General features: G+C 67.5%; 372 protein-coding genes, 7 tRNA genes, 2 other RNA genes, 1 pseudogene and 1 riboswitch. Of the genes and pseudogenes, 146 read left to right on the top strand and 236 right to left on the bottom strand.

What is annotated here, in order from left to right:
- Positions 1-268 precede the first annotated feature (268 nt).
- The 8 genes from PX554_RS15835 to PX554_RS15800 all read right to left on the bottom strand — a co-directional run bounded on the left by PX554_RS15835 (position 269) and on the right by PX554_RS15800 (position 13,444).
- Complete coding sequence (locus PX554_RS15835) at positions 269-2,653, bottom strand: hypothetical protein (protein ID WP_420833454.1); 2,385 nt, start codon at positions 2,651-2,653, stop codon at positions 269-271.
- Positions 2,654-2,769: 116 nt separating this feature from the next.
- Complete coding sequence (locus PX554_RS15830; protein WP_275503296.1) at positions 2,770-3,261, bottom strand: hypothetical protein; 492 nt, start codon at positions 3,259-3,261, stop codon at positions 2,770-2,772.
- A 23-nt stretch (positions 3,262-3,284) separates the two neighbouring features.
- Positions 3,285-4,298, bottom strand: a complete 1,014-nt coding sequence (locus PX554_RS15825) for a family 8 glycosyl hydrolase (protein ID WP_275503295.1) — start codon at positions 4,296-4,298, stop codon at positions 3,285-3,287.
- A complete protein-coding gene (gene bcsD, locus PX554_RS15820; protein ID WP_093223802.1) occupies positions 4,295-4,735 on the bottom strand; it encodes a cellulose biosynthesis protein BcsD in 441 nt (146 codons plus the stop codon). The genes PX554_RS15825 and bcsD overlap by 4 nt, the downstream gene beginning before the upstream one ends.
- A gap of 4 nt (positions 4,736-4,739) precedes the next feature.
- Positions 4,740-7,991, bottom strand: coding sequence for a cellulose biosynthesis protein BcsC (locus tag PX554_RS15815; protein WP_275503293.1), 3,252 nt, complete (start codon positions 7,989-7,991; stop codon positions 4,740-4,742).
- A 5-nt stretch (positions 7,992-7,996) separates the two neighbouring features.
- Positions 7,997-12,334: a UDP-forming cellulose synthase catalytic subunit gene (gene bcsA, locus PX554_RS15810; protein WP_275503324.1), complete on the bottom strand. Its 4,338-nt coding sequence runs from the start codon at positions 12,332-12,334 to the stop codon at positions 7,997-7,999.
- Between the two features lie 68 nt (positions 12,335-12,402).
- Complete coding sequence (locus PX554_RS15805) at positions 12,403-13,113, bottom strand: cellulose synthase operon protein YhjQ/BcsQ (protein WP_275503291.1); 711 nt, start codon at positions 13,111-13,113, stop codon at positions 12,403-12,405.
- Between the two features lie 7 nt (positions 13,114-13,120).
- Positions 13,121-13,444 carry a hypothetical protein gene (locus PX554_RS15800; RefSeq protein WP_143023351.1) on the bottom strand — a complete coding sequence of 108 codons (324 nt, stop codon included), beginning with the start codon at positions 13,442-13,444 and terminating at the stop codon, positions 13,121-13,123.
- Positions 13,445-13,934: 490 nt separating this feature from the next.
- Between PX554_RS15800 and PX554_RS15795 the strand changes: the two genes are divergently transcribed.
- Both PX554_RS15795 and PX554_RS15790 read left to right on the top strand, forming a co-directional pair.
- Positions 13,935-16,910: a TonB-dependent receptor gene (locus PX554_RS15795; protein ID WP_275503289.1), complete on the top strand. Its 2,976-nt coding sequence runs from the start codon at positions 13,935-13,937 to the stop codon at positions 16,908-16,910.
- Positions 16,911-17,371: 461 nt separating this feature from the next.
- Positions 17,372-21,214 carry a LamG-like jellyroll fold domain-containing protein gene (locus PX554_RS15790; RefSeq protein ID WP_275503287.1) on the top strand — a complete coding sequence of 1,281 codons (3,843 nt, stop codon included), beginning with the start codon at positions 17,372-17,374 and terminating at the stop codon, positions 21,212-21,214.
- Positions 21,215-21,289: 75 nt separating this feature from the next.
- Here the strand turns inward: PX554_RS15790 and PX554_RS15785 are convergent, their stop codons facing one another.
- The 6 genes from PX554_RS15785 to PX554_RS15760 form a co-directional block, all read right to left on the bottom strand.
- Entirely contained in the window at positions 21,290-21,580 is a 291-nt protein-coding gene (locus PX554_RS15785) for a hypothetical protein (RefSeq protein ID WP_093223811.1), read from the bottom strand.
- Positions 21,581-21,866: 286 nt separating this feature from the next.
- Positions 21,867-22,298, bottom strand: coding sequence for a PaaI family thioesterase (locus tag PX554_RS15780; RefSeq protein WP_093223812.1), 432 nt, complete (start codon positions 22,296-22,298; stop codon positions 21,867-21,869).
- Positions 22,295-23,206, bottom strand: a complete 912-nt coding sequence (locus PX554_RS15775) for an NAD(P)H-dependent flavin oxidoreductase (RefSeq protein ID WP_093223814.1) — start codon at positions 23,204-23,206, stop codon at positions 22,295-22,297. The genes PX554_RS15780 and PX554_RS15775 overlap by 4 nt, the downstream gene beginning before the upstream one ends.
- On the bottom strand, positions 23,203-24,993 hold the full coding sequence (locus PX554_RS15770) for an acyl-CoA dehydrogenase C-terminal domain-containing protein (RefSeq protein ID WP_093223815.1): 1,791 nt from the start codon (positions 24,991-24,993) through the stop codon (positions 23,203-23,205). Before PX554_RS15770 ends, PX554_RS15775 begins: the two co-directional genes overlap by 4 nt.
- 12 nt (positions 24,994-25,005) lie before the next feature.
- Positions 25,006-27,327 carry a 3-hydroxyacyl-CoA dehydrogenase/enoyl-CoA hydratase family protein gene (locus PX554_RS15765; RefSeq protein WP_275503283.1) on the bottom strand — a complete coding sequence of 774 codons (2,322 nt, stop codon included), beginning with the start codon at positions 27,325-27,327 and terminating at the stop codon, positions 25,006-25,008.
- The gene (locus PX554_RS15760; RefSeq protein WP_275503281.1) at positions 27,324-28,460 is read right to left on the bottom strand and encodes a thiolase family protein; all 1,137 of its coding nucleotides are present in this window, start codon (positions 28,458-28,460) and stop codon (positions 27,324-27,326) included. Before PX554_RS15760 ends, PX554_RS15765 begins: the two co-directional genes overlap by 4 nt.
- A gap of 179 nt (positions 28,461-28,639) precedes the next feature.
- Here PX554_RS15760 and PX554_RS15755 point away from each other — a divergent pair, with 179 nt between their 5' ends.
- The 5 genes from PX554_RS15755 (at position 28,640) to PX554_RS15735 (ending at position 33,741) form a co-directional block, all read left to right on the top strand.
- Positions 28,640-29,041, top strand: a complete 402-nt coding sequence (locus PX554_RS15755; protein WP_275503279.1) for a DUF2147 domain-containing protein — start codon at positions 28,640-28,642, stop codon at positions 29,039-29,041.
- Positions 29,042-29,089: 48 nt separating this feature from the next.
- Positions 29,090-30,388, top strand: a complete 1,299-nt coding sequence (locus PX554_RS15750; RefSeq protein ID WP_093223821.1) for an OmpP1/FadL family transporter — start codon at positions 29,090-29,092, stop codon at positions 30,386-30,388.
- Between the two features lie 13 nt (positions 30,389-30,401).
- Positions 30,402-32,084 (top strand): long-chain-fatty-acid--CoA ligase, encoded by a 1,683-nt coding sequence (locus PX554_RS15745; protein WP_275503275.1) that lies wholly within the window; start codon positions 30,402-30,404, stop codon positions 32,082-32,084.
- Between the two features lie 91 nt (positions 32,085-32,175).
- Positions 32,176-32,619, top strand: a complete 444-nt coding sequence (locus PX554_RS15740) for a MerR family transcriptional regulator (RefSeq protein WP_176787152.1) — start codon at positions 32,176-32,178, stop codon at positions 32,617-32,619.
- Positions 32,620-32,709: 90 nt separating this feature from the next.
- On the top strand, positions 32,710-33,741 hold the full coding sequence (locus tag PX554_RS15735; protein WP_275503273.1) for a LacI family DNA-binding transcriptional regulator: 1,032 nt from the start codon (positions 32,710-32,712) through the stop codon (positions 33,739-33,741).
- Here PX554_RS15735 and PX554_RS15730 read toward each other — a convergent pair.
- Both PX554_RS15730 and PX554_RS15725 read right to left on the bottom strand, forming a co-directional pair.
- Positions 33,738-35,360, bottom strand: a complete 1,623-nt coding sequence (locus PX554_RS15730; protein ID WP_275503272.1) for a glycoside hydrolase family 43 protein — start codon at positions 35,358-35,360, stop codon at positions 33,738-33,740. The two genes, PX554_RS15735 and PX554_RS15730, sit on opposite strands and share 4 nt — an antisense overlap.
- Complete coding sequence (locus tag PX554_RS15725) at positions 35,357-36,604, bottom strand: MFS transporter (RefSeq protein WP_256326189.1); 1,248 nt, start codon at positions 36,602-36,604, stop codon at positions 35,357-35,359. Before PX554_RS15725 ends, PX554_RS15730 begins: the two co-directional genes overlap by 4 nt.
- A 494-nt stretch (positions 36,605-37,098) precedes the next feature.
- Between PX554_RS15725 and PX554_RS15720 the strand changes: the two genes are divergently transcribed.
- A complete protein-coding gene (locus PX554_RS15720) occupies positions 37,099-40,074 on the top strand; it encodes a TonB-dependent receptor plug domain-containing protein (protein WP_275503267.1) in 2,976 nt (991 codons plus the stop codon).
- Between the two features lie 67 nt (positions 40,075-40,141).
- Complete coding sequence (locus tag PX554_RS15715) at positions 40,142-42,217, top strand: alpha-L-arabinofuranosidase C-terminal domain-containing protein (RefSeq protein WP_275503265.1); 2,076 nt, start codon at positions 40,142-40,144, stop codon at positions 42,215-42,217.
- A 38-nt stretch (positions 42,218-42,255) separates the two neighbouring features.
- Here PX554_RS15715 and PX554_RS15710 read toward each other — a convergent pair whose 3' ends face one another.
- A complete protein-coding gene (locus PX554_RS15710; RefSeq protein ID WP_420833453.1) occupies positions 42,256-45,252 on the bottom strand; it encodes a glycosyl hydrolase family 28-related protein in 2,997 nt (998 codons plus the stop codon).
- A 242-nt stretch (positions 45,253-45,494) separates the two neighbouring features.
- Here PX554_RS15710 and PX554_RS15705 point away from each other — a divergent pair, with 242 nt between their 5' ends.
- From PX554_RS15705 to PX554_RS15675, 7 genes are all read left to right on the top strand, one after another.
- A complete protein-coding gene (locus tag PX554_RS15705; protein ID WP_275503261.1) occupies positions 45,495-46,835 on the top strand; it encodes a GntT/GntP/DsdX family permease in 1,341 nt (446 codons plus the stop codon).
- A 389-nt stretch (positions 46,836-47,224) separates the two neighbouring features.
- Positions 47,225-48,886, top strand: coding sequence for a carboxylesterase/lipase family protein (locus PX554_RS15700; protein WP_275503259.1), 1,662 nt, complete (start codon positions 47,225-47,227; stop codon positions 48,884-48,886).
- A 21-nt stretch (positions 48,887-48,907) separates the two neighbouring features.
- Positions 48,908-49,828 (top strand): alpha/beta hydrolase, encoded by a 921-nt coding sequence (locus tag PX554_RS15695; protein WP_275503257.1) that lies wholly within the window; start codon positions 48,908-48,910, stop codon positions 49,826-49,828.
- A gap of 20 nt (positions 49,829-49,848) precedes the next feature.
- Positions 49,849-50,535, top strand: coding sequence for an acetylxylan esterase (locus PX554_RS15690; protein WP_275503255.1), 687 nt, complete (start codon positions 49,849-49,851; stop codon positions 50,533-50,535).
- The gene (locus PX554_RS15685) at positions 50,535-51,998 is read left to right on the top strand and encodes a family 43 glycosylhydrolase (protein WP_275503253.1); all 1,464 of its coding nucleotides are present in this window, start codon (positions 50,535-50,537) and stop codon (positions 51,996-51,998) included. Before PX554_RS15690 ends, PX554_RS15685 begins: the two co-directional genes overlap by 1 nt.
- A gap of 40 nt (positions 51,999-52,038) precedes the next feature.
- On the top strand, positions 52,039-53,115 hold the full coding sequence (locus tag PX554_RS15680; RefSeq protein ID WP_275503251.1) for an alpha/beta hydrolase: 1,077 nt from the start codon (positions 52,039-52,041) through the stop codon (positions 53,113-53,115).
- 108 nt (positions 53,116-53,223) lie between these two features.
- Positions 53,224-55,317: an O-linked N-acetylglucosamine transferase, SPINDLY family protein gene (locus PX554_RS15675; RefSeq protein ID WP_275503249.1), complete on the top strand. Its 2,094-nt coding sequence runs from the start codon at positions 53,224-53,226 to the stop codon at positions 55,315-55,317.
- Here PX554_RS15675 and PX554_RS15670 read toward each other — a convergent pair.
- Complete coding sequence (locus PX554_RS15670) at positions 55,314-57,212, bottom strand: NPCBM/NEW2 domain-containing protein (protein WP_275503248.1); 1,899 nt, start codon at positions 57,210-57,212, stop codon at positions 55,314-55,316. The two genes, PX554_RS15675 and PX554_RS15670, sit on opposite strands and share 4 nt — an antisense overlap.
- A 474-nt stretch (positions 57,213-57,686) precedes the next feature.
- Here PX554_RS15670 and PX554_RS15665 point away from each other — a divergent pair, with 474 nt between their 5' ends.
- The 3 genes from PX554_RS15665 to PX554_RS15655 all read left to right on the top strand — a co-directional run bounded on the left by PX554_RS15665 (position 57,687) and on the right by PX554_RS15655 (position 59,558).
- Positions 57,687-58,211, top strand: coding sequence for a Ros/MucR family transcriptional regulator (locus PX554_RS15665; protein WP_093223842.1), 525 nt, complete (start codon positions 57,687-57,689; stop codon positions 58,209-58,211).
- Between the two features lie 454 nt (positions 58,212-58,665).
- A complete protein-coding gene (locus PX554_RS15660; RefSeq protein ID WP_176787130.1) occupies positions 58,666-58,830 on the top strand; it encodes a hypothetical protein in 165 nt (54 codons plus the stop codon).
- Positions 58,831-58,997: 167 nt separating this feature from the next.
- A complete protein-coding gene (locus tag PX554_RS15655) occupies positions 58,998-59,558 on the top strand; it encodes an NUDIX domain-containing protein (RefSeq protein ID WP_093223845.1) in 561 nt (186 codons plus the stop codon).
- A gap of 19 nt (positions 59,559-59,577) precedes the next feature.
- Here the strand turns inward: PX554_RS15655 and PX554_RS15650 are convergent, their stop codons facing one another.
- The 4 genes from PX554_RS15650 to PX554_RS15635 are packed head-to-tail and all read right to left on the bottom strand — an operon-like array spanning position 59,578 to position 63,396.
- Positions 59,578-60,561, bottom strand: coding sequence for a class I SAM-dependent methyltransferase (locus PX554_RS15650; protein WP_093223847.1), 984 nt, complete (start codon positions 60,559-60,561; stop codon positions 59,578-59,580).
- 55 nt (positions 60,562-60,616) lie between these two features.
- Positions 60,617-60,904, bottom strand: coding sequence for an acyl carrier protein (locus PX554_RS15645; protein WP_256326193.1), 288 nt, complete (start codon positions 60,902-60,904; stop codon positions 60,617-60,619).
- Entirely contained in the window at positions 60,897-61,487 is a 591-nt protein-coding gene (locus PX554_RS15640; RefSeq protein WP_093223848.1) for an LbetaH domain-containing protein, read from the bottom strand. Before PX554_RS15640 ends, PX554_RS15645 begins: the two co-directional genes overlap by 8 nt.
- Positions 61,488-61,506: 19 nt before the next feature.
- Positions 61,507-63,396 carry an HAD-IIIC family phosphatase gene (locus PX554_RS15635; protein ID WP_275503239.1) on the bottom strand — a complete coding sequence of 630 codons (1,890 nt, stop codon included), beginning with the start codon at positions 63,394-63,396 and terminating at the stop codon, positions 61,507-61,509.
- Between the two features lie 180 nt (positions 63,397-63,576).
- On the opposite strand from PX554_RS15635, the gene PX554_RS15630 reads away from it, so the two are divergent.
- Positions 63,577-64,407 carry a hypothetical protein gene (locus PX554_RS15630; RefSeq protein ID WP_275503237.1) on the top strand — a complete coding sequence of 277 codons (831 nt, stop codon included), beginning with the start codon at positions 63,577-63,579 and terminating at the stop codon, positions 64,405-64,407.
- A 4-nt stretch (positions 64,408-64,411) separates the two neighbouring features.
- On the opposite strand, the gene PX554_RS15625 is transcribed toward PX554_RS15630, so the two are convergent.
- From PX554_RS15625 to PX554_RS15585, 9 genes are all read right to left on the bottom strand, one after another.
- Positions 64,412-65,794: an SDR family NAD(P)-dependent oxidoreductase gene (locus tag PX554_RS15625; RefSeq protein ID WP_275503235.1), complete on the bottom strand. Its 1,383-nt coding sequence runs from the start codon at positions 65,792-65,794 to the stop codon at positions 64,412-64,414.
- 117 nt (positions 65,795-65,911) lie between these two features.
- On the bottom strand, positions 65,912-66,574 hold the full coding sequence (locus PX554_RS15620; RefSeq protein WP_256326194.1) for an HAD family hydrolase: 663 nt from the start codon (positions 66,572-66,574) through the stop codon (positions 65,912-65,914).
- On the bottom strand, positions 66,574-67,794 hold the full coding sequence (locus PX554_RS15615) for a YihY/virulence factor BrkB family protein (RefSeq protein ID WP_275503233.1): 1,221 nt from the start codon (positions 67,792-67,794) through the stop codon (positions 66,574-66,576). Before PX554_RS15615 ends, PX554_RS15620 begins: the two co-directional genes overlap by 1 nt.
- A gap of 81 nt (positions 67,795-67,875) precedes the next feature.
- The gene (locus tag PX554_RS15610; RefSeq protein WP_256326196.1) at positions 67,876-68,589 is read right to left on the bottom strand and encodes a 2OG-Fe dioxygenase family protein; all 714 of its coding nucleotides are present in this window, start codon (positions 68,587-68,589) and stop codon (positions 67,876-67,878) included.
- Between the two features lie 87 nt (positions 68,590-68,676).
- Positions 68,677-68,771, bottom strand: an RNA gene (ffs, locus tag PX554_RS15605) — signal recognition particle sRNA small type.
- Positions 68,772-68,863: 92 nt separating this feature from the next.
- Positions 68,864-69,091 carry a hypothetical protein gene (locus PX554_RS15600; protein WP_275503231.1) on the bottom strand — a complete coding sequence of 76 codons (228 nt, stop codon included), beginning with the start codon at positions 69,089-69,091 and terminating at the stop codon, positions 68,864-68,866.
- A 43-nt stretch (positions 69,092-69,134) separates the two neighbouring features.
- The gene (locus PX554_RS15595) at positions 69,135-69,458 is read right to left on the bottom strand and encodes a 2Fe-2S iron-sulfur cluster-binding protein (protein ID WP_275503230.1); all 324 of its coding nucleotides are present in this window, start codon (positions 69,456-69,458) and stop codon (positions 69,135-69,137) included.
- Positions 69,455-70,549 (bottom strand): cysteine desulfurase family protein, encoded by a 1,095-nt coding sequence (locus PX554_RS15590; protein ID WP_275503228.1) that lies wholly within the window; start codon positions 70,547-70,549, stop codon positions 69,455-69,457. Before PX554_RS15590 ends, PX554_RS15595 begins: the two co-directional genes overlap by 4 nt.
- On the bottom strand, positions 70,546-71,616 hold the full coding sequence (locus tag PX554_RS15585) for a cysteine desulfurase family protein (protein WP_275503225.1): 1,071 nt from the start codon (positions 71,614-71,616) through the stop codon (positions 70,546-70,548). The genes PX554_RS15590 and PX554_RS15585 overlap by 4 nt, the downstream gene beginning before the upstream one ends.
- Before the next feature lie 103 nt (positions 71,617-71,719).
- On the opposite strand from PX554_RS15585, the gene PX554_RS15580 reads away from it, so the two are divergent.
- On the top strand, positions 71,720-72,376 hold the full coding sequence (locus tag PX554_RS15580; RefSeq protein ID WP_069205844.1) for an alpha/beta hydrolase: 657 nt from the start codon (positions 71,720-71,722) through the stop codon (positions 72,374-72,376).
- A gap of 201 nt (positions 72,377-72,577) precedes the next feature.
- Here the strand turns inward: PX554_RS15580 and PX554_RS15575 are convergent, their stop codons facing one another.
- The gene (locus PX554_RS15575; protein ID WP_275503321.1) at positions 72,578-73,513 is read right to left on the bottom strand and encodes a threonine ammonia-lyase; all 936 of its coding nucleotides are present in this window, start codon (positions 73,511-73,513) and stop codon (positions 72,578-72,580) included.
- Between the two features lie 169 nt (positions 73,514-73,682).
- Here PX554_RS15575 and PX554_RS15570 point away from each other — a divergent pair, with 169 nt between their 5' ends.
- The 3 genes from PX554_RS15570 (at position 73,683) to PX554_RS15560 (ending at position 76,460) form a co-directional block, all read left to right on the top strand.
- Positions 73,683-74,903, top strand: coding sequence for a type III PLP-dependent enzyme (locus PX554_RS15570; RefSeq protein ID WP_093223862.1), 1,221 nt, complete (start codon positions 73,683-73,685; stop codon positions 74,901-74,903).
- A gap of 114 nt (positions 74,904-75,017) precedes the next feature.
- Complete coding sequence (locus PX554_RS15565; protein WP_275503219.1) at positions 75,018-76,067, top strand: 1,9-bis(guanidino)-5-aza-nonane synthase; 1,050 nt, start codon at positions 75,018-75,020, stop codon at positions 76,065-76,067.
- Positions 76,068-76,163: 96 nt separating this feature from the next.
- Complete coding sequence (locus PX554_RS15560) at positions 76,164-76,460, top strand: hypothetical protein (RefSeq protein WP_093223865.1); 297 nt, start codon at positions 76,164-76,166, stop codon at positions 76,458-76,460.
- Between the two features lie 44 nt (positions 76,461-76,504).
- Here the strand turns inward: PX554_RS15560 and recR are convergent, their stop codons facing one another.
- Positions 76,505-77,101, bottom strand: coding sequence for a recombination mediator RecR (gene recR / locus PX554_RS15555; RefSeq protein WP_093223866.1), 597 nt, complete (start codon positions 77,099-77,101; stop codon positions 76,505-76,507).
- A 55-nt stretch (positions 77,102-77,156) separates the two neighbouring features.
- On the opposite strand from recR, the gene fmt reads away from it, so the two are divergent.
- Both fmt and truA read left to right on the top strand, forming a co-directional pair.
- On the top strand, positions 77,157-78,119 hold the full coding sequence (gene fmt / locus PX554_RS15550) for a methionyl-tRNA formyltransferase (protein WP_275503216.1): 963 nt from the start codon (positions 77,157-77,159) through the stop codon (positions 78,117-78,119).
- Between the two features lie 91 nt (positions 78,120-78,210).
- Positions 78,211-78,948, top strand: coding sequence for a tRNA pseudouridine(38-40) synthase TruA (gene truA, locus PX554_RS15545; protein WP_275503214.1), 738 nt, complete (start codon positions 78,211-78,213; stop codon positions 78,946-78,948).
- Positions 78,949-78,976: 28 nt separating this feature from the next.
- On the opposite strand, the gene PX554_RS15540 is transcribed toward truA, so the two are convergent.
- The 6 genes from PX554_RS15540 to PX554_RS15515 form a co-directional block, all read right to left on the bottom strand.
- A complete protein-coding gene (locus PX554_RS15540) occupies positions 78,977-80,161 on the bottom strand; it encodes a class I SAM-dependent RNA methyltransferase (RefSeq protein ID WP_275503213.1) in 1,185 nt (394 codons plus the stop codon).
- Positions 80,158-81,558, bottom strand: a complete 1,401-nt coding sequence (locus tag PX554_RS15535; protein ID WP_275503211.1) for an NAD(P)H-hydrate dehydratase — start codon at positions 81,556-81,558, stop codon at positions 80,158-80,160. Before PX554_RS15535 ends, PX554_RS15540 begins: the two co-directional genes overlap by 4 nt.
- Positions 81,555-81,953, bottom strand: a complete 399-nt coding sequence (locus PX554_RS15530) for a hypothetical protein (protein WP_338061600.1) — start codon at positions 81,951-81,953, stop codon at positions 81,555-81,557. Before PX554_RS15530 ends, PX554_RS15535 begins: the two co-directional genes overlap by 4 nt.
- The gene (ilvD, locus tag PX554_RS15525) at positions 81,940-83,661 is read right to left on the bottom strand and encodes a dihydroxy-acid dehydratase (protein WP_275503208.1); all 1,722 of its coding nucleotides are present in this window, start codon (positions 83,659-83,661) and stop codon (positions 81,940-81,942) included. The genes PX554_RS15530 and ilvD overlap by 14 nt, the downstream gene beginning before the upstream one ends.
- Before the next feature lie 267 nt (positions 83,662-83,928).
- Complete coding sequence (locus PX554_RS15520) at positions 83,929-84,762, bottom strand: 4-(cytidine 5'-diphospho)-2-C-methyl-D-erythritol kinase (RefSeq protein ID WP_275503206.1); 834 nt, start codon at positions 84,760-84,762, stop codon at positions 83,929-83,931.
- A gap of 154 nt (positions 84,763-84,916) precedes the next feature.
- Complete coding sequence (locus PX554_RS15515; RefSeq protein ID WP_275503203.1) at positions 84,917-86,578, bottom strand: electron transfer flavoprotein-ubiquinone oxidoreductase; 1,662 nt, start codon at positions 86,576-86,578, stop codon at positions 84,917-84,919.
- Positions 86,579-86,694: 116 nt separating this feature from the next.
- Between PX554_RS15515 and PX554_RS15510 the strand changes: the two genes are divergently transcribed.
- The 3 genes from PX554_RS15510 to moaB are packed head-to-tail and all read left to right on the top strand — an operon-like array spanning position 86,695 to position 89,730.
- A complete protein-coding gene (locus PX554_RS15510) occupies positions 86,695-87,438 on the top strand; it encodes a uracil-DNA glycosylase family protein (RefSeq protein WP_275503202.1) in 744 nt (247 codons plus the stop codon).
- Positions 87,435-89,213 carry a lytic transglycosylase domain-containing protein gene (locus PX554_RS15505; RefSeq protein ID WP_275503199.1) on the top strand — a complete coding sequence of 593 codons (1,779 nt, stop codon included), beginning with the start codon at positions 87,435-87,437 and terminating at the stop codon, positions 89,211-89,213. The genes PX554_RS15510 and PX554_RS15505 overlap by 4 nt, the downstream gene beginning before the upstream one ends.
- The gene (gene moaB, locus PX554_RS15500; protein WP_275503196.1) at positions 89,203-89,730 is read left to right on the top strand and encodes a molybdenum cofactor biosynthesis protein B; all 528 of its coding nucleotides are present in this window, start codon (positions 89,203-89,205) and stop codon (positions 89,728-89,730) included. Before PX554_RS15505 ends, moaB begins: the two co-directional genes overlap by 11 nt.
- Before the next feature lie 27 nt (positions 89,731-89,757).
- Here the strand turns inward: moaB and PX554_RS15495 are convergent.
- From PX554_RS15495 to lon, 16 genes are all read right to left on the bottom strand, one after another.
- A tRNA-His gene (locus tag PX554_RS15495) sits at positions 89,758-89,834 on the bottom strand.
- 48 nt (positions 89,835-89,882) lie between these two features.
- Positions 89,883-90,608: a type II secretion system protein N gene (gspN, locus tag PX554_RS15490; RefSeq protein ID WP_275503194.1), complete on the bottom strand. Its 726-nt coding sequence runs from the start codon at positions 90,606-90,608 to the stop codon at positions 89,883-89,885.
- Complete coding sequence (gene gspM / locus PX554_RS15485) at positions 90,605-91,081, bottom strand: type II secretion system protein GspM (protein ID WP_275503191.1); 477 nt, start codon at positions 91,079-91,081, stop codon at positions 90,605-90,607. The genes gspN and gspM overlap by 4 nt, the downstream gene beginning before the upstream one ends.
- The gene (gspL, locus tag PX554_RS15480) at positions 91,078-92,169 is read right to left on the bottom strand and encodes a type II secretion system protein GspL (RefSeq protein ID WP_275503190.1); all 1,092 of its coding nucleotides are present in this window, start codon (positions 92,167-92,169) and stop codon (positions 91,078-91,080) included. The genes gspM and gspL overlap by 4 nt, the downstream gene beginning before the upstream one ends.
- Positions 92,166-93,167, bottom strand: a complete 1,002-nt coding sequence (gspK, locus tag PX554_RS15475) for a type II secretion system minor pseudopilin GspK (RefSeq protein WP_420833452.1) — start codon at positions 93,165-93,167, stop codon at positions 92,166-92,168. Before gspK ends, gspL begins: the two co-directional genes overlap by 4 nt.
- Positions 93,145-93,858: a type II secretion system minor pseudopilin GspJ gene (gspJ, locus tag PX554_RS15470; RefSeq protein ID WP_275503187.1), complete on the bottom strand. Its 714-nt coding sequence runs from the start codon at positions 93,856-93,858 to the stop codon at positions 93,145-93,147. Before gspJ ends, gspK begins: the two co-directional genes overlap by 23 nt.
- Positions 93,859-93,860: 2 nt before the next feature.
- Complete coding sequence (gspI, locus tag PX554_RS15465; RefSeq protein WP_256326199.1) at positions 93,861-94,250, bottom strand: type II secretion system minor pseudopilin GspI; 390 nt, start codon at positions 94,248-94,250, stop codon at positions 93,861-93,863.
- Positions 94,251-94,305: 55 nt separating this feature from the next.
- On the bottom strand, positions 94,306-94,782 hold the full coding sequence (locus PX554_RS15460; protein ID WP_093223893.1) for a GspH/FimT family pseudopilin: 477 nt from the start codon (positions 94,780-94,782) through the stop codon (positions 94,306-94,308).
- Entirely contained in the window at positions 94,757-95,203 is a 447-nt protein-coding gene (gspG, locus tag PX554_RS15455; protein WP_176787133.1) for a type II secretion system major pseudopilin GspG, read from the bottom strand. The genes PX554_RS15460 and gspG overlap by 26 nt, the downstream gene beginning before the upstream one ends.
- 17 nt (positions 95,204-95,220) lie before the next feature.
- Complete coding sequence (gene gspF / locus PX554_RS15450; RefSeq protein ID WP_275503182.1) at positions 95,221-96,447, bottom strand: type II secretion system inner membrane protein GspF; 1,227 nt, start codon at positions 96,445-96,447, stop codon at positions 95,221-95,223.
- A gap of 118 nt (positions 96,448-96,565) precedes the next feature.
- Positions 96,566-98,128, bottom strand: coding sequence for a GspE/PulE family protein (locus PX554_RS15445; protein WP_275503320.1), 1,563 nt, complete (start codon positions 98,126-98,128; stop codon positions 96,566-96,568).
- Between the two features lie 2 nt (positions 98,129-98,130).
- Positions 98,131-100,344 carry a type II secretion system secretin GspD gene (gspD, locus tag PX554_RS15440; RefSeq protein WP_275503181.1) on the bottom strand — a complete coding sequence of 738 codons (2,214 nt, stop codon included), beginning with the start codon at positions 100,342-100,344 and terminating at the stop codon, positions 98,131-98,133.
- Positions 100,341-101,171: a type II secretion system protein N gene (locus PX554_RS15435; protein ID WP_275503179.1), complete on the bottom strand. Its 831-nt coding sequence runs from the start codon at positions 101,169-101,171 to the stop codon at positions 100,341-100,343. The genes gspD and PX554_RS15435 overlap by 4 nt, the downstream gene beginning before the upstream one ends.
- Before the next feature lie 122 nt (positions 101,172-101,293).
- A tRNA-Val gene (locus tag PX554_RS15430) sits at positions 101,294-101,368 on the bottom strand.
- Between the two features lie 137 nt (positions 101,369-101,505).
- Complete coding sequence (locus PX554_RS15425; protein ID WP_093223901.1) at positions 101,506-101,778, bottom strand: HU family DNA-binding protein; 273 nt, start codon at positions 101,776-101,778, stop codon at positions 101,506-101,508.
- A gap of 150 nt (positions 101,779-101,928) precedes the next feature.
- A complete protein-coding gene (gene lon / locus PX554_RS15420; RefSeq protein WP_275503176.1) occupies positions 101,929-104,355 on the bottom strand; it encodes an endopeptidase La in 2,427 nt (808 codons plus the stop codon).
- Between the two features lie 93 nt (positions 104,356-104,448).
- Here lon and PX554_RS15415 point away from each other — a divergent pair, with 93 nt between their 5' ends.
- Positions 104,449-106,164 (top strand): M1 family metallopeptidase, encoded by a 1,716-nt coding sequence (locus PX554_RS15415; protein WP_275503174.1) that lies wholly within the window; start codon positions 104,449-104,451, stop codon positions 106,162-106,164.
- A 289-nt stretch (positions 106,165-106,453) separates the two neighbouring features.
- Here the strand turns inward: PX554_RS15415 and clpX are convergent, their stop codons facing one another.
- The 5 genes from clpX to PX554_RS15390 all read right to left on the bottom strand — a co-directional run bounded on the left by clpX (position 106,454) and on the right by PX554_RS15390 (position 111,760).
- Positions 106,454-107,722, bottom strand: coding sequence for an ATP-dependent Clp protease ATP-binding subunit ClpX (clpX, locus tag PX554_RS15410; RefSeq protein ID WP_093223904.1), 1,269 nt, complete (start codon positions 107,720-107,722; stop codon positions 106,454-106,456).
- A 244-nt stretch (positions 107,723-107,966) separates the two neighbouring features.
- Positions 107,967-108,674, bottom strand: coding sequence for an ATP-dependent Clp endopeptidase proteolytic subunit ClpP (gene clpP, locus PX554_RS15405; RefSeq protein ID WP_093223906.1), 708 nt, complete (start codon positions 108,672-108,674; stop codon positions 107,967-107,969).
- Between the two features lie 169 nt (positions 108,675-108,843).
- Positions 108,844-109,785: a glycosyltransferase family 2 protein gene (locus PX554_RS15400; RefSeq protein WP_176787135.1), complete on the bottom strand. Its 942-nt coding sequence runs from the start codon at positions 109,783-109,785 to the stop codon at positions 108,844-108,846.
- Between the two features lie 160 nt (positions 109,786-109,945).
- Entirely contained in the window at positions 109,946-111,613 is a 1,668-nt protein-coding gene (gene tig / locus PX554_RS15395) for a trigger factor (protein WP_275503166.1), read from the bottom strand.
- 62 nt (positions 111,614-111,675) lie between these two features.
- A tRNA-Leu gene (locus PX554_RS15390) sits at positions 111,676-111,760 on the bottom strand.
- 136 nt (positions 111,761-111,896) lie between these two features.
- Between PX554_RS15390 and PX554_RS15385 the strand changes: the two genes are divergently transcribed.
- Positions 111,897-112,073, top strand: coding sequence for a hypothetical protein (locus PX554_RS15385; RefSeq protein WP_176787136.1), 177 nt, complete (start codon positions 111,897-111,899; stop codon positions 112,071-112,073).
- Positions 112,070-112,276: a hypothetical protein gene (locus PX554_RS15380; protein WP_275503164.1), complete on the top strand. Its 207-nt coding sequence runs from the start codon at positions 112,070-112,072 to the stop codon at positions 112,274-112,276. Before PX554_RS15385 ends, PX554_RS15380 begins: the two co-directional genes overlap by 4 nt.
- A gap of 18 nt (positions 112,277-112,294) precedes the next feature.
- Here PX554_RS15380 and PX554_RS15375 read toward each other — a convergent pair whose 3' ends face one another.
- The 4 genes from PX554_RS15375 to PX554_RS15360 form a co-directional block, all read right to left on the bottom strand.
- On the bottom strand, positions 112,295-112,912 hold the full coding sequence (locus PX554_RS15375; RefSeq protein WP_275503162.1) for a hypothetical protein: 618 nt from the start codon (positions 112,910-112,912) through the stop codon (positions 112,295-112,297).
- An 11-nt stretch (positions 112,913-112,923) separates the two neighbouring features.
- A complete protein-coding gene (locus PX554_RS15370; protein ID WP_275503161.1) occupies positions 112,924-114,099 on the bottom strand; it encodes a M48 family metallopeptidase in 1,176 nt (391 codons plus the stop codon).
- Between the two features lie 10 nt (positions 114,100-114,109).
- Positions 114,110-114,847, bottom strand: a complete 738-nt coding sequence (locus PX554_RS15365) for a hypothetical protein (protein ID WP_275503158.1) — start codon at positions 114,845-114,847, stop codon at positions 114,110-114,112.
- A 96-nt stretch (positions 114,848-114,943) separates the two neighbouring features.
- Complete coding sequence (locus PX554_RS15360; protein ID WP_093223914.1) at positions 114,944-115,372, bottom strand: response regulator; 429 nt, start codon at positions 115,370-115,372, stop codon at positions 114,944-114,946.
- 141 nt (positions 115,373-115,513) lie between these two features.
- Between PX554_RS15360 and PX554_RS15355 the strand changes: the two genes are divergently transcribed.
- Positions 115,514-116,833, top strand: a complete 1,320-nt coding sequence (locus PX554_RS15355) for a pseudouridine synthase (protein WP_275503154.1) — start codon at positions 115,514-115,516, stop codon at positions 116,831-116,833.
- The gene (rsmD, locus tag PX554_RS15350; protein ID WP_275503152.1) at positions 116,833-117,369 is read left to right on the top strand and encodes a 16S rRNA (guanine(966)-N(2))-methyltransferase RsmD; all 537 of its coding nucleotides are present in this window, start codon (positions 116,833-116,835) and stop codon (positions 117,367-117,369) included. Before PX554_RS15355 ends, rsmD begins: the two co-directional genes overlap by 1 nt.
- A gap of 218 nt (positions 117,370-117,587) precedes the next feature.
- On the opposite strand, the gene PX554_RS15345 is transcribed toward rsmD, so the two are convergent.
- Positions 117,588-118,196, bottom strand: a complete 609-nt coding sequence (locus PX554_RS15345; protein ID WP_275503318.1) for an NAD(P)H-dependent oxidoreductase — start codon at positions 118,194-118,196, stop codon at positions 117,588-117,590.
- A complete protein-coding gene (locus tag PX554_RS15340) occupies positions 118,193-119,200 on the bottom strand; it encodes an NAD(P)-dependent oxidoreductase (RefSeq protein ID WP_275503149.1) in 1,008 nt (335 codons plus the stop codon). Before PX554_RS15340 ends, PX554_RS15345 begins: the two co-directional genes overlap by 4 nt.
- 84 nt (positions 119,201-119,284) lie before the next feature.
- On the opposite strand from PX554_RS15340, the gene PX554_RS15335 reads away from it, so the two are divergent.
- The gene (locus PX554_RS15335) at positions 119,285-119,887 is read left to right on the top strand and encodes a TetR/AcrR family transcriptional regulator (protein ID WP_275503148.1); all 603 of its coding nucleotides are present in this window, start codon (positions 119,285-119,287) and stop codon (positions 119,885-119,887) included.
- A 39-nt stretch (positions 119,888-119,926) separates the two neighbouring features.
- On the opposite strand, the gene PX554_RS15330 is transcribed toward PX554_RS15335, so the two are convergent.
- The gene (locus PX554_RS15330; protein WP_275503146.1) at positions 119,927-120,163 is read right to left on the bottom strand and encodes a hypothetical protein; all 237 of its coding nucleotides are present in this window, start codon (positions 120,161-120,163) and stop codon (positions 119,927-119,929) included.
- 136 nt (positions 120,164-120,299) lie between these two features.
- Between PX554_RS15330 and PX554_RS15325 the strand changes: the two genes are divergently transcribed.
- Positions 120,300-120,698, top strand: coding sequence for a cupredoxin domain-containing protein (locus tag PX554_RS15325; RefSeq protein WP_093223928.1), 399 nt, complete (start codon positions 120,300-120,302; stop codon positions 120,696-120,698).
- A 19-nt stretch (positions 120,699-120,717) separates the two neighbouring features.
- On the opposite strand, the gene PX554_RS15320 is transcribed toward PX554_RS15325, so the two are convergent.
- Together PX554_RS15320 and serB are read right to left on the bottom strand one after the other, a co-directional pair.
- Positions 120,718-121,980, bottom strand: coding sequence for an MFS transporter (locus tag PX554_RS15320; protein ID WP_093223930.1), 1,263 nt, complete (start codon positions 121,978-121,980; stop codon positions 120,718-120,720).
- 46 nt (positions 121,981-122,026) lie between these two features.
- Entirely contained in the window at positions 122,027-122,908 is an 882-nt protein-coding gene (gene serB, locus PX554_RS15315; protein WP_093223932.1) for a phosphoserine phosphatase SerB, read from the bottom strand.
- 105 nt (positions 122,909-123,013) lie between these two features.
- Here serB and miaA point away from each other — a divergent pair, with 105 nt between their 5' ends.
- The 7 genes from miaA (at position 123,014) to leuA (ending at position 130,951) form a co-directional block, all read left to right on the top strand.
- Complete coding sequence (gene miaA, locus PX554_RS15310) at positions 123,014-123,937, top strand: tRNA (adenosine(37)-N6)-dimethylallyltransferase MiaA (protein WP_093223934.1); 924 nt, start codon at positions 123,014-123,016, stop codon at positions 123,935-123,937.
- Between the two features lie 88 nt (positions 123,938-124,025).
- Positions 124,026-125,783: an acetolactate synthase 3 large subunit gene (locus tag PX554_RS15305; protein ID WP_275503137.1), complete on the top strand. Its 1,758-nt coding sequence runs from the start codon at positions 124,026-124,028 to the stop codon at positions 125,781-125,783.
- Positions 125,784-125,897: 114 nt separating this feature from the next.
- Positions 125,898-126,413, top strand: a complete 516-nt coding sequence (gene ilvN, locus PX554_RS15300; protein ID WP_093223938.1) for an acetolactate synthase small subunit — start codon at positions 125,898-125,900, stop codon at positions 126,411-126,413.
- A 169-nt stretch (positions 126,414-126,582) separates the two neighbouring features.
- Positions 126,583-127,602 (top strand): ketol-acid reductoisomerase, encoded by a 1,020-nt coding sequence (ilvC, locus tag PX554_RS15295; RefSeq protein WP_275503133.1) that lies wholly within the window; start codon positions 126,583-126,585, stop codon positions 127,600-127,602.
- A gap of 253 nt (positions 127,603-127,855) precedes the next feature.
- On the top strand, positions 127,856-128,461 hold the full coding sequence (locus tag PX554_RS15290; protein WP_093223942.1) for a YceI family protein: 606 nt from the start codon (positions 127,856-127,858) through the stop codon (positions 128,459-128,461).
- Positions 128,458-129,078 carry a TMEM175 family protein gene (locus PX554_RS15285; protein WP_275503130.1) on the top strand — a complete coding sequence of 207 codons (621 nt, stop codon included), beginning with the start codon at positions 128,458-128,460 and terminating at the stop codon, positions 129,076-129,078. The genes PX554_RS15290 and PX554_RS15285 overlap by 4 nt, the downstream gene beginning before the upstream one ends.
- Positions 129,079-129,289: 211 nt before the next feature.
- On the top strand, positions 129,290-130,951 hold the full coding sequence (leuA, locus tag PX554_RS15280) for a 2-isopropylmalate synthase (RefSeq protein ID WP_275503128.1): 1,662 nt from the start codon (positions 129,290-129,292) through the stop codon (positions 130,949-130,951).
- A gap of 89 nt (positions 130,952-131,040) precedes the next feature.
- Here leuA and PX554_RS15275 read toward each other — a convergent pair whose 3' ends face one another.
- Genes PX554_RS15275 through folE form a run of 3 tightly spaced genes read right to left on the bottom strand, consistent with a single transcriptional unit; the run spans position 131,041 to position 132,828 of the window.
- The gene (locus PX554_RS15275) at positions 131,041-131,439 is read right to left on the bottom strand and encodes a dihydroneopterin aldolase (protein WP_275503126.1); all 399 of its coding nucleotides are present in this window, start codon (positions 131,437-131,439) and stop codon (positions 131,041-131,043) included.
- A complete protein-coding gene (locus PX554_RS15270; RefSeq protein ID WP_275503125.1) occupies positions 131,432-132,196 on the bottom strand; it encodes an SDR family oxidoreductase in 765 nt (254 codons plus the stop codon). Before PX554_RS15270 ends, PX554_RS15275 begins: the two co-directional genes overlap by 8 nt.
- 5 nt (positions 132,197-132,201) lie before the next feature.
- A complete protein-coding gene (gene folE / locus PX554_RS15265; RefSeq protein WP_275503122.1) occupies positions 132,202-132,828 on the bottom strand; it encodes a GTP cyclohydrolase I FolE in 627 nt (208 codons plus the stop codon).
- A gap of 256 nt (positions 132,829-133,084) precedes the next feature.
- Here folE and PX554_RS15260 point away from each other — a divergent pair, with 256 nt between their 5' ends.
- The 3 genes from PX554_RS15260 (at position 133,085) to PX554_RS15250 (ending at position 136,786) form a co-directional block, all read left to right on the top strand.
- Positions 133,085-135,532 (top strand): TonB-dependent receptor, encoded by a 2,448-nt coding sequence (locus PX554_RS15260; protein WP_275503120.1) that lies wholly within the window; start codon positions 133,085-133,087, stop codon positions 135,530-135,532.
- Between the two features lie 213 nt (positions 135,533-135,745).
- Positions 135,746-136,024 carry an SWIB/MDM2 domain-containing protein gene (locus PX554_RS15255; protein ID WP_093223954.1) on the top strand — a complete coding sequence of 93 codons (279 nt, stop codon included), beginning with the start codon at positions 135,746-135,748 and terminating at the stop codon, positions 136,022-136,024.
- A 123-nt stretch (positions 136,025-136,147) separates the two neighbouring features.
- A complete protein-coding gene (locus PX554_RS15250) occupies positions 136,148-136,786 on the top strand; it encodes a hypothetical protein (RefSeq protein WP_275503118.1) in 639 nt (212 codons plus the stop codon).
- Positions 136,787-136,841: 55 nt separating this feature from the next.
- Here the strand turns inward: PX554_RS15250 and PX554_RS15245 are convergent.
- The 5 genes from PX554_RS15245 to PX554_RS15225 all read right to left on the bottom strand — a co-directional run bounded on the left by PX554_RS15245 (position 136,842) and on the right by PX554_RS15225 (position 139,239).
- Positions 136,842-136,918, bottom strand: a tRNA-Arg gene (locus PX554_RS15245).
- Between the two features lie 45 nt (positions 136,919-136,963).
- Positions 136,964-137,410, bottom strand: coding sequence for a DUF1178 family protein (locus PX554_RS15240; RefSeq protein ID WP_093223956.1), 447 nt, complete (start codon positions 137,408-137,410; stop codon positions 136,964-136,966).
- A complete protein-coding gene (locus PX554_RS15235; protein WP_275503114.1) occupies positions 137,407-138,228 on the bottom strand; it encodes a carbon-nitrogen hydrolase family protein in 822 nt (273 codons plus the stop codon). Before PX554_RS15235 ends, PX554_RS15240 begins: the two co-directional genes overlap by 4 nt.
- Complete coding sequence (gene grxC / locus PX554_RS15230; protein ID WP_093223960.1) at positions 138,225-138,482, bottom strand: glutaredoxin 3; 258 nt, start codon at positions 138,480-138,482, stop codon at positions 138,225-138,227. Before grxC ends, PX554_RS15235 begins: the two co-directional genes overlap by 4 nt.
- A gap of 31 nt (positions 138,483-138,513) precedes the next feature.
- Complete coding sequence (locus PX554_RS15225; protein ID WP_275503113.1) at positions 138,514-139,239, bottom strand: ComF family protein; 726 nt, start codon at positions 139,237-139,239, stop codon at positions 138,514-138,516.
- A gap of 42 nt (positions 139,240-139,281) precedes the next feature.
- Here PX554_RS15225 and PX554_RS15220 point away from each other — a divergent pair, with 42 nt between their 5' ends.
- The 3 genes from PX554_RS15220 to PX554_RS15210 all read left to right on the top strand — a co-directional run bounded on the left by PX554_RS15220 (position 139,282) and on the right by PX554_RS15210 (position 142,231).
- Positions 139,282-140,121 carry a methyltransferase domain-containing protein gene (locus PX554_RS15220; protein ID WP_275503111.1) on the top strand — a complete coding sequence of 280 codons (840 nt, stop codon included), beginning with the start codon at positions 139,282-139,284 and terminating at the stop codon, positions 140,119-140,121.
- 105 nt (positions 140,122-140,226) lie between these two features.
- The gene (locus PX554_RS15215; protein ID WP_093223966.1) at positions 140,227-140,784 is read left to right on the top strand and encodes a CHAP domain-containing protein; all 558 of its coding nucleotides are present in this window, start codon (positions 140,227-140,229) and stop codon (positions 140,782-140,784) included.
- Between the two features lie 61 nt (positions 140,785-140,845).
- Positions 140,846-142,231, top strand: coding sequence for a glycosyltransferase family 39 protein (locus tag PX554_RS15210; protein ID WP_275503109.1), 1,386 nt, complete (start codon positions 140,846-140,848; stop codon positions 142,229-142,231).
- A gap of 55 nt (positions 142,232-142,286) precedes the next feature.
- Here PX554_RS15210 and PX554_RS15205 read toward each other — a convergent pair whose 3' ends face one another.
- The 4 genes from PX554_RS15205 to recG all read right to left on the bottom strand — a co-directional run bounded on the left by PX554_RS15205 (position 142,287) and on the right by recG (position 146,436).
- A complete protein-coding gene (locus PX554_RS15205; protein WP_165388231.1) occupies positions 142,287-142,430 on the bottom strand; it encodes a hypothetical protein in 144 nt (47 codons plus the stop codon).
- A gap of 116 nt (positions 142,431-142,546) precedes the next feature.
- Entirely contained in the window at positions 142,547-143,749 is a 1,203-nt protein-coding gene (locus tag PX554_RS15200; protein ID WP_275503104.1) for an exo-beta-N-acetylmuramidase NamZ family protein, read from the bottom strand.
- 55 nt (positions 143,750-143,804) lie between these two features.
- Positions 143,805-144,365, bottom strand: coding sequence for a DOMON-like domain-containing protein (locus PX554_RS15195; RefSeq protein WP_093223972.1), 561 nt, complete (start codon positions 144,363-144,365; stop codon positions 143,805-143,807).
- A gap of 13 nt (positions 144,366-144,378) precedes the next feature.
- The gene (gene recG, locus PX554_RS15190; RefSeq protein WP_275503100.1) at positions 144,379-146,436 is read right to left on the bottom strand and encodes an ATP-dependent DNA helicase RecG; all 2,058 of its coding nucleotides are present in this window, start codon (positions 146,434-146,436) and stop codon (positions 144,379-144,381) included.
- 145 nt (positions 146,437-146,581) lie between these two features.
- Here recG and PX554_RS15185 point away from each other — a divergent pair, with 145 nt between their 5' ends.
- Positions 146,582-146,848, top strand: a complete 267-nt coding sequence (locus tag PX554_RS15185; RefSeq protein WP_093223975.1) for an FAD assembly factor SdhE — start codon at positions 146,582-146,584, stop codon at positions 146,846-146,848.
- Positions 146,849-147,050: 202 nt separating this feature from the next.
- On the top strand, positions 147,051-150,503 hold the full coding sequence (gene mfd / locus PX554_RS15180; protein ID WP_275503097.1) for a transcription-repair coupling factor: 3,453 nt from the start codon (positions 147,051-147,053) through the stop codon (positions 150,501-150,503).
- A 368-nt stretch (positions 150,504-150,871) separates the two neighbouring features.
- On the opposite strand, the gene PX554_RS15175 is transcribed toward mfd, so the two are convergent.
- The 14 genes from PX554_RS15175 to PX554_RS15110 form a co-directional block, all read right to left on the bottom strand.
- Positions 150,872-152,389 (bottom strand): DNA recombination protein RmuC, encoded by a 1,518-nt coding sequence (locus PX554_RS15175; RefSeq protein WP_093224258.1) that lies wholly within the window; start codon positions 152,387-152,389, stop codon positions 150,872-150,874.
- A gap of 200 nt (positions 152,390-152,589) precedes the next feature.
- On the bottom strand, positions 152,590-153,129 hold the full coding sequence (gene def, locus PX554_RS15170) for a peptide deformylase (protein ID WP_093223979.1): 540 nt from the start codon (positions 153,127-153,129) through the stop codon (positions 152,590-152,592).
- Between the two features lie 51 nt (positions 153,130-153,180).
- On the bottom strand, positions 153,181-155,076 hold the full coding sequence (locus tag PX554_RS15165) for an XrtA/PEP-CTERM system amidotransferase (RefSeq protein WP_275503095.1): 1,896 nt from the start codon (positions 155,074-155,076) through the stop codon (positions 153,181-153,183).
- Positions 155,077-156,615 carry an exosortase A gene (gene xrtA, locus PX554_RS15160; RefSeq protein ID WP_275503093.1) on the bottom strand — a complete coding sequence of 513 codons (1,539 nt, stop codon included), beginning with the start codon at positions 156,613-156,615 and terminating at the stop codon, positions 155,077-155,079.
- A complete protein-coding gene (locus PX554_RS15155; protein WP_275503090.1) occupies positions 156,612-157,814 on the bottom strand; it encodes a TIGR03087 family PEP-CTERM/XrtA system glycosyltransferase in 1,203 nt (400 codons plus the stop codon). Before PX554_RS15155 ends, xrtA begins: the two co-directional genes overlap by 4 nt.
- Positions 157,815-157,817: 3 nt before the next feature.
- Positions 157,818-158,891 carry a FemAB family XrtA/PEP-CTERM system-associated protein gene (locus PX554_RS15150; protein ID WP_275503088.1) on the bottom strand — a complete coding sequence of 358 codons (1,074 nt, stop codon included), beginning with the start codon at positions 158,889-158,891 and terminating at the stop codon, positions 157,818-157,820.
- The gene (locus tag PX554_RS15145; protein WP_275503086.1) at positions 158,888-159,727 is read right to left on the bottom strand and encodes an XrtA system polysaccharide deacetylase; all 840 of its coding nucleotides are present in this window, start codon (positions 159,725-159,727) and stop codon (positions 158,888-158,890) included. The genes PX554_RS15150 and PX554_RS15145 overlap by 4 nt, the downstream gene beginning before the upstream one ends.
- 8 nt (positions 159,728-159,735) lie before the next feature.
- A complete protein-coding gene (locus PX554_RS15140; RefSeq protein WP_275503085.1) occupies positions 159,736-161,388 on the bottom strand; it encodes an XrtA/PEP-CTERM system-associated ATPase in 1,653 nt (550 codons plus the stop codon).
- A 10-nt stretch (positions 161,389-161,398) separates the two neighbouring features.
- Positions 161,399-163,000 (bottom strand): hypothetical protein, encoded by a 1,602-nt coding sequence (locus PX554_RS15135; RefSeq protein WP_275503084.1) that lies wholly within the window; start codon positions 162,998-163,000, stop codon positions 161,399-161,401.
- Positions 162,997-163,917, bottom strand: coding sequence for a P-loop NTPase family protein (locus PX554_RS15130; protein ID WP_275503081.1), 921 nt, complete (start codon positions 163,915-163,917; stop codon positions 162,997-162,999). Before PX554_RS15130 ends, PX554_RS15135 begins: the two co-directional genes overlap by 4 nt.
- A complete protein-coding gene (locus tag PX554_RS15125; RefSeq protein WP_275503079.1) occupies positions 163,914-165,437 on the bottom strand; it encodes an XrtA system polysaccharide chain length determinant in 1,524 nt (507 codons plus the stop codon). The genes PX554_RS15130 and PX554_RS15125 overlap by 4 nt, the downstream gene beginning before the upstream one ends.
- Positions 165,438-165,450: 13 nt before the next feature.
- Complete coding sequence (locus PX554_RS15120; protein WP_093223999.1) at positions 165,451-166,092, bottom strand: XrtA/PEP-CTERM system exopolysaccharide export protein; 642 nt, start codon at positions 166,090-166,092, stop codon at positions 165,451-165,453.
- Positions 166,093-166,160: 68 nt separating this feature from the next.
- Positions 166,161-167,420 carry a pyridoxal-dependent decarboxylase, exosortase A system-associated gene (locus PX554_RS15115; protein WP_275503076.1) on the bottom strand — a complete coding sequence of 420 codons (1,260 nt, stop codon included), beginning with the start codon at positions 167,418-167,420 and terminating at the stop codon, positions 166,161-166,163.
- Positions 167,417-168,928, bottom strand: a complete 1,512-nt coding sequence (locus PX554_RS15110; protein ID WP_275503075.1) for an acyl-CoA ligase (AMP-forming), exosortase A system-associated — start codon at positions 168,926-168,928, stop codon at positions 167,417-167,419. The genes PX554_RS15115 and PX554_RS15110 overlap by 4 nt, the downstream gene beginning before the upstream one ends.
- Positions 168,929-169,042: 114 nt before the next feature.
- On the opposite strand from PX554_RS15110, the gene PX554_RS15105 reads away from it, so the two are divergent.
- The 3 genes from PX554_RS15105 to PX554_RS15095 are packed head-to-tail and all read left to right on the top strand — an operon-like array spanning position 169,043 to position 170,779.
- Positions 169,043-169,315 carry a phosphopantetheine-binding protein gene (locus PX554_RS15105; RefSeq protein WP_275503073.1) on the top strand — a complete coding sequence of 91 codons (273 nt, stop codon included), beginning with the start codon at positions 169,043-169,045 and terminating at the stop codon, positions 169,313-169,315.
- A 10-nt stretch (positions 169,316-169,325) separates the two neighbouring features.
- Complete coding sequence (locus PX554_RS15100; RefSeq protein ID WP_093224004.1) at positions 169,326-170,018, top strand: alpha/beta hydrolase family protein; 693 nt, start codon at positions 169,326-169,328, stop codon at positions 170,016-170,018.
- Positions 170,006-170,779, top strand: a complete 774-nt coding sequence (locus PX554_RS15095) for a hydrolase 1, exosortase A system-associated (RefSeq protein WP_275503071.1) — start codon at positions 170,006-170,008, stop codon at positions 170,777-170,779. The genes PX554_RS15100 and PX554_RS15095 overlap by 13 nt, the downstream gene beginning before the upstream one ends.
- Before the next feature lie 98 nt (positions 170,780-170,877).
- Here the strand turns inward: PX554_RS15095 and trxB are convergent, their stop codons facing one another.
- Positions 170,878-171,843, bottom strand: coding sequence for a thioredoxin-disulfide reductase (gene trxB / locus PX554_RS15090; RefSeq protein WP_275503069.1), 966 nt, complete (start codon positions 171,841-171,843; stop codon positions 170,878-170,880).
- A 257-nt stretch (positions 171,844-172,100) separates the two neighbouring features.
- Between trxB and PX554_RS15085 the strand changes: the two genes are divergently transcribed.
- Both PX554_RS15085 and fdhD read left to right on the top strand, forming a co-directional pair.
- Positions 172,101-172,652 (top strand): molybdenum cofactor guanylyltransferase, encoded by a 552-nt coding sequence (locus PX554_RS15085; RefSeq protein ID WP_275503067.1) that lies wholly within the window; start codon positions 172,101-172,103, stop codon positions 172,650-172,652.
- Positions 172,649-173,443: a formate dehydrogenase accessory sulfurtransferase FdhD gene (gene fdhD, locus PX554_RS15080; RefSeq protein WP_275503066.1), complete on the top strand. Its 795-nt coding sequence runs from the start codon at positions 172,649-172,651 to the stop codon at positions 173,441-173,443. The genes PX554_RS15085 and fdhD overlap by 4 nt, the downstream gene beginning before the upstream one ends.
- A 7-nt stretch (positions 173,444-173,450) precedes the next feature.
- On the opposite strand, the gene PX554_RS15075 is transcribed toward fdhD, so the two are convergent.
- The 4 genes from PX554_RS15075 to PX554_RS15060 form a co-directional block, all read right to left on the bottom strand.
- Positions 173,451-173,527, bottom strand: a tRNA-Met gene (locus PX554_RS15075).
- A 44-nt stretch (positions 173,528-173,571) separates the two neighbouring features.
- Positions 173,572-174,081 carry a 2'-5' RNA ligase family protein gene (locus PX554_RS15070; protein ID WP_275503064.1) on the bottom strand — a complete coding sequence of 170 codons (510 nt, stop codon included), beginning with the start codon at positions 174,079-174,081 and terminating at the stop codon, positions 173,572-173,574.
- A complete protein-coding gene (locus tag PX554_RS15065; RefSeq protein ID WP_256326217.1) occupies positions 174,078-176,006 on the bottom strand; it encodes a potassium transporter Kup in 1,929 nt (642 codons plus the stop codon). The genes PX554_RS15070 and PX554_RS15065 overlap by 4 nt, the downstream gene beginning before the upstream one ends.
- Positions 176,007-176,154: 148 nt before the next feature.
- Complete coding sequence (locus tag PX554_RS15060; protein WP_275503062.1) at positions 176,155-177,063, bottom strand: histone deacetylase family protein; 909 nt, start codon at positions 177,061-177,063, stop codon at positions 176,155-176,157.
- A gap of 65 nt (positions 177,064-177,128) precedes the next feature.
- Here PX554_RS15060 and PX554_RS15055 point away from each other — a divergent pair, with 65 nt between their 5' ends.
- From PX554_RS15055 to PX554_RS15025, 7 genes are all read left to right on the top strand, one after another.
- The gene (locus PX554_RS15055; RefSeq protein WP_275503314.1) at positions 177,129-178,106 is read left to right on the top strand and encodes an alpha/beta hydrolase; all 978 of its coding nucleotides are present in this window, start codon (positions 177,129-177,131) and stop codon (positions 178,104-178,106) included.
- 3 nt (positions 178,107-178,109) lie between these two features.
- On the top strand, positions 178,110-178,589 hold the full coding sequence (locus PX554_RS15050) for an RNA pyrophosphohydrolase (RefSeq protein WP_093224016.1): 480 nt from the start codon (positions 178,110-178,112) through the stop codon (positions 178,587-178,589).
- Between the two features lie 70 nt (positions 178,590-178,659).
- Positions 178,660-179,580 (top strand): DUF481 domain-containing protein, encoded by a 921-nt coding sequence (locus tag PX554_RS15045; protein WP_093224018.1) that lies wholly within the window; start codon positions 178,660-178,662, stop codon positions 179,578-179,580.
- A gap of 163 nt (positions 179,581-179,743) precedes the next feature.
- A complete protein-coding gene (locus PX554_RS15040; RefSeq protein ID WP_093224019.1) occupies positions 179,744-180,952 on the top strand; it encodes a hydrolase in 1,209 nt (402 codons plus the stop codon).
- Positions 180,949-181,965 carry an arginine N-succinyltransferase gene (locus PX554_RS15035; RefSeq protein WP_275503058.1) on the top strand — a complete coding sequence of 339 codons (1,017 nt, stop codon included), beginning with the start codon at positions 180,949-180,951 and terminating at the stop codon, positions 181,963-181,965. The genes PX554_RS15040 and PX554_RS15035 overlap by 4 nt, the downstream gene beginning before the upstream one ends.
- The gene (locus PX554_RS15030) at positions 181,965-183,218 is read left to right on the top strand and encodes an N-succinylarginine dihydrolase (protein ID WP_275503057.1); all 1,254 of its coding nucleotides are present in this window, start codon (positions 181,965-181,967) and stop codon (positions 183,216-183,218) included. The genes PX554_RS15035 and PX554_RS15030 overlap by 1 nt, the downstream gene beginning before the upstream one ends.
- A 65-nt stretch (positions 183,219-183,283) precedes the next feature.
- Positions 183,284-183,505: a hypothetical protein gene (locus tag PX554_RS15025; protein ID WP_275503055.1), complete on the top strand. Its 222-nt coding sequence runs from the start codon at positions 183,284-183,286 to the stop codon at positions 183,503-183,505.
- A 9-nt stretch (positions 183,506-183,514) separates the two neighbouring features.
- Here PX554_RS15025 and PX554_RS15020 read toward each other — a convergent pair whose 3' ends face one another.
- Positions 183,515-184,519 carry a bile acid:sodium symporter family protein gene (locus PX554_RS15020; RefSeq protein WP_275503053.1) on the bottom strand — a complete coding sequence of 335 codons (1,005 nt, stop codon included), beginning with the start codon at positions 184,517-184,519 and terminating at the stop codon, positions 183,515-183,517.
- A 177-nt stretch (positions 184,520-184,696) separates the two neighbouring features.
- On the opposite strand from PX554_RS15020, the gene PX554_RS15015 reads away from it, so the two are divergent.
- The 5 genes from PX554_RS15015 (at position 184,697) to PX554_RS14995 (ending at position 187,979) form a co-directional block, all read left to right on the top strand.
- A complete protein-coding gene (locus tag PX554_RS15015) occupies positions 184,697-185,563 on the top strand; it encodes a LysR substrate-binding domain-containing protein (protein ID WP_275503051.1) in 867 nt (288 codons plus the stop codon).
- Between the two features lie 116 nt (positions 185,564-185,679).
- Positions 185,680-186,375 (top strand): endonuclease/exonuclease/phosphatase family protein, encoded by a 696-nt coding sequence (locus PX554_RS15010; protein WP_275503049.1) that lies wholly within the window; start codon positions 185,680-185,682, stop codon positions 186,373-186,375.
- A gap of 49 nt (positions 186,376-186,424) precedes the next feature.
- Positions 186,425-186,754, top strand: a complete 330-nt coding sequence (locus PX554_RS15005) for a lipopolysaccharide assembly protein LapA domain-containing protein (RefSeq protein WP_275503046.1) — start codon at positions 186,425-186,427, stop codon at positions 186,752-186,754.
- Entirely contained in the window at positions 186,751-187,425 is a 675-nt protein-coding gene (pyrF, locus tag PX554_RS15000) for an orotidine-5'-phosphate decarboxylase (protein WP_275503044.1), read from the top strand. The genes PX554_RS15005 and pyrF overlap by 4 nt, the downstream gene beginning before the upstream one ends.
- 47 nt (positions 187,426-187,472) lie before the next feature.
- Positions 187,473-187,979, top strand: coding sequence for a GNAT family N-acetyltransferase (locus tag PX554_RS14995; protein WP_275503043.1), 507 nt, complete (start codon positions 187,473-187,475; stop codon positions 187,977-187,979).
- A gap of 8 nt (positions 187,980-187,987) precedes the next feature.
- Here PX554_RS14995 and PX554_RS14990 read toward each other — a convergent pair whose 3' ends face one another.
- Positions 187,988-188,701: a glutathione S-transferase N-terminal domain-containing protein gene (locus PX554_RS14990; RefSeq protein ID WP_275503041.1), complete on the bottom strand. Its 714-nt coding sequence runs from the start codon at positions 188,699-188,701 to the stop codon at positions 187,988-187,990.
- A 109-nt stretch (positions 188,702-188,810) separates the two neighbouring features.
- Here PX554_RS14990 and PX554_RS14985 point away from each other — a divergent pair, with 109 nt between their 5' ends.
- Positions 188,811-189,986, top strand: a complete 1,176-nt coding sequence (locus PX554_RS14985; RefSeq protein ID WP_275503039.1) for a glycosyltransferase family 4 protein — start codon at positions 188,811-188,813, stop codon at positions 189,984-189,986.
- 4 nt (positions 189,987-189,990) lie between these two features.
- Positions 189,991-190,593 carry a DUF938 domain-containing protein gene (locus PX554_RS14980; RefSeq protein WP_275503036.1) on the top strand — a complete coding sequence of 201 codons (603 nt, stop codon included), beginning with the start codon at positions 189,991-189,993 and terminating at the stop codon, positions 190,591-190,593.
- 139 nt (positions 190,594-190,732) lie between these two features.
- Here PX554_RS14980 and trxC read toward each other — a convergent pair whose 3' ends face one another.
- The gene (gene trxC, locus PX554_RS14975) at positions 190,733-191,167 is read right to left on the bottom strand and encodes a thioredoxin TrxC (RefSeq protein ID WP_275503034.1); all 435 of its coding nucleotides are present in this window, start codon (positions 191,165-191,167) and stop codon (positions 190,733-190,735) included.
- 59 nt (positions 191,168-191,226) lie between these two features.
- Positions 191,227-191,333: riboswitch (SAM-I-IV-variant riboswitch) on the top strand.
- A gap of 40 nt (positions 191,334-191,373) precedes the next feature.
- Here trxC and PX554_RS14970 point away from each other — a divergent pair.
- Positions 191,374-192,291 (top strand): homoserine O-succinyltransferase, encoded by a 918-nt coding sequence (locus tag PX554_RS14970; protein ID WP_275503031.1) that lies wholly within the window; start codon positions 191,374-191,376, stop codon positions 192,289-192,291.
- Positions 192,292-192,314: 23 nt separating this feature from the next.
- Here PX554_RS14970 and PX554_RS14965 read toward each other — a convergent pair whose 3' ends face one another.
- The 6 genes from PX554_RS14965 to PX554_RS14940 all read right to left on the bottom strand — a co-directional run bounded on the left by PX554_RS14965 (position 192,315) and on the right by PX554_RS14940 (position 197,970).
- Positions 192,315-193,748: an efflux transporter outer membrane subunit gene (locus PX554_RS14965; protein ID WP_275503029.1), complete on the bottom strand. Its 1,434-nt coding sequence runs from the start codon at positions 193,746-193,748 to the stop codon at positions 192,315-192,317.
- Complete coding sequence (locus tag PX554_RS14960; protein ID WP_420833459.1) at positions 193,745-194,617, bottom strand: efflux RND transporter periplasmic adaptor subunit; 873 nt, start codon at positions 194,615-194,617, stop codon at positions 193,745-193,747. Before PX554_RS14960 ends, PX554_RS14965 begins: the two co-directional genes overlap by 4 nt.
- Before the next feature lie 68 nt (positions 194,618-194,685).
- The gene (locus PX554_RS14955) at positions 194,686-194,901 is read right to left on the bottom strand and encodes a DUF1656 domain-containing protein (RefSeq protein ID WP_093224043.1); all 216 of its coding nucleotides are present in this window, start codon (positions 194,899-194,901) and stop codon (positions 194,686-194,688) included.
- Entirely contained in the window at positions 194,898-196,943 is a 2,046-nt protein-coding gene (locus tag PX554_RS14950) for an FUSC family protein (RefSeq protein ID WP_275503026.1), read from the bottom strand. Before PX554_RS14950 ends, PX554_RS14955 begins: the two co-directional genes overlap by 4 nt.
- The gene (locus PX554_RS14945) at positions 196,940-197,392 is read right to left on the bottom strand and encodes a MarR family transcriptional regulator (protein WP_275503024.1); all 453 of its coding nucleotides are present in this window, start codon (positions 197,390-197,392) and stop codon (positions 196,940-196,942) included. The genes PX554_RS14950 and PX554_RS14945 overlap by 4 nt, the downstream gene beginning before the upstream one ends.
- Before the next feature lie 95 nt (positions 197,393-197,487).
- A complete protein-coding gene (locus PX554_RS14940) occupies positions 197,488-197,970 on the bottom strand; it encodes a ribonuclease HI (RefSeq protein ID WP_338061599.1) in 483 nt (160 codons plus the stop codon).
- Between PX554_RS14940 and PX554_RS14935 the strand changes: the two genes are divergently transcribed.
- The 3 genes from PX554_RS14935 to tyrS are packed head-to-tail and all read left to right on the top strand — an operon-like array spanning position 197,969 to position 201,564.
- Entirely contained in the window at positions 197,969-198,808 is an 840-nt protein-coding gene (locus PX554_RS14935; protein ID WP_275503022.1) for an HpcH/HpaI aldolase/citrate lyase family protein, read from the top strand. The two genes, PX554_RS14940 and PX554_RS14935, sit on opposite strands and share 2 nt — an antisense overlap.
- 4 nt (positions 198,809-198,812) lie before the next feature.
- Positions 198,813-200,321 carry a class I adenylate-forming enzyme family protein gene (locus PX554_RS14930; RefSeq protein WP_275503021.1) on the top strand — a complete coding sequence of 503 codons (1,509 nt, stop codon included), beginning with the start codon at positions 198,813-198,815 and terminating at the stop codon, positions 200,319-200,321.
- Between the two features lie 13 nt (positions 200,322-200,334).
- A complete protein-coding gene (gene tyrS, locus PX554_RS14925; protein ID WP_275503019.1) occupies positions 200,335-201,564 on the top strand; it encodes a tyrosine--tRNA ligase in 1,230 nt (409 codons plus the stop codon).
- A gap of 3 nt (positions 201,565-201,567) precedes the next feature.
- On the opposite strand, the gene PX554_RS14920 is transcribed toward tyrS, so the two are convergent.
- The 5 genes from PX554_RS14920 to PX554_RS14900 all read right to left on the bottom strand — a co-directional run bounded on the left by PX554_RS14920 (position 201,568) and on the right by PX554_RS14900 (position 204,877).
- On the bottom strand, positions 201,568-201,828 hold the full coding sequence (locus PX554_RS14920; protein WP_093224051.1) for a hypothetical protein: 261 nt from the start codon (positions 201,826-201,828) through the stop codon (positions 201,568-201,570).
- Positions 201,825-202,352 carry a GNAT family N-acetyltransferase gene (locus PX554_RS14915; protein WP_275503014.1) on the bottom strand — a complete coding sequence of 176 codons (528 nt, stop codon included), beginning with the start codon at positions 202,350-202,352 and terminating at the stop codon, positions 201,825-201,827. The genes PX554_RS14920 and PX554_RS14915 overlap by 4 nt, the downstream gene beginning before the upstream one ends.
- Positions 202,349-203,140, bottom strand: coding sequence for a LysR family transcriptional regulator (locus tag PX554_RS14910; protein WP_275503013.1), 792 nt, complete (start codon positions 203,138-203,140; stop codon positions 202,349-202,351). Before PX554_RS14910 ends, PX554_RS14915 begins: the two co-directional genes overlap by 4 nt.
- A 118-nt stretch (positions 203,141-203,258) precedes the next feature.
- Positions 203,259-203,657 carry a Co2+/Mg2+ efflux protein ApaG gene (gene apaG / locus PX554_RS14905; protein WP_275503011.1) on the bottom strand — a complete coding sequence of 133 codons (399 nt, stop codon included), beginning with the start codon at positions 203,655-203,657 and terminating at the stop codon, positions 203,259-203,261.
- A gap of 11 nt (positions 203,658-203,668) precedes the next feature.
- Complete coding sequence (locus tag PX554_RS14900; protein ID WP_275503008.1) at positions 203,669-204,877, bottom strand: trans-sulfuration enzyme family protein; 1,209 nt, start codon at positions 204,875-204,877, stop codon at positions 203,669-203,671.
- A gap of 81 nt (positions 204,878-204,958) precedes the next feature.
- On the opposite strand from PX554_RS14900, the gene PX554_RS14895 reads away from it, so the two are divergent.
- Positions 204,959-206,341 carry a phospholipid carrier-dependent glycosyltransferase gene (locus PX554_RS14895; RefSeq protein WP_275503005.1) on the top strand — a complete coding sequence of 461 codons (1,383 nt, stop codon included), beginning with the start codon at positions 204,959-204,961 and terminating at the stop codon, positions 206,339-206,341.
- Positions 206,342-206,442: 101 nt separating this feature from the next.
- On the opposite strand, the gene PX554_RS14890 is transcribed toward PX554_RS14895, so the two are convergent.
- From PX554_RS14890 to PX554_RS14855, 8 genes are all read right to left on the bottom strand, one after another.
- Entirely contained in the window at positions 206,443-207,405 is a 963-nt protein-coding gene (locus tag PX554_RS14890; RefSeq protein ID WP_275503004.1) for a 2-hydroxyacid dehydrogenase, read from the bottom strand.
- Between the two features lie 15 nt (positions 207,406-207,420).
- Complete coding sequence (locus PX554_RS14885; protein ID WP_275503002.1) at positions 207,421-208,524, bottom strand: glycosyltransferase family 2 protein; 1,104 nt, start codon at positions 208,522-208,524, stop codon at positions 207,421-207,423.
- Positions 208,521-209,573 (bottom strand): 3-isopropylmalate dehydrogenase, encoded by a 1,053-nt coding sequence (leuB, locus tag PX554_RS14880; RefSeq protein ID WP_275503000.1) that lies wholly within the window; start codon positions 209,571-209,573, stop codon positions 208,521-208,523. The genes PX554_RS14885 and leuB overlap by 4 nt, the downstream gene beginning before the upstream one ends.
- Positions 209,574-209,650: 77 nt before the next feature.
- A complete protein-coding gene (gene recO / locus PX554_RS14875; RefSeq protein ID WP_275502999.1) occupies positions 209,651-210,382 on the bottom strand; it encodes a DNA repair protein RecO in 732 nt (243 codons plus the stop codon).
- Between the two features lie 58 nt (positions 210,383-210,440).
- Positions 210,441-211,400 (bottom strand): RcnB family protein, encoded by a 960-nt coding sequence (locus PX554_RS14870; RefSeq protein ID WP_275502997.1) that lies wholly within the window; start codon positions 211,398-211,400, stop codon positions 210,441-210,443.
- A gap of 123 nt (positions 211,401-211,523) precedes the next feature.
- Positions 211,524-212,009: a GAF domain-containing protein gene (locus PX554_RS14865; RefSeq protein WP_275502995.1), complete on the bottom strand. Its 486-nt coding sequence runs from the start codon at positions 212,007-212,009 to the stop codon at positions 211,524-211,526.
- Positions 212,010-212,058: 49 nt separating this feature from the next.
- A complete protein-coding gene (locus PX554_RS14860) occupies positions 212,059-212,649 on the bottom strand; it encodes an NADPH-dependent FMN reductase (protein ID WP_275502992.1) in 591 nt (196 codons plus the stop codon).
- Positions 212,646-213,302 carry an FABP family protein gene (locus tag PX554_RS14855; RefSeq protein ID WP_275502990.1) on the bottom strand — a complete coding sequence of 219 codons (657 nt, stop codon included), beginning with the start codon at positions 213,300-213,302 and terminating at the stop codon, positions 212,646-212,648. The genes PX554_RS14860 and PX554_RS14855 overlap by 4 nt, the downstream gene beginning before the upstream one ends.
- Before the next feature lie 86 nt (positions 213,303-213,388).
- Here PX554_RS14855 and PX554_RS14850 point away from each other — a divergent pair, with 86 nt between their 5' ends.
- The gene (locus tag PX554_RS14850) at positions 213,389-213,691 is read left to right on the top strand and encodes a UBP-type zinc finger domain-containing protein (protein WP_093224073.1); all 303 of its coding nucleotides are present in this window, start codon (positions 213,389-213,391) and stop codon (positions 213,689-213,691) included.
- A gap of 60 nt (positions 213,692-213,751) precedes the next feature.
- The gene (locus tag PX554_RS14845) at positions 213,752-214,861 is read left to right on the top strand and encodes an NADH:flavin oxidoreductase/NADH oxidase (RefSeq protein WP_275502988.1); all 1,110 of its coding nucleotides are present in this window, start codon (positions 213,752-213,754) and stop codon (positions 214,859-214,861) included.
- Between the two features lie 91 nt (positions 214,862-214,952).
- Here the strand turns inward: PX554_RS14845 and uvrC are convergent, their stop codons facing one another.
- From uvrC to ahcY, 11 genes are all read right to left on the bottom strand, one after another.
- Positions 214,953-216,869: an excinuclease ABC subunit UvrC gene (uvrC, locus tag PX554_RS14840; protein WP_275502986.1), complete on the bottom strand. Its 1,917-nt coding sequence runs from the start codon at positions 216,867-216,869 to the stop codon at positions 214,953-214,955.
- Positions 216,870-217,012: 143 nt separating this feature from the next.
- The gene (locus tag PX554_RS14835) at positions 217,013-217,309 is read right to left on the bottom strand and encodes a hypothetical protein (protein WP_275502984.1); all 297 of its coding nucleotides are present in this window, start codon (positions 217,307-217,309) and stop codon (positions 217,013-217,015) included.
- A 119-nt stretch (positions 217,310-217,428) separates the two neighbouring features.
- Positions 217,429-217,752: a thioredoxin TrxA gene (gene trxA / locus PX554_RS14830; protein WP_275502982.1), complete on the bottom strand. Its 324-nt coding sequence runs from the start codon at positions 217,750-217,752 to the stop codon at positions 217,429-217,431.
- 64 nt (positions 217,753-217,816) lie between these two features.
- On the bottom strand, positions 217,817-221,269 hold the full coding sequence (addA, locus tag PX554_RS14825; protein WP_275502980.1) for a double-strand break repair helicase AddA: 3,453 nt from the start codon (positions 221,267-221,269) through the stop codon (positions 217,817-217,819).
- Positions 221,253-224,231: a double-strand break repair protein AddB gene (gene addB, locus PX554_RS14820; protein ID WP_275502979.1), complete on the bottom strand. Its 2,979-nt coding sequence runs from the start codon at positions 224,229-224,231 to the stop codon at positions 221,253-221,255. The genes addA and addB overlap by 17 nt, the downstream gene beginning before the upstream one ends.
- Positions 224,232-224,321: 90 nt before the next feature.
- The gene (locus PX554_RS14815) at positions 224,322-225,083 is read right to left on the bottom strand and encodes a nucleotidyltransferase family protein (protein ID WP_093224087.1); all 762 of its coding nucleotides are present in this window, start codon (positions 225,081-225,083) and stop codon (positions 224,322-224,324) included.
- Positions 225,080-226,048 (bottom strand): aminoglycoside phosphotransferase family protein, encoded by a 969-nt coding sequence (locus PX554_RS14810; protein ID WP_275503312.1) that lies wholly within the window; start codon positions 226,046-226,048, stop codon positions 225,080-225,082. The genes PX554_RS14815 and PX554_RS14810 overlap by 4 nt, the downstream gene beginning before the upstream one ends.
- Positions 226,045-226,491 (bottom strand): tRNA (adenosine(37)-N6)-threonylcarbamoyltransferase complex ATPase subunit type 1 TsaE, encoded by a 447-nt coding sequence (gene tsaE, locus PX554_RS14805; RefSeq protein WP_093224091.1) that lies wholly within the window; start codon positions 226,489-226,491, stop codon positions 226,045-226,047. Before tsaE ends, PX554_RS14810 begins: the two co-directional genes overlap by 4 nt.
- A complete protein-coding gene (locus PX554_RS14800; protein WP_275502976.1) occupies positions 226,488-228,836 on the bottom strand; it encodes a sensor histidine kinase in 2,349 nt (782 codons plus the stop codon). Before PX554_RS14800 ends, tsaE begins: the two co-directional genes overlap by 4 nt.
- A gap of 181 nt (positions 228,837-229,017) precedes the next feature.
- Positions 229,018-231,960: a TonB-dependent receptor domain-containing protein gene (locus PX554_RS14795; RefSeq protein WP_275502972.1), complete on the bottom strand. Its 2,943-nt coding sequence runs from the start codon at positions 231,958-231,960 to the stop codon at positions 229,018-229,020.
- 307 nt (positions 231,961-232,267) lie between these two features.
- The gene (gene ahcY, locus PX554_RS14790) at positions 232,268-233,686 is read right to left on the bottom strand and encodes an adenosylhomocysteinase (protein ID WP_093224097.1); all 1,419 of its coding nucleotides are present in this window, start codon (positions 233,684-233,686) and stop codon (positions 232,268-232,270) included.
- Positions 233,687-233,935: 249 nt separating this feature from the next.
- Between ahcY and PX554_RS14785 the strand changes: the two genes are divergently transcribed.
- From PX554_RS14785 to PX554_RS14770, 4 genes are read left to right on the top strand one after another with little or no spacing between them, the layout of a single operon-like run.
- Complete coding sequence (locus tag PX554_RS14785; protein WP_275502968.1) at positions 233,936-234,391, top strand: carboxymuconolactone decarboxylase family protein; 456 nt, start codon at positions 233,936-233,938, stop codon at positions 234,389-234,391.
- Positions 234,388-235,242, top strand: a complete 855-nt coding sequence (locus PX554_RS14780; RefSeq protein ID WP_275502966.1) for a sigma-70 family RNA polymerase sigma factor — start codon at positions 234,388-234,390, stop codon at positions 235,240-235,242. Before PX554_RS14785 ends, PX554_RS14780 begins: the two co-directional genes overlap by 4 nt.
- A 48-nt stretch (positions 235,243-235,290) precedes the next feature.
- Positions 235,291-236,277, top strand: coding sequence for an aspartate carbamoyltransferase catalytic subunit (locus PX554_RS14775; protein ID WP_275502964.1), 987 nt, complete (start codon positions 235,291-235,293; stop codon positions 236,275-236,277).
- On the top strand, positions 236,274-237,500 hold the full coding sequence (locus tag PX554_RS14770; protein WP_275502963.1) for a dihydroorotase: 1,227 nt from the start codon (positions 236,274-236,276) through the stop codon (positions 237,498-237,500). The genes PX554_RS14775 and PX554_RS14770 overlap by 4 nt, the downstream gene beginning before the upstream one ends.
- Positions 237,501-237,649: 149 nt before the next feature.
- On the opposite strand, the gene PX554_RS14765 is transcribed toward PX554_RS14770, so the two are convergent.
- From PX554_RS14765 to PX554_RS14735, 7 genes are all read right to left on the bottom strand, one after another.
- Positions 237,650-238,432, bottom strand: a complete 783-nt coding sequence (locus tag PX554_RS14765) for a class II aldolase/adducin family protein (RefSeq protein ID WP_275502961.1) — start codon at positions 238,430-238,432, stop codon at positions 237,650-237,652.
- Positions 238,433-238,450: 18 nt separating this feature from the next.
- Positions 238,451-239,389, bottom strand: a complete 939-nt coding sequence (locus PX554_RS14760; RefSeq protein WP_275502958.1) for an ABC transporter substrate-binding protein — start codon at positions 239,387-239,389, stop codon at positions 238,451-238,453.
- 130 nt (positions 239,390-239,519) lie between these two features.
- Positions 239,520-240,608 (bottom strand): LLM class flavin-dependent oxidoreductase, encoded by a 1,089-nt coding sequence (locus PX554_RS14755; protein WP_275502957.1) that lies wholly within the window; start codon positions 240,606-240,608, stop codon positions 239,520-239,522.
- 23 nt (positions 240,609-240,631) lie between these two features.
- Positions 240,632-241,867: a rhodanese-like domain-containing protein gene (locus tag PX554_RS14750; RefSeq protein WP_275502955.1), complete on the bottom strand. Its 1,236-nt coding sequence runs from the start codon at positions 241,865-241,867 to the stop codon at positions 240,632-240,634.
- On the bottom strand, positions 241,864-242,472 hold the full coding sequence (locus PX554_RS14745) for a cysteine dioxygenase family protein (RefSeq protein ID WP_275502952.1): 609 nt from the start codon (positions 242,470-242,472) through the stop codon (positions 241,864-241,866). Before PX554_RS14745 ends, PX554_RS14750 begins: the two co-directional genes overlap by 4 nt.
- Positions 242,469-243,251 (bottom strand): ABC transporter ATP-binding protein, encoded by a 783-nt coding sequence (locus PX554_RS14740; protein ID WP_275502950.1) that lies wholly within the window; start codon positions 243,249-243,251, stop codon positions 242,469-242,471. Before PX554_RS14740 ends, PX554_RS14745 begins: the two co-directional genes overlap by 4 nt.
- A complete protein-coding gene (locus PX554_RS14735; protein ID WP_093224116.1) occupies positions 243,251-244,066 on the bottom strand; it encodes an ABC transporter permease in 816 nt (271 codons plus the stop codon). Before PX554_RS14735 ends, PX554_RS14740 begins: the two co-directional genes overlap by 1 nt.
- Before the next feature lie 259 nt (positions 244,067-244,325).
- Between PX554_RS14735 and PX554_RS14730 the strand changes: the two genes are divergently transcribed.
- Together PX554_RS14730 and PX554_RS14725 are read left to right on the top strand one after the other, a co-directional pair.
- Positions 244,326-245,165 (top strand): LysR substrate-binding domain-containing protein, encoded by an 840-nt coding sequence (locus PX554_RS14730; protein WP_093224118.1) that lies wholly within the window; start codon positions 244,326-244,328, stop codon positions 245,163-245,165.
- Between the two features lie 107 nt (positions 245,166-245,272).
- The gene (locus tag PX554_RS14725; RefSeq protein WP_275502944.1) at positions 245,273-245,935 is read left to right on the top strand and encodes a peroxiredoxin-like family protein; all 663 of its coding nucleotides are present in this window, start codon (positions 245,273-245,275) and stop codon (positions 245,933-245,935) included.
- 60 nt (positions 245,936-245,995) lie between these two features.
- On the opposite strand, the gene PX554_RS14720 is transcribed toward PX554_RS14725, so the two are convergent.
- The 3 genes from PX554_RS14720 to PX554_RS14710 are packed head-to-tail and all read right to left on the bottom strand — an operon-like array spanning position 245,996 to position 249,208.
- On the bottom strand, positions 245,996-246,949 hold the full coding sequence (locus tag PX554_RS14720; RefSeq protein ID WP_275502942.1) for an NAD(P)-dependent oxidoreductase: 954 nt from the start codon (positions 246,947-246,949) through the stop codon (positions 245,996-245,998).
- The gene (locus PX554_RS14715) at positions 246,946-248,115 is read right to left on the bottom strand and encodes an acyl-CoA dehydrogenase family protein (protein WP_275502940.1); all 1,170 of its coding nucleotides are present in this window, start codon (positions 248,113-248,115) and stop codon (positions 246,946-246,948) included. Before PX554_RS14715 ends, PX554_RS14720 begins: the two co-directional genes overlap by 4 nt.
- 1 nt (position 248,116) lies before the next feature.
- Entirely contained in the window at positions 248,117-249,208 is a 1,092-nt protein-coding gene (locus PX554_RS14710; protein ID WP_275502936.1) for an ABC transporter substrate-binding protein, read from the bottom strand.
- Between the two features lie 162 nt (positions 249,209-249,370).
- On the opposite strand from PX554_RS14710, the gene PX554_RS14705 reads away from it, so the two are divergent.
- From PX554_RS14705 to PX554_RS14685, 5 genes are all read left to right on the top strand, one after another.
- Positions 249,371-250,720 carry an FAD/NAD(P)-binding protein gene (locus PX554_RS14705; protein WP_275502934.1) on the top strand — a complete coding sequence of 450 codons (1,350 nt, stop codon included), beginning with the start codon at positions 249,371-249,373 and terminating at the stop codon, positions 250,718-250,720.
- Positions 250,721-250,932: 212 nt separating this feature from the next.
- Positions 250,933-251,895: a serine O-acetyltransferase EpsC gene (epsC, locus tag PX554_RS14700; protein ID WP_275502932.1), complete on the top strand. Its 963-nt coding sequence runs from the start codon at positions 250,933-250,935 to the stop codon at positions 251,893-251,895.
- A complete protein-coding gene (locus PX554_RS14695; RefSeq protein ID WP_275502930.1) occupies positions 251,892-252,674 on the top strand; it encodes a gamma-glutamyl-gamma-aminobutyrate hydrolase family protein in 783 nt (260 codons plus the stop codon). Before epsC ends, PX554_RS14695 begins: the two co-directional genes overlap by 4 nt.
- Complete coding sequence (locus PX554_RS14690; RefSeq protein WP_275502928.1) at positions 252,671-253,990, top strand: dicarboxylate/amino acid:cation symporter; 1,320 nt, start codon at positions 252,671-252,673, stop codon at positions 253,988-253,990. The genes PX554_RS14695 and PX554_RS14690 overlap by 4 nt, the downstream gene beginning before the upstream one ends.
- A gap of 110 nt (positions 253,991-254,100) precedes the next feature.
- Positions 254,101-254,319: a DUF4170 domain-containing protein gene (locus tag PX554_RS14685; protein WP_275502927.1), complete on the top strand. Its 219-nt coding sequence runs from the start codon at positions 254,101-254,103 to the stop codon at positions 254,317-254,319.
- A 428-nt stretch (positions 254,320-254,747) separates the two neighbouring features.
- Here the strand turns inward: PX554_RS14685 and greA are convergent, their stop codons facing one another.
- The 4 genes from greA to carA all read right to left on the bottom strand — a co-directional run bounded on the left by greA (position 254,748) and on the right by carA (position 260,158).
- Complete coding sequence (gene greA, locus PX554_RS14680; RefSeq protein WP_093224128.1) at positions 254,748-255,224, bottom strand: transcription elongation factor GreA; 477 nt, start codon at positions 255,222-255,224, stop codon at positions 254,748-254,750.
- 94 nt (positions 255,225-255,318) lie between these two features.
- On the bottom strand, positions 255,319-258,639 hold the full coding sequence (gene carB / locus PX554_RS14675; protein ID WP_275502925.1) for a carbamoyl-phosphate synthase large subunit: 3,321 nt from the start codon (positions 258,637-258,639) through the stop codon (positions 255,319-255,321).
- Positions 258,639-258,998: a ribonuclease E inhibitor RraB gene (locus tag PX554_RS14670; RefSeq protein WP_275502923.1), complete on the bottom strand. Its 360-nt coding sequence runs from the start codon at positions 258,996-258,998 to the stop codon at positions 258,639-258,641. Before PX554_RS14670 ends, carB begins: the two co-directional genes overlap by 1 nt.
- On the bottom strand, positions 258,995-260,158 hold the full coding sequence (gene carA / locus PX554_RS14665; RefSeq protein ID WP_275502921.1) for a glutamine-hydrolyzing carbamoyl-phosphate synthase small subunit: 1,164 nt from the start codon (positions 260,156-260,158) through the stop codon (positions 258,995-258,997). Before carA ends, PX554_RS14670 begins: the two co-directional genes overlap by 4 nt.
- 134 nt (positions 260,159-260,292) lie before the next feature.
- On the opposite strand from carA, the gene PX554_RS14660 reads away from it, so the two are divergent.
- The 7 genes from PX554_RS14660 (at position 260,293) to PX554_RS14630 (ending at position 267,452) form a co-directional block, all read left to right on the top strand.
- Entirely contained in the window at positions 260,293-260,745 is a 453-nt protein-coding gene (locus PX554_RS14660) for a GatB/YqeY domain-containing protein (RefSeq protein ID WP_275502919.1), read from the top strand.
- A 113-nt stretch (positions 260,746-260,858) separates the two neighbouring features.
- Entirely contained in the window at positions 260,859-261,203 is a 345-nt protein-coding gene (locus tag PX554_RS14655; protein WP_275502917.1) for a GIY-YIG nuclease family protein, read from the top strand.
- A 141-nt stretch (positions 261,204-261,344) separates the two neighbouring features.
- The gene (dnaG, locus tag PX554_RS14650) at positions 261,345-263,225 is read left to right on the top strand and encodes a DNA primase (RefSeq protein WP_275502915.1); all 1,881 of its coding nucleotides are present in this window, start codon (positions 261,345-261,347) and stop codon (positions 263,223-263,225) included.
- A complete protein-coding gene (gene rpoD, locus PX554_RS14645; RefSeq protein WP_093224137.1) occupies positions 263,225-265,255 on the top strand; it encodes an RNA polymerase sigma factor RpoD in 2,031 nt (676 codons plus the stop codon). Before dnaG ends, rpoD begins: the two co-directional genes overlap by 1 nt.
- A gap of 94 nt (positions 265,256-265,349) precedes the next feature.
- Positions 265,350-266,219 carry a PAS domain-containing protein gene (locus tag PX554_RS14640; protein ID WP_275502911.1) on the top strand — a complete coding sequence of 290 codons (870 nt, stop codon included), beginning with the start codon at positions 265,350-265,352 and terminating at the stop codon, positions 266,217-266,219.
- 125 nt (positions 266,220-266,344) lie between these two features.
- The gene (locus PX554_RS14635) at positions 266,345-266,983 is read left to right on the top strand and encodes a DUF6975 family protein (protein ID WP_275502910.1); all 639 of its coding nucleotides are present in this window, start codon (positions 266,345-266,347) and stop codon (positions 266,981-266,983) included.
- Between the two features lie 58 nt (positions 266,984-267,041).
- Positions 267,042-267,452 carry a GFA family protein gene (locus PX554_RS14630; protein ID WP_275502908.1) on the top strand — a complete coding sequence of 137 codons (411 nt, stop codon included), beginning with the start codon at positions 267,042-267,044 and terminating at the stop codon, positions 267,450-267,452.
- A 30-nt stretch (positions 267,453-267,482) separates the two neighbouring features.
- On the opposite strand, the gene PX554_RS14625 is transcribed toward PX554_RS14630, so the two are convergent.
- The 16 genes from PX554_RS14625 to ffh form a co-directional block, all read right to left on the bottom strand.
- The gene (locus tag PX554_RS14625) at positions 267,483-269,300 is read right to left on the bottom strand and encodes a M2 family metallopeptidase (protein ID WP_275502906.1); all 1,818 of its coding nucleotides are present in this window, start codon (positions 269,298-269,300) and stop codon (positions 267,483-267,485) included.
- Positions 269,301-269,358: 58 nt separating this feature from the next.
- Positions 269,359-270,120, bottom strand: coding sequence for an alpha/beta fold hydrolase (locus PX554_RS14620; RefSeq protein WP_275502905.1), 762 nt, complete (start codon positions 270,118-270,120; stop codon positions 269,359-269,361).
- Positions 270,101-270,550: a GFA family protein gene (locus tag PX554_RS14615; RefSeq protein WP_275502903.1), complete on the bottom strand. Its 450-nt coding sequence runs from the start codon at positions 270,548-270,550 to the stop codon at positions 270,101-270,103. Before PX554_RS14615 ends, PX554_RS14620 begins: the two co-directional genes overlap by 20 nt.
- Entirely contained in the window at positions 270,547-270,963 is a 417-nt protein-coding gene (locus tag PX554_RS14610; protein WP_093224144.1) for a type II toxin-antitoxin system VapC family toxin, read from the bottom strand. Before PX554_RS14610 ends, PX554_RS14615 begins: the two co-directional genes overlap by 4 nt.
- Complete coding sequence (locus PX554_RS14605) at positions 270,960-271,223, bottom strand: FitA-like ribbon-helix-helix domain-containing protein (protein WP_093224145.1); 264 nt, start codon at positions 271,221-271,223, stop codon at positions 270,960-270,962. The genes PX554_RS14610 and PX554_RS14605 overlap by 4 nt, the downstream gene beginning before the upstream one ends.
- A 38-nt stretch (positions 271,224-271,261) precedes the next feature.
- A complete protein-coding gene (locus PX554_RS14600) occupies positions 271,262-272,290 on the bottom strand; it encodes an aspartate-semialdehyde dehydrogenase (protein ID WP_275502898.1) in 1,029 nt (342 codons plus the stop codon).
- Positions 272,291-272,351: 61 nt separating this feature from the next.
- Positions 272,352-273,068 (bottom strand): MgtC/SapB family protein, encoded by a 717-nt coding sequence (locus PX554_RS14595; protein ID WP_275502896.1) that lies wholly within the window; start codon positions 273,066-273,068, stop codon positions 272,352-272,354.
- A gap of 4 nt (positions 273,069-273,072) precedes the next feature.
- On the bottom strand, positions 273,073-275,310 hold the full coding sequence (locus PX554_RS14590) for a S9 family peptidase (protein ID WP_275502894.1): 2,238 nt from the start codon (positions 275,308-275,310) through the stop codon (positions 273,073-273,075).
- A gap of 45 nt (positions 275,311-275,355) precedes the next feature.
- Positions 275,356-276,702, bottom strand: a complete 1,347-nt coding sequence (locus PX554_RS14585; protein WP_275502892.1) for a DUF418 domain-containing protein — start codon at positions 276,700-276,702, stop codon at positions 275,356-275,358.
- 212 nt (positions 276,703-276,914) lie between these two features.
- Entirely contained in the window at positions 276,915-277,307 is a 393-nt protein-coding gene (gene rplS, locus PX554_RS14580; protein WP_275502891.1) for a 50S ribosomal protein L19, read from the bottom strand.
- Position 277,308: 1 nt separating this feature from the next.
- Positions 277,309-278,040, bottom strand: a complete 732-nt coding sequence (gene trmD, locus PX554_RS14575; RefSeq protein WP_275502889.1) for a tRNA (guanosine(37)-N1)-methyltransferase TrmD — start codon at positions 278,038-278,040, stop codon at positions 277,309-277,311.
- A complete protein-coding gene (locus PX554_RS14570) occupies positions 278,037-278,414 on the bottom strand; it encodes a type II toxin-antitoxin system VapC family toxin (protein ID WP_338061598.1) in 378 nt (125 codons plus the stop codon). The genes trmD and PX554_RS14570 overlap by 4 nt, the downstream gene beginning before the upstream one ends.
- Positions 278,414-278,677 (bottom strand): AbrB/MazE/SpoVT family DNA-binding domain-containing protein, encoded by a 264-nt coding sequence (locus PX554_RS14565; RefSeq protein WP_093224157.1) that lies wholly within the window; start codon positions 278,675-278,677, stop codon positions 278,414-278,416. The genes PX554_RS14570 and PX554_RS14565 overlap by 1 nt, the downstream gene beginning before the upstream one ends.
- 32 nt (positions 278,678-278,709) lie before the next feature.
- Positions 278,710-279,186 carry a ribosome maturation factor RimM gene (gene rimM / locus PX554_RS14560; protein WP_093224159.1) on the bottom strand — a complete coding sequence of 159 codons (477 nt, stop codon included), beginning with the start codon at positions 279,184-279,186 and terminating at the stop codon, positions 278,710-278,712.
- Entirely contained in the window at positions 279,186-279,602 is a 417-nt protein-coding gene (gene rpsP / locus PX554_RS14555) for a 30S ribosomal protein S16 (RefSeq protein WP_093224160.1), read from the bottom strand. Before rpsP ends, rimM begins: the two co-directional genes overlap by 1 nt.
- Before the next feature lie 114 nt (positions 279,603-279,716).
- Positions 279,717-281,231, bottom strand: coding sequence for a signal recognition particle protein (gene ffh, locus PX554_RS14550; protein ID WP_275502880.1), 1,515 nt, complete (start codon positions 281,229-281,231; stop codon positions 279,717-279,719).
- A gap of 261 nt (positions 281,232-281,492) precedes the next feature.
- On the opposite strand from ffh, the gene mtaB reads away from it, so the two are divergent.
- The 3 genes from mtaB to PX554_RS14535 are packed head-to-tail and all read left to right on the top strand — an operon-like array spanning position 281,493 to position 284,480.
- A complete protein-coding gene (gene mtaB / locus PX554_RS14545) occupies positions 281,493-282,911 on the top strand; it encodes a tRNA (N(6)-L-threonylcarbamoyladenosine(37)-C(2))-methylthiotransferase MtaB (RefSeq protein WP_275502878.1) in 1,419 nt (472 codons plus the stop codon).
- Positions 282,908-283,849 (top strand): signal recognition particle-docking protein FtsY, encoded by a 942-nt coding sequence (gene ftsY, locus PX554_RS14540; RefSeq protein WP_275502876.1) that lies wholly within the window; start codon positions 282,908-282,910, stop codon positions 283,847-283,849. The genes mtaB and ftsY overlap by 4 nt, the downstream gene beginning before the upstream one ends.
- Entirely contained in the window at positions 283,842-284,480 is a 639-nt protein-coding gene (locus PX554_RS14535) for an inner membrane-spanning protein YciB (protein WP_338061597.1), read from the top strand. The genes ftsY and PX554_RS14535 overlap by 8 nt, the downstream gene beginning before the upstream one ends.
- 160 nt (positions 284,481-284,640) lie before the next feature.
- Here the strand turns inward: PX554_RS14535 and PX554_RS14530 are convergent, their stop codons facing one another.
- From PX554_RS14530 to pspF, 3 genes are all read right to left on the bottom strand, one after another.
- Positions 284,641-284,931 carry a GIY-YIG nuclease family protein gene (locus PX554_RS14530; RefSeq protein ID WP_093224166.1) on the bottom strand — a complete coding sequence of 97 codons (291 nt, stop codon included), beginning with the start codon at positions 284,929-284,931 and terminating at the stop codon, positions 284,641-284,643.
- A 140-nt stretch (positions 284,932-285,071) separates the two neighbouring features.
- On the bottom strand, positions 285,072-285,692 hold the full coding sequence (locus tag PX554_RS14525; RefSeq protein WP_093224168.1) for a superoxide dismutase: 621 nt from the start codon (positions 285,690-285,692) through the stop codon (positions 285,072-285,074).
- Between the two features lie 252 nt (positions 285,693-285,944).
- Complete coding sequence (pspF, locus tag PX554_RS14520; protein WP_275502870.1) at positions 285,945-286,964, bottom strand: phage shock protein operon transcriptional activator; 1,020 nt, start codon at positions 286,962-286,964, stop codon at positions 285,945-285,947.
- A gap of 169 nt (positions 286,965-287,133) precedes the next feature.
- Here pspF and pspA point away from each other — a divergent pair, with 169 nt between their 5' ends.
- From pspA to PX554_RS14480, 8 genes are all read left to right on the top strand, one after another.
- Positions 287,134-287,802, top strand: a complete 669-nt coding sequence (pspA, locus tag PX554_RS14515; RefSeq protein WP_275502869.1) for a phage shock protein PspA — start codon at positions 287,134-287,136, stop codon at positions 287,800-287,802.
- 1 nt (position 287,803) lies between these two features.
- Positions 287,804-288,073, top strand: coding sequence for an envelope stress response membrane protein PspB (pspB, locus tag PX554_RS14510; protein WP_093224172.1), 270 nt, complete (start codon positions 287,804-287,806; stop codon positions 288,071-288,073).
- Between the two features lie 3 nt (positions 288,074-288,076).
- Positions 288,077-288,457, top strand: coding sequence for an envelope stress response membrane protein PspC (gene pspC, locus PX554_RS14505; protein ID WP_093224174.1), 381 nt, complete (start codon positions 288,077-288,079; stop codon positions 288,455-288,457).
- Between the two features lie 44 nt (positions 288,458-288,501).
- Entirely contained in the window at positions 288,502-288,795 is a 294-nt protein-coding gene (locus tag PX554_RS14500; RefSeq protein ID WP_093224175.1) for a hypothetical protein, read from the top strand.
- An 85-nt stretch (positions 288,796-288,880) separates the two neighbouring features.
- Positions 288,881-289,003 (top strand): hypothetical protein, encoded by a 123-nt coding sequence (locus PX554_RS14495; RefSeq protein WP_256326212.1) that lies wholly within the window; start codon positions 288,881-288,883, stop codon positions 289,001-289,003.
- 30 nt (positions 289,004-289,033) lie between these two features.
- Positions 289,034-289,303 (top strand): hypothetical protein, encoded by a 270-nt coding sequence (locus PX554_RS14490; protein WP_093224177.1) that lies wholly within the window; start codon positions 289,034-289,036, stop codon positions 289,301-289,303.
- Between the two features lie 26 nt (positions 289,304-289,329).
- Positions 289,330-289,572, top strand: a complete 243-nt coding sequence (locus PX554_RS14485; RefSeq protein WP_093224178.1) for a hypothetical protein — start codon at positions 289,330-289,332, stop codon at positions 289,570-289,572.
- A 180-nt stretch (positions 289,573-289,752) separates the two neighbouring features.
- Positions 289,753-290,160: a SufE family protein gene (locus PX554_RS14480; RefSeq protein ID WP_093224180.1), complete on the top strand. Its 408-nt coding sequence runs from the start codon at positions 289,753-289,755 to the stop codon at positions 290,158-290,160.
- 250 nt (positions 290,161-290,410) lie between these two features.
- Here PX554_RS14480 and PX554_RS14475 read toward each other — a convergent pair whose 3' ends face one another.
- The 7 genes from PX554_RS14475 to PX554_RS14445 form a co-directional block, all read right to left on the bottom strand.
- Positions 290,411-290,824: a hypothetical protein gene (locus PX554_RS14475; RefSeq protein ID WP_093224181.1), complete on the bottom strand. Its 414-nt coding sequence runs from the start codon at positions 290,822-290,824 to the stop codon at positions 290,411-290,413.
- A gap of 10 nt (positions 290,825-290,834) precedes the next feature.
- Positions 290,835-291,188 (bottom strand): hypothetical protein, encoded by a 354-nt coding sequence (locus tag PX554_RS14470; protein WP_275502861.1) that lies wholly within the window; start codon positions 291,186-291,188, stop codon positions 290,835-290,837.
- 10 nt (positions 291,189-291,198) lie between these two features.
- A complete protein-coding gene (locus tag PX554_RS14465; RefSeq protein WP_275502860.1) occupies positions 291,199-291,741 on the bottom strand; it encodes a J domain-containing protein in 543 nt (180 codons plus the stop codon).
- Between the two features lie 290 nt (positions 291,742-292,031).
- Positions 292,032-292,417: RNase P RNA component class A (gene rnpB / locus PX554_RS14460), an RNA gene on the bottom strand.
- A 10-nt stretch (positions 292,418-292,427) separates the two neighbouring features.
- Complete coding sequence (locus PX554_RS14455; protein WP_275502858.1) at positions 292,428-293,117, bottom strand: N-acetylmuramoyl-L-alanine amidase; 690 nt, start codon at positions 293,115-293,117, stop codon at positions 292,428-292,430.
- A gap of 120 nt (positions 293,118-293,237) precedes the next feature.
- Positions 293,238-293,882, bottom strand: a complete 645-nt coding sequence (locus tag PX554_RS14450; protein WP_275502857.1) for a histidine phosphotransferase family protein — start codon at positions 293,880-293,882, stop codon at positions 293,238-293,240.
- 55 nt (positions 293,883-293,937) lie between these two features.
- Complete coding sequence (locus PX554_RS14445) at positions 293,938-294,345, bottom strand: M67 family metallopeptidase (protein ID WP_275502855.1); 408 nt, start codon at positions 294,343-294,345, stop codon at positions 293,938-293,940.
- A 20-nt stretch (positions 294,346-294,365) separates the two neighbouring features.
- On the opposite strand from PX554_RS14445, the gene PX554_RS14440 reads away from it, so the two are divergent.
- The 8 genes from PX554_RS14440 (at position 294,366) to PX554_RS14405 (ending at position 304,563) form a co-directional block, all read left to right on the top strand.
- Positions 294,366-295,313: an RluA family pseudouridine synthase gene (locus tag PX554_RS14440; protein WP_275502853.1), complete on the top strand. Its 948-nt coding sequence runs from the start codon at positions 294,366-294,368 to the stop codon at positions 295,311-295,313.
- 57 nt (positions 295,314-295,370) lie between these two features.
- Entirely contained in the window at positions 295,371-296,276 is a 906-nt protein-coding gene (rpoH, locus tag PX554_RS14435) for an RNA polymerase sigma factor RpoH (RefSeq protein ID WP_093224192.1), read from the top strand.
- A 108-nt stretch (positions 296,277-296,384) separates the two neighbouring features.
- Positions 296,385-297,062 (top strand): monofunctional biosynthetic peptidoglycan transglycosylase, encoded by a 678-nt coding sequence (gene mtgA, locus PX554_RS14430; protein ID WP_275502851.1) that lies wholly within the window; start codon positions 296,385-296,387, stop codon positions 297,060-297,062.
- 137 nt (positions 297,063-297,199) lie between these two features.
- On the top strand, positions 297,200-298,441 hold the full coding sequence (locus PX554_RS14425; RefSeq protein ID WP_275502849.1) for a putative DNA modification/repair radical SAM protein: 1,242 nt from the start codon (positions 297,200-297,202) through the stop codon (positions 298,439-298,441).
- Positions 298,442-298,461: 20 nt separating this feature from the next.
- Positions 298,462-299,835, top strand: a complete 1,374-nt coding sequence (locus PX554_RS14420) for a UdgX family uracil-DNA binding protein (RefSeq protein WP_275503307.1) — start codon at positions 298,462-298,464, stop codon at positions 299,833-299,835.
- Positions 299,836-299,939: 104 nt separating this feature from the next.
- Positions 299,940-302,417 (top strand): ATP-binding protein, encoded by a 2,478-nt coding sequence (locus PX554_RS14415; protein WP_275502846.1) that lies wholly within the window; start codon positions 299,940-299,942, stop codon positions 302,415-302,417.
- A gap of 21 nt (positions 302,418-302,438) precedes the next feature.
- Positions 302,439-303,689, top strand: a complete 1,251-nt coding sequence (locus PX554_RS14410; RefSeq protein ID WP_275502844.1) for a D-amino acid dehydrogenase — start codon at positions 302,439-302,441, stop codon at positions 303,687-303,689.
- Positions 303,690-303,702: 13 nt separating this feature from the next.
- Entirely contained in the window at positions 303,703-304,563 is an 861-nt protein-coding gene (locus tag PX554_RS14405) for an NAD(P)-dependent oxidoreductase (RefSeq protein ID WP_275502841.1), read from the top strand.
- 13 nt (positions 304,564-304,576) lie between these two features.
- Here the strand turns inward: PX554_RS14405 and PX554_RS14400 are convergent, their stop codons facing one another.
- From PX554_RS14400 to PX554_RS14380, 5 genes are all read right to left on the bottom strand, one after another.
- A complete protein-coding gene (locus PX554_RS14400) occupies positions 304,577-306,055 on the bottom strand; it encodes a lipopolysaccharide biosynthesis protein (protein ID WP_275502839.1) in 1,479 nt (492 codons plus the stop codon).
- Between the two features lie 83 nt (positions 306,056-306,138).
- Positions 306,139-306,423 (bottom strand): DUF3325 domain-containing protein, encoded by a 285-nt coding sequence (locus tag PX554_RS14395; RefSeq protein ID WP_275502838.1) that lies wholly within the window; start codon positions 306,421-306,423, stop codon positions 306,139-306,141.
- The gene (locus PX554_RS14390) at positions 306,420-307,973 is read right to left on the bottom strand and encodes a PepSY-associated TM helix domain-containing protein (RefSeq protein ID WP_275502837.1); all 1,554 of its coding nucleotides are present in this window, start codon (positions 307,971-307,973) and stop codon (positions 306,420-306,422) included. The genes PX554_RS14395 and PX554_RS14390 overlap by 4 nt, the downstream gene beginning before the upstream one ends.
- The gene (locus PX554_RS14385; protein ID WP_275502834.1) at positions 307,970-308,284 is read right to left on the bottom strand and encodes a hypothetical protein; all 315 of its coding nucleotides are present in this window, start codon (positions 308,282-308,284) and stop codon (positions 307,970-307,972) included. Before PX554_RS14385 ends, PX554_RS14390 begins: the two co-directional genes overlap by 4 nt.
- A 29-nt stretch (positions 308,285-308,313) precedes the next feature.
- Positions 308,314-310,512 (bottom strand): TonB-dependent siderophore receptor, encoded by a 2,199-nt coding sequence (locus PX554_RS14380; RefSeq protein ID WP_093224202.1) that lies wholly within the window; start codon positions 310,510-310,512, stop codon positions 308,314-308,316.
- Positions 310,513-310,681: 169 nt separating this feature from the next.
- On the opposite strand from PX554_RS14380, the gene PX554_RS14375 reads away from it, so the two are divergent.
- Positions 310,682-312,286 (top strand): carboxylesterase/lipase family protein, encoded by a 1,605-nt coding sequence (locus tag PX554_RS14375; RefSeq protein ID WP_275502830.1) that lies wholly within the window; start codon positions 310,682-310,684, stop codon positions 312,284-312,286.
- Between the two features lie 16 nt (positions 312,287-312,302).
- Here the strand turns inward: PX554_RS14375 and PX554_RS14370 are convergent, their stop codons facing one another.
- Positions 312,303-314,681 (bottom strand): glycoside hydrolase family 95 protein, encoded by a 2,379-nt coding sequence (locus PX554_RS14370; RefSeq protein ID WP_275502828.1) that lies wholly within the window; start codon positions 314,679-314,681, stop codon positions 312,303-312,305.
- 169 nt (positions 314,682-314,850) lie between these two features.
- Here PX554_RS14370 and PX554_RS14365 point away from each other — a divergent pair, with 169 nt between their 5' ends.
- From PX554_RS14365 to PX554_RS14355, 3 genes are read left to right on the top strand one after another with little or no spacing between them, the layout of a single operon-like run.
- Positions 314,851-316,140 carry an L-fuconate dehydratase gene (locus tag PX554_RS14365; RefSeq protein WP_275502825.1) on the top strand — a complete coding sequence of 430 codons (1,290 nt, stop codon included), beginning with the start codon at positions 314,851-314,853 and terminating at the stop codon, positions 316,138-316,140.
- A gap of 33 nt (positions 316,141-316,173) precedes the next feature.
- Positions 316,174-317,478 carry an L-fucose:H+ symporter permease gene (gene fucP, locus PX554_RS14360; RefSeq protein ID WP_338061596.1) on the top strand — a complete coding sequence of 435 codons (1,305 nt, stop codon included), beginning with the start codon at positions 316,174-316,176 and terminating at the stop codon, positions 317,476-317,478.
- Positions 317,479-317,481: 3 nt separating this feature from the next.
- Complete coding sequence (locus PX554_RS14355; RefSeq protein WP_275502823.1) at positions 317,482-318,492, top strand: zinc-binding alcohol dehydrogenase family protein; 1,011 nt, start codon at positions 317,482-317,484, stop codon at positions 318,490-318,492.
- Between the two features lies 1 nt (position 318,493).
- Here PX554_RS14355 and hemN read toward each other — a convergent pair whose 3' ends face one another.
- Positions 318,494-319,837, bottom strand: a complete 1,344-nt coding sequence (hemN, locus tag PX554_RS14350) for an oxygen-independent coproporphyrinogen III oxidase (protein WP_275503303.1) — start codon at positions 319,835-319,837, stop codon at positions 318,494-318,496.
- A 135-nt stretch (positions 319,838-319,972) separates the two neighbouring features.
- Between hemN and PX554_RS14345 the strand changes: the two genes are divergently transcribed.
- Together PX554_RS14345 and PX554_RS14340 are read left to right on the top strand one after the other, a co-directional pair.
- On the top strand, positions 319,973-320,629 hold the full coding sequence (locus tag PX554_RS14345; protein WP_275502820.1) for an OmpW/AlkL family protein: 657 nt from the start codon (positions 319,973-319,975) through the stop codon (positions 320,627-320,629).
- Between the two features lie 79 nt (positions 320,630-320,708).
- Complete coding sequence (locus PX554_RS14340) at positions 320,709-321,248, top strand: hemerythrin domain-containing protein (RefSeq protein ID WP_275502819.1); 540 nt, start codon at positions 320,709-320,711, stop codon at positions 321,246-321,248.
- 6 nt (positions 321,249-321,254) lie between these two features.
- On the opposite strand, the gene PX554_RS14335 is transcribed toward PX554_RS14340, so the two are convergent.
- From PX554_RS14335 to PX554_RS14320, 4 genes are all read right to left on the bottom strand, one after another.
- Positions 321,255-321,965, bottom strand: coding sequence for a Crp/Fnr family transcriptional regulator (locus PX554_RS14335; protein WP_093224212.1), 711 nt, complete (start codon positions 321,963-321,965; stop codon positions 321,255-321,257).
- A gap of 97 nt (positions 321,966-322,062) precedes the next feature.
- Complete coding sequence (cydX, locus tag PX554_RS14330) at positions 322,063-322,185, bottom strand: cytochrome bd-I oxidase subunit CydX (RefSeq protein ID WP_093224214.1); 123 nt, start codon at positions 322,183-322,185, stop codon at positions 322,063-322,065.
- 18 nt (positions 322,186-322,203) lie between these two features.
- A complete protein-coding gene (gene cydB / locus PX554_RS14325) occupies positions 322,204-323,343 on the bottom strand; it encodes a cytochrome d ubiquinol oxidase subunit II (protein ID WP_093224215.1) in 1,140 nt (379 codons plus the stop codon).
- A 14-nt stretch (positions 323,344-323,357) separates the two neighbouring features.
- Positions 323,358-324,929, bottom strand: a complete 1,572-nt coding sequence (locus tag PX554_RS14320) for a cytochrome ubiquinol oxidase subunit I (RefSeq protein ID WP_093224217.1) — start codon at positions 324,927-324,929, stop codon at positions 323,358-323,360.
- 123 nt (positions 324,930-325,052) lie between these two features.
- On the opposite strand from PX554_RS14320, the gene cydD reads away from it, so the two are divergent.
- From cydD to PX554_RS14305, 3 genes are all read left to right on the top strand, one after another.
- Positions 325,053-326,717 carry a thiol reductant ABC exporter subunit CydD gene (gene cydD, locus PX554_RS14315; protein ID WP_093224218.1) on the top strand — a complete coding sequence of 555 codons (1,665 nt, stop codon included), beginning with the start codon at positions 325,053-325,055 and terminating at the stop codon, positions 326,715-326,717.
- Positions 326,714-328,342, top strand: a complete 1,629-nt coding sequence (locus tag PX554_RS14310) for an amino acid ABC transporter ATP-binding/permease protein (protein WP_275502808.1) — start codon at positions 326,714-326,716, stop codon at positions 328,340-328,342. Before cydD ends, PX554_RS14310 begins: the two co-directional genes overlap by 4 nt.
- 212 nt (positions 328,343-328,554) lie before the next feature.
- Entirely contained in the window at positions 328,555-329,694 is a 1,140-nt protein-coding gene (locus PX554_RS14305) for a DUF2252 family protein (protein WP_338061601.1), read from the top strand.
- Between the two features lie 31 nt (positions 329,695-329,725).
- Here the strand turns inward: PX554_RS14305 and PX554_RS14300 are convergent, their stop codons facing one another.
- From PX554_RS14300 to PX554_RS14265, 8 genes are all read right to left on the bottom strand, one after another.
- Positions 329,726-330,514 carry an IclR family transcriptional regulator gene (locus tag PX554_RS14300; RefSeq protein WP_275502803.1) on the bottom strand — a complete coding sequence of 263 codons (789 nt, stop codon included), beginning with the start codon at positions 330,512-330,514 and terminating at the stop codon, positions 329,726-329,728.
- A gap of 241 nt (positions 330,515-330,755) precedes the next feature.
- Positions 330,756-331,313, bottom strand: a complete 558-nt coding sequence (locus PX554_RS14295) for a nitroreductase family protein (protein ID WP_275502802.1) — start codon at positions 331,311-331,313, stop codon at positions 330,756-330,758.
- 16 nt (positions 331,314-331,329) lie between these two features.
- On the bottom strand, positions 331,330-332,019 hold the full coding sequence (locus PX554_RS14290; protein ID WP_275502801.1) for a phosphoribosyltransferase: 690 nt from the start codon (positions 332,017-332,019) through the stop codon (positions 331,330-331,332).
- A gap of 1 nt (position 332,020) precedes the next feature.
- Positions 332,021-332,671, bottom strand: a complete 651-nt coding sequence (locus tag PX554_RS14285) for a dienelactone hydrolase family protein (RefSeq protein ID WP_093224225.1) — start codon at positions 332,669-332,671, stop codon at positions 332,021-332,023.
- A 5-nt stretch (positions 332,672-332,676) separates the two neighbouring features.
- Positions 332,677-334,023 (bottom strand): erythromycin esterase family protein, encoded by a 1,347-nt coding sequence (locus PX554_RS14280; protein WP_275502797.1) that lies wholly within the window; start codon positions 334,021-334,023, stop codon positions 332,677-332,679.
- 161 nt (positions 334,024-334,184) lie between these two features.
- Positions 334,185-336,983: an exo-rhamnogalacturonan lyase family protein gene (locus tag PX554_RS14275; protein WP_275502796.1), complete on the bottom strand. Its 2,799-nt coding sequence runs from the start codon at positions 336,981-336,983 to the stop codon at positions 334,185-334,187.
- Positions 336,984-336,996: 13 nt separating this feature from the next.
- On the bottom strand, positions 336,997-337,635 hold the full coding sequence (locus PX554_RS14270; RefSeq protein ID WP_275502795.1) for a DUF6250 domain-containing protein: 639 nt from the start codon (positions 337,633-337,635) through the stop codon (positions 336,997-336,999).
- A gap of 141 nt (positions 337,636-337,776) precedes the next feature.
- Positions 337,777-338,100, bottom strand: a complete 324-nt coding sequence (locus PX554_RS14265) for a rhamnogalacturonan lyase family protein (protein ID WP_476712851.1) — start codon at positions 338,098-338,100, stop codon at positions 337,777-337,779.
- Between the two features lie 986 nt (positions 338,101-339,086).
- On the opposite strand from PX554_RS14265, the gene PX554_RS14260 reads away from it, so the two are divergent.
- From PX554_RS14260 to PX554_RS14240, 6 genes are all read left to right on the top strand, one after another.
- Entirely contained in the window at positions 339,087-339,392 is a 306-nt protein-coding gene (locus PX554_RS14260) for a hypothetical protein (RefSeq protein WP_420833460.1), read from the top strand.
- The gene (locus PX554_RS26675) at positions 339,356-339,508 is read left to right on the top strand and encodes an integrase core domain-containing protein (RefSeq protein WP_093224234.1); all 153 of its coding nucleotides are present in this window, start codon (positions 339,356-339,358) and stop codon (positions 339,506-339,508) included. Before PX554_RS14260 ends, PX554_RS26675 begins: the two co-directional genes overlap by 37 nt.
- A gap of 297 nt (positions 339,509-339,805) precedes the next feature.
- Positions 339,806-341,098, top strand: a complete 1,293-nt coding sequence (locus PX554_RS14255; RefSeq protein ID WP_275502793.1) for a c-type cytochrome — start codon at positions 339,806-339,808, stop codon at positions 341,096-341,098.
- Positions 341,095-341,559: a (2Fe-2S)-binding protein gene (locus PX554_RS14250; RefSeq protein ID WP_093221889.1), complete on the top strand. Its 465-nt coding sequence runs from the start codon at positions 341,095-341,097 to the stop codon at positions 341,557-341,559. Before PX554_RS14255 ends, PX554_RS14250 begins: the two co-directional genes overlap by 4 nt.
- Positions 341,556-343,865, top strand: a complete 2,310-nt coding sequence (locus PX554_RS14245) for a xanthine dehydrogenase family protein molybdopterin-binding subunit (protein ID WP_275502790.1) — start codon at positions 341,556-341,558, stop codon at positions 343,863-343,865. Before PX554_RS14250 ends, PX554_RS14245 begins: the two co-directional genes overlap by 4 nt.
- Positions 343,866-343,963: 98 nt before the next feature.
- The gene (locus tag PX554_RS14240; protein WP_275502786.1) at positions 343,964-344,854 is read left to right on the top strand and encodes an MBL fold metallo-hydrolase; all 891 of its coding nucleotides are present in this window, start codon (positions 343,964-343,966) and stop codon (positions 344,852-344,854) included.
- A gap of 100 nt (positions 344,855-344,954) precedes the next feature.
- Here PX554_RS14240 and PX554_RS14235 read toward each other — a convergent pair whose 3' ends face one another.
- The 7 genes from PX554_RS14235 to PX554_RS14205 all read right to left on the bottom strand — a co-directional run bounded on the left by PX554_RS14235 (position 344,955) and on the right by PX554_RS14205 (position 355,690).
- Positions 344,955-348,101: an amidohydrolase family protein gene (locus PX554_RS14235; protein ID WP_275502784.1), complete on the bottom strand. Its 3,147-nt coding sequence runs from the start codon at positions 348,099-348,101 to the stop codon at positions 344,955-344,957.
- Positions 348,102-348,117: 16 nt separating this feature from the next.
- Positions 348,118-350,892: a TonB-dependent receptor plug domain-containing protein gene (locus tag PX554_RS14230; RefSeq protein WP_420833457.1), complete on the bottom strand. Its 2,775-nt coding sequence runs from the start codon at positions 350,890-350,892 to the stop codon at positions 348,118-348,120.
- A 144-nt stretch (positions 350,893-351,036) separates the two neighbouring features.
- On the bottom strand, positions 351,037-352,020 hold the full coding sequence (locus tag PX554_RS14225; protein ID WP_275502779.1) for a FecR family protein: 984 nt from the start codon (positions 352,018-352,020) through the stop codon (positions 351,037-351,039).
- Complete coding sequence (locus PX554_RS14220; protein WP_275502777.1) at positions 351,944-352,537, bottom strand: RNA polymerase sigma factor; 594 nt, start codon at positions 352,535-352,537, stop codon at positions 351,944-351,946. Before PX554_RS14220 ends, PX554_RS14225 begins: the two co-directional genes overlap by 77 nt.
- A gap of 255 nt (positions 352,538-352,792) precedes the next feature.
- Positions 352,793-352,868 (bottom strand) — tRNA-Ile (locus PX554_RS14215).
- Positions 352,859-353,929, bottom strand: coding sequence for a polysaccharide deacetylase family protein (locus tag PX554_RS14210; RefSeq protein ID WP_275502775.1), 1,071 nt, complete (start codon positions 353,927-353,929; stop codon positions 352,859-352,861). The genes PX554_RS14215 and PX554_RS14210 overlap by 10 nt, the downstream gene beginning before the upstream one ends.
- Before the next feature lie 3 nt (positions 353,930-353,932).
- Entirely contained in the window at positions 353,933-355,690 is a 1,758-nt protein-coding gene (locus PX554_RS14205; protein ID WP_338061595.1) for a sensor histidine kinase, read from the bottom strand.
- A 192-nt stretch (positions 355,691-355,882) separates the two neighbouring features.
- Between PX554_RS14205 and PX554_RS14200 the strand changes: the two genes are divergently transcribed.
- On the top strand, positions 355,883-356,350 hold the full coding sequence (locus PX554_RS14200; protein ID WP_069206059.1) for an Lrp/AsnC family transcriptional regulator: 468 nt from the start codon (positions 355,883-355,885) through the stop codon (positions 356,348-356,350).
- 190 nt (positions 356,351-356,540) lie between these two features.
- Here PX554_RS14200 and PX554_RS14195 read toward each other — a convergent pair whose 3' ends face one another.
- Genes PX554_RS14195 through PX554_RS14180 form a run of 4 tightly spaced genes read right to left on the bottom strand, consistent with a single transcriptional unit; the run spans position 356,541 to position 362,093 of the window.
- The gene (locus tag PX554_RS14195) at positions 356,541-358,034 is read right to left on the bottom strand and encodes a Ppx/GppA phosphatase family protein (protein ID WP_420833456.1); all 1,494 of its coding nucleotides are present in this window, start codon (positions 358,032-358,034) and stop codon (positions 356,541-356,543) included.
- Positions 358,031-360,205, bottom strand: coding sequence for an RNA degradosome polyphosphate kinase (locus PX554_RS14190; protein WP_275502767.1), 2,175 nt, complete (start codon positions 360,203-360,205; stop codon positions 358,031-358,033). Before PX554_RS14190 ends, PX554_RS14195 begins: the two co-directional genes overlap by 4 nt.
- The gene (locus tag PX554_RS14185) at positions 360,205-360,777 is read right to left on the bottom strand and encodes an HdaA/DnaA family protein (RefSeq protein ID WP_420833455.1); all 573 of its coding nucleotides are present in this window, start codon (positions 360,775-360,777) and stop codon (positions 360,205-360,207) included. Before PX554_RS14185 ends, PX554_RS14190 begins: the two co-directional genes overlap by 1 nt.
- Before the next feature lie 56 nt (positions 360,778-360,833).
- Positions 360,834-362,093, bottom strand: coding sequence for a hypothetical protein (locus PX554_RS14180; protein ID WP_093221914.1), 1,260 nt, complete (start codon positions 362,091-362,093; stop codon positions 360,834-360,836).
- A 63-nt stretch (positions 362,094-362,156) separates the two neighbouring features.
- Here PX554_RS14180 and purM point away from each other — a divergent pair, with 63 nt between their 5' ends.
- The 4 genes from purM (at position 362,157) to PX554_RS14160 (ending at position 364,979) form a co-directional block, all read left to right on the top strand.
- On the top strand, positions 362,157-363,251 hold the full coding sequence (gene purM / locus PX554_RS14175) for a phosphoribosylformylglycinamidine cyclo-ligase (RefSeq protein ID WP_093221916.1): 1,095 nt from the start codon (positions 362,157-362,159) through the stop codon (positions 363,249-363,251).
- Between the two features lie 171 nt (positions 363,252-363,422).
- Positions 363,423-363,986: a phosphoribosylglycinamide formyltransferase gene (gene purN, locus PX554_RS14170; protein WP_093221919.1), complete on the top strand. Its 564-nt coding sequence runs from the start codon at positions 363,423-363,425 to the stop codon at positions 363,984-363,986.
- Positions 363,987-364,002: 16 nt separating this feature from the next.
- The gene (locus tag PX554_RS14165) at positions 364,003-364,380 is read left to right on the top strand and encodes an MmcQ/YjbR family DNA-binding protein (protein WP_275502760.1); all 378 of its coding nucleotides are present in this window, start codon (positions 364,003-364,005) and stop codon (positions 364,378-364,380) included.
- Entirely contained in the window at positions 364,377-364,979 is a 603-nt protein-coding gene (locus tag PX554_RS14160) for a hypothetical protein (protein ID WP_275502758.1), read from the top strand. Before PX554_RS14165 ends, PX554_RS14160 begins: the two co-directional genes overlap by 4 nt.
- Before the next feature lie 29 nt (positions 364,980-365,008).
- Here PX554_RS14160 and PX554_RS14155 read toward each other — a convergent pair whose 3' ends face one another.
- Both PX554_RS14155 and PX554_RS14150 read right to left on the bottom strand, forming a co-directional pair.
- Positions 365,009-366,262, bottom strand: a complete 1,254-nt coding sequence (locus PX554_RS14155) for an SPOR domain-containing protein (protein ID WP_275502756.1) — start codon at positions 366,260-366,262, stop codon at positions 365,009-365,011.
- Positions 366,262-367,011: a ParA family protein gene (locus tag PX554_RS14150; RefSeq protein WP_275502754.1), complete on the bottom strand. Its 750-nt coding sequence runs from the start codon at positions 367,009-367,011 to the stop codon at positions 366,262-366,264. Before PX554_RS14150 ends, PX554_RS14155 begins: the two co-directional genes overlap by 1 nt.
- A 176-nt stretch (positions 367,012-367,187) precedes the next feature.
- Between PX554_RS14150 and PX554_RS14145 the strand changes: the two genes are divergently transcribed.
- Entirely contained in the window at positions 367,188-368,198 is a 1,011-nt protein-coding gene (locus tag PX554_RS14145; protein ID WP_275502752.1) for an SPOR domain-containing protein, read from the top strand.
- A 122-nt stretch (positions 368,199-368,320) separates the two neighbouring features.
- On the opposite strand, the gene PX554_RS14140 is transcribed toward PX554_RS14145, so the two are convergent.
- Positions 368,321-369,967, bottom strand: coding sequence for an inorganic phosphate transporter (locus PX554_RS14140; RefSeq protein WP_093222912.1), 1,647 nt, complete (start codon positions 369,965-369,967; stop codon positions 368,321-368,323).
- 229 nt (positions 369,968-370,196) lie between these two features.
- Between PX554_RS14140 and PX554_RS14135 the strand changes: the two genes are divergently transcribed.
- On the top strand, positions 370,197-372,494 hold the full coding sequence (locus PX554_RS14135; RefSeq protein WP_275502747.1) for an ATP-dependent helicase: 2,298 nt from the start codon (positions 370,197-370,199) through the stop codon (positions 372,492-372,494).
- A gap of 7 nt (positions 372,495-372,501) precedes the next feature.
- Here PX554_RS14135 and PX554_RS14130 read toward each other — a convergent pair whose 3' ends face one another.
- The 7 genes from PX554_RS14130 to PX554_RS14100 form a co-directional block, all read right to left on the bottom strand.
- Positions 372,502-373,182 carry a hypothetical protein gene (locus PX554_RS14130; RefSeq protein WP_275502745.1) on the bottom strand — a complete coding sequence of 227 codons (681 nt, stop codon included), beginning with the start codon at positions 373,180-373,182 and terminating at the stop codon, positions 372,502-372,504.
- Positions 373,183-373,200: 18 nt separating this feature from the next.
- The gene (locus PX554_RS14125; RefSeq protein ID WP_275502743.1) at positions 373,201-373,545 is read right to left on the bottom strand and encodes a restriction endonuclease; all 345 of its coding nucleotides are present in this window, start codon (positions 373,543-373,545) and stop codon (positions 373,201-373,203) included.
- Between the two features lie 13 nt (positions 373,546-373,558).
- Positions 373,559-373,855: a HigA family addiction module antitoxin gene (locus PX554_RS14120; protein WP_275502742.1), complete on the bottom strand. Its 297-nt coding sequence runs from the start codon at positions 373,853-373,855 to the stop codon at positions 373,559-373,561.
- Entirely contained in the window at positions 373,855-374,256 is a 402-nt protein-coding gene (gene vapC / locus PX554_RS14115) for a type II toxin-antitoxin system VapC family toxin (RefSeq protein WP_275502738.1), read from the bottom strand. Before vapC ends, PX554_RS14120 begins: the two co-directional genes overlap by 1 nt.
- Positions 374,253-374,447, bottom strand: a complete 195-nt coding sequence (locus PX554_RS14110; protein WP_093221942.1) for a type II toxin-antitoxin system VapB family antitoxin — start codon at positions 374,445-374,447, stop codon at positions 374,253-374,255. Before PX554_RS14110 ends, vapC begins: the two co-directional genes overlap by 4 nt.
- Positions 374,448-374,671: 224 nt before the next feature.
- The gene (locus PX554_RS14105; protein WP_275502735.1) at positions 374,672-375,361 is read right to left on the bottom strand and encodes a phosphatase PAP2 family protein; all 690 of its coding nucleotides are present in this window, start codon (positions 375,359-375,361) and stop codon (positions 374,672-374,674) included.
- A 5-nt stretch (positions 375,362-375,366) separates the two neighbouring features.
- Entirely contained in the window at positions 375,367-375,687 is a 321-nt protein-coding gene (locus PX554_RS14100) for a hypothetical protein (RefSeq protein ID WP_093221945.1), read from the bottom strand.
- Between the two features lie 130 nt (positions 375,688-375,817).
- On the opposite strand from PX554_RS14100, the gene PX554_RS14095 reads away from it, so the two are divergent.
- From PX554_RS14095 to PX554_RS14085, 3 genes are read left to right on the top strand one after another with little or no spacing between them, the layout of a single operon-like run.
- A complete protein-coding gene (locus PX554_RS14095) occupies positions 375,818-376,207 on the top strand; it encodes a cupin domain-containing protein (protein ID WP_093221947.1) in 390 nt (129 codons plus the stop codon).
- Positions 376,204-377,592 carry an MFS transporter gene (locus tag PX554_RS14090; RefSeq protein WP_275502725.1) on the top strand — a complete coding sequence of 463 codons (1,389 nt, stop codon included), beginning with the start codon at positions 376,204-376,206 and terminating at the stop codon, positions 377,590-377,592. The genes PX554_RS14095 and PX554_RS14090 overlap by 4 nt, the downstream gene beginning before the upstream one ends.
- Positions 377,589-378,056, top strand: a complete 468-nt coding sequence (locus tag PX554_RS14085; protein ID WP_093221951.1) for a c-type cytochrome — start codon at positions 377,589-377,591, stop codon at positions 378,054-378,056. Before PX554_RS14090 ends, PX554_RS14085 begins: the two co-directional genes overlap by 4 nt.
- On the opposite strand, the gene PX554_RS14080 is transcribed toward PX554_RS14085, so the two are convergent.
- From PX554_RS14080 to PX554_RS14060, 5 genes are read right to left on the bottom strand one after another with little or no spacing between them, the layout of a single operon-like run.
- The gene (locus PX554_RS14080) at positions 378,028-378,444 is read right to left on the bottom strand and encodes a hypothetical protein (RefSeq protein WP_275502723.1); all 417 of its coding nucleotides are present in this window, start codon (positions 378,442-378,444) and stop codon (positions 378,028-378,030) included. The genes PX554_RS14085 and PX554_RS14080 overlap by 29 nt on opposite strands.
- A complete protein-coding gene (locus tag PX554_RS14075) occupies positions 378,441-379,196 on the bottom strand; it encodes a prepilin peptidase (protein WP_275502722.1) in 756 nt (251 codons plus the stop codon). Before PX554_RS14075 ends, PX554_RS14080 begins: the two co-directional genes overlap by 4 nt.
- Positions 379,189-379,494, bottom strand: a complete 306-nt coding sequence (locus PX554_RS14070; RefSeq protein ID WP_275502721.1) for a hypothetical protein — start codon at positions 379,492-379,494, stop codon at positions 379,189-379,191. The genes PX554_RS14075 and PX554_RS14070 overlap by 8 nt, the downstream gene beginning before the upstream one ends.
- A 21-nt stretch (positions 379,495-379,515) precedes the next feature.
- On the bottom strand, positions 379,516-379,941 hold the full coding sequence (locus PX554_RS14065; protein WP_275502720.1) for a GNAT family N-acetyltransferase: 426 nt from the start codon (positions 379,939-379,941) through the stop codon (positions 379,516-379,518).
- A gap of 47 nt (positions 379,942-379,988) precedes the next feature.
- On the bottom strand, positions 379,989-380,453 hold the full coding sequence (locus PX554_RS14060; RefSeq protein ID WP_275502717.1) for an SH3 domain-containing protein: 465 nt from the start codon (positions 380,451-380,453) through the stop codon (positions 379,989-379,991).
- A 122-nt stretch (positions 380,454-380,575) separates the two neighbouring features.
- Between PX554_RS14060 and PX554_RS14055 the strand changes: the two genes are divergently transcribed.
- Entirely contained in the window at positions 380,576-381,574 is a 999-nt protein-coding gene (locus tag PX554_RS14055) for a 2-hydroxyacid dehydrogenase (RefSeq protein ID WP_275502715.1), read from the top strand.
- A 4-nt stretch (positions 381,575-381,578) separates the two neighbouring features.
- Here the strand turns inward: PX554_RS14055 and PX554_RS14050 are convergent, their stop codons facing one another.
- Together PX554_RS14050 and PX554_RS14045 are read right to left on the bottom strand one after the other, a co-directional pair.
- A complete protein-coding gene (locus PX554_RS14050; RefSeq protein ID WP_275502713.1) occupies positions 381,579-382,340 on the bottom strand; it encodes a trimeric intracellular cation channel family protein in 762 nt (253 codons plus the stop codon).
- 68 nt (positions 382,341-382,408) lie between these two features.
- Positions 382,409-384,418, bottom strand: coding sequence for a putative bifunctional diguanylate cyclase/phosphodiesterase (locus PX554_RS14045; protein ID WP_275502711.1), 2,010 nt, complete (start codon positions 384,416-384,418; stop codon positions 382,409-382,411).
- A 129-nt stretch (positions 384,419-384,547) separates the two neighbouring features.
- Between PX554_RS14045 and moaA the strand changes: the two genes are divergently transcribed.
- The 4 genes from moaA (at position 384,548) to PX554_RS14025 (ending at position 386,862) form a co-directional block, all read left to right on the top strand.
- Entirely contained in the window at positions 384,548-385,543 is a 996-nt protein-coding gene (gene moaA, locus PX554_RS14040) for a GTP 3',8-cyclase MoaA (protein WP_275502710.1), read from the top strand.
- Position 385,544: 1 nt separating this feature from the next.
- On the top strand, positions 385,545-386,333 hold the full coding sequence (locus PX554_RS14035) for an NAD kinase (protein WP_093221970.1): 789 nt from the start codon (positions 385,545-385,547) through the stop codon (positions 386,331-386,333).
- Positions 386,334-386,388: 55 nt separating this feature from the next.
- Positions 386,389-386,463 (top strand) — tRNA-Asn (locus PX554_RS14030).
- Positions 386,464-386,715: 252 nt separating this feature from the next.
- A complete protein-coding gene (locus PX554_RS14025) occupies positions 386,716-386,862 on the top strand; it encodes a hypothetical protein (RefSeq protein WP_275502709.1) in 147 nt (48 codons plus the stop codon).
- A 168-nt stretch (positions 386,863-387,030) separates the two neighbouring features.
- On the opposite strand, the pseudogene PX554_RS14020 reads toward PX554_RS14025, so the two are convergent.
- The 10 genes and pseudogenes from PX554_RS14020 to PX554_RS13975 form a co-directional block, all read right to left on the bottom strand.
- Positions 387,031-388,020: pseudogene (locus PX554_RS14020) on the bottom strand (recombinase family protein); the annotation flags it as partial.
- 453 nt (positions 388,021-388,473) lie between these two features.
- Positions 388,474-388,917 (bottom strand): lytic transglycosylase domain-containing protein, encoded by a 444-nt coding sequence (locus PX554_RS14015; protein ID WP_067734773.1) that lies wholly within the window; start codon positions 388,915-388,917, stop codon positions 388,474-388,476.
- A 119-nt stretch (positions 388,918-389,036) separates the two neighbouring features.
- Positions 389,037-389,678 carry a restriction endonuclease gene (locus PX554_RS14010; protein WP_084384945.1) on the bottom strand — a complete coding sequence of 214 codons (642 nt, stop codon included), beginning with the start codon at positions 389,676-389,678 and terminating at the stop codon, positions 389,037-389,039.
- On the bottom strand, positions 389,668-392,640 hold the full coding sequence (mobF, locus tag PX554_RS14005; RefSeq protein ID WP_067734774.1) for a MobF family relaxase: 2,973 nt from the start codon (positions 392,638-392,640) through the stop codon (positions 389,668-389,670). Before mobF ends, PX554_RS14010 begins: the two co-directional genes overlap by 11 nt.
- Positions 392,637-394,694, bottom strand: coding sequence for a type IV secretion system DNA-binding domain-containing protein (locus PX554_RS14000; RefSeq protein WP_067734775.1), 2,058 nt, complete (start codon positions 394,692-394,694; stop codon positions 392,637-392,639). Before PX554_RS14000 ends, mobF begins: the two co-directional genes overlap by 4 nt.
- A complete protein-coding gene (locus PX554_RS13995; RefSeq protein WP_067734776.1) occupies positions 394,691-394,993 on the bottom strand; it encodes a hypothetical protein in 303 nt (100 codons plus the stop codon). The genes PX554_RS14000 and PX554_RS13995 overlap by 4 nt, the downstream gene beginning before the upstream one ends.
- Before the next feature lie 420 nt (positions 394,994-395,413).
- Entirely contained in the window at positions 395,414-395,638 is a 225-nt protein-coding gene (locus tag PX554_RS13990) for a hypothetical protein (protein ID WP_067737343.1), read from the bottom strand.
- 367 nt (positions 395,639-396,005) lie between these two features.
- The gene (locus PX554_RS13985; protein ID WP_275502707.1) at positions 396,006-396,494 is read right to left on the bottom strand and encodes a hypothetical protein; all 489 of its coding nucleotides are present in this window, start codon (positions 396,492-396,494) and stop codon (positions 396,006-396,008) included.
- A gap of 352 nt (positions 396,495-396,846) precedes the next feature.
- The gene (locus PX554_RS13980) at positions 396,847-397,515 is read right to left on the bottom strand and encodes a hypothetical protein (protein WP_245656621.1); all 669 of its coding nucleotides are present in this window, start codon (positions 397,513-397,515) and stop codon (positions 396,847-396,849) included.
- Positions 397,516-397,868: 353 nt separating this feature from the next.
- A complete protein-coding gene (locus PX554_RS13975) occupies positions 397,869-398,123 on the bottom strand; it encodes a hypothetical protein (RefSeq protein WP_067737352.1) in 255 nt (84 codons plus the stop codon).
- A gap of 342 nt (positions 398,124-398,465) precedes the next feature.
- Here PX554_RS13975 and PX554_RS13970 point away from each other — a divergent pair, with 342 nt between their 5' ends.
- Positions 398,466-398,708: a hypothetical protein gene (locus PX554_RS13970; RefSeq protein WP_067737376.1), complete on the top strand. Its 243-nt coding sequence runs from the start codon at positions 398,466-398,468 to the stop codon at positions 398,706-398,708.
- A gap of 196 nt (positions 398,709-398,904) precedes the next feature.
- On the opposite strand, the gene PX554_RS13965 is transcribed toward PX554_RS13970, so the two are convergent.
- From PX554_RS13965 to PX554_RS13950, 4 genes are all read right to left on the bottom strand, one after another.
- On the bottom strand, positions 398,905-399,936 hold the full coding sequence (locus PX554_RS13965) for an SLOG family protein (protein ID WP_275502705.1): 1,032 nt from the start codon (positions 399,934-399,936) through the stop codon (positions 398,905-398,907).
- A 520-nt stretch (positions 399,937-400,456) separates the two neighbouring features.
- The gene (locus PX554_RS13960; RefSeq protein WP_067737358.1) at positions 400,457-400,687 is read right to left on the bottom strand and encodes a DUF6117 family protein; all 231 of its coding nucleotides are present in this window, start codon (positions 400,685-400,687) and stop codon (positions 400,457-400,459) included.
- A 17-nt stretch (positions 400,688-400,704) separates the two neighbouring features.
- Positions 400,705-401,760, bottom strand: coding sequence for a DUF2493 domain-containing protein (locus PX554_RS13955; RefSeq protein WP_084385057.1), 1,056 nt, complete (start codon positions 401,758-401,760; stop codon positions 400,705-400,707).
- Positions 401,761-401,846: 86 nt separating this feature from the next.
- Positions 401,847-402,362 carry a DUF736 family protein gene (locus PX554_RS13950; protein ID WP_157081224.1) on the bottom strand — a complete coding sequence of 172 codons (516 nt, stop codon included), beginning with the start codon at positions 402,360-402,362 and terminating at the stop codon, positions 401,847-401,849.
- 158 nt (positions 402,363-402,520) lie between these two features.
- Here PX554_RS13950 and PX554_RS13945 point away from each other — a divergent pair, with 158 nt between their 5' ends.
- Positions 402,521-402,712, top strand: coding sequence for a hypothetical protein (locus PX554_RS13945; protein ID WP_067737364.1), 192 nt, complete (start codon positions 402,521-402,523; stop codon positions 402,710-402,712).
- Between the two features lie 868 nt (positions 402,713-403,580).
- On the opposite strand, the gene PX554_RS13940 is transcribed toward PX554_RS13945, so the two are convergent.
- Entirely contained in the window at positions 403,581-403,760 is a 180-nt protein-coding gene (locus PX554_RS13940; protein WP_157081227.1) for a hypothetical protein, read from the bottom strand.
- Positions 403,761-403,851: 91 nt separating this feature from the next.
- Positions 403,852-404,136, bottom strand: coding sequence for a hypothetical protein (locus PX554_RS13935; protein ID WP_275502702.1), 285 nt, complete (start codon positions 404,134-404,136; stop codon positions 403,852-403,854).
- Positions 404,137-404,272 lie beyond the last annotated feature (136 nt).

Genomic DNA, 404,272 nt, shown 5'->3' with positions numbered 1-404,272 from the left:
AACCCGCAAGCCGCCGCCCACATGTCCCTTCATCTAAACCAACAATGTCAAAGAGCGCAAAATACCGACGCCCAACCTAACCCCCTTGCGAGGGAAGCCTAACGCTGGTCTTTTGCTGACCGTCAGAAGCATCCCGTGTGGGGTGCCGCTGTGTGGAGGCGGGCAAATAGGGCGGCTGCACCGAGTCGGCAAGCCCTTTTTTGCGCCCCCTCCACTTTTTTCGCTTCTGGGACGCTGGCCGGAAGGATCCTGTGCGCGGCGCGTGCGTTCAACTCGCCCCAACCGTCGCCACAGCTTGCGGCGCATCGCGCAATTGCAGCGAGATGCGCCCGTCCGCGCCCGCGGCGGCGGGGATCTCGGTGCCGACGAAGCCGTCGGGCACGTCGTGCCCCGGCTCGAAGGTCGCGCTCGCCCCGATTTTCGCGATGAGGAACAGCCGCTCGCCGGTGATCCGGCACGCCTTCCCCGAGCAGGCGACCGAGCGGATCTCGGGCAACCGCACGACCGTCCCGAGCGGAACCCAGGCCGAGGCGGTGCCGTCACGCACCGTGCGGAACCGCACCGCCCCGAATGCCGCGGGGCCGAGCGCGTCCGCCGGTACGAAGGAGACGATGCCGGTCTTCTCGTCCTGCAGATCATAGCCCTTCCCCGCCGTGATCGTCGTGCTCGCGCGGCCATCGGCGGTGGCGATCTCGATCGTCTCCCGGCCGGACAGTGTCGCCGCGCCATCGAGGTGGAAGGCGAAGGCGACGCGGGCGTCCTGCGCGAACACATCGGGTGTGGCGAGCGTGATCGGCCGGCCGCCCTCGCGCGCCGCCGGCTGCGCCGTCACCCGAACCAGTGTCGCCGCCGGGCGCGGCGGCGCGATCGTGACCGACACGGTCCTGTGCCGCCCGTTCGCGAAGACCACGTCGGCGGTCTCGGCCTTCCCCGCGACCAGCGTCGGCGCGGCGGCCGGGTCGGCGAGCCGCAGCGTCAGCCGGTCCTGCTTGCCGACCCGCGTCAGCGTGCCCGGCTGCAATGCCAGCTTGCCGAGCGTCGCACCGAGCACCTGATCGAGCCGCGTGCCCGTCAGCAAGGCTTCGCTGTCGCCCGCATACACGGTGAGATCGTCGAGGCTGCCCGTCTCCTGGAAGACGCGCAGCGTCACCACCGCCGGCTCCGCGGCCCCCTTGCTGTGGATGAGAATGGACATCGCCCCGGCGTCGATCTTCTCCAGCGGCAGCGTCGCCACGATGCCGTTCGGCCCGGATTGCTTCCACGTCACCGGCTGCGCCGCGCCGTCCCCGCGCCGCATCTCGACTTCGGTGACGCACCCCGCCCCGCCCCCGGTCAGATCGAGCTGATTGGTACGCCCCGCCACCAGCGCGCCGCGATCGGGCGCCTTCCATGCGGTCTCGCCGGGGCTGGAGAGCACGAAGCTCGGGCCGTCGAACGCCGCGAACCCCCATTCGCCATGCACCTGGCCCGAGGTGGACGCGCCGAGCGCGCCGGCCGGCACCGCGCCGTCCGCGACGAACCCGCCCGCGCTCGCATCGGCGCGCAGCGGGATGTCCACCGGCGTCCCGTCCGCGCGCTTCAGCCGCAATTTCATGTCGTGCGCGTAATCGGTCGCGTAGATCAGCGGCGCCCCCTCGACCGGCAGGACGAAACCCGACGCGGCGCACAACGCCGCCGGATCGGAACGCCGCAGCGGCGGCGGCTTGGGCGCTTCGATCGCCGGCAACGCCAGCACGATCACCGATGCCGGCTTGGCGAAGGACACCGGCGTGTTGAGCAGCACCGTCACCGCGCCATCATCCATCCGCGCCAGCGCGGGGATGAACTGCAACTGGGTCGATTGGAACGCACCGACCAGCCGGAACAGATCGCGGACCACGCCGATGTACGAGCTGTACGATCCATAGCCCGCCTGCGGCGTCGCGCTGAGTTGGAAGGCGAGGTCGGTCGGCGTCCCCGCCAGCGTGTCGGCAAGCGCCGAACTGTGCGTGTCGGCCAGCAGCAGCGTCTCGCGATCGACGGTGAGGCACGCCGCCTGAAGCTCGGCGGGTTGTTCGAGGCATTCGGATTTGAGCCGGATCGCGAGGCTGCGCGCGAGCACCGGCGAGATCGCCGCGACCGTCTGCGGGGCCGCGCGCTCGGTCTTGAGCATCGTGTGCAGGAACGTGTCGAGCCGCGCGCGGTCGAGCGAGGCCTGGTTGAGTTCCTGCACCGCGCGCACGAAGGCGCCCGGCTGCTTGCGCACCGCGCTGCTGATCGCACCCGCGCTGCCGCCGCGCTCGGGCACGATGAACAGCGCCATCTGCTGCGCGCCCTTGGGGACGGTCAGCGAAAGCTCCGCGTCCTTGGGTTTCCAGCTCAACGCCTCGTGGAACCATTTGCTATCGGGGCGCTCCACCGTCCCGCGCAGGAACGCCGCCACCAGCCGGTAATGTTCGGTCTGGCTCGGGAGCAGGTCGAGCTTGATCGACACCTGATCGCCTTCGGAAAGGTTCGGCACGCGTTGCAGCGGAAGCTGCGTGCCGTCATGCGTCACCATGATGTGAAGACGCGGGCCGATCAGATCGAACGAAGAGGTCGCCGCGCGCGCCGGTGGAGCCGAAGCCAGCGCGAACAGCCCGGCGAGACATAGCAAGGGAAAAGGACGCAACACGATCTCCGCACCTGTCAATCGCTCGCGGTCATGCCGCCGGCCTGTGTCCGCAATGCGGCGGGCAGCCGTGCGATACGCGAACAAGAACCATCGCCGCCGCCACGGGTTGCGTGCCCTCAGCAGCGCCGCTCGCGCTTGTTCCAGTTGGGGATCACGCGCACGCGGCGTTTGCCCCAATAGCTCAGATCCATGAAGACGCCGACACGCGCGCCTTTCTTCGAATAGATCATCTGGTCGCCGTGGTCGCCGGCGGCGGTATTGCAACTCTGCCAGCCGCGCTTTTCCAGCACGTCGGTGATCGCATAGACCGCATATTGATCCGTGTCGTGCCACACAGTCACCAGCCCGAAGCCGCCGCCGCCATCGCCGCCGGCGAGATCGACCGCGGCTTCGTACGGCCCGGTGCCCTCGAACATGACCTTGTGCTTGCGGCATCGCATGCTCACCGCGTCGCTTTGCACGCAATCAATGAAGCCGGCACGCTTCGCGTCGGCGAGGCTGCCGGCCACGGGCAAGCCGCCGAACATCAACCGGCCCGGCGGGGGGCGTTGCGGGCCGCCGCAGCCTGCCAGCAGGAGCAGCGCGGGCCACCAGGCGATGCGTGCCATCGAACACTCCCCTCGCAGGCGGATCAAGCCGCCGCGAGCGCCGCCAGCGCCCCCAGCGCGGTCGAGAAATAGTCGCCGCCCCGCGCGGCGCGCGGCTTCCGGCCCAGCGTGATATCGGCCACCGCCATTCCCCCGTCCGACAGCGCATAGGGCGCCTGCGCGCCGCTGGTGACGTCGACCCACGCCGGTATCATGACGTGCCGGGCGAGGCAGTCGCTCCAGAAATCCCGGAACGGCGCCAGCGCGCCGCGCCGCTCCCCCCAGGCGAGGTAGAGCGGAACGCGCACCGCGTCGAAGCCGAATTGCGGCGCCCGACCGCGCGCCGGGCGCACGCCGGCCGTATCGATCTCGATCCAGTCGGTGATGAGCTTGTGCGCGCCGAACCGCGCTTCGGCGAGGATCTGTTCGCCATCGCTCACCACCGCGCCCCATGCCGCGGTGCCGTCGGCGGCGAGGAACGCATCGAGCGCGGGCCAGATGTAATAGGACGGATTGAGCGTCAGCAATCCCGGCGTCTCAAACCCCTGTATCCCCGGCAGCAGCACCGTCCGCGTGCCGATCCGGCGGATCAGATGCTTGCGGATCGCGCCCCGGATCGCGGCGGACTGCCGCGCATATTCATCCACCCGCCAGCGCACGGAGGCACGCAGCAGCGCCCAGGCGATCAGGATATCGCCGTCGCTCGCGTCGTTCGGGTCGGCGACCGGGTTGGCCGCGGCGGGATCGAACCGCCAGGAGAACAACCGGGCATCGGTGCGGGAGAGGAAGTGGCTCGTCCACGTCCACAGCCGGTCGAACCCGGCCCGGTCGCCCGCCGCCTCCGCCAGCAGCATGCCATAGCCCTGCCCCTCGCTATGGCTGATGCCGCCGTTGCCGGTGTCGATGATCCGTCCCTCGGGCGAGAGGAACCGCGCCGAGAAGGCCGCCCACGGCCCGCCGATCTTGGGCGGCGGGCTCGCGACCGCGCATCCGCCGGGCAACATCCCCGCCAGCATCAATCCGCCGATGAAGCTACGACGATCCTGCGACATCGTCATGCCCCGTGCCGGAATTCGAAGGTGAAGCCGTCGCTCGACACGATGGTCGTGTGCAGCTTGGGGCCGCTGCCCAGCGAGCGCAGCCAGGCGTCATAGGCGCCTTGCAGAATGCGCGGCAACGCCCCCCGCCACGCCCCGTCCTGCTCGAGCCCATCCACCGGCAGCAGGCGATGGCGGATGTGGATGCCGTCCTTCGTCACCGACAGTCGCACCGTCCCCAGCCCGAGGTGCTGGAACAGGTCGTTCAACTCGGCCTCGACCGCTTCCAGACTGCCCGAGGACTGCAACGGATAGCGCGCCGCCAGTTGAAAGCCGACCGAGTGGAGGAACGCCAGTTCCTCGTCGGGCTGCGCGGTCTCGCGCACCTCGGTCAACAGCAATTCGAGCAGAAGGCTGGTCACGTTGGCGGGCGCGCGGGCGGTCGTAGGGTCGATCATGCGTTCATTTCCCGGAGCCGCTCAGCGATTGGCGAATGCTCAACAACGTCTGAAACTCGTTGTAGACGCCGAAGCTGTTATATTTCACCTCGCCGCCGATCTCGGTCGCGCCGCCGACCCGATACGAACCCGAGGCGGAGCCCGCGAAGGCGAAGCCGCTCTTGCTCAGGCTGTCGTAACTGGAGCGCACGTCGGTGTTCCTGCCCTTCAGCGTATCGAGTTGCGCCTGCGCGGCGGGCAGCGTCGGATATACCGGCACCGCATCCTGCTGATAGCTCTGGAAGCCCGGCGAGAAATCCGCGCCCGCCTTCCAATTGCCCTTCTCGGTACGATAATGCAGCGGGAACGCCACCGCAACGAAGCTCTGCGGGCTGAAATAGCCGCCGTGCCCGTATGAGAAGTAGTTCTGGTTGTTATCGAACGTCTGGTAATTGAGGTTCGCGCCCCCGGTCACGCTGGTCCCGCCTTCGCGGTAGATGTTGATATAGCCGCCGATATTGCCCTCGAACGCACGGTTGGCGCGCACGTTCACGCCGTCGTAGCGATGGTAGGCGCCGTCCGCGTAGATGCCGCTGCCGTTGGTGTCGAAGGAGAGCGATCCGCCGCCGCCGCTGCGCATCACCGATCCCCAGGGCAGCCCACTCACCGGATCGATCGTGCCGGCATAGGAGAGTAGGCTGTCGGTCACCGCGCGGCGCTCGCCGTGGATGCCGACGGTGACATGATCGCCGAGCTTGGGGGTGAAGCTCGCGCCGCCCTCCACATTGGTCTTGCGGAAGCCCATCGGCGTCGCGCCGACATCGGCCTTGAGCGCGCCCACCGTGATCGCGACCGAGGCGGCGACGCCGGCATCGTGCTGGGTGTCGGCCGGCGTCAACTGCGACACCGCCTGGTTGACGATTCCCGTCGCCTCGGCGGTGGGATTGGTGCCGAACCGCGCGAGGCCGGAGCGCGACATGCTGCCCGCGTCGAGCACGACCGGCGAGACCGAGGCGCTGATCTTGGCGTTGCCGATATGCGTGCTCGCGGTCACCGTCGCGCCGATCTGGTTCAGCTTGCTCAGCCCCGCCTCGCCCGAACGGTTGCGGTAGCTGGTGCTGGCCTCGATCGTCGATCCGGCCTCGCCGGCGAGCGCGGCGATCTCCCGGTCGATCCGCGCCAGCGTCGGGTCGGCGGCGCCACCCGCCCGCGCGGCCGGCAATTGCCCGAACGGATTGGCCGGGCCGAACCCGCCGCCTACCGGCGGAAGCGGCGCGCCGACCGGCGTGAAGCGTCCGCCCCCGCCGCCGCTCGGTCGCGCGGGCAGCGCGAACGGATTGAGTGGCGCCGCCGCCGCCCCGCCGGCGAACGGGTTGCCGCTCGCGTTGGCGAAGGGGTTGCCGCCTTCGAAGGGGGCGCCGTTCGCCAGCCCGGCGTCGCCGCCCGCCAGCGCCCGCGCCTGCTTGAGATATTTGAGCGCCGCGCCCTTGTGCCCGCGCGCCTGCTCGACCCGCGCCGCCGCCAGATAGACATCGGCGTTGCGCGGCGCGATCGTCAGCGCGCGCTCGATCGCCTGTCCGGCGTTATCATAGTCGCGCGCCGCCGCCGCCGCCTCGGCATAACCCGAAAGCGCGCCGACATCGTCCGCCTTCTGCGCGATCAGCATCGCATAGACCTGCTGCGCCTGCCCCGGCATGCCGCCGCCCTGATACAACCGCGCGAGCGCGCCGAGGATGTCGCGGTCCTGCGGCGCGTTCGCATAGGCGCTGCGCAACACGTCGAACGCCGCCGCGTTCTGCCCGGCCAGCCGCATCCGGTCGGCCTGATTGGCCGCCAGCACCGCGTTGAGCCGCGCGATCGCGCCACTGTCCGCCGAGCCGCCGAACCGGGCGATCAAGGTGCTCGCCTCGATGTCCTGCCCGCTCCGCGCCAGCACCCCCACCACTGATTGATAGTCGCCCGGCTCCGCCAGCGGCATCGCCGCCGCGCGCTGCGCCAGCGCCTGCGCGCCCGCCTCGTCGCCCATCGACATCAGCAGATCGGCGACCGCGCCCAGCGTCCGCACCGAGACCTGCGGCCCGGCGGCGAGCGCGCGCGCACCGGCCAGCGCGCCGCCGATATTCCCCTGCGCCTGCATCGCCTTGATGCGGTCGATCGCCTCGCCCGTCTTCATCGTGATCGCGAACTGACGCATCTCCGGCGTCATCTGCTCGGCCGGAATCTGCGCCATGCGCGCCGCCGCGGTCATCGGCGAACCGACATGATCGTAGAACAAGGCGCCCGCGTACAGCGCCTCGGGCGTGTTCATCGCCGCGAGCGGCGCGATGACCGCCGCGGCATCGCCCTGATGGCCCTGATCGGCGAGGAAGATCGCATATTGATAGCGGACCCACGGATCGGACGGATCGGCCGCGACCCCGGTCTGGAACGCCTTCACCGCGCCCGCCAGATCGCCCGTCGCGGCAAGCTGCTGCGCCTGCGCGCGCGCCGCCTGCGCCCGCAGCGCGCCGCTGCTCGCCGCCCCCGCCGCGCCCGCCTGCGCATAGACCGTCGCCGCCTCGCTGGTCCGCCCCTGGCGCGAGAGGATCTCGCCGAGCAGCAGGTTGGCGTTGTCGCGGTCCTTGAAGTCCGAGGTGGCGAGCCGCCGCGCGATCTGCTCGGCCTGGTCGAGCCGCCCGGCGTTCAGCGCGGTGCGCGCGTCGTCCATGTCGCCATAGAATTGCGCCGCCGCCAGCGCGGTCGCCCATTTGCCGGCGTTGCCGCCCGCCGACGCACGCGTAAGCAGATCGCGCGCTTCGGCGAATTTCTTGGCGCGCAGACGCACCAACCCCAGCCCGCCGAGCGCGTCGCGATCCCCCGGCTGCGCCTTGAGCGCCGCCTGGAACCGCGCCGCCGCCACATCGAGCTTGCCGCTGTTCAGCGCGGCGAAACCGGCCGCGCGCGCGTCGCCGACGCTGTCGCTCGGCTTCGCCCGCGCCGGCGCGCGCGCGGCCGGCGCGGGTGCCGTCGGCGCGGCGGCCGGCTTCGCGACGGGCTTGGGCGGCGCTTTCGGTGCGGTCGGCCGCGCGAGCGCCGCGCGCGCCTCGGCGTTGTTGGGGTCGATCGCCAGCACGCGGTTCAGCGCCGCGCGGGCGAGGTCGGCCCGCCCCTTGGCGTTCCAGTAGCGCGCCTGGCTGAGCAGGGTATCGATCGCGGACGGTGCGGCCTGGGCGGGCACCGCCGCGCCCGTGGCCATCGCCACGCACATCGCGATCTTCAGGACGGTACGCGAAGCCATCACGGTCACTCCTTCACGCCGGCGAGCCGGCGGCGCTTCTGCGCCTTCAGGAACAGGTAGAGCGGCAGCGACAGCAGCAGCGCCGCCAGCACGCCGGAGAACGCCAGCAGCATCGGGTGCTGGCTCAGCCAGAAGCCGCTGCGCAGCCACCAGGGCAGGGAGCCGCTCCAATATACCCCGCCGACACGGAAGCTCGTGATCCGGTCGCCGCTGAACAGCGCGAGATCGCCCTGCATCTGCGCGTTGATGTCGCGATCGGCGAGCCCGTTGATGAGGTCGGGCAACGCGTCGGGCTGGGTCGCGAGCACCGCCACCACGCTATGGTCGGGATCGAACGGCGAATGGAAGCTGGTGACGCCCTGGAAGCCGGCGGTCGCGAGCAGCGACTGGTCGACGTTCGACGGCATCGCCTCGGCATAGGGGCTGAAATAGTCCCACGCGCGGCTGATCGCCGAGCGTTGCGCCACTTCGATGCGGCCGCCGCTCCAATGCACCGGCGCGCCTTCGAACAGGTTGCCGACGTTGAGCCGCGCCGGGCTGCCGACGACGAGAATGTCGTAGCCGGTCAGATCGTTGCCGTCGATGCTGCGCACCACCGTCAGCCGCGTCGGCGCGACGCCGGTGGCATCGCCGAACCGGCCCATCAGCGCGAGGAAGGTCTCGACCTCGCTCGCCGTCGGGCTGGCCGGCATGACGACCACGGTCTCGCCAAGGTCGGGCGTGCGCGTGAACGGGAAGCCCGCGCCCGCGAACAGCGCGAGGTTCGGCATCAGCGCGGCGTGCTGCACGCCGGTCAGGTCGATCGTGCTGGTCGGGTCGATGCCAACCAGCACATTGGTCGGCAACGTGCCCGAGCAGCGCTTCTTGTCGGCGACCTGAAGGTCGTAATAGAGCGAGATCTGGTTCTGCCCGAACAGCGCATAGCCCGGCAGGATCGCATTGCCGGTGTCGTGGCGCGAGGTCGTGCCGCCCGCGCCCCACATCCGGCCCCACCAATTCGCCTCGGCGAGCCGGAAGGTCTTGAGATACTGGCCGTTGAGCGACAGATCGAGCCGCGAGCGCTGGCGGTCGAGCCACGGCGCCACCGGATAGGTATAGCCGATGTTGAGCCGGGCGCCGGTGCGCGGCCAGTAGAACAGATCGGGTGCGAGCCGGAAATCGGCGGTGAGCGGCCCCGGCGGCAGCCCCTGCCCTTGCAGGCTGTGCGGCCGCACGATCTCGCCGAGCTGCACCGCACGGTCGGTCCTCAGCCAGCGCGGCGCGCCGTACCGGTCGGTCACGGGCACGCGCGCACCGCTCACCGATGCCGAGGCGCCGCTCAGCGCGCCGCCGCTGGTCGCGGCGACATTGGCGGCGAGCCTCAGCTCACGGTCGTCGCGGCCCATCACCAGCAGCAGCGATCCGAATAGGTCGCGCGGGTTGGCGACGATGGCGAGCGTCGGCCCGTCGATCTGCGGCATGGCGATACCCGGAACGCTCCGGTTGGGCGTGAGGAACACCACGGCGTTGCCCACCGGCAGCACGCCCGCGACCGGCTTGAACTGGAAATTGCGATAGCTCGCCTCGGCCCCCAGCCAACCGGCGATGGCGGCGGCGGACTGAAGCTCGGCGTTGCTCGGCGAGCCGGCGAAGACGAAGGGCAGCTTGAGCGCCTGCGTCTGCGAACGGTCGAACAGCGGCGCGGGCAGCGCCGACAGGTCGCGCTGCATGGGCAGCTTCTGCACGGTCAGGTCGAGCGCCGATCGCGTGTTGCTGATGTTCGCCCATAGCGTGCTGTTGAGCGGGTCTTCGCAATCGCGCGCATAATGGCCGACGAGGCGAAGGTTGATCTGATTGTCCCCGGCGGTGAAAAGCGCCGGCTCGACCGGGATCGTCACCGCGACGCCGTTCGCCGTGTCGGACGACAGCGGGATGCTGCGCACCACCTCGCCGTTCACCAGCACGACGAGCTGGCTGAGATCGCCCAGCAGCGCCGGGGAATACGCGAAGTTGAGCGTCAGTTGCGCGGCCGAGACCACCTCGTCATGGCGCAGGCCGAACGGAATGCCGACTTCGCCCTGGGTGCCCTGCAACCGGATACGGCTCTGGACGCGCAAATCCTTCAGCGTGAAGTGCAGCGCATGGCTGCCCGGCGCCTCGACCGCCGCCGCCGTGACCGCGGCGGCTTGCGCTTGCGCGGGCATGCTCGCGGCGTTGGCGACGCCGCCCAGGATGCCGAGCGCCAGCGCGATCAGGAACATCGTGACCATCACCGAGCTGATCGCGCCGATGAGCTGGCGCGGATTGCGCACCGATCCGCCACCGGCGACCAGCGTGGAGGCGGAAATTTTGGCGATATCCCTCATCGATTGGAAGCTCGTTTCGGTTTTGTGATGGGTGGTGTGTTGCCAGGCGTCGGCGCGTCCCATCAGCGCTTCCGACAGACGGCGTTCCTCGTCGATCGCCAGCTTGGGGAAGCGCACGCGGGCGATGCCCGACGCGACCTTGATCGTCTCGACCGGCACCGTGAAGGCACGCTCGCCGATCCGAAAGCCGACATCGGTCACGGCCCGCCCGGTCACGTCGAAACGCTCCGGCGCGCGGATCGCCAGGCCGCTCATCGACACGTTCATGGTGGTCGCATCGACCACATAGCCATCGTCGAAATAGAGCGAGATCGGCAGCGCCGCCTCGAAGCGGACCGCGTCGCGCGTCTGCCGCGTCTCGCGCCCGACCGAGATCGCCGAGACGAGGATCAGCAGGTTGAACATCGTCCACGCCGTATTGAGCAACAGCGTGCTCAGTTGCACGTTGAAGGTCAGCGGGAACAGCAGCTTCACGAAGCCGATCGCGATGCCGAGGATCAGCAGCCCCGCGCAGATCAAGTGCGGGCGCAGCGTCTGGTAATCGAAGAAACCCTTCTCCAGCGTCGCGCCCTTGTCGGTGACGTTGAACTTGCCCTTGTGCGGGTTGAACAGCGTCAGCACCGTCGGCTTGGCGAGGTGGAAGGCAAGCAGCGTCTCGTAGATTTCACCCCAGAACGGCCGCCGCTCGGAGCCTTGCAGGCGCTCGCTCGACGTCGTCGAGGTGAACAGGTGCGGCACCGCATAGGCGAAGATCATCGCCGCCGAAGCATGGATCACGTTCTGCCCGGCGATCAGATAGGCGAGCGGCGAGGTCAGGAAGATGATGCGCGGCAGCGGAAACTGGAAGTGCAGCATCGCGTTCAGGTAGCAAAGCCGCTGTGGCAGGGTCAGCCCGGGCCCGAGCATCGGGTTGTCGATGCGGAAGATCTGCGTCATGCCGCGCGCCCAGCGGATGCGCTGGCCGATGTGCAGCACCAGCCGCTCGGTGGCGAGGCCCGCCGACAGGCGCGCGTTGATATAGGCGGTGTTCCAGCCCATCCGTTGCAGCTTGAGCGCGGTGTGCGCGTCCTCGGTCACGGTCTCGCCCGCGAAGCCGTTGGTCTGTTCGAGCGCCTTGCGGCGGATGATCGCGCACGAACCGCAGAAGAAGGTCGCGTTCCACAGGTCGTTGCCGCTCTGCACCGCGCCGTAGAACAATTCGCCCTCGCCCGGCATGTCGCCCACCGCGGTCACGTTGCGCTGGACCGGATCGGGTGAGTAGAAATGGTGCGGCGTCTGGAGGACGGCGAGCTTCGGGTCTTCCTGGAACCAGCCGACCGTCACCTGAAGGAACGCGCGCGTCGGCACGTGATCGCAGTCGAACACGCAGATCAGGTCGCCGTCGGTGCGCTTCATCGCGGCGTTCAAATTGCCCGCCTTGGCGTGCAGATTGTCCGATCGGGTCAGATATCCGCAGCCCGCCTCGCGCGCGAAGTCGCGAAATTCGGGGCGCCGCCCGTCATCGAGGATGAACACGCGGAACCGGTCGGGCGGATAATCCATCGCCATCGCCGCGAACACCGTGGTGCGAACGATGCTCAGGCTCTCGTTATAGGTCGGGATGTAGACATCGACGCTCGGGAACCGGCGCGGCTCGCCTTTCAGCGGCACCAGCGGACGGTCGAGCGGGAAGCCGGTCTGGACCAGCCCGAGGATCAGGATGAGCCAGGCGTAGAGTTCGGCGACATACAGCGGGATGCCGAGCGCGAACTCGACGGGCGTGCCGAACTCCAGCGTCGCGGTGGTTCGCCACCAGATGTAACGTGTCGAAACCAGCGCCGAGAGCAGGCAGATCGCCAGCGTCATGCGCCGCCCCTTCAGGCGGTTGATGACGAGCACCGCCGCGATCATCGCGAGCGCGAACATCCATTGCTCGCGCAGGTCGAGCGGCACCACGACGGCGCAGATCACGATCGGCGCGGCGACGATCGCGATCAGCCACAAGACGGCGCGCGGCATCGCGGGCGGAGTGGCGTCCTCCTGCGCGCCCGCGACGGTGGCGGTGGCGGTGGCGGTGGCGACGGCGGTCATGCGATGCCGCGCTCGGGCTGGGCGGTATCCGCGCGTTCGGGCACGAGCCGTCCGGCGATCGCGCGGAAGTCGGCGAGCGCGGCGCTCGCCGGCGCGAAGCTCGCCAGCGTCTCCAGCATCGCCAGCGCCTCGCCGACCGCCTCGTCGCGCCGGATCGTGCCGAGCAGCCGATCGCCGAGCAGACCGCGCAGCATCGTCGCGATGTCGCGGCCGAGCCGCAGTCGATCATCGACGCGGTTTAGCAGGAAGAACGTCCGGTCGTCGCGCGTCGCCTGCACGTCGCGATACACCAGCGGCAGCGCCGCGAGCGCCGCCGGGTCCGGCGTCAGCACGCACAGCCGCAGCGCCGCGAGCGGCAGCAACAGGTCGAGCGCGTGGCGGTCGCCCGATCCGATATCGACGATCACGACCCCGTCGCCATCCTCGTCCTCGTGCGACTGGATTGCCGCCACGATCTCGGCCGCCGTGCGGTCCGCGCCGGGCGCCATCACGCGGACCCCGGCGACGATCATCGCCGCGTCGCCCTCGGCCTGGCGGCTGCGGTCGATCACGCCGGAGCTGTCGCCCAGGCACAGCGCGAGCGCGCCCTGCCCGGTCAGGTCCACCGCCGTCACGAACACGCCGCGCTCGGCGAGCACCAGCGCGAGGTTGGCGGCGACCGCCGATGTGCCGACGCCGCCCTTGGGGGAATGGAAAAGCACGATCATAGCCGCTCTACTCCGAAAGGCGGCGAAGCAGGCCGCGAATGTCGTCCGACGGTGCTTCCGGCTCGGGCGCGGCCGGCGCCTGCGCCTCGCCATAGCGGCGGAACAGCTTGCCCGGCCCGCCAACGCGGCGATCGGCGCCGGACCAGCCCTCGCCCGACGGCGCGGCCCGCTCCGCGGGGTAGGAACGCCGCTGCGCACCCGGCAGCCGCGCGAGCGCGGGATGCGCGTGGATCAGCCGAAAGATCGGCCAATAGCCTGGCGTCTCGACCTTGTCCGCGAAAACGCGATACTCGAGATCTGGCTGCCCTAGCTGCTCAAGCAATCTGCTCACGTCATCCGTCATGTCATGCCCCGCTGGAAGATTTCCGGCGCATCACAGAAATCATATTTTGGTTAACAAAGTATGCACATAGCCACAACAATCAGAATTTTAATAGAAAATTAGTTCCGAAGCCGGTGCGGCAGCGCGCCCGCGGCGCTCGAAAAAAGTTGATGACACCGGTGCCAAAATATGAAATCAAGGTCCAACAACAGGAAAAACGACGCGCCGACGCGATCGTTCGGATGAGGATGCACCAGGATTCGAATCGCGCGGCGACGCTCGCGCGCCGCGGTTCCGCGCCTCCGCCGATGGTCACCGCGCGGAGAAAAGGGAAAATATCGTGACGACACCGCACGACAGCAGCCCGGCCAGAGTCGATGACACCGCTCGCCCAAAGCACCGGCGCCGGAGCAACTGACCGCGACACGACATCACCGCCACGCCGGACAGACGCCGCACCACCGGCCGACGGCGACATGACCACAGGAGGGGAAACGCGATGACATCTCACATCACCCGGCTGGCGCTCTGCGCGTCGGTCCTCGCACTCGCGGCCGGAACCGCCGCCGCGCAGACCACGCCGCCGCCCGCCGATCCCGGCCCCGGCACCACCCCGTCGGCGCCCGCGCCCGCCAGCGTCGAGGCCGGCAGCCAGACCGCCACCGCCCAGCCCGGCGACACCCAGACCGAAGACATCATCGTCACCGGCTTCCGCGCCAGCCTCGCCTCGGCGATCAACGCCAAGCGCGAGGCGATCGGCGCGATCGACGTCATCAAGGCCGAGGACATCGCCAAATTCCCCGACAACAACCTCGCCGAATCGATCCAGCGCGTCCCCGGCGTGTCGATCGGGCGCGATGCCGGCGAGGGCCGCAGCATCACCGTGCGCGGTCTCGGCGCGCAGTTCACGCGCATCCGCATCAACGGCATGGAGGCGCTCAGCACCACCACCTCGACCGACAGCTCGGGCGGCGCCAACCGCGGGCGCGGCTTCGATTTCAACGTCTTCGCCTCGGAGCTGTTCAGCGCGATCACCGTGCGCAAGACGCAATCGGCGGAGATCGACGAAGGCTCGCTCGGCGCCACCGTCGATCTGCAGACCGCGCACCCGCTCGATTACAAGAAGACCACGGTCGCCGCCTCGGTGCAGGGCAATTACAACGATCTGCGCAAGGCGGTGGACCCACGCCTCGCGGGGCTGTTCACCACCAAATTCTTCGACGACACGGTCGGCGTGCTCGTTTCGGCGGCCTATTCGCGCAGCCGGAAATATGAGGACGGCGCGGGCTCGGTCGGGTTCGATACCACCAACACCAACGGCGGCTATTGCGCGCCGGTCGGCTACGCACCCGCCAACCCGCCGCTCTCCGCCGCCAACGGCACCACCGCGACCGCCTGTTCGACCGGCGTGCCCCGCCCCGCCAACACGCCCGAGAATGTCGCCGCCTACAACACCGTCAACGCCGGGGGCGGCACGGCGGTCCACGCGCCCCGCCTCCCGCGATACGGCCGGCTCACGCACGATCAGAAGCGGCTCGGGCTGACCGGCTCGATCCAGTGGCAGCCGAGCAGCCACACCCTGCTCACCTTCGACGCGCTCTATTCGAACTATCACGCCACGCGCGAGGAGAACTTCATCGAAGCCTTCTCGTTCAGCCGCGCGCTTTCGAACAACGGCAAGCCGCAGACGGCGGTGCGTCAGGCGGAAGTCAATGGCGCGGGCGATCTCGTCTATGGCGTGTTCGACAATGTCGATATCCGCTCGGAGACGCGCTACACCGATTTTACCACCAAGTTCCAGCAATATACGCTCAACGGCCGGCAGGATCTGGCGAGCTGGTGGACGGTGACCGGCGGCATCGGATATTCCAAATCCGATCTCGAAGTCCCGATCGACACGACGTTGACGATCGATCGGCCCAACAGCCAGAACTATAGCTGGGATTATCGGCAGGACAGCCGTCACCCGATCCTCGATTACGGCTTCGATGTCACCAATCCCGCCAATTTCGGCTTCATCAACAACACGTCCGAAATCCGGCTGAGCACCAGCAGCTCGATCAACACCTTCAAGAACGCGAACATCCAGAGCAACATGAAGCTGCTCGATGGCCTCAATCTCAAGATCGGCGGCTCGTACAAGCGCTTCGAGTTCAAATCCTCCGCCACCGGCCGCGCGGTCAACTCGCTGCTCGTGCCCGCGCTGCCCGCCGGCACCACCGTCGCCGATCTCACCCGCGTGCTGACCGGCTTCGGCGAAGGCTTCAAAGTCCCCGCGCCGACGCCGACCTCCTGGGTTACGCCGGATCTCGACAAGTTCGTGAAGGTGTTCGACATCTTCTCGAACACCGGCACCTTCGCGCAGAACGGCGTCGAAAACACCAGCGCGCGCGGCAACATCCGCGGCGTCACCGAGGATGACAAGGCCGGCTACGGGCAGGTCGAATTCGACGGGGAACGCCTGTTCGGCTTCCCGCTGCGCGGCGACATCGGCGTGCGCTACGTCCAGACGTCGCAGGCTTCGAACGGCTATCAGCTCGTCGGCACCGCGCCCGTCCTCGTCACCGCCAAACGCACCTATGACAATTGGCTGCCCTCGCTCAACCTCGCCTATTCGCCGATCAACACGCTGATCTTCCGCCTCGGCGCCTCGCAGGTGATCGCCCGGCCCGATCTCGGCAATCTCACCCCCGGCGGCTCGATCACCGTCACCGGCGCGCGCAGCGTGACGGTCGGCAATCCCAATCTCGATCCGATCAAGGCCAAGACGCTCGATCTTGCCGCCGAATGGTATCCGACGCGCGATTCACTGCTCTCGGTCGCCTATTTCTACAAGAAGATCAGCACCTACATTCAGACGCTTCAGGAAGATCTGCCGTTCAACCAGCTCGGGCTCGATCCGGTGCTGCTCGCCAATTCGACCACCGCGCCGACCGACATCTTCACGTCGCGCCGCCCGTTCAACACGCCCGGCGGGCCGCTCAAAGGGTTCGAGATCAACGGCCAGACCGCCCTGCCGCTCAATTTCCTGCCCGAATGGCTCAACCACTTCGGCGTGCTGGCGAACTACACGCACGTCACGTCGAAGATCAATTACGTGCTGACCAGCGCGAACGGCGTGCCGATCCTCACCACCACCGCCGCATTGGTCGGCCTGTCGAAGAACGCCGCCAACGCCACCGCCTATTTCGACGACGGCAAATTCTCGATCCGCGGCTCGCTCGCCTATCGCGGTGGCTTCCTCGTCAGCGTGCCCGGCGGCAATACCGGCAACGACGTCAACGGCCAGAGCAAGATCACCACGATCGACGCCAACCTGTCCTATCAGGTCAACGATTACCTCAAGATCACGATGCAGGGGCTCAATCTCACCGACGCGGCGGTCGATCAATATCAGGGGTCGGATCGCAACAGCCCGTTCATCAACACCCACACCGGCCGCCAGATCTATTTCGGCGTGGGTGTTAAGTTCTAAATGAACGCCCCCCACCCGTTCGCACTGAGCGAAGTCGAAGTGCGTACCAAGCGCGGCGCGCCCTGGATCGTGCTTCGACTGCGCTCAGCACGAGCGGGTTTGGTGCGCGCGCGGCGCAAAGCGGCGGTAAAGAAGAGTTCGAATCGTCAGATCGATTCCGGCGCCGGTGTGAAGTTCTAGAATGAACACCTCCCACCCGTTCGCACTGAGCGCAGTCGAAGTGCGTGCCAAGCGCGGCGCGCTCTGGACCGTGCTTCGACTGCGCTCGGCACGAACGGGTTCAGTGTCCACGCGCCCCCGAGCGGCGCGATGGAGACGTTCGACTCTCATGGGTAATCGAAACCGATCGAAAGACGCGGTGAACCGCGCCCCGACATCCCCCGACATCATCTCCCCCCTGGAGGGCCCCCCCCCCCCACCCCCTCCCTCTTTCCATCAAACCGCAGGCGAGACATTCCGGCATGAAAGCACCCCGCTTCCGCGTTTTCCTGGCAGCCACGACCTGTCTCGCCGCGCCCGCTTTCGCGCAGGCGCCCGCGCGCGACGACGCGGGGCTGCTGTTCGCGCTATCGGGGGAGACGGGCGCGACCGCCGAGCGCGCCGTCGGTCTCGCCACCCCGATCTTCGCCGATGGCGTCAAGACCGTCGCCGACGGCCGCGTCGGGCAAGCGCTATCACTGGCGGACCAGCTCGCCCTCGCCTGGTCCGCCCCCGGCAACATCATCGCGCAGCGCGGCACCCTGTCGTTCTTCTTCCGCCCGCGCACCCCGCTCGGCACCACCCCCTTCCCGCTGTTCCGCATCGGCGACAGCGACGGCACGAGCTGGGACATGGCCTGGGGCCGGATCGACTGGAACGGCCACGGCTTCGACGCCTTCGTCACCGATACCGGCCTCGCCCGCACCCGCGTTTCGTTCAAGATCGATTCCGTGCCGTCGCCGACCACGTGGATTCACGTCGCCTTCGCGTGGGACGAGACGACCGGCGTGAAGCTGTGGATCGACGGCAAACCGGTCGCGCAGGCCAATCGCAAGGCGGTCTATGATGGCGGTCTGTTCGGCTTCGGTCCGTTCCAGCGCATCGTTTCGCCGTATCAGGTGCAGAGCCAGTATAATTACATCCGTTCCGGCGACATGGACGAGATTCGCATCTACGATCACCGGCTAGACGATGCGCAGGTCGCCGCGCTCGCCGCCGCGCAGGCGCCGGCGGTGCCCGCCGCCCCGCCCCGCTCGCTCGCCGATGCCACGACCCGCGACGAATGGTGGCTGCGCTACGGCTGGACCCGCACCGCGCCCGACTATCTCGCCAGCCCGGAAACGCGAATCCGCAAGGTCGAATTCGTCGACACGCGCGACCAGAAGGAGCGGATGTTCCGTGGCGCCGACGGCATCCGCGAGACGACATGGCCGGGTGTCTATAACCGCTCGCGCCTGCCGGGTCGGCACGACTATTTCGAACTGCCCGACTGGAACGTCTATTCGACCGGCGGCAAGACCTACACGCTCACCCTGCCCGACGAGCCGTGGAACCGGATCGAGATCAACGGCCCGGCCTATGGCACGCTCAGCGACTTGGGCGGCACGCTGCTCACGCGCCCAGCCGGGCTGGAGCGGACCTCGACCGCGCTCGCCAGGGAACGTCGCGGTGGCACGCTGCGCTTCGAAAACATCGCGCAGGAAACCCCGATTGAGGAGATCGGCGCCTATGACGTCACCGCCGGCAGCGTCCCCGACGATCCCGTGGTGATGAGCTACACGCTCAATGCCAAGGCCGATCCCGCCAGCTACCCCGCGCTCGATACACTGCGCCGGACGATCGCCGGACGCTACACCGCCGACGAACGCGCGACCATCGTCGCGCTCCCCGCCGGCGCGCCGCGCAAGCCCGCCGCCGCACCGGCGCCGCGCGGCTTGCCACTTGTCCACATCCTCATCCCCGGTGATTTCCGCGACAGCCGGCCCGGCGGCGCGATCTCGCGCTTCGCTTATGGCACCGAGAATATGGATGTCGGCCTCGACGGCCTCGCGATCGACCTGCCCGCGCTCGACGTGCAGCCGACTCACGGCGGGCTGCTGCCGCTCAACATCCGCGTCAAAGACCCGACCTGGCCCGACCGCGATCTGCTCGACATCAACGTCTCGGTGAAGCCGCACGAGGCGCGCACGCTCTGGCTCGACACGCGCGACCGCATCCTGCCGCCCGGCGCGAGCCTCTACGTCACGATCGCCGCCGCCGGTGGCGGCTTCGATGCCGCCAAGCTCGACGGCACGCGTGTCCGCCTGCTCTACAAGCCCACCGTTGCCGCCAAGCCCGAGCATGTCGCCGATCGCTTCGAGCAGGCGCGCGACAACCTCGCCTTTCTGGTCGAGGAACAGCCCAACACGCGCGCCTATCCGGTCTGGGATCGCTTCGAGCGCGACATATCGGACGTGCTGCGCGTCGATCCCGACAATGCGGTCGCGCGCGCCTATTGGGTCGAGAAGAACCCCAATCAGCCCTACGCGCCCTTCACCCAGGCGACGCCGCCCGCCGGCGTGCCGCTCTGGGCGTTCCGCCAGAGCGAGGATCTCAAGCTCTACCGCCGCTTCGTCGATTGGTGGATCGACAACCGCCAGATCGCCGACGGCGAGTTCGGCGGCGGCCTTTCCGACGACACCGATCTCGTCAACCAATGGGTGCCGCTCGCGCTGATGGGCGTCGAACCCGCCCGCCTCGCCGCCTCGCAGCGCCGCGTGCTCGACGCGACTTATGCCAACGGCATGTGGTCGGACGGGTTGAGCCGCATCCGCGCCGACGAACTGCACAGCTACGAAGAGGGGATCAATTCGGTCGCGCAGTCGCTCCAGCTCAGCCCCGGCGATCCCACCGCGATCGAACGCGCGATGGCGGTGGCGCGCAACTATCCGCGCCTGATCGCGGCCAACCCCGCCGGGCATCATCATATCGTGTCGAGCTATTACAGCGGCACCGATATCGTGCGCGAAGGCGTGTGGGGCTGGCAGCGTCCCTACAGCCTGCTCATCACCCACCCCGGCCTGCTGCTCGCCGATTACAACGGTGCGCCCGCGGTGAAGGCGGCGCTGCTGCCGCTGCTCGACGATTGGCTCGCCCACGGCAAGCAGGCGCCCGACGGAAGCTGGACCTATCCGTCCGAGATCGAATGGGCCACCGACGCGACCCGCGGCACCGGCGTGGTCAGCGCCGCCAACGTCTTCTGGGCCGCCTGGACCTGGACCCACGACGATCGCTACCTTCGCCCGATCACGGCGGACCTGACCCATCACAACCTCGCCGCCCTCTCCCGCCTCAACCCCGATCTCCTGACCCGCCTCCCCGGCGGACCGGCCCTCGTCCAACAGATCGCCGCGGGCACCGTCACCGCGGCCGGCGTGGACAACGATCGCAATCTTGGCGGCAGCACCGACGCCGACTTCGCCCGCTTCGTCCGCTGGCAAAGCACCGGCGACAAGACGATCCTCGCCGATCTGTTCGGCGCCGAAATCGAGTCGGACAGCCAGCGCATGCACCTGCTGACCGAGGGGCATTTCTGGTCGGATCGCGTCAGCGTGCCGATCGAGCTGCTTCAGCGCACCCGCCTCGGCGGCGTCGCCCACCGCCGCAACGCCTATGCGCCCGGCAATCTCGTCCGCTGGCAATTCGGCCTCGCCGCAACCGCCGAAGACGTCGCGCTCCTGATCCCGGCCGGCGACCCGCGCCACTTCAAGGTCATCGCCTATAATCTGACCGATCGCCCGATCACCGCGACCATGATCGGCGACGGTGTAGCCGCGGGCCGTTGGTCTATGACGGGCGGAATCGACGCCAATGACGACGACCACGCCGATGTGCCATCCGCGGCGACGCCGATCGGTCTGGAACAGGGCGCTTCCGTCGCGCTCGCGCTGCCGCCTCGGCAAACCAGCGTGTTCGAATTCACACTGGCGGCGGCGGGTGAGGAACCGCGCACCCGCACCGACATCGGCCTGTCCGCGGACGATCTCGCGGTGAGAGGCGCGGGCCTGATCGCGACCATCCATAGCCTTGGGGCGAAACCCACGCCGGCCGGCACCGCGACATTGACCGACCAAGCGGGCCGGGCGATCGCGACGGCACGGTTCCCGGCCTTGGACGCGCCTTCCGATCTGCTTCCGAAAACGACGAGTGTCCGCTTCGCCCTCCCGCGCGGCGCCACGCCGGAAACACTTTCCGTCACGCTCACGCTCGATGGGACGCCCGCCGAAATCTCGACTACGAACAATCGCGCGCGGTTCGGCGCAACCATCGCCGGAGGAAGCCGCTAATCCGCTCCGATGTGATCGGCACGCCCGAGAGCATGGCGGGAGCAAGCGGAGGCCGTTATCGGCTATACGGCTGAATCAATTGGCCAAATCGAAGGTGGTACCAACCATCCTTTGCAGCTTTGCCCAAGCGAGTTGCTCACCGATGTGGAGACCTTGCAGGTACAGGCGATACGCGATCTTCACCATTTCCGGCGAGCTGCTTTCAGGGACGAAACACAAAAAGCGCCCCTCCGGATCATGAAGTTCCAGAACCCGATCCGGGTTATCGCCAAGCGGAGTCGAGACACGCGCTGGACAGTCGAGTGCGGCAAGATCACGGTTGAAGCTCTCGACAAAGAGCGCCTCGATCGATGTGGCATCGTTCATGACACCCCCCCGAACATGCGATCATCGGGCTCCCGAGCCGACGACAAAAACGCCGGGCGTGAAGATTTCGCGTCTCGATCCATAGCAAGGGCCGCCGCCCTTTTCTCCGCATGTTTCCCCAAGAGCTTGCCCGCCTATAATGCCGCTCCCGAATCGAAAGCTGCATGACCATATACAGCTCAGCGCGAGACGTCGCTGCGATAGGGTATATAGATGCGGTTTTTGGAGGCCGTGGGCTGCCAAGGCCATCTGCGAGCCACGAGGACGCGCCCGGGCCTCGCCAGCTTCAGGAACTCCGGTGACGCTCGGAGACCAGCAAGGTTGACGTAGCCGTCGCGCAAAGGCGTTCGGCCTCATCGACCAGACGGGCTTCGGTGAAGGCGACACGCCGTCCCAGCGAGATCAATCGGCCCATCGCGCGAACGCGGCCCGTCCGCGCGCTCAACGCGGATTGATAGCTGATCTTTATCTCGAGCGTGACACAGGTCATCGGCACCTCGGTCGCGCTGCTCGCCGCGAGGCCGCACGCCGAATCGAGCATCGTCGCCGCGAAGCCACCGTGTACGATCCCGAGCGGATTGTAATGCAGCGCGCCCGGCGTTGCCTCGAATACGACATGGCCTTTGTCGATTTCCACGAGGTCGATGCCGAGCAACTCCATCATCGGCGGGCGTCTTCCCTCGCTGATCATCGCACGAATTTCATCAAGGCCGGTCACAGGACGATCCCTTTGGCCGCCTGATACTCCGACACCAGCGCCGCACAGATTTCGGCGGCGGGCCGCACGGCACACGCGGTGCCTACGCCCTGCCCCGCCGACCAGATCGATTTCCAAGCACGCGCCTCTTCGGCAATCGACAGGGCACCATGCATGTCGGGCAGCGTCGCGGCGGCGAGGCTGGGCGCGAGGAAATTGGCGTTCACACCGGTGACCCTGTCCGTATAGACGACGTCGGCGGCGCGCGCGTCCAGCATCATCGCCTTCTGCGCGTCGCTCGCGAGGCTTTCCTCGGCGACGATGAAGTGCGAGCCGATATAGCCGAGATCAGCCCCCATCACGCGCGCTGCCGCGATGTGACGCCCCTGGGTGATCGCGCCAGCAAGGGCCAGCGGTCCGTCGAAGAACGTCCGTATCTCGGAGACGAGCGCGAACGGGCTAAGCGTACCAGCATGGCCACCCGCGCCGGCGCACACCGCGATCAGCCCGTCGACCCCGGCCGAGACCGCCTTCTCGGCGTGGCGCGTGCTGATGACATCGTGCAACACCAGCCCGCCATAGCTCTGCACAGCGCGCACCACCTCCGATACGGCGCCTAGCGAGGTGATGACCAGCGGCACCTTGTGCGCAACGATGCGCGCAAGATCGGCGTCGAGCCGAGTGTTGCTTTTGTGGACGATCAGATTGACACCGAAGGGTGCCGCACGGGGCACGGCGGTCAGCCGTGCCGCGATTTCTTCAAGCCATTGCTCGAAACCCTCCGTCGTGCGTTGGTTGAGCGCGGGGAACGTCCCGAGAAGCCCGGCCGTGCAGCAGGCAACGACTAGGTCCGGCCCCGACACGAGGAACATCGGCGCGACGATCGCCGGGATCGCTAGTCGCGACGAAAGGGCCGCCGGGAGCGTCAAAACGCGTCCTGATCGAGCGCCATCATCGACTTCTTGCCCGCCTTGATCTGGAGGAACAACGATGCCGTCTGCGGCAGAATCCGCTCGTAGAAGAAGGTCGCGGTCTTGATCTTGGCATCGTAGAACGCCTTCTCCTCGGTGCCGAACAGCAGCTTCAACCCGGCGATTTTGGTGGCGCGCGCATAGCAATACGCCATCGCGACGAGGCCGAGTAGCCGCAGGTAATCGCTGGCCGCAGCACCGGCTTCCTCGGGATCGGCGAGACCACGCTGCGCGATCGTCGCGGTGGAAAGCTGGAGCGCGCCGAAGGCACGGGCGAGGCCGTCGATCATCGGCTTCATCGGCCCCTCGCCGCTATTTTCCTCGATAAAGGCGGAGACGGGGTGGAAGAAGCTGCGCAGGTAGCGCCCGGTGTGCGCGCCGATCTTGCGCCCGACCAGATCGAGCGCCTGGATGCCGTTGGTACCCTCATAGATCATCGCGATCCGGGCATCACGGGCATATTGCTCGACGCCGCTTTCGCGGATGTAGCCGTGACCGCCGTAGCATTGCACCGCGAGATGCGCGCTCTCGTGGCCGAGATCGGTGAACAGCGCCTTCACCACCGGCGTCATCAGCGCGGTGAAATCGGCGGCGCGCTGCCGGACCTCGGGATCGGACGAATGCTTCTCGGCATCGAGCGCCCGCGAGACCCACCCCGCGATCGCGCGGCACCCCTCATTATACGCACGCATCGTCATCAGCATGCGGCGCACGTCGGGATGCACGATGATCGGATCGGCGGGACCGTCAGCGTTCTTGACGCCCGACAAGGATCGACCCTGCAAGCGATCCTTAGCGTAGTACACCGCCGCCTGATAGGCGGCCTCGCCGACGCCGAGCCCCTGGATGCCGACCGAGACGCGCTCGGCGTTCATCATCGTGAACATCGCGGCCATGCCCTTGTTGGGCTCGCCGACCAACCAGCCGACTGAGTCGTCGAAGTTCATCTGGCAGGTGGCGGACGCCTTGAGCCCCATCTTGTGCTCGATCGCGCCGCACGCGACACCGTTGGACGGCCCGATGCTGCCATCATCCTTGGGCAGATATTTGGGCACGAGGAACAGGCTGATCCCCTTCACCCCCTTCGGCGCATCGGGCAGGCGCGCGAGCACGAGGTGGATGATATTCTCGGTCAGGTCGTGCTCGCCGGCCGAGATGAAGATCTTCGAGCCTGTGACGCGGTAGCTGCCGTCCTCCTGCGGCACCGCGCGGGTGCGCAGCAGGCCGAGATCGGTGCCGCAATGCGACTCAGTCAGGCACATCGTCCCCGACCATTCGCCGCTCACCAGTTTGGGGAGATAGGCCCGCTTGAGATCCTCGCTCGCATGGCCCTCGATCGCGACCGCCGCACCGTGGCTGAGGCCGGGATATAGGCCGAACGAGAGGTTGGCGGAGCAGCTCATCTCCTCGACGAGCTTGCTCACCGCTTCTGGCAGGCCCTGCCCGCCCCATTCGGGATCGGAGGCGAGTGACGTCCAGCCGCCTTCGGCGAACTGCTTGTAAGCTTCCTTGAACCCTTCCGGCGTGCGGACCACGCCATTTTCAAACTGGCAGCCTTCCTCGTCGCCCGAACGGTTGATCGGCGCGAGCACCTCGCGGGAGAAGCGCGCGGCTTCCTCCAATACCGCATCGGTGAGGTCGGGGGTGAACTCCTCGAGCGCCGGGATGCCGCCGAAGCCGTCATCCTGGTGCAACTCGTTGAGAACGAAGCGCATGTCGCGCAGCGGTGCGTCATAGACTTGCATGGGTTCAGTCTCTCAATTGCGCAGCGGTTTGCCGGTTTCGAGGATGGCTTCGATACGCGCCTGCGTGCGACCATCGCGCACCAGCTTGGCGAAGCCCTTGCGTTCGAGCGCGAGCAGGTCCGCCTCGGTGACGGTATCGACCAGATCGGCCTCGCCGCCGGTCAGCACATCGGCGAGGAAGCCCGACACCACGCCATCATAGTCGGTGGCGAGGCCGCGGGCCTGGAAGCCCTTCACCGCCATGTCGAGCGCGACGCGCCCGCTCGCACCGGGCAGGCGGAAGACGGGCGGCTCGGGCGGCTGATAGCCTTCGGCGAGCGCGAGCGCCTTGGCCTTGGCGTCGGCGAGCAGCCGGTCACGGTTCATGGTGATGCCGTCGCTTGGGCGCAGGAAACCGAGTTCCTTCGCTTCCGCCGCAGACTTGGAGACGGTCGCGGTCGAGACCGTCTCGAACACTTTGGCGACCACGGGCATCGGCCCCTTGGGCATCGCCGGGTTGCTGCGCCAACGGTCGAGCATTTCGCCGCACCCGCCCCAGCCGGGGATCAGCCCGACACCGCATTCGACGAGGCCGATATAGCTTTCCGCATGCGCCTGCACCGCATCGCTGTTGAGCAGGATTTCGCACCCGCCGCCGAGCGCCATGCCGAACGGCGCGCTCACCACCGGGAACGGCGCGTATTTGAGCGCCTTGTACGCCTCCTGCCCGCCTGCGACGAGTTTTTCGATCTCGCCCCATGCGGCGATGTTCAGCGCGAACAGGGCGAGACCAAGATTGGCGCCGGCCGAGAAGTTCTTGCCCTCGTTATAGACCACCAGCGCCTTGAACTTTCCGGTGACGATCGGGATCGCCTTGCCGATCAGCGCCATCACCTCGCCGTCGAGCGCGTTCATCTTGCCGGTGAATTCGAGCGCCGCGACGCCGTCGCCGATGTCCCACAGCGCCGCCGACGCGGTCTTGACGAGCGGCTTGGAGATCAGCTTGATGTCGGCGAGCAGCAGCACCCCCTCGGGTCGCACGACATCGTGATAGTCGCCGTCGAGGCCGAGATGCTGGCGCACGCCATTCTCGACCCGGTAGAAGCTGCGCTCACCCGCCAGCGTCAGGATCGCCGGCACGGGCTTGCCCTCGTCCGCCAGCCGTTTCGCCAGCGTCGCCGCACCGATCTTGTCGATCAGTTCAAACGGGCCGAAGTTCCAATTGTAGCCGAGCTTCATTGCGGTATCGATCGAGACGATGTCGTCGGCGGCCTCCGGCACCAGCCCGGCGGCATAGCTGAGCGTCTGGCCGAGGATCGCCCAAGCATAGGCGCCAGTCGTGCCCGGCACCGCGAGCAGCGCGCCGAGATCACCCTTCGCCGCCGCGCCGGGCAGCGATTGTGGCGTGATGACCGGGCGATATGCGCCGGTCGTGAGGTCGATCGCTTCCTTGCGTTTGCCCGCCTCGCGGTTGAGCCGGTAGAAACCGCCCTTCCCCTTGCGGCCGGTATAGCCGTCCGCGATCATCGTGCCGATCAGGGGCGGGATCTTCGAAATCGCCTGATAGGGGTCATCCTTGGGCAGCGTCTCGGTGAGGCTCTTCTGGAGATGCGGCATCAGATCGATGCCGACCAGATCGACCAATCCGAACACACCCGTCTTGGGCACACCCATCGGCTTGCCCGCGATCGCGTCGGCTTCTTCCACGGTCAGCCCGAGTTCGAAGGCGGCATTGAGCGCGGCCTGAATCCAGAACGTGCCGACGCGGTTGGCGATGAAGCCGGGCGTATCCTTAGCGACCACGATCGTCTTGCCGAGCGTGCGATCGGCAAAATCAGACACGCGCGCGACCAACTCCGCGTCGCTCGCCGGGCCGGACACGATTTCGAGCAGGCGCATGTAGCGCGGCGGATTGAAGAAGTGGGTGATGAGGAAGTCGCGGGCGAACGCCTCCGAGCGTCCTTCGGTGAGATGGCCGAGCGGGATCGTCGAGGTGTTCGATGATACTGCCGTTCCAGGCCGCCGCACCGCTTCGAGCTTGGTGTAAAGCTGCTGTTTGAGATCAAGCCGCTCGACGATCGCCTCGACGATCCAATCGCATTCCGCGACGCGGGCGAGATCGTCCTCGATATTGCCCACTTCGACCAGCTTCGCGGCGGCCTTCGACATGAACGGCGCGGGCTCGGTCTTGAGCATCTTGGCGACCGCGCCCGCCGCGACTGCGTTGCGGTCGGCGGGGTCGCGCACGATGTCGAGCAGCAGCACCGGAATGCCGGCATTGGCGACCTGCGCGGCGATGCCCGCGCCCATGGTGCCCGCGCCGATCACGCAAACTTTTTTGATGGCGTCGCTCATTCCACCGCCTCCAGCACGGTGGCGATGCCCTGTCCGCCGCCGATGCACTGCGTGGCGAGCGCATATTTGCCGCCCTCGCGCTGGAGCAAAGCTGCCGCCTTCCCGACGATGCGCGCACCGGTCGCGCCAAGCGGATGGCCGATCGCGATCGCGCCGCCATCGAGGTTCACCTTGGCCGTATCCAGACCAAGATCGCCGATGCAGGCGAGCGCCTGGCTGGCGAAGGCTTCGTTGAGTTCGACCACATCAATCTGGCCGGCATCAAGACCGGCGCGCTTGAGCGCCTTGTGCGACGCCTCGACCGGACCAATTCCCATGATCTCCGGCTGACACCCCGATACGGCGACCGACTTGATCCGCGCGAGGATCGTCAGGCCGTTGGCGCGCGCATACTCCTCGCTCGTCACCAGTACCGCGCTCGCACCGTCGGTCAGCGGCGACGACGTGCCCGCCGTCACCGTGCCCTCCTGGCTGAACGCCGGCTTCAGCCCAGCCAAAGCCTCGGCGGTGGTGCCGGGGCGCGGCGTGCCGTCCTTGGCGACAACGCCCGCCTTGGTGGGGATCGGTACGATTTCGGCGTCGAGCTTGCCCGACGCCATCGCCGCCGCCGCCTTGTCCTGACTCGCCACAGCGAACGCCTCCTGCTGGGCGCGGGTGATCTGATATTTGTTGGCGACGTTCTCGGCAGTGTCGCCCATGCCCATGTACGCAGCGCTCTTCTTCGCCAGTACCGGGTTAGGGAGCGGGTTGAAGCCCATCATCGGCACCCGGCTCATCGACTCGACGCCCGCGCAGATGAAAGCCTCACCTGCGCCCAGTTGAATCTGCCCCGCGGCGATGTGGATCGCGCTCATCGAAGAGCCGCAGAAGCGGTTCACCGTCATGCCGCCAACCGAGAGCGGCAAATCCGCCAGCAAACCTACCAGCCGCGCCATATTGAAACCCTGCTCGCCTTCCGGAAAGGCGCAGCCAAGCACGATGTCCTCGATATCCTCCGCCTTAACGCCTGTCCGCTCGATCAGCCCGCGAATCACCGTTGCCGCGAGATCATCGGGTCGAACGCGCGCCAAAGCGCCCTTGCCCGCGAGGTGAAAGGGCGAGCGGGCATATCCCGCAATAACCACGTCGCGCATCAAACATGCCTCTCCATCGTTGTAGGGACTCGGTGTTTCCGAGCGTCATTCCCTAATGGTGCGATAATTGACCTATACGTCAACTGATTTTTGCGGCAAAGAGTGATTCGCGTTGCAATCGTAGCGCCGAGACCAGCACGCCGGACAACCGGCAGGACGCAATGGTTGGGAGAGAGAGGATGATGTTACTGTTGGCAGCGGCCGCCGCTGCCGCGACCGCCCCGGACATCGTGGTCGGTCGTTGGCAAACCCCTACCCGGCACGGTGTGGTGGAAATCACGCGATGCGGCACGTCGATCTGCGGGTCCCTGATCGAATCGGACGGCCTGCGCGCCGACCCGCACCTGAAGGACATCCATAACAAAGACGCTAGCCTGCGCACCCGCGCGCTAAAAGGGCTGACGATCCTCAAGGGCTTCACCTGGAAGCCAAGCGCCTGGAGCGGCGGCACGATCTACAACGCCGAAGACGGCGGCACTTACAACGCCACGCTCACCCCCACCAGCGCCGACCAGATCAAGCTCAAGGGCTGTATCGTCTGGCCGCTGTGCAAGACACAGGTGTGGACGCGTATTCGGTGATCACCTGATCGCCGGTTCACTAAAAAAGACGAGAGGATGGAGAGGTACATGAACACATTCCGCAGGACTTCCGCGCTGGCGACGATGCCGGTGATGTTCCTGGCCTTCAGTGGCGTCGCGCATGCGAGCGCTTTTTACTTGCAGGAACAGTCGGTCAAGGGTGCCGGTCGCGCCTTTTCCGGCGAAGTCGCGGACCAGGGACCGGAATCGATCTGGTGGAACCCGGCGGCGATCGGCTGGCAGGATGGTTGCGCCGGCGCGCTCGGCGTCAGCGCCATCCTGCCGCGCGGCAATGTCGTCGATCGGGGCACGGTGATCGTTCGCCCCGGCCAGGCCCCCGCCGCCGTGGGTGGAGACGCCCGTACGCGCAACCCGATCCGCAATGGCGTGCTCCCGGCCGGATCGTTCGCGTGCGGCGTGGCGCCGCGCCTGTCGGTCGGCATCTCGATCAACGCGCCGTACAGCTTCACCACCGATTACCCCGCGACCAGTTGGGCGCGCTACAGCGCCGACCGGACCAAGCTGCGCACCTATGACATCGCGCCGACAGTCGCCTTTGCCGTCACCGACAATCTCGCGATCGGCGCATCGATGAACATCGAATATTCCGACGCCACGCTTTCGAACGCGCTGCCCAATCTGTCGCCGCTGCTCCCGGACGGCGAACAGCGTCTGTCGGGCAACGGGATCGACTTCGGCTACACCGTCGGCGCGCAATATCACGTCGGACCCTTCTCGATCGGCGGCAGCTACAAGTCGGCGATCAAGCACCGCCTCGATGGATCGGTGGCGATTACCGGACTTGTCGGCCCGCTCGCCCTGCAGAACCGCACGATCCGCACCACTGCCCGGTTCAGCACGCCCTGGCAGGCGATGGTCGGCGCACGCCTGGCAGTGACGCCGGCGATCACGCTCAACGCGCAGGCGGTCCGCACCGGCTGGTCCGAGTTCGACGCGATCCGGCTCGGCGGTCCGCTCAACACCGCGCTGCCGGAAAATTACCACGACACCTGGAGCTATGCAGGCGGCGTCGATCTCACCGTCTCGCCCAAGCTGACGCTGCGCGCCGGCGTGCAGCGCGACGAAAGTCCGACAAGCGACGGCAACCGCGATGCGCGCGTGCCCGACAGCGACCGCTGGAACTTCGCGGGCGGCGCGAGCTACGCGATGAGCAAGTCCTTCACGGTCGATGCGGCGGCGTCGTACATCACCTTCAAGGACGCGAAAATTGATCGTCTTACCGCAGCCTATGTCGGCACGCCCGCGCAAACGCCGGTCGTGGTCAACGGCGCGCTGACCAACGCGCATGCGGTCGTGCTGTCGCTCGGCGGCCGGCTGCGGTTCTGACGGAGACAATAGGATGCCCGCCCTCGCCTCGTCGCCCGCCGACACCGTGAACGAACCGTTCGCGATCCACCCGCGCCTCCTCACCGATCTGCTCGATCATGCGGTGGCGACCTGGCCGGAGCGGATCGCGATCGATTTCCTCGGTCGAACGTGGACGTACGGGGCGCTCGGCGCGCTCGTCGCGCATGCCGCGCGCGGGTTGCAGGATCAGGGGCTGAAGCCGGGCGACCGCTTCGGCCTCTGCTTGCCAAATTGCCCGTATTTCGTCGTGCTGTATTTCGCCGCGCTCCGGGTCGGGGCAATCGTGGTGCAGTTCAACCCGCTCTACACCGAGCAGGAACTCGATCATCAGATCCGCGATTCGGGCACGCGCATGATCGCGGTGCCCGATATCGGCGCGATCCACGACAAGGTGGAAACCGTCGCAAAGGGCACTACGATCGAGCGGATCGTGGTGTGCGGCATGGCGGACATGCTGCCGACAATACAGGCACTCGGCTTCACCTTCCTAAAGCGCAAGGATCACGCGCATATCGCCGACCGGCAGCTAAACCTGCCGCTGCGTGCCCTGCTCGCCAACAGAACCGCGCCCACGTCCGTCCCGGTGCGCCCGGACGACGTGGCGGTGCTCCAATATACCGGCGGCACCACGGGCGTACCGAAAGGCGCGATGCTCACTCACGCCAATCTCACGGCCAACAGCGCGCAGATGCTGGCGCACGTCGGCGGGCTCCGTCCGCTTCAGGAACGCACACTCGGCGTACTGCCGATGTTCCACGTCTTCGCACTCACCACCGTACTCAACTTCTCGATCGAGATCGGCGCGGAGATGGTGTTGTTGCCGCGCTTCAACATGACGCAGATGCTGCGCACGCTGAAGCGCAAGCCGCCGACGCAATTTTTCGGCGTCCCGACCATCTACGCGGCTGTCAACGCACTGCCGGAAGCGCAGATACCCGATCTTTCGAGGGTACGCGCGTGCATCTCAGGCGGCGCCCCGCTTCCCCACGAAGTCCGCGAGACCTTCGAGCGCCGCACCGGCGCCCGCGTGGTCGAAGGCTACGGCCTGTCCGAAGCCTCGCCCATCATCGCTTGCAATCCCCTCGAAGGGCTTCTCAAACCGGATAGCTGCGGCCCGCAGTTCCCGGCGACGATCCTCGAGATTCGCGACCCGGCGGCGCCCGAACGGCTCATGCCGACGGGTGAACGTGGCGAGGTCTGCGCACGCGGGCCACAGATCATGAAAGGCTATTGGGGAAAGCCGGCCGACACCGACGCAGTCTTTGTCGATGGCGCACTGCGCACCGGGGACATCGGTTATCTCGATGCGGACGGATATTTGTTCCTGGTCGATCGGATCAAGGATGTCATCCTGTGCGGCGGCTACAATGTCTATCCACGCACGATCGAGGATGCCACGTACCAGCATCCAGCCGTGAAGGAGGCGATCGCCATCGCCATCCCGGACGCGTATCGCGGCCAGTCGCCAAAGCTGTTCGTCGCGCTTCACGAGGGTCAGCATCTCGACGTCGCGGAACTCCGCCAGTTCCTTGAGGCGCGGATCAACAAGATCGAGATGCCCAAGGAGTATGAGTTCCGCGACAGCCTCCCCAAGACCCTGATCGGCAAACTTTCCAAGAAAGAGCTGATCGCGGAAGACAGGGCCAATCGTGCGTCGCACGAGAAAACATCTTGACCCAAATGCGCCTTCCTGTTCGTCAGCGCAGTATGCCGTGTGGGTGGAGCGACAGGTGAATACGTCGGAAAATCTGGAAAGTGTCAGGGCATTGGTCCGCAAAGCCCCTGCTGACGGTGTAAGAAAAGGCATCCAAGAAGTTGCCGAACAGCTCGGGGTCACGCAGCGGACACTGCGTTTCTACGAGGGGAAAGGCTTGATCGAGCCCGAACGCGTCGGCAGCACACGTGTCTACACGCGGCGAGACATCGGCCGGATGCAACTCATCCTGCGCGGCAAGCGCCTCGGCTTCTCGATCCGAGAGATCGTGGAATTTCTCGATCTGTACGACGCCGATCCCGCGCACGTCGAGCAGATGGCGCGGCTCGCCGAACGCGTCCGCGAGCGGCTGAGCGATCTCGAAAAGCAGCAGGTCGCGCTGGTCGATACGATCCGCGAGTTGCGCCAGATCGAACATGAGGCGATGGAGCGGTTGGAACAAGCCGGCGCGCTCGAACGCACGGCGGCGAAAAGATCCCGGCCTCCCGCACGCTGACGCCGGCGATCGCCCCGGGTCACAGGGCGCGCATCTTGCCAAATTTCCGCGATGTCGTACGAACATACAAGATCAACTCCGGGAGGCCGCGTGGAGAAACCCGATCGTCCGGTGCGCAGCGCCACGATCATCGACGTGGCGGCGCGCGCGGGCGTTTCCGCGATGACGGTGTCGCGCGTCATCAACGGCCGGGACGGAGTCCGTCCCGAAACGCGTGAAGCGGTCGAAAGCGCGATTGAGGCGCTGTCCTATACCCCCAACGCCGCCGCACGCAGCCTCGTCACCGCGGCCGAATTGCGCGTGGGCGTGGTCTATTCCAATCCAAGCGCCGCGTTCATGAGCGAGTTCCTCACCGGCATCTTCGAGGAAGCCTCCACGCGCGGCGCCCGCCTGATCCTGCTGAAAGGCGAAGGTGGCGCACCGCCGCCCCGGCCCGCGCTGGAGAAGCTCGCCGAGTCGGGGCTGTCCGGCATCATCCTCGCCCCGCCGCTCGGCGAGGCGCCGATCGTGTTGAACGTGCTGCGCGGCCTGGGGCGGCCGCTCGCCGCGGTGGGGGCGTATGATGTGCCCGACGCGACCTGCGTCCGCATCGACGACCGCCGTGCAGCATGCGAGATGACGCAATATCTGCTCGAACTGGGCCATCGACGGCTCGGCTTCGTGCTTGGCAACCCCGATCAAGCCGCGAGTGCCGAGCGCATGGCCGGCTTCTACGATGCCGTGCGCGACGCGACCAACGTCGAGGTGAAAGTGGCACAGGGGGACTTCAGCTACGGTTCCGGCCTGATCGCGGGCGAACAATTACTCGACGGTCCCTCGCCCCCAACCGCGATCTTCGCGAGCAACGACGATATGGCGGCGGCGATCGTATCGGTCGCGCATCGGCGGCAACTTGACGTGCCGCGCGAACTCACGGTCGTCGGGTTCGACGACACCACCGCCGCAGTTACGCTCTGGCCTCCGCTCACCACGATCCGCCAGCCACTCCACCAGCTCGCCGCCGAGGCGCTGGCCGTGGTCGCGTCCGAAGCAACCGGCAGCAACCGGAAAGCGCGCCGACGCCGCGAACGCGTGCTCGACCATAGCATCGTCAAGCGCGCGTCCACCGCTCGGCCCGCTTAAGCGGAGGTCGAATCCTTTCCCGCATAGCGGAACCATTCGAAGTCGGCGGGCATCGCCGTGCCGGACAGATCCTGGCACGCCATGCCGACGAAGGTGCCGGTGAAGTTCGGCATACCAGGCGCCGTTACCTCGTCGGAAAGGATGCTTGCGTCGAAGGCCGTCGGCACGACGTCCCATTCATCCGAACCATCCATCCGCCAGGCGAAGTGCAGCACATCCAGGGCGACCGTAACGCGCAACTCTATCGCGCCGTCGGGCAAGGCGGGCACGACGACACTGGTCTCGCATCCGATTTCAGGATGGGCCGACATCACCTGAAGCTGGCGCACACCAGCGTCCACCGTCACGTTCAGATAATGGAATTTGGTGGAGTTGTAATAGCAGATCAGGCCGGCGGCCTGCTGGAAGTGAGTCGGTGCGAACTCCATACGCGTCGTCACCGTATAGTCGAAATGCTCCTGCCGACGCGCGACCAGCGCTTGCCGAAAGTGGCTCCCGACCGTCTCGCGCCCGAACAGGCGGAGGCGGCCGGGACGGGCCGTAAGGCTGAACAGGTCGTCTGGATCGGGCGTGCGCAGCCACTGAAACTCTTCAGGCAGATCGGGCTGATCGAAGCGACCGTCCCATACGCGTTGCGGCCAGGGCACAGGCGCCAGATCCGGCGCTTGTGGCGCCAACTCGGGCTCGGCATCGCCGTTGATCGTGCGCAGCCAGCCGTCTTCGCCCCAGCGCACAGGCTGGATCGCCGTTTCCCGACCGAACACACAGCGCTCGCGCCCCGGTAGCGGACGCCCGCAGAGATAGGTCAGCCAGGTCGTGCCGTCGGCGAGGTCGACGAGATCGCCGTGCCCGGCGCGCGCGATCGGCGCATCGCGTCGTCCGCGCGCCGTCAACACCGCGCCATCGGGATGCACTTCGTACGGCCCGAAGATCGAACGCGATCGCGCCATCACGACCGCATGGTCCCAGCCCGTACCGCCCTCCGCCACCATCAGATGATACCAGCCGTCCCGCTTGTAGAGATGCGGCCCTTCGGTGAAGCCGCGTTCGGTGCCGGTGAAGATCAGCTTCGCCTCGCCGATGAGCCGCAGCGCGGCGCGATCGAACTCCTGGATCACGATGCCGGCGAAGCGGCCCCGGTTTGGCCGGTGATCCCACAACATGTTGAGCAGCCAGCTCCGGCCGTCGTCATCGTGGAACAGCGCCGGATCGAAGCCGCTGCTGTTGAGGTAGATCGGATCGGACCAGTCGCCGTCGATCCGGTCGCACGTCACCGCATAATTGTGAAAGTCGCGCAGAGACGCGCCGGACGCGCCGTTCACCGTGGTTTGACCATAGCGCTTTACATCGCTGTAAATGAGCCAGAATTTCCCGTCGGCGTAGCTGAGGTCGGGTGCCCAGACGCCGCAGGAATCGGGGTCGCCGCGCATATCGAGTTGGGCGGCGCGGCGCAGCGGGCGCGCGGCGAGGCGCCAGTGCACCAGATCGCGGCTGTGATGGATCTGCACGCCCGGATACCATTCGAACGTCGAGGTGGCGATGTAGATGTCGCCCCCCACGCGCACGATCGAAGGGTCGGGGTTGAAGCCGCGAAGGATGGGGTTCTGAAGGCGGGTCATGCGGGCTTACGCACCAAGGTCCACAACAATATCGCTCCTATAAGATCCATAAGGCCGAGCAGGATGAAGAACGGCTCGTAACCGACCAGATCGACCATCCCGCCGAGCACCAGCGAGAAGACCAGCACGCCGAGGTTGCCGGCCAGCCCGGCCAGCCCCGCGGCGGTCGCCACTTCGTTGCGGCGGAACAGATCGGAGGCCATCGTGATAACGGTAACAGAGAGGGTCTGGTGCGCGAAGCCGCCCAGGCACAGCAAGGCGATCGCCGCGTAGGGGCTGACGACGGTGCCGACCAGCGCCATTCCGGTCATCATCACCGCGCCGAGCGTGAATGCGCCGCGCCGCGCATTGATCAGGGACACGCCGCGCCGCTGAAGGAACGCGGCGACCGCCGGGCCGAAGAGGCAGCCGAGATCGGCCGCGAGAAACGGCAGCCACGCGAAGAGCGCAATCTGGGTGAGATCGAACCCACGCACCCGCACCAGATACAAGGGCATCCAGAACGACAGCATGCCCCAGACCGGATCGGCCAGCAGCCGCGGCAGCGCGATACCCCACAGATCGCGGCGACGCAGCAGCGACAGAATGGAAGGACGCGCCGAGTCGGCCGCGAGGCGCGTCTCCTGCCCGGCGGCGATATGCTCCCGCTCCGCCTCGCTCAAGTGGCGATGCCGCTGCGGCGTGTTGTACCAGGCGAGCCACGCCAGACACCAGACGACGCCGAGCCCGCCCGCGACGACGAAGGCGAGCCGCCAACTCTGCATCATCACCGCCCAGGCGACCAGCGGCGGCGCCAATACCGCGCCGAACGACGCGCCGATATTGTAGATGCCGCCGGCTGCACCGCGCTCGCGCGCCGGGAACCATTCCGCCACCAGCTTCTGCCCCGCCGGTTGCGCCGAGCCCTCGGCGAGGCCGAGCAACCCGCGCAGGCCGGCGAAACTCAGCCAGCCGGCCGCGAAGACATGCGCCATCGTGACCAGCGACCAAACCATCGCGCACAGGAAGAAGCCGATTCGCAGCCCGGCGCCATCGAGCAAATATCCCGCCAGCGGCTGAAGCATGACCCCGACCTGAAACGCGCCGGTGATCCAGCTATATTGCTGGGTGCTGATGTGCTGTTCCGCGAGGATCACCGGCGCGGCGACGCCGAGCACGGAGCGCGCGAGGTAATTGAGGATCATCGCGCCGACGAACAACGCGATGATCGTCCAGCGCAGCTTTGGAATGCGGGCGGAACGCAAAGGGGCAACTCCGTTAACGTAAACATCGCCGCGCCCTGATGGACATGCGGCACAAGGCGGCGGCGGCTCCGAAAACGATCCTGACGACCGTTTCTGGCGTAACGCCCTCCTGACGCTTGCACTAGCCGAGGTCACATCGCCTTGACAAGCATCGCTAGTAGGACTAATTCGAAGATGTTAACGTAAACATTGTGCGGCGCACAAAAGCAAAGCCGCCGTTGACGCCATGATGCTCGGTCCAACGGCACATGGGACTAGTAATGGCTACGAAAAGGGGAGAAAATACCTGAAACACATTCCTTCAGCATTGCAGCATCACGCTACGCTGTCACGCCCGATCAAGTGACCGCGATCGCCTCACGGCGAATCGGCGAAGATGCAAGCGCAGGCGCGCGGCTGACGTCCGCGCGGTGCAGAATCACCAACCGCTCCGGTCCTCGGTTTCGCGTCCGGAAGAAGCAAGAAACACGCCTTACAGGCCAGGGGAGATATACATGTCGTTGAAAGCTTTGGATTGCCGCTCATCCCTATTGCGTGGCGCATCGTTGGCGGCGGTCATCGCCTGTCTGCCCTTGCCGGCGTTCGCGCAAGCACCGGCGCAATCGGCCCCGGAACCCGCTGCGGAAGCGCCCGCGACGCTCGACGCGCAGACGCCCGCCCAGTCCGACTCCGCCGCACGCGACATCGTCGTAACCGGCTCGCGCATCGCGACGCGCGGCTTCACCGCGCCCACACCGACGACGGTGATCAGCGCGCAGGACATCGCGCAGAACGCGCAGCCGAACATCTTCAACACGATCGCGCAGTTGCCGTCGCTGCAAGGCTCGACCGGCACGCAGGTCAACACGTTCAGCACGTCGAGCGGCCAGCAGGGCCTCAGCTCGTTCTCGCTGCGCGGTGTGGGCGCGATCCGCACGCTGACGCTGCTTGACGGCCAGCGCGTCGTCGGCGCGAACGTGACCGGCGTGCCCGACGTCAGCCTGTTCCCGCAATTGCTGGTCCAGCGCGTCGATGTCGTCAACGGCGGCGCCTCGGCCTCCTACGGCTCGGACGCGGTCGGCGGCGTGGTCAACTTCATCACCGACACGCGCTTCACCGGCATCAAGGGCAATCTCCAGGGCGGTATCACCACCTATGGCGACAACAAGCAGATCCTGGCGCAGTTGGCGGTCGGCCACAGCTTCCTCGATGGCCGTCTGCATGTCGTCGCCAGCGGCGAATATGCCCATGACCAAGGCGTCGATGGCGGCGACTTCGGCCTGAAAATGGCGGGCGGTCGCAAGTGGTTCGACCAGACCTCGATGATCGATCGCGGCGTGCTCAACGACGGATCGCCGCAGTTCATCATCCGCAACAACGTTCAGTCGAACAGCTTCGCCAAATACGGCCTCATCACCGGCGGCCCGCTCCAGGGCATCGCGTTCGACCAGTCTGGCCGACCGTTCCAGTTCCAGTATGGCTCGAACGGCGTGCCGACGCGCTTGCCGGCGGGCGGCGTGAACGGTTGCTATGGCGGATTCTGCCTCGGCGGCGATCTGTCGGGCAACGTCGATGTGGGCCGTTCGCTTCAGTCGGCGCTCCAGCGCGTAGGCGGCTACACCCGCGTCGGGTTCGATATCGCGCCTGACAACGAACTGTACGCGACCGTCAACGTCGGCCAGGTCAAGACCAACAACCAGCCTGTCAACGGCATGAATAGGCCGGGTCTCACCATTCAGTGCGACAATGCGTTCCTGCCCACCGCGATTTCGGATGCGTGCCGGACCGCGAACATCACCAACTTCCAGTTCGGCACCAGCAATGCCGCCCTTGGTAACACGCGCGTCTATACCAATCGCCGTCAGTATCGCTTCGTCGGCGGCGCGAAAGGCCGCGTGGCGGTCGCGGGCAGCGAATGGTCGTACGACATCTACGGCGAGCACGGCACGAACTATACCAACGTTGACGTCAACAACATCCTGCTCACCCCGCGCTTCAACAAGGCGATCGATGCGATCTCGCTGGGCGGTGCGATCGTGTGCCGCGACCCCGTCGCGCGCGCGAACGGCTGCCAGCCGCTCAACGTCTTCGGCGGCAACCCGTCCGCCCAGTCCCTGAAGTACATCATGCCGGATAACGGCCCGTACCAGCGCACCCGCCAGACGCAGGACGTGCTGAGCCTCAACTTCTCGGGCTCGCCGTTCAGCACCTGGGCAGGGCCGCTCTCGATCGCGTTCGGCGGCGAGTTCCGGCATGAATTCTACAAGGTCACCGCCGATCCGTACGGCGCGGGCTTCGCCAACACGCCGGCCAACAGCGACTATCCGGCCGATCCCATCCTGAATGCCAGCGGCAATGGCAACTGGTATGCCGGCACGTACAAGAACGGCCACGGCGCTTACAGCGTCAAGGAAGGCTTCATCGAGACGAACGTGCCGCTCGCCGACTCGGAAGCGCTCGGCAAGGCGAACCTGAACGGTGCGGTGCGCATCACCGATTACAGCACCTCGGGTACGGTGTGGGCATGGAAGATCGGCGGCACCTGGGCACTGCCGATCGACGGATTGCGTATCCGTGCCGTCACCTCGCGCGACGTGCGTGCGCCCAACCTGTCCGAACTGTTCGCGGCACCCGTCACGCAGACGCTGCCGAACTTCTTCGATCCGTACACGAAGACCAACGTGCTGGTCGTTCAGAACCAGATCGGCAACACCGCGCTGAAGCCGGAAATCGCCCGCAACACGACCGCTGGCATCACCCTGGCCAATCCGAAATGGCTACCGGGCCTGAACCTGTCGTTCGACTGGTACAAGATCAAGATCGATGGCGTCATCTCGGGCCTGAGCGCGAACGACATCGTCAATTTCTGCTTCCAGAACATCCTCACCTCGACCTGCAGCGCGTTCAACCTGAACCCCGCCAACGGCCAGACCTTCATCAATGTGCAGTCGTTCAACCTCGCTTCGATCGACACCGAGGGCTTCGACATCGAAGCCAGCTATCGCTGGCAGCGTCCGCTCGGTCTGCCGGGCAATTTCACGGTGCGCGCGCTCGCCACGCACGTGATGAAGTTCGTCACCGACACCGGCTTGCCCGGCACCATTACGATCGACTCGGCCGGCGACAACACCGGCAACACGCCGAACTGGAAGTGGTTGGCGGTCCAGAGCTACGACACCGACTCGTTCTCGTTCCTGCTTCAGGAGCGCTGGTTCAGCAACGGCACCTACGGCAACAAGTACATCGTCTGCCAAGCCGGTTCCTGCCCGGTTTCAAACAACAACCACCCGACGATCGACAACAACTTCTATCCGGGCCGCTTCTACATGGACGTGGGCGGCAGCTACAATATCACCAAGGACTTCACCGCCTACTTCAAGATCGACAATATGTTCGATGTCGATCCGGCACCGTCGACGATCTTCAACAACCCGTCGCTGTACGATCAGCTCGGCCGCACCTTCCGTCTGGGCGTCCGCTTCAAGATGTAACCTCCCCCCTCTGATGGGGCGCGGCTTTCCGCCGCGCCCCTTTTTTTGTCTTGATGGGATGACGACCATGAAAGCAATGCTTGCGACCGCCTCGATCGCCGCTCTGATGACGGGCGCCCCCGTCGCCGCAGCGCCGGCGGCACCAAAGCCGGTGGTGGTTCGGATCGACACGGCGCGGCGCGCGACGCCGGTCAGCCCGCACGAATATGGCATGTTCATCGAGCCGATCGGCGGGCTGGTCAATCGCACGCTGTGGGCCGAACTGCTCGACGACCGCAAATTCTATTATCCCGTCGTTCCCGCCTCGCGCGACACGCCACCGCCGCTCAACGCCGAGGGCCGCCCCGGCGTGACCTATCGCAAATGGCGGCCGATCGGCGGCGATGATGCGGTGACGATGGACACGACCGCACCCTATGTCGGCACCCAGAGCGCGAGCGTGGCCGTCGGAGGCGCAACCCCGCGCGGGCTGAGCCAGGACGGCATCGGCGTGGCTCGGGGCAAGCGCTATACGGGGCATCTGTGGATCAGCGGCGATGGCGGCGCCGCGGTGACGGTGGCGCTCGTCTGGGGTTCGCGACCGGAGGATCGGCAGAGCATCGCCCTGCCCTCCGCCGCTGGCGACTGGCATCAGGCCGATTTCGCCTTCACCCCCACCGCCGACAGCAAGGACGCACGGCTGGAGATCACCGGTACCGGCACCGGGCGTTTCCGGATCGGCGCGGTCTCGCTGATGCCGGCGGACAATATCAACGGTTGGCGCGCCGACACCACCGCGATCGCCAAGTCGCTCAACTCGGGCTTTTGGCGGCTGCCGGGCGGCAATTTCCTGTCCGATTGGGATTGGCACGAGGCGCTCGGCCCGCGTGACAAGCGCGCGCCGATGTTCGACCATGCGTGGAGCGCGATGCAGACCAACGATCTCGGCATGGACGAGTGGATGGATTTGTGCCGCATCATCGGCGTCGAACCCTATGTCACCGTCAACGCCGGGCTGGGCGACGCCAATTCCGCCGCCGAGGAGGTCGAGTATCTCAACGGCGCGGCGACCACCGATTGGGGCGCCAAGCGCGCCGCCAACGGCCATGCCGAGCCATACGGCGTGAAATGGTGGAACATCGGGAACGAGCCGTTCGGCTGGTGGCAGATCGGCAAGACCTCGCTCGATTATTATACGATCAAGCACAATGACTTCGCCGCCAAGATGCGCGCGCGTGACCCGTCGATCGTGCTGATCGCCTCGGGCGCCATGCCCGACCAGCTTCACCCCAAGGGCGTGCAGCAGAATTCCTCGCTGGAGAGCATCCAGCCCAAGTTCGGCACGGAGGAAGACTGGACGGGCGGCCTGTTCGCGAAATCCTGGGGTACCTTCCAGGGCATCACCGAACATTGGTACGATCGCGCCGAAGCGCGCCCCAACGCGCCGCGCGACGACGAGTTGATGGAGTTCGTGCGCTCGCCGTCAAACCATGTCCGCATGGAGGCGCTCGAATGGGGCATCTACCAGCAACGCTTCCCCAAGCTGCGCGATTCGGGCGTGTTCCTGTCGATCGACGAATATGCCTATATGGCCGGGCCGCCGACCCTGAAGTCGTCGCTCGCCTATGCGACGGTGTTGCAGGAGATGCTGCGGCACACCGATTTCCTCAAGATGGCGGCGTTCACCACCGGCGTTTCGACGATGGATATCACCCCCACCGACGCGACGCTCAACGCGACCGGCATGGTGTTCAAACTGTTCGGCGAGCATTTCGGCGCGGGCACGATTCCGGTCGCGGTTGACGGATCATCACCGCAGCCCGAGCCGAAATACCCGGTCGGCTATGCCCATCCCAAGGTTGTGGCGGGCAGCCCGACCTACCCGCTCGACGTCATCGCGGGGCTCTCCCCCGACGGCAAGACGCTGCGCGTCGGCGTGGTCAACGCGACCTATCAGCCGCAGCGGCTGGCTCTGTCCCTCGCGGGCGCGACGCTGCGCGGTGGCGGGGCGCGCTGGCTGCTCGCCGGCAAAGCGCTCACCGCCGAGAACAAGGTGGGCGCGCCTGCGGGCGTGACGATCCGCGAAACCAGCGTTAGCGGTGCTGCGCACGGACTGGTCGTGCCCGCCACCTCTGCGGCGATTTACGAACTGCCGCTGCGGTGAGCGCGGGCGGCGGCGCTCCACCGCCGCCCGCTTCTCCGTCACACCTCGGTCGCGAACAGCGCGTGGTGGGTTAGAATGAACAGCGTGCGGCCGTCGCCGCCGCCCAGCACCAGTTGCAGCGGCCGCTCGGGCACATCGATACGGCGGAGCAGCGCGCCATCGGGCGCATAGACGAACACCTGCCCGTTCGCGACATACAGCGTTCCGTCCGCGCCCCGCGCGACACTCTCGCCGCCCCGATCCGCGACGATCTTGAGGTCAGTGACGCTGCCGCCCGCCCCGACCAGACCGCTGTAGGTGCGGTTCTCCGAGGCGTTGGTCAGCGTCACGCGCGCCCCCGGCGCTGCGCCGACGAGGCCGTAGGCATCGAGCGGATCGGACCAGCGCCAGCCTTGCTGGTCGTCCGGCCCCTGGTTCCACACGCGAAACGCCGGCAGCACCAGTGAGCCGTCGGGCGAGACATATTCCTGCGGCTTGGCCTCGCCCATCTTGGTGGTGAAGAAGTCGGCGAGCGTCGGATAGGTGTAGGTTTTCGGATCGATCCGATCGTCGAACTCGCCGTTCGCCCAGACGTTGCCCGGCAGCAGCGTGGTGGCCGACGGATGCGGCCGGACCGGCGTGGGCGCGATCACCCGCACCGCCGCCGGCTTGGCGGGATCGATGCTGTACACCGTCCCATCGCGTCCGGCGGAGGACAGCACCATCAGGTCGCCCGAGCGATCGACCGCGAGGCTGACCGGATCGAGCGGCAGATCGGCGATCGTCTCCAGCCCGCCCGCGCGCGACCAGCCGTGGATACGGTTGAAGAAGCGGTCGATGAAGTACAGCTTGCCCTTCGCATCGGTCGCTGCGCCGGCGATCGAGTAGAAGCCGTCAGCGAGCTTCTCGACACCTTGAGTGACCGGCACGGCGCTTGCCGTCGCAGCGGCACCGGGCGCGGCCGGCACGTCGAGCTTGGCGAAATCGCGTTCACGCACCTGCTGCTGGCGCGTCATGTCGGTGATCGCGTTGTCGAACGGATATTTGCTCGCCCGTGCGAACGTGCCGCAGCCCTTGGTGTCGCAGCTCGCGAAACCGCTTTCGGCGTTCACCTGCACGTTGCGAAAGCGGATGTCGCCTGAGTTGAACAGCCGGATCGCCGTGTCCATCGGCTTGGCGGTGCGCGTCACGCGGTAGGAATGGTAGTTGGCGAACAGGATGTTGCGCGTGTCGTGAAACTCGGTCGAGACCGCGTTGACGCCGTCGCGGACCTCCTGCTCGGTCTGCGGGCCGAGGAACTCCCAGTTCGCGACATTCTCGAGCACGATTTCATGCCGATAGTGGTGCTCGGCGGAGAGTTCGTAGACATGGCCCGGGGTGGTGGTGTCCGAGACGCGAAAACCCGCCGACGCGAGCGTGTTGGGCGACCAGATCGCCGCGAACGTGCCACCACCGCCGTCGGTCACCCAGATGCTCGCCGGTTGCCCGTCCTGGCGCACGCGCGGATCGCCGGGGCGCGCCTGCATCGTGCCGTCGCGAAGCACGGGGCCTTCGATCCGCACGTCGTTGACCATCGAGGCGGCACCCGCCTTCCACACCAATGCAGATGCGCGGGGATTGATGCTACCGGCCCACAACCCCAGCCCGGAGACGATCGCATCGCCGCCCTTCGCGCTTTCCAGCAGCGCTTTGGGACTGCCGACACCGGCGAAGGCGGGGGTATCGTCGCGCAGGAACAGCCGCGTGCGTGCCGGGTGGAGCGCGATCAGCACGCTATCCGGCCGCAGCTTGAGCGTGTCGGTGAGGCGGTAACGCCCGACCGGCAAATAGAGCACGCGGTGCGTGTCGATCGCGCGCTGGAGCGCTGCGGTATCGTCGGCCTCACCATCGCCCTTCGCGCCGAGATCATGCGCGTTCGCCCAGGCGGAAACCGGCGGCATCGCCCGGATCGCCGGCGCGGGCGCGGTGGGCATGCGCGTGAGCGGGACGATATCGGCGTCGGTGGCATATTCCCCCATCTGCCCGAGGCCGGCGAGCTTCAGCCCGTAGGAGAAATCGCGCACGCGGTAGCGGGCGCCCGCACCCGCCACCACAGTACCGCTCTCCCGCATCCGCGCGAACACCGGCACGTTCTGCGCGACGGCGTTGTCGAAGCCGATCTTGGTGTGGACGTCCTTCTCGTTCGAGATCAACACGCCCGCCTTGGCGATATTCTCGAAGCGGACGTCCTTGCCCCACAGGAAGTCCGAATAGCCCCGGTCGATCTCGATCCCGACCGGCGTGTCGCGGATCTCGACATTGACCAAGGTCAGCCCGACCTCATGCTCGCGGATCGCAGCGTCGCGCTGCCCTTCGAACGTCGAATCGAGCAGAGTGAACGGCCACATCGGCGCGGTCTTCTCGGTGACGATGCCGTAGCGCCCGCCGTAGAAATGCAGATCCTCGCAGGCGTTGCCAACCTGATAGACGCCCGCGAACCCAGATCCGAGATGAAAGTCGATGTGGCGCAGATAGGCGTGCTGCGCGACACGGAAGCGAACCGCGACCGCTCCGGCATTGCCGTCGCCGATCTCGAAATCGACGTTGGAGAGCGCGGAATAGAAGGTCGTCTGCGTCGCATCGAAGATCGTCGGATCGAACGGAACGGTCGTCCGCGGCGGCACCGCCGGCTTGCCCGAACGGAACTGGTCTTCACCGGTGAACGCGACCATCGCACCGATGCCGCTGGCGAAACCGGGCGTGTTGTCCCCGAGCACGATGACGGGCCGCGTCTTGCCCACACCGAATACGCGCACGCCCGAGCGCAGCAGAATGCTACGACTGATCCGGTAGCGTCCGGACGGGACGAAGACCAGGCCGCCGGCGTTCGGCGCGGCGGCGGCGTCGATCGCCTGTTGCAGCGCGGCGGTATCGTCCGCGCGCCCGTCGCCCACGCCCTTGACGATCACCGCGCGCGGATCGGCGGGAAGCGACTGGTACACCGAGGTGGAACGCGCCGCCGCAACCGCCGGCGTCATTGCGGCCAGCATCGTGCCGACCAGAAACGCTGCCTTCATCGTCATCCTCCCAAATCGCCGCGCCACGCGGATGCGCGGGCCGAACGGCACCAGCGATGCGCTGCGGATTTCACAGTCGATCGAACCACTTCCCCGTAGCAGCGAGGGATGTTAACGTAAACATAACATATGGTCGTAAATGCGCAATCATGGCGCGAAACATGGCCCGGGCGGCGATATAGCTCGCGCGACGGATGGAGGGGATGGATGGCGATTCGATGTGCCCGGCGGCGTAGCTTCGTATGAGCGGTGAAGACTGGCGGCTGGTGATCGCGGCGGTCGCGGGCATCGTTCTGTCCGTGATGTTGATCGTGCGGGTGCGGTTGCACCCTTTCATCGGCCTGTTGTGCGGCGCGTTCGCGGTGGGGCTGTTCGCGGGGCTGCCGCTCGCCGACACCGGCAAGGCCGTGCAGAAAGGCGTCGGCGATATCATCGGCGGCACCGGTCTGGTGGTCGCGCTCGGGCTGTCGCTGGGTGCGATGCTCCATCTGTCGGGCGCAGCGGCGTCGTTGGCGGCCAGTGCCCTCCGCATGACCGGCGTTCGCGCCGCACCGTGGGCGACGCTCGGCGTCGCGATCATCATCGGCTTGCCCTTGTTCTTCGAAACCGGGCTGGTGCTGCTGCTGCCGATCGTGGTCGCCGCCGCCGAGGCGATGCCGCACGAAAAGGACAATGACGCCGCCAAGCTGCGGCTCATCATGCCGGCACTGGCCGGGCTCGGCGTGGTTCACGCGCTCGTGCCGCCGCATCCGGGGCCGCTGCTGGCGGTCGAGGCGCTGCATGCGAGCCTAGGCCTGACGATGGTGTACGGCATCCTCCTCGCCGTTCCCGTGGCGGTGCTGGCCGGGCCGTTGCTAGCACGAATCGTCGCGCCCGGCGTCCGGCTCACGCCGAGCGTATTGAGCGATCACACCCTGGACCTGACGCCGCCGCCACGCGCGGTCTCGCTGCTGATCGTGCTGCTGCCGGTGTTGCTGATCGGGATCGGCGAGCTCGGGCAGCTCGTCCCCGCCGTGGCAGGCTCGGCCCTGCTGGGGGCGGCGCGCAATCCTGTGCTGGTACTGCTCGTCACCAACTTGCTTGCCCTGCCGCTGTTGTTTGGCCGCCGGCTGGCCGAAGCGGTCGTGCAGGACGCGGTGTGGCACGAGACGATGGGCGGCGCGGGTGCGATTCTGCTCGCGATCGGCGCGGGCGGTGCGCTCAAGCAGGTGTTGGTCTCGGCGGGGCTGTCCGATCTGCTCGCGCGTCTGGTGCTCGCGTATCCGGTGTCGCCGCTGCTGCTCGGCTGGCTGGTGGCGGTCGCGATACGGCTTGCGGCCGGATCGGCGACGGTCGCGACGATCACCGCCGTGGGCATCATGCCGGGCGTGGTCGCCGCCTCGGGCGTGTCGCCCGAACTGACGGTGCTGGCGATCGGCGCCGGATCGGTGTTCTTCAGCCATGTCAACGATCCGGGCTTCTGGCTGGTGAAGAGCTATGTCGGCACGTCGACTCCCGATACGTTCCGCACCTGGTCGATGGTCGAGACGGTGATCTCGGTCGCGGGCCTCGCCGGCGTGTTCGCGCTCAGCTACGTGGTCTGACGCACGGCCGGAGTTCTTTCGCGAGACCGCTATCATCGTTTCTGATCGCCGGAAAAAATCATCTTGAGAAAGCGCTTGCGGACGAAATTTGATAGCGATACCATCATCATCAACAGGGCGACGCAAGTCCTGTGTCACGCGCGTAACGAAGCCAGAATAGGTGCCGCGTTCGGGGAGGAGTATGAACACATTGCTTCGCCGTACCGGCATCCGAACCTTGCATCCTCGCGCCCGCGTCGCCTCGATCCGTTTTGCCGTTTCTGTTCTTCCCCCACCTAAGGGGTGCCACGTTGGCACCCCAACCTTTTGGGGCGGATGAGCGGCCACCAGTTCCAAACGACAACGACAAGCCGCCATCCACCGAGCGGCCGACATGGGGAGAGGGATGCATGATCCGGACAGACATGCTGTTGGGCCGCCGCGAGGCGCTGTTGGGCTCGGCGCTAGCGGGCGCCGGACTGGCCGCAGCGCCGATAGCGGCATCGGCGGGGCGCGCCGCGCCACCGGCGGCGGCGGCGGCGGGAAGCTGTTCCACGCCGCACAGTGCGATCGCCAAGACGCAATATGGCCCGGTGCGCGGCTATGTCTCGGGGGGCGTTTTCACCTTCAAGGGCATCCCGTACGGCGATGATACCTCGGGCGAGAACCGCTGGCTCCCGGCCAAACCACCCAAGCGCTGGACCGAGGACTATCCCGCGCTCGCGTATGGCGCGAACTGCCCGCAGACGCTGCACAGCTTCCGCGCGGTCGAGCACACGTTCCTACAACAATGGGACGACGGCTTCCTCGGCGAGGACATGCTCAAGCTCAACATCTGGACGCCGTCGCTGGGCGGAAACCGCCCGGTAATGGTGTATTTCCACGGCGGCGGATACAGTTTCGGCTCGTCCTACGAACTCGCCTCGCACGACGGCGCGCAGATGGCGCGGCACCATGATGTGGTGCAGGTGTCGATCAACCATCGGCTCAACGTGCTTGGCTTCCTCGATCTCACCGACGTCGGCGGCAGCGCCTATGAGGAGTCGGTCAACGTCAGCATGACCGACTGCGTCGCCGCTTTGCGTTGGGTTCAGGAGAATATCGCCGCGTTCGGCGGCGACCCCGATAAGGTGATGATCTACGGCCAGTCGGGCGGCGGGTCCAAGGTCACGACGTTGCTCGGCATGCGCAGCGGCAAGGGCCTGATCCACCGGGCGGCGGTCCAGTCGGGCGGGGGCGGCGCGATTCCAAGCGCCGAACAATCGCGCGAATTCTCACGTCGGCTGATCCGTGAACTTGGCGCCAGGGACATGAGCGCGTTGCAGAAAGCGGATTGGAAGACGCTCTACGATACGGGCAACAAGGTCGCCACCGACATCAACGGCCCGATGCGCGGCCCGCCCGGCCCCTCGGCGACGCCTAGGGTCGGTTGGGGGCCTACGCTCGACGGCAAGGTCATCGACGTGCGCTCCTTCTCCGAGGTCGCGCCGGAGGTTTCGCGCGACATCCCGGTCATCATCGGCAACGTCAGCGAGGAAGGGATGCGCTTCGGGTCGAACCCGAGCGAAGCCGAGTGGCGCGCTGACCTGACCAAGCAGATGGGCGCGGCCAAAGCCGATGCGCTGATCGCGGCGATGAAACAGGCGCATCCCGAAAAGGCCATTCGCACCTTGTCCTACGGCGTGCAGGGGCTGTCGGCCCGCAACCGGGTGCAGAGCATGGTCGCGCTCAAATATGCGCAGCGCGCCGCGCCGGTGTATCAATATCTGTTCCAGTGGCAGTCGCCGCAGCTCGATGGGGTTGCGGGCGCGTGGCACACCGCCGAGCTCGCATTCTGCTTCGACAATACGGCGCGCTGCGATCAGGGCACCGGCAACACGCCCGACGCGCAGGGGCTGGCGCGGACGATGGCGACCGCCTGGGCGAACTTCGCGCGGACCGGCAACCCCAGCCAACCCGGCCTCGCCTGGGCACCGACCGACCCGACGCGCTGCCAGACGATGGTGTTCGATAGCCAGTGCCGGATGGTCGATGATCCCGAAGGCACGCCGCGCCGTGTCCTGCTGGACTGAGACAGACGAAGGGGACGAAGGATGAGAGGTTTTCGCAATGGCGTGCTGGCGGCCGGGCTGTTTGCCGTTACGGTGCCGGCGGTCGCGCAAGACGCGCGGATGACGCCGATGGCCGCGCCCGCCGAGCCGGGCGCGATCGCGCTCAACACCGGCGGCGTCACCGGTTCGACCGCGCCCGAGGCATGGTTCAGCCAATATGGCGTGGCGATGACGCGCAACGTCAGCACCGCCACCCTCACTCCGTTCCTGCCCGATCCGGCCAAGGCGACGGGCGCCGCGGTGATCGTCGCGCCGGGCGGCGGCTTCCTGATGCTGTCGATGGAGAATGAAGGCTGGCGCGTCGCCAAGGCGTTCGCCGCGCGCGGGATCGCCGCGTTCGTGCTCAAATACCGGCTCAAGCCGACCCCGGCGGGGATGCCGCAGTTCGAACAGGCGGTGGGGGCGATGTTCGCGAGCGCGGGCCGGCCGGACTCGCGGCTCAAGCCCGAGGATGCCATCGCCGGTCTCACCGACCAGATCTCCGATGCGCGCGCCGCCTTCGCGCTGGTGCGGAGCCGCGCCGTCGCATGGCGAGTCGATCCGACGCGAGTCGGCATGATCGGCTTTTCGGCCGGCGCGATGACGACGATGGCGGTGGCGCTCGCCGCCCCCGACACCAAGCCGGCCTTCATCGCGCCGATCTATGGGTCGATGGAAGCCGTGCCGGTGCCCGCCGACGCCCCGCCGATGTTCGCCGCGCTGGCCAGCGACGATCCGCTGTTCGCGCACAAGGGCTTCGGCTTGATCGACGCGTGGCAGAAGGCCAACCGCCCGGTCGAGTTCCATCTCTACGAACATGGCGGCCACGGCTTCGGCCTCGGCAAACGCGGCACCACCAGCACCGGCTGGTTCGAGGCGATGATGCAGTGGCTCGACAGCAACGGACTGCTCGCGCGGCGGTGAACACCGGAAGGATGCGGAAGATGACCAAAGCAGTGCCGATCGCCGTGGCGTTGGCGTGGCTGGGCTTGGCGGGCGCGGCCGCCGCCGACTCCCCCGCCCCGCCCAGCCTCGCGCCGTATTTCCAACCGGTGGCAGGCGCAGCGAAGGCGCCCGACGCGGATGGCTTTCTACAACGCTGGTTGCTGCTCGAGCCGATCGTCAAGCCCAACCGCAGCAATTCGGGCTTCACCAACAGCTACGTCCGCACCGCGCTGACCACACAATATTTCCCCGGCCAGTTCACCGCGCTGCCGAAAGACGGCGAAACGGTGACGGCGGGGGCGCCGCTGCGCTGGCATGCGTTCGATGCGGTGCCGTTCGACGTGAAGCTGTTCACCTTCGCCGCCGCGCTCGGCAAGCCGACCTATGGCGTGATCTTCCAGGCGGTGACGGTGGTACACAGCCCGCGTGAGATCAAGAACGTGCGGCTCGCGGTCGGGTCGAACGCGGCCTCGATGTGGTGGCTCAACGGCAAGGAAGCGGTGACGCTGTACGGCGACCGCCGGATGGTGATGGACGACATGCTCTCGCCGCGGCTGACGCTGACCAAGGGGCGGAACGTGCTGCGCGGCGCGGTCATCAACGGGCCCGGACTCAGCGACTTCTGCGTGCGCTTCGTCGATGAAGCGGGCAAGCCGATCCGCGACATCAGCGTGGACGTGAAATGATGGCCGGAGAGACCATGCGGCATTTCGCCACCGCCGCGGCCGGCCTCGTCGCCGCGCTGACGCTGCCCGCCACCGCAAGCGCGCAACTCGCGGGCGAGCCGTTCATCCACGATCCCTCGACCATCACCGAATCCGACGGCAAATATTACACGTTCGGCACGCGCGGCGGCGGGCTCGTCTCCGAGGATGGCTGGACCTGGCACAGCGGCGGCGAGCGCCCCGGCGGCGGGCTCGCCCCCGATGTCATCAAGATCGGCGACCGCTATTATGTCGCCTATGCGGTCGGTGGCGGCGGGATGAACGGCGGCCACGCCAGCAATATCAAGATGATGTGGACCAAGTCGCTCGATCCGAAATCGCCCGATTTCGGCTTTCACGACGTCGGCGTCGTTGCCTCCACCGACGGCGTGGAAAACGCCGACGCGATCGACCCCGCGTTTCTTTACGTCGATGGTCGGCTCTGGCTGAGCTACGGCACCTATTACGGCTTCATCCGCCTCGTCGAACTCGATCCGAGGACGGGCGCGCGGCTGGCAGGCAACCAGCCCGTCGATATCGCGATCGACATGGAAGCGACCGCGCTGATGTACCGCGACGGCTGGTATTACCTGCTCGGCACGCACGGCACCTGCTGCGACGGGCCGAATTCCTCGTACAATATCCGCGTCGGTCGCGCGAAGAGCGTGACGGGGCCGTATCTCGACAATATGGGCGTGCCGCTGCTCAAGGGCGGCGGCAAGCTGGTGGTGGACGGACGCGGCCGGACCTTCGGGCCGGGCCATTTCGGACTGATCGACCTCGGCGGCGGCGTGCAGAAATTCTCGATGCACTATGAGGCGGATATGGACCGCAGCGGGCGCAGCGTGCTGGCGATCCAGCCGCTGCTCTGGCGTGACGGCTGGCCGGTCGCGGGCGAAAACCTCAAGCCGGGCACGTACGAGATCGCATCCGAGCGCAGCGGCAACGCGCTGCAAGTGAACGTGGACTTCGTCCGCATCGCGTTCGATCCGCGCAAATCATTCTTCGCGAAGCCCGACACGCCGATCGTCTCGCTGCCCGACCAAACGCTCGCCGAGGATCAGGCGACATGGCCCAAGGACAAGATCGCGGTCGATCTCGGCGAATATATGATCCGCCCGCATCAGCAGTGGACGATCACCCCGGCCCCGAATGCGGGCGGCTATTTCGGATCGCCCTATTACAAGATCGTCATCGCCGGCACCGAACGCGCGCTCGCGGCGACGCCCAACGACGAGGTGGTGACCACCCCGACCTTCACCGGCGCACCCGAACAATTGTGGCGGATCGACCAACTCACCGACGGATCGTACCGGATCACACCGAAGATCAAATCCGCGAGCCGTCCGGATGTCGCGCTGGTCGCGATCGGGGCAAGCACGCCGACGCTCACGACCTTCGACCCGGCGAGCGACGCCGGCCGCTGGACCTTCAAGGCGCCGTGATCTCCACCCTGCCCTTCCATCGCCGTTAGGAGCCAATCCGATGCACACGTCGACCCGTTTCCGGCCCAAAGCCTGGCATCTCGCACTGGCGCTCGCCACCTGTGCGCCTTCGATCGCGTTCGCGCAGGTCACGACCAATCCGCCCCCTGCCGTGCCGAACGCACCCCCGGTCACGATCGAACACATCAAAGTCCATGCCCCGACGATCGAAGGCAATCTGGAGGGGGAATCGGCGGATCGCGACGTGCTCGTGGTGCTGCCGCCAAGCTATGCCAAGGCGTCCAAGCGCCGCTATCCGGTGGTCTATGCGCTGCACGGCTATTCGATCGGGGCCGAGCAGTGGAGCAAGGAAATCCACCTCGTCGATGCGAGCGCCGGCGCGTTCGCCAAGGGTGCCAAGGAGATGATCCTCGTCCTGCCCGATTCGAAGACCGTGCATAACGGCTCGATGTATTCGCGGTCGGTCACCACCGGCGACTTTGAGACGTTCATATCGCGCGACCTGATCACCTATATCGACGGGCATTACCGGACGATCGCCGACCGGCAGAGCCGTGGCCTCGCCGGGCATTCGATGGGCGGCTATGGCACCGCGCGGATCGGCATGAAGCATCCCGATATGTTCGGCGCGATCTACATGATGAGCCCATGCTGCCTCTCGGCCCGCGCCGCCGGTCCGACCGACCCACAGGCGGCCGCCACCCTTGAAGCGCTCAAGTCGCCAGCGGAATCGGCAAACCTGCCGTTCATGCTGCGCGCCCAGCTTGCCGCTGCGGCCGCATGGTCGCCCAACCCCAAAGCGCCGCCGCTGTATCTCGATCTGCCCACCAAGAACGGTGTCGCGCAGCCTGACGTACTGGCGAAATGGGCCGCGAACGCGCCGCTTGCCTTCGTCGATCAATATATCGGCAATTTGAAGCGGTACAGCGCGATCGCGATCGATGTGGGCGATCAGGATGGACTCAAGGTCGATGCCGCCAAGCTCCACCAGATCCTCGACGATTACGGCGTGGCGAACAGCTTCACGATCTATTCGGGCACGCATACCAGCAATGTCGCCACGCGCGTGCAGGAGTTCGTGCTGCCGTTCTTCAGCCAGCATCTCAAGAGCAAGTGACCGCGTGCGGTCGGCGCGGTATCACGCCCGAATGGTAGGAACGAACCACGCGAGACGAGTGTGGGCAGGCCGCGCGCGCGCGCACCGCACGGCTGTCCGGGCGAGGCGATGACGCAAGCACGACACCTGCTCACGGCGGCGATGCGGCATCACCAAACTGGCCAGTTGGTGCAGGCCGAGCAAGGCTATCGCGCGGCGCTCGCGCTTGAGCCGCGCAACGCCGACGCGCTGCATCTGCTCGGCGTCGTCGCGTACCAGCGCGGTCATGATGACGCCGCGCGTGATCTGATCGGGCGTGCGATCGGTCAGAACGCGGGTGTCGCCGCGTTTCACAACAACCACGGCAACGTGCTTGGCCGGCTCGGCAGGCATGCCGATGCGATCGCCGCCTATCGTGAAGCGGTCCGGCTCCAACCCAATCACGTCGAGGCGCACGCGAGCCTGGCCGCGCTGCTGTCGCAGCAGGGGGAGGCGCACGCGGCGCTCACCGCGATCGACCGCGCGCTCGCGCTGCGGCCGGCCGACGCCGGCAAGCACGTCAATCGGGGCAACATCCTGCGCGCCCTCGACCAGGGCGAAGCTGCGATTGCCGCATATCAGCGGGCGATCGAACTCGACCCAACGCTGGCGGCCGCGCACAACAACCTCGGACTGGCGCTGGTGGCGCGCGAGGAGGTCGAGGCCGCGCTGGGACACTACCGGCGCGCCGTCGCGCTCAAGCCCGATTATACCGACGCCTATGTCAACCTCGGCAACGCGCTTCAGGATACCGGGCAATCCGAGGCCGCGGCGGAGGCATACCGGCAGGCGCTGGCGCTCCAGCCGGATCGCGGCGCCGCGCGACTGGCGCTGGCGATGAGCGCAATCCCGATCATGCCGGCCACGCTGGCGGCGGCAGCCGAGGCACCCAGCGCGTTCGCGGCGGCGCTGGAAGACCTGGCGGGCTGGGCGGCGGCGGATCCCCAAGGCGTGCGCGACGCGGCCGGGCGGAGCCAGCCGTTCTACCTCGCCTATCGTCCGGCGGATCTGACCGATACGCTGCGCCGCTACGGCGATCTCGTCGCCGCGCCGCAGCCCCCACGCGATCGACGGATGCCGCGCGAGCGGCTCCGCCTGTTGATCGTCAGCGCGCATGTGCGCGACCATCCGGTCTGGCGCGTCATCCTGCAAGGTTTGCTGATCCACCTCGACCGGGCGCGCTTCGATGTCGCGGTGTTCCACACCGGCGCGCGCACCGACGAACACACCGCGTGGGCGGCGGCCAATGTCGATACGTTCGTCGGCGGAGAGCGGAGCGTCGCGGCGTGGCGCGCGCGCATCGCGGCGCATCGCCCGGACATCATCCTGTACCCGGAAGTCGGCATGGACCCGGTAACCGGGGCGCTGGCGAGCCAGCGTCTGGCCGACGTGCAGGCCGCCGCCTGGGGGCATCCGATCACCACCGGGCTGCCGACGATCGACCTGTTCTTCAGCGGTGCGGCGCTGGAGGGGCCGGACGCCGATCGCCACTATCGCGAGCGGCTGGTGCGCTTGCCACGCACCGGGGTGAGCATCGCGTGGCGCGCCGACCAGAGCGCGCCTTGGCCGGGGCCTGAGCGCACGCCCGGCGTGGTCCGGTTCGCCGTGTGCCAGCAGCCGATCAAATTCGATCCCGCCGACGATTCGCTGCTGACCCGTATCGCCGCGGGCAGCGGCGCGTGCGAATTCTGGCTGGTCATGCCAAACCGGCAACGCTGGGCCGGCGAACACCTCGTCGCGCGTCTGCGAGGGGCGTTCGCGCGCGCCGGCCTCGATCCCGATCGCTACATCAAGGTCGCGCCCTGGATGACCGCGCGCGCGTTCAACGGCTATCTGGACGCGATGGACGTGTATCTGGATTGCCCGGCCTTCTCGGGCTTCACGACGGCGCTGCAGGCGGTGCAGCGCGGGCTACCGATCGTGACGCTCGAAGGCCGGTTCCTGCGGCAGCGGATGGCGGCGGGTCTGCTGCGCGATATCGGCGCCGAAGATGGCATCACCGACACGCCAGATGCCTATGTCGACCGTGCGATCGGCTGGGCGGCGGCGGTGCGCGACGAGGCGGCGTGGGCGCGTCAGCGCGCGTCGCTGCGCCGCGCCGCCGACCGTGCGCTCGGCGACCCCGCCCCGATGCTTCGCCTCCAGGACGAACTGGTCGCCTTCGCCAACAAGCGCAGCGCCTAGCGCGAGAGCAGCGCCGCCTCACCCCAGGTCACCGGCAGCGTGGCCGGATCGGCTACCGCCGATCGGGCGACGAGTTCGACGATCTTGACGCCGGACACGTCCGCGGTGAGCTGCTGCCCGGCATCGCCCCATGCCAGCGGCTTGCTGGTCGCGAGCGGCTTGCCGTCGCCATAGACGGTGAAGGTCACCGCCGCCCGGTTGCGCGCGGAATCATTGACCCCGACGGTTGCGACGAAGCGCCGATAGTTCTGGTTGCGGACCTCGAGCCGCGAGTTGGCGAGCACGCCCACGCCGGTGTCGAAGGTCTTGCCGGCGATGCGGAGCGCCTCGCCATAGGGTGCGCTGTCGGCCTGGGCGCCGCCCCAGCCGGCATAGATCGGACGCTCGCCGCTGCCTTTCGTGCCCTGCCAGCCGGTGGCGGAGCGGTGGATGGTCGGATCGGGGGCGGGCGCGACGACGCCGTCGACCGCCGGATTGACGTTGCCGGGCTGTTCGGAAAGGTACAGGCCATCGGCGAGGATCCGCGCGCCCTTCGCCTTGAACATCAGCGTCTGGTGCGGCTCGAGGTGCAGCTTGGCCATGCCGCGGAAAGTCTTGCGCGCACCGCTCCACAGATCGGTGAGCGCGATGTCGGCGTCGGCGCGGAACTTCATCTGCGCGGCGGTGAGATCGACGTCGATCGGTGCGGCGCTGCGGTTAAAGATCGCCACCGCCTTGTCACCGGTGCTGAGCGTCTTGACGAAGGTCTGTACCTCGTCGCTGTCGAACGCGACCACCGCCTGATGACCACCCACGTCCTGGTTGACCGCGATCACATCGGCGTTGCCGAACACGTCGAGCAGCGCCTTCGGCGCGCTGCGCAGATCCATCCCGATCATCAGCGGCGCGTCGATCATCGCCCACATCGACAGATGCGAGCGGGCTTCGGTTACATGGTTGGCGTCGAAATCGCCCTTGCCGATGTACAGCATGTCGGGATCGTTCCAGGAACCCGGATGCGCGTAAAACGCACGCTTGGCGGCGCTGTCGAAATTGGTGAGCATGCGGCCCCACGTCGGGTTGATGTCATCGCTGGTGCGCGAGAGGCTGCCGAAATCCTTGCCCCAGGCGCGCACGTTCCCCGCGCCCCAGATGCACAACGATAGCAGGAAGTCGCCATCGGGATTGTTGCGGACCAAGGCCGCGTTGATCTGGCGGAACAGCGCCTGGACGGCGGGAATGTCCGAGCGCGCGACCGAGTCCATGTCGAGCAGCGGCTTCAGCGCGCGATAGGCGCCGGACTTCACCTTCTCGCTATCGACACCATAGGCGCGCAGCCCGCAACCATCGACCTTGATGAAGTCGAAACCCCAGCTCGAGAAGAACAGCGCGATGTCCTGGTCGATATGCCCGTACAGCCCGACTTCGCGCTCCTGCACGGTGCCTTTGGGAAGATCGGTGTCGTCAGGCGAATAGGCTTGCGAACAGGTGTTGCGGCCGAGATCGGAATAGATGCCGACCTTGAGCCCCATCGCATGGACCCGGTCCGTGAAGGGCCGGAAGGTCGGAAGGTCGGTGCCCGCGACGGCGGAGGGGAAGCGCGCCGTGCGGATGACGAGATTGCCATCGGTGAGGCGGCGCTTCGCCCACCAGCCGTCGTCGATATTGACGTAGCGATACCCCTTGCCGGCGAGCCCGCTGTCGACCAGCGCCTGCGCGGAGCCGATGATCTTGGCCTCGTCGATGTCGGTGGCGAAGGCGTTCCAACTGCTCCAGCCCATCGGCGGGGTCTGCGCGTGGCCAGACGTATAGGCGGACCAGCGGCCGGTCGGCGCGAGCGGATCGCCCTGCGCTTGTGCCGCGAAGCCGGGGAGCACCGCAGCCAGTGCTAGCGCCGTACCCAAAACTCTCTTCATTCCGCTATCCTCCCGTTCGCACGCCGAATCCGTGGCCGTTTGCCGGCCCCTCCGCTTAGCAGCGGCTCAGCGAAACTGTTAGCGCTACCGAAAACAATATCCGCACGATCGTCTCATGGCGGCAGGCGAAAGGTCCAGCCTCCTCGCGCGCAGGGCATAATGCAAACCGCTGGAATATATGTTGATTTGGCAGAAGCGCTCCGACCGCTCGCCGACGGCGTGCTAAAGATGAAGTCGGTCACACCGATTTCCGCCTAGGCCTTTATGCTCCAAGGAACGCGATCAAACTCTTTCAGGACAAGTTCAGGTAGCGCTCATACGCCTACAAGACACTCGCGTGGCATACTCCTCCAAGATAAACCGCGAGCAACCATTTGCATTGTCGTGAGACGTTGGACATAAGAGACAGGTTACAAATCAACCCCTCGCCCGCAGCGCGCGTCCATCGCCGCTCGATCATATGGACACAGTGTCATGGCTGAAGAAACCTTGAACCCCATCGAACTCGCGACCGAACTGACGATCGCATGGCTTGGAAATCAGAACAACCGCGTGTCGGCGGAAGATGTGCCGGCGTTCCTGCGCACGATGCACGGCACCCTCCTCGAACTCGATTCGGGATCGAGCGCGACGGAGACCACAGGCGAAGAAACTCCGGCCGCCGATGCGTTCACGCCCGCCGTATCGGTTCGCAAATCGCTCGCCTCGAAAGATTACATCATCTCGATGATAGACGGCAAACCGTACAAGACACTGCGCCGCCATCTTTCGACCCACGGCCTTACGGATGTGCAGTATCGCGAACGCTACAACCTGCGGCCGGATTATCCGATGGTTTCCGAGAATTACTCGCTCGCGCGGCGGGCGATGGCGCAGCGGATCGGCCTCGGCCGCAAGGGCCGCGGCGCGGCACATGCTCCCGAGGAGGCATCGGCCACGGGCGAACCTGACGCGGCATCCGCCAAGCGCACCCGCCGCAAAGCCGACGAGACCGCGTGAGCGGAAAGCGTCGCCCGATAAGGATCGGGCGACGCAGCGACAGCGCCGCGCCTGAACGCGAGCCGTGACACCGCGACCTTGCCGCAGCTACTCTTAACTTAAGACAGTAAGAAAAATCGGAACGATCACACTGGCTTGCCGGTTCATGCCATCACACGGAAGAGGATTTCCCAAGATGCGCAATGTACTTCTCGCCACCGCTATCGCCGCGTTACTTCCCGCCGCCGCTCTGGCACAATCGACCACTGGCTCAACGGGTCAATCGACCAGCGGGTCGGGCACCATGGGCGGAACGCAATCATCGCCGGGGTCTACCTCGGGTCAATCGATGCAGTCGGGGACCGATCAGACGACGGGAAGCTCATCTTCAAAGAAAAGCGGCTCATCGCACCGCGGCCGTCACGGCTCGGGATCGACCGGTTCGTCGTCGACCGGTCAAAATGGAATGGGTGGCATGAGCGGCACGACGGGTTCCACCGGCGATACCACCGGTTCGATGGGCGGTACCACCGGTTCGACGAGCGGCACTGCCGGTTCGATGGGCGGCACGGCCGGTGGCACCACCACCAGCCCGATGGGCAGCACTGGCGGCACGGGCGGCGGCACCTCGCCGCAATAAGCTCACGATTGCGGACACACGGCGGGCCGAGCGACCCTCGGCCCGCCGTTGTCCCTGCCATCGATCGCGCGCGCGTACCCAAGGTGCGCCCGCTCCTCCGATAGCCTGACGATCTGCGGCCGAGCTTATTGTGGCGTAGCGCATGGCGCGATGGCATAGGCCGCGCCATGTTCGCGATCGACTCCGTCCGTTCCATCTATCAAGGTTGGCTCAACCTCGTGATGGTGAGATTGCGCACGCCCGATGGCGTGACGTTCGACCGGCACGTCATCGAACTTGGCAAGGCCGTCGTAGTACTCCCCTACAACCCCGCGACCGGCATGGCGTTAACCGTCTCGATGCCGCGCGCGCCGGTCACCCTCCTCGGTTTCCCCAACATGCTGGAGGCGATCGCCGGCAAGCTCGACAGCGACGATCCCGAGGAATGCGCGCGCCGCGAGGCGATGGAGGAAGCCGGCGTGCGCCTCGACGCGCTCGATCACGTCGGCTGCATCTGGCCGATGCCAAGCAACGCGACCGAACGGCTGGACTATTTCCTTGCCCCATATGCCGATACCGACCGGATCGCGTCAGGCGGCGGGCTTGCGGAAGAACACGAAAACATCACCGTTCACGAGATCCCGTTGGCCGAACTTTGGGCAAGGTACGAGGATAGTCGTCTTCCCGATGGCAAGCTGGTCACGTTGCTGCTTGCGCTGCGGGTGCGCAGGCCCGATCTGTTCGCCTGACCGGCGGCGCTTGCCAGGGTCACCCTTCCCTGACGCGCCGGCCCTCACGCTCCAGCGCGATCTGGTCATCGTAGAACCGCACCAACTCGGGGACGTCGATCGGCTGATCCGCCAGGCGCCCGTGAAAAAACAGCGCCGGTGCCGCGTCGAGCGCGACGCGGGTGCCGGTGAAGCGATCGAGGAAGCGCAGCCAGAAGAACGGCAAGGTCGCGACGTGCCCGGCTTTCTTGCTGCGTAGCAAGGACTGCGCGAGTGCCCGCAGCGCGAGCAGCACGCCGGTGCCCAGTCCCGATGCGCTGCCAAGCGCTAGTACGTCGAAATGCCGGAACATCCAGCGGAGGCCGCTCGGGGTCCAGCGAGAATAATCATAGGCGCCCTCGCACACCGACCACAGATAGGCCGTCGTCGCGAATACCTGTCCGCCCGGGCGCAGCACGCGGCGGATTTCGCTGACGACCTGGATCGGATCGACTGTCAGTTCGAGCACCGCCTGAATCCAGACCGCGTCGACGCTGGTGTCCTTGAGCGGAATGCGGTGTGCGTCGGCCAGAAAGGTGATGTTGGGCGAGGCATAGATGTCGAACGCCACCACCCCGACCTTGTCGGATTCGTAGAGCGGCTCGGCGCGGCTGCCGATCGCGCCGCCGCCGATGACGAGGACAAGCGGCCGTTCGCGCGGCGATCGTTCGAGCTCGGCGATGACGGTGCGCGCGAAATGGCGCGCGATCGGGTTGATCCCGTAGACGATCCGCCCGAACCACCAGCGCAACCGATCACGCTTCCAGACGCTTGCACCGCCGGTCGCCAGCATGGTTTCGCGGTCGAGCACGCTGCCGCTGAATTCGATCAGCACATCCTGACCGCCGACCTGATCGAACGATGCCGTGGGGCAATCGACCGCCGCACACGTCACGGGTCCGTCGTCGGCGGGCACGTCGAGCCGGGCGCCGCACGCCGGGCAGGCGAGAAGATCGGAGATCGTGGCCAGGTTCGTGATCAGCATGAGATGCCCCTATCCCGTCGTGACCGTGCCGAATACGACCACCCCATCGTGAACGTCAGCGCGCGGCCTTGCGCTCGATCAGTGTGAGCAGCGCCCTGACGTTGGTCAGCTTCTCGATATCGCCCGAACCGATCTTGATGTCGAAGGCGTCTTCGACGGCGAGGATCAGATTGATATGGCTGAGCGAGGTCCACCGCGCGACATCGGCGGCGGTCATGTCGTCGCGCAAGACCAGATCGTCGTCGTCGAAAATGTCCCGAAAGATGCCGGTGAGTTCCTCGACAATCTCGTCGTGCTGCATCGCTTCGTCCTTTTCGATACCGTTGGAAAGAGTGTCAGCCATCGGCACGGTTACGCCAGATGACGCGTCCGGGAACACCGAACACGGTGGCGCCAGCCGGCACGTTCCCGGTCACCACCGTGTTGAGGCCGATTGTGGCGCCGTCGCCGATCCTCACCTTGCCGACGATCTTCGCGCCAGGCCGCACGGTGACATCGTTTCCGATCGTCGGGCAATCGTCGTCATTGGAATAGCCGATGCTTACCTGCTGGTTGAGCCAGAAATTCGCACCGATCCGCTCCGCCGCGACCATCGTCGAGAAGCCGTGCTGAATGAAGCACCCAGGGCCGAGATCGGGGATGTCCAGATAGAGGCTGGCGAGCGGCGGCATCATCCAGCGATAGGCGCGCGAACCCGGCAACCGCAGATAGGCGAGGTTGCGATACTCCCTGAAGAACACCATCAAATACATGTGCCGATGGAGTAAGGCGAAACCCGTCGGCTCCTCGTGAAACAGGATAGTGCACCAGCGGCGGATGTCGGCGCGGATCGGCGCGCCGGCCCTGCTGAACGCGACGAGCAAAAGCGTGGGCCAGAGCCGGACGAGATTGAGCAGGAGTACGAACTGCTTTGCCGCCGCCTTCATCCGCGCGTCCGCCGATCGCTCACGTCGCGCTCCCCCGAATGTCGATCACGCTGATATTAAGCGCGTCGGGCAGCGGACGGTCAAGATCGAAGCGCCAACGCGTCTCGCCGTGATCCGCGCCGTCCGCCACGAAACCCAATCTCGGGTAATGCTCGCGGACCATGTCGTTACGCTCGGTCGGCACGTAACGCCCGAGCAGTGCCGTCGCACCCAGACGCTTCGCCTCGCCAGCGACGACTCCCAGGCACGCGGTCTCGACACCACGCCCGAGCACGCGGCAGCTCATCAGCCAGGTTTCGAGATCGAGCTCGCCGCCGGGCGTGAGATGCCCGATCACGATCGCGATGACACCATTGTCGCCAAAGGTGTCGCGGAGCCGGAACTGCAACGCCAGCGCGTTCGGATCGGCGATGAGCGCGGCAATCTCCGCGTCGGTGTAGCGGCGCGTGGTGAGGTTGAACTGGTTGGTCTTGTTGACCAGTTGCACGATCCGCTGCTGGCCGGCCGCGTCGAAGCGCTGCCATTCCAGCACCATGTCGAGGCTTTCCAAGTAGCTCGTGATGTCGAGACCGCTCGCACGGGTCTTCTCGCGGGCGGCATTGGCGGCGTACAAAGCGGTACGCTCGCGATCCTCCCGCGTGAGCGCCAGCGCCTCGAAATAGCCGGCGCGCGCCAGCGTTCCGGCGTAGAGCGCCGCATCCTCGGGCAGTTCAGGCACGCGCACCATCGGCAGCGCGCTGCGGACGAGATTGCGCTCGAACGGGTTGTCATCGACGAACACGAGCGAATCCAGGCCGATGCCGATCTCATCGGCGATGCGGCGCAGGTTCGTCGGCTTGTCCTCCCAATTGGCGACGAAGCTGGTGATATGGTCGAGACGCAGAAGCATCTCGGGGTGCTGTTCGAACGCCGCGCGCGCGACGGCGTCGTCGTTTTTCGAGCAGACCGCGAGCAGCACGCCGCGTTTCATCAGATCGAGCGCGTAGCGTTGCAACGACAGGTATGCCTCGCCTTCCGCGCTGCCCTGCCCGAGCACGATTCCGCCCAACCCGTCGTCGCCGATGACACCGCCCCACAGCGTATTGTCGAGATCTAACACCAGACATTTGGCGGAACGCCCGCGCCGCGCCAAGACCGGCCGCAACGCCAGGTCCGCATAATGCTGGGCCGCCGCCGGCGAGATTTCCTGCTTGCCCTTCAGCCACAACACCGGATCATGCCACGCGGCGAGGCCGTCATGCACGGCAGCATCGTCGATCGCCAGCAGGTCGATGCCTTCCTCGGTGGCGGCCGTGCGCAGACGCGCGTTCAGCGCAGCGGCCATCCGCGCCGGCGATCCGGGGAGCGCGTGCTCGTTCGAGCCCATCAGCGGCAACATCCGCGGCAGAACGGTTTGCTGGATCACCTGCGCCCCGAACCCCGCGATCACGCCACGCCACGCTGCGCGAAGACGCTCCATCGTCGCATCGAGCGCGGCGTCTGGCGCATCGCTGATCTGCTCGCCGACGAGGTGGGTGGCATCGAGCGCGAACAGCACGACCTCCGGCGCGAAGGCGTGCAGAGCCGAAGCCGGATCCGCGATCTCGCGAAGATATTGACCATATGGCGCGAGATAACAGTCGATCAGGAACCCGTGGCGCGCACCCACCGCGCGCAGCGCCGGCAGCAGATGATCGAGCGTCGAGGCGCCGAGCACCGCGAGCCGAAGCGGCGCCAAGACACCGGCATAGCGGGCGGGATCAGCGATCTTGCGCAACCGGCGGTCGAGTTTGAAGATCTGGGAGAAGCCGAGTTCATACTGGGCCAACTGCCGGACCTGCTCGGCGAGCGCGCTATCGGGCAGGGACTCGTCCGACGTCAGATAGGGAATGTCCGCGCTGGTCAGCAGCCAGTCGAGCCGTGTCCGCATTCTGGTTCAGCGCCTCGCGTTCGGTTCACATGCCGTATCCCCGGCGCTTTATCCGTCGCCGCCGGCAAAGCAAGCGCTCGCGGCTTCGGCGCCGGCTCATGACATTGATAAAGTGGGTGACCTACGGTTTCGCAGACGATACGGGTCGAACGGCTCGCCAGACTAGAACGGGGTCCACAGATGCGTAAGGTCAACATAGGGGCGCTGCTGCGGATCGCGCTGGGCGTCGTGGTGGTCCTCGTGGCGAGTGTCGCCGCGATCGTGTGGGCAACCGTTCCATCCGCGCCCGACGGGCATGTCCGGGTGCCGGCCAAGACGCCGTTCACGAGCGGGCCCTATTTCGCCTATTCGCAGCCGTGGGGCGGCGAAATGACCGCATTGACCAAGCTTTGGGCGCCGCGAGCCGATCATATCGTCGTCAACCTGAAGAAATTCCCCAGCGACACGCAATTCTATTGGCGCTGGCCCCCGTTCGGCCCGACCAACGGACCCGGCGTATGGGCGTATAGCGCGGTGATGCACGGCAATTACGACGGCGGCGAACCCGATGTGGCGGTGCCGCCCAAGCGCGTTCGCGACGTGCGCGAATTCCGTCAGACGTTCGCGTGGACGATCGCCAACGGCAATGGCGACGGCAACGTGCTGTCGGAAGTGTATCTGCGATCGAGCGACACGGACCCCGACGCGAAGGTGCTCGAGATCGGCTGGTTCCTGCATATGCCCCAGTCATCGCGCACCTGGTTCGAGAACGCGCGCCCGGTGGGGGTGTTCGTCGATCCCAACGGGATGCGTTGGGCGGTGCGGATCGAGGACAAATTCTGCATGTTCGGCCCCGAACGCGCGCAAGACATCCGCACCGGCACGCTCGACATGCTGGCGGCGCTCGCCTGGCTACGCGCCAACAAGACGATCACGGGCGACGAGTGGCTTTGGGGAATCTCGCTCGGCGTCGAACCCGTCAAGGGTGTCGGCCATCTCACCGTTGATCGCTGGAGCGTCGCGCGGCAGTGATGCGCTAACGGCTCATCTCGCGGACGACATCGAGTATCACGTCGACACCCGAGGGGGTCTCGATCCAGGGCGTGCCCGCGGTTTGATCGGTGAGGAGGCGAGGAAGACGCCGCACCATCGTATCGACGTGCGGGACGAACCGGCCGATGTCGGCACACAGGATTTCGCCGGCGGCTTTGGCCATCGCATATTCGGTCATCGCCTGTGGGCGATCGGTTACCGCGACCGATGATGGATAGAAGACGCGCACGCTCCGGCCCCGCTTGGACAAGTAGGCGCAGATGCGCGAAAAGCCCTCTACATAGACCTGGCAGAAGCGCTGGAAGATCTCGGCATCGAAGGCGTCTTCGGTACGAACGAAAATCTTGGTGGTCGCGAAATAATAGAGCTGCTCCACATCGCCGATCACACCTTCGAGCTGGAGCGACGGATCCTGCAGCGCGTCGTAGCGCAGGACTTCGCATCGGCCACCGCTCGCGACGATATCGGCCCGCACCGCCTCCGCCTCGGCTCGGCCGACGAGATAGCTAATCGTCACCGTGGCGCCGCCCGCCGCGAGGGCTTTGGCGGCCAACTCGCCAAGTCCGCGCGATCCGCCGATGACGAGCACGGTGCGGCCCGCGAAATCCTCGGCGCCGATCATCGCGCGCATGTCCCGCATCGTGGGTTGCGTGACCGGTGGCGACCGCACGAACGTTCTCACCGTGCCAGCAAGCCCGCGGCCCCGCACGGCGATGTCGAGTAGCCTGACTTCGGGTCTGGCGCGTTCCACCTGAAAGGCGATGCCCCCGGCGGACATCACGCGTTCATCGAACGTGATATCGAGGCCGGCGAGGATCGAGTGCAATCCGGGCGCTATCATCCCGACAAGCGTGGACAAGCCCGCTAAGCCATCGACGGCGGCACCGCCGATCGTGCGGCGCAAGGCGGCGAAATGCGGGGCGATGTGCCGCACCGGCATTACGCCCGCCGCCCGCGCGGCATCGTCGAAATCGAGTGGTCTCGGCTCCGCCGGAATGTCGATCACGTTCGGCGAGGAGAACGCACTCTCGTCCTCCCGGATTGAGCTCTCCGGCGCTTGGTGCCGGACGTTGAAGACGGCAAGCCGCGACCGGCCCGAATATATCTCCAGGCGCGTGCCGTTGCGAGTCGTGCTCGCGCGCGCTTCGATCCGAGCGCCGACTTCCACGAATTTGTCGAAGCGCGCGCCGATCGCGGCCACGGAGGCGGAGGGAACAGCTTCCAACCAGCAATCGAGCGCCCAGAGCATCGCGTGGACGCCATGCACCACCACGACACCGGCCTGCGTACGTCGCGCCGCGAGCGGATCGAGGTGGAGCGGATTGCGATCCCCCGAAAGCCACGCGAACGTTTCCTGGTCCGCCATTTCGAAACATTTGCGACCGATACACCGCGCGTCAGACACCCTGATCTCCCCGATTTCCCCACGGAGCCCCTAGCCGGCTCCGGATCGACAATCGAGTGGTCGATCGGCGGCCCGTCTTCACCGGTTCAGCGGTGACTCGTCGAAGCGCGCGAGCAATTCGGCGACATCGTCATACAGCGCGATCGCGCCCGCTTCCCGCAACGCAGCATCCGGGAAGCCACCCGATCGCACCGCGACCGTTCGAATCCCGCATTTGGCCGCCGCTTCGACATCATAGGGCGTATCGCCGACGACGATCACCTCGTCCGGCGTCAGCGGCTTCACCTTCTCCAATGCAGCCGCGAAGATGTCGCCAGCCGGCTTCGATGTTTCGGCGTCGTCGATCGTGGTCGTGGCGTGCAGCGCGCTCCCGATGCCGAGCTGTTCGACGTAATGCGCGACCTCCTTCGCGTCGGCGGAGGATGCGAGCACGACTTGCCGGCCACTTTCGTGGACGTGCCGGACCAACGCCGCGGCGGCCGGAAACGGCTTTACGTCATCGAGGTGCGCGCGTTTGAACAGTGCGCCGTGGCGCTCCGAGAGCGTCTGTCGCAACGCGTCGCTGGCGTCCGGCACTAGCGCGGGGACCAACAGATCGCCGCCTTTGCCGATCTGTCCACGGATCGCGTCGCGCGCGATCCGAAGCCCCTGTTCCGCGAACGCATCATGCCATGCGGTGACGTGCTGCTCGTTGCTATCGACGAGCGTACCGTCGACATCGAAGAAGATCGCCTTGATCATCACATGGTCCTTGGTCGGTGGCGGCGCAGCCAGACGAGCGCGGCGGTGCCGCCGAGCAGCGCCATACTCGGCCACGCCTTTCCTTTGCGCAGCAGGGACAGGCCGACGGTCGCAGCTACCGTCGTGGCAAGGCTGCCGTTCGGCAACCAGGAAAAGCCGCCCGCCCGCGCGGCGATCCGGCTGACGACGATAGCGCTCGGCACCGACGATGGGTTCCACGACGGCTCCCGCGTGACAATGCCCACCATGCGGGCCTCGGTCGTATCATCGCCCGTACACCCGTCGTCGGCGACGTGATCCGCCACCCACGCGCCGCGCTCGCCGATCGGCGCGCCGGCGCCGGTCGTATCGCGTGCGGTTTGATGTTCGAGTTCGGCGTTGAGTTCCGCTCCAAACAGCAGAATATAGCTCGACCCGTACAGCCAGGTCAGCGTGACCACGACCGCGCCGAGCGATCCGTAGGTCGCATTGTAGTTGCCGAAGTTGGCGACGTAGATGCCGAAGCCCATCGTGAGCGCCAACCACATCAAGGCGGCGAGAAGCGACCCCGGCGTAAGCCATATCCACCGCGCGCGACGCCGTGCCGGGCCGTAACGATACAAGCTCGCCGCGAGGGCTGCCCCGACCAGCATGAGGAGGCCATAGACGACGATCTTGCCGGCAACGACCAGAAGACCGGGCGCGTCGGGGATGAACGCCTCAAGGTAGCCGAGGGTCGCAATAGCTGCCAGCGCCAGGATCGCGATGATGACCGCCAACGTCGTCATCATCAGCGCCAGCAGGTTGACGTGGATGAAGTTGCGCGTCTCCTTCTCTTCATACACGATATTGAGCGCGGTGATGATCGCGCCCGCGCCATTGCGCGCACCGAACAACGCGAGCGCGAGTGCGATGAGCAGGCCGAGCCCCTTCTTGCCGTCGGAGGTCTCGACGACGTTCATCAACTGCTCGCCGATCAGCCTGGCGATGTCCGCCGGCATCACCGAGGCCAGCTTCGTAATGTCGTGCGTCACCGCCGGCGGATCGGCGGCGATGCCGTACACGAGCACGGTCGCGCCGAGCAGCGGGACCAGCGCGAGGAACCCGTAGAAGGCGACACCGGCGGCGATCAGGCCGATATTGTCCGATCCCGCTTCGCCCCAGGTCCGCTGCGCGACGGCGCGCCAGGCCGCGAACGGCATATGCCACGGATTGACGGCATCGCGCCCTTGTCTGTCCACCTTTGCCCCATTTGTGCGCCGCCCGTCGCGAGGGGCATCGTCACAACCGCCGGGCGCCGGCTCCGTTCCTGCCGCTTCGTGTCAGTCGGCGCGCCAGGTGACGACCAGCGCGTCGCGGTGGGCGGGCGTGCCGTCGCGCGCGACGATCGGGGTGACGCCGTGGCGGATGCGGCGATCGTCGAGCACGACCGACTCGCCGGGTGCGCCGAGTGTGAAGCGGCCGAGCGGATTGCCTTCATTATCGCCGATTTCGGTGACGCCCTCGGCGACGTTCTCGCGCGCGATCAGCATGACGAAGACCCAGTCGACGCCGTCGCGGTGCAGCCCCTCGGGCGTCGGCCGGCCGAGTTCGGCGGGCGAAGTTTCGATGCGGAACTGGTGGACTTCGCTGTGCCATGCCGCGCCCGCGCCACGCTCGTCGAGCGTGTCGAACACCGGCGTGAAGCGCTCGAAGATCGCGCGCAGGATCGCGCTGTCGGCGATGGCGGGCTCGATCGGATCGAACCAGCGCTGCACGTCGCCGTTGAGCGGGTTGTAATCGCGGCTTTGGAAGTGCGGCTGGTGCGGCTTGCGGCGGAGCGCGCCGGCGCGGACCTCGAACGTCGCGTGGCGGCGGCGGCGGTAGCGGCCGCCGTCGGCCATGTAGCGATCGGGGCCGAGACGATCCCAGGATGTCGCGAAAGCCGTCCATTCGGAGGACGGACGATCCAGCAGGGCGAGCGCGTCCGGAGCGGAGAGGTGTAGGAAAAAACGCTCCGCCAGGGCGCTGGTCAAAGTGGATGGGGTGATCGCCACGGCTGGTCCTTCGGGAAAGATGCTGGCCGGCCATAGGCCCGCCGCGCCGCACCCGGAAGAGCGCTGTTCAACCGTTTGGAGAGAGATGTGGTAGGAGCCGGACGACCCGTGGCGAAATCGTTGTGGCTGCTGCCTTCCGGCCCTGACCAAGTTGGCGACGACCACGTCCGCCCGACTCCCGCCGCGCATATGGCGGGGTAACGCGCCGGGATCAAGTGCGGATCGCCGGATCGGGCGCGCCGCCTCACGCGGCGCGCCCGTGGTGGCGGGGGGCTTACCAGCGCGCCGTGCGGCAGATGCGGACCTTGCGATGGTGGCGCCACTCCATCCGGCAGACGCGGCGGGTGTGGTGGCGCCAGCCGGGACGGCGATCGTTGTGACGCACGTTATGCCGGACGACGGTGCGCTCGCGGACGACGCGTTCATGGGTCTGCGCGGTGGCCGCGACCGGCGCGAGCGTGGCGACGGCGAGGCACGCCGACAGAATCAGCTTCAACTTCATGGCATTCGCTCCTTTATGCCTTGAGGGCACGGGAGCGAAATGATCAGCGGCCCTGCATGTTCCGCGATTCCCCCGGAATGGTGACCGTGATCGGCCGTTCGAGCGTGATCTGGCAGGCGAGCCGGCTGTGGCGCGTCGCCCCGCTCGCGAGATCGAGCAGGTCTTCCTCCTCCTCGCTGGCGGGCGGCAAGAGCGCGAAATCGGCGGCATCGACGATGACGTGGCAGGTCGAGCACGCCATTTGCCCCTCGCACGTGCCTTCGAGCGGCTGGCCGGCATTCTGCGCGACTTCGAGCAGCCGATCACCGGGCGCGGCTTGCGCGGTGACGCGCGCGCCATCGGCGCCGATGAAGGTGACCGCGATCATGCCGCGCCCCACTGCGCCCGCGCGGCGGCGATGATGCGATCCACGCCCAAGATCAGATCGTTCTCCCGCGTATACCGGCCGAAACCGAGGCGGATGCTCGAGCGCGCCTGCGCCTCGCTCAGCCCGATCGCGCGCAGAACATGGCTCGACCGCCCCGAACCGCTGGCGCACGCGGAGCCGGCGGAGAACGCGATGTCGCGCAACTCCGACATCAGCCGCGCGACATCCACCCCATCGCGCCGCATGTTGAGATTGCCCTTGTAACGCTGGTCGGCGCTGCCGTTGAGCGCCCACCCCGCCGCATCGAACCGCGCCAGCGCGGCGGCGGACAGCCGCGCCACGTGCGCGGCGTCTTCCGCTCCACCGGTACGCGCCAGCCGCGCCGCGACGCCGAAGCCCGCGCACAAGGCGGGGGACAGCGTGCCTGATCGTCCACCCGCCTCCTGCCCGCCACCGTGCAGCAGCGGCGCCAGCGCGATGCCGTCGCGCATCCACAGCGCGCCGATCCCCTTCGGCCCGTGAATCTTGTGCGCGGACACGGCGAGGAGATCGCAATGCGCGGGGATCGGCACCCGGCCATAGCCCTGCACCGCGTCGCACAGCATCACCGCGCCGGCCGCGTGAGCGAGATCGGCGAGCGCCGCGACCGGCTGGATCACGCCGATCTCGTTGTTGACGAGCATCGCCGCGACGAGGCCGGTGCCCGGCATGATCGCCTCGGCGGCGCGATCGAGATCGACCAGACCGTCGCCGCCGACCGGGAGCACGGTGACCTTGCGCCCCTGCGACCGCGCGTAGGCGACGGTATCGAGCACCGCCGCATGTTCGGTGGCGAGCGTGACGATGTCGCCGGCGGTGCCCTTGATCGCCCAATTGAGCGCCTCGGTCGCGCCGCTGGTGAAGCTGACGCCGCCGCCGGGCGGCAGCAGCGCGGCGACCTCGGCACGCGCGGCCTCCACCGCCGCCCGCGCCTTGCGGCCGGCGGCGTGCGCGGAATGCGGGTTGGCGAAATCCTCGCGCAGCCACGGCAGCATCGCGTCGAACGCCTCCGGCGCGAGCGGCGTGGTCGCCTGATAATCGAGGTAGATCACGCCGCGAACGCGCGTACGCCGCGCGCGATGTCGCGCCAGGCGGCGACGAACCGGTCGACGTCCTCCGCCGTGGTGGCGCGCCCGAAACTAACGCGGATCACCTCGCGCGTTGCCTCGCCGGTCCAGCCCATCGCGGTCAGCACATGGCTCGGCTTCATGCTGCCCGACGAACAGGCGCTGCCCGCCGAGACAGCGATGCCCGCCATGTCGAAGCGCACCAATTGGGTCGCCGCCGCGAGACCGCGCATCCGATATGATCCAATCGCGGGATGGCGCGGCGCGGCGCTCGCGACGACATCGCCGCCCGAGCGCGTGATCGCATCGTCCAGCCTCTCGCGCAGGGCCGCATAGTGCGAGACCGGCTCCGGCACGGCGAGCGCGGCGGCGTGACCGAGCGCGCCGGGCAGATTCTCGGTGCCGGCGCGATAGCCGCGCTCCTGCCCGCCGACCGGCGTCAGCGTCGCGAGATTGCGCACCAGCAGCGCGCCGGTGCCGGGCGGGCCGCCGCGCTTGTGCGCCGAGATCGCGATGAAATCGGCGTGCTCGGCAAGCTCGGGGTCGGCCCCGCCCGGCATCTGCGCGGCATCGACCAGCAGCAACCCGCCAGCCGCGTGGACGATCGCGGCGATCTCCGCGATCGGCTGGCGCACGCCGGTCTCGCTGTTCGCCCATTGCACCGCGACCAGCGCGGGCGACGTCAACAGCGCCGTCAGCGCGGCATGGTCGACCAGCCCGTCCGCCGTCACCGGGATCGTCGTCGCGCCGGGGGCGGCGCGGATCGCCGCGTCATGCTCGGTCGCGCCGATCAGCCGGCGCGCCGGCGCCGACCGCCCGAGCGCGATCGCCAGCGCTTCGCTCGCGCCGCTGGTCAGCAGCGTCTCGCCGCGCCAGCCATAGGCAGCCGCGATCTGGCCGCGCGCACGTTCCAGTGCGGCGCGCGCGGCACGGCCCTCGGCGTGCGGCGACGAGGGATTGGCCCAGCCTGCCATCCCCTCGACCACCGCCGCGCGCGCCGCCTCCGGCATCGGCGTCGTCGCGGCGTGATCGAGATAGAGGCGGTCGGCCAAGTCGAGCTCCGGTTCACAATGATTGCGCCTTGGCGCGTCGTGCCTATATAGCGCACAACTTCCGCGTGTCCGCACGCGCCCCGATTTTTTGTCAGCAGGTTCGATGCCCGAAGTCATTTTCCCCGGCCCCGACGGCCGCCTCGAAGGCCGTTTCTCCCCCGCTCCGCGCCCGCGCGCGCCGGTCGCGATGATCCTGCATCCGCACCCGACGGCGGGCGGCACGATGAACAACCGCATCGTGCAGGAACTCTACAAGACCTTCCAGCGACGCGGCTTCGCGACGTTGCGGTTCAACTTCCGAGGCGTCGGCAAGAGCCAGGGCACGTTCGACAATGGTGTCGGCGAGCTTTCGGACGCGGCGAGCGCGCTTGACTGGGTACAGAGCTTCCATCCCGAAGCCTCGACCACCTGGATCGCCGGCTTCAGCTTCGGCGCGTGGATCGGCATGCAGTTGCTGATGCGCCGCCCCGAGATCCGCGGCTTCATCTCGGTTGCGCCGCCGGCGAACATGTACGACTTCACCTTCCTCGCGCCCTGCCCGGCGAGCGGCATCATCATCCAGGGCGAGAATGACGAGGTCTCGCCGCCGGCCGCGACGCAGAAGCTGGTCGACAAGCTGCGCACGCAGAAGCACATCACCATCCACCACGACACCATCCCCAAGGCGAACCACTTCTTCGAGCATGAGATGCCGGAGTTGATGGGATCGGTGGACAAGTATCTGGACATGCGGCTCGACCCGAACTCGCCGATCCGGTGAGGCGCGGTAGTGGATCGGAACAGCCGATTTGCTACCTGTCGAAAAACCGGGACACCGCATGAGCCTTGTCCCGGCATACGATCAAACCCGTCGCCCCGGCGTAGGCCGGGCCCGCTACGTGACTGCCCGCACCCGCCATGACTCAGCGGCCCCGGCCTGCGCCGGGGCGACGTCGGGAGAAGACGACGCTGCGGCTCTTGCCTAATCCAACCCCGCGAGCACCCGCCCATAGGCGGCCAGATCGACGTTGCCACCCGACAGCACCACGAGCATCCCCGGCACCGGGGCGACCTTGCCACCGAGCAGCGCGGCCAGTCCGACTGCGCCGCCGGGCTCGACCACCAGCCGCAGCCGTTCCGCCGCCCAGCGTTGCGCGGTGCGGATCTCCGCCTCGCTGACCGCCACGCCTTCCACGCCGCGCCGTGACAGCACATCGAAGGTCAGCGGAGAGACACGCAACGTCTGGAGCGCATCGCACGCCGTCGGCGGTGCGCCCTCGCCCACCGGTTCGATCCAGCCCGCCTCCAGGCTGCGGCGCATATCGTCCCAGCCCTCGGGCTCGACCACGGTGATCTTCGCGCCGGGCAGCGCGAGCGTAATACCCGCCGCCAGTCCGCCACCGCCGCATGGCACCAGCGCTTGCGTCACCGGCCCCAGCCCACGCTCGGCCATCTGCTGCGCCGCCTCGATGCCGGCGCTGCCCTGCCCCTCGATGATCCACGGATCATCGAAGCTCGGCACCAGCGCGGCACCGCGCGCCTCGGCGAGTCGCGCGGCGATCGCCTCGCGGCTTTCGGTGGCGCGGTCATAGGAGACGATCTCCGCGCCGAGCGCGAGCGTGCCCTCGCGCTTGGAGCGCGGCGCATCCGCCGGCATCACGATCAGCGCCGGCATGCCCAGCCGCTTCGCCGCCCATGCGACCCCCTGCGCATGATTGCCCGACGAGAAGGCGACCACCCCGCGCGCGCGCGATTCGGCGTCGATCGCGGTCAGCCGGTGCCATGCGCCGCGCAGTTTGAACGCACCCATCGGCTGCAGCGATTCGGCCTTGAAAGCCACCGCAACTCCTTGAACTTCGGTCACAAACAACGGCGTTGGCGGTACCACCGTGGCCACTTTGGCGGCGGCGTCGCGCACCCCGGCGCGGGTCGGCTGTCGTAAAATCGTCACATATTATCTCCGAGCGTCTAAAACCGCTTTACATCCCAAAACGCCGACCCTATCTCGCGCTTCCGCTGCCCCATGGGACTTCCAACCGCAAGGCAGCTTTTTTCGTCTTGTCTCACGACATTGGAGGTCCCTTGAGTTGCACAAGCATCATCGCGCGCTGGGGTTAGCGACCACCAACTCGACCACCGTCACCGGAGTCGATATCGCTAAGCACGGGCCGGTCCAGCCGGTCACGCTCGTTCGTCCGCACGCCGCATCGCGTGCAGCCCGCTTCTTCGTCGAGAAGTTTCCGGGCCGCTCGATGTATGCCGTGAAGGCGAACCCTTCGCCCGAACTCCTGCAGATTCTGTGGGATAGCGGCATCACGCAGTACGACGTCGCCTCGATCGCCGAGGTGCGGCTCGTCGCGCGCACGCTGCCGGGCGCGACCCTGTGCTTCATGCACCCGGTCAAGGCCGAGGAAGCGATCGCCGAGGCGTATTTCACGCACGGCGTCCGCACCTTCTCGCTCGATTCGATCGAGGAACTGGACAAGATCGTCCGCGCGACACGAGGAGCGGAAGACCTCACGTTGTGCGTACGCATCCGCGTCTCGTCCGAACATTCGAAGCTGAGCCTCGCCTCGAAGTTCGGCGTCGGCCCGAGCGAGAGCAAGGAACTGCTGTTCCGCACCCGTCAGGTCGCCGATGCGCTGGGCATCTGCTTCCACGTCGGGTCTCAGGCGATGACCCCGGAAGCCTATGCGAACGCGATGGAGCGCGTTCGTGCGGCGATCGTGGAAGCGGCGGTCACCGTGGACGTGATCGACGTCGGCGGCGGGTTCCCCTCGTCTTATCCGGGCATGGAGCCACCGCCGCTCGAGCGCTATTTCGAGACGATCCACCGTGCGTTCGAATCGCTGCCGGTCAGCTATTCGGCCGAACTGTGGGCCGAACCGGGCCGGGCCTTGTGCGCGGAATACAGCTCGATCCTGGTGCGCGTCGAAAAGCGTCGTGGCGATGAGCTGTACATCAACGACGGTGCCTATGGCGCGCTGTTCGACGCGGCGCATATCGACTGGCGTTTCCCGACCCAGTTGCTGCGCGAGCCCGACAGCCATGCCAAGCTGATGCCGTTCAGCTTCTATGGCCCGACCTGCGACGACATGGATTACATGGCGGGACCGTTCTATCTTCCCGCCGACATCAAGGCCGGTGACTATTTCGAGATCGGCATGCTCGGCGCCTATGGTTCGGCGATGCGGACCGCCTTCAACGGGTTCGGATCGGACGAGACGGTGATCGTGGCGGACGAGCCGATGGTCTCGCTCTACGATCAGGCGCCCGCACAGGTCGCGTCGAACGTCGTCAAGCTGTAACAGGCTTTTCATAGATTTAACCGGTTAGGGGCGGCACGCTTCGGTGTGCCGCCTCCGCATGGGTTTCCGCGTCCCCTTCAACGACGGCGGTTCATGAGACGATTGGGAGTTCCCATGACCGAACCACTCAACACCAACCGCAAGGCGGAGCTGCTCTCCACCACCGTCGAGCATATCGACATCACCAAGTTCGACGCCCGCCCGATCGTCGACGCGATGAAGAAGATGAGCTTCACCAGCCGCGATCTCGGTCGCGCGACCGACATCTACAACCAGATGCTCGCCGATCCCGATTGCTCGATCTTCCTCGTCATCGCCGGGTCGACCTCGGCGGGCGGCTGCATGGACCTCTATGCAGAGCTGCTGCGCAACAACATGATCGACGGCGTGGTCGCGACCGGCGCGTCTATCGTCGACATGGATTTCTTCGAAGGGCTTGGCCACAAGCATTATCAGGCGCTCGAAGTGCCGGACGACGACACGCTGCGCTCGCTGCTGATCGACCGGATCTACGACACCTATATCGACGAGGAGCAGCTTCAGGACTGCGACCACACGATCTACGAGATCGCCAACAGCCTCGAGCCGCGCCCCTATTCGAGCCGCGAGTTCATCCGCGAGATGGGCAAGTATCTCGTCGAAAACGGCAAGAAGGAGAACAGCCTCGTCAAGCTCGCCTATGAGCATGACGTGCCGATCTTCTGCCCGGCGTTCGTCGATTCGTCGGCGGGGTTCGGTCTGGTCAAGCATCAGGTCGATCGCGCCAAGGAAGGCAAGCCGTACATGGTGCTCGACGCGATCGCCGACTTCCGCGAGCTGACCGACATCAAGATCAAGGCTGGCACCACCGGCCTGCTGATGATCGGCGGCGGCGTGCCGAAGAACTTCATCCAGGATACCGTGGTCTGCGCCGAAATCCTCGGTCACGACGACGTGCAGGTCCACAAATACGCGGTGCAGATCACCGTGGCGGACGTGCGCGACGGCGCCTGCTCGTCCTCGACGCTGCAGGAAGCGGCGAGCTGGGGCAAGGTCAACACGGGCATCGAACAGATGGTGTTCGCCGAAGCCGGCTCGGTGATGCCGCTGCTGGCGTCCGACGCCTATCATCGCGGCCTGTGGAAGACCCGCACCAAGCGCCGCTGGGGCGCGAGCTTCGATTAACGGACGCGCCAGCTCCGATTAATCTACGCTACTTCATGAAACCTTGGTCGGCTGCGGACGTTTCGTAGCCGTACCAAGGTCAGATGGGAGTGTTAAATGCGTAAAATCCTCATGTCGCTGAGCGCCGTGTCGCTGGTCGCCTCGGGCATCGCGATGCCGTCGGCCGCCGATGCGCGCCGGTACAAGCGGCATCACCGTACCTATTACCAGGACTGCCGCCGCTCGTCGGGTACGACCGGCGCGATCGCGGGCGGCGCGGGCGGCGCGGTGCTGGGCAACGTGCTCGGCGGCGGCGTGCTCGGCACGGTTGCCGGCGGCGTGGGCGGTGCGCTGCTCGGCCGCCACCTCGACAAGAAGCATGACGCGGCGCAGAACCGCCGCAACGGCTGCTGATGCGTTTCGGGGCGGGCGAAAGCTCGCCCCCTTTCGTTTTACCGCTATGCCACCGGCCGCCGCGCGCGCAGCGCCTGCGCCAAGGTTCCCTCATCGAGATAATCGAGCTCGCCGCCGACGGGCAGGCCGTGCGCCAATTGCGTGACGCGCACCGCGAACCGTTCGATCCGCTCGGCGATGTAATGCGCGGTCGTCTGCCCCTCCAACGTCGCGTTCATCGCGAGCACGACTTCGTCGATGCCGCCCGCCTCGATCCGGCGGACGAGGCTGTCGATCGCGAGATCCTCGGGGCGGACGCCTTCGAGCGCCGAGAGCCGACCGCCGAGCACATGATACCGCCCGGGGAAGAGCCGGGACCGATCGAGCGCCCACAGATCCGCCACCTCCTCCACCACGCATAACGCGCGCGCGTCACGACGCGGGTCGGCGCAGATGCCGCATGGATCGGTGGTATCGACATTGCCGCAGATGTGACAATCGGTGAGCCGCGCCTCGACCGCCGTCAAAGCGGCGAGCAGCGGGCCGAGCGCGCCCTCGCGCTTCTTGAGCAGATGCAGCACCGCGCGCCGCGCCGAGCGCGGGCCGAGCCCCGGCAGGCGGGAAAGCGCCTGGGTGAGCGCGTCGATTTCGGGAGAGGCCATCGCGGAACAGATAGGGGGTTGCAGTGCCCCCCGACAAGCGGCCACAGCGTCGCCCATGCGGATCATTTTCATGGGAACCCCGGATTTCTCGGTGCCGGTGCTACGCGCGATCGTGGATGCAGGGCATCAGGTGGTGGCGGTGTATAGCCAGCCGCCGCGCCGTGCCGGGCGCGGCAAGGCGCTGACGCCGACCCCGGTCGCGCGCGCGGCGGAAACGTTGGGGATCGCGGTGCGGACACCGGTGAGCCTGCGCGACGCCGAGGCGCAGACCGCGTTCGCCGCACTGGATGCCGATGTCGCGGTGGTCGCCGCCTATGGGCTGATCCTGCCGCGCGCGGTGCTGGATGCGCCGCGCGGCGGCTGCCTCAACGTCCATGCGTCGCTGCTGCCGCGCTGGCGCGGCGCCGCGCCGATCCAGCGCGCGATCCTCGCCGGCGACGCCGAGACCGGCGTGTGCATCATGCAGATGGAGGCCGGCCTCGACACTGGCCCGGTGCGGCTGGAAGATCGCACGCCGATCGCGGACAAGACGGCGGGCGTGCTGACCGATGAACTGAGCGCGATGGGCGCGCGGCTGATGGTGACGGTGCTGGCGGATATAAACGCCTATCCGGCGGTGCCCCAGCCCGAGCAGGGCGTCACCTATGCCGCCAAGATCGACAAGGCCGAGACGCGAATCGACTGGTCACAAAGCGCCGAACAGGTCGAGCGCCAGGTGCGTGCGTTCAATCCGGTGCCGGGGGCGTGGTTCGAGATGGCGGGCGAGCGGGTGAAGGTGTTGGCTTGCCAGGTTCTTCGCCCCGGCGAAGGCCGGGAACACCTCGAGAATAGCGCGCCGGCAGACGCGAGCGGCCCCGGCCTCCGCCGGGGCGACGGGGTTGTGCTGGATGCCGCGCTCACCATCGCCTGCGGGTCGGGTGCGATTCGCCCTACCCTGCTCCAGCGCGCGGGGCGGGGCGTGGTGACGGCGGACGAATTGCTGCGCGGCTTCCCGATTCCGGCGGGCACACACTTATGATCCATATCCGTCGCCCCGGCGCAGGCCGGGGCCGCTGCATGGTTTCACGAGCCGATCGCCTCCTATCCGGCCCACGTCGGGGCGACACGGCATGACGCGCTTCGCGATCACCGTCGAATATGACGGGCGCCCGTTCATGGGCTGGCAGCGCCAGGCGCATGGACCGAGCGTTCAGGAGGCGATCGAGACCGCCGCGCACGCCATCACCGGGGAGACGGTCGCGGTGCATGCCGCCGGACGGACCGACGCCGGCGTTCATGCGACGGGGATGCGCGCGCACCTCGATATCACGCGCGAGATCGCGCCATTCCGGCTGATGGAGGCGCTCAACGCCAAGCTGCGCCCGCATCCGGTCGCGATCCTGGCCTGTGAGGTGGTCTCGGATGACTGGCACGCGCGCTTCTCCTGCGTGGCGCGCCATTACGCTTATCGGATCGTCACCCGCCGCGCGCCGCTGACGTTCGAGACCGGGCTGGCCTGGCGCATCCCGCAGCCGCTCGACACCGCCGCGATGGCGGATGGCGCGCGCCGGCTGATCGGGCGGCATGATTTCACCACCTTCCGCTCGGCGCATTGCCAGGCGGACAGCCCGCTGCGGACGCTCGACCGGCTCGACGTGAGCGCGAGCGGCGACCGGATCATGGTCTCTGCATCGGCACGGTCGTTCCTGCACCATCAGGTACGCTCGATGGTCGGCTGTCTCGCGCTGGTCGGGCAAGGCAAATGGACCGCCGACGACATCACCGCCGCGTTGGAAGCCCGCGACCGCACCGCACTGGGATTCAACGCGCCATCGGACGGACTGTACTTCCTGCGCGCGGATTATTGACCATCGCCAGCCCCCCGCCGGGACGAAGTTATCGGCTCAGCCGGGCGGCCAGTTCGACATGCGGCGACCAGCGAAACTGGCCGACCGGCTGCACCCAATCGATCCGATATCCCGCCTGACACAAAATCTCGGCATCGCGCGCGAAGCTGCTGGGATTGCAGGAAACATAGACAATCACCGGCACGCGAGACGCGGCCAGTTGCGCCACCTGCTCGCGCGCGCCCGCGCGCGGCGGATCGAGCACGACGCTGTCGAACCGGTCGCACTCGGCGCTGGTGAGCGGACGGCGGAACAGGTCGCGATGATCGGCGAAGACGGTGCGCCCCGCCCGCGCCGCAGCGGCCTTCAACGCCAGGATCGCGTCGCGCGCGGCCTCACCCGCATAGACCTTGCCCGGCAGCGACAGAGCGAAGGTGCCGAGCCCCGCGAACAGATCGGCGATCGTGCGCGCTTCGCCGACACCCTCACGCACCGCCGCGACCAGCGCAGCCTCGCCCTCGCGCGTGGCTTGCAGGAAGGCGGCGGCCGGCATCGGCACCGGCGCGCCGCCGAGTGTGATGGTGAGCGGCTCGGGCTCCCACCGCGTCTCCGGCCCCAGCCCCGAATCGATCGAGAGCCGCGCGACGCCATTCGCCTGCGCGAAGGCGGTGATCGCCTCGGCGGCCGCCAGCCCCTCGGCCTCGACGCCCTCGATGAGCAGGTCGATACCCTGATCGGCCTCGGTGAGATGCAGGCGCGCGCGGCGCCCCTTCTTCAGCCAAGGTGCGAGCAGTTTTCGCAAAGGCGCGAGAATCGCGAACACTTCCGGCAACAGGATATGACATTCCTGGAGATCGACGATCGCGTGGCTGGCATTTTCGCTGAAGCCGATCCGCACCCGCCCCTCGCGCGCCTCCGCCTGCAGCGCGGCGCGGCGGCGGCTGCGCGGCGGCGATAGCGACGGCGCGCGGATCGGCGCTTCCAACCCCTGCGCGGCGAGCGCACCCGCGATGCGATCGACGATGAACCGCGCATAGGCGGTATCGTCGAGATGCTGGAGCTGGCAGCCGCCGCACGCGGGGAAGTGGCGGCACGGCGGGGTCTGATGGTGCGGGCCGGGAACGATCTCGCCCGTGTCGGTCAGCGTGTCGCCGGGTGCGGCGAAGGCGGCGTGGCGGCCGTCTGCCGTCACGCCCTCGCCGCGCGCCGCGACGCGCACGATCGGCTCGCTCATAGCGATGCCCTTACCGCCGAAAGTTCACGCGCGAGTTCGTCGGCGATGAACGCGGCGCCAAGCCGGCGCGCGGCCTCGCCGTGCATCCACACGCCCGCCTCGGCGGGCGCGGGCGTGTTCGCCGCCAGCATCGCCGCGATCGTGCCGGCGAGCACGTCCCCGGTGCCGGCGGTCGACAACCACGGACTCGCGCCGAGGCCGACGCTGGTGCGCCCATCGGGGTGTGCGACCACGGTGTCCGGCCCCTTGAACACGACGATCGCGCCCGAACGCGCGGCGGCGTCGCGCGCGGCGTCGATCTTGCTGCCGGCGAAAGCGCCGAACAGCGCCGCGAACTCGCCCGCGTGCGGCGTGAGCACGACCGGGCACGCGCGCGCCTTGATACGCGCGAACGCCGCATCGTCGAGCAGGTGCAGCGCGTCGCCGTCGATGACGAGCTTGTATGCGCTGGCGAGCGCGGCGGCGAGCCGCGCGGCGGCCGTGTCGCCCCTGCCCAGCCCCGGCCCGACGACGATCGCGGTCTTGTCCGCGCGCTTGCCCTCGAGCGCCTTGGCGAAGGCATCCGCCGACCATGCGCGCCGAACCAGCGCGTGCGGCGCCGATGCCGCGTGATCCCCGAACAGCATCGCATAGCCTGCGCCGGCGTGCATCGCCGCTTCGGCCGCAAGCGCGGCGGCACCGGGCATCTCGCCGCCGATCACGACGACAAGCCCGCGCGAATATTTGTGATCGGCGGCGGTCGGCGCGGCGATCACGGGCTTGGCCAGCACGCCGTCGCGGCTCGACGGGGCGAGCCCCAGGTCGACGATCCGCACCGCGCCGCACCGCGCGGCGGCGGGCTGCAACAGATGCGCGGGCTTGAGCGCACCGAGCGCGAGCGTCAGCGCGAAATCGGGGGACGGGCTGAGTTCGATCCCCGTGTCGGTGGCGACGCCGCTCGGCAGATCGACCGTGACCGCGAGGCGCGAGGCGCGCGCCGATCGGGCGAGCACACCCGCCACGGCATCGTCGAGCGGGCGGGTCAGCCCGGTTCCGAACAGCGCGTCGACGAGGATCGGCGCGTCGCCCGCCTCGGCGAGCGGCGCGACCGAGCCGCCCCAGGCGGCACGCGCGGCGCTCGCCGCCTCGGTTCTGGGATCGGTGAGGGCGGCGACCCGCACCTCCGCACCGCTCGCCTTGAGCACGCGCGCCGCGACATAGCCGTCGCCGCCATTGTTGCCCGGCCCGCACAGAACCAGCACCGGCGCACCGCCCGCGAGCCGGCGCACCGCCTCGGCGACGCCGGCGCCGGCGCGCTCCATCAGCGCGGTAACGCTGGAGCCGGCGGCGATCGCGCGCTCCTCCGCCGCGCGCATCGCGGCGGCGGTGAGGATCGGCTGGCCTTCGGGTCGGATCATGACGGCTTCGCCGCGCCCTTCACGGTCGCGGGCAGGCGGTAGCGGTCGCCGCTCAGCGCGACCTCGATCCGGCCGGGGCCGAGGATCGTCACCACCGCCGGCTCGGCGCCGTCGGCGGCGACCACGCCGCGCCCGTCCTTCGTGACGAGCAGACGGTGGAACGCGCCGCTCGCGTGGCGCACCGTCAGCACCAGCCCCTGATCGCTCTCGGTGCGATCGACCGTGCAAGCGCGCGTGAAGCTGCCGGCGCCCTTCGGCGCGCACTCGATCAAACCGTCGTCATCGGCGGCGGCGCGCTGCTGCGCCTCGACCGTGGCGAGCGTGTCCGTGTCGGCGGTGCGCTCACCGCAGGCGGCGAGCGCGAGCGGCAGCAATATCGCGCTAGATGTCCGCATAGACATGCGTTTCGGCCCTGGCCCCCGGATGCGTCACCGCGCCCTTATAGGCCGGGCCGACGTTGCGCGCATAGCGCCACAGCACGCCCGCCTGATAATCATTGGTGCGCGGCCGCCACGCCGCCTTGCGCGCCGCGAGCACATCCTCGGCGACGAGCAGGTCGATCGTGCCCGCCTCGGCGTCGATGCGGATCGCGTCGCCATCCTCGACCAGCGCGATCGGGCCACCCTCGGCGGCCTCGGGGCCGACATGGCCGATGCAGAAGCCGCGCGTGCCGCCCGAGAACCGCCCGTCGGTGATGAGCGCGACCTTCTCGCCCATGCCGAGTCCGTATAGTGCAGCGGTGGTCGAGAGCATCTCGCGCATGCCGGGGCCGCCCTTGGGGCCTTCGTAGCGGATGACGATCACCTCGCCCTCGTTGATCTCGCGTGCCTCGACGGCGGCGAAGGCATCCTCCTCACAATCGAAACAGCGCGCCGGGCCTTCGAACACGAGCCGGTGCATGCCCGCGACCTTCACGATCGCACCGTCGGGGGCGAGGCTGCCGCGCAGGCCGACCACGCCGCCGGTCGGGGTGATCGGCGTGGTGATGTCGTAGATGACCTTCTGGTCGGGGTTCCACGTCACCTCGTCGATGTTCTCGCCCAGTGTCTTGCCGGTGACGGTGATGCAATTGCCGTCGAGGAACCCGCCCGAAAGCATCGTCTTCATCAGCATGTACACGCCGCCTGCCTCGTACATATCCTTGGCGACGTACTTACCGCCCGGCTTGAGATCGGCGATGTAAGGTGTTGTTTTGAAAGCCTCGGCGACGTCGAACAGGTCGAAATCGATGCCCGCTTCATTGGCCATCGCCGGCAGGTGGAGCGCGGCGTTGGTCGAGCCGCCGGTCGCGGCGACGACGCGCGCGGCGTTGATGAACGCTTCCCGCGTGCAGATGTCGCGCGGGCGCAGGTTGCGGGCGATCAGCTCCATCACCTGCGCGCCGGCGGCGACCGCGATCTGTTCGCGCGTGCTGTAAGGTGCGGGCGTCATGTTGCTGTTCGGCAAGGACAAACCGATCGCCTCACCGACGCACGCCATGGTGTTGGCGGTGAACTGGCCACCGCAGGCGCCGTGGCCGGGGCACGCAACCTTTTCGAGCTCATGGACTTCGCTGAGCGGACACGCGCCGGCGGCATATTTGCCGACGACTTCGAACACGTCGACCACGGTCACGTCGCGATCATGGAAGCGGCCCGGCAGGATCGAGCCGCCATAGACGAAAATCGACGGGACGTTGAGCCGCAGCATCGACATCATCATGCCGGGCAGCGATTTGTCGCAACCCGCAAATCCCACGAGCGCGTCATAGCAATGGCCGCGCACCGAGAGTTCGACCGAATCGGCGATCACCTCGCGGCTGACCAGCGAAGACTTCATGCCCTGATGGCCCATCGCGATCCCGTCGGTGACGGTGATGGTGTTGAACCGGCGTGGCAGTCCGCCGCCCGCGATCACCCCGCGCTGGGCCGCGTCCGCTTGCGCATCGAGCGTGGTGTTGCAGGGCGCGCTGTTGTTGCCGGCGCTCGCCAGCGCGACGAACGGCTTGGCGATATCCTCCTCGGGGATGCCCATCGCATAATAATAGCTGCGGTGCGGCGCGCGTTCGGGACCGACCGAGACGTGGCGACTCGGCAGACGGGATTTGTCGAAAACATTGCTCATGATGCGCGCCCTATGTCGCGGGAAGGGCCTTCGACGCAAGTCTGTTGCGCGGTCCGCGTGAAAAGCGGGGCGCCAAGAGGCGGCGGAACCATGTCCGCCGCCTCCCAGCAATGGCGCGCGGACGGGCCGAGGACCATCGGCGGGCGCGCCGCGCGTAGGCGGCGGACCCGGTCGGCGTCAGCGTAGCAAGTCCGATGCCAGTGGCGGATTCGCGTTAATCCGCTCCGGTGTTGAACCGAGGGCGTACCGTCGCGGGACGGAAAAGTGTCACGACAGTCGCGATTCGAGACACCACCAGCCGGGCTGCGCCGCCCGGACAGTGGCGGCCGCCGCTGCGCGTGCCTGCTCAGCCTCGTAGAGCGCGAAGCAGGTCGCGCCCGACCCCGACATGCGCGCGAGCATCGGCCCGGTCGTGGCGAGCAGATCGATCACCTCGCCGATTCCGGGCGCGATCGCACGCGCGGGCGCTTCGAGATCGTTGCGCCCGGCGCGCGCGCGCGCCATCGTCCCGCCCGGCGGGATCGCGCCGCGATCCACGCCGTCCCACGCCTTGAAGACCGGCCCGGTCGAAACAGCGATGCCGGGATTGACCAGCAACACCGGAACCGCGCCGAGATCCTCCAGCGGCTCGAGCTTCTCGCCGCGCCCGGTACCAAGCGCCGGGCGCCCGAGCAGACACGCCGGCACGTCCGAGCCGAGCGAGTCGGCCACGGCGAACAGGCGGGGATCGTCGCGCGCGACGCCGTGGACGCGCGCGAGCAGCCGCAGCGCGGCGGCGGCATCCGCCGATCCGCCGCCGATGCCGGAGGCGACCGGCAGGTTCTTCTCCAATACCCACGCGCCTTCCGCCGGCACGCCGAACGCCCCGGCGAAACCGCGCGCGGCGCGCAGGACGAGATTGTCGCCTTCCCCGCTCAGCGCGGCGGCGAATGGTCCCTCGACTTCGAAGGTGCTCGGCCCGGGGGTGAAGCGGAGTTCATCGCCGTCCTGAAGGAAGGCGAACAGCGTTTCCAATTCATGATAGCCGTCCGCCCGGCGCGCGCGGACGTGGAGCGCGAGGTTGATCTTCGCGGGGGCCGTTTCGACGATCGTCTGGGTCATGCTGCGGCTTTTGCGGGACAGTGGTCTTTGGAGCAAGTCCGGCGGTGACGAAGCGCGCGGCGTGGCGAAGCCACGCCGTCGGTCGGCGCTGGAGCGCCGCCGGCCGGACGCACCTTACGGCGCGGCGCAGCGGCGCTGCGCCTCGCCCGGCGCGTCACATATTCGGATAGTTCGGGCCGCCGCCCCCCTCCGGCACCACCCAGTTGATGTTCTGTGTCGGATCCTTGATGTCGCACGTCTTGCAGTGGACGCAATTCTGGGCGTTGATGACGAATTTGGGGTCGCCCACCTCGACGCCGACGATCTCATACACGCCCGCCGGGCAGTAGCGCTGCGCCGGCTCGTCATACATCGGCAGATCGTACTCGACCGGCACGTTCGGATCCTTGAGCGTCAGATGGACCGGCTGATCCTCCTCATGATTGGTATTCGACAGGAACACCGAGGAAAGCCGGTCGAACGTCAGCACGCCGTCGGGCTTGGGATAGTCGATCGGCTTGACCTGATCCTTGCGCCACAGGCTCTTGTGGTTGGGATGATGCTTCATTGTGAAGGGCATCCTGATGCCCCAGCTTTCCAGCCACATCGTCACGTTGGCTAGGCCCGCGCCCAGCGTCTCGCCAAACTTCTCGACCAGCGGCACGACGTTGCGGACCATCGAAAGCTCGGCCTTGACCCAACTCGCATCAAACGCGGCCGGATAGGCGGTCAACTCGTCATGCTGTCGCTGCGACAGGATCGCATCGACCGCCGCCTCGGCGGCCATCATGCCCGATTTCATCGCGGTATGCGTGCCCTTGATGCGCGGCACATTGAGGAAGCCGGCGCTGTCGCCGACCAGCACACCGCCGGGGAAGGTCAGCTTGGGCAGCGACTGCAACCCGCCATCGCTGATCGCACGCGCGCCATAGGAGACGCGCTTGCCGCCCTTCAGGATCGCCGCGATCTCGGGATGCGTCTTCCACCGCTGCATTTCCTGGAAGGGCGAAAGATAGGGGTTGGTGTAGCTCAGCCACGTCACGAAGCCGAGCGCGACCTGTCCGCCCGCCTGATGGTACAGGAAACCGCCGCCGTTCGACCCCGGCGTTTCCTTGAGCGGCCAACCCTGCGTATGGATGACACGGCCGGGCACATGCTGCTCCGCCGGAATATCCCACAATTCCTTGATGCCGAGGCCGTACACCTGCGGCTGCGCGTCCTTCGCGAGATCGAAGATGCGGATGATCTCCTTGCTGAGATGCCCGCGCACGCCTTCGGAGAAGAAGGTGTATTTGGCGTGGAGTTCGAGGCCCGGCGTATAATCGGGCTTGTGCGTGCCGTCGCGCGCGACGCCCATGTCGCCGGTCGCGACGCCCTTCACCGCGCCGCTCTCGTCGAACAGGATTTCCGCCGCCGCGAAGCCGGGGAAGATCTCGACGCCGAGCTCCTCCGCCTGCGCTGCCAGCCAGCGGCACAGATTGCCGAGGCTGCCGGTATAGGTGCCCTTGTTGTGCATGAAGCCGGGGGTGATGACGTGCGGCACCGCGAACTTGCCGGTCTTCGACAGGATCCAGTGCTGATTGTCGGTGACGGGCACCTCGGCGAGCGGGCAGCCCTTCTCCTTCCAGTCGGGGATCAGCTCGTCGAGCGCGCGCGGATCGATCACCGCGCCCGAGAGGATGTGCGCGCCGACCTCCGAGCCTTTTTCGAGCACGCAGACCGACAGCTCGGCACCCTGTTCGGCGGCGCGTTGCTTCAGCCGGATCGCGGCCGACAGGCCGGACGGCCCCGCGCCGACGATCACCACGTCATATGGCATCGACTCCCGTTCGCTCATCATCATCTCCCTCACGTGGCGCCGTTCCGGCGTGCTCGTCGCGCCGCCGCAACGCCTTATCCATTTGCGCGTGCCAGCGAATTGACCTTTACGTCAACATGCTAGTCTAAGGCGGTATGGGGGCCGACCAAAATATCATGTGGCAGGACGCGGTCGCGAGCGCGCTGGAATGGTGGCAAGACGCCGGCATCGGGGCACTCGCCGACGAGAGCCCGCGCGACTGGTTCGCCGCGCCCGCGCCGCCGCCCGCCGTCAAACGCGTCGTCGCCGATCAACCCGTCGCGCCGGTCGTTGTTCCGCTCCCCACCACGCTCGACGCCTTCCTAGCGTGGCGAACCGGGCCGGATGCCCCGGAGGCGGGATGGACCGGTGGCACCCCGATCGCCGCGCAGGGATCGCCGGGCGCCGAATTGATGGTGTTGGTCGATACGCCCGAACGCGACGATGTCGATCGTCTTCTCGACGGCGCGGCCGGGCGCTTGTTCGACCGGATGCTCGCCGCGATCGGGCACAATCGCGACACGGTGTATCTCGCGACGCTCTGTACCGTGCGGCCGCTGGCGGGGCGGATCGCGCCCGAAGTCGAGGAACGGCTCGCCGAGATCGCACGCCATCATGTCGCTTTGGTTGCGCCTAAGCGGCTGCTAATCCTCGGCAATGCGACGAGCCGAGCGCTGCTTGCGATGGATGTCGCGCGCGCGCGGGGCAGTTTACGCCGTGTTAACCATTTTCCGGCCATAGACGAGCAGAGGACCGAGGCGGTGGCGAGCTTCCATCCCCGCCTCCTGCTCGAAAGGCCAGCGCAAAAAGCGGAAGCCTGGAGAGATTTACAGATGTTGATCGGGGGAACCGGATCGTGACCGCGAAGTTCATTCTCGCCTGTACGCTTAGCCTGCTGCCCGTCGCCGCCTTCGCCGAACCGGCGCTTCCCACCACGACGAGCGCGACCGCCGGCCCCCTCGCCGCCGTTCCCGCGCAGCTCGATGCCGAGCAGCGCGCCGGCTACAGCGCGGTCTTCGCCAGCATCCGCGCGCAGAAATGGCAGGACGCACGGCTCCAGCTCGACGCGATGAAGCCCGGCCCGCTCCACGCGATCGCCCGCGCCGAACTCGTCACCGCGAAGGGATCGCCCAAGGCCGATCTCGATCCGCTGATGAAATTGCTCGCCGATGCGCCGGAGCTGCCGCAGGCGCAGCAGATCTACACGCTCGCCTCCTCGCGCGGCGGCGTCGGGCTGCCCGCGCTGCCGCTGGCGCGCAAGCTCGCCTGGATCGACGGCGCGCCGCAGCGCCAGCGCGCCAAGGCGATCAAGAGCGACATGGTCGCCGGCGAACTCGCGATCCGCATGCAGCCGTTCGTGAAGGCCGATGACGGCGCCTCGGCGCAGGCCCTGCTTGAATCGATGCAGGGCCTGTCGAGCGACGCGACCACCGAATGGCAGCAGCGCGTAGCGTGGATGTATTACCTCGCCGGTGACGACGTGAACGCGCGCGCGATGGCCGCCAAGGCCGCCTCGGGCTATGGCGACTGGGCGGTGCAGGGCAATTGGGTCGGTGCGCTCGCGGCGTGGCGCCAGCATGACTGCACCGCCGCCGGCACCGGCTTCGAAACCGTCGCCGCGCGGGCGTCCGATGTCGAGCTGCGTGCCGCCGGGCTGTATTGGGCGGCGCGCGCCGACATGGTCTGCGCACGGCCCGACCGGATCGAGGCGCGGCTGAAGAGCGCCGCGCAATATGGCGAGACCTTCTACGGGCTGCTGTCGCGGCAGGCGCTGGGGATGCGCGATCCGCTGCCGCGCGCCGGCACGGCGACGCTGGCGCGCGATTGGGACGTGCTCTCGCGCCGTCCCAACATCCACGTCGCCGCCGCGCTCGCCGAGATCGGCGAAAACGACCTCGCCGACGAAGTGATCCGCCAGCAGGCGCGGATCGGCGATCCGTCCGAATTCCCCGCGCTGGTGCGCTTCACCGAGGCGCTCAACCTGCCCGCGACCTTGGTGTGGCTGTCGCATAACGGGCCGGTCGGCGCGACGCCGCCGGTCGAAGCACGCTTCCCCTCGCCCAACTGGACGCCCGATGGCGGCTGGCGCGTCGATAAGGCGCTGGTGTTCGCGCACACGCTCCAGGAATCGCGCTTTCGCACCACCGTCACCAGCCCGGCCGGCGCGTTCGGGCTGATGCAGGTGATGCCCGCCGCCGCGAGCGACATTGCGCGCAAGCACGGCCGCAGCTACGACCGCGCCGCGCTCTCGCGGCCAGGCGCGAACATGGAGGTGGGCCAATCCTATCTCGAGCAATTGCGCGACCAGTCCTGCACCGGCGGCCTGCTGCCCAAGGTGATCGCCGCCTATAATGCCGGCCCGTTGCCGGTCTCGCTCTGGAACGCACAGGCACGCGATGGCGGCGATCCGCTGCTCTACATCGAATCGATCCCGTATTGGGAGACGCGCGGGTACGTGACGACCGTGCTGCGCAACTATTGGGTCTACGAGGGGCAGACCGGCAAGAAGGCGTCTCCCAGCCGCGCCGCGCTCGCGCAGGGGCTATGGCCGCGCTTCCCCGGCCTGCCGGGCGCGACGGCGGTGCGTATGACCTCGTCGGGCGTGCGGCCGGTCTCGGTCGCCAGTGCCAATTGACTTGAACGCCGCGTTCCTGCCGGTCAGGATCGCGGTTCTCACCGTCTCCGACACGCGCACGCTCGCCGACGACCGATCGGGCGACACGTTGGTCGCGCGGCTGACCGAGGCTGGGCATGTCCTTGCCGACCGGCGGATCGTGAAGGATGATGCTGACACGATCGTCGCGCGCCTCCACGCGCTGATCGACGATCCGCAGGTGGATTGCATCATCACCACCGGCGGCACCGGCGTGACCGGACGCGACGTGACCCCCGAGGCGATCGAGCGCGTCGCCGACAAGATGATCCCCGGCTTCGGCGAGCTGTTCCGCTGGCTCAGCTACCAGACGATCGGCACGTCGACCGTGCAATCGCGCGCGTGCGCGTGCGTGACGCGCGGCACCTACATCTTCGCGCTGCCGGGCTCGACCGGCGCGGTGAAGGACGGATGGGACGGCATCCTCAAGGACCAGCTCGACAGCCGGCACAAGCCGTGCAACTTCGTGGAACTGATGCCGCGCCTGCTGGAGCGCTGATCCCGCGCTGAACCCGATGCGGGAAAATGGGGCGACCGACGGGACTTGAACCCGCAACATCCGGCATCACAAGCCGGCGCTCTAACCAATTGAACTACGGTCGCCGTGAGAGGCGCGCTCCTAGCGGGCGCAGGGGCCGGTCGTCAAGGCCATCAAAGCCTGCCTTCGATCGAAAGCACATATCCTTGCTCACCGCGCTGGAATCCGGCGCGCGCGAGCCGGTCCGCCGCGGCCGGATCATCGGAACGGATCGTCAGATCGGCGTGATAGCGCCCGTCCTGCCACAGCCGGAGCACGGCGCTCTCGGCCCCGGCTGGGCTGGCGAGCGGGAGCAGCAACGCCCCCGCGTCGCAGCGCGCTTCGCCCGCCATGCTCTGCCCCAGTGCCACACCGCCGACGTCACCGCTGAGCGACGCCTTCACGCGGCCGCTCGCGCGCACGCAATTGCCGCCCTCGAAGCGGACATCGACCGACTCGAGATCGAGCGCCGAGATCGGCGCGGGCGCGAAGATATTGCCGGTGGGGACGGTCGCCGTCATGCCGGAGAGGCCAAAACTGTGGCGACTGATCTCGATCGCGCCGTCGATGCTGCGGCCGAGATCGGTCGTCTTTCCGCTCAAGGCGACGCGCGCGCGCCCGACCAGCAGCGCGAGCGGCGACACCGCGACGTGCAGATCGCCGAGCGCCACGCGCCCGACCTGCGCCTCGCGCAGCGTGCCGCTCCAGACGCTGCCCTCGACCGCGCGCGCGGTCAGCCCCTGCTCGCCCACCCCGATCGCGCCGAGCGCGACGCGCATCGGCAGCAAGGCGAGCGCCGCCACCACGAACACCGCGCCGAAGAGCGTGACCGGGCCGGTCGTCAGACGGATTCGCTTCATTGGCCTTGCGCCTTGACCGTCATCTGCACCGCTACCGTCTTGTCGCCATTGTCGGTCGCCGACAGCGAATCGACGAGAATACCGCCGCCTTCGAGCGCAGCGATCCAGCCGAGCAGCGCGGCGGGCTTGGCCTTGGCGATCGCCACCTGCACCCCGCCGCCGGGGGCCGGGCCGACGCTGGCGAGATCGAATCCGGCCTCGCTGGCACGGTCGCGGATCACGGTGTCGAGCGGCCCGGCAAGCTGTGCGCCGCCGCTCCTGCGCAGTGCCTCGACCGATCGCACGCGCGTCTGCGTCTCCCCGAAGCGAATCACCGCGTCGGTATAGCGGGTCTTCGCCGACGACAGCGCATCGCCGATCGGCAGATACAATGCCCAGACGATCGTGATGACGAACAGTCCCGCCATCGCGATCAGGAGCCGCTTCTCGCGGAGCGTGCGCGCGTCGAACCAGAGCTTGAGGGCGGCGATCATCGCGGCTTCACCGTGAGCGTTCCGGTGACGCGCCCGCCCGAGGCGGTGAGCGCCGCACCGGGATCGACCGTGAGGCCGGCGGCGCGAAGCCGCTGCTGGAGGTCGGTCACCGCCCGCTCGCCCTCCGCCGCGATGCCGACGCGAAGCGTGCCATCGGACGCGAAGGCGAGGTTCGTCACCTCCGCGCCGCGCACCGCGCGCACCGCGCTGAACACGGTCGCGGCGGTGCGGCTGAAGCCCAGCCCCGGCCCGCGCAGCCGCACGAGACGCGCGTCGAGCTGGCGGTCGGCATCGTTGACGGTCTCCCCCTGCGGCAACCCGGCGCGCGCGGCGAGATCGGCGCGGCGTTCGAGGTCGGCGGCGGCGACATCATACTTCACGATCCGCACGACCGAGATCGCCAGGCTGGCGCCGAGAATCGCGAGACCGAGCCAGCCGAGCCGCCGCACCAAGGCCCAATCGATCGCGAACCGCGTGCGCCGCGCGAACACGCCCTGCCGCAGATCGAGCGCGGGCGCCGCCACCGCCGCGACGATCGCCGCGTCGAGCCCCGCCCCCTCCAGCCGCTCGGGCGCGACCCCACCGGTGAGAAGCTCGGTCAGCCCGGCCTCGTCGGCGAAGCCCGTGGTCGCACCGCGCACGATGGTCTCGCCGCCCAGATCGGCGGCGACGAAGCCGCTTTCGGGGCGTGGCAGCAGCAGCGGCGCGGGCAGGAGCGCGCCGGCATCGACACCGTTCGCCGCGAGCATGTCGAGCCAGCCGCGCATGCGCGACAGCGCGACGACGCCGATCGGCCGCTCGCTGCCGCTCCCCTCGCGACCGACCGCGACGTGGAGATCGTTGAGCGGCGCGGCGCTCGCCTCGGCGGCGAGGATGCGCGCCGCCGTCACCGCCTGCGCGGCCGAGCGATCGGGGAGTTCGGCCCAATGCAACGTCACCGCATCGGCGGGCGTCACCACCAGCGGCGTGGCTTCGGGCGTGAGCGCCGGCACCCCCTCGCCCCGCGCCGCGACCACGCCGCCGCTGACGCGAAGCCACCGCCACGGCGCGGTGCCGCTCGGCAGGAAGAGGATGAGGGTCTCGCTCATGACAGCTCACCCCATTGCCGGGAGACGAGCCGTGCGGGAAGCGTGGATGCGTCGATCAGGCTGTTTTGTTGAAGATCGGTGCCGTTGACGCGGACATCCGCGCGCAGCGCGAACCATCGGGTCGTGACCGCGCTCGTCGACGGCGCATCGCCGATATCGCCCGCCGCGCCGAACGCGGACGAATGCCAGAACTTGGCGGTATCGTCATAGCCGGCGGCGGGCCTGCCGAGCAGCGCGCGCCGCACCGCCGCGACATTGGGCGTGCCGGGCATCAACACCGCGAGCAAGGGCGCCTGTTCGGGCAGCACCGTGTTGACGTTGATCCGCGCCGGCTCCGCGACCGGCAGCGCGCAGACCCACGGGCGCAGCGCCGCATAGATTCCGGGCGTGACCCCCATCACCGCGCGAAGCTCGCTCGGGTCGGCCATCAGCGTGTTGGCGGTGCGGTACGGCGTTTCGAGCCCGCCATAGTCGCCGTCCTCGGCGCCGCCGCTCAGCGCCTGTGTGTCGCTGTCGATCCAGTCGGTCGCGGCCGCCGCGATCCCCTCGGGCGAGCGCGCGGGGGCGCCGACGAGGCGGATCAGATTAGCGAATCGCACCGCCGCCGCCGGATTGGCGACATAGCTGCCATCGGACTGTTTGATGACGAGGCCGTTGAGGTTGAAGCAATTGCCGCCGTCGGTGATGCGGAGCGTGGCGACGCCGCCCGTCACCGGCAGCGGGATCGGCGTGTCGCTCCAGTCGCCGGCCAGCGACACGCGGGTGCCCTCCCGCCCGAGCAGATCGCTGATCCGGTCGACCGCCAGCGCCTCGCCCGCCTCCGCGAAGGCACGCGCCTGATCGAGCGCGACGGCGTTGCCGCCGAGCCTGGTGGCGATGCGCAGCCGTTCCAGCGCGGTCGCCGCGAGCACGGCGATCACCGCGACCAGAAGCAGCACCGTCAGCAATGCCGCGCCCGTCTCGGAAGGCTTGCGCTCAGCCACCGGCGCGCTCGCCATAGCCGGTGCCGACGAGGAAAAGCTCGCGATATTCGGTGCCGTCACCGCGCGTCAGCCGCATTTCGAGCGCTTGCGGCAGCGGGGCGCGCGGCGATCCCTCCCAGCGATCGCTCCACGCGCCGTCGATGCGGTAGCGCAGCGCGACCCGCCGGACTCCCGAGAGCATCGCCGTCGCCGGATATGGCGCGGCGCCGTCCAGCATCGGATAGGCGACGCGGGTGAGCGTGTCGCCGTCGACCCGGTATTCGACCTTCTGCAAGCCGGCGCGGCGGGCGCCGTCGAGATTGCTCCAGCCGCCGCGCACCAGCCGCAGCATCGGGCTGGCGCCCCAATCGCGCTCGCCGGTGAAGGCGGGCACCGGATCGCCACGGTCATTGCGGGTCTGGCGGAGCGACGCCTGCGCGAGATCGGCCTGCAGCATCGCGGAGAGCCGATTGAGCGCCGACGTGTCATCGAGCTTGCCCACCATGACGCCCTGCGCGCGCACGCTGAACGACAGCAACGCGACCCCGGCAGCGGCGAGCATGCCGAAGATCAGCAGCGAGATCATCACTTCGACGAGGGTGAAGCCGGACTGGCCCCGGTTGTCATCCCAGACGGGTTGCGGGGTCCACGGCTCCGCACGATCGGACGCCACCGCGCCTACGGGTCGGCGGCTGCCGGAACCAGTCCGGCGTGACGAAACGCGCATCGTCACGCGCCTCGCCCCGATCGGATCATCGTCAGCCTGCCCGCCGAGCGGCCATCGCGGTCGGTGACGGTCACGTCGATGCGCAGGATTCGCGCATCCCCGGTCGCGGCGACGGTGCGGGTCCAGTTCCACGCCCTGCCGCCATTTTGCTCGACGCCGTTGGCGATGCCGAGCGCGGGCGGCTTGGCGTCCGTCACCGCCTCGATCGCGACGTTGCGGGCGACGATCTGCCCGGTCAGCGTGGTGTCGAGAATGCCGGCACCCCGGATCGTCGCGCCTTCGAGCCGGATCAGCGCGAGCGCGGCGAGGGCGAATACCGCGAGCGCGACCATCATCTCGATGAGGGTGAAGCCCCGCTCTCCAACCGTTCGTGTCGAGCGAAGTCGAGACACCTGCGCCCGACGCCTGTCCCTCGACTTCGCTCGGGACGAACGGGGGGCGACGCGCTTATCCACCGACCCGCACCGTCCCGTCCGCGCCGACATGCACGTCGCTCGCCTGCCCGTCGCGGAGCAGACGCACGTCGAACGGGCGGTCGGCGAGGCCGGTCGAATCGAACACGATTCGGTCGCGTCCGGCGATGCCGGTCGCCGCCTGCGTGCCCGCGCCCCATTGCGTCACCCGCAGCGGCTTGTCCGAGATCGCCTGCCATGTCCCGTCGCGCCGCACGTCGAAGCCATAGCCCGCCGCCGTCACCCAGATACTGACCGGACGCGCCTGGACGATGGCGAGATCGTGCGCCGCGCGCACGCGCAGCGCGAAACGCGCCGCCTCGTCGGCGAGCCGGCCGCGCGGATCGGGCAGGCTCAGCGCCACCGCCGCCGAGGCGAGGCCGATGACCGTGACGACGATCATCAGTTCGACCAGCGTGAAGCCGCGCTCGCGCGTGGCGTGCCGGTTACTCCCAGCTACCGATATCGGCATCGACGCCCTCGCCGCCATCCTTGCCGTCCGCGCCGAGCGTCCAGACATCCGCTTCGCCGTGCTGGCCGGGGGAGGCATAGAGATAGGGGCGGTTCCAAGGATCGAGCGGCAGCTTCTTGAGATAGCCGCCCTTCTGGTATTTGGACGCATCGACGCCCGCCGGCGCATTGACGAGCGCGTTCAGACCATCGGACGTCGACGGAAACGCGCCGTTCGACAGTTTGTAGAGTTCGAGCGCCTGTTCGATCGTGGCGATATCGGCCTTGGCGCGGGTGATGCGCGCCTTGTCGCCGCTCGGGAACACGTTGATGACGACGATCGCGGCGAGCAGGCCGATGATGACGATCACCACCATCAGTTCGACCAGCGTGAAGCCCTCCTGCATGGGGCGGCGCTTGCGGATCGGGGCCTTGCGATTCATGATGGTCCTCATTCGTGTCACTGGCCGGCCAGCGTGTTGAGCTGGAGGATCGGCAGCAGGATCGATAGCACGATCGTGGCGACGACACCCCCCATCACGACGATGATGAGCGGTTCGAGCAACGACAGCGCGGTCGCGGTGAAACGGTCGAACTCGCGCTCGAGATAATCGGCGGCGCGCGCGAGCATCTCGTCGAGCTGCCCAGCGGCCTCGCCCGAGGCGACCAGATAGGTCAGCAGCGGCGGGAACACGCCGGCGCGCAGCATCGCCGCCGACAGGCTGCCGCCGCCGCGAATCGACTCGACGATCTCGTCGGTGGCGCGCCGCAGCCGAGCGTTGTGGATCGTGCCCGAGGTCAGCACCAGCCCGTCGAGCAGCGGCAGCCGGCTCGACACCATCGTCGCGAGCGTGCGCGCCATCCGCGCCGCGTGGAGATCGCGCAGCAGCCGGCCGAGCAGAGGAAGGCGTAGCAGCCGGCTGTCGAACGCATATTTGATGCCCGGGCGCTTCATCCCCTGCCAGAAGCCGATGCCGCCCAGCACGATCATCAGCGCGATCAGCCACCACCAGCGCACCAGCGCGTGCGACACGCCGATCACGATCCGCGTCAGCAGCGGCAATTGCTGGCCGACGGTGTCGAACTGTTCGACCACTTGCGGCACGACGAACATCATCAGCGCGGTGACGACCGCGGTCGCCACCAGCGCGAGCACGCACGGATAGGCGAGCGCGGTCACGATCCGGCCGTTGATCTCGGCCTGCCGCTCCAGCAGCGCGGAGAGCCGTTCGAGGATCTCGGGAAGCGCGCCCGACCGCTCGCCCGCCGCGACCATCGCGCGGTAGAGCGGCGGGAAGCTCTTCGGCTCGCGCGCCATCGAATCGGCGAGGCGGCGGCCCTCCACCACGCCGGCGTGGACCGCATGGACGATGTCGCGGACATGGTCCTGCTCGGTCTGGCGCGTGATCGTGCGCAGCGCCTCTTCGAGCGGCGAGACGCGGTTGAGCGTTGCAAGCTGGCGCGTGAACAGCGTGAGCTGCTTGGTGCTCATCCGCCGGCGACCAATGCGGACGTTCGAGAAGAGCGCCTTGCCGCGCGGCGGCAGGGATGAGCCGGGTTCGAGCTTTAGGACGTACAGCCCCTTGCGATCGAGCATGGCGCGCGCGGAGTCGAGCGAGGACGCGGCGACGTGCCCGCGCACCTCGCGCCCCTTAGTGTCGACGACGAGATAGTCGAAGTCAGGCACTTATCTCCTCCCCTCCCTGGAAGGGAGGGGTCGGGGGTGGGTAGCTCTCGTTGGAACGCAGCGCCGGCCCCGAACCGACCCACCCCCTCCCTTCCAGGGAGGGGAGCAAGAAGGAAGGTTAGCCACGATCGACCGTTTCTGGCTCAACCACAAGCGGCGCCTCGACATCCGCCATGTCGCGCCGCGACACGCGTACCGCTTCCTCGGGCGTGGTCTTGCCCTCGCGCACCAGTTGCCGCGCCGCCGCACCGAGGTTCTGCGCGTGGAGGAAGGCGTGGCGCGCGATCAGCGATTCGTCGCCGCCGTCGTTGATGAGGCGGCGGAGCGTCTCGTCGATTCGCACCGCCTCGAACACGCCGATCCGGCCCTTGAAGCCGCTATGCCCGCACTCGTCGCAGCCGACCGCCTCATAAACGACCGTGCCGATATCGAAGCCGAGCAGCGCCGAGACCGATCCCGATGCCTGCACCGGCCGCCGGCATTGCTCGCACAAGCGCCGCACCAGCCGCTGCGCGATCACCGCGCGCAGCGTCGAGGCGAGCAGGAACGGCTCGATCTTCATGTCGCGCATCCGCGTGATCGCGCCGACCGCGTCGTTTGTGTGGACGGTCGAGAGCACGAGGTGACCGGTCAGCGACGCCTGCACGGCGATTTCGGCGGTCTCGCGATCGCGGATTTCGCCGACCATCACCACGTCCGGGTCTTGCCGCAGGATCGCGCGCAGCCCCGCCGCGAAGGTGAGCCCGACCTTGGGGTTGACCTGGGTCTGGCCGACACCGTCGATCGCATATTCGACCGGGTCTTCGACGGTCAGGATATTGCGGCTGCCGTCGTTGAGCAGGCGCAAGGCGGCGTAGAGCGTGGTCGTCTTGCCCGATCCGGTCGGCCCGGTGACGAGCACGATGCCGTTCGGCTCGGTCAGCGTCGCCTTGAGCATCGCGTTCATCGCATCGGTCATACCGAGCACGTCGAGCGTGATGCCGGCGTTCTCCTTGTCGAGAATGCGCAGCACCACACGCTCTCCCGCCCGGCTCGGCAGCGTCGAGACGCGCACGTCGAGCAGCTTCCCGCCGAGCGTCAGCCCGATGCGTCCGTCCTGCGGGATGCGCCGCTCGGCGATGTCGAGCCGCGCCATCACTTTCACGCGGCTAACCACCACCGGCGCGACGTGCGGCGGCATCCGCAGCGTCTCGCGCAGCACGCCGTCGATCCGCATCCGCACGACGAGGCCGGTCTCATACGGCTCGATGTGGATATCGGACACGCCGTTGCGCGCCGCGTCGGCGATGATGCCGTTGATGAGCCGGATCGCCGGCGCATCGTCGGCGGTGTCGAGCAGGTCGTCGGCGGTCGGCAGGTCGCCGGCGAGGATGTCGAGTTCGCCGGCCATGCCGATCCCGCCCGCCGCCATCGCGGCCGCCTGCCCGTCCATCGCGTAACGATCGGACAGGAGGCGATCGAACGCATCCGCCGGCACGATGCCGATGTCGAACGGCTGGGCGAGATGCCTGCGCAGTTCGAGCAGCACCCTGGGATCGCCGCCCTCGCGCATCGCGACGGAGAGATGCCCGTCGGCGGCATCGCCGAGCACCACCCCGAAGCGCCGCGCGAACGCATAAGGGATGGTGACGACGCCGGCGGGCAGGGCTGCGGGTTCGGCAAGGTCGAGCACCGAGGCCATCTTCATTTCTCCGGTCGGACGATCTGCGTCGAGTTTCTGACCACGGGCACGCCGATGCGCGGGTCTTCGATGTTGCCGGGCACGGGCGCGCTCGGGATCGGCGGCGCGGCGCCCATGTAATCGCGCACCAGCTCGTCGATCGAGGGCTCATCCACCGGGTTCTGCTGGCCCTGCTGGAGCCGCAGATAGCCGTAGCGCTGCGAGGTGAGCCGCTGCGTGTCCTCGGGCGTGCGCAGCACGGTCGGGCGGATGAAGATCATCAGATTGGTCTTGGTGCGCTGCTTCGCCTTGGAGCGGAACAACTGGCCGAGCGCGGGAATGTCGCCGAGCAGGGGCACCTTCTCGATCGTGCGGCGCTCATCGTCGCTGAGCAGGCCGCCGATGATCGCGATCTGGCCGTCATCGACCGTCATCGTCGTCTCGACCTCACGCTTGTTGAGGATCAAATCGCTATTGTCGCTGGAGACCGGACCGGCAACCGAACTGACCTGCTGGTGAAGGATCAGCTTGATCGACCCGCTCGAATTGACCTGCGGGCGGACCTGCAACTGGATGCCGACATTTTCGCGCTGGACGGTGCGGAAGGCGTTATCGAAATTCTGGCTGAGCGCCTGACCCGTCGTAATCGGTATCTCCTGCCCGACGAGGATGCGCGCTTCCTGATTGTCGAGCGTGGTAAGCGACGGGGCTTGCAGCAGGTTCGACGTGGTGTCGGACTTCACCGCGTTGATGATCGCGCCGAAGATCGCGTTCTTGCCGATGTTGGTGACGCCGCCGCCGAACCCGCCGGTCGCGCCGAGGATCGAGGTGAGCGCCGACTGGGCGAGCGCGTCGCTCACCGCATTGTTGGTGGTGGTGACGGTGGTGTTGCCGTTGACGGTGGTCGTGGTGGTGTTGAGCGACCGCGCGCCGACCGCGCCCGCGATCGTCAGCAGATTGGGCGCGGAGTTGCTGTAGCTAGTCGCGAAGGTGGGGATGCCGCTGCCGGGCAGGCCGGCGAGCAGGAACTGCACGCCGAGCTTGCTCGCGGTCGCATCCGACACTTCCGCGACGATCGCCTCGACGAGCACCTGCTCACGCCGCGTGTCGAGCTGGCGCACGACTTCGGACAATTGCCGCTGCACCTCGGCCGGCGCGGCGATGACGATCGCATTGGCGCCGGCGAAGCGCGTGACGACCGCGGCGGTCTTGCCGCCCTCGGCGGTGACGGCGGCCTGGGCCGGCGCGGTGCCGGTCTGCACCGGCTGGCTTTGCGGGGGTACGATGTTGGTGTTGGGCGATCCCGCGCCGAAGCCGTTCGACCCGCCGCCGCCGGTGCCGCCGAACGTCGATTGCGAGAGCTGCTGCGTCTGCACCGGCGTGGGCGCCTGGCCGACGAGTTGCTGGAGCACCGGCAGCAATTGCTCGGCATCGGCATTCTCGAGGAACACCACCTTGATCTCGGTGCCGTTCTTGGCGCGCGCATCGAGATCCTGCGCGACCGCCGCCAGCCGCGCGACGCTCGCCGTGTCGCCGCGCAGCGCGACGGCGTTCGAACTGGTGACCGCGACGACGCTCACCGCCGACGGGCTGCCGGGTTGCGCCGACCCGCCGGCGCCGCTCCCCTGCCCGGCGAGCGCCTGGAGCGCGCTCGCGATTTCGCGCGCGCCGGCATTCTTGAGCGCGATCACGCGCGTGGCCGCAGTGTCCGTGTCGATCCGGCGCAGCACCTCGCGCACGCGGCGCACGTTGTCGGCGAAATCGACGATGACGACCGAATTGCCGCCGCGATTCGCCGTGACCGAACCTTGCGTACTGACGAGGCCGCGCACCGTATCGACCGCCGAGGCGGCGTCGATCGAGCGCAGCCGGACGATTTCGGTGACGAGGCTGTTGCGCGCCGCGCCGCCGGTTCCGACCCGGCTCGGCTGCGACGCGGCATTGTCGACCGGCTGGATGCGGAACGCGCCGTTCGAGGTCGGCACCGCGACGAGGCCGTTGGCGCGCAACGTCGAGAGGAACACTTCGAAATATTCGGAGCGGGTGAGTGGCCGGTCTGTGACGACCGTCACCTTCCCCTGCACACGCGCGTCGATGATGAAGGTCCGGCCGGTCACGCGCGCGGCATCGGCGATGAAGGCGCGGACATCGGCGTCGCGCACGTTCATCGTCGTCTGCGCGGCAATCGGGCCGGCGCAGGCGAGCGCGAGCAAGGGAGCGAGAATCAGTTTCTTCATGGACCTGCTATCGTGATGGCGAGCGGCAGGGTCTGCTCGCCCCGTTCGACCGTGACCGAGAGTGTGCCGCCCCCGGCGAATTGACCGCCGAGACGTTCGAGATCGCCCGCTCCGCCGACCGGCCGCCCGTTGATCGCGGTGACGACGTCGCCGTCGCGGAGCCCCGCCTGGCGGAACGCGGTCGCGCCGCCCTGCGGGCGCACGACGAGGCCGCTGACCCGGCCGCCATCGACACGCGGGATGATGCCGGTCTCGGCGCGAAGCTGCGAGAGTGTCAGCCCCGCCGCCGGCGCACCGGGCGCGAGCAGCGATGCGGAGGGGGGCGGGGGCGCCGGCGGCGGCGCGGCGCCGGCATCGCCCTGGGCGAGGAACAGATCCTCGACCGCACCGCCCCGGTCGATGGTGACGTGATCGAACGCGACCGCCTTGAGCGTCGCGCCGGGCGCGAGCTCCTGCCCGACCGCGATGCTCTTCTGCACGCCGTCCGGCCCGGCGATGATCGCCGAGCCGCCGCCCATCGCGCCGTCGATCCGCGTGCCGAACAATGTCAATTGGAGCGACGTGACGGTCGCTGGCTGCGCGTCGCTGCCCGAGAGGCGGAAGAACGGATCGAAGCCGCGCAGCACGTCGCCCGGCGCACCGGGCACCGAGACTCCCGCCGGCCGCCAGTCACCGAGCGGGGCGACCGGGGTGACGACCGCCCACGCCAGCCGCGCGCATTGCACCGCCAGCACCGCGATCAGCGCCAGCTCGGCCGCCGAATAGACCGTGACCCGCGGTAGCCGGCGCAACAGCGCCCGGGCGCGCGGATCGAGAACCAATCGCATTCTGAACAGACCACCCCGGCAACCGTGCGCACCCGCTAGGAAAGATGTGTTACAGTCACAGGTCGGTCGTGTGAACCTTTTCCGCACGCGCTGCGGCGGCGGATCACCATGCCGTTCGGGCATGGTGGGCGCGACAGGGATTGAACCTGTGACCCCACCCGTGTGAAGGGTGTGCTCTACCGCTGAGCTACGCGCCCATCGCCTCTGCCCCGGTGGGGCCGCGATGCTTCATCGGCTTTCGCCAACGAAATAGGGCGGCTCGCCGCCGCCCTGTTCCGTGCCTCTTAAGACAGGCCATCGGGACTTGTCCAGCCCCTCCGGCACATTCCCGTCGTCAGTTCACCGAATCCTTGAGGCCCTTGCCGGCCTTGAACTTGGGCTGCGACGACGCCTTGATCGTCATCGGCTCGCCGGTGCGCGGGTTGCGGCCGGTCGATGCCTTGCGCTTGCTCACCGAAAACGTCCCGAAACCCACCAGACGCACCTCGTCGCCCTTCTTCAACGCCTCGGAGATCGCGTCGAACACAGCCTCGACCGCCTTGCTCGCATCACCCTTGCCGAGACCGGATGCGTCGGCAACCGTGCCGATCAACTCCTGCTTGTTCATGCCCGCGGAACCCCCGTTACAATGGAAACTGATTCTCGGCTCAAAAAGCCGGTATTCCAGTAACGACAGGCGGGCCGGGGCTGTCAAAGCAATTTGCGTTCAACCCCGACAAAACGCGGCGGAATTCCGTCTCTTCCGCCGCGTTAACGATCAATGTCGACGCTCGCCGCCGATCGGGGCGACGCTCACCGGCGGTTGCGCGGCGAGATCATCCTCCTCGGTCCACGAGATCGGCTCGATCGGCGCGGTGAGCGCCAGACGCAGCACCTCGTCGACATGGCTGACGGGTACGATCTTCAGCCCCGCGCGAATATTGGCCGGGATCTCGGCGAGATCCTTCTCATTCTCCTGCGGGATCAGCACCGTGGTGATGCCGCCGCGCAGCGCCGCGAGCAGCTTCTCCTTGAGGCCGCCGATCGGCAGCACGCGGCCGCGCAGCGTCACCTCGCCGGTCATCGCCACCTCGCGGCGCACCGCAACACCGGTGAGGGTCGAGACGATCGAGGTGACGATGCCCACGCCCGCCGACGGACCATCCTTGGGCACGGCACCCTCGGGCAGGTGGATGTGGATGTCCTTGCGCGCGAACAGGCTCGGCTTGATGCCGTAGCTGGGCGACCGCGCCTTGACGAAGCTGAACGCCGTCTCGATCGACTCCTTCATCACGTCGCCGAGCTTGCCGGTCACTTTGGCGGCGCCCTTGCCCGGCACGGTGACGCTCTCGATGGTCAGCAACTCGCCGCCCACCTCGGTCCAGGCGAGACCAGTGACGGCACCGATCTGATTCTCCTCTTCCCCGAGGCCGTGACGATATTTCTTCACGCCCGCGAAGTCGGCGATGTTGTCGGGCGTGATCGTGACGGTCTCGTCCTTGCCTTCGAGAATGCGGCGCAGGGCCTTGCGCGCGAGCTTGGCGATCTCGCGTTCCAGCGTGCGCACCCCCGCCTCTCGCGTGTAATATTGGATCAGCGCGCGCAGCCCTTCGGTGGTGAGCGTGAACTCACCGTCCTTGAGCCCGTGCGCCTCGATCTGCTTGCCGATCAGGTGACGCTCGGCGATCTCGACCTTCTCGTCCTCGGTATAGCCTTCGAGCCGGATGATCTCCATGCGGTCGAGCAGCGGCTGCGGCAGGTTGAGCGTGTTTGCGGTCGTCACGAACATCACGTCCGACAGATCGATGTCGATCTCCAGATAATGGTCGTTGAACTTGCTGTTCTGCTCGGGATCGAGCACCTCAAGCAGCGCCGAGGCCGGGTCGCCGCGGAAATCCTGGCCAAGCTTGTCGATTTCGTCGAGCAGGAACAGCGGGTTGCTGGTGCCGGCCTTCTTGAGATTGGTCACGATCTTGCCCGGCAGCGAGCCGATATACGTGCGGCGGTGGCCGCGAATTTCCGCTTCGTCGCGGACCCCGCCCAAAGACTGGCGAATGAATTCGCGCCCCGTGGCCTTCGCGATCGACTTGCCGAGGCTGGTCTTGCCGACGCCGGGCGGGCCGACGAGGCACAGGATCGGCCCCTTCAGCTTGTTGGTGCGCGCCTGTACCGCGAGATATTCGATGATCCGGTCCTTGACCTTCTCGAGCGCATAATGGTCCTCGTCGAGGACCGCCTGCGCGGCTGAAATGTCGCGCTTGATCTTGGACCTTTTGCCCCACGGCAGGCCGAGCAGCACGTCGAGATAGTTGCGCACGACGGTCGCCTCAGCGCTCATCGGCGCCATCGTCTTGAGCTTCTTGAGTTCGGCGGTCGCCTTGGCGCGCGCTTCCTTCGAGAGCTTGAGCGTCGCGATCTTCTGGGTCAGCTCGGCGATCTCGTCACCCTCGCCTTCCTCGCCCTCGTTGCCGAGTTCGCGCTGGATCGCCTTCAACTGCTCGTTGAGGTAATATTCGCGCTGGGTCTTCTCCATCTGGCGCTTGACCCGGCTCTTGATCTTCTTCTCGACCTGGAGGACGCCGAGCTCGCCTTCCATGAAGGCGAACACCATCTCCAGCCGCTTGGCCGGGTCGGTCTCGACCAGCAAAGCCTGCTTGTCCGAAACCTTGACCGAGATGTTGGCCGCGACCGAGTCGGCGAGCTGGCTCGGCTCCTCGATCTCGCTCAATTGTACCGCGGTTTCCGCCGGCAGCTTGCGGTTGAGCTTGGCGTAATTCTCGAACTGATCGATCACCGAGCGCATCAGCGCGGCGACCTCATGCGTCACCTGCTTCTCCGCCTCGGCGAGATCGTCGGCACCGGCATCACCCTCCAGCAGATCGACCGAGGCGGTCAGATGGCCCTCGGACGTTGCGAGATCGCTGAACTTCGCACGCTTCTTGCCCTCGACCAGCACGCGCACCGTGCCATCGGGCAGCTTCAGCAATTGCAGCACGGTGGCGGTGACACCGATGTCGTAGAGGTCGTCGCGATCGGGGTCGTCCTCGGCCGGATCGAGCTGCGCGACCAGGAAAATCTCCTTGTCGGCGGCCATCGCCGCTTCCAGCGCCGCGACCGACTTGTCGCGGCCGACGAACAGCGGCACGATCATGTGCGGGAAGACAACGATGTCACGTAGCGGCAGAACAGGGTAGATTTGGGTCATGGAAACTCCGGGGAACGCGAACGACGCGCCTTGTTCTTCCTTATATGGTGTGTGCGCGCTTTCCATCAATCGCCGTTCGCCGATGAACGGGGCATGAGGATACCCACCGCGGTCCTGCCGGCGGCGGCGCTGCTGCTCGGCGCGGCCGATCTGCCCGGTCCGGGCGAACCCGCACTGACACCGCAGACCGCGCGTTCGGGCGGCCCGATCGACCCGGAGCAGGCGAAACTGTCTTTCGACGCGGCCGATCTGCGGTTCGAAGTGTTCCCAGAAGCGGAGCGGATCGCCGGCGTGGCGGCGCTGAGCTTCACCGCGCGCGCGCCGCTCGATCGGTTGCTGATCGATCTCGACCGCAACTTGCCGGTCAGTGCGGTCGCGATCGACGGCGTGGCGCTACCGGCGCGCGCCTGGAGCAACCCGGAGGGCAAGCTCACGATCACGCTGCCGCATCGCGTGGCGGCGGGCGGGCGGGTGAGCGCGCGCATCACCTACGCAGGCACACCGCATGTCGCGGTGAAGGCGCCGTGGGACGACGGCTTCGTCTGGGCCAAGACCCCCGACGGCCACCCGTGGGTGGCGACCACCGCCGAAGGCAATGGCTGCGACCTGTTCTGGCCGTGCCTCGACTTCCCGACCGGGCGGCCCGGCGTCGCGACGCTGCACATCACCGTGCCTGCGGGCCTGAAGGCACCCTCCAACGGCAAATTGCTCGGCATCGACACGCTCGCCGATGGCCGCACCACCTGGACCTGGCGCGTCAAACACCCGACGACCTACGGCATCGCGCTCAACGTCGGCCCCTATGAGCAACTCTCGGGCAGCTACAAGAGCCGCTTCGGCAACACGATCCCGCTCTTCTACTGGTACCTGCCCGGCGAGGACACGCAGGCGCGCGCGCTGTTCGCCGAGTTCGCGCCGGCGCTCGACTTCTTCGAAAGCGAGATCGGCCCCTACCCCTTCGGCGACGAAAAGCTCGGCGTGGTCGAGACCCCGCACAAGGGCATGGAGCACCAGACGATCAACGCCTATGGCAACGGCTATGCCAAGGCGCCGGAGGGTTTCGACTGGCTGTTCCAGCACGAGCTCGCGCACGAATGGTTCGGCAACCAGCTTTCCGCGCGCGACTGGGACGATTTCTGGCTGCACGAGGGCTATGCGACCTACATGCAGCCGTTCTACGGCCTGTGGCGCGAGGGCGATGCCCGCTACGCGACGATGCTCGACGACCAGCGCGACAAGATCACCAATCTGCGGCCGATGGTTTCGGGCGCGTCCCGCACCGAAGAGGATGTCTACCGGATCGATCGCGGCGGCCCGGGGCAGGACATCTATTACAAGGGCGCGTGGATGCTCCACACCTTGCGCTGGCTGATCGGCGACCGCGCGTTTCGCGATGTGACCCGGCTGGCGGTCTATGGGCGGAGCGATCCCAAGCCGGGCAATTTCACCCCGCGTTTCGTGACGAGCGCCAACTATCAGGCGATCGTCACGCGCGTGACCGGCAAGGATTACGGTTGGTTCTTCGACGTCTATCTGCGCCAGGCCGCGCTGCCCGACCTGCTGAGCGAGCGGCGTGACGGTGCGCTGAACCTGCACTGGGCGGCACCGGGCGGGCGGCCCTTCCCGATGCCGGTGGCGGTGCGGGTCGCCGGGCGGACGGTCCGGTTGGCGATGGCGAACGGCACCGGCCGCATCGCGGTGGCCGCCGGCGCGCATGTCGTGATCGACCCCGACGCGCGGGTGTTGCGGCGCTCGGCGGCGGTGGAGGCGTATCAAGCGTGGCGGGACGCGCAGCGCAAGGCGCAGTGATGCCACTATGTCCCCACCGTTCGCACTGAGCGAAGTCGAAGTGCGTGCCTTTGAAAGCGGCGCGCTCGTGACACGTGCTTCGACTTCGCTCAGCACGAACGGTGAAGGAGGCTCACGTTTGACTGCCCGCGAACGGTGAAGAAAGGTGACGTTTCGCCACCCGCCGTTCGTGCTGAGCGAAGTCGAAGCACGGATTTCGCGACCCGCGTTGGAGCCGATACCAAGGAAACGAAAAGAGCGGCCTGCGCCGGCAGACCGCTCTTTCAACAGGCTTGGAAAGGCGGGTGGCTTACGCCGCGCCCGCCCCCGCCTTGTCCTTCTTCGCATAGACGCGGATCGGTTCCTTGCGGCCTTCGATCACGTCCTTGTCGATCATCACCTCGTCGACGCCGTCCATGCCGGGCAGATCGAACATCGTATCGAGCAGGATGCCTTCGAGGATCGAGCGCAGCCCGCGTGCGCCGGTCTTGCGCTCGATCGCCTTCTTGGCGACCTGCGTGAGCGCGTCCTCGGTGAAGCCGAGCTTGACCGTCTCCATGTCGAACAGCTTCTGATACTGTTTGACCAAAGCGTTCTTCGGCTCGGTGAGGATCGTCACCAGCGCGGGGACATCGAGATCCTCGAGCGTCGCGATCACCGGCAGGCGGCCGACGAATTCGGGGATCAGGCCGAACTTGAGCAGATCCTCGGGCTCGACCGACTTGAGCGTCTCGCCGGTGCGGCGCTCCTCGGGGCTGGCGACATAGGCGCCGAAGCCGATCGACTTGCCCTGCAGACGATCGCCGATGATCTTCTCAAGCCCCGAAAACGCGCCGCCGCAGATGAACAGGATGTTGGTCGTATCGACCTGGAGGAACTCCTGCTGCGGATGCTTGCGCCCGCCCTGCGGCGGCACGCTCGCGGTGGTGCCTTCCATCAGCTTGAGCAGCGCCTGCTGAACGCCCTCACCCGACACGTCGCGCGTGATCGAGGGGTTCTCGGCCTTGCGGCTGATCTTGTCGATCTCGTCGATATAGACGATGCCGCGCTGCGCGCGCTCGACATTATAGTCGGACGCCTGAAGCAGCTTGAGGATGATGTTCTCGACATCCTCGCCGACATAGCCGGCCTCGGTGAGCGTGGTCGCGTCGGCCATCGTGAACGGCACGTCGAGGATGCGCGCCAGCGTCTGCGCGAGCAGGGTCTTGCCGCATCCGGTCGGGCCGACGAGCAGGATGTTCGACTTGGCGAGCTCGACGTCGGCACCCTTCTGGCCGTGGTTGAGCCGCTTGTAATGGTTGTGGACCGCCACCGACAGCACGCGCTTGGCGCGCTTCTGGCCGATCACATAATCGTCGAGGACATCGCAGATCTCCTGCGGGGTCGGCACGCCGCCGTCCTTCTTCGACACCAGCGCCGACTTGGTCTCCTCGCGGATGATGTCGTTGCACAGCTCGACGCACTCATCGCAGATGAACACGGTCGGCCCGGCGATCAGCTTGCGCACCTCGTGCTGCGACTTGCCGCAGAAGGAGCAATACAGCGTGCTTTTCGAGTCGCCGCCACTCAGCTTGGTCATAAAATCTCGTGTCCCAATGCCCCTTGTGGGGACGAAAGCATAACAGACTAGGCGCGTTTCCGGCTATCGGGCAATGCCGAATATCGCTTTGCCCCGGCGGTTACGGCCTGATGAGAGGTGATATGGGCACAGTTTGCGGCGTAACAAGCGGCGCGGCACCGCCCATCCGGGCGGATCATATCCCGAACGGACGCGACGCCCCGCCGCCGCCAACCGGCGGCGGAGCGCCTAGCGACCCCGGTTCTCAGGCGGCGGGTAGCGCCGGCGGGGTGGCGCCGTCGTCGGCGATCGCCGGGCGCTTGTCGAACACCTGATCGATCAGCCCGAACGCCTTGGCCTCTTCCGCCGACATGAAGTTGTCGCGGTCCATCGCGCGTTCGATCTCCTCGAGCGTCTTGCCGGTGTATTTGGCGTAGAGCGAGTTGAGGAAATGGCGCATCCGCAGGATCTCACGCGCCTGGATCTCGATGTCGCTGGCCATGCCCTGCGCGCCGCCCGAAGGCTGGTGGATCATGATCCGCGAGTTGGTGAGCGCGACGCGCATCCCCGGCTCGCCGGCCGACAGCAGGAAGCTGCCCATCGACGCGGCCTGGCCGATGCAAACCGTGCCGACGCGCGGGCGGATGTATTGCATCGTGTCATGGATCGCCATGCCCGCCGTGACGACACCGCCCGGCGAGTTGATGTACATGAAGATGTCCTTCTTCGGGTTTTCCGATTCCAGGAACAGAAGCTGGGCGGTGATGATCGAGGCCATGTGATCCTCGACCCCGCCGGTCACGAAGATGATCCGCTCGCGCAGCAGCCGCGAATAGATGTCGAAGCTGCGCTCGCCGCGGTTGGATTGCTCGATGACGATGGGAACGAGGCCGGCCTGAGTCGGCTGCTGGGCGACGAGCCCCGCCGCGCTGAGGGGAGCCATGAAATCGCCGGTGTCGAACGGGTTGCGCATGATGTTCTGTACGTCCTTTATGCCCTTGCGGTCGCCTACATCGGCACTCCGCCGGGACTTGGCAAGTGTGCCCTGCCGTTCGTGCTGAGCGCAGTCGAAGCACGTGTCCCGCACGCCGCGCTGGTTGGCACGCCCTTCAACAAGCTCAGGGCGAACGGTATGTGAAGTTTCAGCCCTCGCGCCTCTCAACGCCCGGCGCGCGGTGCGAGAGGTAGGCGAGCCGGCGCATCTCGCGCCGGCCACGCACTACGGTGTCGAGGATCAGCCCCGCAAACAGGCACAGCGCAGCCAGGATCATCAGGCCGGTCACCATCACCGCGGTCGGCAGGCGGGGCACGAGATGCGTGTGCATGTAGGTGATGACGAGCGGTACCGCGAGCAGCAGCCCCAGCAGCGCCAGCACCGCGCCGATCGCGCCGAAGAACAGCACGGGGCGCTCGATCCGGTACAGCGTTAGGATGGTGCGCAGGATGCGGAAGCCGTCGCGGTAGGTGCTGAGCTTGGAGGCCGAGCCTTCGGGCCGCTCGTAATAGGGTGTCGCCACCTCGGCGACGGGCATGCGCAATTCGAGCGCGTGGACGCTGATCTCGGTCTCGATCTCGAACCCCGCCGAGAGCACGGGGAAGCTCTTGACGAAGCGGCGCGAGAAGACGCGGTAGCCCGACAGGATATCGGTGAAGCTGCGCCCGAACAGCCGCGCGAGCATGCCGGTCAGCACCGCATTGCCGAAGCGGTGGCCGCGCCGGTACGCCGCTTCGATCTGCGTGATGCGCGCGCCGACGATCATATCGAGCTGTTCGCCAAGCAGCCGGGCGACCATCGCCGGCGCCGAGGCGGCGTCATAGGTCGCGTCGCCATCCGCCATCACATAGACGTCGGCATCGACATCCGCGAACATCCGCCGCACCACCGCGCCCTTGCCCTGGATGCGCTCGGTACGGACGATCGCGCCCGCCGCGCGCGCGACCTCGACGGTGCGGTCGCGGCTGTTGTTGTCATAGACGTAGATGTCCGCGCCGGGCAGCGCGGCGCGGAACCCGGCCACCGTCGCCGCGATCGCGGCTTCCTCGTTATAGCAGGGGAGCAGGACGGCGATGCGGGGTTCTGGCAAGCGCGCCCTCCAGAGGCTGAAGCAAATCAAGCGTCAGGATAATCGAGACGCCGCCCCGACCACAACCGTCACCCCGGGAGCACGTCCGGGGCGACCAGAGTCCTGACGGTAAAGCGCCTACCCCGCCCGCACGTAAAGACGCAGGCGGGGCTGTCGGGGCTCACGCCTCGGTTTCGGTCTTCTTGGCGGCAGCCTTCTTGGCCGGCTTCTTGGGCCCGGCGGCGGTTTCGCCCGCTTCGCCTTCGGCCTTGGGCGCTGCCTTCTTGGCGGCCGGCTTCTTGGTCGCGGCCTTCTTGACCGGTTCCTCGGCGGTGGCTTCCGCCGGGGCGGGATCGGCCGAATCGTCGGCCTTCAGCTCGGTCGCGTCGGCGTGGTCATGGCCATGATCGTCGCCATGGGCGTGATCGTGGTCGTGATGGTCGTGGCCGTCATGGTCATGATCGCCGTGGTCATGGTCATGGTTATGGTCGTGGATGTGCGTGCCGCTCGCGAAGCCGTCCTCGCTCTCGATCGCTTCCTGAAGCTCCTCGCGGGTCACTTCGCGGTCGGTGATCTCGGCCTTTTCGAACAGGAAATCGACGACCTTGTCCTCGTACAGCGGCGCGCGGAGCTGGGCTGCGGCCATCGGCTCCTGCTGGATATACTGGAGGAAGCGCTGGCGATCCTCGGGGCCGTATTGCTGGGCGGCCTGCGCGATCAGGCGGTTCATTTCCTGCTGAGTCACCTCGACGCCATTGGCCTGGCCGATCTCCGACAGGAGCAGGCCGAGACGGACGCGACGCTCGGCGATCTTGCGGTAATCGTCGCGCTCCTTCTCCATCTCCTCAAGCGCGGCGGCCGGATCGGCCTCGTGGGTCGCTTCGTGCTGGAGCTGCTGCCAGATCTGGTCGAACTCGGCCTCGACCATCGTCGGCGGCACTTCGAAATCATGGCCCTCGGCGAGCTGGTCGAGCAGCTTGCGCTTCATGTGCGTGCGGGTGAGGCCATTGAGCTCCTGCTCGATCTGGCCCTTGAGCAAGCCCTTGAGCTGCTCGAGGCTTTCGAGGCCGAGCGAGGTGGCAAGCGTGTCGTCGATGACCGTCTCGCCCGGAGTCTGCACCTTGGTCGCGGTGATCTCGAAGGTGGCGGGCTGGCCGGCGAGGTTCTCGGCCGGGTAATCGGCGGGGAAGGTCACGTTGAGCACGCGCTCCTCGCCCTGCTTCACGCCGACGAGCTGGTCCTCGAAGCCGGGGATCAGGCGGCCCGAGCCGATCTCGACGCCCATGTCGGTGCCGGTGCCGCCCTCGAAGGCGACGCCGTCGGCGGTCTTGCCGACGAAATCCACGGTGACAAGATCGCCCTGCGCGGCCTCATGATCCTCGGGCGCGTCGTCCCACTTCTTCTGCTGCTCGGCGAACTTGGCGACCTGCGCATCGACTTCGGCTTCGCCAGCCGGCACCGTCAGGCGCTCGAGCTTGAGCCCGTCGATCGCCGGGGTCGGCACGTCGGGAAGCACTTCGAGCGAAACCTTGACCTCGGCATCGTTGCCGATCTCGAAACCCTCGTCGAGCGAGACCGACGGTTGGATCGCCGGACGCAGCCGCTGTTCGGCGATCAGCGTCTGGATACCGTCCTGGATCGCCGAGTTGAGCGCGTCCTGGGTGAGCGCGGGGCCATGCATCTTGCGCACGAGGTTGGCGGGAACCTTGCCGGGGCGGAAGCCGGGCATGCGGATCTGCGGTGCGACGCGCTTCAGCTCGGCATCGACCTTCGAATCGATCTCGGCGGCCGTGATGGTGAGGGTGTAGGCGCGCTTGAGCCCCTCGTTGAGCGTCTCGACAGTCTGCATGGGTCTTCTCAGGCCTCTTCACGAATCGGAATCGCGGTGGCCCTTGCACACGCGGCGGCGACTGGTGCGGGCGAAGGGACTCGAACCCCCACATCTTGCGATGGCAGGACCTAAACCTGCTGCGTCTACCAGTTCCGCCACGCCCGCATGGGACACCGCCGGTGTGGGGGGCGTCTATAGCAAGGATCGGCGGCGGAGCAAGCCACGCCGTCACGCCCGTGAAATCTTCGTGAAACTTCGCGGGCGGCCGGTTCGTTTGATACCGAACACGAGGAGAAACCCGATGGCCACCACGCCCCCGACCGAATTGCCCCCGCAGCCGACCCAGCCCGGCACACCCGAAACCCCGCCGCCCGAGGTGACACCGACCACGCCCGATATCGACGTGCCCGCGCCGATGCCGACCAGCGACCCCGCCGTCGCGCCCGGCCAGCCGACCGACCTCGGAGATTTCGCATGAGCGGCGGGTCTGAATCCCGCGATGCCTATCCGCCCCGCGAGGATGAGCGCAGCGACATCCAGCAAATCGTCGAGGCGCGCAAGGACGCGGTCGAGCGCGGCGAAGGCGGCCCCGAGCCGGACCCGCTGGCGCGCCAGGGTGAGGCCGACGGCGTCGGCGGCACCGGCGGCGTCGTGAAGAACCAGGATAGCGACGCGCAGTAACGCGCCCCGTCGTGACGTTTACGGGTTCGGTGCCGCCCCGATCCGCGCGCTGGCGGCGAGCGCGCGGAAGCCGGCGATGTCGCGGTCGTAATAATAGATGTCCGGCGCTTCGAAGGTCGCCATGTAGAGCTTGCCCGCGATGATCGCGGCATACCCCTCGCCCTTGCGGCGGACTTCCTCGTCGGGCCGGGTGAAGCGGTAGGTGAAAGTGACGCCTTTCGCGCCGGCGAAGGTGCAAGGCGCGACGCTCTCGATCGTCATCAGCGGTGTGGCGAGCGCGATGAGATAGCTGTTTTCGAGCAGCGCCGGAATATCGGTCAGCAGCATCGTCGCGCTGAACCGCGGCAGCGGCTTCACCCGTCTGTTGACCTCGCGGAACAGGGTGCGATCGGTCTCGATGCCGCCGTAGAAGGTGACGTCGTTGAGGCCGTCGCCGTCGAGCGTCCATGTCTCCGAATTGCGCCCCGGTCGCGCGCCCATCTTGTTCCACTCGCGATCGGGCGTGATCGTCAGCGCCGATTTGGCGACGGCGACGGCCTGCGCCTTCGCGATCAACGTGTTGCCGGCGTGCGCGGGCGCGCCGGACAGGAGCAGCGCGGTGAGCGCGAGGACCGGGGCGGCTTTTCTCAGGGTCATGACATGGACCTTCATGGCAGCAGGGTCTGGATCATCGCGCGGTCGGGCGCGTCGGGGCGCAGCGCGAGATAGCGTTTGAGCGCCTCGGCGCCCTGCGCGTCGCCGCCGCGGAGCCGCGCGAGACCGAGGCCGCGATACGCATCGGCATCGGCCGGATCGAGCGCGATCGCCTGCGCGTAGAAGCCAGCCGCCGAGACGAGATCGCGCGGATTGCCGCGCGCGCGGTACAGGTCGCCACGCGCGCGGAGCAACTCGGCGTCCCACGCGTCGCCGGCAAGCTGGCCGAACAGATATTCGGTGCCGCCGAAATCGTTGAGCTTGAGCTGATCGGCGATGAACGCGCCGCGCAGCGGCTTGATTGCGGTGCGCAGCACGTCGTGGCCGGTATCCCCCTGCCCCATTCCCGCTACGAGCCCGCGCAGATAGGTCGCGCGTTCGAGATTGGTGGGGTGGCTGGCGAAGAACGAAAGCCGATCGTAGCGGTGGCTCTTCTGCTTGCGCCCGAACGATGTCGCATCGGCCTCGTCCATCGCGCGGGTCCAGATATCGGGGAGCGCTTTGGGGTCATAGCCGGCGGCGAGCATGTATTTCGCGCCGAGCATGTCGGCCTCGCGTTCTTCGTCGCGGTTGAACGCGAAGATCGATCCGATCGTGGAATGGCTCACGTCAACCGCAGCGCTGCGGATTTGGTAGGAGGCGCCGCTGGCGGCGATCACACCCATCCATGCTGCGACATCGGTCATCGATCGGCTGTGCTGGAAGCGGTGCAAACCGTGGCGCTGCTCGAAATGTGCGAATTCGTGCCCGAGCACCGCTGCCAGTTCGGCTTCGTCGCGTACCCGCATGAACAATCCCGTGTTCACGACCAGCGTGCCGTTTGGCGTCATTGAGGCGTTGAACTCGGGATCGCGAATCACATAGACGCGAGTACCCATGCAGCGTTCGGCCCCAACCGTCCGACACAACACCGCTCGAACATAGCCGGTGAGCGTAGCGTCCTTCACGACGAACGCCGAATCGCGCAGCGTTCGCTCGGCCTCGTCGAGCTGCATCCACAGCCCGCGCTCGTCGACGCTCTGCGGCTCGTAAGCACCCGCATAGGGCGGCAGCGGCGGCCTGGGCACGCTCGCCGCGATACCGAGCACCGCCGCCGCGCCGAGCAGCGCGAACCGGCGCAACCGCGGCATCACCGCGGCATCACCGCGCGGCCGGCGCGGCGGTGGGCGTGCTACCCGGAAAATTCTCGAGCAATTGGCGCACACGCTTCTGGGCGCCTTCCGCCGTGCGCACGTCACCGCCCATCTGCTGATCGGCGTTGAGCCAGACGAGATCGCCGCTGCGCAGATCGACCAGCCCCGCATAGCCGCGATGCTCGCCCGATTTGACCGTGACATAGGCCATCGCCGCGAACACCTGGAGCAGCTTGCGGCCGGTCGAGCCGTATTGGTCCTCATCGAAGATGAAGAGCGCGTAATCGCAGCCGGTGCCCTTGGCGATCTCGGCGACCCCCGGCCCCATCGTCCACTTGAACGCGCCCTTGCGCTTCTTGGTGGGCAGGCGATTGCCGGGGAAGAACTGATATCGGATCACCGAATCGGCCAGCACCGAGAACAGCGCGCGGTATCCCGCCAAGGTGGTGGCGGCCGGGCCGATCGGCTCCTCGGCGACGATCACCGCATTGCCGAGCCCTTGCTGCGCGACCGCGAGCGCCGCGCCGAGATTGTCGCGCGCCTGCGCGGTCCAGTCCGCGTTCGGTTCGAACATGCCGCCGGTCGATTGCGCGCCGACGGTGATGCTGGGGCGGATCAGCAGAATTTTGGCCGAGCCGGGCGGCAGGGTGAAACCCGGCTTGCTGCCGGACTTTTCCTGCGCGCCCGCGGGCACGCCCGCCAGAAGACAGGCGGCGAGCGCCGCCGCGAATAGTCCGTGTCGCATGTATCCCCCCGGATCGCGATGTCCCCACATCGCGACCGAGACTTACGAGATCATGGTTCCAGCGGCAAGATGCTTAGATCGATACTTGCGGCGACTTCACACCGGCCGGAACAGCGTGAAACCGCTCGGCAGCCGTTTCGGCGCCTTGCCCGCAAGGGTCGCCTCGATCGCGTCGATCGCGGCGAGCAGATCGCGTTGCACATACGGCTTGGCGAGACACCCCACCGCAACGGCGCGGCCACCTTCGGGACATTCGCCGGTCACGAACATCGCGGGCAGACCGGCCGCGTGCGCGGCACGCGCGACGTCGATGCCGCTACCATCGGACAGTCGCACATCGACGAGCACCAGATCGACGTCCTGCGGACGGCGCAGCACGGCGAGCGCTTCGGCGACACGGTCGACCGTCGCGACGATCTCGAACTCGGCCTCGCGCAGGAAATGCTCGGTATCGAACGCGACGAGCGGCTCGTCCTCGACAATGAGCAACCGACTGATCCGCCGCTTTTTCCGTCCGAACAGCATGTCCGGTTGTCCCGCCTTCCCTTGCCGCACCGACGCGGCCTCGCCTGTCCTCGTTACGCTTGCGTCCCTTAACGCGCCGTGTTCGAATCGGTGACAAGAAATTTTGCGCGCGCGGACAGGGAAATTCGCTATAGGATCGCGGTGCAAAGACCTACTTCCAAAACGCCATCGGACTCGCCACCGCGTTCCGACCAGCGCATCGCCAAATTGCTCGCCCGCGCGGGCGTCGCCTCGCGGCGCGAGATCGAACGCATGATCGCGGACGGTCGCGTCGCGCGCAACGGCATCGTCATCGACACGCCGGCGACGGTCCTCGCCTCGCTCGACGGGGTGACGGTGGACGGCGCGCCGGTCGAGGCGCCCGCGCCGGCACGGCTGTTCCTGTACCACAAGCCGCCCGGGCTTCTCGTCACCGAACATGATCCCGCCGGGCGCCCGACGATCTACGACCGGCTGCCCAAGACGCTGCCGCGCGTGATGCCGGTCGGGCGGCTCGATCTCGCGACCGAAGGGCTGCTGCTGCTCACCACCGACGGCGAGTTGAAGCGTCAGCTCGAACTGCCCGCGACCGGCGTGCAGCGCGCGTACCGGGCGCGCGCCTACGGCCCGATCACGCAGGAGCAACTCGAGGAGCTGATCCACGGCATTGAGATCGAGGGTGTGCGCTACGGCTCGATCGACGCCAATCTGGAGCGGCGCACCGGCGCGAACGTCTGGATCGAGATGATCCTGACCGAAGGCAAGAACCGAGAGGTGCGGCGCGTGCTCGATTACCTCGGGCTCAAGGTCTCGCGGCTGATCCGCACGCGCTATGGCCCGTTCGTGCTCGGCGATCTCGCGCCCGGCGCGGTCGGCGAGGTGCGCGGGCATGACGTCGCCTCGTTCCGCAAGAACCCGACCCGGCTCGACCTGCCGCAACCGGCGCGATCGCGTTCGCCGGAGCCGGTGTATGACGCCGTCAAGCCCGCTCCCCGCGCGCGCGGAGAGGGTATGGGAGAGCGGCGCGGCGCGTCTGCGGCGCCGAAGACCCGCGGCGCAGTCGCACCGCGCATCACCCGCGAAGCCGCCGCCAAGGCCGATCGCGCTTCCTTCGCGGACGTGCGCGCGCCGCGCAAACCCGGCGCGCGCTCGGCCAGCGCAGCCAGCCAGCCACGCGACGCGTCGAAGCCTGCGCCGCGCCGCGCCGCCACGACCAGTCCGCGCGAGTCGACCTGGTCGCCGCGTGACAGCCGCCCCGCCGACGGCCCCGCCGCCAGCCCGGCGCCGGTCAAGCCCAAGCGCTTCTACGACGCCAAGCCCAAGGCCGGCACCACCCCGGCGCGTGGCGAGGGCACCTCGCGCGCGCGCCGCACCGCGACCGATCCGCGCCCCAAGCGCGACCGCGCGCCCGGTGAGCGCCCCACTCCGCCGCGCGGCCCCGCACGCCCGTCCAAACCCCGCCCACCCCGGACCCGTAAATAATGCGCATCATCGCTGGAGAATGGCGCGGTCGCGCGCTCGTCGCCCCCAAGGGCGACGCCACCCGCCCCACCGCCGACCGCGTGCGCGAGGCATTGTTCTCGATGCTGACCAGCCGGCTCGGCAGTTTCGAGGGGCTCGCGGGCGCCGATCTGTTCGCGGGCTCGGGCGCGCTCGGGCTGGAAGCACTGTCGCGCGGCGCCGCCTCGTGCCTGTTCGTCGAACAGGACAAGGCCGCGCTCGACGCGCTGCGCGCCAACATTGCCAAATTGGGTGCGAAGGCGGACGTGCGCGCGCAATCGGTGCTGGCGCTCGGCCCGGCACCCAAGCCGCTCGACCTGATCCTGATGGACCCGCCCTATGACAGCGGCGCGGGCGCGGTCGCGCTCGACAAGCTCGCGCGGCTCGGCTGGGTGGGCGACGCGACCTTGGTGAGCGTGGAAACCGCCAAGCGCGAGCCGCTGGAGGTGGCGGGCTTCGTCGAGGACACGACCCGCGTGTTCGGCAAGGGGCGGATCACGCTGCTGCGGCGGGGGTAACGGCGGCGGGCGCTGTGGCCGGTCGCCCGATGTGGCGCGGCGAGCAGCGAGTCTCCCGCCCCTTCCGTTCGCCCCGGGCGCAGCCGAAGGGTGTACGTCCGGCGAGTCGCTTGCGGCGCATGCTTCGACTGCGTTCAGCATGAACGGAAATGGGATCGGCGGCTGTCGCCCAACCCCTGTTATTCAGTTGGTCGAAGCACGATCCCAAGACCGCGCGTTCAACCCGCCGGTCCGATCAAGGTGCTTGCGATTTCTCTTTCCGCCGATGGAACCGCCAATCGATCAGGCGTGACCAACATCGACGCCACGACAGCCGCGCCACAGAAATCGAAGATACCATCCTCGATCTGCACCTTCATCGCCTCGCGATAGCCGCGTCTGACGTAAGTCGCCTCGCTGGCAGCGGCGATCGCGACGAGGCTGACCTTCAGCCGGCCAAGCCGCTTCGTGATGCGTCCCTCGGCGTCCTCATCAAAAGCCCAGCCAGCGACGAATACGCGGTCGATCCAGCCCTTCAGCAAGGCGGGCATCGCCCACCAATAGACCGGGTAGACCAGGATGAGGTGATCTGCTCGATCGATCCGTCGCTGTTCCTCCCGCACATCGTCGGGCAGGGAGGCTTTGCCCAAGAAGGCTGCATGATCTGCTGCCCCGAATACGGGATTGAACCTTTCCGCCGCCAAGTCGACCATCTCGGCATCGTGGCCACGGGCCTGCAGCGCGTCGACGATCGCACTTGTCACGGCGCGGGTCAGCGAAGACTCCGCGGGATGCGCCATGAGAACCAGCGCCTTCTGCGTGGTGGCTTCCGAAGACGGGCGGGTCATGCGCACGGAAGCGCCACGAGCCGGCCGCCCTCCTGCGTCAGACGCTCCAGATATTCGCCATGGTCAACGATTTGATAGGGAAAGAACAGTCCGGCCTCCGTCGCCGGCTTGCCATCCAGCCCGGCGAGGCGTTCAAGCACCATGCTGATGCCCAGTGCCGTGAGCGGAGCCGCCCCGCCTGGATGGAAAACAGCATGGCGGGTGCGTAGCGGTTTGCCCGCATCGTCAAGTCCGGACAGCTCGATGATGATTTCGGTCGATTTGGCGCCCCCTGCCCGTCTGCTGGAGCTGATCCCCGTTCCGATGCCGAATTCGACGTCGCTGGCACCCGTCACCGCCGCCAGACCCGCGATGTCGATCGACGAGAAACCCGAAGCCGTTAGTTCCGTGCCGTCGATCGCCCGGAATGCAAAGCCGGCATCCTCGCCCTTGCGCCAAACGAACGCGCCGTCCCGCCGTGCCAGGACGGAGGAAATGACGGAGGTAAATCGCTCGAAATCCTCCGTTACGGCCGGGCCGCCCCAGTCTTCCTCATCGACCAGGGCGCCGATCCTGATGCTGGCAACGCGCGAATAGGCCTTGGCCGCGGTGAGCGTCGCGATGGTTGTGGCACCGACCAACCATTCATATCCGAGAACCATGGCCGCTGTGTCGGGGCGTTGCATGTGGATCGCGATTTCGGGTGCGACCTCATAAAGTCCGGTCGAGATGCCGAGGTGCGCTATCCCCCGCGCATGGGCATAGCGCAGGCTGGCGAGCCGGTGATCGGTATAGAGCACGGCAACTGCTCCGATCGGTCGTTGGCCAAGACCAAGATCGTCCGCGTGCGGATCGATGACTACGCCTTCGGCAGTATCCAGTGCGCCCGCGACCTGCTCGGCCTTTTGCAGGTTCCTGCTGCCAATGAGCAAAGGGAGATCGGGGTACCGCTTACGCAAAGCCTGGATGGTGAAATGGCCGATCTGGCCAGTGCCGCCCAACAGGGGGATGGGTGAGATGGACATTGCTGCCTTTCCATGTAGATAGCTAAGCTACGAATCGTAGTATTCTTTAAGCTACCTTTAGTAGGTTTTACAAGTGGGTTCATCATGATGACAGGTTCGAGCGTGGCGACCCCGAAGCAGGGGCGCCGTCTTTCCAAGGCAGATCGGAGACGTCAGTTGCTCACTACTGCGCTGGACGTAATTCGTGAGAATGGCGCCGACAGTCTGACTCTCGGGCATCTGGCGGAGCGGGCAGGTGTGTCCAAGCCGGTGGTGTATGACCATTTCGGCACGCGTTCCGGCCTGCTGATCGAACTATATCGTTGGATCGACACCGAACGTGTCGAGGCATTTCGCCACGCAATGGCGGCTGCCGACAACGATCGCGACGAGACGATCGCTTCCCTTGCGCACGCCTACATCCGCTGCGCGGCAGACCTGACCGGGGAATTTTACGTCGTTGGTGCGGCACTCGCCGGAAGCACGGAAAAGGCAGAAGTCTATGCCGAGCTTCTCGATCAGTCCGTCGAAATGTTCGTTTCTGTTCTACGCCCGTTCAATCGACTGACCGGACCAGCGGCAACGCGGTTGTGCGTCGGCCTCGTTGGAGCGGGAGAAGCTCTGTCGGCAGCGATCGTCCGCGGCAAGCTCACCGAGGCTGATGCCATCGCGACATTCCATGAAATCATCAGCGCCTCTGTGCCCTGATAAGCTGGCACGCTGGCTAGCAAGGAGCCATGCAGTGCGTCAGATCGCGACACGTTTCGTCTCGTAGCCCGGTAGAGCATGGCATTCGGGAAAGCTCATGTTCTCCTGTTTATCGCTGCTGACCTGTCCTACACGCACCATTTCCGTCATGCTGCGGCCATGCTCGTCCACCGCACCAGCGCCAAACCACACCGCCGCCCGCTTCACCAAGGGCGAGATGGCCCGCCACCCCGCACCCCAAAAGTGACACCCGCGTACGGTGCTTCCGATGAACAACCTTTGCACTCTTTCGCAGGTCATCACCTCCGAAGCGCAGCGCGCGGCCGCCCCCGAGGCGCACTTCCGCACCGCCAGCGGAACGATCCCGCCGTCGCATCATTGGCACATGCGACAGTCAACCGGAGGTTCCTCGATGAAAACCCTTGTCCTCACGCTCGCCGTGCTCGCCGCCCCCGCCGCCGCGCAGGCGCCGAACTGGGCGAAGGCGCAGCCGATCGCGATCACCATGACCGATCACGGCTTCGTGCCGCGGCGGATCGCGCTGCGGCAGGGCGCACCCTATGTGCTGCGCGTCACCAACCGGTCGAACAAGGGGCACAATCTCACGCAGGAGGCGTTCTTCGCCGCCGCGCGCGTGCGGCCGGAGGATCGTGGGATGACGCGCGACGGGCAGATCGTGCTGCGCAGCGGGGAGCGCGCGACCGTGCGGTTCCTCGCGCCGAACACGCGGCGCGGCGGCACCTATCAGTTCAGCAGCACGACGCTCGCCGATGCCAGCGACGATTACAAGGGCGTGTTCGTGATCCGGTGACCGGTCGCTGCGGCGCGCCTCAGCGGGCGCGCCGGGCGACCGCAAGCCCGCCGAGGCTGAGCGCGCCCGCCGCGACCAGCAGCATGCCGACCGCCCACAGCCCATCGTTCTTGGCGAGCGCGGCGGCGCCCATCGGCGTCAACGCGCCGCCGATGATCCCGCCCAGGCTGAACGCGAGGCTGACGGCGGTGTAGCGCACGCCCGCCGGAAACAACTCGGGAATGAAGCCGCCGAGCGGACCGTAGGTGAAGCCCATCACGAACAGCGCCGCCGCGAGCCATAGCCACACGCCAAACAGCGATGCCGCGCCCAGACCCGGCGCGATCGTCAGCCCGGCGACGATGCAGCCGACGAAGCCGAACGCCATCACCCGCCGCACGCCGTGCCAATCGGCAAGCACGCTCGCGACGATCACGCCAAGCGCGAGGAACAGCACCGCCGCCATCTCGATCGCCAGATACGCCTGCCGGCCATGCCCCTGCACGCTCGTCCCGTAACCGAGCGCGAACGCGGTCGAGAGATAGAACAGCGCGTAGCAGGCGACCACGCAGAAGGTCGCCGCGAGCACCGGCTTGAGGTGATCGCGCAGCAGTTCGGCGAACGGCACGGGCGGGATGGCGTTGCGAGCCTCGGCCTCGATGAACGCGGGAGTTTCGGTGAGCTTGAGCCGCACCCACAGCCCGAGCAGCACCAGCACCGCGCTGGTCAGGAACGGCAGGCGCCAGCCCCAGGCGAGGAAATCCGCATCGCTCATCACGCTGCCGAGGATCAGGAAGAAGCCGTTGGCCGCCACGAACCCGACCGGCGCGCCGAGCGGCGGGAACATGCCGTAGCGCATCTCCCAGCCCTTGGGCGCATTCTCGACCGCGAGCAGCGACGCCCCGCCCCACTCACCGCCAAGGCCAAGCCCCTGCCCGAAGCGCAGCACGCACAGGATCGCTGGCGCGACCCAGCCGACTTGCGCATAGGTCGGCAGGAAGGCGATCAGCACGGTCGATCCGCCCATCAGCATCAAGCTGGCGACGAGCGTCGACTTGCGCCCGATCCGGTCGCCGAAATGGCCGAACAGCGCCGCGCCGACCGGCCGCGCGATGAACGCCACGCCGAAGACCGCATAGGAGGACAGCAACTGCACCGCTTTGTCGGCGGCCGGGAAGAACAACGGGCCGAACACCAGAGACGCGGCGGTCGCATAGATGTAGAAATCGTAGAACTCGACCGTGGTGCCGGTCAGGCTGGCGAGCAATACGCGGGTATGCGCGGTCATCGTATGGCGAGGCATCGCGCCTGATCGCCCGCGCGCGGCGGCGGGTCAAGCGGGTGCCGACTCAGGCGAGCACCCACTCCGCGCGCGGCACGCCCTGCGCATAGAGCAAGGCGGTGAGATCGCTGTGGTCGATCCGCGCCGCCGCTGCTGCCGCGACGATCGGCTTTGCGTGATAGGCGACGCCCAGCCCGGCCGCGCCGATCATCGCGAGATCGTTGGCGCCGTCGCCGACGGCGAGGGTCGCGTGTTCGGGCAAGCCGGAGCGGGCGGTGGCGGTGCGGAGCGTGTCGAGCTTGGCCTGCGCGCCGACGATCGGCTTGGTGACGGTTCCGCTCAGCACGCCCTCCGCGATCTCGAGCCGATTGGCGATCGCGCGGTCGAAGCCGATCCTGGCCGCGACCGGCTCGGCGAAGCGGGTGAAGCCACCCGAGACGAGGATCGCGGTCGCGCCCCAGCCGCGCATCGTCTTCACCAGCGCCTCCGCGCCGGACATGATCGTCACGCGCTCGTCGAGGCAACGCTGGATGACCGCCTCGTCAAGCCCCTTGAGCAAGGCGACACGCGCATCGAGCGCGGCTTCGAAATCGAGCTCGCCGCGCATCGCCGCCTCGGTTACGGCGGCGATCTGCGGCTTGATGCCGGCGTAATCGGCGAGTTCGTCGATGCACTCGACGGTGATCATCGTCGAATCCATGTCGGCGACGAGCAGGTGCTTGCGCCGCCCGGCGATCGGCTGGACGACGACATCGACCCCGGCGAACGCACCCTCCAGCGCCGGCCGCGCGGCATCGGGCGAGAGCGTGAAGGCGAGATCGGCGGCGTCGCCCTCGTCGAGCCAGTCGCCAGCGACGCTCGAACAACCAGCGGCGTCGAGCCGGTCGCGCGCTTCGGAAATATCGCCCGCCGTGAGGCGGCCCGGTGCTATCAACGTCGCGATGAACATTCGTTACCCTTCGCTTTCCCTCCTCGTTCGTGCTGAGCCTGTCGAAGCACGTGTTCCGCAACACGCCCTTCGACAGGCTCAGGGCGAACGGGGAGAGATGGTCGCATGACCGGACTTCCCAAGGTCGCGCTCATTACAGGGCCGACCGCGAGCGGCAAGTCCGCGCTCGCGCTGGCGCTCGCCGAAACGCGCCGCGGCGTTGTCATCAACGCGGATTCCGCGCAGGTGTACCGCGATCTGCGCGTCGTCTCGGCGCGACCCTCGCCCGAGGAAGAGGCGCGCGCGCCGCACCGGCTGTTCGGCCATGTCGACGGCGCGGATGCGGGCTATTCCGCCGCGCGCTGGGCCAGCGAGGCGCGCGACGAAATTGACGCGGCGCATGCGGCGGGCAAGCTGCCGATCCTGGTCGGAGGCACCGGGCTGTATCTGCGCACCTTGCTCGACGGAATCGCACCGGTGCCCGAGATCGACCCCGCGATCCGCGCCGAGGTGCGCGCGCTGCCGGTGGCGCAGGCGCATGCGCGGCTCGCCGCGTGCGACCCGGCGATGGCCGCGGCGCTCAACCCCGCCGACACCGCCCGCGTCGCGCGCGCGCTGGAGGTGGTGCGCTCGACCGGGCGATCGATCGCCGACTGGCGCGCGGCCAAGCACGGCGGCATCGGCCACCGGATCGACCTCGCCGCGCTGATTCTACTGCCCGAGCGCGGCTGGCTCAACGCGCGGATCGATGCGCGCTTCGCAGCGATGGTGCGCGACGGCGCGGACGAGGTCGCCGCGCTACTCGCCCGCGCCGACGTGCCCGCCGATGCGCCAGTATGCCGCGCGATCGGCGTGCCTGAAATCGCGGCGCTGCTCGGCGGCAAACTCGACGCCGCCACCGCCGCTGCGGCGGGTGCCACCGCGACCCGCCACTATGCCAAGCGGCAATATACGTGGTTCCGAAATCAGCCGCCGCCGAGCTGGATCCGCACCGATGAGACAGAAACATCCGAGCAGATCGTACAAATAGCAACTTTATTACGCTCGTAGCGGTTGACGTGCATGTTTCGTGCGGGTAGCAGCGCCGCTCCGTCGATGTTATGCGCGCAAGGCTAAAGGCGCGCCAAGGAGACCTGCCGTGACCGAGAAGAGTGGAGCCGATATCCTGATCGAGACGCTGTGCGATCTCGGTGTGGAGATCGTGTTCGGCTACCCCGGCGGCGCGGTGTTGCCGATCTATGACGCCATGTTTCGCTCAGGGCGGATCAAGCACATCCTCGTGCGCCACGAACAGGCGGCGACGCATGCGGCCGAAGGCTATGCGCGCTCGACCGGCAAGCCCGGCGTCGTGCTCGTCACGTCGGGTCCGGGCGCGACCAACGCGGTCACCGGCATCACCGACGCGCTGATGGATTCGATCCCGATGGTCGTGCTGACCGGACAGGTTCCGACCGGGCTGATCGGCACCGACGCGTTCCAGGAGGCCGACACCGTCGGCATCACGCGGCATTGTTCGAAGCACAATTATCTCGTCAAGGATCCCGCCAGGCTGGCCGAGACGGTCAAGGAGGCGTTCCATATCGCCACCTCGGGCCGCCCCGGGCCGGTCGTGGTCGATATCCCCAAGGACGTTCAGGTCGCGACCGCGCGCTACGTCAGGACGCCCGCCACCACGACCGCGACGGTCCACAAGACCTACCGCCCGCAGATCAAGGCCGATCAGGCGCTGATCGAACAGGCGGTCGACATGCTGGCGGCGGCGGAGCGGCCGATCCTCTACACGGGCGGCGGCATCATCAACGCCGGGCCGGGCGCGAGCCAGATGCTGCGGGAACTCGCCCGGATCACCGGCGCGCCGGTCACCTCGACGCTGATGGGGCTGGGCGCCCTCCCCGCCTCTTCGCCGCAGTGGCTCGGCATGCTCGGCATGCACGGCACCTACGAAGCCAATCACGCGATGAACCAGGCCGATCTCGTCCTGTGCATCGGCGCCCGCTTCGACGACCGCGTGACCGGGCGGCTCGACGCGTTCAGCCCGAACAGCCGCAAGGTCCACATCGATATCGATCGCTCGTCGATCAACAAGAACGTCCGGGTCGACCTCGCGATCGTCGCCGATGCCGGCCGCGCGCTGGAGGATCTGGTGCGCGTGTACAAGGCGCGCCGGCATCCCAAGCCCGACCTCACCGACTGGTGGCAGCGGATCGAGACGTGGCGCGCGGTCAAGAGCCTTGGCTTCCCGGCCTCGACCAGCGAGATCATGCCGCAGCACGCGATCCGCGCGCTGTGGGAAGCGACGCACCACCGCAACCCGATCATCACCACCGAGGTCGGCCAACATCAGATGTGGGCGGCGCAGCACTTCGATTTCGAGGCGCCGAACAAGTGGCTGACGAGCGGCGGCCTCGGCACGATGGGCTATGGCCTGCCCGCCGCGATCGGCGCGCAGCTCGGCAATCCGGGCGCGCTGGTCATCGACATCGCCGGCGAAGCCTCGATCCAGATGAACATCCAGGAACTCGGCACCGCCACGCAATACCGGCTGCCGGTCAAGATCTTCATCCTCAACAACCAATATATGGGGATGGTCCGCCAGTGGCAGGAACTGACCTATTCGAGCCGCTATTCGGAAAGCTATTCGGACGCGCTGCCCGATTTCGTCCGGCTCGGCGAGGCTTACGGGTGGAAGGGCATCCGCATCGAGGGGCCGGACCAGCTCGACGGTGGCATCGCCGAGATGCTCGCGTATGACGGGCCGGTGATCGTCGATTGCCGCGTGGCGCAGCTCACCAACTGCTTCCCGATGATCCCGAGCGGCGCCGCCCATACCGACATGCTGCTCTATTCGAGCGAAGTGTCGGGCGAGATGGACGACAGCGCGAAGGCGCTGGTGTGATGATCGCAGCGATCGTCGCCCCGGCGAAGGCCAGGGCCGCTATGGTGCTTCCGCGCAACCGCCGTCTCGAACACAACCCAACGGCCCCGGCCTGCGCCGGGACGACGAGGTAATATGCACATCCAGCAGCAGACCGCAGAACGGCACACGCTCGCCGTCATCGTCGATAACGAACCCGGCATCCTCGCGCGGATCGCCGGGCTGTTCACCGCGCGCGGCTACAATATCGAGAGCCTGACCGTCTCGGAAATCACCGACGACAAGGCGGTCAGCCGCATCACCATCGTCACCTCGGCGAGTCCCGCGGTGCTCGAACAGATCGTCGCGCAGCTCGACCGGCTGGTGCCGGTTCACAAGGTCCGCGATCTCACCGCCGAGGGCGACCATGTCGAGCGTGAACTCGCACTGGTGAAGGTGCGCGGTATCGGCGATCACCGTATCGAGGCGTTGCGGCTAGCCGAGGTGTACCGCGCGCGCGTGGTCGATGCGACGATCTCCAGCTTCGTGTTCGAGGTCACGGGCGGGATCGACAAGATCGACAAGTTCGTCACGCTGATGGGCGAGGTCGGGCTGATCGAGGTCGCCCGCACCGGCATCGTCGCGATCTCGCGCGGCAAGGAAGCGGCTTAGTTACAAACCCCTCTCCCAGCGGGAGAGGGAGGGGCCCGGCGCGCAAGCGCCGGGAGGGTGAGGGCGAAGGCCCGCCGGCCCGATCACCCTCACCAACTTCGACTAGGCAGCAAGCTGCCAAGTCTTCGTATCCTCTCCCAGAGGGAGAGGGAAAGAAAGGGAACGAACAATGCGTGTCTATTACGATCGCGACGCCGATCTGAACCTGATCTCCGACAAGAAGATCGCCATCGTCGGCTATGGCTCGCAGGGCCACGCGCATGCGCAGAACCTGCGCGATTCGGGCGTGAAGGACGTCGCGATCGCGCTGCGTGATGGCTCGCCGAGCGCCAAGAAGGCGACCGACGCCGGCTTCAAGGTGATGCCGACCGCCGAAGCCGCCGCCTGGGCGGACATCACCATGATCCTCGCGCCCGACGAGCATCAGGCCGCGATCTACGCCGCCGATCTCCACGCCAATCTCAAGCAGGGCGCGACGATCGCCTTCGCGCACGGCCTCAACATCCACTTCGGGCTGATCGAGCCGCGCGAAGACCTCGACGTCATCATGATCGCGCCCAAGGGCCCGGGCCACACCGTGCGCAGCGAATATGTGCGCGGCGGCGGCGTGCCGTGCCTGATCGCGGTGCATCAGGACAAGAGCGGCAACGCGCATGACATCGGCCTCGCCTATGCGAGCGGCGTCGGCGGCGGCCGGTCGGGCATCATCGAGACCAACTTCCGCGAGGAATGCGAGACCGATCTGTTCGGCGAGCAGGCGGTGCTGTGCGGCGGCACCACCGCGCTGGTCCAGGCCGGCTTCGAGACCTTGGTCGAGGCGGGCTATGCGCCCGAGATGGCCTATTTTGAGTGCCTGCACGAGCTCAAGCTGATCGTCGACCTGATGTATGAGGGCGGCATCGCCAACATGCGCTATTCGATCTCGAACACCGCCGAGTACGGCGACATCAAGACCGGCCCGCGCATCATCACCGAAGAAACCAAGAAGGAAATGAAGCGCGTGCTCGCCGACATCCAGTCGGGCCGCTTCGTCAAGGATTTCGTGCTCGACAACCGCGCCGGCCAGCCCGAGCTGAAGGCGGCGCGCGGCCTCGCCCAGCGTCATCCGATCGAAGAGACCGGCGCCAAGCTGCGCGCGATGATGCCGTGGATCGGCGCCAACGCGCTGGTGGACAAGGCGAAGAACTGAGCTGAGTTCCCCACCCGTTCGTGTCGAGCGAAGTCGAGACACCCTGCGCGGAGCGCGTGGGTGTCCCTCGACTGCGCCCGGGACGAACGGTGGGGCTCCGCTCCGGAAGCGGTGAGCTTTCCCTCGCGACCAAGTGGTTTGCTCCGCTCGCGACGGAACAACGCACGTTCGCGAAACGATCGGTTGCCAACTCTGGCTTTGTCCTGAGCGGCGGACATCGCCAGGTACGCGTCTCCCAACCGGAGACCCTTCAATGCGCCTTGCTTTTGTCACCTTGCTGGCCCTCGCCGCGACCCCTGCCCTTGCCCAGTCGGACGTCGGCCCCGGCACCGCCAATCCCGCCCAGGTCGCGGCGGGCACCTATGCGGTCGATCCGCTCCACACCCAGGTGCTCTTCACCGTCAAGCACATGGGCTTCAGCATCTATACCGGCCAGTTCACCCAGCCGACCGGCACGCTGGTGCTCGATCCCAAGCGGCCGGCGGCCGACAAGGTCGATATCAGCTTCCCGACCGACAAGGCGGTGACGACGGTCGCGCACCTCAACGAGCATCTCGCGTCCGACCAGTTCCTCGATTCCGCCAAGTTCCCGACCGCGCGGTTCGTCTCGACCAACGTGACGGTCAGCGGCACCAAGGCAACGATCGCGGGCACGCTGACGCTGCACGGGGTGACGCGGCCAGTGGTGCTCGACGCGCGCTTCATCGGCGGCGGCGTGAATCCGATGAGCAAGAAGCCGACGATCGGCTTCCAGGCGACCACCACGATCAAGCGCAGCGACTATGGCGTGACCTTCCTCACCGACCTCGTTTCGGATAGCGTGCCGCTCACCATCAACGCCGCATTCGAGGGACAATGACCGATACGCCGTCCGAAGACACCGAAGGCCGGCCCGGCGTCGGCCGCGTCGAAGCTTTTTCGGACGGCGTCATCGCCATCATCGTGACGATCATGGTGCTGGAGCTTCATCCGCCGATTTCCGAAGGCATGGCGAAGCTCTGGACCTTGTGGCCGGTGTTCCTCGCCTATGTGCTGAGCTACGCGTATGTCGCGATCTACTGGGTGAACCATCACCGGCTGTTCGGCCATGCCACGCACGTCACCAATGCGTTGGTGTGGTCGAATATGCTGCTGCTGTTCGCGCTGTCGCTGGTGCCCTTCTCGACCTCCTATCTCGGCGAGCATCATTTCAACCGCGAGGCGACGTGGCTGTACCTCGCGACGATGCTCTTCCCGGCGTTCTGCTACACATGGCTGCAGGCGACGATCCGTCGCACCGGCAAGCGCGGTCCGGGCGCGGAACGGTTCTACGCGGCGAGCACGCGCAAGGGCTGGTTCGCGTCGCTGGTGTACGCCCTCGGCATTCCGCTGACCTTCGTCTCGCCGTGGCTCGGCATTGGCTGCGCGGCGCTGGTCGCGGTCCTGTGGTTCCTGCCGCAAAGCCGGGTGGACGCGTTGTTCCTGCCGCACCGCTGAGGAAGCGCGCCGATTTCCGGCGAGAGCGCATGATCCGGCTGGACAGCGTCCCGTCCCCCGCGCTATCGCAACCGACAATGACGACCGGGATCGCCCTGCTGCTTCGACTTACGCGCCCTTAGGCGCGACCGTCACCGTGCGCTGGCATCGCCAACGCACACCGCGCCTGAGGGCCAAAGTCATCCCGTCCCTTCAGCCAGCGAGAACCAGCATGCTGCGCGATCCTTCGACCAAATACCGACCGTTTCCGCAAATCGATTTGCCCAACCGCGAATGGCCTTCGCGCACCATCACCAAGCCGCCGCGCTGGCTCTCGACCGATCTGCGCGACGGCAACCAGGCGCTCATCGACCCGATGGACGCCGAGAAGAAGACGCGGATGTTCGATCTGCTCGTCAAGGTCGGGCTCAAGGAGATCGAGGTCGGTTTCCCGAGCGCGGGTGCGACCGAATTCGACTTCATCTCCGGGCTGGTCAAGACCGGACGCATCCCCGACGACGTGACGGTGCAGGTGCTGACCCAGTCGCGCCGCGACCTGATCGAGACCAGCTTCGAGAGCCTGCGCGGCGCGCCCAAGGCGATCGTCCACCTCTACAATGCGGTCAGCCCGGCGTGGCGCAAGATCGTGTTCGGGCTGACCCGCGCGGAAATCAAGCAGATCGCGATCGAGGGCGCGAAGATCCTGCGCGACTGCGCCGCCGCGCAGCCCGACACGGACTGGCATTTCGAATACAGCCCCGAGACCTTCTCGACCGCCGAGCTCGATTTCTCGGTCGAGGTCTGCGAGGCGGTGATGGACGTGTTGCGGCCGACGCCCGAGCATAAGCTGATCCTCAACCTGCCCGCCACGGTCGAGGCGGCGACGCCCAACATCTATGCCGACCAGATCGAATGGTTCGGAAAGCATATCCGCAACCGCGATTCGATCGCGATCAGCCTGCACACGCATAACGATCGCGGCACCGGCGTCGCTGCCGCCGAACTGGGGCTGATGGCGGGCGCCGACCGCGTCGAGGGCTGTCTGCTCGGCAATGGCGAGCGCACCGGCAACTGCGACCTCGTGACGGTCGCGCTCAACATGTACACGCAAGGGCTGTCGCCGGGGCTGGACCTGTCCGACATCGACGAGATCGTCAACACGGTCACCTATTGCACGCAACTGCCGGTACATCCGCGCACGCCTTATGCGGGCGATCTGGTGTTCACCGCTTTCTCGGGCAGCCATCAGGACGCGATCAAGAAGGGCTTCGCGGCGCAGGAAGCGCGCAACGACGAGTTGTGGGAAGTTCCCTACCTGCCGATCGATCCCGCTGATCTCGGCCGCAGCTATGAAGCGGTGATCCGCGTCAACTCGCAAAGCGGCAAGGGCGGCGTCGCCTGGGTGATCGAACAGGACAAGGGCCTGAAGTTGCCCAAGCGGCTTCAGGCCGATTTCAGCCGGCACGTCCAGGCGCTCGCCGACCAGACCAGCCGCGAACTCAACGCCGCCGACATCTGGGTCGCGTTCGAGAAGAGCTATCTGGCGAAGCCGGATGACCGCTTCGTGCTCGGCGCCTATGACGAAACGCGCGGCCCCGGCGGCGAGCGTATCTTCGTCGGCGATATCGAAGTCGCTGGCGAACATCATTCGGTGAGCGGGCGTGGCAACGGGCTGATTTCGAGCGTGGTGGCGGCGATCCACGACGGGTTCGGTGTCGAGCTCGAAGTCGCCGATTACGTCGAACATGCGATCGGCAAGGGATCGGACGTGCGCGCCGCCGCCTATGTCGAATGCCGCACCGGCGACGGGCGGACGGTATGGGGCGTCGGCATCGACGAGGATATCGCCACCGCTTCCGTGCGCGCGGTGCTGAGCGCCGCGAACCGGGCCTGATCGTCGCCCCGGCGCAGGCCGCGGCCGTTGCGTAGCTTGGCGCTTCGAGTGCCTGAAACGTGGCGGCCCCGGCCCACGCCGGGGCGACGTTAGGCGCCGCGGCGCCGCACCACCTCGCAGCCGACCCGCGCATCGGGGTAAATGTCGGTCTTCATCGTCCGCACCCGCGCGCCCGTCACGCGGCGATCGGCCAGCGCGAGCGCGGCGATCTCGTCGCACAACGTTTCCTGCAATTCGAAATGGCGAGATGCGGCGAGCGCGCGGATGCGGTCGCGCAGGAAATCATAGTCGACCACCGCGTCGATCCGATCCGCCGGCGCGGTCTCGCCATAATCGCAGTACAACCAGACACTGACCAGCACGCGCTGGGGGGCGGCGCGTTCAGTCGGGTGGATGCCGAGGCTTGCTGAAATCTCCAGCGCGTCGAGCAGCACGGTGTAGGTGGCTCGCCCCGCGCCCTGGCCATCGAACGCGAGATCGTCAGTCAAGCGCGCGCTCCCGTGTCGCGAACATCACGTCGCTGTCGCGGGTGATGAAGCGTTGTCCGCAATCGACGAACACGTTCTGGCCAGTGATGCTCGAGCAGTCCAGCAGCCACGCCACAGTGCCGGCGATATCCTCCACCGCCACCGGACGGCGCAGCAGATTATCGCGGGCGACCGCCTGAAATTCCTGCGGCGACTGGTCATGGCTCGTCAGCGTCAGCCCCGGTGACACCGCATTGACCCGGACGCGCGGTGCGAGTGCCTGCGCGAGCATCACCGTAGCGCTGTCGAGCGCGGTCTTGCTGAGAGAATAGGAGAAGAAATCGGGGTTGAGGTTGGCGATCTTCTGGTCGAGCACGTTGACCACCGCACCGTCCACCAGCCCCTGCTGTCGCGCAAGCGCGGTCGCGAGCGCGACGGGACCGGCCAGATTGGTCCGCATCATCGTCGCGAACAGATCGCTGTTCTCGTGCGGCGGCCGATCGAAATCGAACAGCGAGGCGCAATTGACCAAACCGTCGATCACGCCCCCCGCCGCCGCGCGCGCCTGCGCGAACAGGCGGTTGGGATCTTCGGAAATGTCGCCGTGGAGCAGCCACACCTCGGCGCCGTCGGCGCGCAGCTCGGCGGCGACCGCCTCGGCATCCTCGGCCGAGTGGAAATGGTGGAGCACGATACGGTGGCCGTCCGCGGCGAGCCGCCGCGCGATCGCCGCGCCGATCCGCCGTGCGGCGCCGGTCACCAGCACGGTGCGGAGCATCGCGATCAGCCCTTGAACCCGATCAGCGACAGCACCTCCTCGCGGCTGCGCTCATCCTCGCGGAACACGCCCATCATCCGGCTCGTCGTCATCGTCACGCCGGGGGTGCGCACGCCGCGGGCGGACATGCACGCATGGTTCGCCTCGATCACCACCGCCACGCCGAGCGGCTTGAGATTGTCCCAGATGCAGTCGGCGACCTCGGCGGTGAGCCGTTCCTGGACTTGGAGCCGGCGAGCGAAGCCGTGCAGCACCCGCGCCAGCTTGGAAATGCCGACCACGTAATTGCCCGGCAGATAGGCGATGTGCGCCTTGCCGATAATCGGCGCCATGTGATGTTCGCAATGCGACTGGAACGGAATGTCCTTGAGCAGCACGATCTCGTCATAACCGCCGACCTCCTCGAACACGCGCGAGAGGTGGCGGGCGGGATCATCGGCATAGCCCGCGCAATATTCCTTCCACGCGCGCGCGACGCGTTTGGGTGTGTCCATCAGCCCTTCGCGCGCGGGATCGTCGCCCGCCCAGCGAATCAGCGTTCGAACCGCTTCGGCGACATCTTCGGGAACCGCGACCTTGCCATCGTCCTCAAACCCGTCATCCGAGATCACCGTGCCGGCGCCTTCGTTCATCGTAAATCCTTCATACGTCGCGACATAGTTGCCGTCGTGATCGCCCACCAACCATCATGGCCATTTCGGTTGAAATAGTGGCGGAAATACAAACGATCTCAGGCTTTCGTGACGATAGTCTCCAAGTCCATTGACGCACAAATCATCGCCGCGCTAACCGATGCATGGGGAACAAGAACAGTGACTTGCCGGACAGGCGGGCGCGAAACAGGGGTCGTCATTCACGATGAGATATGAGCTGCTCGCGGCCTCCGCAATGGCGTTGACGGCCGCGGTGCCCGCTCGCGCGGCGGACGATGCGGCGCGAAGCGGCGACGACATCGTCGTCACCGCGACCAAGCGCGACGAAACGCTCCGCGAGGTGCCCGTCTCGGTCGCGGTGACGTCCGCCGAGACGATCGCGCGCGCGCACATCGTCGATCTGATCGACCTGCAATCGGTGGTGCCGTCGCTGAAAGTTCAGCAATTCAACGCGGTGGGACAGACCAACTTCCTGATCCGCGGCTTTGGCAACGGCAACGGCAATGACGGAATCGAAAGCTCGGTCGGCGTGTTCGTCGACGGCGTATACCGCACGCGCACCTCGGCGGCGATCGACGATCTGCCCGAAGTCGAGCGAATCGAGGTGCTGCGCGGGCCGCAATCGACGCTGTTCGGCAAGAACGTGTCGGCGGGCGCGATCAGCATCGTCACCCGGCGACCCGATTTCGCCTGGGGCGGCAAGGCCGAACTGAGCGTCGGCAATTACGGGTTGATGCAGGGCAAGGCGAGTCTCAACGCGCCGCTCGGCCGGACGGCGGCGATCCGGCTGTCGGGCGCGGTCGATGAGCGCGACGGCTATATCCACGGCGTCACGACGGGCCAGGACATCAACGACCGCCACCGCGTCTCGGTACGCGGCGACCTGCTGTGGCAGCCCACGGCGGATTTCGCGCTACGCGTGATCGGCGACTACAACCGCATCGCCGAACTGTGTTGCGGCGTCACATCGGTGCGCAACGGCCCGGCGACCGAGGTGATCGGCGCCCCGGCGCCGTTCGGCCTCGGCAAGCCGATCAGCGACGCGACCGACATTTTCGCCCGCACCTCCGCCAGCAACTCCGATCCGACCAACCGGCTGATCGGCAAGGGCGTCTCGGCGCAGGCCGATTACACCCTGGGGTTCGCCAAGCTCACCGCGATCACGGCGTATCGCGACCAGATCAATCAGTCGCGGCAGGATGTCGACTTCACCGGCGCCGACATCGTCACCAACGCGGCGGCCAATCATATCAAGACCTTCACGCAGGAACTCCGCCTCGCCTCGAACGGCACCGGGCGGCTGAGATGGCTGATCGGCGGCTTCTATCAGGACGAGCATGTCGATACCGGCCGCGACATCCGCTTCGGCCGCGACGCGCGCGCCTTCGCCGATGCCCTGTCGGGCGGCGCTGTCGGGCAGCTCGAAACGCTGCAATCGCTCGTGAACCCCGCGATCACGCCGGGCCGGGCCTATTTCCAGCCGAGCCAGGGGATTTCCGACCGCTACACGCTCGCCCAGCGCGCGTTCTCGCTGTTCGCCGACGCGGACTTCAAGCTGACCGGGCGGCTGAAGATCGGCGGCGGCATATCGTATATGAACGATCGCAAGGCGGCGCGATCGTTCGTCACGTTGCAAGACCCGTTCTCGGCTCTCGACCTCGGCAATGTCCGCGAACTCGCGCTGCTGCCGCTCGCGATCCTCAACCCCGCCGCCCCCGCCGGCGCGACGATCCCGGTGAGCCTGTTCAGCCCGCTCACCGCGCTGCAATTCTTCTACGCCAACGCGCCCGGCCATGCGCCGGTGAACTTCCCCAACGCGCGCGAAAGCGGCGTGCTGCGCGGCGACCAGGTGACCTATTCCGCGCGGCTGGCATATGATCTCGGGCCGGTGAACACCTACGTCACCTACGCGACCGGCTGGAAGGCGGGCGCGATCAACCTTTCGTCCGACAGCCGGCCGCCCGACCAGGCGGGCATCGGCCGCACGGCGGCGCCCGAGAACGTCACCTTGTACGAAGCGGGAGTGAAAGCGGCGTTCCGTGGCGGCTATGCCAACCTCGCGGTGTTCAAGCAGACCATCAAGGGCTTCCAGTCGAACATCTTCAAGGGGTTCGGCTATGCGCTCGTCAACGCGGGCCGGGAATCGGTCAAGGGGTTCGAGTTCGACGCGGCTTATGCGCCGGTGAAGATGCTGTCGCTGGCCGGATCGGTCACCTATCTCGATGCGAACTACGATTCCTTCACCGGCGCGGCCTGCGTCCGGTATGATCCGGTGCGCTGCCCGATCGACCCGAGCACCGGCCTAACCCCGCTCTTCCGCGACCTGACCGGCCAGCGGCCGGCCGGCATCGCCGAGTGGAGCGCCTCCGGCTCGGCGACGCTGTCGCACGATCTCGCGCCCGGCATCGGCGGTTATCTGCGCGCCGAATATGATTACATGAGCCCGACCTACCAGACCGAAAGCTCGCCGCCCGACGTTGCGACCTGGGGCTATCACATCCTCAACGCCAGCCTCGGCGTGACGCTCGCCGCCGCCAAGCTGGAAGTGATGCTGTGGGCGCGCAACCTGACCGACGACCGCGCGATCGTCAGCACCTTCCCCACCGTCGCGCAGGACGGCAGCTACAGCGGCTATGTCCAGCAGCCGCGCACCTATGGCGCGACGGTCCGCAAGGCGTTCTGAGCCGGAACGCTCAACATCCCGGTTACGATCAGCATTTGCATCTGTGTGGAACCGCCAGTATCGAGCGCGCCCCGGCCCGCTTACGAAACGAACGGGCTATTTGCCGCTCGGGCAAGGTGACAACGGAGGAAAGGCGGCGCAGACACGGCGCCGCGTTGATCGTAGCGTAACACCGATGTCGGCCCGAACGACACACAGCAGGAAGGACACATAATGGCAAAAACCCCGACCGCCGCAGCCGCGCCCAAGACCGGCGGCATCCACGCCCCGATCCAGCCGTCGGAGGATCTCGCCGCGATCGTCGGCAACGACCGTCTGCCGCGCAGCGAAGTCATCAAGAAGGTTTGGGACTACATCAAGGCGAACAACCTTCAAAACCCTGAAAACAAGCGTGAAATCGTCGCGGACGAGAAGCTGAAGAAGATCTTCGGCAAAGACAAGGTGACGATGTTCGAAATGAACAAGCACCTCGCGGGCCACATGAAGGCCTGAACGGTCTTGCGGGCGCCGGCGACACGTCGGCGCCCCGCGCCTCCCGGCTGGCTCCGACCGATTCGGAACTATGATCCAGCAATGTTCGTTTGGCGCCTCGGATTTCACAACCGAGAGGTCGTCATGAAACGCTCCAACCTTATCGCCACGACGGTGGCTGCCACCGCATTGATGTTCGTCGGCTCGCCGGTGTTCGCGCAGGGCAAGGCGGATCGCGCGCGGGCCGCCATCGCCGAAGCGCACGGGAAGATCGACGCGGCCAACAAGATCGGCGTGGCCGGCGACGCGCCGCGGCTTCAGGCGGAGGCGCAGGCCGCGCTGCGCAACGCCGAGGAGGAACTCGCGCGCGGCAAGAAGGACGAGGCCATCGCCGACGCGCTCCACGCCTCGGAACTCGCCGATACCGCGCTCGGCGCAGCACAGCAGGCGCGCAACGCACAGGCGAGCGCGCAGCAGGCCGACGCCGAGACCGCCGCGGCTCAGGCACAACAGCAGGCGCAGGTCGCCAACCACCGCGCTCAGGTGGCGGAGCAGCAGGCCGCGGCGGCTGCCGCCGATGCCGCCGCCGCGCGCGCGGCCCCGCCCGTGATCGTCGCGGCGCCGACTCCCACGCCGACCACGACCATCACCACCGAAACCACCAAGCAACAGGCATCGGCCGCGCCAGCGATGCATCGCCGTGTCGTCCGCAAGTCGACCGCGCCGAAAGCCCGCACGGTCGAGAAGACGACCACCAGCGTCACCACCTCGCAGCAGCAGTGACAGGGCACGGGCGCCGGTGACCCGGCGCCCGACTACCATTTCGACCATTGAAGAATGGTGGTCCCGGAGGGACTCGAACCCCCGACGCCCACATTAGGAATGTGGCGCTCTATCCTGCTGAGCTACGGAACCAGTCGATCACCCTGTACCGGCAGGAGCGGCCGCGCTCAAGCGGTGTCAGTTCACCACGTCGGGCGGTAGGACCGGCAGGGGCAAGGGCGCGACGGGCACGCCCTCCTCGATCAACGATTTGGCCTCGGCGAGCGTGGTCTGGCCGTGAATCGGGCCGGCTGGCAGATCGCCGGCATGCATTGCGCGGGCGCGCTCCGGAAAGGCGGTGCCGACCCATTCCGACTTCTCGAGCACCCTGGCCTGCGCCTCGGCCAACGCCTTCATCGCCGCCTTGATCGCGGCAGGCGTCGGCGTCTCGTCAGGCTTGGCGACGGCGCGGCTGTTGCCCTTGGGCGCTACGTTGGGGGCCATCACCGCCTTTGCGATCCCGGCATCGCCGCACACCGGGCATGACAGCAGACCACGCGCGCGCTGATCCTCATAGGCGTCGCTCGATCCGAACCACGCTTCGAAGACGTGCGAGCGTGCACAGCGCAGATCGAACACGATCATGCCGAGACCACGCCCGGTATCGCCCGGCGGTGCGCGAGGACGGGCACGCGCGCGCGCACGTCGGCGACGCGTGCCGGGTCGATCTCCGCGAACCCGAGGCCGGCCTCCTCGCCCATGTCGAGCAGCACCGTTCCCCACGGATCGACAACGAGCGAATGGCCATAGGTGGCGCGCCCGTCCTCATGCGTGCCGGTCTGCGCTGCGGAAATCACATAGGCCGCGGATTCGATCGCGCGGGCGCGTTGCAGGATGTGCCAGTGCGCGGCGCCGGTGGGGCGGGTGAAGGCGGCGGGAATCGCCAGCACGGTTGCCCCGGCATTGCTCAACGCGCGGAACAGATCGGCGAAGCGCAAATCGTAACAGATCGCGAGGCCGAGCTGGCCGGCCGGCGTACCGACCACCACCGCGCCTTCGCCCGGCGCGTAGGACGCGGACTCGCGCCAACTCTCACCGCTCGGCAGATCGACGTCGAACAGGTGCAGCTTGTCGTAGCGGGCGCGGATCTCACCCTGATCGTCGATCACGAAGGCTCGATTGGCGAGTCGCCCGTCCTCGCCGTCGACGGCGAGCGAGCCGAGATGCACCCAGAGCTTGTGCTCGCGCGCCGCCGCGCGTGTGGCGGCGAGCACGCCATCGTCGCCCTCGGCACGCAGGTGCGGCCGCGCGCGCGCGCGGTTCTGATCGACCAGCCCGGACATCTCGGGCGTGAACAGCATCGCCGCGCCGCCTGCCGCAGCGTCCGCCACAGCGTCGACGATGGCGCGCGCATTCGCCTGCGGGTCGATCCCGCTGGTCATCTGGAGCAGCGCGACCTTCATGCCGCGAGCAGTTCGTCCAACTTGCCCGCACGATCGAGCGCGGCGAGATCGTCCGACCCACCGACGTGCGTGTCGCCGATGAAGATCTGCGGCACGGTCGACCGGCCGTTGGCGCGATCGAGCATTTCGGCGCGCCTGGGGCCGCCCATCGTGATGTCGAACTCCTCGACCTCGGCGCCTTTCGACGCGAGCAGCCGCAGCGCGCGCGTGCAATAGGGGCAGAACGCTTTGGTGTAGATTTGTGTCTTGGCCATCGCCCGAACGTGTGCAGTCGCCCCGCGCTTGTCAATCACTCGCCGCCGAATCGAGCACGCGGGCCCAGCACAGGATCGCGACCGAGCGTGCCCCGGCGGCGAGCAAGGTGTCGGTACAGGCATCGGTGGTGGCGCCGCTGGTGTAGATGTCATCGACCAGCACGATCGCCTTGCCCGCCACGCGCGCGCGCGGCGACACCGCGAACGCGCCCGTCACCGCCCGCGCCCGCGCGGTGACGCCGAGGCCGCGCAACATCGGCGTCGCGCGGGTTCGCCGCAACACCAGCGGATCGGTGGCAACCCCGCTCGCACGTGCGACCGACGCGGCGATCAGCGCGGCCTGGTTGAACCCGCGCGACCACAGCCGCCAGCGGTGGAGCGGCACCGGCAGAATCACGTCCGCGCCCGGTGGCATCAGCCGCGCCATCTGCCGCCCGACCGTTTCGGCGAAGGCGATCCGCCCGCCGTATTTGAGCCGAAGCGCGACCGTGCGCGCGATGTCGCCATAGGCCACCGCCGCGAACACGCCGGCGTGCCGGGGCGGCTGCGCGCGGCAATCGGCGCACTGATCCGAGATGCCCGCATGTTCGAACGGCATCTGGCAGGTCGCACACCACGGCGGCGCGAGAAAGCGCAGCGCACCCCAGCATGTCGCGCAAAAGCGATGATCCGCCCCCGTCACCGCCGCGCATCCCGGGCAGCGCGGCGGCAGCGCGAGACCGGCGACGAACTTCAAGGGCGCGGCGAGCGGCGACACACCCCCTTGTCGCTGGCGCGGCGACACGGCACAAGCCGCCGCGTGAGCGTTCCCGACATCTTCGACCGCGCCGCCCGGCGCCGCTACCGCGACCGTGCCGCCGCCGATTTCGCAGGGTATGACTTTCTGCGCGCGGCGATGCTCGACGGTATCCAGGAGCGGCTCGACAGCGTGAAGCGCACGTTCGCCGACGTGCTCGATCTCGGCTGTTTCGATGGCGGCTTCGTGCCCCCGCCGGGCGCCCGGATCGTGCGCTGCGACGCCGGGCCGGCCTTCGCGGCCAGGGCGGGCGGGATCGTCGCCGAGGAAGATCATCTACCCTTCCCCGAACCGCACTTCGATCTGATCGTCTCGGCGGGCGTGCTCGACAGCGTCAACGATCTGCCGGGCGCACTGATCCAGGCGCGGCGAGCGCTTCGCCCCGACGGGCTGTTGCTCGCCGCCTTCGTCGGCGCGGGGTCGCTCGCGAGCCTGCGTGCGGCCTTGCGCGTCGCGGAGGGCGATCGCCCGGCGGCGCGGCTCCATCCGCAGATCGACGTGCGTTCGGCGGGAGACCTGCTGATGCGCGCCGGCTTCGCTCTGCCCGTCGCCGACAGTGAGCCGCTCAAGGTACGCTATGGCGATCTCGGCGGGTTGGTGCGCGATCTGCGCGGCATGGGCGCCACCAACGCGTTGAACGGCCGCCGCCCGCTGCGCCGCGACACGCTCGCGCGCGCCTATCAGGCGTTCGCCGACCTCGCCGACGCGGAAGGGCGCGTGCCCGAACGGTTCGAGATCATCTTCATGACCGGCTGGGCGCCCTCGCCCGATCAGCCGAAACCGGCGCGTCGCGGCAGTGCGACCTCGTCGCTGGCGGCGGCGCTGAAGCCGCCGCAAGGCTGATGCCGCCTTCTCACCCACGCGCGGCGTGTGCGAGAAAGATGGTAACGAAGTCTTAAACCATTTCCGATTACCGGAAGACCGGGGGGTGCCGGATATGGTGCCTGTATGCGAGTTGTATTTCGCCTGTTGGCTTTTCCCGCCGCGCTGTTCGCGGCCGTTCCGCTTCATGCGGGTTCGCTCCTCAACTATGTCGGGGAGTGCGTGCCGTTCGCGCGCGCCGCGTCCGGCATCCAGATCTACGGCGACGCCTGGACCTGGTGGGACAAGGCGGCCGGTCACTATCGGCGCGGCGATGTTCCCCGCGTCGGCTCGGTCGTCGTCTTCTCGCGCACCTCGCGACTGCCATACGGCCATGTCGCGGTCATCAGCCGGATCGTCGATCCCCGTGTCGTGATGGTGACGCATGCCAATTGGTCGCGCCAGAACGGCGAGCGCGGCCATGCCGAGCAGGACGTGACGCTCACCGACGTGTCGCCGCGCAACGACTGGAGCGAGGTTCGCGTCTGGTATCGCGACATGGTCGGGCTGGGCGGGACGACCTACCCGATCTCGGGCTTCATCTATTCGACGCCGATCGACGGCGCGCCGCCCCCGCGCCCGGCGCCCGAACTGACCGGCCGTGACCCGGATTATGTCGGCGCGCTGATCGACGCCTATCGGTAAGCGGCGCGTTAACCAGCGCGCAACGCCGCGAGGCTAGATCGGTCGCCGACAAGGGGGCTCGATGACCGAACGGCGCACTACCGGTTTGCTTTGCGGCATCGTGCTGCTCGGCCTCGGCTTGCGGGTGGCGTCGGCGCGTGGCGGGCTGTGGCTCGACGAGGCGTGGTCGGCCGAACTGGCACGCGAGGTCGGCACGCCGCTCGGCGTGTTCCTCAGCATCAATCACGACAATAATCACCACCTGAACTCGCTATGGATGCAGTTCGTCGGCTTCGACGCGCCGCCGATGCTGCAACGCGCGCTGTCGATCGCCGCCGGCACGATCGCGATCGCCGTCGCGGCCATGATCTTGCGCCCGCGCGGCACGACGACCGCGCTGATCGCGGCATCGCTGTTCGCCGTCTCGCCGATGATGGTGACGATGGGATCGGAGGCGCGCGGGTATGCGCCGATGTCGCTGGCGTTCCTGAGCGCGATCCTGCTGGTGGCGCGCTGGTTGCCCGAGCAGCGCGGCGAACGTGTTCGGTTGCGGCTCGCCTTGTGCTTCGCGCTCGGCACGCTGTCGCAGATGACGATGGTGTTCGGCTGTGTCGCGCTGATCGGCTGGGTGTTCTTCGCGCTTGCCAAGCGCATGGCGCCGCTCGCCGCGGCGGGGCGGACGCTCCGGCTGTTCACGCCAGCGTTGCTGTCGCTCGCCGCGGTGCTGGGGCTGATCTTCGGCGCCGCTCATGCCAGCGCGACCGGTTTCCAGTTCGGCGCCTACGAGCCGTTCGACATCATGTTGTTCCTGCACGCTGTCATCGAAATGCTCGGCTATACGATCGGTTGGCCGGTCGTATCGCTGTGGCTGATCCCTGCCGTGCTGACCCTGGTCTTGCTCGCGCAGGGTGGTGGCGCCACGCACCGCGCATTCTACCGGCTCGCGATCGTCGCCTTCCCGGTCACGTTGGCGGTGCTGCACGCCGGCAACCCCGGCCACCCGCGCTATTACCTGGTCGCCGCGATCGGCCTGTTGCTGCTGCTGGCCGAATTGATCGGCTCGGCGATCGGTCGCGCCGGCTGGCGGCGCGCGTTCGCGGTGGCCGCGCTCGCCGCGATCCTTACCGGTGGCGCGTGGCGGGATGCCGATCTGATCCGCAACCAGCGCGGCGATCCCGATCCGGCGATCGCGGCGATGCGCGCACGCGCGCCCGGCGGGAGCGCGGTTCTGCTCGACCGTTCGACCGGCTTCGCGATGCTCGCGGCGGCGGCGGCGCATGCACGCTACCCGCTGACGATCGTGCGGGCCGGATGCGCGCCAGCGCGCTTCCTGTTCCTGGACCGCTTCAAAGGCGAGGACTTCCCCCGCACTCCGGTGCGATGCGGGGCGGATTGGCGCCCCATCGCTGGCGCCCATGCGCACGGCCTGTCAGGAACGCACTGGACCTTGTACGTTCGCCGACGCTAGCGCGATCGAGCGGCCCCAGCCTTGCCGCCGTGACGAAAGGCGGCGCGGCGGTCGCTCAGCCCCGGCAGGCGACGAGCTTCGCCTCGAACATCTGCGCCAGTTCGAGCCGACGCTTACGCGCCTCCTCGGTCACCGCCGTCCGCGCCGCGACATGCTCCTGCATCGCACGCCGCGTATAATAGTGAAGGTTTGACTCCATGATAGCTGACCCGCCCTCGCGACCACATGTTCTGGATACCCCGGTGCTGCGCCTTTACCGGGCGAAGTCATAAGCTTTTGTGACAAAATGGCGCTGCGGCGCGGCAAAGCGCGAGATTAACGTGGGTAAAGGCGAAAATCGCGGGATTCCGCCGCCCACGCGGCCTCGTCCCGGGCCGTCAGCGCGTCGAGATCGCCCGGAGTCGCCGCCGAGTCGTCGATCCATTCGCGCAGCGCGGGACCGCCGTTGATGACGTCGATGGGGAGTTTGCCGAACGCATATTCGTAGGGGAAGTCGCGCCACAGCGGAAAGTTCGGGGCTAGCGCGCGGACCGCCTTGAAGGCGAGCGCCTGCACCCGCCACGGCCGGAACGCGGCATGATCGTAGAAGCGCCCCTCGGCATGGATATGCACGCCGTTGCAGAGTTCGCCGACATGTTTGTGGAAGGTCGGCTGGAACCAGATGTCGCGAAGCGCGCACCCGGCCAGCCATGCCGGGGCGAGCCGGTGCATCTCGGCGATCACCGCCTTGGCATTGAGGTCGGGCGCGCCGAACAGTTCGAGCGGACGGGTCGTGCCGCGCCCTTCGGAGAGCGTCGTGCCCTCGAGCATCACCGTGCCCGGATAGGCGCGCGCCATGTTGAGGTTGGGCGCGTTGGGGCTGGGATTGATCCACAACCGTTCGGTGGGCCAGCCGAACCCCGGCGCGGCCTCGGGCGCCCAGCCCTCCATTTCGACCACGCGATACTCGACATCGAGACCGAGCGTGCCGATGAACCATTGCCCGAGTTCGCCCATCGTCAACCCGTGGCGCATCGGCATCGCGCCCGCGCCCACGAAACTCTCCCAGCCGGGGCGCAGCGTCAGCCCTTCGATAGGTCGGCCCGCCGGGTTGGGACGATCGAGCACCCACACCGCCTTGCCATGCTCGGCGGCGGATTCCAGCACGTAGCGCAGCGTCGTAATGAAGGTGTAGATGCGCGTGCCGAGATCCTGGAGATCGACCAGCATCACGTCGAACGTGTCCATCGATGCGGTGGTGGGCCGGCGCACTTCGCCATAGAGGCTGAACACCGGCATGCCGTAGGTCGGATCGGTGAAATCGGGCGACTCGATCATATTGTCCTGCAGGTCGCCGCGTACCCCGTGCTGCGGGCCGAACACCGCCGTGACGTTGACCCCCGCCGCGATCAGCGCATCGAGGCTGTGCGTGAGATCCTCGGTGACCGACGCCGGATGCGCGAGCAGCGCGACGCGCTTGCCCTCCAGCGGCTTGCGCACGGCGGCGTCGGCGAGAAGGCGATCGATCCCGAAGTTCATGGCAGGCTTCCGTATCTGGTTTGTCGTGCGGCTTGAGCCGTGGCGGCAACGGCGGTCAAGCCGGGAGGGTCACGACGAACGTGTCGCGGTTGTGGAAATCGGGCGCTCCGGGCGCGTGCGCGAGCGCCCAGTAGGATTTGGCACCATCGCGTGCCTCGACGATCGCGGTGACGGCGAGCGCCCAATCAGGTTCGGCATAGGGCAGCTCGATCGCGATCCGGATGTCGGCGCGCCGGCTGTCGAAGCGCCAGTGCGCCTCAATGAGACGAACATCCCCGGCCTTACGCATGCCAACACGGTAGGTGTCGAACGCGTAGGCAGCCCATTTGCCAGAGGTGGCAAGGTTGAACTCGCGATAGTCGGCTGCGTCCGCCGGAGCGACAAACGCCTCGAAGCAACTATGCCGCCAAAGCTCGTCGGCGCGGCGCTCGTCCGCTTCCTTTGCGTCTAAAGCGCAGTCGATGCGATCGCCCGGCCAGAGCACGTCTTCGATCGCCCCGGACACTTCGAAGCGCACCACCAGACGATTGGCCTGACGTTCGATCGTGACCGTGATCGCGTCGATCGGGCCGTTCGGAAAATCAGGGTGCGCGACAAGCGCGTAGGTGTTCGCCATCCAGTTCCGTACCTCAGCCCGACCGCAACAGCGCGACGCCGGCATCGCGCTCGAACAGGTACAGCGCCAGCCGCGCCGCCGTGCCGCGCGCGCCGCTGAGGCCACCGTCGCGGTCGATCAGCAGCCGCGCGTCGTCGGCGGCGACGGGGAGCAGTTCGCTCAGCAATTCGGCCGTCGCCAGCCGGAACCCCTCCTCGCCCGATTGCCGCGTGCCGAGCAGTTCGCCGCTGCCGCGCAGCCGCAGATCCTCCTCGGCGATGCGGAAGCCGTCGTTGGTCTCGCGCATCAGCGCGAGCCGCGCGCGTGCCGTCTCGCCGAGCGCGCCGCTGCGCACCAGCAGGCAGTTCGATTTGCCGCTGCCGCGCCCGACCCGGCCGCGCAACTGGTGAAGCTGGGCGAGGCCGAAGCGATCGGCATGTTCGATCACGATCAGCGTCGCGTTGGGGACATCGACGCCGACCTCGATCACCGTCGTCGCGACCAGCACGCCGAGCGCGCCGCTCGAAAACGCCGCCATCACCGCGTCTTTCTCCGGCCCCTTCATGCGACCGTGGACCAGCCCGATCCGATCGCCGAATCGCGCCTTCAACGTCGCGGCGCGATCCTCGGCGGCGGCGAGATCGCTCTTCTCGCTCTCCTCGACCAACGGACACACCCAATAGGCCTGGCCGCCATTCGCGAGGTGTCGGCCGAGCGCCTCCACGACATCCGCCAGCCGGTCCTGCGAGATCACCGTGGTCTGGATCGGCTGTCGGCCCGGCGGCATCTCGTCGAGCCGGCTGACGTCCATCTCGCCATAGTTGGCGAGCGTCAGCGTGCGCGGGATCGGTGTCGCGGTCATCGCCAGCAGGTGCGGCGCGACGCCGGCCTTGGCTTGGAGCATCATCCGCTGCGCGACGCCGAAGCGGTGCTGCTCATCGACCACCACCAGGCCGAGATCGCGGTAGGTCACCGCCTGCTGGAAGATCGCGTGCGTGCCGATCAGGATGTGGATTGATCCGTCCGCCAGACCCATCAGCACGCTCTCGCGCACCCTGCCCTTGTCGCGCCCGGTCAACACCGCGATCTCGACCGGCAGCCCGGCGAACAGCCGCCGCAGCGATTCGAGATGCTGGCGCGCGAGGATCTCGGTCGGCGCGAGCAGCGCCGCCTGCGCGCCCGCCTCGACCGCGACCAGCATCGCCAGCGCCGCGACCAGCGTCTTGCCCGCGCCGACATCGCCTTGCAGCAGCCGGAGCATCGGCTGCGCCTGCGCGAGATCGCCCTCGATCTCGGCGACGGTGCGCGCCTGCGCGCCGGTGAGGCTGTACGGCAGCGCGAGCATGTCGCGCAGCCGGCCGTCACCGACCAGCGCCCTTCCCCGCCGGCTGCGCGACGATTGCCGCACCAGCATCAGCGCGAGCTGGTTGGCGAACAGTTCGTCATAGGCAAGCCGCGTGCGCGCGACAGTGTCGGACGGGTCAGCGTGGATGCGCACCAGCGCCTCGCGCCAGCCGGGCCAGCCTTTGCGCGCGAGCAACCCCGGCTCGATCCATTCGGGCAGATCGGGCGCGCGCTCGATCGCCTGCGCGGCGAGCTGCCCCATCCGGCGCGAAGTCAGCCCTTCCGACAAGGGATAGATCGCCTCGCGCCCGCCCGGCTCGGCCTCGTCGAGCGGCAGGACGTAATCGGGATGGACGATCTGCAAATCCTGCCCGTACATGTCGAGCTTGCCCGACACGCGGCGCGGTTCGCCGATCGGCAGCAGCTTCTTCGCCCAGCCGGGATGGCCACCGAAATAGAGCAGGCTGACATAATTCCCCGCCGCGTCGGTCGCCTGCACCCGCGTCGGGCCACGCCCGTTGCTGGAGCGAATCTCGCGCGGCGTGAGTGTGATGACGATCGTGCGTCCGGCATCCGCCATGTCGAGGTTTTCGCGCGCGATCCGGTCGATGAAGCCGGTGGGCAGGTGGAATGCCACATCCACCACGCGGGCGAGCCCGAGCCGATCGAGCGGCTTGGCCAAGGCCGGCCCCACGCCTTTCAAGGCGGTGACTTCGGCGAACAATGGATTGAGGATATCGGGACGCATGACTATCTGGATGTCAGATACCCGTTCGTCCTGAGCTTGTCGAAGGGCGCGTTTCGGAACGTGCTTCGACAGGCTCAGCACGAACGGTTTGGTCAAGCCTCGCTGGCGGCATCTTCTGTCGTCGGCCAATCGCCGTTGGAACGATATGGACCGCGACATCCGCCTCAAGCGCCTGCACTTCCGTGCCCACCACCGGGGCGTCAAGGAAGCCGACCTGCTGATCGGCGGCTTTTTCGATGCCCGCGCGGCCGACTGGAACGATGACGAGATCGCGCTGTTCGAGGATCTGCTGGAAGAGCAGGACGTCGATATCATGGCCTGGGCGATCGGCACCGCGACGCCGCCGGCGCGCTACGCCGGGCCGATCATCGAGGCGATGCAGGTGCTCAACTACGTGCCGATCGCGAAATAATCTTCCTCTCCCCGCTCGCGGGGAGCGCCGGGTCGGATCGTCCCCCGGACGATCCTCGACCATGCGGGGCATGGTCGACCCGGCGCTGGTGGCCGAGCCGAAGGCGAGGTCGGGAGAGGGGCAGTTTGAAACGCCATCGCTCCGTACTGCCCCCCTTCCCAACCCTCTCCCCGGAGGGGAGAGGGCTAAAAAAAGAAGAATGATGCCCGATCTGAAGACCATCCTCGCCGCCAAAGCCCCGCTCACCCTCGCCGGCGTGCCCGCCGGGTTCGCGCCGTGGCTGCTCGCCGATCTGGCGCGCGCCGCGCCCTCGCGCGCGGTGTTCGTCGCGCCCGACGAAGCGGCGATGCGTGCGGTCGCCGCGACCGCGCCGATGTTCGCGCCCGATCTAGACCTGCTCGTGTTCCCGGCGTGGGACTGCCTGCCCTACGACCGCGCCTCGCCGACGCTCCGCGTGATGGCCGAGCGGATGGCGACGCTGCACCGGCTCCAGCAGCCCACCAAGGCGCCGCAACTGCTCGTCACCACCGCAAACGCGCTCGCGCAGCGCACGCTGACGCCGTTCCGCGTCCGCCAGCTTGCCGCCAAGCTCGCGCCGGGCGAGCGGATCGGGCGCGACCGGCTCGCGGCATTGCTACAGGCGAACGGCTATGTCCGTGTCGAGACCGTCGCCGATTCGGGCGAGTTCGCCGTGCGCGGCGGGCTCGTCGATCTGTTCCCCAGCGGCGCCGAGGCGGCGCTCCGGCTCGACTTCTTCGGCGACGAAATCGAATCGGTTCGCACTTTCGACCCCGCCGACCAGCGCACCACCGGGCGGATCGACGGCTTCACCCTCCTCCCCGCCTCGGAAACCTTGCTCGACGAGGAGAGCATCAAGCGCTTCCGCAGCCGCTACCGCGAGCGCTTCGGCGCGACCGCAACGGGCGATCCGCTGTACCAGGCGATCAGCGACGGGCGCCGGCTGGCCGGCATGGAGCATTGGCTGCCGCTGTTCGAGGACAAACTGGTCACCTTGTTCGATCACCTCGGCGGCGACGCGGTCATCGTCCGCGATTCCGGCGTGCAGGCGGCGGCCGAGCAGCGGTTCGAGGCGATCAACGATTATCACGCCAACCGAATCAAGGCGCTGACCACCGAGCCGGGCAGCTACCGCCCGCTGCCACCGAGCGCGCTGTACCTCACCGCCAAGGAGTTCGCCGAGGCGTTGCAAGCCGCGCCCGCGCACCTCGTCACGCCGTTCCACGAACCCGAGAGCGCGACCGTGCTCGACTTCCACGTCGATGGCCCGCGGGATTTCGCGCCCGAGCGCGCGGGCGGCGTGAATGTATATGAGGCGGTGGTCGAGCATATCGCCAAGCTGCGCAAACTGGGCAAGAAGCCGGTACTCGCCAGCTATTCGGGCGGATCGCGCGAGCGGCTGGCGACCTTGCTCGCCGATCATGGCCTCAAGGCCTCGACTAAGGTCGCGACCTGGCAGGAGGCGCTGGGCAAGGCGGACAGTGGCGTATCGCTCATCGTCCTGCCGCTCGACCACGGTTTCACCACGCCCGATGTCGCCTTGCTCACCGAGCAGGACATGCTGGGCGACCGGCTGGTCCGGCGCGCCAAGCGCAAGAAATCGGCCGATGCGTTCCTCGCCGAACTGGCGATGCTCACGCCGGGCGATCTCGTCGTCCATGTCGATCACGGCATCGGCCGCTACGAGGGGCTGACCTCGATCCCGGTCGGCAAGAGCCCGCACGATTGCGTCGCGCTCTCCTATGCGGGCGGCGACAAACTGTTCGTGCCGGTCGAGAATATCGACGTGCTGTCGCGCTATGGTTCGGACAGTGAGGGCGCGAGCCTCGACAAGCTCGGCGGCGAAGCATGGCAGCGGCGCAAGAGCCGCATGAAGGAGCGCATCCGCGAAATCGCCGGCGAGCTGATCGCGACCGCCGCCGAACGCGCGCTTCGTCCCGCCGAGGTGATCGAGGCCGAGAGCGGCTATGCCGAATTCGTCGATCGCTTCCCCTATGAGGAAACCGACGATCAGGACCGCGCGATCGGCGACGTGCTCGAGGATCTCGCCAAGGGCACGCCGATGGACCGGCTCGTCGTCGGCGATGTTGGCTTCGGCAAGACCGAGGTCGCTTTGCGCGGTGCGTTCGCCGCGGCGATGGCGGGCAAGCAGGTCGCGGTGGTGTGCCCGACGACGCTGCTCGCGCGCCAGCATTTCAACAATTTCGCGAGCCGGTTCGAGGGCTTCCCGATCAAGGTCGGGCGGCTCTCGCGTCTCGTCACCGCCGCCGAGATGAAGGCGACCAAGGAAGGCCTCGCCGACGGCACGGTCGACGTCGTGGTCGGCACGCATGCGATTCTCGCCAAGGGCATCGACTTCAAACGGCTCGGCCTCGTCATCGTCGATGAGGAGCAGCGCTTTGGCGTGACTCACAAGGAGCGGCTGAAGTCGCTCAAGACCGACGTCCACGTCCTCACGCTCACCGCCACGCCGATCCCGCGCACGCTCCAGATGGCGATGTCGGGTCTGCGCGAACTGTCGGTGATCCAGACCCCGCCAGTCGATCGGCTCGCGGTGCGGACCTATGTGATGCCATGGGATCCGGTGGTGCTGCGCGAGGCGTTGCTGCGCGAACATTATCGTGGCGGGCAGAGCTTCTTCGTCACCCCCCGCATCGCCGATCTGCCCGAGATCGAGGAGTTCCTGCGTGAGAGCGTGCCCGAGATCCGCTACGTGGTCGCGCACGGCCAGATGGCGCCGAGCGAAGTCGAGGAGCGCATGTCGGCGTTCTACGACAAGAAGTTCGAGGTGCTCGTCTCCACCACCATCGTCGAGAGCGGGCTCGACATTCCGAGCGCCAACACGATCATCCTGCACCGCGCCGACCGGTTCGGGCTCGCGCAGCTTTACCAGCTTCGCGGGCGAGTCGGCCGATCGAAGACCCGCGCTTACGCCTATCTGACCACGCCGGCCGACCGCATCATGACCGAGACGGCGGAGAAGCGCCTCAAGGTGCTGTCCGATCTCGACAGCCTCGGCGCGGGTTTCCAGCTCGCGAGCCACGATCTCGACATTCGCGGTGCCGGCAACCTGCTCGGCGACGAGCAATCGGGGCATATCAAGGAGGTTGGCTACGAACTCTACCAGTCGATGCTCGAAGAGGCGATCATGGAGGCCAAGGCCGGCGGCGAGCGCCTGCGCCCGAAGGACTTCTCGCCGCAGATCACCGTCGATGCGCCGATCCTGATCCCCGAGGAGTATGTTCCCGATCTCGATCTGCGCATGGGACTGTATCGCCGCCTCAACGATCTCGAAGATACCGGCGAGGTCGAGGCGTTCGCCGCCGAACTGATCGACCGGTTCGGGCCGCTGCCCGATGCGACCGACAATCTCATCCGCATCATCGAGATCAAGCTGCACGCCAAGAAGGCCTGCGTCGCCAAGATCGACGTCGGCCCGCGCGGTGCGCTGGTCGCCTTCCACAACGACACGCCGCCCAACATCGACGGGCTGCTCGCTTGGCTCAAGCGCGTCGGCGACGTCGCCAAGCTGCGCCCCGACAGCAAGCTGGTGGTGACGCGCGTCTGGGGCGATCCCAAGGCGCGACTTCACGGCGCGCTGCAACTGGCGAAGGGCTTGGCGAAGGCGGCGGGGTGATCGCCCCGCTTCTATCCGAACGGATGCCGTGCGCGGGCAGCGACATGGTTCGCGCAGAGGACGCAGAGACGCGCGCCACGCGGCGCAGCCGCTCCCATTTCAAGGCGATCGAGCGAGCGGGCGTCCACAAGCGCCCCCTCTTCGCGCCTCCGCGCCTCCGCGTGAATTTTCAGCGCCGCAGCGGCGCGGCTGCCGACGATCCAGAACGTAAGCGGGGCCAAATACAAAAGATAATTTTATGCACGCGGAGGCGCGGAGGCGCGAAGAGGGTGCGCGGGGCGCGTGCGGGAGGCATCTCCAACGGCTCGCTCGCGGAAGCAGAGAGGTAAGGGCCTGCGGCGCGGCGTCTCCGCGTCCCTGCGCAAGCGCTACTCGGCCGCGTCGCTTAGCTCCGGTGCGGGCAAGGCCGGCGCGGCGTCGCCGTAGCGCGCGAGCGCCTCCACCGGCGGGGCTTCTTCGATTTCCTTCGCGCCGGTATCGATATTGAGATCGCGGAACTTGCGCGCCGTCACCAGCGCGCGGCTCTCGAAGCTGCTAACGAAGGTGTTGTAATTGTTCACCGCAGAGGTCAGCCCGCCGCCGACCTTGCGCAGGTCGCCCGCCGCCTTGGCGAGCCGCTCGTAGAGTTCCTTGCCGAGCGCGCCGATCTCCTGCGCCTGTTTCGCCATCTTCTCCTGACGCCACACCGCGTCCACCGTGCGCGCGATCGCGATCAGGTTGGTCGGCGTCGCGAGCAGCACGCGCTTTTCGAACGCAAAATCCCACAAGGTCGGATCATGTTCGAGCGCGGCAGACAGGAAATGCTCGCCCGGCACGAACATGATGACGTAATCGGGCGCGTCGGCGAACTGGTTCCAATAGGCCTTGTTGCCGAGCCCGTTGACATGCGCGCGCATCGACGCGGCGTGCGCGGCGAGCCCGGTCTTCCGCTCGGCCTCATCAACCGCGCCAAACGCGTCCTGATAGGCGTTGAGCGAGACCTTGGCGTCGATCACCAGGCTGCGCCCGCCCGGCACCTTGACGATCGCGTCGGGGCGAAGCCGCCCGCCTTCGTCGCCGCCGGCGATGCTCACCTCGGTCTGAAAATCGGTGTGCTCGGACAGCCCGCACGTCTCGAGCACGTTCTTCAACTGCTGCTCGCCCCAGCGACCACGCGACTTGGGCGCGTTGCGCAGCGAATTGACCAGCTTCGCCGCCTCGGCGGAGACCTTCTCCTGCCCGACGCGCAGCCCCTCGAGCTGCCCCTTCAACTGCTCGAACGCGCTCACGCGTTCCGCTTCGATCTTACCTACGGTCTCCTCGTAGCGGAGCAGCCGGTCGCTGACCGGCTGGAGCATCGACTTGAGGTTCTGCCCCGCCGTCTCCTCCGATTGGCGGAACCGCTCGTCGGCGCGCTTGAGGAAGTTTTCCTGCGCTTCGGTGAGCAATCGGTTCGACACTTCGGCGAACTGTGTCGCGAGCAGATCCTTGGCGTGGAGCAGTCCGGCGATCCGCGCCTCATAGGTTTCGGTGCTGGTCTGCTCGCGCGCCTGGAACGCCTCGCGCAACGCGCGTTCGCGCGCCTCGTGCGCGTCTTGCGCCATCTTGAGCCGCGTCTCTTCCTCCGCGAGCCGCTCGGCGAGGCGGTGCTCAAACGACGCGGCATGCGTCTTGAGCGCGGTGTTCTCCAGCCGCGCCTTGTCACGATCCTCGCGCATCTCGGACAGTTCGGCGCGGACTTCGGCCAGTTCCTCGCGTAGGCCGAACGCCGCGCGCGCACGCTCCTCGGCGCTGGCGAGATCGACGATCGCGCGCTTGAAATCGGCCTCGCGCGCGTCGCGTTCGGCCGTGACCGCCGCGACTCCGCGCTGACCGAGCAACCAGCCGAGCGCGACGCCGCATAGCATCGCAACGATGACGATAATCGCGAAAAACAGATCCACGCCGGCTCCCCAAGAACGAAGCGCGAACCTATCGACTCACGCTCGCGCCTTCAAGCGCGCCTGCGACGAACCGCACGTCGCCCCGGCGCAGGCCGGGCCCGCTGTGTGATTTGGTGAGCCGAGTGGATACGATGCAGCGCCCCGACCTGCGCCGGGGCGACGAGTCACGCCGCCTTGCGCGCCTTCGCCAGCTTCTTGAGAATCATCTCGCGCTTCAGCCGCGAGACGTGATCGATGAAGACGATGCCGGCGAGGTGATCCATCTCGTGCTGGACACAGGTCGACATCAGCCCGTCGAACTCTTCCTCCTGCGTGGCGCCGTCGAGATCGAGCCACTTGACGCGGCAGCGCGCCGGGCGCTCGACATCGGCGTAATTCTCGGGGATCGACAGACACCCCTCGGCATAGGTGGCGAGGTCTTCGCTCTGCCACAGGATCTCGGGGTTGATGAACACGCGCGGCTGTCGGCCAGGACGCGGTTCGCCGCCCTCTTCCAGCGGCGGCTCGTCTTCCTGCAGGTCGATCACCACGATCGCCTGTTCGATCCCGACCTGAATCGAGGCGAGACCAATGCCGCGCGCGTCGTACATCGTGTCGAACATGTCGGACACGATCTTGCGCACGCCGTCGTCGATCGTCTCGACCGGCTTCGCGACCTTCTTCAGCCGGGGGTCCGGAACTTCGAGGATTTCCATGATGGCCATCCCCGCGAGCTAGGAAGCGCACCGGCGTTCGTCAAGCGTGGCGAGCGCGGATCAGGCGCCGAACAGCCGCGCCATGCTGCGTTCGAGCATCACCAACTGCCACAAAGTACGGCTATGATCGGCGCGGCCCGCGCGATGGTCGGCGGCGATCGTCTCGATCACGTGCGGATCGAACCAGCCGCTGCCGATCAGCGTGCGCGAGCGCGCCAGTGCCGCCGCCTCATCGGCAAGGCGCCCCCGGAACCACGCGCCGACCGGCGTCACGAACCCCATCTTCGGGCGGTAGAGGATATCCTTGGGCAGATACCGCTCCATCGCCTTCTTCATCAGCCATTTGCCCTGTCCGTGGCGGAGCCGCAGGTCGTCGGGCAGAGTCGCGGCGAACTCGACGAGTGTGTAGTCGAGCAACGGTTCGCGCGCTTCGAGGCTTACCGCCATGCTGGTGCGGTCGGCCTTGGTGAGGATGTCGCCCGGCAGCCAGTGCTGGAAATCGGCATATTGCGCGCGGTCGAGCGCGTCGCGCGCGGGTGCGTCGCGCATCGCGCGAACATAGCGATCCTCGGCGCGGTGCCCGCCGAGCGCGGTGCGCGCCGCATCGGTGAGCAGCGCCGCGCGCAAGGCGGGCGTCGTCACCCCGACCGATCTCGCATAGCCCTCGGCGCCATCCTCGGCGAGCGCGAGCAACGTCGTCTTGGCGCGGAACCGGCGCGGCGCCCAATCGGCCTTGGGGTAGTGGCGCCCAAGCGTGCCGAACACGCGTTCACGCAGCGATGCCGGAAGCAATGCGCGCACCCGCTCCTCCGCCGCCTGAAATTTGTAGCGGCGATAGCCCGCGAACGCCTCGTCCGCGCCGTCGCCCGAGAGCGCGACCGTCACGCTCTCACGCGCGAGCTCGCACACCCGGTATGTGGCGAGCGCGGACGCGTCCGCGAAGGGTTCGTCGAACGCCGCGACCAGCGTGTCGATCAGCGCGTAATCGTCCGCCGAGACGATCCGCTCGCGATGCTCGGTCGCGAAGCGTTTGGCGATCACATCGGCGTGACTGCGCTCATCGACGCCCGCCACGTCGAAGCCGATCGTGCAGGTCTTGACCGCACGCGGCGACGCCTCCGCCATCAGCGCGACCACCGCCGAACTGTCCACCCCGCCCGACAGGAACGCGCCGAGCGGCACGTCGGCGACCATCCGCAGCGTGACGGCGGCGCGCATCCGCTCGACCAGTTCCTCCGCCAGCGCCTTGCGGCTGCCGGTGGCGCGGCGCGAGAAGTCGATGCCCCACCAGCGCGACGGCGCTGGCACCGGCTTGCCGCGTTCGAGCAACAGCCAGTGCCCGGCGGGAAGCTTCTTCACCCCCGCGACGAGGCAGGTGTCGTCGGGCACATAGCCGAACGCGAGATAATCCTCGATCGCGGTGATCTGCGGCGTGCGGCGTAGCAGCGGATGCGCGAGCAGCCCCTTCAGCTCGGAGGCGAACGCCACCGCGCCATCAGGCAGTTCGGCGTAATGGAGTGGCTTCACCCCCATCCGATCGCGCGCGAGGAACAGGCTCTGCCGCGCCGCGTCGTGGATCGCGAAGGCAAACATGCCGTTGAGCCGATCGAGCAGCGCCGGCCCCCATGCCGCCCAGCCGTGGAGCAGCACTTCGGTATCGCCCGACGTGATGAAACGCGCGCCCTTGGCCTGTAATTCGGCGCGCAGCTCGGCGAAATTGTAGATCTCGCCGTTGTAGGTAACGGTCAGCGATCCATCGGCGCTGCGCATCGGCTGCGGACTGCCGGCGATATCGATGATCGATAGCCGGCGATGCCCGAGCCCGACGCCGGGCGCAGTCCACACGGCGCCGCCATCGGGGCCGCGATGCGCCTGCACGTCGGTCATCGCGCGCACCCGCGCCGGATCGACCGGCTTGGGCATGGCGGGATAGAAGATACCGGCGATCCCGCACATCTAGCGGGGCATCCCGGCGGCCCGGTCGGCGAGCACGTCGATCGGCCCGAGCGCGGCGAGGAAGCGTGCCATCGCCGCGCGCGGGTCGCGGCCCGGCAGCACCTCGGCCGAGACATGCACCGCCACCGCCCGCTGCGGGCCGCCGAGCAGCTTGGCTTGCAGCGTCGCGAGCTTCTGGCGCGCGCCGCTGTGGGTCACGATGTCGCCAACGCGATACCAGGTCGCGATCAGCCGCTCGACCGGGCCGGGCGCGGTGACGTGAATCACCGATCCGCCGGCGAGATCGGGCAGATCCTCGATCCGCACCCACACGTCATCCTCGCGCAAAGCGCCGACCCCGAACGAGACGATCTCCTTGCCCTCGTGCTGCGATCCATAGACGGCGATGACGAGATCGACCGGATCGCCGCTGGCGTCGGCATAGCGGCCGATCAGATAATGGTCCGCGCCGGGATAATTGGGCGCCCACGGCGCGCGTGTGCTCATCGGAACGCGGTGCCAGCCCGGTACGTCGGGGAGCGCGATGCGATCGGGCAAGGCTTGCGCTCGGTTGGCTATAGCCGCGCTCCACGCCGGGAACACCGCGACCGTCACCAGCACCAAAGCCGCAGCGAGCAACGTGTCGAGCCGAAAGCGCGGCACGTGCTGGAGCTTCGCAGCGTCGAACACCGGCGCGTCGGGCGCGCGATCGAACCAGCGCCAGCCGATCGCGATCACCGCCGCCATCACCAGCCCGAAGAAGATCCAGCCGTAGAGGATATGGTCGAACCCGGTCGCCGCCTCGACCGAGGTGAGGTACGCCGCGTAGATCGTCGCGAACGCGCGGATGCCGTTGGCGATCACCGGCACGACCAGCGCCAACCCCATGAACGCAACGCGCCGGCCCCAGGACACGAAGCACACATTGGCGACGAGCGTGCCATATGCGATCATCGCGATCACGAACTTCGCGCCCGAACACGCCTCGGCGACCTCGAAATAGCCGTTGGGAATGGTGATGAGCACGCCATCGACCTGCGCGGGCACGCCGAACAGGTGGAGCATCGGCATCGTCAGCGCGACGGTGACGGTCTGGAGCGGCCCTTCCATCCCCTCGCCGAACGGCACGAGGAAGACGGCGTAGCACAAAGGAAACAGCAGCCCGCGCGCGACATTGGGCCCGAGCAGCGTGACGACCGCGCCTTGCAGCATCATCACCAGCCCGAGTTGCCGCGCCAGCGCGACCCCGCCGGCATCCCCGAGCAGCCAGCCCAGCCCGCCGCACGCGACGATCGCCAACCCCGGCGCCCAGCCGACCGGGGTCAGCTTGGCGAGATCGGCGCGACGAGTCCAGACGAGCCAGGCGAGCACCGGGCCGATGAACAGGCAGTGGCCGAAGGTCGTGCTCGTCCACCACAGATGCGCGAGCGTCGTGACATCGGTCCAGAAGGCGGCAACGATCAGCGCCGCGACGGCGATAAGCGCGGCGAGATGCCGACGCCACACCGCCTGCGCGGGCGTGACGGGCGCGAACGCTGCTGACGGAAGCGCGCGGATCATGCCGCCGCCCGCTCCAGAGCTTCGCCCGCAAGGATCGCGTCGAGCTGTGCGAGGCACGCCGCCCAGCTATAGCGGCGCCGCACCTGCGCGCGTGCCTCCGCGCCAAGCAAAGCGGCGGCAGCGCGATCGGCAAGCACCGCGCTGACGTGCTCCGCGATCGCGTCGGCGGTGCCGCCGACGCGGATCGTACCGGCATGATCGATCCCCTCGGCGGCGGGGGCGGAGGCGACCACCGGGCGCGCCATCGCCATCGCCTCCAGCACCTTGTTCTGGATGCCGCGCGCCAGCTTGAGCGGCGCGACCACCGCGGCGGCGGCGGCGAGCCAGCCGCGCACGTCCGCCACCTCGCCGGTCACGATCACGCCGGGCCGGCTGGCGAGCGCCCGCACCGCTTCGGTCGGCGCGCGGCCGACGATCGCGAAACGCGCCTGTGGGTGTTCGGCCTGGATCTTCGGCAGACTGTCGTTCGCGAACCACGTCACCGCCTCGATATTGGGGCGGTAATCCATCTGCCCGGTGAAGACGATCAGATCGCCGTCGACCGCGATCGGGTCGAAGGTCGCCGCGGGATCGAAGGCGTCGGTGTCGATGCCATTGTCGATGGCACGCACGCGCTGGGCACCGGTTTTCGCGCGGAATATTTGGGCTTCGGCGGCGCTGACGAACAGGCTGGCGTCGGCGCGGCCAGCGACGTCCCGCTCGAACGCCTGCAACAGTTTCGCCTCGCGCGCCATCATCCGGCGCGACGGCCCCCGCGCAGCCTCGGCATAATCGGCGAACTTGGCCGAATCCATATCGACGAAGTCCATCAGCACGCGGTGTCGAGTCCCGGCGGGCAGATATTGCGCCATCTGCCCGGAGAAGACGTAGATCGTGTCGATCGGATGGCGCGCGAGCAGATCGTTGACCCGGGCGCGAAGCGCCGCATCGTCGAACGCGGTCAGCGATACCGGCCGCCCTCGCGCCAGCGCCTCGGCGGCGGCGCGCCAGCGCGGCTTGCCGCGCCATAGCACCGCGCGTTCCCCGGTCAGCCATGGCAGACTTCCCGGCCGATCCAGGTCGCGCGGATCGTCCGCGAACGCGACCAGATGGGTGCGCGTGCGCTGCGACAGATGCTTGAGGATGTGGAACCCGCGGATCTTGTCGCCACGATCGGGCGGATCGGGGACGCGGTGCGCCAGAAACAGGATGTCGCCCATCGCCTAGCCAAGCCCTCTGGAGACGAGCGGACCGACCACGTTCGCGATCCCCAGAGGCAGTTTCTTCCACACCGCAACCTGCAGCCGGTATTTGGGGCTGAGCGGGTTGATCTCGCGCGGGATGTCGCCGGGTTTCACGCGTTTGGCATAGCGCAGCGGCACCCCTTCGAAACCCCAATTCTTCTTGAACGCCGCCGGCCCGGTGCCGACCTTCGACCGCCCGAAATCGAACCGCGTGCAGCCGCGCGCGCGGGCATGGCTCATCAGCGCGAAATACATGCGGTCGTTCGCGCGCAGCGCCCGCGCCGCGACGGTGCCGCCGCCCCAATACGGATAGACGGTGCCGGCATGATACAGGCTGAGCACGCTCGCGACCGGCTTGCCGCCCGAGCGGACCGTCAGGATGTCGGCATCGTCTCCGAAGGCTTCGAGCACGCTGCGGAACAGCTTGGCCGGGAACACCGGCGTGCCGAGATTGCGCACCGACTCCGCATAGACGGCATAATGCGCCCGCCGGTCCTCCACTCCGCGCCCGACCGTCACGTCGAGATCGAGTGCGAGCGCCTTGCGCACCTCGGCGCGCTGCTTGCGCGGGATGGCGGTGAGTTCGGCCTCGTCCGACGCGGCGAGCGCACGCGTGAAGCCGAGATAGGCGCCCTCCTCCGCGGTCCAGTCGCCCTCGGGCAGAGCGCCGCCGCGCAGCTCGAGACTCGGGCAGCCCAGCGTGAGCGCCAGCGCCCAGCCCGCTTCGGCGAGCCGTCCCGCCGCCGCCTCGCTCTCGGCGAGAATGCCGCCGCCGACCGCGAAGCCGTTCGAGACGAGCGCATGCCCGAACAATCGCGACCGGATTTCGGTCATCGGCAGCACGCCTTCGATCGTCCCGTCACCGCGCTCGGCGATCAGCGTGTGGCTGCGCTGGCCGCATCCGCGCGCGACGGCAAGGCTCCACGCGGGCAGATGGAACGGCGTTCCCTGCGGGTGCGCGCGCACGAAAGCGGCGATCCGCGCGGCATCGGCGGCATCGGCCAGATCGGCGGAGCGCAGGCCGACCAGCGGCGACAGCAAAGGCGCGTTCACGCGGTCACGTTCCTCAGCCCGGCGACGACAGCGTCCATCCGGTCCCACGGGTGACGGCGGATCAGCCCGCGCAGCTTGCCCGCCATCGCGCCCAAACGGCTGTAATGGCGCAGCCGCGACCGGATCGGCGCGGCGGCGATGCGTGGCTGGTCGGGGTCGATCTCCCAAGGGTGGAAGTAGAACACGGCAGGCTGGCCCTCGGCGGAAACCTGCCGCACCGCATGGCTGGTCAGCGCCGCCGGGAACAGCCGGAAGAAGCCGCCGCCGGTCGCGATGCGGCGCTTTCCGAATGTGGCGACGGTCACCGGCACCTCGATCAGCGGGGAGCCCGCGACCGGTTGGAAGGCATAGCGCGGCGCCTCGGGCCAGCCATAATGATCGTGCCTGAGCGGCGCGACGCTCGACGAATAGGCATAGCCCGCGTCGGCGAGGATCGGGTGCGCCCAGGGGGTGCGCGCGTCGATCGAGAAGCTCGGCGCGCGGTAGCCGGTGATGCGCACCCCGCCCGCATCTTCCAGCGCCTTGCGCGCCCGGTCGATATCGGCGCGGAACACCTCGGGCTGCATCGTGAACACGCGCTGGTGCGCCCAACCGTGGCTCGCCAGTTCGTGCCCGGCCGCGACGATCCGGCGGATCAGCGCGGGATGCCGGGCGGCCACCCAGCCGAGCGTGAAGAACGTCGCCTTCACCCCGCTTTCCGCGAACAGCGCCAGCACCGCATCGGTATTGTATTCGACGCGCGATTCGCGGGAATCCCAGTCCGCCTTGTCGATCACGCGTTCGAACGCGCCGACCTGAAACCATTCCTCGACATCGACCGACAGCGCGTGGCGCATGACCCGGCTCAGCGCAGATCGCGGCGGAGCGCCGCCGTGTCGTGCGATCCATCGCCTTCCACCCAATCGACCAGCAACGTCAGCACACGGCGCAACGCGGCGTCCTGCTCCTCGACACGCGCCTCCAGCGAGGCGATGCGCGCGCGGCTGGCGGGGTCTCCCGTCGCGGCGACGGCGACGGTTTCGTCGATCCGGCCCTCCAGCACATCCAGGCGCGCCGCGATCGCGGGGTGGGGATCGGTCGATCGCGCGGCGAGCTGTTCCATCGCGGCTTCGAGCGATTCGAGGTGATCCGCGACCGCTGGGTCGCTCCGCGCCGCGCGCGCGGCGAGGTCGTCGAGCCGCGCTTCGAGCGCGGCGATGGCGGGGTTCGCCTCGGGTTCGCGCGCGGCAAGCTGGTCCAGCCGCGCTTCGAGCGCCACGATCCGCTCGCCGCTCGCCGCGCCGATCGCGGCGAGCGCACCGCGAACCGCCCGGTCGACATCCGACACGGCGCCCGCGATCTGATCGGTGCGTCCCTCCACCGAGGCGAGCCGCTCGTCGAGCGCAGTGTCGGGCTTCGGCGCGTTCTCGACCCGAGCCTCGAGCGAGGTCAGCCGCGCGAGAATGCCGCGATCGACGCGCGACCCGGCGGAAACATTCTCCAGCCGCGATTCGATCGAGGCGATCGCCTGCATCAGCGACTGATCGGGCGCGGCGGGTTCCTCGACACGCGATTCGAGCGAGGCGATGCGCGCGAGGAGGGCGGTGTCGGGCAAGCCATCCTCGATCGGCAGGTGCCGGATCGGGCGCGGCGACGCGGTCGGCTCGCTCGGCTTGACGATCGGCAGCGGCTCGGGCCGCTCGGGCACATCGTTCGCGATGTCCGCGAGCACCGTGTTGACCACCGCCGCGTCGATCGTGTCGGTCTGCTCGATCGCGCCGGCGAGCAACACGCGCCCGGCAAGCTGGTTGAGCCGGCGCGGCACGCCGTTCGAACCGTCGTAGAGCGCGGCGAACGCATCATCGGTGAACTGCGGGCGGCCGCTCCAGCCGACCACGCCGAGCCGGTGCTTCATGTACGGTGCGACTTCCTCGCGCTCCATCGGTTCGAGGTGATGCGTCGCGATCACGCGCTGGCGGAGCTGTTCGAGCCGGTCCGACCCGTGCAGCCGGTCGCGGAACTCGGGCTGGCCGAGCAGGAAGATCTGGAGCAGCGCATGCCCCGCGGCCTGGAAGTTGGAGAGCATCCGCAATTCTTCGAGCGCGGAGACCGGCAGCGCCTGCGCCTCATCGACAATCAGCAACGTCCGCCGGCCGCTGCGCGCGGTGGCGTGCAGCGCGCGTTCGATCGCGGTGAGCAGTTGCGCCTTGGTCATGCCATCGGTGCGGAGATCGAGGCCGTTGCCGACCATGCGCAGCAGATCGTCGGCCTCGATCTGGGTCGAGACGATCCTGATCGCGTGCAGCCGGTCCCGGTCGATCGTCGCCATCAGATGCCCGACGAGCGTCGTCTTGCCCGCGCCGACGTCGCCGGTGATGACGATGAAGCCCTCGCCCTGGCTCAGGCCATAGCCGAGATACGCCATCGCCTTGCGATGCGTGGCGGTATCGAACCAGAAACGCGGATCTGGCGTGAGCTGGAACGGCCGCCCGTTCAATCCATAATGGTCGTCGTACATAGCAACACCCTCAGAATTGATACCGCATCGCGACCTGGCCCTGCGCCGAAGTCTGATCGCGCAGCCCCTGCTGGCTGAAATTGTAGATGCCCGCCGTCGCGGTCGCGCCAAGCCGCCCGAAAGTGCGGTAATAGGTCGCAGTCGCGCCTTCGCTGTAGATGCCGCGTGTACCGGCGATGCCGCTCTTGTAGTAATTCGCGATCACGTCGGCAGTGATTCCGGAGTCGCGATCGAACGCGGCGCCGACATAGGCCTGGGCGTAATAGCTCTGGTCCTCGACGCCATCGACGCTGAACCGCTCGCCCTCCGGCGCGAAGAACTTGCGATTGGCGTAGCCCGCGCCGATGCCGTAGCTGAACGGACCACGGTTCGCCGACAGGATCGCATCGACGCCGCGCGCGCGGTACGATGAGGACGAGATCGACTGGAACACCCCGTTGAGGCATCCGCCCGCCGAACCGGCGGTATTGCCGAAGGTGCACCCGCCGAACTGCTGGCCGAACGCGTCGCGCTGATCGATGAAACTGGTCGGCAACCGCGAAATGCCGTCCTGCAACTGGCGCCCGAACGTCGTCACCGCGTCATACACGCCGAGCTGGAAGCTCACCGAGCGCGACGGCGCGTACGAGAAGGCGCCGGTATAGCTCGTGCCGCCATAGCGCTTGCCGACATTCGCGGTGAGCATGGTGCGCGGCGACGGGCGCCAGATCACGCCCGCGTCGTAGATCAGCCCGTCGGTCTCATAGGCGATGCGGCGTGGTGACGCCTGATCGGTCACGTAGCGGCCGTTGCGGTCGGTCACCGGGTTACCGCCCCCATCGAGCAGCGCGTCCTTCTGGGTGATCTTGATCTTCTCGTATCCCGCGCCCGCGCGCAGCGCGAGCGTGCGCGTCACCGGCAGCACCACGTCGCCGCGCCCGTATTTGCCCTCGTAGCGCTGACTGAGCTGGGTGGCGGTGTCGCGCTCATACGCGCCGCTCACCGTGACGCCGACCGGGAGCACGTCGCCCGCCTTCACGCCGGCCGAGGCGGTCACGACATGCCCTTGCGCGCTGTCGAACACGTCGAGCGGCCGCGCACCGGGCGCGACGCCGGTCGCGCGCGGCGCTTCCACCTTGGTGTAGCCGTAGCGATAGGCGGCGTTGACCGCGACCGGGCCAGCGTTGGTCGCGAGCGTCGGGCCGGCATAGACCGAATAGACCTGGCTGATATTGTCGACATTGCCCGCAAGATTGACGGGTGCGGCGCCGCGAATGTCGAACCGCGAACGAGTGGCGAGCGCCCCCCCGTCCAAGCTGACGCCGGACGCCACCTTCACCACCGCGCGCGCGAGGCCGCTGTGGACGTCGCTGTCGGCGAGGCGCTTGCTCCAGGCGATGCGGCGTTCGTAGCGGTAGCTCACCTGGAGATCGGCGCGGTTCGAATGCAGATCGGCATCGACCCCGGCGGCGACCGTCGAATAGGTGAGCACGTCGTCGTCCCCGCTCAGATCGGCGACGGCGGTCTGGCCAAGCTCGATATAGGGCGAGATCGACTTGTGCCGGCCCTCGGCGTGCGCCGGCGCGGCGAGCGCGATTGCGCAGGCCGCTCCCAGCAGCGAGGCGCGCTTCATGCCAGATCCTCCTGCCCGTAATAGCTGCCGAAGCGGCGGCCACCGGGTGCGTAGGTCACCGCGTTGAGCAGCAACTGGATTTCGTCGCAGCCGCTGAGCAGCGCGACCGCCTCGCGCAGATCGCCTTCGACGGTGCGGTCGGCGCGGACGACCAGCACGGTCTGGCCCGCGTGGTGCGCGAGCACGGCCGCAGGAGATGCGGCGAGCACGGGCGGCGAATCGAAGATCAGCACGCGTCGAGGATCGGCGGCGAGCAACGCCGAGATGATCGCAGCGGTGCGCGCGCTGCCGAGCAACTCGGTATCGTCATGCGATTTGGTGCCGGCGGGTAGCACGCTCAACTGCGGGATGTCGGTCCGCACCACGCAGGCTTCGATGTCGATGGTGGGATCGGCCAGCGCGTCGAGCAGCCCCAGACCTTCGGTGAGGCCGAGCCGCTTCATCACATCGGGCTTGGCAAAATCGGCGTCGATCAGGATCACCTCGACCTCGCGCTCCGCCGCCATCGAGATGGCGAGGTTGACCGCGCAATAGGTCTTGCCGTCGTTGGGCTTGGCCGAACAGACCAGGATCGTGCGCGCGCGCGTCGCATCCTGCTGGCGCAGCGCGCGCGCCGTCACCATCAGGTGCCGCTTGACCAGCCGGAATTCCTCGGCGAGCGCCCCCACCGGCGCGCCCGGCACGAGCAGCCCGTTGCTGGCGAGCAGCGCCCGATCGACCGCCACGACCTCACCCCAAGGCGCGGCCGGCGGGACGCGCACATCCTCCACCGGTTGGGCCATCCGCAGCGGCGTCGCGGCGGCGTCCGGGGCGAACGTCTCTGCGTTGCGCCCGCGCAGTTCGGCAGCGAAATCATAGACCTGCGCGGCGCGCTCGATCAGCGAACCGTTCTGCTTGCGCGAGTTCATGTCGTTCATGCGGCGAGTCCTCGCTGGAGCATCTCGACGCCGAGCAACGCGACCCACGCGACCACCAGCGCCGCCAGGCCGCCCCCGAAATAGCCGAGCTGCTGGCGGCGCTGCGCGGTCTGGAGCTTCGTCACCGTCTCTCCAATCGAGCCGATCACCGGCAGCCCGGTCGCAGCCTCAAGCCGTTTGGCCGTCGGGAAGGTCGTTTGCACCTGCGTCATCGCGAACGCGGCGCCTGCCCCCATCACCAGCGCCGCCAGCAGCACGCCGGTCAGCAGCAGCGGACGGTTGGGCGAGGTCGGCACGCGCGGCGCGCTCGGCTGATCGAGCACGCTGAACTTGATCGCATCGGTCTGCGACTGCGCCTGACCGCGCAGGCGGACGCTCTCACGGTCGGACAGCAGTTTGTCGTAGCTGTCCTTGAGCACCTGATAGTCGCGCTCGATCTGCGATTGTTCCTGCATCGCGCCCGAATCGCCGGTCAGCTTGGCGCTGATCGCATCGATATCCCCCTGAAGCTGGCGCTTGCGGCTCATCAGCGCGGCGACCTGCGCCTGTTTGTCGGCCTGGTTCGCCTTGAGCTGGAGATACAGCGGGTTCGACGCGCCGGCCGCCGCCGAGCCGCCGACCAGCGGCTCGCTCCGCGCCGCCGCCTGTGCGGCGGCGAGCTGGCTCTTGAGCGCGATCACGTCGGGATGCTGCTCGGTATAGCCGCGCGCGCGTGCATCGCTGAGCTGGCCCTGGATCGCGTTCAGTCGCGCCCGCGCCGGCCCCGCGCTTCCGGCGGTGCCGCCTGCGCCCGGCACGCTCGCCGGGGTTGCCGCCATCTGGCCGTTGATGACCGCCAACCCCGATTGCGCGGCGGCCAGATCGCCATCGACCTGCGCCATCTGGCTGCGCGCCGCCGCCATCCGATCGGCGACCGAGCCGGTGCCGGGCAGCGAACCCAGATAACGATTCTGGAAATCCTCGCGCTTCGCCTCGGCATCCGAAAGCTGCTTCTGCTTCTGCGCGAGTTGCTGATCGAGGAACTGGAGCGTCTGGGTCGTCTCGGCCTTGTCGCCGGATAGGTTCTGCTCGACGAACAGATCAAGCAGCTTCTGCACGACCTGCCGCGCGACCTTGGGGCTGCGCTGACTGACGGAAATGGTGAAGATATTGTCCTGCTCGGATGTGATCTTCACCGCCCGCTGGAGCGCCGCGACGCGATCGGCGACATCCTTGTCGGTGGCGACGGTGTTGGCGAGATCGGTCCCGCGCACGACCTTTTCGAGATTGTCGGCCGACGTCAGCGTCTGACGGACGGTGTCGAGGTTCTTCTGCTGATCGGCGGGCGAGATGCCGACGGCGGCGGGCAGCAGCGTCTGCATCTGCGCGAACACGCGCGCGGTCGATTCATAGCTGCTCGGGATCTGCGCGACGAACAGCCAGCCGACGATCGCGACCGCCCACGCCACGCCGAGCGCGATCCAACGCCGCATCCAGACCGCGTGCAGCGCGACCCGCAGTTCATCGTAAAGACCGTTCACGCGCCCGGCCCTCTCAGAACATGCTCTCGGGAATGATGATGACGTCGCCCGGTTCGAGCCGGACGTTCGCATGCGAATCGCCGTTCTTGAGCAGGTTCGACAGCTTGACGTTGTATTCCACCTGCTTGCCCGTGCCGCGATCGTAGCGGATCAGCTTGGCGCGATTGCCGGCGGCATATTCGCTGAGGCCCCCGACCGCGATCATCGCGTCGAGCAGGGTCATGTTGGCGCGGTACGGGATCGAGGCCGGCTTCGCGGTCGCGCCGACGATACGGACCTGCTGGCTGAACGTGCCGCTGAAATTCTCGACGATCACGGAGACGATCGGGTCTTTGATATATTCGCTGAGCGCGATCTTCATGTCGTCGGCGAGCATCGCCGGGGTCTTGCCCACGGCGGGCATGTCGCTGATGAGCGGTGTGGTGATGCGGCCGTCGGGGCGGACCTGCACCTTCGCCGACAGTTCCGGGTTGCGCCACACGAAGATGTTGAGCTGGTCGAGCGGGCCGATGACATATTCCTCGCCCGGCTGCTCCTGCGTGGCGACGAACGCCGCCGGCGGGAGCTGTCTGCCGCCGCCCGTCGCGCAACCGTTCAGCGCGAGCGCGGCCGCGCCCGCCGTGACACAGCCCTTGAGAAGCCCCGAAGTACGCATCCACCAAACTCCCTGCGGCGACGGCCCGCACGCTCCGTCCTGCGTGCGGGTTCGCGGCGATGGGCCGGCTATGCCTGCGGAGAGGTGAAGATTACGTTAGTAACGTCCGGCGCGCCCGCGAGGATTTCGGCCGGCGCGGGGTGGCCGAGGAAGCCCGCCGGGCTGGCGGACAGGCCGTACGCCCCGGCCATGAACACCGCGACCAGATCTCCGGGCTCCGCGCGCGGCAGTTCGACCCGGTCGGCGAGCCGGTCGAGCGGAGTACATAGCGGACCGACGACGCTCACGATCTCGGTCGGCGCGTCCGGCCCGGCGGTGGCCACCGCGACCGGATAGTTGCGGCGCACCACCGTGCCAAGGTTCCCGGTCGCGGCGAGTTGGTGGTTCATGCCGCCATCGGTGACGATGAAGGTCTCGCCCCGGCTGTGCTTCCGGTCGACCACGCGCGTCAGATACACGCCCGCCTCGCCCACCAGCCAGCGCCCGAGCTCGATCGCGAAGCGCGTGGCGCCCAGTGCCGCTGGCAACGCCGCGCACCGTTCGGCCAGCGCCGCGCCGATCCGCTCGATGTCGAGCGGCGTTTCGCCAGGGAAATAGGGGATACCGAAGCCACCGCCGAGATTGACCAGCGGCGGCACCACGCCGACCTGCTCGCTCAGCCGCGCCGCGAGCGCGAGCGTCTCGGCCTGCGTCTCGATGATCGCGTCCGCATCGAGCGCCTGCGACCCCGCGAAGATGTGGAAGCCGCGCCACTCCGCGCCTTCCTCGATCACCTCGACAGCCACGGCGGCGGCGCGATCGGCGTCGATCCCGAACGGTGAGGCCCTGCCCCCCATCCGCATCCCCGATCCGCGCAGCTCGATATCCGGGTTCACGCGCACCGCGAGGCGCGGCACGATCCCGAGGCGATCGCCGATCGCGATGGCGCGCGCCGCCTCGCTTTCGGATTCGAGATTGATGGTGATGCCCGCCTGGATCGCCGCCGTGATCTCATCGTGGCGCTTGCCCGGCCCGGCGAAACTGATCGCCTGCCCGCGCTTCAATCCCGTCACCCGCGCGAGTTCGCCCGCCGAGGCGACGTCGAACCCGTCGATCAGCGGCGCCATCGCGGCGAGCAGCGGTGGAAACGGATTGGCCTTGATCGCATAATGCAGATCGACCCCCGCGAACGCCGCGCGGAACCGCGCCACCCGCCGCGCAACGGCGGCGACGTCGTAAACGAACAGCGGCGTGTCGCCTGCGACATCGACCCACTGCTCCGCGCTGCGCCCGGCGATGACGAGTGGTGCCCCGGCGAAATCGGCCGGGATCGTCCCCATCGGCTTCATGGCGTAACCTCGCGGCGGAGCAACGCGCGGTCGAGCTTGCCATTGGCGTTGACCGGCAGCGCGTCACGCCAGTCATAGCGGGCGGGCTGCATAAAGCTCGGCAGCTCGGCCCGTAAGCGCGCGCGCAGCGCTGCCTCGGCCTGCACGGGATCGCCGAACGCGCGCGCCACCACCACGATCGCCTGGCCGAGCCGCGCGTCGGGCACGCCGATCGCGACCGCCTCGCCCGCCTCGCCGCCACGCACGACGGCATCCTCGATCTCCGTCGGGCTGATCCGGTTGCCGGCGCTCTTGATCATCTCATCGTCCCGCCCGACGAAGTGGAACAGCCCGTCACTGCCCGCGACGACGGTATCGCCCGACCACACCGCCATGCCGCCGCTCGCCGACCAGTCGGGCGCTGGCCGAAAGCGGTGCGCGGTGCGTTCGGGATCGCGCCAATAGCCGTGCGCGACCAGCGGCCCGGCATGGACCAACTCGCCGGATTCGTCGGGCGCCGCGCGCGTGCCGTCGGCGAGCACCGCCATCACCTCGGCGAACGGGATCGCGCGCCCGATCGCGTCGGGATGCGTATCGACCAGTTCAGGCGCCAGATAGGTCGAGCGAAACGCCTCGGTGAGCCCGTACATCGGATAGAGATCGGCCTGCGGGAACCGCGCGCGCAACCCGGCGATGATCGGTCCGGTCAGCGCGCCGCCCGAATTGGTGAGCCGCAGCAGCCGCGCCGCCGTCTCGGCCGGCCAGTCGGCTTCGAGCAATTGCACCCACAGCGGCGGCACCCCGGCCAGCGTGGTCGCGCCGAACCGCTCGACCGCCTTCACCACGTCGCGCGCGGTCAGGTAATCGATCGGCGCGACCGATCCGCCCGCCGCCCAGGTCGAGAAAAGCTGGTTCTGCCCGTAATCGAAACTGAGCGGCAGCACGCCCAGCACCCGATCGGCGGGCGTGATCTTGAGATAATGCGCAACGCTGATCGCGCCCAGCCACAGGTTCGCATGGCTCAGCATTACCCCCTTGGGGCGGCCGGTCGAGCCCGAGGTGTAGAGGATCGCCGCAAGCGTATCGGCGTCGGCGCGCGACGGCGGCAGCGCGTCGTCGCCCTCGGCGAGCGCCTCCTCCAGCACGATCCGGCAGCCGGCGGGCACGTCGCCCGGTTCGAGCGTGGCCGCACGCGCCGCCTGCGTGACGAGCAACCCCGCGCCGCTGTCGGCGAGGATATGCGCCACTTGCGCGCGCTTGAGCACGGGGTTGATCGGCACATGCACCAGCCCGCCGCGCGGCGCGGCGAGTGGCAGCACGCAGGCCGCCGCCGTCTTGGGCAACCAGCTCGCCACCCGCGCGCCGGGCGCGTCGATCGTCCGCGCAAGCCACGCCGCCGCGATGCCGACCCGCTGCTCCAACGCGGCGAAGGTGATGTTGCCGCCCTTGAAGGCCAGCGCCACGTCTTCACCCGCGCCGCGCAGCGGCAGCGTGTCGATCGAGCGCGGCACGGGATCGAGGGCGATCATCGCGCCCTGATAGCCGAGTCCGCAGCCGTGTGAAGGGCCGGGGTGAAGACCCGGCCCTTGGCAGACGCCCGGCTTCTCTCTAACGCGCGCGCAAAAGAGAAGGATGGGCCCTCCGTGCTGCCAGACGATATTTCGACGATCGAGACGACCGTACGCGCGGTGTTGCGCGATGTGTTGGGGCTGAGCGAAGCCCGCGCCGCCGCGCTGCGCGCGGAAACGCCACTGTTCGGCGCGATGCCCGAGCTGGACTCGATGGCGGTCGCTGGCGTGCTGACCGAATTGGAAGAGCGGCTCGGCATCCTGATCGAAGACGACGAAGTCGATGGCGAAATGCTCGAGACGTTCGGCGCGCTCGTCCGCTTCGCGGTGGCCAAGGCGCCGCAATGAGCCGGCGCGGTTGATCGACCAGTATGACTGGCGCGGCGGCCGCGAGGCGATGCTGCGCTTCGGGCCGGAAAGCGGACCTGTCGTGGTGATCGCGCTGCCGCTGTTCGAGGAAGCCAACCGGACGCGCGCGTTCGTGGTGACAATGTGCCGGGCGCTTGCCGCGCGCGGGGTGGCGAGCGCGCTGCCCGATCTGCCGGGGCAAGGCGAAAGCTCGCTTGCCACCGAAGATGCCCGTTTGGACAACTGGCGCGCCGCCTTCGCCGCAGCCGCGGCGAGCCTCGGCAGCGGCGCACATGGGGTCGCGCTGCGCAGCGGTGCCGCGATCGACGGCGAAGCGCGGCTGGCAGGCCGCTGGCGGCTGTCCCCGCTTCCCGGCGCGGCGGCGCTTGCAGAGCTGCGACGTGCCGCATCGGCCGTCAGCACGGCACGCCGTGAGCCGGTGGAAACGCACAGCTACGGCGCGAAGCTGCTCGCCGGCCACCGCATCGCCGTGCCGCTACTGAACGCCTTGAGCGCCGATCGCCAGCTCGACCCGCCGCACGGCCCGGTGCGGACGGTGCGGCTGGCCACCGACCCGCAATCCGCCGACCGCAAGGTGGACGCGGCGCCGCTGTGGCGCCGCGCCGAACCGGGCAACGACCCCGCGCTCGCCGCGCTGCTCGCCGACGATATCGTGGCATGGATCGCGCGATGCGGCGGCTGATCGACTTCGCTTGCGCGGGCGAACGCCTGCTCGGCACGCTCGACGCGGCAGCAGGCGAGACCGGGCTGCTCATCGTGTCCGGCGGCAATGAGGTCCGCAGCGGCGCGCATCGCGGCATGGCCTTGCTCGCCGCGCGGCTGGCGGCGGCGGGCGTGCCTGTGTTCCGGTTCGACCGGCGTGGCATCGGCGATTCGAGCGGAGAGAACGGCGGCTTCCTGTCGTCCGCGCCCGATATCGCGGCGGCGGCGGCGGCCTTCGCCGCACAGGCGCGCGTGCGCCATCTCGTCGCGTTCGGCAATTGCGACGCGGCGACCGCGCTCGCGCTGTTCGGAGCGTGCGCGGGAATCGACCGGCTGATCCTGGCCAACCCCTGGGTGATCGAGGATGACGACGGCCTCCCGCCCGCCGCAGCGATCCGCGCGCGTTATGCGGAGATGCTGAAAGCCCCGCGCGCATGGCTTCGGCTGGCGCGGGGCGGTGTCGATCTGCGCAGGCTCGCCGGTGGGTTACGCAAGCTATCGAAAGCCGCCGCGCCGGGCGACGAGGCTCTCGCCGCCCGGCTGTTCGGCGCGCTCGATCACTGGGGTGCCCGCGCGACCATTCTGCTTGCGAACGGAGACGCGACCGCGATCGCTTTTCGAGATGCGGCGAAGGCGGTGCCGCTCGCCGCACGTATCGAAACGCTCGAAAGCACCTCGCACAGCTTCGCGCGCGAGGGCGACGCGGACTGGCTGTTCGAGCGGATTATGGCAGCGCTCTGAAATCCAACCGTCACCCCAGCGCAAGCTGGGGTCTCCCCGGAGGTAGCGCGCGCCGCACCGGCAGATCCCAGCTTGCGCTGGGATGACGAACCGGGCGGCTACTCCGCCGCCTCGGCCAGCTTGAAATCCTCCGCCGCGAGGAATCGCTCGGCATCGAGCGCGGCCATGCAGCCGCTGCCGGCGGCGGTCACCGCCTGGCGGTAATGTTTGTCCATCACGTCGCCGCACGCGAACACGCCGGGGACGTTGGTCTTGGTCGTGCCGGTCTCGACCTTGATGTAATGGTCCTCGTCGAGCTCGACATGGCCACGGAACAGCTCGGTCGCCGGGTGATGGCCGATCGCGACGAAGCCGCCGTCGGTATCGAGCCGCGACAACTCGCCCGTCACCGTATCGCGCAGTTGCAGCGCGATCAGCCCCGCCGTACCGCCGCCGTCGACGAATTCGGCGACTTCCTTGTTCCACAGCACGGTGACGTTCTTGTGCGCGAACAGCCGCTCCTGGAGGATCTTCTCGGCGCGGAAATGGTCGCGGCGGTGGATGATCGTCACGTCGGGCGAATGGTTGGTGAGGTACAAAGCCTCCTCGACCGCGGTGTTGCCGCCACCGATAACGGCGACCTTCTTGCCGCGATAGAAGAAGCCGTCGCAGGTCGCGCAGGCGCTCACGCCCTTGCCCTTCAACGCCTCCTCGCTGTCAAGGCCCAGCCACTTGGCCTGCGCGCCGGTCGCGATCACGAGCGTGTCGCCCTCATACACGTCGCCGCCGTCGCCGATCAGCCGGAACGGACGCTTCGAGACATCGACCTCGACGATCGTGTCGTACATGAGCTGGGTGCCGACATGCTCGGCCTGCTTCTGCATCTGCTCCATCAGCCATGGCCCCTGGATCACGTCAGCGAAGCCGGGGTAGTTCTCCACATCGGTGGTGGTCATGAGCTGGCCGCCCGGCTGAATACCCTGCACGAGGATCGGCTTGAGCCCCGCCCGCGCCCCGTAGATGGCGGCGGTAAGGCCCGCCGGCCCGGAGCCGAGGATCAACATGCGGGTGGTATGCGTGGTCATAAGGGCTTCCAGCTTGGGCGAGGCGTCTCGGGCGCGCTTTATGGGGCAAGCGGCCACGATGGCAATATCGGCATGGCGGGGTTCGGGTTCAAACCACAGCCGCCGCACTTTTGCTTTGCGGCGCACGCACGATGCTATCACAAGCGTTCGCACTCCGTTCGTGCTGAGCTTGTCGAAGCACGTGGCCGCGCGTCGCGCGTCATATGCACTTCGACAAACTCCGTGCGAACGGTAAGAGGCTCGTGAACGAACGCAGGATGCAGCGCATACCCTCTTGTACGATCCTCGGTGCGATCATCGCCGGCGGCGCGTCGAGCCGGTTCGGCAGTGACAAGGCGCTCGCGCTGCTCGACGGCCAGCCGCTGATCGCGCATGCCGCCGCCGCGCTCGCGCCTTTCGCAGCGACGATCGTGGTGTGCGGCCGCGACTGGGCCGGCCTGGCGTCGCTCGCCGACCGCCCGGTGCCGGGGCTAGGCCCGCTCGGCGGCATCGCGGCGGCCCTGCATCACGCGCAGGCGGCCGGATACGCGGACGTCCTCACGATCGGCTGCGACATGCCGCGCGTGCCTCCAGCGCTGATCGCCGATCTGATCGCCCGTGCCCCGGCGTATTGCAGCAACGCGCCGATCCTCGGCTGCTGGCCCGCCGATGCCACCGACACCCTCGCGGCGCGGCTCGACGGGCACGTCGCCGGCACGAAGAGCGCCGCGCTGTCGATCCGCCGCTTCGCCGACGCGATCGGTGCGACTGCGGTGCCCGCGCCAGCGCCGCTCTTCAACGTCAACACGCCTGGGGATCTGCCGACATGACGACTCGCGTCGAACCGATCCTCGTCCTCACCCGCGACGGCGCGCACGCGGGGGAGCGCACGATCGCGATCGAGACGGCGGTGGCGATCGAGGTCAACGGTATCGGCTATGCCGTGCTGATGGCGACTCCGGCCGCGCTCGCCGATCTCGCGACCGGCTTCCTGCTGACCGAACGGCTGATCGACGCCCTCGCCGACATCCTGGATCTCGACTCGTTCGAAACGCCGGCGGGCTGGATCGTTCGCGCGACCGTCGCCGAGCGGTGCGCCGGACGCATCCACGACCGGGTCCGTCACCGCACCAGCGACACAGCTTGTGGGCTGTGCGGCGTGTCCGGGCTTGAGCAAGTCGTCCGCCCGGTGGCGCGGCGTGCACCCGCGCCGCACACCAGCGCAACCGCCGTGTTCCTCGCGCTGGACGCGATTCGCGCGCACCAGCCGCTCACCGCCGCGACCGGGGCGCTGCATGCCGCCGCCCTGTGCGATACGGCCGGCGCGATCGTCGCGGCGCGGGAGGATGTCGGGCGGCACAACGCGCTCGACAAGCTGATCGGCGCGTGCGCGCCCGGCCGCCTCGCGGATGGGTTCGTGCTGATCACGTCGCGCATCAGCTTCGAGATGGTCGACAAGGCGCTGGTCGCGGGCGCGCCGCTGCTGGTGGGCATATCCGCCCCGACCGCGCTCGCGGTCGATCACGCCCGCGCGCAGGGCCTCAGCCTGGTGGCGCTGGCTCGCAACGATTCGGTGCTGGTGCTGAACGATCCGCACCACGCCTTCGCGGCGCGGCTTTGATCTCGAATGGTAGCGAAGGAGGGACTTGAACCCCCGACCCCAGGATTATGATTCCCGTGCTCTAACCAGCTGAGCTACTTCGCCCTGCCATTCGAGAGCGGCGCCTATATGGGCCGGAAACGGCGCGGTCAAGCGAACATATGGCGCGACAGCGGCTCCCAGTGGCCGCCGCGATAATACCAGCTCGCCAGCCCGGCGATCACGACCGAGCGCGGGCGAAAATCCGTCTCCAGCGCGGCGAGCAGCGCCTTCGCCTCTGTCGAGGACACCTTGTTCTGAATGGTGACGTGCGGCCGCCAGCCGGCGCGATCCTGCGGTGTCAGCAACGGGGCGAACGCATCGGCGAGCGACTCGCGAATGTCCTCCAGTGACGCGCTTTCGATTCGAAACGCCACGCCGCCGCCGAGCGACATTAGCCCGGCGATCCGCGCATCGGGCGGCGCCACCCCGCGCGTCGCCGCCGACAACCGCTGCTTCAGCTCGGCGCTGATCGACGGCGGCAGATGGTGGAACATCGTCAGATGCGCCGCGAGGTGGTTGCGCTCGGGCGGGAAGTGGCGCTGGCGCAAGCCGTCGAACACCGCCGCATCGGTTTTGCCGAACAGTGCGGTGACGATGATGGGTGCGGGTTCGATCAAATCTCGAGCTGGCTGCCGAGCTCGACGACGCGGTTGGTCGGCAACCGGAAGAACTCCATCGCGCTTTCGGCGTTGCGCAACATCCACGCGAACAGCTTCTCGCGCCAGATCATCATCCCCGGCCGCGACGAGGGCAGCAGCGTCTGCCGCGCGAGGAAGAAGCTGGTGTCCATCATCCGGAACTCGGCGCCGCAGCGATGCACGTTGGCGAGCGCGACCGGCACGTCGGGCTCCTCGATGAAGCCGTATTTCAGGATCATGCGGTGGAAGCCGTGCGTCAGATCCTCGAGGTGGCAGCGCTGTCCCTCCGCGACATAGGGCTCATCGACGATCTTGACCGTCAGCAGGATGATCCGCTCGTGCAGCACCTTGTTGTGCTTGAGGTTGTGAAGCAGCGCGTGCGGCACGCCCTCGGGGGTCGAGGTCATGAACACCGCCGTGCCGGGCACGCGAGTCGCGGCCGTCGCGGCGGACTGGATGAACACCTTGATCGGCATCGCGCCCTCGCGCATCCGCGCGATCATCAACTGCCGCCCCTTCGACCAGGTGGTCAGGATCGTGAAGATGATGAACCCGGCGAGCAGCGGGAACCAGCCACCCGAGACGATCTTGGTCAGGTTCGCGGTGAAATACGCGCCGTCGACGAGGAAGAACACGCCGAGCAGCGGCACCGCCGCGATCAGCGGCCAGTTCCACAGCCGGCGCAGCACCACCACCAGCAGACAGGTGTCGATCAGCATCGCCCCCGTCACCGCGATGCCATATGCGGCGGTGAGGTTGGAGGAGCTGCGGAAGAACGCGACCAGCAGCAGCACCATCGCCAGCAACAGCCAGTTGATCAGCGGGATGTAGATCTGCCCCGCGGTCGCCGCGTTGGTATGCTCGATCCGCAAGCGGGGCATGAAGCCAAGCTGGATCGCCTGCTGAGTCACCGAGAACGCGCCCGAGATCACCGCCTGGCTGGCGATCATCGCCGCCGCCGTCGCGATCAGCACGAGCGGCAGTTCCCAGCCGGCCGGCGCGAGTTTGTAGAACGGGCTTTCCAGCGCGGGCACGCCATCGCGGAACAGCAAAGCGCCCTGCCCCATATAGTTGAGCATCAGCGCCGGCAGCACGAAGAACATCCACGACACGCGGATCGGCTTGCGCCCGAAATGCCCCATGTCGGCATAGAGCGCCTCCGCGCCTGTCACCGCCAGCACGACCGAGCCGAGCGCGAGGAAGGCGCGCAGCGGATCGTGGTAGAAGAACAAGGCGGCATAATGCGGCGACAGCGCCCACAATATGCCCGGCGTCTTGACCATGCTCATCACGCCGAGCGCGGCGATCACCACGAAATACAGCAGCATCACGGGTCCGAAGAACAGCCCGATCTTCGCGGTGCCCTTGCTCTGGATGACGAACAGACCGATGATGATGAGTGCCGACAGCGGCAGCACGAGATGCGAAAGGCTCGGCTGCGCGACCGCGAGACCTTCCACCGCGCCCAGCACGGTGACCGCCGGCGTTATCATGCTGTCGCCGTAGAACAGCGCCGTCGCGAACACGCCGAGCAGGACGATGCCGCGCGACCAGCGGATCTGCTTCACTCGCCCCGAAATCAGCGCGAGCAGCGCGAGGCTGCCGCCCTCGCCCTTGTTGTCGGCGCGCATGATGATCGTGACGTACTGGATCGTCACCACGAGCAGCATCGACCAGAAGATCAGGCTGACCACGCCCATGATGTGGAAGGCGTCGACCTCGAGCTTATGGTGCCCGGCGAAGGTTTCGCGGAACGCGTAGAGCGGGCTGGTGCCGATGTCGCCGAACACCACGCCGATCGCGCCGAGCGCGAGCTTGGGCAGCGCTTCGCCGCCATGAGAATGGCCACCGGGTGTCGCGAGATCGGCTCCGGCAGGCGCGGGCTCAGCCGCGCTGGTGACGATGTTGCTCACTGGAAGGCAGTTCTTGCCCGGAAATCAATGATATATGACATATGCAGACCGATAGCGCCCCTGTGATCCACAGCGGCAGGCCCGTAGCATGGCGCTCGGGTCGTTAGCAATCTGCCATGTGGGGGCGCGCTGGCCCGGTTCAAGACGCCCGCGCCGCATAAGCGCCGCCCAGCGTGAGAATCGCGGTGGCATGGCGCGCCGCGATCGCGGCGGTATCGGCGCCATAGCCGCCGCCGACCGTGCTCGCGAGCGGGATGCCGCGCTGAATGGCGAGCCGCGCGACCAAGGTTTCGCGCGCGATCAGACCGCCCTGCGTGAGCGCGAGCCGGCCGAGTCGATCGCCGCCGAACGGATCGACCCCGGCCTGATACAGGATGAGTTGCGGCCGCACGCTGTCGAGCAACGGCGCGAGCGTTTCCTCCAGCGCCCGCAGATACGCGGCGTCTCCGGTCTTGTCGGGCAGCGCCACGTCGAGCGTCGAGCGCGCCTTGCGCGCCGGGAAATTCTTCTCGGCATGGATCGAATAGGTCGCGATGCCGGTGCGCCCGGCGCAGAGCGAGGCGGTGCCATCGCCCTGATGCACGTCGCAATCGACCACCAGCAACCGCTCGACCGCGCCCTCCTCGACCAGCCGCACCGCCGCCACCGCGAGATCGTTTAGCACGCAATAGCCCGATCCCGTGCCCGCGAGCGCGTGATGGCTGCCGCCCGCGGTGTTCGCCGCATAGCCGTGTTCGAGCGCGAGCCGCCCGGCCAGCCATGTGCCGCCGACGACATGCCGCGACCGGTCCGCCACGGCCGCCGTCACCGCAAAGCCGATGCGGCGCTCCTTCTCCGCCGGCACCCGCGCCGCCAGCACCTCGGCGACATATTCCGGGTCATGCACCGCATCGAGCCATGCTCGCGGCATCGGCTCGGGCTCGAACCAGCCGAGGCGCGCGCCTTCGGCGCGCAGCAGATCGCGCAGCAGCCCGTTCTTGCTGAGCTGGGTCGGGCTGTTCGCATGCGCCGTGGACACATAGGCGGGATGATGGACGATCGGGATCACCGCGCTTAGGTAAGGTCGGCGGCCGCGCGCCGCAAAGCGGTGGTGAGGAGACGTGCTTGGCCGAGATGTACATTCGCCCCGACGTGCGCGGGTTCCTCGCCTTCCTCAACGCCGCGCCCGGCCCGCGCATGCACGAAGTCGATGCCACCCGCGCCCGCATGATGCTGCGCTCGATCAAGGACATCGCCGATCTGCCGATCGGCGCGCTCGGCACGATGCTCGACCTCACCCTTCCCGGTCCCGCCGGCGAGCTGCCGGCGCGGCTGTTCGATCCGCGCGCGACGCGCGATCCGGGGCCGCTGGTGCTGTTCTTCCACGGCGGCGGCTTCGTCATCGGCGATCTCGACACGCATGCCAGCTTCTGCGCCGAGATGGCGCGCGCGCTCGATCTGCCGGTGCTGGCGATCGACTACCGGCTCGCGCCCGAGCATCGCTGGCCGGCCGCGCCCGACGATTGCGAGGCGGCGGCGCGCTGGGTGGCGAGCGCGCCGGCTGCGCTGCCGCGCGTCGCGACCGGGCTCGTGCTGGCGGGCGACAGCGCTGGCGGCAACCTCGCGATCATCACCGCGATGGCGCTGCGCGACGCGCCGGCACTGCTGCCGGTGCTCGCGCACCTGCTATTCTATCCGGCCACCGATGGTTCGCAGCCATACCCGAGCCTCGCCGCGTTCGAGAGCGGGTATCTGCTCGACCGCGACAGCCTGCAGTGGTTCGCCAATGCGTATCAGGCCGATTTCACCCATGCGCGCGCCTCGCCGCTGCTCGCGGACCTCGCGGACATGGCGCCCGCCATGGTGCTGACCGCCAGCCTCGACCCGATCCGCGACCAGGGCCGGGCCTATGCCGCCGCGCTCGCGCGGGCCGGCGTGCCGGTGACGTTCCGTGAGGCATATGGCACCGTGCACGGCTTCATCACCTTGCGTCAGGCGATCCCCTCGTCGGTCGCGGACTGCGCCGGCGCCTTCGCAGTTGCGAAGACGATGATTGCGGAAAGTGTGGCCGCGCGGCTAACGTCGTTCGCTCCGACCTCCGAGGCGCGTTGAGCGATGACCGATCCCACCATGCTGCCCTACCGTCCCTGCGCGGGGCTGATGATCCTGAACCGCGACGGCCGCGTCTTCGTCGGTCAGCGCAAGGACACCAGCATCGAGGCGTGGCAGATGCCGCAGGGCGGGATCGATCCGGGCGAGGATGCCGAAGCCGCCGCGCTGCGCGAGCTTCGCGAGGAGACCGGGATCGCCGCCGATCGCGTCGAGCTGATCGCGGTCGCGCCCAAGGAGCTCACCTACGATCTGCCGCCCGATCTCGTCGGCAAGGTATGGAAGGGCCGATGGCGCGGCCAGCGCCAGCGCTGGTTCCTCTACCGCTTCGTCGGCGACGACAGCGAGATCGACATCGCCACCGAGCATGAGGAATTCATCGCCTGGCGCTGGATCGAACCGGCCGAACTCCCCGCGCTGATCGTGCCGTTCAAGAAGGCGCTGTACGAGGATATCCTGGCGCTGTTCCGCGACCACCTCGGTTGATGCGGTCAGCGGCCCCGCCACGGCGGCAGACGGATGTCGTCACGATCAGCGTCGATGCTATGGTAATGTCATGGTATTTTCGTTGATCCTGGTCGCCGCGCCGGTCGTGGACCCGGCGCCCGCGCCGGCCGCCGCGGCGCCGGCCAAGAATGACGCGCCACTGCCGCCGCAGCTCAAGGCGATGCTCGACGCGGCGATCGCCTCCGGCAACGAGAACGACATCAACATCATCGCCAAATACGCCTCCAACGCCGCCCCCGATTCGGCGCGGACGATCAAGGCGTCGGTGGACGGCTGGCGCAAGGCGCGCGAGGCCAAGCGCGTCGAGACGATCGTCGAGGCCGGCCCGCTCGATCTGTGGAAAGGCAGCGCGACGCTCGGCGGCTATGCCACCACCGGCAACACCAACGATGTCGGCGTCAGCGCGGCGGTGAAGCTCAGCCGCGAGACGTTGCAGTGGAAGCACACGGTCACGCTCGCGGTCGATTACAAGCAGAGCAGCGGACTCATCAGCCGCGAGCATTATCTCGCCGCTTATGAGCCGAACTATAAATTCTCGGAGCGGGGCTATATCTACGGCACCGGCAGCTACGAGAGCGATCGCTTCCTCGGCTATTACAACCGCTACGCGGGTTCGGTCGGGGCGGGGTTCGGCGTGATCCGGGGGCCGGGCGTCAAGCTCGATCTCGAAGTCGGCCCGGCCTATCGCCGCACCTCCTTCACCGATGCGACGCAGGAAAACAGCTTCGCCGCGCGCGGATCGATGGATTTCGCGCTGAAGCTCAACCGCGCGATCTCGGTGACGCAGGCCGCGTCGGTGTATTTCCAGCGGATCAACAGCACCGTCAGCAGCACTTCGGCGATCAACGCCAAGCTGTTCGGTCCGCTTTCCGCGAAACTCTCCTACGCCGTCCAATATGAAAGCGCGCCGCCGATCGGACGGGTCAGCACCGACACGTCGAGCACCGCGTCGATCGTGTATAATTTCTAGCGCCGCCTTCTCCCGAACCGTCATCCCAGCGCAAGCTGGGATCTCCAGGTGGAGCGCGGAACGCCCGCCGCAAAGCGACCGCCGCGTGCGCTGAAGCGACGGATCGGCTGCAAGCGAACCGCAGCGGGTGGAGTAACGGCCGATCCCGCGCTAGGCTCTGGCGATGGAGAGCCTTTCCACCAGCGAACGCGATGCGATCGAACAGGTAGAACGCACGCCGATGCTCGCGCTCACGCAAGCGTGGGCGGCAGTCAATTCCGGCACGCGCAACCTCGCCGGGCTGGCGACGATGGCCGCGCGCCTCGCCGACGCGTTCGCCGGCCTTCCCGGCGACCTCACGCTCGCCGACCCCGCGCCCGCCGAAACCTTGCTCGCCGACGGCACGCTCGCCGCGCTCGACCACGGCCGGCATCTGCACCTGACGGTTCGCCCGCACGCGCCGGTCCAAATTCTGCTGACCGGCCATATGGATACGGTCTTCCCCGCCGATCACCCGTTTCAGGATATGCGTTGGCAGGACGACGGCAGCCTCAACGGCCCCGGCGTCGCCGACATGAAGGGTGGCCTCGCGGTGATGCTCGCGGCGTTGACCGCCGTCGAAGCCGGTCCACTCGCCGATCGCATCGGCTATGAGGTGGTGATCGGCTCGGACGAGGAGACCGGCTCCTTCTCCTCGGCGGCGCTGATCGCGCGTGCCGCTAGCGGCAAGGCGGCCGCGCTCACCTACGAACCCGCGCTTCCCGACGGCACGCTCGCGGGTGCGCGCGGCGGGACCGGCAATTTCTCGATTCTGGTGCGCGGCAGGAGCGCGCACGCCGGGCGCAACCCCGATGACGGCCGCAACGCCATTCTCGCCGCCGCCGACATCGCGCTGCGGCTCGCCGAGGCGCGCTCGCCGCGCCTGTCGGTCAACCCGGCGCGGATCGAGGGTGGCGGGCCGAACAACGTCGTGCCCGATCTCGCCATCCTGCGCGTCAATTTCCGCCCCGCCGACGCCGCCGAGATCGCCCGCGCGCGGGCGTGGATCGACGCGACCGTCACGCACGTCACCGCCGCGCATGACGTTACGGTCGAGGTCCACGGCGGCTTTAATCGCCCGCCCAAACCGATCGACGCGGGTGCCGCGAGACTGTTCGGCGTGGTCAAACAGGCGGGCGCCGATCTCGGCCTCGATATCGGCTGGCGCGACACCGGCGGCGTGTGCGACGGCAACAACATCGCCGCGTGCGGCGTTCCCGTCGTCGACACGATGGGGGTGCGCGGCGGCGCGATCCACTCGGCGGATGAATTCCTTATCCCTGAAAGTCTTGCCGAACGCGCCGCACTGTCGGCACTCACCATCTTGCGTATTGCCGAAAAGGGGGGCTTGTGACGTTTCGCATCCGCGCCGCGCGCGACGAGGATCTCCAGCCGCTGTACGAGATGGCGAAGCTGACCGGCGGCGGCTTCACCAATCTGCCGCCCGACCGCCCCTCGCTCAAGGCCAAGCTCGACAAGAGCCACGCCGCCTTCGCCAAGACCGACGATACGCTCGCGGACGAACTGTTCGTGCTCGTGCTCGAGGACACGCGGACTGGCGAGGTGCGCGGCACCTGCCAGATCTTCACCCATGTCGGGCAGCATTACCCCTTCTACAGTTACCGCATCGGCACGCTCACGCAGCACAGCAAGGAACTCGGCCGCACCTTCCGCGCCGACCAGCTCAGCCTCACCACCGATCTGGAGGGGTGCAGCGAGGTCGGCGGGCTGTTCCTCCATCCGGGCGAGCGCGCGGGCGGGCTTGGCATGCTGCTCGCGCGCAGCCGCTACATGTTCATCGCGCAGCACCGCGCGCGCTTCGCCGATCGCATCCTCGCGGAGCTGCGCGGGGTGATCGACGAGGCGGGCGGGTCGCCGTTCTGGGATGGCCTCGCCGGGCGGTTCTTCGGGATGAATTTTCAGGATGCGGACCAGTTCAACGCGATCCACGGTCATCAGTTCATCGCCGATCTGTTCCCCAAACACCCGATCTACATCGCGATGCTGCCCGAGAACGCGCGCGCCGCGATCGGCTTGCCGCACCCGTCCGGGCGCGCCGCGATGCGGATGCTGGAGATCGAGGGGTTTGCCTTCGACAAATATATCGACATCTTCGATGGCGGTCCGACGATGACCGCCCCGACCGACAAGGTGCGGACGATCGCCAACGTCCGCCCCGCCCGGCTCGTCGCGATCGATGGCGACGGCGGCGAGCCGGTGCTGGTCGCCTGCGGCCGGCTCGGGGATTTCCGCTGCGCCTATGGCAAGCTGCGTGCGGCCGGAGATGGCGTGGTGATCGACCGCGCCTGCGCCACCGCGCTCGGGCTGAGCGAGGGCGACGATCTCGCCTGGGTGGCGCGCTACTGATGCTCACCGAAATCAACTTCGATGGCCTGATCGGCCCGAGCCATAATTTCGCCGGGCTGAGCCCGGGCAACCTCGCCGCCACCACCAACGCGGGCCGCACCGCCCACCCGCGCAAGGCCGCGCTGGAGGGGATCGCCAAGATGCGGGCCAACCTCGCGCTCGGGCTGAGGCAAGGCATGTTCGTGCCGCTCGCCCGCCCCGATCATCGCTGGCTTCGGAGCCTGTCGGTGGATTTTACAACCGCCCCGCCCCACCTGCGCGCGCAGGCGCTCTCGGCCTCCGCCATGTGGGCGGCCAATGCGGCGACGGTCTCGCCCGCGCCCGACACCGCTGACGCGCGCTGCCATCTCTCGGTCGCCAATCTGGTGACGATGCCGCACCGCAGCCACGAATGGCCCGGCACGCTCGCGCAGCTCCGTCTCGCTTTCGCCGATCCCGCCTTCGTGGTGCATGGCCCGGTGCCGCCACCGTTCGGCGATGAGGGCGCGGCGAACCATATGCGGCTGTGCGTGACGCACGGCGCGCCGGGCGTCGAGGTGTTCGTCTATGGCGTCGCAGGCGGCCCCTTCCCCGCGCGGCAGCACCGCGAGGCGAGCGCGGCGATCGCGCGCGCGCACCGGCTCGCGCCCGAACGCACGCTGTTCGTCCAGCAATCCGAAGCCGCGATCGCGGCGGGCGCGTTCCACAACGATGTCGTCGCGGTCGCCAACGAGCGCGTGCTGTTCGCGCACGAACACGCCTTCGCCGATCGCGATGGCTTCTATGCCGATCTGCGGCGGTTGCTGCCCGAGGTCGAGATCGTCGAGGTGCCGGCGGCGCAGGTCAGCCTCGCCGATGCCATCGCGTCCTATTTGTTCAACGCGCAGCTCGTGACCCCGCCCGATGGCGCCATGACGCTGATCGTGCCGCAGGAAGTGCGCGAGACCGCGTCGGTCTGGGCGTATCTGCAAGCGATGCTCGCCGGCAACGGGCCGATCCGCCGGGTCGAGGTGGTCGACGTGCGGCAGTCGATGGCGAACGGCGGCGGCCCCGCCTGTCTGCGGCTGCGCGTCGTCGCCGATCCCGCGACGATCGACCCGCGCTTCCTCGTCGATGCGGACAAGCTCGACCGCATCGCCGCAGTCGTCGCCGCGCACTGGCCCGAGGAGATCGCGACCGATGCGATCGGCGACCCGGCATTGATCTCGACAATCGAAAACGCACGCGGCCGGCTGCTCGAAGCGCTCGACCTTGTCGAATTGCTTGACACATAGGCCGGCGCGTTAACCCGGAACCGCGGATTTCCGCGCCTGGCCCACGGTTTGCTTAACCTTTGGCCATGTGGCGCAAGTTCTCCCGGCTGTTCGTCATCAAGACCAAGTTCGAGGCGTTTCTGGTCATCTATGGCCTCGCCATGGGTGCGACCGAACGTGGCGCGCATTATGTCCAGCAATATCACGGCAGCGTCGGCGGCTGGATGCTGTTCGCGGCCTGCCCGGTCGCCGTCTTCATGGCCGGGGCGCGAATCCTCGATTCGGTCGAGCGCAGCGACTGGAGTTGAGGCGCGTCCTCACGCGGCGGCGACGGGCACCGGTTCGGCTGTACGCGTCGTCGCCGCGCCGCGCCCGGCATACCGCCGCGCGAGCGTCGCGCAGACGAACAATTGCGCCTGGTGGAACAGCATCAGCGGCAGCACGATCAGCCCGACGGCATGGCCCGGAAACAGGATCGCCGCCATCGGTATGCCGCCGGCCATGCTCTTTTTGGAGCCGCAGAACACGATCGCGATCTCGTCCTCCACCGAGAAGCCGAGCCGGCGGCTGGCGATGGTCGTGATGGCCAGCACCAGCGCGAGGATGAACAGATCGACCGCCAGCACGCCCGCGATGCTCGCGGGGGAAAGCTGGTGCCAGATGCCAGCGACCATCCCGGCGCTGAACGCGGCATAGACGACGACCAGCACCGATCCGCGATCGACCACCATCGTCAGCACCGGGTGGCGCAGCAGCCACGCGCCGATCCACGGCCGCAGCGCCTGCCCGACCACGAAGGGCAGCAGGATCTGCACCGCGATATCCTCCAGCGCCTTCAGCGAGAAGCCGCCGCTCGCCACCGGCAGCAATTGCGAAACCAGGATCGGCGTTATCACGACACCCAGCATGTTCGACAGCGACGCGGCGCACAGAGCGCCCGGCACGTTGCCGCGCGCGATCGACGTGAAGGCGATCGACGACTGCACCGTCGAGGGCAGCAGACACAGGAACAACAGCCCCGCCCGCACATCGGCCGACAGCACGCCGCGCAGCGCGAACGTCACCGCCACGCCGATCAGCGGGAACAGGACGTAGGTGCTGGCGAAGATCAGCGCCTGCAACCGCCAGTGCGACATGCCGGCCCAGATCGCCTCGGGCTTGAGCCGCGCGCCATAAAACAGGAACAGCGCGGCGACCGCGACATTCACCCCGCGATCGACCCAGACGGCGGCATCGCCACGCGCGGGCAGCACCGCGGCGAGAACGACGGTCGCGATCAGCAGCAGCAGGTAGCGGTCGATACGGCGGAGTATCGCGGACATGACGTGGGCTCCTCGAAGCCGTTCGTCCCGAGCGAAGTCGAGGGACATGCCCTACGCGCCACGTTCGCGGCGGCACCTCGACTTCGCTCGGTGCGAACGGTGCGTGTAAATGCGATGTAACCCGACACCCGTCATGCGCAATTCCGATAGCCCCGATAACACTCATCACATATATGCATGACCATGATCTCACCGGACCTGCTCGCCACCTTCGTCGCCGTCGCCGACGGGCGCGGCTTCACCCGCGCCGCCAAGGCGCTCGGGCTGCGGCAATCAACGGTCAGCCAACAGATCGGGCGGCTCGAAACGCTCACCGGCCGCCGGCTCATCGATCGCGATACGCATCGCGTCGCGCTGACGGTCGATGGCGAGACGCTGCTCGATCATGCCCGCCGCGTGCTCGATGCCCAGGCACGGCTCGAAGCCAGCCTCTCCGATCGTCCCTTGCGGGGGCGGCTACGGCTCGGCGCGTCGGAGGATTTCGTGCTGTCCGCGCTTCCCGACGTGCTCGCGGCGTTCGTGCGGCGCCATCCGGATGTCGACCTCGAATTGAGCGCCGGGCTCAGCCATGATCTCTACGACGCGTTCGATGCCGGGCTGCTCGACGTGATCTTCGTCAAGCGCAAGACCGGGGACCGGCGGGGCACGACCGCGTGGCGCGAGCCGATCCGCTGGGTCGCGCACCCCGATTTCCGGCTCGATCCGGTCGCGCCCCTGCCGCTGCTGCTCTATCCGCCGCCGAGTGTGACGCGCGCGCTGGCGATCGAAACGCTCGAACGTGCCGGGCGAAGCTGGCGGATCGCCTTCACCAGCGCGAGCCTGACCGGCCTCAGCGCCGCCGCGCGCGCGGGCATCGGCCTGATGCCGCATTCGGCACGGCTGAGCCCCGCGCAACTCGCCGTCGTCGCGCCGCATCCGAGCCTGCCGGTGCTGCCCGAGATCGAATTCGTCGTGATCGGCCCCGGCGCCGGCAACCCGGTCGCCGATGCGCTGATCGCGGCGATGCTGCACTGGGCGGGCGTCGAGCGCGCGGCACACGCCTGAACCCCGCCGTTCGTCGGACGGTCGAGCGACAGGCCCAACGCGCAGCCGCCTCGACGGCGCTCGGCTCGAAAGGTTAGGGTGGCACCAATCGCCAATCGAGAGCGTTGACCGGCCCCATGATCAAAGTCGCCAGCTACAACATGCACAAGGGCATCGGCCTCGATCGCCTGCGCGATCCGCGCCGCATCCTCGATGTGCTGTGCGAGGTCGATGCCGATGTCATCGCGCTCCAGGAATGCGACCGCCGCTTCGGCACCAAGGCGCGCGTCATCCCGCAGCATCTGCTTGAGGAGCATGGCGCGTGGCACGCGGTGCCGTTCGGCCGCAACACCGCGAGCATGGGGTGGCACGGCAACGCCATCCTCGTCCGCAAGGGCGCGCAGGTGATCGACCACGAGACGATCCACCTCCCCGCGCTGGAACCGCGCGGTGCGGTTTCCGCCGATCTGCGCATCGGCGGCACCGCGATCCGCGTGGTGGGAATGCATCTCGATCTGTCCGGCCTGTGGCGCAGGCGACAGGCGCACGCCATCATCGCACATGTCGAATCCAGCACGCATGCGCTGCCGGCGGTGTTGATGGGCGATCTCAACGAATGGACCCCGAACGGCGGCTGCCTGCGTGATTTCTGCGCGCATTATCCGAGCGCGCCGACCGGCCCCAGCTTCCACGCCCGCCGCCCGGTCGGCCGGCTCGACCGGATCATGGCGTCGCGCGCGCTGCGCGTCGTGGAGTGCGGCGTCCATTCCAGCGCGACGGCGCGGCGCGCGTCCGACCATCTGCCGATCTGGGCGCTGCTCGAACCGGCCTGATCGCGCGGGCGGACTGGCGCCGCGCGTCAAAGCGGGTTAACCGTTACGCATGCAGTTCCTCAAGACACTGTTCTGGTGCCTCCTCGCGTTCGTCGCGGCGATGTTCACGCGCAACAACTGGACGACGGTGCCGGTCAACCTGTGGGGCGGGCTGATCGCCGAGATCAACCTGCCGCTGCTGCTGCTCATCACCTTCCTCGTCGGTCTCGTGCCGATGCTGGGCGTGTACCACGCGGCGCGCTGGCGGATGCGCGCGCGCCTCGCCACCGCCGAACGCACGATCGCCACGCTGCGCGAGGTAATCGCCGCGCCCGCCCCCAGCACCGCGGTCGAGACGGCGCCGCTTGCGATCACCGCCGAGCCGGAAACCCGTATATGACCAACCGTATCTTCGTCGCGCTCGACACGCCCGACATGGCGCGCGCCCGCGCGATCGCGCAGCGGGTCCGCCATCATGTCGGCGGCATCAAGCTCGGCCTCGAATTCTTCATGGCGAACGGCCGGCACGGCGTCACCGAGATGCACGAACTCGGCCTACCGATCTTCCTCGATCTCAAGCTGCACGACATCCCCAACACCGTCGCCAAGGCGATCCAGGCGCTGCGCGGACTCGATCCAGCGATCCTCACCGTGCATGCCTCGGGCGGGCGGGCGATGCTGGAAGACGCCAAGGCCGCCGCGCCGCTCGGCACCAAAGTCGTCGCGGTGACGACCCTGACCAGCCTCGACGCGAACGATCTGAGGACGATCGGCTGCGCGAACGCCCCGCACGAACAGGTGCTGCGGCTCACCGAACTCGCTCGGGAATCGGGCGTCGATGGCATCGTCTGTTCGGGTGAGGAGGTCGCGGCCGCGCACAAGCTTTGGCCGAAGGGCTTCTTCGTCGTGCCGGGCGTGCGCCCGGCGGACGGCGACATTGGCGACCAGAAGCGCGTGGTAACGCCGCGCGCCGCGATCGATGCCGGCGCATCCATCCTGGTGATCGGCCGCCCGATCACCGGCGCGAGCGACCCCGATGCGGCGGCACGCGCGATCGGCGCGACCCTGTGACCGCGCGGCGCCGCAGCCGGCCGAACTGAGCCATGTTCGATTCGACGATGCTTGATCCCGTCATCCGCACCGCTGTGCCCGCCGATCTGCCGAACCTCCATCCGGTCATCGAGCGCGCCTATCGGGGCGATGCGGCGCGCGCCGGCTGGACGCACGAGGCCGATCTGCTCGACGGCGAACGCATAGACCGCGCGGCACTGGCTGCGATCGTCGCCGATCCCGCCGCCCGGCTGCTCGTCGCGGTGGATGGCGGGGTGCCGATCGGCTGCGTGCAGGTGAGCGACCACGGCGGCGGAACCGCCTATCTCGGGCTGCTGTGCATTGAGCCACTCCGGCAAGCGGCCGGGCTCGGCCGGAGGCTGATCGCCGCCGCCGAGACCACCGCGCGCGACACCTTCGGCGCGCACCGGATCGAGATGACCGTGATCGAGAACCGCACCGAGCTGATCGCCTATTACGAACGTCGCGGCTATGCGCGAACCGGCGAGCGCCGCGACTTCCCGATCGCGGTGCAGCCGCCGCTGTTCATGACGGTCCTCGCCAAGCCGCTATAGGCGGGCGGCTATGGTCGCGCCGGAATCGTCAGCCCGCGCTGCACCGCCGGCCGCGCCAGCCCGCGATCCAGCCACGCCTTGACGTTGGCGAACCGGTCGAACCCGACGAGATCGCCCGCTTCGTAGAAATTGACCAGCCCGCGCACCCAGCCGAGCGTCGCGATGTCGGCGATCGTGTAATCGTCGCCCATGAACCAATCTCGCCCGTCGAGCACCCGGTCCATCACGCCGAGCAGCCGCTTCGCTTCGGCCACGTAGCGGTCGCGCGGACGCTTGTCCTCGATGTCCTTGCCGGCGAACTTCACGAAATAGCCGACCTGCCCGAACATCGGGCCGACCCCGCCCATCTGGAACATCAGCCACTGGATCGTCTGGTAGCGCCGCGCCGGATCGGCGGGGAGGAACTTGCCGGTCTTCTCCGCCAGATACAGCAGAATGGCGCCGCTTTCGAACAGCGCGAGCGGCGTGCCGCCGGGACCATCGGGATCGAGGATGGCGGGGATCTTGCCGTTCGGATTGAGCGATTCGAACGCCGCCGAATGCTGGTCGTCCGCGCCGAAGTCGATCGCGTGCGCCTCATAAGGCAATTGCGTCTCCTCCAGCATGATCGCGACCTTCACGCCGTTGGGCGTCGGCAACGAATAGAGCTGCAAGCGGTCGGGATGCTGCGCGGGCCAGCGCGCGGTGATCGGGAAATCGGCGAGCGGAGTTGGGTTGGACATCGGCGAACCTCCTTGATCCCGCCCATATAGGGCAATCGGCACGCCGCCACAGCGCGCACATGCGAAACGGTCTGTTCCCAAGTGGTGACCGCACCGCTATGGCGCCCCGATGCAGGCGACAGACCTCCGCGTTGCGCTTTTCAGCGGCAATTATAATTACACCAGGGACGGCGCCAATCAGACGCTGAACCTGCTCGTCGGCTATTTGCTCAAGCAGGGCGCGGCGGTGCGCGTCTATTCGCCGGTCAGCCGCAAGCCGGCCTTCCCTCCCGTCGGCGATCTCGTCGGCACGCGTTCGGTCAAGATGCCCGGCGGCCGCGCCGAGTACAAGCTCGGGCTGGCGATCGACGCGCGGGTTCGCGCCGATCTGGATGCGTTCGCGCCCAATCTCGTCCACGTCTCGGCGCCGGATTTCCTCAACCATTCGGCGGTCCGCTACGCGCGTGAGAAGGGCATCCCGGTGGTCGCTTCGTACCACACGCGGTTCGAGACCTATGTCAAATATTACGGCATCGGCTTCGTCGCGCCGCTGATCGTCAAGCTGCAGCGCAAATTCTACCAGAGCGTCGATGAGGTGCTCGCGCCGAGCCAGATGATGGGCGAGATCCTGCGCGAATGGGGCGTGACCACGCCGGTGACGCGCTGGTCGCGCGGGGTGAACCACGATCGTTTCAACCCGTCGCGGCGCAGCCTCGAATGGCGGCGCTCGCTCGGGATCGGCGACGACGAGATCGCGGTCGGCTTTCTCGGCCGGCTGGTGAAGGAAAAGGGGCTCGACGTGTTCGCCAAGGCGATGCACGCGCTCGACGCGCGCGGCGTGCCGCACCGGACGCTCGTGGTCGGCGAAGGTCCGGCGCGCGACTGGTTCGCCAAGGAAATCCCCGATGCGGTGTTCGCCGGGTACGTGACCGGCGACGATCTCGGCCGCGCGGTCGCCTCGATGGACGTGTTCTTCAACCCGAGCGTGACAGAGACCTTCGGCAACGTCACGCTCGAGGCGATGGCGGCGGGCGTGCCGGTGGTGGCCGCGCGCGCGAGCGGCGCGGTCGGGCTGCTCGAGGAAGGCGTGACCGGGCTGATCGTCCCGCCGACCGACATCGAAGGCTATGCCAACGCGCTCCAGCGCTTCTGCGAGGACGAGGCGTTTCGGCTCGGTGCCGGGCGCGCCGGGGTGGCCGAGGCAGCCGGGTATAAATGGGAGCGGATCAACCAGGTCGTGCTCGACACCTATCTGCGCGTGATCGAGCGGACGCGCGCGGCCGAACCCGTGCTGGAACATTGTTGACCGAATGACCGATGCCCGCCTGAGCAGCCCCGCCGCGCTCCGCAACCGAGACCCGATCCTCGCGGTGCTGCGCTCGGTTCTGCCGACAACCGGCACCGTGCTGGAGATCGCGAGCGGATCGGGTGAGCATATCGTGCATTTCGCACGGGCGCTGCCGATACTGACGTGGCAGCCGAGCGATCCTTCGGAGGCTGCTCGCGGCTCGATCGCCGCCTGGTTGGCAGCGGAGGCACCAGCAAACGTCCTGCCGCCGCTCGACGTGGATGCGTCCGCGCACGACTGGCCGGTCACGGCGGCGGATGCGGTGCTGGCGATCAACATGGTGCACATCAGCCCTTGGGCGGCGACGCTCGGGCTGCTCGCCGGCGCGGCACGCTTGCTGCCGCCGGGCGGGCCGCTGTTCTTATACGGGCCATACCGGCGCGGCGGCGAGCCGACGGCGCCAAGCAACATCGCGTTCGACGCCGATCTGAAGGCGCGCGACCCTGCTTGGGGCATCCGCGATCTCGACAGCGTGGCGGCCGCCGCCGACACGCTCGGGCTGAGCCTCGACCATGTGGTGGACATGCCCGCGAACAACCTGTCGGTGGTGTTCACACGGCGGTGACCTAGGCGCTAATCTCGTTCGGCGCGCCCTCCCTCCCCGTTCGTCCCGAGCGAAGTCGAGGGACGCGCCCCAAGCGTGGCGCTCCGTGTCTCGACTACGCTCGACACGAACGGTTTGGGAAGAAGCGTGTCAGGTCAGGCTATACCAGCCCGCGCGCCCACCCCACGATCGCGCTCGCCGGCATCGCGCCGGATTGGCGCGCCACCTCGCGGCCACCCTTGAACAGGATCATCGTCGGGATCGAGCGGATCGCGTAGCGCGCCGCGATCGCGCTTTCCGCCTCGGTATCGAGCTTGCCGAGCCGCATCCTCGGCTCCAGTTCGCGCGCGGCGGCGGCGAACGCCGGCGCCATCTGGCGGCACGGGCCGCACCATTCCGCCCAGAAATCGACCAGCAGCGGCAGGTCGCCCCGGCCCGCATGCGCATCGAAATTGGCGGCGGTCAGCGTAAGCGGCGCGGCCTGGAACAAGGGCGCGTGGCAGCGGCCGCATGTGCCCCCCAGCCCCAGCTTTTCGACAGGCACGCGATTGGCGCTCGCGCAGGCGGGGCAGATCACGATCTTGCTTTCGCTCATAAGCGTAAATGTAAGTCTCATAGGTGGATTGCCAAGCACCACGCGATTTCGTAAAGTCGTCGCCACATCAAGAGTTGGGGCGACGCCCGACGCCAACCTGCCTTCCGGGCAAGGTGGCACTTCCGCGAGGAAGGATGTGGCCGATCCGGCAACCAAACGGACCCAGCCACAGACCAGCGTCCGCTCCGTCAAAGGACCGAACGCCCGTGCCGATCAAGATCCCCGACGATTTGCCCGCCACCCGCACGCTCGAGGCCGAAGGCATCACCGTGATGCGTGAGGCCGATGCCGCGCGGCAGGACATTCGTCCGCTCCGGATCGGTCTGCTCAATCTGATGCCGAACAAGATCAGCACCGAAACGCAGCTCGCCCGGCTGATCGGCGCCTCGCCGCTCCAGATCGAACTGACGCTTGTGCGGATGACCGACCATGTCGCGCGCAATACCTCGGCGGATCACATGGCCGCGTTCTATCGCCCCTGGTCCGATGTGCGCGACGAGCGGTTCGACGGCTTCATCATCACTGGCGCGCCGGTCGAGAAGCTGCCGTTCGAGGACGTGCGCTACTGGGGCGAGATGCGCCAGATTTTCGATTGGACCCAAAGCCACGTCCATAGCTGCCTGACGATCTGCTGGGCAGCGCAGGCGGCGGCCTATTACTTCCACGGCATCGGCAAGCATCCGCTGCCGGCGAAGGCGAGCGGCGTGTTCCCGCACCGCAATCTCGCCCCCGCCTCCCCCTATCTGCGCGGCTTCTCGGACGATTTCGCGGTGCCGGTGTCGCGCTGGACCGAGGTGCGGCGCGAAGACGTGCTGCGCGCGCCGGCGCTGCGCATCCTCGCCGAGAGCGCGGAGACCGGGCCGTGTCTGCTCGAAGATCCGGCGTGGCGGCGCCTCTATATGTTCAACCACCTCGAATATGACACCAACACGCTCGCGGACGAATATGCGCGCGATCAGGGGGCGGTGCCCGCGCATTATTTCCCCGATGACGACCCGACGCGCGCGCCCGCGAACACATGGCGCAGCCACGCGCATCTGCTGTTCGGCAACTGGATCAACGAGATTTACCAGACCACGCCGTTCGAACTGGCCGCGATCAGCCCCGTGGCGCGGGCGGCGTAAGCGCGCTCGCGCCGGGTGGCGCCCTATTTCGCCGTGGAGACGGGTGCCGCCGTGTCCGGCGTCCAGCCGCCGCCCAGCGCGAGGAACAGGCTCACCTCGGCATCGACCAGCGCCGCCTGTGCGCTCGCCAGCGAGGCTTCGGCGTTCGCCAGCGTCGCCTGCGCGCTCAGCGTGTCGAGGAACGTGCCCCGCCCGAACCGGGTGAGCCGATCGGCCTGCGACACGGCGCGCGCGGCGCTGTCGCGCGCGAGGGTGAGGTCGGCGACCTGATCGCGCGTGCGCGCATAAGCGGATAGCGCGGTTTCGGTCTGCCGCAGCCCCTCCAGCACGGTGCCGTCGAAGTTCGCGAGCGCCGCGTCCGCCTGCGCGCCCGCGACCGCGATCTGCGCGCGGACCAGCGTGCGGTTGGGGAAGGTCCAGCTTATCAGCGGGCCGAGCGAAAGATGGAACGCGCTGCCCACGCCGAGCGGCGACAGCGGACCGGTGAACCCCGCCGACCCGCCAAGGCTTACCTGCGGATAGAGGTTCGCCGTGGCGACCCCGATCTGCGCGGTCGCCGCCGCGAGCGACCGTTCGGCGCGGCGGATATCGGGGCGCCGGCGGATCAACGCGGCACCATCCCCGACCGGCACGACGCTGCGGACGAGCGGCAGCTTGCGGCAGCTTTCCACCGCGCGCGGATAATCGGCGGGCGCGCGGCCGAGCAGGGCGGCGAGTTCGAACAGCGACGCCTGCCGCGCCGCGACCAGCGCCGGCAATTGCGCCTGGCTCTGCTCGACCGCGGTCTGCGCACGCGTCACATCGAACGCCGTATAGCGCCCGCCCTGCTGGAGCCGCCGCGTCGCGGTGAAGGTCTGCTGCTGGATGCCGATCACGCGGTTGACGGCGGCGATACGGACGTTGGCGGTGCAGGTGGCGGCGTAGGCGCGCGTCACCGCGGCCGCGACGGTGACGCGAACCTCGTCGCGCGCCGCCGCGCTCGCCTCGGCATCGGCCTGCGCCGCCTCGATCGAGCGGCGGATGCGGCCGGCGAGATCGAGCGGATAGGACAGGCTGCCGCCAAGATCATAGCCGACCCGGCCCGGCAGGTCTGCGCCGGTGCCGCTCGGCCGCGACAGCGCGGCACCGCCGGAAAGCCCGGTCTGGAGAGTACGTTCGGACTCGGCCTCGCGCACGATCGCGCTGGCGGCGCGCAGGTTGGCATCGGCGGCGCGCAGATCGGTGTTGGCGGCGAGGCCCTCGGTGACGAGGCTGTCGAGCACCGCGTCGTCGTAAAGCCGCCACCAGTGATCGGGCAGCGGCACCGCCGCGAACGCCTTGTCCTTCGCGCCGAGGAACGCGCCGTTGGCGGATGGAGACCGCGCGGCGGCGCCTTCGGGCAGGTGATAATCCGGCCCGGCGGTACAGGCCGACAGCGCCGCCGCCAGCGCGGCGGCCGAAAGGATCCGCCGGCTCATCGCGTCGCGCCCGGCGTCGCGCTCGGCGTCGGCGTCGGGCGCGGCCGCGCGAAGATCGGCTGGGGCGCGGGCGGCTCCAGCGTCACCGTCGCGGTGCGCCCGGAAATCAGCCGCAGGTCGGCGGGCGCATGGTCGATCTTGACCCGCACCGGGATACGCTGCGCGAGCCGCACCCAGGAGAAGGTCGCGTTGACATTGGGCAACAGATTGCCCGTGTTGGTGCGCTCGCTGTCACTGATGCCGGCGGCGATGCTCTCGACATGCCCGGTCAGCACGCGCGGATCACCCATCAGCCGCACCTTGGCGACCGCGCCGGGCCGGACGTTGCCGAGCTTGGTCTCCTCGAAATACGCTTCGATCCGCAGCGAATCGGCATCGACGAGCGCAAGCGCCTGCTGGCCGGCGGCGACATAATCGCCCGGATGCAGATCGAGGTTGGTGATCGTGCCGTTGACGCTGGCGCGGACCTGCGTGCGGGCGAGGTTGAGCCGCGCGGTATCGGCCTGCGCCTCCGCCTGCGCGAGCGCGGCCTGCGCGGTCGCGACGCGGGCGACGTTCTGCTCATGCGCCTCCGCCGCGACGAGATCGCCGAGCGCGAGATCGCGCGCCGCCTCGCGCCGGTTCTGTGCGAGCGTCGCGCGCGCGCTCGCGATCGCCGCCTGCGCCTGTTCGAGCGCGAGCGCGTAACGCGGCCGGTCTACCACGAACAGCAGGTCGCCGGTATGCACGAACTGGTTGTCGTGCACCGCCACGGTCGTCACCAACCCGCCGACGTCGGGGGTCACCCGCACCACGTCGGCACGGACGCGCCCGTCGCGTGTCCACGGATCGACCTCGTACCGTCGCCACAGCCAGAACGCGACGAGCATCGCGACGAGAACCAGCACCAGCGTCGCCGTGAAGCGGCCGGTGAGGGCGAGATAACGACTCCAACGATTCACAGCGCAACTCCCGGAGGCGCGAAGGCGAGCACCAGCCCGCCGAGGATGATGATGTAGATCGCCACATCGACCAAGGGGCGATAGGCGAAGACGCGGTACAGACCGATCAACGAGAACATGCGCGAGACCAGCGCCGCCAGCACCGCCGCCACGACCGCGAGCAGCAACAGGCCGGGCACATAGACGCCGAACAGGCTCACCTCACCGGTCATGCCGCCGCCTCCGCATAGCCGGGTGCCGTCGGAAACAGGTTGCGCCGCAGGCTGGTGAGCGCGAGCAGCGCGTCGCGGCGCTCGTCGGGCTTCGGATCGGCGGCGAAGGCGGTCATCGCGGTGTCGATCGCGGCGAGCAGATCGGGATCGTGCGTGGTCGGCCGGTCGAGCGAGCGCGCGCGATAATGTTCGCTCACCCGCGTCAGCACGGGATCGACGATGCTCCGCCCGAAGTCGTCCGCGGCGAGCTTGACCCGCCGCAGCCCCGCCACCGAGATGCCGACGCGCAGATCGACCAGCACGTCGAACAGCGGCCGCCCCGGGTCTTGCCCGCGCGCGACGAGGCGCGGGGCGAGCAGTCCGATGCGGTCGAGCATCTTGCTCACCCAGCCGATCTCGTCCGGCTCGCCGGGCAGCAGGCTGCGCCGTGCGAGGTCGCGCCATCCGGCGTGGATCAGCCGCGCGCTGCTCCGCTCGGCACCGACCGTCTGGAACAAACCGACCGTGACGACCGCGAAGGCGGTGCCGACGAGCTGCGCGACCGCGCCATTGGCGAACGCCGTGAAATCGCCGACGTAATTGGCGTTGAGGCCGATCAGATTGGCGAGGCCGAGCACGACGCCCAGCGAGATCAACGTATATTTCGGTATCGCGAGGAACGCCCCCAGCATCAGGAACATCGGCGCGAGCACCGCCGCGACGGTGACATAGTCGGTCACCCCCGGCAGGATTCCGAACAGATAGATGCCGGCGACCACCACGCCGATGATCGAGCCCCACAGGAAGGTGCGGATCGCCGGCGCGGGATTATCGCTGTTGCCGAACAGCGCGCAGCACACGCCCGCGATCAGCACCGCGCCCGCGCCGTCCGGCCAGCCCGAATAGATCCAGAACGCGCAGCCGATCACCATCGTGGCGACCGTGCCGAGCGCGGCGCGCAAGGCCGCCGGGCGGTCGCGGTGGAAGGTCCGCTTCGAGGCGCTGCGGAGCGCCTCGCGGACGACGGGTGTGACGGCGGCGCGGCTCGGCGAGCGGATCTGGTCGCGCAGATCGCGGACCGCGCGGTGCGACTGGACGAGATCGGCGAGCCGCGAGGCGAGGCTGAGGATCAGCGCGTCACGCCAGGCGAGCGGCGCGGTGACCGGTGGCTCCTCCGCGCGAATCTCGGCGACCAGCGCCTCGACGAACACGCCGCGCTCGACGAACGAGGTGGCGGGCGCGGCGAGCCACGCGCACGCGCGGCCGATCAGCCCGGCGAGCCGCTCGGGCACGCCGCCATGCGCCTCCAGCTCGACGATCCGGTCCTCGACCGCGCTGGCGAGCGGCAGCAGCAACGAAAGCTGGTCCTGCAACGCGCGCACGGTGCGGACGCGCGGCAGGAAACGCGCGGTGTCGAACGGCAAATGGGTGGAAAGCTGGTGGAGCTCGTTGACGTCGAGCGCGAGCCGACGCCGTTCGCGCAGCACCGTCTCGGTCGGCGCGCCGGTGAGCGCGTCGCGCGACCAGCGCTCGACATCCGCGATGATCGCATCGACACGAACCAGCAGCCGCCCCGCCACGCTTTGCGGAAAGACGAGCGCGTGGACCAGGCTGCCACACAGGATACCGAGCGATATTTCCTCGACGCGCAACACCGAAGTCTGGAAAACCTGCCCCGGCGCGGCGACACTCGGGAAGCCGATGATCGACGCGGTATAGCCGGCGAGCAGAAACACGTAGCTGCGCGGCGTGCGATCCTGCAACGAGACGAACAGGCACAGCCCGAGCCACAATGCGAGCGCGAGCGAGAGCAGTTCGGGCGCGTTGACGAGGTTGGGCACCAGCACCACCGCGGCGGTGGCGCCGAGCACCGTCCCCATCAGCCGGAACACCGCCTTGGAGATGACCGCGCCGGCGAGCGGCTGCGCGACGATGTAGGAGGTGCTGACCGCCCAATACGGGCGCGTGAGGCCGATCCTGAGCGCGATGTAATATGCCAGCATCGCCGCGATGAAGCTCTTGAGCGAGAACAGCGCGACGTCGAAGCCGTAGCGATCGCTCATTTCGCGCTCGCCGCGATGGCGGCGGCGCTCATGCGGTCGAGCACGGCGGCGGTGGTGGCGAGCGTATCGTCGTCAAAGCCGACCAATATGCGGCGGCGCAGCGCCGCGAGCGAGCGTTCGCTCTCCTCGACGATCGGGCGGGCGCGGTCGGTGAGCGCGAGCCGCTTGCTGCGGCGGTCATGATCGTCGGGCGTGCGCGTGACGAGGCCCTGCTCGACGAGCTGGTCGAGCAACCGCACCAGCGAGGGCGCGGCGATCTCCGTCGCCTCGGCGAGATCGGTGAGCCGCACGTCGGGGCCGATTCGGCCGAGGTGGGTCAGCACCCATGCGGTCGCCGCCGAGAGGCCCTGCGCCTCCAACGCCTCGTCCGCCAGCTTGCGCCAGATGCGGGCGAGCGGCAGCAGCCGTCCGGCAATCTGCGCCTCATGAGTGGTTCTCGGGCTAATCATTAGGATGCTAATTATTTCCTCTTGAGGATTTCGCAAGAGCCGGCCCGAAATATATCCGCGATGCGGCGCGCCGTCCCCATCGCAGATTGGCGCGATCATCGCGGCAGCCGCGCGAGCGCGATGCCCGCCAGATTCTGCGTACGTTTGATGTGCCGGACGCGCAGCGTCAGCCCGGTCGCGGCGGCTCGTAACGCGTCGGCATGCGCGGATCGGCGCGCATCGCCGGCGAGCGCGGCATTGGCCTGCGCCACCACGGGCGCCGAATCGCCGAGCAACACCGCCTCGTCCAGCCCGAGCGACCGCGCCACCCCCACCGCCCGCAACAGCGCGAGCCATTCGGCGTCCATGCTCGATCCGTCACCGATATCACGCTCGATCAGCGCCTGCCCGCGCGCCACCACGGCGATCTCCATCCGGCCGGGGTTGGGCCGGCATCCGCCGTCGAAGAAGATTCGGAGCCGCTCCGCTTTCGCCATCACTCGCCCCTTGTCGCGAACGGCAGCGTACCGGTCGCGCGGCCGCTTGCCCAGCCCGCGACGCTTGCCAAGCGCGCGCGCGATCGGCACGAGATCGGCCATGACCACGCCGATCCGACCGCGCCGCTCGATGCTCTACGTTCCCGGCGACAAGCCGCGCGCGCTCGAAAAGGCGAAGACGCTCGAGTGCGACGCGATCCTCTTCGATCTCGAGGATGCGGTCGCGCCCGAAAACAAGGCGCGCGCGAGAGAGGGGATCGCCGATGCGGTGCGCGCGGGCGGCTATGGGCATCGCGAGTTGATCCTGCGGGTGAGCGCGCCCGATTGCGCCGAGGATTTCGCGCTGGCGTGCGCCCTGCCGCTCGACGGCGTGCTGCTGCCCAAGGTCGAGTCAGCCGCCACCGTGGCCGACGCGGCGGCGCGAAATCCGCATCCGGTCTGGTGCATGGTCGAGACGCCGCTCGGCGTGATCCGCGCCGCCGAGATCGCGGGCGCGTCCGATCGGCTCGCGGGGTTCGTCGCGGGCACCAACGATCTCACCAAGGATTTGCGCGCACGGCATACGCCCGCGCGCACCCCGCTGCTCACCGCGCTGTCGCTGATGGTGCTGGCGGCGCGAGCGTATGGGCTGGCGGTGATCGACGGCGTGCATCTCGATCTCGACGATCTCGCCGGGTTCGAGGCGGCGTGCCGGCAAGGCGTCGAACTCGGCTTCGACGGGAAATCGCTGGTCCATCCCAATTCGATCGGCATCGCCAACCGCGTGTTCGGCCCCTCGCCCGAGGAGGTCGCCCGCGCCCGCGCGATGGTGGCGGCTTGGGAGGAGGCGCGCGCACAGGGCCTCGGCGTGGCACGGATCGATGGGGCGATGGTCGAGCAACTCCATGTCGATGATGCCAATCGCCTAATCGCGCTCGCCGACGCGATCGCACGGCGCTGACCGCATGACGATCGCTGAAATGCTGCGCCGCGCGGCCGAGGAGGATGGCGCGCGCACGGCGCTGGTCTGCGAGCGCCGGTGTTGGAGCTATGCGGCCTTGTGGCGCGCGGCGCAGGGCGCGGCGACACTGTTTCGCGAGCGTGCCGCGCGATCGGTCGCGCTGCTCGACGGCAATGGCGAGGCGGGCGTTATCGCGCTGTTCGGCGCGGCGCTCGCTGGAGTGCCGTTCACCCCGCTCAACTACCGCCGCGCCGGCGCCGACATCGCCGCGCTGCTCGACAGGATCGCGCCCGCCTGGCTGATCGCGGGCGACGAGCGGGCGGCGCAGCTCGGCCAAGCGGCGGGCGCGATCGTGTCCACTCCGACCGCCTTCGTCGCGGCAGCGCAGGCTGCCCCACCCGCCACGGCCGACGGCGGTGACCACGCGGTCGCCGTCCAGATCTTCACCAGCGGCACGACCGGCGCACCCAAGGCGGCGCTGCTGCGGCATAGCCATTTGCAAGCCTATATCGCCGCCACCGCGACGCCAACGAAGGCAAGCCCCCACGAAGGCTCGCTGGTGAGCGTGCCGCCATACCATATCGCCAACGTCGTCGCGGTACTGACCGCGGTTCACGCGCGCCGCCGCTTGCTGCTGCTCCCCGCGTTCGACGCGGCGGCATGGCTGCGGCTCGCCGGAATGGAGAGGCCGAGCTACGCCTTCGTCGTCCCGACCATGCTTGCGCGCATCCTCGACCGGATCGAAGACCCAGCGTTGGCGCCCCTACCCTCGCTGACCGCGCTCTCCTACGGCGCTGGACCGATGCCGCCGGCGCTGCTCGAACGCGCGCTCGCGCGCTTCCCCGCCGTGCGCTTCACCAACGCCTACGGCCTCACCGAAACGTGCGCGACGATCACGTCGCTCACCCCCGAGGATCATCGTGCGGCGCTGGCGAGCGCAGATCCAGCGGTGCGCGCGCGGCTGCGCTCGGCGGGGCGGCCGCTGCCCGGCATCGAAATCGAGGTTCGTGACGCGGCGGGGCGGGCACTCGCCGCCGGGCAGCGCGGCGAAGTCCATGCGCGCGGCGTCCAGGTCTCGGGCGAATATCACGACCGCGACGCGCGCGATGCCGACGGCTGGTTCGCCACGCGCGATCTCGGCTGGCGCGATGCCGACGGGTATCTGTTCCTCGCCGGCCGCGCCGACGACGTGATCGTGCGCGGCGGCGAGAATATCTCGCCCGGCGAGATCGAGGCGGTCCTGCTCACCCACCCCGCCGTCGCGGACGCCTGCGCAGTCGGCCTGCCCTCGCCCGAATGGGGCGAGAGCATCGGCGCGGCGCTGGTGCTGCGCCCCGGCCATACCGCCCCACAGGCCGCCGAGATGCAGGCGCTCGTCAAGGCGCGGCTGCGCTCCTCGCATGTCCCGGAACGGATCGCGGTGCTCGATGCGCTGCCCTATAACGACCTCGGCAAGCTGCTTCGGCGCGAGGTGCGCGCATCCCCTCTACTCAGGACCGCTTCGAGCCTGTAAGCGGCGCGGCATCATGACCGAATACAGCTCCGATCTGCTCCGCCTGCTGTCCAGCCGCGGCTACATCCACCAGCTCACCGACGCGCACGGGCTCGATGCGCTCGCGGCCAAGCAGATCGTGCCCGGCTATATCGGCTTCGATCCCACCGCGCCCTCGCTCCACGTCGGCAGCCTCGTCCAGATCATGATGCTGCGCCGGCTCCAGCAGGCCGGTCACAAGCCGATCGTGCTGATGGGCGGCGGCACCGGCAAGATCGGCGATCCGTCGTTCAAGGACGAGGCGCGCAAGCTGCTCACGGACGAGACGATCGCCGCCAACGTCGCCTCGATCAAGCGCGTGTTCGAACGGTTCCTGACCTTCGGCGACGGCCCCACCGACGCGGTGATGGTCGACAACGCCGACTGGCTCGACAAGCTCGAATATATCCCGTTCCTGCGCGAAATCGGCCAGCATTTCTCGGTCAACCGGATGCTGAGCTTCGATTCGGTCAAGCTGCGGCTCGATCGCGAGCAGTCGCTGAGCTTCCTCGAATTCAACTATATGATCTTGCAGGGTTATGATTTCCTCGAACTGACCCGCCGCGCCGGGTGCCGGCTGCAGATGGGCGGATCGGACCAGTGGGGCAACATCGTCAACGGCATCGAACTGACCCGGCGCGTGGCGGGCGAGACGGTGTACGGCCTGACGACGCCGCTCATCACCACCGCCGATGGCGGCAAGATGGGCAAGACCATGTCGGGCGCGGTGTGGCTCAACGAAGAGCAGCTCTCGGCCTATGATTACTGGCAGTTCTGGCGCAACACCGACGACCGCGACGTCGGGCGCTTCCTGCGGCTGTTCACCGATCTGCCGCTCGACGAGATCGCTCGGCTGGAAGCGCTCGAAGGCGCCGGCATCAACGACGCCAAGAAGGTGCTCGCCGACGCCGCCACCGCGCTGTGCCGGGGCGAAGCCGCCGCCGCCGAGGCCGCCGAGACCGCGCGCCGCACCTTCGAGGAAGGCGCTGCCGGAGATTCGTTGCCGACGCTTGCGGTGGACGGCAGCATCGGCATCCTCGACGCGCTGGTCGGCCTCGGCCTCGTCGCGTCGAAGGGCGAGGCGAAGCGGCTCATCAAGGGCGGTGGCGCCCGCGTCGGCGACGACAAGGTGAGCGACGAGGCGCTGGTGGTGACGGTCGGTGCCGAGCCGGTTCGGATTGCCGCCGGGAAGAAGCATCACGGGCTGCTGGTCGCCGCCCGCTGATCTCTATAGGTCGCCGTTCATGCGCCGCTGGTGGTATTTCAGCCGTACCGCCACGGCCGCGAGCATGTGCAGCGCGCCGAGCGCGATCAGCACCAGCGGCAGGATCGTCGGGATCGCCGGGTAGCGCGTGCGCTGGAGCGCGGCGAGCAACGCGCCCGCGACCGCGAGCGCGACGCCCATCAGCCGCACCGGCCGAGCGATCGCCCGCAACTCGCGGGCATAGGCCGCGCGCTGTTCCGGATCGGTGAGGTCGGGCGGCGTCATCGGTCCAGCCATTCCGGCGCGAGCAGGCCCCAGAGGTTGGTGTCGCGCACGCCGATGTGCGTCTCCCATTCGCCGCGCAGCACGCCCTCCAAAGTAAAGCCGAGCGACCGCAGCAGCCGGTTCGACGCGTCATTCTCCGGATCGGTATCGGCGAACACGCGCCGCGCGCCCTCTTCGCGGAACAACAGATCGAGCAAGCGCGAGACGCCCTCGCGCGCATAGCCCTGCCCCCAGTGCGCGCGCGCGAGCAGATAGCCGATCTCGACCACGCCCGGCCGCTTCTCGCCTGCCGCGAGCGTGCCGATCGCGGTGTCGTCGCCCGCCAACGTCATCACCCAGCCGCGCCACGGCGACGGGCCGCCGCGCGCGGCAAGATACGCGCGCGTCTCGGCGACGCTCGCGTGCGGCCCGCTCGACCAGAAGCGCATCAACTCCACGTCGCGATAGGCCAGATGCAGCGCCTCGGCGTCGTCCACGCGTTGCGGGCGCATCACGAGCCGCGCGCTCGTGAAAACGTCGCTCATGCGGTCAGCGCCTCGACCAAGGCGCGAACCTTCTTCTGCCGCCACTGCGGCAAGGGGGCGATCAGCCAATAGCCCTTGGCATAGGGCTTGGGGCCGCCCGTTACCACCACGCGCCCGGCCGCGATGTCGGCGGCGGCGAGCAGTTCGGGCACGGTCGCGCGGCCCAGCCCCTCGGCCGCCGCATCGATCGCGAGGCCGGCGTCGCCGACGCGGACCAGCGAAACCGCATCGTCGTTGAGGCAGCCCGGCCACGAAATCCGCGTGTCGACCCCGCCACCCGGCCGCTCGACCGTGACCATGCCCTCGGATTCGAGCGCCTCGCCTTCATGCTCGCCCGGACCATCGCCCCAGCGGATCGCGAGATCGAGATTGGCTTCGGTGAAGTCGATCGTCTCGTCGGCCGACACGATCGCGAAGCGCAGTTCGCCATCGGCGCGCGCGATCTCGGCGAGGCGCGGCATCAGCCATTTCTCGGTGAAGTCGCGCGGCGCGGCGATGGTCAGCGACTTGGATGTCTGCCCGGCCTGCATCGCCCGCACCGCCTCTTCGAATTGCAGGAAGCCGGTGCGCAGCGCCTCAAGGCCGGCTTCGCCCTCGGGGGTAAGCTCAAGCCCGCGCGTGGTGCGACGAAACAGCACCACGCCGAGCGTGTCCTCGAGCGCGCGGATCTGCTGGCCGACTGCGGCGGGCGTCACCGCCAGCTCGTCGGCGGCGCGGGTGAACGACAGGTGCCGCGCGGCGGCGTCGAGCACGCGCAGGCCGTTGAGGGGGAGATGGGTGCGTTTCATTTTAAAAGCGGACGAAAAGCAAAACCACCGCTCGCCCTGAGCTTGTCGAAGGGCGTGTTCTGGGCACGTGCTTCGACAAGCTCAGCACGAACGGAGTTTATCTTTCCCGGCTCGGCCATCACGCCCCCACCGCCGGCGCGAGCAGCGCGAACTTGGGGATCGTCACGTCGAAGCCTTCGCCGTCGGCGCCGACCATGTGATACGTTCCCTGCATCCCGCCGCTCGGCGTCGCGAGCGGGCAGCCGGAGACGTAGTCGAAGCTCGCCCCCGGCGCGATCATCGGCTGTTCGCCGATCACGCCCTCGCCTTCGACCGAATGGCGGGCGCCGCGCGCGTCGGTGATGACCCAGTGGCGGGTCAGCAACTGGACGGTCTGGTCGCCCTCGTTCTCGATGCGGATGTGATAGGCCCAGAACCAGCGCCCGCGCGCCGGCTCGGATTGTTCGGCCAGATAGCTGACCGAGACGCGCACCACCACGCCGCGGGTCTCGGCGACGTAGGGGAACAGCGATTTCATCGCATCGCCGGTCATAACCCGACCTTGCTGAGCGCCTGGTCGAGATCCTCGATCACGTCCTGCGGGTCTTCGAGGCCGACGTTGAGGCGGAGCAGGTTATCGGTCACGCCCATCTCGATCCTTTTGTCCTCGACGACGCCATAATGCGTGGTCGAGGCGGGATGCGTCATCAGCGACCGCGAATCGCCGATGTTGTTCGAGATATCGACGAGCGTAAGCGCGTCGAGCAGCCCGTGCGCCTGCTGGCGCCCGCCATCGACCTCGAACGCGAAGATCGGCCCGCACGCGTCCATCTGCGCCATCGCGAGAGTGTGCTGCGGGTGGCTGGCGAGGCCGGGGTGCAGGATGCGCGGCACCCGCGATTCCAGAAACGCGCCGACTTTCATGCTGTTCTCGCTCTGGCGGCGGATGCGCAGGTCGAGCGTCTCCAGCCCCTTGAGCACCACCCAGGCGTTGAACGCACTGAGCGTCGGCCCGGTGTTGCGCGTGAACGGCAGCAGCACGTCGTTGATGAACTGGCTGGTCCCGCACACCGCCCCGGCGAGCACGCGCCCCTGCCCGTCCATCATCTTGGTCGCGGAATAAGCGGTGACGTCGGCGCCCCATTCCATCGGCCGCTGGAGCGCGGGCGTCGCGAAGGCATTATCGACCACCGTGGTGATGCCGCGTTCACGCGCGATGGCACACACCGCCTTGAGATCGACCACGTCCATCGTCGGGTTGGCGGGCGTCTCGAAGAAGAACACCTTGGTGTTGGGGCGTGCCGCGTCGATCCACTGCTGCGGGTCGCGCGCATCGACGACGGTGGTCTCGATCCCGAACTTGGGGAGCAACGTGTCGGTCAGCCAGCGGCACGATCCGAACGCGGCGCGGCCACCGACGAGATGATCGCCCTGCTGCAACTGGCACAGCAGCACCGCCGTCATCGCCGCCATACCGGTCGTCATCGTCCGGCACGCCTCCGCGCCTTCGAGCAGCGCGATGCGGCTTTCGAGCATCTCGACGGTCGGGTTCTGGAGCCGCGAATAGGTCATGCCGACCTGCTCGCCGGCGAAGCGCGCGGCAGCGTCGCCCGCGCAATCATAGCTGTAGCCCGAGGTGAGGAAGATCGCCTCGGAGGTTTCGCCGAATTCGCTGCGCGCGGTGCCGCCACGCACGGCCTGCGTTGCGGGGCGCCATTGGCGGGTGATGCTCTGGTCTTGTCCGGTGCGGCGTTTCATGCCGCACGCTTTGCCGCTCGCGGTCCCTCCGCGTCAATGGCTCGCTTGAAACCGGGGGTCGAAGCGGGAATAGCCGCCCGGATGCCAGCGACCGATGAAACCCGTTCCCCCGCGAAAGCGGGGGTCCAGAGCCAAGCAGCGCCGCGTTCGCGGCCCTGGACCCCCGCCTCCGCGGGGGACCATGGCTGGGGGCATCCAGGACGAGTCGCCGCGCTAATCGGCGTGCTCGCGCAGGCGCTGTTCAGCTACCGCCTGACGACCCCGCACACGGTGATGTTCGACGAGGTGCATTACGTTCCCGCCGCACGCAAACTGCTGACGCTCGCGGCGCCCGCCAACACCGAACATCCGCTCGTCGGCAAGGAGATCATCGCCGCCGGCATCGCGCTGTTCGGCGACACGCCGCTCGGCTGGCGGGCGCTCTCGACACTAGCGGGCACCGCGACCGTGTTGGGCGTGTTCTGGATCGTGTGGCTGATGTTCAGGCGGACGCGCACCGCGGCGCTCGGCGCGACGTTCGCCCTGCTCAATTTCACGATCTTCGTCGAGGCGCGGATCGCGATGCTCGACGGCTTCATGGCGATGTTCGTCGTGCTGGCGACCGCGATGCTGCTGTGGTCGATGCGCGCGCACACGGCGGCGAGCGCCTGGCCGCGTTGGGTGGCGGGAAGCGTGCTGCTCGGGCTCGCGGTTGGCGCGAAATGGACCGCGGTTCCGTTCGTCGCTTATGCCGGCGCGGCTTTCCTGACGATCCGGCTGTCCGAGGCGCGCCGCGCCGACCGCTCGGTCTGGTGGGCGCTCAACGCCGGCGGACATCTTTATTGGCCGGGCCTCGCGGCGATCCCCGCGTTGATGACGCTCGGCATCGTCTCGGTCGCGGTCTATTTCGCCACCTTTACCCCGGCGTTCTATTATCACGACATGCCGCTCAGCCTCGACCGGCTGCTGTGGTTCCAGGGCAATATGTACGCGCAGCAGACGCAGGTGCTGCCCAGCCACCCGTATCAGTCGCAATGGTGGAGTTGGCCGCTGATGATCCGGCCGATCTGGTATCTCTACGAATATGTCGACGGTGCGACGCGCGGCGTGCTGATGATCGGCAATCCGGCGGTGCTATGGGGCGGGCTCGTGGCGGTCGCGGCATGTGGATATCTCGGTTGGCGCGAGCGCTCGCTACGATTGCTCGGCGCCGCCGCATTGTGGGCCGGCGCCTATCTGCCGTGGATCATCATTCCGAAATCGCTCGGCTTCTTCTATTACTACTATCTGCCGAGCGTGTTCCTGCCGGTCGCGATCGCTGCCGCCCTGCAGCGCGTGTGCAAGGGCCGGTTCGCGCGTTGGGACGAAGGCGCGGTGTTGGTCGCACTGGGGCTGTTCGCGTTCTTCTACCCGATTCTCTCGGCTGCCCCGCTCGCCGGTCCGCAGAGCTTCCACCGCTGGATGTGGTTCCCGACCTGGCCCTGAAGTCCCGCCTCCGTTCGTGCTGAGCGACGTCGACGCCCGTATCCCAAGCGCACCGCTTCTGGCACGTCCTTCGACACGCTCAGGACGAACGGAGATGAGTGTCACGGCACCAGATGCCGTGTCTCGGCGACAGGGGTGAGCGGCTTGCGGTCCGCGAACCATGCCGTGAGGTTATCGACGACGAGTTGCCCCATCGCCGCGCGCGTATGCTCTGACGCGGAGCCCAGGTGTGGCAGCAGCACGACGTTGGGGAGCGCGATCAGCGCTTCGGGTACGTTCGGCTCATCCTCATAGACATCGAGCCCGGCGGCTAGGATCGTGCCTTCCTGCAACGCGGCGATCAGAGCGCGTTGATCGACCACACTCCCGCGCGCGACGTTGATGAGCACGCCGTTCGCGCCCAACGCCGCGAGCACCCCAGCATCGACCAGATGGCGCGTACTCGACGAGCCGGGCACGATCGCGATCAGCACGTCGCACGCGGTCGCCAGACCGATCAATGTATCATGATATTCGTACCTTACGCCCGTCTTCGGCGATCGCGTATGATACGCGATCTCGACCCCGAATGCCTCCAGCCGATGCGCGATCGCGGTGCCGATCGCGCCCAGCCCGAGGATGCCGACCCGCCGCCCGCGCAAGGTCGGCGAGAGCGGGAACGCACCCTGCGGCCATTTGCCTTCGCGTACGAAGCGATCCGCCTGGGGAAGTTGGCGCAGCGTCGCGAGCAGCAGCCCGACCGTGAGATCGGCGACCTCGTCGTCAAGCACGCCGGGCGTGTTGGTGACGATGATGCCGCGCTCGGCCGCCGCCGCCGCATCGACATTGTCATAGCCGACCCCGAAGCTCGCGATGATCTCGAGCGCCGGCAGCCGGTCCATCTTCGCGCCGTCGATGCGGCCGGCCAGCGTGCTCGCGGCCATGCCGCGCACGCGCATGCCGGCATCGGCGAAGAAGCCGTCCTTGTCGGCGATCTCCCAAAGCTTGTGGACGGTGAACACCGCCTCCAGCGCAGCGATCACGGCGGGCGGCATCGGCGCGCCGATCAGGATTTCAGGCTGCATCGTGTCTCCGATACGTTAGTAGCGTCCCCACGTAAACCGCGAGGATAGCGCATAATTCCATACCGCGCCGATCAACACGCCGACCAGCGCCGCGGTCGCCCAGGTGCCGTCGCGCGCTTCGTGCAGGAAGCCGGCGACGCCGACATTGGCGACGAGCCCAACCCCGCACACCACGCAGAACGACACCCAGCCGTCGAGCAACTGCCGCCAGCCCTTGAGCCGGCGATCGCGATACGTGAGCGCATTGTTGAGGAAAAAGTTCACCGTCATCGCCGCCACGGCGGCGATCACTTGCCCGAGCAGGAACGCGCCATCGCCCCAGATCAGCAGGATGGGGGTGAGCACCCCCATATGCACGCCCACCCCAAGCGCGCCGATCGCCGAGAACATCGCAAAGCGCACCGGCACGATCCGCCCGAACATCCGATCATACAGCGCGATCAGGAATTCGAGCGCGACGACATGGTCGAGCTTGCTCTCGCCCGCGCTGCGCATCCGGAACGTATAGGGCAGCTCGACGAATTTGAGCGGGCGTGGCGCGCCGGTCATGATGTCGAGCAGGATCTTGAAGCCGATCGCGGCGAGATGGGGCGCGAGATCGCGCACGATCTGCGTGCGGATCATGAAGAAGCCGCTCATCGGATCAGTGAGATCGGCCTTGAGCACCCGTCGCGAAAGCTTTGTCGCGAAAGCGGATTTCGCGACACGGTCGCGATCCCAGTCGCCGGTGCCGCCGCCATCCACGAAGCGCGAGGCGATCGCCACGTCGAGGCTCGGGTCGGCGTCGAGCGCGTCCGCCATCGCCGGCAGGATCGTCTCGTCATGCTGGAGATCGCCGTCGATCACCGCGACCAATGGCGCCGCCGTCGCGCACATCCCCTCGATACAGGCCGAAGAAAGCCCGCGCCGGCCGATCCGCTGGATCACGCGGACGCGGCTGTCCTGCCGGGCGATCGCGCGCGCCGCATCGGCGGTGCCGTCCGGGCTGTCGTCATCGACGAAGATCGCCTCCCAGCCGCGGCCCGCGAGCGCCGCGTCGAGCCGCGCGACGAGCACGGCGACGTTCCCAACCTCGTTGAAGGTCGGTATGACGATCGCGACGTCGAGCGGTCGGCTCACGCCAGTGCGGCGAGCACCGCGTCTCCCATCGCGCTCGTCGTCATCGTGCCGCCGAGGTCGGGCGTGCGCGCGCCACCCACCAGCGCCGCCGACACCGCCGCCTCGACCCGCGCCGCCGCCGCCTCGTGGTTCAGCGAGTGGCGCAGCAGCATCGCCGCCGAGAGGATCGCGGCGCACGGATTGGCCTTGCCCTGCCCCGCGATATCGGGCGCGGAGCCGTGGATCGGCTCGTACAGGCCGTTGGCGCCGCTCCACGCGCTCAGCGACGCCGAAGGCAGCATGCCGATCGACCCCGCGCACATGCTCGCCTGATCGGAGAGGATGTCGCCGAACAAATTGCCGGTGACGATCACGTCGAACTGGCCGGGGTTCCGCACGAGCTGCATGGCGGCATTATCGACATACATATGGGTCAGCGCGACTTCGGGATAATCGGCGGACAATTCGACCACCACGTCGCGCCATAGCTGCGAGGTCTCGAGCACGTTGGCCTTGTCGACCGAACAGAGCTTGTTCTTGCGCCGCTTCGCCATTTCGAAGCCGACCACCGCGATGCGGCGCACCTCGGCCTCGTTGTACGACATCACGTCATAGCCTTCGCGCGTGCCGTTGGCGGCGGTGCGATAGCCCTTCTCGCCGAAATAGACGTCACCGTTGAGTTCGCGCAGGATCACCATGTCGATCTCCCGCGCGACCTCGGGCCGGAGCGCCGAGGCGTCTTCCAGCCCAGGAAACAATGTCGCCGGACGCAAATTGGCGAACAGGCCGAGCGCGGCGCGCAGCCCCAGGATCGCCTGTTCGGGCCGGAACCTGCGTTCGAGCGCGTCGCAGCGCGGATCGCCGACCGCGCCGAACAGGATCGCGTCGGCGCGCTTCGCCACGTCGAGCGTTTCGGGCGGCAGCGGATGGCCAGCCGCGAAATAGGCGGCGCCGCCGACCGGCGCTTCCTCGAACGTCAGATCGAGATCGAGCGCTTCGAGCACGCGGCGGGCCTGTGCGGTCACTTCGGGGCCGATGCCGTCGCCGGCCAAAATCGCAATCGTCGTCACATCGCCCCCGTTCGCATCGCGCCAGTCATCGCTGCGTCATCACCGCAGCGCTGCCGCCTTTGCCGCCGCAGCGCGGCCTACGCAACCGCCCTTTTGAGCCGCTCGACCAGCCGTGCGCGCGCATCGGCGGGGCCGGCCACCTGCCCGGCGAGGATATCGCGCGCGAGGAAATGCCCGGTGATGCGCAACGCGGCGAGGATATCGGGCCAGTCGGCCTCGCCGCCGGTGAGCAGCGCTGGCGGCAGCGGGAAGAGCTTGTCCTCATAGCCGAACGCGGCGCCCCGGCTCACCGCGCCGCCGCTTTTGGGGCTGACGAAGGCGAGCTCGCCGCTCGCCCCGCTCACCACACACACGCCGAGGTCGAGCCCGAACCCGAGTTCGGCGAGCAGCAGCAGTTCGTATCGCGCCAACGCGAGCGCCCAGCCCCGCGCCGCCGGCGCCGCCGCGATCGCGCCGATCACGCCGCTCAGCGCGGCATGGAGGCGCGGATAGGGCTGCGCCTCGGGCAGCGCGCTCGCCGTGAGCGCGGTCACCCATTCGAGCGCGGCGGCGGGCAGCGGCTCGGCGTGCGAGGCCGCGCGGCTCTCGATCAGTTCGACCGAAAGCTGCGCGAGCTGGTCGGGCGTGCGCGCACGCCACGCGCCGAGCACGCTGTTGGCGGGTTGCAGGATCGGGCGCAGCCGCCGCGAGCGGCCGCCGCGCACATAGCCGGGCTGGAGACCGTGTTCGGCGGTCAGCGCACGCACGATCGCGCCATGCTCGCCATGCTGGCGAACGGCGAGGACGATGGCTTCGGCGCGGAACTGCATCGCGCCACATTACGCCAAACCGCCGCCGGGCGGAAACGCCGGGCGGCGGCGCGCGCGATCAGCTCCCGCAGAGGCAATCGACGCGCGGTTTGGGGCGCCACTTGCGCTTGGGCCGCCACGCCTTGCGCGCGACGTAGCGCGTCTTGACGGTCTCGACATATTCGGTGGTGGTGGTCGTCACCGAAGGCGCCTGCTGGATGGTGACGGTGGTCGTCGTGGCGGGCGGATAATAATAGCCGTTCGCCGCATAGCCGCCGCCGGTGGTATAGGTCGTCACCCCGCTGCCGCCCGGCGCCATATAGGCGGGCGCGTCGTAGGGCGGCCCGGGCGGCGGCGCGGGGTAGGACGCCCCATAGCCGCCATCGCCCGGATAGCCGTCGTCATAGCCCGCATCATAGCCGTCGTCATACTGGTCCCAGTCGAGACCGCTGACGTAATCGCGCACGCGGCCCGAACCGTCGATAAGCACCGCATCGTCATAATAGCGGCTCCACGTATAGCCGTACGGCGGCGGGGCGAGCCCGTAGAGGCCATAGTCGCTGATGTAGAAGCTCGGCGCGAACCAATAGCGCGGCAGGCGCCAGCCGCGCGATGGGTGACGATAGGCATTCCACCCGCCCGGTGCGTTCCACCCGCCCGACCAGCGGCCGTTGACCCGCGCACCCCAACGTCCGCCGGGGCGACCGTTCCAGCCGCCAGGTCGCCCGCCGTTCCAATGCTGGCCGCCATTGCCATTCCAGCCGGGCCGCCCTCCGTTCCAGCCCTGCTGGCCCCCGCCGTTCCAATGTGGCTGGCCGCCGTTGCCGTTCCAGCCGGGTCGCCCGCCGCCATTCCAGCCTTGCTGACCGCCACCGTTCCAATGCGGCTGCTGCGGCGTCGCGGGGGCGGAGGGCGGGGGATGGCCGCCCATCCCGCCCGGATAGCCGCCGTGCGGGGCGCCGCCGCCATGCTGCGCGCTCGCGGGCGCCTCAAGCGCCGCGCCGATCAGGGCCAAGGCGGCGATGGTCTGATATCGCATGGTCAAAACACTCCCGTTCGGGCGCCGCACCCCGCGCACCGTTTCGACTGATGAACGGTCGGGCTACCAAATGGGAGCCGCCTTCACCAGCAACCGGGTTGGCCCGAACCGTGCCGAAATGGATCAGCCGACCAGACGCGGCGCGATCAACCGTACCAGAGCAGAACAGCCGGCGGCATCACCCGCGTCGAAACGCGCCGGCAGCGGGCTGTCGAGATCGAGCACGCCGAGCAGGCTGCCCTGGTACACGATCGGCACGACCAGCTCGGATCGGCTCGCCGCGTCGCAGGCGATATGGCCTGGGAAGGCGTGGACATCCTCGACCAACTGCGTCTCCAGCGTCGCCGCTGCCGTACCGCAGACGCCCTTGCCCACCGGGATGCGGATGCATGCGACCTTGCCCTGAAATGGCCCGAGCACCAGTTCGCCATCAACCAGCCGGTAGAAGCCCGCCCAATTGAGATCGGGCAGATATTCCCACAGCAGCGCCGCCATGTTCGCCATGTTGGCGATCGGATCGGCCTCGTCGGCGGTCAATGCGTCGAGCGCCGCGGCGAGATCGCGGTACAGGTCCGTCTTGGAGGCGGCGTCTATGTCAAAGGCGTACATGCTCAGGCTCCGGGTTGGGCGGCATATGTCGGGGGTGATGCGCGCCGCATCAATATGGCGGATCGCGCCGCGCCCGCTGCGCGCGCGCCGCCTCGGTCCACCACGCCAGATCGTCGGCGAAACGCGGGAAGGCACGCGCGGCGGCGGCGCCCCCCTCACCTTGCGGCACGCCGTCGGCATCGAACGCCCCGCCGATGCCGCTGACCGCGAGCGTGCTGGAAATCACCACCATCCCCATTTCGGAAAGCGTGCCGTGCCACGCCGTCCCGGCGCGCGCACCGGCGAGCCGCCCCGCCGAATAGCTGGCGATCGCGGCGGGGCGCCAGAACCATTCCTCCAGAAAATGATCGGTCAGGTTCTTGAGGCCAGGCTGAATGCCCCAATTATACTCGCCGGTGACGAACACGAACGCATCCGCCGCGCGGATCTTGCCCGCCAGCGCTTCCAGCTTAGCCGGGGCGGTGCCGGGCCGATACTCCTTGTACATCCGGTCGAGCATCGGCAGGTCGATCGCCTTGGCGTCGATCAGCTCGACATCCGCCCCGCGCGCCTTGAAGCCCTCGACCAGAAAGCGCGCGAGCTTGATGCCCTGCCGATCGGCCCGGTACGATCCGTAAAGGATCAGGATGCGGTCGCTCACCCCTTCGCCGCCTTCGCGTCGAGGATCGCCTTCCACGGATTGGGCTTGGGATCGCTGATCCGCGTGAGCGTGTTCTGGTCGCGGTGCGCGAATGGCGCGTCCTGGCCGTGGACCTTGAGCACGGTGTCGGTCGTGTAGCTCCACGTCCCGTCAGGGTTGAACACCACCTCGATCTGGTAGCTGTCGGTGCGGAACGCATATTCGAGGAACGCGGTCGAGCAGATGCCATATTCGCTCTGCCCGCGTTCGGCCCTGACGACGATCCGGTCATCTTCGGACTTGGCCTGCCCCGCTGCGAGCGCGACCTGCCCGCGGGGAATCGCGAGCGTCTGCATCACCACGCCGGTCTTCGGCTCCCACAGCCAGTAGCCGACCTGATCGTGGAAGGTGATATCCTCTTCCTCGGTGGTGATGTGGATGTGATAGCGCAGCCCATAGAGCAATTGCGGGCCGTTCGCCTGCGGGTCGATGGGGTCGAACTGGATCGTCTCGATGAACACGCGCCTTTCGGGGCCGTCGGCCTTGGGGTTCACGTCCACGCCCTTGCGCGCCTGCCACCCGCCCGCGAGCCGCCGCAGCGGGCCGAGATTGGCGAGCGTGTCGGGATCGACGTCGGTCGGTTCGGTGAAGACATCTTCTGGGAAATTCGGCATCGCCACCCTTTCTGCGCTTGAGCGGTTTGGGTACTGCCCTGCATCATCCGCGCACGCAAAGCCAAAGCGCCATTCAGGAGGCCAGCATGACGAGTTGCCAGCACAGCGCCACGATCAACCAGGTGACGCCCAGCGCCAAGGGGTGCGAGGAATGTCTCAAGACCGGTGACTGGTGGGTGCATCTGCGGCTGTGCCGCGCGTGCGGGCATGTCGGCTGCTGCGACCAGTCGCCCAACCGCCACGCCACCGCGCATTATCACGCCACCCACCATCCGATCATCGAGGGCTATGACCCGCCCGAGGGCTGGGGCTGGTGCTATGTCGACGAGATCGAGATCGACCTGCCCGATCAGACGCCGCAGCGCGGCCCCATACCGAGATATTATTGAACGCCCCGCCGGTAACGACCATTTCCGAACGGTAACGTCCCTCCTGCGAACGAGGCTCTGATGAGCGGCCCCAAACTCTTCGAACCCTTCACGCTCGGCGGCCTCACGCTCGCCAACCGCATCGTCATCGCGCCGATGTGCCAATATTCGGCGGTGGGCGGCTGCATGAACGACTGGCACGTCATCCATCTCGGCCAGCTCGCGCTGTCGGGCGCGGCGCTGCTGACGATCGAGGCCACCGCGGTGGTGCCCGAAGGGCGCATCTCCTACGGCGACGTCGGCCTGTGGGGCGAAGCGACCGAGGCGGCGATGGCCCGCACGCTCGAAAGCGTGCGCCGCCATTCGGACATGCCGATCGCGCTGCAACTCTCGCACGCGGGCCGCAAAGCCTCGACCGACCTGCCCTGGCTCGGCGGCAAGCAGATTCCGCCCGGCACGGAGAATGGCTGGCAGACCTACGCCCCCTCCCCGCTGCCCTTCGCACCGGGCGACAATCCGCCGATCGCGCTCGACCACGGCGACCTCAAACGGCTGCGCGACGCGTTCGCGGCGGCGGCGAAGCGCGCGGCGCGGATCGGCATCGACGCGATCCAGCTCCACGGCGCGCACGGCTATCTGCTCCACCAGTTCCTCTCTCCGCTCTCCAACCAGCGCGACGACGATTACGGCGGCAGCCTCGAAAACCGCCTGCGCTTCCCGCTCGAAGTGTTCGACGCGGTGCGCGACGCTTTCCCCGCGCACAAGCCGGTGACGATGCGCGTCTCGGGCAGCGACTGGGTGGCGGGCGGCTGGGACGCCGAGCAGACCATCGCCTTCGCGCAGGCGCTGGAGGCGCGTGGCTGCGCGGCGATCCACGTCTCGAGCGGCGGGCTCGACCCGCGTCAGGCGATCCCGGTCGGGCCGAACTATCAGGTGCCGCTCGCCCGCGCGGTGAAACAGGCGGTGGCGATGCCGGTGGTCGCGGTCGGCCTCATCACCGAACCCGAACAGGCCGAGGCGATCGTAGCCACCGGCGACGCCGACCTGATCGCGCTCGCCCGCGGCATCCTCTACGATCCGCGCTGGCCGTGGCACGCGGCGGCGGCGCTGGGCGCGACGGTAACGGCACCGAACCAGTATCTGCGCTCGCAGCCTCGGCAGTATCGGGACTTGTTGAAGGGGCGCACCTGACGACCGTTCGTGCTGAGCCTGTCGAAGCACGTGTTTTGGACACGCCCTTCGACAAGCTCAGGGCGAACGATGCGCCCGGAAGCAGCTCTCCTCACTTCGCGTGGTAGAAATCGTACACCTGCTGCGCCACCGCCTGGGACACCCCCGGTGCCTTGCGCAAATCCTCCAGACTCGCCCCCCGCACCGCCCTGGCCGTGCCGAAGTGCATCAGCAGCGCCTTCTTGCGCGCCGGGCCGATGCCGGGCACCTCGTCCAAGGGACTCGCGCCGATCGCCTTGCTGCGCTTGTCGCGGTGCGCGCCGATCGCGAAGCGGTGGACTTCGTCGCGCAGGCGCTGGAGGTAGAACAGCACCGGCGCGTTGACGGGCAACTGGAACTCGCGTCCGTCGAGCAGATGGAACACCTCGCGCCCGTCGCGGCCGTGGTGCGGCCCCTTGGCGATGCCGACGAGGCAGACGTCCTCGATCCCCATCTCCTCCAGCACCTCCTTCGCGGCATTGAGCTGGCCGCGCCCGCCGTCGATCAGCACCAGATCGGGCCAATCGCCGGCGTCGCGATCGGGGTCTTCGCTCTGAGCGCGGGCGAAGCGGCGCTGGAACACTTCGCGCATCATCGCGAAATCGTCGTTGGTCGCCGCCTGCTTGATGTTGAACTTGCGATACTGGTTCTTGCGGAACCCCTCCGGCCCGGCGACCACCATCGCGCCGAGCGCGGCCGTGCCCTGAATATGGCTGTTGTCGTAGATCTCGATCCGGTCGGGCGGCTCGCCCAGCCCGAACAAGTCGGCGACCTCGCGCAGCAGCTTGGCCTGCGTCGTGCTCTCGGCGAGGCGGCGGTCGAGCGCTTCCTCGGCGTTGCGCTTGGCCTGATCGAGCAACCGCCGCCGCGTGCCGCGCTGCGGCACCGAAAGATCGACCTTGCGCCCGGCCTGCGTCGCCAGCACCTCGCTCAGCAAGTCCGCCTCGGGCAGCTCGCGATCGACGAACACCGTCTTGGCGGGCGGCACTTCCTCGTAAAATTGGGTGAGGAAGCTGGTCAGCACCTCATCCTCGGGCACGTCGGCGGTGTGCGCGGGGAAGAAGCTCCGGTGGCCCCAATTCTGCCCGCCGCGAATGAAGAACGCCTGGATGCCGATCACGCCCTGCTTGCACGCCATCGCGAAGATGTCAGCGTCGCCCACACCTTCCGCGTTGATCGCCTGGCTGCCCTGGATGAAGGTGAGCGCCCGCAGCCGGTCGCGCAGGATCGCGGCGAGTTCGAAATCCATCGCCTCGGCGGCGGCCTGCATCTGCGCGCCGAGCTTGGCCTGCACCTCGGTCGATTTGCCGGCGAGAAACGCCTTGGCGTCGGCGACCAGCTCCAGATACGGCTCACGCGCGATCCGCTCCACGCACGGCGCCGAACAGCGCTTGATCTGGTAGAGCAGGCACGGCCGGTCGCGGGTCTTGAAGAAACTGTCGGTGCAGGAGCGTAGCAGGAACAGCTTCTGGAGCGCGTTGAGCGTGGTGTTGACCGATCCGGCACTGGCGAACGGGCCATAATAGTCGCCCTTGATCTTGCGCGCGCCGCGATGCTTCTGGATGCGCGGGAAGTCGTGATCCGCGCGCAACAGGATGAACGGGAACGATTTGTCGTCACGCAACAGCACGTTGTAGGCGGGCCGGTAGCGCTTGATGAGCTGCGCTTCGAGCAGCAGCGCCTCGGCCTCGTTGTTGGTGGTGACGATCGTCATCGACCGCGTCTGCGCGACCATCCGCTGCAACCGCTTCGAAAGGCGATCGATCTGCGTGTAGTTGGTGACGCGGTTCTTGAGCGCCTTGGCCTTGCCGACGTACAGCACGTCGCCGCGCGCATCCTGCATTCGGTACACGCCGGGGCGAACCGGCAGCGTCTTCAATACATTGCGAATCGCGGCGACACCCGCCTCGAGATCGGGAGCGTCGGAGCCACGTACGGCGAAGGTGGATTTCTCTTCGTTGAAGCGATCGGGAGCATTGGGCACGGACATGGTGCCGCTGATCTAGGCGCGCCGCCCGGTGGAAACCAGCCTCCTGCGCGATCCACATGCCCGTTCGTCCCGAGCGAAGCCGGGGGACACGCCGCGAGCGTTACGCTCGCTGTCTCGACTTCGCTCGACACGAACGGAAAAAGCTATTTGATCGCGGCGAGGTCCGTCTTGGTCTTGGCGAGCATCGCGTCGGTCAGCTTGCCTTCGGACATGCCCTGAAGCTCGAGCAGACCCATGCTCTTGAAGCTTTCGTACATCGGGTGGACGAGCAGCCCCGGAATGTCGGCGTTGAGCACGGCCTTGCCGGCGGGATCGGCGGCGATCGTCTCGACCGGCGTGTCGAGCGTGAACTTCGTGGCGGGCGCCGCAGGCGCGGGGGCTGGCGCCTGCGCAAACGCGGGCGCGGCTACGACGGCGAGCAGGAGGGCGGCGAACTTCATGGAGTACCTCTTCACGGTCGGCGGCGAATCGCCGGTCGGCAGAGATTAGCCGCGGATTGTTTCGTTCCGAATGCAGCGCCGCCGGACGGGTCCGCTTACCCGTCCGGCGGCGGCGAAGCTTATGCCAGCTCGCCTTCAAGCCAGGCCTTGAGCCGGCCCTTGGGCTCGGCGCCGACCTTGGTCGCGGCGGGAACGCCGTTCTTGAACAGGATCATCGTCGGAATGCCGCGCACGCCATATTTGCCCGGCGCGTCCGGGTTCTCGTCGATGTTGAGCTTGGTGATCGTCACCTGCTCGCCCAATTCCTCGGAAAGCTCCTCGAGGCTCGGCCCGATCATCTTGCACGGCCCGCACCATTCCGCCCAGAAATCGACGAGCACGGGGCCATCGGCCTTGAGGACATCGGTATCGAAGCTGGAATCGGTGATCTGCTTGGTGGCCATCTGGTGTCTCCTTGTACGGTCGATAACGTAGGGCGCCCGCCGGCCCGGCTCAAGCCGCGTCTGGCTAGCTTTGCTGCGTGGCCGCAAAGCCCGGCTTGTGCGCCGCGAGCAGCGCGGGCGGCAGCGCGAACAGCGCCGGCCCGCCCGTGTAGAGCAACCCCGCCTCGATCACCCGGCCCGGAAAGATCACGCCCAGCGCCGCCACATAGGCGGCCATCTGCCGGAGGTGATAGGATGGCAGCTCGTCCAGCGACGCGGGCGCGCGGCGGCCGGTCTTGAAATCGACGACGGTGATCCGCTCCGGCGTGACCAGCAGCCGATCGACCGTGCCCGACACGACCACGCCATCCCCCACCACCGCCGCGATCGGCGCCTCGGCCAGCGCATCGGGGCCGAACAGCGCGGCGAAGCGCGCGTCGTCGAGGATCGCCAGCACCGTGGCGGCGATCTCCGCACGCGCGTGCGGGTCGCCGACCCCGCCCGAGCCAGCCAGCCAACGGTCGGCGGCGGCGGCGCGCGCGTCAGGCGCGATTGGCGGCAGCCGCTCGAACAGCGCATGGATCAGCCGGCCGCGCTCGGCGGCGTCGCGCAGCGCCGGAGTCGGCGGCGGATCGGCGACCGCATCGTCGCCGAGCGAGGAGGGCGCGAGCGGACGGGGCGGACGGGCCTCCTGCGGCGCGGGCTGACGTGCCCATTCCGGCACTGGCGCGGGTGCGTCGGGGGTCGCAGCGGCTTTTTCGCGACGCTTGACCGGCTTCAGCTCGACGCTGCCGGTGAAGCTGCGCGTCCCGTTCGCTTCGGTTTCGACGCCAAGATCGGTCATCGCCAGATCGGCGGCGGCGTACCAGCTCGCCGGCGGCGGTTCGCCCTTGGCGAGCGGGCCGAGCGAGCCGGCGATCACCAGCCGCTCCTCGGCGCGAGTCGCGGCGACGTAGAACAGCCGCCAATGTTCCTCCAGTTCGCGCCGCGCGGTCGCGTCGGCGATCGCGGCGAGCGGGCCGGCCTCCTCCTTGCGCGGGCGGAAGATGGGGAGCGTGGCATCGATCTCATCCACCGGCCATTTGAGCGTGGTGCGCGGCGACTTGGTCGGATCGACCGCCGCATCGGCGAGGATCACCAGCGGCGCCTGCAACCCCTTGGCGCCATGCGCGGTCATCACCCGTACCGCGTCGAGCGGCGCGGACGGGTCGCGCTTGATCTCGACCTCGCCGCGATCGAACCAGTCGAGGAAGCGTTGCAGCGAGGGCGTCCCCTGAGTCTCGAACTGGAGCGCGGCGGTGAGCAATTCCTCGATCGGATCGCGCGCCTCTTGCCCGAGCCGCAGCAGCAGCGCGCGCCGCCCGCCGAGCGGCCCCGACAGCAGTTCTTCGAGGAACTGGTACGGCGTGGCGATATCCGCGCGGTCGAGCATCCGCCGCAACGGCCCGAGATCGTCGCCGATCGTGCGTTCGAGGTGCCGCCACAGACTGCCCGATCCGCGCGGCGCGGCGGCCATCAACCGCTCCTGGGTCCAGCCGATCAGCGGCGAGACCAGCAGCGAGGCCAGCGACAGATCATCCTCGGGCTGGAGCACGAAGCGGATCGCGGCGAGCAGATCCTGCACGCTGAGCGGCGCATTCAGCCGCAGCCGATCGACACCCGCGACCGGCACGCCCTCGGCATAGAGCCGCGCGACGATCAGCGAGGCGAGATCGCCGCGCCGCTTGACGAGGATCATCACGTCTTGCGGTTCGAGCACGCGCCCCTTGCTCTCCAGCATCAGCGTACCGATCCAGGCTTTGATCATGCGCGCGATCCGCCGGGCGAGTTCGCGCGTCGAATCGGCGATCCAGCCTTCCTCATCCGCCTCGCTGCCGCCCGCGACGATCAGCGGCCAGAGCGTGACGGTGCCGGGGCCGGGCACTTCGCTCGCATGGCGTTCGAGCACCGCGACGGCGCCCAATCCCGGTTCGGGCAGCACCGCCATCGTCGCATCGACGAATTCCAGCACCGGCCGAGTCGAGCGGAACGATTGCGTCAGCGACAGCCGGTTCCATGCCGCCGCGAACGTCGGGTCGCCGAGCTTGCGCAGGTCCGCCTCGGCATCCCAGGCGCCGCGCGCGAGCCGGCCGAACCGATCCTCCGCCGCCGCGAAGAAGGCAGGGTCGGTGCCCTGAAACCCGAAGATCGCCTGTTTGAAATCGCCGACCGTGAACAAAGTGCGGGTCTCGCCGCCATGCGCGCCTTCGCCCGCGAAGAATTCGTCGGCGAGCGCGCCGATGATCGCCCATTGCTCCGGATTGGTATCCTGCGCCTCATCGATCAGGATGTGCGAGGTCTCGCGGTCGAGCTTGTAGCGCACCCATTCGCCGATGCCGGGCTGGCCGAGCAAATCGATCGTCGCGGCGATGAGATCGTCGAAATCGACCGCGCCGAGCCGCCGCTTCGCGCGCGCATAAGCGGCGGCATAATCACGCCCGACATCGAGCGCATCGGCGAGCAGATCGGCGTACGCGGCGCGGTGACGCATCGACAGCAGCGCGCTCGCCGCCGCGCCGACTGACTGGGCGAGATCGGCATAGTCGGGTTCCGCGTCGAGCAGCTTCTTCGAATGTTTGCGCGGCTCGCCCTTGGTGGTGAACGGCACGCTGACAAGATCGACCAACATTCGCGCGCGCATCGCCGAGTCCGCCTCGATCCAGCATTCGGCGATGTCGGCATGGTTACCGCCGGTCGCGGTGCCCCACGCGCGGTTGGCGGCGGCGAGCCGCGCGACCGCATCGCAGTCGAACTCGTCGTCGCTGCAACCCGCGACGATCGCCGCCTCGATCTCACCCATCGGCAGATCGAGCTGGCGGCGCACGAACGCGCGCACGCCCTCGCCACTCCTCGGCAACGCCGCCATCGCCTTGGGCGCACGCGCGCAGGCGATCAGGAACTTCTCGGCCTCGCCCTCGCCGAGCCGCACACTGAGCGCGCCGACCGCTTCGATCGGTCGCGTGCGCCCCTCGCGATCAGCATCGACGAGCAGTTCCGCCAGCGCCTCGCGCGCGAGCACCGCTTCCTCGCGCGCCTCGATCGGGCGGAAACCGGGTGCCAGCCCCGCCTCGACCGGGAAAGCGGCGAGCAGGCTCTGGCAGAAGCCGTGGATCGTCTGGATGCGGATGCCACCGCCGCGCGCGTCAAGCACCTTGGCGAACAACGTGCGCGCGCGCTGGCGAAGCTCGGGCGTCGCATCCTCGCCGAGCGCATCGAGATCGGCGACGAGTTGCGGCTCGGGCATCCGCACCCACGCCGCCAGCCGCGCGCCGATCCGCCCCGCCATCTCCGCCGCGCCCGCCTTGGTAAAGGTGAGGCACAGGATCGCGGAAGGATCGACGCCCCGCAGCAGCAGCCGATAGACCCGCGCGGTCAGCACCTGCGTCTTGCCGGTCCCCGCCGAGGCCGACAGCCAGACATGGCCGTCGGGCGCACTGGCACGCGCCTGATCGTGCTTGAGCGGCGGTAGCGAGGTGGTGCCGCTATCGCTCACGGCCATACCATTCGTCGCGGCGCATCAACTGGTCATACTCGCTATAGGGCGCGAATTCGGGGTGGAGCTTCGCGGTGAACGGCTCGCCGCCGGTCAGCCAACGGCCCACCGCCTCGCTGAAATGGTGCGCGGCGAGCGTGGTGAACTCCTCAGGCAGCACTTTCTCGGCCTTGCCCGCCGGATCGACCGGCGAGGTGACATAGCCGAACTGGTCGTTGCGCTTGCCGAGCGACCAATATTCGAAGCCGCGTGCCTGGCCCGCGATCCCCTCGAACCCGCCGCGCTCCGCGATCAGCCCGAGCAGCCCGAGTTGCAGGCTGAACCCGGCGCGCACCGCGGCGGGCGATGGCGGCGTCCCGGTCTTATAGTCGATCACGACGAGGCTGCCGTCGGCGAGCCGATCGAGCCGGTCGAACGTGCCGTTGAGCGTCACCCCGGCGAAGTCGATACTGCCCTTGCGTTCGACCGCGACCACGGTGCGGCCTTCCTCGGCCTGTGTCACGATCGTGCGCGCGATCCAGTCGATCGCCTGCATCAGCCGTGGTTGCCACAGCGCGCGCATCATCGGGTGGGTGCGCTCGTCCGCGAGCATCGCCCGCGCGCGATCGTGGAGCTTGTCGGGATGGCAGGCGTCCTCGCGCGCCCATTCCTCCAGAATCGCGTGAACGGCGGTGCCGCGCCAGGCCGCACTCGGATCGGCATCGACCGGGTCGAGCGGGGCGAGGCGGAGAATCTGCCGCGCATAGAAAGCGAACGGATCGGCCTTGAGCCGATCGACATCGGTGACGGCGATCCGCTTCGGCCGAAGCGCCGCGTCGGGCGACGGCGCCGGCTGATCGACGGGTTTGGGCTCGCCGGGATCGTCGAGCGCGCGCGTCCAGCGTTCGAGCGGCAGCGCCCTGCCCCGCGCCCACGTCTCGCCGGCGAGCGCCTGCAAGCGCAACCAGAACCGCGAGGCGATCGCTGGCTGGGTCGCGTCGCGGCGCGCGCGGGTGATGAGCGCGTTCGGCGCCCCCAGCGCGCTCGCGAAATCATGCGCCGCCATCCCGACCGCGCGCTCCTGCCCCGGCAACCCGAGCGCGATGCGAATGCGCGGCGCGAGCCACGGATCGGGTGCGGGCTGGCCAGGCCACACGCCTTCGTTGAGGCCACCGAGGATCATCAGATCGGCGGTCTGAAGCCGCGCCTCGATCAGGCCGTAGATCGCGAGCCGCGGATGACCGCCTTGCGCGGGCCGCACCGCGATCTCGTCCATCACCGTGCGCAGCAGCGCGGCGAGCGACTCGGGATCGACCAGCCTCGGCCCTTCATCGGCGCGCGCCTCGAGATCGGCGAGGAAGTCGGACGCAGCGCGACCGGCCGCGCCGCTCCACACCGCATCGCCGCACAACGCCTGCGCCGTTTCTCGCAGCGCCGCGACGAGCGTGCCGAGCGGCTGCGGCCCCGCCTCGAACACCGTTTCGAGCGGGGCGAGCAACGCGCGCGCCTCCGGCCACCATGCGGCGGCGGCGGCGCGGCGTGGGCGCTCGCGTTCGGGCGGTTCGGCGAGATGCGCGTCGATCCCGGCCAGCCCCGCCGCCGGACGCGGCCCGCGCAGCACCCGGTCGAGCTTGCGCGCGCCCTCCAGCCAGCCCCGCCGCCCCTCAACGCCGCAAACCAGCGGATGCTTGAGCAAGGTCAGCAGCGCAAGTGGGGCGAAGCGCTGCGCGGCGGCATCGGCCAGCGCGAGCAGCACCGTTCCCGACGCCCGGATCGACAGCGGCCGCCCGGCGGTATCGTCGATCTCGATGTTCCAGCGCTGGCAGTGAACCGCCACCCGCCGCGCGAGCGCGCGATCGGGCGTGACCAACGCCGCCGTGCGTTCGGGCGTCTCCAGCGCCTGCCGCAGCGCGAGCGCGATCGCCTGCGCCTCTTCGGCCGGGGTCGCGAGTTCGGCGGCCTCGATACCCGCGAGCCGACGCTCGGCGGCGGGCAGATCGGTCCATTTGCCGGTGAAATCGGCCGGCGCGAGCGCGCTGGCGATCGCCTTGCCGCGCGCCGCGGTCGCGTCGAATTCGCTGCCGTCGCGCCAAATCGCCACTTCGGCGCGGTTGAACCCCATCCGGTCAAGCAGCAGCTTGAGGTGGAATTGCGGATGCGTCTCGATCGAGCGCCGGGTGATGCCGGTGACCGGGTCGGGCGCGTGCGGCCCGAGCGTCTGCCATTCGGCCTCGTCCATGCCCGTCGCGAGATCGGCGAACACGACCATGCCGCGCTCCAGCATCGCCACCCGGCGCAGCAGCCCGGCGACGGCGGGCGCGGTGTCGGTGATGCCCGCCGCACAGACGAATCCGGCCGGCGGCGCATCCTTCCAGCGCGCCGCGAGCCGCCGCAGCAGCCGCGCGCGCCGATCGGCGAGATCGATGCAGCCCAGCCGCGCCAGTTCGGCGGGCCAGCGATCGAGCACGAGCGTGAACAGGTCGAGCGCGCGGTGCCAATGCGCCGAAAGCGCTTCGCCGAGGTCGATCTCCCGCAGCCGACGCGGCGGCACCTCCTCGACGAGCAATTGGTCGAGCGTCCGCGCGAGATCGCCCGCCAGCCGCACCGCTTCCGCCGCGTCGATCGGCTGGCCCGCGCGCTCGCGGGCGTCCGCGACCAGCCGCGCGAGGATCAGCCGGCGCTGCAGCGGCGCCACCGCGGGCGGAACCGGATCAGCCTCGTCCGCCGGATCGAGCGCCGCGCCCGCCGCCTCGTCGAGCGCGGGGTCGCCGAGCGCCACGAGGCGCGGCAACAGCAGCCCGCCGCCGCTCGCGCGCACGAACGCATCGGTAACCGCGCGTTTGGCGCGATTGTTGGGAAGCAGCACCAGCCCGCGCGCGAGCCCGAGCGGGTCGCCACCGAAGCGCCGGATCAACCCGGCGGCGAGCGAATCGGCAAACGCGCGATGCGCCGGGATCGTGTAGAGCTGCGGCTTGAGAGCGCCGGTCATGCGGCCGTTTGCCCGTGGGATGTCGACCGCCCCTCCGTTCGTCCCGAACGACGTCGAGGGACGATGGGAGGGGAGAGCAGCCGATCGGCGTCAGCCATCGGCGAGGATCGCCTCGGTCTTGCCGATCGCGCCGGGCGAACCGACGTCGAACCACAGCCCCTGGTGGACCATGCCATACGCGCGCCCGGCGTCGATCGCGCGCTCCCAGAACAGCCGCGTCGAGAACGGCCCCTCGGGCCAGTCGCGGATCACGCGCGGCGACAGGATCTGCACGCCGGTATAGACGAACGGCGCGGGCTTGCCGGGGGTGCGCCATCCGGTGATGCGGCCGTCCGCCGCCAGCCGGAAGTCCCCCATCCCGACATGGTTGTTGGCGCGCGCCAGCGGCACCATCAGCAGCAGCGCGTCCATCCGCGCGTCGTCCCACTGCGCCGCGAGCAGGCGGATCGCATCGGTCGGGCCGTCGATCCACAGATTGTCGCTGTTGACCACCACGAACGGCGCGTCGCCGATCAGCGCGCGCGCCTGGACGATGCCCCCGCCCGTCTCCATCAACCGGCCGCGCTCGTCCGACACGACGATCTCGATGCCCTTCACCCGGTTGCGCAGATGCGCCTCGAGCGCGTCGGCGAGGTAATGCACGTTGACGATCGCGCGCTTGACGCCGGCCGAGCGCAGCCGGTCGAGCGCATGGTCGATCAGCGGCTTCCCCGCGACTTCGATCAGCGGCTTGGGGCGCGTCGCGGTGAGTGGGCGCATCCGCTTGCCCAGCCCCGCCGCCATCACCATCGCGGTCTCGGGCACGTGCGCATCCGGGACGGGCCGCAGCGCGAGCGTCTTCTTGGCGGTCATGCCTGTGCCACCTGCATCGGATCGCCGCGCAGCGCGGGCGGAATATTGGCATCGAACCACGCCGCAACGGGCGCGAGATCGGGATGCGCCAGATCGCGTTCGAGATAGCCCCACACGCGCGGGCACAGCGCCGCGTAGCGCGGCTTGCCGTCGCGTCGCCACAACCGCGTGAAGATGCCGATGATCTTGGCGTTGCGCTGCGCGCCGAGCACGCGATAGGCGGTGTCGAACGCGTCGCCCGCGCCGGTTTCGGCATGGTAGCGCGCGAGCATCGCGGTCTCGATCTCCACCGGCACGTCGCGCCGCGCGTCCTGGAGCAGCGAGACCAGATCATAGGCCGGGTGGCCGGCGAGCGCGTCCTGGAAATCGAGCAGGCCGAAGCTGCCGTCTTCGAGCAGCATCAGATTCTCGGCGTGATAATCGCGCAGCACCGTCACGCGGGGGCCGTCGAGCGCCGCTTCGAACACGGCGTCCCAGGCGGCGGTATAGCCGGCATGGTCCACCGCGATGCCGACCGCCGGGCAATACCATTCGGGGAGAAGATCGACCTCACGGTGGAGCACGGCGCGATCATAGGGCGGCACGTCCCCCGCCGCGTGCTTGTGCAGCGCGACCAGGATGTCGATCGCCGCGGCGTAGAGCGCCGCCTCGCGCGCCGGCTCGGCATCGGCGGTCTCGCGCAGCCGGTCGTCGCCGAAATCCTCGATCAGCACGAGACCATGCGCCAGATCGCTGCCGAGGATCGCGGGCGCGCGAAAGCCGCGCTCGGCGAGCCAGCTCGCGATGGCGATGAACGGGCGCGGATCTTCCTGCGGCGGCGGCGCGTCCATCAGCACGGCACGGCGATCGGGCGCGACGACGCGGAAATAGCGGCGGAACGAAGCGTCGCCCGCGAGCGGCAGGATCTCGGCATCGCCCCAGCCAAGCGCGCTGAGGAAATCGCGCGCTTGCGCGGGCGGAATCATGGAAAGGGCCATCGCGCCTTCCATGCCGCCGGCACCTGCGCTGTCAAGCGGCGGCCGCCATCGGGGGTGAATTCGATCGCGAGCGCCAGCGCCTCGGGCCATGCGCCGGGCGCGCGATCGGGCCATTCGACGATCAGCAATGAATCCGCCGCCGCCTCGTCGAGCCCCAATTCCGCGATCTCCTCGGGGTCTTCGATGCGGTAGAGATCGACGTGCAGCACCGGCAGGGCGGTTTCCGGCGGCGCATAGGGCTGGACGATCGCGAAGCTCGGCGACGGCGCCTCGCCCTCGAGGCCGAGCGCGGCGAGCAGCCCGCGCGCGATGCTGGTCTTGCCCGCGCCGAGCGAACCGGTCAGCGTGATGACGTCGCCGGGGCGCACCAGCGCGGCGAGGCGCGCGCCGAACGCCGCGCTCGCCGCTTCGTCGGGGAGCGCGATCGTCATCGGTTTCGCGGCAACAGCACGGTGATCGCGGTGCCGGCGCCCGGCTCCGATAACAGTTCGATCGTCCCGCCATGCGCCTCGACGAACTGCTTGGCGAGCGGCAATCCCAGCCCCAGCGCGCGCTCGCCGTCGCGGGTCACGCCGGGCTGCGCGAACCGGTCGAACGCGCGCGCCACGTCCTGCGGGCTCATCCCCGCGCCGTCGTCCGAGACGACGATCCGCGCCGCGCTCGAATCGCCGTCGACGTGGAGCAGGATGCGGCCACCCGGCGGCGTCCCGGCGACGGCGTGGCGGAGCAGATGCTCGATCACCTGGCGGATGCGCCTGCTATCGCCGCGCACGATCCCGGCGGAGGGCATCACCTCGACCACGAACTCCAGCTTGCGTCGATCGGCCAGCGGCCCGACCGCGCGCGCGGCACCACGCGCGAGCGGCACCAGATCGACCTCCTCGCGGACGGCCGCCGGCTCGGGCTCGTCGCTCTGCGTGAGATCGAGCACGTCGTCGACCAGCGCGCCGAGCCGCTGCACCGATTCGAGGATCGCATCGACATAGCTCGCCGCCGTATCGTTGAGCTTGCCGCCATACCCTGCGCTCAGCATCTCGGCGAAGCCGCTGATCGAGGTGAGCGGGGTGCGCAACTCGTAGCTCATATTGGCGACGAACGAGGTCTTGACCCGGTCGGCCGCCTCCAGCGCCTCGTTGCGGTCGCGAAGCGCCGTCTCGATGCGCCGCCGGTCGGTGGTGTCGAGCATCGTGAACAGGCCGTTGCCGTCTGGCAGCGGCACCGCGGCGAACTCGAAATAGCGCCCGTCGGCGAAGCGCACCTGCCCGCCGCGCTGCTGCCGCTCGACCGTGGCGGCGCGCACCAGGTCTCCGATCAGCGCCGCGCGGTCGGGATTGGCGAGCCTCGGCGCGGCCTTCTCGGCGAGCGCATCGACGCGCGGATGCGTCGCCAGGAACGCCTCGTCGAGATCCCACAACATGCGGAACTTGTTGTTCCACAATTGCAGCCGGCCATCGGCGGCGAACACGCCGAGCGCCTCGAACAGATTCTCGAACGTCGCGGTGCGCACCCGCAGCAGCGTGTCGAGCCCGCTCGCGAGCTGGACCTGTTCGGTGCGGTCCTCGAAGATCAGCAGCAGCCCGCCATCGGGCAGCGGCTGCGCGACGACACGCAGATGCACGCCGCCGGGCAGATGCCATTGCTCCTCGATCACCCCGCCGGTCGCGACGAACCAGCCGCGCCGCTCCGCCTTCCAGCCGGGAAAATCCCGCACTTCGGGCAGGCGGTTGCGTTCGCGCATATGTTCCAGCACGCGATCGAACTCGGGCGAGTCGGCGAGCCACTCGCTTTCGATGCCGAAGATGCGCTGGAACGGCTGGTTGAAGAAGGTCAGCGCGCGGTCCGCGCCGAATTGCGCGACCCCGGCCGAAAGCCGGTCGAGCGTCGCGCGTTCGGTCTCGCCGAGCCGCTTGATCGCCGCGCGCGCCTGTTCGAGATCCTCGATATCGACGGCGAAGCCCGCGACCCCGCCATCGGGCATCGGCACGTCATAGACGCGCAGCATCCGCCGCTCGCCCTTGATCGTCGCGGGCATCGCCTTGACCTGCAACCGGTTGGTGTCACGCGCCGCGACCGCCCCCGCGAGCGGGCCGCCCCGCCCGCCGCCTTCGAGCAGTTCCAGGCCGCGCGCCACCGCGTCCTCCGGGTCGGCGGCATCGACCGCGTCGGCATAATGGCTGTTGACCATCGCCAGCCGCATATCCGCGCCGCGATACCACATCGGCATCGGCGCGGCCTGGATCAGCCCGGTGAGCACGTCGAACGCGCGGTGCGCGGCGGCGACCTCGTCGCTCAGCCGCTCGATCTCGGCGAGCGTCTCGGTCGCGTCGAACACCCAGAGCACCACCCCGCCGGGCGCACGAAGCTCGCTCGCCGCCTTGGCGCCACGGATCATCAGCGTACGCGACGCGCCAATCGCCCGCACCGAGCGGCTGAAGGGGCGCCCCGATTTCTGCGTCGCCGCGATCTCGGCGGCGAGCGCATCGGCATCACGCGCCGACAATCCGCCAGCCTCCCCCGCGAGATCGGCGAGATAGCGCGGCGGCGCGGTCAGGCCCAGCCAGTCACCGAACTGCTCGGGCGCATCGACCCGCCCGTCCGCACGCACGATCACCGCCAGCGCGGGGGAGGCTTGGAGAAGCGCTGTGAGCGAGCCGTTCTCCGCCACCGCCGCCGCCGCGTTCCGCTGCGCCAGCAACCCGCGATACAGGGCATAGATCGCCCCCATCAGCACAAGCGCGACGATCGCGCCCGCCATCAGGGGCTGCGCGGTGCTCATCACCGCGATGACTTGTCAAAAGGTCGACGCGGACATCGCATCAGCATTCCATATAGCGGCGCGAGGCGAATGGAAGAGCTTCGCGGCATTCGAGCCGACGTGAGATCGCCGGTCTCACACCAAAAAGGCCCGGCGACGGCCGGGCCTTTCCTTGACGGGCCAGCGCGCGAAGCGCCTCGCCTCAGAGCTTGACCGAGGCGCCGATATACATGAACCGACCGATGTTGTCGTAAACGCTTTGACCAAGGCTGGTGCCGAGAATGCCGTAAGGCGGCTTCTTGTCGGTCAGATTGTCGACGCCACCGTAGAAGCGGAACGTCTTGTTGACATCCACGGTCGCACGGATCGCGTGATAGAACACCGAAGGATAATATTCGACATCGGCATAATAGGGATCGAGCGGCGCAACCCCGTAGGTCTCGTGTTGCGATTCCCAATCCGTGATCGACTGACGACCGATATAGCGAAGCTGATAGCCGAGCGTGAAGTTGCTATGCGTGTAGTCCGCCGAGAAGGTAAACTTGTAGATGGGATCGCCAAGCTCACCCTTCACCCGGTCCGGCTGGCTGGGATTGTCGAGGTACGGATAATCGGTCCGCGTATCGACATACGTCCCGACGAAGCGGAGCGCGACCTTGTTCGAACCGCCGAAACTGCGGTTGTACGCAAGATCCACGTCGATGCCGCGTGCGTCCAGCGCCGCGAAGTTGACGACGCTCTGCAGCAGCGCGGGCCGCGCGAACAGGCCGTTGGCCTGACGCGGGTTGATGAGCTTGCAGAACTGGTTGTCGAGCGACGCGCCATCATAACACGCGTCGAGGATGGTCTGCGCGTCCACCGGGTTGATGACGTTGCTGATCTTCACATCATACCAATCGACGGTGAACGACAGGCCCGGCACGTAGCGCGGCTGGAAGATCGCGCCGACGGTCCAGCTCCGCGACTCTTCCGCCGTCAGATTGGGGTTGCCTCCCGACAGATACTCGGTGCTGCCCGCGCGTGCCACGTCATTGACGAAGTTCGCCGGCACGCCTGCCGCCGCGCAGTTCGCCGCACGGGTCGCCTTGCCCTTGTTGATGAAGTTCGCGTCGCACGGATCGTTAAGCAGATCGAAGTTCTGCGAGTTGGACGAATAGAGATCACCAAGCGACGGCGCGCGGACCGACTTCGAATAGTTCACCCGGAATTTCACGTCACGAATCGGCGCATAGATCGCGCCCGCATTGTAGGCGAAAACGGTTCCCGTCGACCCCTTATAGTCCGCGACCCGGCCCGCGCCGTTGATGGTCAGTTCGTGGACGAACGGCAAATCCTTCAGCAGCGGCAGTTCGAGCTCGCCATAAGCCTCCTTCACCTCGAACGACGGCGGGTTGAAGTCGGCGATGGCGTTGAAGAACGTGTCGCCGCCCTTGATGACATCGTCATAGGCCTGGAACGCCGTCTCACGACGATATTCGCCACCGATCGCGAACCGCACCGGACCGCCCGGCAACTCGAACAGTTGCGAGCTGTCGCCGACGAGGTTGGCGTTGACGTCGAATTCGGTCGCTTTTGCGCGGCTGGTCGAGGTCGTGTTGATGTAGTTCAGCGCCGCCTGGCTCGGCGCACCATTCCCGAACAGGTTGATCGGGACGCAAGCCGCGTCGGTGACCGTGACCTGGTTGACGCGGCAGACGATCTGCCCCGCGCCGTTGCGCACCGCGTCCGCCGCCTTCTGGAAGCGGGATTCGATGCGGTTGTTGTAGAACCGCGAGTTGCTGTGGAACTCGCCGTAATTGACCGAGACGTCGTATTTCCAGTCGGTGTTGAACGTCCCCTCGAAGCCGGCGACGATGCGGTAGGTGTCACGCCGATCGAATTCGTCGCGCGTGCCGAGATCATTATTGTTGCGATTGAGCCGGAAAAACTCGGACCCGGCCGGCAGCGCCGCGCGGATCGTCGCGGCGGCACCGGGTTGCAGATAGGCGTTGTCGAAGAAGATCGGCACGCCCGAACCGAGATAGGTGCTGGGATCAGCGTCCGGACCGCCCTGCTCGCCGCCCTGCCCGAAGGTTGGCTGACCCTGGCTGAACGCTTCGACGCGGACGAACTTCGCCTCGAAAAACGGCTTGAACCCCTCCGACACATCGAAATGCCCAAGCACATTGGCGACATAGCGCTTCAGCGAAGGATCGAGCGTGCCGCGATCGTTGAGCGTCGCGCCGCTGCCGCCCTGGTTGTTGTTCGACCCCGCCGGCCGGAAGTCCGTGCCGTAATTATATTCGTACAGCGAGCCATTGGGATTGAACCCGTAGATGCGCGGATATCCGTTCGGAAGGCAGCCGGCAGGCGCGCCGCCGCCGCACGAGCGTACGCCGGAGCCGTTATAGGCGATGAAATTGCCGCCATTGTCATAGCCGTAGCTGTGCACGCCGGTCAGGAAACGCCGGTCCGGGATGGTGTTGTCCAGACCCGGATTGTCGACCAACTGGAACTGGTTGCGCCCCGAAAACGCGCCGGTCAGATCGTCGCGGTCGGCATATGTCACCATATCCGAATTGTTGTATTCGAGGTTGACGGCGATGTTGCCCCGGCCATCCGCGAAATTCTTGCCGAACGTGCCCGACAGCCGCTGCGTACCGCGTCCGCCGCGTGAACTGATCCCGGTCTGGGCGTTGAGCGAAGCGCCGTCGAAGTTCCGCTTGAGCACGAAGTTGACGACGCCGGCCATCGCATCCGAGCCGTAAACGGCTGAACTGCCGCCCGTCACGATGTCGATGCGATCCACCAGGTCCGTCGGGATGGTGTTGACGTCCACAAGGAAGTCACCCGCCGACGACGTGATATGCCGTCGGCCGTTGACGAGAACGAGCGTACGAACCACGCCGAGGCCGCGCAGATCGAGGAAGTTGACGCCCGACGTCCCGATATACTGCGTCGAGTTCGACTGGCTGTAGGTCGAACGCAGCGACGGCATCGTGTTGAGAACGTCGCCGAGCACGATCGATCCCGTGCGGGTCACATCGGCGGCGGTCAGCGTCGTCACGGGGATCGGCGAGTCGAGCGTCGGCCGCGCGATGCGCGATCCGGTCACGACGATATCGGTAGGCGCTTCGTCGGCCGGCGCCGCGACACGCGGGTTCACATCTGTGCCCACAGCCGGGACAGGCTCGGAGGAGGTTTGCGCGAACGCTGGGCCGGAGGCCCCCGCAAGCGTCAGAGCGATGGCCGAAACGCTTAAAGCGAGACGATCACGACGGAAAAGGAACGCCGGCATTGGAAACCCCTGTTAATGAACCCCGGAAGCCCCCTCCCGATCATCATGACAATCCATTCACGAACGCGATGCAACCCGTCGGAAAAGATTGTGTCATTCTGTTGTAATGTTGCAACAAAAAGGGCGCCCCCGCCGGCAAGCGGGGGCGCCCCTAGAACGCTTCAATGCGTTCCGATCAGTACCGGTAATGATCCGGCTTGAACGGCCCCTCGACCGGCACGCCGATATAATCGGCCTGCTTCTGGCTGAGCTTGGTCATCTTCACGCCGAGCTTTTCGAGGTGCAGCGCCGCGACTTTCTCGTCGAGGTGCTTGGGCAGGACGTACACGTCGTTCTTGTAGTTCTCGGCCTTGGTGAACAGCTCGATCTGCGCGAGCGTCTGGTTGGTGAAGCTCGCCGACATCACGAACGACGGGTGGCCGGTCGCGTTGCCGAGGTTCACGAGGCGGCCCTTCGACAGCACGATGATCTGCTTGCCATCGGGAAACTCGACGAGATCGACCTGCGGCTTCACCTCGGTCCACTTGTAGTTCGACAGTGCCGAAATCTGAATCTCGCTATCGAAATGGCCGATGTTGCAGACGATCGCCATGTTCTTCATCGCCTTCATGTGATCGGCGGTGATGACGTCGGCATTGCCGGTGGCGGTGACGAAGATGTCCGAGCGGGTGACCGCCTCTTCCATCGTCACGACCTCGAAGCCTTCCATCGCCGCCTGCAGCGCGCAGATCGGGTCGACTTCGGTGACGAGCACGCGCGCGCCGCCGTTGCGCAGCGACTGCGCCGAACCCTTGCCGACGTCACCGAAGCCGGCGACCGTGGCGACCTTGCCGGCGAGCATCACGTCCGTGCCGCGACGGATCGCGTCGACGAGCGATTCCTTGCAGCCGTAGAGGTTGTCGAACTTCGACTTGGTGACGCTGTCGTTCACGTTGATCGCCGGGAACGGCAGTTCGCCCTTCTTCGAGATCGCATACAGGCGGTGAACGCCGGTCGTGGTCTCTTCCGACACGCCCTTGATGTTCTTGACGGTCTCGGTGAGGTAGCCGGGCTTCTTGGCGATGAACGCCTTCAGCGCGCGCTGCATCTCGACCTCTTCCTCATTCTCCGGCTCGGGCATGGTCTGGCCGGCCTCGAGCTTGGCGCCCCACAGCGCGAACATCGTCGCGTCGCCGCCATCGTCGAGGATCATGTTGCAGGTCTGGCCGTTGCCATCGACGTCCCAGTCGAAGATCGAGCCGACATAGTCCCAATAGTCCGCGAGGCTCTCGCCCTTGATCGCGAACACCGGCACGCCGGTCGCGGCGATCGCGGCGGCGGCATGGTCCTGCGTCGAGAAGATGTTGCAGGTCGCCCAGCGAACGTCGGCGCCCAGCGCGGTCAGCGTCTCGATCAGCACGGCAGTCTGGATCGTCATGTGCAGCGAACCGGTGATGCGCGCGCCTTTCAGCGGCTGCGACGCGCCGAACTCGCTGCGCAGCGCCATCAGGCCGGGCATTTCGGTCTCGGCGATGTTGATTTCGGCACGGCCGTAATCGGCGAGGCTGATGTCGGCGACGACATAGTCGTTCTTGCGGTCGAGTACGGTGGCCACGTGAGAAATCTCCGGTTTACGCGGTTGGATGGGGCGCGCTCTAGCGCGGGATCGGCTGCGGATCAAATATAAAGATGTCTTTATATGCTCTGTTTGGTTCCCCCGCGAAAGCGGGGGTCCAGAGCCGCAGGCGGTGTTGTCCGTGGTTCTGGACCCCCGCTTCGGCGGGGGAACTGAAAAGTTCGCGCGCCATGTCACATCCACGCACGCTACCTCGTCAGGTCAGCACAATCCCGAAGGAGCCTGACGATGACCACCCGCGTGAACTATCTCGCCGCCGCCCCCGAGCTGATGAAGGCGTGGTTCGCCTTCTCCGTCCAGGTCGCCGAAAGCGGCCTCGAAAAGCCGCTGCTCGAACTGGTCAAGATCCGCGCCTCGCAGATCAACGGCTGCGCCAACTGCCTCAACATGCACACCTATGAAGCGCGCCAGGCCGGCGAGACCGAGCAGCGCATCGCGCTGATCGCGGCATGGCATGACGCGCCGGTGTTCACGGATCGGGAGCGCGCCGCGCTCGACTGGACCGATCATCTGACGCAGATTGCCACCAAGCGCGCGCCCGACCATGTGTATGCCGCGCTCGCCGCGCAGTTCAGCAAGGAGGAACAGGTGAAGCTGACAATGGCGATCACCGTCATCAACGCCTGGAACCGGATCGCGATCGGCTTCGACATGTTCGATCCGAGCTACGGCTGGAAAGCGTGAGCGCCAGCGCCGCCGCGTTCGACGCGCAGCGGCCGATGCTGCTGCGCGTCGCCTACCGCATGCTCGGCTCGGTCGCCGATGCGGAGGATGTGGTGCAGGACGCCTGGCTGCGCTGGACGGCGGCGGATCGCGGCGACGTCGCCGTGCCCGCCGCCTTCCTGCGCCGCACGGTGACGCGGCTGTGCCTCGATCACCTCAAATCGGCGCGGGTACGGCGCGAAGACTATGTCGGCCAATGGCTGCCCGAGCCGGTCGTCGAGGATACACCCGAGGACGACGTGACGCTGCCGCTGATGCTCGCGCTCGAACGGCTGTCGCCGCTAGAACGCGCCGCCTTCCTGCTCCACGACGTGTTCGGCGAGAGTTTCGAGGATATCGCCGGCGCGCTCGGCCGCGACGCCGCCGCCTGCCGGCAACTCGCCGCGCGGGCACGCGCGCACGTCCGCAGCGAACGGCCGCGCTATCCGGTCGAGCGCGCACACGGACTCGAGATCGCGCGCGCCTTCTTCGCGGCGGCGCGCGGCGGCGAGATCGGCGCGCTCGGCGCACTGCTCGCCGACGATGTGGCGATGTATTCGGACGGCGGCGGCAAACGCCCGGCGGTGGCGCGAGTCCTTCATGGCGCGGACGAGATCACCCGCACCCACGCGGCGCTGGCGAAGCTCGCGCGCGGCCGCTCGGCCGAGTTGCTGCGTTACACCCTGGTCAATGGCCTGCCCGGCTTCATCACGCGCGAAGCCGACGGCATCTTGCAGACCACCGCGCTGTTGATAGAGCACGGGCGGATCAAGGCGATCTACGTGATGCGCAACCCCGACAAGCTCCGCCATCTCGCGCATCTCGACGCTTGACGCACACCGCTTGCGCCCCTGCCCCGCCCCGGCTAGGCGACAGCTTTAATGTCACCCTCCGATCATCGCCCCGCTTCGCAGATCGCCGGAAGCGCCGTCTTCCCGCATCGGCACCTCACCGGCATCGACGGCCTTCAGCCGCACGAGATCATGTTCCTGCTCGACGAGGCGGAGCATTGGGTCGAGGCCAACCGCAACCGCACCAAGAGCGACAAGCGGCTGGAAGGCCTCACCCAGATCAACGCCTTCTTCGAGAACAGCACGCGCACGCTGCTGAGCTTCGAGATCGCCGGCAAGCGGCTCGGCGCCGATGTCGTCAACATGCACGCCGCGCAGTCGAGCGTGAAGAAGGGCGAGACGCTGATCGACACCGCGATGACGCTCAACGCGATGCGCGCCGACGTGATCGTGATCCGCCATATGTCCTCGGGCGCGGTGCGGCTGATCGCGGGCAAGGTCGATTGCCCGGTTCTCAACGCGGGCGACGGCCAGCACGAACACCCGACTCAGGCGCTGCTCGACGCGCTGACGATCCGGCGGCGCCGCGGCCATATCGCCGGGCAGACCGTGGTGATCTGCGGCGATATCCTGCACAGCCGCGTCGCACGGTCGAACATCCTCGCGCTGACCGCGCTCGCCGCGCGCGTGCGCGTGTGTGCGCCCTCGACGCTGATGCCGGTCGATATCGAGAAGATGGGCGTCACCGCCTTCACCGATTTCGATGAAGCACTGGACGGTGCGGACGTGGTGATGATGCTGCGCCTGCAGAACGAGCGCATGTCGGGCGGGTTCATCCCCTCCAATAGCGAGTTCCATTTGCGCTACGGGCTCACCCCGGCGCGGCTGGCACGCGTACCGGAGGCGCTGGTGATGCATCCGGGGCCGATGAACCGTGGCGTCGAGATCGATTCGGCGGTGGCCGACCATCCCGGGCAATCAGCTATCACCGAACAGGTCGAAATGGGGGTGGCGGTGCGCATGGCCTGCCTTGATGTGTTGACGCGGCGTGCGCGCGGCGTGGAGGGCTGGGCATGAACCGCACTTTAGCACTGCTCAACGCCACGCTCGTCTGCCCGGTCGCGGGCGTCAGCAAGGGTGGTGTGCTGGTCGCGGGCGACCGCATCGCCGCGACCGGTCTGTTCGAAGTGCCCGAGGGCGCCGAGCGGATCGATTGCAAGGGCAAGCTGCTCGCCCCCGCGATCGTCGATCTCGGCGTGTTCGCGATCGATCTGCCGGCGTTCCATGCGGGTGGGATCGTGCGCGTCGGGCTGATGCCCGATCAGTCGCCGGTGCTCGACAACCCCGGCCTGGTCCAGCGCGCCGCGCTGATCGGCCGGCCCGATCTGTGGATTCACCCGATCGCCGCCGCGACACGCGGGCTGGCCGGCAAGGATCTCGCGGAGATGGCGATCAACCGTGAGGCCGGCGCGCGTGCGGTCGGCACCGGCGCGAACTGGATCGCGGACTCAGGCGTGATGCGCAAGGTGCTCGCGTATGCCGGCGATCTCGGGCTGACCGTGATCGCGCACGCCGAGGATGCCGGCGTCGCCGGGGCGGCGGTCGCGACGGCGGGCGAGACCGCGACGCGGATGGGCCTGCCCGCCGCGCCCGCCATCGCCGAGCCGCTCGCGATCGCGCGCGACCTGATGCTGGCCGAGGATACCGGCGCGGCGCTGCACATCCGCCAGGTGACCACCGCCGCCGGGTTCGATCTCGTCCGCGCCGCCAAGCGGCGCGGCGTGCGCGTGACCTGCGGGATCACGCCTGCCCATCTGTTCCTGTCCGATATCGCGATGAGCGACTTCCGCACCTTCGCGCGCCTCTCCCCGCCGCTGCGCGCCGAGAGCGATCGCCAGGCGGCGCTCGCGGCGGTGCGCGACGGCACGATCGACGTGCTGTGCTCGGGCCACGAACCGCGCGGACCCGAGGCCAAGCGCCTGCCCTTCGCCGATTCGGACGCCGGCATGGCCGGTGCGGAAACCTTGCTCGCGCTCGCGCTCGGGCTGGTGCGCGACGAGTTGGTGACGATCGACCGGCTGTTCGCGCTGCTCGCGCTCAACCCCGCCAAGGTGCTCGGCGTGCCGACGGGCATGCTCACCCCCGGCGCCCCCGCCGACGTGCTGCTGCTCGACGAACATGCGCCGTGGCAGATCGAGTCGGACCGGCTGGTCGCCAAGGCGGGCAACACCCCGTTCGACGGGCTGCCCGTTCAGGGCAAGGTGCTGCGGCTGTTCAAGGGCGGCGCGACGCTGGTCTGAGCTCAATCTCCGTTCGTGCCGAGTAGCGGCCGAGTAGCCCGCAGGGCGTATCGAGGTCGCGTATCGAGGCATAGGTGATCTGTGCTTCGATACGAGCTCTCGATAAGGTTTCGCCTACTCGATCTCTACTCGGCACGAACGGGGAGACTTCAAGCCTCGAAGCCCGGCGACAGCCGCTCTGCCTTGCGCAACGACGCCGCCCAGACCAGTTCGGCGGTCGAGCGTTCGCCCTGGAGCGGGTTGCGCGGGCGCGCCATCTGGCGGCGCACCTCGTCCTGCGCGGCTTGCGGCGCGATCAGCACATGGTCGCGGCCGACGCTCAGCGTGCGGACCTGCGCGGTGCAGGCGGTCTCCAACTGATGGATGTTGGTCCACGCCTCGCCCGGTGACGCGCCGAGCGCGAGCGTGCCGTGGTTGCGCAACAGCATCAGCTTGGTCTCGCCGAGATCGGCGACCAGCCGCTCGCGCTCGTCGAGGTTGAGCGCGACGCCTTCATAATCGTGATAGCTCAGCCGCGGGATGATCGCGAGCGCGCGCTGATTGAGCGGCAGCAGCCCCTCGGCATGCGCCGACACCGCCATCCCGTCGGGGCTGTGGAAATGCGCGATGAACAAGGCATCCTCGCGCGCGCCGTGGATCGCGGAGTGGATGACGTACCCGGCATAGTTGATGCCATACTCGTTAGGCTCGACCAGAGTCCCCTCGAGATCGATTTTGACGAGGCTCGACGCGGTGATCTCGTCGAACCCGAGGCCATAGGGGTTGATGAGGAAATGATGCTCCGGCCCCGGCACCCGCGCGGAGATATGGGTGAAGATCAGATCATCCCAGCCGTTGATCGCCGCGAGCCGGTAGAAAGCGGCGAGATCGACGCGCGTGCGCCATTCCGCTTCGCTCCAGCGCGTGCGCGTTTCCTGGAAAGCCGTTGCCATGATGAACCTCCTTGTGGATCAATTGGCGGCGAGCGACTGGAACAGCCCCTTGCCGACATTGGTATCGAACGCCTCGCCGATCGGGCGCTTGGCCGTGATGAGACCGGCAGCCTCGAACCGTTTGGCGATGACGCGCTCATGTTCGACGATGCCGCCGTCGATCGGCACCGAGATGCGGTTGTTGCGATCGAAGCTCGCGCGCGCAATGTCGAGCGGCAGCCCGGTCTCGCGCGCGAGCACCTGCGCGAACGCATCGGGATGCGCGCGCGCCCAATCAAGCGCCTTGGCCTCGCGCTGAAGGAAATCACGCATCAACGCCGCCTTGGGCGCGATCGCGGCGGCATGCGCAACCTCGAAGCTGACCGGCAGTTCGTAATCGCGCGCATCGACGACGGTCCGCGCACCTTCCTTGATCGCGACGCTGATATAAGGCGGCCAGATCGCCCAGGCATCGACCGTGCCATTGTCGAACGCGGCCTTGGCGTCGGCGGGCGCAAGGAACGTCACCTTGACGTGATCGGCCGGGATCTTCGCGCGTTCGAGCGCTTGGAGCAGGATGTGATGCCCGATCGAACCGCGCGTGGTCGTCACGGTCTTGCCGACCAGATCGCCGACCGCGCGGATCGGCGACCCCTTGCGCACGATCACGCCGAGCGCGTCGCGCGGGTTACCGGCGGTCGCCAGCGCCCCCACCGCCTTCACCGGCGCGCCGCTCTGATAGGCGAAGATGAACGGCGCGTCGCCGGCCAGCCCAAGGTCGGCCGCCCCCCCTCCGACTGCCTCCATCAGCGGCTGGGCGGCCGGGAATTCGGACCATTCGACGCGATACGGCGCATCCTTGAGCACGCCCGCCGCCTCCATCATCGCGCGCGTCGAGCCCTTCTGGTTGGCGACGCGCAGGACGGCGGTGTCGGGACTGCCGCTACATGCCGCCAGCGTGAACAGTGCGAGTAACATCGCGAACACCCCACCACCGTTCGCCCTGAGCTTGTCGAAGGGCATGCCAAGCGGGGTTCGGCGCGTTTGGCGCACGTGCTTCGACAAGCTCAGCACGAACGAATGGAGAGGGCCGGTGTTGAAAGCCATCTTAGCCCGCAAGCGCCAGGCTGAGCTTCTCGCGCTCGGCGACCTTGCGGCGCACCAGCGGCAACAGCTCGCGCCCATAATCGATCGCGTCGCCGAGCGGATCGAAGCCGCGAATCAGGAAATGGTCGATGCCGATGTCCCAATATTCGAGCATGCCGTCCGCGACCTGTTCGGGCGTGCCAACCAGCCCGGTGCTGTTTCCCGCCGCCCCGGTCAGTTGCGCGACTCCCGTCCACAACCGCGTGTCGCGGCGGGTCGCGCTTGCGGTGTCGAGCAGCCGCAGCGATCCGGCGTTGGGCGGACGGTGGCCGCTGATCGGCAGGCCCGCCGCTTCGCGGTTGGCGCGGACCTGTTCGACGATGGCGTCGGCCTTCTTCCACGCCGCTTCCTCGGTATCGGCGATCACCGGGCGCAGCGACAGCGAGAAGCCGGGGCGGCGGCCATAGCGCGCCGCCGATGCGCGCACCCGGCGCACCGTTTCGCCGACCTGCTCGAGCGTCTCACCCCACAGCGCGTAAACGTCGGCGTGGCGGCCCGCGACCTCGATCGCCTCGTCGGAGGATCCGCCGAAGAACACCGGCAGATTGTCGGGCTTGATCGCGCTGAACGCCTGCCGCACTTCGTAGAAGCGGCCCGAATGGTCGAACGGCTTGGCCGCCGTCCATTCGTTGCGCAGGACGGTCAGATATTCGTCGGTGCGCGTGTAGCGCTCGGCCTTGTGCGTGCCGGTATCGCCGTCACGCGCCATCTCTTCGTCGGCGCCGCCGGTGATGATGTGCACCGCGACCCGCCCGCCCGAAAGCTGGTCGAGCGTGGCGAGCTGGCGCGCGGCCACGGTCGGCTGCGTGAAACCCGGCCGGTGCGCGACCAGGAAGCCGAGCGTGCTGGTGATCGCGGCGGCATGCGCGGCGACGATCTGGCTTTCCGGGCTGTTCGAGCCGAACGGGATCAGCACGCGATCGAACCCGCCCGCCTCCTGCGCCTTCGCGGCCGCCTCGACATAGTCCTTGTCGAGCACGCGGCTGCGCACCGCTTCCTGCGTTTCGGAGCCGTTGTTGAACCCGATGTAACCGATGAACTTTACGCTCATGGAATGTCTCCCTTGGAGCAATGTCAGATGACGTAGAAACCGTGGGTGCCGTCGTTCTGGAGCTGCGCGACGAGGCCATATTCCCAGTCGAGATAGGCCTGCATCGCCGCCTGCTTGTTGTCGGTGCCCTCGTAGGGGCGCTTGTAGCGGCCCTCCGGCCCGCGCGGCGCGGGTGCGCCGTCGGGCCCGGTTTCGAGCGTGCCGGTGAAGTCGGCGTCGAGCACGAACACGTCCCAGCCGAGCTGCGCCAGCCACGACGCGGTCATGTCGGCGCGCGGACCGAGATCGTCGGAGAGCACGATGCGCGCGCCGCGCACCGGCGCGTAATGGTCGGTCTCCTGCACGAGCTGCCCGCCCTGCGCGTTGCGGAAACCCGGCAGATGCCCGTTGGCGAAGACATCGGGCTGGCGCACGTCGTACAGGTAGAGCGTGCGCGTGGTGTCGGCCTTGAGCACCTCCAGATCGGCCCAGGTCAGCCGCTTGACGCCGGCGCGGTACGCGACGCTGCGCGCGGTGACACGGGCCTCCTCGGCGCTCTCGCCAGCGGGCTCGGGAGCGGTGCGCGCCTGGCCGGTCTCGAGCGACTGGCCGGCGAGCGTCCAGCCGATCGTGCCGTTGCGCAGCGCGAACACCTTGTTGGGCAGTTTCGCGTTGATGAGCGATTGCGCGCCGATGATGCTGCGCGTCCGCCCCGCGCAATTGACGATGATCGTCGTGTCGGGGTCGGGCGCGGCGGCGCGCGCGCGCAGCACCAGCTCGGCGCCGGGCGAACTCTGGCCGCCGGGGATGCTCATCGTGTGATATTCGTCGTAACGGCGCGCATCGAGGATCGCGATGTCGGCCTTCTCGGTGATGAGTGCCTGCACCTCCTCGGCGGGAAGCGAGGGGGTATGGCGGTTGTGCTCGACCAGCTCGCCGAACGCCTTGGAGTAGCTGTTGACGTCCTCGAACAGCTCGTATCCAGCCTCGCGCCACCCCGCGAGCCCGCCTTCGAGCGTCCGCACATCGGTAAAGCCGAGCGCCTGGAACGCCGCAACGGCGTCGGCGGCGAGACCCTCGCCGTTATCGTACACGACCACCAGAGTGTCGAGCCGGGGAATGCGCCAACGCGCCTCCACCGCGATCCGCCGCAGCGGGATCTGCGCCGCGAACAACGGATGGCCGAGCGCGAACGCCGCCTCCTCGCGCACGTCGATCAGCGCGATCTCGTCGCCGGCGAGCAGCGCGCGGCGGATGTCCTGCGGGGTGATATTGGTCATGAACGATCCCAGATGTTGGGGAGCACGCCGTTGGCGTATCCCGAGATGAAGCGTTTGGGGGTGCCGTCGGCGGCGTAGGTGGCGCGCTCGACCGCGCCGATGTTGCCGCCATAAACGTGGATGCTGACCGAGGGGCCGTCGTCGCGCCCGTTGGCGACGCGGTGGATGTCGCCGATGTCGGGGCCGACCGCCTCGACCTTGCCGGCTTCGAGCAGGACTTCGTCCCCCGTCGGCACGACCGCGCCGTCCTCAAGGCGAACATAGCGTTGCACCCGCTCGGCGCCGCGCAGCACACCGACCAGCCCCCAGACGCGGTGGTCATGCACCGGCGTCGCCTGCCCCGGCCCCCACACGAAGCTGACCACGCTGAAGCGTTCGCGGCTGTCGCAGTGGAGCAGATATTGCTGGTAGCGCTCGGGGCTGGGCACCGCGAACGCATCGGGCAGCCAGTCGTCGCGCGCGATCAGCCGCCCGAGCAGCGCCGATCCGGTCGCGAGCACCTCATGCTGGTGGCGGCTGGTCTCGATCAGCTCGGCGAGCCGCGTCACGAAATCGCGCAGCGGCGCGGTATCGGACGCCGCCGTGATCGGGCTGATCGCGTTCACGCGCGCACGCGGGCGAGATGGACGACGCCCTCCTCCGCCGCCGGCGCGCGCTCGACGCCGAGATGCCCGAGCAGCGTGTCCCGCAGGCTCCGCGCGAGTCCGGTGCGGTCGCCGCGCTCGGCGGTGATCCGTTCCTCGGCGACGATGCGGCCGCCGTCGAGCACCAGCACACGATCGGCGAGCGCGATCGCCTCATCGACGTCATGCGTCACCAGCAGCACCGCCGGGCGGTGCGCGCGCCACAGCGACAGCACGAGATCGTGCATGCGGATGCGGGTGAGCGCGTCGAGCGCGGCGAACGGCTCGTCGAGCAACAGCAACTGCGGCTCGCGCACCAGCGCGCGCGCCAGCGCGACGCGCTGCGCCTCGCCACCCGACAGCGTCAGCGGCCAGGCGTCGAGCCGGTGGCCGAGCCCGACCTCGTGCAGCGCGCGTTCGGCGCGTTCGCGGATCGTCCCGCCTTTCAGCCCCAGCGCGACGTTGCGCCACACGGTCTTCCACGGCAGCAGCCGCGCGTCCTGGAACACCACCGCCCGCGCCGAGGGCACCGACACGTCCTGTCCGCGCACCTCGTCCATGCCGGCGAGCGTGCGCAACAGCGTGGTCTTGCCCGACCCCGAGCGGCCGAGGAGCGCGATGAACTCGCCCGGTGCGATCTCCAGGTCGAGACAATCGATGATCGTGTTGGCGCCGAAGCGCCGGGTGAAGTTGCGCAGCCGCACGGCGGGGGCCGGCGCATCCGCCGTCTTGGCGAGCAGGAAGCCTCGGGCGACGTCCATCAGTTTTGCTCCACGATGCTGGGGCGCCATGCCAGGGCGCGGGTTTCGACGGCGCGCACGATCCAGTCGGCGCCCAGGCCGAGCAGCGCGTAGACCATCAGGCAGACGACGATGATGTCGGTGCGCATGAAATCGCGCGCGTTGTTGATGAGATAGCCAAGCCCGGCCGAGGCGTTGATCTGCTCGGCGATGACCAGCACGATGATCGCCACCGACAGCGAGAAGCGCAGCCCCACCAGCAGCGAAGGCAAAGCCGCGGGCAAGATGACGTGCTGGATCAATTCGATCCGGCTGAGGCCGAAGCTGCGCGCCGCGTCGATCAGCCGCGGATCGACCGCACGGATGCCGCTGTACAGGTTGAGATAGACCGGGAACACCGTGGCGAAGGCGATCAGCGCGATCTTGGTGGTCTCGCCAATGCCGAACCACACGATGAACAGCGGCGACAGCGCTACCACCGGGATGGTGCGCTTGATCTGCATGAGCGGATCGACCGTGATCTCCCCCGATCGCGACAGCCCGGCGACCAGCGCGAGCACGACCCCGACGCCGATCCCGATCGACAGCCCGATCGCCGCGCGCCCGAACGACACCAGCAGGTTGCTCGGCAACTCGCCCGAGGCGATCATCGCGAACAGCGCACCGAGCACGGCGGACGGCGCGGCGAGCGTGCGTTCGGGGATCAGCCCAGTGCGCGAGCCGAGTTCCCACAGCAGCAGCAGCACGAGCGGCGAGAGCCAGCGCCCGAGCAGCCGGGCCGGAAATCTGAACGATAAAGCGTGCCGGCGCGGGGCACTCAGGGCATAAGCGGTCATGTCTGGCCGTCCCAAAGGTCTGGAGGCCCGAGGCAACAGCAGAATGCCTAGCGGTTCAATCGAGTTTACCGAGGGTACGTATAAGCATCGCTCATACATCCTACGAACCTCGTTTTTACAATCACTTATATCGCTTCACAGCACTCTGGCGCCGGGCAAAGAATAAGTTTGCACCGCTCAATGCATAGTACATTGGTAGGAGTTCGTTCCTGATCGATACTCGGCGCGGCGAGCCGCCGATCACCGATGAAGGACACCCATGCCCGTCAACCTGCCGACGACCTTGCTGCGCAGCTTCGTGGCGATCGTGGATTCGGGCTCGATGCTCAACGCCTCGGAACAGGTGTTCGTCACGCAATCGGCGCTCAGCCTCCAGATCAAGCGGCTCGAGGAGTTGCTGCAACAGGCGCTGTTCGTGCGCGAGGGGCGGCGGCTGACGCTCACCCCGGCGGGCGACATGATGCTCGATTATGCGCGGCGCGTGCTCGATCTGCACGACGAGGCGATCGCGGCGATCAACACCGGTCGGTTCGCCGGTCCGGCGCGGGTCGGGATGGTGCAGGATTTCGCCGAAAGCCTGCTCACCGGGCTGCTCGCGCGCTTCTCCGAACTGCACCCCGACGCGCAGATCTACGCGCGGGTGGCGGGCACCGCCGAGTTGCAGGGGCTGCTCGAACGCCGCCAGCTCGATATCGTGCTCGGCTTCGCGGCGGGCGGCGATCCGACCGCGATCACCACCGCGCCGATGAGCTGGTACGGCGACGCCGATCTGGCGCGGCGCAACGTCATCCCGCTCGCGGTGCTGGAGCCGCCGTGCCGTTTCCGCGAGGCTGCGATCCGCGCGCTGGAAGAGGCTGGCCGCCCCTATCGGATCACCGTCGAGACGCCCAACCTCACCACGCTGCGGTCGGCGGTGTCGGCGGGACTCGGCCTCACCTGCCGCACGCATCTGTTCCTGCGGGACGTCGCGCCGGTCGCGCCGCTCCCCCTCCCCGATCTGCCGCGCGTCGCCTGTATCCTCCAGACCGCCGAAACGCTCGACGGCGCCACCCAGCGCCTCGCCGATCTCGCGCGCGAGACCGTGCTGGCGCTGGGATAGCCGCAGGAACGGAAAATATTGGGAATCCTCATCGGTCGCGCGCGGCTTCTCGTTGGCCGCGCGCGCGCTGGGCTCGCTACGCTTCAGGCAATGAGGAGGCACGACCGATGACCGAGACCTTGAAGGCGGCCTATGCCGCATTGCAGGCCGAGCGTGAGCGCGACTGGGCACCCGAGCAACTCCGTGCGAACGCCGCGACGCGGGCGGCGCTGGTCCGGGACTATAATCCGCGCCATCACGCGCAGGTCGGCGAACTGGTCGACGATTTCACGCTGACCGCCGAGGACGGCACCGCGATCCGCCGCGACGATCTGATCGCGCACGGGCCGGCGGTGCTGATCTTCTATCGGTTCGGCGGCTGCCCGGCCTGCAACGTCGCGCTGCCCCGCTACGACCGCAGCCTCTCGCCCGTGCTGGCGCGCGCGGGGATCCCGCTGGTCGCGGTCAGCCCGCAGGCGCCGGTCGATCCGGCGCTGCGCGCGCGGCACGGGTTGAGCCTCACGCTCGCCTCCGATCCGAACAACGCGCTCGGCGACTGGCTCGGCATAACCTTCACGCCCCAGGACACACCGGCGATCGCCCCCGGCCAGAGCTGGATCGGGTCGATCACCGGCACCGGCACATGGGTGCTGCCGCAACCGACCGTCCTGGTCCTCGATCGCGCCGCGCAGGTGCGCTTCATCGCGGTCAGCCCGGACTGGATGGACCGGCCCGAACCCGAGGCGATCCTGGCGGCGTTACCGGAGGCGGGCATAGCGGCGGCTGCCTAATCCACCGTTCGTGCTGAGCTTGGCGCAGCACGAACGGCGATTTCAACACGCCGGTCGGCCTCAATATCCCCGTACCGGATCGACGATATCGCTTGGCGCCTCCCCGCGCGCGAAGCGGCCGAGATCGTCCGCGACCTTCTCGCTCAGCCGGTGGCGGACCAGCAGATAGTTGGACGAGACATGCGGCGTCAGCCGCACGCGCGGATGCGTGTAGAGCGCATGGCCATCGGGCAGCGGCTCGGGTTCGGTCACGTCGAGCGTGGCGAAATCGAGCCGCCCCGCATCGAGCGCGGCGATCAGCGCGTCCTGATCGATCACCGATCCGCGCGCGACGTTGATGAGGTGCGCGCCCGGCTTCGCGCGCGCGAACATCCGCGCGTCGAACAGCCCGCGCGTCGCGAGCGTCGCCGGCACCGCGATGACGATATGATCGGCCTCGGCGACGACGCTTTCCACGCTGTCGAGCAACGCCACCCCCGTGACAGCCGCCGGCCCGCTACCGCGCCGCACCGCCACCACGCGCGCGCCGAGCGCGATCGCGCGCCGCGCCACCGCGCCGCCGATCGCGCCGAGCCCGACGATCCCGATCGTGCTGCCGCCGACCCGCCCGAGCATCGCCGGCCGCCAGTCGGCACGCGCATGAACCGTCACCGCGTCGAGGTTCTTCGCGCGCGCGTAGATCGCGGCGATCACATAATCGGCGATCTCGTCCGACGCGACGCCGCGCCCGCAGGTGACGAGCGGCGCGTCGAGCAGCCAGGGCGGATAGAAATCGATCCCCGCCGACGCGCTATACACCCAGCGCAGCCGCCCCGGCCACGCCGCCGGGCGCGCGCGGTGCTGGTGGCCGCGCCACGCCGGCGAGGGCCGCACCAGCAGGATATCGGCCTCGCGCGCCGCCTCCCACGGCTCATCCTCGGGCACGGCGATGACGCGCGGGGCCAGCGGATGCGCGGCGAGGCCAGCGTTGAAATCGGCCTCCATCTGGCTGGCGATGACGAGCGGCGCGGTCATAGCGCCAGCGCCGCGCGACCCGCCGCGGTCAGGATCGTGTCGTTCTGCGGCGAGTGGATGCGGCTGCACAACACGTCGCGATAATGGCGTTCGAGCGGATTGTTGCGGGTCAGCCCGGGATTGCCGGTCAACTCCAGCCCGATCTCGACCGCGCGGATCGCGTTGCCGGTCGCCGTCCATTTGACGATGTTGAGTGCGTTGGCGGTGATCGCCCCGCCCGCATCGACGCTGGCGGCGGCGGTCTCGATCAGCGTGCGGTTGATCTGCAACAGCCCTTCGATCTCGCCCACCTTCTCCTGGAAACGCGGCAGCGTCGCGAGGCTCGCGCCGAGGTTGCTCGGCACGCGGTCGTTCAGATAGCGCACCAGCCAGTCCCGCGCCGCGCGCGCGACGCCGTCGTAGATCGTCGAGATCGACAGCGCGTTCCACGCCGCCTGCGTGATGTCGCCGGGGATCGGCGCCCAGTCCTCCGGCCGCCGCAGATCGACCGCATGCGCGAGCGGCACGGGCGTATCGGCGAAGCGCACCTCATGGCTCACCGTCGCGCGCATGCCGAGATGATCCCACACCGGCACGATCGTGATATTGGGCGAATCCGAGCGAACGAGAAAGTTGCCGACGCGCGGGCTCTCCTCGTCGGTCCTCGCCCAGACCGCGAACCAGTCCAGCCCGGTCGATCCGGTCGAATAGATCTTCTCGCCGGTGATCGCCCAACCGTCGGGGGTGCGGCGCGCGATCGTCTTCGGCAGGCCGCCGCGCACCGGCGTGCCGAGTTCGGGTTCGACGCGCAAGCCGCCGATCAGCCCGCGCCCCGCGACCGCCTCGCGCGCCAGCCGTTCGTAGAGACCCGCCGGCCACGCGCGCGTCTTCGCGGGGGCGGCGTGATAGCCATAGGTCATGAACAGGATCAGCGCGGTCGAGGGCTCGCCCTTCGCGACCGCGCCGAGCACCGTCAGCGCCTCCGTCAGCCCCGCCCCGCCGCCGCCGAGCGCGCGCGGCACGGTCAGCCCGATCAGCCCTTCTCGCGCGAGAAAATCAAAATTCTCGCGCGGGAATACCGCCGCGCGGTCGACCGCGCCGGCGGTCTCGGCGAGCGTGGCGGTGATGTGGTCGAGCCGCTCTGGCGACGGGATCGTCGCGGGCTCGGCGGCGAGGACGCTGGCCATTCTACAATGCCTTTTCGATGATGGGATTGAAGCGGTCGTCCCACAGCGCGCGGATATCGACCTTGCCGTGCACCTGCCCCGCCTTGGCGAAGACGCGCGCGACCTCCTCCTGCGAGGCGATCGCCGCCTCGGTGACCGGGCGCAATTCGTAAACCGCGCTCCTGCGCGCGAACTGGTCGCGCACATAGGCCACTGGCACGCCGATATCCTCGGCGATGATGCCGGCCCATTGGTCCTGATGCGTGGCGGCCCACACATAGGCGCGGCGCAGCAGCGTCAGATATTCGCCGATGATCTTGACCCTGGCCGGATCGGCGAGCGCATCGACATGCGCCGAAACGATGTAATTGCCCGAGAGGAAGCCGAGCGCGGTCTTGAGGATGCGCGCGCCCTCGGTCGCGATCGCGCGCTGGATCGGGAAGCCGTAGATCGCCCAGGCGTCGACCGATCCGCGCGAGAACGCCGCCGCCCCGTCCGACACGCCGACCGCGACCGGGGTGATGTCGGCCCAGCTCAGGCCCACCGACTCGAGCATCTTGATGAGGAAATATTGGCTCGTCGTCGCCCGCACATAGGCGACGCGCTTGCCCTTGAGATCGGCGAGCGAGCGGATGCGAGACCCCTTGGGCACCAGCACCACCTGATTGTTGACGTCGCCATGCTGGACCGCGATCTGGCGGAAGCTGTGGATGTTGGACGCGGCGGCGAAGACCGGCGGAATTTCGCTCATCCCGCCGAAATCGAGCGATCCGCCGTTGAACGCCTCCACCACCTGCTGGCCCGACTGAAACTCGCTATACTCGAGCCGGAAGCCCTCGGGGCTGATCCCGGCGGATTTGAACAGCAGCCGCGCATCGCCTTCACCGCGCCCGATCACCGCCAGCCGCAGCGTCGGCTCGGCGTTCGCGGTGCCGGCATGGCAGCCGGTGACGACCAGCGCGCCCGCCGTCACCATCGCCCCGCGCAGCAGCGTGCGGCGGTCGATCGCGAAGCCGTGCGATGCGGCGGAACCAGGCTGGAAGGAAATGACGGCACCTCTCGTGACAGGGGATGCGGGCGACGCTATCGGCACCCCGGCGGCGCCATCAAACAAGTAATCCTTGGCCCTTATGAGCCTCGCTCAACCCGAATTCCGGGTCCGCCGCCCCGCACGCTTATAAATCCCATCAAATCCGTGGAGATAACACGGATCGCCCGCCCGCCGCCGATCTGCGATAGAGGTCCGAACGACGATTCGGTTTGGCATAAGGTGGGCATGGCGAAGAGCATCGCGATCATCGGCGGCGGTTTCTCGGGCACGCTCGCCGCCATCAACCTGCTCCGCCATTGCGAGTCGCGGCTGGTGCTGATCGAGCGGCAACCGCTCGCCGGCGAGGGGCTCGCCTATGGCGCGGCCCACCCGGCGCACCTGCTCAACGTTCGCGCCGCCAACATGAGCGCCTTTCCCGACGATCCCGGCCATTTCCACCGCTGGGTCGCGGCGCAGGCGCCGGGCGGCGATCCCAACCCGTTCGTCCCCCGGCTGCGCTACGGCGACTATCTGCGCGAACTGCTCGATGCCGCGCGCCACGCCGCCGAAGGCCGGCTGGAGATCATCCGCGGCGACGCGGTCGATGTGATCCGCGACGGCGGCACCACGCACGTCATCCTCGACGATGGCCGCCGGATCGACGTGGATACGGCGATGCTCGCGATCGGCAATCTCCCGCCGCACACCCAGCCGGGCACCGCCGGCCTGCCCGAACGTGTGTATGCGCCCGACCCCTGGGCGCCGGGCGCGCTCGACGGGCTGGGCGAGGATGACACCGTGCTCGCGCTCGGCACCGGGCTGACGATGGTCGATGTCGTGCTCGCGTTGCGCGCGCGGGGGTTCGGCGGGCGCATCGTCGCCATGTCGCGGCGCGGGCTGCTGCCGCATCCGCACGCCGCCGCCGCGCCCCCGCCCGATCCGCTCGACGAGCGCCCGCGCGAGACCGGGTCCGCGCTGCTGCGCCGCGTGCGGGCACGCGCCCGCGCGATCGGCTGGCGCGCCGCGATCGACGAGTTGCGCCGCTTCACCCAGGATATGTGGCGCGCGGCGAGCGACCACGAACGCGCGCGCTTCCTCCGCCACCTGCGGCCGTGGTGGGACGTTCACCGCCACCGCCTCGCCCCCTCGGTCGCCGAGGCGCTCGCCGATTTGCGCGACAGCGGCGCGCTCACCGTCGTCGCGGGCAAGATCGTCGCGACCGCCGCCGACGACCACGGACTCTCCGTCACCTGGCGCCCGCGCGCGAGCGCCGCGCCCGAGACGGTGCGCGTGGCGCGGATGATAAACTGCACAGGCCCGCAGGGCGACCTGCTGCGCGCCGAGGAGCCGCTGCTCCGCAATCTCGTCGCGCGCGGCACGCTGCGCCCCGACGCACTACGCATCGGCATCGACGTCGACGCGCAAAGCCGCACCATCGCCGCCGACGGCACCAGCAACGCCTGGCTGTACGCGCTCGGCCCGATGACACGCGGCGCCTTCTGGGAGATCGTCGCCGTCCCCGACATCCGCGTCCAGAGCTGGTCGGTCGCCCGCCGCCTCGCCAACGCGCAATGGGTCGGCGGCGAAGGGCTGTAGTCCGGCGCACCGAATCCCGTTCGTGCTGAGCGAAGTCGAGGCGCCGGCGCCTCGGTCCGCCCCTCGACTGCGCTCGGCACGAACGGAGGTAAGCCCGGGACGAACCTGGGCAGAAGCAAAACTTTCGCCCGGCCAATCAACCAGCGTGTTGAAACTCCCATCAGCAACGTGGACATTCGATCGCGACGAAGATCGAAGAGGCGCGGACGTCAGTGGGTATCGAAGCGACATCATGGCCGGAGCCGGCGGCGCTCGACGATGCGGTCGCGGCGCTGCGCGCGGCGCGGATCGACTATCGTACCGATCTGCGCGGCGGGCGCACCCCGGTGCCGCTGTTCCCGTCATCGGCCCGGCTCGCCAGCGCGATCGAACATCTCTCCGGCGCGCTCTACCCGCGCCGCATCGGCGATTTCGCCGGCCCGGAGTCGCAGGAGGATGGGTTCGTCGCCGATCGGCTCGCGCTTGGGCTCGACGTGCTGCGCGGCGAGATCGCCAAGGAACTCGCCTATTGGCAGGACGAGACCGCGACGCCGTTCGATCCCGAACAGCCCGAACTCATCACCCGCCTGTTCGCCGCCACCCTGGGGGACATCCGCCGGCTGATCGACGCCGATGTCGAGGCGGCGTTCCTCGGCGATCCCGCCGCGCGCAGCGTCGATGAGATCCTGATCTGCTATCCCGGCGCGATCGCGGTGCGCTACCACCGCATCGCCCACGAACTCCACGCGCTCGGCGCACCGATCGTCGCGCGGATCATCTCGGAGATCGCCAACAGCCGCACCGGCATCGACATCCATCCCGGCGCGACGATCGGGCCGAGCTTCTTCATCGATCACGGCACCGGCGTCGTGATCGGCGAGACCGCGATCATCGGCGCGCGCGCCAAGCTCTACCAGCATGTCACGCTCGGCGCGCGCAGCCCGCTCGGGCTGACGCATGTCACGCCGCGCGAACGCTATGCGCGCCATCCCGTGCTCGAGGACGACGTGACGATCTACGCCGGCACCACGATCCTCGGCCGCGTGACGATCGGCCGGGGCGCCACGATCGGCGGCAATGTCTGGCTGCTCGAGGACGTGCCGCCCGGCAGCGTCGTGACCCAGCCCGCCGCGCGCGTGGCCGATCGCGACACCGCCGATGCGCTGCGCGCGGCGCTCTCCGGGCGCAATCCTTGAGCGCTTGGTCCAATCCCTGGCCGCGCCAGTCGGGTTGCGCGCGGCGCCCGGTGATCGGCGTGCTCTGCTGCAACGAATTCTCGCAGCGCCCGGTGCAGGCGGTGGCGACGCGCTTCGTCCAGCCGCTCGCCGATTACGCGGGCGCGGCGGTGGTGCTGATTCCGGCGGTGTCGGATGCGTGCGACGCGCTCGCGCTGGTCGATCGGCTCGACGGGCTGTTGCTGACCGGATCGCGCTCGAACGTCGCCGCCACGCGCTACGGCGCCGTCCGCGAGGATAATGGGCCGGTCGACGAGCAGCGCGACGAGGTCGCGCTCCGCCTCGCCGCGCACATGATCGAAGGCGCGCGCCCCGTGTTCGGCATCTGCCGGGGTTTGCAGGAACTGAACGTGCTGTTCGGCGGCACCCTCACCGATGCGCTCGACGACGTGCATCATTGCGGCCTCGCCGACGGCACGCAGTACGAACGCCATTTCGACCATCGCCACGATCTCACGCTCGCCCCCGGCGGGATGTTGCGCGATCAGGCTGGGCTCGCCGCCGAAACGGTCAATTCGGTGCATCACCAGGGCATCGACCGGCTCGGCCACGGCCTCACCGTCGAGGCGACCGCCGCCGAGGACGGGCTGATCGAAGCCTTTTCCGCCCGCCCCTGCGGCGCCGACGTGCTCGCGGTGCAGTGGCATCCCGAATGGGACATCGGCACCAGCCGCGCGAGCCGCGCGTTCTTCGACCGGATCGGCACGGCGCTCTCCATCAATGTAAGGACGATATCATGACCGAGGTCCGCCGCCTCTCCTTCCCCTTCGGCGCACAGGTCGCGCTCGGCATGGCCGCCGGCATCGCACTCGGCGTGGTCGCGCGCGGCTATGCGACGCCCGACGCGCCCGGGCCGCTGGCGGAGGCGCTGCGCATCATCGGCGAAAGCTTCGTGCAATTGCTCAAGGCGCTGGTCGCGCCGCTGGTGTTCACCGCGATCGTCGCGTCGATCGCCGCGCTGCGCTCGCTCGACAATGCCGCGCGGCTGGTGACATCGACACTGGTCTGGTTCGCTATCACCGCCGCGATCGCGGTCACGATCGGCATCACGCTCGGGGTGACGATCCAGCCGGGGCTTCACGCCGGGGTCGAACGCGCCGCGGCGGTGCGGCCCGACACGACCGGAAGCTGGCTTGATTTCCTGCGCGGGCTGATCCCCGCCAACGTGCTGGGCTTGAGCGCCTCGACCACGATCAAAGGTGAAGCGGTCAAGACGGCGCTGTCGTTCAACGTGCTGCAACTGATCGTCGTCGCGGTCGCGATCGGCGCGGCGGCGGTGCGCGTGGGCGAAGCCGGCGCGCCGTTCCTCGCCTTCAACGCATCGGCCTTGGCGATCTTCCGCCGGCTGCTGCGCTGGGTGGTGCGGCTGACCCCGATCGGCACCGCCGCGCTTCTCGGCAACGCGATCGTGCATTACGGCTGGACGTCGCTGTCGGCGCTCGGTGCGTTCGCCGGTTCGGTCTATCTCGGCCTCGCGCTGGTGCTGCTCGTCGTCTATCCGCTGCTGATGCTCGCCAACGGCATTTCGCCCGCGCGTTTCTTCGCGGGCGCGTGGCCGGCGATCCAGCTCGGCTTCGTCTCGCGCTCGTCGATCGCCACGCTGCCGGTCACCGAACAGGCCGCCGAGCGGCTCGGTGTGCCGCGCAGCTACGCCGCCTTCGCGGTGCCGTTCGCGGCGACCACCAAGATGGATGGCTGCGCGGCGATCTATCCCGCGATCGCCGCGATCTTCGTCGCGCAATATTTCGGGCTGACGCTCGGGCCGGTCGACTATGTGTTGATCGCGCTCGTCTCGGTGCTCGGCTCGGCGGCGACGGCGGGGCTGACCGGCGCGCTGGTGATGCTCACGCTGACGCTGTCAACGCTCGGCCTCCCGCTCGAAGGCGCGGGGCTGCTGCTCGCGATCGACCCGATCCTCGACATGGGCCGCACCGCTGTCAACGTCGCGGGCCAGGTGTTGATCCCGCTGATCGTCGCCAAGCGCGCCGGGCTGGTGGCGGCGGACCTGCCCGGCGCCTCCGCCAACGCATCCGACGCGCGGTTCGCCGCCGCCTGACGCGCTCGGCCGCTGGCCACGATTATGGTTTGGGTGCGGCGCGGCATGTTGGATTCCACGCGCCGTCCTCCTAAGAGGATGCCGTTCCCACCCCCACGGAAAGACCGGTCATGAGCAAACTCCACCTCGTCTTCGGCGGCCGCGTCAGCGATCCGCAGACGCTCGACTTCACCGACACGGCATCGCTCGACATCGTCGGCATCTTCCCCGATTATGCCAGCGCCGAAAAGGCATGGCGCGCCGCCGCGCAGCGCACCGTCGACGATGCCGAGATGAAGTATGTCATCGTCCACATGCACCGCCTGCTGGAGCCGGATCTCACCGCGTGAGGCGCAGGCGCGTCGGCGAAGCGACGGCGCCGTCGCGCGAAGCGCGGCGCCTTACCCGGCCGGCGGGTCGCGCCAGCGAACCCGACCGACGGCGGCGTCGCCACCCCCGTCGCCCCGGCGCAGGCCGGGGCCGCTGTGTTTGGGGCAGCCGGCTGGTTCAAGCTACGCACCGGCCCCGGCCTGCGCCGGGGCGACGGCCAGGCACACACGACCCAAACCGTTCGCCCTGAGCGAAGTCGAAGGGCGTGCCCGACGCTCCACGCTCGTGGCACGTGCTTCGACTGCGCTCAGCACGAACGGCTGGAGAACGAGATAGCGAGCGTAGGTACGTCAATCGCACCACCGCCCCATGCGGACGTCAATCCCGCGTCGGCCGGGCGCGGCTCAAGTTCGGGATTAGCTTGCGCCAATCCCTGCGCCGCCGCGCCTCAGATGAACTCGATCTTCGAGACCACGTAATACCGGTCGCCCGAGGGCACCGTCACCTCGACCTCATCATCGACCTTGCGCCCGATCAGTGCGCGGCCGAGCGGCGAATTGTACGAGATCCGGCCGCCCTTGGCGTCCGCCTCGGTCTGGCCGACGATCTGATACGTCACCGGCTTGTCGTCCTCGTCGAGCAGCGTCACCGTGGCGCCGAACACCACCTTGTCGCCGGAGAGATCGCGCGGGTCGATCACCTGCGCGCGGCTCAGCTTGTCCTCGATGTCGGAGATCGATGCCTCGATCTGGCCCTGCCGCTCCTTGGCGGCATGATATTCGGCATTCTCCGAAAGGTCGCCGTGCGCGCGCGCTTCCTCGATGGCATCGACGATCAGGGGGCGCTCGGCCTTGAGCTGTTTCAGGTGCGCGGTGAGCGCATCATGGCCCTCCTGCAGCATCGGCATCTTGTCGACGGTGGCCATCCCTTGAAAATCCTTCGTCCCGAAAATCTGTCCCCAAGCCGGCCCTTCCGGGCCGACCCGCACCGTGTTCAACTGTCGGGGAGTAGTCGTGCGATCAGGAATAATAGGATTGCAGGGGCCGTACTTCAAGGTTTTGCGTCGCCAGCGCCGCGATCGCCCGTGCCGCCTCCACCCCGGCCGAGGCCGTGGTGAAGTACGGAATCTTCTGGCTGAGCGCCGCCGCGCGGATCGGCTGCGAGTCCTTCAGGCTCTGCCAGCCCTCGGTGGTGTTGAAGATCATGTCGATCCCGCCGTCCTTGATCCGGTCGACGATGTGCGGCCGGCCCTGCGCCACCTTGTTGACGCGCTCGACCGGGACGCCGTTGCGCTCGAGGAAATCGGCGGTGCCGCCGGTCGCGACGATGGTGAAGCCATGGTCGGCGAGTTGCCGCGTCGCCGGCAGGATGACCGGCTTGTCGCTATCCTTCACGCTGACGAACAACGTGCCCGATTTGGGCAGCACCGTACCCGCGCCGAGTTGCGCCTTGGCGAAGGCGATCGCGAAATCGGGGTCGATCCCCATCACCTCGCCGGTCGATTTCATCTCGGGCGACAGCACCGGATCGACACCGGGGAAGCGCGCGAACGGGAACACCGCTTCCTTGACCGCATAATAGCGGATCGCGCGGTCGATCTTGGGCAGGTCGGTCAGCTTCTCGCCTGCCATCACGCGTGCGGCGATCTTGGCGATCGGCGCGCCGATCGCCTTGGCGACGAACGGCACCGTGCGGCTCGCGCGCGGATTGACCTCGATCAGATAGACGAGGCCGTCCTTCACCGCGAACTGGATGTTCATCAGCCCGACCACCGACAGCGCCTTGGCAAGCTCGCGCGTCTGCCGCTCGATCTCGGCGATCACATCGGCGCCGAGGCTGTACGGCGGGATCGAGCAGGCGCTGTCGCCCGAATGGACGCCCGCTTCCTCGATATGCTGGAGCACGCCCGCGACGACGACATCGGTGCCGTCCGAAATCGCATCGACATCGACCTCGATCGCGTCGCGCAGATACTGGTCGATCAGCACCGGCGACGATCCCGACACCTGCACCGCGGTCTGGATATAATCGTCGAGTTGGACGAGCGAGTCGACGATCTCCATCGCGCGGCCGCCGAGCACGTAGCTCGGGCGCATCAGCACCGGATAGCCGATCCGCTCCGCCACCGCGACCGCCTCGTCGCGGCTGCGCGCGATGCCGTTGGCGGGCTGGCGCAGGCCAAGCCTGTTTATCATCGCCGCGAACCGCTCGCGGTCCTCGGCGAGATCGATCGCGTCGGGCGAGGTGCCGAGGATCGGAATGCCCGCATCCTGCAGCGCCTGCGCGAGATTGAGCGGGGTCTGCCCACCGAACTGGACGATAACACCGGCGAGCGTGCCGTTCCGCTGCTCGACATGGAGGATTTCGAGCACGTCCTCGGCGGTCAGCGGCTCGAAATAGAGCCGGTCGGACGTGTCATAGTCGGTCGAAACCGTCTCCGGGTTGCAGTTGACCATGATCGTCTCATAGCCCGCGTCCGCCAGCGCGAAGCAGGCATGGCAGCAGCAATAATCGAACTCGATCCCCTGCCCGATCCGGTTCGGGCCGCCGCCCAGGATGACGACCTTCTTGCGGTCGGTCGGATTGCTCTCGCACTCGGGCTCGCCGAAGCTCGGGGCTTCGTAGGTCGAATACATATAGGGCGTCTTGGCGTCGAACTCGGCCGCGCAGGTGTCGATCCGCTTGAACACGGGACGCACGCCGAGCTTGTGGCGCGCGGCGCGCACCTCCGCCTCGGTGACGCCGCCGGTCATCGCCTTCACCGCCTCGTGGATCAGCCCGGTGCCGCGCGCGATGCCACGCTCGTTGCCACGCAGATTGGCCGACTTGAGCGCGAGATAGGCGAGCCGCTTGTCGGAGAAGCCCATTGCCTTGAGCTTGCGCATGCCCGCCGCGTCGCGCGGCAGCCCGTCATGGCACACCGCTTCCTCGGCATGGACGATCTCGGCGATCCGCTCCAGGAACCACGGGTCGTACTTCGCGATCGCATGCACCTCGGCGACGGTGAAGCCCTCGCGCAGCGCCTGCGCGGCGACCAGCAGCCGGTCGGGCGTCGCGGTGGCGAGCGCCGCCTCGATCTCGGCGCGCGGCGCGCCCGACAGCCGCTCGACCATGTTGAAGCCGCTGAGCCCCGTCTCCAGCCCGCGCAGCGCCTTCTGGAGCGATTCATGGATGTTGCGGCCGATCGCCATCACCTCGCCAACCGACTTCATCGCGGTCGACAGCACGGCTTCCGACCCCTTGAACTTCTCGAACGCGAAGCGCGGGATCTTGGTGACGACGTAATCGATCGTCGGCTCGAACGACGCGGGCGTCGCGCCGGTGATGTCGTTGGTGATCTCGTCGAGCGTATAGCCAACCGCCAGCTTCGCCGCGACCTTGGCGATCGGGAAGCCGGTCGCCTTCGACGCGAGCGCCGACGAGCGCGACACGCGCGGGTTCATCTCGATCACGACGAGCCGGCCGTCCTTGGGGTTGACCGCGAACTGCACGTTCGAGCCGCCCGTCTCCACGCCAATCTCGCGCAGCACCGCGATGCTCGCGTTGCGCATGATCTGATATTCCTTGTCGGTCAGCGTCAGCGCGGGCGCGACGGTGATCGAATCGCCGGTATGTACGCCCATCGGATCGACATTCTCGATCGAGCAGATGATGATGCAATTGTCGTGGCGGTCGCGCACGACCTCCATCTCATATTCCTTCCAACCGAGCAGCGATTCCTCGATCAGCACCTCGGTGGTCGGCGAGGCGTCGAGCCCCGAGCGGACGATGGTCAGGAACTCCTCGCGGTTGTACGCGACGCCGCCGCCGGTCCCGCCAAGCGTGAAGCTCGGGCGGATGATCGCCGGCAGCCCGGTCTTTTCGAGGCCGGCGAGCGCCTCCTCGACGGTATGCGCGATCGCCGAGCGCGCGGATTCGAGTCCGATCTTGTCCATCGCGTCGCGGAACTTGAGCCGGTCCTCGGCCTTGTCGATCGCGGCGGCATCGGCGCCGATCATCTGCACGCCGAACCTCTCGAGCGTGCCGTCATTATACAGCGCCAGCGCGGTGTTGAGCGCGGTCTGCCCGCCCATCGTCGGCAGCACCGCGTCGGGCCGCTCCTTCTCGATGATCTTCGCGACGATCGCCGGCGTGATCGGCTCGACATAGGTCGCGTCGGCGAGATCGGGATCGGTCATGATCGTCGCCGGGTTCGAATTGACCAGGACGATGCGATAGCCCTCCTCGCGCAGCGCCTTGATCGCCTGCACGCCCGAATAATCGAACTCGCAGGCCTGGCCGATCACGATCGGCCCCGCGCCGATCACGAGGATGGAGGAAATGTCGGTGCGTTTTGGCATTAGTTTTTTCCGGTCTCGGCGGTGCAACCCCAGCCGTCATATTCCACGTCGTAGATCAGTTCGATCTGGAGGCATTTGAGCGTCAGCGCGCGGATCGCGTCCGGCTCGACGGTCTGCTCGATGCCGAGGAAGCTGCTCAACTCGCCGTCCTCGTCCTCCTCACGCTCGATGAAGCGGAAGCCGAGCGTCTCGGCGTCGTCCTCAAGCCGGTCCAGCGCAACTTCGTCGCCGCGGAAGCTCACATCGACCAGCCGCACGATCTCGGCGCGGTCGCCATTGGCGGCGAGGCTGGCGAGCACATCCTTGTCCGCCGCCCACTCCGCATCAAGCCGTGCGGGATCGACCTCGGGCAGCGTCACTTGAGCATGTCCACGAACTTGGTGAACAGGTACAGGCTGTCCTGCGGTCCCGGCGACGCCTCGGGGTGATATTGCACCGAGAAGGCCGGGCGATCGACCAGTTCCAGCCCCGCGTTCGATCCGTCGAACAGCGACACATGGGTCGCGCGCGCATTCTCGGGCAGGCTCTCGCTCAGCACCGCGAAACCGTGGTTCATGCTGGTGATCTCGACGACACCGTCGCTCAGCCGCTGGACCGGATGGTTGGCGCCGCGATGCCCCTGGAACATCTTGCTGGTCTCGGCACCCACCGCCAGCGCGAGCAATTGGTGGCCGAGGCAGATGCCGAACAGCGGCTTGCCGGTCTCCAGCAGTTGCCGGATCACGGGCACGGCGTATTCGCCGGTCGCAGCGGGGTCGCCGGGGCCGTTCGACAGGAAGATGCCGTCGGGGCGAAGCGCCATCACCTCCTCGTAGGTCGCGGTCGCGGGCACCACCGACACTTTGGCGCCGGCGGCGACGAGGTTGCGGAAGATGTTGCGCTTCGACCCGTAATCGATCGCCACGACATGCGGGCGCTCGCCCGCGCCCGCGCGCTCGTCATAGCCGAAGCCGAGCCGCCAGATGCCGCCCTCCCACACGCCATGAGTCTCACGCGTCACGTCGATGGCGAGGTCCATGCCCTCCAGCCCCGGCCAGCCTTGCGCCTGCGCGAGCAGCGCGGGAATGTCGAACTTGCCCTCGGCATCATGCGCGATCACGCCGTTGGGCGCGCCGCCGGCGCGGATGCGCTTGGTCAGCGCGCGCGTGTCGATACCGGCGAGGCCGATGCGGTTGTGCCGCCGCATCCACGCGTCGAGCCGCTCGACACTGCGGAAGTTGGACGGCTCGGTCACGTCCTCGCGCACGATCATCCCGAGCGCATGCGGTTCGTCCGCCTCGATATCGTCGGGATTGGCGCCGACATTGCCGATGTGCGGGAAGGTGAAGGTGATGATCTGCCCGGCGAACGACGGGTCGGTCATGATCTCCTGATAGCCGGTCATCGCGGTGTGGAAACACACCTCGCCCACCGCCGCGCCCTCGACCCCGAAACCACGCCCCCACACCACATCGCCCGATGCGAGAACCAGCACGCCAGTGGCGCCTTCGGGCGCGGAAATAGGTTTGGCGTCGGCCATGATCGGCGGGCACTCCTTCATTGGGTTGGCGATGTCGCTAAGGCGCGGCAGCTAGAACCCGCAGGCGGCAGCGTCAATCTGTTATCGGCGCGCCGCTTGGGCTAAGCGGCGGGTTTGCGATTAAGGACATGAGAATGATACGCGACGACATCAAGGCCGCGCTCGTCACCGCCATGAAGGCGGGCGAGAAAGCCGACACCGCCACCCTCCGCCTCATCCAGTCGGCGATCAAGAACCGCGATATCGAGGCGCGCACCGGCAAAGCGCCCGACAGCGACGACGCGCTCGTCGTCGAGGTGCTGCAGAAGATGGTCAAGCAGCGCCGCGAATCGATCGAGATGTTCGCGAAGGGCGGCCGCCAGGAACTCGCCGACGCGGAAAGCGCCGAGATCGCGGTGATCGAACGCTTCCTCCCCCAGCAGATGAGCGAAGCCGAGACGACCGCCGCGATCGAGGCGATCAAGGCCGAGCTCGGCGCGAGCGGCATGAAGGACATGGGCCGCGTGATGGCCGAACTAAAGGCCCGGCACGCCCAGACGCTCGACATGAGCAAGGCCAGCGGCCTGGTGAAGGCGGCGCTGAGCTAAGCGTAGCCCGCTGCCGAGCGCACCCTTGCTTCCGTTCGTGCTGAGCCTGTCGAAGCACGTGCCCCAAACGCGCCCCTCTCGACGGGCGGACACGCGTCTGCCAGCATCGACAAATGGCGTTCTGGGCCTACCTCCTGCGCTGCGCCGACGGCAGCTTCTACGCCGGCCACACCGATGCGCTGGAGGCGAGGATCGGCGTACACGAGGCCGGGCGCGGCAGCGATTACACCGCCCGCCGCCGGCCGGTGACGCTCGTCTGGAGCCAGGATTTCCCGAGCCGTATCGAGGCGCTGGAGGCCGAGCGCCAGATCAAAGGCTGGTCCCGCGCCAAGAAAGAGGCGCTGATCGCTGGCGACTGGACGCGTGTCTCGCAACTGGCGGCGTCGCGTGGAACACGTGCTTCGACAAGCTCAGCACGAACGGAGTTTGATCGTGAGAGGTCTGACAAACCGGATTAAACTCCGCCGCTCGTCCTGAGCTTGTCGAAGGACGTGCCCGAAGCACATCCGCTGCCCCAAACCTCACGCCCCTCCCGCGAGCGGGAGGGGGGTTAAATCCCTTGCAAACCCCCGCCCGGATCTGCGATATAGAATCGCGCGGTGAGTCTTTCCACCGCCTTTCTCGACGAGCTGCGCTCGCGCACGCTTCTGTCGGCGCTGATCGGCCGTACGACCAAGCTCCAGAAGGCCGGGCGCGAATTTCGCGCGTGCTGCCCGTTCCATAACGAGAAGACGCCGAGCTTCTACGTCAACGACGACAAGGGCTTCTACCATTGCTTCGGCTGTTCGGCGCATGGCGACGCGATCCGCTGGCTGACCGATCAGCGCGGCCTGCCCTTCATGGATGCGGTCAAGGAACTCGCCCAGGCCGCCGGCATGGAACTGCCCGCGATGGACGCGCGCGCCGCCCAACGCGCCGAGGCCGCCAAGGGCCTGCACGAAGCCTGTGACGAAGCCGCCGCATGGTTCACCGAACAGCTCCACGGCCTCGCCGGCGCCGAGGCGCGCGGCGTGCTCGAGAAGCGCGGCATCCGCCCCGAGACCGCGCGTGACTTCGGCCTCGGCTTCGCGCCCGATTCGCGCGGAAAACTGAAGGCCGCGCTGAAAGACTATGGCGATCCGATGCTGGTCGAGGCCGGGCTGCTGATCTCGGTCGACGGCAAGGAACCCTACGACCGCTTCCGCGGCCGGCTGATGATCCCGATCCGCGATCAGCGCGGTCGCGCGATCGCGTTCGGCGGCCGCATCATCGGTGACGGCGAACCCAAGTATCTCAACTCGCCGGAAACCCCGCTCTTCGACAAGGGCCGCACGCTCTACAATCTCGACAAGGCCGCCCCCGCCGCGCGCAAGGCAGGCCGCGTGCTGGTGGTCGAGGGCTATATGGACGTGATCGCGCTCGCCCAGGCGGGCTTCGGCGAGGCGGTCGCGCCGCTCGGCACCGCGCTCACCGAGGCGCAGCTCGAACGGCTGTGGCGGATGAGCGACGTGCCGATCCTGTGCTTCGACGGCGACGGCGCCGGCCAGAAGGCCGCGATCCGCGCCGCGCACCGCGCGCTGCCGCTGCTCACGCCGGGCCGCAGCCTCGCCTTCGTCACGCTGCCGCAGGGGCAAGACCCCGACGATCTGGTCCGCGCCAAGGGGCCGGCCGCGTTCGAGGCACTGCTGCGCGACACGCAACCGCTGGTCGATCGGCTGTGGGCGCATGAACTCGCCGCCGAACCCACCGCCACGCCCGAGCAGCGCGCCGGTCTCAAGGCGCGCTTCACCGAGCTTGCCAACAGCATCGCCGACAGCGACGTGAAGCACGAATATCTCGCCGACTTCCGCCGCCGTTTCGACGAACTGTTCCGCCCCCAACGTGCCCCGTTCGTGCCGCGCGCGCCCGGCGGCGGCGGGGGCCGGCGCGCCGGTCAACCGTGGAAACCGCCGATCGCACCTGTGGTCGAACAGACCAAGGCGGTGCGCGCGACCGGCATCGACCGGATTCTCGCCAAGGCGGTGCTCGCCGGGCTGATCCGCCATCCGGCCGAGATCGCGCGGCATATGGAGGTGCTGGGCTCGCTGCGGCTCGCCGACGGCGCGCTCGGGCGGCTGTTCGAGGCGGTGGTCGATCTCGCGGTCGAGGATCAGGCGCTTGATAGTGACCGCCTGCTCACCATATTGGCGTCTTCCGGTTTCGATCAAATCGCCAGCGAGTTGCTCAGGGCCGACCAGTTGCAATGCTCGTTCACCGAAAAGCATGCCGACCCGATCCGGGCGCGCGCCGATCTCGACGAGGCGATCGCAATCCTGGTCGCGCGCCCCGAGATCGATGCGGCTTTGAGCGAGGCGACAGCGGCGATGCAGTCACGCTATTCGGACGAGGCGTTCGAACGGCAGGTGTCGCTGGTAAAAGAAAGACATGCTCTGGATACGCGGCTTGCAAATCTCGTGCAAGCGAACGAAGACGCCAGAGCTTTTAAATCCGAGGGCAGTTAATGGCGAAGACCGATATGGCGGACGTTTCGGACACCAACGAGGGTGGCGACGCGCCGCTGATTGACCTCAACGATGCGAACATCAAGAAGGTGATCGCGCGCGCGAAGAAGCGCGGCTACATCACCTACGATCAGCTCAACGAGGCGCTGCCCCAGGGCGAGATGTCGTCCGATCAGATCGAGGACATCTCCTCGGCGCTGAGCGAGATGGGCATCAACATCGTCGAGAATGACGAGCAGGGCGAAGAGGGCGATGCCGAGGAGCAGCCCGAGGACGAGGCCGAGCCGGCCGACGTCGCGGAGGAGAGCGCGCCCAATCTCGACGTGAAGAAAAAGGAAGTCGTCGATCGCACCGATGATCCGGTGCGGATGTATCTGCGCGAGATGGGCGCGGTCGAGCTGCTCAGCCGCGAGGGCGAGATCGCCATCGCCAAGCGGATCGAGGCCGGCCGCGACACGATGATCCTCGGCCTGTGCGAAAGCCCGATCACCTTCAACGCGATCATCGACTGGTCGACCGCGCTCAACGAAGGCACGATGCAGCTCCGCGAGATCCTCGATCTCGACGCGATGCTGTCCAAGGATCCCGCCCCCGAAAGTCTCTCCGACGACGATACGGGCGAGGATGCTGAGATTTCGGAGAAGACCGCCGGCCCGTCGTTCAAGGAAGAGGACGAGCCCGAGGAGGCGTCCGCCGACGAGGACGAGGATTCGATGACCGAGCGGCGCACGCCGCGCGCGTCGGACGATGAGGAGGAGGACAACACCCTCAGCCTCGCGCAGATGGAGGAGCAGCTCAAGCCGATCGCGCTCGAGCGGTTCGCCAACATCACGGCGATCTACAAGAAATTCTCGAAGATGCAGCAGCAGCGCCTCGACCAGATGGGGGCGGGCGGCGAGCTGTCGGCGGCGGACGAGCGCAAGTATCAGAAGCTGCGCGAGGAACTCACCGCCGAGGTCGAGAGCGTCCAGTTCCACAACGCCAAGATCGAATATCTCGTCGATCAGCTCTATTCGTTCAACCGGCGCCTGACCGCGCTGGGCGGGCAGATGCTGCGCCTCGCCGAGCGTCACAAGGTCAGCCGCAAGGATTTCCTCGATCGCTACATCGGCCACGAACTCGACGAGGCATTCCCGTCGAGCGCGGCCAAAGTGGACAAGAAGTGGGCCAATTTCGTCGCCAACGAGAGCGATTCGGCCGACCGCATTCGTCTGGAAATCGCCGAGATCAGCCAGCAGACCGGCATGGCGCTCGGCGAGTTCCGCCGCATCGTCAACATGGTGCAGAAGGGCGAGCGCGAGGCGCGCATCGCCAAGAAGGAGATGGTCGAGGCGAACCTGCGGCTCGTCATCTCGATCGCCAAGAAATACACCAATCGCGGGCTTCAGTTCCTGGATCTCATCCAGGAGGGCAATATCGGGCTGATGAAGGCGGTCGATAAGTTCGAATATCGCCGCGGCTACAAGTTCAGCACCTATGCGACCTGGTGGATTCGTCAGGCGATCACGCGCTCGATCGCCGATCAGGCGCGCACGATCCGCATCCCGGTGCATATGATCGAAACGATCAACAAGCTGGTGCGCACCAGCCGCCAGTTCCTCCACGAGCAGGGTCGCGAGCCCACGCCCGAGGAAATGGCCGAGCGGCTCTCGATGCCGCTCGAAAAGGTTCGCAAGGTGATGAAGATCGCCAAGGAGCCGATCAGCCTCGAAACGCCGATCGGCGACGAGGAGGATTCGCATCTGGGCGATTTCATCGAGGACAAGAACGCGATCATCCCCGTCGATGCCGCGATCCAGGCCAACCTCAAGGAGACCGTCACGCGCGTGCTGGCGAGCCTCACCCCGCGCGAGGAACGCGTGCTGCGCATGCGCTTCGGCATCGGCATGAACACCGATCACACGCTGGAAGAAGTCGGCCAGCAATTCTCGGTGACGCGCGAGCGCATCCGCCAGATCGAGGCGAAGGCGCTGCGCAAGCTCAAGCACCCGAGCCGCTCGCGCAAGATGCGGTCCTTCCTCGATCAGTGATGTCGTGGGCCGCGTCGGTTAACCGGCGCGGCCAACTTGCTCCGTTCCGGTGCGGAGGCGTCGTCAGGCGCGCGTGATCGGTTAAGCGGAGGCCATGTCCAAACCGGCCATGCCCCCGCATCAAGTCGCGACCGCATCGGATCTCGTCCGCCGGTTCGGCTATTGGCAGGGTCGCGCCGCGCACGCCCCGGTGTACATCCTGCATCGCGGCCGCGCGCGGCTGGTGCTCACCTCGGTCGAGATCATGGACGCGCTGTGCGCGACGCATCCGGCCGGGCAGAGCGGATTGAGCCCCGATCTCGCCGCCGTGCTCGACCGGATCGACGATCGCGTGCTCCTCGCCGATACCGGGCAACGGATCGTCGGCGCGAGCATCGCCGCACGGAACGCCTTCGGCGCGCTGGCCGAACCGGGCGCCACGCTCGCCGGGCTCGTCACGGAAAGCGCTCGATCACGCCTCGCCATATCGGCCGAGCGCGCGCTGCGCACGGCGGCGCCGGTCGCGCTCGATCTGCCGATGCGGCTCAATTCCGGCCACCGGCTCAACCTGCTGATCGACGCCTGGCCCGGCGGGCTGATGCTGATCGCGCGCGATCCCGCCGATCCGCGCGCCGATGCCGATGCGCTCGCCGCCGCGATCACCGCGACCGGCAACGTCGCCGCCGCGCGGATCGACACGCGCGGCCACCTCGAATCGGCGTCTCCCGCGCTCGCCAGCCTGTGCGGCCAACCCGCCGAGGCACTCGCCGGCACCGCCTTCGCCGCCTTGTTCGCGCCCGCGTCGCAGCAGGCGGTGCGCGACACACTCGACCGGGTCTTCACCTCGGCGGCGCGCCTTCAGATCACCGCGATGCTGCCGTCCGGCCAGGGCGCCGCGCGCCGCGCGCGGATCGGTCTCGCCCCGCGCCGCGCTGGCGCGGCGATCAACGGCATCACCGCGCTGCTCGTCGTGCCGCCCGGGTGAACACCGTTAAGCCGATCTACACCACGTCTTTACGCGCTTCGTATAAACCGTCGCGTCATACCGGACACACCAGTGACATTTTCGAAAAGAGACACGCCGACTTCATGGCGATCGAGGCACCATCGATGAATCCAGCCGATGACGCCTGGCACATGCTCGCCGCCCTCGCGGCGACCGATGGCAGCGCGGCGCATCCGCGCGTCGCCGCGCTCGCCGCACCCGCCGCTGTCCGGCGAGACGTGGCGGACGCCGTCCACGCGGTCTGCACGATCCATGGGCGCTATCTGTTCGAGGACACCGCGCTCGCTCGCGACGAAGCCACAGCCGACTGGTTCGCGCGCGTCACCGCCGCCTTCACCAACGAACGCGCCTATCTCGCACATCTCACCGCCGCCGTCGGCCCCCTGCCCTCCACGCCCGGCCAGGCGCAGGCCGATGCCGCTTTCGCCAGCCAGCGCCACGCCTTCGACATGCTCGCCCGCTCCGACCGGAAGGGTTGCGCGCTCGGTGCGGCGGTCGCGTTGGTGCTCGACTGGGAGACGATCCGCACCGTGCTCGACGCCGCCGCCGCGCGCTTCGGCGTCGCGGTGCCCCCGTCGGAACTGCCCGACCGCACCGATCTCGCCGCGTTCGTCGCGACGGTCGGCGATTCGCCCGCGATCCGGCGCGCCGTCGCGTTCGGCGCGCAACAGGTCTTCGCACAGCATCGCGGGCTCTGGAGCCTGCTCGAAGCCCGCGCCAGCGCCCGCGACCATCACGGTTGAGCGGCTTGCGCGAACGCGCGCGACGCCCTTATCCTTGGGCCGACCTATGGGGGATGCGATGACCAGCGGCGGATGCCTGTGCGGCGCGATACGCTACGATATTCCGGGCGAGCCGATCGCGGCGCGCGCCTGCTGGTGCCGGCTGTGCCAATATCTCGGCGCGGGGAGCGGCACCGTCAACGTCGCCTTCCCCAGCGAAGGCGTGACGATAACCGGCGCGCCGCGCTGGCGCACCGACACCGCCGACAGCGGCAACGTCCTCCATCGCGGCTTCTGCGCGGAGTGCGGCACACCGCTATTCAGCACCGCCGAGGCCCGCCCGCACCTGATCTTCGTGCGCGCCGGCTCGCTCGACGATCCCGGCCTGGTCGCGCCCGGCGCGACGATCTGGACCAGCGAAGCGCCGGCATGGGCACATTTCGATCCGGCGCTGCCGCAAGTGGAAGGGCAGCCGCCGCCCGTCGCGTGAAGCCGCGCCCCGCGCGCGCGGGGCCGCCCGTCACCAGCCGCTCGGCTTGCCCGTGTTCTGCGCGTCGAGCCAGACTTTGAGCGGCGCGAAATAATCGACCATCGCCTGCCCCGACATCTCGCGGCTGCCGGTGAACGCCTGCAACGCATCGGGCCACGGCTTCGACTGACCCATCGCCAGCATCGTGTCGAGCTTCGCGCCCACGTCCTTGTTGCCGTAGAACGAGCAGCGGTGCAGCGGCCCGGTCCACCCGGCCTGCTTGCACGCCGCTTCGTAGAACTGGAACTGGAGCAGCCGCGCGAGGAAATAGCGCGTGTAGGGCACGCTCGCGGGAACGTGGAACTTGGCACCCGGATCGAACTTCGTCTCGTCGCGCGCGACCGGCGGCACCACGCCCTGATATTTGAGCCGCAGGTCGTTCCAGCCCTTCTCATACTGGCTCTCAGGGATCGCGCCCGAGAAAACGCCCCAGCGCCATTTGTCGATCAACAGCCCAAATGGCAGGAACGCGACCTTGTCCATCGCCTGCCGCAGCAACAGCCCGATGTCCTTGTCCGCGCTCGGCACCTTGGCGGGGTCAAGCAGGCCGATCTTGACCAGATAGTCCGGCGTGATCGACAGCGCGATGAAATCGCCGATCGCCTCGTGGAATCCGTCGTTCGCGCCGTTTTCATAGAGGAACGGCTTGGTGTTATAGGCGCGCTGGTAGAAATTATGCCCCATCTCATGATGGATGGTGACGAAATCGTCCGAATTGACCTTGGTGCACATCTTGATGCGCAGGTCGTCCTTGTTGTCGATGTCCCACGCCGAGGCGTGGCAGATCACCTCCCGGTCGGCGGGTTTGACGATCTGCGAGCGTTTCCAGAAGCTCTCGGGCAGCGGCCGGAACCCGAGCGACGTGTAGAACCCCTCACCCGTCTTGAACATCTTGATCGGGTCGTAATTCCTGGCCTTGAGCAGATCGCCGACATCATAGCCGAGGTCGCCCGCGCCCTTGGGCGCGACCACGTCGTAGATGTTGCCCCATTCCTGCGCCCACATGTTGCCGAGCAGATCGGCGCGGATCGGCCCGGTCTTGGGCTGCACGGCGTCGCCATACTTCTCGTTGAGCTTCCAGCGGACATAGGTGTGCAGCGCCAGATACAGCGGCTCGACCTGCTTCCACAGCGTATCGGTGAGCGCCGCGAACTGGTCGGGCGGCATGTCGTAGCCGGCACGCCACAAGGCACCGGTATCGGCGAAGCCGAGCTGCTTGGCGCCCTGGTTGGCGATCACCACCTGCCGCGCATAATCCTTGCGCATCGGCGCGCCGACCTGATCGTGCCAGCTTACCCACATCTCCTTGAGCTTGGCGGGGTCACGCGTGGTGCCCATCGCCGCCTCGATGTCGCTGCCGTTGATCGGCTTGCCGTCGAGCGTGCCCCTGCCCTTGCCATATTCGGAGGACATGCGCGTGACGATCGTCGCGAGTTCGTTCGCCGCGCCCGGCGTGGTCGGTGCGGGCAGCGTCAGCCCGCCACGCAGCAGGTCGAGCTTGCGCTTGGTGTCATACGACAGGCCGGGCAGCGTCGCGAACCGCGCCGCGCCGAGCGCGTATTTCACCTGCAATTCGGTGCTCTCGGCGCCAAAACGCGCGGCGATCGCGTCGGTATCGTCGGTGATATAGGTCTCGTTGATCCACGTCGCCTGCTGCGCGGGCACCGAGAAATCGCCGAGAACCTTCTCCGCGTCGGCGACGAAGGCATCGGCCTGAGCGGGCGTCGGTTTGACGGCGGTCTGCGCGAGCGCCGGGGTCGCCGCGAGCGCGAGTGCCAGCGCGACGGTGGAAATGCCGGTGCGGATCATGGAATGTCCCCTTGTATCTTTTCTTGTGGCGGCAAGGTGTGCCGCCGCGGCGACCAGGTCAAGCGGCGAGAAAGTCGGCGATTTCCTGACCCAATTCGGGCTTCGTCACCGCGCTCATATGGTTGCCCGGCATGTCGCGGAAGGTGCCGTTGGCCAGCGCGCCGGCCAGCTCGACACCCGAGCCATTGTCATGGTCATCGACGCCGCTCAGCACCAGCGTCGGCGTGGTGATCGCGGCCACGGCGTCCGCCGGCGTATCGACGAACGTGTCGAGGATGCGGAGCAGCGCCTGCGGATCGCCCTTGGTGGTCTTGAGGAAAGCCTCGGTCAGCCATTCGTTGCTGCCGCGCTCGAACGTGCCGAGATTGGTGAGCACATGGCGGAAGTGCCGCCCGCGCCCGGCGGTATGGACGATGCCCTGATAGCCCATCCCCGACAGCACCGCGCGGCGCGGCGTCGCGCCGCTCGCCAGCATCCGCACCGTGGTGCGCGCACCGAGCGAATAGCCGCCCAGATCATAATCGGTGAGCCCAAGATGTTCGATCAGCGCGAAGCCGTCGCGCATCAGCACGTCGGGCGGATAGCTGGCGGCATCGTGCGGCTTGGCGCTGCTGCCGTGCGCGCGCAGATCGGGCATGATGACCCGAAAGCCGCGCGCCGCGATCAGCGCGGCGTGGCCGTAGCGAATCCAGTTGGTGAAGGCGTCGGAGAAATAGCCATGGATCAGGACGAGCGGCCGCCTGTCGCCGGTTTCGCGCCAGGCGATCCGGGTGCCGTCGAAACTGTCGAAAAACTGCGGTTCAATCGGGGAGCTTGCCAATGGCGTCCATCCAGCGGTCTGAGGTCGAGGGATTATCCTCGCTCCTTATCCGCGGCAGGGCGTGCGTGTCGATCCACGCTTCGTGCAGGCTCTCGACTCCGAAATGGTGGCGCGGCACGAACCGTCCGGGGTCGTCGAAGCTGCCCACGGTCAGGTCCATCGTCTCGCCGGGCTTGAGGAACTCGAATGTCAGCGGCGTGCCGCACTCCCGGCAAAACCCGCGCTCGGCGATCGGCGAGGAGCGGAAACGCTCGGGCGGCTGCATCGTCCATTCGACATCGGCGATCCGCACGCCCTTGAACGCGATCGAAACGCCCCCGGTCGTGCGCTGGCACATCCGGCAGTGGCAGAGATAGGCGTCGTCGTCTTGGACCGTGACCGCATAACGGATGCGGCCGCATTGACAGCCGCCGGTGAGGGTTTCGGTCATGACACCAGCAGTTCAGTGTGGCTGCCTTGCCCATGCTGGATGGCGGCACGCGCGAACTTCTCATCAGCCGTCACGACCATCGCGCCTTCGGCTTGCGCTAGTGCGAGATACAGGCAGTCATACACGGGATGCTGTAACGCGAAGGACAAAGACAATGCTGTCGGCAGCAGGTCTTCTGCCGGAAAGAACGTATCGACGATCTGCTTGAGCGCCTGGACGCCAGCGTTCGCCACCGCCTCGTCCGCGCGTGACTGATGTGCTTTCTTCCAAAGCGCGTGCGTGACCTCGAGCAGCATCCAGTCCGGCGCGATAATCCGTGTTGCCGCACCCACCCGATCCAACGCCGCGTCGCTCTCCGGCTCTTCACTGACCAGCTTCACGGCGACGCTTGCATCGAGCACGATCGCGGTCATCCTGATCGGCCGTAACCGCTATCCCGCGCCTCGCGGATAATATCGGTGCTGTCGATGGAGCCTACGCCGGGCGGAGTGGAGGCGCGCATACGGTGCGACAGCGCCACCAGTTCCTCCTTGGACAGCCGCTTCCGCGCCGGCCGACTACGCTGAAGCGCGTCGCGGAGCTCGGCTTCGAGCGACCGCCCACCGTCCTTCGCTGCGCGCCGGAAATCCTCCAGCAAGCCGTCGTCGAGATTGCGGATCAGAACCTGTCCCATGTGACGATGATAGCATGTTGCTATCATCGTCACAACACTCAATCCGCCTTCTGCAAATGCCGCCGCCCCAGCAACTCGGCGATCTGCACCGCGTTCAGCGCCGCGCCCTTGCGGAGATTGTCGCTGACGCACCACAGCGCCAGTCCGTTCTCGACGGTCGGGTCTTCGCGCACGCGGCTGATGAAGGTCGCATATTCGCCCACGCATTCGACCGGGGTGACGTATCCGCCGTCCTCGCGCTTGTCGACGAGCATGATGCCCGGCGCTTCCCGCAGGATGTTCTGCGCCTCTTCGGCCGAAATCTCGCGTTCGAACTCGATGTTGATCGCTTCCGAATGGCCGACGAACACCGGCACGCGCACGCACGTCGCATGAACCTTGATCCGGGTGTCGAGGATCTTCTTGGTCTCGACCACCATCTTCCACTCTTCCTTGGTCGATCCGTCGTCGAGGAAGCTGTCGATATGCGGGATCACGTTGAAGGCGATCTGCTTGGTGAACTTCTTCGGCTCGGCCGGATCGCCGACGAAGATGTTGCGGCTCTGTTCGAACAGCTCGTCCATGCCCGCCTTGCCCGCGCCCGACACCGACTGATAGGTCGCGACGACGACCCGCTTGATGCCGGCGGCGTCATGCAACGGCTTGAGCGCCACCACCATCTGCGCGGTCGAGCAATTCGGGTTGGCGATGATGTTCTTGGCGCGATAGCCGTTGATCGCATCCGGGTTCACCTCCGGCACGATCAGCGGCACGTCCGGGTCCATCCGGTAGAGCGACGAATTGTCGATCACCGTACAGCCCGCCGCCGCAAAGCGCGGCGCGTGGATCTTGGTCGCGTCGGAACCGATCGCGAACAGCGCCATGTCCCAGCCGGTCGGATCGAAATGGTCGATGTTCTGGATCTTGAGCTTCTTGCCGGTCTCGCCGAAATCGACCTCGTCGCCCTGGCTGCGCGAGGACGCGAGCACGGCGATCTCGTCCGCCGGAAATTCGCGCTCGGCCAGAATGTTCAGCATTTCGCGCCCGACATTGCCCGTGGCACCCGCGACGACGATCCGATAACCCATGATATTCTCCAATTCGGGCCGTGCCCGTAGCGTCATTGCGCTGGTGCGTCCATCGACTTTGCTAATCGTGCGTGCGCGCCTGCCAGGTCGCATGCGTGATCCCGTGGACCGCAGCGAGATGATCGGTCAGCGCATCCAGTTCGCTCGCCGCGACATTGGTGCTGACCAGCTTGGCGACGATCTCCACCCGGTCCTCGCCGCGCGGCACCACATCGAGTTCGGCGACCGGCAGTTGCGCGCTTTCAAGATGCTCAGTCAACAAGTCGCCCATCGGCCCGGCCGCCTCGGCCTCCGTGGTGATGGTGACCGAATAGGTCGCCTCGACGCTCCGTCCCTCGATCGGTACGCGGTTGATCGCATCCACCAGCGGCCGCAGCACGGTGTTGACGAGGATCACCATGAAGGCCAGCAGCGCCGCCTCCGCAATCAGGTCGCTGCCGGCGATCGCACCGACCGCCGCCGAACACCACAAAGTCGCCGCGGTGTTGAGCCCGCGGACGTTCATCCCCTCCTTCATGATGACGCCCGCGCCGAGGAAGCCGATCCCCGACACGACATAGGCGATCACCCGGATCGATTCGACGTCGCCGCCGAGCCGCTCGCCCAGATCGACGAACGCCGCCGACCCCAGCGCGACCAGCGCGTTGGTGCGCAACCCCGCCGTGCGCTGCCGATACTGCCGCTCGGCGCCGATCAGCGTGCCGAGCACGAACGCGACGACGTAACTGACGACCGTGTCGAGGAACGGCAGCAGGTGGAAGGTCGTCAGGAACCGCATCGCGTTACGGCTTGGACTTCACGGTGCGATCGAGGAAGTTGAGGATCGTCCCCCACAGATGCGCGCTGATCCCCGGCCCACCGACACGGTGGGTCTGGCCGGGGTAGAACATCATCTCGAACGCGCGGTTCTGCTTCTGCATCTCGGCGGCGAACGCGGTCGAATTCTCGAACACGACATTGTCGTCGGCCATGCCGTGGATCAGCAGCAGCGGATCGGCGATCCTGGCGGCATCGCCGATCGCGTCGGACGCCGTGTACGCGGCGGCATCCTTGCCCGGATCGCCCATATAGCGCTCGGTATAATGGGTGTCGTAGAGTTCCCACTTGGTCACCGGTGCGCCCGAGACGCCGGCGGCATAGACGCCCTGGTTCGCCTCCAGCATCTTGAGCGTCATATAGCCGCCATAGGACCAGCCGTAGATCGCCACCTTGGCGGGATCGACGAACGGCTGGCTCTTGACGAACTTCGCGCCCGCCAACTGATCCGCCACCTCGACCGTGCCCATCGCCCGGTAGATCGCATCCTCGAACGCCTTGCCGCGATTGTACGATCCGCGGTTGTCGATCTGGAAGAACACATAGCCGTGCTGCACGAGATATTGCGGCAGCGCCCCGCCCCACGCGCGCGTCACCTGCTGGCCGGTGCCGGGGCCGCCATAATGCTGGAAAAATACCGGGTATTTCTTGCCGGGTTCGAGCGCTGGCGCGATCATCTCGTAATAGAGCGGCGTGCCGTCATCGGCCTTGATCGTGCCGAACTGGGTGCTGCGATGCGCGGCGCGATACGGGTAATAAGGATGCCCCGGCACCACGGCATTCTCGTTGATCCACGCCAGCCGCTTGCCCCCGCTATCCGCGAGATAGGTTTGCGGCGGCTGATCGGGGTTCGAGCGGGTGACGATCAGCCGGCTCGCATCGCCGTCCATCGTCGCTGTGTTCCACCAGCCGGCTTCGGTCAGCCGGGTGATGGCATTGCCGTGCTTGAGGTCGAGTGCATAGACATGCTGTTCGAGCGGCCCGTCCTTGTTGGCGACGAAGGTGATCCGCCCGGCCTTCTCGTCCACCCCGATCAGCGCCTGCACGACCCAATCGCCCTTGGTAAGTTGCGTCCATTTGCCGTGTGCGTAGCGATAGAGATGGCGATTGCCGCTGCGTTCGGACGCCCAGATCAGGCTACCATCGCCGAGCACGCGATACGCGTCGCTGAGGTTGAGCCAACTGCGCGTGCCCGATTTTTCGGTGAACAGCACCTGCGCCTTGCCCGTCGCGGGATCGACGCTCAGCATGTCGAGCGTCTTCTGGTCGCGGCTCTGGCGCTGGACGAGCAAGGTCTTGCCGTCGGGCGTCCAGTCGACGCGCGCGAGGTAGATGTCGCGGTTCGCGCCGAGATCGACCTTGACCTGCTTGCCGTCCAGACCGACGACGTAGAGATCGACGAGCGCGTTGGGCGTGCCCGCCGCCGGATAGCGCTGGTCATAGACCTTGGTGCCGTCCGCGCCGATCGCGGCGCGGGTGACCACGCCGACGGGCGCCTCGTCGAACCGCTCGACCGCGATCCGCGTCTCGTCGGGCGACCACCAATAGCCGGTGAAGCGGTGCATTTCCTCCTGCGCGACGAACTCGGCCTCGCCCCAGTGGACCGTCCCGCCACCGCCCTGCGTCACCGCGCGCGCCGCGCCGCCGCCAAGCGGCTGGACGAACAGATTCTGGTCGCGCACGAAACCAATGAAGCCGCTCTTCGACGATACGGACGGGTTGAGCTGGCCGCCGGGCTGGTCGGTCAGCCGGCGCACCTGCCCGTCGAGCCCGGCGAGGAACAGATCGCCGTCGAGCGGCACCAGGATCGCCTTGCCGTCAGGCGCCCAATCATAGGCGACGATCCCTTTCGATCCGCCGATCCGCGCGCGCTCGCGCTGCATCTTCTCGGCCTCGGACAGTTCGGCGCCAGTGCCGATCTTGCGCGAATCGACCAGCATCCGCTCCTCGCCGGTGCGCGTGTCGCGCGCCCACAGGTCGAGCCGGTCCTTCTCGTCGGCGCGCGGACGCAGCGAGGTCAGCAACGTACCGTCGGGCGAGAGCCGCAGCGCGCGCGGCTGCGGCCCGGCGAGATCGGGGCTGGCGAAGACGCGGTCGAGCGTCAGCGCCTGCTGCGCCGGCTCAGCCGCCATGAGGGGAACCGGTGCCGAACACAACACCACCGCAGCGAGCAACGCGCCTTTTCGCAAACACCATCTCCGCATCTCACAGATCGTCGTCGCCGGCACGGACGGCAGGCGGGTGCGGCCTTATCGCGGTGCGCGACCGGCGCGTAAAGGGGCGGGTTTGCGCCAGGGCAACCGCCGCCCCTCGATCAGCGAGCGCCATGCCCATTCGACCGGCGCGATATCGAAGTGGCGGACATATCGGTTCGCCGCCCAGAGCAGCGCCGCGTCGATCGCGAACGCCGTCACCATCAGCGGCCCCCAGGTGAGCTTTCCATACAGCGCGAGCGCGAACGGCGGGAACAGCAGCCACAGGCAAATCAGCGTCTGCGCGATATACAGCGTCAGCGCCGTCCGCCCCGCCGCGACGAACGGCCGCAGCAGCCGCGCGCCGCGCGCGCTCGTCGCCAGCAGGTTGATGAGCGCGATATGCCCGAGCGTGACCGCGAGCCGCGCCAGTTCGGAGGTTGCCCAGTCGAGCTTGGGCGCGTCATCGAAGCGCATCGCCTGCCACACCGTCACGCAGCGCAGCGTGACGCCGATCGCATAGCCGATCACCGCCATCCCGACATAAAAGCGCCGCGATCGCCCGCCCTGGATCAGCCCGAGCTTGAACAGCCCCGCCCCGATCAGCATCGTCGAGGCGGCTTCCCACACGAACAGCGCTTCCAGCCCATAGCCCTCGATCACGCCGATCGTATTCCACTGCGCCCGCGCCCAGGTGAGCGCGGTGCCGCTGCGTGCCACGTCCTCCGCGGCGACGCGCGCGGCGAGCTCGCGATCGCGCTTGGCCTTGGTGGCCTCGTGCGTCTTCTGCGCGGCGATCGCCGCCCGGTCCGCCGCGTCGAGCGGAAGCCGCTCACGCTGCTTCACCGCCACCTGCGCGAGCGTGGCCTGCCGCTGCGCGATCCGCTGATAGTCGCTCGCGCCGCTGACGAGCGTGAACGCGGCGAGGTTGAGGCCGATCACAACCAGCCACCTGCCGGGCAGCCGCGCGAACAGGAACGCGATCAGCGCGGCGATGCCATATGTGTGGAGGATGTCGCCCGGCCACAGCAGGATGAAGATGTGGACGAGCCCGAAGCCGAGCAGGATCAGGTTGCGCACATAATAGCGCCCCAGCACCTGAAGATGCCCCGCCGCTTCGGCCGCGCGGCCGGTGAGGATCACCATGCCGGCCCCGAACAGCATCTCCAGCATGCAGCGCGCGGTGCCGTTGGCGAACACCTCGCGCAGCCACCACGCCACCTGATCGCTCGCGCTCCAGCCGAGATGCCGCACGTCGTCGAACGACGCGAACAGCGACTGTCCCATGTCGTTGATGTTCATGAACAGGATGCCGAGGATCGCCACGCCGCGCAGGATGTCGAGCACGGCGATGCGCGGCGCGCCATCCGGCTCGGCCGCCGTGGTCATCGGTACGTCGTTCACCCTGGCGTTCTCCTCGGCAAGGTTCCAACCAGCCCGTGCCTTGCGAAGGCAACACACCCCTACCGTTCGTCCCGAGCGAAGTCGAGGGACAGCCGCGCGCATCCGAAATTGTGTCTCGGTTCCGCTCGACGCGAAGGGTTTCGAAGACACGCAGCAAAAAGGGCGCGGGAGCCATCGCCCCCGCGCCCTTTCCAAACGCCGGTCGTCGCGGCTTATTCGGCGGCGACGATGCCCTTGGCCGGACGGTTGTCGCGGCGCTCGGCGATACGCGCCGACTTGCCGGTGCGGCCACGCAGGTAATACAGCTTGGCACGACGCACCGCGCCCTTGCGGACGACTTCGATGCTGTCGATGTTCGGCGAATACAGCGGGAAGACGCGCTCGACGCCCTCGCCGAAGCTGATCTTGCGCACGGTGAAGTTGGAACCCATGCCCTTGTTCGAGCGCGCGATGCACACGCCCTCATAGTTCTGCACGCGGGTGCGGTCGCCTTCGACCACCTTCACGCCGACTTTCAGCGTGTCGCCCGGGCGGAAATCGGGGATAGTCTTGTTCGCCAGGAACTTGGCGATGTTTTCGGCTTCGATCGTCTGGATGAGATTCATCTCATGCGTCCTTCGTCTGTCGCCGCGCGCCAGAGGGAGGCTTGACCCGAGCGCCCTCGTGGCGCTCCCAAAGGTCCGGCCTCCTTAGCCGTGTCTCGGTCTCGGCCATGTGCTTTCGCCATGCCGCGATCCTCGCATGATCCCCCGATCGCAGCACTTCGGGGATCGTGCGCCCTTCCCAGTCAACAGGTCGGGTATAGTGCGGATATTCGAGAAGGCCGCTTTCGAAGCTCTCGTCATCCCCGCTGGAAGGCGCGCCCATTACGCCGGGAAGCAGCCGAATGCAAGCGTCGAGAAGGACGAGCGCCCCCATCTCTCCGCCCGAGAGGATATAGTCGCCGATCGACACCTCTTCGATGCCGCGCCCTTCGAAGATCCGCTCGTCGAACCCCTCGAACCGCCCGCACAGGATCGTGACGCCAGGGCCACTCGCGAGCGCGCGCACGCGAGCCTGCGTGAGCGGCGCCCCGCGCGGCGTCATCGCGAGCAGCGGCGCGCCGGTGGCGACGCTGTCGATCGCGGCGGCGAGCACATCGGCGCGCAGCACCATACCCGCCCCGCCTCCGGCCGGCGTATCGTCAACGGTGCGATGCTTGTCGGTCGCGAAATCGCGGATGTTGCGCGCATCGAGACTCCACCGCCCCTCCGCCAGCGCCCGCCCGGCCAGCGACAGGCCGAGCGGGCCGGGGAACATATCCGGGTAGAGCGTGAGGATGGTGGCGGCGAAGGTCATGCCGCGCGCGTCCAGTCCTCGACGCGCAAGCCCGGAATGTCGGCGAAGTCAGACAGGTTCCGCGTGATGACGGTCGCGCCAAGGCTGAGGGCATGTCCAGCCAACAGGCGATCGAAGCGACCACGCCGGAAAGGCATCTTAGCGTAAGCTCGCGCCGCGGCCTCGTCGAACGGCATGAGTGGTATCTGCTCGATCAGCCGTTCAAGCATATCGATCGATGGCGCCAGACCATTTTCGCTGCCTAGCGCTAGCTCGGCGAAGACGATCGCCGACATTCGTATGTCGCCGATCGCCGTCGCTTCGACCCGCCGGGTCAGCGCTGGATAGTTGCCACCGACGAGATAGATGATCGTATTCGTATCGACGAGATACATCAGCTATCGCGACCAAGCAGGTGCCAATCGCGCGGCGAATCGTCGAAATCCTCACGCGGCAGCGGCTTGAGCCACGGCATCGACCCGGCAATTCCGGTCAGGTCGATCTTTCGCTTGGGCGCATCGACCGGCTCGAAGCTGAACCGGCCATGTTCCTCGCGGACGCGCATTTCGGCGCCTTCCTCAAGGCCAAGCGCCTTGGGCAGCCGCAGGGCCAGCGAATTGCCCGACTTGAACACCTTGGCTTTATATTCCTCGCTCATGGCCGTCACTCCGTATATACGAATAGTATATACTAAACCACGAATGCCCCGTCAACGACCACCCGCTCGCCGTCCCATTCGGGCACCGCGTCGGTGGTCATCGGCACCATGAAGCGCTGGCCGCTCTCGCGTTCGATCTCGATCACGTCGCCCGCCCCGAAATCCTCGATCAGCACGACACGCCCAAGCGGCTCACCCTCGGTCGATACCGCGGTGAGCCCGATCAGGTCGGAATGATAATATTCGCCGGGTTCGAGCGGTGGCAGCGCCGAACGCGGCACCGTCAGTTCGGTGCCGCGCAGCGCTTCGGCTGCGTTGCGATCGGTCACTTCGGCGAAGCGCGCGATCGTGCCGTTGCTGCCGGGGCGCGCCGACTTCAACGTCAGCGCGCCGCCATTCAGCACCGTGTAGCGCGCCAGATCCTCGGTGAAGACCTTGAGCCGCACCTCCCCCGTCACGCCATGCGCGCCGATGATGACGGCAAGCGTAACGGGGCGATCCGCCGACATTATGCTTCGGCCGAAGCCTCTTCAGCGGCAGCCTCTTCGGCGGGCGCAGCCGCGGCGGCCTTGGCGGCCTCCTCGGCTTCGGCGAGCTTGGTGGCGCGTTCCTCGGCGCGCTCGGTCGCCTTCTCGCCGGGCTTGCCCTTGTTCGGGTTGTTGCGCGCGGCGCGCTCCTTCACGCCGGCCGCATCAAGGAAGCGGGCGACACGGTCGGTCGGCTGCGCGCCGTTGCCGAGCCAGTGCTTCGCGCGCTCGGCGTCGAGGATGATGCGCTTCTCGTCATCCTTGGCGAGCAGCGGATTGTACGTGCCGATCTTCTCGATGAACCGGCCGTCGCGCGGCGAGCGCGCGTCCGCCACGACGATGCGGTAATAGGGACGCTTCTTGGAACCGCCACGCGACAGACGAATGCTGAGTGCCATCTTGAACTACTTCCTTCTTGATTTCCGTCGCCCCGGCGGAGGCCGGGGCCGCTATGGTGGTGGGCGCTACGTGTCTCCACGCAGCGGCCCCGGCCTCCGCCGGGGCGACGAACCCTACTTCTTCTTGTTCATCAAATTCTCGAACCCCGGCGGCAGCTTGGCCTGCCCGCCGCCAAGCCCGGGCAGACCGCCCGAATTGCCGCCGATCAGGCTGCCGATATCGGGCATGCCGGCCCCGCCGAGGCCACCCATGCCGCCACCGCCCATGCCGCCCTTGCCGAACATCGCCGCCATGCCCTTCAACCCGCCCATCTTGCGGATCTTCTTCATGGCGCCGGCCATTTCCTGATGCATCTTGAGCAGCTTGTTGACGTCCTGCACGGTCGTCCCCGAACCCTTGGCGACGCGGATCTTGCGTTTGGCGTTGAGCAGCTCCGGCTTGGCGCGCTCCTTGGGGGTCATCGAGCCGATCATCGCGTCCATGTGGATCAGCACCTTGTCGCCGCCGACCTGCTGGACCGCGTTCTGCGCCTTCTTGAGCCCCGGCAGCATCCCCGCGAGCGCGCCGAGCCCACCCATCTTGCGCATCTGCTGGAGCTGCGCACGCAGATCGTTGAGATCGAACTGGCCCTTGGCGAGCCGCGCCGCGATCTTCTCGGCATCTTCCTGCTGGATCGTCTCAGCGGCGCGTTCGACCAGGCTGACGACGTCGCCCATGCCGAGGATGCGGCCCGCGACCCGGCTGGGATGGAAGGCTTCGAGCGCGTCCATCTTCTCGCCGGTACCGGCGAACTTGATCGGCTTGCCGGTGACCGCGCGCATCGACAGCGCCGCGCCGCCGCGCGCATCACCGTCCATGCGGGTCAGCACCACGCCGGTCAGCGGCACCTGCTGCGAGAAGCTCGTCGCGACGTTGACCGCGTCCTGACCGGTCAGCGCATCGACGACGAGCAGGATTTCCGCCGGCTTCGCGACATCGGCGACCGCGCGCATCTCGTCCATCAGCGCCTGGTCGACGTGGAGGCGGCCCGCCGTGTCGAGCATCAGCACGTCATAGCCCTGCAGCTTCGCCGCCTGGAGCGCGCGTCGCGCGATATCGACCGGCTGCTGGCCCGGCACGATCGGCAGCGTCGCCACCTCGGTCTGCGTGCCCAGCGTGGCGAGCTGTTCCTGCGCATTGGGGCGATTGACGTCGAGCGACGCCATCAGCACCTTCTTGCGCTCGCGCCCGCCCTGCCCGCCGGACAGACGGCGGGCGATCTTGGCGGTGGTCGTCGTCTTGCCAGAGCCTTGCAGGCCGACCATCATGATGACGGCGGGCGGCGCCACGCCCAGATCGAGTTCGGCGGCGGTGCCATCGCCGTCGCCGCCGAGCATCGCGACCAGCGCGTCGTTGACGATCTTGACGACCTGCTGCCCCGGCGTGACCGAGCGCAGCACCTGCTGGCCGATCGCCTGCTCGGTCGCCTTGTCGACGAACTCGCGCGCCACCGGCAGCGCGACGTCGGCTTCGAGCAGCGCGACGCGCACCTCGCGCATCGCCGCGCGCACGTCCGCCTCGGTCAGCGACCCGCGGCCGCGCAACCGATCGAACACACCGCCAAGACGGTCGCTGAGGCTCTCGAACATCGTCAAACCTTCCACTTCGAACGCCGCCGCCCTATGGGAAAACGCAAAAGACGCCGGCGGACGAAACCTCGTCGGCCGGCGTAGCCCCGCAGGGCAAGCCTTTCACGAATCCCCTTGGGGACGCGATCAAAGGCGGCACTAGCGGTTTTGCACCGGCATCGCAAGCGCCGCGCTCATGCCCTGCTCGCTGCGGAGTGCCGCGCTCGCACGCCGGCCAGCGCAGAATGGACAATGGTCGCGCCCGTCCCTAGATCACCGCGCATGACCGACCGCGCCGGCCCTGTCGTGGCTGACCCCCACATCGTCAGCCTGGGCTGCCGGCTCAACATCGCCGAGAGCGAGACGATCCGCGCGCTGCTCGCCGGACGCGACACAGTCGTCGTCAACAGTTGCGCGGTCACCAACGGCGCGGTCGCCGAGACCCGCGCCGCCATCCGCCGCGCGCGCCGCGACCGCCCGGCCGCGGAGATCGTGGTGACCGGCTGCGCCGCGCAGATTGATCCGGCGGGCTTCGCGGCGATGCCCGAGGTTGATCGCGTCATCGGCAACGCCGAAAAGCTGCACGCCTCGGCGTGGCAGGCGACCGCGCCCGTGCTCGTCGGCGATATCATGCGGGTGCGCGACACCGCCCCGCATCTGGCGAGCGCCTTCGCCGCGCACGCCCGCGCCTTCGTCGAGGTGCAGAACGGCTGCGACCATCGCTGCACCTTCTGCGCGATTCCCTTTGGACGCGGCAACAGCCGCTCGGTGCCGGCGGGCGGCGTGATCGACCGGATCGCGGCGCTGGTCGATGCGGGCTATCGCGAGGTGGTGCTCACCGGGGTCGATCTCACCAGCTACGGCCCCGATCTGCCCGGCGCGCCGAGCCTCGGCCTGCTCGTCGAGCGCATCCTCGCGCATGTGCCCCGGCTCGAACGGCTGCGGCTGTCCTCGCTCGACTCGGTCGAGATCGACGACCGGCTGTTCGATCTGATCGCCGGGCACCCGCGTGTCATGCCGCACGTCCACCTGTCGTTCCAGGCCGGCGACGACATGATCCTCAAGCGGATGAAGCGCCGCCACAGCCGCGCGCAGGCGGTGGCGCTGGTCGCCCGCCTCAAGGCGGCGCGCCCGGACGTCGCGATCGGCGCCGATCTGATCGCCGGATTCCCGACCGAGGATGCCGCGATGTTCGCGAACACGCTAGCGCTGATCGACGATTGCGACATCGTCCACGCGCACATCTTCCCCTATTCGCCCCGAGAGGGCACGCCGGCGGCGCGGATGCCGCAAGTACCGGTGGCGGTGCGCAAGGCGCGTGCCGGCGCACTGCGCGCGGCGGCGGCGCGGCGCAAGGCGGCATGGCTCCAGCGCCTCGTCGGCACCGAACAGGACGTGCTGATCGAGCGCCCCGGTGATCGCGGCCATGCCGGCAACTTCGCCGAAGTTCGCTTCCCCGCCCCGCCCCCCGTTCGTGCTGAGCCTGTCGAAGCCTGTCCTGAGCGGCTGGCTTTGCCAGCCAGCCGAAGGGCACGTGCGCCCGGAACACGCCCTTCGACAAGCTCAGGGCGAACGGTTGGTGTAGGCGACGTCCTTCGCCTCATCATCACCGCCACGGACGGCCTCACCCTCCAAGCCACCCCGATACTCTCCCCGGCGGCGAACCAACCCGCCCCATCGCGACAAAAGGCCCTCGCATGAGCACCACACCCGGCTGGCACGAGCGCCTGCTCGGCGGCTTCAAGCGCACCTCCGATCGGCTGATCGGCAACCTCGTCGGGCTCGGCACCGCCCCGCTCGACACCGGGACGCTCGACGAGATCGAGGAAGCGCTGATCGCCTCGGATCTTGGCCCGGAGACCGCGCACCGCATCCGCGACCGGCTCGCCTCGGGCATGTTCGAGCGCGACATGGAGGATCTCGGCATCCGCCTCACCGTCGCCGAAGAGGTCGAGAAGGTGCTGGAGAAGGTCGCCAAGCCGCTCGAGATCGAGGCGTTCCCGCGTCCGCAGGTGATCCTCGTCATCGGCGTCAACGGATCGGGCAAGACCACCACGATCGCCAAACTCGCGCACTGGCTGAAAGAGCAGGATTATGCGGTGATGCTCGCCGCTGGCGACACCTTCCGCGCCGCCGCGATCGGCCAGCTCGCAACCTGGGCCGAGCGCGCGGGCGTGCCGATCATCAGCGGCAAGGAAGGCGGCGATGCCGCCGGCATCGTCTATGAGGCTGTCAAGCAGGCGACCGCGATCGGCACCGACGTGCTGATCGTCGACACCGCCGGCCGGCTCCAGAACAAGCGCGAGCTGATGGACGAGCTCGCCAAGATCCGCCGCGTGCTCGGCCGGCTCAACCCGGCCGCGCCGCACGACGTGGTGCTGGTGCTCGATGCCACCACCGGCCAGAACGCTCTATCGCAGATCGAAGTGTTCAAGGAGATGGCGGGCGTCACCGGCCTCGTCATGACCAAGCTCGACGGCTCCGCGCGCGGCGGCATCCTCGTCGCGGCGGCGGAGAAATACGGGCTGCCGATCCACGCGATCGGCGTCGGCGAGGGCATGGGCGATCTCCGCCCGTTCGACGCCAACGAAGTCTCGCGGATCATCGCCGGTGTCGATGGAGTGAAGCGCCGTGGATAAGAAGCCGGTCAACGCGCCGATGCTGCGCATGGCGGTCGATTACGGCCCGCTCGTGGTGTTCTTCGTGGTCAATTATCTGGCTCCCGGCCCGGTCGTGGCCAAGGCGATCGCCGCGACGATCGCGTTCATGATCGCCGAAGTGGCGGCGCTACTGTTCTCGCGGCTGCGGCTCGGCTCGATCTCGCCGATGCTGTGGATCACCGGCGTCCTCGTGCTCGTGTTCGGCGCGCTGACCATCTATTTCCACGATCAGCAGTTCATCCAGATGAAGCCGACCTTCGTCTATGCGCTGTTCGGCGGCCTGCTGCTGTTCGGCTGGCTTACCGGACGCCCGCTGCTCCAGCAACTGCTCGAAACCGCCTATCCGGGGCTGGATGCCGAGGGCTGGCGCAAGCTGACGCGCAACTGGGCGGTCTTCTTCATCCTGATGGCGATCGGCAACGAAGCCGTGTGGCGCGGCACCGCGATGCTGTGGGGCAAAGATGCCGGGTGGAACGCCTGGCTGTGGTACAAGATGCCCGGCTGCGTCATCATCACGCTCGTGTTCGCGATGGCCAACGTGCCGATGTTGATGAAACACGGCCTGACGCTCGGTGAGGAAAAGCCGCCGCTGGTCCCGCCGGAGGGGTGATCGTTTGGTCGATCACCCGGCCTCAAAACGTCACCCCAGCGCAAGCTGGGGTCTCGCGCGATCGGGCGAGCGTGCCGAACCTCGCGGGAAGATGCCAGCTTACGCTGGCATGACGGCGAGTGGCCTTCGTCACCCCAGCGCAAGCTGGGGTCTCCCGCGATCAGGCGAGCGTGTCGAACAGATCGCGCCACTCCGGGTTGCCCAGTTCGACCAGCTCGACCTTCCAGCCCCGCCGCCACGCCTTGAGCGCTTTCTCGCGCGCGATCGCCTCCTCGATCGTGTCGAACCGCTCGGCGTGAACCAACGTCTTGATACCGTAGCGCCGGCAATAGGCCGATCCGACATCGCGCCGATGCTGATCGACTCGTGCCGCGAGATGCGCGGTCACACCGATGTAGAGCATGCCGCGCGGCTTGCTCGCCATTAGATACGTCCAGCCCCCGCGTGACATGGGGCGAGCGTATTGGACCTCGCGGGGAGATGCCAGCTTGCGCTGGCATGACGGGGGGGGAAAAACCCGCGCTCGAAGCAAAGAAAAAAGAGCCGGCGACCCAACGGTCCCCGGCCCTTTCTCAACCGTCAGCGATCGGATCAGCCCTGCTGATCCGCCCGGCTCACGCCCTCGCCGTCGAGGTTCTGCGCGGCGAAGTCCCAGTTCAGGATCTTGCCCGTCACCGCTTCGAGATAGCCGGGGCGCGCGTTGCGGTAATCGATGTAATAAGCGTGCTCCCACACGTCGATCGTCAGCAGCGGCTTGTAGTCATAGACGACGGGCGTGTCGGCGTCGTGGAGCGAGGTCACCTTGAGCTTGCCGTCCTCGAGCACCAGCCAGCCCCAGCCGCTCGCGAAATGGTTGGTCGATTCGGCGACCAGCGCCTTCACCAGCGCCTCGGTCGAGCCGAAGCCTTCCTCGATCAGCTCGGCGAGCTTGCCGGTCGGCGCGGCATAGTTCGGGGTCAGCGAGTTCCAGAAAAAGGTGTGGTTCCAGATCTGCGCGGAATTGTTGAACAGGCCCTTGTCGCCGGTTTCCTTGGCGTGGCGGATGACCTCGACGAGCGACTTGCCCTCAAGGCCCTTTTCGGTGACGAAGCCGTTGGTCTTGTCGACATAGGCCTTGTGATGCTTGCCGTGATGGAAATCGAACGTCTCGGCGGACATCGTCGGCGCGAGCGCATCCTTGGGGAAAGGCAGCGGGGGAAGTTCGAAAGCCATAGGATATCCTCCTTCAGGGACGTTCAGGATCACGGCGCAAACGCCTGTGCGCCGGAAATGGGTCCGCCGCGATTATTACGCAACCGATTCGGAATTGAGAATGAATCGCAGGTAGTTGGCGCGCGATGGCGTGCGATAATTCCCGGCTACTCGTCACCCCAGCGCACGCTGGGGTCTCCCTGTGATGACGCGGGCGCCCTCCCTATAAAGACCCCAGCTTGCGCTGGGGTGACGAATCGGGGCGGGAACGCGCTACGCCCCCGCCGAGATCAACCCGTGCCGCTTCAGCGCATGCCGCAACTGATCGTAGCTCAGCCCGAGCGCGTCCGCGGTCGCGCGCTGGTTGAAGCGGTGCTCGGCCATCGCCTTCTTGAGCAGGTCGCGCTCGAACCGCGCGATCCGGCTCTTGAAGTCGCCGGGCGCGTCGTCTTCGGCTGGCGCCGACGGCTGGGCGGGCGCCGCCTCCACCGTCATCGCCCCGCCCGCCAGGGTGCGCGGCCGATATTGCGACTGGAACGGATCGAACTCGATCGCGTCGATCGGCGTATCGCGCTCCCACCGGTACACCGCGCGCTCGACGACATTGCGCAGCTCGCGCACATTGCCCGGCCAGTCATAGGCGACCAGCGCCGCCATCGCCTCGCGCGTGAAGCCGGGCCAGTCTAGCCGCCCCATCTCGGACGCCATCCGCCGCCCGTAATGCTCGGCGAGCACCGGCACGTCGCCGGTCCGCGCGCGCAAGGGGGGCAGCGTCACCACCTCGAACGACAGCCGGTCGAGCAGATCGGCGCGGAACTGGTGCCGCGCGACCTTGTCGGGCAGATGCTCGTTGGTCGCCGCGACGATCCGCACATCGACACGCAAGGGCCGCGACGATCCGATCCGTGTCACCTCGCCATATTCGACCGCGCGCAGCAGCCGGTCCTGCGCGGCCATCGACAGCGTGCCGAGTTCGTCGAGGAACAAGGTGCCGCCATGCGCCTCCTCGAACCGCCCGGCGCGCGCCTTGGTCGCGCCGGTGAACGCGCCCGCCTCGTGCCCGAACAGCTCCGCCTCGATCAGCGTCTCGGGCAGCGCCGCGCAGTTCATCACCACCAGCGGCTGGTCCCAGCGCGGGCTCAGCCGATGGAGCCGCTCCGCCACCAGCTCCTTGCCGGTGCCGCGCTCGCCGATCACCAGCACGGGCCGGTCGAGCGCGGCCGCGCGGCTCGCGCGCTCCAGCGCGTCGAGAAACGGGCCGGACTGGCCGATCACCTGCGTCGTTCGCTCCATTGCCAAGTCTTGGCGTAAAGTCCCAAGGCTTGGCAAGTCCGCGATGCGGCAAAGCTGTCGATCCGTTCAGAAAAGCCCGCGAATCCGCCGTTTTTAAAATTGGCACGAACCCTGCAAAGCCTATCCCGTACCCAACCAGTACCGCGTTCCCCCAAGGAGTTTTTCGCACATGGGCATTTTTTCCCGGACCCGTGACATCGTCGCCGCCAACTTCACCGACTTGCTCGACAAGGCGGAAGATCCGGCGAAGATGATCCGGATGATCATCCTCGAAATGGAGGAAACGTTGGTCGAAGTCCGCGCCTCCGCCGCGCGCACCATCGCCGACCAGAAGGAGATGCGCCGCCACATCGACAAGCTCGGCAAGCTCCAGGAGAGCTGGACCGAAAAGGCCGAACTGGCGCTGTCGAAGGGCCGCGAGGATCTCGCCAAGGCCGCGCTGGTCGAGAAGCAGAAGGCCGCCGACATGGCCGATCGCCTCAAGGACGAGATCGCCGTGCTCGACGAGGCGCTGCGCGCGTCCGAAGAGGACATCAACAAGCTGCAAAACAAGCTGCGCGAGGCGCGCACCCGCCAGAACTCGATCGTCACCCGGCTGGAAAGCGCGCAGAACCGCTACAAGCTGCGCGAGCTCTACAACGGCCCGCGCATGCAGGAAGCGTTCTCGCGCTTCGATGTGATGGAGGGCCGCATCGACATGGCCGAGGGCCGCGCCGATGCCGCCGGTCTGGGCGCGCAGCCCAAGTCGCTCGAAGAGGAGATCGCCGAGCTCAAGTCCGCCGACAAGGTCGATGCCGAGCTCGCCGCGCTCAAGGCGCGCCTGAACAAGGACGGTTGAGATGGAAGACGTTTTCCTGCCGATCGTCATCTGCGGCATGCTCTTCGTCGGCATGCCCTGGGTGATCCTGCACTATGTCACCAAGTGGAAGCAGGCGCCCAAGATCACCGACGAGGACGAGAAACTGCTCGATGAGCTCCACCTGCTCGCGCGCCGGCTCGAAGACCGACTGCAGACGGTGGAGCGGATCGTCGCCGCCGACCATCCCGACTGGCGCCCCGGCGTGACCGCCGATCCGCGCCCTTCCTATGACCTTTCCAAGAGGAACTGAACCATGAGCGCGAGCCGCACCAAATTCTACCTCGACAAGCAGAACCGCAAATGGCTGGGCGTGTGCTCAGGGATCGCCGATTACACCGGCATCGATGCCACCTGGGTCCGCGTCGGCGCGGTGGTCCTCACCATCGCCGGCGGCTTCCCCTGGACGCTCCTCGCCTATTGGCTGGTCGCCTGGATGGCCGATGCCAAGCCCTACGGCCTGTACGACAGCAAGGAGGACCAGAAGTTCTGGCAGGGCGTCCGCTCCAACCCCACCCGCTCGACCGCCGAGGTCCGCTCGAAGTTCCGCGACATCGACCGCCGCCTCGCCGACATCGAGACGATGTACACCAGCCGCAACACCCGCCTCGCCGACGAGATCGACAGCCTGCGCTGAGCGCGCACCCGATCCGGCACCACCACCGCAACAGGATTATCACGATGTCGACCACCTGGGGATTGCTCGTTCCACTCGCCGCGATCACGGTTTTCCCGCTCAGCCGGGTCATCACCACCTGGGTGCGCGCCCGGCACGGCTATCCGCTCGATGACGCGCGCGACGGCAAGGATCGCCTCCCGATCGCCCGCGAAACCGAATTGCTGAGCGCCGAGAACGAACGGCTCATCGGCAAGATCGGCCGGCTCGAGGAGCGGATCGCGGTGCTCGAACGCATCGCCACCGATCCCGCCGAGCGCACCGCGCGCGAGATCGAGGCGCTTCGCACCACCGGCTGATCCGCCCGCCCCGTTTCCACCGCCATCTTCGCATCATCCACCCGTGCGCGGCGCCCCCGCCCGCGCCGACAGGAAAGGCACGTCCATGCTTCTCGCTTTTCTCGCCACGCTCGCCGCCGTCACCGCCCTCGGGGTCTTCGCCACCGAACGGGTCGATCGCCCGCGCCGCCGCCGCGAACGGCTCGCCGCGCAAGGCGAAGCGCAGTAATATCGCCAGTCCGCAAGGGGAGTTTTCGACATGAACCCGTTTGAAATGGTCGTCGCGATCATCGTCGTCATCACGGTCGGCCGCGTCCTGATGGCCCGCTACGGCGTCGTTCACGGCAAGCCCGGCGAGCAGGTCGCCTTCCGCGACGACAATGCCACCCGCGCCGAGAATGCCCGGCTGCAGGAGGAATTGCGCAGCATGAAGGAGCGGCTCGCCGTCCTCGAACGCCTCGCCACCGACAATGACACGAGCAGCGCCCGCCTCGATCGCGAGATCGAACGCCTGCGCGACCCCAAATGACCCTCATGACCGCAGGAGCAGGGATCATGACCGACCCGAGTTTCTACATCACGATGGCCGGCACGGCGCTCGCCGGGCTGACGATCCTCGCCTACGCGACGCTGACCGGATGGCGCGGCTGGCTCGCGCTCAAGCAGCAGGAACTGCAGCACCAGCCCGGCGACCGCAGCGCCCCGGCGATGCCCAGTGCCAGCGCCCGCATCGAGATCGCCGACCTGAAGGAGCGCATCCGCAAGCTCGAAGCGATTGCGGCCGGGGTGGATCTGTAAGCTGCGCCTGTAAACGCCAGCCCCTACCCCGTTCGCCCTGAGCAAAGTCGAAGGGCGTGTCCAAACGTAGCTCGTCACTCGGAGCATTGCGCCAGGAACACGTGCTTCGACAAGCTCGGCACGAACGGGGAGGAGCAAACCCGGTAGACGCCCCGCCCCCCCGCCGTTACCGCCGCCGCCATGACCACACTCGCCGACCTGCAAGACGAATATGATTTCCTCGACGCCGACGATCGCTATCGGCTGCTGATCGATCTCGGCAAGGCGCTGGAGCCGATGCCCGATCCGCTCAAGACCGAGGCTACGCTGGTGCGCGGCTGCTCCGCGTCGGTCTGGGTCTATCCGATGCGGCGCGACGACGGCACGCTCCACTTCCTCGCCGATTCGAACGCGGCGATCACCAAGGGCATCATCGCGCTCGTGCTGCTGACCGTGCAGGACCAGCCCGCCGCGACGATCGCCACCACCGACATCACCGCCGCACTCGCCCCGTTCGATCTCAAGAACCAGCTCAGCTCGAACCGGACGCAGGGCATTCCCAACATGATCGCGTTGATCCGCGACACCGCGCTCCGCTACGCCAGCTAACCCGATCGCGCCGCGTGCGCGCGTGTCGGGCGGGAGATACCGTTCGCACTGAGCGAAGTCGAAGTGCGTGCCACAAGCGCCACACTCCACCCACATGCGTCCCCCCGGCGCAGGCCGGGGCCGTTACGTGTCGGCCGCCCGGCTCGCCACATCACACTGCGGCCCCGGCCTACGCCGGGGCGACGTACCCCACGCCCCAAATCACTGGAAAGCCGCGCCCGCCCTCCTCAGCGCGCCCGACCTACAACGCTCAATTCTTCACCTTCGGCGGCCGCGGATACGGCACGAAATCGTTCAGCCCGACCGACGCACCCGCCATCCGCGTGCCGCGGTCGATCAGCCGCACGATGTCGATCCGGCACGTCTGCCCGCCCCGCGGCTCGCTGACGAGGATGTCGTCGTCGTCGAGGAAGTTCGCGCCGCTCGGCCGGTTGACGTAGATCGTGCCGTCGCTGGTCGTATAGACGATCGCGGTCCGGTCGATGATCTCGCTCGAACGGATCTGCGTCAACGACAGGCAATCCACCGGCTTGCCGGCGACCCGCCCCTCCAGCATCTTGGCGAGCTTCGCCTCGCCGGTAAGCCGCTCCTTCGCCTGCGCGGGCACGGCGGAACCGATCACCGCCAGCGCGGCGATCGCGGTGAGACAGTGGGAAACACGCATCGAATTTCTCCTAGGCCTCCAGCGTAGCCGAGTCGTGCTGAACCTGCGCTGACACGTCGGGCTCCGCCGCGTCCAGCCCCAGCCCCGCGATCACCGCGTCGAGCGGCGCGCCCGCGCGGACGATCTGCCAGTGCCGACTGTCGGCGCTGTCGACCACGGTCACCGCGCCGCGCGGGCAGACCTTGAGGCATTGCACCTCGACGATCCCGATCGGCGCCTTGCGGCCGGCCTTCACCCCGAGCCGTTTGCGCAGCACCTTGGCCAGCGGCTTCTTGCCGCCCGCCCCGAACCCGCCGCCGAGCTTCTTCGAACATTTCGCGCACACCAGCAACGTGCGCGACCAGTCCGACCGGACGGTCTTCACGACGCCATCCTCACTGCGCTGGCTTCCACTGCCGCTGTTCCTCGGCGACGCGCAGCACGTCATAGGCGGCCTGGATCGCCTGGAAGCGCGCGGCGGCGTCCGTGTCGCCGGGGCGGACATCGGGATGGTTCTGCTTGGCGAGCCGCCGCCATGCCAGCCGCACCGCGTCGAAATCGGCATCCACCTCGAGGTCCAGCACCTCGAGCGCGCGCAGCTCGTCGCGCGAGCGACTGCCGTCGCCCGATCCGGCCCATTGCTGGTGGCGCGAGGTGGTGTAGCCGTCGGCGGTGCGCGTCTCCGCCGCCTCTCGCTCGGCCGCCTCCTCGGCGCTCAGCCCCTCGAAGTAGTTCCAGCCGCGATTATACTCGCCGGCATGTTCCTGGCAGAAATACCAGCGCTCGGGGCTGTTGGGCGATTTCGGCGCCGGGCAATTGCCCGGCTCGGTGCAGCCATGCCGGTCGCACAGCCGCACCTTCGCGGCCTCGCGGCTCGATTCGCCATACGCCCGCCAGCGTGGAAATCCCCAATCATCTCGTCTCGTCGCGCGCGCCATAGCGGACCATCTAGGCACGCGGGTGCGGCATTGCCATGACGGATTGGTGACAGGCGTGATTTTGCGGGGACGGATGGCGCCCGAACGCACCTGCCGGATCGCGGGAGATCGGCAAGCTCGCCCTGTCCTACACCGCCGCCCGGTGCCATTCTTGCCGCGCTCTTCGACATCGCCGGCGAGATCGCGTCCGCGCGCGTCGCGCAAACATCGCAGGGGTCCGCGACCTTCACGACGTTTGCCGCCCGTGCGCAACATAGGCGACGTTAGCAACGTTTCGCCCGCGCGCGGGGAATACCAGAGGGTCTGTAAGCCGGGTTCTGTCCACCCTCTTCACGAAGGATAGGCGACCATTCCTCTAGGGCGACGCTCGCACGCCGCCTCAAGCAACCAACCCGGACGACGAGCAGAAACGATGCCCATGTGCCGTCCCTATTCGGTCTTGCTCCCGGTGGGGTTTGCCATGCCGCCTGCCGTTACCGGAGGCGCGGTGCGCTTTTGCCGCACCCTTTCACCCTTGCCTGTCGCCACGCTCGCGCGCGGCCCATCGGCGGTCTGCTCTCTGTGGCACTGTCCCTGGGGTCACCCCCGCCGGGCGTTACCCGGCACCGTCGTTTCGCGGAGCCCGGACTTTCCTCGGCATGTGCCAAGCACATGACGCGGCCGCCCGACCCTCTGGTGGACCCGCCTTAGTCGTCCCCTTGCGGTTTGGGCAACAGTAAAGCGAGTAGAATGCTGCGACACTCGCCGTCGATCTCGCCGTCGATCAGTTCGGGCCGGTAGCGGCGCTGGAACGCGACCACCGCCGCCAGCTTGTCGGTCACGTCGTAGCCGAACCGCTCGAGCGCGATCAGGAAGCCCGCGTCGGTCCACATCGGGTCCATCAGGTTGCGCGTGGGCCGGGGCAACGCCAGCCGCAGCCGCGAGAGGCGGTGCCACGGGAACAGCTCGCCCGGATCCTGCTTGCGCCTGGGCGCGATGTCCGAATGGCCGACGACGTTGCCGCGCGTGATCGCGTAGCGTTCCTTGATCTCCCCGGTCAGCGCGATCAGCGCGTCGATCTGCGCATCGGGAAACGGGCGATAGCCGAACTCATGGCCGGGGTTGACCAGCTCGATCCCGATCGAGGCACTGTTGACGTCCTCGATCCGCCCCCAGCGCGCCGCGCCGGCATGCCACGCGCGCTTGTCCTCGGCGACGAGCCGGTGGACGGTGCCGTCCTCGTCGATCATATAATGCGCCGAAACCTTCGCGGCGGGATCGCAGAGCCGCGCCAGCGCCGATGCCGCGTCGGCCATCCCGGTATAATGGAGAACGATCATGGTGATCGGCAGCGCGCGCTCGTCGAAATTGGGAGACGCCGTCTCGGTGATCGTCATGTACGCTCCTGCTCACCCCCGCGCGGGAGCGGCGCCGGGATCAAGCGGCTGCGATAGTCAATCCCGCCGCATTCGCCAACTCATAGCCGCTGCGGTCGCAGGCGGATCGGCGGCATCCCGTCAGGCGATCTTCAGCGTCGCCCCGAACAGCAGCACCGGATCGCTCGGCTCTGACACCTGGATCGTGCCCTTTGCCTCGGCCACCAGCGCGTGGACGAGACAGGCGGCCGCCACGCGCGGCGTCGCAGCAACGTCGATGTCGGCGCCAGTCAGCGCGGTTCGAAGCTCCGCGTCGAGCACGATCCGCGGCCCGTCCGCGCGCACGACGATCTCGACCTGATCGCCAACGCATTCCGCGCCGACATCGAGTTGCCCGCCACGGATCAGCGCGTCGCCGGCGATGAGCGCGAGGTTGAGCAGCACCTTGATACCCACTTTGGGCAAGATCGGGTCTTCGACCAACCAGCCAAGCTTGATCCGCTGGGTATCGCCGAAAAGTCCGTCGATCGCCGCGCGCGCCTCACGCGAATCGATCGTCTCGCCGAAGCCACCGGCCGCGCCGAACGCGAGCCGGAAGAATTTGAGCTTGTTGGCCGACGCCCTGGCGCTCTCGCTGAGCAACTCCAGGCAGCGCGCGCGCATGTCCGGGTCGTGCTCGTCGGCGAGCAGTTCGAGGCCGTTGTTGAGCGCGCCCACCGGGCTGAGCAGATCGTGGCACAGGCGCGAGCACAACAGGCTGGCGAAATCGACGGCGTTGATAGTCAAGAACAATGCTCCCGCGTATCGCGCCTATGTGGCCCACCAACGAGTCCGCCGCAAGTCAGGTCGCGGCGGCGATGCGATAGGGCACCGCGACGAAACGGTGGTGCGCATCGCCGCCCTCGGCACGCCACACGCCGATCGCGCTGCCTGCCGTGATAAGCCACAACTTTCCGTCCGCCGCCGCCATCGCCACGTCGGTCGCGGAAGGGCGCACGTCGCCGCTCGGGTGCGAATGCCAATAGCCGATCAGCTTCGCTCCGCCTGCCCTTTCGGCGCGCAGCGCGGCGAAATGTGCGGCGGGGTCGATCTCGAAGGTGCGCGCCGGGTCGTCCGCGACATTGGCGCACGGCTCGGCCCAAGCGATCCGCGTGTGGTCACCGAACAGCAGCCCGCAGACCTCGCGTGCGCCGTCTGCATGCGCGGCTGCGATGATGCGATGCAGCGCGGTGCTTGAAATCTCCAACATATCCCCCAGATTCCTATTCTATGGACCGGGGGGTTTCCACCATCGAAACATGCGTCGCCGCCACGGAAGGGCTGCGGCTCGACCGCGCGCTCGCCGACGCGCTGCCGACGATATCGCGGGAACGGCTCAAGGCGCTTATCTCGACCGGCGCCGTCACTGACGCGCAGGGCGTGCTGCGCCGCGATCCCGCCAGCAAGGCGGTGCCGGGCGGCCTCTACCGCGTCGTCGTCCCCGCCCCCACGCCGGCGCACAACACGCCGCAGGACATTCCCCTCAACATCGTGTTCGAGGACGATCACCTCATCGTGATCGACAAACAGGCGGGTCTGGTCGTCCATCCGGCGGCGGGCAATCTGGATGGAACGCTGGTCAACGCGCTGCTTCACCATTGCGCGGGGCGGCTCTCTGGCATCGGGGGGGTCGCGCGGCCCGGGATCGTCCACCGTATCGACAAGGACACGTCGGGCCTGATGGTCGCCGCCAAGACCGACCGCGCGCATGAAGGTTTGGCGAAGCAGTTCGCGGCGCACAGCATCGACCGGCGGTATAAGGCGATCGTGTCGGGCAGGCCGTCGCCGGCGCAGGGCAGCGTCGATGCTCCGCTCGCGCGCAGCCCGCAGAATCGCAAGAAGGTCGCGATCGTCGCGGGCGGCAAGCGCGCGGTCACGCATTTCAGCACGCTCGCCCGGCTGCGTGACGCCGCGTTGGTCGAATGCCGGCTGGAAACGGGGCGCACGCATCAGGTCCGCGTCCACATGGCGTCGATCGGCCACCCCTTGCTCGGCGACCCGGTCTATGGTAGAACAAAACCAGCTCACCGGCCTGTTCTGGAAACGTTGAATTTCCGCCGGCAAGCGTTGCATGCGGCCCGTCTGGGGTTCATTCACCCGCTGGAAAGCAACGCTTTGGCATTTGATAGCGAAATGCCTTCGGACATGCAGGAACTGTTCGATAGTCTTAACGTATAGGTTCAAGCGCGGACATCGCCTCGCTATTGGGATGTCCGTCACTAAGGGAGATTGATCATGGCCACCGGCAGCAACGTACCGGCGACGATCCCCGCTCTTGGCGGTGAGGCAAGCCTCAACCGTTATCTGTCTGAGATCAAGAAGTTTCCGATCCTCTCGCCCGAGCAGGAATATATGCTCGCCAAGCGATTCGAGGAGCATGGCGATACCGATGCTGCGGCGCAGCTCGTCACCTCGCACCTGCGACTCGTCGCCAAGATCGCGATGGGCTATCGCGGCTACGGCCTGCCCGTGTCCGAGCTCATCTCGGAGGGCAATATCGGGCTGATGCAGGGCGTGAAGAAGTTCGAGGCGGACCGTGGCTTCCGGTTGGCGACCTATGCGATGTGGTGGATCCGCGCGTCGATTCAGGAATTCATCCTGCGCTCGTGGAGCCTCGTCAAGATGGGCACCACCGCCGCGCAGAAGAAGCTGTTCTTCAACCTGCGCCGGATGAAGTCCAAGCTCGACGCGTTCGAGGATGGCGATCTCAGCCCCGAGCACCTCGCCAAGATCGCGCACGATCTCGGCGTGACCGAGGCCGAGGTCACGAGCATGAACCGCCGCATGTCGATGGGCGGCGACACCTCGCTCAACGTGCCGATGCGTGAGGATGGCGACGGCCAGTGGCAGGATTGGCTTCAGGACGACGCGCCCCTCCAGGACACTGTCGTCGCCGACGCGCAGGAGGCAGATGTCCGTCACGCGATGCTCGAAAGCGCGATGACCGACCTCAACGAGCGCGAGCAGCACATCCTAACCGAGCGTCGCCTCACCGACGAGCCCAAGACGCTCGAGGAGCTGAGCCAGGTCTATGGCGTCTCGCGCGAGCGCGTCCGCCAGATCGAGGTGCGCGCGTTCGAGAAGCTGCAAAAGGCGATGATGCGGCTCGCCGGCGACAAGCGCATGCTCGTCGCCGCCTGAGCGGTTGCGGTTCGGCGCCGGCGGCGCGATGATGCGGCATGCGAAACCGCCCACGCCCGACCGCGCCGGATCACGGATTATGACACGCGTCGATCACGGCGGCGCACGATGATCCTCCGGCTGATCGGCTGGATCTTCAAGCTCCTGCTTGGCTTCCTGCTCCTCTCGGTGGCAATGGTGGTCGTGTACCGCTTCGTGCCGCCGCCGGTGACGCTCACGATGCTGGCGGACGGGCTGAGCGGCCACGGCATCACCAAGTCATGGATGCCGTTGTCGCGCATAGACCCGGACATGCCCCGCGCCGTGATCGCGGGTGAGGATTCGCGCTTCTGCTCGCATCACGGTTTCGACGTCGCCGCGATCGAGCAGGCCTATATGCGCAACGCGAAGGGCGGTCGCATCCGCGGCGGTTCGACGATCAGCCAGCAGACCGCCAAGAACGTCTTCCTCATTCAGGGCGGCGGCTATGTCCGCAAGGCGCTGGAGGCATATTTCACCGTCCTCATCGAAAATCTGTGGGGCAAGCGCCGCATCATGGAAGTCTATCTCAACGTCGCTGAGACCGGGATCGGCACCTACGGCGTCAACGCCGGCGCGATGCGCTATTTCCATCACGACGCCTCCTCACTCACCCCCGCCGAAGCCGGCCGCATCGCGGCGGTCCTCCCCCAGCCCAAGAAGCGCGCGGCGATCGACCCGCATGGCTTCGTCCGGCGCCACGGTAACGCGCTCTCGCGCCGGGTCGGCGTGGTGCGCAGCGGCGGGCTGGACGCCTGCCTGCGATGACCCCGTCGCCCCGGCGAAGGCCGGGGCCGCCACGTAATCTGACGAAACATCCGCCGCAAACACAGCGGCCCGGGCCTTCGCCGGGGCGACGACGGTAGTCGCTCGACATCTAACCCATTAGAACATATACCGAACGGATGGCTCAGCTCGATACCCGCGCGAAACTCGAGATCCTCGCCGATGCCGCGAAATACGACGCGAGTTGCGCCTCGTCCGGTTCGGTCAAGCGCACCTCGCGCGACGGCAAAGGGCTCGGTTCGACCGACAGCGGCATGGGCATCTGCCATGCCTATGCGCCTGACGGACGCTGCATCAGCCTGCTCAAGATCCTGCTCACCAATAGCTGCATCTTCGATTGCCATTATTGTATAAACCGCAAGAGCAGCAACGTCCGCCGCGCCCGCTTCACCATCGAGGAGGTCGTGCGGCTCACCCTCTCCTTCTATCGCCGCAACTATATCGAGGGGCTGTTCCTCTCCTCCGGCATCATCGGCTCGCCAAACTACACAATGGAGCAGATTGTCGAAGTCGCACGCCACTTGCGCGAGGTTCATGAATTTCGGGGCTACATCCACTTGAAAACAATACCGGATGCCGATCCGGAACTGATCCACCAAGCCGGCATGTACGCCGATCGCATTTCGATAAACGTCGAATTGCCGACCGCGAGCGGCCTGAAGCGGCTCGCCCCCGAAAAATCGCAGGACCGGATCGAAGGCGCGATGGCGGGCATGTCGGATGCGATCCTCGACACCGCCGACGCGAAGAAGCGTTACAAATCCGCGCCGCGCTTCGCCCCCGCCGGGCAATCGACGCAGATGATCGTCGGCGCCGACGCCGCGACCGACCGCGATATCGTCTCTCGCGCGGCGGGATTGTACGATTCATTCGGCCTCAAGCGCGTCTATTACTCGGCCTTTTCGCCGATCCCCGATGCGAGCGCGGTACTGCCGCTCCAGCGCCCGCCGCTAATGCGCGAGCACCGACTGTATCAGTCGGACTGGCTGATGCGCTTCTACGCATTCAAGCCGGCGGAAGTCGCCGATGCCGCGGACGAAAACGGCATGATGCGGCTCGACATCGACCCCAAGCTCGCCTGGGCGCTCAAATTTCGCGGTTCCTTCCCGGTCGATGTCAACACGGCGCCGCGCGAAATGCTGCTGCGCGTGCCCGGCCTCGGCACACGCGCGGTCGATAAGATCGTCGCGGCGCGACGCGGCCGACGGCTTACGCTGGCCGATATCGGGCGGCTGACGGTCTCGCTCGCCAAGGTGCGCCCGTTCCTGGTCGCGAGCGACTGGCGCCCGGTCGCGCTTTCCGACAAGGCCGATCTGCCGCTGCCCAAGCCGGCGGCGAAGCAGATGGAATTGTTCGGGTGACGGGGCTCGCGTCCGACGCGATGCGCGTCATCGCGCTCGACGCCGAAGACGATTTTGACGGCTGGCGCGACGGCGTTCGCGCCGCGGTCCACGCCGATATCCCGCCCGAACGGATCGTGTGGCGTGTCGGCTCGGAGCCCGGCGAACTGTTCGGCACGCCCGCCCCCGCCGCCGCGCCAACGGCCGGTTTCACCGTGCCGCGCGCTTTCGTCGATCTCGCCCGCACGGCCATCCTCCATACCGACCGCGAGCGCTTCGCGTTGCTGCACACCCTGCTGGTGCGGTTGCTGGCGCGGCCGGGGTTGCTGGAGGACGCCGCCGATCCGCTGGTGCGCCGCGTCGAGGGTCTCGCGCGCGAGGTCCGCCGCGACATCCACAAGATGCGCGCGTTCGTCCGCTTCCGTGAGGTCGCCGAACCCGACGGCGCTCGCTTCGTCGCCTGGTTCGAGCCTGACTTTCATATCGTGCGCGCCAATGCCGGCTTTTTCATCGACCGGTTCGCGGCGATGCGCTGGTCGATCCTGACCCCGGAAATCTCGATCCACTGGGACGGCGAAACGCTCGCCGAAGGCCCCGGCGCAACCAAGGCGGATGCGCCCGACGGCGATTCGGTCGAGGCGATGTGGCAAAGCTATTATGCCGCGATCTTCAACCCGGCGCGCCTGAAGGTCGGCGCGATGCTCAAGGAGATGCCGCGCAAATATTGGAAAAACATGCCGGAAACCGCGTTGGTGCCGCAGTTGATCGCAGGCGCGCAGGCGCGGGAGGCGGGCATGGTCGAGACGGCGCGCACGAAACCGGGTGGCAATATCGAAGCGGCGTGGGCAGCGCTGCGCGAGGAGGCGATGAGTTGCACCCGCTGCCCACTCCATGCGCACGCCACGCAGACCGTGTTCGGCGAAGGTCCGGTCGATGCGGCGATGATGTTCGTCGGCGAGCAGCCCGGCGATCAGGAGGATCTCGCCGGCCGTCCGTTCGTCGGCCCGGCCGGCCAGCTTTTCGATCGCGCGCTCGCGGAGGCCGGGATCGACCGCGCCACCGTCTATGTCACCAACGCGGTCAAGCATTTCAAGTTCGAACAGCGCGGCAAGCGGCGCATCCACGCCAAGCCTGACGCCGGCGAGATCACCGCCTGCCGCTGGTGGATCGAGCAGGAACGCGCGCTGGTGCGGCCGCGCCGGACGGTCGCGCTCGGCGCGACGGCGGCGCGCTCGTTGTTGGGCAAGGCGGTGACGATCAGCCGTGAGCGCGGCCGTGCGCTCGAACTGCCCGGCGGTGGCGAGGCGTGGATCACCGTTCACCCGAGCTACCTGCTTCGCCTGCCGGATCCCGCCGCCAAGGCCGAGGAATATGCGCGCTTCGTTGCGGACTTGAAGGCCGCCGCGCATACCTAGATCAAGATTCCGCCGGATCATACCGCTTCCAGGAGCGTTGCTTTCTCCGATACGGTCTTGAACACGCCCGGCCCGGAGGGCGGGCACAGCGGATTTGCAACGGAATGAACGAGACGGAAGGGGGCGACCGGGAACGGCGTCGGTTGGAGGCGTTGGATGGCTATCAGATCCTCGATACGCCGCGTGAGCCGGCGTTCGACGAGATGGCGCGGCTCGCCGCCGATCTGTGTGGCACGCCGATCGGCGCGGTCAATCTGATCGGCGCGGGCCGGCAGTTCTTCAAGGCCGAGGTCGGTCTCGGCGTGCGCGAAACCCCGCTCGAAACCTCGTTCTGCCGGCATGCCATTCTCGAACAGGATTTCCTGCTCGTGCCCGACGCGACCGCGGATCCGCGCTTCAACTGCAATCCGCTGGTGACGGCGGTGCCGGGCTTGCGCTTCTACGCGGGCGCGCTCCTCAAGACGCCCGACGGGCTCCCGATCGGGACATTGTGCGTGCTCGACACCCAGCCGCGTGAACTCAGCGAGTTGCAGCAGCGCGCGCTGAAGGTTCTCGCCAATCAGGTGATGAGCCAGTTCGAGATGCGCCGCGCGATTCGCGAGCGTACCGAACAGGCCGACCGTTATCGCACATTGTTCGACACGATGGACGAAGGCTTTTGCGTGATCGAGTTCGTCGACGGCCCGCATGGCCCGTTGAGCGATTATGTCCACGTAGAAGCCAATGCGGCATATGCGCTCAACGCCGGCATCCCGAACGTGGTCGGCCAGCGGCTGCGCGAGATGGTCGGCGACGAGGCCGATGATTGGGCGAGGCGCTACGGCGAGGTGCTGCGCACCGGCGTGCCGATCCGCTTCGAGCGCGAATTGGAGGCGACCGGACGCTATCTCTCGCTCTCCGCCTTCCGCATCGAACCCGCCAGTCGTAAGCAGGTCGCGGTGCTGTTCCAGGATATCACCGCGCGGCGGGATGCCGAACTGGCACTGATCCGCCTCAACGAAACGCTCGAAGCGCGCGTGGCCGAGGCGCTCGCCGAGCGCCGCCTGCTCGCCGACGTGGTCGAGGCGACACACGCCTTCGTCACGATCGTCGATCTCGAGGGCAATTGGCTCGCCATGAACAGCGCCGCCGCGCGCGAGTTCGAGCGTCTGTTCGGCGTGCTGCCCCATGTCGGCGACAATCTCTTCGGGCTGCTCGCCGATCGACCCGAGCATCAGGCGATGATGCGTGCCTCCTGGGCGCCCGCGCTCGCCGGAGAGGAGTTCGTGACCGTCGCGCAGATTGAGGGCGTGGACGGCGAGGCACGCTCCTACGAACTACGCTTCAACGCGTTGCGCAATGCCGAGGGCGAGCGGATCGGCGCGTTTCAGTTCGCCTATGATGTGACCGAACGCCTGCGCGAGCAGGACCGGTTCCGCGCCACCGAGGAGGCGCTACGCCAGGCGCAGAAGATGGAGGCGGTCGGTCAGCTCACCGGCGGGCTGGCACATGATTTCAACAATCTGCTCGCCGGCATCTCGGGGTCGTTCGAGATGATCGGAACGCGTCTTGCGCAAGGCCGCGCGGGCGATGTCGAGAAATATCTCATCGCCGGCCAGGGCGCGACCCGCCGGGCTTCGGCTTTGACGCACCGGTTGCTCGCTTTTTCGCGGCGGCAGACGCTCAGCCCGCGTTCGATCGTCGTCAATCGGCTGATGCGCGAGTTGGTGGAACTGATCCAGCGCACTGTCGGCCCCGCGATCGAGGTCGAGACGGTCGCCGCCGCCGGGCTTTGGCCGGCGCTGGTCGATGCCAACCAGCTCGAGAACGCCATTCTCAATCTCTGCATCAACGCCCGGGACGCGATGCCCGAGGGGGGCCGGATCACGATCGAAACCGCCAACCGCTGGATCGACCAGCGCACTGCCAAGGCGCACGGACTCGAGCCAGGCCAATATGTCACCGTCTGCGTCAGCGATACCGGCTGCGGCATCGAGAAGGACATTCTCGATCGGGTGTTCGATCCTTTCTTCACCACCAAGCCGCTCGGCGAGGGCACCGGACTCGGCCTGTCGATGGTGTACGGCTTCGCGCGGCAAAGCCACGGCCATGTCCGCATCTATTCCGAGGTCGGTCAGGGCACGATGGTCTGCCTCTACCTGCCCCGCAACCTTGGCGACGAAGAACAATCCGATCCCGAGCCGACCACGTCGCGAGCGCTGCGCGCCGCCGCCGAGAAGACCGTCCTCATCGTCGATGACGAACCGAGCGTGCGGATGCTCGTCGTCGATGCGCTCGAGGAACTCGGCTATGCCTGCGCCGAGGCGGCGACCGGCGCGGAAGGAATAGAGATCCTGCGCGGCGCCGGCCATGTCGATCTGCTCATCACCGACGTCGGCCTGCCCGGCGGCATGAACGGCCGCGAGGTAGCGGAGCGCGCGCGCGAGATGGTGCCCGGTCTGCGCATCCTGTTCATCACCGGCTATGCCGAAAACGCGGTTCTCAATCACGGCCATATCGGGCACGGGATGGAGGTATTGACCAAACCGTTTGCGGTGAACGACCTTGTCGGGCGGGTCGATCGACTGTTGCGCGATGGCTGATCGTATCGGAGTCTGTGCGGAATGAAGGTGATCGTCCTCGGCAGCGGCGTGATCGGCGTCACCTCGGCCTGGTATCTCGCGCGCGCCGGGCATGAGGTGATCGTTGTCGATCGTCAAGCCGGGCCGGCGCTCGAGACGAGCTTCGCCAATGCCGGAGAGATTTCACCCGGCTATGCCTCGCCCTGGGCGGCGCCCGGCATTCCGCGCAAGGCGGTGAAGTGGCTGATGATGCGCCACGCCCCGCTGATCCTGCGCCCGCAACTCGACATGGCGATGCTCCGCTGGCTGGCCGCCATGCTGCGAAATTGCACAGCCGAGCGCTATGCGATCAACAAGGCGCGCATGGTGCGCGTCGCAGAATATAGCCGCGACTGCCTGGGCGCGCTGCGCGCGGAAACCGGCATCACCTATGACGAACGGATGCTTGGCACGCTGCAACTGTTCCGCGAGGCCAAGCAGCTCGACGGCACCGCCAAGGACATCGCGGTTCTGAGCGAAGGCGGAGTGCCGTTCGAACTGCTCGACCGCACCGGCTGCCTCGCTGCCGAACCCGGCCTCGCGAACAGCGATGTGCCGATCGTCGGCGGCTTGCGCCTGCCGCACGACGAGACCGGGGATTGCTTCAAGTTCACCAACCGCCTCGCCGATCTCGCGGCGGCGCACGGCGTGATGTTCCAATATGGTCGCACGATCGCCCGGCTGGAAAGCGAAAGCGGCCGCATCTCCGGCCTCGTCACCGATGCCGGGCGCCTTACGGCGGATGCCTATCTGGTCGCACTCGGCAGCCACTCGCCCGCGCTGATCCGCCCGCTTGGGCTGAAGGTGCCGGTATTCCCGGTGAAGGGCTATTCGATCACCGTGCCGATCACCGATCCGGACCGGGCACCGGTCTCGACCTTGCTCGACGAGAGCTACAAGGTCGCGATCACCCGGCTTGACGATCGTATCCGCGTCGGCGGCATGGCGGAGATTTCCGGCTTCAACAACCACTTGCCCGAAGCACGTCGCGCCACGCTCGAACATTCGGTCGGCGGGCTGTTTCCGAACGCCGGCGACTTGCAGGCCGCGACCTTCTGGTCCGGCCTGCGGCCGATGACCCCGGACAGCACGCCCGTGATCGGCAAGACCGCCCTACCCAACCTGTTCCTCAACACCGGCCATGGTACGCTCGGCTGGACGATGGCATGCGGGTCAGGGCGGATCATCGCCGACATCATCGGCGGGCGCGAACCGGATATCGAAACGGGCGACCTAGCGCTCGATCGCTATTAAAAGGATGGACGACATGCAGGTTGGATTGATCGGACTCGGCGCGATGGGGCGCGGCATGGCGGAGAATCTCGCCAAGGCCGGCCATGACGTGCTGATCTGGAACCGCTCGGGCGACGGCGGCAAGCCGATCGCGGGCGCGCGGATGGTCGATACGCCGGTCGAGGTGTTCCAGTCCGATCTGGTACTGACGATGCTGTCCGACGACGCCGCGATCCGCTCGGTCGTGCTTGATGCTGGGCTGCTGGCGGGCGCGCGGGCTGGAGTGATCCATGCCGTCACCGCCACGATCTCGGTCGCCTTCGCCGAGGAACTGGCGGCGGCGCATGCCGCGGCGGGGATCGGCTATCTCTCCGCCCCCGTGTTCGGGCGGCCCGATGCGGCGGCGGCCGGACAGCTCAGCGTCGTCGTGGCGGGCGATGCGGCGGCGATCGAAACCGCACGCCCGGCGTTCAAGGCGATCTCGCGCAAGATCTGGGTGCTCGGCGAACATCCCCGCCAGGCCAACGCCGCCAAGATCGCGGGCAACATGATGATCACCTTCGCGATCGAGGCGATGGCCGAGGCGCTGGTTCTGACCGGCGACAATGGCGTGACCACCGAGGCATTTTTCGAACTGATGCTCGGCACGCTGTTCGGCGGACGCATCTACGAGACATACAGCGCCTCGATCGCGGCGGGCAAATACGAGCCGGGCTTCCGCATGCAGCTCGGCCTGAAGGATCTGCGGCTCGCCACCGAGGCCGCACAGGCAGCCGGCAAGCGCCTGCCGATGCTGGAGGCGGTCCGCACGCGGATGAGCGAAGCGGTCGATGCCGGCATGGGTGAGAAGGACTGGTCGGCGATCGCCCAACTGCTGCTACGGAAGGACGATTGACCCTCCCCTCGCGCTAGGCCGGCACCCCGCGCCGCGCGGCGATCAGGCTCGCGAACTCGCCGATGATCGGCCGCGCCACCAGCAGCACCAGCACGCCGTAGGTCACGACACCGACGCTGACCAGAATTGCCAGCATCGGCAACGGCGCCATTCCGGCGATCAGATCGGATGTCGCGAGCACCGCCGCGCCCATTCCCGCCGATGCGATCATCGCCGGCATCACCGCGCGCATTAGCGCGGGCGCGGAGGTGCCGATGATCGGCATCGCCAATGCGGCGGTGATCGCCATATGGAGCGGCGCGCCGATCACCCAGCTCCACGCCATCCCCACCGCGCCGTAGCGCACGCCGATCAGGAACCCGAGTGGCATGATGACGGCGCCCGCCGCCGCGCCCCATACTTGCAGGCGCGGATGCCCGAGCGCGGTGGTCGCCGGCGCGAACAGCACCTGCACCGTCAGGAACGGCATCGCGAGCGCGAGCAAGCGGACGATCGGCGTCGCGTCGTCCCATTTCGGCCCGAGCACGACATCGACGAATGGCCCCGCCACCGCCGCCAGCCCCACATAGAAGGGCAGTGCGCCGAACATGATGAGCCGCACCGATTTCTCGAACGCGCGGCCCGTCGTCGCGCGATCGGCCTGAAGCCGGGCGTAAGCCGAAAAGGCGACATCGTTGAGCGGCGGGACGAACTTGCTCGTCACGATCTGCGCGAGGAACAGCGATTCCGCATACAGGCCAAGATGCCACGCATCGAGCGTCCGGCCGCCGATGATGACATCCGCCTGGGTCTGGAACAACCACAGCAGCGAGCTGAGCAGCATCGCGCCACCGAACCGCACGATCACCCCGGCGCCCTTTAGTCGGAAGCTCGGCAGCACGTCGATTCGCGCCGCCACCATCATGCCGATCGCGCGCGACCAGATCACGCACATCGGTGCCGCGACGAGCGTCCACACGCCCCAGCCAGCCAGCGCGCAGCCGAGCGACGTACCCGCACCGATCAGCGCCGAGACGAGGTTGACCTTCGCCTGCACCTTATAGTTCAGTTGGCGGCTGAGCAGCGCGCTCGGCAGCGCCACGAACGGCGTCGCGAGGTACAAAGCCGCCTGCACCACCAGCAGGTTGGCCACCATCGGCGTGTGGAAATACTGCGCGGCGAGCGGTGCCAGCATCACCTGCGCCAGCGCGATGCCGCCGTTGAGCAGCACAAGGATGCCGAACACCTGCCGGATCAGCATCCTGTCGAGATCCGGCGCGCGGATCAGCGACGCGGTGAATTCCTGCCCGTTGAGCAGGCTGAGGAATACCAAAACGCTCTGGGTCATCGCGAACAGCCCGTAATCGCGCGGATCAAGGATGCGGATCACGAAGAAAGTCGCCGCCCACATGATGAGCTGCGCGATCACCTGACTGCCCGAACGCCACGCGATCGCCTGCACGATCTGCGCCGCGAAGCCTTTTTCCACCGGCACCTGGGTCGTCGAATTCATCGGCTGGAATGCTCGCGTAACACCATTCCCGCCATATCCGCGCGAGGGTGGAGGAAGAGTGAAGAAAGCGCGAGAAAGCAGGATTACCGACCGCCGGACCGATCAGGCAGGAAAAAATTGAGCACGATGAAGCTCGCCGCAGCCCCCGCCATCAGCATCGCCATCCAGCCGACCGGCCCGAACACGCCACCCCATCCCAGCCGGGCGAGCGCGAAATCGATCGCTACGCACGCCCACGCGCCGCCGCGCAGCAGGGTTCGTCGTCGCGCCGGAAGGGCCTGACCGAGCCGTGCGCGATGCTGGCGGTCGGTCGCCAAAGCGAACAACAGGAAGCTCGCCAGCGCCACCGCGAAGGTCGCCGCGATCACGCCAGCACCATCGCACGTGCTCGGGTGTGCCGTTTCGCGGGAATATGACGATGCACCGCGCGCGCGGCCCAGCCGAAGCCTAGGCCGAATGCCAGCAGCGTGAGATCGACGCCAGCCAGCGTCCAGTCGCCCGCCGCGATCGTCGCGGGCAACCCCTTGCGCGTCGCGAGCGCGTCATAGACCGGCAACGCTAGCAGCAGCGCGGCGGCGAGACCCAGTTGCTCCACCCACGCGCGGCGCGGCGCGCGCGCGAAAGCGTGAAGGATCAGCACCCCCCAGAACACGAACATCGCGTCGATCTCTGCCTGCGCGCGCCCCGCCATCGCGAGGGGCAGCAGGCGGTTCGCCCACAGGAAGCCGACCATCGCCGCCGGGAAACCCGCGACGAAGCCGATGTTGAGCCGTTCCACCAGCCGGGAACCGAAATGCGGACGTGCCGGATCGGCCAACTTCTCGCGCCGCTTGACCGTCCACAGGACCAGCCCGCTCGCCACCATGACCGAGCCGCCGACACCGCACAGGAAGTACAGCCAGCGAAGCGGCGCATCGGCGAAGCGCCCGGCGTGTAGCCCGATCATCGAGCCCGCCGTCAGCACCGCCGCGCCCGCCGGCGGAGACGCCCATAGCAACCGCCCGCTCACCCCGTCATAGCTCAGCGAAGGCGTGTAGCTGGAAAGCGTTCCGTGGCCGCTCCGCGACAGCGTGACCCGCGCGACCGCATCGCCGGGGGACGCAACCTGGATATATTCGACCGGCGCACCAAACCGTCGCTCGGCGTCCTTGAGCAACGCGGTCAGATCGACCAGCGGCGCGGGTCTGCCCGAGCGCGCGACCGGCGCCGCCTGCGGGAACAGCGCGGTGAACAACGCGCTCGGGTCACGATAATTGGCAACCGCCGCCCACGGCATCAGCATCGTCATCAGCGTGACAAGGCCAGTATAGGTTATCATCAGGTGGAACGGCAAGCCGAGCACCGCCGCCGCATTATGCCCGTCGAGCCAGCTCCGCTGCCCCCGGCCGCCCCGGAAGGTGAAGAAATCGCGGAAGATCTTCTTGTGCGTGACGATGCCCGACAGGATCGCGACCAGCATGAACATCGCACACACGCCGACGATCCAGCGCGACCAGATCACCGGCAGATATTGGAGGTCGAAGTGAAAGCGGTAGAAGAAGTCGCCCCCGCGCGTCTCGCGCGCGACGACGGGCTGGCCGTTGCCGTCGATCGTCGCGAGCGTCTCGCCGCGCGCCTTCCCGGCCCTTTCCGTCGCGCCCGGTACCCAGAACACCGTGCCGCTCGCCGAGCGCTCGGAGGGGACGGTGATGAACCATGTCATCGCATCGGGCGCGCGCCTGGCCAGGAAGGCCTGCTCGCCGCGCAGCACCCGCGCGGGGTCTTCGATGCGCGGCAGTTCGGGCTGCGCCCAGCGGTTGAGCGCCTCGCGCCAATAGGCGGCGGTGCCCGCCACGAACACGACGAACAGCACCCAGCCGACCAGCAGGCCCGACCAGGTGTGGAGCGTCGACTGGCTCTGGCGGAAGCCCTTGCTCATACCCGCCCGCTCGCGAGGACCGACCCCCAGGTGATCGCACCCGCGACCAGCCCGGCGAGGACCACCGTCCAGAACGCCCGCCAGCCGCTACGCGCCGCGAATGCCCACATTGCCGTGATCGCGCACAGCACGAATCCGACCAGCGTCGCCGCGACCGTCGCCTCCGCCGGGCCGCCCGGCAGCAGCCGCGCGAGCGCCATCGCCCACAGGCTCGCCACCGCATAGCCGCCGGGCATCGCGACGACGATGCGCAGCGCCGTGTCGCCACGCCGCCGCCAGCGCGCGCTCCGCGCGGTTACGGTTCGGCTCATGCCGGGCTCCGGCATATGACCATATGCGATCACCACTTATACGAAATCGTGCCTTGGACGGTGCGGCGGTTGCCGTACCAGCACCATTGATAATCGAGATAGCAGGTGGTGACGTACTTCTTGTCGAGAATATTGGCAGCGTTGACGCTGAGCGCCAGCCCCTGCAGCCGATCCGACGCACCGCCCAGATCGTAGCGGAGCAGGCCGTCGAACACGGTGAAGCCGGGCGTGCTCTGCCGCGTCAGCAGCGCTCCGGCCGCGTTGGTGTAGCTGCCGGCATAGATGCTGTCGACATGGCGCACCGCACCGCCAATCGCGAAGCCCTTCAGCCCGCCCTCGCGCGGCGCCCATTCGAGGTTGAAGGTGGTGTTGCCGCGGCCGACGCCGAGAATGCCGTCGCCGATCTTCGACGGGTCCGCATCCGCCGTGTTGCGCACCTTCTGCCGGCTGAACGCGAGGCGCGCGTTGAAGCCGTAGGGCAGCGGCGCGTTGGCCTCGATCTCCACGCCGGTCGAGCGATAGCGGCCGCTCTGCGAGGTGATCTGGGTGACGGGGTTGGTGACGATGACGTTGGTCTGGTCGATGCGGAACCAGGCGGCGGTCAGCAGGATATTCGTGCCGGGCACCAGATATTTCGCACCGGCCTCGAGTTGCTTGCCTTCGCTCGGCTTGGCGGTGACGGTGGCGCCCCCCACGGTGTTGATCGTGCCATTGGGCTCGAACGAGGTCGAATAGCTGACATAGGGCGCCAGCCCGAACGCCGTCTTGTAGAGCGCGCCGGCGCGATAGGTGAATTTCTCCGTATTCTGCACCGCCGCATCCGGTGCGGGGCGGACCGCCGCCCAATCCTGCCGGCCGCTCAGCGTGACGCGCAGCCCGCCAATCGACATCTCGTCCTGCGCGTAAACGCCGACCTGTTTCGAGCGTGGGCGGATGGTGTTGACGCCGAAGTTCGCGGGCACCTGCTCCGGTGATTGCGGCACCGGCATCGTACCATAGGCGGGCGCATAGCCGTTCAGCGGGGTTGCTCCGCCAAAGGCGTAATGATCGCGCGCGGTGCCGGTCTGATAATCGACCCCGAACAGCACGTCATGCTTGATCGCGCCGGTGGTGAAGCGACCGTGGACCTGATTGTCGAACACCCATGAATCGGATCGCTCGCGCGTCGCGTAGGAGGCACGGTTGAACATCACCGAATTCGGGTCACCCGCGAGCGGCCCGGCCGCATAGACAATGCCGAGCCGCGAGGTGGCGTGTTGATAGCGCCCCGACGCGCGGATGCCCCAGTCCGGGTTAAGCTCATGCGTCAGGATATACGTGCCCGCCACCTGATCGCGCTTGAAGTAATTGCCCGGCTCGCCGAAATCGCGATCGGTCGGCAATTGGCCGTTCGGATTGGCGAGCAACGTGCCCGAGGCCGGGAAGACGCCGTAGCTGCCGTTCTGCGGATCGTGCGAATAGGCGCCGAGCAGCGTGAGCTTGGTGGCGTTGTCGAGGTCGATCGTCACCGCGCCCGAGATCGTCTCGCGCTCGCGCCGGCTGAACGTCTGTTGCGTGTGCGCGCCGTTGACGCTGCCGTAGACGCGCCAACGCACCGACGAGCCGGCGCGACCGCCCACATCGCCATCGACCCGGTAGAGATCGTAGGTGCCATAGGTGCCCGCCACCGCGCCGTAGAAATCCTCGTCCAGCGGCAGCTTGCTCGTCAACGCGACGAGGCCGCCGGGTCCGGACTGGCCGTACAGCACCGAGGCCGGCCCTTTGACGATTTCGATCCGATCGAGCCGCGAGACATCCACCTGCGGGCTGAGGTAGGCAGCGCCATCGATCAGCTTCAGCCCGTCGAGGAATTGCGGCGCGTCGAAGCCGCGCAGCTTGAACTGGTCGTACACCTCGGCGCTCGATCCGCGCTGCTCGGTGGTGACGCCTGCGACGAAGCGGAGCGCCTGATTGAGATTGGCGACGCCGAGATCGGCGATGTCGCTCGCGCTGAGCACGCTGATCGACTGCGGCGTCTCGGCGATGGGCGCGGCGTTCTTGGTGCCTGCCGACGATTCGGTGCGCGGTCGTGCGCCGGTGACGACGATCGTGTCGCGATCGTCATCGCCCTCGTTGGCGGAAGTATCAACGGCGGCGTTCGAGCCCTCATCGATGACGGGCGCGGCCCATGCCGGCGTGCAGTAAACGGCGGCGCTCATCAGTAAGCCGGTGAAGAGGTGACGCGTCATTCCATTCCCCAAGTGCATTCCCTGGGTGCGCAATGGCCTATTTGAGATCGATTATCAATATCACTAATAGAAGCATGCGATGATTGGCACGTGGCAGCTAAGCCGCACGCCATTGCAATCGCTTATGACACCGGTTTACCATCACCGAAGTGAGAGGATGGAGACAGGCATGGCAGACGCGCTGGACGAGGATCCGACTGGAGCGGTCGGCCGCCGCGCCGTGCTCGGCGCTGGAGCCGCCGGCGTCGCCCTCGGCCTGCTGCCCCGCGCCGCGCGTGCGGCCACGCCTGCGAAGCGCATCACCGCACCTGCCGGGATTTTCATCGGCGAAGGGCAGACAGACGGCGTCACGACCCCGGTCTGGAGTTTTCGCGGGATTCGCTACGCCACGGCGGAACGTTTTCGCGCGCCGCGCCCCTATGCGACGCCGGGCAGAGAGCGCGGCGCCACCGCCTTCGGCCCGGTCTGCCCGCAAACCGCCGGCGCCTACGGCCCACAATCCGAAGACTGCCTGCACCTCAACGTCTGGAGCGCCAACCCCGCGCCGCGCGCGAAACTGCCGGTGGTGCTCTACATCCACGGCGGCGCCTATACCGCCGGCAGCGTCACCGATCCGCTCAACGACGGCGCCGCGCTCGCCGGGCGCGGCGACGTGGTCGTCGTCACCGTGAACCACCGGCTCAACGCGTTCGGCTATCTCTATCTCGCGCGGCTCGATCCGCGCTTCCCCGACAGCGGCAACGCCGGCCAGCTCGATCTGATCTGCGCGCTGCGCTGGGTGCGCGACAACATCGCCGCCTTCGGTGGCGATCCCGCGCGGATCATGTTGTTCGGCCAGTCGGGCGGCGGTGCCAAGATCGCCACGCTTACCGGCATGCCCGCCGCGACGGGCCTGTTCCACCGCGCCGCGACGATGAGCGGCCAGCAAGTCACGGCGCAAGGGCCACTCCACGCCACGGAACGCACACGCGCGTTCCTCGACGCGGTCGGCGTGAACCCCCACACGCTTCAGCCGTTGCTCGACATGCCTGCCGCGAAGCTGGTCGAAGGGCTGCGCGCGCCCGACCCGATCATCGCCGGGGGCCTCTCGTTCGCGCCCGTGCTCGACATGACATGGCTGACCCGCCACCCATTCTGGCCCGACGCCAACCCGATCGGCCGGTCTATCCCGATGATCCTCGGCAACACCCACGACGAGACGCGCGGCTTTACCGCGCCCGACACGGTCGAATCGCTGACCTGGGAGACGCTGCCCGACCGGCTCGCCCCCGAACTGCGAATCGATGTGCTGCCCGAATGGGTGGTCGGCGAATATCGCAAACAGTTTCCCGATTGGCCGCCAGCCGAGGTGTTCTACGCCGCCAGCACCGCCGGGCGAAGCTGGCGCGGGCAGGTGATCGAGGCCGAGGCGCGCGCCCGCGCCGGCGCGCCGGCCTGGGTCTATCAGGTCGATTTCGCCTCGCGCACCGATCCCCGGCGCGGCGCCTTCCATACGATCGACATCCCGCTCGTGTTCGGCACGCTCGGGGCCGCCGGCTCACAGACCGGCACCGGCCCCGACGCGCGCGCCGCCTCGGCCGCGATGCAGGGCAGTTTCGTGGCTTTCGCCCGCACCGGTGACCCCAACCATGCCGGGCTGCCGCCGTGGCCGCGCTATGATCTCGCCGCGCGCAGCACGATGATCTTCGACGCGACCAGCCGGATCGAGCACGATCCGCGCCGCTGGCAACGCGAACTGTTTGCCCGCATTCCTTACATTCAGCCCGGCACCTGACTAGAAGCGGCCGGGGTCAGGCCGCGCGAAACCGCGCCTGCGTGAGTTTGACAGGGCGGCCAGACACCAGTTCAATCCGCTTCGAAACCCCGCCGTAGCTTACCGTCGCCGGCCCCGCCCGTGTGGCGACGATCGTCGCGGAGGCGAGCGCGCCATCGCGCCAAGCGATGTCCAGCGTATGGCCGCCCCGCGCGCGCAGCCCGCGTACCGATCCGCTCGGCCACGCCTTCGGCAGCGCCGGCAGCAGTCGGATCACTCCACCGTGGCTTTGCAGCAGCATCTCGGTCATGCCTGATGTGCCGCCGAAATTTCCGTCGATCTGGAACGGCGGATGCGCGTCAAACAGATTGGGATAGGTGCGCTCCGGGCCGAGCAGGAAGCGCAGGATTTCGTGCGCATGGTCGCCGTCGCGCAGCCGTGCCCACAGGTTGATCCGCCATGCCGTCGCCCATCCCGTCGCGCGGTCGCCACGGATTTCCAGCGAACGCTTCGCCGCCGCGGCCAGCGCGGGCGTGCTGTCGAGGTCGATCTGATCGCCCGGAAACAGCCCGTAGAGGTGCGAGACGTGGCGGTGGTGGATGTCGTCGGCGCCCATGTCCCAGTCGAACGGCCATTCCTGCAACTGCCCGGCCGAACCGATCTTGAGCGGCAGCAGCTTGGCGCGTGCCGCCGCGATCTCGCCTGAGAGCGCGGCATCCGTACCGAGGATCTTCGCCGCCGCGACCGTCTGATCGAACAGGTCGCGCAGGATCTCCATGTCCATCGTCGGCCCGAAGATCAGCGATGTGCCGTGCCCGTGCGGATTCTCGGGCGACATCGAGGGGTTGGTGACGAGACTGCCGCTCGTCGGATCGACCTGGAGCGTATCGAGGAAGAACAGGCACGCGCCGCGCATCAGCGGATAGACGGAGGCGAGGAAGGCGGTATCGCGGTGGAAGTCGTAATGCTCCCACAGATGCGTGCACAGCCACGCCCCGCCGAGCGGCCACAATCCGAATTGCGCGCCGTCGATCGGCGCGGTCGCGCGCCACAAATCGGTATTGTGATGCGCTACCCAGCCGCGTGCGCCGTACATCTCGCGGGCGGTGCGCCCGCCCGTCACCGACAGGTCACGCACCAGCCGTACCAACGGCTCGACGCATTCGGGGAGGTTGGTCGTCTCCGCCGGCCAATAATTCATCTCGGTGTTGATGTTGATCGTGTACTTGCTGCCCCAGGGCGGATTGTTCGATTCGTTCCACAGCCCTTGCAGATTGGCGGCCTGCCCGCCCGGCCGCGACGAGGCGATCAGCAGGTAGCGGCCGTAATGATAATAGAGCGCGGCCAGTCCTGGATCGTCGTGCGTCACCGCCGCCGCGATGCGCTCGTCGGTCGGCAGCGCACGGCCTGGGCTGGCGCCGAGATCGATCGCGACGCGGCGGAACAGGCGGCGGTGGTCGGCGGTGGCATCGGCGGCAATGCGCGCGAAGCCGCGGGGGCCGGCGGCGGCGATCTGCCCACGGGTGATCGCATCCGGGTCTCCGCCGACATCGTCGAACCGGCGATAACTGGTCGCCATCGCGATCAGCACCGTCACCGAATCGGCACGGGATATGCTCAGCTCAGCGCCGTCGTGCGTGACAGTGCCGCCCTGCGCCAGCACGCGCACACGCGCGGCGAAACGCAATGCGGCGGGTATGCCCTCATCGGATTCGTTGCGGCCGGTCATGACGATCGTGTCGCCGTCCTCGATCACGACCGACGAATCCTTCATCCCCGTGGTGAGCGCGAGCCGCAGCGCGACCTTGCCCGGCCTGTCGGCGGAGATACGCACCGCGATCACCTGATCGACCGCCGACGCCACCACGGTCCGCGTGAAACGCACGCCATCATGCGTGAAGCGGGTCTCGGCCTCGGCCGCGTCGAGATCGAGCGCGCGGCGATACTCGCTCGCCCGCGCATCGGCGACGCCGGGCATGGTCATCGCCAGATCGCCAACCGATTTGTATTTGGTCTGCTTGAGCGGCGTCGCCATCACATGTGCGTTGGCGTAGGCATCGGCTTCGGCATAACGCCCCGCGAAGATCAGCCGGCGCACTTCGGGCAGGCTGGCGCGCGCCTGCGGATTGACCGGATCGTATGGGCCGCCGCCCCACAACGTGCTTTCGTTGAGTTGGAGCCGTTCCGCGCCGATCCCGCCGAACACCATCGCGCCGATCCGCCCGTTGCCGACCGGCAGCGCCTCGGTCCACACGGCGGCCGGCCGCGTGTACCACAGCAGCGTTTCGCCTACCGCCTTCGCTGGCGCGGCGGCGACCGGCGTCGGCAATCCAGCGGCGACCGCGCCCGCACCTCCCGACGCCAGCGCGAGCGCGACCGCCTCGCGGCGTGTGACCGCTCCTGATTCGTCGATCATCATCCCGCTCCATCGTTCGTTTGGTGTCGTTTGCCTTGGTGAAAACGCGTTTGCAAGCGATGCGCGGCATGCCCCATGTGTGACGTTTTCTCCTTGCTACGGTTGCGGATCACCTTTAGCTTTCAAATATGAAATCCAGTTATTGCATTGTGGCGGTAGGTGTTCGCCGATGACGCGCATCACCGGCCTCACGACGCTCGATCTGCGATTTCCCACGAGCGCGTCGCTCGACGGATCGGACGCGATGAACCCCGATCCCGATTATTCCGCCGCCTATGTGATCCTCGATACCGACACGGCGGGTCTCGCCGGCCACGGCCTCACCTTTACGATCGGGCGCGGCAACGAGGTCTGCGTCGCCGCGATCGCGGCGCTGCGTGACCTTGTCGTCGGGCTCGATCTCGATTGGATCGCCGCCGACGCGGGGCGCTTCTGGCGGCACATGACCTCTGACAGCCAGTTGCGCTGGATCGGCCCGGACAAAGGCGCGATCCACCTCGCCACCGGCGCGGTGGTCAACGCGGTGTGGGATCTGTGGGCGAAGGCGGCGGGCAAGCCCGTGTGGCGGTTGATCGCCGATATGTCCCCCGAGGAGATCGTTCGCGCGGTCGATTTCCGGTACCTCACCGATTGCATCACGCCGGACGACGCGCTCGCGTTGTTGCGCGCGGCGGAGCCGGGCAAGGCGGATCGCATCGCCACGCTCGAGGCGGAGGGCTATCCCTGCTACACCACCTCGGCGGGCTGGCTCGGCTATTCGGACGAGAAGCTGCGGCGGCTAGCCGAGGAGGCTGTCGCGGCGGGCTTCCGTCACCTGAAGCTGAAGGTGGGCGCCAATCTCGACGACGACATCCGCCGTCTGGGCATCGCGCGCGAGGCGATCGGCCCCGACGCCAAGCTTATGATCGACGCCAACCAGGTATGGGAGGTGGATCAGGCGATCGAATGGGTGCGCGCGCTCGCCTTCGCCAAACCGTGGTTCATCGAGGAACCGACCAGCCCCGACGACGTACTCGGCCACGCCGTGATCCGGCGCGGCATCGGCGACATCAAGGTCGCCACTGGCGAGATGTGCCAGAACCGCATTCTGTTCAAACAGTTCATCATGGCCGGCGCGATCGACGTCGTTCAGATTGACGCGTGCCGGATCGGCGGCGTCAATGAAATCCTCGCGGTGCTGCTGATGGCCGCGAAATACGGCCTCCCGGTCTGCCCACATGCGGGCGGCGTCGGCCTGTGCGAATATGTCCAGCATCTCGCGATGATCGACTATGTGGCGGTTTCCGGCACGCGCGAGGGCCGCGTGATCGAATATGTCGACCATCTCCACGAACATTTCCTCGATCCCTGCGTGATCCGCGACGCGGCGTACCTGCCGCCGACGCGGCCCGGTTTCTCGATCGAAATGAAGCCGGAAACGCTCGCGCGATACCGCTTCCAACCCGATACGACGGCGTGAAACGCCGCTGACCCAAGCGCGAGAGGAGAGACGATGCTGGCGATGGAGGAAATCCCGACAGGGGGCGAACAGGCGCCGCGCGCGGGCGGGCGCTACGCTGCGGCGATCACGATCACCGTCTGCCTGTTCTTCCTCTGGGGGATGGCCAACAACCTCAACGATATCCTGATCGCGCAGTTCAAGAAGGCGTTCGTCCTCACCGATTTCGCGACCAGCTTCGTTCAGCAGGTCTTCTATCTCGGCTATTTCCTGTTCGCGATTCCGGCCTCGCTGCTGCTGCGCGCGCGCGGCTACAAGGCCGGGATCGTCACCGGGCTGGTGCTCTACGCCGTCGGCGCCTTGCTCTTCTATCCGGCCGCCGCATCGAGCCAATATGGTCTGTTTCTGCTCGCGCTGTTCGTCATCGCCTCGGGCCTCGCCTTTCTGGAAACCTCGGCCAACCCGCTGATGACCGAATTGGGAGACGCGGCCACCGCCGCGCGCCGTCTCAATTGGGCGCAAGCGGCCAATCCGATCGGCGCGATCACCGGCATTCTCGTCGGCCGCAATTTCATCCTGTCGGGCATCCGGCACGACGAGGCGACGCTCGCCGGCATGTCGGCCGCGCAGCGGATCGGCTATTACCGCGCCGAGGTGCAGGCGGTGCAGACGCCGTACCTCGTCATCGCGCTGGTCGTGCTCGCCTTCGCGGTCGCCACGATCGTCGTCCGCTTCCCCGAAGGCGATCGCGAGATCGCCAGCGCCGCGCCCCGCCCGCCCTTCTCCGCCGTGTTCGGCAAACCGTGGCTGCTGGCGGCGGTGTTCGCGCAATTCTGCTATGTCGGCGCGCAGGTCGGGTTGTGGAGCTTCACGATCCGCTATGCCGAGGCGAACGTGCCGAGCATCGGCGAGCGCGCCGCGGCGGACATGTTGTTCGCGTCGCTCGTCCTGTTCGCGATCGGCCGCTTTTCGGGCACCGCGCTGATGGGCCGGGTGCGGCCGGCGGCGCTGCTGCTCGGGTTCTCGCTCATCTCGTGCGCGCTCGCCGCCACCGCCGCGCTGGCAGGCGGACGGATCGGCCTCTATGCGCTGGTCGCGGCGAGCTTCTTCATGTCGATCCAGTTTCCGACCATCTTCGCGCTCGGCGTCGAGGGTCTGGGGCCGCTGCGCCGTGCCGGCGCCTCGCTCATCATCATGGCGATCATCGGTGGCGCGGCGCTCACCGCGCTGATGGGCTGGACCTCGGACCACAGCTCGATCGCGACCGCCATGCTGGTGCCCGCCGCCGCCTTCGTGGCGATCGCCGCTTTCGCCCTCGGCGCGCTGCGCCGCCCGCTCCCGTCAAACTCTGGTGATTGATTGATGCACGTCGTAACCTGCTGCGAACCCGGTACCCTCGCCCTCGAAACCCGCGACACGCCGGTGCCCGCACCCGGCGAGGTGCTGGTCCGCATCCGTCGCGTTGGCGTTTGCGGCACCGATTATCACATCTTCCGCGGTACCCAGCCGTATCTCAGCTATCCGCGCGTGATGGGGCACGAACTGGCGGGAGTGGTCGAACAAACCGATGCGGCCAGCGGCTTCGCCCCCGGCACGCCGGTGTGCATCATGCCCTATCTGTTCTGCGGGCATTGCGTCGCCTGCGCCAAGGGCAAGACCAATTGCTGCGTCAACATCCAGGTGCTCGGCGTCCACCGCGACGGCGGACTCGCCGAACTGCTCGCGATCGATCCGCGCTATCTGCTCGACGCGAGCGGGCTCACGCTCGATCAGGCGGCGATGGTCGAGTTCCTCGCGATCGGCTATCACGCCGTCCGCCGCGCAGCACTTACGGCGGGCGAGCGCGTGCTGGTGGTGGGCGCCGGGCCGATCGGCATGGCGGTCGCATTGTTCGCGGGCATCAAGGGCGCCGATGTCACCGTGCTCGACGGCAACGCCGCCCGCGCGGGCTTTTGTGTCGAGCGGCTCGGCGCGAGGGCAGCGGTGCCGCTGGACGCCGACACCCCGGCGCGGCTCGCCGAAATCAGCGGCGGCGCGTTCTTCGATGCGGTGTTCGACGCGACCGGCAACGCCAAGGCGATGGAGAAGGGCTTCGGCTATGTCGCGCACGGCGGCCGCTATGTGCTGGTATCGATCGTCGCGGCCGACATCACCTTCAACGACCCCGAATTCCATAAGCGCGAGACCACGCTGCTCGGCAGCCGCAACGCCACGCTCGACGATTTCGCGGCGGTGATCGCGCTGATCCGCGAGGGCCGCGTGCCGACTGCGGCGATGCACACGCACAGCGCGCCGCTCGCCGATCTGCCAGGCGTGATCGAGCGCTGGATAGCACCGGACGCCGGCGTCATCAAGGCGATCGTCGAAATCTGACTCACACCGCGCGGCTGAAGCGCAGCGCGTCGGGCTGACGATAGACGTCGAACGCGGCGGCGACGAGGCGGGCATAGGCGCGCCCCTGTTCCGGCACTGTCACCCGCCAGCCCCGGACGCGCACCAGATCCCGCGCGGCGAGGTCGCCCAGCCGCGCCAGCGCGCCATGCAGCGGCCCGAGGCACGCGCCGTGCGCGCGGGTGAGTTCGGACAGATCGACGGTGCCGTCGCACAGCAGCCGCTCGATGATCGCGCCGCGCAGCCGGTCGTCGGCGGACCGCACGATCCCGCGCGCGCCGGCCAGCCCGCCATTGGCGGCGCGCAGCCGATACCGGCCGACGTGCTTCTCGTTCTGCACCAGCAGCCCCGGATATTGGCTGATCGACGATGCGCCCAGACCGATGATCGCCTCGCCGGGCTCATCGGTGAAACCCTGGAAATTGCGCCGCAACCGCCCCTCCGCCGCCGCGACCGCGAGACTGTCGGTCGCCCTCGCGAAATGGTCGAATCCGATCGCCGCGTAGCCGGCCCCGACGAGCACATCATGCGCCAGCGCACTCTGTGCGAAACGCGCGGCGGCGTCGGGGAGCAGCGCATCATCGATCATCCGCTGGCGCGGCAGCAGGCGCGGCATATGCGCATATCCGAACATCGCGATCCGGTCGGGCGTGAGATCGAGCGCGAGGTCCAGCGTCTCGGCCAGGTCGTCGGCGCCCTGCCCGGGCAGGCCATACATCAGATCGAGGTTCACCGCCGCGATCCCCGCCGCGCGCAGATCGGCGACCGCGCGCGCCACCATCGCATACGGCTGCACGCGGTTGATCTTCTCCTGAATGTTCCGCGCGAAGGTCTGCGCGCCGAGGCTGACCCGCGTGACACCCGCCGCCGCCAAAGCGTCGCAATATGCGGCATCGAGCGTGCGCGGATCGAGCTCGGCGGCGATCTCCAGGCGGTCGGCGCAGTCGAAGCGCGCACGCAACCGGTCAGTCAGCGCGATGAAGTCCCCCGCGGGCATGGCGTTGGGGCTGCCGCCGCCGAAATGCACCGCGACGACCCGCCCGCGCAACCGCGCCGCAACTGCGTCGATCTCCCGGTCGAGCGCGCCCAGATACGCGGCCATCCGCTCGGGCCGCCCGACCGCGCCGGTGTTGCACCCGCAATACCAGCAGATCTCATGGCAATAGGGGATGTGGACATAAAGCGACACCGGCGTCCCGGCTGCGACGCCATCCAGCGCGGCGGCCTGATCCAAGGCCCCGACGCGGTCGTGAAACTCCGCCGCGGTGGGATAGCTAGTGTAGCGCGGGACGGACCGGCTCGCGAGATCTGGGATGTAGCGGTGCATGCGCTCTGGTCGCAGCACGCCGCGTGACCATCCTTGATCCCGGTCAAATTCGGCGGCCCGGCGATTTGCGCTGGATCAATGTTGCCGCCCCGCCCCGGTTCTAGCTCGGCCCCACCAATCAGATGGGGAACCAAAATGCGTATCATCACCGCCCTCGTGCTCACCGCTGCGGCTTGCGCCGCGATGCCCGCCCAGGCTCAGGAGAAGGGCGACGTGCTGATGCGCGTCCGCGCCATCATGGTGTCGCCCAACGAGAAATCCGGCGGCGTCCAGCCGTCCTTCCCCGGCGGCCGCGTCGGCGTGACCGACAGCTACGCGCCCGAAGTCGATTTCACCTATATGCTGACCGACCACATCGGCACCGAGCTGATCCTCGCGACCACCAAGCATGACGTGCAGGGCCGCGCCGCGCTCTCCGGCATCGACAAGCTCGCGGGCACATGGGTGCTGCCGCCGACGCTGACGCTGCAATATCATTTCGCCGATCCGCACGCCAAGGTGCGGCCCTATGTCGGCGCGGGCGTGAATTACACGATCTTCTATTCGTCAAAGGCGAGCGGCGCGCTCAACGCCGCGATCGGCGATACCAAGGTCCACCTCAACGACAGCTTCGGCTATGCGCTTCAGGCCGGCGTCGATGTCAACATCACGCGCAAGGTCTTCGCCAACCTCGACATCAAATACATCGATATGGACACCACGGCCCGGCTCCACACCGGCGGCGCGGTCAATCAGGTGAAGGTCAACGTCGATCCGCTCGTCTTCGGCATCGGCCTCGGCCTCCGGCTTTGACCACCGCGCGCACGGCTTTGACTCCGGTCAACGCCGTGCGCCCGCCAAACGCCGACACGGGCAGGCGAGGAGAGCCCGCATGCAAGACCCTGACACCTTCACCGCGAGCCCCTTCCCTTTCGTGGGCCGCTGGCATGTGATCGACGAGATCGATCTCGTCGGGCTGGTCGCGGATCATGCCGCCACCGAGCGGCTGTGCGCGCGGCTCGAGGCCTGCGCCGACCAGCTTCCCGATCGCCCCACGCTGGCCGAGATCGACGATCTCTGCGCCGCGCTTCAATCGCGTATCCTCGATCACATCGAACGGGAGGACCAGTTGCTCGCCGCCATGTTCGCGCGCACGCGGTCCGACCCCTTGTGTCACGCGCTGCTCGACCAGATTCACATGCGCCATGTCGCCTGCACGGTGCTCGCGCAGGATCTGGTCGCAGCGCTGGATGCCACCGCGCCCGAACACCGCACGATCTGCGCGGAGGCGCTCGGCTACATGCTGCGGTGCTTTTTCGAAGGCTGCCGCGCCGCGATGGCGTTCGAGGAACTGGCGATCCTCGCGCTCGCCGGCTCGCGATTGACGCGCGAGGCGCGCGCGTTGCTCACCGAACGGCTCGCCGCCGCCTGACCCCGCTCAGGCCGGCTCGGCCCGAGCCTGCAATGCAGCCCGATCGCGGATCGTGACCCCGCGCGCGCCTGGCAGCGCGATCAGCCCCGCCGCCTTCAACTTGGTCAACTGCCGGCTCACCGTCTCGATCGTCAGCCCCAGCACGTCCGCGATCTGCCCGCGCGTCAACGGCAGATCGAACGTCACGGGGCCGGACGCGGTGGCGCGACACCCTCCGCTGCCGGCGCGATCCGCCATGCCGAGCAGGAAGCCCGCGATCTTCTCCTCCGCCGATTTGCGCGCGAGCATCAGCATCCGTCCCCGCGCCTCCTCCAGCGCGGAGAAGGTGCGCTGGAGCAGCATCCGCTCCATGCGGACGTGATCCTCCAGTACCTGTTCAAAGGATTTGCGCGGAAAGACGCACAACTCGGCATCGGTCAGCGCGGTCACCGTGAAGTCCGATCGGTCGGCATAGGGCCGCCCGACGAAATCGGCAGGATAGAGCAGGCCGACGGTCTGTTCGCGCCCGTCGGCAGTCGACGCGCTGAGCTTGAGCACGCCCGCCAGTAGATTGGCGCAGACGATGCTCTCGTCGCCGGCCCAGATCACCGTGTCGCCGCGCGCGACGCTCTGGCGCCGGCCGAGCGTGTTGAGCGCGGTCAGTTCCGAGTCGGTCAGGCTGCCGCAAAGCGACTGGTCCCGCACGGCACAATCGGCGCAGATGTCGGTGACAAGCATGGTGCCCCTATACTGCACCGCACGCTGTTTGTCTCGCCATAGGGACATATGCGTATACGAGAAAGGGCCGGCACCTCGCGGCGCCGGCCCCTTGTCATTACGGATTGGTCACCGCGTCCTCGTCATCCTCGATCGGCAGCGAGAATTCGTGCCAGATCCCGTTGAGAACGCCGAACACCACCGCCAGGCCGAGGCCCAGCACCCAGGTGAAATACCACATCGTTCGATCCTTTCGCGGTCAGTAGAAATCCGGATTGGTACGGACGTCCTCGCTGGTGACGCGGCCCCACATCACCTTGAACGCCCAGCTCGTGTAGGCGAGCACGATCGGCAGGAAGACCACCGTCACGAACACCATGATGCCGAGCGTCCGCGCGGTCGAGGAGGCGTTCCATACCGTCAGGCTCGAATGCGGATCGATGCTCGACGGCAGGATGTACGGGAACATCGACAGCCCGACCGTCGAGATGATCCCGGTCGCGGCCAGCGCCGAGCCGCCGAATGAGGTCTTCTCCCAGCCGTTGGTGATGCCGACGAACGCCAGCACCGTCCCCGCGAAGCCGAGCACCGGCGCGATCAGCATCCACGGATACAGTCGGTAATTGCCGAGCCACGCCCCGGCGGCATGCTCGGTGGTGGTGCGCAGCGGGTTGGACTGGCCGAGCGGATCGGCGGCGCTCACCATGTGATAGCCGATGTCGCCGAACGCGACATAGGCTCCGCCCAGCGCGAACAACACCACCGCCGCCACCGCGGCGATGCAGCCATAGCCGCGCACACGGTCGTGGACGGGGCCATGCTCGACCTTGAAGGTCAGCCAGGTCGCGCCGTGCAGCACCAGCATCGCCACCGACAGCAGCCCGCACAGCAGGGTGAACGGCGTGAACAGGCCCAGCAAACCACCGTCATAGAAGGACCGCAGATCGCTATCGAGCCGGAACGGCGCGCCCGACAGCACGTTGCCCACCGCGACCCCGAACACCAGCGCGGGCACCAAGCCACCGACGAACAGCGCATAGTCCCACCGCGTCCGCCACACACGGTCCGCGCGCTTCGATCGGTATTTGAACCCGACCGGGCGGAGGATCAGCGCGGCCAGCACCAGGAACATCGCCAGGTAGAAGCCCGAGAAGCTCACCGCATAGACGAACGGCCAGGCGGCGAAGATCGCACCGCCGCCGGTGATGAACCAGACGAAATTGCCTTCCCAGTTCGGGCCGACGGTATTGATGACCATCCGCCGCTCGGCGTCGGTCCTGGCGACCCAGGGCAGCAGCGCCGCCACCCCGAGATCATAGCCGTCGGTCAGCGCGAAGCCGATCAGCAGCACCCCCATCAGCACCCACCAGATCAGGCGCAGGGTTTCATAATCGAACATGGTCTATGTCCCTTTCAAGCGACCAGCGGGGTTGCGGGAAGCGGGCCGGGTTGCGGCTGCGGGTCTTCGTGATGCTCGAACGGCCCATGTCTGATCGAGGAGAGGATCAGCCGCACCTCGATGACCGCCAGCACGCCGTAGATCGCGGTGAACCCGAAGATCGTCGTCCACAGCGCCCCGCGCGAAAGCGAGGATGCGGCGAGGAAGGTCGGCAACACGCCCTCGATCGCCCAGGGCTGACGGCCGATCTCAGCCAGGATCCAACCAAGCTCGATCGCCACCCACGGCAGCGGCAGCGAGAACAGTGCCAGTCGCAGGAACCAGCGCGTGCTGTCGTGCCGCCGCAGGCTCGCCAGCACGAACGCGGTGGCGAACAGCGCGATCATGTAGAAGCCGATGAACGCCATGATCCTGAAGCTCCAGAACATCAGCGGCACGTTGGGAACGACATCCCACGCCGTCTTGGCGATCAACTCAGGACTCGCCGTACGCGGATCGGCGACATGCGCCTTCAAGAGCAGCGCGTAGCCGAGATCGCGCTTGTGCGCCTCGAACCGCGCCCGCTCGGCCAGATTGGCCGGATCGGCCTTGAGCTTCTGGACCGCGTCATAGGCGATCACGCCCGAGGTGATCCGCTCCTGCGCCTTGAGCACGAGTTCGGACATGCCCGTAACCTCTTTGTCGAGGCTGCGGGTCGCAATCAGGCCGAGCACCCACGGCACCTCGACCGAATAGCGCGTGGTGCGCGCGGTCGTATCGGGCAGGCCGATCAGCGTGATACCGGCCGGGGCGGGCGCGGTGTGCCATGCCGCCTCGATCGCGGCGAGCTTCATCTTCTGGTTGTCGGTCAGCGCATAGCCGCTCTCGTCGCCGAGCACGACCACCGACAGCGAGGACAGCAGCCCGAAGGCGGCGGCCACCGCCATCGAGCGTTTGGCAACGCCGCGATACTTGCCTTTCAGCAGGTAGAAAGCGGAAATGCCCAGCACGAACACCGATGCGCAGACATAGCCCGCGCTGACGGTGTGGACGAACTTGGCCTGCGCGATCGGGTTGAACAGCACCTGCCCGAACTGCGAGACTTCCATGCGCATGGTCTCGGGGTTGAACTGCGCGCCGACCGGATTCTGCATCCAGCCGTTGGCGATCAGGATCCAGAGCGCCGACAGGTTGGTGCCGAGCGCGACCAGGAAGGTGACGATCAGATGGCCGAGCTTCGACAGCCGGTTCCAGCCGAAGAACATCACGCCGACCATCGTGGCTTCGAGGAAGAACGCCATCAGCCCCTCGATCGCGAGCGGTGCGCCAAAGATGTCGCCGACGTAATGCGAGAAATACGACCAGTTGGTGCCGAACTCGAACTCCATCGTCAGCCCGGTCGAAACGCCGAGCACGAAGTTGATCGCGAACAGCCGCCCCCAGAAGCGCGTGATGACGCGCCAGATCGGCCGATTGGTCATCACATAGACCGATTCCATGATGACGAGCATGAAGCTCAGCCCCAGGGTCAGCGGCACGAACAGAAAATGGTACAGCGCGGTCAACGCGAATTGCAGCCGCGACAGGTCGATAACACCCGGGTCCATGATTTGAGTCTCCCCACGAGGCCAGGCTCGGCCCCAAGCTGCCAGCGGGGTAGAAGCGGGCGCCCGCATCGACATTGACCGGAGTCAAAGACCGCGCCGGCCGATCGGGCGAGGACACAGTCCATGAATGCGATCACCAGCAATCCGGGCCTCGCCCGCGCCCGTACGCGATGGTTGAAGGGCGTCGTCGCCGATGGCGGCCGTACACGCGAATCGACCAGCCTGCTGGTGCTCGACACCGCCGCCGCGATCGGTTTCGCCGCAGGTCTGGCCGGTGCGGTAGGCGCGGTGCCCTCGATCGGCGCGATGCTGCCGTGGGCCGGGCTGATGGCGCTCTCGGGCGGCGCGCGCGGGCTGTTCGCGATGCTCGCCACCCGCGTCGGCGCCGCCGGCGCGGAGCAGGGCAAGCTGCGCCTGCGCCGCCGGATCGTCGAGACGGCGCTCCACCGCGCACCCGGTTCGGCCGCAACCACCGGCACGCTGATGAGCGCGGCGGTGGATGAGGTCGATGCGATCGACGGCTATGTCGCGCGCTTCCTGCCCGCGCGGCAGGCGGCCGCGGTCGCGCCGTTCCTGATCCTTGCCGCCACCGCCTTGGCCAGCCCGGTCGCGGCCGGCATCCTGTTCGCGACTCTGGTGCCGTTCATTCTGGTGATGGCGCTGGCGGGCGGCGCGGCGGCGGACGTCTCGCGCCAGCAGTTCGTCGCGCTGTCCCGGTTGTCGGGCCGCTTCGCCGACCGGGTCCGCGCCTTGCCGATCGTGCTCGCCTTCGGCGCCGAGCGGCGCGAGTCCGATGCGCTCGGCCAGGCGGCGGACGAGCTCGCCCGGCGCACGATGCGCGTTCTTCGCGTCGCGTTCGTGTCTTCGGGCGCGCTCGAATTCTTCGCCGCGCTCTCGGTGGCGCTGGTCGCGGTCTATTGCGGGTTCAACCTGCTCCACCTCCTGCCCTTCCCGGTGCCGGAGCAGCTCGATCTCGGCCGCGCGCTGTTCGTGCTCGCGCTCGCGCCCGAATTTTACGCGCCGATGCGCCGCCTCGCAGCCGCCTATCACGACAAGCAGGCCGCCGAGACCGCCGCCGACCGGCTCGCCGCACTGGAAGGCGAGCGGCCAGCGCCGGCGGCACCGGCGCCCTTACCCCCCGCCGCGCCGGGCATCGTGTTCGACGCGGTCACGATCCGCTACCCCGGCGAGGACACGACCGCCGTCAGCCGTTTCTCGCTCGACATCGCACCCGGCGAGACGCTCGCGCTGCTCGGCCCGTCGGGCAGCGGCAAGAGTAGCCTGCTGCACCTCCTGCTCGGGCTCGCGCCGTTGAGCGACGGCGCGGTGCGGGTGGGCGGCATCGATCTTGCGCGGAGCGGGGGCGTGGCGGCCCTCGCCGCCTGGGTCGGGCAGAACCCGCTCCTCATCGCCGGGTCGATCCGCGACAACCTGCTGCTCGCCCGGCCCGAGGCGTGCGCGCCGGATATCAGCGCCGCGATCCATGCCGCCGGTCTCGGCCCGATGCTGGTGAAGCGTCCACAGGGGCTCGACAGTCCGATCGACGCGCGCGGCGGCGGGCTGTCGGGCGGCGAGCGACGGCGCATCGCGCTCGCGCGCGCGCTGCTCAAAGCCGCGCCGCTCCTGCTCCTCGACGAGCCGACCGCGCATCTCGACGCGCGGGCCGAGGCCGATCTGATCGCCACCATCGACCGGGCGCGCGCCGGTCGCACCGTCATCATCGCCACGCATAGCGAGCGGCTCGCCGCCATCGCGGACCGTGTGGTCCGCCTCGGAGACGCCGCATGAGCCAGACGCTCGAAACGCTGATCGCCGCCGAACGCCGCGCGCAGCGCCCGCTGCTGCGCCGCGCGGCCTTGTACGCGGCACTCGTCGCGGCGGCGTCCGTGGTGCTGCTCGGCCTGTCGGGCTGGTTCATCACGGCCGCCGCCTTCGCTGGTGCGGCGGGCGTGGTCGCAGCGCAAGCGTTCAACTACATGCTGCCGAGCGCGGGCATCCGCTTGCTTGCGATCGTGCGCACCGGCGCTCGCTATGGTGAGCGGCTGGCCGCGCACGAGGCCGCGTTCGGCGCGCTCGCCCGCATCCGCCCCGCGCTGTTCCGCGCCATCGCCGCCGCGCCCATCGGCAAGGCGCTGACATTGACGACCGGCGAGGCGACCGCGCGGATGATCGGCGATGTCGATGCGATCGAGACCCGGTTCGTTCGCCTTTCCGCGCCGTGGAGTGTCGCGGCGGCGCTCGTGGCCGGATTGTGCCTTACCGTGTTGGGCGGCGCACTCGCCGCGCTCTCCACCCTCGCGTGCCTGGCCGCGCTGCTGCTCGCCGCGCGCGCGTTGTCGCACCGGCTCGAGGCACCCGGCCGCGCGGTCCAGATCGCCGCAGGCGCACTGCGCGACGAATTCGCGCAGGCGATCGAAGCCGCGCCCGAACTGCGTTGCTTCGCGCTGGAAAGCTGGGCCGCCGATCGCATCGACGCGCGCAGCCGCACGCTCGCCGCCGCCCAGCGCGCGCAGGCGAACGTGGCTGGCTGGTTCGAGCTGATCCAGGCGCTGTCGATCGCCTTCGCGGCGTCGTCGGCGGCGCTGCTCTCAGCCGCGTCGGGCGCGGACATCGCCGCCCTCGCCGCGCTCGCCGCGGCGATGACGCTCGACGGCGCCGCGCCGCTGCTGCGCGGCCAGATCGACCGTGGCAAGATGCGCGAGGCGGAAGCGCGGCTTGACATGCTACTGGCGCATTCGCCCAGCGAGCAAGGCTCGGCCAAGCCGTCGGACGCGCCCCTCCTCGCCTTCCACCAGCCCGCGCCGTGCCGCATCGCGCCGGGCGAACGGCTCGCGCTGAGCGGCCCGTCCGGCGCCGGCAAGACCATGCTCGTCGAGACGCTGATCGGTCTGCGCCCCGCCGTTTCCGGAACGATCACCCTCGACGGCGCCGACGTCACCGCAATCCCCCTGCCCGCGCTCCGCCACTGCTTCGCATGGTTGCCGCAGGACGCGATGCTCCTGTCGGGCACGATCCGCGAAAACCTGCTGCTCGCGGGCGGCGAGGCGGACGACGCGGCCTTGTGGGACGCACTCCATGACGCCGTCCTCGACGACCGTGTCCGCGCACTCGACCGCTGCCTCGACAGTTGGATCGGCGAGAACGGTGCGCGGCTCTCGGGTGGCGAGCGACGGCGCCTGGCGCTCGCCCGCGCCTATTGCGCTCCCGCGCCGTGGCTGCTGCTCGACGAGCCAAGCGAGGGCCTCGATACCGCGACCGAGGCGCTGCTCGCCGACCGCCTGAACAGCCGCCTCGATCGGAGCGGCCAGGGCCTGATCCTCGTCACACACCGCCCGAGGCTGCGCGCCCTGTGCCCCCGCACGCTGGCGATCAGCCCCGATCGGGTTGGCACCAGGCCCCCCCTCGTCGCCTGAAGCGTACCAGCCTCACGGACGTCACGCGAGGCGACGAAAGGACCGCCGCATCGCGGAGTCGGCGAGAGAGATCCCACCGGATCGCGACAAAGCCATGGAACCAAGGTTTGTTTCCAAACGGTTTCGCACGCTGCAGCAAGGAGCCATGCGTGAGCGACCATCCGACCCGCGACGAACGAAGCGGGATTCTCGAAGCCAAACGAACGTTGAAGATGGCGCGATCGGCACATGCCTATGTGCGCGGCAACACCGCGAAATTCTACGAATGGCTGGCGGCATCCCCGGTGGCCAGGCACTTGCCGGAAGGCCCGCCGATCTGGATCTGCGGCGATTGTCATCTCGGCAACCTGGGCCCGATCGCGAACGGCGCCGGCGACGTCGAAATCCAGATCCGCGATCTCGATCAGGCGGTGATCGGTAACCCGCTGCACGATCTCATCCGCCTCGGCCTTTCGCTGGCGACGGCGGCGCGGGGCTCGGATCTGCCCGGCGTCACCACCGCGCGCATGATCGAACAGATGGTGCTCGGCTACGAAACCGCGCTCGCCGATCCCGCCAGCGGCGATGCCGGCCCCGAGCCCGACGCGGTACGCACCGTCCGCCGGCGCGCGCTCGGACGACGCTGGCGGCATCTCGCCAAGGAACGCCTCGACGATGTCGAGCCGTCGATCCCGCTCGGCAAACGCTTCTGGCGGCTCGACGAGGACGAGCGGCGGGCGGTCGCCGCCGTGTTCGACGAACCGGCGGTCGCCCGGATGGTGCTCGCGCTGCGCCACCGTGCGGGGGACCAGCGCGTCCGCATGGCCGATGCCGCCTATTGGATGAAGGGGTGCAGTTCGCTCGGCCTGCTGCGCATCGCCGCGATCGTCGAACTGCGCGATGCCGAGGGTGATCCTGCCCACGCGCTCGTCGACATCAAACAGGCCGTCGCGCCGATCGCACCCGCCGCGCCTGGCGCGAACATGCCCGGTTGCCCCGGCGAGCGCGTTGTCGCGGCAGCCCGCGCGCTCTCCCCGCACCTGGGCGAGCGGATCGCCGCCGCGCACATTCTCGACACGTCGGTTTTCGTGCGCGAACTGATGCCGCAGGATCTCAAGCTCGAAGTCGATCAGTTCACCACCGGGCAGGCGATCAAGGCCGCGCATTACCTCGCCTTCGTCGTCGGCAAGGCGCATGCGCGCCAGCTCGGCGCCGAGGTTCGCCGCTCGTGGCAAACCGAGCTGGGCCGAAGCCGCACCGCGACGATCGACGCCCCGTCCTGGCTATGGGAAAGCGTCGTCGATCTCGCGGGCCGGCATGAGGCAGGCTACCTTGAACATTGCCGCCGCTACGCGCTGGCGACGGCCGCCTGACCGGGATCGCACCTGAGCGGGCCGGCGTTCCTCAGCCCGCGTCGGGCTGATACCCGAGCCGGTCCGACACCCGCGCCGTCGCCGCCCGCAGCAGGTCGCGCGCGGCATCGATATGGACCTTCTGCGATCCGTCAATCAGTTCGAGAAACGGTATCGTCAGCGCCGCGACGATCTCGCGATCGAAGCCGAAGATGGGAAAGCTGATGTCGGTCACGCCATGCGTGATCGGGCTTTTGCGCAGGTCGAAGCCCGCGGCGCGGATGGCGCTCTTGCGCTCGGCCAGCCAGGCGCGGTCGATCGCGATCCCGCGCTCACTCTCCGCGGCGCGGACGATTTGTTCGCCGCGCTGATCGTTCGAGAACGCCAGGATCACCTGCCCCGAGCAGCTCCGGACGATGTCGATTCGCGCGCCCACCTTCAGCGCGAAGCCGCGCGTGCCGGGCTGTTCCTCCCGCGCGACCACCATGCCGCTGCCGCCGTTCGGCACGACGAGATGGCACGACTGCCCGGCCTCGATCGCCAGCACCTGCATCTCCGGCAGCGCCGCGCGCACGATATCCTGCGATGGTGTCGCGCGGAACGCGAGATCGAGCAATTTGTAGGTCACCGTGTAGCGATCGGTCGTCTGCGACTTCTTCAGGTAGCCGAGCTGCTCCATCACCACCACGATGCGGAACAATTCACCGACAGAGCGGCCGAGGTCCGCCGCCATCTCGCTGACCAGCGCACCCTCTGGCCAGCGCACGAGCAGTTCGAGCACCTCGAACGCCTTCTCGATCGCAGGGGCGGCATAGGTCGCCTTCGCACCCGTTCGTTTCATCGCGGTTCCCGTCGCGCAAGACTGTCTTGCCGATGCGCGATCGCCCGGCTTACGCGGCGATGCAAGCCGGGATTGGGCGCGGCCGCCGCCCGCGCGTGCGGGACATACGCGGATAGCGGTGCGGCCGTGACAAGACGATGCCTGATGATGAGCGAAAGGCTCACGGCATCCGCCGCGAGAAAATCGGCGTCGGGGCCGCAGCGGTGCCGGCGCGGCCCACTCGCTGATCGGCCAAGCGATCTCACGCCCAGCGAATTTCCGGATCTCCACGCGGAACAACAGGCGGCTCGGCCTTGGGGTGGCCGACGATGATGGGCGCGATCGGCGTATAGTCGTCCGGAAGGCCGAGCGCCGCCTTGCCCTCCGGCGTGCCGAGCCATCCTTGCGCGAAGCCGATCCAGCAGCTCCCCAGGCCAGCATCGCAGGCGGCGAGCATCAGATTTTCCGCCGCGAGCGTGCAATCGATGGGCGCCCAAGCCCCTACCATGGTCGCGGAAATCACGATCATGGCCGGCGCGTGATAGAAGATGTGGAACGACGCGGCACCGAGCATCTCCTCCAAATGGTGCGGGATGAGCCCGGCTGGCGTCGTGCGCAGCATGTACGTCTTCGCCTCGTCGGATATTTGGGCCAGCAGGGCCGCATCGCGCACGACGCAGAAAGACCAGCATTGCTGGTTCATTGCGCTCGGTGCCTGCACGGCTGCGCCGATCAAGGCACGCAATTGGTCCTCGGCCACCGGCTCATCGGTGTACTCGCGTACGGCTCGGCGGCGTCGAATAGCTTCCATCAGCTCCATCGCGAACAGCTCCTTGCTACTTGAGAGGCACAGGTTCGGCCGCAGCGTGCGTCGCCGCCTGTTCGAGCAGGCTCACCACCTCTTCGTCGCTCGTCTGTTCGAAATCGGCATAGTGCAGGCCCACCGCGTAGAAGGGTTCCGGCGTCGCCAGGCAGACGACCTCGTCGCACGCCGCGCGCAACATCGGAACGGTTTCCCGCGGCGCCACGGGTACGGCGAGCACCACTCGGTCCGGCTCGTTCTTCCGTACGCCCCGCAGTGCCGCCACGACCGTTCCCCCCGTCGCCACCCCATCGTCCACCACGATCACGGTGCGGCCGGTCATCGGGCGGGGCGACCGATCGCCCAGATAGACCCGGCGCCGACGCTCGATCTCCGCGAGCTGCCGGCGCATCTCCGCGCGGAGATATTCGGGTGTGGGAACAAGCGCACGCACCGCCTCCTCGTTGAGCACGAGCTGCGGGTCGGCGCCGTCTATCACCGCGCCGATCCCGACCTCCTCATGGCCGGGAGCACCGATCTTGCGCACCATCAGCAGGTCGAGGTCCGCGCCGAGCGCGCGCGCGACCTCATATGCCACCGGCACACCCCCGCGCGGCAACGCCAGCACGAGCGGGCGGGCGTCGCGAAAACGGGCGAGCACCGCCGCCAGGCGGCGACCGGCCGCTCGCCGGTCGTTAAACAGCGGCTCTGGCGCACCGGCCATCTCATGCCTCCTGGAAATGCATCGCGAACCAGCGCGTCGCGTGGCCGATAACGGTGTCGAGCGTTCCCGCCTCTTCGAACAAGTGGTGCGCCCCGGGCACGATCACGAGTTCATGCTCGCACCTCAAATGCGCCATGGCGGTCTCGTTCAGCGCGATCACCGGCACATCCCGGCTGCCGACGATCAGCATCGTCGGCGCCTGAACGCGGGCGAGCGCGCGTGCGCCGGCGAGATCGGGCCGCCCGCCGCGTGACACGATGGCGCGGATGCGCGGATCGGGCCCGGAGGCGGCGAGCAGCGCCGCTCCTGCGCCGGTACTCGCACCGAAATAGCCGATCGGCAGCATGGAGGTGGAAGGCAGGCCGCGCACCCAGTCCGCCGCTCCCACAAGTCGGGAGGCGAGCAGCGCGATGTCGAAGACGTTCACCCGGTCCTGCTCCTCTTCAGGTGTCAGCAGGTCGAGGAGCAAGGTGGCCATGCCGGCGGCGTGCAGCGCATCCGCGACATGATTGTTGCGCGGGCTGAGCCGTCCGCTGCCGCTGCCGTGCGCGAAAATCACGATGCCGCTCGGGTCCGGCGGGATGGCGAGCAGACCGTTCAAGCCGTCCGGCCTGACCGGCTCGACGGGGCGGACGCCGAGGAGCGTGACCATCGCTCTCACAGCCCGAAGGGATAGGTTTCGGGAGCGCCCGCCGGGCGTTCGGGGCCGAGCGGTGTGACCGCCGTCGTTTGCTCGAACCACACCCACGCGTCGAACTGCTCGGCGAGCACCGCCCGGAAATAGTGGCTCGTGAGCTCCGTTTCCGGCCGATAGATCACGCCGATGGCGCGCTCAAGCAGCGGTTCTCGCAGAAGCGCGGCGAGGTGTTTGCGGTCGCTCGAGCGCCAGTCGGTCAGCGTGCGCGACAAGCCGGTTTGGCGGAACGCATGCTCGTAGCTGTCGCGGCGCGCCGGGCGCACCATCTTGATCTCCATCGCGCCGCCCCAGTCGCTCGCCGCCGCGACCGTGCCGGTATCCGTACCGAAGCCGATGAGCATGGCCTCATCGCCGTGCGCCATTCGGCAGAGCTCGCCGATGTTGAACTCGCCTCCCCATCCCATGGCGGTGGCGGCCGCGTTACCGACATGGCTGTTGTGCGCCCAGACCACCGCCTTGGCGTTGTCGCCGCGATGCGCGAGCAGCGCCTGCAAGGTGCCGAACATGTGTCTGTCACGCAGATTCCAGCTTTCTGCGGTGCCGCGATACATGGCGCGATAATAGCGCTCCGCGGCACGCACGATGCGCGCGTTCTGCACCGCGTCGAACCACGCTTCTCCATCAGGCGCTTGCAGCAGCGCGACCCGGCGATCGAGCAGCTCGCGCAGTTGCGCTACCGCGCCGTCCTCGCAAGCGTCGCCGCCGTGTAGCACGGCGCGGCCATAGCCCGCCGGATCCTCCTGCCACGGCGTCAGGCAGGCGTAGCGGGCGCGCGCCGCGGCCACCCTCTCCGGCGCGACGGCTTGCAGGTAGGCGATGACCGCGTGAATCGACTCGCCGAGGCTATAGACGTCGAGGCCATGGAACGAGGCGCGCTCGCCGTCCGGTAGGGCGGCGTTGCGGCCGCGCAGCCAGTCCGCGAACGCCAGAACCTCGGCGTTCCGCCACATCCAGGTCGGGAAGCGCACGAACGGATCGCCGAGCCTCGGACGCGGCGCCTGATGGCGAACATAGTCGTCGATGCGGGCCGCATCCGGCCAGTCGGCCTCCACCGCGACGATTGAGAAGCCGTGGCGCTCGATCAGGCGGCGCGTGATCGCCGCACGCGCGCGGTAGAATTCCGAGGTGCCGTGCGTCGCCTCGCCCAGCAGCAGCACGCGCACATCTGCGAAGCGATCGAAATAGGCGCCGAACTCGTCGGCGCGATCGGGGTCCGGCAGGTTCTCCGCATTGCGGCGGAGCGCCTCCACGAGTCCTTCTGGAACCTCTCCCGAAATTTGCCGCGCGAGAGAAACCTGTTCGTTCATGGCGCCACCATTCCCAACGCCTCACCGCAAAGTGGAGGTTGATAGGAGCGATTCTCCCGCATCGGCGCGGCATGGTCTTTAGGGAAGATTACGGATCTCGGCAGGGGGCCATGCTGCTGGTGGCCTGCCATGACCGTCGGATGAACACCGACGCTAACGTATCAGCGACCTGATAATGGGGAGCAGGTCAACTGCCATCCGATACGTGAAGGTCTATAGGCCGCTCGGGCCGGCGGGCTCGCCTGGTCCCGGCCTGCGTCGCCCTGCCGCCGCCGGCCCGGTGCGTCGGGGGCGACGATCGTCACGCGATCCAACGCTTCGGGGATCAGCGCGAGGTTCTGGATCGCCGCCAAACCCCATTGTGCGGCGGCGTTGGTAGAAACACCCGGCCATTCAAGCACCCCGTCGACACGATGCCGTGGATCCGAAGTCCATGTCCCGAGCCCGGCATCGCCGGAAAGAAACTCGTCCGCTGCGCGCGCGGCGAGCGTCGTGTCTTTCTCCTCGAACGCGGCATAAGCGGTCAGCCGGGAGTGCCCCTCGCGCAGGTTGCGCGGGCCGAAGGGCGGCCCGAATTTGGCGAGGTAGGCGGCCTGCGGCGCATTGTACCACCGACAATACACCAGCCACGCGGCGCGGTAGCGCGGCACGTCCAATAGGCGGATCAGTTCCGCACTCACCTCCACCGCGCCAAATACGGCATTGAGATGCGACAACTGGATGCCGCGCCCCTGATCGAGGAAGCGTCCGCTTGCCATGTCGAAGGGGGCGCTCCCGGTCATCCAGCCTTTGGGCAGGCGCCCGATGCTATCCAGCCCGGCGATCACGCGATCCCGCCACCGCACGTCGCCGGTCCGCTCCCATTCGGTCAGCCAGGCGGCGGCGAGCGGGCACCAGGTGGTGCCGAACGTCATCTCGATCGTGCCCGCCGGCAGCGTGGGTTTCTTCGCCGCGCTCGGCACCTTGCGGCCGATTTCGACCGTGGTGAGCGTCTGGTCGGACGTGATCAAGTCGTAAAGCAGGTCGCCCACGCGCTCGTCGGCGGTGAGATAGTAGAACGGTCGGCGATAGCTCGCGTTGCTGACGCGCGGCTGTTTCGAACTGTCGCTCCAATGCTGCACGCCGTGGCGCGTGCCTAACCCCTTGAAGCGGCCGCTGTGATAGACATCGACCTCGCCGGTATGGCGCGTCATCGCCTCGGCGAAACGCCACGTCTTGGCGTCACCGGTGCGCAGCACCTGATACCATAGCCACAAGTCCGGCGAGAGTTCGCTATTGTCCCACGCAAACCCGCCGATGTCGTAGCGCCAGCGGTGGCGATCGCTGTCATAGGTGTGCATCACATCGCCGTGGTTCCAGAAACCATACCAGGCGCGGCGATCGACTTCGCCGGCGTAGAAATCGACGAGGTTGCTCAATTGATTCTCGATCGCCGCGCGGTTTGGCGTCGAACGATCGGGGAGGCCCCAGTCGCCAAACACCTGCGCGGCATGGAGCTGCTCGGGCGCGACCATCAGTTGCGGCGGCTCGGCCTGCATCTTGGCCATCCCCTGAAGGATCGCGGTGTCGGGCGTGGCCGGGAACGCCCAGAGCATCAGCTCGCTGGTACGCGCGATCCCCGCCGCGTCGTCCCAGCCGGGCTCATAATCTTCATAGGTGACCGACAGGCCTTCGTTCTGCGCGTCGTAACGCTCCATGCCCATCGTACCGTGATAGGGCCGCATATCCATCGCCGCCGCCTCGGGCGACCATAGCCACGCCGTCAGCGCGGCTTCGTCGCCGGTCGCGCCATCGATATGGAGGGCGCTTGGATGCCGCTGCCAGAAATAGCGCACGCCCAGCGCCGCTCCGCCCTGGGGCGAGCCGACATAGGCAAGCCCGGGCGCGCGATGCCCTTGATCGACATTGATCCAGCCGTAATCGGGCGCGGTCCGCTTGGTGATCGTCCAGCCGTTGGCGGTCGGCTGATCGAGCCGGAAGTCGCCCCAGGCGGGGATACGCTCGAGCGTCGAGCGGACCGCCTTGGCCATCGTGTCGAGCGGCGGCACCGCGCGCCCCGCGACCTGCGCCGCCTTGAACGCCGTTCCGGGATCACGCCGCAGCCCGGTCAAAGGGCGCACGCCCTCGGCGAAGACCTGCGCGTCGGTGACAAAGCGCACATGCCGGTCGTAGAGCGCGGCGTCTTTCACAGGCACGCTCGCCCGGACGCCAAGCGCCGAGACAAAGTCCTTCGACGCGTTTCCGTCGAACACCACACTATGTACCATCCGCAGACCGGCGGACCCGGTGTAGGCATAGAGCCGGACGACGAATGGCAACCAGCGACGCTCGCCTGAGTAATGCGCGCCTTCAATTTTCACGACCGCGCGAACTGGTCCGGTTTGTTCGACCGTCACCCGGTTGATCCGCCCTGAAAACGGCAGGTCCGCGCCGTGCAGCGGCTCGGTTCGTGCGGCACCGATGAGGGTCACCGGGCCGAGCACCGTCCGCCCGGAGATGCTCGCCTGCTGTACCAGCGCCGCGCCCGATGTGCCGATGCGCCATTGCAGATCGCCGACCGTGATCGTCACAGCATCCGCGCTTTCGGTGACGCGGACCGGCCGGGCCGGCACCGCAGGGCGACCGCGCGTGACGATCAGGCCATCCGGCGCGATGTCGGCGGGGATAGCGTGGGCGCTCCACTTGATCGAGCCGTCGGGCCAACTAGCCGTGATCCAGAACTGCGATGGCACCGGCTTGCCGTCGCGCGTCGTTACGGTCAGCAGGGTGCCACGCTTGATCGCACCGCGTGGCCAGGCGACGCCGAACGTCTGCCCCGCCTGCATCACCGGCGCCACGCCATCGATCCAGCGCACCGGCGCAGGCTGGAATGCCGCGACCGGGGCCGCGCGTAACCGGGCCGGCAGTACCGCAGCGGCACTTCCCAGCGCCGCCTTGAGCGTCTCGCGGCGATTCAGCATGTCTCGGTCTCCATCAAAGATGCGTCACGGACACACGCCGGATGCGCAGGTGGCTCCACGTGGTGCGCAGTCCCCAATGGCCGCGTGTGTACGGGCGGGCGTCGTCGAGCGTGAACAGCCGTTGCCCGTCCCGTTCGACCGCCACCGTGTGACCGTCGGCGATCAGCGCGATGCGCGTCCAGCGATTGGGAACCAGTAAGTCGGCGGGTCCGGCTCTGTCATGTTCGGGCAGGAGCGGGCGGTTGCCCGGCACACCCATATAGCGGCGAAACCGCGTCGTCGTGTTCCGGTTGCCGCCGATTCCGACATAATACGCCCGCAGGTCGTCATAAGCGGCGAACACACCCGAACGCCGCTTGGACAGCACCGACGATCCGTCGTTGTTGGTTGCCATCCAGAAGGCGTTGAGGTCGCTCACCGTGTCATTGGCGCCGCCAGCGGAGATCGCCATTGCCTCGAAGGTAATCGTCGTCGGCGCGATGATCGGCTTCGTCCACCACAAGGTGAGTCCCTTGGGCGTGTCGATGTCGATGATACCACCGCGTTCGGTGATCTCCGCATCGGCCGATTCGGCCTCGATCCGCCAATCGGTGAGCGGCGCCTGTGCCGCGGTCGGCGCGGCGATGCTGGCGAGGACCACTCCGATGCTCATGACCTCTCCTCGCTTCTAGCGTTCGCGCCAGCATAGGACGGCGCGCGTCGCTTTGCCAAGACGGTCCCGAAATATATGTGCAAGTTCCATATTATGGTGTTGTGCAGTAGACTCCCCCTCGCGAGCGTAGTGTCGGTCGGACTATTTCGCCGTCCCGGACGCGGTCAGGCTGCCCGGAAAATAGCCGAGGTGCGGCGGCTGGTTATATGCCGTGTCCTGCCAGGCCACCCTGGCGCGATAGACCGGATCTTGCATCAGCGTCACCAAACGATGCGTGGTCGGATAGGGCGTGACATAGATCCGCAATTCCCGATTGTCGGCGGTGCGCCAAACCACTTCCTCGCGCCAGTCACCCAGAAGATCCGCCTGCAACGCGGGGTTCGCCTTGGTGCCGTTGTTCGACATCAGCCCCGCAGGAGCGAGCAGCGGGACGGTGGTGGCGGTCTTCCAGTCCCATTTGCTGATGGAACCCGATCGAGAGTGTTATGCCATAGAAAAAGCTGACTTTTTCAGCAATTTCCGGCGATACCTCAAACAATACCCCTTTCTCCGTATGGTACTGGTTGGGAAGGCTTTCCAACGACTCAACCCGAATGCCACCCCCCTCGTCCTTCTGTCAGGGACTGGTGGCGTCTACCGCATACCCGTAGGCCCCCTAAGGTGGAGCCACGACACCAAGATATCCGAGCGATAAGACGTATCCCATCCAACGGCTGGAATTTTGAGCGGCCTGCGGCATCGGCGCGAACACAGACTGTGCCGCGCCGGGCCGGCGAGCAGCCTGCCACCGAGTGAACTTGTCGTAAGCAAAACGGCCTTACTCTGCCATACTGCGATGGATTGGGTTTTCACCGATCCGCTATGGTGGTAAATGATCCTCGACCGTTCAAAAGAGCGGCAGGAGAGGTTGTATGGAACGGTTGGAGCCTGCTTTATGCCAGTGCGGTTTCCCGCTCCTTTGTTGCGCGAGCGGTAGCGCTATCTTCATCTGTGGACTGGCGCTACTCATCTTGGGCTAGAGTCTGCACGGATGTGCTTTGACTTGATGATCGCTGCAACGCGATAGATCAGGCCCTAGAAGCTGCGGTCGCTCGTGAACGTCTGCGCGCTGGGGGCGCGCGCGCCTGATGCCGACTTGCCACAAAGGCGGGTGGCAGTGAAAGCTAACCCTTTTTCAGCCCGTTGCGGCACATTCCCACAGTCGCCCAGCGACACCGTACCCAGCGTCGCACTGTACGGGTCGCGTCCTCTAGCCCGGACGCCAAGAACGTCCAGCCCTCGACGGGCGACAAGATCACGGATCAGGTTCTTGCCGCGCTCGATGCCGATTTCGCCAAGTTGCCCGCGAAGGCCGCGACACCCGCAAAATGAACTCGTTTGGCCCGCCGTTACGAAAACGGCGGGCCGGAATGATAGGCTTCTCGGGCGTCGGCAGCCCTCGGCTCGCCTTCATGAGCGATCCCGGCAGGCTCCGCGGGACGACCACCCGCGTGTCATCCGCGCTGAACGTAGGGACGAGCCACCGGGGTTCCGACGTGGTCGGGACGCTCGACCGCATCGCTGCGGTTCATGGCCGCCCCAAACGCATTCGCCTGGACAACGGCCCCAAGCTCATCTCGAGCAATCTCGATTTATGGGCCTACCAGCATGATGTGGTGCTGGGCTTCAGCCGTCCCGGCAAGCCCACGACAATGCGCCCGCCGAGGCGTTCAACGGCCGTGTGCGGGCCGAACGCCGCAACGCCTACTGGCTCTTGAGCTTGGACGACGCACAGGTAAAATCTGATGCGTGGCGGCGCGACTACAATGAGCATCGTCCGCGCGGCCCCTCCCCCAATGGAGCGCGCTTTTTCGTCACGGCAGGCCTACCCTGACGAAAAGAAAGCCGGTTTTCTCGTAAAGACCGGACCAGAGAGGGGGGTGAGGTCATTTCCGGATCGGTCAGTTTCGCGTGCCGCAAGATCGAAACTGTGAGAAACGGACAATCGAGCCGCAAGCTGTATCCGCCGAAATTCTACCGGCGGCAACGTCCCCAAACGTTAACGAAAATCCAAAGGCATATTGGCGAGCGGCCGTGCAAAACGACCACTGGACGAGGCGTACTTAGAAGGTGATAATCCGGCGGCGGCTACTACTTTCATCGAAGGTCTGCGCATGAAGACACATTCGCCGTGCTGAAGCGCCTGCTTCTGGGCGCCGTCGTCGCGATCGTCGTCGGCATAAGCGCGTTTTGCGTTTTCGCATGGCGGCCGGCGATCGCGGAGATCCCTCAGCCCGCCCGCGACAGCTTTGCCCCCGCGCTCGTCGCCCGAGGCGAAGTGCTGGCGAGCGCGGGATATTGCGCGTCTTGCCACACCGCCAAAGGCGGCAAGCCCTTCGCGGGCGGCTATCCGATGGCAACGCAGTTCGGCACGATCTATTCGACCAACATCACGCCCGATCCCGAGACCGGGATCGGCAAATGGTCCGAGCCGGCGTTCCGGCGGGCGATGCACGAGGGCGTCTCGCGCAACGGCGCCCACCTGTTCCCGGCGTTTCCGTACGACCATTTCACCAAGCTGACCGACGCCGATGTCGCGGCGCTCTATGCCTATTTCATGACGCGGACGCCTGTGCGCCAGGACGCCAGCGACAACACCGTCCCCTTTCCCTTGAACATCCGCTTGTTGCAGGCGGGGTGGAAATTCCTGTTCTTCACCCCCGGCCGCTTCCGCGCCGAACCGGCGCAAAGCGCGGCGTGGAACCGCGGCGCGTATTTGGCCGAGGGGCTCAGCCACTGTGGTGCTTGCCACACGCCGCGCGGCATGCTCGGCGCCGAGATCAAGAGCCGCGCTTTCGCCGGCGCCCCGATCGACGGCTGGATCGCACCGCCGCTCGACAAGACCAACCCCTCGCCGGTGCCGTGGACGCAGGCCGAACTCGTTGCGTATCTGAGCACCGGCATTAGCCGATACCACGGTACTGCGGCCGGACCGATGGGCGCCGTGCCGCGCGGTCTTTCGCATCTGCCGGCGGCTGATGTCGGCGCGATCGCCACCTATTTCGCCAGCCGCAACGGATCGGCAGGCCATGACAGGCGGGGTGAGGCCGCGATCGCCAAGGCGATGGCGGCGGACAAGGTCGGCACTGGCCTGACCTACGATCCCGCCGCGCGCCTCTATACGAGCGCGTGCGCGTCGTGCCACTATAACGGTCGGCAGTTGAACCCGTTACGCCCTGATCTGGCGCTCAACAGTGCCGTGAATTTGGATGATCCGACCAACCTGATCCGCGTCATTCTGTACGGGGTGAGCGCACGGGACGGTGCGCCGGGCGTGGTCATGCCAGGGTTCGCGCGCGGCTTCACAGACGCGGACGTCGCCCGAATCGCCGCCTATCTGCGCGCCACGCGGACCGGCAAGCCGGCGTGGTCCGATCTCGAGACCAAAGTTGCCACCATCCGCGCGCAGGGCCAGGGCCAATGACCAGTTTCACCATCAACGGCCGCGCGGTGACCACCGACGTGGAGGATGACACCCCGCTACTTTGGGTGATCCGGGACGCGATCGGCCTGACCGGCACCAAATTCGGCTGCGGGATCGGCATGTGTGGCGCTTGCACCGTCCATGTCGGCGGTCGCGCTACGCGATCGTGCATCACCCCGCTCGCGGCGGTCGAGGGCGCCGCCGTAACCACCATCGAGGGCCTCGACCCAGCCTCGAACCATCCGCTGCAGCGGGCGTGGCGCGAGTTGCAAGTGCCGCAATGCGGCTACTGCCAATCGGGCCAGATCATGCAGGCCGCAGCGATGCTACAGGATTTCCCCGCGCCCAGCGACGCGGAAATCGACGCGGTGATGACCGGCAGCCTGTGCCGCTGCATGACCTACGTTCGCATCCGTGCGGCGATCAAGCAGGCAGCCGCCGAGATGGGATCGAAGGCATGACGCGTCTCCTTGGTCCTGGCGACGCTGCGTCGCCGTTCAGTCGCCGCGGCTTCCTGGTGGCGAGCGGTGCGGCGGGGCTCGCCTTCGGCTTCTCGCGCGTGCTGGCGGCGATCGATCCGGCGGTTCCCGGCGGCGTGCCCGCCCCCGCCACCAGCCCGCTCTTCGAACCGACGATCTGGTTCGGAATCGATGCGGCCGGGATCGTCACCGTCAACATCATCCGCGCAGAGATGGGCCAGCATGTCGGCACCGCGCTCGCGCGCATCCTCGCCGACGAGCTCGAGGCGGACTGGGACAAGGTCCGCATCGTTCACGTCGATAGCGATCCCAAATGGGGCCTGATGGTTACCGGGGGAAGCTGGTCGGTGTGGCAGACCTTCCCCGTGTTCAGCCAGGCGGGTGCCGCGGGGCGGATCGCGCTGATCGAAGCCGGCGCCAAATTGATGGGCGCCAATCCGGCCCATTGCACCGCGAAGGGCGGCGCGGTTCATTTCGGCGGCCGCTCGGTGACCTATGGCGACATCGCCAGAACCGGCGCGGTGGCGCGGCAGTTCACCCCCGACGAGCTCAAGGCGCTACCGATCAAGCCGGTCAAGGACCGCCGCCTGATCGGGCGCGAAACGCACGGCCTCGACATCGACGCCAAGACCAATGGCACCGCGATCTACGGCATCGACGCGACGCTGCCGGGCATGGTCTATGCCCGCCCCAAGCTGCCACCGACCCGCAACGGCTCCAAGGTTGTCTCGGTCGATGACGGCGCCGCCAAGACGGTGAAGGGGTATCTGCGCTATCTGGTGCTCGAGGATCCATCGGACACAGTACCCGGGTGGGTGATGGTGATCGCCACCTCCTATTACGCCGCGATCAAGGCGACCGACTTGCTCCAAGTCGTCTGGACCCCCGGCCCCGGCGCGGACGTGACCGAACAGACGCTTCAGGACCATGCCCGCGCGCTGGTCGCCAAGGCCGATGGCGGCATCCAGCTCGACATCGCCGACGATGACAGCACGCCCGATTTCCGCGCCGCCGCCGCGACCACAATCGAGCAGATCTACACCACCGCGACCGTTCTCCATTTCCAGCTCGAGCCGCTCAACGCGCTCGCCTTCGAAAAGGACGGCGTGTTCGAGATTCATACGGGCAATCAGTGGCAGAGCCTGATTCTGCCGACGCTCGCCAAGGCGCTGGCCGTGCCCGAGACCAAGGTGGTGTTACGAAGCTATCTGCTCGGCGGCGGCTTCGGCCGGCGACTCAACGGCGATTATACGATCCCCGCCGCGCTTGCCACCAAGGCGCTGGGCCGTCCGGTGAAGATGATCCTCACCCGCGAAGATGACGTGCGTTTCGATTCGGTGCGCTCGCCCTCGGTGCAGCGCCTGCGCATGCGTTTCGACGGCGGCGGCCAGATCCAGGCGATGGAGCATCACGCCTGCGCGGGCTGGCCGACGCAGGTGATCGCCGGCCCCACGCTGCTCGCCAAGACCAAGAAGGGCGGCCAGTATGATCCGTTCGCGATCTCAGGTGCGGACCATTGGTACGACGTCGGCCACCAGAGTGTGCGCGCGGTCGCCAACGATCTCGCCAACACCACCTTCCGCCCCGGCTGGCTGCGCTCGGTTGGGCCGGGCTGGACAAACTGGGCGCTGGAGAGTTTCATCGACGAGGCGGCGCACCACACCAAGTCCGATCCGGTGGCGTTTCGCCTGAAGCTGCTCACCGGCAAGGGGCGTAACGCTGGCTCCGCGCCGAACGCGGTCGGCGGCGCGCTCCGCCAGGCCGAGGTGGTGCGCCGCGTCGCCGAAAAAGCCGGCTGGGGGAGCAAACGTCCGGCCGACACCGGGCTCGGCATCGCCACCAGCTTCGGACAGGAGCGCGACATGCCGACCTGGGTAGCGTGCGCTGCGCAGGTCCATGTCGACCGCGCCACGGGCATCGTTCGCGTCGAGAAGCTGACGCTGGTGGTGGACGCGGGCACGATCGTGGATCCGGACGGCGCGCTGGCGCAGGTTCAGGGCGGTGCGCTGTGGGGCCTCAGCATGGCGCTGCACGAAGGCACCGAATTCGTCGCGGGCCAGGTAAAGGACACCAATCTCAACACCTACAACCCGCTGCGCATTGCCGACACGCCAGACATCGACGTCAGTTTCGTCGAGAGCGAGAACGTTCCGGTCGGGTTGGGCGAACCCGCCACCACGGTCGTCGCCCCTGCGATCGGAAATGCGATCTACGCCGCGATCGGAGTGAGGTTGCGCCATATCCCGATTTCGCCCGCAGCAGTCCTGTCGGGATTGAACGCGAAGTAAAGTGATTATGCCGATACGGATTCCACGTCGATCGGCCTGACACGAAGCGACTGTCTCCAAAGGCCAACTCGTAGGCGTTCGATCAAGGGAGGGAAAAGATGAACCGCTTCGTGCTGATGCCGCTTGCAATGATGGCGACTGTTTTCTCGTCGCCGGCTGTGTCGGCACCGGCGCAGATCGGGCCGGCGGAAACTTCGATACGTGTGGGCAACTCCACCGTCATCGCGTTACGGGACATGCTGAACATCGTCCCGAATGACGGCTCGGTGTTCGGGAAGGACGTCGGTTCGAAGCAGGTGGCCGCTGCGCTCTCGGAAGCCGGGGCGCCGACGGACAGGATCACGCTCGGCGTCGATGCCCTCCTCGTGCGACAGTCCGGACGAAACGTGCTGATCGACACGGGCCTGGGCCCGAAGGCCGGCGGGGCCTTGATGGCGAGCCTCGCCAAAGCCGGGATAAAACCGGACGCGGTCAGCGATATACTCATCACCCATTCGCACGGCGATCACGTCGGTGGCCTAGTGACCGCTACGGGAGCCCGCGCATTTCCAAAAGCGGCCATCCACATGTCCGCGACGGAATGGTCGTGGATGCAACAGAAGGGAGATCCGGCGCTTGTGGCCGCGATCTCGGCGCGGGTGAAGACCTTCCAGATAGGTGCCACGGTGTTTCCGGGCATCGTCGCGGTCGGGATACCCGGGCACACACCGGGTCATGTCGGTTTCCAGATCGGGACGGGTGGCAGCCACCTCTTGGACATCGGTGACTTGGCGCACAGCGCGATCCTATCGCTCGGTCATCCCGCGTGGATCATCGGCTACGATACGGACGGACTCGCGGGGCGGAAAAGTCGCGAAGCTTGGCTCGCGCGACTTGCCGCCAGCGGCGAACGCGTATTCGCCCCGCACTTCCCCTTTCCAGGCATCGGAAGGATCAAGCGGCAGGGTGGCGCGTATGCGTGGCAACCCGACGTCCGGGGAATTGACTGAAGGTTGAGCTCTTTTCTGCCGGACATGATTGGAAGAAAGTGAGAGCGTTCGGGTATGAGGCGCCGCGCCAAGTTGAAGCGATGTGCGCGGTGCCTTGCCGTTAAACCTGCCGATGCGGATGCCAGTGGTCTGCGCAGCATGACGTTCTTCCGCTTTCAACATAGGCGGCGGTTTCCCAGAATTGATGAGAATGCCCGTCGCGCGCGGGGAGTTCGCGGTTGCGAACGGAGCTATGCGCGGGAGCGGCGAAAGGCGCCATCAAGTCTTCGGGCGTGTGGACATAGCCGTTGGCGATCACCTTGCGAACCGCCGCGGCATCCTCGATCCGCGTCAGGGGGTCGCCTTCGACCAGCACGAGATCGGCGAGCATGCCGGGCGCGATCCGACCGATCGGCTCGGCAAGGAACGCGCCGGCGTTGCTGGTCGCGGTCTTCAGCGCATCGACCGGTGCAATGCCGAACTTGACCATACCGCGCAGATTGAGGTGGAGGCTGATTGCGACCAAGTCGATCGGCGCGTCGGTGCCTGAGATCACGCTTCCGCCGAGTGCCATGGTCTGCTGAATCTGCGCCACCTGGCGGCGTAGCGAGGTGAGGAACGTGTTCGGATCGCCATCGCGCATGGCGGCGACGCGCTGCATCAATTTGGCATATTCCCACGGCGGAAACAGCGTCTTGATGCGGGCGTCGCGCGCCAGCCCGTCATCCTCGCGCAGCAGCACGCTCGCCACGAACAGCGTCGGTGTGCGGCCGGCGTGCGCGGCCGCAAACAGCCCGTTGACGTCCTGATAGCCGCCGCCGTCGGTGGTGATGGTGCGCGAATAGCCATAACGGTTGGTCGCGCCGAGATGCTCCATGCCGTCCATGCCGCTGAGCAGGGCCGGATAATGGTAATGCGAGCTGAGGTGCATGCCCACCGCATGCGCTTGCTCGACGACCTCCTTCTGGACATCGTGGCGCAGCCGCACATAGGTCTTGACCATGTCGTAATCGAGCGCCTTCGCGCGCGACAGCTCGAGCGCCATCTGCCCCGGCTCGGTGACGGGCCGCATGAAGTTATAGTAGATGCGCGATCCGTCGATCGCCTCGCCGGTCGCGAAATGGCGCGCGGCGATGCGCTTGCCGCTCTGAATCGCCTCGCGATCCTCGACCATGTGATAGGCGGGCGCGCCCGGGCTGCGCGTCGCGGTGACGCCCATCGCGAGCCAGATCCTGCCCATGCGGTCGCCGTAATTATAGCCCTGCATCTGGCGGTGCGTGTGCATGTCGATGAGCCCCGGCATCAGCGTGAACCCAGCCCCATCTTCGACCTTTGCGTTGACGTCGCTTGCGCTGCCTGCAGCGGCGATGGCGGCGATGCGATTGCCGTCGAGGATGATGTCGGCAGGCCCGGAATAGCCGGCGCTGTTGCCATCCCAATACCGCGCAACGCGCAGGATCGTTCGATCCTTCGGCTTGGCGTTTGCCCAGGTCAGCCGACACGGGACCGTGACGGCCGCGCCGCCGGTGACGGGCACGATCTTCAACGCGCCGTTGCTGAGATACAGCAGATGACGCGAGTCACCGCTCCAGCTCGGCGCGTCTGTCACGTCGCCCGTGATCCGCTTCGGTATTCCGGCAAAGCTGCCGTCGGCGTTCACAGCGACCGTCCACAGGGTGCTGGCGAAGACATAGGCCATCGTCTTGCCGTCCGGCGACCACACCGGCCCGTCGAGACCGCGCACGCCCAACGACTTGCCCGGCGCGACCGGCGTGTAGCGCCCCTTCCCGGTCGCGACATCGACGGTCAGGATTTGCGAATGGCCCTCGCGGTAGCGCGCGCTAACGGGTTTGAACGCGGCATAGGCGATGGTCAGTCCATCGGGGCCGAAACTTGGTCGGCCGGGTTCCCACAGCGCGTTGAAAACCTTGCGCACAGCACCGCTCGCCACATCGACGGTGTGCAGCGCGCCGTCCTGATCGAGGAAAGCGATCGTCTTGCCGTCTTGCGACCAGCTTGGCGATACCGCGCCTTGATTGGGCAGGTTGGTGAGTTGCCGCTCCGCACCGCTCGCCATATCGCGCAACCAGATGTCGAGCGTACCGCCGCGATCGCAGGCATAGGCCAGCCATTTGCCATCGGGCGACCAGGCGGGGTCCACCTTGTACCAGGGGTCCGCGACCAGCGGTTTGGGCACGCCGCCGATGGTCAGCACATACAGATCGTTGAGCGCGCCGAAAACGATCTGCCGCCCGTCCGGGGAGAGTTGCGGACCGACGATGCCGACGACCGGCTTGGGCGTGGTACTGTCGAAATCGCGCGTCTTCTTCTTGTAGGCGGGGGTCGCGACCGGCACCGCGCATTTGATCGCGACGACGCTCCTGCCGCCCGCCGACCAGCGCCGGATCTTGCCGCCCGATCCGTACAGGAAGTCCTTGCCGATCCACGCCGGGCGGAACGGGTAAAGATCTTCGCCGACGATCACGTCCTTGCCATCCACGACGAGCGTGACCCCCTTGCTGTCTATCCGGGTGAAGGCGATCCGCCCGTCGGGCGCGAAGCTCGGCGCGTGCAGTTCGGACGCGTGAAATCGGTCGGTCGAGATCGGAACCGACGCGACCATCTGCGCCGCGCCGCCGCCGATGTCCGCCATCATCAGCCGGGTGCCGTCCGCGATATAGGCGAGGCGCTGGCCATCGGGCGACCAGCACGGTTCCGAATCCTGCGATGTTCCGGTCGAGAACGGCGTCACGGCTCCGCTTGCCACATCGAGCAGGTAGATCGCATAGCGGCCGCCGGCGCGGTCACTGGAAAAGGCGATGGTCTTGCCATCGGGCGACCAGCGCGGCTCGCGGTCATCGCAACTGCCATCGGTATGCTGGACGAGCGCGCCGCCGGCGGCCGGCACGGTCCAGATGTGGAAGTTGCCGGTGCGGTAGGACTGGAAGGCGATGCGCCCGCCATCGGGCGACCAGTCGGGCTGGCCGAGATCGTCATAGGCGCCGGTGAGCTTGGTCGGCACGCCGCCGGTAATCGGCACGGTCCACAATATGCCGAGCAGGTCGAAGGCGAGATGGCTGCCATCGGGCGAGAGGGCGAGCGCGACGTTGGTCGCGTCTTCGACCACCACCGTCTTGATCGCGGCCGGGGCCGCCCCGCCAGCGCCGCCGGCCGCGCTGACAGCAGCGCCGGCGATCAACGCCCCCGCGCTGCCGGCCGCCAAGGTTTCGCGGCGCGTCAGCCCGCCGCGCGAATGCCTGTCCGTCATGTGCTTACTCCGCGCGTCAGAAGCTGAGGTTGATCTTGCCGTAGTAGAAGCCGCCGCTGAACCCGTAGGGCGAATAGGCATTGTAGAGCGCGAAGCCGGTATTGCCCTGGTTCACCGCCGACAGCTTGCTCGGGTAGATATTGAACAGATTGTTCGCTCCCGCCGACAGCTTGATGCCCGTGGTCAGCTGGTAGCCGAGTTCGAGGTCGAACAGCGTCTTCGGCTTGACCGTATCGTCGTGGTAAATGCCGTCCGCCGCCCGCGCCGCCGCGACCTGCGTCACCTCGCCGTAGCGCGTCGCGCGCACGTTGGCCGACACTGCGCCGAGCGTCCAATAGAGATTGACGATCTCCTTGTTGCGCGGGGTACCCTTGGTGAAATCGCCCTGGCGCGCGCGGTCGATCAGTGACAGCCCCTTCGCGGCCAGCACGGGCGGCACGTCCAGCCGGGTGAATTTGGTCTTGTTGACGTTGCCCGACACGGTCAGCACCACCTTGCCGAAATCGCCCAGATCTTTGCGGTAGGTGGCGACGACATCCAGCCCGCGCGTGCGCGTGCTTGCCGCGTTGGAAAAGAAGAAACCGCTCTGCACGGGATTGAGCCCGGCGGCGTTGAGGATCGTCGCGACCGGGTTCAACGTCCCGTTGGCGGCGATCGCGCCGGTCAGCGTGCCCGACAGCAAAATACGATTGTCGATCTCGATCTGATAGGCGTCTATCGTGAAGTTGAGGGCGTTGACGGGTGTCAGCACCAGACCCGCCGAATAATTGGTCGATTTCTCGGGCTTGAGCGGCTGAGCGCCGAGCGCGCGCGCGACGGGATCGTCGACGGGCAGCGCTCGCACGGGCGCCAGCACCGTCGTGGTCGCACCGGGCAGCAGCACGCCGATCGTCGATGACGAGGAATAATGTTGCTGTTGCAGCGTGGGCGCGCGGAAACCCGTGCTGATCGTGCCGCGCACGGCGATGCCGCGCACCGGCTCGATCCGCGCGGAGACCTTGTAATTGTTGGTGGTGCCGAAATCCGAATAGGCTTCGTGCCGGCCCGACGCCGATACCTCCAGCCAGCGCGCGATCTTCTGGCTGAGATCGAGATAGATGCTCTTGTTGTTGCGTCCGAACGAACCTGCCGCCGATGGCGGGAAACCGGTGACACCCTGCGATCCGGCCTGACGGATGACGCCGGCATTGGGCTGGCCCGCAGGGGTGCGATAGCCGCCGTCGATATAGGACGGCACGTCACCCGCGCCGATCTCATAGGTATCCTCGCGATATTCGGCACCCACCGCGATCTTCAGCGGTTCGACGAAGCCAAGGTCCACGCGCTTGGTAAGGTCGAGATTGGTCGTCCATTCGGTGCCGATCACCTTACCGATATAGAAGGTGCTCGGACTCGCCGGCCCGAGCGAGGCGTTGAGCGCGGTCGTTTCGACGTAGCGCACCTTGTCATATCCGTAGCTGGTGCCCAGGTCGAAATGAACACCAAGCGGCCCCTCGCCCCGCACACCGCCTGAGACCTGATAATCCTCGTCGTGGATGCGGAGGTGCGGGATATAGCCGTTGGGATAAATCTCGGGGATGTTGTTGGTCGCATTGGGATTGCGGAAGGTGAGGAAGGCGTCGGCCTCGCGCTTGGAACCGGTAGCGAATACATACGCCTCCACGGCACCGCTGCCGATTGTCTGGGCGAGATCGGCCGAACCGTTGATGCCGACGACCTGTGGCTGCCCCGGCTTGTTGACGCGCCGGTCGGCGGTCGCCTCGCGCGGATCGCCCGGGAAATAGAGTTGCGACAGGTTCGGCCCACCCCGGATCGTCCTACCCTGCATATAGCCATCGACGGAGAGGTGGATATGGCCGCCTGACGTGGTGATTCCCTTGTCCGCCTGGAATCGCCCGGTTTCACCACCGCCATCGCCATTCGCCCCGCCGATCACCGTCGCGGCACCCGAGGCGTCCTTCTTCAGGATGATGTTGACGACGCCCGCGATCGCGTCCGATCCATATTGCGCCGATGCACCGTCGCGCAGCACCTCGATATGGTCGATCGCATTTGCGGGGATGAGATCCAAATCTGGCGGCGACTGTCCGTTCTGGGTCGTACCGTTGATGAACAAGGTCGCGGTGTTGTGTCGCCGCTTGCCGTTGACAAGGACCAGTACCTGATCGCCCGCCAGCCCGCGCAGCGACAGTGTCTTCACCGCGAAACTCGCGCCCGAACCGCTGCTCGAAACGCTGATCGACGGGACAAGCGTGCCGAGTAGGTCGCGAACCGATTGCTTTCCCGAAGTTTGGAGATCGGCCTTGCTCACCACGTCGATCGGCGCGAGGCTCTGCGCGACGGTGCGGTTGGTCTGGCGCGTGCCCGTGACAATGACGTCGGTTGGCGAGGCTTCCTCCGGCGTGGGCTCGCTCGGGGGTGGCGCAGCGGCGGGTATCGCCACCGCATCGCGCGTGAAGCCCGCCGGTCGCAGCCCGGCCTTACCGTGCGTCGCAATGGTGAATGTGCGGTCCTTCGCGTAGGCGAGTTGCAAGGGCGTGCCGTCGATCAACCGAGACAGCGCCTCGCTGGTGGAGAACCAGCCGCGCACCGATCGCGTCTCGTACCGGCTCGCCTCATCATAGGGGAACAGGATGCGCATCGACGATTGCCTGGACAGCGACAGCAGCGCGGCGTTGAGGCCCTGCGCCGGTATGTCGAAATGATGTTTTTCCGAAAGCGCCTCGGACGGGTTCAGCGCGAAAGCCGGCGCCGCGACCAACGCGGCGGACGTATAGAGCATGGGCAGCATCAAACGCATTGGCAGTTCCCCCTTAGCCACAGCGGACGATCTTCGTCTCACGCGCTACAACGGAACTGGCAGGCGAAACCCGCCATGCGAATGTAACAGAAAGTTCAGATTCCGGGCGCGGCGCGCAGTGAGCGGGGACGGCTGTTAGGTCGTCTGATCCGCATACATCAGCAGCACGGAGCCGCTGTCTTCTTCTGCCGAATGCACCGGCAAAGTCTGCTCCAACGCCTGCAGGAAGTCCGACGATTCATCGGTGCGGAAGCGACCGCCAATGCGCAGCCCGGCAATCCGCGAGTCGCCGATCAGGATCGGCGCGGCGCGGTATCGGTTGAACTCGGCGACCGCCTCGCCGACGGTCTCGCCGTTCAACAGGATCATACGCTCCCGCCACGCGATGCGCTTGGCGATGGCGCTTTCGTCCATTTTGCCGACTGCGACCGTCCGTGGCTGGATTACGGCCGATTCCCCCGCCGGTATCCGTCGCATTACCCCCTCCGCCGTCCGTACGCCGACGATACCGTGGGTCACGGTCAGCTCGACGATCGCACCGCGTAGGCGGATGTTGAACGCGGTGCCGATCGCCCGCACGACACCGCCCGGCACCGCCACATCGAACGGCCTTTTGGCGTCATGGGCGACGTCGAAATACGCCTCGCCGCGGACCAGCGAAAGCTGCCGGCGAGCCGCCGACAAGGCGACCTCGACCTGACTATCGGTGTTGAGGTGAACGCGCGATCCGTCCGCCAGCGCCACGTCGCGCGCCTCGCCGATCGCGGTGCTGTAGCGTGTCGCTCGTGCCAGCCACACGAACACCGGAGCGCCGAAGACCGCAGCCGCCGCTGCTACGGACGCGCCGGCAACAAGACGCCGCCGTGTAACGCCACGTGCCAGTTGGATGGATGGTGGCCGGAGCGAAGCCTGTGTCGAAAAGTCCTGTCCCTTCAGCCGTTCGCCCGCGTCCCACGCCACTTCCGCTTGCGCATAGGCGACGGCATGTCGCGGGTCGCACTCGATCCAGTCGGCGATGGCCTGGCGCGCGGCAGGGTCGAGGTCACCTAAGGACGCGGCGAGATAGGCCGCGGCCTGTGTCTCGATCGCGTCCCGCGTCTGCCCTTCGCTCCTGTTCAACCGGGCCATTCCCTTGCTGTGACAATGCCGCCATAAACAAGCGGATCGCCCTGCCCAAATGTTTTTCAACCGTAGAAACGGATAGGCCCATCTGACCCGCTATTTCGGCCATGGATTTTTCGTGGATGCGGCGCGCGACGAATACACGGCGGCATTGGTCAGGCAGACTGTCTAGGATGTGTTGCACGCGGCGTAGTTCATCGCGCGCGCAAAGCTGCGCCTCGCTGTCCAGCCCGGAACGCAGCAGTTCGACCTCGCTGATCGTGTCGAAGGAGACGACCTTGTCACGGCGCGCCTGATCGATCACGAGATTGCGCGCGACGGTGAAAAGATAGGCGCGCCCGTGAGTCACCTCGCGCCAGTTGGGGTTTGCGTAAGCGCGGGCGAGAACCTCTGCGACCAGATCCTGATGCTCATGGTCGCCCTGAGTCAGCCGCCGTACCCGGGCGCTCAGCGCCGCCTGATGCGGTAGGATGGTGGTTTTGAACCAGTCGAGCTTCACGCGAACATGTTCCATCGACGACCCCGTATTACCGCGCTTCGGCCCACACGTTTTCTTTAGAAGAAACTTTCATGTCAATGCGGATTACCTATCTTATTTCGACCAACTCCTTGAGCTTGGCGTGCTCATCATCGAGCTGCCGCAACCCCGAACCTACGAAGTTTCAAGAAAAGCCCTGACGCATCAGAACCACCCATGAGAAGAAAATCATGGAAAAGCCCGCGAAAACAAGCTTTTCCTATATCTCACGGACGCCATGATCGGGAGAGATGGTGGGCCCGGCAGGACTCGAACCCGCAACCTAGCCGTTATGAGCGGCCAGCTCTAACCATTGAGCTACAGGCCCCACCGATCGCCCCCGTTAGCGGATAGGGGCGCGCGGTGGCAAGGCGTGGCGCACGCGGCGGCCGCGATCAGCGCGTCGAGCGAGGCGGCGCGGATGCCGCGCCGGTCGAGATCGGCGAGCACCGCCCGCCACCAACGATGAAAGCACGCGAGATCGGCGGCGTCGCGCACATAAGGCGTATGGCCGGGCGCGAGCGAGGGCGAGTGGAACGCGAAGTTGAGCACGCGCACGCCCTCGCCGACCGCGACCGCGATCGCCTCCAGCGCGTCGGCAAGCGGCATGTCCTCGGGCGTGAGCGCGACGCGGGCGAGGAAGCCAAGCCGCGCCGCCAGTCCGCGCGCTTTGGGCACCCGGCCGAGCGCGTCGTACAGTCGCGCGCCGCCCCACCGCAGCCGGCCGGTGAAAACCGTCGTCAGCGGCAATTCGACGATCGCCTTGTCCGGCCCGCAGCGGAACGCGGCATTGCCGATCGCGCCGAAATCCGGGCCGCCGTCGGCGTCGTAGCGATACCGCGCGCGCATCGAGCTATCGAGCCGGTAGCCGCGCGCCGCGAGCAGCCGCAGCGTCGCCGGACCGATGCCATAGCGCCCGGCCCGATACGCCACCGGCCGCCGCCCGAACGCGGCTTCGATCGCGGCGCCCAGCGCATCGAGCTTCGCCGCCTCGGTCGCCTCGCGCAGATTGCCTGCATAGCTGTTCGCCGGGGTCAGCGCCTCGTCGAACGGTGGGTTGACCCAGGCGTGCAATTGCGTACCCACCGCCGAGACGCCGTCCGCCAGCAGGCCCCGCAGGATATCTCCCGCCCGCGCATCGGTCGCGATCGGATGATCGACCATATAGGTGAGCGGCACGCCCTGATCGGCGAAGCGGCGGTGCGCCTCGGGCAGCGCCGTCACCGCTTCAAGCGAATGGCCGGTGCGCGCGAGCGGCGCGGTCCAGTCGAACCCCTCCTCGGTATCGACGAACACGGTGAAGCGCGTGCCGAAACCGTCCGGCCACGCGACCAGATCGGCGGGGGTCGGCGGTTCCGGCCGGAATCCGGGCGGGTGCGCGCGCGCCACGATCTAGCTGGAAAAAGCCTGTTCCATTCCGGCGCTTACGACGGCGGGCAACCGCAAAGTCAAGACCGCGTCGCCAAGCGTCAGCGATCCACCGAGTTCGCCCGCCAGATTGCGCGCCAGCCGCAGCGCGAAGCCGGTGCCGAGCAACGGCGCGCCCGCCTGTTCGGCTTCGGTCTCGGCGTCGATCCGCAACAGCCCGTCGGCCGGATAGGCCACGAGCGCGCGCGGGCGATCGAACACGATCACCGCCTGCGCATCCTCGATCCGTGCGGTTACGCCGATCCGCTCACCCGCCTGCGCCGAGGCGAGCAGCGTGGCGAACAGCCGTCCGATCAGCCGCTCGACCGCGCGGTCGTCCCCGGCGATGACGAGGTCGGGTGCGGCGCGGCAATCGATCGTCGCCGAGCGCAGATCGGCGAGCGGCGCGAGATCGCCGACGATCCGCGCCAGCAGCGGCGCGAGCGGCACCGCATCCTGCCGCAGATCGAGCGCGCGCGTGTCGATCCGCGCGGCCATGTCGATATCGTCGATCGCGCCGAGCAGCGCATGCACCTGATCGCGGATCGCACCGGCGCGCCCGCGATAGACCGGCGGCACCGGCCCGAGCATCTCGGATTCGATCATCTCGGCGAAACCGGCGATCGCGTTCGCGGGCGTGCGCAGTTCGTGGACGAGCTGGCGCAGCGCGTCCGGCCCGGCGCGGCCACGGTCCCGCGACAGTTCGGCGCTTTCCTCCACGCGCGGCCGCCGCGCCGAGCCGCGATAGCCGGTGAAACGCCCGCTCGCCCGGTCGAACACCGGCATCGCGCTGATCCGCCATTGACCAGCCGCGTCCGACGTGCCTGCGACCACGAGCCGCGCGTTGGCGAATCCCGACCGCCGCCGGAACGCGCCCGATGCGACCCCGTCGATCGCCGCGCCCTCGCCGATCTGGTCGAGCGACAGCCCGATCAGCGGCGCGCGCGAGACGCCCTCGACCCAGCGGATCGTGCCGCTCGCGTCGGTCTCGAACTGGAAGGCGCGCGCGTCGATCGTCGGCAGATCGAACATTTCGGCCTGGGCCGGCGCGCCATTCTCATCGCGCTCGCGGTGGAAGGCGTCGAGCCGCGCGACCAGATCGGCGATCTCGAAGGTGCCGTCGGCGGTGGGCGCGGGCGGCGCATTGTGCTGGCGCAGCGCCTCGGCGACGACCGGCAGGCCGTGCGCGATGCTGGCGATCGACGCGAACGAGGTTTCGCGCGCCGGCTCAGGCTCGGCCACCGCCTCGGGGTCGGGCGCGCGCGCGACCAGCACCGGCTTGCGCGGCGTCTCGACCGTCGCGAGCGCCTCGGGCGAGGCGTCGAGCACGAAGTCGACGCTGCCGAACGCTTCGAGCGCGCGCGTCACGCCGACGGGCAGATCGCGGCGATGACGCAGCACCGAGCGCGCGACCGAGGACAAGCCCGGCAGCAGCGCGATCCACGCATGCTCGTCAAGCCGCGCCGCGCGCAGCACCGGCGCGGCGACAGCGGCGTCGTCCTCGGCGAACAGGCGCACCAGTGCGGCCGGCGGTTCGGCGGCGGCGAGCGCCCGCGCGCTGGCGGCACGCACCGTCACGGGCACCGCGTCGCGCAGCACGCGCAGCCGCGCCATCGTCTCCGGCCCGGCCCCGGCGCGGCCCCGCCCGATCAGATCGACGAGCTGCCGCCATGCCGATTGCGCGCCGAACGGCGTCGACATGTCGGCCGAAAGCACCGTTTCGAGACTGTCGTCGAACCGCAAGCGGCAAACATCCTTTGATCTCGGCTTGCGCGGGTCCGCGCGCCGTCATGAAACCTTAACGTGCGCCTGCGCGCACTGGAATAGCTGATTTTGCGCCGTTGCAATGTGGGACAATTGCGTTCTCTGGTAATTATCTTATGATAAAGCACCTTCAGGCATTGGAAAAGCTATGTTTAAGCGGAGCGGCTCGTAATGGCGTTCGACCAGATCGACCGGCGGATTCTCGAATTGCTACAGCGCGACGGACGCATGACCAATGTCGAACTCGCCGAACGCGTCGGCCTCACCGCGCCGCCCTGCCTGCGTCGCGTGCGCGCGCTGGAGGAAGCCGGTGCGATCCGCGGCTACCACGCCGATCTCGATGCCGCAACGCTCGGCTATCCGATCACCGTATTCGCGATGGTTTCGCTGCGCAGCCAGGCCGAGCAGGATCTCGCCGCGTTCGAGGCGCATGTCGCGACCATCCCCGAAGTGCGCGAATGCCACATGCTCAACGGCGAGATCGACTTCATCCTCAAGATCGTCGCCAGCGATCTCAAGGGCTTCCAGGAAATCCTGATGACCCATCTCACCCCCGCCCCCAACGTGGCCAGCGTCAAGACCTCGCTCACGATCCGCACCGCCAAGGCGCTGCCCGGAATACCGGTACGGGTGGGGTGACCTTTCGATTGCTGAACGCGGAAGCCCGTTCGCGCTGAGCGAAGGCGAGGACGCCTGTAAGCCAATCGTTCGTGTAGAACGCAGTCGAGACACGTGCGCTTCGGTGGTCCCTTGACTTCGCTCGGGACGAACCGAGGGGGAAGCCGATTGTCCCAAGTGCGGTAGAGTCACAGCGCCCGGAGCAATCGCCCTACGCCGTGAAGATCGCCGTCCGCCCCAACGTCGCCGCCAGCGCGGTATGCCGTCGCTCCACCGCCTCGCTATAGAGCGCGCGGTCCGTGCTTGGCGCGCTCAGCACCACCGCGCCGCCCTCGTCGCTAAGCCGGGTGCGGCGTAACGGTCCCTCCAGCCCACCGCTCAGCCGCTGGCCGAGCCGCATCGCCAGCCCCCAGCCGACCGCGCGCTTGAGATCCGCCGGCGGCGCCAGCGCCGCCACGGGCGCGGGCGCATCAGTCCCGCCGCCAAGGCTCGTGAACAGCGCCTGCGCCACCAGCGCGCGCCCGCGTCCGTCGATCCCCACCCAATTGCCATGCAGCGCGATCTCGACCCCGCGTTCGGCGCGGAAATCGGGGTTGGCGCGCCAGCCGACGTCGGCGAGGAGACAGGCCGCCAGCCGCAACCGCGCCATCGCCGGCGCATCCTGCGCGAACAGCGGCGCGATCCAGCCGTCAAGCAGATCGCCATGTTCGGCGAAGCGGCCGTGCAACCGCCCCTCGTCGCGCGCCGCCACGATCAGCGGATCGAGCGCGCGCGTCGCCGGATCGAGCGCCTGATAGAGCAACCCTTCGCGCAGGCCGTAAGCCGAGACGATCGTGCGCTCGCACTTGAGCTGCTTGAGCAGCACCGCCAGCACCGCGGTCGCATCGCTCAGCGTCCCCGCGCGCCCGGATTGCAGCCCCGGCACCGCGCGCAGCCAGCTCTTGTTGACCTGCGCGATCGTGCGGCTCATCCGCGTGATCGCGCCGCGTGGCATCGCATATTGGTGGATCACCGGCAGCGGATATTCGCGAAGATGCATGTCGAGCCGCGCCAGCGACCGCCACGATCCGCCGACCAGATACAGCGGCAGCCCCTCGCCGCGCCCGCTCCAGCCGGCGTCCGCGATCAGCCGCGCCACCCGCCGCTGGAGCGCGCCCGGCCCCTTGGCGCGGATCGCCGCCACGCGCAGCACGCCGAGCGGGAAGGAAACCCGGTCCTGCACGCCGCCGCCCGCGACCCGGATCAGTTCCAGGCTGCCCCCGCCGAGATCGCCGACGATGCCGTTCGCCTCGGGAATCGCCGAGAGCACGCCATAGCCCGCGCCGATCGCCTCCTCTTCGCCCGACAAGAGCTCGACCTCGAGACCCGCCGCCTCGGCGATAGCGAGCAGCTTGCCCCCGTTGCTGGCGTCGCGCACGGCGGCGGTCGCGACGGTGCGCAGTTGGTCGACTTCCATCTCGCGCGCGACCGCGGCGAAGCGGTGCAGCGCGTCCTCCGCCATCCGCAGCGAATCGCGGTTGATCGCGCCCGTCTCGGCGAGGCCACGCCCCAGCCCCGCCATCACCTTCTCGTTGAACAGGATCGCCGGCAGCCGCGCCGGCCCTTGATAGACGACCAGCCGGATCGAGTTCGAGCCGATGTCGATGATCGCGGTGCGCGGTTCGCCCGCACCGTCGGTGCCCTTGCCGAACAAAACCACGCTCAGCGCGTGCGCCGCAGCGACAGCTTGGGCACCGCATCGCTCGCGGTCAGCGCGGCGCCGCGCCCGGACAGCGACGGGTTGGTCATGAAATAGCGGTGCAGGTTGAACGGCCGGTCGCCCGGATCGTCGCGGACGTAGCTGCCATCGGGCTGCAATTCCCAGCTCTGCTCGTTGTCGATCAGATTGGCGACCATCACCTGATCGAGAATCTGGTCATGGACGGTCGGGTTCTCGATCGGCAGCATATATTCGACGCGCCGGTCGAAATTGCGCTGCATCCAGTCGGCCGAGGAGATGAAGATCTTGGCGCCGTCGTTGGGCAGCGCCTTGCCGTTGCCGAAGCACCAGATCCGACTGTGTTCGAGGAACCGGCCGATCACCGATTTGACGCGAATGTTCTCGGACATGCCGGGAACGCCGGGCCGCAGGCAGCAGACGCCGCGCACGATCAGGTCGATCTCGACCCCGGCGTTGCTCGCCTCGTACAGTTTCTCGATCACGGCGGGATCGACCACCGAATTCATCTTCGCCCAGATCGCCGCGGGCTTGCCGGCCAGCGCGTTGGCGATCTCCGAATCGATCAGCCCCATCAATCGCGGGCGCAGGTCGCGTGGCGACAGGCTCACCTTGGTCATGCCGGTCGGCTCGATATAACCGGTGACATAGTTGAACATCTGCGCGGCATCGCGCCCGATCACGGGATCGGCGGTGAAGAAGCTGAGGTCGGTATAGATGCGCGCGGTGATCGGATGGTAATTGCCGGTGCCGAAGTGGCAATAGGTGCGATACTGCCCGGCCTCGCGGCGCACCACCATCGATACCTTGGCGTGCGTCTTCCAGTCGATGAAGCCATAGACGACCTGCACGCCCGCACGCTCGAGCGCGGTCGCCCACAGGAGGTTCTGCTCCTCGTCGAAGCGCGCCTTCAGCTCGACCACCGCCGTCACAGATTTGCCCGCTTCCGCCGCCGCGATCAGCGCGTTGATGACGGCGGATTGCTTGCCCGCGCGGTACAAGGTCTGCTTGATCGCGACCACGTCCGGGTCCGCCGCCGCCTGCTTCAGAAACGCGAGCACCACATCGAACGTCTCATACGGGTGGTGGACGACGATATCCTTCGCCCGGATCGCCGCGAAGCAATCGCCGCCGAATTCACGAATTCGCTCGGGGAAGCGCGGCGAGAACGGCGTGAATTTCAGGTCCGGCCGATCCTCGTCGACCAACGCTTCGAGATCGCCGACGCCCAGAAACGCGCCGCTCTCGGTCACGAACGCGTCGGACCCGAGCTCGTCGCGCAGCACCGCGCCCAGATCCTCGGGCATGCCGCTTTCCAGCTCCAGCCGGATCACGCGCCCGCGCCGCCGCCGCTTGATCGCGTTGGCGAAGTAGCGGACGAGATCCTCGGCCTCTTCCTCGATCTCGATATCGCTGTCGCGCAGCACGCGGAACTCGGCGCCGCCGAGCACGCGGTAGCCGGGGAAGATCAGCGGCGCGAACCGCTTCACCAGCGATTCCACCGCGACGTAGCGCACCGTCTCGCCCGGTATGCGCAGGAAGCGCGGCATCGGCGCCGGCAGCATCACCAGTTCGCGGATCGGCTGCTCGTCCGATTCGCGGACCATGTCGAACATCACCGCCAGCCCCTTGTTGGGCATGAACGGGAACGGGTGCGCGGGGTCGAGCGCCTGCGGCGTCAGGATCGGGAAGATCTGCTCGCGGAACTGCGTCTCCAGCCAGCGCAGTTCGTCGGGCGTGACCGATTCGTCTATCGTGCGCGAACTCAGCACGACGATCCCGGTCCCGGCGAGCAGCCCGCGCAGTTCACGCCACACGGTGCGCTGCTGTTCGATCAGCTCGTCCGCCTCGCCGACGATCGCGGCGAGCTGCTGGCTGCTGTTCAGTCCGTCGGGCGAGCGCCGCTCGACATCCTGCAATTGCTGGCCCTTCAGCCCGGCAACGCGCACCATGAAGAATTCGTCGAGGTTCGATCCCGAGATCGACAGGAAGCGCAGCCGCTCGAGCAGCGGGTGCGCCTGGTTGCGCGCTTCCTCCAGCACGCGGCGGTTGAACGCCATCCACGACAGCTCGCGGTTGAAATAGCGGTCGCTGCCCTCGGTCGCGGCGAACGGATCTTCGTCATTGTCGATGCGGACGATATGCGCGGGTCGAGTCATCAGGAGCCTGCCGATTCGCTTTGGGTGCCGTCGATCAGCCCTGCCTCGGCCAAGGTCGCACGCGCAAGCGTGATCGACAGCCGCTTGCGGCTGCCCAGCACCGCCTCGTCGAGCACGTCGACCGCGCGCAGCAGCGCGACATGCGTGCGCTCGATCCGCCGCACCAGCCACTCGATCAGGTCGGATCGCGCATCGAGGCCGCGCCGGTAGAACTGCCGTTCGAACAGCGCGCGCATCAGCGCCTCGTCGGGGTCGCCGAGCCGCAGCGTCGGGCTGGCGACCAGCCGCGAGCGCAGATCGGGCAACCGGATCGCCCATTCGGGCGGGGGCGCATAGGCGACGATCACCACCGGCTTGCGGGTTTCCTGCGCGCGGTTCCACGCGTGGAAGATGTCGGCTTCCCTCTGCTGCTCGGCATCGTCGATCAACTGCCCGCCCGCCTTGGCGGCGAAGATCCGCGCGAGCAGGCTGCGCCCGGATTTGCGCGGGCCGGTCACCACCACCGCCGCGACCGGCCAGGTGCTCCAATGTTCGAGCTGCTGGACGGCGCGTTCGTTCGATTGGGTCACCAGAAACTCATCGTCACGCGGGTCCGCCGGCCACTCCAGGGGCAAAGCGAGTTGCGCGCTCACCCCGGATTGCCCTCCGTCGTCTGCGCGCGCCGGATGCGAATCGTGGTGCCGGTGCCGTTCACCACCCAGCCCCGCGCCTCCAGTTGCGCGCGGAACAGCGCCGGATCGGCGTCATAGGTGACGCGCATCACCGACACGCCACCCAGCGCGAGGCTGGTGGTGACGGCGCTGCGCACGCCGGCCAGGCCACGGAGCGCCGCCTCGGTCGCTGTGACGGCGGCGGCACCAGGCGTATCGACCTGCACGGTGATCGCCACCGTCGCGGTATCTCCCGGCGAAAGCGCGATCGCGCCGCTCGGCGAGACCGCGTCGGTCGGGGTTTCGCTCGGCGTGGGGGTGGGCGTCGGTGTCGGCGCGACCGGCGGCACATAGGCGAGACTGGAATCGGGCTGGAGTGCACCGCCGCGCAACTCCGCCTGATACGCCGCGTCGATCCGCTTCACGCCTTCGTCGAGCAGCAACGGCAGCGCATCGGCATTGCCGACGCGCAGCGTGAAGCGCGTAACGATCTTGTTGTCCGGCCCATGCCGCGCCTCGAACGCGCCGATGATCGGGCCGCCCGGCCATTGCCGGGACAGCCGCACGATCGGCACGAGGATGTCGTTCGATCCATATTGGTCGAGCACGGTGCGCCACCACGCGCGCCCCGGCCGCGTCGTCTGGCCGAGGTTGAGCAGCAGCGAATCATTGCCGGTGCCGCTCGGCCGCACATAATCGATCAAACTGGTGCTGGTGCGGAAGCGCCCCCACGCCTGCACCCACGGATTGTCCTGCTCGAACGCGATTCCCGCTCCGCCCGAATAGGCGATCGGAATCGTCAGCATCGATGTCGAGCGCTGTTCCTGATCGGCGACGCCGAGCAGCGCGCCCGCCCGGGCGCGGCTGAACAGCACGCCGAGGCGCGCGATATAACGGTTGGGGCCGATCTGCTCGTTCTCGACGATGATGCCCGACACCATCGAATCGAGCGCTCCGTCGGAAACGCCGCCCACGCTCGCGCCGAGCCGCTGGGCGAGCATCTGCCAGCCCTTGCGCTGCGCGAGCCGCCAGCCGGCGTAGCGCGCGGCGTCGGCATTGCCCGCGCTCACGTCGACGCGGATTCCGCTGACCTCATAGCTGCCCGATCCGTCGCCGATCGCCCCTGATGGCGAGGTCGGCGCCGGCGGCGCGGCATCCTGGGCAAGCAGCAAGCCACCGCTGGCGACGAGCGCCGATGCGACGAGAAACTGGAACGGGCGGGAAAGGCGCGGCGGCATGTCGGCGCCCTTTTGGCGAAGCAGGCGTGGAAATCCAAGCGGGATATGGCTAGGCGACGCAGTATGAGCGACAAACCCTACACCTATGCGCAGGCCGGCGTCTCGATCGCGGCCGGAAATGCGCTCGTCCGCGCGATCGCCCCGCTGGCCAAGGCGACGCGCCGCGCGGGCGCAGACGCCGATCTCGGCGGCTTCGGCGGCTTCTTCGATCTGAAGGCGGCGGGCTTCACCGATCCGCTGCTCGTTGCCGCGAACGACGGCGTCGGCACCAAGCTCAAGCTCGCGATCGACTCCGGTCACCATGATGGTGTCGGGATCGATCTCGTCGCGATGTGCGCCAACGATCTCATCGTCCAGGGCGCCGAGCCCTTGTTCTTCCTCGATTATTACGCGACCGGAAAATTGGAGCCCGGCGTCGCCGAGCGGGTCGTCGCCTCGATCGCGCAAGGCTGTCTGCAAGCCGGCTGCGCGCTGATCGGCGGCGAGACCGCCGAGATGCCGGGCATGTACGCGCCCGGCGACTATGATCTCGCCGGCTTCTGCGTCGGCGCGGTCGAGCGCGACCGCGTGCTGACCGGCAAGCATATCGCGGCGGGCGATGTCGTGCTCGGCCTCGCCTCGAGCGGTGTCCACTCGAACGGCTTCTCGCTGGTTCGCCGGCTCGCCGCCGACAAGGGCTGGAAGCTCGACCGCCCCGCCCCCTTCGATATCGACACGCTGCTGATCGACGCGCTGATGGCGCCGACCCGCATTTATGTGAAGAGCCTGCTGCCGGCGCTGCGCGTCGGCCGCATCAAGGGCCTCGCGCACATCACCGGCGGCGGCCTGCTCGAAAACATCCCGCGCGTGCTGCCCGAAGGCACCCACGCGATGATCCACGCCGACGCCTGGGAGCAACCGCGGCTGATGGCGTTCCTCCAGGCGCAGGGCGGCATCGAGCCGGGCGAGATGGCGCGCACCTTCAACTGCGGGATCGGCATGGCGGTGGTGGTCGCCGCCAACGACGCCGACGACGTGACGGCGATGCTCGCAGGCGCGGGCGAAACCGTGCTGCGCATCGGCGAGATCGTCGCGGGCGAGCGCGGCTGCACCGTCAACGGGCGCATCGAGACCTGGGGCGGCCGCGATGCCTGGTCGGCGACGCACCTGCATGCCTGACCGCATCATCGGCGCGGGTCGACCCTTGGCGAGAGCCCTCGCGATGCTCCCGCGCAGGCCGGAGCCCAGAGTCGCGCGCGCTACGCATCGGCGTTCCCCTTGCCGCTGGGTTCCCGCCTCCGTGGGAACACAAAGCTCCGGTCCGCGCAACTTTTGCCCGGAATCTCCGCAATGAAACATCGCGTCGCCATCCTCATCTCCGGGCGCGGCTCGAACATGATGAGCATCGTCGCCGCCGCGGGCGACGCCTACCAGGTCGCGCTGGTCGCCTCCGACAAACCCGATGCCGCCGGGCTCGCCTGGGCGAAGGCGCGGGGCCTGCCCACTTGGGCGCTCTCGCCCAAGGGCATCGGCAAACCCGCGTTCGAGGCCGCGCTCGACGCCGCGTTGCGCGAGGCCGGCGTCGGCACGATCGCGCTTGCCGGCTATATGCGGCTGCTCTCGGACGATTTCGTCGCGCGCTGGCGCGGCCGCATCATCAACATCCACCCCTCGCTCCTGCCCAAGTACAAGGGGCTCGACACCCACGCCCGCGCGATCGCGGCGGGCGACAGCCACGGCGGCTGCTCGGTCCACGTCGTCACCGAGGAGCTCGATGGCGGCGCCGTGCTCGGCCAGACCGAAGTGCCGATCGAGCCGGGCGACACCGCCGAAACGCTCGCCGCGCGCGTGCTGGTCGCGGAGCATCGCCTGTATCCGCGCGTTCTGGCAGAGTTCGTCGCCCAGACTTCGTAGCCAAGGTGAGTCGCCCATGAGCCCCGATCCCGAAGCCGCCCTCGCCCGCGTCCGCGCCTATTGCCTCGCCTTGCCGGAAGCGGAGGAAAAGATATCGCACGGCGCGCCCGGCTTCCTCATCGCGGGCGGCAAGTTCTTCGCCTATTTCTGGCACAACCACCACAATGACGGCGAAACGGTCGCGATCGTCCGCACCACGGGCCATGACGAGCAACAGATGCTGATCGAAAGCGACCCGGCCTTCTATTACGCCCCGCCCTATCTCGCCCCCTTCGGCTGGGTGGCGATGCGGCTCGACGGCGCCGATCTCGACTGGGATCGGGTCGGTGACCGGATCGCGGCGAGCTGGGAACTCGCCGCGCCCGAGCGGCTGCTGGAGGCGGGCGGCCGATGAGCGAACCCAATGCCTCCGAACGCGCCGAATCGCGCGCGATCCGCAAACGCTGGGTCACGCTGGCGGAGATCGTCGCGGTCGCCGGTCTGCTGATCTCGGGCACGACCGCGTGGCTGAGCTGGTCCGAGCGGCGCAGCGACGAGCAGGAAAAACACGTCGAGAAGATCACCGAGGCGCATGCCCGCGCGCTCGTCCGCCTCACCGCGACGCCCGAGCACGGCGGTGCAACCCTCGCCCTCAAGGATGCCGAGCATGACGTGCAGAGCGTCGACATCCGCTTCCCCAAGGCGCTCGGCGTTCCCGCGCAGAACAGCATCCTCAGCCCGCATATCGACGCCGACTGGGTCGCCAAGCCGCTGCTGGAGGCGACCAAGGACGGCCCCGACAAGCGCGAAGGCCGGCTGCCGGTGTTGATCGCCGCGAGCTACTGGGATGGCGACCAGCAACGCACCGATACCGCGATCTACGATATCGTCTGGCAGACCGAGGGCGGGCTGATCTGGGGCCACAAGCTCAGGCTCAAGGGGCTGATGCTGCGCGAACGCACCGCCTCGGCCGCTCGCCTCGATTCGCTCTGGAAGGCATCGCAGCCGCGCTGAACGCCTCGCCGCTCGCGGCGAGGATCGGCTTACCGCGACGCCAGTTCCGCCCCCGGCTTCACCCAGGTCGCAAGCTGATCGCCCGCGCCGGCGCGCACGAAGCACCGCCCGCCGGCGGCGCGATATGACGCGCACAGCTTCACCGCATCGCCGCGCGCATAGCCGCCGAGCGAAAGCCGATAGAAGCTCCCCGCCCCGGTCTTGACGGTCACGCCCTGCGGCCTCTGCCCCGAGAAGGTCGGAAAGCGCCGCGCGGCGCGCTGCCACGCGTCGCGCGCGACCGCCACGGTATCGAACGCACCGAGCTGGACGTAGAATTTCCCGCTCGCGAACGCGCGCGGCGCATCCTCGACCGGCGCCGCCCTGACGGGCGTCTTGGACGCGAGCGCCGCCTCAGGCTTGGCCGCGAGCGGCTGGACGACCTCCTGCCGCGCGGCGAACCGCACCGTCGGCACGCCGGTGTCGAGCGACGGCGCCGCGTCGGGTGCCGCCGCCACCTCGGCCGGAGCGGGCGCAGCGCGCGCCACGTCGACCGGTGCCGCGGCCTTGAGCGCGAGCGCGGCGGGGCGCCCCTTGTCCGCCACCGCCGTCACGCCGAGCAGCGCCGCGACCTGATCCGAGGCCGCCTTGGGCCGCGCGAACGCGCCCCATGCGACGATGCGCTTGTCGGCATCTGCGGGGGAGAGATCGAGCCCCGCCACCGCCCGCGCCTCGGTCCAGCGCCCGGCGAGCGCGAGGCTCAGCGCGAGGTTCTGGCGCGTCTTGGTGCCCGCCGTATCAGCCCGCGCCGCGCTGGCGAGCAGATCGACCGCCGCCGCCGGATCACCCGCCAGCGCGATCGCGAGGCCGCGGTCGCTGACCGGGATCGAGTCGGCATGCGCCGAGAGCGTCCCACGCGCCGCCGCCCAATCACCGGTCGCGATCTGCGCCAGCGCGAGATTGAGCGCGGCCTTGCCATTGCCGGCGTCGAGCGTGAGCGTGTCGCCGAAGGCGTCGCGCGCCGAGCCGAACCGCCCCGCCTTCAGATAGGATTGGCCGAGCAGCATGCGGAACTCGGCCGAATCCGGCGCGGCCAGGGCGGCACGCTCGGCATGTTTGACGGCATCGGCACCCTTGCCGCGCGCCAATAGCGCGCGCGCCTTGGCGGCTTCCGCCGCCGCCTTGCGCGCGTCGCCACTCTGCGAATGGCTGCCCGCCACCGCGACACCCTGCACGCCCACCGCCAGAGCGCCGCCGAGCAGCAGCACCGAAGCGCCCAGGGACACGATCGCACGCGTCTTCATCATATTTCTCCATTCGAGCGCCCGGCACACGGCGGCAGGCGCGCCCCGCGACGGCCGAACACGCCGCTTACCGGGCGCTGCGCGGCCGCGCCGGTCGGCGACGGTGGCGCGAACACGGTGCGGCGGAAATTGGTTTCCAGCCGGTCCGAAACGAAGCGCCACAAGGCCTCGATCTCGGCGGCGGATCGGCCGTCGGCGTCGTGTTCGGTCACGGTGCCTCCGTCGATCATCGCGGTCGCGAAATCGGCGCGGTGATGGATGACGACCGGCGACACCGTCCCATGCCGCGAAAGCGCCAGCATCGTCTCGCCGGTGATGCGCGCATCGGGTGCCGCGCCGTTGACGACGAACAGCAACGGCTTGCCCGCGCGCGCGCACGAATCCGCGGTCGCGCCGACCGCGCGCAGATCGTGCGGGCTGGGCCGCGTCGGGATGACGATCAGCTCGGCGAGCGCGACCACGCTTTGCGTCGCCGCGCTCGTGGCGGATGGCGTGTCGATCACCGCCAGCCGGAAGCCTTGCCGGCGCAGCCCCTCCAGATCGGCGGCCAGCCGCGCCATCGTGCTCCGCGCGAGCGCGGGATAGGGGGCGGCGCGGTCGTTCCACCAATCCGCCAGTGATGCCTGCGGATCGAGGTCGATCAGCACCACCGGTCCCGCCCCGGCGCGCTCGGCCTGGACGGCGAGATGCCCGGACAGCGTGGTCTTGCCCGATCCGCCCTTCTGTGATGCCATTGCGACGACGCGCATGTGCCCCGTGAACCCCCGCCAGTAGAAGGCCGCCACTGCCCCAATATTGGTCAAGAACGGGTTAACGGCCCGCGATCCGCACCTTTTCGGCACGCCGTGCCTAACGAAATCTTTGCCAATCCTGCTTATCCCGGCCTAACCGAAGGTGGTTTGGGGCATGAAATGCGGGTCCGCGAATGAAGACTTTGATTTTGGTCGCCGCCCTTGCGACGGGTGGCATGGCGCTCGCCACTCCGGCGCGCGCCGACGTCAAGGCCGGGGTCGATGCGTGGAGCCGCGGCGATTATCGCAAGGCGATCGACGAATGGCGCCCCGCCGCGATCAAGGGTGACCCCGACGCGCAATTCAATCTCGGCCAGGCGTACAAGCTCGGCCGCGGCGTCCCCGTCGATCTGCCGATGGCGGAAAGCTGGTATCGCAAGGCGGCGATGCAGGGGCATCTTCAGGCCGAGGACAATTACGGGCTGATCCTGTTCGATGAAGGCAAGCGCACCGATGCGGTCCGCTGGCTCGAACGTTCGGCGACGCGCGGCGAGCCGCGCGCGCAGCTCGTGTTCGGCACGATGCTGTTCAACGGCGACAACGTCAGCAAGGATTGGCCCCGCGCCTATGCCTTCATCCTGCGCTCGGCCGCGCAGGGCCAGCCGCGCGCGCCGCAGGTGCAGGCGCAGATGGACCAATATCTCTCGCCCGAGGATCGCCAGAAGGGCATGGTGCTGTCGCGCCAGTATGAGGCGGACGAGAAGCGCCCGCAGCTTCCGCCGGAGATCGCCGGCGCCGGTACGCAGACCGCGATCCGCGGCACCGATCTGCCACCCTCCGCCTATGATCCCGGAGCCCGCCCCGCGCCGCTCGCGGTCACGCCACGCCAGGACGGACCCAAGGCTCCGCCGCATGCTGCCGTACCCGATGCGCCGCGCGGGCGCCCCACGCCGCCGCCGCGCCCGCAACCCGCGCCGACGTTGGCCGGCAACGGCCGCTGGCGCATCCAGCTCGGCGCGTTCCGGGACGAGGGCAACGCGCGTGGCCTGTGGCAATCGGTGCAAGGCCGCCTCCCCGGCCTGCAACCCTATTACGTCAAGAGTGGCGCGGTGACCCGCCTCCAGGCAGGCCCGCTCGCCTCCGGCGCGGCCGCCACCCGCGCGTGCGGCGCCGCGCGGACGAGCTGCGTTCCCGTCGCGCCGTAAGCGGCGTAAATTCCAACACCTACCCGGTCGTGCCGGGCGAAGTCGAAGGACGCGCGCTTCGACACGCCCGGCACGAAGAGGTCAAAGTCTGAAAACGCTGCCCGCAGCGCGCGCTTAGCGGCTCAGCCCGCCGAGGCGCGCACCAGGCCGAGCAGCAGCCAGTACAGCCCGCCCGACAGCAGCATCGCCGCCGGCAGCGTCATCACCCAGGCCAGCACCATGTTGAGGATGGTGCGCGCCTGGAGTCCGCTCCCGCTCGCCACCGAAGCGCCGGCGACGCCGCTCGACAGGATGTGCGTGGTCGAAACCGGCGCCGCGAACAGATCGGCGGTCATGATCGTGAACGCCGCGACGATCTCGGCCGAGGCGCCCATGCCATAGGTCAGGTGCGTCTTGCCGATCTTCTCGCCGACGGTGACGACGATCCGCTTCCACCCGACCATCGTGCCAAGCCCGAGCGCGATCGCGACGATCACCTTCACCCACAGCGGAATGAAGCGCGTGCCCTTCTCGAGATGCTTCTGATACGCGCCGATCGCCTTCAGTTCGTCCGTCGAGAAGATCTTCTCGGAACCCTTGTCCTTGGTGACGAACTGCGCGACGCCCTGCAGCAGATACATGTCGTTGCGCAGATTGGGCGTGGCGGCGGCGGGCACCTTGTCGAGCGAACCATAGCCCGAGATGCGCGCGCTGACATCGTGCGAGAGCGTGTCGATCGCGCCATAGGTCGCGGCGCCGGTAGCCGTCTTGGCCTCCAGCGCGTGCGTCAGCACCGCGCGCGCCGCATCGACATCGGTGCCGATGGTGCCGCCATGCGCGCGAAACGCGGTGGCGGCGGCATTGGCGGAGGCGACGAAGCCGGGCATCTCGCTCGCCGGCATCGTGCGGTTGAGCGCATAAGCAGTCGGCGCGCAGCCGATCAGGATGAGCATGATGAGCCCCATGCCCTTCTGCCCGTCATTGCTGCCGTGGAAGAAGGAGACCGCGGTACAGGTCGCGATCAGCGTCGCGCGGATGCCCTTGGGCGGCGGCGAATCGGTCTTGGGCGCGGCATAGAGCTTGGGATTGCGCAGCACCTGCTTCATCACCAGCAGCAGCACCAGCGATCCGATAAAGCCGATCAGCGGGCTGAACAGCAAAGCCGACAGCACCTTCTGCGCCTGGCTCCAATCCACGCCCGAGGTGCCGTTGCCGCCATGCGACACGATCTGATTGGCGAAGCCGACGCCGAGCACCGAACCGATCAGCGCGTGGCTCGATGAATTGGGCAGCCCGACATACCAGGTCGCCAGGTTCCAGATCACCGCCGCCAACAGCAGCGCGAAGATCATCGCGAAGCCCGCGCTCGATCCGACGTGCAGGATCAGATCGACCGGCAGCAGCGTCACGATCGCATAGGCGACCGCGCCGCTCGACAGCATCACGCCGAGGAAGTTCCAGAACCCCGACCACACCACCGCCACCGGGGCAGGCAGCGAGTGGGTGTAGATCACCGTCGCCACCGCGTTCGCGGTATCATGGAAGCCGTTGACGAACTCGAACCCCAGCGCGATCAGCAGGGCGAGCGCGAGGAACGCGAAGGTCGCGGTCGCCAGCCCCTCGCCCGCCTGCGCGGTGTCGAACAGGATGCTCGCACCCGCATAACCCACCGCGCCGACAATAATCGCGAGGAATATCCAGCGCCCCGCCGGGTGCAAGGGCCGGTCGAGATGCGGCGCGCCGACGGAACGTTCACTCGGATCGAGTGACGCTGTAGTGGATATATCCATAAAGTCGGCGTGGCCCGCTTCTGTTACCATATGATGACAGAAGCGTTCTTCACGAAGCTCTGTCGAAACCAGCGCGTCGATCGCGCCGATGTTGCGGCGCCCCTTAAGCTCGATTTGCCCCGGCGGCAACCGGTGCGGGCGGTCTCGGCCGCGTTTCGTCGCATCGCCCGCGCCGAGGCGCCACGATCAACGATTGCCCTCGGCGCCCCCGTTCCCTACCTGTTCGCCGATGAGTATCCCAGCGTCCACCGCCGAACCCGCCTATCTCAAAGGTCTCAACGCGCCGCAGCGCGATGCCGTGCTCACCACCGAGGGGCCGGTGCTGGTGCTCGCCGGCGCGGGCACCGGCAAGACCGCCGCGCTCACCGCGCGGCTCGGCCATCTGCTCGCGACCAGGCGCGCCTATCCGAGCGAAATCCTCAGCGTCACCTTCACCAACAAGGCCGCGCGCGAGATGCGCGAGCGCGTCGGCCGGCTGGTCGGCGATCTGGTCGAGGGGATGCCGTGGCTCGGCACCTTCCACGCGATCGGCGCGAAGATGCTGCGCCGCCATGCCGAGTTGGTCGGGCTACAGTCGAACTTCACCATCCTCGATACCGACGACCAGCTCCGGCTGCTCAAGCAACTGATCCTCGCCGCCGACATCGACGAGAAGCGCTTCCCCGCGCGCAGCCTCGCTGGCCTGATCGACGAATGGAAGAACAAGGGCCTCGTTCCGCGCGAGATCGACGCGGGCGAGAGCGAGCGCTACGCCAACGGGCGCGGCGGCGAGCTCTACCAGCGCTATCAGGAGCGGCTCGCCGCGCTCAACGCCTGCGATTTCGGCGACCTGCTGCTCCACATGCTGACCATCCTCAAACGCGAGCGCGAGGTGCTCGCCGATTATCAGCGCCGCTTCAAATATATCATGGTCGACGAATATCAGGACACCAACAGCGTCCAATATCTGTGGCTGCGCCTGCTCGCGCAGGAGCGCAAGAACATCTGCTGCGTCGGCGACGACGATCAATCGATCTATTCGTGGCGCGGCGCGCAGGTCGAGAACATCCTCAAGTTCGAAAAGGATTTCCCCGGCGCCAAGGTGATCCGGCTCGAACAGAATTACCGCTCGACCCCGCACATCCTCGCCGCCGCGAGCGGTGTGATCGCCAACAATAGCGGCCGGCTCGGCAAAACCTTGTGGACCGAGGAGGCCCAGGGCGACAAGGTCAAGGTGCTCGGCGTGTGGGACGGCCCCGAGGAAGCGCGCCGCGTCGGCGAGGAGATCGAGGCGGCGCAACGGAACGGCCAGTCGCTCGACAAGATCGCCATCCTCGTGCGCGCGCAGCACCAGACGCGCGAGTTCGAAGACCGCTTCATCGCGATCGGCATGAATTACCGCATCATCGGCGGCTTCCGCTTCTACGAGCGCGCCGAAATTCGCGACGCGCTCGCCTATCTGCGCGTCGTCCACCAGAGCGCCGACGATCTCGCCTTCGAACGCATCGTCAACGTCCCCAAACGCGGCCTGGGCGACAAGGCGGTGCAGAAGCTCCACCTGCTCGCGCGGGCCGAGAACATTCCCTTGAGCGTCGCGGCGGCGCGTATCCTCGACACCGACGAACTGACCGGCGCGGCGCGCAAATCGCTTGGCAATTTCGTGATCGATCTCGCCCGCTGGCGGCGCATGGCGAACGAACTCCCCCATGCCGAACTCGCCCGCCAGATCCTCGACGAAAGCGGCTATACCGGCGCGCTCCAGGCCGAGAAGTCGGTCGAGGCGGCGGGGCGGCTGGAAAACCTCACCGAACTCGTCCGCGCGATGGAGGAATATGAAAGCCTCGGCGCGTTCCTCGAACACGTCAGCCTCGTCATGGACAATGAGGCGCAGGCCGACGAAGCCAAGGTGACGATCATGACGATCCACGCCGCCAAGGGCCTCGAATATGACACCGTCTTCCTGGTCGGCTGGGAAGAAGGCCTGTTCCCCTCGCAACGCGCGATCGACGAAGGCGGCAACGCCTCGCTGGAGGAGGAACGCCGGCTGGCGTACGTGGCGATCACCCGCGCCCGCCGCCGCGCGATCATCCTCCACGCCGCCAACCGCCGCATCTACGGCCAGTGGACCAGCAGCATCCCGAGCCGCTTCGTCGGCGAGCTGCCCTCGGCCCACATCGAGAGCGAAAACAGCATGAGCGGCGGCGAAAGCCTGTGGCGCGCCAACTGGTCGGAACGCGCCGACCCGTTCGCGGATGTGGCGCGCGGCACGGGGCGCGGCCCGGGCTGGCAACGCGCGGCCGGGGTGAAGGACGGCGGCAGCTTCACCAGCCGCACGTTCTCCCGCGAACCCACCCGGGTTGTGGAGGCGCGGGCGAGCGCGGTGAGTTTGGGGAACAAGGGGCGTTCGGATCTGGAGGTGGGCATGCGCGTGTTCCACCAGAAATTCGGCTACGGCGCGATCGCGTTGATCGAGGGGAATAAGCTCGAAATCGACTTCGACGAGGCTGGAAGGAAGCGGGTGATGGATACGTTTGTTACGGTAGGGTGATCAAAATTTAGCGATACGGTGGCGACGTCACCATCCCATCGTGGTATCCGTGGATAGATTTAACTTTTCCCCACATCAACGCATCATTGAAATTACGGATAATTGGCGGATTAACACGCCACCAATGCGGATTCTCCTCCGACGCGGTTGATGCATTTACTTTGTAAACCGCGTGATACAACGGTTCTTTAAATCGAGAATAGTACTGATGATCGTCCTCATCGTGATAGTCGGATGATGGAAGAGTTAGCTGTAAATTTATTTCCCAGTTAATGACCTGGCCATCTATGTTATCACGTAAGGCTCGCTCGACTTCAAATTTATTTAAAGATGGTACCGTGTTTGCTGGCACTAGATAATCTGCCCAGCAGTTATAAAAACAACCATTTGGAGTATCATGCCAAATTGCCCGAACCCGAAGACACTCACCAACAGAGACTTTGACCCGGGAAAGTTCATGTATGATCCTTTGGAGAAACGGCAGACTTGGCGGATCAATACCAGACCTGCTTTCAACGTATAAAAAATTTCCCCTGTAATGCGCAGTCCATCTTTGCTCACGTTCTGTATAAAATATTTTCCAGTCTTGTGTTCCGGGCGACGAGAAAAATTGTTGTGCTAAATAATAGTTTTCGTGAGTGAGAAGACGTTTCTCAATATCTACCGCGTCCCATACAGTTACTGACAATCTTTCTGATTTTTTTATTTAATCGAGCTTTCTCATCAATTCCGCAGAAGGCTGCGTCGACGTAACAAGCAAAAATCCGGAAGCGCTAATTCGAGCGCATCGATCGAATATATCAACTACATCACCCACGCCGACCGATTTTCCGGATCGCGCGTAGTGCTTGCAATCAACCAACCATAACGCGCGCGCCCTGGTGAGTGGACCAATGATTTCCTCCTCTGCTATCAAATCCCTCCCACTATCAGCACCAACTCCCGTCCAACTCGGCCGTAAGCCCGCTTTTAAAAGAAGTTCGCGGATAAGTTGTTCAAACTTTGATCCATCTGTTGATAACTCGGTAAAATCCAGCAATTCGATCTCCACCTTACGAAAAAACCTAAGCCGCCACCCGCTCCACCACGATCTCCCCGGCCCGCGCCCGCACCTCGACGAGGTCGTGCGCGGCCTGCATCCGCATCAGCGTATCGGCGCTCAGCCCGAACGCCTTTTCGAAGCGGATCGCCATTTCCGCCGACAGCCCGGCGCGCCCGCCGAGCAGGTTGCTCATTGCCTGCCGCGTCACATGCAGCTTCGCCGCCGCGTCGGTGATCGACAAACCATGCGGATCGATCACCTCCGCGCGTAGCCAGCCGCCCGGATGCACCGCGAAGCTCGAATGTAGCTTGATCGCCATCACCCCTCCTTCATCGCCGACCGCATCCCGAGATGCGTGACGAAAGGATCGAAATCGCGATCACTATACAGCAGCGCGATTCCGTCCTCGATACACCGAGTCGCGATCAGCGTGTCGATGGTCTTGCGGACCGTGACGCCGATCCCACGCAAGGTACGATAGTGTCGAGCCGCCGCCAGCGCCACATCGCGCCCGGCGATGTCGATGGATTGCAGCGTGTTCATCAGCGCCAGCGCTTGCTCGAAATCGCGCTCGGTGTTGAAGCCTTGCAGAACCTCCGCCAGGATCACGTCGCCGACCATGATCGGCGCGTGCCCGAGCAGATCGTCGAGCCGGTCACTTTCCGGCGTGGCGACCCCACGAAAATAGTCGATCCAGACGCTGGAATCGACCAGGATCATCCGTCGATGCGCATCTCGTCGAGATCACCCGTCCAACCGAGCTTACCCCGAAACGCGCGGATGCCCGCCTGTCGCCGCACCTGAAGCAAGGTGCGCAGGCCGAGCTCCACCGCCTCGCGCTTGGTGCGCGCACCGCTCGCCGCCATCGCTTCCGCGATGAGGTCGTCATCGATCACGATATTGGTCCGCATATGTGTATCCTTCGAACAAAGATACACATAACCACTTGAAGCACGCCGCGCAATCCCGCTGTCCTACACCACCCGACCCATGCCAGACTTGCAGCATGCCCGTCCGCCTGCCCCCGATCGCCGCCACCAGACCGCCTCGCGCCAACAGCCCCGCCGCGCGCTCAGCCCCCAAAAATCGCACTCCGCCAACCGTGCGCACAGTGGACAACCTTAGCCACGTTTCCCTAGCGCAGCCGCCGCAACCACCGGTTCGCGGCGAACACCAGCAGCGCCCAGACCGTGCCGAAGCACCAGCCGCCGAGCACGTCGCTCGGCCAATGCACGCCGAGGTACACGCGGCTGCACCCGATCAGGACGACGAGAAGGCTGAAGAAGCTCACGATCGCGACGCGGGCGGCGCGCCGCGCCTCGACGCCCGCCAGCATCAGCGCAATCGTCAGATAGGTCGCGGCGGAGATCATCGCGTGGCCGCTCGGGAAGCTGGCGTTGTCGACCCAGACGAGGTGCGGCACCACGTCGGGGCGCGGGCGGTGGATCACGCTCTTGAGCTCGGCGGAGAGCAGCGATGCGCCGATCAGCGAGGCGGCGATCCACGCGGCCTCGGCGCGTCGGCGCAGGAAGCACAAGGCGGCGATGCCCGATCCACCGAACAGCCACATCAGCGTGAACCCGCCGAGTGCCGAAATGTCGATCGCCGACTGGCGCAGCCACACCGGCCCGATCGGCACGTCGAGGTGCCCAGGCACGCGCAGCGCGAGCAGCGTCGGCGCGTCGAACCCGAAGCCCTCGCCTTCGATCAGTTCGGTCGCGATGTGGAGCCCGAGCAGCAGCGCCGAGACCGCCAGCAGCGCGACCAGCGGCCACAACCACGCGATCGCGCGCGGCGCTTCGTCGAGCGGCACGCCGGCCTTCACCGGCGTCAGCCCAGTTCGACCGTCATCAGCGTCGAATCGGCGTATTTGGGGTCGCTGGGGATGAACAGGGGGTTCGCCTTGAAGGCACGCGGCGTCAGCCGCAGCCCGGTCAAGCCGGCGAGCTTGAAGGTGCCGAGCTTGAGTTCCTTGGGCGGCCGCCCGTCGCGCTCCAGCACCACGCCGTCGATGAAGAGGTCGCCGTGGCGGGTGTAGATGATGTGCGGCGCGAGCGTCACCTCGGTGCGGTTGTAGGTCGCGGCGAGACAGCGCTGGCGCACGATGCCTTCGAACACGGTGGGAACGTCGCCTGCGGGGGTGTCTGTCACGGCATAGTCTTCGGGTCGGGGAGAGTGGCGGCGCGCTTACCGCGCGCGTGACGGTACAGCAAGTGCGGATGCGGCCGGCGCGCGTGCGCGGCGGCTCGACAAGCGGGGTATCGGCCCATATCAGCCGGGCATGACTCACCCGCTCGTCGCCAGTCTCGGCCTGTCGCCACATCCCGAGGGCGGCTGGTATCGCGAGACGCTGCGCCAGCCCGCACCGGACGGCGGTCGCGCGCTCGCCACCGCGATCCTGTTCCTGCTGGATGCGGGCGAACGCTCGCACTGGCACCGGGTCGATGCCGCCGAACTGTGGCTATGGCACGCGGGATCGCCGCTGACGCTGCGGATCGGGCACGACGAACTCTCGCTCAGCGGGGAACAGCCTCAGGGTCTCGTCCCGGCGCACGCCTGGCAATCAGCCGAGGCGCGCCACGGCTGGGCGCTGGTGAGTTGCGTGGTGACGCCGGGATTCGATTTCGCCGGCTGGGAACTGGCGCCGCCCGGCTGGTCGCCGCCGCGATGAGCGATGGCCTGCCGATGCCGCGGCGCCTGCTCGCGATCGGCGCGGTGTCATGCGGGTCGGCGCTCATCATGATCGATGGCAGCGTCGCCAACGTCGCGCTGCCGACGATCGCGCGCGATCTGCGCGTCGACAGCGCCTCGATCGTGTCGATCGTGACGATCTACCAGTTGATCCTGGTGATGCTGCTGCTCCCCTTCGCGGCGCTCGGCGAACGGCTCGGGCTGAAACGGATGTACCAGATCGGGCAGATGGTGTTCACCGTCGCGACCATCCTGTGCTTCTTCGCCAAGAGCCTGCCGTTCCTGCTGATCGTGCGTGCCGCGCAGGGCATCGGCGCGGCGGCCGCGCTCAGCGTGTCGGCGGCGCTGATCCGCTCGGTCTATCCCAAGGCGCAGCTCGGACGCGGCCTCGCGCTCAACACCGTCGTCGTCACCAGCGCGAACGCGCTCGCGCCGACGCTGGGCGGGCTGGTGCTTGCGGTCGCGCCGTGGCCGTGGGTGTTCGCAAGCGCGGTGCCGTTCGCGATCGGCTCGTTACTGCTCGGCCGCGCGCTTCCCAAGGCCGAGCCGCGCGAGACACCGTTCGACGTGCTCGGCGCGGTGATGTGTGCCGCCATGTTCGGCCTGGTGATCGGCGGCGCCGAGACCGGCATCCACGGTGACAGCCCGGTCGTCTCGGGTGCGATCGCCGCGGTCGGCGTCGCAATCGGCGTGTTCTTCGTGCGGCGCGAACGGAATGAAGCCAACCCGATCCTGCCGATCGACCTGCTCGCCCGCCCCGTGCTCGCGCTTTCGGTGCTGAGTTCGTACACCGCGTTCGTCGCCTCGATGACGCTGCTGATCTCCTTCCCCTTCCGCATGCAGCATGAATTCCACATGAGCCCGGCCGAGGTCGGCGCCGCGCTCGCGCCGTGGCCGCTCACCAACATCTTCGTCGCGCCAATGGCGGGCTATCTGTCGGACCGGGTGCCGGCGGGCGTGCTCGGCGGGATCGGCATGACGATTACCGTCACCGCTCTGTGCCTGCTCGCCTTCCTCCCGCCCGATGCGAACTATGTCGACATCGTCTGGCGAATGATGCTGTGCGGCGCGGGCTTCGGGCTGTTCCTGCCCCCCAACGCGCGGCTGATCGTCGGCTCCGCGCCCCCGCACCGCGCGGCGGCAGCGGGCAGCCTCGTCTCGACCGTGCGGCAGGTCGGCCAGACCACCGGCGCGACGTTGGTCGCGACGTTGCTCGCCTTCGGGGTCGGCGGCGGACGCACGCCGCCGCTCGTCGCCGCCGGGCTGGGCGTGGTGGCGGGTCTGTGCAGTGTGGCGCGGCTGCGCCCCTCGATCCGCAATGCCAAGCCGTTCGAAACCGACGATGGGAAGGCCCGCCAGCCATGATCCGTACCGTGTCTCTCGCGCTCGCCTGCTGCGTGGCGGCCTGCGCCCCCGCCGTGAAGCACGACCCGCGCCTGTCGAGCGCACCGCTCGCCGAGCGGCTCGCCGCGGCCGATGCGAACACCGGTGCCGCGATCTTCTCGCGCTGCGCGGCGTGCCACACCGTCACGCAAGGCGCGGGCGACCGGGGCGGCCCGGCGCTCTACGGGGTGGTCGGACGGCCGATCGGGCGCGGCAGTGACCGTTTCAACTATACCGCCGCGCTCGAGGCGGTCGGCGGGGTATGGACGTTCGAACGGCTCGACGCGTGGCTCACCGATCCCCGGCATTTCGCGCCCGGCACCAACATGATGTTCGCGGGTCTACCCGATGGCATGGACCGCGCCGACGTGATCCGCTTCCTCAACGAAAACGGCTCGAACCTGCCGTTACCGACGCCTAGCCCGAACAGCCGACCAGCCCGGTGACCGGCACCACCACCCCGTCCTTGCCGTCGCGGTCAAGCCGAAGCGCGCCATCGGGAACCGCCGCCCCCTTCACCAGATCGCCGCGCGTCTCGATGGTGAGATCGAGAGTCGCGTGAATACCAGCCGCGGCATATTCGGTCGTCTCGCTCAGCCCGAAATTGGCCGCGCCACGCTGCGCGGTCCGTGGCAGGTCGATGATCGCGCCGTCGAGCGACAAACGCAGCCGCCCCGGTTCGGCGGAGGCCACCGCAACCAGGCTGCGCTGCTCGGTCGCGGTCCACAGATACGCCGCGCAACCGGTCGCGGGCAGATCCTGCTTGGGCAGCACGTCGAGCGGCAAACCCGCGATCTGCGTGGCGGCGAGCAGGAGGATCATGGGCGCGTTCATGCCCCCCAACCTAGCAGGAACAACCACGCCGGATAAGCCGCGACCGCGAGCAGCGCGCCGAACGGCAGACGATCGTCGAGCCGCGCCGCCCGCCCGCGTACCGCGCCGGCCGCGACGATCGCGAGCCCGGCCAGCGCGGCGAGAAACAGCACCACCGGCAACATCCGCCAGCCAAGCCACAGGCCAATCGCGCCGAACATTTTGGGGTCGCCCCCGCCCAGCCCTTCGCGACCTCGCGCAGCGCGATACGCGGCCGCGATCAACCATAGTGCGCCGAAGCCCGCCGCGCCCCCGATCAGCCGATCGGCAAGCGGCGGCATGACCCCGATCGCCCCGGCGCCCAGGCCGGCGAGCGCCAACGTCAGCGTCAGCGCGTCAGGCAGCCAAAATTCGGTGACATCGAGCGCGGCGAGCGCGAGCAGCAGCCAGCCGAACACCGCCCCCGCCAAGGCGGCCGGCCCCGGCGCGGCAAGTCCAGCCGCCACGCCGATCGCAAGCCCGACCGCTTCCACCCGCCAGTGCAGCGGGTCGATCGCCGTGCCGCAGCGTCGGCACCTGCCCCGCGCCAGCGCCGCGCCGAGCAGCGGCACCAGATCCCGCGCGCCCAGCACCGCGTCGCACCCGTCGCACCGCGAGCGTCCGCTGGCCACCGAGCGTCCCTGCGGCCAGCGGATTACCACCGTTGCGACGAAGCTGCCGATCACCACACCGAGCAGCCCGAGCAGCAGCGGCCAGATCAGCAACTCAGCCATTCGGCTTCTTGCGGATCAGATAGCGATAGGCCCCGAACAGATCGATCACCAGCAGCACCACGTTCTGCGTGCCGAGCGCCGCATCCCGCGTCAGGATCGCGCCGCCGATCCACGCGAGCGCCGAGACCGCGAACAGCACCTGCCCCCACCCCGTCAGCCGCCGTCCAAGATCGAGCGACACCATGCCCGCCGCGATCATCCCGCCGCCCGAAGCGGCCCATTTCAGCGCGGTGGTGAGTGTATCCATGGCGCCGCCGTAGGGCCGCACGCCGTCGCGCGCCAGATTGATATGGAGCAATCGCCCGTGTCGCTCGGCGGCTCAGGCGCCAAGATCGAGCGTGAAGTAGCGGCTGAAGCCGGTATCGGAATAGTCCGCGAACGGCGGGCACGCCACGAATCCAGCCTGCGCATACATCGCCCGCGCGGCGCAGAAGGCGTGGTTGGCGCCAGTCTCCAGGCTCAGCCGCCGATAGCCGGACGCTCGGCCCTCCGCGATGAGATGCGCCAGCATCGCGCGGCCGACACCGCGGCGCAGATGCGCGGGCGCGACCCGCATCGATTTGAGTTCGCCATGCGCCGCGTCGAGCCGTTTGAGCGCGCCCATGCCGAGCAAAACATCGCCTTCCCATGCCGTCCACAGCGTCACCGCGCGATCGCGCAGCCGCGTCAGGTCGAGCGCGGACACCGCCCCTGGCGGAGAGTTCGCGAACGCGGCGCGCAGATGCGACTCGACGAGATCGACCACGGCGGCCCGCGAGAGATCGTCGCGTTCGAACCGGATCGCGGGCGTGCTCAGGGTAACGTCTCGTCAGGCTCGACGCCCCACAGATGGATCGCCTCGACATACCCGCCCTGCCCGTGGACGTCGAAATAGCACCATCCACGCGAGCATTTGCTCAACCGCCCGACCACGCCTGGGGCGGCGCGCCAGCGCACCCGGGCGCCAGCCTCGGGCCGGTCGAGCAGTTCGGCCTGCGCGCCCATCACGAAGCCGGTGCGCACCTCCTTGATGAGCGCACCGAGCATCCAGCCCTGCGTGCCACCGGGGTCTTCCACCTTCAGCCAGTTGCCGTGCTCATACACGTCGAGCACCTTCACCGGCAGATCGGCACGCTGGTACAGCCAGATCGCGGGATAGGTGCGCCCCGGTCCGGTGCGCATCCGCGCCTTCGCGGCGGAGATCGAGGCGTAATACGGTGTGCGCTTCTGCACCAGCGCGCCGATCGCGGGCGTGGCCACCGCAATCGCCGCGATCATCAACGCACGTCTACCGAACCGACCCATATACGCCCCTACTGTGGATGCAATCTGCTTAGCGCGTGCGGCAAGCGGGCTTCAACAGCGTTGACGCGAGGCCGCTGCTTCGCCAAGCGCGACATATGCCCGAAACGAGACGCGTCGCGCACCCGAAGGTCATCGTCACGCGCCAACTCACCGAAGCGGTGATGGCGCGGATGGAGCAATTGTTCGACACCACGCTCAATCGCTTCGACGGCAAGATGACGCGCGCGCAACTCGCCGAGGCGATGGCCACGTGCGATGTGCTGGTCCCCTCCGTTACCGACACGATCGACGCCGGGCTGATCGCGGGCGCGGGCGAGCGGCTCAAGCTGATCGCCAATTTCGGTGCGGGCGTGAACCACATCGACCTCAAGGCCGCGCGGGCGCGCGGCATCATCGTCACCAACACCCCCGGCGTTCTGACCGAGGACACCGCCGACCTGACGATGGCGTTGATCATCTCCGTACCGCGCCGGCTGGCCGAGGGCGAGAAGCTGGTGCGATCGGGACAGTGGACCGGCTGGAGCCCCGGCGGGATGCTTGGACACCGCATCGGCGGCAAGGCGCTCGGCATCATCGGCATGGGGCGGATCGGCCAGGCGGTCGCCCGGCGCGCACGCGCCTTCGGCCTTTCGATCCATTACCATAACCGATCCCGTCTGCCCAAAGTGCTCGAAGGCGAACTCGGCGCGCAATGGCACGCCAATCTCGACGCGATGCTCGGAAGCATCGACATTCTGACGATCCACACGCCCCTCAATGCCGACAGCAAGAACCTGCTCGACGCTGAGCGGATCGCGCTGTTGCGCCCGCACGTGTACCTCATCAACGCCTCGCGTGGCGGCATCGTCGATGAAGAGGCGCTGGTCGATGCGCTGGAGGCGGGGCGGCTCGCCGGCGCCGGGCTGGACGTATGGCAGCACGAGCCCGCGATCGACCCGCGCCTGCTCGCGCTTCCCAACGTGGTGATGACCCCGCACATGGGTTCGGCGACGTTCGAGGGCCGAATGGCGACGGGCGAGAAGGTGATCCGCAACATCCGCGCCTGGGCGGACGGGCACCGTCCGCCGGATCAGGTGCTTGAGGGCTGGGCCTGACGCGTCACCGCAGATGCGGCAGCCGCCATGCTCCGAGCAACGCGGCGGTTCTTAAGGCGAAGATGGCAAGGCCGGCAATCACGCCGGCCACGTCCTTGCGCAGTTTGAAACGCTGCATTAGCACGACCATCAGCGCCGCACCCGCCAGCGCGGCGGTGGCATAAAAATCCTCGTGCAGCACCCGCGGAACCCGCGCGCTCAACACGTCGCGCAGGATGCCGCCGCCACAGCCATTCACCGTCGCGATCACGACGACACTGGCGCCGTTGAGCTTATAATCCAGGCTCTTGCGCGCGCCCGCGACGGCCGCGAGCGAGAGGCCGGCCCCCTCGAACACGTCCACCGCCAACGGTGGAGTGAGATCGCCCACCCGGCCCAGCGCAAGCGAGGCCGCGACGATCGTCACCGTCGCCGCGATCGCCAGCGCCGCATAGCGCCAGTCCCGGAAGGACGCGGGAGGATGCTCGCCGAGCAGAAGGTCGCGGATGACACCGCCGCCGACGGAACCGACAAAGGCCAGTACGAGAATACCGAACAGATCGAAATCCGCCTGCACCCCGACCAACGCGCATTCGGCCGCGAGTACGAACGTCGCGGCGAGATCCACCGTGGTGAGCATCGTGTCGCGGATGCGACCACCAACGGGTGCGGCGGACGCCACCACAGGAGCATCTACGCCGTCGCTCAAAGGATCGCGGCCCGCTTGGTCGGCGTCATGACAATCCTCTCCTATTTTACCTGAGCATAAGCCGCCGACTGCCGCCAACAATCAAGGCCGCTGCGTGGCTCCATGATCGCGACGATGCCACAGCACGCCGAGCGCCCCCGACATCCCTACGCGACCAACTCGACCAGTGCCTGGCTCGTCAGCGCCTCCGAGCACAGGAACCCCTGGTATAATTGGCATCCCTCCTTCGCGAGCAGTTCCAACTGCTCGGCGGTCTCCACCCCTTCCGCGATCACGGTCAGCCCCAGCGAGCGCGCCATGTCGATCACGCCGCGCACCACCACGCGGTCGCGGGGCGTACCGGTGATGTCCTGCGCAAGCTTCTTGTCGATCTTGAGGTAATCGAGCGGCAGCGCCTTGAGATAGGCGAGGCTCGAATAGCCGGTGCCGAAATCGTCGATCGCGATCCGGCAGCCGGCGGTGCGCAGCGCCGAAAGCAGCGCCGCCGCCACGCCAAGATCCTCGATCAGCCCGCTCTCGGTGATCTCCAGCGTCAGCCGCGAACGCGGAAATCCGCTCGAATCGACGCGGTCGAGAAACAGGTCCGTAAAGCCCGGCCGGGCGATATCCGCGGCCGTGAGATTAAGCGAAAGGCGCAGAGCGCGCAGCGCCGCCGGCCAGGCGGCGGCACGCTCCAGCGCGACGCGCTGGATATGGTCGGACAGCGCGATTTCGAGATCGGCACGCGCGGCGGCGGCGAACAGCGTCTCGGCGCCGATCGTGCCGAGCGTGGCATGCTCCCAGCGCGCCAGCGCCTCGACACCCACGATCGCACCGCTCAACACCGACACCTGCGGCTGGAACAGGACCTCGATCTCGCCCCGTTCGATCGCACGATGGAGCGCCACCGCGAGCGCGTCGATCGGTGCCGCGTCGCCGCGCGCCTCGGCGACGCGCAGCGTGGCGCTGTCCGAATCCCGCGCATCGGCGAGCGCCTCGCTGGCGCGGCGCAGCAACGCGGCGGAATCGTCCTCGATCTCGCCTTGCGCGACCCCGATCCGGCAACCAAGCACGGCGATCGCGTCGTCCGCGACGAATGGCCGCGCCAGTTCGCCCGCGATCCGTTCCGCCACCAACTCGATCCGGGCGCGCGGCGCGCGCGCGGCGACGAGGAAGGACGAGCCGCTCAGCCGCGATATCAGAGCTCCGCGCCCAAGCACGTCGCGCACCACATCCTCGATCCGTTTCAGCGCGGCGCGCAGCAACGTATCTCCGGCGGTCCGCCCATACGCCGTATTGACCATGTCGAAGCGGTTGAGCGCCACCAGCATCGCGTGGAGCGGCTCGGCACCCCCTTCACGCAGCCGCCGGCCGATCCAGCGCCGCGCGCTGCCAGCGTCGCGCGCGCCGGCCAGTGCCTCGCGCAGTTCGGCGGTCGGCTCGGGCGCGCTACCGAGCACCTCTACGATCGCATCGATGCGTCGCGCGGCCCCGTCGAAATGCAGATGCTGCACGACCCGGCCAATGCCGGGCACGTCATGCGCGAAGGCGGTCGTCGGGCGCACCGGCGACAGGCGCCGCAACGCCGCTAACGCCGCCTTTCGCTCCGCCGGGTCGATACGGCGCAACATGGCGGCACGGGCCGGTCGCTCGGAGGCGCCGAGCAGCCGCGCCAACGCCGGCGTCAGCAGCATCGCGCGCGGCTCCAAATCTAAACGCCAGCCGAGCGGCTCGGCGATGCCGCTCGCGCGCCACTCGCCGGCCATGCGCTCGGCATGGCGCGCGGCATATCGCAGCGCCTGGATGAATTCGGTCTCGCCGAACGGGCTCGACAGAAAATGCGTGGCCCCCGCCTCGTAGAGCGCGCCGATCGCCTCATGGTCGCCCCGCGAGACGAGCGCCAGCATCGCGCCGCCATTCGCTTCGATCGTGCCGCCTAGCATGCGTGCGCTGGCGAGCCCATCGTCGAGCGCGCCACGGGCGTCGAGCACCACGACCGCGGCGCCACTGGCGAGGAAGCGGCGCTCAACCCCCGCCGCACGCCGCGCCGCCACGACTTGCCACCCTGCCGCGCCCGCCAACGCGGCGAGTTCGTCACGCTGCCGAAACGAGAGGATGAACAACGGAGCGGCGCCGGCGGAGATGCCGGAGCCGACGCGCAAGCCATCTTCGTCCACGCCCGTTCCCTGCCCCACCACGCTGCCCGATCGACCGTGAAATTCCCTTCTGCCTTGGCACACGTCAAAGAAGAAGCGCAAAAATCGCAACCCCTTGTTCGGCGGCGCAGGAAGGCTTAGCTCCATGCGATGCCCGCGCCCGCAGCCCTGATCGATCGCCACGGACGCACGATCAGCTATCTGCGCATTTCTGTGACGGACCGCTGCGACCTGCGCTGCCGCTATTGCATGGCCGAGGCAATGACCTTCCTGCCCAAAGCGGCGCTGCTCACGCTGGAAGAGATCGCGGTGATCGCCGAGCGCTTCATCGCACGCGGCATCACCAAGATCCGGCTAAGCGGCGGTGAACCGCTGGTACGGCGCGACGTGATCGAACTGGTCCGGAGGCTCGGGCGGCATATCGGGCGCGGCCTCGACGAATTGACGATGACCACCAACGGCACGCGCCTCGCCGACCATGCCGAGGCGATGGCGGCGGCGGGGATGCGGCGCGTCAACGTCAGCCTTGACAGCCGCGATCCCGCGACGTTCCGCCACATCACCCGGCACGGCGACGTTTCGCAAGTGCTCGCGGGCATCGCGGCGGCGCGCGCCGCCGGGCTGGCGGTCAAGATCAACATGGTCGCGCTCAAGGGTCTCAACGCCGCCGAGATCGTGTCGATGCTGGAGTGGTGCGTCGATCAGGGGCACGACCTCACGCTCATCGAGACGATGCCGATGGGCGCGATCGACGAGGACCGCATCGATCGCTTCCTGCCGCTAACGGCGGTGTTCGACGATCTCGCCGCGCGCTTCGCGCTGGAACGCGATCCGCGTGGCAGCGGCGGACCGGCCCGCTATTGGCGCGTCGACGGCACCAAGACCCGGCTCGGACTGATCTCGCCGCTGACGGGCAATTTCTGCGCTACCTGCAACCGCGTGCGGCTGACCACGGAGGGGTTGCTCTACACCTGCCTCGGCCATGACGATTGCGTCGATTTGAAGCGGGTGCTGCGCACGGACGGCGTCGGCGCGCTGGACGCCGCGCTCGATTCGGCGATGGCGAGCAAGCCCGAACGCCACGACTTCGACATCGCCGCCGCGGCCCCCGCCGTCGCGCGCCACATGAGCGTGACCGGCGGCTGACGTGGATCACGGTGCCGCGCCACAGAAGCGGGCGCTCGTCGCCTCGCCCACCGCGCCCGCGCAAGAGGCCGCCGCCGCGCTTGCCGATTCATACGACTGGGTGGCACCGGAAGAGGCGGACCTGATCGTAGCGCTCGGCGGCGACGGTTTCATGCTCCAGACGCTGCACGCGATACTGGAGCGCCGCAAGCCGCCGATCCCGGTGTTCGGCATGAACCTCGGCACGGTCGGGTTCCTGATGAACGAGTGGCGCCATTTCGATCTCGACGGGAGGCTCGCCCGCACCAAGCCCTTCAAGGTCACCGCGCTGTCGATGACCGCGACGACGATAGATGGTGCGGTCCACACGCTCCCCGCGATCAACGAAGTATCGATGCTGCGCGAGACCCGGCAGACCGCGAACCTCGAAGTCACCGTCAACGACCGGGTCGTACTGCCCGAACTGGCGTGCGACGGGATTCTCGTCGCCACGCCGGCGGGATCGACCGCCTACAATCTCTCCGCGCAAGGCCCCATCCTGCCGCTCGGCTCCGCGCTGCTCGCGCTCACCCCGATCAGCCCGTTCCGCCCACGACGCTGGCGTGGCGCGATCCTGCCCGACAAGGCGCGGATCGTCGTGCGCGTGCTCGATCCCGGCAAGCGCCCCGTAAGCGCCGTCGCCGACCAGCGCGAGGTCCGCGACGTCGCCTCGGTCGAAATCGCGATCGACCGCTCGCGCGAACTGACCCTACTGTTCGACCCCGAACACGCGCTCGACGACCGCATCACGATGGAGCAATTCGTCGCATGATCAAAAGAGGGGTTGCATCGCCGTTTCAGCCGGTTATAGAGCGCCTCCACGCTGTTCCCTGATAGCTCAGCGGTAGAGCTCTCGACTGTTAATCGAGCGGCCGTTGGTTCGAATCCAACTCAGGGAGCCATTCTGAAACATCCGAGTTTTCGGGCCCTTTTTCGGGTTCCGGGCTCGGAGTTTCAGGGGGCATTTTCTCAAGCATTCCAAAGGGTTCTCGGAAGGTAACTGTGAGCTTCCCATGAGCCCAAGTGCTGTTCAAAACCAACAGATCCAAAGCGGTGTTTTTGGCACCGGGAGACTGTATGCTGAAGGTTCGATGAGCCTTTCGAGCTAGGTCAAGCAACGCGATTCCGTCATCGACGAAATTATCTTCAGCGTTGTGGAGAAGCTCGATCTGACGTTGACACCTAGCCCGTTCTTCTCGCCATGTGGACGCCATTCGGTCATGCATGTCGGCGGTGATCCTGCCATCGAGATGATCGACGTAGAGCTTATCGAGCCGTTCCTGAAGACGATCGGCTTCTAGGCGAAGGCGTCCGACCGTCTCCACTCTCTCCCTGCTCTTGTCGGTGTGCGCTTCCCGGATAGCTCTTTCGATCAGCGAGAAGACCCTGTCATCCATGTGGAGACGCGCGAGCTGTTCCTCGAACGCCTGAACCAAGGCCTCTTCCCGAACATATTTCTCGGGGCACTTCTGCTTGAAGCCTGAGCAGTGGTAGTAGATGTAGCGGCCTCGCTGCATCTGCGCGACAACTGCGCAGCCGCAATGCCCACACGTGATCAGACCGGCGAATGCGAATCGCAGAGGCTCAGCGCGCACGTTGCTGACGCTACGGCCATCCAATACCTCTTGGACGTTCTCCCATGTCTCGGTAGTGACGATGGGCTCATGGGTGCCTTGGTAGAGCCTGCCAGCCCATTCGAACGCCCCAGCATACAAGCGATTGCGAAGCGTATAGTGGATCGTGCTCAGACCCACGGGTCGACCGCTGCGGCGATATCGCAGACCGTCGGCGCGGGCCTTCGCCGTAACCTCCTTGAGAGAATAACTCCCTGTCTCAAACCACTCGAAAACGCGTGTGACGATTGGCGCCATGTCGGGGTCGGGCACGATGATTTTTTTGCCGTGCGGACCAACGACATTGAGATAGCCGATGGGAGCGTGTGTCGGCCAAATACCTTGCTTGGCCTTCTCGATCATCCCCTTCCTGGCTTCCTCGGATAGGTTGTCCACGTAGTTCTTAGCCATCAGGACCTTGATGCCATGCATGAACTTTTCCGACGAGCGCGACTCGTGCGAAAGGACTGTTCCCTCCTTTACGAGATGGAGTTCGATATCGAAGGCGTCGAGCGTTACCCAATCCTTGATGTTTCGGTAAAGGCGATCGGTCTTCTCCACGAGGAGATGTCGGACACCGGGATGAGCCCGTAGATATTTAAGCATCGCTTCAAATTGAGTGCGTCCGGTCTTCTTGGCGGTCTCTACATCTACATATTGCTCGACAATGGCGAATCCTTGGCGCTCCGCATAATCCCGGATCAACGCAATCTGGGCGTCGATTGAAAAGCCTTCTTTCTCCTGTTCCGCCGTCGAAACCCGAGCATAGAGGACTGCTTTCTCGGCAGCCGATCTTTGACGGGCTCCCGAGTTCCTGGTTTCCTTGGCTTTACGTGGCCTCGCCATGTCTTACTCCAACCTGCAATGAAGCTATCCACCCAACACCCCCTCCCCTCTTCTCTAGATCGAATGGTGTGCCCATGGATGGGTCAGAAGGTATGTCGTCTTATCGCTGCGTTTTACGGGGTCGCCCTCGTTTTTTCCGCGGAGACGCCTTCGGGGGCATGTTAGAATTGACATCTGGCGGCGTCACCTCCCATTGGACGAGCATCCACATATAGTCCGCGAGGTTCCCCAGAAGGTTCCTAGCCTCATTTTCCGATACGGGCCGTTTCAAACGCTCCTCGAAAAGAGCCTGGGCGTCCAAGATAAGTTCCCGCGAGAATGCGCTGCGCCGAACTGTCCAGCGATCGTCCGATCGCGATTCGTCATGTGCGGAAGCGGTCGGTAAAGAGGGCCGTTCGGAAGGCGTGGTTGGCGGCACCGCTCCATAAGCCGTGGTAGGAAGGCGTAGCCGTTTCATGGCCGCACCACCTGGACCGACGCACGGGTGAAGAAGGCGTCTCGCCCGAAGCGTCGCTGGAGATGGACCGCGACGCTGGCTGCATAGCGTCGTTGCCGCCATTGAGTGGGGCTATGGTAGGCACCCACTGCCCTCCAATAATCCCGTGTCATCGCCAGGCTGGACAGGAATATCCATCGGGCGGCGTTCACGTTGAAGCAGGCGTCGTGCGTGAGCCACCAACGCACGTGAGAAGCAGGACGTCCCGTCATGGCGGCGAGCTTCGGAACCCACCAGCTATTGACCTGCAACGGGCCAAGATCATGGCTGCCATTGCTATTCTCGATCTCAGCGCCGACCCAGCCGCCTTCCTGGTCCCGAAGGCCCCATAGGGTTTTTTCAAGCCAGAGCTTGCCGGATGATGCCTGCCGGATACAGCGGGCGATCTCGCCTTCCAACATGCTCGTTGCTGGCTCCCGAGAAGCCGCCTGGGTCGGATTGGAAAGGAATAGCGAAGCGAGAACCGCCCAAGAAGTTTTAAGGGGACGTGCCCGACGTGCAAGGGGCGTGGACCGCGTGATCATATGTCGACCCCCATGATCATCAGCGGGTCGCCCTGGATCGGAGCAAGGAGCCGTTCGCCCGATATGACTTCGATATGGGTATGGTGATCGAATAGGACTCGGCTGGACGGCCCTGTCCGCCCGGTATGAATAAATAGCCCCGGCATACCCTTCGACCGGCACAGCGTGGCAAATCCGTCGACATGCTCTGGACGAATGGCGCTGGCATAGCGCTTGGCCTGGATAAGCCAGGTCCGCCCCTGAATGATAACCTTGCCGTCAAGACCGCCATCGCCGGTATAGCGGCGATTACGGACAACCCCGCAGCCACGGCGCTCGAAGCATTCGAGCAGGAGTTCCTCGAACGCGAGCGGATCCATGCCGCGCAGGCGAGAATAGATGACGCCCGGAGGCTGGCCGCGATCCGCCCCTTGCAGTTGCAGGAACATCGTTCGCGCTTGCCGGTGGCGCCATCGATGGCGGATTGGCACCCGCAATCGGCGGCCGAGCCAAGCGATCAGAACAAGCGATATGAAGAAGATCCATAGGTAATGATGATGCGGCTCCAGAAAGCCCGATTTTGCTTGGGCCGGAACGGTTGATATGGTCGCCGCGGTCAGGGTCAGGACCGCCGCGCGAATGCTCTTTTCAGCGATCATGACCGCCTCCATGTTCGTGGGTCTGGGTGTTGGGTGATTGCGATGCCGGCTCAGCCTGGCGCTCGGCCGGGTGGGAGTTTTCGGGGGCTGCCCCGCCCCGTCCGAGCAGGGATGTCAGCCACTGGTCCATCGCTTGCGCGGCGGACTGCGCGCGCCCCGCCAGAAAGGCGGCCAAGCCGTCAGGCTGCTGAGCTCGAAGGCGGAGTTCCCGCTCGGCCTCCATGCGTTCCTTGCGGGCTGCCCGATCGGTGCGCTGCCGGTCTCTCAGCTCGTCCAGTCGCTCGCTGTGCCGGATTCCCCGGTCTTTGAGGCTGTCACGATCGAGGCGGCCCAGCCCTTCGAGTGAGGAGGTCTTCTCACCGGAGCGGCGCTCCAATTTATCGATGAGCCGCTTTTCATTCTCGGTCCAGAGTTTCACGCCGTAGCGCGCGCGCGTGATGGCGGTGTAATAGTTCTGACCGGTGACCAGCGACGAGTTGACCGGCGCCAGGACATAGACGCGATCATAAGTCTTCGATTGGGCGGAATAGACGGTTTCCGCGTAGCCGTGGTCCCAATTCTTATGAAGCGAGAGATCGACGTCCTGAACCCGGCCATCCCGGTCCCAACGGATGGTGGCGACAGCACCTTCCAGCCGCTCGACGGTGCCACGCTCCGCGTTCTTCAGGTTGAGGTCGTGATTGACGAGGCGCCACTGGATGCGGTCACCCTGGGCGAGGTCGCGTTCCTCGCTCTTGAATACATTGACCTGCGAAGCCCTACCCAACCGGGGATCCCACCGGATGGTGCGACCGTTCTCATCCACGAGGTTTACAACCTGTCGACCGCGGGCATCGCGTGCGAGACCAACAACACGATATTCGGCATCGCGCACAATGCCGAGGCCGGCGACGCCGCGCGAAAAGATGAGCACCTGGCCGCCGGAATAGAAGCGAGCCATCTGCTTTTCCTGGTCGGTCATGCCGGACGGGGTCAACACCGAAAGGCGGGCTTCCTCAGCGGCAACGGCACCTTCGGTTTTCAGGGCCTCCCGAATCTTGGTGTTGACGATCAGCCGGGTGGAATTCTCCAGCACGAGGATGTTGGTGTTGGCGCGATTCTCCGGCTTCAGCCGGGTCCATTCACCAACCAGGAGTTCGGCGAGCGTCTCGCTGTTTGCGCCGCTGACCACCTTGTCGAGATTTTCGAGCGACCCGGCATAGTTGTTGAGGCGGGCTTGGGTGACCGCCGCCTTCATCGCCCGGGTCTGCTGCCGCACCGACTCTGTCAGTTCTTCTTTCGGGAGGCCGAGCCGCTGCAGGAGCCAGAAGGGCTTTCCCTGCTCGATAGCGCCGGTCTGCTTGTTGTCGCCGAGCAGGATGAGTCGCGCCCCGGTCGTGCGGCTGATTTCGAGAACGCGCAGCGCCTGCCGGTTTCCGAGTTGGCCTGCCTCGTCCAGGATCAGCACATGGCTATCATCCAGACGATGGCCGCCGCCGGCGATCAGGCTCGCCACCGTGCGGGATTCGATCTGCGCGTCTTTCCCCAAACCGGCTGCTGCCGACGACGTCGGAGCTAAAGCGATCAGCGTTGTTCCGGGAGCCGCTGCCTCGTTCAACGCTCCTACGAGGGTTGATTTGCCGGCGCCGCCGACACCATGGACTCCGACAACCCGATGGGAGGTAGTTCCTATATGGAGAAGGGCGACTTCCTGAGCGACATTCAGGCCCTTTTCAGCGCTGATTTCCTGCAATCGCTCCGCCGTCGCGATGGGTGTCGCGTCATTGAGAGCAAGGGCAAGGTGATCGGATAGGGCAAGCTCAAGACGGGCCGAGCGCCGGGAGGTGCGACCTCGTGTGAGGATCTGATCGCCTGTCTGCTCACGGGTTTCGAGCAGTTTGCGCTGCGCCTCGTGATTTTCCGCGAGCGGACGGATGTCGGAGAGCCGGACCTCCCCGACATGCGATGCCAATCCGTACTGGAGCAACCGACCAAGGTTGTTGACGGCCTCCCGACCCTCCCCCTGACGCAGCCCGAACAGCATCGCCCGAGCAGCGGTAGCGGGATCGACCGCGATCGTCCGCTCCCCTTCCCGTCCAGCTTCGATCAGGGTGAATTCGATGGTCTCTCGATACCCACCAAGCCGGTCCTGCCAGCGCGTGTGCAGAGCCTCCAGCGACACCTTTTCCTTAGGGCCACGGGTTTCATAGAAGGACTGTCGGCGGGCAGCCTGACCCGTCAGGCCGTGTTCCTTCGCATGGGCTTCGATCTGCTCGGCCCGTTGAGACAGTTCCGAGATGAGGCCTCTGGGCACTCCCCGAATTTCGAACAACCCTTTACGGGGATCGAACTGGACCTCGTAGCCGAGTTCGCGGAGACGATGGGCAAGCTCGTTGCGATAGACCTGCCCTGCGACCATCTGCTCGGCGAACATGGCGCGCGTCTCGAGGCTCACCATCTGCTCACCATCCTGACGGTTGGTGATGTTCATGACCACGACATGGGTGTGCAGATGGGGGTCGAGTTCGCGCGAGGCGTGCTCGGTAAAGCGGGCGAAGATCAGCCGCCCGGTCGTTTCATGGACAATCTTGCCCTCTGAGCGATGGCGTAGCGTCGCGTGCTCTTCCAGGTAGGAAAGTGCTACGCTCACGGCTTGCTCGTGAGCGGCAACGATCCTGTCGTCGCCGGCGACCAGCGCCATGATCGACACCGACTTGGGCGCGTTGACGGCGAAGTCCCATCCCTGGTGATGCTGAATCTGGCCATGCTTGCGGTGACGGCCCAGTTGCTGATCGCCAATCTTGCCCGCCAGCAATTCCTGAAACAGAGCGGGATCGACCTTCTCGCCCTCAAGACCAAGTTCGGCCGCTATCCGGCCACCCCATTCCGAATGCTCGTCGGATCCCTTGGTGTAGTAGTCTCCCACCGTATAGTAGCGGGCGATATTGGCGGGCGTGCCCTTGAGGCGGCGAGGATGGATCATGCCGGCCTCGCGGAATTGCGATCGCCATCGTGCCGACCATGCTGCCGCAACCGGAACCCGGCTGCCTTACCGTAGAGAGTGAGTTCAGGAGGTGTCGCCTGCTCGTCTTTGCGCTCATCGTTTGCCTGAGTCTCGCTGCCGTTCAGTCCAATCCCGGTCGGCGCTGCCGGTTTCGTCGGTTGCTGTGCGGGAGTGGACAATGGCAGTTCTGGGCTCTCCGGCCCGGCCCGCTGCCGCCGCGGGCGGGATGACGCCGGCTTCGGCCCTTTGGGCGATGGTTGTGATGGCGGAACTGGTTGTGGGGCGGGGACGGCTGGCGGCGCCGAGAGCCGAATGGGTGGCGCCGTTCGCTCCTTGAAGGCAACCCCGATGGAAGGAACCGTGTTGTAACGGTCCTCGAACCGGACCACCGGAAGGTTTCGCCCGAAGCGGAGATATCCTTCCAGGTTCGGGAGATTGGTGACCTCGGTGTGCATCACCAGCGGTCGCGTCACCTGCATGCGGCTGAGGTTCACGCCGTCGCGCATATCATTGACGCCGTAGGACATGCCTTCGTTGGCTTCGACCTGTTCGACCTGGCCGAGGTTCTCGCTGACATGCTTCGCCGTGGGAGTATCGTTGGCCCGGAGCGCCACCCAGGTCGAGCAGTAGCCGGTGATGGCAGCGGCATCCTGAATCCCGTAGGTCGCTTCGAGCTGCGGGTAGGACTGAAAGCCCAAGATGCCGCAGCCCCCGTACTTCCGCGCGCGGGCCAGGAAGTCGGAGAGCGAGGGCAGTTTCTGGAGCGACGGAAGCTCGTCGACAACACAGTAGAGCCGCCGGTTGCGATCCGGCGTCATGCTCATGATCGCGCTGATGGCGATGTCGAGCCATACCGTGATGAGGGGACGGAGCGATGGAAGCTGGTCGGCCTTCACGCTGATGAACAGCCAGCTATCGTCCTTCTCGTTGGCCACCCAATCGCGGATGGAAAGTCCGTCCTCGGTATCGTCGAGATAGGAAAAGCTGCGCATGACCGAAGCCAGCTCCGCCTGGATACCGGCTGAGGTTCGCTCCCCCTCCATGCTGATGAAGGCGGCAGCGTCCGTCCCTTGCGCGAAGGCCGCAAGGTCGGGGAGTTTAGATCTCAGCAGCGTATCGAGGAGAATGGAAACGAGAGTGCGTTGCTGTCGGGCAAGCTTGCGGAGAACCGCGACCAGCGTCCCTCGCGCGGCCTTGGCCCAGAACGGATCTCCGGTTTTGTCGGGGATCGTGGACTCGGCGATCTGATCGTATTGGTAGTCTTTTGGGACATCGACCCAAGGCGACCAGCAATCGGATCGCTCATCGAGCGGATTGAGGAGAACGTCGATTCCCGGCCGATAGAATTTCTCTACAAAGGTGCCGGCGGTGTCGTAGACGATCGCCCTGCGCTTTGCCTTCCTGATGCCGCTCAGCATCTTCACGATCATGTTGGTCTTGCCCGTGCCGGGTGCACCGCAGATCAGGATATGCTCGGGCTCGAAGGCATCCGGGACATTGACGCCTCCGATCTCGAAGCTGCCGCGAGCATGGCGCCACAGCGCGCGGCGGATTTGCCGCACTGTCCCGAAACGAGCCCCGCGGAGGAACTGGTTGGACCCCAGCCCCTTCCCCGTCCGGGTGAAGTAGAACCAGGCCCAGGCGAGCATCGCCAGCGCGAAGATGCCGGAGAGAATGGCCCCATGAAGAAGCGATGTTTCGAAACTGTGGAGCGTCTTGTGCGCCACTCCGGAAGCCAGAAGCCCTTTGGGCGTGGTCCAGTATTGATGGCCACCGGGAGTTTTGAAGAGGATGGGCGCGGCGTTTCCGGGAACGCTGTCGCCCATCATTGCGGCCTGGCCAAGCTTCAAAAGGACGAAGCGCTGGTATGCGTCGGTCTTCTCGAGAGCATACCAAAGCGTTCCGCCGATCCAGATGACCAAGCCGGCAAGAGCGGTCTGGTAAAAGACCTGGGTGGTCATCCTGACGTTGTGGACAATGGCTTGCCCACCTCTGGTCCAGGAGCCCAGCGTGTCGTTGCGGAAGATGCTCACGGCCGGTCCTGCTCGGGATCGAGCAGCCCCCTTTCGCGGAGCAGGCGCTTGGCATCGGCAAGGCCCTCTTCCAGGACGTCCGGGGTGCGCCTGCCGACCGACTTGGCGAGGATCGCGAGGGTCTGAATGAGGGTCGCGTGAAGTTCATCGAACCGGGCGTGATAGCCCGCCGGATCACTGCCCTCGTCGCGGTCGAGGACATCCCGAATATAGGCTGATGGCGTGATGCCAACTGCACGTGCCCGGTCGATCAGACGGTCATGCCGTGGATCGTCGAGGCGGATCGAAATGCGGGCCATGCGCTGTTCCTGAACAGCGCCGACACGTGATGAAGCACCGCCTTATTACCAGAATAGCCCCACGATCTCAAGAATTTATCGCGTCTGACGCGTCTGACGAAAGATGACGATGACGATCAACAGCTTAATCGGATCGGATAATTTCATGTCTGACGCCGTCCGACGACCGGCGACAACCCGTCGGACAGATCGGGACGCCTGAAACCCGCAGAAAACCGCTAGATTCGCGCTCGCAGCACCCGTGCGTACGGTGCATTACAAACGCCTGCGGGCGTGCGTCCTTCCTTCGCAGCGACAGCGTCGCTGCGCAGCCTCGTGCCGGTAGGCGCGGGGCTTCCCCGAAAGGGGATCGGCAACCTTCGTCATGCGCGTGTGCTCGAACAAAAAAGGGGAGAGGCGTTGCCGCCCCTCCCCGTCGGTTCAGAACTTGTCCGCCATCCCGCCGGGGACCGTATGGACCACCCGGTCGATGATCGTGATCGGAAGGGCATCATAGTCGCCCTCGTCAATAGCGAAGTATCCGATCTCCGGATCCTCGATGACGTGTTGGTCGAAGTAGCTGTGAGGTGCGCGGCGTTCTGCACACGCGACGGCGGCCATGAATCCGGCATGGTCGTAAGTGGCGCTGGTTGAGATGATCTGCATGTGAGCCTCCTGCTGTCTTGATTGACAGCGGAGCGGGCGTCGGGCGGCCGAGACCGGGTCAAGGATCGCGAAGCGACCGCGAAGCGGCGGTGGGGGTCACGATTTTCTTTGGCGGCCCCGCAACGCCGAAGGAGAAGAACCGGCGCTTGATCCGCCAAAGAAAATGGTGGGGCCCCGCCGTCCTTGATGCGGGCTCGGCCGCCCGACAGAATGGGAAGTCTGTGAGAGATTTTCCCTCTCGTCGGGAGACTTGGCCGATGCGTAGCGGCGTGCGGACCGAAGGGTCCGCGCGGCACGCGAGCGAGCCGAAGAAGATGTCCAGCGATCAAAAAAAGGGACCGGGCGCGAGGCCCGGTCCCGGTTGGCGTCATGGGTGCCGACCGCAATGGCAGCAGTTCTCCTCGATGCCCGAGAAGGCGCATAGGCCCGGCCCGAAGCCCGCCGTTCCGTCCTGGTCCTCGATGTATCCGTGATAGTTGGCGATGGCGATGGCCTGGTCCCGCAGTTCCGGGTCGAGCTGGTCGATGAGGGGGGCACATGCCTCGGTGAAGCGGCGCGCGTAGAGTTCGTAGCTTGCCCCGGCCGTCTCCTTACTGGTCGTGTCCACGATGCGCCTGGCCTCGATCCTGAAGCGGGAGAGCGCGATCGTCTGAGGCGTTTCGGGCGTGCCGTGTTCGAGATAATCCTCAGGGTGGAGCGCGCGATATTCGGCGGGGATCTGGTATTCGGTGCCGCAGTTCGCGCAGCAGGCGTGATCCTCGTAGATGTCGTAGTGGCTCGGATCGTAGCTGGTGGCACAGGTCGGGCAGATCGGGTCCGAGAATGCCTTGGCGAGACCGTTGTCGAAATCGTCCATGATAACCTCCATCATCGTTCGCTCCCCATCTCCATCGGATGAGGATGAAATCTTCGGGACGCGGTGTTGAGGCAGTCAGGGACGGCGAAGCCGCCGTGAAGCGGGCAGCGGGGGAACCGATTTTGTCGTCGTGGAGCGCAGCGGAGCGGCGTCAAAATTGGGGGGACCGCTGATCCTTGACGGCCGATGGACACCCAGCGTCACACTTTGGCGATGAGGCCTTGTCTGATACCGAGATGAGAGAGCGCCCTGCTTTGCCCCCGAGCCCGTAGGGTCGGGGTTAACAGCAAAGCACCGCAGCATCGCTTGATTGGAGTGACGCTAAGACCCGTCATCCAGTCCGGGAAAGTGGTCAGCGTGGCCTGATCCAGTCACGCGCCGGCATCCAGCCGAGGATGTCGTTGCCACTGTCGGAGACGAGATCGCCGGAGATATCGCGCCAGGGTTCCTTCAGTTGATGTTCGGGCGTGTAATAAGCGGTCAGTAACTCGCATGTCGCGCGGGCATAGACGCTCGTGCGGATGGTGAGGACCGGCGCTGAATCCTGCGGCAGCGCTATCAGCACTGAGATGAAACCGGCGGGGATAGGAAAGAGATGGCTGTCGATCGCAACGCGCGCGAGCCGCTGGTGCAGCGCGTCGGCCTCTCCGTCGAGGACATGGGAGTCAATATCATAGTCAATGGCTCCGGGGTCTCCGCCTTCGATAGTAGGGAGCAGATTGCATTCTGCTGACCAGGCGTCGCTGCCGGGATTGAGTGTCTCGACGCGGGGGTTGAGGATCAGGGGACCGGTCATCAACCCCAGCCGGTGGGCGAAGCCGGTAGAAATATTCCCGGAAAGGAGACGGGGGCGGCCGGGATTGCCCATCGGCTCAACGAACTCGACAAACCACCAGTTGTCGCGATGACTTATGAGGATGCCGCAATCGCCAATGGCGGTGGCTCGGTTGGACTTAGCTGCGGCGATCATTGCGCGATCCTTGCTGGGTGTGGAAGAATTGTCGACGTCGAAATCGTTCATGTGAGCCTCCATCATCGGCGCTCCCCATCTCCATCAGATGAGGATGGGAACATCGGGACGCGGTGTTGAGGCAGTCAAGGACGGCGAAGCCGCCGCGCAGCGGGCGGCGGGGGAACCGATTTTGTTGCCGGGGAGCGTAGCGAGGCGGCGGCAAAATTGGGGGGACCGCTGATCCTTGACGGCCGACGGACACCCAGCGTCACACTTTGGCGATGAAGCCCCGTCTGATACCGAGATGAGAGAGCGCCCTGCTTTGTCCCCGAGCCCGTAGGTTCGGGGTTAACAGCAAAGCGCCGCTGGATGAGCCTGGTGGAGATGACCAAGCAGCTTACGATGGAGGGGCGATCGGCCCCTTAGGCGCTGCTCCACAACATCCGGGCCAGAGCTGTCAGGTCGCAGTCGATGCCCCACAATTCGAGTTCGAGTTCATAAGGGAAATGGTGGAGCGCCCAGTCCCGCTCGAGTTCGGTCATCGCGTTCCAGTCGATCATATCGGTGAAGCTTTCGCGCCGGTCGAGGATGCGCTTGATACGGATGCGCTCGCCCTCACGGTAGCGGATCGCTTCTTCAATCGTGATGCCGGGGTCGAGGATTACTACCCAGTCCATCGTCGTTTCTCCTTCTGAAATGAGGCGATGTCGGCGACGGGGAGAATGGAGAGGGTCAAGGACCACTGGCTTGCCAGTGGCCGCGAAGCGGGCGACGGGGGTGCCGATTTTGGCGGGGCCGAAGCGTAGCGACGGTTCCGGCAAAATTGGGGGAACCGTTGATCCTTGAGGCTCTCCATTCCCTCCGTCACGCTGGGACGGCAGGGAGAGGAGGTGTTTGCTGGCGGTAGCAGCGAGGTCAGCGCTGGAGCGCATTGCCCGCTCGGGAAATCGGGGTTGCGCACCGCAGAGGTTCCGCCGATAGTGCTGGCGGCGGGCAGCCTCCATGAAAGGATCGTGGATATGCCCAAGTTGAATGAACGAGAGCGGCTTGCCGATCTCGAATCGCGTCGCCGCAAGCTCGATGACGAAGTCGAGATTGCCCGCCGCGCCTTGCGCGGCAAATATGCTGCTGCGGTCCCCGAACTCGCGGTCGAGAGGTTGACCGAGCGGGAGTTCCGGGAGGTGGTCTCCCACGCCATTCGAGCGGGTGGAGCCGCCTCGGTCGCCGCACTCAAGGCTCTGCCGATGCCGCCGGCCTCATAGCCCGAGTCATTCCGAAGGGATGTCCCTGCGACGAGCACGGCGGAGCCGCGCACAGGAGGCCGGTGCCCGACAGGGTGCCGCATCGGCGGACGACGGACCCGGCCTAAAGCCGGGTCCCTGAGCCCGCCGACCTGAACCACAACAAGAAAAAAGGGGATGATCCGGGACCGACCCGGACCATCCCCTTGTGTTCACCTCAGCGCTTGCGAGCCCAGTCGGGCCGATCGCCCCTGCCGAGAATCTGGCGAGGCTCGATCCCCGCTTCATCGAGGCTGCGAATGAGCGCGGCTTGAACGCCCGAGCCGGAGCAGACGATCGCGTCCACTGGTCCCTTGGCGATCATACGATCATTGCGGATGAAGCCGCCGCGCAGTCCCATGCCCTTCGGCAGGTCCTCGCGGACTACCGTGACGTTGTTCGCTGCCGCCCACGCCTTGGCGATTGCGTCCGCCCCGACATCGAGGTCGGTGGTCAGGAGCAGCATGTTCGGGATGAGTGCTTTCACCCGGTTCAGTTCCTCGTAGATCGGGTCAACGTCCTGCCACTTGGGCGGACCGGAGAAGAGCACCAGCGGACCATCCGGCGCGATCTTGTCGAGCCTGCGCTTGTTCCGCCCGGCCAGATAATCGGCAGCGGCGATGACCGAGGCAGTGCGCTTGCTCGACACCAGCGATCCCCGGGCTGTGCTCCACGGCTTGCCGGTTTCGACTTCGTAGGCGGCGGCGGCGTGGTCCCTCATGCAGGCGATGGCGTCGGCGATCTCGTCGGCTTCCTGTGCGACCCGCTGGGCCAGTTCGAGGGTCGTCGCGTATATCTCGCTGCCGTCGGCGCAGGGGATCAGGTCCTGAACCTGGCGCGCAGTGTCATCGGCATGTCCGGCAACCATCCGGGCGGTGCGGTGCATGCTGTCGACAATTCCCCACGCGATGCGATGCGCCGTCGCTTCGAGCCGGGTGTCGCGGAACACATCGAACACGGTGCTAATCATCAGTTCGGTGGCGAGTTGGACCTGCATCGGGTCCGGCATGTCGGCGATGACCTCTTCGTCCCAGGGCGTCACCCGGACGCCGTCGAGATCGGACGTGAAGGCTTCGGCGAAGGCATCGGTGGTCTGAGCCGTCTCGGCGGCGATGAGATCGGCGATTTCAGCGAAGTCGCGGGTGGAGCGGAACGTCTTCTTCATGGGAACCTCCTCAGATTGAATTGAAAGAGGTTCCCCCTCGTGCACGGGCTCCGAGCAGCGGGGTCAAGGATCGCGAAGCGACCGCCCTGGCGGCGGTGGGGGTCACGGTTTTCTTTGGCGGCGGCGACTCCGGCGAGGATGAACTGTCGTCCGTCCCGCCAAAGAAAATGGTGGGGCCCCGCCGTCCTTGAGGCCGGTGCGGTCCCGTGCGACACTTGGACTTGTTGAGAGAGATTATTTTGTCGCGGATCGGGGGTTCGATGCCCCTGATCCGCGAGTTTATGGCGCCAGGGCAGCTGTCAAGGATCGCGCAGCGACCGCGAAGCGGCGGTGGGGGCAACGATTTTTCCAGGGGAAAAATGGTGGGGCCCTGCCGTCCTTGACGGCAACCGCGGGGTCATGACGACAATGGTCCATGAAGGGTGTTGTGAGCATCGCTCGCGACGCCCGTTCCGTCATCCCACGCGGCCGCGCACGGGTAGCGGTATGAGGTCGTCGCAACCAGCATAGGAAAAGGGGCCAGCACGCGGAAGCCTGCCGACCCCTTTCCTGACGGAAGATCCGATCAATGTAGGACGGAACCTGTTGGAGGCCGATAGGCTTCGAACGGGTTCCCGTCATGGAGATGCCCGAACGGGGTCAGGACATAGTCCCCGTTCTGGCGGCCGACTGCGCAGATGACATAGCGTGGTTCGCCGGTTTCTACGTCGACGCACTCGACCAGGGCGAGGTCGCCGCTTTCAGCGGCGCGGAGCAAGGTCGAGAAGTTGCGCCGGAAGGCGTCTGGGATGGCCATGACGATGCACCTCCCGGTCAGGCGTCTTCGTAGACCCGCCGCAATGCCGGGCCACGCTTGACGTGCTGGAAGTCCTTGACCTCACGGTATTTCGCGGGAGGCCGGGTGTCGGGCGCCTGATCGGATTTGCGGAAGGCATGGATTGGAACGCGCGCCTTGTGCAGTTCCTCATAGAGGTTGGCCTGGATGCCCGAGCCCTCGCAGAGGACGGCCATGACCGGCTTCAGGTCGCGCAGCTTGCGGTTGCGCGCAAAGGCTGCCTTGAGGCCAGAGCCGAGGAGGTTGAAGCGCACGGCCTGCACCTTGCGCTGCGCCGCCCATTTCTCGGCAATGAGGTCCGCGCCGGTGCGCTGGGCCGTCGTGATGAGGACCATGTGGGGGATTTGCTCCCGCACCAGGTCGAGCCGGTTCCAGAGCAGATCGATGTCGTGCCACTGGGCAGGCCCCGAGAACACCACAAGCGGTCCCTGGGGGTGGTGCCGGTCGCGCGCGTCGAGCTGGCGAGCCCGCAGGAAGTCCACCGCCGCGATCTGGCTTGCGGTGCTGGTCCGCGACGCACGGCTCCCGCGCGAGGGTGACCAGGGCCATCCAGAGAGGACGCGATAGGCCTCGGCCGCATAGTCGCGCATGGTTTCGATCGCCACGCGCTGCTCGGTGGTGGATTGGCAGAGGAGCTGCTTTTCCTCCAGCTCGCGGTTGAAGACCTCGCTCATGTCCGGCCGGTTGGCCATGTCCTTGACCTCGGCGGCGAGGCTGTCCTCCCGGCGTTCGAGCTTGCCGGCGACGAAGTGGAACGAGTTGACGAAGCCCCAGGCGATCTCCGCTGCAAGGGGTTCGAGCCTCGTATCGGTGAAGAGGTCGAAGAGGGTCGTGATGATGCCGGCGCTGTCCGCCTGGGCGGCGAGTTCGTCGGGCATGCCATGCTCGCCGGGTTCCTCGCCCGGTTCGATGATGGTGAGAGGAATGGGATCGCCGAACGCGGCCTGAAATTCAGGCGTGGTGGTCATCTCGGCGTAAAGCTGCTGGATATCGGCGAAGCGGTCGACGCTTCGCACGGGACGATGCTCGGTCATGGAGTTGACCTTTCGGATTCGGGAAAAGAAAAGGGCCGGGAGGCGCTCAGCGCCCCCCGGCCCGTTCGGACGGGACGGATGGATCCTCAGGAGGGGATCATCTCGTCCGTCAGCTCGCTGGTGCGATCTGCGCCCTGGAACGGCGCCGTGCTGTCGCCGAAGCCGCCGCGATAGGAGCGGTCATTCCCGTCCGTGCCGCGCTCGTCCCGGTCGTCATACTCATCGGTGTCGCGGGCACGGCGCGCACGTGCGGGACGATTGGGCTGCTCCCGCCGCCACGAGGCGCGGAAGCCCTCGTCGACCGAGCCGAACAGCGCGATGTGAAACGGCTTGCTCCAGCTATTGTCGTCGAGTTCGCCAGCGAAAAAGTCGATGATCTCGCCGTCCTCATTGTGGGAAGTCGCCTTGAAGAGCCCGCCATAATTGAGCCAGCGGCCGCTCGGGCTCATGCCCTCCAGTTCGAACTTGGGCGCGCGGGGATTGTTGCTCTGGATGGGACGGAGGCGCGCCCGCGGCAGATCGACCTCGCGACCGTCGGCAAGCCAGCCGACCAGATTGCCATTCACGTTGCGGAATTCGCCAACCGTTTTCGAAACAGCCATGATCATTACTCCTCTGAAACGTCGCTCTTGCGACGCTCTCAAAGGCCCCTCTCTTCTCTGTGCCCTGCCCTCGCCGCCGGCGCTGCCGCCTGAGGGGAAGCGCACCCCCGCCCCCGCGCCGCTATTCCGGGCAGTGCGAATCGGGTAAGAGTGACGGCATGGACGCGGAGACGATCAGAACGGTGGCCATGCTTGCGCGGAAGCGTGCAGAGCGTGGCACGTCAGCGGCGCATGGCGACGGGATGGCGCGTCTGGGTGCGACACGGGCGCTGCTTCAACTGGCGGCGGATCTGGAGGTGACCGCCGATCATATCGACCGCCCTTGCCGCGCGCGCCGCCGCCGGGCCTGACACAACCGGCCCGCGCCTTCTTCTTGCGATACGGTGATCGTCACCCGCAGGGAGGAGATTCGGCGTAGCCGAAGCTCGGTCGCAGCGGAGTGGAGATAGAGCGCCGGTGCGCGCGTCAGCGCGCAATCGCCCTATCAATTCTCTTCAGGAAAATTCGATCGACACGCTATGAGATGTCGTCTGCGTCCTCTACTGAGAGCATCCCGCATCGAGTGCAGGTGACAGTATTGTCGTTTCTAGACAGGTCGATTTCCGCCTCGACGAACTCATGTTCGTGACCATCATCGGGGTCGTTGGTATAGTCGCCGTCGAGCGCATCGGCATCCATTTGTGAGAGGAAATCTTCGAAGGCAGCGGCCGAGTTTTGATTCTCGATTTATTTGAGAAGCACATCGATCTCGGTTCGCTCGTGCCACCCCTGTTGGGCTGCCGTCCTTTCAAACATGTCGCGTTCGGCCATAGTCGGTCTCCAGTGGAAGAGGTTGATTTTTGCGCTGGTGATCTCGGTTTGCTTAGGCAGCCAAGCGATCGATGCCGGCATTGAACCTTGCCAGCCAGTCACCGATGGGCGCCCGGTCGGCGAGGACGATCGCGGCTGCGGCTTGCTGAAAGGCGACTAGGTCGCGTGGGGCCTCGGAGATGATGCGATCAATGTCTCAGCGCTTGAGGAGACGTTCGGCGCGAATGAATTCGGTCATGGAGCCGGGACGGGGTTCGCTTGCCCCCCGGCCTTTGATGGGCTTGCGCCAGAGGCCATAGAAGGCCTGCAGCCGCAGCGCGGCGCGGGCCTCGACAAGGACGATCAGGCGGAGATATCGGAGAGGGTGATCTGAAATCCACGCTTCAATCGAACGATTTTCATGATTCGCTATGCGTTTGGTGTTTGGGCCGAGCGCAATTCGAAAGCAATTTTGGTGATTTCGCGGGCGCGGTCGAGACTGTTCGGCGGCAGTTCCCGGTATCCGTAATCATCGAGCGGCAGACTCTCGATCTCGTCCAAAATTTCCCCGGCCTCGATAAGCAATGCCGTCAGTTCATCCACGGTCATCATTTTCTCCCGTCGTGTGATTTTGGCGGAAATTATTGATTGCCACCCGAGACAAAAGCCAAACGGTCCGTCAATGCGAATTCGCGATCCATTATGCCGCTGCTCGGTTGACACCGTCTTGGAAAGAGGCGAGCCAGTCCTTGAGCGGTCGCCGCCCCGCCAGAGCGACGCGCGCAGCGGCGGCCTGGAAATCGAGCAGATCGGCGGGTGTTATCGTGATGATGTGTTCGATTTCATCTGCTGGGAGCAGTCCCTCGTCTCGGATCAGATCGGTCATTGCGCCTGGATGGGGTGTTCCGCTGCGCAGTCCCTTGACAGACTTGCGCCAGAGGCCATCGACCTTCTTCAGCCGGGGCTTTGCGCGAGCTTCGATCAAGACAATCAGCCGGAGATAGTGCGGGGGAAGCGTGCGAAGCTCCTGGGGTTTCATCGCGGCGCAGAAGAATTATGCCGTCATTGAGACGCTTCATTAAGGCTTTGACGGTCTCCTGATCCTGCCCCATCTTTGGCCA

Origin of the sequence: Sphingomonas pollutisoli, from assembly GCF_029167165.1 — a bacterium.
Classification (GTDB): domain Bacteria; phylum Pseudomonadota; class Alphaproteobacteria; order Sphingomonadales; family Sphingomonadaceae; genus Sphingomonas; species Sphingomonas pollutisoli.
This window is presented reverse-complemented; position numbering and strand designations above follow the sequence as displayed.

What these genes read in the sequence shown, in the direction of transcription:
- PX554_RS15830 (WP_275503296.1), bottom strand. Translation starts at nt 3,261, where the DNA reads ATGGCACGCATCGCCTGGTGGCCCGCGCTGCTCCTGCTGGCAGGCTGC.
- PX554_RS15825 (WP_275503295.1), bottom strand. Translation starts at nt 4,298, where the DNA reads ATGACGATGTCGCAGGATCGTCGTAGCTTCATCGGCGGATTGATGCTG.
- bcsD (WP_093223802.1), bottom strand. Translation starts at nt 4,735, where the DNA reads ATGATCGACCCTACGACCGCCCGCGCGCCCGCCAACGTGACCAGCCTT.
- PX554_RS15815 (WP_275503293.1), bottom strand. Translation starts at nt 7,991, where the DNA reads ATGGCTTCGCGTACCGTCCTGAAGATCGCGATGTGCGTGGCGATGGCC.
- bcsA (WP_275503324.1), bottom strand. Translation starts at nt 12,334, where the DNA reads ATGCCGCGCGCCGTCTTGTGGCTGATCGCGATCGTCGCCGCGCCGATC.
- PX554_RS15805 (WP_275503291.1), bottom strand. Translation starts at nt 13,113, where the DNA reads ATGATCGTGCTTTTCCATTCCCCCAAGGGCGGCGTCGGCACATCGGCG.
- PX554_RS15795 (WP_275503289.1), top strand. Translation starts at nt 13,935, where the DNA reads ATGACATCTCACATCACCCGGCTGGCGCTCTGCGCGTCGGTCCTCGCA.
- PX554_RS15790 (WP_275503287.1), top strand. Translation starts at nt 17,372, where the DNA reads ATGAAAGCACCCCGCTTCCGCGTTTTCCTGGCAGCCACGACCTGTCTC.
- PX554_RS15785 (WP_093223811.1), bottom strand. Translation starts at nt 21,580, where the DNA reads ATGAACGATGCCACATCGATCGAGGCGCTCTTTGTCGAGAGCTTCAAC.
- PX554_RS15770 (WP_093223815.1), bottom strand. Translation starts at nt 24,993, where the DNA reads ATGCAAGTCTATGACGCACCGCTGCGCGACATGCGCTTCGTTCTCAAC.
- PX554_RS15765 (WP_275503283.1), bottom strand. Translation starts at nt 27,327, where the DNA reads ATGAGCGACGCCATCAAAAAAGTTTGCGTGATCGGCGCGGGCACCATG.
- PX554_RS15760 (WP_275503281.1), bottom strand. Translation starts at nt 28,460, where the DNA reads ATGCGCGACGTGGTTATTGCGGGATATGCCCGCTCGCCCTTTCACCTC.
- PX554_RS15755 (WP_275503279.1), top strand. Translation starts at nt 28,640, where the DNA reads ATGATGTTACTGTTGGCAGCGGCCGCCGCTGCCGCGACCGCCCCGGAC.
- PX554_RS15750 (WP_093223821.1), top strand. Translation starts at nt 29,090, where the DNA reads ATGAACACATTCCGCAGGACTTCCGCGCTGGCGACGATGCCGGTGATG.
- PX554_RS15745 (WP_275503275.1), top strand. Translation starts at nt 30,402, where the DNA reads ATGCCCGCCCTCGCCTCGTCGCCCGCCGACACCGTGAACGAACCGTTC.
- PX554_RS15730 (WP_275503272.1), bottom strand. Translation starts at nt 35,360, where the DNA reads ATGACCCGCCTTCAGAACCCCATCCTTCGCGGCTTCAACCCCGACCCT.
- PX554_RS15720 (WP_275503267.1), top strand. Translation starts at nt 37,099, where the DNA reads ATGTCGTTGAAAGCTTTGGATTGCCGCTCATCCCTATTGCGTGGCGCA.
- PX554_RS15715 (WP_275503265.1), top strand. Translation starts at nt 40,142, where the DNA reads ATGAAAGCAATGCTTGCGACCGCCTCGATCGCCGCTCTGATGACGGGC.
- PX554_RS15710 (WP_420833453.1), bottom strand. Translation starts at nt 45,252, where the DNA reads ATGAAGGCAGCGTTTCTGGTCGGCACGATGCTGGCCGCAATGACGCCG.
- PX554_RS15705 (WP_275503261.1), top strand. Translation starts at nt 45,495, where the DNA reads ATGAGCGGTGAAGACTGGCGGCTGGTGATCGCGGCGGTCGCGGGCATC.
- PX554_RS15700 (WP_275503259.1), top strand. Translation starts at nt 47,225, where the DNA reads ATGATCCGGACAGACATGCTGTTGGGCCGCCGCGAGGCGCTGTTGGGC.
- PX554_RS15695 (WP_275503257.1), top strand. Translation starts at nt 48,908, where the DNA reads ATGAGAGGTTTTCGCAATGGCGTGCTGGCGGCCGGGCTGTTTGCCGTT.
- PX554_RS15690 (WP_275503255.1), top strand. Translation starts at nt 49,849, where the DNA reads ATGACCAAAGCAGTGCCGATCGCCGTGGCGTTGGCGTGGCTGGGCTTG.
- PX554_RS15685 (WP_275503253.1), top strand. Translation starts at nt 50,535, where the DNA reads ATGGCCGGAGAGACCATGCGGCATTTCGCCACCGCCGCGGCCGGCCTC.
- PX554_RS15680 (WP_275503251.1), top strand. Translation starts at nt 52,039, where the DNA reads ATGCACACGTCGACCCGTTTCCGGCCCAAAGCCTGGCATCTCGCACTG.
- PX554_RS15675 (WP_275503249.1), top strand. Translation starts at nt 53,224, where the DNA reads ATGACGCAAGCACGACACCTGCTCACGGCGGCGATGCGGCATCACCAA.
- PX554_RS15670 (WP_275503248.1), bottom strand. Translation starts at nt 57,212, where the DNA reads ATGAAGAGAGTTTTGGGTACGGCGCTAGCACTGGCTGCGGTGCTCCCC.
- PX554_RS15665 (WP_093223842.1), top strand. Translation starts at nt 57,687, where the DNA reads ATGGCTGAAGAAACCTTGAACCCCATCGAACTCGCGACCGAACTGACG.
- PX554_RS15660 (WP_176787130.1), top strand. Translation starts at nt 58,666, where the DNA reads ATGAGCGGCACGACGGGTTCCACCGGCGATACCACCGGTTCGATGGGC.
- PX554_RS15655 (WP_093223845.1), top strand. Translation starts at nt 58,998, where the DNA reads ATGTTCGCGATCGACTCCGTCCGTTCCATCTATCAAGGTTGGCTCAAC.
- PX554_RS15650 (WP_093223847.1), bottom strand. Translation starts at nt 60,561, where the DNA reads ATGCTGATCACGAACCTGGCCACGATCTCCGATCTTCTCGCCTGCCCG.
- PX554_RS15645 (WP_256326193.1), bottom strand. Translation starts at nt 60,904, where the DNA reads ATGGCTGACACTCTTTCCAACGGTATCGAAAAGGACGAAGCGATGCAG.
- PX554_RS15640 (WP_093223848.1), bottom strand. Translation starts at nt 61,487, where the DNA reads ATGAAGGCGGCGGCAAAGCAGTTCGTACTCCTGCTCAATCTCGTCCGG.
- PX554_RS15635 (WP_275503239.1), bottom strand. Translation starts at nt 63,396, where the DNA reads ATGCGGACACGGCTCGACTGGCTGCTGACCAGCGCGGACATTCCCTAT.
- PX554_RS15630 (WP_275503237.1), top strand. Translation starts at nt 63,577, where the DNA reads ATGCGTAAGGTCAACATAGGGGCGCTGCTGCGGATCGCGCTGGGCGTC.
- PX554_RS15625 (WP_275503235.1), bottom strand. Translation starts at nt 65,794, where the DNA reads ATGGCGGACCAGGAAACGTTCGCGTGGCTTTCGGGGGATCGCAATCCG.
- PX554_RS15620 (WP_256326194.1), bottom strand. Translation starts at nt 66,574, where the DNA reads ATGATCAAGGCGATCTTCTTCGATGTCGACGGTACGCTCGTCGATAGC.
- PX554_RS15600 (WP_275503231.1), bottom strand. Translation starts at nt 69,091, where the DNA reads ATGAAGTTGAAGCTGATTCTGTCGGCGTGCCTCGCCGTCGCCACGCTC.
- PX554_RS15595 (WP_275503230.1), bottom strand. Translation starts at nt 69,458, where the DNA reads ATGATCGCGGTCACCTTCATCGGCGCCGATGGCGCGCGCGTCACCGCG.
- PX554_RS15580 (WP_069205844.1), top strand. Translation starts at nt 71,720, where the DNA reads ATGCCCGAAGTCATTTTCCCCGGCCCCGACGGCCGCCTCGAAGGCCGT.
- PX554_RS15565 (WP_275503219.1), top strand. Translation starts at nt 75,018, where the DNA reads ATGACCGAACCACTCAACACCAACCGCAAGGCGGAGCTGCTCTCCACC.
- PX554_RS15560 (WP_093223865.1), top strand. Translation starts at nt 76,164, where the DNA reads ATGCGTAAAATCCTCATGTCGCTGAGCGCCGTGTCGCTGGTCGCCTCG.
- recR (WP_093223866.1), bottom strand. Translation starts at nt 77,101, where the DNA reads ATGGCCTCTCCCGAAATCGACGCGCTCACCCAGGCGCTTTCCCGCCTG.
- fmt (WP_275503216.1), top strand. Translation starts at nt 77,157, where the DNA reads ATGCGGATCATTTTCATGGGAACCCCGGATTTCTCGGTGCCGGTGCTA.
- truA (WP_275503214.1), top strand. Translation starts at nt 78,211, where the DNA reads ATGACGCGCTTCGCGATCACCGTCGAATATGACGGGCGCCCGTTCATG.
- PX554_RS15540 (WP_275503213.1), bottom strand. Translation starts at nt 80,161, where the DNA reads ATGAGCGAGCCGATCGTGCGCGTCGCGGCGCGCGGCGAGGGCGTGACG.
- PX554_RS15535 (WP_275503211.1), bottom strand. Translation starts at nt 81,558, where the DNA reads ATGATCCGACCCGAAGGCCAGCCGATCCTCACCGCCGCCGCGATGCGC.
- PX554_RS15530 (WP_338061600.1), bottom strand. Translation starts at nt 81,953, where the DNA reads ATGCGGACATCTAGCGCGATATTGCTGCCGCTCGCGCTCGCCGCCTGC.
- ilvD (WP_275503208.1), bottom strand. Translation starts at nt 83,661, where the DNA reads ATGAGCAATGTTTTCGACAAATCCCGTCTGCCGAGTCGCCACGTCTCG.
- PX554_RS15520 (WP_275503206.1), bottom strand. Translation starts at nt 84,762, where the DNA reads ATGACCCAGACGATCGTCGAAACGGCCCCCGCGAAGATCAACCTCGCG.
- PX554_RS15515 (WP_275503203.1), bottom strand. Translation starts at nt 86,578, where the DNA reads ATGAGCGAACGGGAGTCGATGCCATATGACGTGGTGATCGTCGGCGCG.
- PX554_RS15510 (WP_275503202.1), top strand. Translation starts at nt 86,695, where the DNA reads ATGGGGGCCGACCAAAATATCATGTGGCAGGACGCGGTCGCGAGCGCG.
- gspN (WP_275503194.1), bottom strand. Translation starts at nt 90,608, where the DNA reads ATGAAGCGAATCCGTCTGACGACCGGCCCGGTCACGCTCTTCGGCGCG.
- gspM (WP_275503191.1), bottom strand. Translation starts at nt 91,081, where the DNA reads ATGATCGCCGCCCTCAAGCTCTGGTTCGACGCGCGCACGCTCCGCGAG.
- gspL (WP_275503190.1), bottom strand. Translation starts at nt 92,169, where the DNA reads ATGAGCGAGACCCTCATCCTCTTCCTGCCGAGCGGCACCGCGCCGTGG.
- gspK (WP_420833452.1), bottom strand. Translation starts at nt 93,167, where the DNA reads ATGGCGAGCGCGCCGGTGGCTGAGCGCAAGCCTTCCGAGACGGGCGCG.
- gspJ (WP_275503187.1), bottom strand. Translation starts at nt 93,858, where the DNA reads ATGCGCGTTTCGTCACGCCGGACTGGTTCCGGCAGCCGCCGACCCGTA.
- PX554_RS15460 (WP_093223893.1), bottom strand. Translation starts at nt 94,782, where the DNA reads ATGCCGATATCGGTAGCTGGGAGTAACCGGCACGCCACGCGCGAGCGC.
- gspG (WP_176787133.1), bottom strand. Translation starts at nt 95,203, where the DNA reads ATGAATCGCAAGGCCCCGATCCGCAAGCGCCGCCCCATGCAGGAGGGC.
- PX554_RS15445 (WP_275503320.1), bottom strand. Translation starts at nt 98,128, where the DNA reads ATGGCCTCGGTGCTCGACCTTGCCGAACCCGCAGCCCTGCCCGCCGGC.
- gspD (WP_275503181.1), bottom strand. Translation starts at nt 100,344, where the DNA reads ATGAAGAAACTGATTCTCGCTCCCTTGCTCGCGCTCGCCTGCGCCGGC.
- PX554_RS15435 (WP_275503179.1), bottom strand. Translation starts at nt 101,171, where the DNA reads ATGCGATTGGTTCTCGATCCGCGCGCCCGGGCGCTGTTGCGCCGGCTA.
- PX554_RS15425 (WP_093223901.1), bottom strand. Translation starts at nt 101,778, where the DNA reads ATGAACAAGCAGGAGTTGATCGGCACGGTTGCCGACGCATCCGGTCTC.
- lon (WP_275503176.1), bottom strand. Translation starts at nt 104,355, where the DNA reads ATGACCCAAATCTACCCTGTTCTGCCGCTACGTGACATCGTTGTCTTC.
- PX554_RS15415 (WP_275503174.1), top strand. Translation starts at nt 104,449, where the DNA reads ATGAGGATACCCACCGCGGTCCTGCCGGCGGCGGCGCTGCTGCTCGGC.
- clpX (WP_093223904.1), bottom strand. Translation starts at nt 107,722, where the DNA reads ATGACCAAGCTGAGTGGCGGCGACTCGAAAAGCACGCTGTATTGCTCC.
- clpP (WP_093223906.1), bottom strand. Translation starts at nt 108,674, where the DNA reads ATGCGCAACCCGTTCGACACCGGCGATTTCATGGCTCCCCTCAGCGCG.
- tig (WP_275503166.1), bottom strand. Translation starts at nt 111,613, where the DNA reads ATGCAGACTGTCGAGACGCTCAACGAGGGGCTCAAGCGCGCCTACACC.
- PX554_RS15385 (WP_176787136.1), top strand. Translation starts at nt 111,897, where the DNA reads ATGGCCACCACGCCCCCGACCGAATTGCCCCCGCAGCCGACCCAGCCC.
- PX554_RS15380 (WP_275503164.1), top strand. Translation starts at nt 112,070, where the DNA reads ATGAGCGGCGGGTCTGAATCCCGCGATGCCTATCCGCCCCGCGAGGAT.
- PX554_RS15375 (WP_275503162.1), bottom strand. Translation starts at nt 112,912, where the DNA reads ATGACCCTGAGAAAAGCCGCCCCGGTCCTCGCGCTCACCGCGCTGCTC.
- PX554_RS15370 (WP_275503161.1), bottom strand. Translation starts at nt 114,099, where the DNA reads ATGCCGCGGTTGCGCCGGTTCGCGCTGCTCGGCGCGGCGGCGGTGCTC.
- PX554_RS15365 (WP_275503158.1), bottom strand. Translation starts at nt 114,847, where the DNA reads ATGCGACACGGACTATTCGCGGCGGCGCTCGCCGCCTGTCTTCTGGCG.
- PX554_RS15360 (WP_093223914.1), bottom strand. Translation starts at nt 115,372, where the DNA reads ATGCTGTTCGGACGGAAAAAGCGGCGGATCAGTCGGTTGCTCATTGTC.
- rsmD (WP_275503152.1), top strand. Translation starts at nt 116,833, where the DNA reads ATGCGCATCATCGCTGGAGAATGGCGCGGTCGCGCGCTCGTCGCCCCC.
- PX554_RS15345 (WP_275503318.1), bottom strand. Translation starts at nt 118,196, where the DNA reads ATGACCCGCCCGTCTTCGGAAGCCACCACGCAGAAGGCGCTGGTTCTC.
- PX554_RS15340 (WP_275503149.1), bottom strand. Translation starts at nt 119,200, where the DNA reads ATGTCCATCTCACCCATCCCCCTGTTGGGCGGCACTGGCCAGATCGGC.
- PX554_RS15335 (WP_275503148.1), top strand. Translation starts at nt 119,285, where the DNA reads ATGATGACAGGTTCGAGCGTGGCGACCCCGAAGCAGGGGCGCCGTCTT.
- PX554_RS15325 (WP_093223928.1), top strand. Translation starts at nt 120,300, where the DNA reads ATGAAAACCCTTGTCCTCACGCTCGCCGTGCTCGCCGCCCCCGCCGCC.
- PX554_RS15320 (WP_093223930.1), bottom strand. Translation starts at nt 121,980, where the DNA reads ATGCCTCGCCATACGATGACCGCGCATACCCGCGTATTGCTCGCCAGC.
- serB (WP_093223932.1), bottom strand. Translation starts at nt 122,908, where the DNA reads ATGTTCATCGCGACGTTGATAGCACCGGGCCGCCTCACGGCGGGCGAT.
- miaA (WP_093223934.1), top strand. Translation starts at nt 123,014, where the DNA reads ATGACCGGACTTCCCAAGGTCGCGCTCATTACAGGGCCGACCGCGAGC.
- ilvN (WP_093223938.1), top strand. Translation starts at nt 125,898, where the DNA reads ATGCACATCCAGCAGCAGACCGCAGAACGGCACACGCTCGCCGTCATC.
- ilvC (WP_275503133.1), top strand. Translation starts at nt 126,583, where the DNA reads ATGCGTGTCTATTACGATCGCGACGCCGATCTGAACCTGATCTCCGAC.
- PX554_RS15290 (WP_093223942.1), top strand. Translation starts at nt 127,856, where the DNA reads ATGCGCCTTGCTTTTGTCACCTTGCTGGCCCTCGCCGCGACCCCTGCC.
- PX554_RS15285 (WP_275503130.1), top strand. Translation starts at nt 128,458, where the DNA reads ATGACCGATACGCCGTCCGAAGACACCGAAGGCCGGCCCGGCGTCGGC.
- leuA (WP_275503128.1), top strand. Translation starts at nt 129,290, where the DNA reads ATGCTGCGCGATCCTTCGACCAAATACCGACCGTTTCCGCAAATCGAT.
- PX554_RS15270 (WP_275503125.1), bottom strand. Translation starts at nt 132,196, where the DNA reads ATGCTCCGCACCGTGCTGGTGACCGGCGCCGCACGGCGGATCGGCGCG.
- folE (WP_275503122.1), bottom strand. Translation starts at nt 132,828, where the DNA reads ATGAACGAAGGCGCCGGCACGGTGATCTCGGATGACGGGTTTGAGGAC.
- PX554_RS15260 (WP_275503120.1), top strand. Translation starts at nt 133,085, where the DNA reads ATGGCGTTGACGGCCGCGGTGCCCGCTCGCGCGGCGGACGATGCGGCG.
- PX554_RS15255 (WP_093223954.1), top strand. Translation starts at nt 135,746, where the DNA reads ATGGCAAAAACCCCGACCGCCGCAGCCGCGCCCAAGACCGGCGGCATC.
- PX554_RS15250 (WP_275503118.1), top strand. Translation starts at nt 136,148, where the DNA reads ATGAAACGCTCCAACCTTATCGCCACGACGGTGGCTGCCACCGCATTG.
- PX554_RS15240 (WP_093223956.1), bottom strand. Translation starts at nt 137,410, where the DNA reads ATGATCGTGTTCGATCTGCGCTGTGCACGCTCGCACGTCTTCGAAGCG.
- PX554_RS15235 (WP_275503114.1), bottom strand. Translation starts at nt 138,228, where the DNA reads ATGAAGGTCGCGCTGCTCCAGATGACCAGCGGGATCGACCCGCAGGCG.
- grxC (WP_093223960.1), bottom strand. Translation starts at nt 138,482, where the DNA reads ATGGCCAAGACACAAATCTACACCAAAGCGTTCTGCCCCTATTGCACG.
- PX554_RS15215 (WP_093223966.1), top strand. Translation starts at nt 140,227, where the DNA reads ATGCGAGTTGTATTTCGCCTGTTGGCTTTTCCCGCCGCGCTGTTCGCG.
- PX554_RS15210 (WP_275503109.1), top strand. Translation starts at nt 140,846, where the DNA reads ATGACCGAACGGCGCACTACCGGTTTGCTTTGCGGCATCGTGCTGCTC.
- PX554_RS15205 (WP_165388231.1), bottom strand. Translation starts at nt 142,430, where the DNA reads ATGGAGTCAAACCTTCACTATTATACGCGGCGTGCGATGCAGGAGCAT.
- PX554_RS15200 (WP_275503104.1), bottom strand. Translation starts at nt 143,749, where the DNA reads ATGAACTTCGGGATCGATCGCCTTCTCGCCGACGCCGCCGTGCGCAAG.
- PX554_RS15195 (WP_093223972.1), bottom strand. Translation starts at nt 144,365, where the DNA reads ATGGCGAACACCTACGCGCTTGTCGCGCACCCTGATTTTCCGAACGGC.
- recG (WP_275503100.1), bottom strand. Translation starts at nt 146,436, where the DNA reads ATGCGTCCCGATATCCTCAATCCATTGTTCGCCGAAGTCACCGCCTTG.
- PX554_RS15185 (WP_093223975.1), top strand. Translation starts at nt 146,582, where the DNA reads ATGGACCGCGACATCCGCCTCAAGCGCCTGCACTTCCGTGCCCACCAC.
- mfd (WP_275503097.1), top strand. Translation starts at nt 147,051, where the DNA reads ATGCCCGATCTGAAGACCATCCTCGCCGCCAAAGCCCCGCTCACCCTC.
- PX554_RS15175 (WP_093224258.1), bottom strand. Translation starts at nt 152,389, where the DNA reads ATGCTATGCGGCGTCGCGCTCGGCTGGTTGCTCGGTCAGCGCGGAGTC.
- def (WP_093223979.1), bottom strand. Translation starts at nt 153,129, where the DNA reads ATGGCCATCATGGAAATCCTCGAAGTTCCGGACCCCCGGCTGAAGAAG.
- PX554_RS15165 (WP_275503095.1), bottom strand. Translation starts at nt 155,076, where the DNA reads ATGTGCGGGATCGCCGGTATCTTCTATCCCGCCATGCCCAAGCCGGTC.
- xrtA (WP_275503093.1), bottom strand. Translation starts at nt 156,615, where the DNA reads ATGATCCGCGCGCTTCCGTCAGCAGCGTTCGCGCCCGTCACGCCCGCG.
- PX554_RS15155 (WP_275503090.1), bottom strand. Translation starts at nt 157,814, where the DNA reads ATGGGCGACATCCTGTTTCTGGCGCACCGCGTCCCCGATCCGCCCGAT.
- PX554_RS15145 (WP_275503086.1), bottom strand. Translation starts at nt 159,727, where the DNA reads ATGCGCCACGCGCTGTCGGTCGATGTCGAGGAATGGTTTCAGGTCGGC.
- PX554_RS15140 (WP_275503085.1), bottom strand. Translation starts at nt 161,388, where the DNA reads ATGTACGACGACCATTATGGATTGAACGGGCGGCCGTTCCAGCTCACG.
- PX554_RS15135 (WP_275503084.1), bottom strand. Translation starts at nt 163,000, where the DNA reads ATGAAGCGCGCCTCGCTGCTGGGAGCGGCCTGCGCAATCGCGCTCGCC.
- PX554_RS15130 (WP_275503081.1), bottom strand. Translation starts at nt 163,917, where the DNA reads ATGAACGACATGAACTCGCGCAAGCAGAACGGTTCGCTGATCGAGCGC.
- PX554_RS15120 (WP_093223999.1), bottom strand. Translation starts at nt 166,092, where the DNA reads ATGCGTACTTCGGGGCTTCTCAAGGGCTGTGTCACGGCGGGCGCGGCC.
- PX554_RS15115 (WP_275503076.1), bottom strand. Translation starts at nt 167,420, where the DNA reads ATGAAGCCGATGGGGACGATCCCGGCCGATTTCGCCGGGGCACCACTC.
- PX554_RS15110 (WP_275503075.1), bottom strand. Translation starts at nt 168,928, where the DNA reads ATGATCGCCCTCGATCCCGTGCCGCGCTCGATCGACACGCTGCCGCTG.
- PX554_RS15095 (WP_275503071.1), top strand. Translation starts at nt 170,006, where the DNA reads ATGCGGCGGCTGATCGACTTCGCTTGCGCGGGCGAACGCCTGCTCGGC.
- trxB (WP_275503069.1), bottom strand. Translation starts at nt 171,843, where the DNA reads ATGACCACGCATACCACCCGCATGTTGATCCTCGGCTCCGGGCCGGCG.
- PX554_RS15085 (WP_275503067.1), top strand. Translation starts at nt 172,101, where the DNA reads ATGCAGCGCATACCCTCTTGTACGATCCTCGGTGCGATCATCGCCGGC.
- fdhD (WP_275503066.1), top strand. Translation starts at nt 172,649, where the DNA reads ATGACGACTCGCGTCGAACCGATCCTCGTCCTCACCCGCGACGGCGCG.
- PX554_RS15055 (WP_275503314.1), top strand. Translation starts at nt 177,129, where the DNA reads ATGTACATTCGCCCCGACGTGCGCGGGTTCCTCGCCTTCCTCAACGCC.
- PX554_RS15050 (WP_093224016.1), top strand. Translation starts at nt 178,110, where the DNA reads ATGACCGATCCCACCATGCTGCCCTACCGTCCCTGCGCGGGGCTGATG.
- PX554_RS15045 (WP_093224018.1), top strand. Translation starts at nt 178,660, where the DNA reads ATGGTATTTTCGTTGATCCTGGTCGCCGCGCCGGTCGTGGACCCGGCG.
- PX554_RS15040 (WP_093224019.1), top strand. Translation starts at nt 179,744, where the DNA reads ATGGAGAGCCTTTCCACCAGCGAACGCGATGCGATCGAACAGGTAGAA.
- PX554_RS15030 (WP_275503057.1), top strand. Translation starts at nt 181,965, where the DNA reads ATGCTCACCGAAATCAACTTCGATGGCCTGATCGGCCCGAGCCATAAT.
- PX554_RS15025 (WP_275503055.1), top strand. Translation starts at nt 183,284, where the DNA reads ATGTGGCGCAAGTTCTCCCGGCTGTTCGTCATCAAGACCAAGTTCGAG.
- PX554_RS15020 (WP_275503053.1), bottom strand. Translation starts at nt 184,519, where the DNA reads ATGTCCGCGATACTCCGCCGTATCGACCGCTACCTGCTGCTGCTGATC.
- PX554_RS15015 (WP_275503051.1), top strand. Translation starts at nt 184,697, where the DNA reads ATGACCATGATCTCACCGGACCTGCTCGCCACCTTCGTCGCCGTCGCC.
- PX554_RS15010 (WP_275503049.1), top strand. Translation starts at nt 185,680, where the DNA reads ATGATCAAAGTCGCCAGCTACAACATGCACAAGGGCATCGGCCTCGAT.
- PX554_RS15005 (WP_275503046.1), top strand. Translation starts at nt 186,425, where the DNA reads ATGCAGTTCCTCAAGACACTGTTCTGGTGCCTCCTCGCGTTCGTCGCG.
- pyrF (WP_275503044.1), top strand. Translation starts at nt 186,751, where the DNA reads ATGACCAACCGTATCTTCGTCGCGCTCGACACGCCCGACATGGCGCGC.
- PX554_RS14995 (WP_275503043.1), top strand. Translation starts at nt 187,473, where the DNA reads ATGCTTGATCCCGTCATCCGCACCGCTGTGCCCGCCGATCTGCCGAAC.
- PX554_RS14990 (WP_275503041.1), bottom strand. Translation starts at nt 188,701, where the DNA reads ATGTCCAACCCAACTCCGCTCGCCGATTTCCCGATCACCGCGCGCTGG.
- PX554_RS14985 (WP_275503039.1), top strand. Translation starts at nt 188,811, where the DNA reads ATGCAGGCGACAGACCTCCGCGTTGCGCTTTTCAGCGGCAATTATAAT.
- PX554_RS14980 (WP_275503036.1), top strand. Translation starts at nt 189,991, where the DNA reads ATGACCGATGCCCGCCTGAGCAGCCCCGCCGCGCTCCGCAACCGAGAC.
- trxC (WP_275503034.1), bottom strand. Translation starts at nt 191,167, where the DNA reads ATGAGCGAAAGCAAGATCGTGATCTGCCCCGCCTGCGCGAGCGCCAAT.
- PX554_RS14965 (WP_275503029.1), bottom strand. Translation starts at nt 193,748, where the DNA reads ATGAGCCGGCGGATCCTTTCGGCCGCCGCGCTGGCGGCGGCGCTGTCG.
- PX554_RS14960 (WP_420833459.1), bottom strand. Translation starts at nt 194,617, where the DNA reads ATGCTCGTCGCGTTCTGGCTGTGGCGACGGTACGAGGTCGATCCGTGG.
- PX554_RS14955 (WP_093224043.1), bottom strand. Translation starts at nt 194,901, where the DNA reads ATGACCGGTGAGGTGAGCCTGTTCGGCGTCTATGTGCCCGGCCTGTTG.
- PX554_RS14950 (WP_275503026.1), bottom strand. Translation starts at nt 196,943, where the DNA reads ATGAGCGATCGCTACGGCTTCGACGTCGCGCTGTTCTCGCTCAAGAGC.
- PX554_RS14945 (WP_275503024.1), bottom strand. Translation starts at nt 197,392, where the DNA reads ATGATTAGCCCGAGAACCACTCATGAGGCGCAGATTGCCGGACGGCTG.
- PX554_RS14935 (WP_275503022.1), top strand. Translation starts at nt 197,969, where the DNA reads ATGACCACGCCGATCCGACCGCGCCGCTCGATGCTCTACGTTCCCGGC.
- PX554_RS14940 (WP_338061599.1), bottom strand. Translation starts at nt 197,970, where the DNA reads ATGGCCGATCTCGTGCCGATCGCGCGCGCGCTTGGCAAGCGTCGCGGG.
- PX554_RS14930 (WP_275503021.1), top strand. Translation starts at nt 198,813, where the DNA reads ATGACGATCGCTGAAATGCTGCGCCGCGCGGCCGAGGAGGATGGCGCG.
- tyrS (WP_275503019.1), top strand. Translation starts at nt 200,335, where the DNA reads ATGACCGAATACAGCTCCGATCTGCTCCGCCTGCTGTCCAGCCGCGGC.
- PX554_RS14920 (WP_093224051.1), bottom strand. Translation starts at nt 201,828, where the DNA reads ATGACGCCGCCCGACCTCACCGATCCGGAACAGCGCGCGGCCTATGCC.
- PX554_RS14915 (WP_275503014.1), bottom strand. Translation starts at nt 202,352, where the DNA reads ATGAGCGACGTTTTCACGAGCGCGCGGCTCGTGATGCGCCCGCAACGC.
- PX554_RS14910 (WP_275503013.1), bottom strand. Translation starts at nt 203,140, where the DNA reads ATGAAACGCACCCATCTCCCCCTCAACGGCCTGCGCGTGCTCGACGCC.
- apaG (WP_275503011.1), bottom strand. Translation starts at nt 203,657, where the DNA reads ATGAAATCGCTGTTCCCCTACGTCGCCGAGACCCGCGGCGTGGTGGTG.
- PX554_RS14900 (WP_275503008.1), bottom strand. Translation starts at nt 204,877, where the DNA reads ATGAAACGCCGCACCGGACAAGACCAGAGCATCACCCGCCAATGGCGC.
- PX554_RS14895 (WP_275503005.1), top strand. Translation starts at nt 204,959, where the DNA reads ATGCCAGCGACCGATGAAACCCGTTCCCCCGCGAAAGCGGGGGTCCAG.
- PX554_RS14890 (WP_275503004.1), bottom strand. Translation starts at nt 207,405, where the DNA reads ATGCAGCCTGAAATCCTGATCGGCGCGCCGATGCCGCCCGCCGTGATC.
- recO (WP_275502999.1), bottom strand. Translation starts at nt 210,382, where the DNA reads ATGCAGTTCCGCGCCGAAGCCATCGTCCTCGCCGTTCGCCAGCATGGC.
- PX554_RS14870 (WP_275502997.1), bottom strand. Translation starts at nt 211,400, where the DNA reads ATGCGATATCAGACCATCGCCGCCTTGGCCCTGATCGGCGCGGCGCTT.
- PX554_RS14865 (WP_275502995.1), bottom strand. Translation starts at nt 212,009, where the DNA reads ATGTACGCCTTTGACATAGACGCCGCCTCCAAGACGGACCTGTACCGC.
- PX554_RS14855 (WP_275502990.1), bottom strand. Translation starts at nt 213,302, where the DNA reads ATGCCGAATTTCCCAGAAGATGTCTTCACCGAACCGACCGACGTCGAT.
- PX554_RS14850 (WP_093224073.1), top strand. Translation starts at nt 213,389, where the DNA reads ATGACGAGTTGCCAGCACAGCGCCACGATCAACCAGGTGACGCCCAGC.
- PX554_RS14845 (WP_275502988.1), top strand. Translation starts at nt 213,752, where the DNA reads ATGAGCGGCCCCAAACTCTTCGAACCCTTCACGCTCGGCGGCCTCACG.
- uvrC (WP_275502986.1), bottom strand. Translation starts at nt 216,869, where the DNA reads ATGTCCGTGCCCAATGCTCCCGATCGCTTCAACGAAGAGAAATCCACC.
- PX554_RS14835 (WP_275502984.1), bottom strand. Translation starts at nt 217,309, where the DNA reads ATGAAGTTCGCCGCCCTCCTGCTCGCCGTCGTAGCCGCGCCCGCGTTT.
- trxA (WP_275502982.1), bottom strand. Translation starts at nt 217,752, where the DNA reads ATGGCCACCAAGCAGATCACCGATTCCAGCTTCGATACCGATGTCCTC.
- addA (WP_275502980.1), bottom strand. Translation starts at nt 221,269, where the DNA reads ATGGCCGTGAGCGATAGCGGCACCACCTCGCTACCGCCGCTCAAGCAC.
- addB (WP_275502979.1), bottom strand. Translation starts at nt 224,231, where the DNA reads ATGACCGGCGCTCTCAAGCCGCAGCTCTACACGATCCCGGCGCATCGC.
- PX554_RS14815 (WP_093224087.1), bottom strand. Translation starts at nt 225,083, where the DNA reads ATGACCGCCAAGAAGACGCTCGCGCTGCGGCCCGTCCCGGATGCGCAC.
- PX554_RS14810 (WP_275503312.1), bottom strand. Translation starts at nt 226,048, where the DNA reads ATGATTCCGCCCGCGCAAGCGCGCGATTTCCTCAGCGCGCTTGGCTGG.
- tsaE (WP_093224091.1), bottom strand. Translation starts at nt 226,491, where the DNA reads ATGACGATCGCGCTCCCCGACGAAGCGGCGAGCGCGGCGTTCGGCGCG.
- PX554_RS14800 (WP_275502976.1), bottom strand. Translation starts at nt 228,836, where the DNA reads ATGAGCACCGCGCAGCCCCTGATGGCGGGCGCGATCGTCGCGCTTGTG.
- PX554_RS14785 (WP_275502968.1), top strand. Translation starts at nt 233,936, where the DNA reads ATGACCACCCGCGTGAACTATCTCGCCGCCGCCCCCGAGCTGATGAAG.
- PX554_RS14775 (WP_275502964.1), top strand. Translation starts at nt 235,291, where the DNA reads ATGTCACCCTCCGATCATCGCCCCGCTTCGCAGATCGCCGGAAGCGCC.
- PX554_RS14770 (WP_275502963.1), top strand. Translation starts at nt 236,274, where the DNA reads ATGAACCGCACTTTAGCACTGCTCAACGCCACGCTCGTCTGCCCGGTC.
- PX554_RS14765 (WP_275502961.1), bottom strand. Translation starts at nt 238,432, where the DNA reads ATGGCAACGGCTTTCCAGGAAACGCGCACGCGCTGGAGCGAAGCGGAA.
- PX554_RS14760 (WP_275502958.1), bottom strand. Translation starts at nt 239,389, where the DNA reads ATGTTACTCGCACTGTTCACGCTGGCGGCATGTAGCGGCAGTCCCGAC.
- PX554_RS14755 (WP_275502957.1), bottom strand. Translation starts at nt 240,608, where the DNA reads ATGAGCGTAAAGTTCATCGGTTACATCGGGTTCAACAACGGCTCCGAA.
- PX554_RS14750 (WP_275502955.1), bottom strand. Translation starts at nt 241,867, where the DNA reads ATGACCAATATCACCCCGCAGGACATCCGCCGCGCGCTGCTCGCCGGC.
- PX554_RS14740 (WP_275502950.1), bottom strand. Translation starts at nt 243,251, where the DNA reads ATGGACGTCGCCCGAGGCTTCCTGCTCGCCAAGACGGCGGATGCGCCG.
- PX554_RS14735 (WP_093224116.1), bottom strand. Translation starts at nt 244,066, where the DNA reads ATGACCGCTTATGCCCTGAGTGCCCCGCGCCGGCACGCTTTATCGTTC.
- PX554_RS14730 (WP_093224118.1), top strand. Translation starts at nt 244,326, where the DNA reads ATGCCCGTCAACCTGCCGACGACCTTGCTGCGCAGCTTCGTGGCGATC.
- PX554_RS14725 (WP_275502944.1), top strand. Translation starts at nt 245,273, where the DNA reads ATGACCGAGACCTTGAAGGCGGCCTATGCCGCATTGCAGGCCGAGCGT.
- PX554_RS14720 (WP_275502942.1), bottom strand. Translation starts at nt 246,949, where the DNA reads ATGACCGCGCCGCTCGTCATCGCCAGCCAGATGGAGGCCGATTTCAAC.
- PX554_RS14715 (WP_275502940.1), bottom strand. Translation starts at nt 248,115, where the DNA reads ATGGCCAGCGTCCTCGCCGCCGAGCCCGCGACGATCCCGTCGCCAGAG.
- PX554_RS14705 (WP_275502934.1), top strand. Translation starts at nt 249,371, where the DNA reads ATGGCGAAGAGCATCGCGATCATCGGCGGCGGTTTCTCGGGCACGCTC.
- PX554_RS14690 (WP_275502928.1), top strand. Translation starts at nt 252,671, where the DNA reads ATGACCGAGGTCCGCCGCCTCTCCTTCCCCTTCGGCGCACAGGTCGCG.
- PX554_RS14685 (WP_275502927.1), top strand. Translation starts at nt 254,101, where the DNA reads ATGAGCAAACTCCACCTCGTCTTCGGCGGCCGCGTCAGCGATCCGCAG.
- greA (WP_093224128.1), bottom strand. Translation starts at nt 255,224, where the DNA reads ATGGCCACCGTCGACAAGATGCCGATGCTGCAGGAGGGCCATGATGCG.
- carB (WP_275502925.1), bottom strand. Translation starts at nt 258,639, where the DNA reads ATGCCAAAACGCACCGACATTTCCTCCATCCTCGTGATCGGCGCGGGG.
- carA (WP_275502921.1), bottom strand. Translation starts at nt 260,158, where the DNA reads ATGGCCGACGCCAAACCTATTTCCGCGCCCGAAGGCGCCACTGGCGTG.
- PX554_RS14660 (WP_275502919.1), top strand. Translation starts at nt 260,293, where the DNA reads ATGATACGCGACGACATCAAGGCCGCGCTCGTCACCGCCATGAAGGCG.
- PX554_RS14655 (WP_275502917.1), top strand. Translation starts at nt 260,859, where the DNA reads ATGGCGTTCTGGGCCTACCTCCTGCGCTGCGCCGACGGCAGCTTCTAC.
- rpoD (WP_093224137.1), top strand. Translation starts at nt 263,225, where the DNA reads ATGGCGAAGACCGATATGGCGGACGTTTCGGACACCAACGAGGGTGGC.
- PX554_RS14640 (WP_275502911.1), top strand. Translation starts at nt 265,350, where the DNA reads ATGTCCAAACCGGCCATGCCCCCGCATCAAGTCGCGACCGCATCGGAT.
- PX554_RS14635 (WP_275502910.1), top strand. Translation starts at nt 266,345, where the DNA reads ATGAATCCAGCCGATGACGCCTGGCACATGCTCGCCGCCCTCGCGGCG.
- PX554_RS14630 (WP_275502908.1), top strand. Translation starts at nt 267,042, where the DNA reads ATGACCAGCGGCGGATGCCTGTGCGGCGCGATACGCTACGATATTCCG.
- PX554_RS14625 (WP_275502906.1), bottom strand. Translation starts at nt 269,300, where the DNA reads ATGATCCGCACCGGCATTTCCACCGTCGCGCTGGCACTCGCGCTCGCG.
- PX554_RS14615 (WP_275502903.1), bottom strand. Translation starts at nt 270,550, where the DNA reads ATGACCGAAACCCTCACCGGCGGCTGTCAATGCGGCCGCATCCGTTAT.
- PX554_RS14610 (WP_093224144.1), bottom strand. Translation starts at nt 270,963, where the DNA reads ATGACCGCGATCGTGCTCGATGCAAGCGTCGCCGTGAAGCTGGTCAGT.
- PX554_RS14605 (WP_093224145.1), bottom strand. Translation starts at nt 271,223, where the DNA reads ATGGGACAGGTTCTGATCCGCAATCTCGACGACGGCTTGCTGGAGGAT.
- PX554_RS14600 (WP_275502898.1), bottom strand. Translation starts at nt 272,290, where the DNA reads ATGGGTTATCGGATCGTCGTCGCGGGTGCCACGGGCAATGTCGGGCGC.
- PX554_RS14595 (WP_275502896.1), bottom strand. Translation starts at nt 273,068, where the DNA reads ATGCGGTTCCTGACGACCTTCCACCTGCTGCCGTTCCTCGACACGGTC.
- PX554_RS14590 (WP_275502894.1), bottom strand. Translation starts at nt 275,310, where the DNA reads ATGCGGAGATGGTGTTTGCGAAAAGGCGCGTTGCTCGCTGCGGTGGTG.
- rplS (WP_275502891.1), bottom strand. Translation starts at nt 277,307, where the DNA reads ATGAATCTCATCCAGACGATCGAAGCCGAAAACATCGCCAAGTTCCTG.
- trmD (WP_275502889.1), bottom strand. Translation starts at nt 278,040, where the DNA reads ATGACCTTCGCCGCCACCATCCTCACGCTCTACCCGGATATGTTCCCC.
- PX554_RS14570 (WP_338061598.1), bottom strand. Translation starts at nt 278,414, where the DNA reads ATGTATCTCGTCGATACGAATACGATCATCTATCTCGTCGGTGGCAAC.
- PX554_RS14565 (WP_093224157.1), bottom strand. Translation starts at nt 278,677, where the DNA reads ATGAGCGAGGAATATAAAGCCAAGGTGTTCAAGTCGGGCAATTCGCTG.
- rimM (WP_093224159.1), bottom strand. Translation starts at nt 279,186, where the DNA reads ATGTCGGCGGATCGCCCCGTTACGCTTGCCGTCATCATCGGCGCGCAT.
- rpsP (WP_093224160.1), bottom strand. Translation starts at nt 279,602, where the DNA reads ATGGCACTCAGCATTCGTCTGTCGCGTGGCGGTTCCAAGAAGCGTCCC.
- ffh (WP_275502880.1), bottom strand. Translation starts at nt 281,231, where the DNA reads ATGTTCGAGAGCCTCAGCGACCGTCTTGGCGGTGTGTTCGATCGGTTG.
- mtaB (WP_275502878.1), top strand. Translation starts at nt 281,493, where the DNA reads ATGACCGACCGCGCCGGCCCTGTCGTGGCTGACCCCCACATCGTCAGC.
- ftsY (WP_275502876.1), top strand. Translation starts at nt 282,908, where the DNA reads ATGAGCACCACACCCGGCTGGCACGAGCGCCTGCTCGGCGGCTTCAAG.
- PX554_RS14530 (WP_093224166.1), bottom strand. Translation starts at nt 284,931, where the DNA reads ATGTCACGCGGGGGCTGGACGTATCTAATGGCGAGCAAGCCGCGCGGC.
- PX554_RS14525 (WP_093224168.1), bottom strand. Translation starts at nt 285,692, where the DNA reads ATGGCTTTCGAACTTCCCCCGCTGCCTTTCCCCAAGGATGCGCTCGCG.
- pspF (WP_275502870.1), bottom strand. Translation starts at nt 286,964, where the DNA reads ATGGAGCGAACGACGCAGGTGATCGGCCAGTCCGGCCCGTTTCTCGAC.
- pspA (WP_275502869.1), top strand. Translation starts at nt 287,134, where the DNA reads ATGGGCATTTTTTCCCGGACCCGTGACATCGTCGCCGCCAACTTCACC.
- pspB (WP_093224172.1), top strand. Translation starts at nt 287,804, where the DNA reads ATGGAAGACGTTTTCCTGCCGATCGTCATCTGCGGCATGCTCTTCGTC.
- pspC (WP_093224174.1), top strand. Translation starts at nt 288,077, where the DNA reads ATGAGCGCGAGCCGCACCAAATTCTACCTCGACAAGCAGAACCGCAAA.
- PX554_RS14500 (WP_093224175.1), top strand. Translation starts at nt 288,502, where the DNA reads ATGTCGACCACCTGGGGATTGCTCGTTCCACTCGCCGCGATCACGGTT.
- PX554_RS14495 (WP_256326212.1), top strand. Translation starts at nt 288,881, where the DNA reads ATGCTTCTCGCTTTTCTCGCCACGCTCGCCGCCGTCACCGCCCTCGGG.
- PX554_RS14490 (WP_093224177.1), top strand. Translation starts at nt 289,034, where the DNA reads ATGAACCCGTTTGAAATGGTCGTCGCGATCATCGTCGTCATCACGGTC.
- PX554_RS14485 (WP_093224178.1), top strand. Translation starts at nt 289,330, where the DNA reads ATGACCGACCCGAGTTTCTACATCACGATGGCCGGCACGGCGCTCGCC.
- PX554_RS14480 (WP_093224180.1), top strand. Translation starts at nt 289,753, where the DNA reads ATGACCACACTCGCCGACCTGCAAGACGAATATGATTTCCTCGACGCC.
- PX554_RS14475 (WP_093224181.1), bottom strand. Translation starts at nt 290,824, where the DNA reads ATGCGTGTTTCCCACTGTCTCACCGCGATCGCCGCGCTGGCGGTGATC.
- PX554_RS14465 (WP_275502860.1), bottom strand. Translation starts at nt 291,741, where the DNA reads ATGGCGCGCGCGACGAGACGAGATGATTGGGGATTTCCACGCTGGCGG.
- PX554_RS14455 (WP_275502858.1), bottom strand. Translation starts at nt 293,117, where the DNA reads ATGACGATCACCGAGACGGCGTCTCCCAATTTCGACGAGCGCGCGCTG.
- PX554_RS14445 (WP_275502855.1), bottom strand. Translation starts at nt 294,345, where the DNA reads ATGTTGGAGATTTCAAGCACCGCGCTGCATCGCATCATCGCAGCCGCG.
- PX554_RS14440 (WP_275502853.1), top strand. Translation starts at nt 294,366, where the DNA reads ATGGACCGGGGGGTTTCCACCATCGAAACATGCGTCGCCGCCACGGAA.
- rpoH (WP_093224192.1), top strand. Translation starts at nt 295,371, where the DNA reads ATGGCCACCGGCAGCAACGTACCGGCGACGATCCCCGCTCTTGGCGGT.
- mtgA (WP_275502851.1), top strand. Translation starts at nt 296,385, where the DNA reads ATGATCCTCCGGCTGATCGGCTGGATCTTCAAGCTCCTGCTTGGCTTC.
- PX554_RS14425 (WP_275502849.1), top strand. Translation starts at nt 297,200, where the DNA reads ATGGCTCAGCTCGATACCCGCGCGAAACTCGAGATCCTCGCCGATGCC.
- PX554_RS14420 (WP_275503307.1), top strand. Translation starts at nt 298,462, where the DNA reads ATGCGCGTCATCGCGCTCGACGCCGAAGACGATTTTGACGGCTGGCGC.
- PX554_RS14415 (WP_275502846.1), top strand. Translation starts at nt 299,940, where the DNA reads ATGAACGAGACGGAAGGGGGCGACCGGGAACGGCGTCGGTTGGAGGCG.
- PX554_RS14410 (WP_275502844.1), top strand. Translation starts at nt 302,439, where the DNA reads ATGAAGGTGATCGTCCTCGGCAGCGGCGTGATCGGCGTCACCTCGGCC.
- PX554_RS14405 (WP_275502841.1), top strand. Translation starts at nt 303,703, where the DNA reads ATGCAGGTTGGATTGATCGGACTCGGCGCGATGGGGCGCGGCATGGCG.
- PX554_RS14400 (WP_275502839.1), bottom strand. Translation starts at nt 306,055, where the DNA reads ATGAATTCGACGACCCAGGTGCCGGTGGAAAAAGGCTTCGCGGCGCAG.
- PX554_RS14390 (WP_275502837.1), bottom strand. Translation starts at nt 307,973, where the DNA reads ATGAGCAAGGGCTTCCGCCAGAGCCAGTCGACGCTCCACACCTGGTCG.
- PX554_RS14385 (WP_275502834.1), bottom strand. Translation starts at nt 308,284, where the DNA reads ATGAGCCGAACCGTAACCGCGCGGAGCGCGCGCTGGCGGCGGCGTGGC.
- PX554_RS14380 (WP_093224202.1), bottom strand. Translation starts at nt 310,512, where the DNA reads ATGACGCGTCACCTCTTCACCGGCTTACTGATGAGCGCCGCCGTTTAC.
- PX554_RS14375 (WP_275502830.1), top strand. Translation starts at nt 310,682, where the DNA reads ATGGCAGACGCGCTGGACGAGGATCCGACTGGAGCGGTCGGCCGCCGC.
- PX554_RS14370 (WP_275502828.1), bottom strand. Translation starts at nt 314,681, where the DNA reads ATGATCGACGAATCAGGAGCGGTCACACGCCGCGAGGCGGTCGCGCTC.
- PX554_RS14365 (WP_275502825.1), top strand. Translation starts at nt 314,851, where the DNA reads ATGACGCGCATCACCGGCCTCACGACGCTCGATCTGCGATTTCCCACG.
- fucP (WP_338061596.1), top strand. Translation starts at nt 316,174, where the DNA reads ATGCTGGCGATGGAGGAAATCCCGACAGGGGGCGAACAGGCGCCGCGC.
- PX554_RS14355 (WP_275502823.1), top strand. Translation starts at nt 317,482, where the DNA reads ATGCACGTCGTAACCTGCTGCGAACCCGGTACCCTCGCCCTCGAAACC.
- hemN (WP_275503303.1), bottom strand. Translation starts at nt 319,837, where the DNA reads ATGCACCGCTACATCCCAGATCTCGCGAGCCGGTCCGTCCCGCGCTAC.
- PX554_RS14345 (WP_275502820.1), top strand. Translation starts at nt 319,973, where the DNA reads ATGCGTATCATCACCGCCCTCGTGCTCACCGCTGCGGCTTGCGCCGCG.
- PX554_RS14340 (WP_275502819.1), top strand. Translation starts at nt 320,709, where the DNA reads ATGCAAGACCCTGACACCTTCACCGCGAGCCCCTTCCCTTTCGTGGGC.
- PX554_RS14335 (WP_093224212.1), bottom strand. Translation starts at nt 321,965, where the DNA reads ATGCTTGTCACCGACATCTGCGCCGATTGTGCCGTGCGGGACCAGTCG.
- cydX (WP_093224214.1), bottom strand. Translation starts at nt 322,185, where the DNA reads ATGTGGTATTTCACCTGGGTGCTGGGCCTCGGCCTGGCGGTGGTGTTC.
- cydB (WP_093224215.1), bottom strand. Translation starts at nt 323,343, where the DNA reads ATGTTCGATTATGAAACCCTGCGCCTGATCTGGTGGGTGCTGATGGGG.
- PX554_RS14320 (WP_093224217.1), bottom strand. Translation starts at nt 324,929, where the DNA reads ATGGACCCGGGTGTTATCGACCTGTCGCGGCTGCAATTCGCGTTGACC.
- cydD (WP_093224218.1), top strand. Translation starts at nt 325,053, where the DNA reads ATGAATGCGATCACCAGCAATCCGGGCCTCGCCCGCGCCCGTACGCGA.
- PX554_RS14310 (WP_275502808.1), top strand. Translation starts at nt 326,714, where the DNA reads ATGAGCCAGACGCTCGAAACGCTGATCGCCGCCGAACGCCGCGCGCAG.
- PX554_RS14305 (WP_338061601.1), top strand. Translation starts at nt 328,555, where the DNA reads ATGGCGCGATCGGCACATGCCTATGTGCGCGGCAACACCGCGAAATTC.
- PX554_RS14300 (WP_275502803.1), bottom strand. Translation starts at nt 330,514, where the DNA reads ATGAAACGAACGGGTGCGAAGGCGACCTATGCCGCCCCTGCGATCGAG.
- PX554_RS14295 (WP_275502802.1), bottom strand. Translation starts at nt 331,313, where the DNA reads ATGGAGCTGATGGAAGCTATTCGACGCCGCCGAGCCGTACGCGAGTAC.
- PX554_RS14290 (WP_275502801.1), bottom strand. Translation starts at nt 332,019, where the DNA reads ATGGCCGGTGCGCCAGAGCCGCTGTTTAACGACCGGCGAGCGGCCGGT.
- PX554_RS14285 (WP_093224225.1), bottom strand. Translation starts at nt 332,671, where the DNA reads ATGGTCACGCTCCTCGGCGTCCGCCCCGTCGAGCCGGTCAGGCCGGAC.
- PX554_RS14280 (WP_275502797.1), bottom strand. Translation starts at nt 334,023, where the DNA reads ATGAACGAACAGGTTTCTCTCGCGCGGCAAATTTCGGGAGAGGTTCCA.
- PX554_RS14275 (WP_275502796.1), bottom strand. Translation starts at nt 336,983, where the DNA reads ATGCTGAATCGCCGCGAGACGCTCAAGGCGGCGCTGGGAAGTGCCGCT.
- PX554_RS14270 (WP_275502795.1), bottom strand. Translation starts at nt 337,635, where the DNA reads ATGAGCATCGGAGTGGTCCTCGCCAGCATCGCCGCGCCGACCGCGGCA.
- PX554_RS14260 (WP_420833460.1), top strand. Translation starts at nt 339,087, where the DNA reads ATGAGCGATCCCGGCAGGCTCCGCGGGACGACCACCCGCGTGTCATCC.
- PX554_RS14250 (WP_093221889.1), top strand. Translation starts at nt 341,095, where the DNA reads ATGACCAGTTTCACCATCAACGGCCGCGCGGTGACCACCGACGTGGAG.
- PX554_RS14245 (WP_275502790.1), top strand. Translation starts at nt 341,556, where the DNA reads ATGACGCGTCTCCTTGGTCCTGGCGACGCTGCGTCGCCGTTCAGTCGC.
- PX554_RS14240 (WP_275502786.1), top strand. Translation starts at nt 343,964, where the DNA reads ATGAACCGCTTCGTGCTGATGCCGCTTGCAATGATGGCGACTGTTTTC.
- PX554_RS14235 (WP_275502784.1), bottom strand. Translation starts at nt 348,101, where the DNA reads ATGACGGACAGGCATTCGCGCGGCGGGCTGACGCGCCGCGAAACCTTG.
- PX554_RS14230 (WP_420833457.1), bottom strand. Translation starts at nt 350,892, where the DNA reads ATGCTGCCCATGCTCTATACGTCCGCCGCGTTGGTCGCGGCGCCGGCT.
- PX554_RS14220 (WP_275502777.1), bottom strand. Translation starts at nt 352,537, where the DNA reads ATGGAACATGTTCGCGTGAAGCTCGACTGGTTCAAAACCACCATCCTA.
- PX554_RS14200 (WP_069206059.1), top strand. Translation starts at nt 355,883, where the DNA reads ATGGCGTTCGACCAGATCGACCGGCGGATTCTCGAATTGCTACAGCGC.
- PX554_RS14190 (WP_275502767.1), bottom strand. Translation starts at nt 360,205, where the DNA reads ATGACTCGACCCGCGCATATCGTCCGCATCGACAATGACGAAGATCCG.
- PX554_RS14180 (WP_093221914.1), bottom strand. Translation starts at nt 362,093, where the DNA reads ATGCCGCCGCGCCTTTCCCGCCCGTTCCAGTTTCTCGTCGCATCGGCG.
- purM (WP_093221916.1), top strand. Translation starts at nt 362,157, where the DNA reads ATGAGCGACAAACCCTACACCTATGCGCAGGCCGGCGTCTCGATCGCG.
- purN (WP_093221919.1), top strand. Translation starts at nt 363,423, where the DNA reads ATGAAACATCGCGTCGCCATCCTCATCTCCGGGCGCGGCTCGAACATG.
- PX554_RS14165 (WP_275502760.1), top strand. Translation starts at nt 364,003, where the DNA reads ATGAGCCCCGATCCCGAAGCCGCCCTCGCCCGCGTCCGCGCCTATTGC.
- PX554_RS14160 (WP_275502758.1), top strand. Translation starts at nt 364,377, where the DNA reads ATGAGCGAACCCAATGCCTCCGAACGCGCCGAATCGCGCGCGATCCGC.
- PX554_RS14155 (WP_275502756.1), bottom strand. Translation starts at nt 366,262, where the DNA reads ATGAAGACGCGTGCGATCGTGTCCCTGGGCGCTTCGGTGCTGCTGCTC.
- PX554_RS14150 (WP_275502754.1), bottom strand. Translation starts at nt 367,011, where the DNA reads ATGCGCGTCGTCGCAATGGCATCACAGAAGGGCGGATCGGGCAAGACC.
- PX554_RS14145 (WP_275502752.1), top strand. Translation starts at nt 367,188, where the DNA reads ATGAAGACTTTGATTTTGGTCGCCGCCCTTGCGACGGGTGGCATGGCG.
- PX554_RS14140 (WP_093222912.1), bottom strand. Translation starts at nt 369,967, where the DNA reads ATGGATATATCCACTACAGCGTCACTCGATCCGAGTGAACGTTCCGTC.
- PX554_RS14135 (WP_275502747.1), top strand. Translation starts at nt 370,197, where the DNA reads ATGAGTATCCCAGCGTCCACCGCCGAACCCGCCTATCTCAAAGGTCTC.
- PX554_RS14120 (WP_275502742.1), bottom strand. Translation starts at nt 373,855, where the DNA reads ATGGCGATCAAGCTACATTCGAGCTTCGCGGTGCATCCGGGCGGCTGG.
- vapC (WP_275502738.1), bottom strand. Translation starts at nt 374,256, where the DNA reads ATGATCCTGGTCGATTCCAGCGTCTGGATCGACTATTTTCGTGGGGTC.
- PX554_RS14110 (WP_093221942.1), bottom strand. Translation starts at nt 374,447, where the DNA reads ATGCGGACCAATATCGTGATCGATGACGACCTCATCGCGGAAGCGATG.
- PX554_RS14095 (WP_093221947.1), top strand. Translation starts at nt 375,818, where the DNA reads ATGACTCACCCGCTCGTCGCCAGTCTCGGCCTGTCGCCACATCCCGAG.
- PX554_RS14090 (WP_275502725.1), top strand. Translation starts at nt 376,204, where the DNA reads ATGAGCGATGGCCTGCCGATGCCGCGGCGCCTGCTCGCGATCGGCGCG.
- PX554_RS14085 (WP_093221951.1), top strand. Translation starts at nt 377,589, where the DNA reads ATGATCCGTACCGTGTCTCTCGCGCTCGCCTGCTGCGTGGCGGCCTGC.
- PX554_RS14080 (WP_275502723.1), bottom strand. Translation starts at nt 378,444, where the DNA reads ATGAACGCGCCCATGATCCTCCTGCTCGCCGCCACGCAGATCGCGGGT.
- PX554_RS14075 (WP_275502722.1), bottom strand. Translation starts at nt 379,196, where the DNA reads ATGGCTGAGTTGCTGATCTGGCCGCTGCTGCTCGGGCTGCTCGGTGTG.
- PX554_RS14060 (WP_275502717.1), bottom strand. Translation starts at nt 380,453, where the DNA reads ATGATCGCGGCGATTGCGGTGGCCACGCCCGCGATCGGCGCGCTGGTG.
- PX554_RS14055 (WP_275502715.1), top strand. Translation starts at nt 380,576, where the DNA reads ATGCCCGAAACGAGACGCGTCGCGCACCCGAAGGTCATCGTCACGCGC.
- moaA (WP_275502710.1), top strand. Translation starts at nt 384,548, where the DNA reads ATGCCCGCGCCCGCAGCCCTGATCGATCGCCACGGACGCACGATCAGC.
- PX554_RS14015 (WP_067734773.1), bottom strand. Translation starts at nt 388,917, where the DNA reads ATGTTGGAAGGCGAGATCGCCCGCTGTATCCGGCAGGCATCATCCGGC.
- PX554_RS14010 (WP_084384945.1), bottom strand. Translation starts at nt 389,678, where the DNA reads ATGATCGCTGAAAAGAGCATTCGCGCGGCGGTCCTGACCCTGACCGCG.
- mobF (WP_067734774.1), bottom strand. Translation starts at nt 392,640, where the DNA reads ATGATCCATCCTCGCCGCCTCAAGGGCACGCCCGCCAATATCGCCCGC.
- PX554_RS13995 (WP_067734776.1), bottom strand. Translation starts at nt 394,993, where the DNA reads ATGGCCCGCATTTCGATCCGCCTCGACGATCCACGGCATGACCGTCTG.
- PX554_RS13990 (WP_067737343.1), bottom strand. Translation starts at nt 395,638, where the DNA reads ATGCAGATCATCTCAACCAGCGCCACTTACGACCATGCCGGATTCATG.
- PX554_RS13985 (WP_275502707.1), bottom strand. Translation starts at nt 396,494, where the DNA reads ATGGACGATTTCGACAACGGTCTCGCCAAGGCATTCTCGGACCCGATC.
- PX554_RS13980 (WP_245656621.1), bottom strand. Translation starts at nt 397,515, where the DNA reads ATGAACGATTTCGACGTCGACAATTCTTCCACACCCAGCAAGGATCGC.
- PX554_RS13975 (WP_067737352.1), bottom strand. Translation starts at nt 398,123, where the DNA reads ATGGACTGGGTAGTAATCCTCGACCCCGGCATCACGATTGAAGAAGCG.
- PX554_RS13970 (WP_067737376.1), top strand. Translation starts at nt 398,466, where the DNA reads ATGCCCAAGTTGAATGAACGAGAGCGGCTTGCCGATCTCGAATCGCGT.
- PX554_RS13960 (WP_067737358.1), bottom strand. Translation starts at nt 400,687, where the DNA reads ATGGCCATCCCAGACGCCTTCCGGCGCAACTTCTCGACCTTGCTCCGC.
- PX554_RS13955 (WP_084385057.1), bottom strand. Translation starts at nt 401,760, where the DNA reads ATGACCGAGCATCGTCCCGTGCGAAGCGTCGACCGCTTCGCCGATATC.
- PX554_RS13950 (WP_157081224.1), bottom strand. Translation starts at nt 402,362, where the DNA reads ATGGCTGTTTCGAAAACGGTTGGCGAATTCCGCAACGTGAATGGCAAT.
- PX554_RS13945 (WP_067737364.1), top strand. Translation starts at nt 402,521, where the DNA reads ATGGACGCGGAGACGATCAGAACGGTGGCCATGCTTGCGCGGAAGCGT.
- PX554_RS13940 (WP_157081227.1), bottom strand. Translation starts at nt 403,760, where the DNA reads ATGACCGTGGATGAACTGACGGCATTGCTTATCGAGGCCGGGGAAATT.